The sequence below is a fragment of the Granulicella cerasi genome (assembly GCF_025685575.1).
GTDB classification, from domain to species: Bacteria; Acidobacteriota; Terriglobia; order Terriglobales; family Acidobacteriaceae; genus Granulicella; species Granulicella cerasi.
In genome coordinates, this window is sequence record NZ_JAGSYD010000003.1 from 576,715 (window position 1) to 978,916 (window position 402,202).

The following is a 402,202-nucleotide window of genomic DNA, read 5'->3' on the forward strand; positions in this document are numbered from 1 at the left end:
CTCATCACGATCGACCTCGTGCTCTATGGCGCAGCGCTGCTGCTGGAGTTCGCAGCACTCATCGCGTTGCGTCTGCGCGAGCCACAACTCGCCAGACCGTTCCGCGTGCCGGGTGGTTTCGCCGTCGCCGCAAGCATCGGCGTTGGCCCGCTCCTGCTGATCCTCTTCGCGCTGTACTCCGCACGCGACGAGAAGGTCGCAGGCATGCCCGCGCTCGTCTTCGCACTGCTCGTCGCTCTTGCGGGAGCCGCGATCTACGCGAGCTTCGAGTGGCCGCGCAAGCTACGCCGATCGCGCAGCTGAAAACAACAACGCCCGCGAGCATCACTCGCGGGCGTTGTTGTTTTCGTACAGAAATCTACTTCTTGTCCTTCGCGTCGATAAAGGCCTGCTGGCTCTTCACGATCAGCTCGCGCGCAAACTGCGCATCGCGCCAGCCCTTCACTTCGACCGACTTACCTTCGAGGTCCTTGTAGATCGAAAAGAAGTGGACGATCTCCTTGAGGATGTGCGGGTAGATGTCCGAGTAGTTGTAGACATCCTTGTAGCGCGGGTTGCCGACGCCAACGCACAGTACCTTCTCATCGCCTTCGCCGCCGTCGATCATCTCGAGCGCGCCGATGGGGCGCACTTCCTGCAGGCAGCCCGGGAAGCTGGGGTAATCCACCAGAACCACCACGTCGAGCGGATCGCCGTCGTCGCCAAGCGTGGAGGGGATGAAGCCGTAGTCGCCCGGATAGTGAACCGGCGAGTGCAGGTTGCGGTCCAGCTTGAAGACGTGCAGTTCCTTGTCGTATTCGTACTTCGCCACGCCATCGGCGGGGATCTCAATAATGGCGTTGACCTGTTCAGGGGCCTTCGGGCCTACCGGCAATTCGAGGTAATTCGGCATATCTGGGATTCCGTTCTTCTCTGAGGAAATCGTCTTGCGTCGTCCCATGTATGCAGCTCAAATGTGGCGTCCCGACACAACCCCGTTAGTTTACATTGGTTTTCATCCCACCGAATCATCGATCTGGGCGAGGCAGCCGATGAACGGCGACCGGAATCCTACCTAGCGAGACTGCGATCTGACTTGCCGAGAGAAGGGCTATCCCAACATGCCATCCAGAACACTCGCCTTGACCTGTTCAGCACTCGCCTTGACCGCCGCTCTGACCGCTGCGCCCACCCTGCGGGCGCAGGCCGTGTATACCGCCGAGAAGGGTGCCAACATCTTCGTGTTCGGTGGCTATAACTACGTCAAGCCGGACTTCGGTCCAGACTCGTACCACAACAATGGCGTGATGTTCGGCGCGGACTACACGCGCTACTTCGGCTGGCGCATCGCGCCTTCCATCGAGCTGCGTTACCAGACATCCTCGGGCCAGGTCGTGAAGGAGAGCACCATCAGCGGTGGCTTGAAGTTCGGTGCCGACTTCCACCAACGCTACCACCCCTACGTAGACTTCCTCGCCGGGCTGGGCACGCTGCATTATGTCGTGCCGCCGGTGCCGGGATACCCCGACGATCACGCGCTGGCTTACACCTTCGGCGGTGGACTCGACATCGATGTCTACAACAACTTCGCGCTCAAGCTCGACGTGCAATCGCAAAGCTGGAACCTCGGCGAGAACCTCACCATCAAGCCGCAGGGCGGAGACTTCACCCTTTCCCCCTTCGTCGCCACCATCGGCGTGACCTATCGCATTCCCTTCCACAACGAGGTCGGCTCGACGATCCATCGTCCGCGCGAAGAGCGTGCACCGCGCCGTGAAGCAGCGCCCCCACCTCCGCCTCCCAACGCGCCGCCACCACCAGCGGTGGAACAGGCTCCGCCGGCTCCGGCCCCTGCGGAAACCGCTCCTGCAACACCGCCACCGGCCGATACAGCGCCGCCGGCCAGCACACCTCCTCCGCAGTAGCGCGCCCGATGCGATAGCCTAGTCAGAGTGCCTGTGCACCGCTCACGCGCCCGCAGGCCGCACTGATTATGTCTTCCTCACGATTCGTTCGCGCCTGCCTGCATCTTCCCGTCGACCGCACGCCCTTCTGGTTTCTTCGCCAGGCGGGCCGTTACATGCCCGAGTACATGGCCGTGCGCAAGCACCACACGCTGCTCGAGATCTGCCGCAACCCGGAGATCGCTGCCGAAGTAACGATCACCGCGGCTGAGCGCCTCGGCGTCGACGCCGCCATCATCTTCGCCGACCTGCTGCTGCCGCTCACGCCGATGGGCCTCGACTTCGAGTTCGTCAACGGCGAAGGCCCGGTCGTGCATCAGCCCATCCGCACACTCGAGCAGATCCAGAAGCTCGACACCACGCGCGCAGGTGAACTGATCTACGTCGCACAGGCGATCGAAAAGGTGGGCAAGCACTTCGCCGCTCCACGCGCAGACGGCGACCAGCTCGGCATCATCGGCTTCATCGGCGCACCGTTCACGCTCGCCAGCTACATGATCGAAGGCGGCGGCTCACGCAACTACATCGAAGCCAAGAAGCTCATGTACTCCACCGACGGCGCCTGGCAGTTGCTGATGGAAAAGCTGATCACCGTGCTCACCGAGTATGCGCAGCAACAGGTCAACGCCGGTGCAGACGTCATCCAGATCTTCGACTCCTGGGCAGGCGCGCTTTCGATCAGCGACTACCGCGAGTACTGCCTTGCCGCGACTACGGAACTAGTACGCCGCGTGCAGGCGATGGGTGTGCCCGTCATCTACTTCGGCGTGGACACGGCTTCGCTGCTGCCCACGATGAAGGAGACCGGCGCCGACGTACTCGGCCTCGACTGGCGCACACCGCTTGACGGCGCACGCCAGACGCTCGGCGCGAACATCGCGGTCCAGGGAAACCTTGATCCCATCACGCTCTTCGCGCCGCAGGAAGTCATAGAGCGCCGCGTGAAAGAGATCCTCGAGCAAAACGCGAAGCAGCCCGGCCACATCTTCAACCTCGGCCACGGCATCGTGCCGCAAACCCCGGTCGACAACGTCATCTTCGTGGGCGAACTGATCAAGAAGCACGGTTAGACGCGCCGAGTCGTTAGTCGTTAGTGGTTACTTTCAAGGGCGGACTTCGGTCCGCCCTTGATGCGTTTGACGAAGGACTTACAACCCTCCGCTCGCTCACAAATATTTCATCGAAGCCGCAGTGCCTTTTGACAACATCTCCGTCCTAACTAGCGGAAGGCCATCCACAACCCATGCTTTACGGAGATGCAAAATGCACCCACACTTCACACGACGTACCCTCGTCGTCAGCCTAGGTACAGCGCTGCTTTCGAGCCTGCCTCTGCACGCTCAAGCGAAAACCCCACCTGCAAACCCTTGCAGACCACTCACTACGCGCAGTGAGTGCACTCAATGGCGCAACGACCATGACATTACCAAGACGATCTTCCTGACCAACACCACGCAGCAGAACGACGCGAACGAAGTGCTCGTAGCGCTGCGTAATGTTCTGGATCCGAGCATCAAAATCTATCTCGTCGCGAGCCAGAACGCGATTGTGGTCCGCACAATCCCAGAAGATATGGCACAAGCAGAGGCGCTCGTCGCTGACCTGACCAAGCCTCGCAAGCAGTACCGTCTCACTTACACGGTGAACACGCTCGAAGGTAAGAACCGTATCTCCAGCGAGGTCTACTCGGTCGTAGCGGTGAATGGCCAGCGCGTCACCGAGAAGCAAGGCAATAAAGTGCCCGTCATCACAGGTTCGAAAGACGGCGAGTTGCAGTACACCTACATCGACGTAGGCCATGCGCTTGACGCAACGCTCTCTGACGGCGGCAGCGTGGTCGCGCTCAAGACGAAGGTTGAAGTATCGTCTCCCGCGCCCACACCCTCCATGCCAACGGAACCGACGATCCATCAGACGGTCCTTGAAGGATCCATACTGCTCACGCCCGGAAAGCCGCTCACACTCGGCTCGGCCGACATCGAAGGCACGCACCAGCGCATCGAAGTGGAAGTGCTCGCAACGCCGACGAACTAATGCCATACGACGAACAGCGGTGCGATTTGCGACGCAGCAAACGCACCGCTGTTTCAGGCGAGCGGTACGATAGAAGTCGATGTCTCACGCGATTCTCCTTCTAGCTCACGGCACTCCCGACACCCTCGACCAGATGGCCGAGTACCTTGCGCACGTCACCAACGGGCGCCCCATGCCGCAGCACGTTGTCGAAGAGTTGCAACATCGCTACGGCGAGATCGGCCTGCGCCACGAGCCGCTGCCTGAAGGCCCGCCGCTCACGCGCCTCACGCTGCTGCAAGGCAAGCTGCTAGAGCAAGAGCTCGGCACGCGCGTCTATGTCGGCATGCGCAACTGGCATCCGTTCATCGGCGAGGTGGTCGAGCAGATGAAGAGCGATGGCGTCACCAGCGCCACCGTGCTTTGCCTTGCACCGCAAAACTCACGCACCTCCACCGGCCTCTATCGTCGCGCGTTGGAGAAGGCTCTCGACAACGCGTTCCCCTTCACGTTTATCGCTGGCTGGGCGGACGAACCGCTGCTCATCGAAGCCTTTGCCGATAAGCTCACCACCGCATGGCAAGCAGCCTGCACGAAGCACAACGCACGCGTGCCCGTGCTCTTCACCGCGCACTCTGTGCCCTGCCGCACCATTCGCGCGACCACCGAACAGCAGGCCGCCGAAGGCTCCAACCGGCCCGGCGAAAACACGCCCGCCGACGGCTTGCAAAACTACGGCGCAGCCGAAGCTGGCGACCCGTATCCGATCGAGTGCAAGCAGACAGCAGCACTCGTCGCCGCACGCGCTGGACTCAGCGAAGCGGACTGGTTCTTCGCCTTTCAGTCGCAAGGCGTCGCAGGCGCGCCGTGGATCGGCCCCAGCGTAGAAGACACCATCACAGCACTTGCTGCGGCAGGCCATCGCGCCGTCGTGATGCAGCCCATCGGCTTCCTCTGCGACCACGTCGAAATCCTCTACGACATCGACGTCAATTTCCGCGACTTCGGCAACGAACGCGGCATCAGCGTCACGCGCGCCGAAAGCCTCAACGACTCGCCGAAGCTCATCGACGGCATCGCTCACGTGCTCGCTACGCGCGCGTAAGCACTGGCGCTTGGATCTCTCGGCTCTGGACGTTGATGTCGACAAACAGCCTGTGCTCACCGTCACACTGAGTTGATACACAAAGGCCTAGACTGAACCCATGAAGCGAATCGCAATCCTCGGCGGCGGCATCAGCGGCTTGGCCGCAGCGTATGAACTCGAGCGGGCACGCCTCGCCGGTGCTGCGATCGACTGGCAACTCTACGAAGCCACCGACCGCCTCGGCGGTATCCTCGACACCAGGCTCGAAGACACGCCTGCCGGCCGCTTCGTCCTCGAAGGCGGTCCCGATGGCTGGGTGAGCGAGAAACCCTGGCTGCGCGAACTCGCCATCGAGCTCGGCCTCGAAGACGAGCTCATCGCGTCCAACGACGCCACGCGTAAGACGTACATACTCAAAGGCTCCGAACTCATCCCCATCCCTGACGGCATGAGGATGATGGTGCCCACCGATCTCAGCGTAATGGAAGGATCGCCGCTCTTCAGCGAAGAAGCCAAGCGTGCCTACACTGCAGAGACCATGCGCGCGGACGAACTGAAAGCCACTGCACCAGCAGCCGACGAGTCCGTTGCAAGCTTCGTGCTGCGTCACTTCGGCGAAGAAGTGCTGACGACACTCGCCGCGCCGCTGCTCGCAGGCGTCTTCGGCGGCGATGTGCGCAAGCTCAGCGTGCGCTCGGTGATGCCGCAGTTCGTCGCGATGGAGCGCGAACACGGCTCACTCATCCTTGCGCTGCAGGCAAAACAACGCGAGCATGGCGACCGCCCCAGGCAAACGATTTTCACCTCGCTGCGCAACGGCATGGGCTCACTCGTCTCCGCCCTCGTAGCGAAGCTACCGCCAGAGCGCATCCACCTCAACCAGCGCACCTGGCTGATCGACGACAGCGGCGAGTGGATCGTCCGCGCAGGTAACAGCAGCACGCATCGCGGCATGCTCGCCAGTTACGCGTCGCGCTCGCACGGCGATCTCATGGAGCCTGCCAGCGAGATCATCGTTGCCACACCGGTCGACGTGACGCGAGAACTCTTCGCCCCGCTCATCCACAAACGCGCTTCGAAGCTGCTGCCCACCGACGCCAGCTCCGCCATCCTCGTCGCGTTCGGCTGGACCGCCGAGCAAGCGCAGAGCTTCACCGTCCCCGCAGGCTTCGGCTACCTCGTGCCGCCCGACGGCGACGCTTCCAAGCTGATGGCCTGCACCTTCGTCGACGGCAAATTCCCGCACCGCGCCCCCGAAGGCGCACGCATCATCCGCGCTTTCTTCGGAGGCAAGGCCGCCGACCGCTTGCAAGAAGCCAATGATGTACAGATCGCCGCCGAAGCGCTTGCGCAACTGACGCCCGTACTCGGCACCCTGCCGGAGCCGATCCACACCTACGTGCGCCGCTGGCCGCGCTCGCTGCCGCAGTACGAGGTCGGTCATCTCGAGCGCATGGACGAGCTCGAAACCCTCGTCGCCAAACGCCCCGGCATCCACCTGCTCGGTAACAGCTACCGCGGCGTCGGCATGCCCGACCTCATCCGCGACGCGCGCGCCCTGGCGCGCAAGCTCACGACCTAAGCTGTAGTCCACGCCACGCAAAACCCCGTCCACCATGGCAGCTAACTTCGCGTCCGGCCTCTCCAGAGGGCCGGACGCCGAGTCGTTTTCGTAGCAACGCCGGGCGCTCCTCCCATCCACTGCCCGCCTACTCACAAAAGGCTCCCTTGGCATGGTTCGCCCCCTTTCGCGCGTAATGCGCCTGGCTCTTCGTCTGTCCGTATGTGCTTTCCTCCTGCTGCCAGCGCTCCAAGCGCACGGCCAGGCCACCACGGCAGGCACGCTCACTGAAGGCGCGCATGTCGATGTCTTCCTCACGGGCACACTGACGCACACCGGCTTCGTAGGCTCTGACCGCGGCCTGACCGGAGGCGTGAACTACTCGCTGCGCCACATCTTCGGCTTCGAGCCCGCGGCCGAGTTGCGCGCCACGACCTCGCTCTTCTCTGCGAGCGACGCCGCCCACGAGCGCAGCTTCTTCCTCGGCCCCGTTGTGCGTCGGCGCATCGGTCGCTTTGAGCCCTACGGTGATTTCCTGTGGGGACGCGGCACCATCACCTACCCCGGCACCTACCTCTACGAGGACAACCAGTACGTGCGCACCGCTGGCGGCACGCACGAATACGGCGGCGGCCTCGGCATCCGCCTCAACGATCTGTGGTCGCTGAAGTTCGACATTCAGCAACAACACTGGAACGTGCCCGTGCTGCCGACCGGCCAGACCTTCGCGCGCTCTGCCTCTTTCGGCGTCACCCGCCGCTTTGGCCTGCGCCACGACAAAGAACTGCCACCCGACAAGAACGATCCGAAGTGGCATACCGTCTGCCAGGACCACCCCTTGCTCTGCAAGAAGTAGACGCGCAGCGGTACACTGGAAGCATGGGCATTTCACGCCAGCAAGCTCTTGATTGTTTCGCCTCGGACGACCTGATCGGCATCGGCATGGAAGCCGACGCGATCCGCCGCAAGCTGCATCCCGACGGCGTCGTCAGCTACATCATCGATCGCAACATCAACTACACCAACTTCTGCACGGAGTACTGCACCTTCTGCGCGTTCTATCGCCCGCTGAAGGGCAAGCTCGCCAGCGAAGGTTACATCCTCGACTTCGACACGATCTACGACAAGATCCGCGAAACCGTCGAGATGGGCGGCACTGGCGTGCTCATGCAGGGCGGCATTCACCCCGACCTCAAGATCGACTGGTTCGAGCGCCTCTTCACCGGCATCAAGACCCGCTTCCCCCAGATCTGGCTGCACTGCCTTTCGGCTTCGGAGATCCTCGCGATCGCCGAGTACTCCGAAATTGATCTGCGCACCACGATCGCCCGCCTGCAGGCCGCTGGTCTCGACTCCATCCCCGGCGGTGGCGCTGAAATCCTCGACGACGACGTGCGCGCACGCATCGCTCGCCTGAAGTGCCGCACCGAAGACTGGCTCTCCGTCCACCGCACCGCTCACTCGCTCGGCATGCGCACCACCGCGACCATGATGTTCGGCGTAGGCGAAACGATGGAGCAACGCGTGAATCACTTCGAGGTCGTCCGCCAACTGCAGGAAGAGACCGGCGGCTTCACCGCATTCATTCCCTGGAGCTTTCAGCCGAACAACACAGCGCTCGGCGGCCGCGGCTGGGACGAAGCCACCTCCGTCGAATACCTTAAGACGCTCGCCATCAGCCGCATGTATCTCGACAACATCGAGAACGTGCAGGCAAGCTGGGTCACGCAGGGCCTGAAGGTGTTGCAGATGGGCCTCCGCTTCGGCGGCAACGACGTCGGCTCCGTCATGCTCGAAGAGAACGTCGTGAAGGCCGCAGGCACCTCCAACTGCACCACGGAAGAAGAGCTCCGCCGCATCATCCGCGACGCAGGCTTCAAGCCCGTGCAGCGCGACACACTCTACCGCACGATGTTCCTCAACTAATCAAAGCTGCATCGAACGAAGCATGATTCTTCGCATCGATCATCTCGTCCTGACCGTCGCCGACATTGAGGCGACGGTGGCTTTTTATAGACGTGCTTTAGGGTTTACATCGCAAGTGAAAGATGGTCGATGGTCACTGCACTTCGCCGCGCAGAAGATCAATCTGCATCAGAGCGACCACACCTTCGAGCCAAAGGCATTGCGCCCCACACCAGGCTCAGCCGACCTCTGCTTCATCACCGACCAGGAACCCGAAGAAACACTCGCACATCTGCGCGAGCAAGAGATCCCGATAGAGCAAGGCCCCACCGCTCGCAACGGAGCCATGGGGCCAATGCAATCCATCTACTTTCGCGACACCGACGGCAATCTCATCGAGGTTGCGAAGTACGACGCAGTTTAGATGCCTACAGGGTAGGGCTTCTCGTGAATCTCGTCCCCGCGGCTGCCGCGGCGTTCAAACAAGCCTTGGAATAGGCTCAACAGGCCCGTGTACCAGTAGCCGAGCACGAAGAGCAGCAGGAATGGCACGGTGAAGTAGTTCTCCGTGGAGATCGCATAGTAGACAGTCGCCGCGAAGTAGCAGCCGATCGCCAGCTCGATCCACGGAATGATACCGAGGCGCTTGCGGTACTTCTTCGCCTGCGACTTCTCGCCCTTCTTCTCCACGCGATACTTCGGCGTGCGCGCGAACGCGGTCTTGATGCCGAAGAGCGCTTCCAGCACGGCCTTCGTGTTCGTGATCGTCAGGCCTACGCCCAGCGACATCAGGAACGGCACGTAGAGAAACGTCTTCCACCACGTCTTCGGGAAAAGCTCCTTCTGGCTGACGAGGTAGAACGTCGATACCGACGCTGTGGACGCGAGGAAGAGCGGCAGATCGATCAGGATCATCTGCAGCGGGCCCTGCCATGAACGAATGATCATCGCGGGCATCAGCAGCGTCGAGAGCACGATCATCAGCGGATACGAGATGTTCGCTGTCAGGTGATACCAGGCTTCGAGCTTCTGGTGCTTGTCGATGTCGGACTTCAATATCGTCGGCAGCGACTTCTTTGCTACCTGAATCAGTCCCTTCGCCCAGCGCGCCTGCTGCGTCTTGAACGCCGTCATTTCGATCGGCAACTCGGCCGGGCACTCAACGTCCTGCAGATACTTGAACTTCCAGCCCTTCAACTGCGCTCTGTAGCTGAGGTCCGTGTCTTCGGTGAGCGTGTCATGCTCCCAGCCGCCAGCTTCGTCGATCGCCGCACGCTTCCACATGCCAGCCGTGCCGTTGAAGTTGAAGAACACGCCTGCGCGTGAGCGGCCGCCATGCTCCAGCACGAAGTGGCCGTCGAGCAGAATCGCCTCCACCTGTGTCAGGAAGCTGTAGTTGCGGTTGAGGTGCGTCCAGCGCGTCTGCACCATGCCCACCTTTGGTTCGGCGAAGTGGTGCACCACGTCCATCAACCAGGTTTCAGGCGGAACGAAGTCGGCGTCGAAGATCGCGACAAGGTCGCCCTTCGAGGTCTTCAGGCCGTTCTCCAGCGCGCCCGCCTTATAGCCGTAGCGGTTCGTGCGGTGGATGTACTGGATGGGCTGCGGCGGGAGGCCAGAGGTGCCCTGCGCATAGCGCGCGACGATTCCTGCGGCAACCTCGGTCGTCTCGTCGGTCGAGTCGTCCAGCACCTGAATCTCGTAGCGGTCGCGCGGGTAGTCCATGCGGCAGCAGGCGTCGATCAAGCGGTCGATGACGTACTGCTCGTTGTAGATCGGCAACTGCACCGTGATGAACGGCAGCTCCTCCGGCGTGAAACGCATCGGAGGCTCGTTCGACTTCTGCTCATTGCGCTTGTTGCGGTAGTAGAGCCACACCAGCTGGTAGCGGTGAATGCCGTAGAACGCGAGGATCACCATCACGATGAAGTACGGCACGAGCAGCGCCACGTCGAAGGAGTTCCAGCGGTACTCGCCCTTGAAGCTGTAGATCTGCGAGGTGTAATGGGTCTTCCAGTAGTACTTCAGCCCGTGCGGGTTGGCGAAGAGCAGGAACGCAGTTGTGATGAGGAAATGCAGAAAGTTGGCTCCGTCCGTGGTCTCGCGTCAGTGATCCATTTTACAAGCCGAGGACGCGGAGATTACGAGCACAAAAAAATCGAGCTCGCCTCCGGCAGCACAATTTCGGCAGGCATCCGCTACGATGGGGTCTGCCCATGCCGTTTCCCTTCAAACGCTTCCGCCCCACGCAAGTCCTGCTCGTCTTCGACCTGCTGGCGACGTTGCTGGTCGCGCTGGAAGGCTCGAGCGCTGGCGTGCTGGCGCATCTGGACTTCTTCGGCGTGCTGGTGATCGCATTCATCTCCGCGCTGGGCGGCGGTATCGTGCGCGATCTACTCATCGGCGCCACACCGCCGAATGCGATCCGCGACTGGCGCTACGGCGCGATCGCCCTGCTCGGCGGCGGCATCACGCTCATCAGCTTCCAGACTGTGCAAACCGTGCCGCACCACCTGCTCGTGACGCTGGACGCGGCCGGTCTGGCGCTCTTCGCCGTAGCTGGAGCCGACAAAGCGATCGAGTATGGAGTTTCTCCGCTGAGCGCGGTGCTGATGGGCGCGACGACGGGCTGCGGTGGCGGCGTCATCCGCGATCTGCTGCTCAACCGCATTCCGGCGATCCTGCATTCGGATGTCTACGCCACGGCCGCGCTGGCCGGCGCCATCGTCACGGTAGTCTCGCTGCGCTTCAGGCTGCCCCGCGGATGGGCGATGGCGGCTGGTGCCGTCATCTGCTTCACGCTGCGGATGATGGCCGTGACCTTCGGCTGGAGCCTGCCTCACGTCGCAGGCTACTAAGCCCAAACATCGCGAACCGGGTGCCCCAGGTCTCGCTTCTGAGACCTGGGTTCCAGAGAAGCCTCAGGGAACGCAGGCATTCTCGCCTGCCCACCCGTCCGCAAAACGCCGCGTACGGATGGGGCACCCTACCCGCAAGGGCAGAAGCGAAAACAGAAAGGCCCACCGAAATCGGCGGGCCTTTCGTTCCTGCGCTAAAGCGGTATCAGAAGCGGATACCGACCTTGACCGGGATGTACGTGGTTTCCTGCGAGTTCTGCGGGAAGAAGTTCCAGCCGCTATATGCAGCGAGCTGCGAGTCCGAAGCCGTGCGACCATCCGCGCCAGGGCGGAAGTTGTTGAAGGTGTGCACGATGCGAGCTTCGGCGTACAGCTTCTCGGAAGCGAAGCGCGACAGGCGATAAGTGATGCCAATACCGCCGTTCACACCGGCCGAGTTGCTGATGTAATTGTCCACCGTCTGGTTCGCAACGTACTGATAGCAGTAGCCGTAGTAGTCGCAGTAGGTGCCCGTCGCCGGCACGTAGAAGTTCGTGGCCTTGTGATAGAAACCACCGCCCACAACCGCATACGCGCCAAAGGTCTCGCTGTTGTAGAAGTTGTACTGCGGATTCAGCGTGAACGACCAGATGTGCGTGTTTGCGCCGACGCCATAGCTATTCGTCGGATCGAGGTACGCCGAGCGCGTGAAGGCGTGAATCGAGTTCGTCGTGTTGCCGAAGTTGTCCCAATCGAAGCCGAGGCTGAGGGCATACTTGCGGTTGAAGTTACGCGTGACACCGCCGCCTACAGAGTAGTTCAGCGTCAGCCAGTTGGAGTCGTCGGTGATGGGGCCGGTCAGACCGCCACCCACATACGCTCCCCACTTCTTCGCACCGTCGTCTGTGCGGTTGCCGCCGCGATAGCGCGGGCGACCCGTACGGCGCGAGCCATACTGGAAGGCGTTCAGGCCCGGCAGCGCCGGATGCAGGTTCGATGCGATTTCATTGTCCGCTGACGAGGAGGAAAAGGTCGCTTCCTCAGCGGTGTAGGTCTTCGGCAGCGAGAGGTCAAGCGTCGGACGCGTGACCGTTGCTGCCGCGGTGCCGTCAACCGGCGTCGTCGCGGGCGTCTGAGCTGCAGCTGCGAGCGCACTCGCGCTCAGCACAGCAGCCAAAGTCACAGCCTTCACTGTCCATCCAGAAAAAGACATCTCAGTTCGCATTGCTCTTTCAACTCCTTTGGGCGGATGCTCCCACCGGCTTGAACACTGACTCTGCAACTTAGTCGCGGTCTCGGCGGGACTCCTTTTGTCAGCTTATCTCTTCAGACGAGTAAAGCCGTCAATCAGATGCACGAGACCCGCGTCAGGAGTTCGTGACACGAACAACTTAGCCACTTTCAAACACCCCGGAACGCCCTGCTTTTCGCTATGCTTAAGTGTCGGCCGGAGAACTGAAGCGTTCGCGAAAACGGCCATATCCAATGAGGTACTCCCGTTTGCGATTGTCTTCTGCAGCAGCCCGCCGCTTTGCGCTGGGATTGATTCTCTCCAGTGCATGGTGCGCCGCCGTGGCGCAAAGCGATGTTGTGGCGCAAAGCGATGCTGTGGACGTTCGCAACTTCCCCGTTCCGCAGATCGACGCCCCGCTTCTGATCGCAGCCACGCCTGCGACAGAGTCCAGCAGCGCCGATTCCCTGCCCGAATCGCCCTCGGCCCTGCTCTTCGGCGATCCGCAGCAGGCGCAGCAAACCCCGACGACGCCGAAGCACAAGTCGAACTCGCTGACCTGCGAGGGCTGCGACGTCGATGCCAACGGCAACCCCATTCCGCTGGAGCGCCAGCAGCCGAAGCGCATCCTCGGCTTCATGCCCAACTTCCGCTCGGTTTCTGCAGGCGCCAAGCCGCATCCGCTCGGCTGGAAGTACAACTTCAGCATCGCCACCAAGCAGGCCTTCGACTACTCCTCGTTCCTCTTCCTCGGCCTTACCTCCATCACCGCCGAAGGGATGGACTCGCATCCGGCGCTCGGCAAGGGTGTCCCGGGCTTCTGGGCATATACGTGGCGCGGCTTCCTCGACAAGACCGACGGCACCTACCTCTCCGCATGGCTGTTGCCCTCGCTGCTGCATGAGGACACGCGCTATCATCCGCTCGGCGCAGGCCACTCCGTCGTCGTTCGCTCGCTCTACGTGATCTCACGCCAGGGCGTAGCGCAGACCTACGGCGGTCGTCAGACGCCGAACATCGCCGGCCTCGGCGGCAAGGTGTTGACGCAGGTGATCTCGCGCACCTACTACCCGTCGAGCGCGGCGACCTTCTCCACGCTGGCCACCAAGTTCGGCTACTCCGTGATGCGCGACGTCGCGTTCTCGTCCATCCGCGAGTTCTTCCCCGACATCCAGGCACACTACGTGCGCAAGCACCGCGAAAAGGCCGCCGCGCAGGCTGAGCGTGATGCCCACGCCGCTGGCGTACCGACGAGTTCGAAGTTCTAGCGAAGCCTCCTGACGGGAATCCTCGCTAGAATCGTAGCTGTGAGCTCAATTGCTGAAAATCTCGAACGTGTACGCGATGAGATCGCCACGGCCTGCGCCCACGCAGGCCGTTCGCGCGACTCCGTGGCCCTGATGGCCGTCTCCAAGACGCATCCCGCAGAAGCTGTGCTCGAAGCCATCGCCGCCGGGCAGAAGCTCTTCGGCGAAAACCGCGTGCAGGAGTTTGCCGCCAAACGCGAAGGCATCATCGACCTGCAGGGCGCCCAGTTTCACCTCATCGGCCCGCTGCAGAGCAACAAGACGACACGCGCTGCCGAACTCTTCGACGCCTTCGACGCGCTCGACTCGCTGAAGATCGCCGAACGCCTGAACGCCACCTGCGCCACGCTGAACAAGCGCCTCGGAGTCTTCATCGAGGTAAAGCTCTCGCACGAAGAATCCAAGCACGGACTCAGCGAAGCCGAGCTACCCGCGCTGCTCGAGGCAGTCGCCAGGCTGCCGCAGCTTCAGCTGCGCGGCCTGATGACGGTGCCGCCGTTCACCGAAGATCCAGAAGGCGCGCGTCCGTACTTCGCCAGGCTGCGGGCCTTGCGCGACGCGAACGTCGCCCAGCATCCCACGCTGACGGAGCTTTCGATGGGCATGAGTCACGACTTCCGCGTGGCCATTGAAGAAGGCTCGACCACCGTGCGCGTCGGCACAGCGATCTTCGGCAAGCGCGAGACTCTGTGAGCGAGTTCGCCGTGCTCGCGCTGAAGGTGCAGCCTGGCGCGAAGCGCAACGCCGTCCTCGGCCAGCATGGAGATGCCATCCGCATCGCCCTCACCGCTCCGCCGGTCGACGGCAAAGCCAATGACGCACTCTTTGGCTTCCTCGCAGAAGCGCTCGCGATCAACAGACGCAGCATCGCTCTTGTGAGCGGGGCCACTGCACGACAGAAGCTCGTGCGCGTTGAAGGCCTCAGCCGCGATGAGGCTATCCATCGCCTGCTGCGCGGCTAAAGGCGCCTGCTGCGCGACTGACGGCCGCCTGCTGCGCGACTAACGGCGCTTCACGAACGACAGCATCAGAGCGATCGACGCGGCCGCACCACCGCCGAAGAGCCCCGCCATCCATGCGGAGAGACGTACTTCGGCCACCGGAGTTCCGGGCTTGGCGTGCTCACGCGCTGTATGGTCCGCCCACACGCCGACGACCGCAAACACCATCAGCACCAACGCCGTACGCAAGACGATCCGCACCTTCTGCTCCTTCGCCTCACCAACAGGCTGTGGTTCTATTCTTGCAGAAACGACGAAAGCGCCATGCCCGGATGCAGGCATGGCGCTTCGTCGTGGGCCACTCTTAGCGGAAGGACATCTCGATCTCTTCGAGCGTCTTGCCCTTCGTCTCCGGCAGCAGGAACGTCGCCGTGAGGAAATACACGATGGTGCACGCGGCCCAGAAACCGAACATCGCCGCGTAGCCATAGCGTCCCGCCACCGGCAGGAAAACGCCCGCGATCGTCGTCGACACACCCTGGTTGATCAGCAGCGCAATGCCCATGCCCGAAGAGCGGATGCGCGTCGGCATCAGCTCTGAAAGCATCAACCACACCACCACGCCCGGTCCTACCGCAAACGCCGCAATGAAAAGCGCCATGCACAGCGCAATGACGTTACCCGTGTGCTGACTCGGGATCGGCCCCAGCCACGCATGTTTGATCACGAGCGGCCCAGCCTTCGTGTTCGGCTCCGGCGCAAGGTGAATCGCTCCGTCCTTCTCGGTCGTAATCGCGGTCATGATCTGATCGCCCGCACCGTAGCTATACGAGACCAGCATCTCCATCGGCGCGCCCGTCGTGTTGAAGCTAGCGATGCGCGTATCCACCACGTTGTTCGTCGCGCTCGCCTGCAACTGCTCGCGCACGTCGGTGCGCTTGGACTCCTCCGCATGGAAGGTGAACGCAGCCACGAGCAAAGCAATGGTCACGCCAGCCGTGCCAATACGCAGCAGGAAGCGGCGTCCCTTACGGTCCACCAACGCCACCGCGACGATGGTCATCAAGCAGTTGAGCAACTTCACCAGAAAATCGAACTGTGTCGAGCGCTCGACCGACAGCCCGGCCTGCTTGAGGATCACGACCAGATAGCTCAGCACCGAGTTGATGCCAGTCGCCTGGTTACACGCCAGCACAAGACACGCCAGCAGGAACGGCACGATATAGCGCTTCTGAAAGAGCGAGCCAGCGGCTCCGCTCGCGTGATCGTCAATCTCCTGTTGCGTGATCGCGCCCATCTCTTCGATCTGCGTTTCAGCCTCATCGCGCGTGGAGGTCAGCAACAACGCCTGCAGCGCAGCCTCGCGGCGCCCGTGGCGGAACAACCAGCGCGGCGTCTCCTTCAGAAAGATCGAACCGACGCAGAAGAGCACGCCCGGGTAGATCACCGAAGCCATCATGCTGCGCCATGCGTGGTCCTGTGCATGAAAAATCAGCGACGCGTTGCCCTGCGCGGCGGCAATCGCCGCCTCCGTCTGGCGTGTGTAGTAAAGCCCCACCACCGACGCCATCACGATGCCGGCGGTCAACATCAACTGGAAAATGCCTGAACCGCTGCCGCGCTTCTTCGCACTCAAAGACTCCGCCAAATACAGCGGCACCACCACGGCGATCACACCGCAGCTCAGGCCCTGCAACAGACGGCCAAGAAAGAGTCCTAAAAACGAATGCGCCGTCGCAATCAATACGCCGCTCGCGCTGAAGAGCGCGCCGCTGACGATCATCATCGTGCGGCGGCCAAGCCAGTCCGCAAGAAAACCCGCAACCAGCGAAGAGATCGTGCCGCCCGCCAGCACAGCCGCTACGATCAGCGACGTCTGCTCCAGCGAGAGGTGAATGCTCTTGTCCACGTACAGCAGCGCCGCCGAGATGATGCCGATGTCCACACCATAGAGCAGGCCGCCCAGGCCCGCGATGAAGGTCAAAAAGTATCCGTACCCAAAAGACTGCTTTGTTTCCGCTGCAACCGCCTGCGCCATCGACCAACCACCTTCCGCCAGACGCACGCGCCGGGCCTGATTGCTGCTCTTCAAAAATCTGTACGAACTCTTGCTCTACAACCTACCGGAAAACTCTGTGGCCGCCGTGCCTATTCGCTGGCCGGCATGTGCGCTTCCACGATCTGCACGGAGATTCCCGCAGCTTCCAGCGCCGCGCGTTTGTCCTCCGCCAGACCATCGTCCGTGATGACGCGATGCACGTCCTGGGTACGGCAGATGCGCGAGGGGCTGATGACGCCAAACTTCGACGAGTCGGCAATCACGATCACTTCCTTCGCGTGCTCCACCATCGTGCGTGCGACCAGAGCTTCTTCCTGCTCGAGCGTGGTCGCACCATGCTTCAGGTCAAAGCCCGTAACGCTGAGAAACACCTTATCCAGAAACGTATCGCGCAACGCTTCCACAGCGGCAGGGCCGGCCATCGCAAACGTCCATCGCCACGCCAGCAGACCACCGGTCAACGTCGTGCGGATCGCCGTCTGGTTGCAAAGCTCCATGCCGATATTCAGCGCGTTGGTGACGACACTAATGTTGCGGCGCTGGCGCAGCGCGCGGCCCACCTGCGTCGCCGTCGTGCCAGCGGTGATGCCCACGGTCTCGTTCTCACGCACGATCTCCGCCGCAGCCACGCCGATCAGACGCTTCTGAGCAGCAAAACGCAGCTCGCGCGCCTGATACGACGTGTCATAGCGGAAGGCGTCATAGAGCGACGGCTCGATGAGCGTCACGCCACCATGTGTGCGCTTCACCAGACCACGAGCTTCCAGGCGGCTCAGGTCGCGGCGGATGCTCGGCGCGCTGACCTCAAAGTCGTCCATAAGCTCGGCGAGGCTCATCGTGCCTCGCCGCAGCAATTCCTTCATAATCCGCTCTTCGCGGCGATCTGTCTTTTTCGACATCTACGAAACCTTTCCGAAAGATTTCTCAAGAAGGGGATTCACACGGCGATAATACGTGCACTAGAATGATCGAGTAAAGCAAAATCAATCATTTTCTGCGAGGCAAGCATGGACACGCTCGATCAGCCGCTTACGTTCCCCCACTGGATGTTGCAGGAGATTCACCAGCAGCCCGAGGCCCTCCGCCTCACGCTCACGCACTACGTTGAGAACGGCAAGTTCCGCGAAGAAACGAACGCCGCCGCTCGTGAGTGGCTCGGGAATCCTTCGCGCGAGATCCTGATCGCGGCCAGCGGTTCAAGCCGCCACGCAGGCATGGTTGCAGAGCTGCTCTTCGAAGAGTTCAGCGACATCGCGGTGGATGTGGAGTACGCGAGCGAGTATTCGCTGCGTGGCGATCGCGGCATCAAGGACGCGGCCGTGCTCGTGATCTCGCAGTCGGGCGAGACCGCCGACACGCTCGCTGCGCTGCGCCGGGCACAGCGCGCAGGACAGCGCACCATGGCCGTGACGAACGTGCCAACCTCGTCGATGGCGAAGGAAGCTACCGTCTCCTACCCCACGCTCGCCGGCCGCGAACGCGCCGTGCCCGCGACGAAGAGCTTCACCTGCCAATTGCTCGTGCTGCAGCTTCTTGCGCTGCTCGCTGCTGAAGCCCGCGGCACGATGACTCCTGAAGAGATCACCGCACAGCTTCGCCAGCTTGAGGCACTTCCCGCGATCATCGAGCAGAACCTCGCAGGCTGGCAGAAGACCGCCGAAAAGATCGCCACGGCCAATAAGCCGTACGCCAACTTCCTCTTCCTCGGCCGCGGCCTGCACTACCCCATCGCCCGCGAAGGCGCGCTGAAGCTCAAGGAGTCGTCGTACCTGCACGCCGAAGGCTACCCCAGCGGTGAGTTGAAGCACGGTCCGAACGCGCTCGTCAGCGACCAGACGCCGCTGGCGATGATTGCCACCGTCGACCGCAATGCGCCGGACTCCGTCGAGCGCTACGAGAAGACGATTCAGCTCATGAAGGACATGAAGGCGCAGGGCGCGAAGATCGTCTGCACCGCCAACGCTGGCGATGAAGAGGCCGCCTCACTCTCGGCGCAGACCTTCTTCGTCCCCGCTCTCAGCGAAGCGGTACTTCCCTTCGCCGAAGTGATCGCGTACCAGTTCTTCTCGTACTTTATGGCGATCCAAGCCGACATCAATGTCGACCAACCGCGCAATCTCGTGAAAGCGGTCGTCGTCGAGTAAGCGCGCACCAGCCGCGCGCAGAGAACTACATGCTTGACCGAATTGCTTGTGAAACGCCAGATCGCTTCGTGCGGTCTGGCTTCTTTTTGTTTCTAAGCGAGCGCTCTACGCAGGTTGCCCCTGGCCACCGATAGCCTCTGATCAGCTTGCGTCCTGCTCAGTTGCAGACGATGCATCACGACCCCAGCCTTGATACTGCCGGCCGCGGCAAGGAGCCTGGCCGCTTCGTCCTGCGGCAGATCCGTCAGCGTCATGAGAATGCGCAGCGCGCGGTCTTCCAGCTTCTTGTTCGTCGCCGCCACGTTCACCATCAGGTTCTCGTACACATAGCCAAGCCGCACCATGGCGCCGGTGCTGAGCTGGTTGAGCACCAGCTTGGTCGCCGTCCCCGCCTTCAGGCGCGTAGAGCCCGTCAAAACTTCCGGGCCCACAACCGGCGTGATCGCAATCTCGGATGCCGCAGCGATAGCCGATCCTTCTACACAACTGACACCGATGGTCCGCGCGCCCAACGACGCCGCATAACGCAGGCCGCCGAGCACATACGGTGTGCGCCCACTGGCTCCGATGCCGACGAGCACATCGCCTGCAGCAAAGCCGCGTGCCTGCAGATCAGCGACACCCTGAGCAGCATCGTCCTCGGCGCCTTCCACCGCAAAGCGCAACGCATGATCGCCTCCAGCGATCACCCCTTGGATCAGTTCGGGCCTGCTCTGAAAAGTCGGAGGAGCCTCAGACGCATCCAGCACTCCCAACCTGCCAGAGGTACCAGCGCCGAGGTAAAACAGCCGCCCGCCCCGCTCCAGCGCCAGTACGATCACGCCAATCGCCGCCGCAATCGCATCACATTGCGACTCCATCGCCGCCAGAACAGCGCGGTCCTCCTCCTGCATCAACCGCACCAGCTCTGCGGTGGAGAGCTGGTCTAACTGTAGCGAGCGCGAGTTGCGCTGCTCCGTGGAAGGGAGCGCGGACGTGAACATGAGAGATCTCCGGGGCTGGTTCACAGACTGATCCAACCCTATACAACTATACCTATATCCGTCAGCTTTGACCCTGCAAATGACAACGGCGCCCGCAGATGCGGACGCCGTTGCCAGTAGCGGTTTCGGTTAGAAGTCGAAGCGACCAGCGACCTGCAGAATACGCGCGTCGCGGTAGCCAGTGACCTGACCAAAGGTGGAGGAGGTGGAGGTAACACCGATGGACTGGATGTTCGTGTGGTTGGCCACGTTGAACGCTTCGCCGCGGAGCTGGAACTTCAGACCATCCACGATGCGGTAGACGCGGAAGATGCCCAGATCAGCGCGCTGGAAGCCCGGTCCGTTGATGGTGCCACGACGAGCCGTTCCCGGGACATTGCTGGCCGGATCCGTTGCGGTGAACGCGCCTGTGTAGAACCAAGGTGTGCTCGACTGGCCATACTTCTTGCTGGCATGAAGATTTACACCGTAGCCCTGGTTCGGGTCAGCGATCTGGTTCGGACGAAGGCCAGCGTTCGTGTTGCCGAGAAGGCTAAGGCCAGCGTTGTCGTTCACCGTACCGCCGGTGGTGGAGCCGTTCAGGCCATTGATGCCGCCCGGCAGGTTGTAGTTGATGACCGATCCGCCCGAAGCCGCAACCGTCAGCGGAAGACCCGAGTTCACTGCGTAGGTGACAGCAACGTTCCAGCCACCGATGAGGCGACCCTTAAGACCGTGCTGCTCCTTGTACCAAGGCAGTTCCCAAACACCATCGAGCGTGAGCAGCAGTTTGCGGTCGACGGCAGCGCGGCCGTAGTCACCGTTCACGTTGTAGATGTCCTGAACGAAGCCGGAGTAGTCAGCCTGGGCGTTCGTGAGATCGCGCGACCAGGTGAAGTTGCCGTCGATGAAGCTCTTGCCCTTGAAGCGCTTGGTGACCTTCGTCTGCAGTGAGTTGTAGTTGGAGTTGAAGATCGTCTGCATCGCGTCGACCGCGAAGTAACCGAGGTAAGGCTTGATCTGGTTCAGGACGCGATCGCAGGTCGAGTTGAGGAACGCGGGCTGACCGTTGAGAACGCAGGTCGAGCTTGCCGAAGTCGGGGTGACCACACCACGCCATGCGCCTGCACGCGGCTGGTTGATTTCTTCGGCACCTGCGAGATGCGTACCGTGCGATCCCACATAGGCAACGTCAAGCAACAGGGTCGGAGTGATCTGCTGCTGTACGCCGAGCGAGAACTGCTGCATGTAAGGCGTCTTGAAGTTGAGCGGCAGAGCCTGAATGCGGCCCGGTGTTGTGGAAGGCGTCGTAGCAGTTGCACCACCAGCAGGGTTGTCGGCGCTCGCCATCGTCTGCGAGTAGGTCGCCACTGCAGGGGGGTTATTGAAGACCGTGGTCTCGTAGTAGCTAACCTCGATCTCGTCGTACGCCCATCCGTAGCCTCCACGGAGAGCCGTCTTGCCGTCGCCGAAGACGTCCCATGCAAAGCCAACGCGCGGTGCAAAGTTGTTCTTCTGCGCGCCCGTCACCTTGTTGCCAAAGGGCGATGCCTGGTTGTTATTGGCTGCCGACGGATTACCGAAGATCATGCCGTTAATGTAGTTGGGGCCAACAAAGTCAGCATTTGCATTCGGCGCGGTCGACTGACCTGCATTGCTTCCAGCCTGGCTGCACGTGCCGGTAAGGCACATCAAGCCGGTCGAAGCGATGGTCGGAGCCTTCGAAGCCGAGTAGCTGCTGGGATCGAAGTTGCTCAGGTTTCCACCCGCATCATACGGCTGCATGACGTAGCTGTAGCGCACGCCGAGGTTCAGCGTCAGGTGCGGAGTCACCTTCCAGTTGTCCTGAAGGTAGGCTTCGTAGATGTTCTGGTTGATATCGACAGCTGCGTTGCGCGACTGCTGCGAGAAGCCGCTGTTGGCGTTACCCGTCAGGAAGTTTGCAAAGGACTGCGATTCCGGCACGCCCGAAAGTTGCGCCTGACCGGTACCGGTGACGACCGGGAACGCCGCATCATTCGTGAAGCCGAATGAACCCTGGTTCGAGGTGCTGGAGTTATTTTCCTGCTTCTCATAGTGCATGTAGGAGAAGCCGGCGATCAGTGTGTGGTTGTGCAGCGTCTTCGTGTAATCCGCAAACCCCTGATGATTGATGCCGTGATCGACGTAGACCGGACCGGAAGTGATAGAGGTCATGCCGGTCATGCTGATCGTCGGAACAACACCAACGGTGCTTCCATACGGAAGGGTGGGCTGAACGTCCGGCGAATTTGCCGAAAGCAACTTACCCTGCGGCTGCGTCAGAATCGAGCCGTTCGAGTAAGCGTAGCCAACGTTGATCACCGACGTCGGAGTGGGCAGGTAGGTCACCTTACCCAGGTGCTGCGTACCGGGGTACTTCGACTGCGTTGCAGAGAGACCAGGGATAGGAGCGGAGATGAACGTACCCGAACCATTGAACGTCGGGAAGGTGTCGTGAATGTAGCGATACATCAGCGACAGCTTCGTACCGATCTGGTGGTCACCGCGGATCGTGGTGTTCAGATTGTTGTAGACGTTGCGCACGGTGTTGCTGATCGTGTGCGGATCAATGTTGCGCGCGAGATTGGCCGCCTCGTTCGGCAGTGGAATCGAAGGATAAACATCCTTCAGGTACTGCTGCGACTGCTGCGAGAACGCGGTCACCTGCGTACCTGCTGCGGTACAGGTGTTCGTTTGGTTCGCTGCGCTGTAAGTGAAGGCTGTGCAGACCTGCACCGGACCACGAGTCCACTGTGTGCTGCCCGTAGGGATGTAATAGCTTTGCGAGAAATCGCCACGGCGCTCTGCTGCCGTAGGAACGATTGCGCTCAGCGTGGCATAGGTGACTTCACGTAGTGCTTCCAACGAAACGAAGAAGAAGGACTTGTCCCTACCGTTGTAGAGCTTCGGGATCCAGACAGGACCGCCGAAAGAACCACCGAAATCGTTGTAGCGATACTTGTTGATCGGCTGACCAATCTGGTCGTTGTAGTAGCCATTCGCGTCGAGGAAATCGTTACGGAAATACTCGTAAGCGCTACCATGCCACTTGTTCGTACCGGACTTCGTCACGACATCGACCATGCCCGAAGAGTTACGGCCATACTGCGCGCTGTACTGTCCACGCAGGGTCTTGAACTCGGCGATGGCGTCCGGGCTGGGATAAACGTAAAGTGTCAGGTTCGCACCGCGATCGACGTTGTCCGCGCCGTCTACCGTCCAGTTATTGGAGGTCGTGCGTCCACCGTTGACCGAGAAAGACACCGTGCTCGATGCTCCTCCCACGCCTACGGGACCACGCTGCAGGTTGTCCGTAGCACCACCGTAAGCGACACCGGGCTGCAGGTTGATCAAGCTCTCGTAGTTACGCGAGATCATCACGAGGCTATTAATCTGATCACTGTTGATCAGGCCCGCGCCAGACGCGTCTTCGAGGTTTACGCGCGCTTCATCCGCGTTGACGGTTACCGTTTCCGTGTTCTCACCGTTGCTCAGAGCACGGTTTACTGTGAGGGCGTCCGCGACGTGGAGCATAAGGTGCTGGACCTTAGTCGTCTTGAAACCTGCATCGCTCACCGTGACGTCGTAGCTGCCCAGCGGGAGCGCCGTTGCGGTGTAGAAGCCGTTACCGTTTGTCGTCAGGGTGCGCTCAACGTGGTTGCGGTCCGTGTTGGTCAACGTGACCGTTGCGCCGCGAACGGCGGCACCGCTTTTGTCCGTAATCGTTCCGCTAATGCTTCCGGTCGTGGCGTCCTGCGCCATAGCCACTCCACCGATCAAACCTAGAGCAGTGGCAGTCAATGCGGTACAACGGGCGATGGAGATTTTCATCGCGTCCTCCCTCAAGTGGTGTTGCTGTGTCGTTCTTATTGGTCTATGCAGAGCACGTCCATTGCTGGAGTGCCGAGATTCGATCTGTCTACATCTGTTTCTGAAGACTGCACCCAATCGTTAGGCCGTTCTCGCGAACGTCCCGGGCGAGTTCGTTCATTTTGCCGGGGCATGCGGCGCAGAAAGCGCGACGCCACCATCCAAAGTTGCCACTGCCGAGCGGGCCAGCACGCGAAGGTTCACAGAATGGGGCGACATACGACCTCCTGAAACGGTTCGGGTACAAAAACTTTTTATGAACGGACTGTGACTATGTATATACGTTTGTACAGGTCTGAATGCAACGGTTTTCCGAAAATTCTTTTGACAACCGCGTATGCTTAGGCCAAACCCCGCCGTGAAGGAGTCGTGCCTGTCCCATGTCAGAACTTGAAGGAGCGATTGATAAACGGGGTTTCGTTCCGCTTTACTACCAGATTCAGCAGGCCTTGCTCGAGAAGATTCTCTCCGGAGAACTGCGCGAAGGCGATCTGCTGAGCAGTGAAGACGAGCTCTCCAAGCAGTACCGCGTCAGCCGCATGACCGCCCGGCAGGCCCTGCAGGGGCTGAAGGACAAAGGCTACGCCGTGAGCGAACGCGGTCGCGGCACATTTGTGCTGAAGCCGAAGCTGAGCAAGAGCATCCTGATGCTCGAAAGCTTCACCGAAGAGATTCGCCGCAAGGGCGGAAAGCCCTCCTCAAAGCTGCTGGCGCAGAAGGTCATTCCCGCGTCGCAAGAGCTTGTCGATCAGCTCAAGCTGGAGAAGCAGGACCAGTCGCTGCTGCATCTGCGTCGCCTGCGCCTTGCCGATGACCTGCCGCTTGCGATCGAAGAAACGCACATCCCGCTGTGGCGCTTTCCGGGCCTCGATCAAATCGATTTCTCGTCGTCCTCGCTCTACGAGACGCTGCGTGATCGCTACAACGTGGGCTTTGGATGGGCTGACGAGACCGTCGAAGCGCTGTCCGCCTCGGCGGACCAGTCCAAGCTGCTGACGATTCCGAAGCGCGCCAGCCTGCTCTGCATCTACCGCACGCTGATGGAGCAGAACGGCACGCCGATCGAGTACGCCGTCTCGCACTATCGCGGCGACCGCTACCGCGCTTCGTTGCGCGTTACGCTGCAGGACGCTAAGGTACTCCCCGTTCCATAGGACCCGCCGAGCCCGCAAAGCGATGAGCCTCTGCTGCGGCAGGGGCTTGTTCTTTCTGCGCGAACTTCGGTGAAAACCGCGTAAGCGGTATCCTTGAAGAGAATCGTCATGGCGTATCCCACAAACAATCTCCGCATCCGCTCTACCCGCGTTGTTCTCCCGCCCGTTTTCCTCGAAGAGGAATTGCCGTTGACGGAGAACGCATCGCAGACCGTCTTTGAAGCGCGGCAACGCATCGTCGACGTGCTGAACGGCAACGACGATCGCCTCGTCGTCGTCGTTGGCCCCTGCTCGATCCACGACACGAAGGCAGCGCGCGAATACGCCGAGCTGCTGAAGACAGCGATCACCGATCTCTCGCAGGACCTCGTCATCGTGATGCGCGTGTACTTTGAAAAGCCGCGCACCACGGTGGGCTGGAAAGGCCTGATCAACGATCCGTACTTCGACGAGAGCTTCCGCATCAGCGATGGCCTGCGCATTGCGCGTAAGCTGCTGCTCGACCTCGCCGAGATGGGTGTGCCCGCCGGCACAGAGTACCTCGACATGATCTCGCCGCAGTACGTGGCCGACCTCGTGAGCTGGGGAGCGATCGGCGCACGCACTACCGAAAGCCAGGTGCATCGCGAGCTGGCCTCCGGGCTCTCCTGTCCGGTGGGCTTCAAGAACGGCACCTCCGGCAACGTGCAGATCGCCGTGGACGCGATTCTTTCCTCGAGCCAGCCGCACACGTTCCTCGGCACCTCGGAGACGGGCCAGTCGTCGATCCTGCTGACGAGCGGCAACCCTGACTGCCACATGATCCTGCGCGGTGGCCGCGGCGTCACGAACTTCGATGCGGAGTCCGTGAACACGACCGCGCAGCAGATGGAGAAGTCCAACATCGCACCGCGCATCATGATCGACTTCAGCCACGCGAACAGCGGCAAGGACTACCGCAAGCAAGCGGTGGTGAGCCACGATGTCGCTGGGCAGATCGCGGCAGGCGATCGTCGCATCATGGGCGTAATGATTGAGAGCAACCTCGTCGCGGGCGCGCAGAGTCTCGTCGCTGGCAAGGCCCTGACCTACGGCCAGAGCATCACCGATGCATGCATCGATTGGAACGAAACGGAGACCTTGCTGAAGGAGCTTGCAGCAGCTGTACGCGAGCGCCGCAAGCAGAGCTAGTTCACGTGAAAATGAAACGGCCTCCGAAACTTCGGAGGCCGTTTTGCTTGCGCTCTTACTCGTTCGACATCCACCCGTTGCGTTGCAGCCAGCTCTGCAGCAACTGCGGCCACGCCGCGGTGCCGGGCTTCGTGCCTGCGAGTCCGCTGCCATGCTGGCCGTGATCGAACAGATGCATCTCCACCGGGATGCGCTTCTCGACATAAGCCTCGTAGAACTTCACGCTGTTCATCACAGGCACGGCAGCGTCGTCGGTCGTGGAGAAGAGGAACACCGACGGACTATCGGCCTTCACCTGTAGCTCATCGGAGAGGTCCTGCACCAGCGCGGGATCAGGATGCTCACCCAGTAGTCCGTGCAGTGAGCCCTGGTGCGTCAATCCTGCCTTCATGGAGATCACCGGATAAGCCAGGACGCCGAATGCAGGCCGCACCGGCAGCGCGTCGATCGCATCGGGTGTATAGCCCGCGACTTCGGGCAACGGCTCCGCAAAGTGCGCCAGCAGAAACGATGCAAGATGGCCGCCCGCAGAGAAACCCCACACGCCGACGCGGTCCTCATCGAAGCCCCACTCCTCCGCGTGGCTGCGCGCGAGCCGCATCGCTCGCTCTTCATCGAGCATCGGCACCGGATACGCATAAGGGGCGACGCGATACTTCAACACGATGCCTGTTACGCCGCGCCCCGCAAGCCACCGTGCGATCTGCTCGCCTTCGTGGTCCATTGCGAGCGTGTGATAACCGCCGCCCGGGCAGATGAGCACCGCAGTTCGTGTCAAATTATTTGCCGGGGTGTAGACCTCCATCCACGGCGTGTCGGCGTCGCCCCTCCCCTGCTGCAGCGGAGCCTGCTGCGGCCATAGCGAAAGGTGCAGCGGCGCAATCGCAGCCACAGGATGACCTTGCCATTCCTCCGCCAGCATCAGCCCCGCAGCCTTATGCACCGCGGTCGAAGGATGGCCCTCATGAAAATAAAAGTGGGCCTCGGGATGCGCACACGGCGTGGCATCTTCACCGCGAAACGCTCTGCCCGCGCAGGTGCTCTTCGTGTCCGTGATGCCGTAGTGCGAGGGCGAGCGCATCACCGCGTCGAGATATAAACCCCACGCGCTGCTCTCCACGGAGGCGTCCTTCAACTGACGCTGCATCTCCGCAGGAATCATGCGCAGCGCTACATTCAACCGCAGTGCGACGCGGCGAAACGCAGGAATCTGCTCCGGCAAAACGGCCACGCGAAAGCGCCGCGCGCCCACGGCGTATAGCGCACGCATCTCGTCTTCGAGATGCTGCACGGTCTCCGACGTAGCACCCTGGCCGTCGTTGAGTCCGCCGGCGAGGTAGAACAGCGTGTCATCCGCGTTGAAGCGCACCTTGCCTTCATGCAGCAAGGTGACGAACTCTGCCACCTGATTCTGCATACCGAATCCCAGAGCGACATCTTTGCCGGACGTGCGCCAAGGGGCGCTGCCTGTAGGAGCGCCGCTCACGGCGAAGTTCAAGCTATCGTCAGCCGCGAAAGGTTTGTTGCTCGTCTTGAGCGTGATGCCAAGCTGCTGCGCGGCATACCAGACTGCGGTCGGGCCATTGCCATCCACATATCCGCGACCGGTGTCGGAGTAGCTATCACCGAAGACAAACACGCGGTGGATTGGCGCGCTCACAGCGGGTCGGGTTTGCCCCCAGGAGGTGATCGCGCTCAGCGCAAACAGCATCGTTATGAACTTCCTCACAGACCCTCTCTCAGAGCGCGAAAACTTGCAGCGCGCATCGCTCAGCAAGATTACACATCACGCCCTGAAAGTGCCGCGACGATTTTTGCAGATACTCCTCGCATGTTCAGTTCCGCTTAAGGCGCGCACGCTAGATTTCCAGCTATGGCATACAGGCACGAGCCAGGAGGCCCGGTTGCCATTACTTCATCAGGAGTTCTCAACGTGCGCATCTCTCGCTTTCTTTGGCTCGCTGTCGCTGCGGCTGGCATGGCTCATGCACAGGCACCGTATAAGATCACCAACACCTACACGCTGGGCGGCGATGGCGGATGGGACTACATCATTCCCGACGCGGCGCATCACCGCCTCTTCATCGCGCGCGAGAGCCGCGTTCTGGTCATCGATGAAAACTCCGGCAAGCAGATCGGAGAGCTTGCAGAGATCCACGGCGCTCATGGCGTCGCTCTCGACCCGAGCTCAGGCCACGGCTTTGCGACGGAAAGCGAAGACAAGGCTGTCGTGATGTTCGACGCGACCACCTTGAAGAAGCTCAAAACAATTCCCGCTGCAGATGACGCTGATGCGATCGTCTTCGACGCCAAGTCGGGCCGCGTCTTCAGCCTGAACGGCGATGCAAATTCGGCAACCGTCATCGATGCGAAAACCGGCAATCTGATCACGAACCTTCCGCTGGGCGGCAAGCCGGAGTACGGCGCATCCGCGGGCAATGGCAAGCTCTACGTCAACATCGCCGACAAGAGTGAGATTGTCGAGATCGACACCGCCTCGTTGAAGATCACGAAGCGCTGGGCCACCGAAGGTTGCAAGCAGCCGGTTGCGCTGGCAATCGACACCGCACATCAGCGCCTCTTCAGCGGCTGCCGCAGCGGCGTTATGGCGATCTCTGATTACCAGAACGGTAAGGTCGTCGCCACCGCGCCGATTGGTAAGGGCGTCGATGGTGCAGCGTTTGATCCTGCAAGCGGCAACGCATTCGCAGCGAACGGCGAAGGCACACTGACGGTGATCCATCAGGAGAGTCCCGACCAGTATCGCGTGGTGCAAACGCTGCCCACGCAGCTCGGATCGCGCAACGTGGGACTCGATCCCGTGAGCCACAAGTTGTTTGTGGTCGCCGCAAAGTTCGGCCCTGCGCCGCAGGGCGCGCGTCGTGGTCCAGTGCTCCCTGCATCCTTCTCGTTGATGGTGATTTCGAAGTAGCTTCAACTCCACGGAACGTGGCCGCACCACGCGGCCACGTTCAGCCTCGTTTAATCTCCGCAACTTAGGCTGACTTCATGGCAAGGTGCTTCAAAAAATCGAGTCGCTATAGGCTCGCAGCGGTTCTCATACTCAGCCCATGCCTGACTGCGCTGGCACAGGACGCAGCTCCACCGCGCACCCTCTCGCTCGCTGAAGCTATCCAGCAAGCCGAAGCCAACGAGCCGGCGTTCGCAGCGGCCTTGGCCGCGCAAAGGTCGGCGGGCATCGACAGTTATCTCGCCAAGGCCGCATTGCTTCCGTCCGTGACGTATCACAACCAGATGATCTACACGCAGCCGAGCGGGCTGAACAATCGCTCAACGCTGTCGGGTTCACAGACCAATCAGGTCTTCATCGCGAACAATGCGGTGCATGAGTATGCAAGCCAGGCTGTGGTCAACGAAACCATCGGCCTGAAGCAGTTTGCGGGTGCACAGCTTGCAGCGGCGAACGCAGCGCGTGCCAACGCGGAGCTGGAAGTTGCGCGACGCGGCCTTGTCTCGACCGTCGTCAGCCTCTACTACTCCGTCTCGACTACCGCAGAGAAGGCGCAACTCAATACCGAAGCTCTACGTGAGGCATCGCAGTTCACAGCGATGACGAAGAAGCGCGAAGCCGCGCGCGAAGTCGCACACGCCGATGTCGTCCGCGCACAGCTGCAGGAGCAACAGAAGCAGCGCGACATGAATGATGCCAACCTCGCCGCAGAGAAAGCGCGACTCGAACTGGCGGTGCTTCTCTTCCCCGATCCACGCACGAGCTTCACGACCGCAGACCCGAACCACGCGCCAGCATTGCTCCCCACGCATGACGAGATCCATCAGCTGGCGTCGAAGAACAACCCCGAGATGCGAAGCGCGCTTGCGCAGGTGAACGCCGCGAACGCCAGCGTCAAAGCGGCCAAGGCCGCTTACCTGCCTGATCTTGGGCTGAACTTCGCCTACGGCATCGATGCTCCACAGTTCGCGAAGAACGGCCCCGAAGGAACACGCAACCTCGGCTATGCCATCAGTGGAACACTCGACATCCCCGTGTGGGATTGGTTCTCAACGCAAAAGAAGGTCAAGCAGAGCGAGATTCAGCGCGACGCAGCAAAGGTAAGCCTCACGGCCGCACAACGACGCTTGATTGCGAACCTCGAAGAGAGCTATGCCGAAGCCGCTGCAGCGCGCGATCAACTCACGCTGCTGGATGAAAGCGTGCAGACCGCCGCAGAAAGTCTGAAGCTGACGAAGCTCCGCTATGAAGCGGGAGAATCCACTGCGCTCGAAGTCGTCGACGCGCAGAACTCTTATCTAGCCGCACGCACAGCACGCGCCGATGGTGTGGTTCGCTACGAATCCGCTCTTGCCGCTCTTCAAGTTCTCACAGGATCCATCTAAGCCATGACCCTATACCGTCACCCTCAACATGCCACGCGATGGATCTTATGCGCAGCCACTGCGGCGAGTCTCGTGGTGCTCTCCGGCTGCAAGAAGTCGAGCGACGATGCTCCCGAAGCCGTGGTGACCGTCGCCGCGGAGCGCCCTGAGGTGGGTGACATCTCCGAGCACATCATCGCGGACGCAACGCTCGCCCCGCTGGCGCAGGCAGCCATTTCCCCGAAGATCACAGCACCTGTTCGCACGTTCTACGTGCAGCGTGGTTCCAAGGTAAAGGCCGGACAACTGCTTGCGGTGTTGGAAAACCGCGATCTCGTCGCGCAGGCGCTCGACAACAAGGGCCAATATACGGCCGCGCAGGCCACCTTTGATATACAGACGAAGGCGCAGGTGCCAGAGGATTACGCGAAGGCCAACCTCGATCTCGAGCAGGCGAAGGCGCAACTCCGCTTGCAGGGAGAGATCGCAGCATCGCGCAGGAAGCTGCTCGAACAAGGTGCCATTGCAGGTCGTGACTACGACAGCGCCGTCGCTGCATTGACGCAGGCCCAGTCCGCTTATGACATCGCACGCAATCACCTGCACTCGCTTTCCACCGTGAGCAATCAGGCCACCAGGAAGCTCGCACAAGGACAGCTTTCTTCTGCGCAGGGCAAGCTGAACGCAGCAGAGGCGCAGGTCTCCTACACGCACATTCAGAGCCCCATTGCAGGTGTCGTGACCGACCGTCCGCTATTCCCCGGCGAGACCGCGACAACAGGAACGCCGCTCATCACGGTGATGGACACCTCGTCGCTACTGGCGAAGGTTCATCTTTCGCAGAGTGTCGCGCAGCGCCTCACGATGGGCGACGACGCCTCCGTATCGATCCCCGGAGTCGATCAAGCCGTGCCTGGAAAGATCTCGCTGATTAGTCCCGCACTCGATCCCGGCAGCACCACGGTAGAGGTCTGGATCAAGGTGAACAATGCAGCGGGGGCCTACAAGGCAGGCACCTCCGCGCACGTCTCGGTCGTAGGCAGAACGGCGCCTCATGCGGTGAAAATCCCGCTGGCAGCCGTGCTCACAGCGGAAGACGGCACAAAGTCCGTGATGATCGTGAACGCTGACGGAACGGCTCACAAGGTCAGCGTGCAACTCGGCATCAACGATGGCGAGGATGTGCAGGTGATGCAGGGACTCAACGGTTCGCAGACAGTGATCACGCAAGGCGCGTACGGCCTGAGCGATGGAACCAAGGTTACGGTCGGCAAGCCGGCTGCAGCGGGAGAGGACAAGTAATGGAGCAGCCCTCGAGCGCACGCAGCGCTGAGTATTGGCTCGTACGATTTCGCGGGCCCATCTTCTTCTTCCTCATCGTGCTCACGATCGTGGGCATCTACGCCGCGCAGCAGGTTCCGATTTCAGTCTTTCCGGAGACAAACTTTCCGCGCGTCGTCATCGGTGTCGACAACGGCGTGATGCCTGTCGACCAGATGCAGGTTACGGTCACCAAGCCCATTGAAGACGCGGTTAACTCCGTCCCAGGTCTCACCACCGTGCGCTCCACCACAAGCCGAGGATCTGCTGAAGTCAGCCTCTTCTTCGACTGGAACGTTGACATGTTCCGCACGCTGCAACTCGTTGATGCAGCGCTGAGCAAAGCACGACAGAACCTGCCTGCAACGGCAGTGATCACCACGAACCGCCTCACCTTTGCGACGTTTCCGATCCTCGGTTACAGCCTTACCTCGGATCGACTTTCGCAGACGCAGTTGTGGGAGCTTGCCACTTATCAACTCAAGCCTCCGATCAATCGCGTCAATGGTGTGAGCAGCGTCACCATCCAAGGCGGCAAGGTGCCCGAGTTCCACATCGTGCCCAACATGGCGCGCATGCAGACCGCGGGTGTCACGGTCCTCGACCTCACGAACGCCGTGCAGGCGTCCAACATCATCGATTCGCCCGGCTTGTACGAGGCCAATCATCAACTCGTGCTGGGCCTTGTGGGCGCACAGGCTCATGACGCCACGGAACTCGGCCAGCTTGTAGTGAAGACCACCGCTAACGGCGCAGCGGTGCGTGTTTCTGATGTAGCCACCGTGCAAGCGGGCGTAGAGCCTGTATACACCGCAGTGACCGCAGAGGGTAAACCGGCGGTGCTGCTCAACATCACGCGTCAACCCGCGAGCAACACGGTTGCGGTTGCAGATGCCGTAGCTGCGCAGATCAATCTACTCAAGACGAATCTTCCGCAAGGCGTAGAGCTCAAGCCTTACTACGATCAGTCGGAGCTGGTGCGCGACAGCATTCGCAGCGTACGCGACGCAATCCTTATCGGCCTCGGCCTGGCCTGTGTCATCCTCTTCCTTTTCCTCGGCGACTGGACATCTTCGCTCGTCGCTGGCCTCGTCATCCCGGTGACGGTCGCTATCACCGTGCTCGCGCTGTGGATGATGGGCGAGAGCTTCAACCTCATGACGCTCGGAGGACTCGCTGCTGCCATCGGCCTCGTCATCGACGACGCCATCGTCGTTGTTGAGAACATCGTGCTGCACCGAGATTCAGGCGAATCGCGTGCAGAAGCCGCGCGGCTCGCGTTGAAGGAAATCAGCGCGCCGCTCATTGGCTCTACGATTACGCCCGTCGTCGTCTTCGTTCCACTCATCGCAGTCACCGGCGTGACAGGCAGCTTCTTCCGCGCGCTTGCCATCACCATGACGGTCGCGTTGCTTACGTCATTGCTGCTTGCTGTAACGTGGACACCTGCCCTGAGCCTCGTCTTCCTGAAGGAACGCAAGCAGACCGAAACACCGCATGAAGAGCACGGCAAACTGATGCGTACCGTGCTGCGTTGGCATCAGCGCGGCCTCGGCTGGGCGCTCACACATCCGTTTCTCCTGTTAGGACTTTGCGGATTGCTCATCATCGGCACCTTTACGGGCTATCGTTCACTTGGATCAGACCTGCTGCCGGAGATGGATGAAGGCGGCTTCATCCTCGACTACATCATGCCGGCGGGAAGTTCGCTGCAAGAGACCAATCGCGCCATGAAGCATGTCGACAGGATTCTGCACGCGATTCCTGAAGTGGACAGCACGTCGCGCCGCACAGGACTGCAGATGGGCCTGGCCGCTGTGACGGAAGCCAATTACGGCGACATGACCGTGAAGTTGAAGACCTCGCGCAGTCGCGGTATTGACGAGGTGATCGCCGAAGCGCGAGCAGAGATCAAGAAGACTGAGCCCGAGCTCGACGTGGAGTTCACGCAGGTGCTTCAAGACATGATCAACGATCTGTCGAACGCTCCTGAGCCGATTCAGATCAAGCTCTTTGCCAGCGACCCCGCGTTGCTTTCTGATGTGGCGCCGCGGGTTGCCGATGCGATCGGCAAGATTCCCGGCGTGGTCAGCGTCGAGAATGGCATCGACAACACCATCAGCGGTCCCGCAACGAACTTCCAGGTAGACCCCACTGTCGCGGCACGCATGGGCTTCACGCCACAGGAAGTGGCTGAAGACGCAACGTCGATTCTCGACGGTGTGACGACGACGTCGCCGCTCATCGCAAACGGCAGGCCGTATACGGTGCGGGTGCGATTAGGCGAGGAGACCCGGCAGTCGCTCGACTCCATCGAAAACACGGTCTTCAACAGCTCGTCCGGCAAGCTTGCCACGCTGGGATCGCTCGCACAGATCACGCAGCTTCCACCGCAGAATGAGATCCGCCGCGAGAACCTTCAGCGTTTGATCGTAGTCACGGCACAGCTTCAAGGCTCAGACCTCGGCACTGCGATCGCGAAGGTGCAGCAGACCGTAACCGCTATGCACTTGCCTTCGACCGTGCACGTTGTCTACGGCGGGACCTATCAGGAACAACAAAAATCGTTCCATGAGCTGCTTCAGGTGTTGGTGATTTCGCTGGCGCTGGTCTTCGGTGTGCTGCTCATCGAGTTCCGCAATTTCTCTGCCCCGATTGCGATTCTCAGCTCGTCGCTCTTGTCGATCGGCGGCGTCGTGCTCGCGCTGCTGGTGACAGGCACGACGTTCAACGTAGCATCCTTCATGGGAATCATCATGGTCATCGGCATCGTGGCGAAGAACGGCATCCTGCTGCTCGATGCCGACGAACGCTATCGCCGCGACGGCGCTTCGGCGAGGGACGCGATGATTCATGCAGCTCAGCGCCGACTGCGCCCGATCCTGATGACGGCGACGGCGGCTATCTGCGGCATGTTGCCGCTGGCGTTCGCGCTCGGGGCAGGCTCGCAAATGCTGCAACCGCTCGCGATCGCAGTGATCGGCGGACTAGTGCTGTCCATGCTGCTGAGCCTGATCGTAACGCCGGTGATCTACTACCTTCTCACCGGCAGGCGCACTTCCACGAGCGCACCACGGTCCTGGTGATTGCCTATTGCGATCGCGCCTTGCGCGCGATCGCAGATCGCCTTGCAGATCGCGAGTCCTAGCCCCGTACCGCCCGTCTTGCGGCTTCGCGAAACGTCGCCACGGTAAAACGGCTCGAAGACATGCGGTAAATCCGCGTCTGCAACACCGCTGCCGTAGTCCTTCACCCGCAAGTGCAGATGATCATCCTCTTGTGCCAGGCTGATGTGGATCGCCCCACCCATCGGCGAGTGCTGCAACGCGTTCATCAGCAGATTCGAGCAGAGAAGCAACGCGTCCTCTTTGCTGATCAACGCCTGCACTTCGGGCTGTATGGTGGACCGCAGGTTCACCTCCTTCAGCTCCGCATACGACATGCATTGCGTGAGCGCTTCGAGAACCGCCTCGGTAAAGTCGCACTGCTGTGAAGCGCTTGTCGGATGCTGCTCCAACCGAGCCAGTGTAAGCATCTTCTGCACCGTCGATTCGAGGCGCCCGATATCTTCGAGTCCAACAGAAATGCCCTTCTGGTAGGCGTCGGCGTCTCGCTGCTTCATGTTGAGCAGCTGCAGAGAGGACTTCACAATCGCGAGATCCGTCTTCAGTTCATGCGCTGCATCGCTCGTGAATCGCCGCTGTTGATCGAACGATCGCTGCAAGCGAGCGATGGACTTCTCAATCGCAGAAGCGAGCGGACGAAGCTCCACGAGGCGCATAGAACTCGCAGGGGGACTGAAAACCCAGCTATCGACTTCGATCGCTTCTGCTTCTCTGGCCAACTCTTTGATGGGAGTCAGAAGACGTCGAATCAGCCAACTCATCAGCAGCGCGGTGAGGCCCAGAAGAGCCAGCGTCGCCCAAGCAAAGAACCGCACCGACTCATCCACCTCGTGCCACACACGATGCACCGGCAAGCCGAAGACGATGCGCACATGATGGTAAACAGCGAAAGGCTTTCCGGGGTCGATAGCGCGACCGCCGCTCAGCACGTAGAACAGATACGGCTCGTTGGCGACCTTCGCTTCGACAAAACTCCCTGCGGCCGCGGTGATATGCGGCACCTGCCCCTGCGAGCCGAGCGCACCACCGCCCTGCTCGGTGATCTCATACACAGCGCGCGGTGGAATCGTTAGGCCGACGCTATACAGCGAGATGCTGCCATCCTTCGTCGCTGCTTCCTGCAACGCGCCGAAGAGAGCATTCGAGTGAGCACGAAGGTTCGCTTTGAACGCAGAGAACTGAACATCCCGCTCGTGGCTCCACACCGTCACGATCAACGCCACCGCCGCAACGAACTCCAGCAGGAGAACGGCAGCGATGAGACGTTTCGTGAGCGATGCGCTGGAGTCCATGATCATCCTTCAGCAAGAAGCCGGTAGCCGCGATGTCGCAGCGTCTCAATGACAGGCGGCGCGCCCGGTGCGGTGAGCTTGCGACGCAGGTTCGAGACATGCGCCTCGATCACATTCGAGTGATGTTCCCAATCGTAGTCGTAAAGATGCTCCAGCAACTCTTTCTTCGACACGATCGCGCGCGGCCGGTGCGCAAGGTACTCCAGCACGCGATACTCCGTCGGCGAAAGGTCCACGTCTCGGCTACCGCGCGTCACACTTTGGCGCACCGTGTCGATGCTTACATCGGCCACCGTGATGACCGACGACGACTTGCCCTTGGAGCGACGAATGAGCGCCTTCGCGCGAGCGATCAACTCCCCGAGCTCAAACGGCTTCGCGAGGTAATCATCCGCACCGGCATTGAGCATTTCGATGATGCTGGTCTTGCCCTCCTGCGCGGTGAGGATCAGCACCGGAGTATGGATTCCGCCAGCACGCAGCGCTTCGAGAACGCTCTTTCCATCTCGCCCAGGCAGCATGAGATCAAGAACGATGAGGTCGAAGAGGTCCTGCTCAGCGTACGCGAGGCCTTCGTGCCCGTCGGCGGCGTGGTCCACCGCAAAGCCCGCCTCGCGCAGCCCTGCAACGATATTTTCGGCAAGGCGCGACTCGTCTTCTACGACCAAAACTCTCATAAGAGCCATCTTCCCGACACAGAGCTTAAGCCATCCTGAAAAGCACACCGCCACGTTCAGGCTGTCTTCATGCAGACAGGCATAGGGTAGTGGAAGTGTAGACCGGCAAGTCAAGCGCGCGGAAGCTACAGCAGGAGATCGAACGATGTCGTGGTTACTCTGGTCCCTTTTATCGGCGTTTATGGCGGCATGCACGGCGCTGCTTGCAAAGAAGGGGGTGGCCCATGTCGAGCCCAACCTCGCGACGGCGATCCGCACGTCGGTCGTCGTGGTGATGGCGTGGGCAGTGGCACTTTCCTTTGGTCGGCCCCACGAAGTTCGGACTCTGGACTGGCGCACGTGGGCGTTTCTCTCCGCCTCCGGCATCGCGACGGGACTCTCCTGGCTTTGCTACTTCCGCGCACTCACCCTCGGTCCAGTCTCCAAGGTTGCTCCGATGGACAAGCTCAGCGTTGTCTTCGTGCTGCTGCTCGCCGCGCCACTACTGGGCGAGCGACTGACAACCGGCAAGGTCGTCGGCGGACTCTTGCTCACTGCGGGAGCCGTAGTGCTCGCTGTGTTTTGAGCATGATTGCAATGCAAGCAAAAGGCCAGCCACGCAGGCTGGCGTTTGCATCGATGCGACGGTACTAACTCGCTACTGGAACACCGAGCAAGGTTTCCGCTTCCTGAAGTGTGGGCATGGAAGGCTGCGCGCCGACGCGCGTCACGGAGACCGCCGCGACCGCACAGGCAAACTTTGCAGCTTCGACAGGAGCCATGCCCCGCGTCAGCCCATAGGCGAATCCACCATTGAAGGCGTCCCCAGCTGCCGTCGTGTCGACGGCCTTCACCACGAACGGCGACACAAACTCTCCTGCAACATCCGCGCCCGCAAGATAGATGCCGCGGCCGCCCAGCTTGAGGATAACGTTGCGTGCACCAGTAGCGAGAAGACGATCCGCCGCGGCATGCACGGCGTCTTCGCTGAGAGAATCATCCACCGAATAGCCGAGTTGCTGCAGCAGGAGTTGCGTCTCCGTCTCGTTCGGCGTGAGCCATGTGACGCAACGCAGCGTGGCCGCAGACAACGCCTGCACCGGTGCGGGATCGAGCACGAAGGGCACGTTGAGCTCCGCGGCAATCTGCCCGAGGCGCTCAACCGTGTCGAGCGGAATTTCAAGCTGTGAGAGAATCACGCCTGCATCGCGAAAAACATCGGTGTAATCGTCGAGATCTTCAGGACGAAGCGTAGCGTTCGCACCGGGAATAACGACGATGGAGTTAGCCCCTTGCGGCGTGACGAGGATGACCGCCGAGCCCGATGCGCACTCGACGTTCTCCACGCAGCGCGCGTTCACGCCAACGTTTGCAAGCTCGCGACGAAGCTCCTCGGCAAACAGATCGTTGCCGAGGCGCCCCACCATCATGACCTCGCCACCGAGCTTCGCCGCAGCGACGGCCTGGTTCGCACCCTTGCCACCGGGGTACGTGGCGAACGCCTGCCCAAGCATCGTTTCGCCTTCGGCGGGCATGCGCTCGACGTTTGCAACAAGATCAAGATTCAAACTTCCAACCACAACAATTTTCTTCTTCATGCTTCCTCGTCTTTAGCGAAGGTTTTCTAGCGACCACCGAACAGCGGAGCGATCGCAATGGCTCCGAGCCCGGCAACAAAAAACAGAAACATCCACGGAATGAGTCGGCGCGAAGCCGCAGGCGCAGTCGCGAACTCGCGCCACACGAACACGCCCCAGATCGCGGAGATCATCGTAGCTCCCTGCCCCAATGCGTAGGAGACAGCAGGCCCGACGGCGTTGGCCTTGGATGCGACGAAGCTCGCCACCGCTCCTGTGCACCAGATGACGCCACCGATGACGCCCCACACATGCCACGAACCTTTGGCCTTTGCATACTGGCCGAAGCTCGTCGCGGGCTCGCCGGTAAGCGACTTCTTCATGAGGAAACCGTTCAACGGAAGCGAGCAGAGGGCTACGCCGATCGCGAAGATAAAGGCCACGGCATACGGTCCGAGGGCGTGCTCACCGAGCGTGGATTTCGCCACGAACGGATAGAACGTGCCCATCAATACGCCACTCACGATGCTCAACACTACGCCTCGCGTGCTGACCGAGCCGCTGGCTTCGCGGCGCTTGTACGCGAGTGCATCGAGGATGATCGCCACCGCGACCAACGCTACACCGCCGAAGATCAGCAGCGGACTTCCTGCGGGGTTCACAAAGTAGTTCAGCAACGTGCCTACGATGAGCGCGAGACCGATGCCGACAGGAAACGCCACCGCCATGCCCGCAACGTCAATCGCAGCCACCAGCAGCAGGTTCGCTACGTTGAAGATGATGCCACCGATCAGCGCGTACACCACATGCTGCGTGTCCGTGGAGTGCAGATTCGCGACAAAGGCAGCGGGACCGCCATAGATGCTGCCGAGCGTAAAGCCCCAGAGCAGGCTGCCGACGACGATGCCAATTACGTAGTCCCAGTAGAAGAGCGAAAACGGATAGCCCGCTGTCAGTTTGCGCATGTTGGCCCACGAGCCCCAGCACAACATACTGGCAAACATAAACAGCAGAACGGTAATGTACGCCTCAGGTTGATACACCGGCGTTCGACCTCACAGTGGAGTAAGCAGTTATCGTACGACCAAAATGTGGTCTACAGAAAAGAAAGGCGAAACGGGACTGAACCATGAACAGCCCGTTTCGCCGGGAGACAGCAAGGGTTAGAAGCGGATGTGCGCGACGAGTTGAATCTGGCGCGGAAGCAACTGCGTCGTCGACATGCCGAAGCTGGTGCTCGACAGATCGCTGACAGGCTTTGCGAGATTCACTCGATTGAAGGCGTTGAGGAACTCGCCACGTAGCTCGAAGAGTCCTGCTTCGCCGAGGAAGTGCAGTGGGAACTTGCGCTCCAGAGCGATGTTCGTCACCGCGTAGCCAGGGCCGTTGTAAGTGTTGCGGCCAAGGTTTCCTTCGGTTCCAGGAGCAGGTGCCGCGAACGCGCTTGCCTTGAAGACACCGCCGCCGCCACCGTTTGCCGTGGGCAACCACTGCGACCGCGCTGCACTGATCTGACGACCAAACGAAGGAACGTTGGGCATGTCGTAGTTGTAGCCATCGCCGTTGTAGTCTCCGCCCGCAGAGTACTGCGCCGAGGTGTAGACCGTGAACGGCTGGCCCGACTGCAGGATCACAATCGGCGACACCGTGAAGCCGCTGGTGATGGCGTGTGCGATGCTGCTGCTCTTCACGCCGGGGATGTTCCACACCGCGTCAGCCGAGAAGCGATGACGTGAGTCGTAATCGGAACGACCATACTGGCGCTCCGGGTGCGCAGCGTCGAAGACAGTCTCGCCGCCGCCAACACCGTTATCGTTCGAACTGATGTAGTCGAGCGACTTGCTGAGCGTGTAGGTCGCGTGCATCGTCCAGCCATGCGCGAACGAGTGCGTTACGCCAAAGGCGCCGACGTTCGTGTTCGCCACGTTGTTGTTCTGACCATACGTGACGGAGCCGAAGCTCTGGTTGAGGTAGGTGTAGCTGCCAGCGTGCTGTTGCGCATCGCCTGCGTAGCGGTTCACGTTCGTCTGCAGGTAGAGCTTGCGGCTCGCCGTGCCAAGGTAGTCGAACTCCAGCACCCAGCCACCTGCCACTGCCTGCTGCACACCCAGCGCCCATGCGTGCACCATCGGTGCCTGCAGGTTCGGGTCGATACCACCGACCGAAGTACGCGTGCCGACGAGGCCACCATGTGCATCGGTCTGATAGCTCAAGCCGTTCGGCGGAGCAAAGCCCTGCGCGCCGGAGTTGCTGGTCTGGAAGGTGAACTGCGAACGCGTGGCGCCGGAGTAGATGTTGAGCGACGGATTCGCATAGCCCGGAGGGTTGGTGCGCATGCCGTTGACGTAAGCGTACTCACCGACCTTGTCGCTGAAGATGCCGTAGCCGCCGTGCACCGAGAGCTTGCCGTTGCCGAGCACGTCATACGCAAAGCCGACGCGCGGTGAAACGCGATACTGCGCGTTGTACGTAGCCTGGCCGTTCGAGCCACGCACCACCATCGAGCCGTTGGCGATCTGCGTGTTCATGCTGCCGGTTCCCTGCGGCGTGAAGAACGCGATGGCGCTGTGACCGTTCTGCACCGTGCTCTGGTGGCCGAAGTAATCGAGACGCACGCCGAAGTTCATCGTGAGTCGCGAGTTGACCTTCCAGTCTTCCTGCACGAACGGAGCGACGTAGAGCATGTACACGCGCTGATAGAGGTCGTGAGCGATCGTCTGAGTCTTCAGATCAACGACCGGGCCGCCCTGGTAGAACGGCAGATCGGTAACAAGATCCAGCGGGCTGAGGAAGTAGAACGCCGGACGTACAAGGCCGTTCTCAAAGTTGTCGAGGTCCTGCTGGCGATCGATATCAATGCCCGCCTTGATGGTGTGGCGGCCATGCGACCAGGTCAACGCGTCCTGGTAAGTCATGTTGTTCTGCGTCCAGTCCGACGGTCCCCACTGGCTGAAGGTTGCGCTGATGCCACCAAGGTAATAGATGTTCGGCAGCGCCGGCAGGTTTACATCCTGCTTGCCGTAGTTGCGCGTGAAGCTGATGCCCGCGTCATTCACCAGCGAAGACGAGAACGCGTGCACGTAGTCGAACTTCGCGTACATGGTGCGGTTGGGGTTGGTGTACGCGAGGATCGGACGCGGATCAGCCGTCGTCGCCATCGTCGTGTTGCGGAAGAAGCTGAAGAAGACCTTGTCGCGGCCATCGTTCATCGAGTGGTCGAGACGAAGATGCCCCTGGAAGCCATTGATCGGCACCGAGACGTTCACGGTCGTGGAACCGACAACGTTGCCGGTGAAGTCAGAGAATGTATCCGTGGTCAGCGCACCATACGCCGCACGCACCTGCGCTACGTTGAGGAACTGGCTGGTCGGATAAACCTTCACCGGAGCCTGCGTGAGGAACATCGTGCCGATCGCGTTCGGATACTTGGTCTTCACGTAGTTCGTGAAGTCCTGCGTCTCCGCCGTGCGCACAAGCGACTGGCCCTGAATGGACCGCTCCCAGAACAGCGAGCCGAAGAAGAAAGTGCGGTCTTTGAAGATCGGCCCGCCCACTGCGCCGCCGAAGTCGTTACGAATCGTGCGCGGCACCTTGCCGTTGTTGAAGTGCGTGCGCGACTGCAGCGCGTTGTCACTGTGGAACTCCTGCACCATGCCGTGAAACTTGTTTGTGCCGGACTTCGTGAAGAGTTCGATGAGAGCACCGCTCTGGCGTCCCTTGTCTGCCGTGAAGCTGAGCGCGGTGACCTTCATCTCCTGCACGGTTTCAGGATGCGGTGTGATGTTCGTCACGCCATCGCGCGAGTTCGAGTTCACCGGCGTACCGTCCACTTGAAACTCGTTCGTCTCCTGGCGCTGACCAGCGGAGTTGATCTGATAGCCCGACTCCGCGTTGTAGCTCGAAGTGCCTACAGAACCAGCAGCGGAGATGTTGCCGGAGTCCGTACCAAGGCCCGTGACACCCGGCGCAAGCGTCGCAACGCCTGCGTAGATATTCTGGCCAAGCATCGGCGACTCCTGCACCGTCTTCGTCTCGAGCGTGCGGCCGATGTTGCCGCGTGAAGTTTCGATCTGCTGCGTGTCAGCCTCGACGGAAACCGTAGTCGTCTCCGACCCGAGTGAGAGCTTCGGATACACCGTACGTACCGTGCGGCCTTCGACGACGATGTCGGTCAGCTTCCATGCCTTGAAGCCGGGGGCCTTCACCTCTGCGGTGTAGGTGCCGACAGGCAGTTGCAGAATGTGCAGGTAGCCCGCTCCATTCGCGGTCGCCTGATTCGTGATGTGCGTCGCCTGATTGGTAAGCGACATAGTGGCGCCGGGTACAGCCGCACCCGACGGATCTACCACGGTGGCTTCGACACCGCTCTCAAACTGGGCGAATGCAGGCAAGCCTGCGAAAAGGCAACACAACACTGCTGCTATGCGAATCCAACTCCATTGATACGTCTTGGTCACGGTACTGACCCTCCGAAAGTCTTTACAAAAGCTCCTCGTCCTGACGAGGCTGCTTGAATGTTTGAAAGCTTTCAATTTCAAAAGCGCGAGCATACTAGGAAGCCGGGTACGTGGCTGTCAACAGGAATCTCAAAAATATTTCCGCGCTCGCCATCATCACCCCAGCCATCGCTTGTTTTTAGCGCATTCACTCAATGTTTATAGGCACTTCAGGGACGCGGCGATTCTCTACTCACAGCAGGAGAAGCATGGGAACAAAACGCTCATCGCGCACGCGGGCAAAGAAGTTGCTTGCCGAAGAGCTTTGAAAGGTTTTATGCTTGGCGCGTTTTTGAAACGATTTCTTTCTGAGGTGCCTGATGTTTCGTCGCACGTTTACGGCCGGTTTTGCAGCGCTTCTCACCACGTTGGCAGCGAGCGCAGTGGCGCAGGACACGCCGCTCAAGATGCAGGGTGAGCAGATCGAAGGCCCGTCCTGCGCAGGTTTGCCAGAGTGGTTCATGCTATCGCAGCCACGTCCCTGCACCGATGCCGAGTTCAAGACATGGCTGAGCGACGCGCGCGCGTGGCGCGGCGAACGGCGTATTCGCGTAGGCTCCAATGACAGCGAGTACACACGACCAGAGCTTCTGTGGACGCAGTCAAGTTTCATTCAGCCGCAGATGATGGTGCATGATCGCTTCTTCTACGATCCCGCACGCCGCAGCTATACGGTCGCTCGCTATCTCGAAGACACGGACAAGCGCTACGGTGGCATCGACAGCGTGCTTGTGTGGCCTACGTATCCGAACATTGGCGTGGACGACCGCAACCAGTACGACCTGGTGCACGACATGCCCGGTGGCATGGAAGGCGTGAAAAGCTTCGTCGCTGAGTTCCATAAGCGCGGCGTGAAGGTGCTCTTCCCCACAATGCTGTGGGATCAGGGTACGCGCGTCGAAGGCAAGCCCGATGCGGTCGCGCTCAGCGAGGAACTGGCGGAAGCAGGTGCCGACGGCATCAATGGCGATACGCTGCAAGGCGTGCCGCGCACCTTCCGCGAGGCGTCCGACAATCTGCATCATCCGCTTGCGCTCGAGCCCGAACTCGGCCCCGGTTCTGACGAACAGCTGAACTGGAACAACATGACGTGGGGCTACTGGAAGTACGGCTTCACGCCAACGGTGTCGCGCTACAAGTGGATGGAGCCGCGGCACATGGTGAACATCTCCAACCGCTGGGCGCATGACCACACCGACGATCTTCAGTTCGCGTTCTTCAACGGCATCGGCTTTGAAAGCTGGGAGAACGTGTGGGGCATCTGGAACGGCATCACGCCGCAGGATGGAGAGGCTCTGCGTCGCGTCAGCGCGATCGAACGCGCCGAGAAATCATTGCTCATTTCGCAGGAGTGGGAGCCATACGCCCCCGTGCGTAACTACGGCGTCTTCGCCAGCAAGTGGCCCGCACAGAGCGAGACGCTGTGGACGATCGTCAATCGTAATCACTACTCCGTCAGCGGTCGTCAGCTTGCGGTGAAGCACGTGGACGGCGTTCGCTACTTCGATCTCTGGAACGGCATCGAGCTTCATGCAGACCGCGAGGGCGATCACGATGTGCTGAGCTTCAGCATGGAGGCTAATGGATACGGTGCGGTGCTCGCGACCGCAACGCTGAATGCTGACATGCAGAAGCTGATGCGCACCATGCATACGCTGAGTGAAAAACCGCTGGCGAGTTATTCGCATGAGTGGAAGACTCTGCCGCAGCAGCTCGTTGCGATCGCAAAGACCAAGCCTGCAAAGTCCGCGCCGGACGGGATGAAGCTAATCGCCGCTACGGAGTATCTCTTCCGCGTGAACGGCGTCGAGATCGAAGGTACGAACGACGAAGGTGTCGACGTGCAGTATCCCGGCGAAGGCTCCGCGCGCCGCTATCACGAGCTGAAGATGCACGTCGGAGCGTTCTATCTCGACACGTATCCGGTGACGAATGCGGAGTTCAAGAAGTTCGTCGATGCGGCTCACTACCATCCGGCGGATCACCACAACTTTCTGCGCGACTGGAAGAACGGCAGCTTCCCCGATGGCTGGGCGAACAAGCCGGTGACCTGGGTTTCGCTGGAAGACGCGCGTGCCTACGCAGCGTGGGCTGGCAAGCGTCTGCCGCATGAGTGGGAGTGGCAGTACGCCGCGCAGGGCAACGACGGCCGCGAGTATCCGTGGGGCAATCAGTGGGTAGCAGCGAACGTGCCCACGCCCGACAAAGACCGCAACGAACAGGCCGCCTCCGATGTGAACGCTCACGCTGCGGGCGCGAGTCCCTTCGGCATCGAGGACCTGGTTGGCAACGTGTGGCAGTGGACGGATGAGTACACCGACGAGCACACGAGCGCGGCGATTCTCCGCGGTGGAAGCCACTATCAGCCGCAGGGTTCGCGTTGGTACTTCCCGCAGGCATATAAACTGTCTCAGCACGGCAAGTATCTGCTGATGGCTCCGAGCCTTGATCGCTCGGCCAGCATCGGTTTCCGCTGCGCGAAGGATGCTGAATAGACTGGCACGGAGCCACAGTTGCCCACAAACAAATCAACGAAAGTGCCCGCCGCCGCCTCGCGCATTACCATGCACGATATCGCGCGGCGGGCCAACGTTTCTCTGGGCACGGTTTCGCACGTCATCAACGGTAAAGTCTCCGTGTCTGATGAGGTACGCGCTCGCGTTCAGAAGGCCATCGACGAGCTGGGCTATCAACCCAATCATCTTTCGCGCGCGCTACGCACGAACCGCACGAACCTGATCGGCATGGTGATCCCCGACATCACCAATCCCTTCTTCCCTTCCGTAGTGCGCGGCGTGGAGGACGCAGCGTTTCGCGCAAACTATCGTCTGCTGCTGTGCAATGCAGACAACGACCCTGCGAAGGAACTCGCCTACATGAACGACCTCAGTTCGTTCATGCCCGCAGGCATCATCCTCATCCCTTCGGACAACCACAAGCTGCCTACCCTGGGCCAATATCCGCTGGTGTGTATCGATCGCCAGCCGTTGGGTTGGAACGGTGACAGCGTCACGGTCGAAAACTTTGAAGGCGGCAAGACGGCAGCCGCGCATCTCGCGCAGTTGGGTCACAAGCAGATCGCTATCGTCCAGGGCCCCGAGAATGTCTCTACCGTAGGAGATCGTGTTCGCGGCTTCCTGAAGGAGTTGAAGCGCCGTAAAATCACCATCTCGCCCGAGTACATACAGGCGAGCAGCTTCGACCAGGAGGGCGGTTATCTCTGCGCGATGCGATTGCTTCGGCTGGTGCCACGACCCACAGCGATCTTCGCGGCGAACGACTTGATTGCAGTCGGCGCGTTGCAAGCAGTAAAGGCGTCCAAGCTACGCTGCCCGCAGGACGTGTCCATCATCGGCTTCGACGGGTTGAGCGTCACAGACTTCACCGAACCGGCGCTGACATCTGTCGTCCAGCCGAGCTACCAACTGGGGCACGCGGCGATGCGACTGCTCCTCAGCCGTATTGAAGGCGACACTGCTCCACCGCGCCACATCGTGCTGGAGACGCAGCTCAAAGTGCGCGACTCCGCGCAGGAGCCACCGACCACGCGACGTTGATCTGGCTGAGATTCGAGCTAGCCGATTGAATTATCGTTACTCATGACGGGCGGACTATAGCAATGCACTTGCGGGATGCTAAGCTTCCAGCACAGTGCGACCTCTTGTAATTTTCACATTGCTGTTAACCTGCATGTCAGGCATGGCCCAACTTGCTGCTCCGATAGCGATTAGCGATGCCGGGTACACTGCCTGCTCACATGCCTCGTGCCTTTTCGTACCCGATGATGAGCACCCGCAGGTATACCGTCGAGGCGATCTAAGCTACACCGTCAAAGAGGACGGTAGCTTCACCTTGAGTCGGAACACCAGGGTGCTATTGTCCACGCACCTAGCAAACCTAAGCGCCAGCGTTTTCGTGACTTGGTCCAGTAATAGTGACTGGTTTGCGGTCACATGGAGCGATGGTGGCGCGATCGGCAACTTCCACACGCGTGTGTTCCACATAAAGGGAAACCAAGTGGAAGAGGCGGACTCTATACAAACTGCCTTTGCAAATTTTCGACGCAGACATTGGTGCAGAACACGAGGCGGCAACGTACAGGCGTATGGCTGGGATCGAGAGACCGGCGCATTGGTTCTTGTGACCTCCGTGTACCCAACTGGCGATTGCGGCAGAGATCTGGGGCACACAGAAGCATATCTAGTGGAGCCGGCAGGTGGTTCGATACGCAAACACCTGATGCTCCCCGAGTTCAATGCGTACGCAAAATCACATCCGCAGTAACACTTCCCAACAGCTGATCAACCTTCAGGATGGCCTTGCGAGTCGGTCACGATAAGCGCCGCATTACTGACGAGAAGGGCGTTTAATCGGTACTAATCGTAGTTTCCGAAAACGCCATTTTCAGAAGGTTAGCGCATTGATATGCTTTTCGTTAGGAACTCCGCGTCTTTGGGTGTAAACACACGATGAAACTCCCTGATTGGTGGTCCGCTCCATCAAAGATACTGAAGTTGGACGGACACTGTGGGCCTCTCGCCGCATGGTCCGCACTTCACCACTACGGGAAGAAGCCGGCAGCAGCCAAAATCATCTCTGCTTGCCGCCACACGAAGCGTCACGGGGCGTTCACAGTGCATTTAGCAGCAGGCCTTAGAGAATTAGGACTACAGGTTTCATTTCACACAGATCCTGATAATGACATCGGTGCATACGAGATGATCGGTTACCGTCGCCTCAAACGATTAGGTATTCCTGTGGAATGCGCCATCGGGCTGCCCGAATTGCTTGCGCAGAGGAAAATGGGACGTATCCCCATCGTTCTGTACGACACACCTTCGGAGGTCGGTCACTTCTCTATCATTGTAGGAGCAAGTCGCGGAAAGCTCACGCTTGCAGAAGGCAAGACTATTTCTGTGGAAGACTTCATGTCCGCGTGGACCGCACCCCGTATTTTGAGGCAGTGTGTAATCGCTTGGCGTTGAGCGTTGCTCCCGGAAGACGCCTTATCGGTAACTGCTGCGCATTACTCCTCATAAACGCCGTTCTCCTCAGTGATGCGGCGCTAGCTGCCGTAGTGCCGGATCACTGACGAGAAGCCGACTTGTCGTTACCAATATCGGCTATGCATTGAAATGGACGGAACGCATAAAGCATAGCCTCCGTGCTCTTCACTCCGCACGGAGGCCATGTAGTAACGGAGGCTAGATTGTTCCTGCTGAAGTCGGCGCAGAGATCGCCGGCGGCATATCCAAATGCGGAACGGGCTTGATCGCACCAATCTGTTGCAGAATGCCGATCTCGTGAGAAGCTCCCCAACGTTCCTCAATCTTTGCATTCGAGTCGAACTTGGAGATCTGCATGCCACGGACCTTGATTTTCTTTCCGGTGGGGGGAATGCCGTTGAACGGACCCTGCTGCGTCCCGGTAATCGTATAGGCAGATGCGACGTTGTCCTCATCTGCCACCAAATGCTCAACCGCGATCTTGAAGTCAGGAAAAGCGGAATGGAACTGCGTGAACCACTGAACAAACCCATCTGGCCCGGGCCCCTGATCGTCCGCAGGATCGTGGTCCTTTACCCCCGGTGTCATGACCTGGTGTAAGTCCTCGAAGCGATAGCTGTTGATGATGTCGCCCATTTTCTTCTGCGTTGCGATATTTGCTTCTTTGCTCATGTGTGTAGCTCCTAGCCCTTGTGATGCACGATTTGTGGCAAGCGGAAGGGAAGGTCACATCTTGGGATTTGTCCTGTAAAACGCTCTTCTCGTCAGTGATGCGGCGCAAGCTGCCGTAGTGCCGGATCACTGACGAGAAGCCAACTTTGTTACCAGCAAGACATTGGAACGTTACCCCTTCAGCAAGCCGAGACGTAATAGGCTTTCAGCCGAAGCGACGATGGCTTCCTCACTAGAGCGGGGAGACCAGCCCAATCGTTCAATGGCTTTTTGCGAAGTCGCATTCATCTTTACTCCGAGGAACGGCACAAGGTTTTTCATGGCCGGATTCCACAACGCCAGAAAACGTATGAGCCAGTTAGGAAGCTCGCGGTTCGGCACCTTTGCAGCAGCGACTCCCATTCGGCGCTTCAATATCTGAGCAAGCTCTAGCATCCATAAGCTGTTGCCAGCGATCGCAAGAAAGCGTTCGCCGCTCGCCGCTGGATGGGTCATGGCGCGGAGATGCAAGTCAGCGACGTCTCGTACGTCCACAAAACCTGAGTTGATCTTTGGAGCTCCGGGAAGACCATCCATCATTTGCTGGATGATGCGCACGGAGTGCGAGTAGTCGGCGGCAAGTGCTGGCCCAAGGACCGCAGTGGGATTGACCACGGAGAGTTCAAGCCCTTTTCCTTCTTTCGCGATGAACTCCCACGCCGCGCGCTCGGAAAGCGTCTTTGATTTTTGGTACGGCGCCACCTTGCCGTCCAGGTTTGTCCAGTCCGCTTCATCGAAGGGCCGGGTCTGAGGCTTGTGGCCCATGCCAACGGCCCCGAATGCCGAGGTCAGCACGACGCGTTTCACGCCAGCGTCGCGCGAGGCACGCAGCACACGCAGAACTCCATCGACCGCCGGACGGATCCAATCCTCCTCGCTTGTCTGGCTCCCGGACGGAGTTGGCGAAGCTCCGTGGAGCACGTACGTGCATCCCTGGACTGCCTCCGCCCATCCTTTGTCCGCAGACAAATCTGCAACCGCGAAGGTGAGGCGGTCGCCCGGATCGGTACCGCCCTGTTGCAGCATGGCGCGGACATCTGCTTCACGCGAAAGAGAACGGAGCGTCGTCCGCACACGATATCCCGATTGCAGCAATTGCAGAATGCAGTGGGAGGCGATGAAGCCCGAGCCGCCGGTGACCAATACGAGTTCGTTTTCCATATGCTCAAGATACTGACGAGATATCGAACGGAGAATGCTTGAACGTACGCCGTACATGCGCGATAGTACGAAAGTGAGCGTTGATCCATTCTCCGACATCTTGAAGTTCACCCGCGCCGAAAGTCTCGTCACTGGAGGCTTTACTGCGGGTGGATCGTGGGCCATGCGCTTCCCTGCGCCGGACAAAATCAAGTTCTTCGCCGTGGTCAAAGGCTCCTGCTGGGTCCGTCTCGAAGGCGAACCCGAGCCAGGCCAAGTCGGCCCAGGCGATGTGGGACTACTCACAGCGAAGAGATCGTTCATCCTGTCGAGCCAGCCAGACCTCGAGCCCGTGGACGCGATGGACGTATTTCGAGGCAGCGTTTCAGGCATGGCGCACCTTGGAGTGGCGAAGACTTCAGCTATCTTGGCGGCCATGTACTGCTGGATCCCACAAGTCGCGAACTACTGGCGGACGCCTTGCCGCCATGGATTCACGTTCCTGCCACCTCGCCCCAGGCAACAGCGTTTCAGTGGCTGCTCGACCAACTCGTCCGAGAACGATCTTCAAACTTGCCCGGAGCGAGTCTGGCTTCCGACCAACTGGCCCAGCTCCTGTTCATCCAGATTTTGCGGGCGCATGTGGACACGTCCAGCAACCTGCCTGTCGGATGGCTGCGCGCCCTTGCCGATGCGCGAATTGCGCCGGCACTGCGGTCGATGCACAGCAAACCTGGGCACGCGTGGGGACTTGAAGAGCTTGCGAAAGAAACCGCGATGTCTCGAACGACGTTCGCCGTTCGTTTCAAGGAAGCCGCTGGCGTATCACCTCTCGACTACCTCACGACGTGGCGGATGCGGCTGGCGAAACGAGCCCTCCGAGACGACGACATCGCCGTTTCCGAGCTTGCTCGCTCCTTGGGCTATACCTCAGAGAGCGCATTTAGCACAGCCTTCAAGAGAAGAACTGGCTCAGCGCCGAATCGTTACAGGTCGACCATCCGCAGTGCTGTCGGGTTCCCCGACAACTCTTGAGGAACGCTGTTCGCGGAAGTGACGCGGCGCTAGCTGCCGTCGTGCCGGGTCGCTGACGTAAAGCCGACTTATGAGGACTAATCCAACTGATTAGGGATGCGTTACGCTGATCCGCGATTAATTGATCATCTGTGCTGTCCCGTCGCTGTTTAGGTGATACCTGCTTAACGTGACTTTATCGGTATCTTCGTGCTCGATCTTGATTGAGAGAACGCGAGCCACGGGATCGTACTGTGGGTACCCATCAATTGGCTTGAGTGATTGGTAACAACTGTCAATGTTGAGCGAAAGCGTCTCCCGCATTGGCGCGGCAAGCGAGATGATGTGAAGATATTGCTCGCCGTCTGACGCGCCGCATTCGCCTTGGATATTGGAATTGGATGAAAAGCGGTCGGTGAAGATGACGAAGTGTGCCGCTTCTTCCGCCACGACTTCTGCCTTCCAGATTGCACCCCTCCGCTGCTGTCCGATCTCTTCATATGTAAGCGGGATGCGGTTCATGCCGCCCGAAGCAAGTCTAAGGTCAAGCTCCACATTCGGAGGATGGATGTAACGAACTGTGGCTCGGCCCGAATGAAGGTGATCGAGGCGCACGCTCATGCCAGAAGCAACAACTATCGCTCCAAAGAACGAGAACAGCGCTGTGGACACGGTAGTCATTGACTGACTATAAGGTGCAAACGCGACATTGACAACGCAGCGATTGCTAACGATAAACGCCGTTCTCTGCAGTTGAACCGCTTCGCGTCCAGCAAGCCGACTTAGCGCTCCAGATTCAGCCCCGGAGAGGTTCAGGATGATTGAACCTGTCCGAAGCGACGAATGGCCCGCGCCGTTTTTTCAAGTGCGTCGATCGACTTATCGACTCCCAGGAGGCGAACTCACCGCGAAGTGCGTCCGGGGCCCTCAGTACATCGTCGGACGCATCCGACCTCAGCAGAAGATGCAGAGGCGGCGCCGGCGCGTTCAGGAATTTGAAGATAACGGCTCCAGCATTCGCTGGATCTACCGATTGTTCCGTTTGTCGCCCGAAGCGCGGCCCGGATGGGATCAAAGACCGCATCGTAGTCGGCTATCTACGTCCAGACTTTGGCACCTGAAGTCCCTGTGGCAATCAACTCGATTCACGCAGACCTGACCCGCACAAAAAGGACACTGCCGACCCGGAAAACGCCAAACCCGGCGTTACACAGGCACAACAAAGCAGCCAAGCCAACGTCCGTTGGAATTGCGAACTCTAGATTTCGTGCAAGGATGCGACGGAGTCGCTGAAAGGAGGGTGCCCTATGCTTTTGAGATTGTTGGTGGACCTGATCGGGATCGAACCGATGACCTCTTCCATGCCATGGAAGCGCGCTCCCAGCTGCGCCACAGGCCCACTCCAAAGGAAGGACTTGGTTATTCTCTCGTGGATTGAGCACGAAGTCAAACCCCGCGGGAACATCCGCTCTCTACTCGGTGTCTAAGGTTTCAGAGTGGAGCGAGACACTCGGCCGCCGGCGGCGCAACATCGCTTTGTATTCTGATCGGACTTTGTTAGACAATCGTGGTGACGATCCACTACAGTGCTTTGCAATTGGTCGGTTTCTCCCCAGCGACCAGTTTTAAAGGTGTTCCTGATGAGCGATTTTGCCAGCGCAATCGGAGTCCGGGCAGATGAGGAAAGCTTCGTCCGCGAATTAAAAGCGGGTTCCGAAGCGGCATTCTCCATGCTGATCGCACAGTACAGCCACTCGGTGTACTCGCTGATCGCGCGTTCGCTGCGCGATCCGGCTGACGCGGCCGATGTAACCCAGGACGTCTTTGTGAAGGTATTCCGCAACATCTCGAGTTTCCAGGGCGACAGTTCGCTGCGCACATGGATCTACCGCATCGCGCTGCGTGAGGCCAGCAACCAGCGCCGCTGGTGGAGCCGCCACAAGCGCCAGGAAACCGCCATCGACGAGCAGCATGAGAATGACGAAGGTGAAAGCTTTTCGCTCGCCGACCTGCTCGCAACGCCGGATTCCTCGCCCTTCGACAACGCCTCGCGCATGCAGATGCGCCAGAAGATGGAAGCGGCGCTCGGAGCGCTGCAGCCCTGCTTCCGCGAAGTGATCGTGCTGCGCGAGATCGAAGGCGCGAGCTACGAAGAGATCGCCGAAATTCTGAACATCACCGTGGGCACGGTGAAGAGCCGTATCGCCCGCGGACGCGCGGCTCTGCGCGAACAGCTTGGGCAACTCACCTCCAGCGCAGCGCGTGTGCGCGAGCAGGAGGCCGCATGAAGCTGAATGTCATTCCCGGCCTCGGCAATCGCTGCGACTCCGTGCGAGCGGATTTCTCTGCTTATATCGATGGCCGCGTGAGCGGACGTCGCATGAACACGATCGCCAAGCACCTCGATACCTGTTCGGGCTGCGCGCAGGAGTTCCGCGTGATGCGCTCCATGCAGGGTCTGCTGGCTGAGATGGGTCGCGCAGAGATGCCGGACGATCTGCAGATTCGTCTGCGCGGGGCATTGCGCGCAGAGCGCGAACGGCAGACGTATCTCCCTGTTTCGGCGCGCCTTCTTGAGCAGTGGAAGCGCACGCTCGCCCCGATGGCGCTTCGCGTCGCGGGCGGAACAGCGGTAGCCGCGCTTCTGCTGGGCAGCCTTACGTGGTTCTTCGCAGGCTCGCTTTCCGTAGAGGCCAACGATGATCGCCAGGCCCACCTGCAGGGGCCGAAGTATCTTTACTCCTCCGTGCCGCCTGATCCCATCGTGACCGGAAATGAAGCGCCGGTGCTGGTGATGGCGCAGGTGGATGAGTCTGGACGCGTTTACGACTACAGCATCATCGCCGGCCCGCAGGACAACGGCGTTCGCCGCCAGGTGGAGCAGAACCTGCTCTCCAGCGTTTTCAAGCCCGCCACCGTCTTCGGAGCCCCCGTTCGCGGTCGCGTGATGCTCACCTTCACGGGCGTCTCCGTGCGCGGCTAGGCTGCTTTCGTTAGACTTCCTGTGTGCGTCTAACCGGTACCGTGCTTCGTTTCCTCCCCTCCCCGTTGGTTCTCCGTTCGGCTGCGATGCTGACGCTCGGTTTCGGCCTTGCGAGTATGGCGGTCGCCCAGTCGTCCTCTTCTTCCTCCTCCTCTGCGCCGGGTGCGCAGATTCGTCAGGACGATGGCAATCCGACAGCGCGTCCGCGCGCTGCGCAGATCCAGGCGGGTGGAGCTTCGGTCACGCTGGAGACGAGCGAACCGCTCTTCGACATGGGTTCGGCGCTGAACACCTGCGGCTATGACGCGGATCTCGACAAGAGCCTGCCGGTACGCACCGAAGTGCGTAACGACATCAACGAAGTGCTGAAGACGAGCGAAGCTGCGCGCGCCAGTCGCGATGCGCTTTGCACCTACCTTGAGTTGCATCGCCTGGCGGGCTCGGCGCTGAACGTGGGCCAGTATGTGTCGCTGGCACTCTATCTTTCGCCCCCGCCGACGATGACGCCGAACGTCGATGTGAGCGATCTGCCTCCGCAGGCCGCGCAGGTGGAGCAGGTTCTTCCACTGCTGCGCGACTTCGCCGAGAAGATCAACCTGCACTACATCTGGCTGCAGCACCGCCCCGAGTATGACGCCGTAACCACGCGGATGCATGACCCGATGCAGCAGATGGTGCTCGGCACGAACGTCTTTCTTCACATGCCGGTCTCAAGCTACGATGGCCGCCGCTTCCTCGTGCTGCTGGAGCCGATGCTTTCGCCCGCGCTCACCAACGCCCGCATCTACGGCATGGATTACATCATCGTGACCTCGCCGCAGAAGACCGAAGGCGATGTGCTGCCGGTGCGACTCGAGCAGATTCGCCACATCTATCTGCACTATCTGATTGAGCCGATGGTCTACAGCCGCGGCCAGGCGATGGAGCGCATGCAGCCGCTGCTGCGCGCGGTGTCTGACGCGCCGATCGAGTTCATCTACAAGAGCGACGTGGTCGCGCTCATCACCGAGTGCCTGATCAAGGCGATCGAAGCGCACATGTTCAAGATCGCCGGACCGGAGCCGAAGCGTCCGCGCTCCGGCTTCTCGCACGCCGACGATACGGACTACCTCACGCTGCGCAACGCTTACGATCGCGAGACCGCGATCGAGCAGCAACGCCTGGTCGACAAGGACGAAACGCAGGGTTGGGTGCTGACCGGATACTTCTACGGCGCGCTCACCGAAATGTCGAAGGACGGTGCCAGCCTGACCGAGCAGATGGCCCCGCTGATCTACGGCATGGACGCCGGCCGCGAGATCAACCACGCCAAGAACATCGTCTTCGACAAAACCGGCACCATCGAAGATCCGCTGCGTTACTCGCGCAGCCACGCGCCACTGGTCGGTATGGACCGTGCGGAGCTCGACCTGGCTACCGGCAAGATGGACGAGGCGGCTGATCTGGCCGAAGCCGAGCTCGGCAAGCCGAACGGCGACAAGGGCCGCGCCACTTACGTGCTGGCGCGCATCGACCTCGCGCACGGCGACCCGGAAAAGGCGATGGCCGGCCTGCAGCAGGCGACGACGCTGACCAAGGACCCGCGCACGCTTGCCTGGGCGCACATCTACATGGGCCGCCTGTACGACACGATGACGCCGCCCGAGCGCGACCATGCCGTGACCGAGTACAAGGCCGCGCTGGCGACCCGCGACAGTCGTCCGGACACCAAGACCGCCGCGGAGGCGGGCCTCGCCAAGCCGTTCGCACTGCCCCAGCGGGGACCAGCGCCCACCAAGGCTACACAGGCCAAGCCCGAGGACGACGACAAGGACTTTGACCCGACCGCCAAGGCTGAGAAGGAAGCCTACAAGCCAACACCGCCGAAGCCCTAATCCCCCGCTGCTGGTCGTAGAGTAGAGAGTGGCATGACGACGCGACGGCCCGGCAAACGCAAGGAAACCAGTAACGGTGCAGGACTTGCTGCGCTCGAAGAGAGGCTGGGGTATGTCTTCAGCGATCGCTCGTTACTGACACTGGCGCTGACGCATCGGTCCTTCGTCTACGAGGCGCGCGGCGACTTCAACCACGATGAGCGCAACGATCCCGGCACGGACAACGAGCAGCTGGAGTTCCTCGGCGATGCGGTGATCGGCCTCGTGGTCAGCGAGTTGCTGATGAAGCGTTTCATTGGCCGCGACGAAGGCGAGTTGACGCGCATCCGCTCGGCGCTGGTAAGCCGCAAGCGCATGGGCGAGCTGGGCGCGGCGCTCGATCTCGCACCCCATCTTCTGATCGGCCGCAGTGCGGAGCTTTCCGGTTATCGCGAGCGGCCGGTGCTGTGGGCCAATGCCAGCGAAGCGGTCATCGCGGCGATGTTCCTCGACGCGCGCCGCTCGGGACGCGATCCGCTGGAGGCCATCACCGCGCTGGCGGAGAAGCTGCTGCTTGCTCCCGAGGCTGCGGGCATCGACGAAGCTTTCGAAGCCGGTGGACGCCGCGCCTTGCGCGACGCCAAGACGATTCTGCAGGAGCGCGTGCAGGCCGAGAACGCCGGCCGTCTGCGCTATATCGACATCGCGCAGGAAGGCCCTGCGCACGCTCGCACCTTCACCGTCGAAGTCCGCCTCGAAGCGCCGGAAACGACGCATGTGCTCGGACAGGCCGAGGGCAAAAGCAAGCGTGAAGCGCAGCAGTCCGCGGCGGCGATCGCGCTGGACCACTGGCCCACGACGGTCGAGGCCAAGGCATGAGCCAGCCTCCGCAGCCACGGCGACACGCGCGGCCCGGCGTCGCGCTGGTGGTTCGCTCGCTGCTGGAACTGCTGGTCATCGCCATTTTCGTCGTCACGTTCGTACTGCAACCCATCCGTATCCCCACGCGCTCCATGGTGCCGACCCTGCATGTGGGCGACATGGTGCTGGGCAACAAGCAGGCGTTCGCGCAGGAAGGCGTGTGGGCGTGGGTCTTCCCGCGCCGCACCGTGCAGCGCGGCGATGTGGCCGTATTCCGCTTCCCGCCCGACCCCAAGGTGGACCTGATCAAGCGCGTCGTCGGTCTACCGGGCGATCGCATCCGCCTGCGCGATGGACGCGTGCTGGTGAACGGCAAACCGCTCGCCGAGCGCTATGCCTACTACGCTCCCGCGCCGTTCAACTCCTTCCGCGACGATTTTCCCACGCTGCGCGAGCTTGACCCCAACGTCGATCCGCAGTGGTGGCAGCAGATGCGAACCAGCATCCACGGCGCGGAGATCACCGTGCCGCAGGACAGCTACTTCATGCTCGGCGACAACCGCAACGAGAGCGAAGACAGCCGCTACTGGGGTTTTGTGCCGAGCGGCGAGCTGGTTGCGCAGCCGGTGCTGGTGTATCTCAGCCCTGACTCCGGCGACTCCAGCAGCGTCGGCCAGCGGCTGCGGGAGTTGCGCCGCGGCTTTCACACCTTGAACTAAGTCGCTTGCTGTTCGGAGTTCCTGCGCCTGCGGCTCCCTACAGGCGGCGTCTTTCGATACACTCAAGAGGCATCCGCGCGCAGGCCGCCAGTCGCCGCGCGCCATGGGAGACACGTTGAGCCACGAGACAGACCTCGCCGCCTCTGCACGTTCGCAGCAGGCCGTTGCTGAAGCCAATCGCGCCGATGGAAAGAAGCCCTCGAACGAGCCGAACGAAACGCCGCTCGAAGGGATTGCGTCCATCTGCACGCTGCTGGTGGTCTATCTGTTTGTCATCGGCTTCGCCTTCCAGAACTTCGAGATTCCCTCGGCGTCGATGGAGAAGACGCTGCTCATCGGCGACCACCTGATCGTGGACCGCGTCTCGCTTTCGCCGGCGGCGAAGTGGTTTCCGCTGGTGCACTATCGCCCGGTGCAGCATGGCGACATCATCGTCTTCCTAAAGCCGCACCCGGAGCAGCCGGACCTCATCCTCGTGAAGCGTGCGATCGGCCTGCCCGGTGACCACATTCATCTCGAGCACGGCACCGTCTTCATCAACGGCAAGGCCCAGGCCGAGCCCTACGCGCAGATGCCCACCGATGACGGCAACTTCGCCCATGCCTACAACCCGTATCGCGACGACTTCCCCACCGTGGCCCCCACCGTCGACGATCAGCTCACCGAGCTGTGGCGTCAGGAGCTGCCGCAGGACATCCAGAACGGCGACGTCGTCGTTCCTCCGGGCAAGGTCTTCGCGATGGGCGACAACCGCACCGAAAGCCTCGACAGCCGCTTCTGGGGCTTCGTGCCCGTGGAAAACATCATGGGCCGCCCGCTCTTCGTCTACTGGTCGTTCCAGACGCCGGCCGACCAGGAAGACAAGACCTCCATGGGCGATCGCATCGGCTTCATGTTCCACGTACTGATCCACATCTTCGACGGCACGCGTTGGTCTCGCACGCTGCACGTCACGCGCTAGGACTGCTCTCCGCCTGATGGCTGACGTTTCTTCCTCAACCTCTTCGCGTCTGCGCCGTCGCCTGCTCTGGTCAGGTGGCGCGGTCGTGCTCGTCGCCGCGCTGATTCTTACACCGCCGCTGCTCAACGTAAGCCGCTTGCAGCGCCGCATCGTGGCGAACATGAGCGCCAGCCTGGGCCGCAACGTCCGCATGGAAAGCGTGCAGCTGCATCTGCTGCCCACTCCCGGATTCACGCTCAAATACATTGTCGTCAACGAGGACCCGGCCTTCGGCTTCGAGCCCGCAATCCGCGCCGATGAGGTGGACGCGCAGCTTCGCGTCAGCTCGCTCTGGCGCAAACAGGTCGAGATCTCGCGCATCCGCTTCGTGAACCCCAGCGTGAACCTGGTACGCGATGCCAGCGGTCACTGGAACCTCGAGAGCATATTGATTCACGCAGCGAATATTGACGCTGCGCCGACCTCGCAGAAGTCTGCCAGCGAACAGCCGCGCTTCCCGTACATCGAAGCCACAGGTGCTCGCGTGAACTTCAAGCTCGGTGATGAGAAGCTGCCCTTCTCGCTCGACAACGCCGACTTCGCGCTTTGGCTGCCCACCGCGCAGCAGTGGCGGGTGCGCCTGGTGGCGCACCCGCTGCGTACCGATGCCAATGTGCCGAACGCAGGCACGATGCGCGTCGAAGGCGCGCTGGAACGCGCGGCCAACATGGCGCAGGTCCCCGTAGATTTGAAGGCGAGCTGGCATAACGCGCCGCTGGGCGAAGCCAGCAAGCTGCTCACCGGCACGGACGCCAACTGGCGCGGCACGCTGCACCTCGACGCGCACCTGACCGGTCTGCTGGGTGCGGGTACGCTCACGACCAAGCTCACCGTGGATGAACTGCGCCGCGCGGACTTCGTGCCGGCACAGATGCTCGACGTCACCACCGAATGCTCGGCGCAGGTGAACGGCCCGGCCATGCTGCTTCACCATGCGGCGTGCACCGTTCCAGATGGTGAGGACTCCACGCCGCTGGTCGTGAAGAGCGATGCGGTGGACTTCCACCATCTTGCTGCGACGCCTCTGGAACTCGACGACGATTCCATGCCGCTGCCCTGGGTGCTCAACTGGATGAAGCTGCTCTCCGCCCGTGTGCCTGCGGGCGCATCGCCGGATGGCGCCGTCAAGGTGCACCTGCAGCGCGATGCTCAGGCCCTGTGGAGCGGTACGGCTGCCGTGACCCTGCCTGCGGCAGCTCCGGCTGGTCAGACTCCACCGGTCTTCACCTGGAACGCGACGCGCAATCCTTCGGCCACCGATGATCCCGCATGCGTAAATGCGTTGATGCTCGCCCCAACACCGGCACACCTCGACGCAACGAACACACTCTCACTCTCCGGCTCGATCACGGCTTGCGGCTACTCACTGCATGCCAGCGGCACGGCCAGCGCTCATGCGCTGCGCAACGCCACGATCGACGTACCGATGCTGACCGATGCGCTGGATGATGTGGTCGCTCCCGCGGCGGACTCCGCGCCGGTCGATATCGTCTGCTCCAGCACCTGGAGCGGCGAACAGGACTGCGTACAGAGCCGCCCGGCGCCTGTGCGCGCGGCTGCTCGTCACAGACGCTAACGCTTACTTGTCGGTGGTGCGTACGTTCAGCGTGCGCTGATGCAGTGACGTGCGCGCCTCTGGCACGCTGCCATCGTTCAACGTCACTTCAGTCGGCGCGGTCTGGATGAAGACACGGTCTGTCGCAGAGCTGAACGCAGGCACGCGCATCGGGCGCGTGATCGCCAGCGCCCCCGAGCGCACGGTCAGCGGAACTTCCGCCGTCGCGCCTCCGTCGTTGTGCACGGTCACCGCGACCAGCCAGCCCGTGTCGTGGCCCTTGCCTGCGGGTAGCGGACGTGGGGTGACGTCCACGAGAGAAAGATCCGGCAGCCCTGCATCGCGCAGCACCCAGTCGTTGAAGAACCATGCCAGGTCCTTGTGCGAGGCGGCTTCCAGCGCCTTCTGAAACGCCACTGCGCGAGCATTCGTGTCCGCTCCATGCAACGTGGGCAGAGCCGCAAGCGCCTTGCGCAGCGCGTCTTCGCCTGCGAGATCGCGCAGCATCCACCACACGGCCGCAGCCTTGCGGCGATAGAACACCTCTTCCGTCGCCGCTACCAGCGGCTGCCCCGGCGCACCTTTCTGCATCTCTTCTGCGGAGGCGAAGGACGGCTCGCCAAGCGGCAATGGCTTGAGCAGATTGTTCAACTCGTTCAGCGCCGTGTCGCGTCCATGGTCGCGCTCCGTTTCGAGCAGCGCGAAGAACTGCGGCAGTCCTTCGTCGATCCAGGCATCCCCGGTGTTCACCCACGCACGCGTCAGACTGTAAGCAAGCATGGGTTCGCTCCCCGAAGTCGCGAACGAGTCCGCAGGAGCCAGCAGCAGCGGGCCATCTTCAAACGGCTGCGCATGCTGCTCCATCAACACCAGAGGCTGCTTCGGCGTGTAGGCGAACCAGTTCTCCAGCATTGGAACCACAGACTTGGCCTCGGTCTGCAGGCGCGGAAGCACCTTGGCATCGACGCCACGCGCTGTGAAGATCGGCGGACCATCCGGGCTCTCCGAAGAAGAGCTGGAGTAGTTTCCCGTCGGTGCGCTGTTGACCTTCGCCACGCTGCTCAGCAGCAGGTCCTGCGGCAGTGCGGTCACGAAAAGATTCAGCGTGCGAAAGCCTGCAGGCGCGCTCGGCCACTCGGCAACGGCTACTCCTCCGGCGGCAGCATCGTGGTCCGCGGCGTCATTGCTGGCGATGCGAAAATCCTGCCGGGCGCCGCGAAAGTATGCAGCGGTGGGCGCTACGCTGGCATACTCGAGCGCCACGCGGAGACGCACCGGCAGCGTTGTGCCCTCGAGCTTTGCCTGCCCCACGGCGGCGAAGAGCCGATTGCCTTCCCCGAGGAACATCGCAGGCGCGGCAACGGGGTACCAGAGCACGTTGCCGAAGCCCCGCAACGCCACGGAACTCGCGTCGATGTGGTCCCAGTCCGTGCCGACCGCCTGCAGATGACTCGCGCCAATGCGCTCGAGCCGATGTGCGTCCAACTCGACTGTTCCGGAGTAGAGCACGTCGAGCTCGAGTTCAGCTTCGGGCTGTAATGCCTGCGGCAGCGTCAGCACGAGTTCGCTGGCCGCGCCGGTGTGGTCGGTGTCGGTGTCCACGCGGTGCTGCGCGATCTGAAGCGTCGTGCGCTTGCCATGCGCGTCCACGAGCGACGCGGCCTCCCACTTGAGCTGCGAGGAGACCTGCAACGGCAGCAACGACAACGGAGTACCGCTGTGGTTCTTCACCTTCAGCCGTGCGTGCACGGACAGCAGCTGCGTCGCCTCGGAAATGTGCGCGTCGAGGTCATAGCTCGTAACGCGCACGGCCGCACGCTGGGCGTCGGTAACCTCCGGCGCGGTGGCTTCGACCGCCAGCGCAGCGCGATCGCTGTCCGGTTCCGGCGACTGGCCGTGGCTCTGGACGATGACCTGCCCCTTCGGCGGAGCGGAGGGCTCCTGACTTTGCGCGGCACAGACGGACGCAGCCGCGAAGACGGCGAGGGGAAACAGGCGGAGTTTGGATCGCATGGGAACGCTCTTTATCGGGGAGAAAGCTAAGAGCCAAGGCCCTTGCGTGGCTTCTCCGGTTTAGACGCAACAGGCTTCGGGACGGCACCCTTGCCGCGACGCTGGCGCAACGCTTCATACATCACCACCGCGCCGGCGACCGAAACGTTCAGCGACGACACGCTGCCGAGCATCGGAATGCGCAGCAGGTGATCGCAGGTCTTCTTCACCAGGTCGTGCAGGCCGGAGCCTTCTGCGCCCATCACCAGGCAGATGTTCTGGTTGAAGTCGAAGTCGGTGTAGTCCGGCGTGCCGCGCTCGTCCAGGCCGACGACCCAGATGTTCTGCTTCTTCATCTGCTCGAGCGCGCGGGTAAGGTTCGTGACCTTGGCCACGCGCGCGTGCTCGCTGGCACCGGCCGAGGTCTTCGCGACAACCGCCGAGAACGGGGCCGAACGGCGCTCCGTCACCACGACGCCATCGACGCCCGAGCCGTCCGCCGAGCGCAAAAGCGCGCCGAGGTTGTGAGGGTCTTCGACGCCGTCCAGCGCCAGGAAAAAGTGGGTGCCGAGCGGGCCGGGTTCGCGCTGCAACAGGTCCTCAAGCGCGAGGAACTTGCGCTCGCGCAGGAAGGCGACGATGCCCTGATGCATCTCTGTCTTGCAATGCTTGGAGAGCTGATCACGCGACTCCGCTGTCACGCGCACACCGGCGCGCTTGGCGAGCTCCAGAATCTGCTCCAGCCGGGCATCACGACGGGCTTCGCGCTCACGCGCCACGCTGAGGTGATCAATCTGCCGCACGCCCGCGCGCAGCGCCTCTTCGACCGGATGGATGCCGTACAAAACGTCCATCTCCACAGTGTAAGCCCGGCGACCTTCGGCGAAGTTCTCTGGTGCGCCAGACACTTGTCCGGATTACACTATTTTTGCGCCCCTTCCGAGACTTTTCCGGCCAAAGGCGCGTCTCCATCATTGAATATGCGCTCCGCGTCTACACTGTCAGCCGTTCAGACCGCCCTCGGCACCCAGCATGAAAATGCTGCGATCGCCAATGGTCTGAAAAAGCAGGACCCGGAACTGCTCGACTTTCTGATCGAGACCTATCAGCACCGCCTGATGCGCTACCTCATGTTCCTCACGGGCAAGCGCGAAGTGGCCGAAGACCTCTTCCAGGAAGTGTGGATTCGTGTGCTGCGCCGTGGCGCTCAGTACAACGGCAAAGCGCGCTTCGATACCTGGATCTTCACCATCGCGCGAAACCTCGTCATCGATCTCTCGCGGAAGCGCACCATGGCTTCGCTCGATGAGATGCGCGACGTCGAAGAGAACGAGCGGCCGTTCGAAATCGCGGAAGAAGGCCCCTCGCCCTTCGAGCAATTTGAGTTCCGCGAAAACTCCGCCGAGCTGGCCGTGATGATGCTTCGCCTCGAGCCGAGCTATCGCGAAGTGCTTTCGTTGCGCTTCCATGAAGAGCTCTCGCTGGAAGAGATCGCCAACGTCACGTGCGCTCCGCTTTCCACGGTGAAGTCGCGGCTCTACCGCGGCCTGGCTTCCATGAAGCCGATGTTGCTTGCGCTGCGCGCCCAGCGCAAGTCGCAGGGAGGCTGCGCGTGAACCACTACGGCGCTCCGAGCAACATTGTGAACCGCACCCATCGCGTCGTGCGCGCCGAAGCGACGCGCATGCGCGAGCAGCGCAGTCGCACGCGCTCGCTCTGGGTTCCATTCGCAGTGGTTTCGCCCATCGTCGTCTTCATCTGCTACTCGATGTGGAACTACGCGATGAGCCTTGAGGCCACAGGTGTTGCGCCTGTCGCGGAGTTGATGCCCGATGCGAACTACCAGTTCTGCATGGTGCTCGTATGGTCTCTGCCCGTTACCGTCGGCCTGCTGGCGCTGGTCTGGAAGCTCCGCTCGAAGGCGGCTGATGGAAGGAACGCGTAATGAGTTCGAACTGGAACCATCACGCCTATAACGACTCCGCCACCAGCGGCGACAATGAACTGCGTCTGATCCCGCTCTGGTCGATCATTCTCGCGGTGTTGCTCTTCGCCGGCGCGCAATACCTGTTCCACATGCCCTCACCGCAGGGCGGCCCCAACGCGCACCATCGCCCGCATGAGATGCTTCCGTTCCGCATCATCATGGGCTACACGTGGGGCGCGCTGTTTGCGTCGTACGCGTTGCTGCTGGGCTATGTGAGCCGCGATGTGAAGCGCCGCGGCATGTCGCCTTCGCTGTGGATGCTGGTCTGCCTGGTGCTGCCCGGCGGCGTCGGCGCCGTGGTGTACTTCCTGCTGCGTCAGCCGATCCTGCAGCACTGCCCGCATTGCTCCACCGAGATGAATGCGAGCTTCAACTTCTGCCCGCAGTGCCAGTTTCAAGTGGCCCCGGTGTGTGGGTCCTGCCATCGTGGCGTGAAGGTCACCGACGCTTTCTGCGTGCAGTGCGGCCACGTTCTGGCAGAAGATAACGCCCCTGCACGGCTGCGCGTCTACGGCGACTGAAGGTCTGCACACGGCTTCCAGGGCGTAGAGGCTTCAGGCACAGAGGCGTAGAGGCTTCAGGCACAGAGGCGTAGAGGCTTCAGGCACAGAGGCGTAGAATCGGAGGCATCGTATGTCTGCCTCTCCGCTCAAAGCCTTAATTGTCGACGACGAGTCTCTGGCCCGTCAGGAGCTGCAATTCCTGCTGGAAGATGCCGGCGAAGTCGAAGTCCTGGCCGCAGCCTCCAACGGCATCGAGGCCGTGGAACTCATCGGCCAACATGAGCCGGATGTGGTCTTCCTCGACGTGCGGATGCCGGGACTCGACGGTTTCGCCGTCCTCCGCAAGCTCATCGCGCAGGACGCCGAACGCAAGCTACCGCAGATCGTCTTCGCCACGGCATTCGACCAATACGCCGTCAAGGCGTTCGAGGTGAACGCGGTCGACTACCTGCTGAAGCCCTTCGATGAAGCGCGCATTCTGCAGACCATCGCGAAGGTGCGCGATCGGCTCGCGTCCGCAAACCCTGCAGGCTCATCCGCAGAAGCCAAGCTCGATGCCCTGCTGCGCATGGTGGAAGAACGCAGCTCCACGCCGCCGTCCAGCGCACGCAGCGGCAAGGTCGTTGTCCGCTCCGGCAACCGGCTGCTGCTCGTCGATCAGCGCGATGTGTGCTTCGCTTCGATCGAGGGCGGCACGATCACCGTGGTTACGACGAAGGGCAAGGGCGACTCCAACTGCCGCACGCTGGAGGAACTCGCCGACCAACTCGACGCCGAGCAGTTCTGGCGCGCACACCGCTCCTACCTTGTGAACATCCAGCACATCCACGAGGTGATGCCTTGGTTCCACTCGAGCTTCCAGCTCAAGATGGACGATAAGGAAGCCACGGAAGTGCCGGTCTCGCGCTCGCAAACCAAGCACCTGCGCGAACTCTTCAACCTCTAACGTGTGCAACGACAAAGCCTCGCCAGGATGGCGAGGCTTTGTCATATTCTCCGGCGATCTTAGTTCGCAGGAGGAGGGGGAACCTGACCCTTTGCGGGCGGCGTGGGGCGTTTTCCGGAAGGACGAGGACCCATCGGGCCACGCGGCCCCATCGGATGCTCCTCGTGCATCTTCGTCCACTGCTCCGGCGTGAGCACTCCGCGCAAGCTCACCGCGAGGTGCGCTTCAGCCTTCTCGACCGCAGCACGCGCTTCGGCAACCTTGTCGATCTGCTGGTCAGCCTTGCCTTCGTCGATCACCGGCGCGTCGAGCGTGGCGCGCAACATGATCTCGCCCTCTTCTACCTCGGCGCGCAGACGAACCAGCTTCAGCTCGCCTTGCAGCGAGATGTCGTCGAGGCGCTTCACCTGATCGGGCGTCAGACCGATCTCCTGCGCAGCCATCGGCGACTTCCACCACGGACGCTCGCTGAGTCCTACAGAGCGGTCGAGACCGCCATCGAAGCCCTCGCCACCACGGTGCGAGCGTGAGTGATGCATCGGAGGAGCGGTAGGCGCACCGCCCTGCGGCGGCGCCGGGGGGGTGTTGGGTTGCTGAGCGATCGCTGCGGTCGCCGCGAGCACCACTGCGGCTAATGTCATCTGAGTCTTCACGAAATCTCCTCCTGCCAAACTTTGGCTACGCGCGTTCATCGCGCTTGGGCCCGTACATCGTAGGACGTGGATCACGCCCGAATTGTTTAGGACGGATCCTGTGCGATCTGTTCCTTGGGCGGATTCGTTTGCGGCTGCTGCATCAGGCGCGACACATCATAGCCCATCGTTGCCGCCTTCTGCTTCATGCTCTCCACCGCCTCCGAGCTTGGTGTCGGGGACGCGGTGTAGAGCCACAACCGCTTATGATTGGGCGATCCCAACAGCAGCCACGAACTGTCATCGGCCACTGCGAGAATCTGGTACTTGCGGTGAAAGATGTAGAGGAACGCAGACTTATAGTTCCCATCCATCTCCTTGGAGCCGGTGGCCGTTACCGCATGGGTTTCCATGTGGCCACCTTTGTCCGTGCAAAACCACGTCCACCGCATTTGTCGCGCTTTATCACCGCGCGCCCACAGGCCCGCCGGGTTTGCCGTGCACTGCTTCTGCTTCTTGTCAGGCAGACGCGCAGCCTCAAACCACGTCTTGCGCAGCTTCATCTCGTCGATCTTCAACGGAGTCTGCGCCGACGCGAACGACGCACTTACGACGAGCGACAATGCCGGGATCAGCCAGCTAGAGCGGAATCTCATACAGAACTGTGATGCAGGATGTGGTGCACTCGTTTGGCGAAGCCTGCAATTCTTCGACGACAACGCGCGCATTCCGATAGACGGCTTCCGCCTCGCAGCAGGCCACACGCCGAGAATTTTGCTGCCACACCTCAAAGGCCCGCTGCTGGAGCGGGCCCTTGAGGTGTCGATCACGGCGGCCTAACTGTCCTTGCTGCCTGTCACGAGTCGGAAGAGCCAGGTGAGGATCACCGCGCCAAACGTGGCGATGATGATGCTCATGATGAGCCCATGTTCATTGATGCTGTGACCACCGAGGTGCGTCCAGAGCCATCCGCCAAAGAACGCGCCCACGAGCCCGACGATCATATCCACGAAAAACCCGAAGCCCGAACCGCGCATGATCTTGCCGGTCAACCAGCCGGCAATGACACCAATGATGATCCACGCAATGACGCCATGTCCCATAACGTTCTCCTCCGCAAAATTGTTTACTGCGCTTAGGATGCTGCACGCCGTCGCGACGTTTGTTCCACCTGCAAGAAAAGGCGGGGAGCCGAAGCTCCTCGCCCTTCGCCCGCGAGATCGCGGCTACTTCATGTTCGCCATCGGCTTCAGGATGTCGTCGAGACGCGTCGGTACAGAGTCAACGCGGACAAGACTCGGATAGCGCTCGCCGCCGTGATAATCGATGCGAACCACCTTGTAGTAACCGGTGTTTTCAACGATCAGCTCTACCGCAGGCCCCTTGTCCTTCGCGTCCTGGATAGCCGCGCGCAGCAGCGCACTGCTGAACGTGCGGCCGTTCACCGCGGCGATGCGGAAGCTCGGCGCAAGGCCCGCTTTGAACGCCGGGCTATCGAGGATCACGTCGTTCAACGTACCGCTCGCGCCGACAAAGATGCCCAGCGAGTAACGTGCATCGAGGCCGCCTTCGGATTCCGTGAGCTGCGTCCAGTAGTTGGGCTTATCGGTGTACGTCAGCTTGTAGCCCGACAGTGCATCGAGTCCCTTCTGCTCGGGCGCGTGAAATTCGTTCGAGTCCAAACGCGTGCGCAGGAACGTCGCCCAGTCGTATTTCACGACCGAGTTCAGTGTCTTCACCACATCCTCAAATGTGTACGGCACGACCTTCGGCGCGGTGTTGCCACCGACGCCTTCAAACGCTGCAGCGAAGTCATTCAATGACTTCTTGCCATTCGTCTTCTCGCGGATCGTGAGGTCCACTTCAAGCCACAGTAGCTCGCCCTCGTCGTAGTAGTCGACGTTGCGACGCACGTTGTCGTAAGGACCACCGGCAGAGTAAAGGATTTGCGCCGCAGTGGCGGTATCCTGCAGATCGCGCCACGTGCGGCCGGTGCGGGTGTCGTTCAAATAGCCGTAGACCGTGGCCAGGCGATCACGATAAATCTCCGGCGACCAGATGCCCGAACGCGCCGCGAGCACATCACCGAGATATTCGGTAAGGCCCTCGTACACCCACAGCAACTCACCCTTCATCGGCGAGTGATAGTTGCCCGTAGCGAGTCCTGCGGGACGGCGATACTTGCCGTTCCACGAGTGCGTAAACTCATGCGGCAACAGCAACCCGTTCTCGGTGAAAGCCTGATCGTTCGAGAACGTCGTGTGGCCTACGCGGTCGTCCGAAGACTGATGATGCTCGAGGCCGAAGTGCGCAACCTGGTCCGACAGTGTGACGAGGAAGTGATACGAACCATAGTGGCGCGACTGATAAAGATCACCGGTCTCACGCACGAGACGGCTGAAGTTCTCGATGTGCTCGTCGCTGAGAGCGAGGTCTTCCGGGCCATCGCCGGCCATGTCGAGGAAGTGCTTCGGCGTTACATCCGTTGCAAGCGCAACCTCGCGAAACCAGCGGCCCGCAAGCACCGGCGAGTCGATCAACTGCTCGAGCGAAACCGTCTTGAACGATGTAGTGCCCGCGCTCGCGGGTGCAGACGCATCGAGCGCCGTGCCGAACTTCCATCCCTCCGGCACCTTCAACGAAGGCGTGAAGAACACTTTGTCGCCCTGCATTCCATCGGGATACAGCAGCACGGTGTTCCAGCTCAACAGTGCGAGGTTCGCCGACGTAGACGCACCTGCCGAGAAGCCCGAAGCCGCGGCCGTTGCGAGGAAGTCGAGCTTCACCGTCAGCGACTTCGCACCCGCAGGCACCGTCAGGTGATACGCAAACATGTTGACGTCATCGCGCTCCCACTTCACGCGCTGGCCGCTGTCGGTCGTGATCACGATGCCGACGCTCTGGTCGATAGGCCCCGTTGGTCCATGCTCGCCGGGGATCCACTTGGGATACACGAGCGTCAACGGACCTGCAGCAACGGGCAGCACTTCGGTTGCGTGAAGCATCTTGCGGGGAGCATCGGTGAGATCAACCGCAAGCGTGATCGGTGCAGTTTGCGCGGCGGCAGAGCCTGCGCAAACCAGGGCCACGGAGAGAAGAGATGCAAAAGAAAATCGCATGGCGCTAGTGTATCCGCGCCATGCGACTCCCTGCTGCAAATCTGAGTCAGCCTACGGCCAACCTCATGCGCCCGCGAGCGTCATTCCATCAATGCGCACGGTGGGCACCGCGCCCGCGCCGCGGAAATCGAGGTCATTCGCGATCGCCGTCACGTTGCGGAACATCTCCTTCATGTTGCCCGCAATGGTGATTTCTTCCACCGGATACGCGAGCTCTCCGTTCTCGATCCAAAGCCCCGACACGCCCTGCGAGTAATCGCCGGTGACAAGGTTCGTGCCAAAGCCCATCGTGCTGAGCACATAGAGTCCATTAGGAATCTCCGCAATCAACTGCTCGGGCGTGATGGTTCCCGGCTCGAGGAAGTAGTTGCCGCCACCGATGCCCGGCGCTCCTGCGAGTCCGCGCGATGCCTTGCCGGTGGACTGCATGTTCAGCTTGCGCGCAGTGTAGGTGTTCAGCATCAGCTCCTTCAGCACGCCGCGCTCGATCACTACCGTGCGCCGCGTGCGCAGGCCGTCACCATCGAACGGCGAAGTTCCATAGCCGCCTACGCGGATCGTCTCGCCGCCCTGTGTCGTGCGATCAAAGACCATCGTGCCGTCATCGACGATCGTGATGTTCTCGCCCGCAACCTGCTCGCCGAGCTTGCCGGCAAACATCGAGGCGTTGCGATAAATCGCGTCACCGTCCGCGGCGTTGAGCAGATTGCCCATCAAGCCGCGCGCGACCTCCGGTGCAAACACCACGGGGCACTGCTGCGTCGGCATACGCCGGGCGCCCAGACGACGCAACGCGCGCTGCGCGGCGATCCTGCCAATCGCTTCAGGCTCTTCCAGCAAACGCGGCGTGCGCGCCGACGAGTACCAGTAGCCGGTCTGCATCGACCCCACAGTGTCCTGCGCGATCGGCGACGCCGAAAAGCCGCAGTATGAGCGGCGATACTCACCCTGAAACCCGCGCGAGTTCGTCATCACGCGATGCGAGGTACTGAGATCGAAGTCCGCTCCCTTGGTGTTCTGAATGCGCGTGTCGTGTGCCATCGCCGCGGCTTCGCAACGCTTTGCGATCGCGATGCGCTCCGCAGGCGGAATGCTCTCGATGTCGTCGAAGTGCAGCGCAAGCGAGTCCACATCGAGCGAGCCGTATGCGTCGGCCTCGGGCAAGCCCGCGAAGGGGTCCACACCCGTCACTCGCGCCAGCTGTACGGCGTTGCTCACCACGCTGCGCAGGCTTTCAGCAGAGAGGTCCGACGTCGATACACTCGCCGTACGCTGACCACCATCAGCCTCAAAAAAGACGCGGATGCCGATGGCGCGCGAGCCCGACTCCATAAGCTGCTCGACTTCGCCAAGCCGCACGCTCACGCCAAACTCATCGCCCTCAAAGGCGACCGCTTCCGCAGCGGATGCGCCGGCCTTGATCGCAAGCTCAACAGCCTGCTCAGTCAGCGCACGCAGATCGTTTTCGTTCTTCACCATCGACATGCGATCTCCTAGCGCCCTGTTCCGCCTACTGTCATGCGATCCAGCTTGATCGTCGGCATACCCACGCCGACGGGCACGCTCTGCCCTGCCTTGCCGCAGGTGCCAATCCCTTCGTCGAGCGCGAGATCGTGGCCTACCATCGAGACATACTTCAACGCCTCCGGTCCATTGCCGATCAACGTTGCACCCTTCACCGGCGCGGTCACCTTGCCATCTTCGATCAGGTACGCTTCGCTCGCGGTAAAGACGAACTTGCCATTCGTGATGTCCACCTGGCCGCCGCCGAAGTTCACCGCATACAGGCCGCGCTTTACCGAGCGCAGAATATCGGCAGGCTCGTCCTCGCCTGCGAGCATGTAGGTATTCGTCATGCGCGGCATCGGAATCGCCTGATAGCTTTCGCGACGACCGGAGCCGGTGTTCGGCATGTTCATCAAACGCGAGCTGAGCTTATCGCTCAAATAGCCGCGCAGAATGCCGTTTTCAATCAGCACGGTCTCCTGCGTGGCGTTGCCTTCATCGTCGATATTCAGCGATCCGCGGCGTCCGGGCATCGTGCCGTTATCCACCACGGTCACTTTGCTCGATGCCACTTGCTGGCCGATGAGTCCTGCAAACGCGGAGGTCTTCTTGCGGTTGAAGTCCGCCTCGAGCCCATGCCCCACAGCTTCATGCAACAACACACCCGGCCATCCCGGCCCGAGCACGACTTCCATATCGCCAGCAGGCGCGGGCACGGCGTTCAACTGCAGCAGCGCCGTACGCGCAGCCTCTTCGGCGAAGTGCTCCGGCGTCTTGCCGGGAAGGTCGAAGTTGTCGAGCAGCACACGACCACCGCCGCCCGAAGTGCCGCGCGCCGTGTTGTGTTCATCCTTGGCGATGACAAAAACATTGAAGCGCGCCAGCGGCTGCGTATCCGAAGCAAACGTGCCATCGCTGGCAGCAATCAGGATGCGACGCAGTTCGTCGTTGATGCTCGCACGCACCTGCACAATGCGCGGGTCGAACGCTCGCGCTGCGCTGTTGGCTCGCTCAATCAACTTAATCTTCGCCGCGATCTCCGCATCACCACCGAGGCCCGCCGCAGGATAGAGCTGCGGCGCACGTGTCTCGGTGAAGCCTTCGACGCGCTGCGTTTGCGGGCCGTTGGCGATTAACGCCGCAGTGCGTGCGGCCTTCAGCAAGCGATCTGCGGAGAGATCATCGGTATACGCAAAGCCGGTGCGCTCACCGCTCAACACACGCACGCCGCAACCGACGCTGATGCCCTGCGAGGCGGTTTTGATGATGCCTTCGTCCATGCCGAGCGACGTGGAGGTGACGGCTTCAAAGTAGAGATCGGCGAACTCGCCGCCCGCAGAAAGCGCTTCGCCTAAGCAGCGCTCGAGCAGGCGCTCGGTGAGGCCGAGCTTCTCAAAGAAGTAACGTTTGTGGTCGAGGGTTTCGTACGGAATGGGGCGTGCAGCAGCGGCCATACTCCATTGTATTCCCGCGACGCTGATCGTTCGTCAACGACCGTGCGATGGATCTGACGACGTGGCGATATTCATGTCCAGAAACACGCCGGGAAAGCCGGGCGCGTAGCAGTTTCCATCAGACGAATACGTCTTGCCGCAGGACTGCGTGATCTCCGGCCGACGCGGAGACTGCGCATACTGCCATGCGATCACGTCCGGCTCATTGACACTGCTGATCGGCTTCGCTGCGGTCGTGCATCCCGGCGCGGGCGGGCACTGGTCCTGCGCGGCGAAGATCGCCACCGTGTGCAGATGCTGGGCCGTCACGCGCGTGCGAATGTCGCGCACCGTCGTAATCGTCGTGCCGGGTGCGTCCGAAACAGGCTGGGCGCTGGCATAGACTCCAGCCTTGAAGCCGGAGGTGGAAACGGACTCCGTCCACGCGAGCAGGTATGCGGCCTGCTCGTCGAGCAAACGGCCGCCTTCTTCCTGATCCAGAAAGAGAATCGTGTTCGCCGGAAACGCTTCCGCCTTCGCCGCGGCAACGGCCTGCGCTGCGTCCTTGCGACCGAGCTCTGCCGCGGAGGTTCCCTTCTTCTGCGCCTTCAGAATCTCCGCATCAAGACGACCGTTCGCGAGCACCAGAAAACCCCAGCCCTGCGCCCGCAGCAATGCGCGCTTCCCCTTCCACGAGTTGCTGTCCGCCCCCGGAGGATTGTTCAGCCAGTAGCCCGTGAAGCCAAACTGCGAACGCATCGCCGCCATCGTTTCATCGCCCGGATAGTCGTTGCGATCGAAGCCGAGGTTCGGATTGCCGGAGCCTGACGGTATCGTCCGGCCCGTTGGCGACAGCGGCGACGACGAGGTCTGGTCCCACGCCACTTCTCCCGAAGCCTTCGGCGCCGAGGCGCGCGAACATCCGGCCAGCGTGGCCACACATGCAGCAGACAGTACCAGGGCAGCGAATCTCATCGCTAGTTAGAGTAGCGCGGTACCCCGTGGAGTTGCGAAGAGAAATCGCAACGTGTGTGCCGGTGCATTGCGGGGCTACAATCGCTGCTGCCATGCTTGATCCCACGCGCAACGAGCGCTTCCCCATCGGCCCCTTCGTTCCTCCAGCTGAGTACACCCACGAAACACGCGAAGACGCTCTCGCTCAAATCGCAGACCTGCCTCAGCAGCTTCGCGAAGCGCTGCGTGGACTCAGCGATGAACAACTGAACACGCCGTACCGAGACGGAGGTTGGACGTTGCGTCAGGTCGCGCACCATCTGGCCGATTCGCACACGACCGCGTTCCATCGTTTTCGTAAGGCGCTCACCGAAGACTTCCCGCTCGTGACGGCGTACCCTGAAGAGCTCTTCGCCGAACTGCCCGATGCCCACGCGCCAATCGAGTGGTCGCTGCAGATCGTCGAAGGTACGCACGCGCGCTGGGTGATGATGTTGCAGGACACGCCCGACGCTGAATTTCAGCGCGGATACACGCACTCGGCCAGCGGTCGTCAGACGATCGAACATGCGCTGCACCTCTACGCATGGCATGGAATGCACCATCTCGCACACATCACGCATCTGCGCAGCGCACGCGGCTGGTAAAGCCACACGAAGCTTGATAGCGTAAGCGTTGTATGCCGCCCAGAGCACCTTCCGCGGACAACGCGATCACCCATCCCGCACAGATAGCGGCAACGCTGCGTGCGTTCCTCGACCAGCATCAGGAAGCCGCCTTGCTCGAAGAGGGCAAGGTGCTCTTCCAGTCTTCCGACGCGAAGATTCACGTCAGTGATGAGCACGAGCGCTGTACGCTTCATGCGCTCAGCGGCGACCGCAGCCTGGTGCGTACCGTAGCCTCGCTCACCGAGCGCAACGGTCGCTTGCGGCTTGCGACGCTACGCTTCGGCCATACGCAGACGAAGCTGCTCGAACTCGTCGCGAAGCTCGAACGCAAAGGTGCGTCCGAAAAAGGCACGGCGCGCACGCGTTATGTGGCACTGCTGGAGCGTGTGCTCGCTCGCGAGTTTCACGAGTGGAAGCCCGACGGCTTTCGCACGTCCATGGACCTTGAGCGCAGCTTCGGCCCGGGCTACGCGCGCGGCTGGCAGGTGCGTGGGTCGCAGGCGTGGGCGGTCATTGGCGTGAGCAGGCATGAGAGCGCCGCTATCCTCGATGGCATCCTCACCGTAGGCCTGCTGTGGCTGGAGTACTGCCGCGAACACGCTGCGGGCAAGCGCATCTTCGCCGGGCTGCGCATCGTGATGCCGCGCGGCACGTCGATGCTTACCCGAACACGCATGGCCTGGCTCAATGAAAACGCCGCACAGTGGGAGCTTTGGGAACTCGATGAAGCCAGCGAGCAACTGGAAGAGATCGACCCGAGCGACACTGGCAATATTGCGATGAAACTCGTGCATCGCCCGAATGAAACGCACGCGCGGGAACGCTTCCAGCAGGCCATCGAGCGAGTCGCGGCTGTCGTCCCGGAAGAGGAGTGGATGCGCGTGCAGCAACATCTTCGGTCATCGACAGAGCTCGCGTTCCTGCTGCATGGACTGGAGTTCGCGCGCGCTCGTGTGCGACTGGCAACGCCGGGCTTCGCTCATCGCGTGGAGATATCGTTTGGCGTTGGCACGGAAGAAACGCTGCTCGACGACCGCAACGAAGCGCAGATTACAGAACTCGTCGCCGACCTCTTTGCTCGTCGCAAGTCGGTCAGCCAACGCGCGGACTTCTCCCAGCAGCGCGCGATGACGGCACGCATCGCTCCACGTACAAACGCAGCGCATTCGCGCACGCAGCCGTCATTGCGTCGGAGGTTGCCGATGAACTCCACGCAGGATCCGCTCTATCGCGCGTCGCCCGAGCGCTGGCTCGAGTCCGCGCTGCAGAGCGACATCGCGCCGCTGACGCGAGGGCTCGCGCCGAGCCCCGCCGCGATCACGCAGCGCAAGCCCGCCTTCGATGCAAACGCCGAGGACAACTTTGGCAACCGCTTCACACCGCCGCCTCGCGAGTTGCAATGGCAGATGCGCGCCGAGCGCAACGCGGATCGCCGCATCATCCCGCACCTCGATCCGCGCTTTGTCTACGCGCAGGTTCCGGCAATCGCGGGCGCGGGCGATCGCGGCATGATCGACCTGCTCGGCGTGACAGCCGATGGCCGCCTCGCCATCATTGAGCTGAAGACGAGCGAGGACATGCACTTCGCGCTGCAGGGACTCGACTACTGGATTCGCGTGCGAGCGCAACACCGCGTCGCAGGCGATCCGCAGAGTGGCATGGGCGAGTTTCAGCGGCACGGATACTTCGCCGATGCGGAGCTATCTGCTGCCGATCCGCGACTCTATCTCGTCGCGCCGGCACTGCATATTCATCCCGCGACGGAGACGGTGCTGCGTTATCTTTCGCCCGCGGTCGAGTGGCAGTTGCTCGCCGTGGACGAGCGCTGGCGTGAGCAGGTGCGCGTCGTCTGGCGCCGCAGCAGTGCGCAGCGAGCGGCTTCCATGCGCTGAAAAGCATTTCGTGAACCGTCTCGTTTCGACGCTCATCTAACCGGGCAAGGAGCATCAACGATGGCACAATCGACCTTTTTGCTTGGCGGAGATCTTGAGATCAATCGCCTTGGCTACGGCGCAATGCGCATTACCGGCGAAGGCGTGTGGGGACCGCCGAAGGATCCTGAAGGCGCGAAGAAAGTTCTGCAGCGCGCCGTTGAACTGGGCGTGAACTTCATCGACACAGCCGATTCCTACGGCCCGACGGTGAGCGAGCCGCTGATCGGTGAAGCGCTTTCGCCATACAAGCCGGGTGTCGTCATCGCCACCAAAGGCGGCCTTGTGCGCACCGGTCCGATGCAGTGGCTTCCTGTGGGCCGTCCGGAGTACTTGACGCAGGAGGTGCACATGAGCCTGCGTTGGCTGAAGCTTGAGCGCATCGATCTGTGGCAGCTTCATCGCATCGACGCGAAGACGCCGCTTGAAGAGTCTCTCGGCGCGATCAAGAAGCTGCAGGACGACGGCAAGATTCGCCACTTCGGCCTCAGCGAAGTCTCCGTGGAAGAGATTGAGAAGGCACGCAAAGTCATCGACGTCGTCAGCGTACAGAATGAGTACAACCTGACCACACGCAAGAGCGAAGCCGTGCTCGAGTACTGCGAGAAGAACAACATCGCGTTCATCCCGTGGTTCCCGGTAGCGTCAGGCAAGCTCGCACAACCCGGCGGCAAGCTCGACGTCTTCGCCAAGCAGCACAACATCACCGTCTCGCAGCTGTCGTTGGCGTGGCTACTGCATCGCTCGCCCGTCATCCTGCCAATCCCCGGCACGACCTCGATCGAGCATCTGGAAGAGAACGTGAAGTCGGCGGATGTGCAGTTGACCGAAGCCGAATGGGCCGAGGTGGAAGCGGCCACGAAGGACTAAGTTCTTCGGCGAATGGAAACGGGCTTCTCCTTCGCGGAGAAGCCCGTTTCGCTTTGAAGCCGTTTACTTGGCGAACGAGAACGAACCGCAAACGTCATGCGAGTTCTGCAGCGCAGCAGACGTCAGCACCGGCGCGTTGGCGCCCGAGAATGCGATGAGGCCGAGTTGCGCGTTGCTGCCCAGCACGCCAACAAGCCACTGCGTGTCGCGTCCTCCGCAGAGCACGTTGCCGTTCAGCATCGGTGTTGAGCCGGCGATGGGCACCTTTGCGAGGAATGCCTGCACCGGCGTTCCCTGCACCGTGTTGAAGCCGGCCAGCGCGGCCGTGTCCGTCGGCGCCAGCGAGTTCACGCTATCGATGACCACCACGTGGTCGCCAAGACGCATCGTCGTTGAACCGATCGTGATGTCGCCGAGAATCGCGGTGGCGGTGTTGCTTGAAGCCGGCCACGTTCCGAGGAAGGGCTGCGGCACGACGGAGCCTGCCGGTGTGACGTTGATCGGAGTTTGCGCGTCCTTCTTTTTGCAGCCGACAGCGGCGATCATCGTGAGGCTCAACAGAGCGATAGCGGAGCAGCGGACAGCGTTCATAGGAAGAGACCTTTCAAGCACAGTGAGCAGTGAGATGCGTGGACGCTGTCTAGTTTTGCACGAGCGCACACATCTTCGCACCTGACGAAAGGTGTCAGCCCCCGGAAAGCTCTTAGCCCCAGGCTGCGGGTGCCGCGTCCAGCTCAGCGTCGGCCTCGCTGGCAGAATCAGTCACGTGTTCCAACTCGCCGAGGCGGGCGCGCTCGGCGAAGAAGGCGTCGATCTTGTCCATCACTTCAGCGCCACGCTTGGACTCGAAGATCTCGCGGCGCAGCGTACCGCCACCGGGAACGCCATGCGTGAACCACGAAGCGAACTGCTTCATCTTGCCGATCGCCTCGCGCTGTGCGGACTCATGCACGCGGCGCTGCTTCTTCTCGATGTCGGTCTCGGCGATGCCTTCAAACTGCGGATGCTCGTCCAGCTCCTGCATAAGGCGCGCGAAGTAGTCGCGAATCATGCGGTAGCGATCAGCTTCCGTCGGCTTCGTGTAGGTACGATGCGCGGTGTACTCGGCGATCTGGCGGAAGATCCAGGGGTTCGACGGGGCCGCGCGACCGATCATGACGGCGTCGCACTTCGTCGCTTCGACCATCGCCGCGGCGTCTTCCGGCGTGCGGATGTCGCCGTTGCCGATGACGGGAATCTTCACCGCATCCTTGACCTGGGCGATCCACTCCCAGCGCGCTTCGCCGGCGTAGCCTTGCTCACGCGTGCGGGCGTGCAGCGCCAGCGCGTTCAGGCCGCAGTCTTCGGCCATCTTCGCAAGCTCCACGCAGACGATGTTGGACTCATTCCAGCCAAGGCGGAACTTCACCGTGAACGGAATCGTGACCGACGAGCGAACGCGCTCAAAGATCTTCTGGATGAGCGGCAGATCGCGCAGCAGACCGGAGCCACCGTTGCAGGCAACGACGCGTTTCGCCGGGCAGCCGAGATTCAGGTCGACCAAGTCGAAGCCTGCGTCCTGGCAGATGAGCGCGCTTTCAGCAAGGGTTTCGGGGTTGGAGCCGAAGAGCTGCGCGGAGATGGGGTGCTCATCGTCGTAGTAGGTGAGGTAGCGCTTGCGCTTCGACTCACGCATCTTCGAGAGGCCATCGGCCGACGTGAACTCGGTCATGATGAGGCCGCAGCCGGACTGCTCATTGCTCGTCGTGACATCGACGTCAGCCGAAGAGTCCGTTGCTGTCGAGGGATCGCTCGTCGGTGCAGCCGCGTACATGCTCGCGTTCTTGATGAAGCGACGGAAGACCGTATCGGTGACGCCTGCCATCGGGGCCAGCACCGTCGCGGGCGCGATGCGGACGTTGCCGATCGTCACCTCTGCCGGAACGCTCGCAGTCGCGGGCATCGAGCGGTCTACCGAGTTGGTCCATTCTTTCTTCATGTACGTATCGCGGGTCATAGGGCTCTAAAGCTGAGGCCCCCGCTTGTGGCGAGGGCCTCCGTGGTCTTGTCTCTGCGTAGAGTTACTGCGCAGCGATCTCGGCCTTCTTGGCTTCGGTCGCAGCAAACTTGCGGCGGAAGCGATCGATACGGCCTGCAGTGTCGACGAGCTTCTGCTTACCGGTGAAGAACGGGTGGCAAGCGGCGCAGATTTCGAGGACGATGTCGCCCTTGTGCGTCGAACGGGTCTGGAAGTTGTTGCCACATGCGCAGCGCACGGTGGTTGCGTCGTAGTTGGGGTGAATTCCCTGCTTCGGCATTGTCTTTTCCTTTTAGCTCTCCTGCTCGAGAATGGTTCGCTTGCCGCTCTGCGGCATCGATGTTCCAGTCACGCTCGGGCTTGGGCCCCGACTCCCGGGGCTATAGGCGCTCCGATTAGTTTACCACCAGAGCCGCCCCCCTCCAATAGGGGGCCAAGGCGTTCGAAACAGGGCAGATGCGCCCGTGTCTTCGGCACACGGCCTCCACTTTGTTTTCCGCCGCTGGTTGCAGTTTCCCTCATGCGCACTCCGGGAGATACTAGAGACGCGATGGAAGAGCTCTGCCCAATCTGCGAAGGCGCCGGAATGCGCGTGGTGGAACGCCCCAACGGCGTTCGCATGGCTGTGCCATGTGACTGCGCCGCAAAACGCAAGGCCGCACGCATGATCGGGCACGCACGGATCCCGCAGCGCTATCAGCACTGCACGCTCGACAGCTACGAGACGATGGGCAACCGCTCGCTGATGACCGCGCTGATGCAGGCGCGCAACTTCGTGAAGGCCTACCCCTTCGACACAGGCGGGAATGGCCTGCTGCTCACAGGCTCCATCGGCGTGGGCAAGACGCATCTCGGCGTGGGCATGCTGCAGGCGTTGATCGCCGAACGCGGCGCGCGCGGCCTCTTCTTCGACTACCGCGACCTGCTGAAGCAGGTGCAGAACAGCTATAACCGCTCGGTGGATGTGACAGAGCTTGAAATCCTGCAGCCGGTCTTTGAGGCCGAGGTGCTGGTGCTCGACGAACTGGGCGCGAACAAGCCGACAGACTGGGTGTGGGACACGGTCGCACACATCCTGAACACGCGCTACAACGACCGCCGCACCACGATCATCACGACGAACTACGCGAACCTGCCGCCGCTTGGGGGCGAGTTGAACGCCGCCAAGGCGACGATGCGCGAAGAGACGCTCGGCGACCGCATCGGCGAGCGTATGCGCTCGCGCCTGCAGGAGATGTGCGTGCCGGTCGAGATGACCGGGCAGGACTTCCGCCAGACCGTGAAGCGCGCCACCTTCGCCTAAGGGTCTAGGGTCTAGGGTCTAGGGTCTAGGGTCTAGGGTCTAGGGTCTAGGGTCTAGGGTCTAGGGTCTAGGGTCTAGGGTCTAGGGTCTAGGGTCTAGGGTCTAGGGTCTAGTAAGACTCCTCCGCTGCGAAGATCCGCTGCTTATCCCCCGCACGAACGGGTGCCCCACGTCTCGATTTTGAGACCTGGGTTCGCAGGATGCTCAAGGAAGCCGCCAACCTCCTCCTCGCCCTGGCTCCCCTCCCAGCCTCCCTCCTCAAGACCACCCATACCCTTGCTAGAATCATGCGCATGAGCGAGATGTTCACCAGCCCCACCGAGCCGACCGAGCGCAAGCTCCCCACCACCGCAATCTCCATCGCAGCCGTTGCGGTCGTGCTGCTCGTGGCCGTGCTTGTGCTGCTCGGTCGTCGCCACGGCCCTGCGTTTGACCCCACGCAGCCGCAGCCGCCCGCAGCCTACGCGACCAACCTCGAAGTCTCCAACATCACGCTCAGCGAATCCGATACGATGACCGGCGGCAAGCTCACTTACATCGACGGCCACGTCGTGAATAAGGGCGACAAGACCGTCACCGGCATCACCGCGCAGCTTGCCTTCCCCAACGACGCCGGCACGCCCCCGCAGATCGCCACCGAGCAGATGCAGATCATCCGCATGCGCGTGCCCGAGGTCAACGCCGTCCCGATGAATCAAGACCCGATCGCGCCCGGCGCTGGCGCCGACTTCCGCGTGATCGTCGAGAACGTAGCCCCGGCGTGGAATACGCAAAATCCGAAAATTACCGCGATCGCCGTCGCCACGAAGTAAACGCAAGCGACAAGCAACAAACAAGCAGCCACCGGTGACGCGGTGGCTGCTTTGAGTTTTGGAAACGCGGGTGCAGCCTAGCGCGCCGCTTCGTGGATCGCCAACAGCTTCTCGAGCAGCGGCTTGAGGTGATTGAGATGCAGCGCATTCGCGCCGTCCGACTTCGCCTCGGCGGGATTGTCGTGAACCTCGAGGAAGAGGCCGTCGACGCCTGCAGCCACCGCCGCGCGCGCGAGCACCGGGATGAACTCAGGCTGACCGCCGGAGGTGCCATTGTTCGCCGAGGGTGTCTGCACAGAATGCGTGCCGTCGAAGATCACCGGAGCGTACTCACGCATCTGCGGAAGCGAGCGCATATCCACCACGAGATTGCTGTAGCCGAAGCTGGCGCCGCGCTCGGTGAGCGAAACACGCGTGTTGCCGCTGTCCACGACCTTCTGCACGGCGTGCTTCATGTCCCAGGGCGCAACGAACTGCCCTTTCTTGATGTTGATCGCGCGACCAGTCTGCGCCGCGGCCATCAGCAGATCCGTCTGGCGGCAGAGGAAAGCCGGGATCTGAAGGATCGCCTCGACATCGCCGAGCGCGTCGGAAGCAGCCTTGGCTTGCTCGGCGTCATGGACGTCGGTGACAACGGGAACGCCCAGTGCCTTGCCGACGCCGGCGAGGATGCGGCAGCCTTCAGCGAGGCCGGGACCGCGGAAACTACGGATCGAAGTACGGTTCGCCTTATCGTAGCTGGCCTTGAAGACGTACGGGATGCCGAGGTCCGAGGTGATGCGGGCGATCGCTTCGCCCAGCTTGTGCGCGTGGGCTTCCGTTTCGAGCACACAGGGGCCTGCGAGGAGGAAGAGCTTCGGCGCGCCTACATGGATGGGGCCGACGTTGAACGCTTTCGAGTGCATAGCCTCTAGTGTAGCCGCGCGCGTGCAGGAAGTAGAGACAGCAAAAGAGATGCCCACCATAGGGCGGGCATCTCTGACGTTCTTGCGATTCCGACTTCTCTTATTTCGGGTAGACGTAGGAGTCAGCGTGGCTACCGTTCGCGACCGAGGTGATGCAGTTCGGTTGCGTTACACCGGTGAACGGCGAATTCGCCACAGCGGTGAGGGTACCGTCTTCGCTGCGCAGCTGAGCGCCCGAGATCGAGTTGTCCAGATAGTTCGAGGTATAGAGGTAGTTGCCGATCGCCGGATCTACCGTGACGCAGTTCGGTCCGGTCTGCGTAGTGAACGAGCCCGAAGAAGCGATGCCGCCAAGCTCACCCGACGAAGCGTTGATCGTGTAACCCGATACCGTGCTCGCGTTGTAGTTTGCAACGTAGAGGTACTTGCCACGCGGATCGATCGTCATCGAAACCGGATAGAGGCCGGTCGTGTAGTTGTTGTTGACGATGCTGGTCAGAACGCCCGAGCTCGAAGCCTGGAAGCCGTAGATCAGGTTCGAGGTCTTGTCCGAGACGTAGGTGAATCGCGCGCTCGGCTCGGTGATGATGAACGAGGGGTTCACACCGGCTGCGATCGATCCGATGGCCGTCAGAGCGCCAGTCGTGCGGTTCTGCTGGTACTCGGTGACGATGCCGGAGGTCGTGGTCTGCGAGATCTGCTGCGCGACGTATACGAAGACCGAGTTGCCGTTGTAGGAAACCGGCACCGTGACGCTGATGCCGACCGGCGTGTAAGCCAGTGCAACATTGGTCGGCGTGCCGAGCTTACCGGTCGACGTGTCGATGGGGTAGATGCTCACGCCGCCGGGGCCGTACGAGGACGGGCCGTAGCCGGCCTGGTAGCGGTACGTCACGTAGAGGAACTTACCGGTCGAATCCATCGCCGAACCCGTCGCGTAGGTGCCGAGCGAGGAGAAGTCCTGCGTCTGCACGCCGTACAGCTTGCCGTCCGTACCGATGGAGAAGACCTCCACCTGGGCAACCTGGTCGGCGCCGATGGCGTAGAGGTACTTGCTGTCAGGCGATGCGATGACGCGCGAGGTGCCGGTTGCCCATGAAGCCGTAAAGGGCGAACCCGAAACCTGCGTGAGGATACCGGTCTGATAGTCCACCGCGAACGCGGAGATCTTTCCGTTCGTGTACGAAGGGGCGTAAACGTAGGCGGCGACGTAGTCGCGGCTGCAGGCCGTGAAACCCAGCGTCATCGCCAGAGACATCCCGGCAGCCATCGCAATCTTGCCCAGCTTGTTGAACTTCATGTGCTTCCTTGCGTGAAACATCTAAGAGTGAAATTGGAAACCGGCAATCCCGACTTCTATGGTGTGTTGCCGGGCGAAGGACGAATCCTCCGCCCGCAGATCGTAGAAAGCTAGTTCGTCGCGCCCGAGATCGCCAGGCACTGTGCCTGCCCCGTTGCACTGAAGGTAGAGCCACGGCTGAGAACAGCAAGCTGACCGGTCGTATTGTTGTACGCCTTACCCGTAACCGTACCCGAATCGTGGTCTGCGGTGTAGAGCCACTGGCTGGTGGGGTCTTCCACCATGCACTTGGGGTTCGAACCGACGGGGAAGGGCGAGCCAGCAAGTTCCGAGATCTGGTTGCCGTTCGAGGTGTTGATGTAGAACGCCGTGATCGAGCTGTAGGTGATGTTGGTCAGCGTGCGGCTCGTGGTCTGGTTCAGCACGTAGAGGTACTTGCCGCTGTTGTCGATGATCGACCAGCCGGGGTTCACCGTGCCGTCCTGCGCCAGGCTGTAGCTGCCACCAGCGATCGCCGAAAGAGCGCAGCTCGTGCCCACGGTGTAGAGGGCTACCGAGTTCGCACCGGAGTCGGTAATGGAGAGCAGAGAGCTCGAACCGTTGATCGACGAAATGTTGGTCGCCGAAAGCTGCGTTGCGCCGTTCGTGACGGTGACGAGCTGACCGCTGGAGAAGGTGAACGGCTGGATCTGCGTTGCGTTCGCAACGAAGAGGCAGGAACCGGTGCTCTTCACCATGAAGGGCGAGGTAAACGCCTGCGTCGAGCTGCCCACTTCAAAGTATGTCAGCGCGGCTGAGCCGTTCGCAACCGACTGCGTGTTCTGCACGAGGTAAAGGCGGCCGCTCGAGGAGTCCACCTGATAAGCCGTGATGGCGCCGTTGCCGTCGCCCGAAGGAGAGTACTTATCCAGCACATAGAGGTAGCTGCCGGTGGAGTCAAATGCCATCCACTGCGAAACATAACCCTGCGTGACGTAGCTCTGCTGGAAGGTCAGCGTACCGTCGCCGCCTACCGAAAAGACGGCCACGTTGCCGCTGGTAGCGTGAGTGCCCTGCGCGCCGCCGGTGCCCTGGTTCAGCACGTAGACATAGCGACCGCCCGACTTCACCTGAATCGACACGGGAGCCGTACCGTTCGTCGAGAACGGCTGATGCGGCGTGGAGGTCAGGTTGCCGGTGAAGTTGTCCACCTTGAAAGCAGCGACCTGGTTATATTGCTGCCCGATCACCCAGAGAAAAGCGATAGTGGAACCACCGCATCCCGTCATGCCGAGGCCCAACAACATTGATGCGAACAGAGCCAGTGCAAAACGGCCAGACAAACTAAACTTCATGCGCTTCCTTCATCACCCGCGCCCTACCCGTTGCCGGGAATGGTGAGCACAGGGAAACCTGTCTCGGGGAGGAGTACAAACCTATGCACGATTGTAGATGGCGCGAGGGTTTTCTGCCAATTTCGCAACGGAAAATCCCGCGATCTTGCATGAAAAACCGTGCACTTGAGGGGTAGAAAAGGCCGGGGCGACCTCCTGAAGAGGTCGCCCCGGTGGTTTCAACGAGGAACTACCAGACGCGGCAGCCACCGTTGGCCGGACGCATGGGCGAGCCGACCTTGCAGCCAAAGGCCTTGCCGAACTCGTCGAAGTTCTGCACAGAACCGTTGGTGCGGTACTGACCGGCCGAGTGCGGATCGGTCTTGGCAGCGACGCGGCGGCTCTGCTCGGTGGAGTTTTCGCACCATACCTGGCCGAAGGCGAGGAAGAAGCGCTGCTCCGGCGTGTAGCCGTCACGCTTGCCGTCGACGTAGCCGGGGAGCGCCGTCTTCGGGTTGTCCTTGATGGTCTTCTCCATCGCCTGGAAGGAGATGCGGAGACCACCGTTGTCGGCGGTGTTTTCGCCGAGGGTCAGACGGCCGTTGAGGTTCTGGCCCTCAGCCACCTGGAAGCTCGAGTACTCGTCGGCGACGCAGCCGGTGCGGGTTTCGAACTTCTTCTTGTCCTCGTCAGTCCACCACTGGCGCACGTTGCCCTTGAGGTCGTACTTCGCGCCCTGGTCGTCGAATCCATGGGTCATCTCATGACCGATCACCACGCCGATGCCGCCGAAGTTCGCTGCCGCGTCGAGTGACGGATCATAGAACGGGGGCTGCAGGATGCCTGCGGGGAAGTTGATGTTGTTCTGCGAGGGCGAGTAGTAGGCGTTCACCGTGGGAGGCGTCATGCCCCACTCGGTCGGATCTACTGGCTTGCCGAACTTGTTCAGGTTGCGGCGCGTCTCGAAGAGCGAGATGCGCTCGCCGTTGCCGATGAAGTCGTCACGCTTGACGGTGATGGAGGAGTAGTCCTTCCAGTGCTCGGGGTAGCCGATCTTGTCGGCGATCGCGTCGAGCTTCTTGCGGGCTTCGACCTTCGTCTCCGGGCTCATCCACTCGAGGTTCTGCAGGTCGACGGCCATCGATGCTTCGAGCGCCTTGATGAGCTTCTCCATGCGGTCCTTGGCCTGCGGCGGGAAGTAGGTCTTCACCCAGTCCTGGCCGACGGCTTCACCGAGCGCCATATCGGTGCCCTGGGTGCAGCGCTTCCAACGCGGTTCCGGCTCCTTCTGTCCAGCCAGCGTGCGGTGGAAGAAGTCGAAGTCTTCGTCCTCAAAGGGCTTCGAGAGCGCAGAGGCAGCGCGGTGCAAGGTGTGCCAGCGCATGTAGCTCTTCACGGCCGAAAGCTGCTCGGCGGTGAGCACCTGCTGCACGGTGGTGACGTAGCCGGGCGAGGAGACGTTGAGCGTCTTGGCCTGTGCGACGCCGATGCCAGCGATGTACTGCTGCCAGTCGAAAACAGGCGAAAGCTGCTCGACTTCAGCGATGGTCATGATGTGGTAACGCTTGGCCGGGTCACGCATTTCGACGCGGGCCATGGAGCCCTTAGCGAGTGCCGTTTCGATGCGGAGCACCGAGTCCGCTTCCACCGCGGCCTGCTCCGGCGTATCGCCGGCGAGCACGAACATCTTCTTCATGTGCTCGACGTACTTGGCGCGCAGGGTCTTGGAGCGGTCGTCGTCATTGAGATAGTAGTCACGGTCCGGCAGCGAGAGGCCGCCCTGGCCGGTGCCGAGGATCTGCTGCGAGCTGTCCTTCTGGTCCTGCTGCACGCCGACGTTGAAGAAGAAGCCGCCGCCGCGGTGCGCGAAGAAGTCCACATCCAGCGCGGTGAGGCCCTTGATGTCCTTCAGCTCATCGATCTTGGCGAACGCGGGCTTGATCGGCTTGATGCCGAGCTCGTCGATCTTCGTGGTGTTCATGCAGGCGGCGAAGTAGTCGCCGTACTGCTTCTGCACGGGACCGTTGGGCGACTCAGATGCCTTGGTCACCTCGGTGTAGAGCGAGTAGAGGTTGTAGTCGTGCAGCTCGTTGAAGCGGCCGTAGCGCGTCTTGTCCGAGGGCAGCGGATTGTTCTTGCGCCAGTTGCCACAGGCGTACTGGTAGAAGTCGGAGCAAGGATCGGCGGTCTTGTCGATGCCGTTGATGTCCAACAGGACGGGCTTCTTCGGCGCGACGGGCTTGGCCGAGGATGCAGGAGCTTGCGCGAGCACGGGAAGTGCGCTCACGGCAAGGAGAGAGGCGACTGCAAGAAAACGCATAGAACTCCTCAGAGGTGAAACATAGACAACAAAATGTCGTTGTAGTGAAGGATACGAACTTCCCCGCCTACAAGTTGCGGAAATTTTCAGAATGCGTCGAGGCGTGTGTTTGCAGCGACATAACGCAAGGCGCGGCCCGCGGCTGGGGAGAGGCTTCATCAAGCTGCAACATCGCTCCCGGAAAGTGCAGAGGAGTTTCCCCTCTGCTCTCTTGTCTTCGCGCGCGCTGTAGCTGCGCCCCAGTGTGCGAAAACGCATGAGCGGCCATTCCCTCCCCCGGAGAAGAAACACGATGTCTGAAACAACGCAAACCATGAAGCAGCGCGTTCGCCGCGCCGCTCTTTCGCTGGCGATCGCAGCCAGCGCCGCGACGGCATTCGCTCAGGCGAAGCCGCATGTGGTGATGATCTCGCTCGATGGCATGAAGCCCGAGTATGTGACCAGGGCCAGGGAGCATGGCCTCTCGCTGCCAACGCTGGAGCGCTTTCTGAAGGACGGCACCTATGCCGAGGGTGTGCGTGGCGTGATCCCCACCGTCACCTACCCGAGCCACACGACGATGGTGACGGGTGTCTGGCCGAACGAGCACGGCATCCTCGCGAACACGACCTTCGACCCGGAGTATCAGCATCCTGGCGAGTGGTACTGGTACTTCAACGCGCTGAAGGTACAGACGCTTTATCAGGCTGCAGATGCTGCAGGTCTGAAGACCTCGGCCATTGGCTGGCCTGTAACCGTGGGCGCGCCGATCGACTATCTGATCGCAGAGTTCGGCCAGTCGGAAGAAACGGACACGCCGCAGGGTGCTGTACTGAAGCCCGCAGATATCAAGTCGACGATCGGCGTGACCACGACCGCGGACGAAGACGGTGATGTGAAGAAGACCGCATGGGCAATCGGCATCATCAACACCTACAACCCGAACCTCACGCTGGTGCACCTGACCAACCTCGATCATCAGGAGCATCTGCACTCGCCCTTCAGCAAGGAAGCGGACGATTCCGTGACTACGCTGGACAAGCAAGTCGGCGAGATCATCGACGCGGAGATGAAGAAGAACCCCGATGCGAAGATCGTTGTGGTCTCCGACCACGGCTTCGTGCGCGTCGATCATCACGTCAATCTGAACGCGATTCTGGCGAACGCAGGCCTGATCCGCCTGAAGCCGGGCAAGCAGCCGAAGGGTGTTTCGCCGATCGAGAGCTGGGACGCGCAGGCGTGGGAGTCCGGCGGCACGGCGGTCATCATGCTGCATGATTCGAACGATGCAGCGATGGCGAAGAAGGTACGCGAGGTGGTTGCGAAGATGGCGGAGAACCCGGAGTACGGCATCCACAAGATCGTCGAAGGGCCGGAAGTCGCCAAGCAAGGTGGCACGCCGAATGCGCTTTGCCTGATCGACTTCAACCCGGGCTGGTCAGCCAGCGGTGCGGTGCGCGGTGCTGCGGTGAAGGACGCTCCTTCGACCGGCACGCATGGCTACCTGCCGGAGCATCCTGAACTGCGCTCGACCTTTATGGTGATGGGCGAGGGCGTGGCTGCAGGACGTGATCTTGGCGTGATCGACATGCGACAGATCGCGCCGTCTGTGGCGAAGATGCTGGGTGTAAAGCTGCCCGCAGCGAAGCAGCCTGCTGTGAAGTACGAACGCTAAAGCACTTAGCGAATCACAGCACGAAGTGTGCATGAATGGCGGCCTTCGGGCCGTCATTCTTCTTGCTGCAACACATCGTTCATTCATCGTTCATTCACGGCTTATTGACACATAGACGTGTCGCGTTGCGAAAAGATATGTCCATACAACAAGAGCACACGGTGAGTCAGGCATAGCGTCGCGCGGAGATGCAAAGCGCGGCCGAATGCCGCCCGAACGGCCACTCGCACTGAGCAGCAATGGATGTCTTCGACACTCGATCGCTATCGAGTGAACGACCACGTGCGCCTTGTTTCGCTGTGAACAGCCACGCGTGCCGAAGGTACGGCCGCATATCGCTTGATGGACTTCCGCCTGCAATAGCGCAGGGTGACAACCGGAGAACGACACCTCATGACTACTCCCACGATGAAGCGCACGAACTTCGCAAAGACGATATTCGCGCTTTGCATCATGCTTCTGTGCGCGACCAACGCGTTTGCTTCTGCGGGCAACAACAACCTGAAGATTATCGAGGTCGCCGGCGCAGGCGGACTGTCGGGCGCGAGCTATCGCCAGGACACCATCGTGCTCTTCAACCCGACGCAGGCTGCGATCACCTGCGCAAAGTGCGCTATCCAAACGCATAGCGGAACGAGCAACACGGGCGCGTGGACGGTGTACCAGTTGCCGTCGAACATTTCGATCCCTGCGGGCGGCTACTACATGATCGCGGCAAGCTCGCCGACGCTCTCCACCTATGGCTCGCTGCCCGCGATCGCCTACGACTACCAGTTGCAGACGATCGAGCTGGGCACGCCTGCATCCACGCAGAACATCCTGAGCAGCACCACGGGAACGGTCGCGCTGACGAACACGCAAACGGCGTTGACTTCGGTGACGACGGCACCATGCGGCTCGGGTTCGCAGCTTGTCGATGTGGTGGGCTACGGATCGGACATTGCCACGAACGCTGCGACGTCGGCAACCACAAACATCTGCTACGCCGGTTCAAACCCCGCGTTCTACGACGGCAGCTCCGCTTACGGTCGCCAGCTTGGCGTGACGCGTAAGAACCGCTGCATCGATACCTTCGACAACGCGAACGATTTCGTGAATACCGGCGTCACGTATTACAACTCGGCGTCCACGCCGACACCGTGCCCCACCGGCACGCAGTTGAGCGCGGTGATGACGGCAACGCCGACGAATCCAGGCGTGCTGGATACGGTGCTGCTGACCGCCGCGGTAACGAAGGCGACCTCACCCGCAAGCGGAACGCTGACGGTGTACGCCAACTTCGATTCGGTGTACTACGGCGCGAGCGCGCTGCAGATGTACGACGATGGCACGCATGGCGATACGACCGCTGGCGATGGCATCTATTCGCTCTCCACGACCATTCCATCGACGACCACGGCGGGGTTTACGTATCCGCTGAACATCACGATCAACGACAGCACGGGCGCGCAGTACATGACCTCGACGCGTCTGACGATCTCGACCGGCAGCTTCACCATGACCACGCCGACGACCACGGGCACGGTGTCGGCCGGCGGAGTGCTCACCTTCCCGATTACGGTGACGGCGGTGCACGGTTACGGTGGCACGCTGGCGCTCACGTGCACGGGTTCGCCAAATGCAAACTCGCTCGGCGTACCGACGAGCACGCAATGCGTATCGACGCCTTCTGAACTGACGGTCGCGAACAACGGGACCGGCACCTTTTCGCTGGCGATCGCGACGGGAACGACGAAGTCTGCGTCGCTGGTTTCGTACTGGCCGCTGGCGATGCTGAGTGTGCTGCTCTGCACGCTGATGGCGTGGAAGCTTCGCAGCCGCAAATCGCTGCCCGCGCTGATGCTGGTCGCGGTGGCAAGCTTCCTCGCGCTGACGACGACAGCTTGTGGCACGAATGCGGGTATCGGCAACACCAGCGCAGCGGCGGGTACGTACACCTACACGCTCACTGCTGCGGATGAGACGACGCCGACCGTGAACAACTCGCTCACCTTCACCATCACCGTGCAGTAAGCGCACGACAGAGTTATGGAGACACGATTCATGCAAAGCAGAACCAGGCTCGCACGTGTGGCGGCCGCGATTGCACCTCTTGCCGTTCTTTCAGGTTGCAGCGTGAAGAGCGCCGCGCCACCGACGACATATACCAGCGGAGCTACGCTGCAGGGACAGGTACTCGCAGGCCGCAACTACATGGCCGGCGCGACCGTGAAGATCTACGAAACGCAGCCCAACGGCGTGGCGACCAACGGCGTCTATGTAGGCCAGGCGAAGCTGCTGCAAACGCTGACGGCAAACACACTCGGCGGTTGGAGCACCTCTGGCATCAGCTGCACAAGCCCTGACCAGCTCTACATCACCGCAGAGGGCGGCGTGCCGTACGGCTTCTCGGGCAGCTCTATCTCGAACACCGCGACGCAGACAAACAATCCGAACTCGTTGATGATGACGGCGATCGGTGACTGCTCTGCGCTGACCTCCGGCTCAGCGAGCAACAACGTCGTCACCACCATCACGAACGAAGCCTCGACGATTGCGGCCGTATGGGCGCTGCGAAACTTCATCAGCGTGAATGGCACGACGGTGAATGTGACCAGCGCTGCAACGAACTATGCAGGCACGAACGGCACCGGCACTGTCGGCAACTATGCAGGACTCGCACACGCGTTTCTGAATGCGAATGCGCTGCTGCCGTACAAGCTCGGAGCGTTCACGCAATACACGAACGGCGCTGCGGATATGACGACCGGCGGCCTTGTACCGGTGCAGGAGCTGAACTCGCTGGCCTACACGCAGTACCTCTGCACGATGGGCAATGCGAACCTCACGGCTGGTGATTTCTCCTACTGCAGCACGTTGTATCAACTCGCCACTCCGGCGAGCGGAACGGTGCCGACGAACTCGCTGCAGGCGATGCTGAACATTGCGCTCTCCCCGGCGACGAACGCGCAGAGCATCCTCACGTTCAGCCTTACGCCGATTCCTGGCGCGGGCACGACCGGACCGCAGACCTCGACGGTGGACGTGTATTACCCCGAGCTCACGAGCCTGGGCACGGCAGGGAGCGGCGGCGCGAATGACTGGAGCGTCGCGATCTATTACATGAACGGCTACGGTGCGACGACCACGGCGCAGGGTTCGGTGTACCCGCAGTGGGTCACGATCGATGCGAACGACGAGGTGTTTTACTCGAACCCGTCGGCTTCCACCAGCACGCAGGGCAATGTGATCGCGCTGAGCAGCAACGGCACAAACCTGTGGACCTCCGCTACGGACACGACGAACCTCACGAGTCCGCGCGGTGTTGCAGCGGACCAGAACGGTCATGTCTGGGTCGTCAACGGTGGCACCACGACGGCCACCGCATTCGTGCAGGAGATGGATGCGAAGAGCGGCTCCGTCATCGCGCGCTTCCCCTCTACCTCCACCTCGCTGTTCAGCATCGCGGTGGACCAACTGGGCGACGTCTGGTATGGAGCCAACAACACTACCGGCCAGAACCTGCACGAACTCGCGCTGAACAATGGCACGTATGCAGAAGCAAGCTTCTCGCCTGCGCCTGCAGGCGGATCGTATACGGTGCTGCAGATTCGTCCGGACAGCAACAACAACATCTGGGCAGCAGGTTATAACTCTTCGACGGCGCGCACGCTGTTCTTCTCGAACACTGGCACAACCACGGCGCCGACTTACACCGCAGGCTTGATGACCGCAACGCCGACCGGCGCAGCCGACTGGGGTCTCACGATCGACGCAAGCAACAACGCGTGGACGGCGACGAACGTCAGCAGCACAGGCCTCTTCAAGACGGTTGCGACCGGCAGCGGTGCCTCCGCCACCGTGGCAGCGACGAAGGTGGCAGCCAACAGCGCAACGAACGCTCGCGATATGGATACCGACGGCGCGGGCAATATCTATTACCTCGACAACACGACCGGCACCTTCCTCTATCAATACGTTCCGTCGACCGGCACGACGCAGGGCTACTATCCCTGCTACAACGCGGGCACGACGACAGGCACGGGCAGCAGCAGCTCCACGGTGCAGACCTGCACCACGGGCCTGAGCACAAAGTATGACTTCGCCATCGACTCAACGGGTTCGATCTGGGTGGCCAGCTATGGCAACGCAGCAGGCGGACGCATGGTGCAGATTGTCGGTCTCGCTGCTCCCACGGTGCCTCTGCGCGCTGCTGCAAAAGCCGGCGTGATGCCGTAACGGCCGCGCCACTCATTCTTCCGTGCCCCGGCACGCAACGTTTCCCTAATGACAGCAGGAGAATCAGGCTTCATGCGCTTCAAGCCATACACCTATCTCGCACTCGCGCCGCTTGCACTGAGCAGCATGCGCAGCTTCGCGCAGTTTGAAACAGCCTCTATCGTGGGCCGCGTCACCGACTCCACCGGCGCCGTTGTCGCCAACGCCATGGTGTCCGTGACGAACGACGCTACGAACATCACCATCACGCGCAAGACCGACAAGGCCGGACAGTATGCGGTTCCCGCCTTGCAGGTAGGCACGTACACCATCAAGATCTCGCTGCCGGGCTTCAACGAACAGACGCTCAAGGACGTTCGCCTCTCCGTTGGCACCAACCAGCAGGTGAATGCGCAGCTTGTACCAGGCACCTCAGAGACCGTGACGGTTGACTCGCAGGAGCTTCAACTCGAGACCGCAAGCAGCCAGAAGCAGCAGGTCATCGGCAGCGATACCATCGACGCGTTTCCGCTGCTCAACATGAACTACAGCGATCTTGTGCAGCTTTCCGCAGGCGTGGTGCAGGACGCTGTGGGCCAGGACCTTGGCACGAGCAGCGTGGTGCGTGAAGGCTCGTACAACATCAACGGCATGCGCTCGACGTACAACAACTACCTGCTCGACGGCATGGACAACAACGCGCACGGCACGTCGAACCAGGGCTTCTCCAACCAGGTCATCAATCCTTCGCAGTATGATCTTTCGCAATTCTCGATCGTCACGACGATTCCTTCGGCCGAGTATGGCCGCTCGGCAGGTGGCACGATCAACGTAGCGTTCAAGACGGGCACGAACCACTTTCACGGCATGTTGTGGGAGTCCTTCCGCAACACGCTGTTGAACGCGAACGGCTACTTCCGCGCAACCGACAACTCCGGCGCCACGAGGCGCACCACGCTGAACCGCAACCAGTTCGGTGGCAACATCGGCGGTCCGTTCCTGCGCAACAAGTTCTTCTTCTTCGCTGACTACGAGGGCGTTCGCCAGGCACGGCAGGTGGTGAACCAGGCGAACATCTTCACGGTGGCGCAGCATCAGTTGATCGCTTCGCCTTCTGCGAGCAACAACACCACGACCGTGATGAACCCCTTCACCGGAGCGACGTATGCTGCGGACCGTCCGCTGCCGCGCAGTGTGCTGTCGCCGATCGCGTTGTCGATTCTTGATGCGTTCCCCTTGCCGAAAAACAACGGCGCGGGCGCCGGCTCGATTTCGAGCAACTGGTCTTCGCTGCAGCGTTTCGTGAACAGCTACGACAAGGAAGATGCTCGACTCGACATCCAGTGGAGCCCACGCATGTCGTCGTTTGCGCGTGTGAGCCAATCGAAGGAGCACGATCTCGATGGTCCGCTGTTGCCGCCTCCGATCAGCGGCAGCTCCAGCTACTACCGCACCATCAATCAGCAGCTCGCGTTCGGCCTGACGCGTCAGGTGGGCGCGGCGCAGTTGCTCGAAGCACGCCTCGGCATCTCGTATACGAAGGCCGGCAAGATGCCGTACACCATCGGTGATCCGCGCACCTTCGGCATTCAGGGCATCCCCACTGATCCCCGCATCTGGGGCGGCCTGGTAACGCAGGAACTCGCTGGCTACAGCGACATCGGCCGTCAGTCGACGAGCCCGCAGTGGCAGTACCCGTTCTTCCTCGATCCGAAGGTGAGCTACTCGTGGCTGGTGGGCAAGCACAACCTGAAGACCGGCTATGAGTTCAACTATCTGCGCCAGACCGTGCAAGACGTGAACCCGATCTACGGTGACATGCAGTATCAATCGTCCTTCACCGGCTATACCTTCAGCGACTTCATGTTCGGCGTCCCGGACCAGATCTCGATGACAAGCCTCTTCGTTGCGCATCTTCGTCAGGGCGGACACGGCGCGTTCCTACAGGACGATTGGCGCATTCTTCCGAAGCTGACGCTCAACATCGGTCTGCGCTACGAGTACACCTCGCACTTCGAAGAGAAGGACAGCCGCATGACCAACTTCGATCCGCAGAACACGCCGCAGACCGGACAGATGATCCGCGCAGCGGCCTCCGGCTCGGCGTACCAGAAGCAGCTGATCGATCCCGACCTCAACGACCTGATGCCGCGCTTCGGCCTGGCCTTCTCGCCCAACTCGAAGCTCGTAGTCCACGGTGGCTATGGCATCGGTTACATGCACTACACGCGCTCGGGCGAAGCGGATGACCTTGCCGTGAACGGGCCGCAGATGAACGCTGTGGTCTATAACCAGATCCCCGCGTACACGAAGCTGACGGGCGTGACCGCGACCTCCACGTTCTACTCGCTCGACAACGGCTTCCCACAGAACATGGCATCGCCGTCGAACTTCAACCTCTACACCTCGATGGTGAAGTGGGTGCCGCGCAGCTACCGCGACCCGTACGTGCAGAGCTGGTATGTCGGCGTGCAGACAGCGATTGGATCGAAGATGCTCGCGGACATCGCCTACGTGGGCAACCACGGCGTGAAGCTGCAGGAAGTCGGCACCTACAACCAGCGTCGTCCTGAGCTGGGCACAGACGCGCAGGGCTACTTCCGTCGCCCTTACTCGAACATCGCCGACGTCACCGAGACGTACAACGGCGGCATGAGCAACTACAACGGCCTGCAGGCTCGCATCGAAGGCAAGAACATCTTCGGTCTGTGGTTCCTGAATGCGTTCACCTGGTCGCGTGCGCTCGGCAATGTGGGCGACTTCCTGACGGCGTCGCGCGGCTTCTCCGGCAGCCCGACGGATTACTACGGCAATAGCCGAGAAGACTACGGCCCGCTGCAGTTCGATCTGCCCATCGTCAACATCACTTCGCTGACGTGGAAGATCCCCGTGGGCCGCGGACGAACGTTCCTGCGCCATGCCAACAGAGCGGTGGATTCGGTTGTTGGCGGCTGGCAGATCGCGATGTATCACCAGTTCCACTCCGGCCCCGCTTTGACGCCGAACTTCACGCCGAGCGGTGTGAACCTGCTGACGAACAACGGCGGCATTCAGTACCGCCCGTACTTCGCCTCGGTAGCAAACCTTACGCCCGCTCAGGTGCGCAAGCAGGCGCATCAGCGTATGCATATTCCGGGACACCCGGAGCGTGCGTTCTGCGACTCGGTCTATGCGAGCACGGCACAGGCAAGCTACAGCGGTTGCACGGTGATGTTCGCCACGACAAACCCATACTCAACGGGCGCGACCTCCACCACAGCCACCACGGCAGACCAAAACGGAACAGCGAACGACCCGCGCGGCAACGTGCCGAACGGCTTCCTGCGCGGCGACTCCTATGACTCGCTGGATGCCAGCGTGGCCAAGATGTTCGTGCTTCCCTTCAACGCTCGTCTTGAGATTCGCGGACAGTTCTACAACGTGCTGAACAAGACGAACTTCACGGTGCCGGGCATGACCTGCTGCTCGACCTCCTTTGGCCGCATCACCAGCACCTATGGTCCAGGTCGTATCGGACAGGTCCAGGCGCGCCTCAACTTTTAACGCACCACGAAGCAGCAACCGGCGGCGGATACGATCTCGTATCCGCCGCCCGCTTTTGGTGGCAACGACAGACCGCGTATGGTGCAAACGTACTATGCGACTTGCCTGTGGTGAGGGGCACGAACGTACTATCGTTGCAGCGTTTTGCAGAGAGGTATGGGGATGAAGTCTTTTGCATCGGCAGCAGTAGTGTCTGCGCTGATTTTTCTGGGTACACAAGCGGTCCATTCACAGGAGATGGAGCATCGGCAGTTTCTTTCGCAGCCGCTCGTCACGTCCATCTACACGGCTGACCCTTCCGCGCATGTCTTTCACGGCAAGCTGTATATCTACCCCTCCCACGATGTGCCGACCGACATTCCTGACGACGACCTCGGCAGCGAGTATGCGATGCACGACTACCGCGTGCTGCAGATGGACGCACCTGGCAAACCGCCGGTGATCGGCCCCGTCGCGCTCGATGTCAAGGACGTGCCGTGGGCGTCCAAGCAGATGTGGGCGCCGGATGCGGCGTATCGCAACGGCACCTACTACCTCTACTTCCCAGCACGCGATAAGCAGGGCGTCTTCCGCATCGGCGTTGCAACCTCGAGCGATCCGATGGGGCCGTTCAAGGCTGAGCCTGAGCCGATTGCAGGAACCTACAGCATCGACCCCGCCGTCTTCACCGATGGCGACGGCAAAAGCTACATCTACTTCGGCGGCATCTGGGGCGGGCAGTTGGAAAACTGGCCGACCGGCAAGTTCACGGCCGGCTCCTCCACCGATCTGAAGCAGGATGATAAGCCCGCACTGATGCCCAAGGTCGCGATGCTCGCGCCGGACATGAAGCATCTGGCCGCACCGGCGAAGGATGCGGTAATCGTGGATGAGAACGGCAAGCCGTTGCTGGGTGGCGATCACGACCGCCGCTTCTTCGAAGCGTCGTGGATGTTCAAACGCAATGGGCTGTACTACTTCACCTACTCGACGGGCGACACACACTTCCTCGCCTACGCTGTGGGCAAAAGCCCGCTCGGTCCGTTCACGTACAAGGGCCACTTTCTGCTGCCGGTGCAAGGTTGGACCACGCATCAGTCGGTGGTGGAGTGGGAGGGCAAGTGGTGGCTTTTCTACGCGGACACGCAGCTTTCCAACAAGAACCATCTGCGTAACGTGAAGATGACGGAGTTGCACTTCAACGCCGACGGCTCCATCCAGATGGTGGACCCGTTCGCATCCCCTGATGGAAAGAAGTAGCTCCGTCGCCAGAGTGATCACCGAGGCGTCGCGCTCCGAGCGCGGCGCCTTCCACTTTCATGAATCCGCTGCATGACCGAAATGAGATTTTCGGCAGGCTCTTTCAGCGACAAACCGCATCCAAGCAAGAACACGCGTGTGCGTCCCGAGCTAGTGAAATCGCGGGTTTTATACGAAATCATGTCATTCGATTCGTTAGCTTATACGACTTGCAAGGATGTTCATACGCAGTGTGGATAATGAACGCAGACTGGCGTCCGCAGCGTGTGGCGCTGAGCATCATTTCGTCAGAACGAATGCAGTAAACCGACACATCGGAGGTGCGAAATGCCGAAGGACGACGATAACGGAACGCCCATGACTTCGCTGGAAAAGCTGAGTCGACGATCGTTTCTCACGCGGGCCGGCATGGCCGGCGTAGCTGGCGCGACGCTTACGGTTGCACCGCTTGCGAACGCCGCCGTCGAAGCAGAGCCCAAGCGGACCGATGCGCCGTCGGCGCCGATCCCCGGCACCATGCCCATCACGTTGCGCGTCAACGGCGAAACGCATCGCATTGCGGTGGATCCGCGCGCGACGGTGCTCGACACACTGCGTGAAACGCTGCATCTTACCGGCACGAAAAAGGGCTGCGACCACGGCCAATGCGGTGCCTGCACGGTCCACGTGAACGGCGAACGAGCCAACAGCTGTCTGCTCTTTGCTTCGATGCAACAAGGCAAAGAGATCACCACGATCGAAGGACTGGGCACGCCGGAGAAGATGCATCCGATGCAGGCCTCGTTTGTGGAGCACGACGGCTATCAGTGCGGCTATTGCACATCGGGGCAGATCATGTCTGCCACCGCCATGATGCACGAGAAGTGGGGCCCGAACGACAACGACGTGAAGGAAGCGCTGAGCGGCAACATCTGTCGCTGTGGAGCTTACCCGAACATCGTCGCCGCAGTGCAGGCCTGCCGTCGCAACAACATCGCCTAAGAGGAGTCGCGTATGCAGCCGTTTGAACTGATTACTCCCGCCAGCGTGCCCGATGCCGTGAAGGCCCAGGCCGCGGCGTCGACCGCGCAGCAGGGCGCTCCGGTGCGCTTCATTGCCGGGGGTACGAACCTCGTCGACTACATGAAGCTGAACGTGGAGACGCCACGACAGCTCGTGGAAATCAATGGCCTTCCGCTCGACAAGATCGAAGCAACGGCGGATGGTGGCTTGAAGCTCGGTGCGCTGACGCGCAACACCTTCGTGGCGAATCATGCCGATGTTGTGCAGCGTTATCCGGTGCTGTCGCAGGCGATTCTGAGCGGCGCGTCCACGCAGCTGCGCAACATGGCGACGACCGCAGGCAATCTGCTGCAGAAAACTCGCTGTGTCTACTATCGCGACACCGCGTATGCCTGCAACAAGCGTCAGCCGGGCAGCGGATGCTCGGCGATCGGCGGCCACAATCGCATGATGGCGATTCTCGGCACGAGCGATAAGTGCATCGCGAGCAATCCGTCCGACCAGAACGTCGCGCTGATGGCGCTCGACGCTACCGTGCACATCAGCGGCACGAAGGGCGAGCGTACGGTGCCGATCACCTCGTTTTATACGTTGCCTGGCAACACGCCTGATCGTGAAACGGTGCTGGAGCCCGGCGATCTGATCACGCATGTCAGCATTCCTGCATTGCCTGCGGGCGCGAAGAGCCTGTACCTCAAGCTACGCGATCGCGCGTCGTACGAGTTCGCGCTGGCGTCCGCAGCCGTAGTCCTGAAGACCAGCAACGGCCACATCGACTTCGTGCGCGTAGCGTTGGGCGGAGTCGGTGCGGTGCCCTGGCGCAGCCGAGAAGCGGAACACGCCCTGCATGGGAAAGCGGCCACCGCAGCGAACTTCCGCCATGCCGCAGAGATCGCGCTGCATGGTGCACGCCCTCAGTCACAAAACGGATTCAAGGTAGAGCTTGCCAAGCGCTGCCTTACTCACGCTCTCACCCAGGCAATCGCCTAAGCGAGGAACAAGATATGTTTGCGACGCAGAACCCGCAGCAGCAAGCGTCTCAGCCGGTCACGGAAAGCAATGTGATCGGCAAACCGACTCCGCGCATCGATGGTCCGCTGAAGACGACCGGGAGCGCGATGTACGCTTCGGATTATCACTTCCCGGACCTGGCTTACGCATGGCCCGTTACCGCTACGATTGCGAGCGGCAACATTACGAGCATCGACAGCTCCGCCGCTCGTAAGATGCCGGGCGTACTGGCGGTGTATACGCATGAGGATATCGGCACGCTCTACCGCACACCTCCGGCCGCGGGCTTCAGCATGATCATCGACGAGAAGCGACCGCCGCTGGAAGATAACGTGGTGCGCTACTACGGCCAGTATGTTGCGGTGGCCGTAGCGCAGACGATGGAGCAGGCACGCGCCGCCGCTGAAGCTGTGAAGGTGAGCTACAGCAAGACGCCCCATGACACGAGCGAACCCGTGCTTGGTACGCCGGTGGCGACGAACAGCAAGAAGAACATCACGAAGCGCGGAGATGCCGCCGCAGCGTTCGCAACAGGCGCGGTGAAGCACGATGCAAGCTACTCCACGCCTGCAGAGACGCATAATCCCATTGAGCTTCATGCGTCGGTGGCCGTGTATGAGGACGGTAAGTTCACGCTCTACGAGACCTCGCAGGCCGTGATGAATCATCGCGATGTGATGGCTGCGATGCTCGGCGTTCCGCCGGAGAATGTGAAGGTCATCACGAAGTTTCTGGGCTCGGGCTTTGGCGGCAAGCTGTGGCCGTGGCCTCATGCACTGCTCGCGGCTTCTTGTGCGCGCAATCTGCAGCGGCCGGTGAAGCTGGTGGTCTCACGCAGCATGATGTTCCAGAGCGTGGGCCATCGGCCGGCGATCGATCAACGTATCCAACTCGCTGCCGACTCCACGGGTAAGCTGCAGTCGATCGAACAGGAGTACGTGAACCACACCAGCATCCTCGACGACTATGACGAAGGCTGCGGCGAAGCGACGGGCTTCCTTTACTCCTGCCCCAACGTGCTCGTGAAGGGCGGGCTCGCGCGCCGTAACGTTGGCACGCCAACATCGATGCGCGGACCCGGCGCGGTGCCTGGGCTGTACGCGCTGGAGAGCGCTATGGATGAACTCGCGCTCAAGCTGAAGGTCGACCCAATCGCGCTCCGCTTGATGAACGAGCCGAGCAAAGATGAGAGCTCCGGACAGGAGTTCTCTTCGCGCCACTTGAAGGAGTGCCTCACCGTTGGCGCGGAGAAATTCGGATGGTCAAAGCGCAATCCGACCGTAGGCTCGATGAAGAACGCGGATGGAACCATCGTGGGCTGGGGCGTAGCCGCGTGCACGTGGATCGCCGCGCGCATGGAAGCCGAAGCCGCGGTGGAACTGTTGCAGGACGGCACGGCTCGGGTGGCTTGTGGCACGCAGGATATCGGCACGGGCACCTACACCGTCGTGGGGCAGGTGGTTGCGCATGAGACGGGGTTGCCGCTGGAGAAGATCGATGTCGTGATCGGCGACTCGTCGCTCCCTCCTGGCCCCGTGAGCGGTGGATCGTGGGCGACCGCGTCGATGACTCCTGCAGTGCTGCAAGCTGCGCAGAAGGCGGTGCAGGCGCTCGTGGGCCTTGCGACGAAGGCGACCGGCTCCCCTTTCATGGGCAAGAACACTGGTGACCTTGAATACGTCGACGGCATGGTGCGCCTGAAGGCTGATCCGTCTCATCAGATCGCGTTCGGCGATCTGCTGAAGCTGACGAAGGTGAATGCGGTGAGCGGTAAGGGCAGCGCTCAAGGCACATTGGGCAATCCGCAAACGAAGTATTCGTTTCACAGCTACGGTGCGCAGTTTGCGGAGGTAACGTGGCAGCCTGAGATTGCGCGCCTGCGTGTAAGTCGTGTCGTCACCGTCATCGATGCCGGTCGGATGCTGAATCCGAAGGCTGCGCGCAACCAGATTGAAGGGGCGGTGGTGATGGGCGTCGGCATGGCCATGCTCGAGGCGACCGAGTACGACCAACGCAGCGGCGCTCCGATCAACGCGAGCCTCGCAGATTACATCGTGGCGGTGAACGCAGACCATCCGGAGATTGACGTTACATTCCTCGATTACCCCGACTACAAGCTGAACGCCCTGGGCGCGCGTGGTGTCGGCGAAATCGGCCTCGCCGGTATCGCTGCAGCGATTGCGAACGCGGTACATCATGCAACGGGCAAGCGCGTGCGCAACCTACCCATCAAAATCGAAGACCTGCTGGCTTAGCTTGATGCAGCAAACGCCCAGACCATGGATGGTCTGGGCGTTTGTTTGTAGGCACTGAACGCTGCGCTAGTACGACAGACCAAAGCCACGCTTGAAGAGCGGGTTCGCATCATCGTCCGGCAGGTCACTCTTCTGCGCCGCGACGGCTTCCGGAGAGCTGGGCAGGTTGAACGGCAGATGCCCCTGCGGATGCAACTGTCCTGTGAGCAGCTTCAGCAGCGGAGCGTCGCCGATACCGAAGTCGCCGATGACAGCAGTTGCGTGCGGCAGCACATTTGTCAGGATCAGCGGGCGCTCGAGTGTCGTCACAAAGATCGTCGGTGTGCGCTCGCTGATGCTGAGCAGCTTGGCATATGCTTCGTCGCTCGTTGCGAAGGCCAGTCGGCCTTCGTGCTGACGCGAGCCGAAGAAGTATTGCGTATGTTCGCTCTGATACGGCGCGGGAGCACGCACGATCGCAACCTCTGCCTGTGATGGGTCATCCACGACCGTTAGCCCGATGGCCTTCGCAGCTTCGGGCTTGATGCCATACAGATAGACCTTGGTGGCGGCAGCAAGCGGCAACGTCTGCTTGCCGTGCGCCGCTTTATTCTGCAGCACGACAGCTGCGGCGGCCTGCGCCTGTTCGCCTTCAGCAACGAACTTCGCGTTGCCAGCGATCACGCTGGCCTTCGCTTCATCCACATACGGCTGCTCGAAGAGCCCCATCTGAAACTTCTGCACGAGGATCGCAAACGCCGCGGCGTTCACACGCTCTTGCGAGATCAGCTTCTTGTGCACCGCGTCCACGATCAGGTCAGACTCTTCGGTGCCACCCAACTGGTCCACACCAGCGTTGATCGCCTTCACGAAGCGCTGCTCATGCGTCAGATCGCCGACGCCCCAGGACATGCCGATGTCAGCAGGCGTCGGCTTCTGCCCTGCCGGAGCGCCCTCTCGGCAACGCTCGGAGCAATCATCCGTGACGGCCCAGTCGCTCAGGATGACGCCTTTGAAGTGATAGGTGTCGCGCAGCAAGCCTGTGAGGAGTTGACGATTGAAGCCAGCGCCGACCTGCTCCACAGGTTTGCCTTGCAGCTTGAGGCCCTGCAGGATCGAGTACGTCGGCATCACGGATGCCACTTTTGCGGTGAAGGCTCCCGTGAACGGCACAAGATGCTGTGCGAAGTTATTCGCCGGGAAGGTCGCGTAGCGCCCGTAGTAGTTGTGGCTGTCCCAACCGTCCTTGGCTGCGCCGTAGCCCACCCAATGCTTCACCACCGCCGCAACGCTGCCCGGGTTCAGTCCGTTGGGGCCGTTCTGAACGCCAGCGACGTAGGCTTCCACCATCTGCTTCACGACCTGCGGATCGGAACCGAAGGTGCCGTTCGAGCGCGCCCACCGTGGCTCCGTAAGCAGGTCTGCCTGAGGAGCGAGTGACTCGCGGATGCCGACGGCGATGTACTCCTGGCGAACGACATCGGCGAAGCGGCGCGTCGTCGCAGCGTCACCTATCGCGGCAAAGCCTAGCGGCTCCGGCCAGAGCGAGAAGGTCGCGTCCGAAACGCTCGCACCGATCACCTGCTGGAAGTGATGGCGCGGATCGGAAGAGATCGTTACCGGGATTCCCCATCGCTCTTTCTCGGCCAGCGCCTGTACTTCGTTGTTCTCATGCGCGAAGGCGGAAGGCTTCGCGCTGAGGCGCGTGATGAAAGTGCGCACATGCTTCTGCTGCATCATCTGCTGCGCCTTCGCCAGATCGTAGTTCTTGCCCACGCCGAGCACGGCCATTGGGCCAAAGCTCGGCAGCGTGCCGTGCACCATCAGACCTGCGGCTTCTTCCAGACTCAATCGACCGACGAGATCTTTCGCACGCTCTTCCGGCGAAAGCCGCCAGTCCTCGTAGGGGTCGAGCTTCCCGTTGCGGTCGAGGTCCTTGAACTTCAACCCAGCGATCTGCAGCACAGGCACGTCACGCGCGCCAAGCTCCGGCTGGCGCTGAGCATGTGCCAGAGGAGCAAACGCCATCGGGAAAAGGAACAAACCTACGAGGAGAAAGCGGCTTTGCATCGGTAGATTCCTCACGCGCTAGAAGAAGAAGATCAGCGAGCCAACGACATTGAAGGCTCCGCCCAGACGCGGTGTGCGAGCCGGGTGGTCCGTATAGCTGAAGCCCGGCGCGAACGTGATGCCAGGACGCAGACGCGCGGAGTATGTCGCAGCAACTGAGTTCGATCCAGAGTAGGCCGTTCCATTGGCGTTCGTCGTTACGCGGTTGAAGTCCGGGCTGAAGCTGGTATGCGAAAGCACCACGCTGCTCAGATCATTCGGGCGATGCGGAAAGAGGCCGATGTCGTAGAGACGCGCTTCGTAATACTGTGTCGATGAATCGTAGCGCGGCGGCGCGTACATGAACGTCACGCCACCGTAAAGACCCTGTCGGCCGGTGCCTGCGGTCGAGTGCGTGAACTGCTGGTCCACCAGCGCATACGTCGCCCAGTTCCCCGTCTCGGTCTTATTGCTGATGATGTTCTTGAAACCCGTCGTGTTCGTCAGATACCCTGCGCGGAACCACGTCTGCTTATCAGTCGCGCTGGAGTTCTTCTTATAGCCGAACTCGTTGATCGTGAGCAGGCCATCACCGTGCGGCGCAAAGCGGAAGCCCGTCTGATCGCGCTTCACTTCGGTAGCGCCACCGTTCGGGTCGGCGCTGCGCTGGAAGCCGATCTTGTCGTAGAAGTGCTTGGTGAGATGGACGGTCGTGTTCACGCCGGGCGTTCCGTAGGGCGTCGTGTTCTGGCCCACCTGGTACGGAATGACGGCGTACACGCCGAGTGCGCCGGTCGCAAAGGTTCCGCCAACGGCGAAGGCCTCGAACTCAAGGTCATTCTGCAGCCAGCCGAACTTCACTTCGATGCGGTTCTTGAACAAGCTTTGGTAGTACGCCAACTGCAGCGCGCGCGTCGCCTCGGGACCTGAGGGATACCAGCTGGTACGCAGCACGCCCGGCCCCATGATGAGCTGACCGCCGCGGATGTGGAACGCCTGCATGTTGTACGTGAGCACCGGGTACGCACCCACAGCCCAGGTGGCGCGCTGGCCGTTGTACTTCTGGTCGGCGAGCGCCACGGGCGCGTCGAGCACGTTCTGCTGGAACTTGTTGGACTCCGGCACGAAGATGCCAAAGCCGTGCCTGGCCATCGCCACACGCACCGGGTTCGTCGCCCCGGTCACCGAGTTACTGAACGGCGGAAAGGAAATCTCGAGGCCCTTTTCGCCCATGCTCTCCACGAGTGCGCTGTCCGCTGCGTGCTGCGGAGGCGGCGTCTGCGCCTGCTGGGGAGTCACTACGGTCTGCGTCTGCTGGGCGAGAACGGGAAGGCTGATGGCCGAGGTGAGAATGGCCGTGGCGGCGTACTTGAACTTGGGGTTTTGGAACATGCGACCTTCTTTGATATTTGATCAAATCTTCAACGGGCAAAGATTATGCCCCGAAAACAACGGTTGTCAAACCCGCTAAATCTCCACCAGGGTCAACGGATCCTGCACGGTTTCGTCGAGGACGTGGGCGGTGCGGTTGCCGATGCGCGCCAAGTGGTTGTGCATCCGCCTCTTCGCGGTCGCGCCATCCCGCTTGCGACAGTCCTCGAGAATTTCGTAGTGCTCCACATCGCGGCCCAGCATCAGGCCTTCGTAGCCGGTGCGATAGCACTGGGTGCGCTCCCACATGGGCTCAATCGCCCGCAGCAGCCAGGCCGATCCGCTGGCGCGGTAGAGCAGAAAGTGAAAGTCCGTGTGAGCGCGCCACATTGCGGGATAGTCGTGAGCGTCCTCGGCAGACCGGAGCCTTTGCAGGTGTTGCAGGCCTTGTTGATACATCTCTTCGGTAAAATTCGCCGCGGCCTTGGCGACCGCGATCGGCTCCACGGCAAGTCTGGCCTCATAGAGATCGGTCAGCTCTTCCACCGATGTCGGAACAACGCGCGCGCCCTTATGCGGGACATTCTGCACCAGACCAAGCTGCTCCAGCCGGCGCAACGCTTCGCGGATCGGCGTCATGCTGAGTTGCAGGGCCTGCGAGAGTTCCTCGAGACGTAACCGGTCCCCGGGCTTCACATCGCCGTTCAGGATGAGCGAACGGATGCGATCGATGGCCCGTTCGGCCAGCGTTCTGTTGGCGGAAAGGTCCTCAGCGGCTCGGGGGAGGGTGTTGGCGGTCACCGCACGATCCTACAGAGCTTCCTCGTATTTGATCAAATCCTTTCCTTCGAATCGCTGGTAGCTCGCACCTTGCTGAAGCTGCTCGACCACCAGCGGATGTGTCGCTCGATGTACCGTCCCGCAACAGGAGGGTCCGACCCAAGGGTTATCCTTGAAGGTAGCGCTACATTTTTCGTGGAATAGAAACCGCACAGAAGGATTCGCAGTGAACGAGCAAAACGTACGGCCCGCAAAACTTCCCTCCAGTCCGAACTTCTCTTCAGGCCCTTGTGCAAAGCGACCCGGTTGGTCACTTTCTGCGCTGGATGACGCGCTTGTCGGTCGTTCGCACCGCTCGAAGCCCGGAAAGCAGAAGCTGGAAGAGGTGATCACGCTCTCGCGCGAGATCCTCGGCATCCCCGAGGACTATCGCATCGGCATCGTCCCCGGCTCTGACACCGGAGCGATCGAGATGGCCATGTGGTCGATGCTCGGCGAGCGCGGCGTGGACGTGTTTGCGTGGGAAAGCTTCGGCAAGGAGTGGGTGACCGACATCACCAAGCAGCTCAAGCTCGAAGACATCAACGTATATGAGGCGGAGTACGGTGAACTGCCCGACCTCGCCAAGTATGACGCCAAGCGCGACGTGGTCTTCACCTGGAACGGCACCACCTCGGGCGTGCGCGTGCCGAACGGCGAGTGGATTTCGAAGTCGCGCGAAGGCCTGACCTTCTGCGACGCGACCTCGGCTGCCTTTGCGATGGACCTGCCGTGGGAACTGCTGGATGTGACGACGTGGTCATGGCAGAAGGTGTTGGGCGGCGAAGGTGCGCACGGCATGATCGTGCTGAGCCCGCGCGCGGCCGAACGCCTGAAGACGTACAAGCCGTCGCGCCCGCTGCCGAAGATCTTCCGCCTCGCTAAGGGCGCGGAGCTGATCGAAGGTATCTTCAGCGGCGAGACGATCAACACGCCGTCGATGCTTGCGGTGGAAGATGCGCTTGACGGTCTGCGCTGGGCGAAGTCGATCGGTGGCTTGTCGCAGCTCATCGCACGAACGGAAGCGAACCTCTCCGCCATTTCGGAGTGGGTGAAGCAGAGCACTTGGGGTGCGTTCCTCGCATCGAAGCCGGAGACGGTTTCTTCGACTTCGATCTGCCTGAAGATCGTCGATGCAGAGTTCGTGAAGCTGGACGCCAAGCAGCAGGCGGCGTTTGTGAAGTCGCTGACCAGCCTGCTCGAGAAGGAAGGCGCAGCGTACGACATCGCGTCCTACCGTGATGCTCCTGCGGGCCTTCGCGTCTGGGGTGGTGCGACCGTGGAGACGAGCGATATCAAGGACGTTCTCGCATGGCTCGACTATGCCTTCGCCACCGCGAAGAGCAGCCTGGCATAACTCGCGCACGAACGGTTCAACCTGGCGGCCTCGATCTCAACGATCGAGGCCGTTTGCTCTGCCACCCCCCTCGAATTGACTACTCATTTCGCGTCCATCGACCCTTACTCGGCAAGCCCTCAAACCCTAGCCTCAAAGCATCGTTTTCAGACGCGTTCCCGCCAGACGAAGCACCGCACTCTTGCGATGACGCCCCTGAGGAGTCGTGATGAGGCAATCGCAGATGAAGTCTTTTGGGATCGATGTGGCGCGGCTCTTCGCCGGCGCCAGGACGCGTGCTGCCGTATTCAACGGCCTCGCGGAGTCTTGCTTTGCGGCAGCGCGCGTCTCGCAGCCATCGCCACCGACACAGCTTTATCCGGCGATTCAGCGCGAGAAGAGCTACCTCATCGAGGTGCATCTCGGCGACGCGCCTTCGAGTTCCTGGCGAACATGGATCGCGGGAGTGAGTCATCACTCGCCCGACTCCGAGACAGGCGCAGTGAGTTGCTACGACCTCGAGCTCGAACCTCGCTTCCACCGCAACACGCACTTCGAAACCTTCGTCCTGCAGATTTCGAAGGCATCGATCGACGCTTATCTCGACGACGCACAGCTTCCGCCGATCCACTCGTTGCGGAGCTCGGGCGGGAAGCCGGACACCGTGATGCTGCATCTGGCGAGGCTGCTGGACAACTACCTCACCGCAGAGACGAAGCCGTCCGAGCTGTTCATTCGCCACTATCTACAGATGATTTGCGGACACCTGGTCGCGACCTATGGCGCGATGGACACCTCGCTTCAGATCGCCAAGGGTGGCCTCGCGCCGTGGCAGAAGCGACGTGCGCTCGCGATCCTCGAAGCAGATCTCGACGGCGATCTACGACTCGCAAGATTGTCCGCAGAGTGTGGTCTCTCGTCCAGCTACTTCTGCCGTTGCTTCCGCACGACCTTCGGATGTTCGGTGCATCAGTTCGTGGTGAAGAAGCGCATCGAACGCGCGCAAGAACTCCTGCTCGAACAGAAGCTCTCGCTCGCGGAGATAGCGATCGGAACAGGCTTCTCCGATCAGGCTGCGTTCAGCCGCACCTTCATGTCATCCGTGGGCAAGCCTCCGGGCAAGTGGCGGACGGAACAACGTGTGCTACGGCAAGCGAAGAACCACGCGCCGGTGACGATGTTCAGCGGGAACACCGTTGAACCGGAATGGAATGAGATGACGCCGCGCTCAGTCGCGACGGCGAGTCTCGTAGCCTCGAGAAGAGTCGCAGGCTAGTCCCCGCCCGTCTCAGCGGGGTGCCATCAACGCAAGCATGAGCGCCTCGATCTCGATGCTGGACGCGGGCTCACGTTCCATATCGCAATACAACGCAACGCCAAGTAAAGCTGCGGCGATCCATCGCCCAGCTCTGGGCGCACGATCACGGTACTCACGTCCCCACGCGGCGATCGTCTCCGCGATCTGCGTGGACCACGCTTCCATTCCCTGCGACAGTTCCTGCTTGAGCGAGGCAGGCAACGCATGTGCGCGAACGCCGAAGGACGACACAATCGCCAACGCGGTCGGGCTTCCGTGCGACGGACAAGACGCCACGAAGACCGCGTACCCCAGCATCAACTCAGGCGACTTCGCGGTGTGCAACGATTCACGAAGGAACGCGAACTGCTCACGCAGGATGAGCTCCGCGACCTGCTCAGGAGTGCCGAACGCCTCACGAAACACAGCGCGCGAGATGTTCGCCGCAGAACAGATTCGCGATTCCGTGACAGCAACGTATCCCATAGAGCTGAAGAGTCGCGCGGCGACGATGAGAACATGTCGGCTCAGGCTTTGATCGTTCACGACTCCCCCTTGGTCCTAGGCGAATCATCCTTGGAGCCATCGATGCTGTCTTGTGAATACCTGCTCAGGCGGTCACCGCAACGCACACTTCGCCATAAAGCAGCGCGCGCTACATGCCGGGGGGATTTGCCAAACAGGATCAAATCGCACAAGAACTCTCCTGCGCGTCTTCTCTATGGTTCGTGGGAGGAGGAAACACCATGCGTCATTTCACGAAGCATCTTCTAGCGCTTCTCGTTCTAGGGTTTTTCATCACGGCCTTCCCTGCCATGGCACAGACACCGGCGGTCAAGAACATCGTTCTCGTTCATGGCGCTTTTGCCGACGCGTCCAGCTGGTCGAAGGTCATCTCATTGCTACAGGCCAAGGGCTACCACGTTACGGCTGTGGGCAATCCGCTCACCTCATTCGAGGATGACCTCGCCGCAACGAAGCGCATTCTCGCCGTGCAGGACGGCCCCGTGATTCTCGTCGGGCACTCTTACGGCGGCGTGCTGATCACCGAAGCTGGCAACGATCCGAAGGTGGTGGGACTCGTCTACATCAACGCCTTTGCACCGGACGCCGGTCAGTCGATCACGGACATCAGCAAACCGTTTCCTCCGGCACCTGGCCTGGGCAAGCTCGCGCCGCTCTCCGATGGCTTCCTGAAGCTCTCTGACGAAGGCTATAAGACGGCCTTTGTGCAGGACGCGACGCAAGCCGAGAAGGATGTACTCACGGCCGTGCAGCCGCAAACCGCAGGCTCCATCTTTGCAGCGAAGCCGACGAAGGCAGCATGGCATGACAAGCCCGTCTGGTACCTTGCCTCCACGCAGGACATGATGATCAACCCGGACCAAGAGAAGGCGATGGCGAAGACGATGAACGCCAAGCTCACCGTGATCTCTGCGAGCCATGCTGCGATGGTGACGCACCCCAGGGAAGTGGCTGCTGTGATCGAAGCCGCGGCCGCCGCGCAGAAGTAATCCTGCATCACTGACACAGGGCCGCAACCGGTCAACGGTTGTGGCCTTTGCTTTGGTGCGTGTAAGACCTACCTGCAACAGTTCCCACGCGCGGTCAGCAGAGAAAGGCGTTCCATGGTGTATACCGAAAGCTGAGAAGATCACCTAGAGCGCTCGCTCGCGTGGCGAAAGGACAACTCCTCCATGCTTCCTCCACAACCCATCACCGTGATGGTCGTAGACGACCATCCGATCATGCGGTCCGGCCTCACCAGCGAGATCAACTCGCAGAAGGACATGCGCGTCGTCGCCGAGGCTGCGGATGGAATCGACTTCCTGGAGAAGTATCGGATACATCAGCCTGATCTCGTCTTGTTGGATCTTCGTATGCCGCGCATGAATGGCCTCGAAGCATTGAAAGAACTGCGACAGGAGTTTCCCAAAGCGAAGGTCGTCGTCCTGACTACCTTCGCAGGCGACGTCCATGTGCAGCGCGCGTTTCAATCAGGCGCTTCTGGATACATTCTGAAAAACTTGTTGCAGACGGAGCTGTTCGATACCGTCCGCTCCGTGGCAGCGGGACAGCGACGCATTCTCCCGGAGGTCGCTGCACAGATAGCCACTCATGCAGGCAGCGAGCATCTCACCGCGCGCGAACTCACCGTATTGCAAGCGGTCGCGAAGGGCTGCTCGAACAAGATTATCGGCGCAGACCTCGGAATCTCCGAACACACGATCAAGAACCATGTGCAGAGCATTCTTGAGAAGCTCGGCGCCAGCGATCGCACGCACGCCGTGACCATCGGGCTGCAGCGCGGCTTCATCGATCTCTAAGCCCTGTACAGGGCTACTTCGGACAAAACCTTGGCAGCGACTGTGCAGCTCGCAATGTTTCTGCACCAAGGGCTGGATGCTGCTTGTCTCTCCCATACTGCTTGAGCTGCGTATAGCGAAGCACGAACTTCTCCGGAGGAAGCTTCAAGTACTTCGCCAGGCCTTGCGGCCCGTCCTTCTCAGCGATTCCCAGCGCGATGACGTAGCCGAAGTTATAGAGAACGCCATGCCCGTAGAAACCTACATCGTAGACGTCGTCGTAGGCCATAGGATGGGCTGCGTTGAGAGCGATGACGGACATCTCCAGCAGAGAAACACTCGTGCTCACATGCTTGATCCCGTCCGTGAGATCAGCCTCTTGCCGCTTACCGATGCTCGACTGCGCCTGCTGCAACAGTGTGATGTCTTCCACATAGAGGGCCGAGCCCTCTTCGTAGAGATTGGTAAAAAGCTGCTTTGTCTTCAGGCAAGATTGACGCTCTGAACTCATGCCCGTCAGATCAGGAAGGTCCCCGACTCTGCCACTCTCCTTCGCAAAGGCTCCCTGCACTGCGTGGTAGAGCTCATGCGCTATCGTGGTCCTGGCAACGATCAGTTCATCCATGATGCCGATGTTGAGATAGAAATCGGTGCTGCCGAACGCGTAGCCGCCACCGTCACCCGCAGCAACGATGTAACCCTCGAGCGGAAGCTGAAGGTCGACCGGAGAGAACTCTGCAACGCGCGATTGAATCGGCTGCTGAAAGCGCTCGGGGCTCTGTTGAATTTCGTCGACCAACTTCAGGAGCGCCGGTGCCTTCGGCTTGATCATGTCGAAGAGGAAGTAGGCTTCCTCCTTGTTGTGCGGTGCGATGCCATGGGCAGCGTCAAAGAGCGCATCCGCAAAGCTCTGCGTAGTTACGCCCACTTTGAATTCGTGGGCTTTGCGCAGAACACCTTGATTGCCCCGCATCTCCGCGATGGCGAGGCTTTCCTGCCGCGTGAGCTTTGGATTTTGCAAAGCCGTCAGTGTAGCCGACGCCGCTTTGGAATCAATCGAGACCGTAGTGGCGCGCGCCGATACAGCAAGCACTGCAAGCACGAAGGACGCGAGGGCGATGCGTAAACGAAGCATAGTGTGTTCTCAACGGAAGCGATTTCGGCCTCGCCATGCGTGAGGCCGATCAATGCGGCGACTAGGCTCGCGTGCTCTCAAACAAGAACCAGGAGCGACGCTGCGATTGGTCGATCCAATTCTCCAGCAGGCTGGCCGTGGCGATGTCCTCAGCCTCATCGCAGACAACGTGAACCGCGCGCATACTTAGCGTCAATGCCTTTTCATCTTCGTGCAGTTCGCCCAACATATCGGTTGGCGTGACGTAGTCGGCGTCGTTGTCGAGCACGCGCTGCAGCTTTGCGATCTGCCCGATCGAACGAATGGTTGTGCCTCCGATCTTGCGCACACGCTCTGCAATTTCATCGGTCATCGCGAGGATCTGGTCCGCATGATCATCCAGCAGCAAGTGGTAGTCGCGGAAGTGCGGACCCGACATGTGCCAGTGAAAATTCTTGACCTTGAGGTAGAGCGCAAACACGTCTGCCAGCAAAGTATTCAGTGAAGCGGTGATCGCGGCCACCTGCTCGGTTGAAATATCGGTAGCGGCGAGAATCGGTGCCTGCTGTCTGATCTTGAGTTCGGCGGTCGCTGTAGTCATCACTTCTCCCTGGAATCGCATATGCAATCGAGGTTTGATTTTAAGGAGGAAACACTGCACTCCGGCCGCGTTCTCACTGCGGCGCGCTACATTCCGATGGCATTTCCTAAAAAGCGCAGAATTCGCCAAAGCGAAAACGACCGAATGTCGGATGCTGGTGCCATCGATAGCGCATAAGGAGAAGACCGCCATGTCAGACGAGTTCTTCGAGCTTCAGCAGCAGATCCAAAGCGATGAGCGTGAACTCGCGCAGCTCGCGATACGCGAAGCAGATCTCATCGGCTACGTTGAGCGAAGTGGATACAACATCGCAACGCAACGTGAGACCTTGCTCTCGGAGATGAGAGCATTGCAGGACCGGATCCACAAGCAGCGGAAGCTTCTCGCCGCGCTCAAGTCATGAATCACATGGCTCTTACGCTGTCTGGCCCGGTGTGCGGTTCTTCCAATCAAACCACCGCTCCAACATCTGTCCAGTGCGTGAGCGGAACGCACGTGACGCGCGTACTTCGAGACGAACTTCGGTGCCACCCTCGTCGCGTCTCCGTATCTTGAGTTCACCGCCGAGTTCACTTGCACGTTGACGCATTCCGGGGATCCCCCAGTGGCCGCTCTTTCCGCCTGCCTCCACGATCGCCGCATCGATTCCTGCGCCGTTGTCGCTGATGGCGATCACGAGCGCCTTGGCTGTGTAGCTCACGCTTACCTGAACGTCTGTCGCCTTCGTATGACGAAACGCATTGGTGAGGCTTTCGCGAATGATCTTGAACGCTTCATCACACACAGCCGGTCGAATCTCTCGCGATGTTCCCTCGACGACGAGGCGGAAGTGATCATTCGATAGCAGCTCGAGTTGGCCGCGATACGCGACGAGCATTCCTTCTAAATCCGGGCATTCAACCATCTTGCTTTGCTCGAAGATCAAGCTACGGGTTGATCCCATCACTCGGCTGATTTCCTGCAGCGCGCCGTCCATCCTATCGCGTTCAGGAGCCTCCATCGGCAGCCTTGAGGAGAGTGAGCTGATCACTAACGTTGCGCCTTCGACACTTTGGAAGAGCGTGTCGTGCAGATCGCGCGCGATGCGTTCTCTTTCCGAAAACCGTTCCACCATGCGAGCGCGCATGCTTGCGGTTTCGCGTGCCATGCGCAGCAAGTAGATCACCCACGCTGCAGCGAGAAAGAAGACAATCAGCAGCGTCTTGAAGGTCCAGCTTTGAAGGAACGTGGGCGGGAGATAAATCGCCAAAGACGTACCCGTTTCATTCCATAATCCATCGTTGTTGCAGGCGATGACGCGGAAGACATAGTGCCCGGGTGGGAGGTGCGTATAGAACGCCTGGCGACGCGGCCCGGCTTCCTGCCAGTCCTTGTCGTAGCCCTCGAGCTTGTAGCGAAAGTACACGCGCTCGGGGATGGAGAGGCTGAGCGCGGTGTAGTCGATCTGCAGGTCCTTCGCGCCCTTCGCGAGCGTGATCGAACTTTCCGGATCAAGCTCTTTGTCATCGACCAGGATACGACGGATCGCCAGCGAAGGAACCAGGCGGTTGCTGTCGATATGCGCGGTGTCGATCGAGAGCACACCATCTGTTGTCGTGAACCACAGCGTAGTTCCAACTCCGCGCAGGGTCGAAGGCATCGGACGGATCTGTGGCGGCTTTGCCCATACGCCGTCGTGATAATCGAAGAGCCTGTAGCTCATCGGATGCGAGGGATCTTTGAGCGTCTGCTCCACTTCCGCTGAGGGCACACGCAGGATTCCGGCGAGGCTGTTGAGCCACAGGCTGCCATCGTCGACTCGCATGATGCCCGAGATGCCTTCGATCTTCGTGTCACCTGCAAACTTGAGCGGCACAGGATGATCACCGGCCATCAACTCGAGGCCGTGACGGCCGCCGATCCACATGCCATCTTTGGAGGGCTGCAGAGCAAGAACACTGCCGAGCATGAAGCCCTGCTCGCTGCCGAAGGTCGTGCGCTTGACTCCATCGAAGATGGTGAGGAAGCCCGTGATGTAGCCGGCCCATACGCGTCCTGCGCCATCCGTTCGCATCACCACGGCGGGGCGCTTGTCTGTCGTGTTCGGGATCACACTCCACTTGCCGTCGTGCAGTATGTAGATGCCGCGGCCGGTCATCGGCTGCACCCAGAGGTCGCCGTTCGCCGCCTCAGTGATGCTCTGCACCGTGCCCAGTTCAGGCTTCGTGACCTCAACAGGCAACGGGATGTCCTTGTAGACGCCGCGTTCGAGGTACCCCAGAGAGCCCGTTCCGCCGACCCAGACCTTTCCGTCGGGCGCACGATAAAGGCAACTGATCTCGAAGCGTTTGCCTGTGGGTACCTTCGTGATCTGGCCGTTCGCCAATCGCTGCACGCCGAAGGGCAACGTACCCACCAGGATCGAGCCGTCCGGTTCGGGGGCAAGAGCGAAGTTATAAAACTTGTCCGGCAGCGGCGCGGGCTGCAGGGCCGTCCGGCGAAAGCGATCGAGTCCGTTGACCGTTGCCACCCATAGATTTCCTTCACGGTCCTTCAACGCCTTGGACGTGACCTCCGACGTCAGGCCGTTGATCGCCGAAAAATTCTCTGTGACTTTCTTCTGTTGCGCAGCAGGAAGAGCCGCCACCTCTTTGAGATGAGGGATGCGCGTGATGCCCGTATGTTCCCCGAGAAACCAGAGTGCGCCACTGTCGTCGACGATGAGGTCGAGGGGCACGTCGATGAGCGGAACGTGAGGCTTTGCTGCAAGCTCATCGTTGACGTCGTGCAGGCCGTACTGGTCCGCCATCCACACGATGCCATCGGGTGTCTCCATGAACTGGCCGTTCGGCCCCGGATGCATACGCGTCGGCAGAAATGTATGCGCGCCTGACGGAAGGCGATAGACGAGATTGTCTGTGGCCATCCAAAGCGTGTGTCGGCTGTCTTCGTAGAGGCGATAGGCGTTCTGGATGCCCAGCCCCTTCGTCTCTTCAGCGTTTTGCCATTGGCCGTTCACGAGCCGCAGCAAGCCGCCCTCCTGTGGCCGGGCGCGATATTTGAGAGTGGCTGCCGTAGTAAACGAGAGTGACTCTCAAATAGCTCGCCATACCGCCTAAATTGTGACCACGAGGATCGGGTATGTGTTGGTCGGCCAGCCCGTTCCAGTACCGGCGTAATAGCCGAAGGTGGGCAAGGTTCCGTCGCCTGGATCGACGACGAGCAGCGTTACCGTACCGCTTGGCAGTGTGCTCCAAGCAGCGTTACTGTACGCGGTCGTCGTCGGCCTGCCAAGGATCTGCATCACGAGATCGGGAATGGCGTAATACGAACCAGTGGTGGTCGTGCCGCCACCACTGCCACCACTGCCACCACTGCCACCGCTGCCTGAGCCTCCACCGCTCCCGCTACCGCCTGAGCCATCGCCCGGATCAACAGGGGTGATCGGATCGGGGTCTTCGACTGGCTGCTCTGGCAAGTTCGAGTCCGCCTGGGCGTCCCCCGTCGAGCCCGTGCTGTCGTCCGATCCCGCCTCCCCGGAAGATGCGCTCGATATCGGCGCGCTTGTGGTGCCTGTGGTCTTCGGCGTAAATACACCACCGGAGATAGAACCGAAGGTGGCTTTCAGCGTCCAAGCGACGTTCGTCAGCTTCTGGCTAGTGCCCAGGTACTTCAGCCGTGCACTCTGAATCGTTCGCAGTGAGTCTGTGGCGGGGTCGGCGACGACGTTATAGGACGCCTCGTCATAGGAGCGAAACTCGATGTCAATCGACCCGAGGCTAGTCCGTGTTGCCGGTTTGTGGCTGAAAGAAGTGATGACGTATTCACCGGCGTAGGTGAAGCTCAACTCTTCTTCGATCGTGAAGCGGCCCTTGGCTTCCCCAGGACGCATCGCGATGAAAGCGCGCCCTTGAGCGTCAACGGCATCTTCACGAACGGTGACGCTGCCTGTGAGAGGCGCTTTCCAGCCCTCTACATCGCGGCCCAGCTCGTAGTTGCGCTGAAACTGCATGAGACGGTTTGCCTGGTCGTACGTCATGTTGCCGAGGTCATATTGAACGTCCACGGTATTCGGCAGAGGCGTGATCCCAGGTGCGACCATCCCCGAAGCGCGCTGATGTCTGCGGTGTTGCACCGTGTTGGGAGAGCGCGGCTTGAAGCGTGAGTTCTGCGTACCGATGTAACCACCGGTGACATTCAGGCTCTTCGTCGGCCCGATGCCCCAGATCGCCGGATTGCTCACCGTGGGATCGGGGTCGGAATAAGCGCCATAGTCACCATGAGCGGCAGCGTTCGAAGAGTCGCCGTAATAGAACGTCGAGCCTCCTGTGAAGGGGCAGATGCCACCAGCGTCGAAGAACGCAAGCCATTCGCCGTTGTTCTGCACGCGCGTCCCCTCGGTGCGTTGACCGTTGTCGGTGTACATCGAGTTCACTGCGACGACTGCGGGGATGTCGAGGTCGCGGTACTGCGGGATGAAGATGTTTGCCGATCGGCTGAGATCAGCTTTTTGCACCTGCAGCGAGCCTCGCTGAATATGTCCCGAGCCGAGCGAGAATTGGCTGACGTTGGCGTCACGACCATACAGCGCGATCTTGCCGTCTGTAGTGCTCAGATATGACCGGCAGGTGCGCAGCATCAGCTCCAGCATCGCGTTGAGGGTGCTGTTCGATGCGAAGACGTAGTTGCCGATATACATCGGTAGGCCGTTGGCACCCACCGCGTCATTACGCGCCGCGTGCGCCACGATCGACGGCCAATCAAAGAGGGCCTTCTCCGCAGCAGACAGGCCCTGAATCTGGGGCTTCTGACGCTTGATCTTGTAGCGCAGCAGGCACTCGATGATGTGCCATGTGGGATTCGTCGTGAAGCCATAGCCGGTGACGTTGCCATTCACGTCGAAGTACCGGCAGCGAGCACCGCGAAAGACGCCATACGGCGCGAGCTGCGGATCGGTCGACGACCGGGTCGGGATAGAACCCGTGTTGTGAGGCGTCAGCTCGATCGCCCACCAGGACATCCCAGAAAAGCTCTGAGGCGGCGTGATGGCGGGAATGACGCTGAGGTATGCATCGAAGCCTTGATCAGGCCCAGTGCTGACGAGAGCACTACCAAGCCCTATGGGCGTCCACGCGCCTGTGTGGAAGTGCGTGTAATAGGGATAGAGGCGCGGCATGTCCGCAGTTGGGGGCCAGCTGCCTGCGAAGACCGGAGGAAGTGTGATCAGCACCTCTGCGGCCTCTTTGCCGAACTGCTCGATGCCGTCGCATTCGCCGTCGAAACCGATGAAGAAGCCGTACTTGTTGTTGTTCGGGTCGGTGATCGCAAACGCCTGATCGCCGCCGCCAGCGCCGTAGCCGAAGAGCACAGGCAACGCTCGCTCGCCTTGCGAAGTGTAGGCAGGGTTGAGAACGCTCATGCAGGTCTCCGAAGGTTGATTGACGTCAGCGGTGCGGGCTGTGCGTAAGCGGCTGCGGGGAGTGCGATCGCGCTGTTATCCCACTGAGTCACGACACCCTTGAAGCGATTACGCTGAGAGCAGCTGCCCCAATCGTTGTTGCAGGGCGTCGTGGACGTTGAACCGCACGCGTCCGAACCGAAGGTGACCGCACAGTTCTCTGAAATCTGACAATCGGGAGCTTTGATCTCACTCCAGTTACCGATGTCCTTCAAGGACAGCCGTAACGCGTCGCCGCCGTCTTCCACGTCTGCGACCGCCCCCAGCACCAAGATCAAGCTCGACTCAGCTGCAGGCGACCACAGCTGGTAGATGAACTGCGAACCCCAGAGTTCCTCCGTCGCGAAGTAGCGAGAGCCCAACCGCTCGACCGTGTTGCCGCTTAGATTCTCGATCACCGCCGTGGCCGAAGAGGTTGTCAACGTGTCGGTGAACTTGAAGGATGGAGGCTGAATGAGTCCGTTCGAAAATTGTGCATTCTGAATGCCTCCCACATCAAAACGCGACAGCAATGCGGGCGCGAGGATCGGTGCGGTCGCATAGTAGAGACGCGTACCGCTAATGGTCTGAAGACTGAGGAGACTGATAGGAGAGTGGATCATTGAATCACCTTCACCATCGGGAAGATGACCGTCGACGCAGTCGAGCTGCTACCGTTCGCTCCCTGAGCCACAAGCTTCAGACGGTGCCGACCTAGCGGTATCCAGTAAGAGATAACGGTAAGGCTCGACGGCCCGCTCGAACCGGAGCTCACGAAGAGGGACAGCGGGTAGAGTCCGCCCGCATAGTTGGCTACATCCCCAGTCGAAAGATCGATCCCCTGAAGAGAGAGCACTCCATCCACATACAGGTCGCAGACGCCGAGATCCGCACTCAGCCGGAGTTCCATGAAGAAGCCCCAGCCGACATACTCTGTCTGTGCAAAGGCTGCTGCCGGAGCATTGAGGCAGCGGAGCTCGCGCGAAGAGGTGTCGAGAATACTCGTGCCTGCGGCGACAGCAGCAGGTGTCTGTGGGCAGTCCCAGACGCCGCCCGACGTGTAAGCCTCATACTCGCCAAGGTCATTGATCACTGGCACGATGATGCTCTCGTTGAAGATGTCGGTCGGATAGCTCTGCATCGCGCATCCTGGAATCTCTTCAAACGTGACCTTGACTGTGTACTTGAGGTTCGCGGTGTGGGTGTCGTCTTCGTACTTAGTGAAGCGGCCAACATGCTGGCGACCGTTATTGTCGTGGTCGATCAGGGTGAAGAAGCCGCGTTTGAACTGGCGAAAGAAGCGCTTGATGTAGCGGACTTGTTCGATCGGGCGATCGACGAAGGTCAGCTCGAAGCTGTAACCGTCATCGTTGACGGCGCGCTCTCCCCACGAACCATATTGAGGACGCGACGATGCGAAATTGTCGCCGGGCTTACGCGGCGATCCATAGTTCCAGTTCGTGTTGAAGCCGAGCGTCTCATCAAAACCCGTGCTCGGATTGAAGATATCGATACTAGCCAATGGCGTCTCCTGCGTAGAATCCCGTGCGGCGGTTCTGCGACGCATTGATCGCTTCAGTGCCGCCATCTTCGAGGAAGCTCTTGAAACCCTTCAGGTCGAGGAGCGAGTAGTTGTGCTCGTGGTTGACGTTCGTGACTCCACCGGAGGCACCCACGTTGCCACCAGCGGCCTGCAGGTATCGTGAAGCCATATCGACCGGCGAAGCACCGGCATTCATCGCCGCGACGTATGGGGCATGAGTCTGCATCGCATTCACGCTCACGACACCTTCACCCAGCATCGCGTGAATGAAGCCTTCGTTGGGCGAAGTAGCGAAGTCGTGGAATCCGCTGATGACGCCGCCTGTATGGAACTGCGCTGCAGAACGCGTCATGTAGCTGCTACCGCTGGATGCAAGGCGCTCAACTTCGCTCACTGCGTACGCGACTTCTTTGTCGAGATAGTTGCTCTTCACCCAATCAGCGGCAGACTGGCTGAAGTGCGTCGACATGTACTCGTAACCGGTCGCGCCATCGGCGTTGATCTGCGAGACGGCGCTCATGTAGTCGCCGCCGCCCTGACCAAAGTCGTTCTTGACGCCCTCGATCTCAGGCTTCAGTGTCTGGTTGAAGTAGTCGCGCGCTTTATCGCGACCCGCGATTCCAAGCGCCTGGCCGACAGCGTTGACGGTCGCACCTGCCACGGCACCCGCCGCAGCGCCGATCGCAGCGCCTTCGGGACCGGCAAACATGCCGATCGCGCCACCCATTGCCGCGCCGCTGGAAGCGCCAGAGAGCAGCCCATTGGCTCCGGTCTGCGAGAAGGAGTCATAGACGCCCTTCGCACCGCTGTAAGCGCCATAGGCCAGCGTTGCATCTGTAGCTGCGGTGCCAAGCCAGGATGAGGATGACGTTGAGGCTGCGTTCGCATCATCCTCGGCCTGCCCACGTGTGCTCCATGCAGCGTCGTCGTCGCCGGAGGAGGCCGAGCTCGCAGCAGCTGATTGACGGGAATACTGCGCGATCGACTGAATGCCCGACGCAACGCCCGAGATCGACGATGAGACATTGCCACTGCTGATGCCCGCACCGGTTCCGGCTGCGGTGCTGGAGTAGCCCGTACCACCACTACCACCGGTAAGCGGAACGGAGCCGTCAGTCGCTGTGCCGGTGGTGCCGCCGATCCCAAGCACCTGCGCAATGCTACTTCCACCTGAAAGCGCAGTGCTGTTGCCGCCGAGATGCACAGAGCTGAGAGACGAGCCAAGGAACGACTGGAATGTCTTGGTGCGCATGATCCAGTCAGCGATGATCTCGAAGAACATCTGCTGCATCTTGCTCTTGATGAACTCGACCGGATTCGTGAAGGCCTGCTGCAACGAACCTGCAAGCTGATCGCGGAGTTGCATCTGCTGCTCGGCAATCTGCGCGTCAGCGGTGCGTTCGATGTCCTGGCGACGTTGCGCGACCTCTTGCCACGTCAGGCTCTCCTTGCTGGCATCCTGATCGAGCTTTGCGAGGCGCTGATCCTCTTGCGCCTGAATCTCCGTAAGCGTGCTGCGATACGCCGAAGCCCAACCAGCGAGGCCGCTCTGTCGCACGCGTGATTCAGCCTGCGCTGCTTCGCGCGCGATCTGCAGATCCTCCGCCTGGTTGCGTGCGCTGAGTTCGCGGCGCTGGCGATCGCCGTCGGCGTCGACAGCTTGCGATGCCTGATGATATGAATCCTGAGCGTCCTGCGGGGCCGTGGTGCCGCCGAAGGTCGTGTTGAAGGACTTATCAAGCTCTGCGTGCGCGCGCGCCACAGACGCCTCGATACGCCCCAGCGCGCCGGTAGCGGCGTCAGCACGCTCAGCTGCTAGAGCCTTGGTGCGCTCGGTGTAGTCGCGATCGAGCTGCTCCATGCCCTGATCGGCAACGAGCTGCGCCGCACGGCGCTGCTCTGCAGCAGCAGCCGGATCGAGCGTGCGATCGGTATTGATGTCTTCAATCTTGGCGGCGTGTTCGCCCTGGATGCGAGCAGCGCCGGTGAGGCCCGTGAGCTGCGCATCGCGCACCATCTTCTGTGCGGCCAGCTGCTGAGCTTCGATGCGCTGCTCCTGCTCCGCCGCGAAGCGCTCACGAACAGCCGCAGTCTCCGCAGCCATACCTTGCTGCGAGAGTTCGCCTTCGCGCCACTTTCGCACGATGGCATCGATAGAGTGTTCCATCGCAGACTGATACTTTGCTTCGCCTTCGAGTCCAGCTTCGACGGCCTGATTGCGAAGGCCGACGACCTCGTCATGCTCCTTGCGCGCAAGGTTGGTAGACTTCGCAGCGTAGCTCTCATTCGCTGCGTCGACAGCGCGGTTGTAATCCGCAAGACCGGCGTTCTGGTCGACCGGATGCACCTGCTGCAGATCCTGAGCTGCCACACCACGCTTTGCCTGAGCGTCTCGCACAGCCTGCTCCGCTTTGGTCAGATCCTGCTCGTGTGCAAGCGCCTGCTGTCGGGCGAGCTTAGCCTCGGCGATCGCGTTATCACGCTCACGAGTTGCTTGCGAGTAGCCGAGCAGCGATGATGCCTGCGCCGAGTCGCGAGTTTTCAATCTATCAGCGTCATCTTGCCGAGTGATGTCGTTACGACGCATGTTCGCTGTATCCCGACGCGCGTAAGCATCGGCTAGATCAGCGTCATCCTTTTCGTTGAAGATGTTCGGAGTGTGCGGCTGTCCGTGGTTGATCTGCACGCCGCTACGCGCAGCTTCTGCATCCCCGGCTTGGATTGCGAGCTCGCGCACATACTGTAGGAACCCGCCACCGAGCTTATCGGCTCCTGCAACAGAGCGCTTGCGTTCTAGATCGGCAATCTGCTGATTAGCCTCTCGAAGTAACCCCACACTCGTTTCAAGGGAAGCTTCATCAAAGAGCCGCGTATTCGCAGATTTGCCCGCACTCTGCAGGTATTTGTCCACCTGCTGGTTGACGTTGAAGAAGCGCTCGTAAGCTTCATCTAGACCTTTCGCGATATGGCTACCAATCTCAAATGCAGAGATCGCCACGATACCGGTGGTGAGGCCAGCAATCGCAGCCGTGACAGCAGGCATGCGCGAGAGCATCGACTCCAGCGCGCGCGGCAGCTGGAGGCCGAAGACCTGCGAGAGCAACCGCACCTTGTCGAGCGCAGAAGCTGTGTGCGTCGAGGTCGTATTGCCGAAGCGCTCCGCAGCATCCGAAGCTGGGTTGATTTTGTTCGGCATGTTCGCAAACGCATTGCCGAGGTTTTCCATGTCGGCCTGCGCCGTACCGAAGATCTCGAAGCTGTGCGCCAGCTTCGTCATCGGGCCTTGCCACATCTGTTGGCTGTTGAAGTTCTCCTTCTGGGCGCGGTTGATGTTGTCCATCATGGACGACATCTCAGGCGTTGCCGGTGCCTTCGTCTGCTGCTGCGACTTTTGCGCCGTGGCGACGCGTTCGATCGCTGCCGCAGCCGCTGCAGCTGCCGTGGTGATCTTGTCGTAGCTCTCCGTCGCGGCGACGGTCTTCGAGGTGTTCTGATCGAGTGCACCGCTAAAGCCCGCGACCGCAGAGCTGACATTGCCCATCGCAGCGGCGCCGTTCTTGCCGAGCGACGTGAAGCTGTCCTCGACCTTCTGCACCATTTGCGGCGTGCCGTTATCGTCGAGTTGGATTTGGATAGAGACGACGTTCGGCATTAGCGCTTACTCCGTGAATAGCTACAGGCTTTGCAGGATGGTGCGAGACGGCTGTCCTGACGCACGCCGCACGCTGGGCAGAAGGGGTGCTCGTGATCGAACTCGGCGCGAGCGGAGCGCACAGCCTGCAGGCCGAGTACTTCCGCACGCGTCAGATCGTGCGACGTGAAGGTGATGCCCAGCTCCATGCTGGTGGAAATATCGAGCAGGTGCGCAGCCCATCCGTAGTAGCCCGGCGACATCTGCCGTCCGTCTATGCTCTCGATCGCCCGTTCGCGCGTCTCGCGATCGGCAGTGCGCATGGCCTGCGCGATCGCTTGCCGTTGGAACGACTCCTCGAACAGGGCGAGGCACGCGAGGCGAACGCCTTCGATGTCCCGCTCTACCTGGATGGGCTGCACCTGCATGGGTTAGGCCGCTGCCTCCGTCTGCGGTGCAAACTTCGCAGCCGCAGCGTCCTCGACGCGGAAGAGCTGAATCGCGGCCATGTACTTGTGCATGTCGTCCATCTCGGCCTTGATCGCTTCCGGGTGAGTGAGAGGCTGGCCGTCAAAGGCATAGCCGTCCACGCTGATCACCAGCTCGTCGTACAGCTCGACGACGAGCGGCTGCACGCCACAGTACTGCGTGACACCACTACGACCGCCACCGATGATGCGAGTGGTGTTGGCTGCACGGCGAAAACGCTGAAATTGCGCGTTGGTGGGCTTGCGAAGCACGTGAACGAGGCGCGTGTACTTGCGCGTGAAGCCGTCCCCGTCTCCACCCCACAGAGCTTCGAGAACGATCTCCTGCCCTTCGGGGTAGATCAGCTCATCTTCGTTCACCACGGGCAGCACGCCCGTCAGCAGTGCGCCAAGGGTCACACGATGCGTCTGCGGGATCAACTGACGCCAGTTTTCAAGCTGCATCAGATCACGGTCGCCTGCAACCTTGTATCCCTCCGCGCGCACCAACACGCGTTCCACGAGGGCGATGCGTGCAGAGTCGAGGTCGCTGGAGTCAATGCGATCCGCGCCTTCCTGACGGCTGGTGACAGAAATGGCGGCGAAGTACACAAGCCAATCCTCGTGGGTGATGCGACGGCAGGTCAGCGTGTAATCGCGGTTCTTCGCGGTGATGGTGTAGGCGCGCTCGGCGTCGAGCTCGAGCAGATCGGGCGTAGTAGACATGGGTGTCCCTTTGAGATTTTGAGATTGCGATACAGAAAGGCTGGAGGAGCCTTGTACTTCAGAGCCATTGGCGAAGCGGTGCCTTGGCTACGGTCGGTGTAGGGTGCGACCGTTACAGCGAGGAAAGACGGGTGTAGTACGGCCAGGGCCGAGGAGCCACCCCACTCCTCGGCCCATCTTGTTTACGCGGGTACGAGGTACGCTGCGCAATCGTTGATGATGGACGCCGAGATCGCCGGTGCATTGCCGACCTGAAGGCACGTGCCTTCGTCAAAGGAAAGCGCCCATGCGACCTTGTCCTCGACGTTCGAGATCTTGTTCGCCTTCGCACGTGCCGAAGGAAGGTTGATCGCGAGGCGGCGAGCCAGCGTGGAACGCGTGCCAATCGTGACACTCAACGGCGTGAAGTTCTCGAAGGCTGCGTTGATGTCGTCGGTGACATCAGCCATCAGCGTCAGGTCGATGGAGAACTTAGGCGTGCCCGACTGCACACTGCCTGCATAGAGGCCATCGCCAGAAGCCTTGAACGCGGAACTCTGTCGATCGATCTTGATCGAGACGCCGCGCTGACGGCCTGCGTAAGATACCGGCTGGCCGCCGTTATACGCGATGGCGACCACAACGTCAGAGCCAAGCAGGTAGTTCGGTGAAGGCACCGCAGGCAGAGCCGTGGAGAATGCTCCCGGCACAACGCGCCCAGTGCCCACCATGTCCAGCGTGCCTTGAATCACGCCACGCTCGGGTATGTCGATCTGCAGCGTCTTCGCAGCCATGTCGGGATACTTACGCTTGATGTCTGCAGTCTCTTCCGCGTACAGCGTCGTGCAAGGCATCGTGGCCGTAAGGTTCGCCATCTGGAAAGCGTGGGTGTAAGGGCCAGCGCCGGTGACGGTTTCCGCGCCGAAGATGAATGCAAGCATCCATCCCAGCGCCCAGTCGTCGACGCCATTCATGCCCTTCACGGTGGCCGCAGAGTCCCAACCGGTACGAATGTCACCGGTCGCGAAGTCCGTACCGTGGCCTGCAGCGCCCTGGTCGTTGTAACGCGAGTCCGTGAGCGTCACCGCCGTGCTGGGATCAACACTCATACGGCGCAGCAGCGCTGCATCCGCAAGAACACCGCCGTACGCGGCTTGCGAGTTCGCACTGACAACAAGGTTGCGTGCTGTTTGTTTTTGCATCTGGACGGACATTACTTGGTCGTCTCCTTCGTGGCAGTGTCCGCAGGTGCGGAGGTGCTGGGTGTAGTGGCGGTTGCGGAGGTCGGAGCGGTCTGAAGCATCGCATCACCCTTGGGCGTCACAAGCTTCGAGAGCCAGTTCGACCACTCGCTTGTCAGCACTTCCACCGTCGACGTGCCGGTGAAAGCGTACGACGCGCGCCCGTTCGATGCGCGGACTGGAGAACTCGCTGCGAAGGCCACTGCAGCGGGCGTGAGTTGTACTTCGATGAAGTCGGTGCGAGTTGCCATTGATTTACTCCTGTAGGGTGGGTTCGGCGTGAACGCCGGGGAAAACAGCGGGGCCAGGGACTTCGATACCAACGGCGTAGCCGACACCACGGTCAGCCACCGGGAAGAGATCACAGGAAAGTAGCGTGATCGGCTCCGTCTGCTCGTGGCTGCCAGCGAGCAAGAGTCGAGCACCGGCAACTTGCTCCATCGCATCCTGCGATAAGATCAGCGAGGCGAGCGACTGATCGCGTTGGCTGCGTCGATCATCCTCAAAGGCGATCAACATGAAGCGGTGTACCGCCTCATAGGAAGTGCGCTGATTCTCAATCGGCTTGAATCCCGTACCTAAGTACAGAACACGAACTGCGCGATCCTGGAACACCAGCTCGCCCTGCTGGTCAAAGTCTTTGTCAGTGATCTCGCACACGTCGCAGTTTTCGAGCGAGTCATGAAGAAGGGTGACCAACGACTCCCAGCAGCGCGAGGCGTGCAGTTGCGCTTGAACGCTCATGCAGCACCTCCGACGATCTGCGCGCCGCCACGGTGTGCGAGGTATGCCTGTGTAGCCTCGAGCAGGCGTGCAGGATCTTCGGGACGAAAGACGACGAAAGGCCGCGCGGGGATATTTGCAAAACGCTCGTGAGCTCTAACGTCCATCAACTGGCGCGGGCCTTCGTACGCGACTTTCTTCCGACCACTCTTGCCAGCGTTCATGGCTACGGGAACGCGCACGACACGCCCACTCCCTAGCGTCACCTCGCGTGTGCCGTAGTAGATTGCCCGGAGACGCGTGTAAGCACCTACAGTCACGCTTCGTCCAGAGATGCGTGACTGAGCTCCGATCGAACCACCTCGACGGTCTGCAGAGCCATACTGATGCACGGAGGCGTACGCAAGAGCGGTGCCGACCGTCAGGGAGTTGCCGTCTACGGTGTAACTAATCGATCCAAAGAGTCGGCCAGACAGCACGAGAAGCTTATGAAAGCCCTTGTAGCGGTGGCTGCGGAGCGTGGATGCTGCGAGCTGGGGCCACGAACCCGCAGGCGAACCTTCGTCACGGAACGTGCGAGCGATCGATGCGCGCATCAACTCACCGAAGATCTTCAGCAGCGACGTCTTGTCGGCCACAGCGCCGCGCACGTCGACGAGCGACTGGCGTACTTTGTCCGTTCCGAATGTCGAGGTCAGCTTCATACGAGTCCGTCGAGGTTCCGTCCGCTAAACACGCGCGGCTTTTTGCTTACAGCGAGGCGGCCAGCGGTGGTCTGCTCCGTCTGCGAAATAGGTTGGTCAAGTCCGATCTTGCTTGCAGCGATGTCGCGCAGGAACTTCAGCGCGTCGTCATAGTCATCGCGTACGCCTTGCGGCACGGTGCCACTGCGACGCCCGTAGAGCAGCTTGGCTGCAATCGCCAAGGTCATGCCCTTCAGCTCCTGCGTAGGCTGCAGCGGGAGCTTGTAGCGATTGCGGCAGTGAAGCTCGACGATGCCCGAAGCCTCGTCGAGCTTCTCCTGCACGATGTCCTCGTTGACCTTGCCGGTCTGCAGGTCATCGGTAAGCTGCACAAGCGTGCGGCCAGCGATGACGCCTGGTGTCAGATCGGCAAGGGTCGCGTAAGCCATCGGTTAGTTTGCCGCCTTCTGTGCGGCCTCACGGCCAGCAATCACGCGAACGCGCAGCTTCTCTTCGCCGGTCTGATGGTGAGTGGCCGCGTCGTACACCTTGGCCTCAGCGAAGAGTTCATCGCGAGTCATCAGCGAAACGTCCTTCAGCACGCCAGGAACAACCGGCGCGATGCTCGGCGTCCGCTCATTGACGACATCCAGGACGACGCCGTGTTCGTTCCATGCCAATGCGATGAGGTCAGAAACGCTGAGAGTGCTGGGCGTGGTGACCACAACGCCGACCTCGTCCACGGGCTGTGCTGCACCATGCTTCTCCAGATGCGCCGCATCTTCGGTGTTGAGCTTGAGCAAGCTTCCCTTGGGGACGGTCTTGCCTTTGAGGGTGACGTTGCGAAGTGCAACATGCGTATGTGACATCGTTCTTCTCCGAGTAGCGAAAGGATTGGAATGAAGAGGCCCGGCGCTACACCGGGCCCCTTAGTGCACAAGGACGCAGAACTAGCTCTGCGACGTACCGCCCTAGATAACGCCGATCGTTTCCTGCGCAGTGACCTTCGTGTCATACGCCATCTCGCCGGAGACCCAGTCAGTCTTCTTCGAGGCGTGCGCATCCGGCCAGGTGAGGATCTCGTAGCCATCGATACCCTCGGTCGAATCGACGAAGGTCTTCATGGCGCTGAGGTCATCCTGGTTGGTGACCGTTTGTACATACGCGCAGGCAGCGAGGCCCTTCCAGAGGAAGTCAGCGTTGTTCGCTCCATCCACTGCGGTCGAACGAGCTTCGAGGATTGTGGTGACGTCGAACAGCGTGGCGAGCTGCTGAATCGTGACGCGACCGCCGTCCTTGTACTTGAAGCGCTCAATCACCGCGTCATTCTCAAGAGCGGCCTTGAGCATGTCAGGGCTGAGGATGAGCGTGTTGGCATCGACTCCCGACTTCTTGATCTCGTACTTGATGTTTGCGATCTGCTGGATCGGGTCGGAGGTCGAAGCATCCCACAAGTCCGCAGACCCAGGCGTGGAGGTATTCGTGATGCCCGTCTTGAGCACCTGAATCATCTCCCATTCGCGGCGACGGTTGATGGTATCCATCACGTCACGCGTGCCCTTCTGCATCAGCGAGAAACCGAACTGGCCAGCCTCGCCCTGCTTTTCGCGCGGCATCTTGGCCTCAGCTGCGTGCGCTTCGCAGTTGTACTTGTCGAGGGAGTAGTCCATCGCGATCTGCACGGCGGCTGCGCCAGGCGCACGGCGCGTGTCGCGAACCATCTGATTCGAGCGGCTGAAGATGAGGTAATTGTCAGACTTCTTGGTCACCTGCACGCGCGGTGCCAGGATGTCGACGACGAGGCCGAGCTGCGGAGAGGTGTAGCCTTTGGCATAGCCCGTCATCGCTACATTGACGACGCCTCCGCCTGTGTTTGCACCGTACATGGAAAAGCTCCTGAAATGAGATTGTGGTGGCTGCCCGAAGGCAGCCGGTTGAAGGTTTAGCGCGTGTGCGGATTCACGTCCACGATGACTTCGGAGTTCGTGGCCGCGCAGCTGGTCACCGTACGACCAAGAACGTTGTCGCCCTCTGCGGTCGACGGAACAAGGTTGCCGTTCGCATCCACGATGACCTCGACGTCCGCACCGAGTGCAGCACCAGAGATGCCAAGCGTTTCGCCAGCACGACGGACACCGTAGGACGTACCACCGAAGGGGCCCACGATTTCGATCACGCCGAGGCAGCGTTGACCAGCTCCGGTCACGGCAACGATGGCGTCATCCGCCGCGCCCTGCTTTACTGCCGTGCCAGGCAAGAGCCCTGCAGGCCCAACGTAGGTGCGGAGACCGCCGCTAACGACGCCACCCGCTGTCTTGAATGCCATGTCTTCTTCCTTCTCCGCTTGATAGCGGCAAGAGATGTTGTGTGGCGGCTCCGAGCGAAGCCGCCACGATTGCTACAGCTAGACCGCGCCCGTGCTGGCGTTGCCAGGCTTGGTGAGCTCAGGACGCTCAGCGGCAATCTGCCCCATCGCGACTTCGTAGGAGATGTTCTTTTCCTGAGCGCGTGCGTTGACCGCCTCAGCGAAAGCCACCGAGTTCGGATCAGCGTTCGCCGGATACTCACGCGTCGCTGCGGCAGCGGGTTCACCCTGCACAGCGCGACCGGTCGGCACGATCTTGCCGAGGCCTTCCATGAACTGCGTGAAGAGCTCGAGCGCAGTGCCTTCGACCTTCTGCTCGCCTTCACCGAAGGTCACGGTGTCTTCCGACTTTGCGAGCTCCGAGAACACCAGCGAGAGGCCGGCCTTTTCCATCGCCGGAACCCACGCGCCCTTGCTCTTCACGCGTGCGATTGCTGCGTCTGCACGCTGCTGCGTTTCGACCGTCGCGATCTTCGTCTCGCGCTCAGAGAACTTCGCTTCGAGGCCAGCAATCTTTTCGTTGAACGGCGTGACGGCAGCGGTGATCGCGGCCTTCATGTCGTCTTCGCTGAACGCCTTCGTTACAGGCTGGTCTGCAGCCTTCACATCGACGCCAAGCTTGCCCTTGATGCGATCCCACAAGGAATCGCCAACTTGCTTCAGCTCTTCTTCGCTGTATGCCATCTTCGTCTCCTCCGAGAACTCAATCTCGACTGTTTGTTCGTTTGCACTTTCAAAGACAAGGTCAGCCAAACCCTTGATGTGAGGAGCCTGCGCGCCGAGCCATGCAACGTGATGCAACATCCATCCGTTGTCGCCCTTGCGCAGACCGACCGAACGCTTCTTGAAGAGCTTGCGTTCGAGCGCCTCTTCAAACTCCGGCTGCACGGTGCTCATTTGCCCCTGCAGCAGAGTTCCAACGCGACGAAGCTTCGACCACCAGCCGTAAGCTGGGGCCTTATCGTTGGGCTTGATGTGACCGATGGTGCTCGGCGCTTCGTGGTGTGCGGGATCGTAGTTATTCACGATCTGATCGAGGTCGCTCTCTGTGAACGTACCTTTGCCGTCGACCGAGTAATCCCCGGCCTGGAAGAGATCAATCCACTTGTTGGCTACCTTGCTCACGAGACTGAGACTAAGTTCGCCACCCAGATATAAGGCGGCACGTTGTCACGCGCGGTCAGCGTGTCACGTTAGAACGATTTCTCGAAGCCAGCTTGCGGCACCTTGAGACGGGCCAACATTGGCAGGCGTTCGAGGCCGCCACCGGCGCGAGCCTCATCACTAACTTCAGACATCAGCAGACCGATCACGATGCAACGGCAGTTGAATCCGTTAGGCGGGTAAATCTTCAGCCACACAGGATCGTCGGCGAGAGCTTGGAAGCCATCCAGGATTGCGTGCTCTGGACGCACTCGACCATCACCCACCGTCATGTACTGCCAGTATGGGAGGATGGCTTTCGTCGTCGTGTCTTGCAGCTGCTCATAGCGACCAGCAGAGTGCGCGCGTGCCATCGCGGTGTTGAAGGCGGTATCGAGCGTGAACGCATTGAGCTTCTCGACGCCTTCCGCACTCGTTATGCGATCGATGGCAGCCTGGAACGTTCCGCTCGTGCTTCCATCACGCGCGGCCTCTGCCAGCTCATCACGCACCTTCTCGATGAGCCGCGTGTCTGCTGTACCTGCAAGAGTGAAAGCGAGCTTCTTATACTGCGATGTCAGTCCGTCAAACAACAGGCGAGTAACCGGCGTGAGATTGCGGATGTACTCAGCAGCTCCGTCGTTCGGTAGTCGAAGGTTTGCATCGATCGTAAGATCGTCGCTCTCGGCGAAATCCAGACGCCGACGCGTCGAGGACGCGACTGGTACGGACTTGCCTGACTTCTGACGCACAGACGTGACCACAGACAGGCGACCAAGCACGTTGGACGCAGCCATGCTCCGCGCCAGTGCATCACCGACGCGGAGCTGGATCTGATGATCGTGTGGCAGAGAGATCACGAGAGACGTTCCGCAATTTCCTTGGTGCGTGTCGCAAAGAGGCTGAGCGACTCTTCGCGGAGTTGGGCCGCGAGCTTATCCAGATCCTTGAGGTCGATCTGCACCTTCGTTTTGTCGGCCTCGGAGAACACGCTCGCGGGCGCGGCCTCGGTGGGTGCATTGGCGTTCGGCACCAGCGGCACGTCTCCTTCGCCCACTGGCGGGATCTGCAACTGGTCTGCAGCCCACGCCGCGCCGATCGGCACGCCGATGCGTTGCGCGATGGAATAGAGCGTGCCCTTCTGCACGAGGTCTTCTTCCTCAGCTGTATCCCACGCAAACACGGGCGCGGCTACGTTCGGGCCGTAGTTCCACAAATGAAGACGACGCAAGTACTGCATGTTCACGACGCGCGCGTGCTTCTTCGCCAGCGAGATAGAGCGCTTGTCGAAGGTCTGCTGATGTGTCTTCCCCTGCGTATGCGAGCCGTGACCACCTTCGCTACCCATCGAGGTGAGCGTTTCACCCTTGATGGCGCGAGCGATGGAGTATTGCATCTGGAGGAAGAGCTCTTTGTAGACGTCGGTCTTGCCAGCCTGTGCCGCCTTCAGCAGGTCGGTATCGATCACCATGCCTTCAGGCGCGGCGAAGGCCACGCCCTGGGCGAGGGCTTCTGCGATCTCCAGAGCAAGGTTGATGCGGCTGTCGTCCGCGCTCTCTTCGTAGCGCGTGATCGCCATGCCATTCGCCTTCTCACCTGCGCGCAACCAGAATGCTAGGATCTGGCGCTTGATCCAGCTCGGCCAGAACGCTCGCTGCAGCAGCGGACGCCCAACGCGCGATCGCGAACGGCCACGGTAGGAGAAGACAAGAAACTTCTCTTCGGGGACGAGCTGGCCGGAGCTCGCGCCCACGCTCGAGAGCAGCTGCAAAGGGCCGGTCTGTGGACGAAAGCGATCGCCGAAGAGAAACAGCTCCTGCGGGCAGTCGTCCACAGAGACGATGGAAGCCTGTCCCTCGCTGGTGTCGAACATCATCTCCTGCACGGTGAAGCCGTAGGCACAGGCGTCGAGCATCGCATCGAAGGAGCTATCGACGTCGATCAGCTCCAGCTGCTGCTTGGCGAAGGCGGCTGCGTCGAGCGCGGCCTGCGTCTTGTCACCTGGAAGGATTGTCCAGTCGCGCTCGAGCACAGAGAGCTTCAGCTCGTCTAGTGCTGCACTGACGTCATCGTCCTTATCTTCGAGTTCGCGATAGAAAGGGATGCTGGAACTTTCACCCCGCACCATCATCGCCCAGATCGACGTAGGGTCTTTGACCCCGGAGAACGCAGCGACGTTGCGCCACTGCGCGTATTGCGCCTGCAGCAACACGTCTTGCGTAACGATTTGCTCTTTGCCTGGTAGTACAGGTGCGTCAGCCATTCAGCCCTCTCATGTTGCGAATCGTGGAATGCGAGCCAGAACGTAAGCCGAGGGAAACCGGCGTGCCATCAGCCGCCATCATGGCGAGAGACAACGCCCAGAACTCGTCAGCGTGCCCCGCATCGCTACGCTCTGCGTCGAAGCGGAAGTGTCCAGCAGCGGTGGGAATACGACGGATCGCGTGTACTGCCGATCGCAGGCCGCGATCATCGGGTGTGCGCACCTTGCGATCTTCGAAGAAGCGGCGTGCACGAACAGCCAGGTCTTCCTTCACTGCGGTCGTGAACGTTACAGGCTCAACGCGCGATCCAAACTTCTCCTGCAGCTCCTCGGCGAGCTGCATACCGATGCCGGTGTTGTCCTGGCAAAGCCTGCGGATCGGAAGTGTCCGCATCAGCCCCTCGATCACTGCACGCTGCTCGGAGAACTTTTTCCCGCGCATACGGATGATGCAACGTACCCAGTACACGTCCCCAATCTTCTCCAGGAGAACGATCGCAGTCAGATCCTTCTTGCGGCCAATGTCTACGCCCAGGTAAAGATCGCCCTTCGCTGCAAAGCCTAGGGGCAACTCTGTAGTTGCATAGATAGACTCGGCAGCCTGGATGAGTTCCCACGGAATGTAGCTAGTCGCATCAGAGATGAACTTGCAGCAGTATTCCTGATCCCAGATGTCTTCATCGGGACAGCCGTCGCGAAGCATCTTGATATATGCCTCGTCATCCATGCCGACACTGTGAGCGAGGCCATCCCGCACGGCGCGAAAGATGTCGGTCGTATGCACGGAGAAGCTGCTCTTCTTCGTGGCGAGATCGTAGAACATACCCGACTCGCCGAAGGGTGTCGAGCCAATGTGAATACCGTATCCTCGCGTGATCGAGGGATACATCGCTGCGTAAATCTTCTTCGCATCCTTGTGGAAGGCGAACTCATCGAGCATGACATTGCCCGAGTAGCCGCGTGCGGTATCTGGATTCGCGGGCAGGAAGATCATGCGTGCGCCGGTATGCGGCACGGTGATGACGGTCTGCGTGATCTCCACGCCATCGACAAGGCCATAACGCTCGTCGACCAAAGTAGTATTCCTCGCAGCAAGCTCGATCTCGCGCATGGCGTCGAGATGATCTTTGGCCTTGCGCGCGAGTTCCAAGCTCTGACGCTGACCTGCAGAGAGGAAGATCCAGAGCGTCTTGCGGCTGAGGCAGTCTAGCGTTGGGCCGAGCGTGCCAGTAAAGGAATACCCGATCTGTCGCGCCTTCACCCACAGCTTTAGCGGGGCGGGGTCGTTGACCCAGTCCCGCTGATACTGCAGAAGCAATGCCTTCGGTAGTACCTCGAGTTCGTTAGGAGCCGACTCCATAAATCTCCTTCACACGGTTCAGCACCTGCTCACGCGTCATCACAGGAGCATCGCCCTGCTTCTCCTCAGCGTCCTTCAGCAGCTGACCGGTCTTACGCTTGAACTCGTCGATCTTCATCTGCAGCGATTGCTCATCTACAGCAACACGACGCTCGAGAAGCTTTGCAGCTTTGGCCTTGATCTGCACCTGGGCGAGATCGAGCATGGACTTCGCGATTCGCTCGCGGCCCTTCGTGGTCATGTCTTCGCCTAGAACACTGAAGAGAGTGTCACGAATCGCGTTGATCGTCGCTTCGTCGCCATCATCCACTGCAGCCTTGGCAAACGATGCTGCGAGCACACGCGCTTGCTCTGACGCTTGCAACGTTTGCTCTTGCACCTGAGCGATGCGGATGTCATACCAACGGTGCAGGTTCGACTTCGGGATGCGCTTGTGCGGGAAAGCCTGCAGAGCATCTGCGCTCTGCTTCGTCCATTGCACGAAGCCAAGCTTGCCCTTGCCGCACGGCTCGGCCGAGAAGCGCTCGATTTCCTCCCACGTCTTTCCGTCACGATTGCGAAGACCGAGAATAGCCTCGTGAACATCTGGGGTGAGTCGATCAATGGACAGCGGCTGTCGCGTCTTGCGTGTATCGCCAGTCTTGGGATGAGACTTCGCCATCGCTAGACCTCCACAGCGCGGTCTTCGATCGTGCCTTCCAGCACATCGCGACCACGCGGGCAGAGTTCGATCAGACTGATCGCGACTTCGCCAGTGCGTGGGTCTTTGCGCTGCTGAAAGTCAACATAGCGCGTCCCTTCAAGTCCTGAAGGATCGTCACGAGCTCGTTCTGGCTGCAATCGAAGCTGAGGCCACGCACGAGCGCGCTCCACAGTGCGATGGAGTCGAAGCGGCTCTTCTGCTGATCGTGATTGGTGCAAAGCAGCATCAACACGACGCGACGGAGTCGCTTGTTCTTAGCTGCGATATCAAAGCTCACTGCGATGTCTCCTTCTTCCGGGTGCTCACCATGCCGAGCAGGTCATCCATCTTCGCGTGCAATCCGCGCTGGTCTTCAGACAAACGCTCGATACCTTGGGACGTGTACGAGGTCAGCGTCTGCAACTCCTGCAGTTGACGATCGTCCTTATCCGCGATGTGACCGAGGGCGACTGATGTCTGCTCCATCGCAATCACGCCGCGCTGTGCCACCTTCAGAAGCGCCTTCGTGATGTCGTAAATGACGTAGATAGCGAAGAGCGTGACGATCGCCCAAGGCCCCCACGACCGCAGCAATGGGAATGCGTCCTTGGGGTTGTCGCGGAGGAGACGGAAAGCGCCGTAGACCACCGATGCTCCAACCGAGAAGCCGCCGCCAAGCGCCAGGCGCTTGACCAGCTCGACGGCCATAGGCGCACGCAGCGTGGCCTCCTGTACTTCCTCCTGCTCGGTAGCTGCAAAGATGGAGCGGATCAACCCTTCACCTCTCGCACCACGGCTGCAGCTTCCCCGACGACAACAACGCTGTCCTGGCGAAGCGCAGGAGCATCGTGTCGCTCATAGTCCTCACCAGCCTTTGCCAGGCTCAGGAAGAGCGCGAGCACGGCATTCTGGTGCTGCTTCAAGGCGTCAGCGATCGAGAGGCCGAGCAACCCCAAGCCGAAGATGAGGATGTCCACTGCCGTCTGCGCCGAGACCTGGTGCACAAAGACCAGGTAGGCGGCGACGAGGCACATGAGCGCCGCCACCAGATAAACCTTCTTTGAAGCCCACATCGTTTTCACTGCTCCCATCCGCTTCTCCCTTGCCTCGCCATCGCGAGAAAAAATACTCATCACGCGTGCCGCGTATTTAGTTGGGCTACGGCAGCCTTCCCGCGCCGTCTGGCCGCTTGGACGGCCCCATGCCCGATATGCCATTTCTGGCAAAAGTCGCACTCGTAAGGTGCGTTCCCGTCGCCGGATCTTGTGACCCCCTGGCGAATGCGAAACCCTAGCACCGCATAGGCTGCGGACTCGGTCTCGTGGGGCTCCTTCCCGGCACAGCCACGCTCGAACTCATGCTCGATCCGCGATACTGTCCGGTCATCCATCTCAGAGCTCCTCGTCAACCACCTTCGCCACCGCTGCCGCCAACCGATCGCCGCGCACAAGATCTTCGGGCGAACCTTCTACCGCATCCACAAACTGCGCCGTACTCTCTCGCGCTGAATGGAATCGCTCATGCACCGCGACGACACCCCAATCGCACTCAACACCCGGCTGACTGGCACAGTCTCCGCAAGCGACGGAGAGTGGGTCACGCATCACTGGTTCTCTCTGCCGCGCGTCATCAAAACTCCGGCCAGCACCGGGGCCGCCACCGTGAGCGCGAGCAACTTGAACGCTGGGTGAATCCCGTCGTCGCTGCGTTTCGCTGCGTCCTTGTAGAGCTGCCCGATCTCGGGGAACGGATTCGTAAGTTTCATCGTCAGATCCCAGATACTTCGGCGGGTCACCGCTCCCGCCTTGTTGCTGCTTCCATATCGAGCGGCATTTACACCGATGTGAGTTGGCCCGTTGAGTGCGTACCACCTTGCGGCGATGAACGCTCGCACTCGCAGGGCTCTCAGCCCACCGCTCTCTCGCGTTGTAAGAATCTTGGTTTAGTAGGTACCGAGGGCGAACTGCACGCCCACGATCACCTGAACGCCGGAGCCATCCGAAACGCTCGACTTCATGCCTCGACCTTCCGGCATCAGGTAAAGCTTCGAACCATCCTTCAGCGTCTTGATCGGAATCATGACTGCGCCGCCAAACGTCGCATTCCAACCGGTGTTGGTCGACGTGTAGGTAAGACCTGCAGACGTTGTGCCGAATACGTCATACCCTGCAATCGTCGTGAGCTTCTGCGCCACGCCCGCACCGATGTTCGTGGTGATCTTGAACGGCTTCACCGAGGTGGGCAGCGCATCGTAGATCGTCACGCCGTAGGTGCTCGTGTTCGGGATCTTGATGGCGACCATCGCCGTGCCTGCGAAAGCAGGCGAGGCACCGGGGCTATACGAGCCGCCGACCGCATAGAGTTTCGCCACATCCTGCGAAGCGGGCTGCACGTTGTCCTGCGCCATTGCCGAGACTGCACCAGCCAGAGCCGTCACGCCACACGCGAGCAAGCCCATCAACGTCTTCTTCATCGTCATTTCTCCTTGCTGCGCTTACGCAGCTGTTGAGGCCGCAGCCGTTGCAGGCGGCACGTCATACTGCGTGAGGTTGTACCGGCGAATCAGCTCCTGCAGACTCTCGGCGTAGTCGGGATTCGTGGAGTAGCCTGCCGCCTCGAGCGCTGTCGCAAACGCTGCGGGTGTCTTGGCCTTCATCGCTGCGGCGTAACGCTGCGTGGACGAGAGAAGCTTCGCGTGATCGGTGAATGCTTCATCGGCAGAGGCATAGCTTGCGAAGGCAGCTTTCACCAACGTGCGCTTACCAGCAATGAACTCGTATGTCGGAAACTCTTCATACGTCGCAGGCGTACTGCGCTGCGTCCACTTCACGCCGAAGTAGTTGTGGCATGAGGTCGCCAGTTTCGACAGACCCCACGCACTTTCGAGAATCCACTGCGCAAGCGTCACAGAGGCGAAGACGCCATACTTGCGCGCGCAGTCGACAGCGGCGGGAACAACAGACTGCAGGTTCGCGAGTTGCTGTGCTGATGCCATCGTGTGCGCTCCTCTCTTGAGTTAGGGCGGGGCCGCGCGTGCGACACGCGACCACCGTGGCCCCCTATTTCGGGCATTCAATCCGCAATCATCGCGGCGATGAATTGCGGTGCCATCTCCAACCCTTGGGCTGTTGAGAGAAGAGTAGCCAGCACTGTTGCTATATCTGCGGCACGTTGTCGTGCTGCATCTTCGTGTCACACGACACAAACAAAAACGCCCAGGTCAAAGACCTGGGCGATAGCATTGAGCGGTTTTAGACTACGCAGCGAGAGGATAGTTCGCGAGTAGCAATTCGGGTGCATCCTTGGCACGGTGTCCCCCACCAAGCGAGTAGCGCATCGCAGCGCTACGCATCTGGAGTCCGTGTTGTTTGGCAAGGTTGCGGATCTCCGCGTGATCGTCAAAGCTCACGAGCGCGCGCCCTTTGAGCTGTGCGATCGTGGAAAACAATGCAGAGCGCTGCTCTACAGTCAGCGCCTCATACCTCCCATTGCTACCGAAGTCCACATAAGGCGGGTCGAGATAAAACAAGGTGTCGCGAGAATCGAATCGCTGCAGTATCTCGATGAAGTCGCGCTGCTCGATCTGCACCGAGGCAAGACGCTCGGCTACGCGCTGCAGAGTGATGCGAATACTCGCTAGTGATCGCAGCTGCTTGCCGCCGATCTTGTTGCTGGCAAAGTGCTCACCCTTGGCACTGAAGCTGTACCAGGTCAGATAGGCAAAGCGGAGAGCGCGATCGATCTCACAGGATGGTGGTGCAGCTTCGCGCAGCTCACGGAAGCGGCCAGAATGGATGCACTCAGCCTCCAAGCGTTCGGCCAGTTCGCACCCCGCGTGCTTCACCACGCGGAAGAAGTTCGTTACGTCGCCATTGAGATCGTTGATGACCTCGCGTCGACTAGGCTCCTTGGCGAAAAGGAGCTTGGCCGAGCCCGCGAACACCTCGCAATAGAGCGAGTGGTCGCTAGGCAGCAGTTTGAGCAATGTAGGCACGAGGGCTCGTTTTCCACCCGGCCATGCGAAAGCAGCATTCATCCTCGCGATCTTCGCTCGATGTTCGCCCTTAGTCAAATAGCGAGACTTATCAGCAACTTGGGCACCTTATCCACATGCCGCTTATGCTCTGATTGACTTGGCGGGGTAGTATCCCGCGCATACGACAAAAAGTCACCCCAGGAGGACTCTGGGGTGAGTGACTGAACTATGAACAATACGGAACGCTGTAAGCAGTGCCGGAGTTTGGCTGGGCAATCTGGTTTTTGGATCTTCCTCACCGAACTCGTGCGGCTGGTACACGTGCTTATCGTGCACCAGTTTTAATCAACCGTGTTCCTCGGGGTGACAGCCCCGGGGACACGTCAATCGTGAAGTAGAACTCAGACGCTTTTAGGCAATGGGTCACCCTCAAAACTCTCGGCACATTTAGAAGTACCGTAACGCATCATGCGTGTCAAGAATTTCGTATTGTCCCACCTGACATGTCACGAGCGACAAATTGCTCTGAGTTTAGGGCAGCCTAGCGCACACGATTCCTGAGGGCCGCGACATCACGAGGTCTGCAATCTGCGATCCTGCGTGTTGGATAGGCCGTATAGACGCCGACCTCCACACAGAACTCCCACATGTATGGATCGCTGACGATTTCGTTGGCCAGATAAGTTTCTGCTTCGGTGTGCGAGGATTCGCGCAGCACAGCTTTTGCTCGCTCCGCATCCCCCTTGAGCTGACGATAAGCGATCACATCACGGCCAGCAGCTCTCTGCTCGGCATCGACAATGTCGAGGTAGCTGTTCGCTGCTTTCTTGAAGCCCTCGCTGACGTTAGCCTGCTGCTTCTCATTCGCAGCAATCTCCCTCGACCAGGAAGCTCCTTCGCTGTGGTGGAAATACCTTACGAAGATGAACGTGAGAACGGCACCGACGATCGCGAGTTGTATCCCGAAAAAGACCCAGCTGCTCTGACGCTTAGAAGGAGGCTTGTGCGACGTCTCGTTGTAAGGCAGCATCACGGTTTCGCCATATGATGAACTGCTGTTTGGCCGACCAAGCGAGAGGGAAACCAATGAAAATCGATCTTCAGCAATTGGTTAGCTCCGATCCATAAAAGCATGGCGACGGCGCATGTCGTTCGCGTAGGCGCTCGCCAGAAACGGTATTGGCGAAAGCGCAAAGAGCGAACATATCGCTGCAACGAAGAAGTTGAAACCGCCGTCGTACGAGCGTCCTAAAGAAGCGGAATACATACCCGCTAACAGAGCCATGAATAAGTAAGCGAAGATAGCGACGGACTGAAGCGCGGTTGCATGGCGCAAGGCCGCTTCCCGGAACTTGAGTTCCTCGCTTGTGATGCTCTTCTGTTCGGTCGGAAATGGTGGGACCGGAATTGTCGACATACTGCTCTCCTTTGCTGTCTACTCCGTCACTTGCTGCTAACGCTCGAGTTCATTTACGCAATGGTGGCGGGAATCCTATCCAAGTGATGACTTCTCCGACGATGCTCCAATCGCCGTCCTTTTGCACTACCTGCACCTGGTGGCGCGGGGACGTGTGCTGCGGCACGAGAAGATAGAGGTCTTTCGATTGCTTACGCAGCCATTTGACTGTGACGCCGTCCGAGTCGCGCGCTGCCACCATCTTGCCTGCCATCTTCTCTAAGCTCCTGGGCGTTGCGTCGATGAAGGCGATATAGCCGGTTTCAAGGATTGGAGACATCGAATCGCCTTCGATGGGGATTCCGACCAGCTTGCCGCCAGCAGGGATGACGTTCTTCGGGAGCTTGATGGTGTAATCAATCTCCTTGTCGTTGATCGCCCTTGGTGTACCTGCGGCTGCAGCGTCCTTTAGTACCGGGATCTCGCGGTCTGCCGTTGCTTGTACAGGCTCGACGCCCGCTTGCTCGTACCACCACACGCGCTCGTCATCAGGCGCAATTCTGCCGAAAGCCATAAGTGCCTTGGCTTTAGGTAGATCGAGCCCTTTTTCCCATCGCGATATCTGGACGTGGCTTACGCCTGCGACTGTTGCCATCTGCGCCTGTGTGTAGGCGAGCCTTGCTCGTAATTCCTTCAATTTAGGCGCAACTATGGCTATTGCATTTTGCCGCGCAAGAATTCTTTCATTTTTGTTGACTGGCACTAAAGAATCCTTTAGTGTTCCTCTTGTCCGAGAGGTTTCAATTTGAGCGTCCAGTTTAGCCCAACGATTGAGCAGGCAAAGGCAGCTTTGCGGTTGCGCCCCAACTTCAGCGAGATCGCGCGCGATCTCGGTGTTACGCCGCAGCATGTCCGCCGTGTTTTCTGGGGCCTTAGCACCTCCGCTCGCGTGAGCAAGGCGATCCACAAGAGCGTGCAAAAGAAGGCACGCCAGAAGAACATGCTGAAGACGGTGGCGGCGTGAGCAAGTCATACACGAATCATGCTGGCCGCCGTGGTGCTGGGTCACCTGCAAAGGGCGCGCGACGTTTTTCAGGCTCCGCCCAAGGGAAGCTCTTCGGCAAGGTCGAATCGATCCTTCCAGGCACGATCACGGACGGCGGAACAGTACGCGTCCTTGTCGCCGAGGCCATGAGCAACTGCGGCCTTAGCCGCGTCCAGATTGCCGATGCAATCGCTCGACTGACCGGCCTCTCTGTGACTGAGAGACAGCTCAACAATTTTTCAGCCGACAGCCGTCCTGAGTACCGCTTCCCACTCGAACTCACTCGCGCATTCTGCACGGTGACCGGCGATGATCGCTTGCTCACATTTAGCGCGGAGCTCGCCGGTCTGCACGTCATCGACGACGACGGGATGCAGCTGCTCGAGCTGGGCCGCGAATACCTACGCCAGAAGCGTGCTGCCGCAGCAATGGCGAGCTATGAACGCATCCTGCAGGGGGTGGAGATCGATGGCTAGTCTTCCGATTACCCCCTGGCTCACTCTGCCTGAGTTCATTGCTCTGTCTGGATGGCGACGCTCAAACGTCTATCGCCTGCAGGCGGAGGACAAGATCGCCACGCGCAAAGATGGACGCGCAACCCTTTACGCGAGCGCTTCGCTACCTGCGGAAGCACTCGCCAAGCTGGAAACCCCGAGCAAGCCCCACATTGAGCTGATGCGTCCCCCCGCGCCGTCCCCGGTGCAAGCGCCGCTCTTTGATGCCGCGAGCTCTCAGGGACCAGGCCGTCGTATCGTGCTCTCTGCGGAAGCCGAACGGCAGGCGATGGAGCGGCTGAGCATCCTGCAGCCGCTCCTAGACTTCTGCGACAACGCTGCAGCGCGTGAGCGTATGCGCGCCTCGCTCCGCTTTGCGGATGGCCGTCGTATCAACACGTCGGACGATCTGGCGCTCTACCTGGTGGAGCTGCACAAGGACAGCAAGCACCGCGTCAGCCGCCCGACGCTGTGGCGCTGGAAGAAGGCATACACCGATCCGAAGCAAGGCGGACTGTCCGCGCTCGCACGCAAAGTACGCGAGGACAAGGGAACGTCGCAATGGGCGAAGCGTTGGCCCGAGGCGGCGAAGATGGTGGCTGCCGCGTACATGGACGCCTGGCAGAGCAAGCGCACCGCCTACCGCGCGCTCGAACGTCAGTACGCGAAGTACGGCATGGCCGCAAACGATGTGCCTAGCTATGAGGCCGTCTGCGACTTCCTCAGCTCATTGCCCGCCGCTCCGGTTGTCCTCGCCCGCGAAGGTGAGCGCGCCTATGCCGCTCGCTTCGCCACGTACCTCACGAGAGGCTATGAGGACATCGCGCCGAACAGCGTTTGGGTTTCGGATCACTGCATCCATGACGTTGAGGTTCGCAACGATTGCTTCGATGGTGTCGCTGAGAACGCGCCTATGCGCCTGCGCCTCACGGCGCTCATGGATCTGCGCTCGCGGATGATCGTCGGCGCAACATGGACACCGGAAGGCAGCAGCCGATCGATCTCCACGGTGCTTGCCCAGGCTGTACGTCGCTTCGGCCCCTGCGACACCTTCTATTGCGACAACGGCAAGGACTTCCAGAAGGTCGGACGCTTCGCCGCTGCAGCCAACCAGTCCGAGCACGTCAGCGAAGACATGCTTCAGATCGAACGCGCTGGCGCGCTGCGGATGCTCGGGATCAAGGTGCAGTACTGCATCAAGTACCACCCGCAGAGCAAGCCGATCGAGCGCATGTTCCGCACGATGCACCTCGGCCTCGACGCGATCCTGCCGCACTACACGACGGGCAATATGTACACCCGCCCCGATCGCGCAAACGAAGACGGAGCACTACACCGGAAGCTTGTGCGTATCGATAAGGGGCATCTGTCGCCGCTGATCCCGGCCTCGCATTTCATCCGCATGGCCGCAACGTGGCTCTTCGATGACTACAACCAGCGACACAAGCACGAAGGCCGTGGGATGAAAGGTCGCACGGCTGCGGAGATCTTCTTCGCGGGATGGAGCGAGCAGTCACGGCGTCACGTAGAGGAATCGACCCTCGACATGCTGCTCTGGCAACGTGAGAACCGCGTCGTCCGCAACGGTGCTGTGCTCATCAACAATCGCCGCATGATCGGTGCGACGCCGTATGACGTGCAGCAGCTCCACCTCATCGCCAAGGCAGGCGAAGAGCGCACCAACGTAATCGTCTGCTTCGACCCGAACGCCCCGGAACGCGCGGTCGTCACCGACCTGGACGGCCACAAGGTCTGCGACGTTCGCCAGGAAGAGCATGTGACGCAGTCGGCAGCGGCTAACGCAGCGATCGCGGCAAGTATGCAAGAGCGCCGCACCCTGCGGAACGACACCGCTGCAAGCATTCGCAAGCTACGCCACGATGTCGTGCGCAGCGGCCACACCACCGCCGCTCAGGACTTGCACGAGCGCGCCATGTTGCCGATGGCGGTTGGCGACCACATCACCCAGCGTGCCATGCAGACGCAGGTTGTGAACACTCAGGTGCCGAGCAAGCACCTCCACGCAGAAGACATCGGCGACATGCTCGCCGCCACCCTCGCAGGAGCAAATCAGTAATGCCACTCACAGCCGCACGCAGAGCCCAACTCGACAAGCTCACGCTACCTGACGACGCCCAGATGCAGGCACGAACACGTCGCTTTATGCTGCACTCCGGGCTAACGATCGAAGAGCTTGCCGATTGCATCGGATATGCACGTTCATCCCTAGGTCTTTTCCTGCAGGGTCGTTACGGTCTGCACCACGAGGGCAAGCGCGAAAACACCAAGGAAATGCGTGCACGCCTCAAGGAGTTCATGGATCTCCATGAACTGCAGGCCGAGTCCCGCCTCGATAGCCACCGCCATTACGAGACGTCCTCTGTCACCGACGTACGACGCGCCACGCTCAACGCGCTGAATCGTGGCACGGCTTACATCGTCGACGGGCCTCCAGGCACGCAGAAGACGCACGCGCTACTACACGTTGGTGGAGAGATCAAGGAGCAAGACCTCGGTCGTTTCGTCTACGTGTACGCGCGTATTAACCACTCGCCGCAGTCGTTCCTGATGGAGTGCTGCTGTGCGGCGGGAATCCCGAATCGCGGCACCATCGACCAGCTGCTGCGGAAGCTTCGCTTCTTCCTGGCTGGCAAGCGCACCGTGTTCGTGGTCGACGAAGCGCAGCACCTCGACAACGCCGGTCTGGAAGTACTGCGCCAGCTGCTCGATCTGCCGCCGTACTTCGGTGTGGTGCTGGCAGGTTCGCACGACCTCACGCAGCGCGTGAGCCACTGGCAGATGGAGCAGTGGCGCTCGCGCGTGCGCAAGACCATCTTTCTCAACGGCCCCTCGCGTGAAGAAGCCCGCGCCATCCTGCGCGGTGAGCTGGGCCAGCACATCCCCGACGCGGTATGCGATCAGACGATCGCAAGCTGCACGTCGGCTGGCGTTCGCACAGTGCGCAAAGGCAATAAGGCCGTTGAGCAGCCATATGAGTTCATCTCCGCGCGCGATCTTTTCTTCTCGATCGAACACGCACAGGACACCCTCGCAACGCCGAAAGGAGCAGCAAAATGCGCTTGATCCGTACTGCGGCCGAAGCCGCTCGCAACTTGAAGCACAACCTTGACGTGCGCTGTGAGATGCTCGCCGTCGCCTTCGAGCGGGGTGACGTGTGGGAAGCCATCAAGCTTGCTGTGCTCCCGGCCACAGCCACAGCCGTAGTCGCACTGATCTGCTGGCCGCTCATCGTCTTCATCCTTCTCGCCTAACCATCACGCAGCACTCACCAGAAAGGCACGCATGACCACCGCATCCACCCCAGCCCTCGAAACCATCACAGGCGCTTACGCCTCGCTTCCGAACACCACCGTGATCGAGCGCGTGGTCGCGATGTCGCTCGCGGACTCCAACTACAAGCCGACGGACAAGGACATCGATGAATGCGTGCTTGAGTATCAGGCCGCGCAGGAGCTGCTCCGCGCCGCCCAGGATACGCACGACGAGGTGAAGAACCGTCTCATCGGCATCGTCCGCAAGCACGGCTCCATTCCCGACGGGGCCAGCGAGTCGAAGCGTCTCAGCGGCACGCGCAACGCCGCCACGGTAACCGTCGGCAAGAGCACCAGCCTGCGCGAGTCCGCGATCGGCGACCTGCGCGAATATCTCAACGAGCGCAACGTGCCGCAGCTCTTTGGGCGCATGTTCTCGATCGAGACGAAACACAAGCTCGTCGAGAGCGCACACGACGTCCTGGCCACGGTTGATCTGCCGAAGCGCACGCATGACCGCATCGCGCAACTGTTCGGCGTCTGCATCGACGTCAAGACCAAGGCTCCGGTGCTCAAGGTCGATGCCATCACGCCCGAGAAGATCAAGCGCACGAAGCGCGGAAAGGCGGCGTAGCGATGGCGAAGCTCACCCCACTAAAGGCGCTTGAGATTGAGCGCTCGCACGCGTTCGATTCAGCATCCTCGATTATCGAGTGCCATTGCCTGAAGGTCGAAGTCGATGGCTTCGAGGGCGACTACTACGACCTCAACACTTGCGATGAAACGCTGACCACCACCGTGGCTGAGTGCGCGGACTACCTCGAATGGCTCGGCTGCATTCATCGCATCCAGGGCGCTGAGCACATTGTCGGCATCTTCAATGAATCAGAAGCCCTGCGAGAGGCTGATGCTCTTCCAACACCTGAGAGCAGCCTTGATCTCTTCCACGAAGCGAGCGAGCCAACTGTCGCGACGAAGAGGGCGCGAGTTCTCTCCCTGGCACTCCACGCCGCTGGCGTTGTCGCAGCCGCTTCCATGATGGTGCGCGAGGGAACGGACGGCGATGAAGCTCTGCGCAGATCGTCACTCGGCCTGACGCTTCGCTTGATGGACCTCTTCGGCAGCGCTGCGAATGCTGCTGAGGCCATCACGGAGGTCGCGAATGAGCTCGGTCTCAACCTGATTCCCGAACTGGTGCCAACGCCACAGGAGATCGCCGATGCCGCCGACTAGCGCCCAGGTCGAAGAGCGCCGCAAGGCACTCATTAAAGACCGCGAAGATCTGCAGGACACGAAGACAGACCTGCAGCGTCATCTCGGTTTCGCAGCTCAGGCCGTGCAGCATATCGACCCCACGGCACACGACATGCGAGACAGCATCTCGTGCCTCGATCAACTCGATCGCCAGCTCACCACGATTCGCAACATCGCCCTGCAGGTACGTCGCGGCACACGCGCCGTGCAGAAACGCCACGAAGAGCAACAGAACGGAGTTTTCAAAGCATGATTACCGCAAGCGCCCTCACCGCACACTTCGCCGAGCAAGGCATTCAGCGCACCGGCCCCGACGCCACCTATGTAGTCCTCGACGATCATGGCGTCGTGGTCTGCCTCACTGAAGCTGATCTCGATAGCTGGTTCGCGAGCCTCACGCCGGAACTCAAAGCATCGCTCTATGAGCTTGCCAACGATGGCCCCAGCGACGACGCCAAGAACGTGCTGGAGGCGCTCACGCTGCGCAACGGCGTCAACGCCTACCTCGATGCAGTCGACAGCGTCGAGCGCAAGTACAACTCGCTAGTCGCGGCTCCGATCGATGTGCGGGTTGGTCATGCCCATGCTGCGCTCGGGTTCGATCCACGTGCCGCCGCAGTGGATACAGCCCATCTCCCGCCCGTGGAGTCGCTTGATGTCCCTAGGCTCGATCTTCGCCTGGCAAAGCGGGCAAATTATGCCGAGGAAGGACTCGGCGATAGCGCGGCGCTGGGCGTTGGTGAGCTTGGGCATGGAGCAATGCTACAGACCCCGCCTGTGGAGCTGCTGGAGGCGCGACCGTGATCGAACTCACTCCGTTTGAGCAGATCGTCAAGGCTGGCGGCTGCGTCTACGGCAACTCACCCGGCCAAGGAAAGACGTACTGCAGGGCCGCCGTGGTGCCGGGTGAGATTTGGTGCACACGCCACAAGCTCATCGTCGCCAGCGAGACGAAAGCGTCGCAGCAAACCATCAACCAGCAAGCCGAGCGAAACGCCGCAGCTTTCAAACGTCGGTATCGCGAATGGCTCGACAACAACGTGCAAAGGAGAACCGCATGACGTCACAGGAATTCGTTCAGTCAAAATATCCGACCGCTTACGCAGCTTTTCTAGTTGGTGAGGGCTATATCATCCGTCGCGCTCGTGATGGCTTTGAACCTCTCACGCATGAACCTCGAGCGACGCCCGATGAAGCATGGATGGACGCCGTGCAGACGATCTCCCACGGTACTTCGACACCACGCTTTGGGATTGAGCAGCGCGAAGCAGCTGTAAAGGCGATTCTTCTCGAATGGCCCTTCGCTGGCCCATCAGCCAAGGAACTGATGAACGCGGATAGCGACTCCATTGAGAACATCGCGGTTTACCTGCAAATGCTGCTCGCAGAAGTAACAGAGCAGATGCCCTCTCGTGTCCACAAGCCGCGCGTGTTCCTTGACGGCGATACCTGGTGCGCCCTCTACGGCGACGACTTGCAGGTGGGCGTAGCGGGCTTCGGTGAAACACCGGCACTCGCTGTCGAAGCCTTCGATAAAGCCTGGGTTTCGACGCGCCGCACGCAGGAGCCGAAGGCATAGCTATGACCGACACTCTCTTCGCCTTCAGCGAGCACATCCTCGACCGCGTGGAAGACATCTTCGCCGGGCGCGAGGTGGCGCGTCCGCTGACGGACGAAGAGGGATACGTCCTCGTGGTGCTACGCCTACACGTCGGCAAAGCCAACAGCATCGCGCGTGCCGACCTTTGCGAACAGACAGGCATCGCCGATCGCACGGTACGAGCCATCGTCAGCGATCTGCGTTTGCAGTTTGCACTGCCGATCGGAAGCAACCGCGAGAACGGCGGCTACTACCTGCCCGAGACGCTCGCGGAGGTCAGCGAGCTGACGGAGCCGATGGTGCGCCAAGCCCTAAGCCTGTTGCGCAGCGTGCGCTCGCTGCGCGGCAGAAGCGCCACCGCCGAGCTGCTCGGCCAGGTGCGGATCGAATTGCAGAGCAGCGAGGAAGAGGAGCAGTAACCATGTCAGACCGTCTATTCAACAACTCGACACCGACGAAGATTCGCCTGCAGAACTGGGGCTACATCTTCGTGAAGAACACCACCTGCCGGAGCTGCGAGCAGCAGGTCGAAGTCTGGAAGACCAAGAACGGCAAGGACGTTCTATACGATCCGGCATCCACGAGCCGTGAAGCGATGACGTGCCACTTCGTATCGTGCCCTGTGCGCAGCGGTAGGCGCGCCGCGAAGGCTGATATCGAAGAGCGTTCGAGCGACCGCCCTGCGAACATGGCCGACGCGATGCAGCAGTCGGTGACAGACGACATCCAGCGGATGCTGCAGCAGATTCACGCGCGCCATCACGCGCAGGCTGTCGTGATCGTGTATCCCGATGGAGCTTGGCAGGCAGTGTGGACGGAGACTGCGCACGCGGAAGACGTGCGCACGAACATGATCACCGCAGCCAACGGCGTGCGCGTTCACATGCAAGGAGCACGCCGATGAACGCGAAACACGAATGGACGTTGGTGCGCGAACTCGGTGGACGACCTTACCTTGTGCAACCGCCAGCGCACCTAGAGCTGATCCTCGATCGGATGTTCCTTCGATTCCTGCAGGAGCCACGCACCTATGACGACATGGAACGCATGGTGCAGCGCGACACCGACTGCCCGACTGATTACGCCCTCGGTGTCGTGTTCTGGATGGTGCGCCGCTTCGGGATCGGTCGTCGTTGGCTCGCGCACTTGCCTTATAGCCCCGGCCATTGCATCCGCAAACAGATTTCCGAGCGCGGCCTGCAGCGGCTCGCCGAGCTGGAAAAGGAGCTGGGATCGACATGCTGAGTCCGTGGGAGGTAGGCCCGAGAGAACGCTGGCAGGCCGAGTTAGAGAAGGTGTCGAAGAGTGGACTCGCCCATGTCGCCGCAAGGCTCTTGGCTTGGTATGGCGGTGACAACGCGGCTCGTCAGGAATGGGTTGCCGGGGCGAAGAAGGTTGGCAGGTATGTCGACAGCAGCCGACGCACCGACAGGTTTATGGCCGATCCAGGCGGAGAGACGATGAAGCTTCTTCGCCGACAGCAAGCAGCAAAGAAAGCCTCACGACGCCGGAAGCGTGAGCAGAAGCAGAAAGCTCGAGAGGGGAAGAGATAGATGGCAGTCACACACGGTATCGAACATGCGACGTACTACAGCAACGGCGAACGCTGGGTGCCAGCGATGGAGTGCTCGTGCGGATTCTCCACCGGCATGGGGCATGAATGCTGGGCAACTGTCGGCGAGGATTTCGACGCACACCTCGCTGAGGTAATGCCGAAGGCCGAAGGTGGTGAGCAACGATGAAGTCACTACTTGAAATCGGCCAGATGATCGGCGAGACCACCGAGCGGAAGAACGCGGCCTATGGATCGTCATTCGCAACGGCTCCGAAGGCTCTCGCGTTGCTGTACCCGAACGGCGTGCAGCTTTCGCAGTATGCCGACATGCTGCTCATCGCCCGGATCTGGGACAAGCTGCAGCGCATCGCCACCGATCGCGACGCGTTTGGCGAGTCGCCTTACAACGACATCGCAGGCGACGGCCTGCTCGGATCACACCTGCACCAAAGCAAGGAGTTTGAATCATGCCCAGGCAGTGCCAGCGACCAGGATGCAATAAGCCCTGCAAAGGCAATGCGCGATTCTGCTCCCAACCACACAAGCTCGAAGACTATGCCGAACGTAGACGCGATCAGCGCCGCGAGGAGCTTGCCCTTGCACGACGACTCCTTCGCAAGCACCTCGGTGCAGGCGTCGACCTCGACGGTGTATGCACCTGCCCCAACTGCGACGGCGGCTGCAAGCGCAAGCGTGGACGCCCTCGCAAGAGCTCTTAGCCGAAACGATGTCGGGCTCTGCGCGTGCTGTGGTGCGCTCCTTCCAGCATCTGCCCATCTGCGCTGCGCGATCCGCACGCAAGGCATCTTCAACCTTTGCAGTGCACAGTGCTACGCGGGACTTTGGGAGGCCATCCGATGAAGCGCATCACTCCTCTCGCCCTACGCCGTCTTCAGACGCTTTACTCGCAGTGCGCCACGCACCTCGACATGGGTAACTCGCGCGAAGACCGTCTCGAATGGGCTTCCTCCGTTACTGGCTGCAAGATCGAAAGCTTCTCGCTGCTCACCATCGCTCAGGCGAAGCTCTGCATCGATGCGCTGCAGAACACCATCGGAATGCCGCAGACCAAGGCTCCCACGTCCTACGTCTCGCGCCATCGCGCGGAGAAGGATGGCACCGAAGGCCGCAACGATCAGATCCATGCTGAGGCGACGATGGTTGACGGCACCGAGCCGGTGTTTGAGTTCATCCAGGCGGACATGCGTAGCCTCGGCTGGGACAACGATCGCCTGCGTGCCTTTCTGCGCTCGCGTAGTGGCCCTAACGGTGGCCGCGACACCATCCGCACGCTCGGCGATGCCAACCGCGTGCGCTTTGCACTGAAAGGGATTCTGCGCAAGGAGGTTGCATGAAGCGACGTACCTGCATTGAGGGTCAAACACACATCTTCTCGCCCGAAGTAATGGCGACGATCACCGGCCACCGCATCCGCTCGGTGCCGAATCTTGCGCTGCCTTTCCCGCGTACCGCTGAGGTCAGTGTAGAGCGCGTGTCCGAGATCCTCGGCGTCAGCACGCGATCGGTGCTGCGGCTCGTGCAGGCCAAACTCTTCGCGGCGTATTCACCCGGAGGCCCCGGCACTATGACTCGCATCAAGTTCGATAGCCTCGTCGAGTTCTGCGACAACCTCCGGCTCGCTGCAGGCGTTGCACCTCGCAAGCCATCACCCAAAGGACTGCGCCCTCGCGCAGACGACCTGCTTCCGTTCTCGCTCGAAGACACCATCACGACCGAGCGCGTAATGGACGTTCTCGATTGCGGGAAGACACTGGTCACCGAACTGATCGAGGCAGGGACTTTGACGGCCTACAAGATCATCAACAAGCCCTCGGCACCGTGGAGAATCGACGTGCGATCGCTCGAACGCTACATGGAAAAACTACGCGCGCAGGCCGCTGCGACAAGTCGGCAACCTGCGACAGCGCGGTGAGGTAAATCGAGACCGGGTCGCGATACTGCGAACATGCGACTACTACGCAACCTCGTCCTCTCGGCGCTTGCACTTCTCACAACGGTAAGCCACGCGCAGAACGTGATGACGACCATCACGGCTGAATCTATCAACGGTGGAAACTCGCCCACCAGCGGCACGTTGTGTCTCACCCCGGTCGATCAATACAACAACGCGATTCAGGTCACCAAGCATGGTGGCGGCTTCTACATGAAGGGACGCCCGTTCTGCGGAACGATCACCGACGGCGCGTTGGTCACCACCCTGCAGGTTCCAGACTCTGCGACCGATTCATCTCCCGGCCATTCGTATCAAATCTCTGTCTTTGACAGCACGACGCAGACAGTCGATACGTTCTTCGTGCCGGGCATCGCTGGCCCGACTTGGTCGCTGGATGACTACATCCCCTCGGTTTCCGTCAGCACCGTCTCTGCGTTCACCTTCACCACAGGCTCCGGCACCCATCCGCTGTCATGTTCTGGTAGCGCTCTCGACATTCGCGTCAACAACGGCGTGTCGTCGATCGCAAACTGCTATGGCGGCGTGTTCGTTGACTCGCTCGCGGGCAACGCTGGCCCTGCAGGGCCTCCCGCAACCTTCCGTGGCACCTGGTCGAACTCTGTGAGCTACGCAATCGGTGACGCCGTCGCCTCGAATGGTTCGAGCTACGTGAGCCTCACCGCCAGCAATACGGGCAACACGCCTGCGTCTGACGTGACGGACTGGGCATTGCTCGCGCGTGCCGGTGCAGACTCGGTCGCGACCTCTACCAACCTGCAGTCGCTCATCGGGGCTTACAAGCAAGGCGGCCCGAACCTTCTCGATCCGACGAAAGTCAGCGCAAACACACTACTGCACGCGGATGGCGCGACGGAGACTGCGAACGGCTACTCGACGTCTGGCTATATCCCGGTTACGCCTGGCAGTCAGTTCACGATGGCGATCGGCGACTCGTGCGATACCAACGGCGGCTACGGATTGGCCTTCTATGACGTCAACCTTGTGCCGCAAGGCGTAGGCTCTGGCTTTCCTTTCACCAGCCCGAAGACGATCACCGTGCCGTCTACGGCTACGATCGCGTTCGCACGTGTGGCGTGGGATCCGGGCTGCGGGAGCAACAACACCTCTTGGACGCAGCAGGAGATCGTCTCCGGCGCGACGCTGCCGTCGTCGTACTCCAGCTTTGCCGTCTATCCGGCTTCGACAGTGGATGTGGCTATCGCCACCGAAGCGACTCGCGCGCAGGCTGCAGAGGCAGGCATCATTGCCCCCGCAGTGCTGCAGCAGATCATGTCTGCGCAGCAGCCCGCAGTGGTCAACCTCTTCGACAAGGCCAAGGTCGCCTCGGGGCTGCTGAACACAGCCGCTGCGTGCTGCTCGCCGACATACTTTGCGGGCAACATCACGGCTGATTCGACGCAGTACGTCAGCGCCTTTATTCCGGTCACGCCCGGCAAGTCCTACATCATTGCGAAGGGCGACTCAGCCAACAACCCCAACTTCGGAGCCACTTGGTACACGCTCAACCAGACGGCGCTGACAATCGTGCAGTCGTCAGATGGTTTTCCTTTCGCGGACGGGCATGTATTGACCGCTCCCGCTGGCGCGTACTGGCTGCGCTTCACCGGCGACAACTCCACGATCGCATCGCAGATGTTGATAGCCGGAACCACGCTACCCAGCTCGTATGTGCCGTTCGTCCAGACAGCTCATACGCTCACGAGCGCCGACATCGCGCCGCTGGTCGCGGCGCAGACCTCGATGGCCTCACCGGTTGCTGGTTGCCGCCTCGGGGTGATCGGTGACAGCATCAGCTCGATCTTCGCGCAAGCCTGGCAGACCGAGGTACTGAAGCGTACAGGTTGCACGCTCGTGTACCAGGACGCGCGCCCTGCCCGTCAGTACGCCGACGCTTTCGAGTGCTACGGCGCGCAGACACCCACCGGCACGGTTGCCCTCTACGACGCGGCGAGCGCACTGACCTACGGCAACTATGCGTCGCAAGAGTGCGCCAACTACAACACCGTAGCTACCTACCCGCAGACCGACCTGACGCTCGCGCAAAACCTCGCGAACGTCGACGTGATGGTCGTCTATCTCGGAACGAACGATGTGGGCGGCGTCGGCACCGGCCTCCAGCCGATTGGCACGATCACCGACGCGCCTTCAGCCGGTACGCAGTACGGCAACGAGATGTGGTTCTACAACACACTTCACGCGGCCAACCCAGCTATGCGCATCATCGCCGTGACCAACTTCGCCGACGCGAGCGGTACGGCGAACGCTGCGGCGTCGCTGGCGACGGCTGGCGTCACGGTGGCGGTCGCGAACTCATTCAGTGACCCGGTTGTCGACATGACGAAGGTCGGTGGCGTGAACGCGCTGACGATCGGCAGCCTGACCCAGGACAACACGCACCCCAACACGCTCGGTTTCGTGCACATCGTCGGAGCGGCGATAGCTCATGCCATCGCGGACTGGTGGTAATCGCACAGTCCAATAGTCCAGCGTTGGACTATTGGACTCTCTCGAGGACGCGAGTTTTGGGCTAAATATGGGATCTAGATAGTCCAACCGGAAGGTGTGGCTCTCAGATAACGTGGCAATTAGGGAGATGTGCTCCGGGGGCTCGATCCCGCCCAAAATGCTCGAAACCTGCCCATAATCCCGCGAATTCCCGTCAACGCCCGCCGTTTCCCGCCACTCTCAGTTACCTTCCCACTTCACACCTCCACAGCCGCCCACGTTGTCCCATCATGGGTAACATAGACGTAGTTCACCGTGCCCGCGTGGCCTTGAACATGTCCTTTGAACGACTGCAACGTGAGGACACCGTTCTTCAGGAAGCCCGTATCCCCGAGGGTGTAACCGAGCCAGAGCCCGCCATCGCTCGTAGCGTAGAGCGAAGTGATCCCCGTGTGCGCGAGCTGCTGCCCATGCGGAGGCCGATACTCTTCGAACGAGACGCCATCGAACCGAAAGAGGCCGTTCACGGTGCTCAGCCAGAGATATCCATCGGTGGTCTGGGCGAGCCGCGTGATGCTCGACGGAGCGCCATTCTGAATCGTCCAGCCTGTGTGTTGGAACTGCAGAAACGGACGCGTCTGCGCGGACGCCACGCTTGCAAACATCGCCATCAAGAGCAACGAAGCTCTCGTGATTGAGAGAAGAAGAGTTCTGAGCATGGCGTCCCTTGAAGTGGTTCTGGTAGCACTATACTCAACCGCTTTCACCAGTCTTGCCGAATCGGGGCGCGCACTCCGCGGCGATTGGCAAATCCGATCCGAAATGCGGAACGCCCCATCCTCCATGAGAAGGACGAGGCGTTCGGTGGTGCGCTGAAGCCGTTAGAAAAGAAGTTTCAGAGCGAACTGTAGCTGACGCGGCGTGGATCCACCGCGCACTGCGGTGATCTGGCCGAAGGCCGTATCGCCGAGGCCCGAGTCCGGGTTCGCGAAGTTCGGCGTGTTCGTCAGGTTGAAGCTCTCGCAACGGAACTGCAGCTTCGCACGATCGTAAATCGGGAAGGTCTTGAAGATGGAGAGGTTGAACGTGCGGTAGTGCGGGCCGTAGAGCAGGTTGCGCTCCGACGGAATGTACTGCGAGGCAGGCTGGTTGGCGAACGCGCAAGTGTTGAAGAAGAAATTCGGCGTGCCGACATCCTTGTTGGTCATGTAGGTGGTGCCACCGTTTATCTTTACCGGGCAACCTCCCGCCGTGGTCACTGCGCGCGGGTCGCCCACGAGCATCGAGCGCTCGCTGGTCGCGCCCGTGTTGGACGTCGCCGTATCGTCTGTGACAGAGAACGGCAAGCCCGTCGACTGAATCCAGATAGCGTTCGTCTGCCAGCCTTTGAGAAGGCGCGCCTTGAAGCCCTTCGCATTCTGTCCAAAGGGCAGAGCGACGTTGAGCAGCATGGCGAAACGGTTGCGGATGTCGAGATCGGAGTTGCCGTAATCGACCGTGCTGATCTGATAAGGCAGCACGCCGTTGCCGCCATAACCGGCGGCATAATTCGGCGCATTGTTCAGGCCATGCGCCCACGTGTAGTTCGCGTTGATGCCCACGTTCTTCGTAAAGCGCCGCGCGAAGACAGCCTGCAGTGAGTTGTAGGACGAGTATCCTTCAGAGATCATTTCGTTCACCGTCGAGACACCGGGGAACGCCTTGTCGAAGGGCAGATCGTTGTAGTCTGTCGTACCCGTCACGCCACCGGGAGCGACGAGATTGAGGTTCGGGTTCTGACGCAGATGCTTGCCGATGGCGCCGACATAGGATATCTGCAACGAGTTGCGGCCGAACTCCTGCTGCATCGTCAGGTTGAACTGCTCGATGTAGCTCGAACGGTAGTTCGGGTCGATGCCGGAGAGCGTAAGACCGCTTGTGGTGGTCGCGGTGACGTTCGTAGGATCCTGCACGAACGGCCGCGGCAGGCCCTGCGCCAGCGTAGTGGTGTTCTTCAACGTCTGGTAGTTGAAGACGTACGGTGCGTTGCCGAGCGCGGTGCGTGCGCCGCTCGAGATGGGGATGAAGGTCAGGCCGAAGCCGCCGCGGAAGACCGTCTTCGGTGCAGCCATGAAGGCGAAGCCCACGCGCGGTGCCACGTTCGAGTAATCCGTATTGACGCCCGCCGTCTTGCCCACGCCATAGGTGCCCGGGACCATCAGCTTCAACGTGTACGGATTGAAGTTCGAGATGCGGCCATGTGCTTCCGTGAACGGCGTGTAGAGGTCGTAACGGATACCGAGGTTCAGTGTCAGACGCGGATGAACGCGGTAGTCATCCTGAAAGTAGCCGCTCGGCTCCCAGGTGCGATAGCCCGGCTCGACAAGCTGATTGGAACGCTGCGTCTGATAGACGAGGCCACGGAGCAAGCATCCCAGCGGCGCGCAGGAGACGCTACCGAAGACGCCGCCACCGGTGTACGTTCCCGTGACGATGTTGCCCGCAGCGTAGTTGCTCTCTGCGCTGGTAGCGTGACGGCGAATGAGCGACGCGCCCCACTTGATGCTCTGCTTACCGTGCTGCAGCGTGAACTGCGCATTGCCTTGCAGCGTATTGTCGCGGTTCTCCAGCGGCAGGAAGATGCCATCGCCGACGCTCGAGTAGCCTTGTGGACCAACCGGCGTGAGCTGCGAGGTGCCAAGGTCGCCGAGGTTCGCACCCTGCAGACCGAGTGCCGCAGCGAAGTTCTGTCCGTAGTTCAACGGCAGCGCGTGGTTGTCGATGAACGTGTAACCCACGCGGAATTCAGCGAGCAACTGCGCGGTGAAGAGATGCACGTAGTCAATCTGCGAGTTCATCGCCATCTGGTTCGACTGGCCTGAGAAGTTGTACACGTTGCCGCCCGGCGAGATGCCGCTGACCAACGTGCCGCCGCTGATCGTGCCACCCATCGGCTGACCGCTTACCGTTGTGCGGCCCGCCACTGTGGCGTTGGCATATGTGCTCGCCGTCGGCAGGTTGCCGGGGAGCGTTACCGTTCCCTGATTGATCGTGTAACGCACGAAGGTGTGGTCACCGTTCGGCAATGCATAGTCCAGACGACCGTCGCCGGTGTTGAGGTTGCGCGTCGTGTTCGGGCTGCTGGAGAAGTTCTTGGACGTCGCCGTGTTATTCGGGCAGCCCGTCTTCACGCCGTTCTGATAGTTGGGCAACGGATAAAGCTGCCAGTACGCGAGGCCGATCGGGTCAATCGCGGTTGTCGCGGGAACGCTCGTATGGCTGATGTCGGAGAAGTTGCCAATGTTGGCGCGCTCAAAGCAGGTAGGCACCGTGCTCAGAGCGGTGACTGCCTGCACCTGGCGGAAGCCTTCATAGTCGGCGAAGAAGAAAAGCTTGTCGCGCAGGATGAAGCCACCCAGTGAACCGCCGTACTGGTTCTGACGAAGCTCCGTGTGCGAGATCGAGCCCCAGTTACTGGCGTCGAAGAGATCGTTGCGGAAGAACTCGTAGAGCGAGCCGTGATAGGTGTTCGTACCACCCTTTGTGATGATGTTGATGATCGCGCCCGCGCTACGGCCCACCTCTGCGGTGTAGAGGTTCGTCTGTACGCGGAACTCGGCGATCGCGTCGATCGACGGGCGAGCGCCGATCGCACCAATGATGCGCTCGTTGTTATCCAAGCCATCGATCAGCTGATTGTTCGCGTTCTCGTCTTGCCCATTGGTCGAAACCGAAGAAGTGAGGCGGCGATCATCAGGGCGAGTGCCGCTGTTCAGTGCATTCGGCGGGCCTTCATTCGTGCCCGCGAGCACCTGGGCGAGCTCCATAAAGTTGCGGCCGTTCAGCGGAAGGTCCTGCACTTCGCGTTCGGTCACCACAGTGCCAATCGTGGAACTGTCCGTCTGCAACTGCGGCTCAACCGAAGCGACGTCGATGGTCTCTGAAGCACCGATGGTGAGCGTAGCGTCCGTACGCACGCGGTCGCCTTGGGAGAGGATCAACTCGGGAACCTGATACGTCGAAAAACCCGGGCTGCTGATCGTGACGCGATAGCGGCCAATAGGCAGCGAGGCCGCGGTGAACTCGCCCGCATCATTGGTGGTCAACGAGCGCTTCACACCGGTGTCGAGGTTCTCGATCGTTACCGCGGCCTTCGGCACAAGCGCCTTCGTCGCGTCCTGCACGCGTCCGAGAATGTCCGCCGTGGCCACCTGGGCCATCACGCGGACCGGCATGAGCAACACGGCGAAGAGGCCCCACAGGGCAACCGCACACATCCGTCCCTTCGTCGTCTTCCATCTGCTTATGCCGCTTGCCGTCATCACGTCCGCCTTCCTCATCTTTGCTGCACGGGTGTGCGCTCTCAGACGCGCAAAGAATCCCCGTTTCATGAACGGCAGCCAATGTAGTGAGGTGAGTATTCATTTGTAAATTGCGATCTTCGTATTGCTTCTATTTGCGTTCCTTATCAGAGGCGGAGGACACAAAATTCAGCCGTACGTCGCCGAAACAGCCGCCAGAAGGCGAACCAGCAAAGCAAACTGCACTGCGATCCAGACGCAAAGAAACCGGCGCGACATGGTCGCCGTCCAGCGTGATCGCCTGCGGCGAGCCGTTCGCGGATGAGGTCAAATCCTGCCGCGTGGAGACGTTGCGTACCTCGAACTGCCCGCTCCGCAGACGCGAAACTACCCACAACTGTGCGGCAGCGTTAGAGCACTCCTCCAGCAAGGGCTGCTTGCTTTCACGCGAGGCCGCCAGGCAGCGGTCTTTCTCCGCCTGCAGGCGATACAGACCTTCCTGCAGCACCGGTCGCGCGTCTCCCCAAGCGAAGGTAGTCAGCGATCGCTTCGGCAAAACGCGGCGGAGCGTCTTCCCTTCCACCTCGATCTGCAGTGGGAGATCGCTGGGCGATTCGTTCAACGCCAGTACTGCATACGTGCCATCGACATTGCGATACGCCGTGACCAGCGCACCCTCGGCACCGTGAATCTCCGTCGTCAACATGTGGGCGTCGGGATGCACGAACGGCGCGGCCTGAGCCAGCAAATAGAACTCGACGTTGCGCGTCCAGACCGGCTTTCCGTCTCGAACATCCAGCGTGAGTAAGGCGCGACAGTCATTGCACCCCCCGTTATGTGGTCCGCCATCGGGGCGCAGGACGAGGTTCCACAACAAGACACTGCGGGCCCCATGCAATGGAGCACCTAACAGCAGGTGATGTGCCTGCCACATGAGGTCGCCCGCAAACGAAGATCCGTTCGTCCCCGAACACTCGGTGAACCACAGGCTTGCCGTGGGATACGCACGCAACACATCGAGCTGCGCCGTCTCGTTGCCGCGATAGCAATGGAACGACACACCGTCGAAGAGCCCGTTGTGCGCGAGCAATTGTTTCGGGTACTCGGTGTTCGACCAGTTGTGCTCGTAGCCAATGAGTAGGGCTGTAAACCCTGCTCCGCGCAGCAGCGGACGCGTTTGTTCGGCGAGCCCGATCTCCTGCGCCGGCGACATCAACTGCGTCGGATAACTCGGGTTCTCGTTCTCTGGCTCGTTCTGCAGGTTGAGCGCATAGACCGGCAACCCACGTTGCGAGTAGGCTTCCACCGTGCGCGTGAGGTACTTCGCATACGCGGCGATCCAGCGGTTCTCCAACTGTCCGCCGTTCATGCTGTGGTTCGACTTCATCCACGCAGGCGCGCTCCAGGGCAGCAGCAGAATGCGCGTCTGTGGATTGATCGCCAGCGCCTCGCTCAGCAGCGGCAGTACCTCGTCGCCATCATGGGTGAGTTGAAAATGCTGCAGCGATTCGTCGCTTCCCGAGGCAGGATCGTCGTAGCTGTAATTTCCGTGCGCAGAAAAATCGCTCGCAGCGATCGGCTCACGCAGCAACGTCAATCCCAGCGGTCCGCGGGGATCGAAGAGTTCATGCATCGCGCTTGAGCGATCCGCAGGCGAGAGAGATTGCAGCAGCACCGCTGAGCTTCCAGTCATCGAGGCACCGAAGCCATCCATGCGCTGCAGCAGACGGTCTGCATGAACGACGACTGTAGCGCCCTTGCCCGCGACCGCAGAGCCTGCTGTGAAGCTCGCTTCGCTGCGCGCCAGAAGCGACGCTCTATCACCGCGCGTTTCGACTACCGTTACCGTTTGTGCCGCGCACGACGCCACAAGAAAACCGAGAGCTGCACTCATCCAAAGCTTTTGCATCACGCTCCATCATCTCGATTTCCAGAAGACTCTGCCGGTTTCTCGCCATGAATTCTGAGGAACCCGGTTATTTGCTCGCGTTATCACACGCCGCATATCCCACGATTTCACGAATGATTTTGTATCTGTATCCGAAACACAGCCAACACATGCGCAGTAAAGCCAATCACCTGTATTGACAGCATGTTCGCAGCACAACGATAGTCGTCCGGCATGAAAAACCAAGCCTTTGCGCGTTCCCTCGGATTCGCCGCGTTCACGACCTCGCTGCTCGCAGCTTGCGGCTGCGCGGGATCGTCCTCATCCACCGCCGGCAACACAACGTCCACGACCACCGCTGTGCAGGTGTATCAAACCACCGCAGACGGAACGCAGTTGCTGACCGCGCAGACGAGCATCAACTTCGGCTCGACCAGCGGATCGGGCACGACGACGATTCAGGTGACGCCGACCACGGTGTTACAACCCTGGGACGGCGTCGGTGGTGCAATGACAGACTCCGCCGCCACAGTGATTGCCGCACTGCCGACGGCGCAGCAGCAGTCGCTGATGCAACAGCTCTTCAGCACGACCAGCGGTGCGGGGTTGAACATGGTGCGGCTGCCCATGGGAGCGAGCGATTTTTCAGCGTCCGGCAATTACAGCTACGACGACGTCGCCAAAGGACTGAGTGATCCCACGCTGGCGTCTTTCTCCATCGCACATGACCTCACGAACATCGTGCCGCTGCTGCAAAGCGCACAAAGCATCAATCCGAATCTGCACATTCTTGCAACGCCCTGGAGTCCACCAGCGTGGATGAAGACGAATGCGTCCATGGTGGGCATCAGCGGCGCATCACAATCGTCCAGCCAGATTCTCACTGCGGACTTCCCTTATCTGGCGAACTACTTCGTGAAGTTCGTGCAGGCCTACAGCGCGCAGGGTTTGAACGTCTACGCGGTGACGCCGCAGAACGAGCCCTTGAACTCGAATAGCGGTTATCCTTCAGCGATCCTGACCGCGAATGATGAAGTGAACTTCATCGCAAACTACCTTGGCCCTGCGTTCACCAACGCGAAGCTCAGCACGAAGATCATCGCAATGGATGATAACTATGCTGACACGGCCTACGCGCAAACGGTGCTTGCCTCCGGCGCGAACGCATACATCGCGGGCACGGCATTCCACTGGTATAGCGGCACGCCGGATGCGATGAGCTCGACCCAGGCGCTGGATAGCGCCAAGGGCGTGTGGTTCACCGAAGGCACAAGCACCATCACCTGCGCGACCAAGGGCTCCTGCCCCGTGCTCACGGCATCGAACTTTACGGGGTCAGGCTTCAAATATCAGATGCAAAATCTGGTGATGGCTACGGTCCAGAATCATGCTCGGTCGGTGATCAACTGGAACCTTGCTCTGAACCAGAGCGAAGGCCCACAGAACGGCGGGTGCTACACCTGCGTCGGATTGGCAACAGTAAACACGGGCACATCGACCGCGCAGATTTACTACAACGACGCGCTCTACGCGATGGGTCACGTAGGCCGCGTCGCTACGCCAGGCGGCAGTGTGATCGCGACGACCGCAGGCACTGCGGGCAGCGTGCAGAGCATCGGCTTCCTGAACCCGGACAACACCGTTGGGCTTGTCGCGTTTAATGGCGCGTCTTCAAGCACCACGATCACCGTAGCCTGGAATGGCAAGACGTTCGACTACACGATGCCTGCCGGTTCAGCGGTGAGCTTCAAATGGTCTGTGAAGTAATCGCGACCCGACCCAGGGGCTTACTGCGCCCAGGGATCTCGCACGAGGCGCACACCTTCATTTGCGCGCAGTAAAAACTTGCGCGAGTTAGCGGCCAGTTCCGCAAGCGCCACAGAGCCTTGTGGCGCTTGCACCTGAACATCTACGTTGCACGGAAGATCTTCCGTATCGTTGAGCAGCTTTGCCCATACCGCATTCGGTGGTGGGACATCCAGACGCAGGAGCAGATCAAGATCGCTTGCAGCATGTAGCGTCGATCGGCCGGAGGCGAGCGCGAATCCCACGCTTCCGACGGGCCCCCACGCGTACGGCAACTCCTTCCATCGCTGCTGTAGCCGTTGCAATGCGATCAGCGCAGGCATCGTTGGGTCATGGTCCTCACAGCGCAGATCTTGCGGTCGATGGACGGCCTCGATGTCGGCGAGGCCCAACCATGCGGCATAGCGCTCAGATCGTTGCTTGCCTCGGACACCCACCGCGATGCGACCTTGCATGAGTCCAGGACGGCGCACCACGACCAGCGGAGCCCACTCCAACCAATGATTGATCGCCTCCTGGTCTGCGGCGTTCTCCGCCGTCACACAAGACGCAGCCGCAGGCTGAAGCAGATCGTGAATGCGAACCTCTTGCTTCATAGGCGATGCGCCAGGTGCACAGCCAACGGGAGCGTTGCAGCCCCGAAGAGGGTGCTGAGCACGAGCGTAGCGCCAGCGTCACAGGAGCGCAGGCCTTGCCGCGCACCAAAGACCGTTCCGAAGAAGCCCGCAGGAACGCAGCTCAGTAAGAACAGTTGTTGTGCGAGCGTGCCGTGCACTCCGAACCAGCGCATCAATAGCCATACGATCACGGGTTGAAGCAGGTTCTTCGCGAGGACAGAGACAGCCGTGGTCCACGAGAAGCGAAAGCGCTGCGCCGACAGAATCAAGCCGGTGAGGAAGAGCGCAATGCCGATCGTTGCTTTGCCAATGAGATCCAGCGAGGATGCGATGACAGGCGGCAGCGTATATCCGCTGAGCGAAAGCAGCAGTCCCAGCAGCGGCGCCACGATGACAGGCCGACGCAGCGAATGAAGCAGCGCGTGGCGCATGCCGACGCTTGCTGCAGCACTATCACTCCGCTGCGCGTCCAGTTCGAGCAGTACGAGCGTGACGGGCGAAAGCACCAGCGCGCCGACGACGATGCCGGACATCACGACCAACCTGCCACTGGGACCTTCGATGCTCGCGACGAACGGAAGCCCGATCGCTACATTGTTGGCGAAGGCACTCGTCAGCGCGAGCACTGCGGCTTCGCCAAGTCCAAGCTCTCCAAACTTGCGAGCAAAGAGGAAGACCAGCGCGTAGATCGCTAGCATCGCGACGAGCAGGATGCCCATCAAGGGGAGTTGCGACGCGAGCATCTTCGGGCTGGATGAACCGACCCCAAGAAACAACGAGCATGGCAGCGCGTATTGCATGAGCAGCGCGATGAGTTGCTCAGGGCGCTGGTTATCGACGCGTTTGCGCAGGCCAGCATACACGCCAAGCGCGAGCACCACGAGCACCGGCAGTAACGGAAGGATCGCGTTCATCGCACCATGCCGACGGCGTCGCCGCCAGCCATCACCGCATCGGCCGCTTCCCACTGCGCGCGCATGGCTTCCACCACCGCGTTGGTTCCAACGCGTAATGGGTTACCGGCGACGCTGCGTGCGCCTGGTTTCAGAGCTGCAATTTTTTCTGCAAGTACCTGCTTCACGCGTTGCACCTGCTCCTGCGTTGGTGCATCCGCATCCACGCCTTCAATCAGCGCATCGATGATACCCAAGCGCGCAGCGTCTTGTATCGCATAAGACATGGGCGTGACGCGCGTCGCAATCTCCTGCACTTTGGCGACGCTTTGCCGCGTGATGCGCGCGATCGAACGCAGTCGCATCGCCTGCATTTCTACGCCCTCAGCCTGCAGCGCGAAGATCGCATCCGCCTGAAGACCGTGCGCCAGGAACGAGCCCGAGAACGCTCCTCCGACGACGAGCGTTACAACAAGATGCCCGCAGCGGCGAGCTGTGTCATAAGCTGCGATCGAAGCTGCGCAGGCAGCAGAGATACAAGCAGCTTCTTCGTGCCGACCGAGCGCTTGCCCAGGTGTGTCCACGATGGCGAGGAGGGGCGTCTTCTGCGTTGCGCTCCTTTCGGAATCCACCAACTCACGTACCGCGAGCGAGAGCTGCAGCGCCTGCTCGACACCCATCTCGCCATGACGTGCTCGCGCAGAAAGGTTGGCAGCATCTTGCACGACGGCAAAAGCGCGAACGCGTAGTGACCCCAACAACACTTCGGCGCTCTGCACACAGGGAGCGGACCGCGCCGGAGTTTCCGCCGCGAGACACTCCATCCATGCCGCGGCACGGTCTACGGTGACTGGCCCTGCGTGAACTCGTTCAGCGGTGATCGGCATCTGCGCCCTCCCAGTTTGATCGCCATGAGGCGAGTTGTTCTGCAGGCGAAGGACGTGTGGCCTGCACCAGTTCCCCCTTGAGCGACGCGGCGACGGCATCTCGCAACGCCTCGGTGTTGGCTGGTACAAGCGCGTCGATCCATCCCGCTGCTGCGCGAGTAGAACAGCCATAGATGGACCACACCAGCTCGCGATCATCTGCGTTGAGTTCAGCCGCGCCTGCTTCCTGCTCGATGACCTCCGGGCCGTTCATGCCGTAACGGGCATAGCGCGTGCCGATGATGTGCGTGCAGAGCGCGGCCGCGAGCGACATACCTCCGAAGCATCCGACCGGCCCGGCGATCACAGCGACGACCGGCGCATGTTCGCGAAGATCAAGGATCGCGCGTTGAATATCCGCAATGGCCGCGAGTCCGAGATTCGCCTCGTTCAAGCGCACGCCGCCGGTCTCTAGCAACAACACCGCGGGCATCGTCTGTCCTGCGAGAGATGCTCCCGCTGCAAGTTGCAGCGCGGTGGCAATCTTCGCACCTCCAACTTCGCCAATGCTGCCGCCTTCGAATGAAGCCTCGATCGCAATCACGACGGCCTGCATCCCCGCGATGAAGCCGCGCGTCACGACGACACCATCATCTGCTTGTGCGACTCGGCCGGAGAGTTTGAGCCAGGGTGAAGCGATGCGATCAAAAGGGCCGAGCAGTTCTACACGCGGCCGGCCTTTGTCCAGCAGGGCAGCTGTGCGCTCGCGCGCCGAGAGTTCAAGAAACTCTGCAGAGTTGGAGAAGCTTCCGCTCATGCTTGCACCTCCACCTGCGTTGCTTGCTCCAGCGCTTGTTCGAGCCGCAGCCACACAACGCCGGGAGTCGCGCCGTGGTCGCGAATCTCAAGCCGCACTGCAACCGGGTGCTGCGCGAAGAAGCGCGCCAGTACGGCCTCCCACGTCTTGCGATGTCCCGCAACGTTGGTGACCACATCTACCTCAACCTGTGTGTCGGCGGGTTCCAGCAAGACCTCGAGATCACCTGACGCAACGACGCCAACATGACTCCGGCGAGTCACGCTTTGTTGCGCGGGCAGTTCCATCGTGAAACGTTCAAGCATACTTCGATTCCTTCTCCATACGATCGACCAGAAGCGTTGCCGCCAGCAGATCAGCGGATCCACCCGGTGAAGCCCATAGCGAAAGCAACTCCTGATCCAACGCGATGATGCGCTGCAACCCGGCATCTGTGGCAGCGCCACCCAAAGCAGAAGCCTCCGCCGCGCCGACTTGTGCGGCCAGCAGTGCCGCGCGGCCTCCACGATGTAACAAGCAAGTATCTTCGAGCTGGGCCATGATCGCGAGCAATGCGTCTACGCGTGCGGCTTCTTCGCTGGCTCCTCGCAGGCGAGCGCCACGCAATGCAGGAACGCCGACGCGCCACACATGCGGGAAGCCGCTCATCGCTTCTCCTCGTGCGCCCATAGCGCCATATGTTTCCTGTGCGCTCCGCCCGTGCGAGCCGGTCTGCACGCATTTCGCATCAGGCATTCTTGCAATGGCGCCTGCAAGATTGCAGAGTTCTTTTACCGAAGTCGCACCTTGCGCACCCGCTGCCACCAGCAGCCCAAGCGCCCAGATGGCACCGCGGTGCGTGTTCACACCCTTCGTCACGCGAAGCATCGCAGACTCTGCATCGCGCCCAAGTGCACCGAGCTCTTCGCGCAACTCTATGCTGAGCGTCTTGCGAACAGCCGCCTCTGCCATCGCGATGAAGTGCGGCTCCAGCGCCACTGCGGAGCGCTCCATCAGAGGCAAGGAGAGATCATGATGTGCGCCCACGCCGCGGCGATCGACGAGACCGGGCTTCGGGGTCGCGCGCGCCTCTTGCAACAGAGCTTCCACCGCGAGCGCGCCCAACGCTGCAGGCTGCATTCGCGGCGGAGTCCACCACGCGACGGTCGGCGCTGCCACTGAATGAAATGTCTGCATCTACCAGTTCCTGAACTTTGCGGGCGGACGATAAAGTCCGCCAGACCACTCTACGAGGTCGGCCATATTGCGCGCCGCAAGCAGTTTGCGCGATGCCTCAAGGCTGGACACGCCTACATCCGCAGGAAATGCGACCGTGCCGGCGCGGCGAAGACGCTCCACCATCGCGGGATTGCTCCGCAGTCCTACCGGGCTCACGCCCGCGACCGCAGCCAACGCGGCGCGACGCTCTTCCTCGCCCTCCGCTTTGTACAAGTACGCGATCCCCTGCTCCGTCACAACGTGCGTCACATCATCGCCGTAAATCATTACCGGCGCGACCGGCATACCGCTCTTGCGCCCCACATCCACAGCGTCCAGCTCATCGACAAACGCAGGAACGCCTCCATACTGGAACGTCTCAGCGACTTGCACGACAAGCTTGCGACCTCGTTGCACAGGTGCCTGCCCACGCAGCAACTCCAGCCAGGCCGCGCTCGCGTGACGACGACCGCGAGGATCGTGCCCCATGTTCGGCGCACCTCCAAAACCTGCGATGCGGCCACGCGTTACCGTCGAAGAGTTGGCGTCGGCGTCCATCTGCAACGTGGAGCCAATGAAGAGATCCACACCATATTGCCCCGCAAGCTGACACAGCACACGGTTGGAACGCAGCGATCCATCGCGGCCCGTGGCGAAGATATCCGGACGCGCGGCGATGTAGCTCTCCATGCCCACCTCGCTCCCGAAGCAGTGAATGCTTTCCACCCATCCACTTTCGATCGCCGGAATAAGCGTCGGATGCGGATTGAGCGCCCAGTTGCGACAGATCTTGCCACGCAGGCCGAGACTCTCGCCATACGTTGGCAACAGCAGCTCAATCGCCGCAGTGTCGAAGCCGATGCCGTGGTTCAGCGAGGTGATGCCGTGCCGCTCGTAGATGCCGCGGATCACCAACATCGCCATCAGGATGTGCAGTTCGTTGATCTGGCGCGGATCGCGCGTGAATAGCGGCTCAATGGCATACGGCTTCGGCGACTGTAAAACCACATCGATCCAATCGCCGGGGATGTCCACGCGCGGAAGCTCGTCGACGATCTCATTCACCTGCACGATGACGATGCCATCGCGAAATGCAGTCGCTTCCGCAATCGTCGGCGAGTCTTCCGTGTTCGGGCCGGTGTAGAGATTGCCGTTGCGATCAGCACAGTCCGCGCAGAGAAACGCCACTCGTGGCACAAGATCGATGAACATGCGCGCATACAGTTCGACGTACGTATGAATCGCGCCGATCTCCAGCAGTCCATCTTCGAGCGCCTGAGCGAGGCGCAAGCTCTGCGGCCCCGCAAATGCAAAGTCCAGCTTGCGTGCAATGCCACGCTCGAAGAGCGAAATATGCTCGGGCCTGGAAAGGCTCGAGATGAGCAGATGCAGGTCGTGAATACGCCTGGGATCGAGCTCAGAAAGTGCGGTCGATAAGAAGTCCGCCTGCTTCTGGTTATCGCCTTCGAGTACGACGCGATCGCCCGCCTCAAGTACGCCTTCCAGCAGTGCTGCGATGTCTTCGCTCTGTGCAATTTTGCCTGCGAGAAAAGGCGCAATGCGCTGCATTCTCCGCTGCTTTTCCGCACGCCGCAGCGTCCACACTCGCTGCTCTGCGGGTACTGCTCGTTCGCTACTCATTTCGGTCAAAGCCACTACCTACGCCCCAAAGTGAAATCAATTACACGTGCGTTGTGGTCGATAAATCTATTGAAAACAATTGAGGCCTGTAATAAGGTTCGTAAATCATTCACGGAGGCCGCATTTTGACGCCGAATATGAGTCCCAGACAGCTTCGGTCCTTCATCGCAGTCGCCGAAGAGTTGCACTTTGGCCGCGCCGCGAAGCTGGTCCATCTCTCTCAGCCCGCGCTCAGTCTTCAGATCAGTGGGCTGGAGCAGGACCTTGGCGTGCAGCTCTTCATTCGCTCGCGCCGCAAGACTGAACTGACGCCCGCTGGCCAGGTCTTCCTGTCGGAAGCGCGTGAACTGCTCGCGCGTACCGAGCAGGCGACGCTGCGTGTGCGGCGTGCGGCGCTGGGGCAAGTGGGTACGCTGCGCATCGGCTTCATCTCGACCGCAGCCGCGGTCATCATGCCCCCCTTGGTGAAGCGCTTTCGCGATCAGTATCCGCACGTTGAGGTCGAGCTGCGCAACGTCCTGACGATGGACCAGATCACGCAGTTGCAGGAGCGCAAGCTGGATGTCGGCTTCCTCCGCGTTCCATTGCCCACGCCGCCGCAGATTCGCATGCGCGTCGTGCATCGTGAACCGTTCGTGTTGCTGCTGCCTGCCAACCATCCTCTGGCGACAAAGGCACACGTCACGCTCGCCGATTGCCGCGACGAAGATTTCGTGAAGTACACGCGCAAGATGGCACCCGGCTTCCACGATCAGATCATGCATATCTGCCATCGCAACGGCGTAACTCCCCGTGTGACGCAAGAGGCTGCTGAGATGTACACGCTGATCTCGCTGGTGGCTGCGGGTATGGGCATCGCCATTGCGCCAGCCTCCATTGCGCTGCATCAGACCGAGAACGTGGTCGTACGTTCGCTGCCGAATGAGAGCACGGAGTCGGAGATTGCAATCGCTTGGAATCGTGAGGTCGTATCGGCGACAGCGCAACTCTTCCTCGATATGCTGCTCGAACGCAGCGGTAAAGTTCGGACGGATAAGACAAAAAAGAAGCGGGAAAAGCCTACGGCCTGATCCCGCTGTCTCTCGAGTGCAACATCGTTTACTGCTGGCTTACGCTGACGACAGGCGTTGCGGCAGTGCTCGCCGTGATCGACACAGCACGCGATGCCGTGATCGCGTAGGCGACACCTACCACGGTACTGCTACCGTTCGCGTTGAGCGTGATGCGTCCATTCGTGTCTTCGAGATAGATCAAGCTGTTGCTCGTCCCCAGGGCCAACGCGCCCGCAGGCGAGCTGCTATCCAGCGTCGTCGTCAGCGTGCCATTCAAGCTGGTATTGACGCCACCTGTACTGAGCGTCCACGCGAAGTCGCCGGAGCTCAACGTTGCAGGCGCGGGCGAAGCCAGCGTGAAGGCGCCGAAGGTTCCGCTGAGCACCGGCGGAAGCGTCGACGTTGCCGTCTGTGCTTCGTAGGTGATCAGCGCGGGGTAACTTGTCGTGGACGCGGGATCGAGCGCAAAGCCAGCGTTCGCCGCAAACGGATAGAGCACCTGGCTTCCCAACACAGTACGACCGTTTGTTGCGGTAGTGTACGTCGCGGAAGCCGCGCTGGTTGACGTCAGCGTTCCCGCGCGGTTCGCATCCTGCGCGACGGTCGCTGTTCCACTGCTGGCGAAAGCGACGCGTGTAAGGACAGCGTTGGTCGCCGAAGGCAGCGTGGTGGAACCATCTCCGTTGGCGGCCTGCGCTTCATAACCGATCATCGATCCTGTCAGAGTTGCTGCGGTGTAGCTCGTGACGGTCTGCAGCTGTGCATCGCCCGCAAGCAGCGCTGACGAAGCGTGAGAGTCGCTCGACATCCAAAGAAACTCGTTGCCGTTGACGATGTAATAGACGAAGTCCACCGGCGCGCCCGCGAAGCTCGTGCCGGTGAGCACAAGGTGCATCGCGCCTCGTCCTGTTGTGGATGAGTTGGAAGCGTAGATGCCGGTGAAAGTGATGCCGCTGTAGCTCGTGCCATAAGCTCCTGCATCCATCGCACCAGCACTCAGTACCGCAGTGCCATCGGAGGTCAGCGTACCCACAGCAGCCAACGGGCCAAGCTTCACGCCACTCGCGCAGGCAGCGCAGGGTGATTCGCCGGAGAGGCCGAAGGCATACGTGCCCTTCAAGCCGGCCGCGTTGAACGAAGCTGCGGTCTGGTACTTCGCGAAGCCCGTGAGGTTCGTGGTTCCCGCCGCGCCACTCGCGTTGTCGAACTCGCTGACGGCGAGCGAACGCGCGATGGAGCTCTGCACATTCGAAGCCGCGATGCTGTACACAAATGTTCCCTGCGTGTTGGTCAGCACCATAAGTCCGCGATTGTCTGCGCCCAAGGTGTAGGTGCCCGTGGTCGCCAGCACAGACGTTACTCCGGATGAAGCATTCGTCTGAAGCTCACCGCTCAGGTTGCCTGCTCCGTCAGCCTTCAGGCTGCCGATGAGTGCAACACCAGGCATGGCTCCTGTAGCGACAGAGTTACTTTGGCCGCGCAGCAGCATGGCGTAAGGTCCGTTGAGCAGAGCGTTGTTCGTACCGCTGGCCAGCGCGGTGCCGATAGCCAGGGTGTAGCTGCGGCTCGTGGTGGCAGCAGTTGCCTGCGAGTCCTTCACCTGGGCCGTGAAGCTGAAGCTGCCCGCGTTGAGGGGCGTTCCGCTAAGCACGCCCGCCGTCGACAGCGTGAGTCCCTGCGGCAACGCGCCGCTGGTGATGCTCCACGTATACGGCGATGCGCCGCCCGTAGCTGCAAGCGTTGTGGAGTACGCCGAGCCAATGTTGCCGCTCGGCACGGTCGTGGTGGAGATCGTCAAAGCGGCCAGTGCGACGACCTGCAACGAGAGCTGCTTGCTCACGGTGTAAGGCGTGGAGTCCGACGCCTGCACCGTAAAGCTGTACGTGCCCGCAGTCGTTGCCGTGCCGCTGATCACACCTGCAGAGCTGAGCGTGAGGTTTGCAGGCAGCGTCGATCCGCTCGCCAGCGACCACGTCACAGGCGCGTTGCCGCCCGAAGACGCGAGCGTTGCAGAGTAGCTGACACCTGTCGTCGCGTTGGCGAGCGTGGTTGTCGTGATCGCCAGCGTAGAGGTCACAATTTGCACGGTGTACTGCTGCGTTGCTACCTGCTGCGGTGAGCTGTTGTCCGCTACTTGTACGGAGAATGTGTAGGACGCTGCGGTGGTGGGTGTGCCGCTCAGTACGCCAGCCGTGGAAAGAGTGAGTCCCGCGGGGAGTGTACCGCTCGCCACGCTCCAGGTGTAGCTCGGCGTGCCACCAGTGGCAGCAAGGCTCTGCGAATAAGCGTTCTTCAGCGAGCCACCGGGCAACGTCGTCGTCGTGATGTTGAGTGCGGAGTAGACCGTGAAGCTCAGCGACTTGGTTGCGGTTTGCGGGGTGGCTTCCGTGTCGGTCACCTGCACGGTTATGGTGAACGATCCAGTCACCGTGGGTGCACCACTGATGAGACCCGCAGCACTCAGCGTGAGACCCGCTGGCAGCGAGCCGCTCGTGATCGTCCACACATACGGTGCAATGCCGCCCGAGGCATTCAACTGCTGGCTATACGCCTTACCCGTTACGCCATTGCTGATGGAGGCCGTCGCGATCAAGAGCTGGGGCGCGGTCACGACGATCGTGAAGGTCTTCGTCGCCGCAACGGGGGTGCTGGCTGTGTCCTGCGCCTGCACCGTGAAGGTGAATGAACCGACGGCGGTCGGCGTTCCGCTCAGTGTGCCTGCGGCCGAAAGAAGGAGACCCGTCGGCAAGGTGCCACTCGCGATCGAGTAGCTGACGGTGCCGCTGCCGCCCGTCGTGAGGATGCTCGCGTTGTACGCTGCGCCCAGCGTACCGTTCGACAGCGCTGTCGTGGTGAAAGCGAGCGCGGGCGAGAGGTTGATCTGCGTGGATGCAGCGTACAGCGTGTTTGCCACAGGCATCGCCGTCACAAAACTTGTGGTTGCAGCGGTGATCGTCGCCGGCGCGGTGTAGACCACGGTCTTCGACGTGGCTGCACTCAACGTTCCCACAGATCCGACCGACCAGGTGACGCCCGCATTCGAGGCGTCGTTGTTCACCGTTGCAGTGAACGTCGCGCTTTGCCCAGCATCGAGTGTGACCGAAGGCGTGGGCGAGATCGTGTCGTAGATGATCGGGTTGCCATTGCCGCAACCAGCGAGCAATGCCATGACGAAGAGCGGAAGAAGTCGAAACGCGCGGCGCATATGTTTTGTTCTTTCAGCGAAGAGAAGGCGAGACGCACAGGCGCGGCCTCGGCGCCTGTGCGTGCGGATAAGACTAGGGCTTGGAAGCAAGCGTGAAGTTAGCGATGCCCAGCGAGAGCGGCGTGACCGTTGGCGCAGCAGCGCCCACCATCATCGTCACGTAGCCCACTGCGCTCGACGCGCCCGGGAAGGTGAAGGTCGTGGAGTTCGCGACCCAGACATTGCCCGAGCCATCGACTGCGATACCACGCGACCCCACCAGTGCACGGCGATAGGTCGTTGTGCCGGACACATATGTTCCGCCGTAAAGACCCGTCGTCGGCGAGAGTGCTGTACCGGCGTTCGCAAATGCCGACACCGTACCCGTAGAAACTCCACCGGAGGTTGCAGTCGAGTTCGAAACCCAGGCGTTGCTATTCCCATCGAGCGCGATGAACCACGGCGTCGAAAGCCCGCCACCAGCGTAGTTCGACCACGTGATCTCGCTGTTGATGTTCGCAGCCGTGAACGACGAGCTATAGTTCTGCGTCACCTTCGTCAGCGAGTAGTGCGGCCCAGAGGTATCACTGCTCACGTAGTTCTGGTTCACGATCCAAAGGTTGTTGTTGTTGTCCACGGCGATGCCTGCGGGCGTCGACATGAAGTTAAAGCTGTTGCTGTTCACAGCAACCTTCGAGGTCGTGTTGCAGATCGCGTTCGCGATATAGTTCACCGGCGTGCCTGCGCCCGCTGCGTTCGAGCTTCCGGCCACACCGTAGGCCATCAGAATGCTGCCGCCGTAGCCGCTCGTCGTGCCGCCCAGCGCTTCGCCCGAGCAGCCGTTGTAGTTGATTGCATACACGAAAGAGCCGCCGTTTGACACGGTGTAGTTCGGGTTCTTCGCCGTGTTCGGATTGTTGCTCATGTCGATCGCAACGCCATACGGTAGGCTCGTCGTGGCCACGCCTGCGACAGGGGTCGTCGTGCCCACAGGAATCTCATAGAGCTTGCCACCGCTCGTGGTGTACCAGGCGTTGTTGCTGCCGTCGACGGCGATGCCTTCTGTGGAAGCGCTGCCTGTTGCCACAGCGGTCGTCGCTCCACCATTCGCTCCACCAGCAGAAGTAGAGCCGGTAAACTCCACCACAGATCCGCCGGTTTGGTCCGTCACCCAGGCGTTGTTCGCCTTATCGACAGCTACCTGATACGCGACCGCGAAGTTCTTTGACGCGCCGCTCAGCGTGTAGGAACCTGTGCTCGAAAGCACATTGCCCGTCGGATCGAGCTCTGCAACGGCTGTGTTCGCCGCCACCCAGGCATTGCCAAACTGATCGAGCGCTACAAAACGTGTCGCCGAAGTTCCGGTCTGAAAGCTGAGGCCGATCGTCCAGTCATTCACCGTGGTGGAGTACACCGGGTACGGCGAGGTGGCGCTGATTTGCGAAAGCAGCGACGTACCCGCTGTCGGATTGCGCGCGAGATATAGCGCCATCTGCAGCGTGTCTGCGGGTGCTGTTCCGCTTCCCGTTGTCGCAGAGATCACGGGGCTGCACGTCGCAGCAGCCGTGCCTGTGGAGTTGATGCAGAGCGCAAGGATGTCAGCCAGCGCATTTACCTGCCAGTACTCCACGTTGATCGCGCTGCCAGAGGTGTTCGTGCCGGGACTCGTGCCCGTTGAAGGGTTTGCCAGCAGGCTCGCCACCTTCATCGCGTTGGCAAGTCCCTGCGCGTTGCCTGAACTGGTGCCAATGGCGAATGACGGTGTGCCGCTTGTGGCGGAAGAGTTGAGCGACGTGCCGACAGTCGTGGAAGCAAACGCCTGCAACGCCCACACCGCAGCGACGGTCGTCACTTCGTTGATGCTGATGTACGTCGACGACGACAAGCTGGAGCACGGGCCCAGCGCGGTCATCATTGCAATCGTGTCGTTGCTCTGCCCCGTACCGATCTGCGGATCACCACCCGATGCCGTGATGTAAGCATAGGAGTTCGCCGGGCAGGTATAGCTACCCAGTGAGAAGCCACCATTGCTGTTGCTCGTAGCCGATGCCAGCAACGACGGCGTCGCGCCGTAACCCGACGCGCTCGCAGCCCAAAGCTGCACCTTGCTGCCGTTCACCGGTTGCTGCCCACCGAAGGCGCTGCCATGCAGCGTTCCGCCCGAGCCATCGAATGTCGGGCCCGAAGTGGTCGCGACCTTGCCGAAGTCTGCACTGCATCCCGCAAGCAGGGCACTCAGCGCGATCCCCGCGCCGGCCACTGCAAATTGACGCACCGTGTGTGTAAGTCTGTTCATCTTTCGCTTCCTTCCCCTACTGAAACAAGTCAAGTGAAATGCTGTCGGCCATGGCCTGATACCCCGCATCGTTCGGGTGCAGGTGATCGCCGCTGTCGTACTTGGCGAGGATGCGCGCGGGGTGCTCAGGGTCGCGAATCGCTGCGTCAAAATCCACCACTCCGTCAATCTCCCTGGAGTGGCGCGCCCATTCGTTGAACGCCGTCCGCGTCTTCTCCCAGCGAGGGTCTTCGGCGCGGTTCTTATCGGCGTGCTCAAACGGCGTGATGGTTCCTGCAATGAACTTTGCGCCGCGATCATGCGCGGCCTGCGCCATCAACTTGAAGCCCGCCTCAAGCTGCTCCGCGGTGACGCTCTCTTCCATGGGGATCGCCCCTGAGCCAGGCTGGCGAATGTCATTGCCGCCTTCAAACGCGACCACATACTTCAAACCCGGCTGCGCGATCACGTCGCGGTTGAAGCGGCCTACCGCAGCATCGCCCCACACCGGTCCCCATCCACCGCGACCTGCATGAAGTACGCGATTGCCCGAGACACCGAGGTTCACCACCGCAGGAGCATTGGCCCCACGCGCCTCCTGCAGACGGCGCCAGAGATCATCCGTCCAACGGCGGTTCTGGTTCGGCGAAGAGTGCGCGCCATCGGTCGTCGACGAACCAATCGCCGCGATCGTATACGGCGCAGTGCGCGAAGCCACCTCTACGCCCATCACGACCAGTCGCAGCGGCGTCTTCTTCGCGTCGGCAAGCTTCGCCGCGTTCGTCTGATCGCCCTTCGCCTCAAAGCCCGTCTGCAACGCCATGTAATGCACGCTCGGTTGGCTGACCTTACCGCGCACATAGAAAGTCACGGCCAAATCCTTGCCTGCTTCAACGGGCAGATTCGCGGCATCTGTCACCAGCCACTTGCCGGGCGCAACCGTCATCTGAGACTTGCCCGCGGACTTCAACTCCACGCTCTGCGCAGGATCGATCTCGCCATCCTTCATCGCAGGCGCGACACGAATCGCGTCAATCACGAGTGGTTGCGTCGAGAAAGTATTCGACAAGCGCACGCGCACGGCGAGCCCCGAGGCGGTGAGATGCACGACCTCGCGCACGGTCGTGTCGCCGAGTTGGGTGTCATCGAAATGCGGCTCTTCCTCGGCGACGCCACACGGCGCAGCGGCCCACGCCGACACCCAGCGCGGCGCACCTACCTGCGCCAACAGCGGCCACGCGCACACAGCCAGCGCGAGCACACCCCAAGACGATGCGTTCAAGAATCTACGCGACAAGAAAACCCTCTTCCCCGGAACGGAGAAACAGTATTCGCCGCTACATCGATATGTAAAGCCGCATTTATCTATGGAATTGTTTTGGGATTCTTATCAACCGATTTGAAAACCGCCATCGCTCCGAGCGCATGGAGATGCTCAGCGCGACAGAATCAATGCGCATCATCGATGCCCACTTGGCGACCAGATAGGCCTTGAACTCCGCGGGAACAACTACGTTTGCAGTTTGTACTTGGGGCGTAGCAAAACCTCGAATCAGAGGGATGGCCCTTGATCCGTGTATCGCCGACTGCCTCTAACCCGCTTCGCGACTGCGAAGGGCACTACATGGGGAAGGATCGCGCGACTGCGCTCTGAGGAAGAGCGCAGGTCGATTTTGCATTGCAAGCAAAATCAACCTCCGAAAGAGTGCGGAACCTATGACCACGGCATAACCGACCTTGAGACGCATTTGCAGCCATCTTCTACTCTTGGGCGCGTCCACTTGCCGTTCAAATACATGCCTTTGCTGGTTTCGTACTTCTTGCCGTTCGCCGCACGATGGGCAGCGTCACGCTGCATGTCCGACTCAGAAGGGTTACGAGGATCGTTCATGCACGGAGCCGCGTACATCCAGATGGCGTGGGTGATGCCAAGAGAACCCCGCCGCTCTTGTTCAATCATGGCCGTAGCCTTGTCATTTAAAGACAAAGCAACCTGCCCGGCTTGCCCGCGCGTCATTCCAGCGATTTCCATTAGCGCGTTAGAAAGCAGGTGCAAATCTTTTCCCGCGGAGACAGAGCGCAAAGCCGCCTGATAAATCGCTTCGACATGCTTCTTTGGCAAGCCGAGCGATTGAAGTTCTTTCGCAGGTCGCTTTTGACTGTCTCCGTCACCAATGCCGGGTCAAACGCAACCGTCGGGATGGCTTTGAGTTCCTTCCCAGAGTGGTGTTCTTCCGTCTTATTGCTGTCAGAAAATAGGCGTCGAAGCCAAGACACAGTTCATTCTCCCTTGAGAGTTCATCTCAAGATTCCCGCGTGTACCAAAAGCTCAGTGCGAGGACAGACGGAGAGCCGACCTCCAGCCTTCGCCAATTTACGAAAGCAGCGCACTCGATCAGCGCCTTATATTGCGCCGGGCATCGAACAGCAAAGCTTGCCACGTTCGCCAACTCAAGCGTGAGAACCTTGCCGGGTTCACAATGAACGTTCGACATGCCATCATCTGGGGCGTCGAGCGAAGTCATACAGTCGATCCAAGCGTCCATGTTCCTGCCATAGAACGCAGGGAAACCGAAGACTTGAGCAAACTCGCTATGAAACGACTCCCAATCTCGTATGTTCTTGCAGTCTAAGGAAACCTTTGCAATAGTCACTGCTCAAGCATAGAGTTTGCACGATATACGGGTATACCCCAATTGACTTGGTACGCCCGCACTGCGGGGCGGAGCACCCGCCTGCCAAGCTGGATTCCTTGAAATACCGGGTTTTCAGATGGAGTCTGTTCTACCCGCGCCGGGGCATCCGAAGAGCGATCTTTGGTATGTACCGGTACAAGACATAGCCCGCATCGTGCCATTCCTAAGTTATTCATTTGTATTGATTTAGTTGGTGGGCACAGCAGGATTCGAACCTACGACTTCCACCGTGTGAAGGTGCCGTGCTAAACCTAAGTTATTGACGGTAAAAGGGATATTTGACGGTAAAACCGGCAAAACCGGCCCAAATGGCGGTATTTGCCACAAAAATGCCACAAAGCCATAGCGAACTGATGTGGGTATTTGGGTTGGTTTGCGGGGAACCAACCCTGCTTGGCTTATGAGCGAAAAGCGGCCTAGATTGCCCGTCCCTCTTCGATTCACTGGACGCCGTAAACTGATCGCCATCTCGACAGACCAGAGCGCGAGATTAGTGCAGTGGCCTGTACGCATCAATGGAGAGCCCGTGGGGACGTCGATAAACATAACTGGCTTGAGCCGACAGGCTCCGATGGTTAGTTCGACCGGAGCTTGCCGACATCCCGAATAGCACCCCGAGCTGCGTTGCTCGTCAGCGCAGCGTATGCCTGAAGTGCCGGTGAAACGGCCCTTTCACGTTCGATTGGCTTCCACGCCCTGGAGCCACGAGCTATCATTGCCGCGCGGCGCTCTTCAAGAATGTCTTTGCTGAGTTCAAGCTGAATGGAACGAGACGGGATATCGATCTTGATCGTGTCGCCGGTTTCGACTAGGCCAAGGAGGCCACCTTCGGCGGCTTCGGGAGAAATATGGCCGATGGAAAGCCCGGAACTTCCTCCGGAGAAACGCCCGTCCGTAATCAGGGCACAGGATTTCGCCAGGCCCTTCGACTTGAGGTAACTGGTCGGGTAAAGCATCTCCTGCATGCCAGGGCCGCCTTTAGGACCTTCGTAGCGAACCACAACAACATCGCCTGCGGTGACCTGATCGCCCAGAATTCCATCGATAGCACCTTCCTGGCTCTCGAAGACGATTGCTTTCCCCGTGAGTACAAGCATGGATGGGTCCACACCCGCTGTCTTGACGATGCAACCTTCTGGGGCAAGATTGCCGAAGAGAATGGCAAGACCACCATCCTTGCTGAACGCATGCTCCGCAGACCGTATCGCGCCGGTCTCACGATTCTTGTCGAGTTCCTCCCAGCGGGCGGACTGCGAAAAGGCCGTCTGAGTGGGGATATTGCCAGCAGCCGCACGATAGAAGGTGTGAACCGACGCCTCCTCTGTCCGCATGATGTCCCAATCTTCAAGGGCCTTCCCAAGCGTGGGGGCATGAACCGTGGGCACATTCGTATCGATCAGTCCGGCCCGGTCAAGTTCGCCAAGAATCGCCATGACGCCGCCCGCGCGATGGACGTCCTCAAGATGTACATCGCTCTTGGCCGGTGCAACTTTGCAGAGGCAGGGTACTTTGCGGGACAGGCGATCGATATCCGCCATCGTGAAGTTCACTTCGCCTTCGCTGGCAGCCGCCAGCAGGTGCAGCACTGTGTTTGTCGAGCCGCCCATGGCAATGTCCAGACTCATGGCATTCTCGAAAGCGGCGCGGCTCGCAAGGCGACGGGGAAGCACACTCGCGTCGTCCTTCTCATACCAGCGCTTGGCAAGATCGACGATCAATCGACCGGCGCGTCGAAATAGTTGTTCCCGATCGGAATGTGTCGCCAGAACGGAACCGTTTCCTGGCAAGGCAAGCCCCAGAGCCTCTGTGAGACAGTTCATGGAGTTGGCAGTAAACATGCCCGAACAGGAACCGCACGTTGGACAAGCAGACCGCTCAATCACAGCCACGTCTGCATCGCTGTAGTTGCTGTCTGCGGCGGCAACAATGGCATCGACCAGATCGAATGCTTGTTTGCGATCCTTCACCGTGGCCTTTCCTGCCTCCATCGGGCCGCCCGAGACAAAGATCGCGGGGATGTTCAGCCGCATGGCAGCCATCAACATTCCTGGCGTGATCTTGTCGCAGTTCGAAATGCAGACGAGGGCATCTGCGCAGTGCGCATTGGCCATGTATTCGACACAATCCGCAATAAGCTCACGCGACGGAAGCGAATAGAGCATTCCGCCATGCCCCATGGCGATGCCGTCATCGACGGCAATAGTGTTGAATTCCTTCGCGACACCGCCCGCTGCTGCAATCTCGCCCGCCACCAGCTGGCCCAGATCTTTCAGATGAACGTGCCCAGGAACAAATTGCGTGAAGCTGTTGGCGACGGCAATGATCGGTTTGCCGAAATCTCCATCCTTCATCCCTGTCGCTCGCCAAAGGCTGCGAGCACCTGCCATATTGCGGCCGTGGGTGGTTGTCCTTGAACGGTAGGGCGGCATGCTCTCTCCTGGAAGAAGCTGATCAAAAGGCTAGCGACTCGGGGGAGGGTTGTAAAATATATTATTGTCGCGTTATTAGGTCGTCATACATATGGATCAACGACAGCTCAAACACTTCTTGGCGGTTGCGGAAACATTGCACTTCGGTAAAGCGGCAGACCGCCTTGGGATGACGCAGCCACCGTTGAGTCAATCCATCAGAGCTCTGGAAGCTGAGATCGGTTCGCCCCTCTTTGTGCGGACGAATCGCAGCGTGTCGCTGACTTCTCTGGGAGCCGAGTGGCTGGGTCCTGTTCGCTCCGCGCTCGATGACCTGGAGAACTTGGCCCGGCTGGCGCAACGCCTTCGCAGCGGCGACACTGGCCGGCTCGAAGTATCCTTCGTCAGCACTGCCGACTACAGCATCTTGCCAACGTTGGTGCAACGTTTCAGGCAGCTCTATCCGGCGGTCGAATTGCTGCTTACTGAGGCGACCAGCGATGTACAAATATCAACTCTGCTTGAGGAGAAAGGCAATGTAGGCATCATCATCCGGGATGTCCCAGCACTGCCTAAAGGACTTTCCTATCGTAAGCTCGTTTGCGAATCACTGATTGCTGCAGTCCCGGAAGACTGGATTACGCAGGGCCGCATCACTCCTGTGAAAGGTCGACTGACCTCAGCCGAGATGACTGCATCGTCGCTGGTCATCTTCCCGCGACGCGTTGCCCCTTCTTTCTATGACCTCGTTATGGATTACTACGCCGCCCACGGAGGCGACGTTCACATCATCCAACATGCGATCCAGATGCAGACCATCATCAGCCTGGTTTCGGCTGGAATGGGAATCGCGCTTGTACCCGCATCGATGCGTCACTTGGCGCGTTCTGGGGTGGCCTATCTGGCCTTGCAGAGCAAGGCACCTCAGCTCGAATCGGGGCTCATCTGGCGTGATGGGGATTCAACTTCCACTCTCGCCAATTTCCTCCGCATTGCAACCAAGTCTCATGTTGCAATCCGGCAGACAGGGACTTCATGATCCGCGAGCGGGGGTGCCTGTCGCGAGCGCCTCAACGCGTGCATCATCGCCAATGCACTCACCGAGTGACTGAATGGTAGCTAGAAGTCCGCATGCTGTCAGCGGATATTACCCTACGATTCGCACCTCTGCCGTGACAGCTAAGCTGGATCGCGTAACTTGTTGATACTAGGCGGATGGTTCCCTGAGCGCCTTATTGGACCCTCGGCAACGGTTATTGGACCCTTAGCGGACCTACGACCTCTGCCCTCCAAACCTTTGCCCAGACCTTTCTCTTTAGGCAAAGGTCGCGGGTCCAGATGGAATTGGCCCTACTGTCCCCCAGAGTCTCGTCTGTCATCCGGCACCCCCTACAGCTTCGACGGCCGATTGGATTTCAGTAGTTCGGAACCGTGGCACAGCCGTAATCCGCTATTTACGTGCGGCCTTGATGCTTTCAATTTCATGAAACCGTGCACCCCAACTAGACAGACAATCGAGCAACGTCCTTACTTCATCGCGAAGATCTGGATGCAGCTCATACTCAACATGCAGGATGAGTTCACTAAAGTCTTTTCTTGTTACGATTCCGCTGGCCTCAAGTCTTCTCAGGCTTTGAGTCAACATTTTCTTAGACGCACCAGGGATGATTCGTCCCAACTGTCCGATCCGAACCGGACCATGACGCATGGCACAAAGGATATGCACCTGCCACTTTCCTTGCAGCAATACTTCCACAGTCCGTTGCGCGCACCGGACGTAGGCTCCCTTTTCGGAGGAACTATTTGTCTTTTCCGCTTTCGCTCGATTCATGAAGGTAGCCGGATTCCACAAGGTAGAGTTCAGGAATAGCTAGTGGTAGTTGCAGGACAACATCAGTCGCGACAGCGCTCCCGAACGCTTCATTCGCTACTCCTGCATCTGCTTTTCAACGAGTTTGATCGCTTCAGACTGTGGCAGATTTCCCAGCTCCGAGAGGGACCTCTGGAGTGCCCGGCTTGCTTTGGACCAGTAGCTAAGAGAGAACTGGACATGGGACGAGGGAAGAAATACCAGCCTGAGCAGGTGGTGAACCTGTTGCGGCAGATCGAAGTGGCGGTGGCGAACGGGAAGACGACGGCGCAGGCGTGCAAGGAAGCCGGGATTGTGGAGCAGACCTACTTCCGTTGGCGCAAGGAGTACGGAGTACGGCGGTCTGCAGGTGGACCAGGCGAAGCGGCTGAAGGAGCTGGAGCAGGAGAACACGAAGCTGAAGCGCCTGGTGGCGAACCTGAGCCTGGATAACCTTGTGCTGAAGGACCTCGCCTCGGGAAACTTCTAAGCCCGGAGCGACGGCGCTGTGCAGTAGACCATGTGCAACAGAAGCATGGGCTGACGGAGCGGCGAGCGTGCCACCTGGTGAACCAGCCACGGGGCACGCAGCGCTACCGGCCGGCACGGCGCGAAGACGAGGATGCGCTCACGCAGGTAATCGTCCAGCTTGCCAGCCAGTACGGCCGCTATGGCTACCGCCGCATCACGGCGCTGCTGAAGCGGGCCGGCTGGTCGGTCGGCAAGGACCGCGTGGAGCGTATCTGGAGTCGCGAAGGGCTGAAGGTTCCCCAAAAGCAGAAGCCGCGCGGGCGGCTGTGGCTCAACGACGGCTCGTGCGTGCGGCTTCGGCCGGAGCGGCCGAACCATGTGTGGAGCTACGACTTCGTCAGCACACGAACGCACGATGGCCGCAGTGTGCGCATCCTCAACCTGATCGACGAGTTCACTCGGGAGTGCCTGCTGGTGCGTGCGGAGCGGCGCTGGTCCAGCGCCAAGGTGATCGGCGCCCTGGCCGACGTGATGGTCATCAAAGGCATCCCGGAGCACCTTCGTTCCGACAATGGCCCCGAGTTCGTGGCCAGGGACCTGCGTCAGTGGATCTCCGACACAGGGGCCGGTACCCTGTACATCGAGCCGGGCTCTCCGTGGGAGAACGGCTACTGTGAGAGCTTCAACTCCAAGCTGAGGGATGAGTTCCTCAACGGAGAGATCTTCTACTCGATCAAGGAACTGCGCGTGCTGGCCGAGCGCTGGCGCGTCCACTACAACACCGTCCGGCCACACTCTTCCCTCGGCTATCGGCCACCGGCGCCCGAAGCCTGGCTGACTTCAACCCCGGGGCATGGAGAAGTGGAAACCGCTACGCGCTTCCCACTTCTCCACGCCCCAGACGGCGGCTACTTGAAGTCAGAAACAGCTGCGCTACACTTACTCACCTACTGGTTAAAACATCGGGCAGCGCAAGGCGGGCACATGCTTTACCCGATCTCTTTGCATCATAGAGTGCTATATCAGCGCGTTTCAACAGCGTCTCCAGGGAGTCAACTTCCGAGCATTCAGCCACGCCGATGCTGACGGATAAGAATGTGGATTCGATCGATAGCGACGATTGAACAGTCGCACAAAGGCGCTGTGCCATGATGAGTCCGCTTGGCCCTGAGACTGAAGGAAGAATCATGACGATCTCATCGCCACCGAGTCTTCCAACCAAATCATGCGCGCGACACTCACTAGTCAGCAAGGAGGCAAGATCGCATATGGCACGGTCTCCGGCGGCATGGCCAAAGGTGTCATTGATTGTTTTGAAACGGTCAATATCGAGTAAGGCGATGGAAAAGGCCTCACGATTCCTCTTATAGCGGCTGATTTCCTGCGAGATCTGGCATTCAATACCGCGACGGTTAAGGGTGTTCGTCAGGGAGTCAAGCATCGACTGCCGTTCAAGCTGCAGAATGATGTCTTGACCAAAGACAATCAGGAACAGAAGTCCAAGCATCGCTGAAAGGATGACATTTCCAACAATGATTGTTTGACTTAAGAAATGCAGTGAGATCAACGGAAAAACGGTGGCGAGTGCTGTTTGAGTTCCGCCAATCACAAGCACAGCATAGAGTCCGTAGACCAGCATAAAGAATCCAAGAGCGGTTATGGCTGACCGCTTTTTGCTTGCTAACTTTATGAGGAGATAGGCGGAATCAAGTCTTATGACGGTAATCGCAATTACAGGCAACGATGGAAACCGGGCGGAAAGTGCCGGAACCAGATAGAGCAATGTGCAGAGGCACCCAATCACCAAGCAGAAATCTCGGCTATCAACAAGTGGCTTGAGGGAGAGATATTGTTTTACCGAAAAATAGATTAGAAGAGTTGCTACAAACGATAGGCTCTCGGCGAGATGAAACCAAAGCGGTGATTGGATGAGAAAAGCACACCTACAGAGGGCGGCAGTTACAAATGCTACCCCAAGCATCCCGGCACCTTTAAGATCCGGATAGACAGTATGAAGGAAAAAGAAGAACACGGCGAGAAGCGAACCGAAAACGATCTGACCGATGATCAGCGAAGGAGAATCCAGCGCCATGTCTTTTCCTTCTACGCATTCTCGCAAATGGTATTGACGTAGGGAATAAGATTTACACTCACATCAGATTCTGCACAATGACAAATTGGACAATCTATCCAGCGGGATGCCCAATCGGGACTGTAAGCCCTCTCGCTTCCGGACACGGCCAAATGTCTTAATCATGCGTACACCGCATCTTGCCCCCTGAAAAGCAGCGTGATAACCACCTCGATTCGCATGTCCATGGGGCGTTGTTGGGCTGTGGGACAGGAAGCGATTATGGGATCAACTGCCGAGAAATGGCCAGCCATCCGGACGTGCAAGACTCTGGAGCCTCAAGGGCCATGAATGATCGATTCATAAGGGTTTCGACATGAGATAGGGATTCTGAATCTCCTCTCACTCGTCCTATCGTGCAGAGAAGAGACAGTAACGCTCCTTGTCGCTAGGATTGCATCAGCGTCGATCTCATCGAAAGCCAAGGCGAGCACCGATTTGATGTACTATATGAATAGGCTGACGCATGGTGATTGCCTAATCGTAACTTCTTGCATGACCGCCAGCCAACAACTGACGGGCGTAGCGATAAGAGCACGGCCGTAATGTTTATGGAACTCGCACAATTCGAAACGCGGTACTATCAAACTCGCCCCGCAGCGAAATTGGTAATCCCTGTGTCATGAGGATCTGCCCGGGTACCGACGCTGCCGTCCTATTCATTCCTGTGCCGAACTGCTCAATCCTGTACATGGCCGTAGGGCTCAATCCATACAATCTAACGTTTCCATAAGTCATGCCATAGTGTTGAGCATGGAGGTAAGCGAAGACGACGGCCTCTGTCTGACCTGAAGTGACGTACTCGACGGGCTTGGTGTCATCATCTGAGGGGGATTCCAGCCGATACAGATTCCCATTCGCTACGATTGGACGGATGGTTTTATAGAAAGCAATCAGCTGTTTGGCGGAGTCCAGGTCCTCATCTGACCATCGGTTCAAATCGCCTCCAATACCTAGTGCTCCTTGCATCGCGGAGAAGAATCGAAACTGCAGAGGAATGCTTCTTCGGTCCAAAAAATTGGGTACATCAGTGACCCAGGCCGCCATCGTCTGTGGCGCATAGGCGTGGGTAAATCCCTCCTGTATGCGAAGCCGGTCGAGCGCGTCAGTGTTGTCTGACGGCCAAACTTCATCTGTATAACGCAGAATTCCGAGGTCAGTACGCCCGCCGCCCCCGGAACAAGATTCGATCTCAAGCTCTGGGTGATTTGCCTTCAATCGAGCCAGAATCTCGTACAGATTCTGCACATAGCGGACGTAAATCGCCTTCTGTCCATCATGTTCGAGTCCGCTTTCGGTTGCCTCGTCTTCCCAACCGGGCTCTGACCAATTACGGTTATAGTCCCATTTCAAGAAGGCAATGTCATTTTCGCGAAGCAGCTTATCCAGCCAACGGAAGGTGAACTCCTTCACATCGTCGCGCGCAAGGTTCAGCACTAACTGGTTGCGTGCAAGAGTTCCCTGCCGCCCCGGAAACTGCATAACCCATTCTGGATGCTGACGGTACAGATTGCTGTCGGGGTTCACCATTTCGGGTTCGACCCACAAACCGAAGCTCATGCCAAGACTGTGGACATGATCGATAAGAGGTTTCAATCCATGCGGAAACTTCTTTGGATTCACTGTCCAATCTCCGAGGCCCGCTTTGTCCGAGTTCCTCTCGCCGAACCATCCGTCATCCACTACAAAGCGCTCGACACCAAGCTTTGCGGCCTTGTCCGCAAGCGCCGTTTGCCCTTTTTCATTGACACCAAATTCCGTCGCCTCCCAGGAGTTGTACACGATGGGTCGAGGCGCTGGGGACGGGTGGTGAGGCAAGATTTTTCCAAGTTGAAATCGATGGAGAATCCGCGAAGCTTCACCCTGTCCATCTGCGGTGTAGCCCCCGTAGAAGACCGGCGTTTCCAGTGTCTTGCCCGGAAGCAGGGTGTACGTGAAGTCGAACGGATTGTATCCGCCCGTCACCCGCAAGAGGTGCAGGGAGGTTTCCTCGATTGTCATGCGCCAGCTTCCGCTCCACGCCAATTCTCCGAACCAGACAGGACCGGAATGTTCCGTTGTCTCGTCAATCTGTCCGATCGCAAACCAAGGATTTGCTTGGTGAGATGTGCTGCCGCGCCGACTTTCAAGTACGCGAACTCCAGGCTGCATCGCCTCCCGATGAAGTTGCCACTCAGCTCCCCATTGCCCCGTCAGCCAGCTGACCTCATACTTCCTGCCGGACGGCAGGCTCCATGTAGCAGAAGATGCTTGCTCAACCTGCACAGGTGTGGCGCCTGAGTTTTCTATCCGTGACGATCGGCCAAGTATCCCTTCGGGATATGGCTCGTAGTACAAATGGACCCGAATCGAATGCACGTCACGTAGAACGATATGCAGACGCTTGTCCTCGATATCGGCAGACTCAAAATGCAAGACCATAGAGCGATCACCGGATGCCGAAGTCACCTTCAGTGCAGGTTCGGTAAATAGTCCTGCTCCCCAGCCCGCATACTCCAGCGGCGTTGTGTTGATCGGCAGGTCGAAAGAAGCTCTTTCCGGTTGGCTATGCGGAGTAGGCCACTGGTAAGAATCTTCGATTGTCGGCCCCCAGTACAGGGACTGTAGGACGTTCTCCTCGTCTACGCCAATGACGTAACTCATTTTTCCCGCATGGATATTCCAGATCCTGGTACCGGCCTGCGTATGGATGGAGGATTGAGCGTGGGCCGCTGCAACCAAACAGAAGAAGAGGAAAGCGATTTTGACTCTCATGAGGCTATGTCCTTCAAAGGGGATGCAAGGTTTCCTGGACTCGTACACGCCGATTACTCCGGCTTCGATGCGTTTTGTTTATTGCATGACGATTGCAGCGCCGGACCATAACTTATGCGGTGTGCGATAGGAAACAACTACGGCACATTGGAGCTCAACACCGAAACATCGAAGTGGTCGAGGGAAAGCTGGTTCACATTTCCGCCGTGCAGAACATCCGTCATTGTTTGCGGCAATTTAATGCGTTGCGCGCCTGCGTTGAGATTCACGAATATCCAAACTTCGTGCTGTGCGTCACGCCGAATGGAGAACTCAACGCCCTCGGGGACGTCAACGGCGACTGGCCTTACCTTGGCGTCGGTCAGCATCCATTCGACCGCATGGCTCATTGTCATCCCATCCAGCCATGCGCCGATATAGGTAATCCGTCCGTTGCCGACACGACGTGTGATGGCAGCAGGTTGGCCGTCGAGCCACCCGTTGCTCCTGCCGTAACGCATCAATACTTCGGTGTCGGGAGCAGATGCTCCAAGCTGCTCCGCCCAAAGCTTCGAGCTCCCCGAGCCCCATTGGCCATCCAACGGTACTGGGCTCTCCAGAGCGTAATACTGTTCGACACGTCCGCCCAGCAACTCCGTTAGCGGCCCAGGCTGGCGCTGCGGCTGCAAGGCATTATCGACAGTCTTCATGCCGGAGCGTTGTCCCAGCACCAAATGCCCTCCCTGGCGAACGTATTCGATCAAGTTCTTTGCCTCTCCGTCGGATAGCACATTGAGCGCAGGCGCAACCACTAGTTTGTAGCGACTCAATGGGGCCAACGGCGCAACGATATCGACTGTATGAGCCTGTCGCCGTAGCTGTTTGTAGTAGCTCAATAGGGCGTCTACCGGATCATAGCTTTGGTTGTGCCGTTGCCAATTCACAGCCCATCGACTGTCGTAGGAGTGCAATATGGCGACCTCCGCCTGTGGTTCTGTGCCACTGAGCCAAGCGGCCGCACGATCGAACTCGGCACCGACCTGTGCAACTTCGCTATAGACAGGAACAGGTGTCCCATCGGATCCGATCAGCGTGCCATGGTATTCCTCCTGACCATTCAGGGCACTGCGCCACTGCCAGTAACCGACGGCGTCTGCTCCGTGCGCTACATCGTGCCATGCCATGGCCCGCACTTCGCCTTTGTCCAGTGCGTTGTTGTCTTGGCTCCAGTTCACAAAGCCGGGTTGTGTCTCCATCACCCAGAAATTCTTGCGTAGGAAACCACGGGTCAGATCATGGGCCGCACCGTTACGTGTCGGATCGAGATGTCCTTGGCCAACGTAGTCGTCCCACGCGGCGAAGTCGAGGTCCTGCGCAACGGTGTAGTGGTCGTATCGGTCGAAGAATCCCATCATGTTCGTCGTGATGAACTGCCGGGGTTCGCTGTGAGCGCGAATCGCATCGATCTGCACCTTTTGGTAGCTGCGCCACGTGTCACTGACAAAACGCTGCCAGCTCAGCATCAAGCCGGGGTTGCCGCGTGTTGCGCCAACCGGAATCTGCTCCCATGCGGTATAGCTCTGGCTCCAGTAGGATGTCGCCCAACGTTGATTCAAATTATCGAGCGTTCCATAACGTGCTTTCAGCCACTGCTGAAATTGCGTTCGTGTGGTGGGGCCGAAAGATTGCTCTGCGTACTCGTTATCAATTTGCCAGCCGATGACATTGGGGTCATGGCCAAATCGAACTGCCAGCCTTTCCGCCATCGCGCGAGCGAGTTCACGATACTTCGGACTCGACCAGTCAAACTGCTGCCGGTTTCCATGTTCGTCCTTACGTCCATCTTCCTTGGTCCGCAGCGTTTCTGGATACTTCTGCGTCAGCCACGCAGGAGGCGAAGCCGACGGCGTTCCCATCACTACGAAGATATGGTGTTTGCCTGCAAGCTCCACTGCGCGCACGAGCCAGTCGAGATCGTAAACTCCCTCGCTTGGCTCCATGCGCGACCACGCAAACTCACCTACGCGCACCCAGTGAACATGGGCCTTCTCCATGAGCGTTAGGTCATCCTCCCAGCGCGACTCCGGCCATTGCTCTGGATACCATGCGACTCCGATACTCAACGGGATCGTCTTGGACGATGTGGCGGCCATCGATGAACCTGCTAGCGATGCCATCGCGAAATAGAAAATCGCTGCTATAGCTTTGTATTTCACACTTCGTTCTCCCATGACTTATCTGGTTTCCGTCGAGCCAATAAAACACTAGCGATGCCAAAGACGGTCATCGTACCGCCCCAGATGATATTGAGATTGATTCCCATAGAGACCGCGTAGATCGCACTGTCATACGTGGCGAGTCCATACGCAAGCATCATGGCACCGATGATGAGGAAAATGAGGCCGAGTGGAAGGCGGATATCGAGTCCCATGTATAGCTCCTAGGCGAAAACCAGATCGAGGACGAGACAGATGGCGAAGACTTCTGCGCCTTTAGGGAGTTGGCTTCGCTGACTATGGCAAAAATTGTCCATGATTATGACACGTGCCCTGCACGGATCAGCATTGTGGCGACAGTGCCCCCGATATAGCCAGCGCCGCCAGTAACTAGAAGGTTCATTCGATCTCCTGTAAGGCTGCGCGCAATGTTGCTGCCGCCGACTCAGGAGTGATGTCGCGTTGCGGCGAGCCGAGCAACTCAAAGCCGACCATGAATTTACGGACGGTAGCGGAACGCAGGAGAGGTGGGTAAAAGTGCGCGTGAAGCGTCCACTCAGGGTGCCTTTGGCCATCGCATGGAGCGGGGTGGAAGCCCATGGAGTACGGGAACGGTGTATCGAAGACACGGTTGTACAGTGCAGTAACGGATTGCAGAATAGCGGCGAGACCATCGCGTTGTGCCTCAGTGAGATCGGCAAAGTTGGAGGCATATCCCGTGGGAAGCAGGAGAATTTCGAACGGCCAGACAGCCCAAAAAGGGACGAGAGCGACCCATTGATCATTGCTGGTGACGATGCGCTGGTTGGTTTGGAACTCAAGGCCTAGGTAGGCGGCGAGAAGAGGCTCGGCGTGTTCGGTGAAGTAAGCCAGCTGTGTAGCGAACTCGGTCGCAGGTTCGTTCGGGATATGCTCAGTAGCCCAGACTTGGCCGTGTGGATGCGGGTTGCTGGCGCCCATCATTGCGCCACGGTTTTCAAAGATCTGGACATACTGAATCCATGGAATCGCGGAGAGTTCGGCAGCTTGCCCGATCCACAGGTCAACGACGCGGCGGATGCCGGAGACAGACATGGTGGCGAGCGTGAGGTCATGGCGGGGGTCGAAGCAGAGGACTCGACATATACCACGCTCGGTCTCGGCATGAAGCAGGCCGGCATTGTCAAAGTCGTAGATGTCTTGCGCGAGATCGGTTTGAAGGGCGGCGTAGTCGTTGGTAAAGGTGAAGGTTGCTTGGTAGTCAGGGGTACGTTGGCCGCCGGCGCGGACGTTTCCGGGGCAGAGATAGCAGGTGGGGTCGTAGCTCAGTACGACGGAAACGGAGGGCGTTTCGGTTTGGCCCTGCCACGGGCGTGCGGTGCGATGAGGAGAAACGAGAACCCACTCCCGGCGGAGAGGGTTCCAGCGGCGATGCGACGCCTGAAGGAAATTGCCGTTCATTGGGTGGCCTCCTTTTGTTTGGAGAAGCGAGCCATGGCACCGTCAACGGCTTCACCGAAATAGACTTCGGCGTCGATGTTGTAACGGGCTTTGTAGGCTCGCCGGAGCGCGGTCGTGAAGGAGTCGACGTAGTAGGCATCAACAAGGTTCACAGTGCATCCACCGAAGCCTCCACCGGTCATACGAGCGCCAAAGCAGCCTTCGAGAGCGGCGGCGGTATCGACGAGGAAGTCGATCTCTTCGCAGGAGGCCTGGAAGTCGTCGCGCATACTGCGGTGAGCGTCGAGCATCAGCGCGCCAAGCTGAGAGGGGCTTCCTTGTAGCATGGCTTCGCGAGCGGCGAGAACGCGGGCGTTCTCGGTGAGGATGTGGCGGGTGCGTCTGTATGCCTGATCTGAAAGCGTTGCTGCTACTGCATCGAGCTGCGTCACCGTGGCTTTTCCGAGGTTGGTGGAATTGGGGAAAGTTTTCCGGATGGCAGCTTGACCTTGCTCCGCCTCGGTGCGGCGAGTACCGTACTCGCCGGTGGCCACAGAATGCTTCACAGCCGAGTTGCAGATCAGAATGCGACTGTTACGCAGGGCTCCATGGCTCAGCGGGAGGTACTCCACCTGTAGGTCGTCGGTGTGAAGTAGAAGGACATGATCGGCTTTAGCGGCGGCGATCACGAACTGGTCCATGATGCCGCAAGGAGAACCGACGAAGGTGTTCTCAGCTCTGCGGCAGAGCAGCGCGACATCTTCGCCGCAGAGCGCGGCACCAGCATGGTGGAGCATGGCGAGGCAGGAGGCAACTTCTACGGAAGCGGAGGAGCTGAGGCCTGCTCCAATAGGGACGTTCCCCGCGAGGTGGAGGTGGAAGGGCGGAGGGTAGATGCCAAGGAGTTGGAGTTCATGTAGAACACCGGCGGGGTAGTCGGTCCAGTTTTGCTGCGGCGTGAGAATATCGGTGTGGCTGAAGGCGAAGTCGCCGGTAAAGAAGTCACTGCTGAAATGGAAGCCCTCGGGAGCAGGAGAGATGTGCGCGGTAGTGATGAAGGGGATGGCGAACGGCATGACCAGCCCGCCCGTGTAGTCGGTGTGTTCTCCTAGTAGATTGACGCGAGCGGGTGCGGAAGCAGCAAAAGAAGCTAGCAGAGCAGGATCGAAAAAAGTCTTTGTCACAACTTTGTTATGCATGTGAGATTCACTACATCCTCGAAATCAGTTCAGAACGAACAACCCCAGATGGAGGGGAAAAGCACGAAACGATCTCCTTGTCAGTCAGCGGATGGCGAACACAAACCCAGGCGAAGAAATGTCTCCTGGAGATCCTGCACTGTGGCCAAACATCCGCATGTCGGATTCTGTAAGTTGAAGTTCGTTGCTCTTGATGTCGAACTTAGCCGTGACGTCTTGTCCCACCTCGGTCAGCAGATCTTGCACAAAGATGCGTTTCCCGGCCAAAGATTGAGCAAACACGAGGCGCAGCGACTTGCAGCTGCCAAAGATCCCGAATGGGCCCTGAGCATCGCCGACGTTAAACGTTACGCTTGCAGAAGGCATGAACCAGCCGTTGTCCCGATGAGTTCTTTCTTGAATACCGATTGCAACTGCACCATTCGGAAACCTCGCCGCGAAGACAAACGGCTTTTCACCACCTGCCTGTACCCTCGGAAGAGCGATACCGCGCGCGATGCATGCCGGCGCTCCTTGATAAGCGACTTTACCAATCACGTCGTTCTGCCACGTTTGACCCCGTTCGAAGAGCCAATCATCGGTGAGGATCTCTTCACTCGCCGTGAATGTAGTCCTTCCAGCAGCAAACGGAGGAGCAATGCGCTGCCACCGAATGGCACGGGCAACCTCATCCATGCGTTGTTTGGTCTTGCGTGGGCCGTTGAAAAAGAGATCGGGATCTGTGTCAGGACGGAGCCCGGAGAGTGGGTGACGCATGATGCCCATCGTGCAACCCATCACTGCGGCCACGTATGCTTCATCCTCTACGTTCAATAAGGCACGAATCTCGCTCCGCGATTGTGCGCCCTTTAACATCTCAGCCAACCGATCCAATGTCGTCGGCAACGACAACATCGAAGTTACATCGTAGGTACGGTAGATATCGGTGTGGGCGAGAATCTGCTGGCGCTTTGAGCCCGAAGGTTGCGAACCAAATCTTCCCGTGCGCTGCCAATCGCCATTGAGGGGCGACTCGCCATGGACATGTTCGAACCTCAAGGGAAGATGATTGGCGTTACGGGTCTGAATAAGATTGAAGGTAGGGTCACCTATATCCACCTTCCAGTAGCCAATGCCTGCATCTGCACTGAGCCTTTCGAGGCGCTCGTCCTTTAGGCCACCTGGAGTGTTCCGGCACCAGAGAGCCAAACCACGCCAGCCTGCTTTACGGACAGAGTGATTCAACTTTCTGAGTCTCTCGGAAGTAGACCCTCGATAGGAAGGAAACTTCTGCTCATCAAGTTCGAAAGTTGCCGTCCCTCCAGATTCCCAACCGTCATCGAGCAGGAGATAAAGGTCCTCTCTAACACGTGGAAAGAAATCACGTGCCCATCCGTGAGGGCCAAGCAGAACATGCTCGTTTAACGCATCGTGCGCCAGACGACTACCTGCATCTCCTTCCAGGTCCCGGATGGATAAAGAAGATGCATGTTGTCCATGCATGTAGTTTTGGACAGCCCACGTGCACCAATAATTAGGGGCTCTGCTTGGCGTCTTGGGGATAAGGTCGATCACATCGCCAGAATGCGAAGTCCGCGATGAGGATAAGCCGTGTATAGGTGCTGCTGTCAGTGCCGCTGCGCCGCTCAAAAGAAACATTCTTCTATTCACGATTCGATCCTTTTTCCTATTGATTGCGAAGGAAGTCCGGGGTGCCCGCGCACGGCTCTCGCCGGACACACATCAAAATGTGAAATGGGCACCCAGCTGCAACTGTCTTGGGTTGCCATTAGTTCCACTAATCTGGCCAAAGTTCGAATCCCCCAGACTGGTATCCGGGTTTGAGTAGTGCGGCGTATTCGTCAGGTTGAAGGCATCCACCTGCAGGGTTACCTTCATCTCGTCATGCACAACTGCAGACTTCGAGAGAGAAAGATCTGCGTTGTAGTATCCCGGACCATGCACCTTGCCGAAGCCTGAGTTCCCGAGTTGGAAAGGAGCGGGCGTTGTAAAGCAGCTCGTGTCGAACCAGCGTGAGACAGAGCCAAATGTGCGAACGCTTGGGCAGGTGACATTGGCATGGTTTGTGACACCACTACCGAGGTTGTCATAGGCGGCATCGAAGCTAAGAGGAGAGCCCGACTGAAGCTTCGTCACGGTGCTGAATTGCCAGCCGCCGAGGACCAGGTCTACCGGCTTCTTCGCATTCGACATCCATCGCTGGCCGCGGCCGAATGGGAGTTGATATACAACGCTAGCAATAAAGTTCTGTGGGATATTGGGTGCCTGATTGGTTCCCTCCCCTCGGTTGAGACGATCGTCCAACGGCCACCAGACATTCATGTCGTCGAGTTCCTTCGACCAGGTGTAGTTGACGCGCCCGGTCAGTGATCGCGAGAAGCGAAGCTTCAACTCCGTCTGTAATGCGTGATAGATCGAAGACCCGTTTGCGCCGGCAAAACCAATATTGGTCGCGTACTGTTCACCAGCCGCATTGAAATATTGATAGGGGAGCCGAGAATTGAAAGGAGTCGAGCCCGGCTGCGGTGTGTTCAGGTTGTAGCGACGGAAGAGATGAAGACCGCGAGTTCCGACGTAGGTAAGGCTAAAAGCAACCGTGTCCGAGAGCTTTTGCTGGACGCCCAGATTCCAGGCATACGCAACGTCCGGTTGCATATTCTTGTCCATATAGCTGACTGAGATCCCGGGAGGCGGAGCTAAGGATGCCGTCGTCGCTGTCGGGATGTATTGCGGAAGACCTGAAACGCTGAGCGATGCTAACGGAACATTGCGTTGTTGTGCAGGACTGGTGAAGACCTCAAAGAACGGGTAATTCCTTTCCAGGAAACCACCCATGGCACCGAAGTTGCCTGGGAAATGGGTCACGCCGAACGCACCGCTCACGGTGGTGCTGGCACCTCCCGGTGTATACGCGAAACCCACCCGTGGCGACCAGCCGCCATAGTAGTTGTTCACATTCGGTGTACGGTTGCCGTCTTTGGCGAAATCGAGCATGCCAGTCGCAAGATTGAAGTTCGATTGTTGATTGTGCTTGTCTATCGCGGGCGTAATAACGTCCCACCGCAAAGCAAGGTTTAGCGTCAGCACCCGGCTGACATGGTACTGATCCTGGGCATACAAGCCGAGCAAGCTTGCGCGGGTCGCGGGAAGTGTCGCGACGAATCCTCGATCCGTGTTCGAGGGAAGGCCCAACAAAAAGCTCGCAAACTGATTCCCACCGGTAGGGTTCACACAGTTTGGGTTCATTGTGCAGCTGCTCGTATAGTCCGAGATGTAGCTGAAGTCGCCATTTTTGTTGGCGTCCGAATTGGTGAGGGATGCCTGCAGACGACGGAAGTCCTCGCCAAACGTAAACGTATGCGGCCCCCAGACTTTGGTCAGATTGTCCGTGATCTGAAATGAGTTTGTGATACGTTTTGCATTCGTCCAACCCTGAGAGCCGGTCGCAGCAATGTTACCGATGCTGAAGTGGCCCAACCCCGTGGCTCCGAAGGTAGCATTGTTGCCATTCGGGATACCGATCGTGGTGTTCTCGTTGGTTCCGAGATCATTGCCGAAGTCATGAGTCGCAAATCGATTGAAGCCGAAGCGCAACTCATTGACCATCGTTGCAGAGAACACATGGTTATACCCGAGTGCCGTATTGTGATTGCGTGACTGTGCGTTCACATCGCCTATTTGGATGAACGGTGTTCCGGGGGATGGCGCAGAAAGGTCGCGGCGCTGGTAGGATTCGCGGCCGAACACACGATCTTTCCCAGTCAACTGGTAATCCACTTTCACGTCGAATTGGTGGCTGTTGTCAGGTTCAACAGTATTCGCCTTGAAGTTATTGCTGATGTTCGTTTGGTCGGTCGCCGCTGGCCAGATGGTATTGCCGGATACCATCTTTGCCGAGACGGGATCAAAGCGGCTAGCCGGAATCTGCCATGCATCACCTTGCGGCGTGTTGACGGTGGCGAACGGCTGACGCGTTTGCGGGTCAAAGATCGGATTCGGAAACTGGCTCTTCAAGAATGTGCCTTGCGTCATCAGTTGCGTCGGAACGGTGAGGATGTAGCTAATGCCATTGCGTAGCAACAGTCCCTGGTAATCCGCAAAGAAGAACGCCCTGTTGCGAATGATCGGACCACCAATCGATGCACCGAACTGATTGGCACGATAGGGGGCTTTTTGCGTGGCACGCCATTGGTAGGCATTCAAGGCGTCGTCCCGGAAAAATTCATAGGCTGAGCCATGGAAGGCATTGGTCCCTGATTTGACGAAGGCGTTCACCTGAGCGCCGCCATAGGTTCCAACGGTGATGTCCGCGTTGTTCGTCGAAATCTTGACTTCTTGGATGGAGTCGAGTGGTGGGGTCACGTTGATGAAGGCGTTCAACAGCTCCATGTTGTTCACGCCGTCCAAGGTGTAGGTGGTTCCGCCCCAAGGCATTCCATTCACGCTTGCGGTGATGGAGCCGAACGAACCGGCACCGGCGGCAGCTTCCGCTGCGCTTCCGAACCCGGCAGCCACCGAACCAGGAACAGTTTGTACAAGCTGCGAAAAGACACGCCCATTGAGAGGAAGGGTGGTCACATCCCGGCTTCCCAGCACCTCTCCGAGTGATGAGCTGCTGGGATCGATGAGAGCATTCAAGGTCTCGACGACGATTGACTCGTTCTGCGTACCAACCCTGAGTGTGAACGACACGGGGGAGGTTGCATTCACTGTCACAACGATCCCGTTCGAGACAACCGTCTGCATCCCCGGCGCTTCGACCTGGACCTGGTAGGTCCCCGGTGGAAGGTTATTCGCCTGGTAGTCGCCGCGGGAGTCGGTCTCGATTGAGGTGGTGATTCCGGTGTCCTGATTTGTGACAATGACCTTGGCATTCGCAATAGCTGCTCCCGAAGGATCAAGCACCGGTCCGGCGATGCGCCCTGTGACTCCCTGTGCCAAAGCCAGGGGAGTCACTACAAGCACGGCGGCGAGCGCCAAGATGCTCCTCACTCGACGAACTCTTCCGATTGCCGTTGTCCATCCAAAACTGAATTTCTGCATCGTGTTGCCTCCAGAACGGCTATCCTGCAAGCCGCAAAACAGACGCAACCGTATCGATCAGGGAATCTATTGGCTAGTTACGGGGGGATACCGCGCTGCTACATCCTCTGTTTTTTGAACATTTTGACGACGTTTCGAAAAAGTTACAGCGCGTTACGCCGCCAGATTATCGCTGGTGGATCGAACGCAGAGCTCCGCCATTGCAGGCTCCAGATCCAACATCTGTGAGGGTGTTGGCAAAAGTCATATCAGGAGCTGGATCGGTCGGAACCCGATATGAATCGGTTGTCCGGTTGAGCAGGTCCTATGGCTTCTTCGCAGGAAGAGGATGGATCGACACCAGATCGGCTCCCAGCACTTGGTAGCCTTTGGCAAGCCGTACATGCACGAGGGCTTGAAACTGAGAATCGCCCGCTTTCTTCAAGGCCCTGTCCAACTGCTGGATCCCGTCTTTAGAGGTCATAAACAGGGTCGCCCCTTGAGTGCCCTTTGTGTCCAACCCGCCTAGAATCATGATGCGTCGTCCCGGAGCCATGCCGTTTGCCATCGTGACGATGCTGTGATCGCCCACCAACACCTGCGAATGCGGATCGCGCTCCGTCTTATAGCTGTGCGCCTCCCCCTTCGTGGGGCGAGAATTAACGATTTCCGATGCCCAAGTACTACGATTGGCGGGCGTTGTGAAACGAAAATCGCCTGCCGTGAGGAGTTGTTCCACGGCTGGATTTTGGAACGGAGAACCCAAGAGAATCACATTGTGCTCACTTAGGTCATCAGGGGCGATGTCCCGGCTGGATTTTACGATTGGCTCGACGCCCATGTGTCCGAACAGGCGCGTCAACATGCCGAGCGACTCGAGTTCTCCGGTTCCGGTGTATCCATTCTCGTAGTACAGTTGCCTTCCCTGGGAAAGCGCACCCGAGGCAGACGCCACTTCATTGGCGACGTGGGGATCTACCTTCGCACCGCGACCATCAATCGCCCCGTGATCGAACAAGAAGAGGTCGTTGTCGTCATCGAGAAGAAATACCGCATCTGGGTAGGCAATCACGGGAGAATGATCGTTGCCCAGAAATTGCGCCCAAAAGATTTCGACGGGATCTTCATGCACGGAACCCATTGACTTTGCACCGGTCCGCCGTTCTACATTCCAGCCGCCCAGCAAATACGCGAAAGCAATCAGGGCGATACCGCTGGCGACGAGCAACAAAACACCCCACGGAGGTATCCCAGAGGACATCCGTACAATCGGAGTTTCGGTAATCTCGGGTGCGTCCGATTCTTCGGGCGGGGGGCCTAGCGGGACAGGTTCAGCGATCGGGGATACCGTGACTGGAATCGCTTCAAAACGGGGCGAGTACTGTCCTTTAGGAAACTCGATCAGGACGGTGTCGCGCGCTCCTTCCGTTTCGTAATATTCCTTCAACTTCACCCGGAGTCGGTGAATCTGCACTCTGACTATCGGATCAAGTTTCGGGTCGAAATCCTGAGTTCGTCCCAGAGCCTCGACGCCGATTGTGTATTCTTTCAAGTGGTCTGTTGAATTTTCCAGGATCCGGTCAGTCAGAAATTGAAGTAACGTCTGAAGCGTTGCAGCATTCCGGAGGGTCGAAGATTGGACGATCCGGAGAGCCTGCGCTTTGCATTCTTCGACGGTTGGTCGGCTGCCCCCCGAGTCAGTCGATTGGTCTCTGCTGGCGAGTTCGCTGGTCAAGATTCCCTCGAAGAACAGGATCGTAGCACCCGTGGACATCCCTCGCAAAGTCCGGTGATCGCGCTTCACATGTCCACACCAAGCGCACAGACATTATGCCTCTTATTTTCAGTAACCTATCCCCATCACAAATGGCACAATGGCAGTAGCTTTGTCCACACATGCCGACCTTGTCTTGACCAATATCATTCGTTACGCGCTAGCTGAATTGCCGACACGGAAGCCGTTTCCCGCCAATGGCGAACGATTGTCGTGCAATACAACGTCTCCGGGTGTAAGTCCATGGCGCACGACTTGCCGCTGCCATGTACGCGCACGGCATCAACGAAATACTGACTATGAAAAGCGCGGACGTCGCTCGCTTCGCGGGCATCCAGCCCTAGATCCCCATCATATTTGGTGTGGCTGAGAACAGGTACCCTATTGGGCGTCTGACTAGCATCATTCTTCCTCCGGCCCGCACCGCGAAATAGAGTGATTACTGGCCTCGTCATTCCATTTTGGAATGACGCTCGCTCAAAATGTCATTGGACGTTCGCGCAATCCGAACTTAGCTTTGCGCCTAGCTGACACACCGTCAGCGGAGGTGCAAAGATGCTCAGAATCCGCCGCACAACCCGGTTGGGAAAGTCCTTCAATCGGTCGTTCAATTGCCCCGCCAAACGGTGGGCAATCCCTCTCTCAAAGCAAACTCTCCGCCACGTCCTTCACGTCATGGGGCCGACGCTTCTTGCACTCACCTTCGCGGGTGTGAGCAGCGGTGTGGCCCACGTCCAGGGAACGATGGACTTGTCCGGGGCGCAAACCTTGATGACAACCTTCAAGACTTCGGTCCTGCCAGCTATACGTGAAGGAGCTGAGCGGAACGGCTACGCCGTGGAGGGATTTGCACCGACATCGCGTGCTGCGAAGCAATTACGAGATGCCGGAATTAAGGCGTACACACTGCAACGCTTCCTCGTGGGCGGCGGCCTGCAGGCCGCCGGCGATCCCGCGAGAAATAATCTCTACATGGTCGATGAATCCTCGCTGGCATCAACGCAGCAGATGCGTGACTTCCTTAATAAGATTAGCCCGCAGGATAAAGTTCTGCTCATTGGCGATACGCGTCAGCATCAGGGCGTCGAGGCAGGAACCCAATCACGAAGGTTCGTGTTTTGGCCAAACGGTTGCGCGAGCCTGATGTACTTTCACCGGGCGAACTTGCTGCACTCATCGCCGTTCTCAACCTTCGGGAACGTGCAATGGTGATGCTGGCCGGAAGCACCGGCCTACGGAGATCGGAGCTTGTCGCGCTCACCTGGGCCGACATCGACCTCGAACTTATGCAGGTCAACGTGCGTCGCTCCTGTGTGCGGAATCACTTCGGGGACACCAAGACCGAGACGAGCCGCAAACCTGTTCCGCTCCATCCTTCGGTGGTGGAGTCGCTCGGCATATGGCGGGAGGAGTCAGCATATGCAGGACACCGATTTTCTCTTCCCGTCGATCCGGCGTAAGGGAAAGCAGCCTTTATCCCCAGACACTTTGCTCAAGAAGGTCATTCGTCGGGTCTCAAGAGAGCGGGGATCGAAGGCAAAGCGATCGGTTGGCACAGCTTCCGTCACTCCTTGGCGACCAACCTGCGATCAGCAGGAGTTGACCTCAAAACCGCGCAGGAGCTTCTGCGTCATGCGAACTCACGGATCACGATCGACGTATACACGCGTGCCATCTCCGCGACCAAGCGTGAGGCCAATAACAGAGTGATGGAGATGGTCTTCAAAGCGGGAAGGAAGACGCTTTCAGCACCCACTCAGCACCCTCCGAGGGTGCGAAGGGGACAACGAAAAAAGGTGCGGATAGCTCCAGCACCCTCGTCAGCACCCTTAAAGGAGGATCATGATTTTGCCACTTGCGATAAAACCTTTGTTTTCTCAGGTTTGGCGGCGACGACGGGGCTCGAACCCGCGACCTCTGCCGTGACAGCTAAGCTGGATCGCGTAACTTGTTGATACTAGGCGTAGCGGATGGCTCCCTGAGCGCCTTATTGGACCCTCGGCAACGGTTATTGGACCCTTAGCGGACCCACGACCTTTGCCCTCCAGACCTTTGCCCAACCACCCCCTTGTGGCGAAATTTTCATGCCATTTTGGCGAATAGACGGCGATGATCCTCTGCCGCAGCAAGGCAAAGGATACGGGTCCGATAGAGAATGATTCCTCCTAGCTGGGGATACGAGAAGTTGCCATCAACTATGCTGTGAGCACTATGACCCTGGCGAAGCGAAAAATCGCTGAGTCGAAAGAACTGCTCGGCTCAATCACCTTCCGTGTTGATTTTGCGGTCAGCCTCTCCGAATACGGGGGCGACCCGAGCGACTACATCACTGTGTATGAAGGAAACATCATCGGCATGGCGGACGATGACAGTGAGCAGAAGATTGGAACGCTAATTTTGTACATGGTCGAAGCGGGGCGAACCATGAACGAGGGCGTATCTCTATTTGATGTGATGGATTGTCTTGATGGCGATAGCTGTGACTGTTTCGAGAACCTGTTCGATCCAGACTCCGAGCAACTGAAACCTGAAGTGGAGAAGCTGATTTCCGAAGATCGAGCGGCACAATGGGACATCATGCTCATTGAGCGGCTTGAGCTAGTTCCTGAATATCGTGGCCGCGGCCTGGGGAAGAGTGTCGCACTCCGAGCGATTCAGAAATTCGGCGAGAACTGCGGAGTTATCACCTGCGTACCAGTCCCACTCCAGTTTTCGGGTCTCGGCCGGAACGATAGAAAACCCAGAGGGATGACATTAGCCCAACGGCGCGTTCGGGAATTCTGGGAGGATGTTGGGTTTGATAGGGTTCCAAACAGTGACTATTTCATCTGGCCTCAATAGCGAATCCACCGATTCTCCTATTGAGTTGCAGGCAGCTACGGCTTACCGCAACCGAGGTGAGTATCCTTGTTTCTGGGCATCGAGATACTTCGCTCCGGTCTCCGAAAGGAGGTCGAGCACATCACACACAAGCTCGCGTACATCTTCATTGAGTGCGTATTCGACATGGAGGATCAGATCGCTCATGTCAGTTCGGGTCACAATTCCATCTGCTTCCAAGCTTCGGAGGTTTTGCGATAACACTTTCTTGGAAGCGCCAGGAATCATCCGTCCAAGTTGACCGATTCGAACTGGACCCTCACGGAGTGCACAGAGGATCTGAATTCGCCATTTTCCTTGCAGCAAAATGTCGGACATGAGTTGTGCCCGGCGCACATATGCAGCAGTCCGTTCGCTGTTCTTCGGACGCGTTGGAAAGCTCGTGACCGACGCCATCTTTTCGTGACTGGAATTGCTTTGGCCCACGAAGGACATTGTGCAGGGAGAGAAATGCAGCATCCGAACATTTGCAAGGAATCGCCTTATTTGCCCTACGAATGTCATGAATTCGGCAAGCTGTGAAATCTTTCCAAAGAATGATGGGCGATATCTTGTTGATGAAGGCCGCGAATCTCATTGGCGATAGAAGTGGTAGATCAGAGTCTGAAGATTGTCTGGTGATTCTCGCGGGAGGTTGGTATAGTTCGGTCTTCATGGTCCAAACAGCCCATGTTCCACCGCCTTATAAGCGTGTTCGCCGCTTATAAGGACAGCTCCTTGCAAATCTCGCCGCTTTAGCGCAGAGCACTGGGATAGTAGCGCCATGTTGCTACGCGCGCTGATCTACCCATTCGTCCTATTTGCTGCTACCGCCCAAAGTGCAATGGGCGCTCAATCGGCGCCACCTTGTCTCGAACGAGCACGCGTTGAGGGAGCGGTGACCGACGCAACCGGCGCCTTGGTGCCCGGCGCAGAAGTGAAGATCGACGGAACTGACTCCGTGAAATCCGATTCTGCGGGACATTACATCTTCTCCTGTGTCGCCCCTGGCAATCGAGTCCTCTCGGTTACCGCGACTGGATTTGCCTCACAAACAGCGACTGTGGCTCTCCGCAGAGGTCAGACCGTAAGACTTAACCTCAAGCTCACGCTCGAAGAGGTGTCTTCCCAAATCGAGGTTCAGGCGAGGAGCACGGAGGGTGATCCAGGTGCAGGCGTTGGAACCACTACTCTAAACACAGCACAAATCCAGCAGCTCGCGGATGATCCTGACGATTTCCTGAGGCAACTTCAGCTCTTGGGAGGCAACGTTGGTGGCTCCGATGGAGCAACGGTGATTGTCGACGGGTTCAGAAGTGCCGGAACTCTGCCTCCGAAGAGCGCTATCAGTTCGATCCGCCTCAATCCGGACATCTTTGTCCCGGAATATCAATCCCCGCCTTGGCGTGGTGCGACGATTGAGATCTTCACCAAGCCTGGCTTGGACTCCTACCACGGAGCTTTGTTCCTGACGAACAGCAACGGCGTATTCAATGCAACGAATCCGTTCTCGAGTACAACAACGCCCGCAGGGAAGCAGCGGTATGGCTTCGAGTTGAGTGGTCCTCTTGTGCGACAACGCAGCGACTTCTCCTTGAGTTTGGAACACCGAGCGATCGACGAATTCAACATTGTCAACGCGGTGAGCCTTGACGCCCAAGGCAATCAGACTTCGGTTCGCGACACGGTTTCAGCCCCCCAAAGGCTCTGGATCGGTTCGGCTCGCGGGGACTGGCAGGTTTCGCCGCGCGACCTCGCGACAATCTCGTTCTCCTCGAACGTAAACAACCTCGGAAATCAGGGTGTCGGCGGCTTGGTTCTTCGTGACTCTGGATACTCCAGCGCTGTTAGTGAACACGATCTGCGTTTCACCAACAGCCAGCCTTTGAGTGCGTCATTCTTGCATGAAACGCGCATCGGCTACTCGTGGAAGCGAACCGAAGACGTTCCTTCCGCGACCACTACTTCTCTTCAGGTCTCAGGAGCGTTCACCTCAGGTGGAAGCACCTTGCAGCGCTTGAACAATCGAGAGCGTGATTTGGAGATTGACGACGATGCGATGCTCACGCGTGGAAAGCACCAGCTACGGTTCGGTGTACAGTCTCTCGGTCAATTCGTTCATGAAGACACACAAAATACGTTCAACGGGGCGTACATCTTCGGCGGCGGCAGCGGTCCGCAACTCGACGCTAACAATCAACCGACGGGCCGCACCATTTACCTATCCCCCCTTCAGCAGTACCAGCGCGCTCTGGCCGGGCTCCCTGGAGGGCGGCCTACTACCTACCAGATCACAAACGGAAGCCCGCTCGTGGCATTCACACAGTGGACTGTGGGCTTGTTTGCGCAGGACATCATACAGGCGACTCCTCGCTTCACCGTGTCGGCAGGACTCCGCTACCAGTTGCAGACCTCACCCACGAATGTCGGAAACGTCCTTCCTCGTTTGGGGTTGGCATGGTCTCCGGACAAGAAGCAGACTTGGACGGTCCATGCACGTGCAGGACTATTCGCTTCGCCGGTAGACATCTCTTTCGTCTCGGACGCATATCGGCTCAACGGTGTTCGTCAGCGGAGTCTCACGGTGTATTCACCTGAGTACGGTTCTCCCCTGACGCCGGTAACGGGCTCCGTATCGGTCGACTCCATCAATCGATTGGCTTTCAATGCCCATCAAGTCCCATCTTTCGCTTTGAGCGCTAGTGTGGAGCATGATTTCCCACACCATTGGCATGTTCAGTTGTGGGCGCTGGACGCCTTGGTGTGGGGCGCATACCGCATCAGGAACATCAACGCCCCAGAAGTTGCCTCGGAGATTGGGACAGCTCCTGACCCTATTTCAGCCGTGATGGCCGCTAGACCGTTCGCACCGAACCAAAACGTCTTCCAATACGAGAATTCAGGGCACCTCAAAGGACCTATCGTTGGAGGCTCCATTACGCAGCAAAGCTATAAGCACTTCGGTTTTACAGGCAGCTACAAGTTTCAGAATGTCTGGGCCGACGTTGCAGATTCGATCAACAGCCCGCAATCGGCCTACACAAACGCCGGGGAAAGCTCACACATTGAGTGGAATCATCGCAGCCAATTCGACTTCACAGGATTCGTTCTTCTGCCCTTCAAGATCAATCTCTCGTCGGTTCTCGATGCGCGCAACGGCGGGCGGTACAACTTCACGACAGGCACCGACAACAACGGCGATGGCATCTTCAATGATCGTCCGTCGTTTGCGCTCGGTACCAGCCAGGCAAATACCTTTCAGACCAAGTATGGGCTGATGACGACTGACACGATCAATGGGAATGTGCAGAGAAACCTCGGCATGATGCCCGGAACGATCCACCTCGACCTGAATGCTGCACGAGTCTTCCAGTTGCCTTCGAAGCAAAATCAGGCACCCAAGACAATCACCTTCAATGTACGAAGCGCAAATGTCTTAAATCACACCAACGTGCTCACGGTTGGAACGGTCGTCTCCTCTTCCAATCTTGGCAAGCCCGTTACCGCCGACACTGCACGAAGGATTGAGTTGGGGCTTCGATTCTCGTTTTAGCGATTTATTCCCGCGCGACATGCTTCGCCGCGCAGAGAGGACGATGTGATGAGGGTAGGTCTCTTGATTGTGGCGATGGTCATTGCCGTGGCTCTTCCAACTTGCGCCAACGCACAGCAGTTGGAAGTCATTCAGACATCGAATCGTGCGAACAGTGCTGATGCCAAACAACAGCCATACGTGGTGTTGGTGTCCCTTGACGGATTCCGCTTCGATTACGCACGCCGATTTCATGCAAAGCATCTGCTCTGGATGGCATCGCATGGTGCTTCGACGCGAGAGGGTATGATTCCCTCGTTCCCCTCATTGACGTTCCCGAATCACTACACCCTTGTAACCGGCCTCTATCCTGAGCATCACGGGATCGTACAAAATGGCTTTTACGATCCAGTCCGAAATGAGACATACGACGCTGGCGATCCGAAGACTTCACGCGACGGTTCTTGGTACGGTGGGGTTCCGCTATGGGTATTGGCCGCTCGTCAAGGCATGCGATCCGCCTGTATGTTCTGGCCTGGTTCCGAAGCAGAGATCGACGGCTACCGTCCTACGTACTACTTGAACTATGACGAACACATTTCTAACCGAGCCAGGGTGATGCAAGTCATGTCGTGGCTCGCTTTGAGGGAAGATCTGCGTCCTCATTTCATCACGCTCTATTTCTCCGACGCCGATGAAGTCGGACACAAATACGGCGTGGATAGCCCAGAACTAAAGACGGCAGTTCGACGGCTGGATAGTGATGTCTCTCTTCTCCTGGAGAAGGTGCGTAAGACACATCTTCCCGTTGACATTCTGGTGGTGTCCGACCATGGCATGGTCGACTATCGTGGCAACCTCGTCAATCTGGCAACATTCGGACAAGAAGCTGGGGCCGTCAAGCGCGTCGGATTGTTCCTGTATCCAGGGAGTGATGCCGAAGCCACATTGCTCTACAACGAGCTTTCTGGCAAGAGTCCGTTTTTTGATGTGTATCGCCGGGCGGCGGTACCAAACTACTTGCACTTCAACAGCAACGCGCGCTCGGGCGACCCAGTTCTGGTCGCTAAGGGACCGTATCGGATCAGTCGAGCACCACTTGGAGCCGAAACTAAGCCTTCAGCTCTAGGAAACCACGGTTATGATCCGCGACAGGTTCCAGAGATGAAGGCGAGTTTCTTTGCCGTTGGGCCGGGCATAGCGCACCTCGATCTGCCTTCTTTTGAGAATGTCGATATTTATCCGTTTGTCGCGCGTTTGCTGCATCTGGATGAGGGCAGAACGATGCCTGAGATCGACGGTTCTCTCCGAATCCTGGGCCGCGCACTTCGGAAATAAAAATGCGGACTATCATTCCCAATCACATGAGTATTAACCTCGTTAAAGGTGCTTCAAAGGGGGCATCATGAGCTTCAGAGAAGTGTCATTTGATGAACGAGTCGATCGACGGTCCACTTCGATTGCCCTCGCCGTCGTGATAGTCGCGACTGTCATCCTAAGCGTGATAACGGCAAATGAGTGCCACAGCACCTTTGTGACCCTGAACAAACAGGTTCCCTACGTGCCGTCGTTGATCTTTGGTTTCGTGATGTGGGCGTGGTGGGGCACCATCACCATCGGCTTATGGATTTTATCCCTTCGTCGCCCAAAGGTCCTGGCGTTCCGAGCGGCGTACCTCGGATTTCATACATTGATGGCTGTCGTATTGGCTGGCTGCCACCTCTTACTCATCCAAGCGACGATAGCTGTTGCTGGTTCCGTTTGGAACACATGGGGCGCCCTCTACGCCGCAACAAGCTACCTCTCGGTTCGCCGCTTTGGAATGGAACTCATCATTTATGGGTTTGTGTATGGGGCGTCGGGTTTCCTATACACCCACATGCAGAGGAGGCGCGAAGCCTTCACTCGTCTTGAAATCGAAAGGCAACTGACACAGGCGCAGCTAAAAGCACTTCAAATGCAGATGGAACCGCACTTCCTCTTCAACACGCTCAACTCCATCACTAGCCTTGTGACACAGGGCAGAAACATCGAGGCGAATCGGACCCTCTCTCATCTCAATACAATCCTCAGAACAACGCTTCAAAGAAAAGCGCCTGAAAAGGTCCCGTTCACCGAAGAGCTGAGGGTAGTAGAGAGCTACCTGGCTATCCAGCAGGTACGGTTTTCGGACCGCCTCTCGATAAGGATCGATGCGACTGAAGACGCGAGACAGTGTCTCGTTCCTTCGTTCATTCTGCAGCCGCTGGTCGAAAATGCGGTGCAGCACGGCATAGCTCATTCGGAAGCTGGCGGAATGATTGAGACGACAGCCAAGCGGATCGGAGACGACCTCTGGTTGCAAGTACGAGACAACGGCCTCGGCGAAGACTCGCCGCTGAGTACCGGACATGGCATCGGTCTTCGGAATACCCAGGAGCGCCTCGCATACTTCTACCCTGGTACGCACAGGCTGACGGCTGGTCCTCTCTCATCAGGAGGTTTTGAAGTCACGATTCAAATACCGTATGAGCAGGTGGTGGCATGACTCTCAGGACCGTGATCGTTGACGATGAGGTACTAGCAAGAGATCAGTTGCGCTCTCTGTTGGCCTCCCACCCTGACGTAGAGATCACAGCGGAGTGTCGAAACGGAGCTGAGGCCATAGCGTATCTGAAGGCGCATGCAGTCGATCTGCTTTTCCTGGATGTGCAGATGCCACGAATCGACGGGTTTCAGGTAGTGCAGGAAGTAGGCGCGGCTCACCTACCCTGCACCATCTTCACGACCGCATATCACGAGTACGCGGTGCGTGCTTTCGAGATTCATGCGATTGATTACCTGACAAAGCCTATAGAAGCGGAACGACTCAATCAATCCATCACTCGTGCTCGGGAACGACTTGCTGCCAAAGCTGCGATGACGACCAACGACCAACTCACAAATCTATTGCTGAGTCTTCAGTCAAACGGCGGATCTACTTCTGGGTTTGCGGAACGGTTCTTGGTCAAAGACGCCGAAAGAGAGATTCTGCTTGCAGTGGATCGGATCGATTGGATCGAGGCCGCAGAATATTACTGCTGCCTCCATGTGGAGGGAAAATCCTTCATGCTTCGGGAATCCATTTCAGAGATGGAGAAGCGGCTTAATCCCCGTAAGTTTCTGCGGATTCACCGTTCAACTATCGTCCGCTTGGAACGGATTCGGGAGATCCATCGCGAGAGCCAAACAGAGAGTTCGGTTGTCTTGAACGACGGACGCACGCTGCGCATGAGCCGGACAGGACGGCAAAAGCTAATGGAGTACGGACAAGTCTGAACTCAGCAAGCGCCTCGCTTGAGATCAATGGCCGGCTCTTCAGTCGCAAACTGTGTCCGCGCCCCGGTCGTCTTCACCTCCGCAGCGTGAAAGAACCAGCTTTACCTGGTATAGGAACAAGCTTCCAGCCACCCGCTCAAAAACCTCATGGAAGAGGATGGAAGCCCGTTGCTGTCGTTGTGCACTGGTTGCACTGATCTTGCTTTATCCGAGCCATTACAGCATCTGATTCTTTTTCAATGTGGGAAGCTTCGTTGAGATCCCCAAAGTCTCTGAGGAGGCTGGCATGCACGGTCTGGGTTTGCCAATATATGGCACTCCCTCTTCCAACCACATCCGCTTCTATACGCAATGCCTCTTCTATGTCGGAGAGAGCTTGCGTACCCTCATCCCTAGCAGCGAACGCCTGCGCGCGTAACGAGTATCCAAGTCCGACAAGGAAGTGCTGCCGTCCGTGTTTCTGTGTCCAACTGTTGATTGCGCGGCTCAAGTGTTCAATAGCTCTCTCTGTCTGACCATCATGTAACGCGATGGTACCGGCTACACTTTCCAGTGCAGCGAGATCATCCCCATCTATCGCCGGTGAACCCTTTGCTATCTCTTGTGCGGTCTTTGCATAACGCTTAGCTGTTCTGAAGTCGCCGCCATGAATGGCGATGACGGCCAGATTATTAGCGGTTCTTGCCTGCCCAACCTGATCGCCTAGTTCCCCATAAATCCGATAAGCGGACATGCGTAGCGCTCTGGAGACTTGGGGCGTACCTATCCAGTTTTCTACCGAACCGAGATTGTCCAAGGCAGAGGCGAGCTCTGCCTTTCCATTGGAGTCCTCTCGGAGAATCTGAATTGCCCTCTCATGGCAACGAGCAGCATCCCGGAAAAGTCCTGCGTCCTGGTAGGAGGCTCCAAGCAGATTCCATGCCTTGCCTAGTTCTACCGAAGAAGCTTCCTCTCCACTGTTCTGGAGAGCTGGCTGCAAGAGTGCAATGGATTTACGGCTTTCTCCACCCTCTCTGAGGCTGGACGCCCGCTTCAGGAGGGCAGAAAGGCTGTCCTGAGCGTGAAGTGGCGAAATCTGGATAGCGAGTATCGGGATGAACAAGAAGCGAAGGATGTTCTTCATCGCACGAGCTTCGCGCCTGCTAGAACATTCCCGCGGACTTTTGCAACGAATCGGACCCTAAGCCATACGAACGATGCATTCCGGCCTCCGAATGCAAACCAACCGGAGGATTCTTGGGACACGGCCGGCGAAATCAGAAGGAACTGTCTTTTGTTAGGTTCCTGAACGTCTACCTGACATTCGGCTTCACAGTTTCGACCGACAAATTGCACTTCCGATGCGTGCAAAGGATTCGTTCGTTGCAAACTCGGCCATATCCCCCGGCATTCTGGAATCTTGATTGCGGAGTGACAAATGGCCGTGCACAAACTTCTGTCGTTAGGGCTCGCTTTGGCCCCTCTGCTGCTTCCACCTTCGATACGTTCGCAACAGCCTTGCGCTAACGGAATCCACGTGGACGGCACAGTCACAGACACCACGGGCGCCGTAGTCCCAGGAGCGGAGCTTACGACGACCATCGGGGAGAGAACGACCTCAGATTCAATTGGTCACTACACGCTGACTTGTGTGACAGGCTCTTCGGCTTTGATCACAGCGCGAGCTACCGGATTCGCTGAAAGCAAGGTTCGCGTCCGCGGTCAGGTCGGAAGCGCCGTCCATATGAACATCGAACTGCGGTTAGCTTCTGTACAGCAGGACGTCGAAGTAAACGGCGATGTCCCTACTGCAAGCGAAGACGGAGCAGGCACGACCATGTTGAATGCTAAACAAGTTGAACAGCTTCCCGATGATCCGGATGATCTCTTGCGTGAGCTACAAATGCTTGCATCGACTAGCGGAGGAAGTCCGAACGAGGCATCTGTACTCGTGAACGGATTCCAAGGTTCGAGCATGGTGCCGCCGAAAAGTTCGATTGCTTCGATTCGAATCAACCCAGATACTTTCTCGCCTGAATTTCAATGGCATCGCAGCCGCATCGAGATCACAACGAAACCGGGAGCGGACAAGTTCCATGGCGCTCTGTTCTTCAACGACAGCAACAGCATCTTCAATGCAACAAATCCCTTCTCCACTACATCGACTCCTGCGGGAAGAAGACGCTATGGAGTTGAGCTGACTGGCCCAATTCGCCCCAAAAAGCTGGACTTCACCTTAGCTGTAGAGCGCCGCGAGATCGATGAATTCGATATCGTAAATGCCAAAGTGCTCGATTCTTCCTATAGCGTGACGCCGCTGCGCCAGACCGTAGCCACCCCCCAAAAGCTTTGGATCGGATCAGCACGAATTGATTCGCAGTTCAGCAAGAACGACATCGCCACGCTTTCCTGGTCCGCGAATGTCAACGACCAAGGCAATCAGGGAGTGGGCGGTCTCGTATTGCAGGAAGCTGGATATTCCAACAGAGTGAGCGAGTACGACCTGCGACTTCTAAACACCCTGACGCTTGGCACGAATACAGTACAGGAAACGCGAATCGGATTCGCATGGAAACGCAATCTGCAGAAACCGAATTCAACGTCACCGAGTCTTCAGGTTGCCGGGTATTTCACCGGCGGAGGGGCCATAAGCCAAAACCTAAACAATCGTGAACGTGATCTCGAAGTGGACGACGACGTGATCGCGACGCGGGGAAGGCATCAGTTCGACTTCGGCTTGCAGTCCATTACGAGCTTCGTTCATGCGTATGTCCCAAGCACATTTAATGGAGACTACGTCTTTGGCGGCGGAAGTGGATCGGAGCTGGACTCCGGCAACCAGCCAACTGGAGGCACGGTAAACCTAAGACCCATTGACCAATACGGGCGAGCGCTTCAGAATCTTCCGGGTGGAACTCCAACCAACTATCAAGTGACGATGGGAAATCCAGTGGTCCCCGTCACCCAATCTCAAGTGAGCCTTTACGCGCAGGATGTCATGAAGGTTCTACCGAATTTGTCCTTCACGTTTGGCCTCCGTTATCAGCTGGAGATTCATCCGAACAGCTTCCATAATCCTCGACCACGATTCGGACTGGTCTGGTCTCCCGACAAAAAGGCAACCTGGACGATCGGTGCGCAGGCAGGCATCTTCACGATCTGGGATACACCTGCCAACCTCCTCGAAGTCGAGCGACTCAACGGAAGCAGACAGTCGCAAATCACAGTTTATTCTCCCAGCTATAGAGCGCCACTTGTGCCTGTGCCGGGCTCGATTCAAGTAAACACAAGAAATCGGTTCGAGCCTGGGATCAGCCAAGCGCCTGTCTTTCAGTTTGCTGCCCGAGTTGCGCATGAATTCCCACACCATTGGTCGGGGCAGGTGTCGTATAGCTTCGGCGGTACATGGAACTCGTCACGCATCGTGAACATCAATGCCCCCAAACTTCCAAGCAGCATTGGAATAGCTCCCGATCCAACAGCGTCTCTGATGGCCCCGCGTCCTTTGGCTCCGAACCTGAACATCATGCAATATCAGAACTATGGCCACGGCCAGGGCGCTGTGTATGCCGCAACAGTGAAACAGAATAGCCTCAAGCGCCTGAATCTTAACGTTACTTATTGGTATTTGAACTTCAGGGAAAATCCGCAGACACCGCAATCGACCTACAGTACGCAGGGGGATTCAGCCCGTCCCGATTGGATGCGGCGAGGCGGAGTTTCTGGATTGGGTGTGCTTCAGCTCCCTTCGAGGTTCGAGCTGAGTATGCAATTTTCAGCGTTGCCGGGTCTGCCATACAACATCACAACGGGCACAGACGCGAACGGCGATGGAGTTTTCAATGATCGACCTTCCTATGCCGCTGCTGTCGGAACGGGCGTCTACAGCACGCCTTATGGTTTGATGACAACAAACACGGTCAACGGAACTGTGCCCTACAACGTAGGTACGATGCCAGGGTGGACGATCAACCTCGATCCGAACCTGCGGCGTACGTTCGTTCTGAACCCCAAAGACAGAGATCACCTGAGGACTCTCAGCTTGAACGTTCGAAGCTCCAATGTGCTGAACCATACAAACGTGACCACCGTGAATACGGTTCTCTCGTCTGGAACGGTTGGGCAGCCTATCGCCGCCGGCCCAGCGCGACGTCTGGAACTTGGAGCGAGGTTCGATTTCTAAATGCAACCGCAGCGACAGAAGACTAGAATTTTCTCAGGCCAGAGAGGCTATCATGAGTGACTCTAACGGCACGAAGCTTCTTCCAGTGCGACCCGGCGCGGCGCTTACCGTGGTTTCGTTAATCTCAGGAATTCTCGCGTTTGAAGTTGCAAGGGAATGCCATCAGAATCTTCAGTTAAGCGGTTTCCACGCGTCCTTCACGCCATCTCTTCTCTATGGATGCGTGATCTGGCTTTGGTGGATTCCGGTAACGATTCTGCTCTGGAACTTCGCCGCACGATGGCCGTCCATACTGAAGCCTTCAGCACGAATGATCGCTGCTCAACTCGCGATATCGGGAGCACTCGCAGCTGCTCACTTGCTCTTCATCCAATACACCGTCAGGTTTGCCGCCGCTGAATGGTCTAGTTGGGGAGATCTCTACAGAACGCATCGAGTGGATGATCCTGAGCACTTCGGTGTCGAGATCGTCATCTATGGATTCATCTATGGCATTTGCGCCTTCCTTTATTCGCGAATGCAGGGACGGAATGCCTTCGTGCAAAAGCTTGAGATAGAGCGCCAGCTTTCCGAGGCGCAACTCCAAGCCTTGCAAATGCAGATGGAGCCGCATTTCCTCTTCAATACTCTGAACGCCATCACAAGTCTTGTGTCGCAGCGCAAGACTGACGAAGCCATGGAAACGCTCGCACACCTGAATACGATCTTGCGGACGACGCTGCAGCGGCGGAGCCCTACCAAGGTCCCTTTTACTGAGGAACTCCAACTCGTCGAAAGCTACCTGGCGATTCAGAAGGTGCGTTTCGCGGACCGCATCGAAATCGATATTCAGACGACATCGGAGGCACGCAAGGGACTCGTTCCATCATTTCTTCTGCAACCATTGGTGGAAAACGCGGTGCGTCATGGGATCGAATCGAAGAAGTCCGGGGGGCGAATCGAAACACGAGCAGAGAAGCTTGGAGACAAGCTATGGATGAGGGTATGCGACAACGGGAACGGCACGTCTTCAGCACGTTCCCAAGGACATGGCATTGGGCTAAATAACATCAAAGAACGGCTGTCCTTCTTTTACCCCGATATGCATCAGCTCGAGATTGAATCGCCGCCCAACGGCGGCTATCAGGTGACCATCCAAATTCCGTTTGAGGAAGGTCCTGCATGCAATTGAAAGCTCTTATTGTCGACGACGAGCCGCTGGCGCGTGATCTTCTTCGCTCGATGTTGAAGAAACTCGACGATGTGGAAGTGGTCGGAGAGTGTGCAAGTGGTGATGATGCAGTGGAAGCGCTACAGAATCGCTCAATCAATCTCCTGCTACTCGACGTCCAAATGCCAGAGATGGATGGCTTCGATGTCATCGAGGAAGTCGGAGTCGAAGACCTACCACCGACGATCTTCGTGACGGCATTCCACGAGCACGCGGTGCGCGCCTTTGACGTCCAAGCGATTGATTACCTGACAAAACCAATCACTCTAGAACGGCTAGAACGGGCATTGCGGCGCGTCCGGGAGAAGCTGCTGATGCAAACGGCACAACTAACGCAGGAGCAATTCAAAACCCTTCTCAACAGTGTGCGTCCGGCAAGTGATCCACCCAAATCGTATGCTCAGCGTTTCCTAGTTCGTGATGGAGACAAAGAAATCCTGCTTCCAGTGTCAGAGATTGATTGGATTGAAGCGGATGCCTACTACAGCCGCCTTCACGTGACCGGGCGGAACTACATGCTTCGCGAGACGATTACGGATCTGAATGACAAACTCGATCCGAAAAATTTTGTACGGGTACATCGGTCTTCCATTGTGAATGTGGAGCGCATCCGGGAGGTTTACCGGGAAGGGCGCACAGATTCCTCGCTTGTTTTGAAATCTGGTGCGGTACTGAAGATGAGCAAACAAGGGCGTCAACGCCTGGTCGAACTCGGACGCTAGAGTCTTCAGGGCGCGTTGTGCAGAACTACAAGGATTGTTCAGTGCTTCACTGGAGGACGAACGTTACGCCGCTGCTTGATCTCCCTGATTCTGTTTCCTGTACTGCACGGGCCCTGCACACGCAAGTTGTTGCCCCGCAGCTTCGCGAACTGCTCCGTCTTACTGACTCATCCCTCACCGACAATCACGACGTTGATCGGCCCTGAAAAATCACAATTTGGACACGTGAGAACCCCCGTAGCGATTGCCAAATGCGAGATGTCATCGCCTTTGACCGCACGATCGCATTGGGGACACCTATGGATGTATTCCCACCGTTCTCTATCGTTTTCTTCGAGGCGATTCAAATGCGACGTAGTCATTTTGTACCTCTTGAGAACAACGGAGCCCCATCGTCTTTTTGAAGGGTGATCCAATGATTTGCTCTAGAGCGCCGGAAATGAGTACCGCGTTACGTACTACGCTGACATGGCGGAGTATTGAATCCTTCCGTCAAAGAGGCGCACTTGTCTTTCGGCGTATTCGGTAAAACGAGCGTCGTGGGTCACGATGCAAACTGTCATCCCTTCTTGATGGGCTTCATTCAGAAGTTGCATCACGGCATCGCCGTTCTCGGAATCAAGGTTTCCCGTTGGTTCGTCCGCCAGCAAGACGGAAGGCGATCCCGCCAGTGCTCGCGCCACGGCCACACGCTGCTGCTCTCCACCCGAAAGCTGTCCCGGATAGTGGTTTGAGCGATGGTTCATTCCGACGCGTCTAAGGGACTCGTAAACCCGATCCATCCGTTCATTGGTGCCCATCCCTCGCCGGTAGGAGAGGGGCAAAGCGATGTTCTCGCTAACGGTCATTTGGTCAATCAGATTGAAGCTCTGGAAAACGAATCCGATCTGCCGGTTTCGAATATCCGCAAGCTGCGAATATGAAAATTCGGAAGTATCCCGTCCATCAAAGATGTAGGTGCCGGAAGTCGGAGAGTCAAGGAGTCCGAGGATGGCAAGCAACGTGGACTTTCCAGAGCCGGAAGGCCCGCATAAGGATACATACTCGCCTCTGGCAATCGAGAGGTTAACCAAGGAAAGGGCGTGCGTTTCCACTTTGTCGGAGTGGAAGATCTTCGTTACGCCTTCCACTCTCATGTGAATGGCCAAGGCGTCTTCGACACAGGAGCGTTCGTTCCCATCTAGGCAAGATGCTTCGCGGCTGTTCACTCGCTTGATACCCACACAAGCAGCTTACAGGATTTTCCTGTTGTTTTCCAAAAGGACTCATGTCATAGTCCTTTTGGATACCTACAGGACCTCGATTCACATGACGAGCGCATGGACGCAGACAAGAATCCTCAATTTGCACACTCGGACACGTTGGCCCGAGATGTGCCTACTCCTTCTCCGGAGGGCTGTCACAGCCCATAGCGGGCGCTTCTGCGTACTTCTTTTCGTGGCGATGTCCTTCCTTGGGATTGCAAGTGCGTTGTGCCAAGCCCCTTGGAATCCGGGCCCAGGACATGATCAGATAGCCCTCTGGCCCAGCCTCCCACCGGATGCTCGGTCGAGCGACGGTCCGGAAACAGTTCAAACAACGGGAAAAGACTCGCTCGTTGCGGGCCGTCCATGGGTTGCGGTGGAGCACGTTTCGCGCCCCACGCTGACCGTCTATCAACCTCAGAAGAACAACTCCGGCGCAGCGATCCTCGTGTTTCCTGGAGGTGGATACAAAATTTTGGCGATTGATCTGGAAGGTACGGAAATATGTGATTGGCTGGTTGCTAAAGGCATCACCTGCGTCTTGCTGAAATACCGTGTTCCAGCACCTCGCTCGGCTCCGGACTGGGGCGCATATCCGCAGTCAGCAATGGCCCTTGAAGACGCGCAGCGCGCCATCAGTCTCGTTCGATTTCATGCAAAGGATTGGCGTCTGGACCCACACAAAATCGGTGTCCTCGGCTTTTCAGCAGGTGGCCATCTTGTGGCCGCAACGAGTGTTCACTATTCTCAGCGGCTCTACAAGACTGTAGATTCGGCGGATACAGCAAGTTGCCGACCCGATTTTGCCATTGCCCTCTATCCGGGCCATCTAGCCACCCATCCGGGGACGTGGGCTCTCAACCCGGACATCGCAGTGAGGATCACGCGAGAGACACCGCCGACATTCCTACTACAGAACGAGGATGATCCAGTGGACAGCGTTTGGAACGCTTTGACCTACTACGCTGCGCTCAAAGCACATGGCGTTCCGGCTGAGCTCCACTCCTACGCTCATGGAGGCCATGCCTTCGGATTGCGAAGGACAGCGGACGCCGCGAGCGATTGGCCGAGATTAGTGGAGACATGGCTAATCGGCCTCCACGTGATCTCGGCGTCATCATCTGGCTCGTGAACACGAGCCAGATGATGAACCCTAAACAGAAGCAGTTCAATCTCGGGCGAGAAAACGAAGGGGTAGAGGATGAAGGAGAGACAACAGAGAACGAACCTAGCGACCTATCCTTGATACAGCGGATTGTCGGGACTGCCACGGAAGCAAGGTTCGGAATCGACTTGGAGGAACGGGCAGCATATATGCGGATGCGAGCTATAACCGGGAGGAATTTGTGAAACAGAAGAAAGATGTGCAACAAGGTACTGTCGCCCTGATGCTACTCAAGACGCTTGAGCTTCTTGGCCCCTTGCATGGCTACGGAATCGCTCGTCGGATCGAGCAGATTAGTGGGGACAGGCTCTCCGTAAACCAAGGGACTCTTTATCCCGTCCTTCTCCGGCTTGAAAACGAGGGTGCGATTGCGTCCGAGTGGGGACCGTCAGAAAACAATCGCCGAGCGCGCTTTTACAAACTGACTCGTACGGGCCAGAAGCTCCTCGAAACTGAGAAAAAAGATTGGGAACAGACCGCGGATATCATTTCTCACTTCTTCAAAGTGAAGGCAGAAGACCTGGGATGAAGACGTTTCGCAGGTTCATTCGCAGATTGTCCAACTTCGTGCTTCGGAGGCGCTCAGACGACCGTCTCCGCGAAGAAGCAACATGGCACTTGGACATCCTTACGGAGGAGAATCTCCATGCGGGCATGACGCCGAAGGAAGCACGGCGCCAGGCCGCCATTCGTTTCGGCGGGATGAACGTGATACGCGAAGAGTACCGCGATGAAGAAAGCATTCCAGCGCTCGAAAATCTGCTTCTTGATGTCCGCTATGCAGTCCGTGTTTTGCTTATGTCGCCGACGTTCTGTGTAGTCGCCCTGCTTACGGTAGCCTTGGGGATTGCAGCGAACGTTCTAGTATTCGGGATCATCAACGCCGCCATACTCCATCCCCTTGACGTCAGTGATCCCGGAAATCTCTACCAACTTCGTCCTAAGGCAGTAGTTCGCGGCCATCTCCTCACAACTTCGTATCCCGCGTTTTTGGACTTTCGCCATCGGGCATCTTCGTTCGTCGATCTTGCTGCATATAACGGCTATTCAAGTGGAGAATTGAAGCTTGGCGCCGGCCAGATCAAAGTCTATGGATACGAAGTGACCGGCAACTACTTCGACGTGCTCGGAGTGTCACCGGCACAGGGACACCTCTTTCATGAAGATCCATCCAGCACAGCGGGCTCAGCCCCCTCGCTCGTCTTGAGCGATGCTTTTTGGCAACGGCAATTTCACGGGAAACCTGATGTCGTCGGCTCCGTCATCACCGTAGACGGCAAACCCTACTCCGTTATCGGCATCGCGCCGCCAGGGTTTCACGGGACTGAGCGGCTTGTTTGGCCTGACTATTGGATAAGGTTGTCCAACGAACTACAAGTAGGAAGCGAGAGCGCTTACCTTCATAGCAGGACAGAGCACGCAGTAACCGTCCTTGGACGATTGAAACCCGGCGTGAGCCCTGAACAAGGATCGAGAGAACTATCGGTGATCGCCATAGAACTCTCACGAGAATATCCTTTGACTGATTCCGCTGCCTCGTTCCGTTTGATTCATCCGGGGTTAGCGGGAGACGAGGGCAAGTCCATTCGAGGTTTTCTCTTCGCTCTAGGAACTCTAGTCCTATTGATGCTTGGTGCAATCTGCGCGAACCTGGCCAGCCTGTCGGAAGTTCGTTTAGCGGACCGCAGGAGAGAGCTTGCCATCCGAGTTGCACTGGGAACAGGCAGAGCGCGACTGATCCGACAACTGACGCTCGAATCCCTGTTGATCGCCATCATAGGAGGCGGCCTGGGACTACTCGCCGGGGTTTTTCTGCTTTCTTTTCTTAATCGTTTGGATCTTCCGCTTGGCCACCTCGCCATTCATTTAGAGCCCCGAATCTATGGAGTCGGTGTTGCTCTTACCTTGGTCAGTGCGTTGCTCTTCGGCCTAGTCCCTGCATGGCGAGCAACGCGCAGAAGCCCCTGGAAGATGATGACGGGTGTTCCGCGCCGCCCGCGCAGGCTGAGACAACTTCTTTCCAGTGATCTCTTCTTGTGTATTCAGGTCACGATCTGTTCATTCCTTATCATGGCGGGCTTTGTTGCCTTGCGTGGAACATTCCGCGCGCTCAATGCACCGCTTGGATTCGATCCTCATGGCGCTGTCATCGTGCATGTCGATTTGAGCCGTGTTCAATCAGGGAAAAACACGGCGCAGACCATTCTCGATGCTCTCTCTCGACTTCCCGGTGTGGCGGAAGTAGGGGCCATCAGCCGCTTGCCCATGACGGGTGGCTTGCATGGGAGCCCAGTCTTCCCGTCTGGTTCGTTGCACCTCCACGCAGACGAGGCCGCTTTCCGTGCATACGTCTTTTCGGTATCGCCAACATACCTGCGCGTCGCACGCACCCGGATCATAGCGGGTCTTGATAGCCCCAGCGGAAACGATTCGAGTGAGCAAGGTGCCGCAGTCGTCAACGAAGTATTTGCGACAAAGATGTGGCCGTCAAAAAATGCTCTTGGTCAGGAATTTATCTATGAGGGCCGACAGATTCGCGTCCTTGGAGTAACGGAAACCGGTAAATATCACGATTTGGAAGAAAGCCAACAACCGGTGTTGTACCTGCTGATGAGTCCTGTTTCTACAGAAGAGATGGAGTATGTGGCCCGGACCGCCCTAATGCCTCGCGACCTCGCGAGCCAGCTATCCCATTCTCTCAACACCGGCAACACGGATATTCCTATTGAAGCGCGCACCTGGGGCAGTGTGCTCCAAGGGGAAACCTTCCGCGTCCATGTAGCGATGCTGACTTTGGGTACCCTAGCTCTCCTCGCCGGAATGTTAGCAGTAACCGGCGTCTTCGGGACGGCGACTTACAGTCTCAGCCGCCGCATGAAAGAGTTCGGCATCTTCGTTGCGCTCGGTGCGCAACGTCCCGCTCTTCTTCAAGCGGCCTTGGGTCGAACCTTTGCAGTACTTATCGTGGGCACTCTGTCCGGGATGCTGCTTGGGGTTTTCACAGGACCATTATGGGGATGGCTTGCTTACGAAACACGGCCCAATGATCCCGTGGTCATAAGCGCAACGTTGCTGGCGATGCTCCTGCTCGGAACGCTGGCTTCCGTTCTGCCAGCCCGCCGCGTGTTGTTTGCTAACGCTGGCAAGCTACTACGACGCGAATGACTCCCGGCCCGCAATAGGGGCTGACGCTTCTTCAAAACCACAAAACTCTGGCGGCCCGGAGACAAAGCATTCCGGCCTATATACCCCAACTCGGCTCAAAAACGGGCTGCAACTAGCGCCACAAGATTGAACAACCTCCCAGAAAGGCACCTCTCCATGAAGCTGATCCCAAACCTTCGACTCATCTCTGTGCTCTTATGCGGGACGCTCCTTCCTTGCACGGTCGTTGCGAGCCCGACGGATGAGCCTCAACAGGCTCCTTCCGTCAAGCCGCAGGATCGAACTCGTGTGTCGGGCGATGTCACGGACCCGTCTGGGGCATTAGTTCCCAACGCCGACATCGAAGCAAGCTCAAGCAACGGCTTGCTGGTGCAAAGGATCAAGGCTGATGCAGTTGGCCGCTTTACGACGGAACTCCCTGAAGGAACCTACGCTTTCAAGGTATCCGCCGATGGATTTGCTCCGTACGTCACGCAGATTCGTGTGGGACGGAAGGCACTCACTCTCAGGGCGCAACTCGTCATTCTTGCAGCGGAAGCAAGTGTTCAGGTGAATGCCGCCTCGGTTGAACTGAGTACATCAGAAGACGCAAACAAGAATGGAATCGACCTGAAGGGCGATGAGCTGGCTACGCTCTCCGATGACGATGCCACCTTTCAACAGCAACTTCTCGCCCTCGCGGGAGACGACGGCTCCCATCTCCCGCAGGTCTATGTGGATGGTTTCTCCACCGGAAAGTTTCCACCGAAGAGCGCGATACGCGAGGTCAAGATCAACCAGAATCCATTCTCGGCTGCTTTTGATGCGATGGGTCTCGGAAGAATTGAGATCTTAACGAGGCCGGGTACCGGCTCTCTCCATGGTGGCTTTGATCTGTACGGTAACCCATCGGCATTCAACTCGAGGAACCCATTTCTTCGACAGGCTGAGCCGAGCTATTACCGTTTGCATACTGTTGGTCATCTCAGCGGTCCACTTGGTAAGAAGACATCGTTTTTCGTCAGTGGCGATTACTACGATCAACAGAACAACGCGGTCATCAATGCGCAGTCGGTGGACAATACAGGGAGCATCTACAGCATCTCGGAAGCTGTGCCCGATCCCACGAAGACGGAACAGTACAGCGCCAGGCTGGACCGGCAGTGGACGGATAGCAACACGTTTACGGCCCGATACGAACTCGACCGTGTAAGCCAAGAGAATGGTGGCCTTACTCAGTCGGTCCTTCCGAGCGGTGCGAGCAATTCTGTTCTCACAACACAGACATGGCAGCTACGCGATACGCAATTCATCGGAGCGAATCTCGAAGCTGATTCAGGATTTCAGTGGATTCGGGCGCGAACCGTTCAAAATCCTCTAAGCAGTGCCCCAACCGTTCAAGTCTCCGGGACCGTCACCGCAGGAGGAAGCCCTCTGCAGGCTTTGAACGATCATCAAGATCAACTCGAATTCCAGGAGAATGTAGCGTACCAGCACAAAGCCCATCTCCTGCGCTTTGGTATACGCTACCGTTTTTATCGAGACGCAAATCTCTCCACGACAGGCTTCAACGGCACTTATACGTTCAACAGCCTAACGGCCTATCAAGCGTCGGTGCTCGGAACACCCAGCGCATCGCAGTTCCAAGTGACTCTCGGCAATTCCGCGTTTGTAGCTACCACAGGGGATTTTGCAGCGTGGGCGGAGGACTGGTCTGACCGATATTTTGTACCAGTTGGATTGTTAGTGTAGCGCAGTGATCTCCGAGTTCGGATCGATGCAGGATGCGGCAGGTGGAGGAGGCGTGAGCGAAGCGCACGGCTCCTCCGCCTGCCGAGAGGCTGATGCCAGCCAAGCCTCTGGCGCTGGCGGTCTGTAGTCCAGCGAGGAGTGTGGTCTGGCGGTGTTGTAGTGCTTGCGCCAGCGTTCGGCAAGTACGCGCAGTTCCTTGATCGAGTAGAAGATCTCTCCGTTCAGGAACTCATCACGCATCTTCGAGTTGAAGCTCTCGCAGTAGCCGTTCTCCCACGGTGAGCCGGGCTCGATGTAGGCTGTCTTTGCTCCCGTGTCCGCGAGCCATTTGCGAAGATCGTGCGCGACGAACTCAGGGCCATTGTCGGAACGCAGATGCTCAGGCACGCCCTTTATGACCATCACATCGGCCAGCGCGGCGATGACCAGCGCGGACGACCATCTGCGTTCCACGCGCACCAGCAGCGCCTCGCGCGTGTGCTCGTCGATCAGATTCAACGCACGCGCCATGCGGCCGTCATGCGTGCGCACGCTCACGAAGTCATAGCTCCACACATGGTTGGCATGCGTGGGCCGCAGCCTCACACACGAGCCGTCGTTGAACCACAGACGACCACGCGGCTTCTGCTTCTGCGGCACCTTCAGACCTTCACGTCGCCAGATACGCTCGACACGATCCTTGCCGACCTTCCAGCCCGCTCGCACCAGCAGCGCCGTGATCCGTCGATAGCCATACCGGCTATACTGGCCCGCCAGGGTGATGATCGCCTGCGTCAGCTTGTCTTCATTCGCCCGTTGCGTCGGCCGATAACGCTGCGTGCCGCGTGGCTGCTTCGCCAGACGGCACGCTCGTCGCTCAGTTAGGCCATGCCGCTGTTGCGCATGCTCCGCAGCCTGACGCCGACGCTCCGGGCTTAGAAGTTTCCCGAGGCGAAGTCCTTCAACACAAGATTATCCAGGCTCAGGTTCGCCACCAACCGCTTCAGCTTNCGCGTCCTTGCACGCCTGAACCGTCGTCTTCCCGTTCGCAACCGCCACTTCAATCTGACGCAGCAGGTTCACTACCTGCTCCGCACTATGCTTCTTGCCCCTCGGCATATCAAGCTCCTTGTACTCAGTCTCTATCACTCAGACTGGTACAAAAAACGCCGGGCAGACCAGGACGAATGGCAACTCCAAAAGAACCTCACGCTCGATGTAGGAGTCAGATTCGAGACGCAATCCGGGATACCGGATCATTCCGACCCCTCGCCCCATTTTGGCATTGCCTGGGCACCCTTCCGAAGCAAGCAACGACAGTCTCTCCTCGTGCTTCGTGCTGGTTCGGGAATCTACTATGACCGTTTCTCTATCGGGAACCTCGTAACGACCACGCGGCAAGGCAACCCGGCTCTGCAACAAACATATACAGTAGACGACCCACAATTTTTCAGCACTACGGTCCCGTCACCTTCAGCATCATGGACGCTAACGACGTACCGTATTTCACCTGACTTGCGCTCGGAATATGAGATCGATTCGAGCGCGAGCGCGGAGATAAGTCTTGGGAAGCGGGGCTCCCTAGCATTCACGTTTCTCAACAAAGTTCAAAAGCACCAATGGGTCTCCATCAACGCGAATGCACCGCGAGTTGATGGGACGCGACCTTTCGGAAACGCTGCGGGCAACATCTATGAATTCGTTTCCGGAGCAGAAGGTCTCGGTAACTGGTTCTACATCGACCCGCGTATCAAAATAACAAAGAGTCTCACAATGAGTGGTCACTTCAACTTCAAACGGCAGACCGCCGACACGTTCGGACCAACCTACTTCGCGTCGAACAGCTACGACATTCATCAAGACTACGGACGGAGTCCATCGGATCGTCGCTATTCTGCCTCTGTATCACTGAGCGATACGCTGAAATGGGGTATCCGGATGGCTTGCTTTCTCAATGCTAGGGCCGGAGAACCTTTCAACATCACCACCGGAGCGGACAATAACGGAGATTCCATCTTCAATGATCGTCCATCCTATGCGAGTGCTTCGTCGGACCCGGCCAATGTCGTCCATACGAGCTATGGCGATCTCAATCTAAAGCCGCAACCGGGAGAAAGGATTGTCCCGATCAATCTAGGACACTCAGCGGGGCCGTTTGTGTCAGTGCAGATGCAGGCCAGCAAGACATGGAAATTTGGCTCACGCAGGCTCCCGAGTGGCGGCGATGGCAAATCCAACTTGCGCAGAGACCCTCGCTACGATTTGAACCTTTCTGTGGAAGGGCAAAATATTACGAATACCGTCAGTCCCGCACCGCCCGTAGGCGTTCTCAGTTCACCGTTCTTTGGCAAGTCAATCGCAACATCGAACAATTTTCTCGCGACCAGTGCCGCCAACCGCACGTTTGCGGCTCATCTATCGCTCTCATTTTGAAATGGAGTGTGGCATTAGAACCCTCTAATTTAGGGCCTCTCACACCATAAAGGGGAAGATTCCAAGGAGGAGGAACTTGACTCCTTGGCGCGCAGCCGGCGAGCGGGGCCGGAGTCAAGCGAATGAGGGTGCAGGGGGAAAACAGCATGTGTTCCCCCTGCCGCCGCTATCGGCGCAAGAGGAAGGGCGGCAGGTTCGCCGCCCTCAAAGGAATGGAATCGTCTAGGCCGCTTTCTTGGCGGTCTTGGCTGCTGGCTGCGGTGCCTTCTTCGCTTTATCCTTGGCCGCAAATTCCTGCCGTACCTTCGATGCGATGCCATCGGTGTCCACCTTGTAGGCGATGGCGGCTTCCTTGAGAACGGAGCTTGGATTGCCGCGCGAGGCCGCCAACAAAATGCAGGTCTCCACCAGCAACCGCGAGAGGGTTCCCTCATCGGCACGACGAAGGAAAACACTCAGGGTCTTCTGCAAGCCGCCATCGTCGCGCTTCTGGCGGATACCGTGTTGCCGTGTCAGCGTCTCGATGCGCCCCTCATCAAGCACCGACACCAACCGCTCGATAACAAACAGCAGGTCACGCTTGAGCAAGCGCACCGGAACGGCTGCACCAATCGCAGACAAGACACGGAGGCCAGTGATGTTCGCGATGGCCTGCTCTTTCCGCTGCTTCTCCTGCTCGGCCTTCCAGCGTTGATCGTCGCGGTCGGCCTTCTGCTTTGGATGATGCACCGGGCAGGACGGATTGGCGCAAACCTTGTGGAGAGTGCCAATATCAGAGCCTTCGGTGATGATGGCTTCGGTGGTGAACTTGCACACCTTGAACTCCGGGCGCTTGGCTTCGTCGGTAGACTTCGGCTTGTCATCCCGAATGGCGGTGTACTTATTGCGTGGCAGGACAGGGCTACCTTCCTTCTGCCCACCGTAGGCCGAGCTGATCTGCACCAACTCCGGTCTCGCAGCAATGGTCTTTGCTACATGCGCAGAGACTTTGGCCTGATAGCAGTTAGGGTCGGTGCAGCGGTCGCCCTGCCTGCCAAGGTCATCCCCGAACAGCAATTTGTTATGCCCCGTCCGCTTGGGGCAATCGGCACAACTGCCAGCAGAAGGAACAAGCTGCGCGTCACGCTTATTGAACGGTGCATCCTTCAAGACAAGCAGGATATTGCTGTCAATCCAGAATTGCAGGTTGCGGACAGGCAGAAGAATACGAGCAGGTTTTGAGGCTCCGTTATAGACCTCCTTGAAACACGCCTTGAGCGCTTCCTCCTGTTGGTCGGCTGGCAGCTTCGCCAGTAACAGAGCGTGTCCCACGCCAATCTCATCGGCATAGAAGGCATCGACAGCGGACGGGATGAGGTCGGTCAGCTTGAGCCTTTGCGCAACGAACGCAGGGCTTTTCCCGACACGCGCTCCGATCTGCTCGATGCTGTACTTGGGTTCCTCCAAGTCGAGCAACGCACGGAATCCCTGCGCTTCCTCCATCGGATGGATTTCGCTTCTCACAAGATTCTCAACCAATTGCGCCTCCAATGCCTCGGCATCGGAGAGGTTGACGATGCGGACAGGCACGGTCGGGGTTTCCGCCATCTGCGCGGCGCGGTAACGCCTCGCTCCTGCGATGATCTCGAAGCCGTTCTCGGTGATGGGTCGCACCAGCAACGGAGACAGAACGCCCTGGGTGCGGATGGAGTCGGCCAACTCCTTCAAGGCGGTCTCCTCGAAGGTGCGGCGCGGGTTGGTCTTGGACTCATTCAAGAGAGACAGCGAGACATTGCGATATTCGGTGGCTTGGATGACTTGGGTTTCCATGATGATGTGCTCCTTTCGAGCGGTTGCAAGGGATGGTCACGGAGCGGCACACGTCGGGCATGGTTCCGCTCCAACGGAGCGGACTAGCCGAGGATGCACTTGTCCGTGAAGACTTCGGAGAAGCCCTGCGCACGCAGGTTGTTGTCCCACAGCTTGGCGAACTGCTCGTGTTGCTGGTGAAGCTGCGTGTGATAGCAGTAATTGCCTTCCTGAATGAAGCGGCTCCACTGCTCGACACCTGCGTAATCGTTCCTCCAATAAAACGCGTTCAGGTGTGCGCCACCGGCGAGACCAAGCTCGAAGCACATCTGCGGGTCACGCATGGCATCGCCATTCTGGATGCCGTAGTGAGCAACGGACAGCGCGGGCAGACCGCACGGGCCGGACTCATCCACGGCCTCGATGACGAGTTCCATATAAGGCGGGTTCTCGATCTTGAGGTAGAGGCTGGGCCGCCAGCCTCCTGCTTTGCGAAGGATGTCGAGTACGGTCTTCATGCCGCTACCTCCGCGAGTTCGTCGGTGGCGGCTTCTTCCGCGATGTGCGGTTCCAAGGCAGCAAGGATGACGCTGGCGGTCTGCTGGATGACTTCCAAGCTCTCGGCCAGCAATGAGGCGTTGCCGTGGTAAAGCTGGATGTAATCGGCGGACGCGGAACCCGTCACCAGACCAACAGCCTTACCGACCACAAAGGCCACGGCTTCGGCCTCTGTCTCGCGTACGGTCTTGGTGGTTGCCGTACGGCGTTCTGCCTTGTGCAGGAGTTCATGCGCCGTCTCGTGTACCAGCGTCGAAAACTCTTCCGCTTTCGACTGTCCGGGCAAGAGCGCGATGCGTCCGCCATAGCTCATGCCGAGGGCTGGCGCGATGTTCGGGTTATAGGAAAGCGCGATGCCCTTGCTCTTGAGAAAGTCGGCCAGCCGCTCCAAGTTCTCGCCGGGGTCGCCGGAGACCTCGCGCATCTCCGGCAGGTCTACGCCGTCGGTCTGGGACACATCGAAGACGTAGGCATTGCGGAAGCCAAGCAACACGCGCTCGTTCTGCTTGGTAATGTCTTTTTGCGCTTCCTCGTCCTTCTTGCGGCGAACGCCGACGATGGGGGCAAGGATGCGGATGCCTTTCTGTCCGGCCTTCACATTGCGGCCAAGATTCTTCCATGTCCAGAACCCGGCTACTCTGGTTGCGGTGGGCATCTGCCGGGCAATCTCCAAGACGTTCCCGAAGGAATACGAATGGAAGCGGCTCATGGCGGTGAGGTAGTTGGTGAGGGCTTCGGAGTGTCCTGCCTCCAACTGCTCAATCAGCAGCTTGATGTTGGCGGCGATGAGTTCCTGTTTGGTGGAAGGCTTCTTGCTGTCGATGGTGGCGACGTTGCTGGTGGTGGCTGTGCTGCTCATGGTGGCTTCTCCTTGTCGGCTTTTGCTGTTGCACGTCCGCGTTGAACGCGGCATGTACATGCCGAACGCCTCCTGGCGAAGGCGGGGGGTAGCAAGTGCAAGGAGAGGGGGATCACCCACTCTTGGAGCGGAAGCAAAGCTGGAGCGGAAAGAGCGAAGGGCTGCACAAGCGGAGCGCGGAAGCCTGGGGAGACTCCTTGCGGGCGCGAGGGGGCAGAGCCATCCTTAGGAAGGCTTGTCTGCATTAGTGGTGCGCTTCAGCGCACCGGATTCACAGGGTTGGGCGTTGCGGGCGGGAACGGCCCGCAGAGGTGGGGCGCGGAAGACGCAACGGCGTCTGAAGCTGGGAGGAGGCATCCTCCCACCAAAGGTAGGCGTCCATTTAGTGCGCAGAAACAAGTTGAGCGACGGCATCGAGCGGAACTATCCTTGATGGTTAAAGGTGCGATCTGCTCTATGTCCTCGTTCGACTATTCCGCGATAGCTGCCCTTCTCGGCGGGACCATCCCCGGTTCCCCGAGTAAGTTCACACAGCGTTACCTCGATGGTGTCGTGGCCCGGTGCAATCGCCGCATCGGTGTCCTTCAAGATCGTATTGATGGTGTGGTAGAAGGCAGGGTAATGCCGGATCGGGACGACGTCACGATTGGCAGCGGGAGACAGTTTAATCTCGCGATCCTCTTCCTCGACATCTGCGGGTTTTCGAGCAGGCCGAACTGGACGGGCGATGAGCAGAAAGCGGTTCTCAAGACCATGAACATGTTCATGGCGGAGATGCTCAGCATCGTGCACGATTTCGGTGGAACCTATGAAAAGAACACCGGTGACGGATTCATGGCGTACTTCGGAGAGACCGGAGGCACGGTCTCGGAACGCATCAAGCCCGCTGCGGAAGCGGCCTTGGTGATGCACTACATCAACGATGTCTATCTCTCGCCCTGGTTCAGCAACAACGGCATCGCTCCGATCAAGTTCCGTATCGGTATCGACTACGGACCAGTGACGATTGCGCGAGTAGGAATTCACGGAGAGAAAAGTAGCCTAGTCGCCATCGGAACCAGCGCTAATATCGCAAACAAGTTGATGCTTCGGATTCCGAACGGCGGCATTTGTATTGGAGACGAGGTCAAACGGAACCTTCCCAACAATTGGGGAACCACGTGCCGACAGTGTGACGAGCCCTCCGGCTTCGTATACATCCAGACTCAGGTTCCATATCTAGCCTGGGAACTCAACCACCGCTTAAAAGCGCCGATTGCCTAATGCCCATGCCTGAATCCGAACCGCCGATCTCCAAGACTCCGCTATCGCCGCCAACCCAACCGCTAGTGCCCAAGCAGCCAGCCTCCGGTGAAGGGATGCGAGAGGCTGCGCCCATGAGTGTGCTGCAAGGCGCCGCTCCGCCCTCTCCCCCAACATTGGACGACGCAGCCAAACAGGCATTCCTCTGGCATGTTCACGACTATCTAGGAGAGTATGCGCGATTTGCCGATACGAAAGCCGCGTTTGCCGGAACCTTGGCGGGTGGCGTGCTCGGCGCGCTGTACGGCGGCGGGCTGTTTTTGCCCTTGTTTGCCGCTAGCTACCGATCTTGGACAACAATCTCCTGGTTGACGGCTGGAGCTGGGATTGTCCTTGCAACTGTCATTGGGCTCGCGATCAGCACGGTCTACCCGAGGTTGCGCTCTGCGGGCGATCAGGGGTTCATCTTCTGGCGGAACATCATCGCCTTCAAAGACGCTACTACTTTTCGTACCTCGTTCGATTCTCAATCCGCGCATACATTGAACGAGCACCTGCTCAATCAGAACTTCGCGATAGCTAAGCATGTCTGCACGCCAAAGTATCGCAAGATTTCGGTCTGTCTCCTCCTGCTGGGCATCGGAGTGGCTTTGGCTGCGGGAGCATTCCTGCTTAAGGAACGGCCATCTCCCATCGGATGCAAGTCCTGTACTACAGGCTTGGTCCGAGACCAGCATTGACCTATCGTCTCGCTACTTGGATGGCCGTTGTAGATCTTTCCAGCGCGCGTACTGCGATTTGTGCTCTGCATCATTTCGTTCATAGCCTTGCAACCAGAATCTAAACCAGTCGACATCTCCCTGCTGTGACCAGTACCTCTCCAACGGCTTGTGAAGGATATGTTGACCATCCGGGATCTCGACGAAATCGACCGCACGGTGTAGCTGATGCAGGACCGCATAGGTCTCCCATTCTCCTAGTACCGAGGCCTTTCCGATTGCTTCTAGACGAAGTGGAGTGGTCAGCTTGTCTAGGTTAAATCCCGCTGCCCGCTGTAACCACATGCTCAATCCGCCGGCCCAGGGTGGCGCACCATTCGCAGCTTCGTGATCCCGGCTGTTGATAACCATGCTGGGGCCGAAGAGTATAGCTGTCACATAGCTTTGATCAATCCCGTCGATGAGGGTGGCCGCTTTGTACAAGTGCGGTGAACGCTCAAGCGCCTTTTCGACATACCAATGAGTTCGACTAAATCCTATGATCCCCACTCGACTTTTATCGATGAGACCTTTTTGGTAAAGGGTTGAGATGGCGGTTTCATAGCCCCGAGCTGCATCGTCTGCTTCCTCCATGGCAGGACGCACATGTCGATCCGTACGGTCTTCCATTTGCAAAACAGCAATGCCTGAACAAGCTAAAGGCATTGCGGCGAATCCTGTCGTGTAGGCTCCATCCGCTAAAAACTCGTGGGGATTGGTGAGACCGTGGGTCTGAATGACAAGCGGGTATCCACCCACAGGCATCGGCGTAGGGGGAAGCAGCAGTGCCGCATGCCATACGTAATTACTGGAATCCGTCCAAGTGAGCAAGCTGCCTCTTGCGAGGAGGCGTCCACTCAACTGGGGATTCGGATTCCAGAGCATCTGCTTCTGTTCTCCCTGTTCCGCCCATAGCGTAGGAGGAACCGCGATGTCCTGGCGTACCGTCAGGTTTAGAGAGGGCGACTCGGAAGACTTCTCCGTACCCTTCCATTCATGATTGCCGTTGACGTATTGAACTTCGTGCGTCACTCCTTGTTTGGACCACTTTGCGACTAGTTCACCTGAGGCTCCTACAAAACGTACCGACACCAGATGTTCAGGTCTCTCTGGAAAGGCTACTTCAGTGACGCACTCAATCGCCCTATTTGCCAGCCTGTAGAGTGCGATGGCACAGGGTTTCACGCTGTTCGTCTCATCGCGGGAAGAGCTATCCAGCGGCAGGTAGGTATTCGTTAGTGCGATTTTTGCGCCGTCTGGTGACCAGACGGCTTGTGTCGTGTCGACGAAGCCAGTCGCATATCCGGTTGGGGTAGCTAGTAAGGGGCGGCTCTCGCCAGTATGCGTATCGATTAAAGCGTACCTCCAAGGCCATGTGTAGCTTTTTCCGTCTCGATTGTCGTTATACGAAGACGGAGAGAGCCGAACTGCATCGATCACGGATCGATAAGCGCTCCACGACGGCTGCAATTCCGGGACTGGTTCCGCAGTGACGATGTAGCGCCCATCTGCCGAAATAGCTGGCCGGAAACGCCTCACAGCTCCAACTGGATAAAAGGTATCGCTGGGCCGCGGATAAAGAACGGCTTTACCATTTCGGATAACACGCAGCTTCCATGGAAACTCAACAGATACCGAATCCGGATACAGTTCCGGAAATACGCTGTGGAGGAGCGTCTGGTCCGTTAGAACGGTTTCGTTTCCCGACGACGTGGAAGGCTCCTTTTGAAGGGCAACAACTTGTTGCTCAATCAAGGCTCTGGTGTTACCACGCTCGACGGCAGCCATAACGCTGCCCCTTGCGTCTGGCAGAACGTCCACGACACGTCCGGTGGAAACGGAAATGTCGAGGACGTGCCGTATGCCATCCGAACGTTCGACGGAGACAAACAAGGCAAGCGAATTGTCAGCCCAATCAAGGTTAGAGATGAGTGCTCCATACGAGGATGTCTGAAGCGCCTTTGGTGTACCCGTCCTCCGAAAGAGCAGGTGGAGATTTGGACGCTCCCCACCTGCGCGCAAGAATCGTTCGGCTTGCTGTGCGGAGAATAGCCACACACTGGATTCCAGCTTGTTGGTCTCCAATAGGCCCTTCGTTGTGACCACGGCGAACCACCGGCCGTCTGGTGAGCGTTTGGCTTGCGGACCGTCCAGTCTTCCATAGGGGTCGCTGAAGGTCGTCATCTCTATCGAATCGCGAACCGTAAACGTCTCTTTCTGGGTGTTTGTCTCCGCAAGCAGAGCCGATACTGATAGCAAACTACATACAAGGATTAAAGATTTCAGATAGCAGGTCATTTTGAGCTCCCCGCTAAAAGATCAGCTTCAGAGTGAACTGCATCGAACGAGGACCACCCTGCTGATAGAGCGAACTCTGGGAGCCGAGGCTCGCATTGAGCATCTTCGTTGCCTGGCCGAATTGTGCATCGGACAATGTCGGATCGATATAACCGAAGTTCGCGTGGTTGAGGATATTGAACGCTTCCGCCCTGAACTGTAACGAAAGAGGTTCCGCGATCACGAAATTCCGGCGGACGGCAACGTTGACCTGGTTCGCTGCGAAACCGCGCACAAAGTTGCGAGACGCATTACCGGCAGCGGTTCCCGTTGGGAGGGTGAATGCGGCTGTGGCTGGCGATACCTTCGGTCCACCGTTCATTGCCCTTCCGCCGGGGTATTGCGAACCGTAGAGATAAATAGGATGTGCAGGGTTGTAGTTGACGCCGCTGTAATATTGGGTGCCGGTGCTATCCACCAAGAGGTTTCCCGTGAGGGTAATGGGGAATGCCGACCGTATATTCAAACGACCATCTATGCCCCATCCTTGGGAGAGGAACGCCAGAGTCGAATGCTTCACACTCGAAGGGATATCCCAGCTCAATCCACCTTGGAAATTGTTCCGAACATCGAAATCGGAGTTGCCATACGTCAACGGGTAAGACGCATTCGTAGATCCATAATCGAGCGAATGGCTCCAAGTGTACGAAGCGAGTGCCTGGAGTCCTTTTGTCACGGAGCGTTGGAATTTGAGTTGGAGTGCGTTGTAGTTTGAGGTCACCCCGTTGGGGTAGTAGAGAATAGATCCGAAGTTGGGATTGAGGGAGGAGACATTTGAGAGCTGTCTCTGCAAGAGACGCCTCCCTGATGCCCCGACATATGTGAGGGTCATCGTCTGGGCACGTCCCATAGCCTGATCTAGTCCGATGTTCCATTGCAGCGTGTATGGCGCTTGAAGATGATGCGGGAAGACGTATACGACTGCCGAAGTGTAAGGTGCGGTGGCGTTAATAGAGAAGTTGAAGAGGGACGAATCGAATGGAAGTGCGACGTTGCTCTTCGAGACCAACGCTCGGTATCCAACACCGGTATAACCGGTTGCTGCGGTCTGGTTCCCGGTATCGTAGAAGACTCCGGCTCCTGCCCGAATCACAGTTTCATGACCTTGTTGCTGGTGCGCAGTCCACGCAATCCCAAGCCGAGGCGCGAAGTTGTACCAATAGGTTGACCAGAGAGGTGTACCCGGAGGCGCAAGCGTCAGCGTCGATGGTTGCTTGGGATTTCCATAAGCGGTGTAAGGGATGCGACCGTCGGTAGCTCCCATAGGCGGGTTGAACTCCCAACGGATGCCCGCCGAAATACTCACAGTGGGCGCTACTCTCCATTCATCCTGGGCGAAGACCGACAACTCATTGAACGTTGGGGTCGCCGGAGCTAGCTTATAGATGTATGCCGTCGTAGCGGCATTGCCGACCATTGCGGCGCGAGAATAAAAGTAGGCGTAGGTAGCGATCGCTGTTGGATTGAGTGGAGAAGTCAGATGCCGGTAATCCACACCAATGCGAACCTGGTGATGCCCTGTACTCAGGGCAACCGTGTCGGTCATATTCCACTGACGCAGGCCGTTCGATGCATTGTAGACATTCAGAGCAGCCGAACCAACTCCTGTAACGTTGAGGTACGGATAATACTGATACGTTGCGTAGGCTCCTGGAACACCAAAGAGGTCGTGGAAATTCCCGGGGTTCGCTCCACCAAAGCTATCAAGCGCACCAGTCTGCTTTGCTGTCGAGTCGGTAAAGCCCAATCGGAAGCTATTTGTTATTCCATGATTGAGCATTCCGTCGACACCAAGCGTATAGCTCACACTGTTCTGGCTCTGATGCAGCAGTGTTGACAATGTGCGGCTGGAGGTCGAGGTTGGTGTGTCGCTGTACCGGAAAAAGGAGTTAAGGCGACTCGTGAGGCGCTGGTCGAGTCGAATACTGGTCGAATCTACAGACCCGGGAAGCGAGTATCCGGCCACGAAGGGAGAGAGTCCGCTGAGGACTCCGGTAGATGTCAACAGTTCATTGCCAGTAGGAAGTGGGAACGCATTAAAGACTGGCTGAAGGGGAGCGGGAGCCGCACTACGGACGGCGGCTGAAGGAACGTACTGGAGAGTCGCCGCAGTGGGCTGAAGTAGTCGTAGACCTTCGTACGAGAAGAAGAAGAAGCTTCGATCCTTCCCTGAATAGAGCTTCGGAATAATGATCGGCCCGCCTAGCGTGCCACCGAAATCATTCTGGCGGAGTGCGGTCTTCCGTACACCGTTGAAATTATTGAACCAGTCGTTCGCATCAAAAACGTCATTCCGAAGGTAATCGAACGCCGTACCGTGAACCGCGTTTGTCCCTGCGCGGCTGGTGAATGAAAACTGACCGCCCGGGCTACGTCCATATTCCGCAGAGTAGGAAGAACTGGACACACGGAACTCCTGTAGCGCATCTACAGAGATGAGACTTTGCGTCGTTCCCAATGCCGTAGAGCCCGGAACAGATCCGGTGGTGCCACTTTGTCCTGTGCCATTTGGGAAACCGGCGCCCGTGTTCGCTGAAACGCCATCAAGAGTGTAATAGTTTGCTTCAGTTCGTTGACCATTGACACTGAAATCACCTTGCGATTGGACCGAGGGCGACGACTGAGGACTTGCTGTGATTACGCCCGGGGTCATCGAGATCAGATCTTGGAAGCTCCGTCCATTCAAGGGCATGTTCTTCACGAACTTCTGGTCCACGACTGTGCTCACTGAAGCATCACTTGTATTTATAAGAGAGCTTCCCCCGTCTACCGATACCTCCTGCTGCGCTCCTCCGACCTGAAGTGTCACGTTGAAAACGAGCGTCTGCCCCACCGTGAGCACCAACGGTCCGCTTGCCGCAGTGCTGAAGCTCGGTGCCTGCACGTAGACGCGGTACGAACCCGGATTCAGGAACGGAGCGCTATAGGCTCCGGCATTGTTGGTATGGAGCGTTCTGGTGGTTCCTTGAGATTGCTCCACAATGCGTATTTCGGCACCACGGATAACGGCACCAGAGGCATCCTGGATCTGTCCGGTGATCGCCGCCGTTTGGGCAAAGCACTTCATCGAGATAAACGTCAGACCTAGAAAGAAAACAAGACGGCAAAGAGAGCGCACGATGGTTCTCCGATCAAATAAGAATGGCAAAGCATTTACTTCTGGTTCGAATCAAGCTGCGTTGAACTGCGGATGGTCAATAAGATTTCGTAGAGCTCAGTGGCAATCTCCGGTGCTGGCCGCGGCGAAATTGCGCTGCCCGAGATCAACTCTCTGCACAGAGACTCGGTACGCTCGGCACTGGACTTGAGCGCCCCGGACTTGCCTCGCTCGGCGGAGCGAGGGGCTACGAAGCCGAGGCGATTGAGTTCCGCAACCTCGGTGTTGATGGCAGCGTCGAGCCGGTTGGTATAGCTGGTGACCAGAGTTTTATATGAAGACTCGGTATCGGCTGATGAGTTCTCGAATCGTGTTCGCACCTCTTCGAGGCGAGCAACATTCTGATGAATGCTCAGGGCTGCGTCCAGGAGTTGCTGAGAGCTATTGTTGAGCTCGTCTAGCCGGTGGACACCTTGGAGATAGGTCTGGAGCGGAGACGGGCTGGCATCCAGCGACTCGACTTTGAGGGGAGCGACTGTAGAGGCGTGAAGAGGTGCGCTCTCCAGTTCTGTGAAGCTCAGGATGTTGCTCGTCACATGCGGGATCATGCCAAGCTGAGAGAGGAGCGCCCGCTTTCTCTCGTTGGTCTCGACCACACCTTTAACCTGAACCCCTTGCTTCGTGCGGACGACACTAATCTGCTCTCCCTCATCCGCATGGAGTCGGTTGAGGCTAAGACGTGCGGAGAGCTCTGCGACATCAATCTCGTTCTCCGATAGCGGAACAGGTATATGAACCGCGAGGCTGGACTGCACACCGTGGATGGGATCGAACAGTGCCTGGTTGACAGCACTCCAATCCAGCACGGCATAGCTCAACTCGGCAATCTCAATGTTTCCTGACGCGCGGGTTTCGATTGTCCGCTGTACGGGATGAAAGTCGGATAGGCGTACCGTCAGGGACTCACGCGATACAGGGCCGCTCTCTAGTGTGGTCACTAGGGTGAGGTGGCGGTCGTCGTCTTGTCGCACGGCGTCAGAAAGCACGCGTTGCTGATCGTGCCAGTCGCGATACGACGTCGCCGAAAGCGGATTGTCCCAATCAACGCCCACTTGCGATAACGCCTGTTTCACCGGATGTTCCGGTTGGCTGACAGGCTCCAGCCGCCTATGGCGAAGACCTTTGGCATCGCGGTAGAGGTCGCGGCTGATTCGCGCTTGAGCAGCGTCGATGCTGACGCGCTGGTAGATCACGCCGGTGCGCTGCGTTGGCACGTCTTCTGCTGCCGTAGCACGAACGAGAAACTGAGAAGGAGTGATGGCTTGCTTGTCTCGATGCCAGACAAAGAAGAGGAGAATGCCAGCTATCGATACGATGGCTGTGCTGGCCAGAAGTGGGGTCATCTGTTGTCCTATCCACAAGCGCATGCGCGTGATGCTTCCCCGCCATACGAATGAAGCCGTACTCGGGGCGGGATGCGCACGTAGGGTCTGGAGTAGGTGCTGCCGTCGGCCTGAATCGGGCGGCACACTCAATGTGAGGCGTGTGCGATAGTCCGTTAGCTGCATTGCCGCCCGATCTAAGGCTTCTCGGCGGGAACGGCAATGCCAGCAGGCCTCAAGGTGAGACTTGATGCGGTACGCACGGAAGGAAGACAACTCGCCAGAGATGAGGCGCGACAACATTTCATCTGAGACATGGCGGTTCAACGAATTCAGCAGCAGTTTCATAGACTCCCCGCCAGTAGTGCTAACGCTCGATGAACTAGTTCGGAGACCCGCTTGATACTCACTCCCATCACTTCTGCAATTTCCCGGTAGCGCAGATCCTCCGCCCGGAGCAGAACGGCGGCTCGCTGTTGAGGTGTGAGTTTTCCAAGCGCTACGGTGACCTGTTGAATCTCCTGAGTCCGGATGGCCTGCTCTTCCGGAGACAGCGAGGCGTCGATCAGGAGATCGAATACGCTGATTACTTCTGTATCGGGCTGAATTCGCCGCGCCTCTCGGAACAGGTCCATTGCACGGTTGTGACAAACACGAAAGAGCCAGCCACGGAGGTTCTCGTTCGCGTTTTTGGCTTGAAGATGTTCGTAAAGACGGATGAATGCGTCGTGGATCGCATCCTCAGCCTCAGGAACTGCAAGTCCGAGGCCGGCGAGGTAGATGAGCAACGCCGGTCGAGTCTGGTCGTACAGAGCCATGACCGTGTCTTCGTTTGTGGGTTGGAAAGAAGTCGTGCCGGCAAACAGGCTCATGGGAAGTCCGCGGTCATACGGACCCGGCGGCGTGCCGGCGAAGCACAAACCGCGGTCAGCGAGTAGAACGACCCGTATTGTGTGGATCGAAACCATGTCCTATATGCCCTGTATGACCAAACAACGCGGAACCCACGGGATTTTTACCCCCCTTCTCTATTTTTGTGCGGGGCCGTCCCAGAAGAAAACTGAACTTGCGGAGCGCTTGAAGAAAGGAGGTACCTGCCCCGGCCATCTCTGCGCGAGACCTTTGTGCCTCCGCCTAGAGGAAGATGTCTTGCACGCTTTCTCACGTATCCCTCTTTTCTGTCTATTTCCAAACATGGTCTTCCGTCTGGGGGTGCGTCAGCTCACATCACTTATAGGGTCGCGTTGCGGCAGAAACGTCCCGCTACTAGGGAGGCGGAAGAGCGGAACACGGCTGGAGACACGCGAGGGGCACCTTCGGGAATTCACTGCAAAGCTGCTTTACGCAGTTCCATGTGATTTCGCACGAGGCGCTTGGGAATCTTCAGGCGCTTTTCGGTTTGCCCAATCATGACGCCCTAGTGGATGATGGAGGAGGGCGGGCACGCACCGTCCTGGGTGTCGAAACCCAAGCAGAAACGCCGTGTGCTGGCGACAGCCACGGAACGAATTTCCCAACGCCTTTTGCGTCGGGGAGCCACAGACGTATGTCCAGGCTTTGCGGCTAAAGGTTTGTGGAACCGCGTGTTTCTGCCGGTTTTCGAACTCCCCGACGAGGGTTATCAAGGGCTATTTGCGGGGGCGCACCGCAAATGTTTCTCCCTTCAGACCAGGTTGGAGGAGTATGCTATTCCCGCCTGCTTATCAGAAATTCCGCATTGCGCTAGAGCCAGTTGCTTGTTGCTGCTCCTGTTATCGCCTTGGGCTGTCCCACATGCCAGAGAACATGGATGGCGATACATGGAACTAATCTTCGACAGCCACGGTGCTAAAGAACTCCGACTACCACCTCGATGCACGCTCGATCTTTCCGGCCTCGAACAACCGGAGGTTCAAGAGGCCCTTACGCTCTGCTTGCAAGAGAATCTGTATATCGCAGCCAGCGTCGGGATCGATCTCACGGCCCTGGACGGCGTGACCTTTGCAGTTGATTGCCGGAAGGCGGCGTGTGCTCTTCAAAATCTCCCGGCAGGGGCATTACCGCTAGAAGTTGGCTCACAACCCGAATCGATGGAATTGGCAAGAACCGCGGCCGTTTGGCGTGACGATGCATTACGGTTTCACATCGTGATCCGTTTCGGCTTGGGGCTCATGGCCCTTTCCCCTGATAGAGACATGCAACGATTGGCACTCGCTTGTATGGCGCATGAAGCAGCACATGTGGAACACGAAAGCCATCTCTACCGAACGTTTCCAGAGAGCTACGGAAAGCCACTGGAATGCGGCAACCGCTCCCGGAAGGCTTTTCTCAAGGCGATGGATGTTTGGAGTGAATACGCGGCGTGTCGGTCCTCAGCACTCTTCCGCCCCGAAGCTGTCGCAGAGTTTGAGGCCATTGTTTGCCGTGCGCTTGACGACTGTGACGGGAAGACGGAGCAAGCCAGAACACAAAACGAAGAACGAGATGAGATATTGATACGCCGGGAAACGGAACAGATTGTTGGCGACGTTTTTATTTGCGCGGGCTACCTGCTGGGCCAAATGCACGGTTTGGGTCAGTGGCTGACAGACCCGCGCCCAAATCTTGAAGACACATTCCGGCGTCAGCCAACGTTCGCCGCATCCATTCGGAGGCTGGAAAATGTCTTAGTCCAAATGTGGTCCACGAAATTGTCCTGGGATTCCATTGAAGTCTTCGCGCCGATCTACGACTTGATATGCGAGCGCGCTGACGGCTCCGATTCGAGCATGGGTACGGTAACCTAGTAGGGGTGTCTGAGCGCAAGGTCCCATCCATCTCCACCTATTCAGCGGTTCTTGCGACCATCAAGGAACGAGTACGTGCCTCACAGGTTCGCGCCAGCCTCACGGTGAGTCGAGAGTGATCCAGTTGTACTGGTCAATTGGTCAGGAGATTCTTTCCCGGCAGAAGGCGGACCTGTCGTCTGAATCTCCCGGCTTCGAAGGTTTCAGCCCTCGCAATCTGAAGTATGAGCGCCTTCGCAGAGGCGTGGCCTGATCCCCTAATAGTGCCACAGCTTGTGGCACTATTACCCTGGGGCGATCATCGTAATCTGATGGATCGGGTAAAGGGTGCATATCGGGGAGCTCTGGATGAGTATCTTCGGGCAGCAGTTGGGCGATAAGAGGCCACGGATGAAGGTAGTAGGTGTCGGAACGGATTTAGTCGATGTTGCGGAATTACGGGCTTCAGCAGAGCGGCAGCCGGGCAAGTACCTTGGACGGATCTTCACGTCTGCAGAAATGAAATATGCCGAATTGCAGGCAGATCCGATTCAGTGTTTAGCCGGAAAACTCGCCGCTAAAGAAGCACTCATGAAATGCCTCCAGAGCGGATGGTCTGATGATGTTGATTGGCTGCACATTGCGGTGCTCAATACGTCGGAGGGTGCGCCTTATCTGGAATTGAGCCATGGTGCTGCGGACAGAATGGCCGCGCTCGGCGGGAGCACGGCCAACGTCAGCATCAGCCATCTTCCTACTCTGGCTTCGGCAGTTGTCATCGTCACGGGATGACGTTAGACCATGAGCACTGGAGAAGAGCAGGCTTGGCGGCAGTTCTTCAAAAGGCTCTGGACATCCTGAAGCTTCCACCCCGTATTTCCGCCATGTTCTAGTTGCGCCAATGTGGAATGACAGACCAGGGGGCCGATTGTCAGCCCAACCTGTTCCGCGATGAAACACATTAACTGGGAGAGTCCAAGCAGGTTGCCCAGAGTTTTTTGAACGTAAAAATGGGATCGATAGAGGGCGGTCAGGGACAACCGGTCATCGGGATGCAATTTGAAACTGAGGTGTGTGAGGCAGGGCTGTCCTAGGGTTCGATCGCAGTCGGCCGCAGGCTGATACAGAGCTACATCCATTTCCACTTCACCGTTGAGAAGGTCCATTTCGTATGCAGCGCGCATGCGTCCCTTCTTCTTCTGCTTCTTAAGCTTCTCAACAAGAATTTCAAGCATGGAACTGTTGCGTTCATCCGCAATCACGGTGCGATCCAACATTCGATGGGCGTAGGTTCCCCAACTTTCCTTCATCTTGGGATAGAGCGCAGGAAATTCGTCGAACACGGCCTTTGCGCCGCCGTGCAGGTAGTGTCCCGCAGGAAAGATCGTGCCGGCTATGGAGCTGAGGGGATACTGATCCTTCGAGACGAGAAAGGCGTTTAGCACCTCGTGAAGCTCAAAGTCCTCTGGTGTGACTTTGTCCGGGGAGGCAATGCCGAGAATCACGTTGTAGAGTGTCGCGTCGTCTTGGGAAGCAAGCAGCTCCGCGGCTCTCAACCAAGTGCTTGTGCAAGTCTTATCTTCGACGGTATGAAGAATGCTCATATCAATAGACTCCGATGGACATCAGGCGAGGTTGTAGGTAGTGACGGGAGATCCATGCGTGGCCTTGGTCGCCCCAAGTGGTCCCCCATGAATTACGGATCAAGAAGACTTCTTCTCCAGAGTCGACTCCATGGCCGACCGCAGCGATGGCATGCCGCCCGACTGTCTGGCTGTTGACGGCTGCGCGGATGGGGATACCAGGCCGAGGCGTGTAAAATTCGACGGAAATTTCTATGGCGAGCACAACAGGCAGGCCCTGATCCAAATGTGCAATCGCGATGTCGAGAGCCTGTTCGATGGCGCCTGCTCTGCGAAAGAGGTCTCCTGGTTGGGCAGGAGGGGTATACATGGATAAATCGGCCGGAAGTTGTTCGAGGTAGGGCCAGCCACTTTCCAGTGGTTGACCGTCTTCGCGGATGGCGTCGATCATGTTGTCCATCGATACTCCAGCACCCGGAGAAAAGACGGGGCGTCGTTTCGCTGCGTGGTAGTAGGCGAATTCAGTAGAGAGTTCCTCAAACGGAACGCCACGAACCGCCGCATGAACATCGCTGCTCGCGAAGGCCATGCAGGTTGGCCGTTGCTTCTGGTCACGCGCGGGCCCCAGAAGGTGTCGAAGATCTTTGCGTATTTCAATGCTCATGCCGCTTCGAAGAGTCCTCGAAGAGCACGAGGAAGGCCATGCTCTTTTCCGCGCAAATCATAGGTAAACGAGAAGCTCATGGTTTGATCTGAGGGGTTCCAAGGTCGGCTCTCCGTCGCGTGGATGGCACCCGTGATGGGCTCCTCAGATTGAGCCGTAAGCACTCGCGTTACTGGCCCCCCTACCTCTCCCGGCAAGTCCATGGGCTTTCGTTCATCCGCCACGATGTGGAAACCTGCTTCCCGCACCTGATCGAGATTCCAAAGATATCCTGCACCACTGTTTTCCTTGAGTCTCACGATGAAGACGTCATTCGGTTCCCCAACGATGGTTGTGCCTTGATCTTTCTCAGTAAGGCGCCAGATATTCGGGTACCAATTCGCCACACTGTGTCCTTCCAGCAGACGTTGTTTGATCTGCTTGGGCTGAACATTCAGAAGGCCGTTCAACGTGGTCTGATCGACCAAACCGTTTCTGCGGAGCACACGGGCGCAGGCTTCATAGCTGACACCCAGACGCAACGAGAGTTGGTAGGTGGTGACGGGATTAGCCAGGGTTTGCCAGTTCCATCCCTGTCGTTCCGCGTGATAGTTGACGGCCCATTCGGGCATCAGGAAGGACGCCGCGAACGTGTCGGCTGCGAGTTCCATATTGTCGTATGCGTTGTCGACGTATGGCGAACGGTGCAAAATGCTTTCGTCGTCCAGGCTGGCGGAATGCTTGAGGTACCAATGGCCGAGTTCGTGTGCGGCGGTAAAGCGTTGGATGGCGAGGGGGCGCTCAGTCGTAATGATGATGCCTGGACTGGGCTTCTGCATGAATGCTCCCAGAAGCCCATCCAGTCGTTTGAAAAGAAGGGCGACATCGCTGTGAACGATCGTTCCGAACACGTCAATTGCCCCAGAAGCTTCCTGAAGTCGGCGCTTTGTGCCAAGCTGCTTGTGTAGCCGCTCGGCCTCCAGCGTGGCTTCAAGAATGATGTCGCGTCTATCCGGCATTTCTCACCTTCGCTTGAGACCGTGAACTAAGGAACTCCGCAAAGCGGGCTAGTTCGGCACGGTCCGTTTCTGAAAGACTTGAGGCCCGGCGGGCCAGATGCTCGACGTCCTGTGGCAGCGAGGCTGCCACATCGTGATCTCCGGTGAAGTAACTAACGGGTCTTTGATAAATCTCTGCAAACCTCTTCAGTTCCAAGGCGTCCACGCGACGCTGTCCAGATTCGATCATCGAGATAGCTGTCCGAGGCAGGTCAAGCTTCTTACCTACTTCTTCTTGGGAAAGCTCCACGTACTCTCTAGCTTGCCGGAGGAGCTCTCCGAGACGTACGCGGTCGAGATCAGAGTTGGGCATGTACTGGTTGCTCCGCTTCTATCACTGAGGCGACCATCTTTCTGGCTGCATAGTGATTGTTGAAATCAGCTTCGATCTTTGCTGATAGATCCTGGATAAATTCGGCGCGGCTACGGTAGCCGCCCCGGCGAATGACTTTCTTCTTTGGCTCATATCCGAGAATCTCTTCCAGTTCCAGAAGCACAGCGACGGCTTGCTGGGAGGAGAGCTCCGGTTGAATGTCGAACACTGAACCGCCTTCAGCTTTCCGTTCTTCCGGAGATTTTGGTCGCCGCAAAGCCGTTTGCATCCGTTCGTCGTACCAACTGCCAAGAGCGGCAGCAATTTGAGGTGCCGGATATGTTTTCGATACTGGTGTTGCAGTGGCCATCATCAGCCTCCGTGTCCATGTTCGACTTTCAATCATCGTAGTGCTAACATGTTCGAAAGTCAAACATGTTTCTGCGGGGGATTCATCATGGCAGACGCGAACTCCGGCAAACTTCTCGTCTTCGAAGGCGGCGACGGCATCGGCAAGTCACACTTAGCAAAAGAGTTATCGAGGTTCTTGCTCGGCTCGGGAATTCCCGTTACGCAACTGTCCTTTCCAGGGCGTCGGGAGGGATCGCTCGGCAACCTCGTGTACTCCGTGCATCATCGCCCGGCCGAGTTTGGAATTCAGACGATGACAACCCTCGGTCTCCAGGCGCTGCATATTGCTGCTCACCTCGACGAGATAGCATCGATCATTCTGCCGGCATTGAATTCGGGAGTTTGGGTTGTGTTGGATCGCTTCTGGTGGTCCACATGGGTCTACGGCGTCCACGGAGGAGCTGATCGGTCGTGTCTTGGGCTATTGATCGAAGCTGAGAAGCAGGCTTGGGGAAATGTGCGCCCCGCTGCAATCTTTGTTGTTGAACGGCAGAGTGCGCTTCGAGAGGAGCATACCCAACAAGAGTTCGAGTCGTTGGCCTCTCTCTATGCGGAAATCCGGACGCGTGAAGAACACAATCAACCCACCTTTGTAATCGACAACAACGAGCTACAAGCTTCTGTAGCGAAGCTCGTACAAATAGCAGCGACTTTCTTGCAATAGAACGCAAACCATGGAGAATTCCGATGACGCTCGATGAATACCAGGATTTTGCAGCGGCAACTGACCCAGGCGAGATTTCGAAGAATCCTGATCTCTCTGTCCTCCTGCTAGGTCTTTCTGGTGAGACCGGGTCACTGTTGACCCTTTACAAGAAGTGGTTGCGGGACGGCGACGCCTATCAGGTGGTCGAAGATCGCCTCACCGAAGAAATGGGCGACATCCTTTGGTATCTAGCCGCGATTGCCCGGCAAAGGGGCATATCCCTCGATCGGATTGCAACGGCCAATCTTGAGAAGACACGATCACGTTGGCTGCAGCATGGTCTCGGACCACTCCCCGATGAGGATCGGCCGGAGAAGGAGCGCTTCCCGCGGAGATTCGTTGCGGAGCTTCGCGACACTGTAGACGAACAAGGAAAAGCCGTGATGCGTATGACTCTTAATGGTGAGGCGCTAGGTTCACCCCTTACCGACAATTCATATGAGCGTGACGGTTATCGCTTCCACGACATCCTCCATCTCGCATTCACTTGCATGATGGGCTGGTCGCCCGTGATTCGCGCACTCCTCAAGGTGAAAAGGAAGTCCGACGCCGAATTAGACGAAGTCGAGGATGGGGGTCGAGCGGTCGCCATAGAAGAAGGTATTGCGGCACTTGTTTTTTCCTACGCAACTCAGCACTCCATGCTGGCGAACGTGACAACCCTCGACTGGAGTCTGTTGCGCACGTGCAGCGAGATGGCAGCAGGACTTGAGATCAGCACTGTCCCGCTCTTCACTTGGCAGCAGACTATCTTGACGGCCTTCGATGCTTGGAGAAAGGCCATTCGGGACGGCGGCGTACGAATCATCTGCGATCTCGAAAGGAGAAGCTTTCTATTCGAGCAACTCAATTAGGTCACTTCAGCCGGTCAGGAGTGAGGAACAGCCGCGAGCCCCCATTTTTTGGGAAAAACCGGCTTCGGAATCGGGCCTGTCATGCGGAAGGATTGTTTGATTCGTGTTCTGCCGGAGAATCCGACAATCTCTGGGTAAGAAACCCTCGCATACTTGTCTGTTTCGCAAAAGAGATTCTGGCAATCAATCAGTTGAAGCGGTCTCCCATAGAGGCTGACGGGCTCGATGCCCAGTTCGCGCTGCAAGTCTTCTTGCTGCTCACAGACAGCGCGTATTAGCGAAGGGGCATCCGACGGAGTCATCTGCGGGAAGCATTTCTTGAGCCCATCCAGCGCACCCGGGCCAGGCATAACGAACTCCATTTCTGAGAACTGGGTGAGGTCTGAATAATTCAGGTCCGTAATGAACTGATACGCCAAGAAGTCGCCGATCATCGGGTAAGAACGCAGTAAAGCGAAGCCCTCGCTCATGGTGCGAATCGAGCTCAATTTTCTTGGTACTTCCTCCCGCAGCATCTTTTCGAGCAAAAGAAGGTGAGAGCGATGCTTCTTGCCTTCAGCGTTCGGGCCACCCGAGGGCATGATGTAGGCTGCTGAGTAAATCCTGCGACCTGCTTCCAGCGCTCTTGTCAGGACGCGATCGTATCGTTCGAAGCGGTAGTGGTCGAATGTAGGTTCACCCAACTCAGCGGTGAGGAGCTGCCACGTCTCGATCTTGTTGAACAGCTTGAACAGCAGTATCCGAAAAAATACTTCTGTCTCCGCAGGTTTCGACTGGAGAATGACATCGCGGATCAGGTATTGACTAGTCCGATCGAGTACGCGATAAGCGTTCGTAAACTTGAACTTCTTGAGAATGGGATCTCGAGTGAAGGGCTGAACGTCGTTCACACGGCGATAAAAGATTCCTTGACGTTCCGCAGCAAAGGCCCAATAGGCATCGAACACGGGGCTGACTATCCAGCTCTTCCCATTGAGTCGGACGGTGCGCCTCTTCGGGAGCAGGTTGCCGGCTCTCGATTCTTGAAACAACTCAGACTGCATAGACATAAGGATATCCTTTGGCGGGTGACAGACGACAAGCTGCCTTGTATATGAGCCCTGTGGAGAGGGGATTTTCCGGCCCTGATACATTGCTCCTCAACGCCCACGGCTGAATCCTTCCACGGCAACCTCCGGCACCGGGACAGAGATGTTGGCGGCTATTTGCGGTTGCACCCCCGCAACGGGAACTTCAAGTCCAGGCATGGTCTTTTCCTGAGCCATGCGTTGGCTGTCCGATGTATAGAGGGTGAGGTCGCGGGTTTGTCCGGCGAGCCGCGCAAAGGCCTCCTGCATCTGCGCGAGTTGTGCCGCGTCGCCACTGACGATGACACGCTCGACGCCACGCTGCGGCATCCGGTCGGCAGCGTAGCCATAGTCGATGTAGCGGGCCTGCTCTTCGGAGAGCGCCACAGACTTGCCCTGAGCGCTACGCAGAGTCAACGAATGATCCTCTCCAATGCCTTCGACAGTGGCGAAGTCGCCTTTGCGAATGCCAAACTCCTGCGCCGTCGCGGTGAAGCGGATGCGCTCACCTTCCGAAACATCCCGTACCTCTTCCCGGAAGACATGCGCCTGGTTGGTCACGCCTTTCATCAAAGCCGGGTTGTAGCTGACTTCGCTTCCATCCAATGACCCTACGGCGAGCCGGTTGGTTTTCGCATCAACGGAGAGCACAGTAACGGTGCTGTTGTCCGCGACGCCGAGTTCGGCACTCCCTGCCTTGTAATGGATCTGATCCCCAGCGACGTAGTTGGCCGCGAGACGAGGATTGCCAAACCGCTGTTCGACCCACACGGGGAGCTGATGGCTTTCGCTGGATAGCCGTCCTTGCTGACGCAATTCATCACGGATGAGCTGCGTCAGCTCCTTCCGTTCGGCGGCATCCGGCGCAATGACCACGGCACGATCTTGCTGTGAAACGTAAGCCAGCGCGACTGCGGCTAAGCGATGTTCTGCGTTGGCGTACTCATGGACACGTCCGTCCTGTTGGAGGATGGCCGTAGCCATGGCGGGATCATTCTCGCGGAAGGCGGAGACGGCACGCTCAACCTCGCTCTTCTTCGAGGGCTCTGAGAGGTCGATGGCCGCTGTCTTCGAGACATCTGCAGCGAGGCGCTTGCCCAAACGCGCAACGTCATTGGTATAGATGTGGGCATCGTGCGACGCACGCGAGATGGCGACATACGCAAGCCGCGTGTTCACCAGCCCGCGCGGCGCTTCGGTATCGAAATGGGCGAGCACACGCTCTGATGTAAGCCCCTGAGAGCTATGCGAAGTCACAGCATAGCCATGATCGAGCTGGCGGACCGTCCCGGTATCGAAAGTGATCGTGCGCTTTTCCTTGCCATCCATCCGCACCATCATCTTTTCGTCTTCGATTCCTTCGATGGTGGCAAGATCGCGGTTGGCGACCTTCAACTCTTTCAGCGATGCAGTGAACTGGATGCGGTCGCCAGTGGCAAATTCACGTTCCTGCTCGCGGAATACGTTGACACCACGCAAGCGGCGAGGATCGTAGGCCATGACCTCTCCATCGGCACGCTCGACAGTTAGTAGATTTGCCTTCGCATCGACAGCCTTGACCGTAGTAAAGCTGCCGCGCTCGATGCCCAGCTCTTTACTGCCGGGGTTGTACTGAACTACGTCGCCGACGTTGTACCGCGCTGCCCAGGTACGGTCGGCTCCGGTCATATCGGAACGATGGGACAACGTGCGAAACGTCCTGCCATCGTCTTTCAGCTTTCCGGTCTGCAATAACTCGGCGCGGATCGCCTCGTTGATCTCCTGACGGCTCTTGTTGTCTGGTGAGACAACGAGGGTGTTCTCCGGCCTGGCGGCGTAATCCTTGGCAATGGCAGCGATGCGGTCACGCCGATTCGACAGCTCGGTGATGCGGCTCTGCTCCTGCAGCAAGGCAATACCTTGCTGCGTTTCATTCTTCGCAAGGTGCTCGACGGCCTTCAAGAGTGCAGGATCTTTCTGTCTCATGATGCGGTCAAGCTGGGCGGTCCGCATTCCTGCCTCCTGCATCTGCTGGAACGGGCGACCGGCATCCACACCCTGGTGTTGGGCGGTGTCGCCGATGACCAGCACACGGTCCTGCGGCTGCAGTTTCTGCAGGAAGTCGCGCATCTGTTTCGTACTGGCAAGGCTCGATTCGTCGAGCATGTAAAGGTGACGCGACTGCTTGTCGTCGTTTCCTTCTGTCTTCCGTGCGAGGAAGCTCTGTAATGTGGACGCCTCGATGCCAGCCTCGCGGAGTTGTGCCGCCGCGCGGGACGTTGGCGCAAAACCTTCCACCGAGTACCCGCTTTTCTCGGCTCCCTCCCGGATGGAAAAAAGCACTGATGTCTTGCCTGAGCCAGCCCGCCCCTGCAAGCCGTGAATGCGATCGGGCGAGTTCAAGACTTCTTCGATGACTCGCTTCTGGGAGTCATTCAGGAAGGCGCGCGATTGTGCCTGATGCTGTGCGTCTTCGGCACTCATGATGGGCTGAACGGTGTTCTTGGCGACACGAACGAAATCGATATTGGCCCGTTCGGCAGCGACGGTTTCTGGCGTGGTGAAGCGGGGGCTGGAAGCGTGTTTGTGGGCTTCCACCGAGAGGAAATCGCCGCGCTGCTGCCGCGCTTCGAACTCGGCGCGGACCTGGGGATAGGTGGTGTTGCCCATGCCGCGGCGCAAGGCATCACGGAGCAAAAGGCGCTCGTCCAGCACAGCCTCGCGCTCATACAAGCTGCTTCGAGCATAGGTCACGGCCTCCCGCGCATGAGCGACACGGTCGGGGTTATGGCTCATCGTCTGCGCCCGCTCACGGGCTTCAGCCACGATGCGCTGTGGTTGGTTGCCGTGCTCTGCGGCAAGCTCCCGATGCGCCGCCAGGACCTCGGCAGGTGTCATCGTATGCTTCTTCTCACGAGTGGCTCGCGCCGCGATCTCCGCTGCCTCTGGCCCCGATACGCCACGCTTTTCCATCTCTTCCTTGATCCTCTCGCGGCGCAGGCTGGAGGCTTTCAGGTAATCGGCAGAATAGGACTTGATTTCGGGAGCACCGCTCTCTCCAGGCTCGATCTCATATCCCAGCGAGCGCAGCCGGTACATCAACTCCGACTGATAGACCGCCGTGACGAAGTTCTGGCTTTCAAAGAACGGCTGCTCCTGCAAGGCTCGTGTCGTTCCATCCGCACGTTGCGTCACGTTGAAGATGACGGCGTGAGTATGGAGCTGCGGAGCGGCGTAGCCGTCGACTGGCCGGGCGGTGTCATGCTCAAACTTCGCGGCCAGGAACTTGCCCGTTTGTTCGGCTGGTTTATTCCCGCCGAGACGTGCGTGCGTGTACTTCTCTAACTCATCCAAGGCCACGGTGACCGCGGCACGATGGGCTTCACGGATGCGGTCATCGCCACCTACCAGCGCAGTCAACGAAACAGACTTTGTGGGCGCAAACATCGCATCCCATCCGGCACGGTGAGCCACGGCCTTCGTCATGGAGCCATCGGGGTTTGTGTATTCGGTAGCGATCCGGTGGCGCACCATCTGTTCGCCAGTCACCGGATGCTGGCCTTCTGTGAGGCGGGAGAACTCCAGTACGGAGACTTCACCGGAGACGCCCATGGACTCGGCGAGCTTGCCCTGCCATTCGCCTTTCACCTGATCGCCCTGGGCGTAGTAGCTCTGCGTCGGTGAGGTGTAATCGAGCTTGTGATACGTCTGCGCCTGGGCGGCGTTTAGAGGTTTGGAGATGTCGAGCATGGCCTACGTCTCCCGGATGAGGGCGGGGCCTAATGCCTGTTCTTCTCCAAGTTCCTCATCCTCTGACGGCGTAGGTGTTAGCTCTTCTGCCTGCTGCACGGCGGCGGGAGTAGGCCACGCGATCGGGGCACGTTCCTTATCATGCGGTCCATCGCTTTCGGTCGCCGAAGGCGTGTCTTCCTGCTCCTGTGGTTCTTGTTCTGGTGTGGGCCCTGTCGGGTTTTGCTCCAACGTATCCGGATTAAAGCGGAGTCCTCCTGCCGTCTTCCGTGGCAGAAAACCCGGCGTCGGGGTCGGCAGGTCCATGTAGTCGAAGGCGAACCGCGCCACGCTGTTGCCCAGCTTAAGATAGGCGTGTCTGTCATCGAGACCGGATATCTCGGAACCCATGACCAAGGGTTCGATCTGACGCTCGACAGTGAAGTTGTGGCCGGAGCGCGTGCCGTCGAACTTCGTCTCCTTCAGCCGCTCACTTTCGACCTTTCCAATGGCTTCTGATATCCATTCGGCGGCCTTCGGCTCTGCTGTCTTCATGAAGATCTTGGTGGCGGGTTGCGAGAGCATCACCTCCGCCAGATGGCCATAGATGACCTCAAGCTGTGCCTTCCCCTGAAAGCCAAGGATGAGCGGGTTCTTCGACTTCCTGTTCTCCGTGATGGCCGTATGAAGTTGAGGCAATCGTTGCAAGCTGGCCAGCTCATCAATGACAAACCATACCGGCTTTTGTCCGGGCTGCGGCGCCGTCAGAAGTCGCATCACCAGCAAATCAATCCACAGTGAATGCAAGGGACGCAGGGTGTCTCGTTCCGGTGGACGGGAGGTAATGAAGATCCATCCCTGACGTGTCTTTGACCAGGTACGCGCGTTCCAGACAGCGCGTTTTTCGTCGCGCTCTGGCAGCATACGAAACGACTTGGCGACCAATCCAAGGGATGACAGAACACCCGCTCGCTGAGGGCCGGCCTTCCTGTCTATATAGAAAGCCATTTCTGTACCATCCACCATCTTCATTAGCTCTGTATCGCTCGACATCCAAGCAGCAAGTTGATGTGGCGTCGGGCCGCGCTTCAGCAGATGAGCAAAGATTTGTGCAGGCGTTTCGTGGAAGAACTCATCGACCTTATCGGTCTTCGGTGCATACAGAGACGTGGCAATGGCGTAGGCTTCATCTTCGGATTCCAGCTCTTGCGCAGGGCCCCAATAAGGGCATCGGGCATCGAGTGGATTGAGGACGATATCCCCGCGGTGAGCGTCGTAGAACCGTTGAATGTATTCACATGCCGGGTCATAAACGATGGCAGAATCACCCCGGCCTCTGATCTGGCGAAGGCACTGCATGATGAGCTGCGTCTTGCCAACTCCTGTATCGCCCATGAGTTGGAGATGCTGCGCTTCCTTATGGAGTGGAATCCGCATCATGCGACCGGATTCCGTGGTCTTAAAGCCCAGGCCGTCGCCCTTCTGCGCCTTGTTGAACTCGTTCGGATCGAGCATGCGAGGACCGCGAAGGACGCGGCCATACTTCATTTCTTTGAAACGCCGAATGTCTTTCGGAACCGCCAAAGCAAGCAACAATACGAGGCAAAGCCCACCTTCCAAGAAGCTCACGACGAACATCTGCCAAGGGCTCTTGCGATCAAAAATGGCGCCACGCAGCCAGCGATACATAGAGGCGTCAGCCAACTTCGCGACGGGGCCACGGAACGGGAAACGATAGCCCTGCGCCTGAGCAAGTCCCGCCAGTGCGAACGGCATCTGCTTGCCATCAGGCAACCTCATCTCTCCTTCGGCAAAGTCGATGGGCAGAGCAAGACGAGGCTTGGCTTTCAAACCGCCGAGGTACAGAAGGCGGTAGCTCCCATGCGCATGGAAAGTGCTACCAACACCCGCGCGGACATAATCGGTCATGTATGCCTTCTGCAGTGGCGGAAATTGAAACGCGTACCGCTCCCAGGCAAAGAACAGCGTCAGCAAGAACGCTGCCGCAATGGCGCAATAGCTCATCAGCGGAACGTGCGGCGGCCAGATGATCGTCTCTTTTCTACCCCACTGTGTTGCCATCGGATGTCTCCTTTCCGGCTTGCTGGGTGTACTGCTGCATGACCTCCTGCGCGGCCTTGTGCTTCTCCTTCCGAACCATCGTCATGGCCTCGGTGATCCACGCGGCGGAGACCTTCTCACCAAGTGCGAGCGGTTTGAGAAGGTTCACAAGCAGCATTCGGGTGGCGATCAGTTCGGTGAAGACGGCATCACCAGAACCGCGGCGGGCCTCGCGTAGGAGTGTGTCCCGCGACCATTCGCTGAGTGATTGTCCGCAACGCCGAGCGGCCTCCTGTAGTTCCTGTTGCTCCGCCTGGGTAACACGCGCGTTCGCCATGCGGTCGCGCCCTGCGCGTCCGATAGACCGAGCAAGCCTGCTCTCGATAGGCGCGATGGTTCTCTGAAGCGCATTCATAGTTCCTCCTCAATGTGCGTAAACAATAGTTTTCGGAAGGAACACAGTTGTTTACGCATCGGAGCTAAGCTCCTCAAAAACAACCGCGTAAACGGTTGTTTTCGTACTTCCTCAAAACACGCCCATCCGAGGGATGGAGTGTCAATCTTCTTCCGGTGCGCAGCACCGAACAGGATTTGGAGCGGGATCATGCTTTTGATCCCGCCACAGATGCAGGTGCTTGTGCAGGCGAAGATGCCGAAGAAACGGGCTTGCGTGCAGGCCGTTCGGCGGCGTCATTTGCCGTGGCGCGACGGACACGCAGTGTCGGCGTAATCCGCTGCGCTTCGGGCGTGCGAAGAAACTCCTGAAACTCGCGGTCTTTGGAGAAGACATACGCGAGTGCTTGTTCGACGACATCGTTGGCAGAGGCCTTGATGAATGCGGCATACTGATCGACCTGCGTCGCAGTTGAATCAGTGAGCCGGATGGAGGCGCTGAGGTGTTTGGTTTGGACTACTTCAAGTAGTGGCATTTCGTTCTCCTTTTCGTGACAAGATCAAGCAAACTTTTTGCGAGAAATCATGCGCTGCGCTGTTGTGGCAATCTCCCGCGCACGAGCGCAGCACTGTGCGGCGGGAAGCTCGGCATCACGGCGGACTTGCAGCATCGTGATGACATCTTCGAGAGGGGCGCCTTCGAGCAGCCATTGACGAGCCGAAGCAATGTCGATGGTGCGCTGCGCGTAGTACAGAGGGTTGGGCTTGTCGGAGCGATGTTCAGCAAGAAGATGCGTCAGTTTGTGAGCATCCTTGCCCTGGGCAAGTTCATGGCAGGCCCACGCCCAATCGTGCTCAGAATGAGTGTCCTTGTGAGAACCGTTCAGCCGCGTGTTCCTACGTAGCGGCAGCGCGGCAAACTCCGAACTCTCCGGCAACCGGAAGTCCGCAGGACGGTAGGTTGCATCGGAGGGGTATTCGACCGCGACGCAGTGCGCGGGCGTGTACTTCCAGTTGTAGAAGCCGGGGATGCGAAGCACTCGGTTGCAATCGGTGCAAGCAGGATCACCGCCGAAGGCGGATGCGAGCCGTTTGAGCATATCTTCCTGCGTGGCAAAGTCGAAGCCTTCGACGCGCCATAATGCCTGGTATTTGCCGGGCGATGTGGAGAGGATGGCGGACGGAACCGGAACGCCATCCGAAGCCCGGAGCGCAGCGAGGCGGGCATCGCCGTCCACGTCAATATCTATATAGATATGGCGAACAGCGATGATGCTTTCCTTCGTCCGCCTGCGGCTGCCGGAGCGCAGCGGATTGGCGGCCGCATAGAGATTTACGCCGTGATGGTTCTGATACGCCAACCAATTCAAATAGCGCACGTCGGTGGCTTGCTCTAAGGTCACCACGCGCTGGCGCATTTTGCCATCGCACTCCGAGCGCAGCAGGAGTGCAATCGTCTCACCGGGCGCGAAGCAACGGGTGAGAAAGTCTTTGGCGATCTGTTGCATCTTGGATACCTTCTTTTTGCGAGTGCGATGTCACGGGATTTGCAGCCGAAGAGGCCGGGATGAACCGGCCTCTCGGTTAATAGGAAGAGAGCCTATGCGGCCTCTTCCTCGGGAGCGTCTTCGCTGTCTTCCGCCGCTTCCTTGGCGGCGCGATCCAGCTTCAGAATCTTGTTCACCCGAACCTCCCACACGGTCTGCTCCGTGTCGGTCTTCGTGCTGGTGAACTTGCGGCTGCGGTACTCGCCTTCGACGAGAATGTGTGCGCCCTTCTGGAGCTTGGCGGCGAACTCACCGAGCTTGCCGAAGACAACGCAGCGGTGCCAGTCGGTGTGCTCGATGTACTTGCCTTCCTTCTTGTACGAAGACTTGGTTGCGAGCGAGAGAACCGTAAGGCTGCGGTCGCCGTTGGTGCGAACTTCCGCGTCAGAGCCGATAAAGCCGATGAGGGTGATGTTGTTCTGGTACATGGTGGTGATCTCCGTTTCGTTGTATTTCCCGTATCCTGCTCGGGTCACCCTTCGCGAAGCGAGCGAGTGGCCCCTGCTCCCAAGGCCGAAGCTCTGCATTTACGGAGGGTCCGCCGAAGGTGGAAACCGTAACCCGGAGGGCCGCGCTGCGGAAGCAGAAGAGCGAGCCTGCCGCAGGGCGCAGGTAAGGGCCCGAAGCGTGAACCCGACGCAGAGGACGGGATACGAACGGAAGCACCCATATGCGCCAACATCACCCCGTCGCTTCGCCTGGCGCATCGTTGCACCATCCGCTGCCTGATTCGCCGCTGCAACCCAGTTCACAGAAGACGGCTTAGAGCACACGGATGTGTGTTGCCACCGCTGTTTTTCGCAAGCCGGTAACGCCATGCTGTGCGCGTTTGAAGACGAGTTGGGCTGTGCGGCTCTGTGAGCCGCATGAATGAACATCGGAGTGACCTCGGTTCGAGTTGGGATTCGGTTAGCTGGACGCTCGCCTATCAGGCGTCGGAGGCACGGTAGACCTCCTGAGTACGGAACGCTTGTTCCGCGTGGCTGTAGCCGGAGACGGTAATCAGTTCCCGGACTCTTCGGCAGCCCGTGACAGCGCGCTCGCAATGAAGAACAAAGTCCACGGCTTTTCCGGTCTGCGACCGGACAAATGCCTGGTCCAGATTCGTCCTCGCACTCAAGGCCATGTCCGCCAATCTATCCAGCGCATCCATCGCGGAATCGGCGTGCAGGGTGGACAAGGTTCCACCGTGGCCGGTGTTCATGGCTTGAAGCAGGTCGTAGCCGCATTCATCGCGGATTTCGCCCATGATGATGCGGTCGGGACGATGGCGCAATGCAGCCGCTACAAGCTGGCTTGGTGTGATGGCAACCTGGCCCGGAATCGCATCGACGGCCTCCCATCGAACCGCATTCGGATGCGCGATCTTTAGCTCGGCTGGCTGTTCGATCACCACTAGCCGTTCGTGCAACGGAACGTGGTCAAGGAGCGCCTTCATGAGTGTGGACTTGCCGGAGCCGGTTCCCCCGCTGATGATGCCGTTCTTCCGTTTCTGAATAAGAGCGATAACAGCGTCACGAACGTGCATGGGGAAACTGCCCGATGCCACCAGCTCATCGCTCGTATACCAGCGGTTGAACTTGCGCACAGTTAGCGTCGGGCCATTGATCGAAGAGGGCGGCCCGACGACAGCTACACGCGAGCCGTCAGGCAAGCGCGTGTTGAGGATGGGATTCTGGCCGCTGAGGTCTTGCCCAAGCAGGCGTGCCACCCGCTCAATGGCCGCCGTAAGGCGGTCATTGGTGTAGGGCATGGAGAGCGCAATATGCTCGACCACACCCGCACGATCTGCATACACTCCCGTTGTCCCGTTAATCATCAAGTCTGAGATCGACGGGTCTACCAGAAGAGCACGCAACTCTTCGGGAAAGAACGGGAGGATGAGATCGAAGCTCATCGCATTTCTCCAGAGACGGGCGTTGCCGATGCAACGGCCTTGGCCGGAGTCATCGGCACGACGGAGACACGGTTCTCGTGGAACTCCGTGACCGTCAACCCCAGCGGGTTGATGAACTCGTACTGCGGGAAGATCTTCGCCTGTTCATTGACCTGCTTGGGATCAAGGTAATACGTCACAGAGAGCATCCAATGCTCGGTACGGGGATTGCGGGAGTTCTGTTGGGAGTAAATCTTGTCGAGCGTGACCAGCGCCGTTCCGCGAGCAATCTTCGCACCCTGAACCAGCTCTTCCGACATGGAAGTGATGGTGACATCACGCACCTGAACGTCACTCGATTCGACCTGGCCGGACACCACCTGCGAAGCAAGGTGGTTTTGGTTGTCCTCATTCATCAGACGGGACGCCAATCCCTGTGACAGGAAATAATAGTTGAGCGGATACTTCTTCGCGATGGTGTCACGGCTGATGGTGTAACGATAGTTGGCCCATTCTGTGAGGTAATTACGGACTTCACCCTCGCGTGGGCTGTAATTCAAGTCGCTGTACTGGATCGCCTGGGCGCGGCCCATCTCGTCGATGCGGACGTAGCGATTGGCGACCGGACGATGCGCCAGAGCAAAGTTCAATCCCATCGAACCGAGCAGTAACACCGTCCCGCAACCGATGATGATGCGGTAGGCTTTTCGCTCGGCGTAATGAGAGGCATAGACCTCGTTGCCGACCTCATCGGTCAGCATCGCTTGCCTGGGCGTCAGACGTTGTTCAATGGCTGCGCGGTGTGTGGACATGGGACGGTTTGCTCCTTTCCTTGAGGGCTTGTTTCTGAAGCGCATGGAAGACGATAAAGGCGTAGATGAATCCTGCAACCAGCACCAACACAAAGCACACTTTCAGAAGACTGAAAAACCACGACGGAAGGTGAATTCTGTATCCCTCCCTTCGCAGCCACATGTAAAACCACCAATCACTCACTTTGCACCTCCTTTGCCACCAGCAAGTAGCAATGCTGATCGGCCAGCGACGTTGGCGGCTGAGGCAGCAACACCAGCAGCCCCGCCAAAGATGGCCTGCGTGATCGAAGGAATGAAGAGCAGATTCACGATAAAGGCGATGAACACCATCACTGTCGGGATGAGGTTCGCCAGCCACATAGGTATGGAATAGTCCCCATGAAAGGTCTTTTGCAAGAACGTAATCATGAATCCTGACCAGACAAAAATGAACGCTGCAGCGACGGCGCGGATCATCGCGAAGCTGATGAGTACATCGAGGAAGTGGAAGAACTTGGAGCGAAAGGTCTGTGTCATCAGCAACGGAATAAAGACCGGTCCAAACAGCGCCGTGATGCCATAGAAGATGAACGAGCTACAGTTGACGACGAACAGAATGGCAGACGCGACGCCGAGCAGTCCTTCAACGAGGAAGTAGCAGAGCTGTTGTGTGAGCTGCATCATGGAAGGCGTCGGCGTATTTAGCCCAGCCTCTCTCAAGGCTGCGAGAAGCTGGTTGAGCGCAGTCTGATCGAATGCCGCAACCATCGCCTGCGCGATGTAGCTAAAGAAGTGGTTGAGACCCCAGCTTGCTCCGGGCAGCGGATTGACCCAATAGTTCAACATCAGCGAGCAGATGATGAGCCGCAGCATGAAGTTCACGAGATCCCCGGCACGCACCGGCTCTGCATGAAAACGCAGTGTCATCCCGGAGGTGTTCCAATTCACCACCATGCTGACGAGCGTGAAGAGCGAGATAAAGCTCAGCTCCACCGCACCAAACTGCGACAGCGCACCACCGTTCTGCGTTGTCAGGTCCGTGAGGTTGTTCGTGAACTGGTAGAGCCAGTCCACACCGGAACTTGTGCTCGGCATCGTTTGCAGCAACATCATCGTCATACGTCACCCCTCTACGGGAGATAGTTCTGCCAGGTTTCACCTTCGTTGCCAGCGGACATATTGTGGTGCTTCTTGAGTTGTTCCACGCGCTGGCGGAAAGCATCGTCCTGTTTCTTCTGTTCATCACGTTCGCGCTGTTGCTGTTCCATTAGCGCGGCGGTCTTCTCTGCCGCCTCGGCAGCACGATGCGCTTCTCTCGCGCGGTAAATCTCGGTGCTGGCAATGACTGCCAGCACCGCAAGGATTGCAACGAGCAACTTCACTTGAAGCAGCTTCAGCATGATCGCTCCTACGGAAGGTATGTCTGCCAGGTGTTACCTTCGTTGGCGGCGCTCACGTCGTTTGTCGAACGCTGTACCTGCACGAAGGCGGCGGTATTGAGGTCGGCAGCAGCAGCATTACGCTGCTGCATGTTGGTGAGCATCATCTGGGAAGCAACGCAGGTGGCGAGAGCACCCTGCGACTGCATCTCGGACATCTTCTGGGCTTCAGCGGCATTCAGCAGGTTGAGTTGCTGGACCTCGCTGTTGGTTGCGGTAGAGCCATCAAGCTGACTTCCAGCAAGAGAGCTATTGGCTGTGGTGTTGGCTGCACGCGCCGCACGGTACTGGCCTACGGCGGTCATGCAGTCCGGCGACGCCGCATCCGACGCTTCGATCATGGCAAGCTGCGAGAGTTGCGAGCTGCCGATGCTCTGGGTCTGGAGATACGTCGTCGAATCGCTGGAGAGAGGCACAGAGGCCGCAGTCCATGCGGTACTGGACGCCGACGGCGAGTTGCTATTCAGCGCCGTCGTCATCCCGTTCGTCTCTCCGAAGACGTTGCGGACGTTGACGTTCTCCAGAGCGTGCAGTGTGGTTTGCCACTGCGACTTCAGGGAGAAGTGCTCGATGTTGTTCTTCAGCATCGTGTATTGCGTTTGCAGCGTCGTGAGTTGCGAAACCAGGCTCGCGTAACTCGTGGGATCAAAGACGATATCGCCTATCCCGAAGAGTGCGAAGCTGGGCGTGGCGGTGAGCAGCAGAGCTGCACCACCCAGCAACCACTTCCCGCGTTTGTTCAGGACCACTTTCATGAGGCACCTCCTTGATTCATGGCCTAGATGTCGTTAGGGCAGGGATAGACGGCGAAGCATCTATCCAGTGGGTGTGTTCTCAGTTCATTCACCTCCTCGATCACTTGCAGGGAGGCGGCTGCAAGCCATAGGTAGACCGCTGGGCGTGGTACTACAACGGCAGTGACGAAGACGCCTGCGAAGGTCAGAGCGGCATTCCGAAGACGATGCGATTTTCATGCTTGTCATAATTCCTCCTCTAATTGCCGTGCTATGCGAGGCATCACGGAAACCCATTCCAGTCCGCTGCGTTCGATAGCCTCGGCGATGGTGTAGTCCATCACGGCAAGCCAATCGGAACGATTGAGGACAAGGGCAACAGCGACCTTCTCGCCGGTGGACTGCACGCCCCATGCCTGTTGTCCACCGTGCTTGGCATCGCGTGCTTTGCGGAGAAGATGTTCATATCCGGCTGACATGGCTTCGCCCTTTCCTTACAGCGTTGGGTCTACATGGTGGTCGGCGTAGGACGGCACGAGCAGATCTCTGCCGATGTAGACACGAGCGCGGGAACCTTCCTTGAGTGTGATAATGGGCAGACGGTTCAGGAAGTGGTTCAAAACCTGTTCGCCTTCCATCGAAGTTTGTGCGGAGATACCATTCCGTATCTGGGTCGATGGATCGAACACGGTACCGTTGTTGCCGATCTGAGCCATCGCACCCAGGCCACCGATGGCGGCGGCTGCGCCGAAGGCCATCAGGTAGCCGTGGTCCACCTTCGTCGCAAGGCCGGTTGTCCCAATCGGGTCAAGGCCAAGATACTTATCGAAGTCGATGGAGAAGCCATCGGGGCACACGGCACGATGGAAGGACACAAACATCTTCCGCTGCTGCGCGTTGCCGACGCTCTGCACGCTCCCAATCAACCGAGTACCTTGCGGCATCAAAAGCTGCTGATGATCGTGCGAGTAGTAGTCGGTCGTCAGCATCACCATGATCGGTCCGGCGAAGCCGCCGTCGATATGGTTGGTGACAACGCCTTCCAGCACCGTTCCCTCGAAGATCCGATACAAGCGACCGTCGTAGGAATCGAAGCTGTACTTGTCCATCGCGGCGGTGTCGCCGGCAGGTGAAGCCTGCCGCGCCGACGCATGGACCACATCTGCATCGCCATTGGGTGATGCGGGTTTGCCCTGGGCTGCTGTCTGAACGACCTGCGGAGCAGGAGTGGAGCCAGCGGTCGAGAAATCAATCGCCACCGTATCGCTATTGAGCGCGTCCTCCTTCTGTTTCTCGGCTGCAAGCCGTTTCTGCTTCGCTTCGGCCTGCGCCTCGGAGACGTTCGACGTATGCTGCGGCGCATTACTACTGTTGCCGTAGATGCTGTCCCGTTGTGCCTTCGTCATCGGCGGAGCAGTATCGCTCTCCGGACCGGGAACATCCTGCGATGCCTGAAGCTGCTGCATCGCAGCGGCAATCTCCTGCTGATGACGGAGCGCGTCGGCGTCACGCTGTGCCTGCAACTGCTGTTGGGCGGTGAAGCTCTTCACCTGCTGGGCATTCGAGGTCGAAGGCGTCATCGCAAGGCTGCTTTGTGGGGCCGACTTCCTATTACCACTCACCAGACTGGAAAGGTTGGCGACGCCTATGACTGCAATGATTGCAACCAACGCAATGACGACAGGCATACTCTTCTTGAACGGTGGCCTTGCTTCCGGCTGCTCGGGAACGGTGGCGGGCGTAGTCTCTTGTACGGTTTCGTTGATCTCTGTCATGACTACCGACCTCCCGTCCGGTGGAACTCCACCTTCTGCTTGCCGATGGCGAGATAGCCGTTATCGAGTTGCTTCGGCACGGTGTACAGGCCGTTTGAGAAATCGAAGTTGATTAGGGAGGGCTTCTTATCCTTCACCTCGTAGAGGGCGGGCGTCTCCTGAAACTGGCCGCGTAGGTAGGTGAACTTGTCATCGCGCCATATCTGCTGCAAGCCCAGCTCTTTGCCTTTTTTCTCATCCCAGGCGTAATCGAAGTGAAGTGAGCCGGGATACTGGCTGCGGTAGGTCTCTTCCTTGGCCTGTTCCGCTTTTAACTCCGAAGCCTGGGCAGCTTTCGCAGCGATGGCCTCCTGCTTCGCCTTCTCCAAATCGGCGGCAGGAACGAACACCGGCATCTGCGTGAGCCGATCCTTCGCGGCCTTATCGTTGGGGGCGATGAGAACCTTCGAGTCATAGTGGTCGTCGGCGTCGGCAGAGACCTCGCGCAACTGCAAGGTGTACTCGTTGCCGTGGTCGGAGACGATATGAATGTCCGTCGATCCATTGGCAATCTTCGGCTTGACGCTGATGAATCGCGAAGCGACGTGACCGGCATCGAAGACCCAGCCCACCGTGTCCCCGGCGTAGACGTTAGCGACCTTCTCCTGATCGGGAAGCACGATCAACGTGGACTGCAACAACCCGGCACGCACGACAGGCGGTGTCTCCGTCTCGGAGACGGCAACCGTGCGCGGCGCGCTCGGCTGGAGAGGATGGCTAGCAGGGGCCGATGCATGGAGCGGCAACGCCGCCATTGCAAGGCCATAGCCGATGACGATGGGGATAAGAGGCTTCACGGTTTCACTTCCTTTCGTTGTGGTTACAAACCTTCTCCGGCTGCGAAACGGGCGATGCCATCAGTAAGCCCGTACTTCTCGATCAACTTCGCACGGCGCACGCGATCCTTCGGCTTGGTGGAGACAGCCGCATAGGTGCGGTTGTCGAGGTTTAGCCGAATCACTTTGCTCAATCCATCGCGGCGCATGTACAGGGCCTCGCGGTCCTGCAAGCTCTCAAAAAGTGCGAGCTGCTGCTCATTCATCTTGAAGAGCTCCGCATACCGCTTGCGGTTGAACGTGGCGTCCTTCAGGAACAGGAATGACGAACAGGAGTTGACGATGCTATCGGCGTTCTCACCGAGGTCTTCGGCGGACTGGCCAATCATGGTCACGCCACCCAGGTTCTTGCGAACAGTTTTGATGGAAGCCAATGCCGCATCCAGCAACTGCTTGTTCTTCATGCTGGAGAACAGTTCTTCAATCAAAATGTGTTTGGGGACGCCCAAGTTCGCAGGGTTGAAGAGGACATCGTTGATGCGGTGCAGAAGCCATACCATCAGCGGCTCGATCAGGTCGGCATACTGCGCGTTGTTCACGCCCTGAAAGTCGAAGCACTGGATGCGCGAGAGCGATAGCCTGTCCTCAACGTTGTCGAAGATAGCGCTGTACACACCGCGTCCAACCCACTTCGACAAGTAGCGGTCGAGCTTTTTCGGTAGGTAGAGATTCGACAGGCGGCGGTTTGCAAGGTCGAGCAGGTACATATCCTGCACGGCCTTGTGGATCACGTCATCATCTTCCGGCTCCAGTTCGGCACCGCCGTTGGTGAGCAGCAGCTTTACAAACGAATAGAGGAACTGGATATTGCTTTCGGTAGGCTCCAGCGTGAACGGATTTACGCGTGGACCATCTTTGCCTACGCGGTCAACGCGGCCACCGTATAACTCGACCACGCTCTCATAGCTGCCGCCGATGTCGAAGATGTAGGTGAAGCCACCGTATTTCTGCTCGTGCGCGATGGTGACATTCCCGGCCACGCTTTTGCCTGAACCTGTAGGCCCGAGGATGAGCTGCACGCGAACACCATCCACATACGCATCATGAAAGAACGGTGTGCCTGTCCGCGTCTCGAAGACGTTCAGATACTCTGCATCCAGGTCATCCGCGTGGGGATGCCCGAGGTGCGGCGCGAAGATCGAAGAGAGACGTGCGTGATGGTCTTCCGCCAGCCACAGAGGAAAGACGTTGAACTTGCCGTTGCCTGGGAACATGGCATAGAACGCGGAGAGATTGCCCAACGTTTCTTCCATGACCTGTGCGCGGGCTTCCACGAAGACGCGATGCACAGAGGGCGCGACATTGCGCAGTGTCTCTGCGCTCCGTGTGGCGACCAGTAGACGGAGCGAGTATTCACCCTGCGCCTTTTTATCTAACGATCGGACCACTTCGCTCAGGTCATCGACCTGAAGGTTGGCCGCGCGTGCGCTCGCCCCTTCGTCCAGTGAGTCCGTATCGCGCCCGGCCATCACACGCGTGAGCACGCCCACTTTGAAGAAGCTGATGAACTTCTCCTGGTTGTCGATCTCCTTGCGAACGGTGCTGGCGGCCTTGGGCCGCCATGTCGAACACAGCACGCTATCGCAATCGAGCCGTGCGAGGTCTGCGAATAAGCAAGGCCGCGATGCTTCCGGCATCGCCTTCAGCGAGTACATCTGCACGTACCGCTTGCCGATGCGGAGATGGTCTTCCTTCCATGCGACAGGTGCTTGCACGATCTGACGGTCCACGCCGGTGTCTGTGCGAAGCCGTCCCTGTTCCGCCCAGTTTTCGAGATTGAACAGATATGAGAAGAACTGAAATACCTGTTGCTTATCGAGTAGCTGAAGCCCAAGCGAGTTGCCGAGGTTGCCAGCCAATAGAGATGCAGTCTTCTCCAACTCCGCCAGCATCCGCGTAGTGGACGCTGCGTTTTCCTGCGGCTTGCTCTCGAACGCTTTCAACTTCTCCGGCTCGATGGTCAGGCACCAGTGCAGGTCGATGCGGCGAAATCCCGCCGACGCTTCGAGGAAGCGTAGGCGGTCGTCTACGAATACCTGCGTGACGGGGTTTGTGTAGGTTTGTTGCCGTGGCAATTCAAAGCCGGAGCGCACGCGCGTGTACTGATAGAGGCAAGCTCCTTCCGGCAGTCCACGCAACGCTCCTTCAAGCGAACGAAGCTGCGACTCCAACTCCTGTTCCGTCATGCACTCTTCGTCGATGCCCGCAAGTGTGAACAGGCATCCATAGCCATCGCCCTTCAGCGCGAAGATGTGCTCACTCACAAAGCGCGCAATCGGCACGATGCTGCACGCCGCGCCAGCTTTGGCGAACCACGGAACTGGTTTGATCTGCTCAGTATTTGCGCGGGTCATAGTAGCTCTTCTGGCCCAGACTCAGGCCCCACAGTTGAAACATCTTTGGGTGTTTGCGCACGACCAGCCATGCACAGACTGCAAGCGTTGGAAACGCGAGCATGGCCAGCAATCGAAACCCAACGAGGAAAACCGCAGCGCAGACGAATAAGATCGCCATCCATGCTGTAAGATCGAGACCAAGTTTGGCTCTCGGTCGATTCAGCGCCTGATTGATTGCCTGCGGTTCTCCTCGCCTGGTCATAGCCGATGTCACCTCCTACATCGACTGCCCGGTTAGCGAGCCTATCCATCCGGCTCCCCAGCCGAGAACTCCGGCACCGAACAGCGCGCCGAAGAGTCCGGGAATGGCCTCGGAGAAGCGGCCACTCATCATCCGTATGCCTGCGAAGATCAGGCCGCCCAAACAGATGACAGCCCCGGCATACATCGCGAAGGTCTTAAAACTCGACATCAGCGTCGTTGCGCCGCTCATGTCGATGGTGCCTTGGGCGTGCGCTACGCTTACAAACGCGAGGGTGAAGAGTGCGGGGAGAAGTGAACGCCCTGCACGGAGGGAGTGCTGGAAAAGCCGGTTACAGAGGGGACGGTTTCGTGACATTGGCAATCTCCTGATGGCAGGTTTTACTTCGCCATGTCACGCAAGCTAATGCGGTGAGATTTACCAAGTCCAAGACCTAATATTTATAGTGCCCAAGATTGTGTTTATAGATGGGCAATCAACCAACGAGCGTGAGCTGCTTCGGACGGCGAACCGCAGCGGGTTGCGGCTGCTTCCGATGGTCTCCCAGACCATGCTCGTCGAGGTAGCGCTCGATGAACATCAAGGCCATGTGTTTATGACTTCTCGATGTAACGAAAGCAAAATCCGCTGTCCATTTCAGCCCCGCTAACGGTCTTGCAACCAGCCCTGCATCCAGTGGCCATAGCTGGTCGATGAGAGCGAGTCCGTAGCCTTGCTTGACCATCATTTGTATGTCCGTCGGAGTGGCAGCGGAACTTGCGAGATGCAGTTCGATACCCAGTTCGGAGAACATCTCTGAAAGGCGCGCATGCGCAGCAGGATGCAGCTCGGGATCACGGAAGACTTTCAATCGGGGTGCCGCTTCGTGTATGTCTACCTGCGCTTGAGTGCTTAGGGGATCGTCCGCACGCATACAGATGACCAGCGGCGAATGTGCAACCTCGCGAACATCCCAGCGGTCTCTGTCGACAGGCATCGGGAGCAGAGCGCAGTCGAGAGTTCCTGCTTCCAATCTCTCCAAAACATGCTGCGTATCTGTCCCAGAGAGCTGGATCTCGCAGTCTGGAAACATCCCTTGATACACGAGACGGAAGTTGTCGAGAAGGAAGCTATTCACGAAGGAAGAGAAGCCCATGCGGAGAGGCGGTACAGTTCCGTCATGTATGGCTTTTGCCATGCGGAACGTCTCCTTCTTCTGCGGGAGTACGACTCTTGCCCATGCAAGCACAAACTCACCCGCAGGTGTTGGATGAACCCCGTTGCGTCCGTCACGTATCAGGAGGGGATATCCAATATCAGCCTCGACCATTTTGATCTGATGACTGATCGCAGGTTGTGAGCGCAGGACATGCTCGGCGGCCTTGCTGAAATTACGGCGTTCAGCAATCGCAACCAAATATTCCAGATGACGAAACTCGACGATGTCTGACATGGCCGTGATACTCCGCTGGCAGTGACGTCAAGACTCCACATCTCCCTCGGGGGGACGAGAGTCGATGTTGCACCTTAAATCGTTCATCTACGAACCTAGGGAGTCAATTAGTTTCGTTTAGGTCTCTGGATACGCTGTCAGGTAACTAGGAACCAGATAGTTCCTACCTTCAGAAGCGATCCATGCACAAAACTTTGAGTGGTATTGATGAGAAGTATTGGACTCTGGTTTAGCCTCGCCGCACTCTCGATGTGACGCACATGCGAGGTGTCAATGGAAAACCGCAATCTTGATTTAGCTAGCTCTGTATCAGAATCAACCTCCGTCCCACGAAAGCCTCCTGCTCGATGGACTCCACTCGAACCATTGCTCACAGCAGAAGATGTCGCACGGCGGTTGAACGTCAGTACCGATTGGGTATGGGACCATTCCTCCCGTAAGAAGCCGTTGCTTCCTGTCATTCGCATGGGCGATGGAACGCTACGGTATCGCGCCAGTGGTATCGAACTGTTTATCGACGAACATGAGCGCTTGTCCTCACTAAGAAAGCGGGCGTGAATCCAAGACGCAAGAGCACTAGAATGGATAGTGCCCACTGTCTCCCCGCGGAAACAGAGGAATCATGGGTAAATCGCATCAAGCAGGCTGGGTATCGCTGCGCGGAAAGCAGTGGTTTGGCTACTTCCGTCAGACGATTCTCGATCCTGACACAGGCGAGGAGCGAGTCAAGAAAGTCTGCGTCAAGCTCGCCCTCAAAACCAAAATGACGAAGCTCCAGGCGCGGGAAGCATTACGAGCCGAAGTCACCAAACGCACTGGTCAAAACCTCGGAGGTCGGGTCCTCAAGGACAGTTCCGTCACCTTCGAATGGTTTGTGCTCAATCGCTACTTTCCGCTTCGCAAGGGAGATTGGCGACCTGAAACGGCGAAAGAGAAGATGTCGCAGATTCAGATCGACCTCGTAAATCGATTCGGAGCGTATCCGCTCGATTCGTTCGACAAGTTCATGTTGCAGACGCACCTGAACAGTCTTGCGGAGCGGTACTCGCAGGATCGTGTGAAGCAAGCAAGGTCGTATCTGAAGTCGATCTTCGATGAAGCCATCGAGCAGGAGTACCTGACAAAAGATCCAAGCCGGAAGCTTCGGATTCCGAAGAACCTCCGGCCCAAAGACAAGCAGGTGCTGAACTGGGAACAGCTTTGGCTGATCCTGGCCAATGCGGGCAGGCGAGATCGCCTGCTTCTGATGCTCGATATGACGGAGGCGCTTCGCCCCAGCGAGTTGTTCGCGCTTCGGTGGAGATCCTTCGATGACCAGAACACACTAACCCTGACCGAAACTGTCTACCGGCGCACGCTTCGGCCCTTCGGCAAAACGCCTGGCAGCCTCACCAAGGTTCACCTGCCCGATGGTCTTGCAGACGAACTGCTGCGCTGGAAGATGGAATGCAAGAAGACGTCCTGCAAGAGTGTCCTCTGCACGAAGTCGGAGCACCGAAAGGCTTCTCCGGACGAGTTCATCTTTCAGAATGCCGACGGCGGCTTCATGGACGCGGACAACTACCGCTTCCGGGTACTGAAGCCATTGGCCGAGTCGTTGGGTGTTCCGAAGCTGAACTTTCAGGTGATGCGGCGGACGATGGCGACGCAGGCGCAGAAGATGGGCTCGGTCAAAGATATCCAGGCGCACCTTCGGCACTCGCGGCCCGACACCACGGCTCACGAGTACATGCAGGAGCTACCCGAGAGCGTACAAACGATGGTCGGATCGGTGTACGCGATGCTGATGAAAGGAGGAGAGAATCAGTCTTCCGACGATTTGCCACAAAAAGCCGCAAATGCCTCGACTGTCACGTCGCCTAAGTTATTGAAAGGATTGGTGGGCACAGCAGGATTCGAACCTACGACTTCCACCGTGTGAAGGTGGCACTCTACCGCTGAGTTATGCGCCCTTTTGCAGACCGGAAGGCTGCTACAGAGGTGAGTCACGCGACAGGTTGCGCCTGACCAACTCCGTTAGTATATCACCGCCGCTAAAAGCCTGCAGACCGCTCGACAAAGCCGAACTTCATCGCGAAGCCGAGCGCCAGAGCCAATACCAGCGCCAATGCCGTCAGCCCAGCGGAGGCACGGATTCGCTTCATCGCCGCTTCAATCAGCAGAATCACGACGAAGAGCGCCAGCATCAGGAAGAGGCCGTCGAGCACAAAGACACGCGTCGGGTTCACGTTCACTGTCCATGCAGGCAGCACGTGGAAGACCGGAAGAAACGACCCCGCGCCAAAGGCAACGAGGAACAGCAACATCTGTAGAAACACCGAAACGATCTTCTTGAACACTCTGGGCTCCTTCCGGTTTGCGGCAAACGCGCGACGCGCTCGCTAGCAGTTTAGTGCTTCACCGCGCCTGCGTGCGCTTCAAACTCCGCGAGGCGACGTTCCAACTCCCACTGCTCGCGCGCCTTTTCGCTGGTCGCCAGGAAAGCTTCGCAGGCAGGCGAGGGCTTTGAGGCAGCGGTGATCGATGCACTGCACGCAGCCACCTTATGTGCGTAGTGGTCCTGCTCGATATAAAGGCTTGGCCCGGCGAGGAAGCTGTGCTCGAGCGAAGTGCGCGCCGACTGTTTGAGGTCCGCGTACTCGAGGTTTTGCTCCTGCACGCCCTTCACGTACTCGTGCGTCAGGTCGATGCGGCTGACGCCTTCATCATCGGTGCAGAGCGAGTACGGCACGTGTGCAGCGCGATAGGCCGCGATCGGGTGGTCCTTGCCCTTCACGCCGAGGATCACGTCGTTCGACGTGAGGTTCAGCTCGAGCGAGATGTGTTGCGCGGCCATCTGCTTCAGCAGCGCGTCAGGATCCTTCTCATACAGCACGTCGACACCGTGGCCGATGCGCAAAGCATGGCCGAGATCGATGGCTTCACGAATGTGGAAGGTCATGCCGTCAGGCGGCACAAGCCCGGGAGCCACCTCGCCCCCGTGCAGCGTTACACGCACTTTGGGATACACCGTGTGCAGGTAATCGAGCATCTGCATCTGCAGATGGTAGTCGCGCATGGAGAGGTAGCCGTCCTCTGGCATGACGAAGTTGAGGCCGACGAAACGAGGATCAGCAGAGGCGCTCTCAAAGCCGAGCAGCGTTTGCGCGAAGACCTGCTCGGGCGAGAAGCCACGCAGAATCTGATAGAGATACTTGGTCTTCACCGCGCAGCCAGGGCCGGCTGCGGGTGTGCCGCAGCGCTCTATGCTGTTGCGTTGCTGCTCCATCGTGTCGAGCGCCTTGCGGTCTGTTGCGACCTCGTCGCGAAGGCCCGCCGCGAGCATCGCATCGCGCAGCTTCGCAAGCATATCGCGAGAGATGCTTTGCTCTGAGCCGATGGGCCAACCGATGCGGCGCGCGATGCCAATCGCTCCCCCGAAGGGCGGCGTGTTCATGATCTCGAGGTACTGCTCGTTCTGCGCGGCCGCACGTGTTGCCACCTCGTCGAGCCACTCGCCTTCAAAGCCCTGCAGCGCGTTGAAGCGCCCGAAGGTAGCGAAGAACTGATCGTGACCGTTGATACCCTGCGTGGGCACGAAGGCGCGCATAGAAAGGCTGTCGACCAGCGCGTCATAGAGCGCCTGATGCTTGAAGATTTCACCGGAAGGAACCTGGCCCGCGTCACACTCCTTGCCGCTCGGCGTGACGAACTGCACAGCGCCCTGGCCAGTGGGAACGGCAGGAGTCCCCGCGCTCACGGAAGCAATGCAGAGGTGCTGCTTCGCGGCTTCCGCGATGAAGGTTTCTGCATAGACCGCGCCAGAGAGGTGCATGTGCAGATCGGCGCCCTTGGGGAAGTTCTTGAGCAGAGCGTAAAGCTCAGGCGAGCCCATTTTTTTCGCAGCGTCGAGAGCGTGTTGCGCGCGCACTTCGCCCGGTGTTGCCGCCTGCGCCGAGGCCGCGGATGAGCTCAAGGCGATCGAAAGAGCTGCCACACTTCCACACACAAACGACCAACGCATTCCCCTAGCCAGACGCACGTAGCTCACTCACTTTCACTCTGCGATATCGGTTGGTGTACAGCATACGATGTCCAACGAAGAATGGTGGCAGCGGAATGCGCGGCGGGCGATTTTGCGTTCTGGCTCAGGTCGGCTATACTAACCAAGTCGTTCTTCTGACGGTTCCGAGCGCCACGCGCCGAGCCGGTTCCCTTCCCTCAACAGGCAGGCGGAAAGCAGGAAACGCAAGCAATGAGCGCGCTTGGCAGCCTCACTGTGTATTGCAAAGCCAAGGCCAGATAGCTCAGTGGTAGAGCGCGGCCCTGAAAAGGCCGGCGTCGGCGGTTCGATCCCGTCTCTGGCCACCACTCTTTCAATAACTTAGCGGCAATCACAAAGTTCAAGTTTAGTCGCGCGCGAACAATACGCGGACATTTGAACCAAACCGCGGTGCTGCGGTTCCGGCCATACCTTGCCTCACGATCGCTGGGGCTGCACGGATCGAGCGTTCCGTGCCGCAAGCGATGAATAACGTTGACCGCTTCAACCGCCCCGCTTTGCTGCGGCGAGCACGCTCTGGAGCAGGCCGGGAAAACGAGCATCGAGCTCCTTGCTCCGCAGCCGATTCATAATCACCGTGCCCTGAGTCTCGCCCTGAATGATGCCGGTCTGCCGCAGCACGCTGAAGTGGTGCGAGAGAGAGGACTTTGCCCTGTCCAAAGCGAAGGTGCCGCAGGCCTTTTCGCCCTCCAGGTGGAGCTGCCGGACGATCTCCAAGCGCACCGGGTCGGCAAGCGCGTGCAGGACCTCGACAAGGCTTGTGTGTTCGTTCGGATCGTTCCTGACCGCGCGCTTCTTCATGACAAATGTTCGATGCAATTCGAATAAGAAAGAATCCAAAATTGGCGACGCCCCATCTACGTAGAAGTTCGAAAATTTTCGAACAAGGGAGCAAAGATGAGAGCGTGGCAGCTACAAAACACCGGTAAGCAAAACCTGAAGATGATTGAGGTTGATCGCCCGATTCCCGGTCCCGGCGATGTCTTGGTGCGGACGCGAGCCGTTTCGTTGAACTTTCGCGATAAAGCGATCATCGACGGCACTTATCCGATCGCACTTCAGATGCCACTGGTGCTGGCGAGCGACCTGGCCGGCGAGGTTGTAGCTGTGGGCGACCGTGTCGACCAGGTGAAGGTCGGCGACTCAGTGCTGTCCGTCTTCAAACCACTATGGATCGACGGCGTACCCAGCCAGGAAGCTGGGCGGCAGACTCTCGGCGGACCGTTACCGGGCGTTCTGGCAGAGTATGTCGTGCTGTCGCAGCACGGCGTCCTGCGCTACCCGCCATACCTCTCGCCTGCCGAGGCCGCAAGCCTTCCGATCGCCGCCGTCACAGCCTGGTCGGCTTTGTTTAAAACGGGAGACCTCAAGTCTGGGCAGACAATTCTCGTGCAAGGCAGTGGTGGCGTTGCCTTGGCGGCGCTGCAGCTGGCGTCAGCCCATGGAGCTCGAACCATTGCTCTGACCCGCGGCACGAGCAAGATAGCGAGGCTGAAGGAGCTCGGCGCGTTGGATGTGATCGATACGACAGCAACGCCTGATTGGCAGCAGGAAGTGCTGCGCCTGACGGGAGGCAACGGCGTCGACCAAGTGGTGGACGTGCTAGGTGGTGACTCGCTACGGCGTTCTACGGAGGCGACGGCCTGGGGTGGCCAGGTGTCCGTGATCGGATTCATGGATCAGCCGACCGCTACGATCTCCGTGGGCACGGTCCTTGGACGAGGCATTCGCATACAAGGCATCGGCGTAGGATCGCGGAGGGACACGCAGGACCTGCTGACATTTCTGGAGTCTCACCGCCTGCGTCCAGTGATCGAGTCAACGTACCCCTTCGCCGAAGCGCCCGCAGCCTTCGAGCATCTGGATCGTGGGCCATTCGGCAAAGTAGTGATTCTGGTCGAGGATTAGCGACAACGGCCCCAGCCTTGCCGCTTCGATCGCATGGGCTGGGGCTTCCAGGAGAGGCAGTTACCACTGAGGCCGTCATTGAAAGGATTGCTTTCGGTGAGCGTATTTACGCTCGTTCCCAGATTGCTCGACTAGTGTCACATAAGGTTTTGGGTGGAGAGCCAAGCTCGGATCTCATGCACAAGTTCCAGTTTGCACTCGAGCGGGAGCCAGTGGCCAGAAGGCAAATTGCTAACGGTCAGGTTCTGGCAAGCTGCTCTCATGGGGTCGCCTTGATGGTTCCCGACGATGTTACAAACTTGATCGTAGTTACCGTTCACGAAGAAGAGGGGCTGCGTCAGTTGTCCGTTCTCCGGTGCGGTATCTGCATAGGCAAGGTTAGCCTCGTCGTTCAGATACCATGCGCAAGAGGGACGAAAACCGTGCTTCTCAAAACTTTTCACCAGCACCTCGAAGTCATCCGAAGGCCAAAGCTCAGGATCAGGTTGCGTTAGCGGAGCGCAATGCGCCTCCCCAAAACGGCCGCCCTTGCGGGTCACAAGCGCTAGCGGACTCACCTTATGCACCGATGCCGGATCACCGGATCGGAAGATCGTCGCTAAGGAGGAAGCCTTGTCCGCATCCAGATCGGAGACCGCCTGCTCGAAGTGTCTTGTGTAGTACCGGTAGTAATCCCATTGCCCATCCGGGTACTGCTCCGCGGGATAGATCGTGCGATCCACCAAGGGAACAATGGTGGAGAGCGCGTGGCCGGCAGGCTGATACGCGAGTGACGTCAACACAACGCCGCGAGCTCGTTGAGGTTGATGCGACGCAAGAGCACTTGCAACAACGCAGCCCCAATCATGACCGATCCAGATAGCGGGCTCGCCACCCAGGTGATCGTGCAATTCGGTCATGTCTGCGACAACTTCTTCAATCGAGTATGCGTGGATCGACTCAGGTGCAGAAGATCCACCAAAACCCCGCAGATCGGGAGCAATGCAGCGCCAGCCGTCCGCGGCAAACGCGAGCATCTGCGCCCGCCACATCAGGCCCATGCTGGGCCAACCGTGAAGGAAAATCATCAACGGGCCATCAGCTGGCCCTGCGACAAGATATTGGGTCGTGTGCCGGACCGTCTTCAAGATTTGTTTGTCTATCATGGGCTCTCCCGATGTGTGCCTCTCTTTTTGATGCACTGACACCTCCATTTGCAGCCGCAGTTCTCCATGTACGATCTGCCGACAAATGTAAGCTCAATTTTTGTCCGTGGGAGTGTCCGCGCTGCTGACCTTAGCGATTCGCGCGGAGGAGTTCCTCAATCCCTGCCGACGCAGCGCGGGCGATGCGCAGGAGGCGAGTGACAGAGGTGCCCTCCCGTGCGCTGGCGGAAAGTCCGGACATGACACTCGCCGTGTAATCCGTGACCGCAGTGGCCGCCTGCCGATTCTCGCGTGAGACAAAAGCGTGAATCTGCTTGCGCCGAAGTTTGGCAATGCGACGCGCGATGATGACCTCTTCTTGAGAGTCGTTGCCACGCACGGCTTCGAGCACAAGGCATCCACGCTGATGCGGATGCTCCCCGTAAGTGCGGGCCGCCTGTTCCAGCAAGTCAGTCAGAGCCTCCGCTACGGGGCGTTTTGGACGGAGAATGTCCTCCAGCGCTAGAACGGAATTGGAATACCGCTGCAGTATCGATTCGAAGTATGACGCTTTGCTGCCGAACGCCTTGTAGAAGCTGGGAGGGGTGATCCCTAGCTTCTCCGTGATCGCAGCGATACCAACCGTCTGGTATCCCTCTGCATGGAACATCTGCTGGCCTGTGTTCAGGGCCACCTGGAGATCAAACTCTCTCGGTCTTCCGCGTCGCTTCTCTAAGGTAGTCATCGCTACCCAATTCTACCCCCGGGTGGTACTTTGTATTTAGGTAGTGTTCACTACCGAAAGGTGACGAGGTTTGTATGAGTTATTTTGCGGGGAAACGGGTGATGGTTCTGGGTGGCAGCCGTGGCATCGGTGCTGCTATTGTTTCTGCTTTCAGTCAGGCAGAGGCTGAGGTGGTTTTCACCTACTCAGGATCGAAGGACGCGGCGGCGTCCTTGGCTTCCAAAACAGGTGCGACGGCTGTTTTCGCGGACGCGGCGGATCGCTCAGCAGCCGTGACCGCGGTTCGGAACGCCGGTCCGATAGAGATTTTCATTTACAACGCTGGAGTGATCGTAAGCGGCGATCCTCTCGCCGTGAGCCCGGACGATGTGGATCGGTTGATCGACATCAACGTTCGCTCGCCATACCACACCGCAGTGGAGGCTGTTCGCTCGATGCCGAACGGTGGACGCTTACTCTTCATCGGTTCAGTTCATGGAGACCGCATGCCCTTCAAAGGGATCACCTCCTATGGACTCAGCAAGTCTGCGCTGCAGGGCATGACGCGCGGCTTTGCCCGGGATTTTGGGCATCGAGAGATTACCGTGAACGTCGTTCAACCTGGCCCTACCGATACCGACATGAATCCCGCCACGGGGCCACTCGCCGAACAAATGCACGCCCAGATGGCGATCAAGAAGCATGGCACCTCCGAGGATGTGGCTCAATTGTGCCTTTACCTTGCAGGGCCGTACGCGAGCGGTATCACGGGAGCGATGCACACCATCGATGGTGGCTTCGGAGCCTAGTGGAAGCTTCCAGCGAGGCGTTGTACCAGCATCATGATCGACACAGAGGTGGCGCGCGGGTAGGGTCTCTCACGGAGAGGCAGAAGCGATGGCGGCATTTGGATCACGCTATATGTGACGTGCCCGCGTATCCGCCAAAGAACAGCGGACTCATAAAGGCGAAGCCTCGCTGTCCATCAGCCTCTTGTGTGCGGGATACATGGATGAGGTTACTGACTGTGAAGCGGAAGGAAGACCGCGAAGAGCGTTCCGCGATACGGACCCTTCAACCGGCTTCTCACTCGGATATATCCACCGTGCTTCTTTATGAGATCCATGCTCAGCCACAGACCGACACCTGAGCCCTCGGCTCCCTTCGTCGTGAAGAATGCGTCGAAGATATTCGGGATCATCTCCTCAGGCACACCGGAACCGGAATCGCTGAAGATGAAGCGGACGCCTTCCTGTTGCGTACGCTGATCCGTCGTGTTGAAACATCGAATCCTGAGTACTCCGCCATTGGAGCCGATCGCATCCAGAGCGTTTGCGATCACGTTGCCGAAAACCTGCCGAAGCTCGCCCGGCCGCACGAGAATCTCACCGGAGCATCTCACTCGAGTTTCGAGGGTGACCTTGCTTCCCATGATGTGGCTTCGATACATCGTGAGGACATTCTCGAGAATTTCGTCCGCACGGGTGGGGATGGGCTCTCTGGATTCGCGATGGTAAGCAAGAACCTGCTTTGTGATCTGGCTGATGCGCAGCAGCTCTTTCGAGGCCTGTTCGACATACACGCGAGTCTCGCTGGAATCCTCCGAGCTACGCTCCGCAAGAAAAAGCAAATTCGACATCGCTTCCAGAGGATTATTGATTTCGTGAGCGATGACATGCGCCAGTCGACCGGTGGCGGCCAGCCGTTCATTGAACTTCAACGTTTCCTGAAGCTTTCGATGGGCGGTGATGTCCGTAATCAGAAGTACCGAACCATCCTCAGCTTGAGGGTCCGACTCGATGACGTTCTGGCGCAAGCGGAACCATCGATTGGCGCACGGGAGTTCTACGGGAATGCCTTCTCCATGCTGCTGAAGGAATTCATCGAAGGAGATCCCAAACTTCTCATAAAAGATACCGGCGAGTGCCTTTCCGTCCGTGTCGGAAGGAACAAGCCCCAGTAAGTCTCTGAGGGTTCGGTTGGTACGGACGATGACGTGTTCCGAATTGAGGAGAACAACTCCATCGCTCAGAGAGTCAAAGGTCGTTTGCCATTGGCGCGCCGACAGGTTGGCTACCGACTCAGCACGACGGAGACGAAGTAGAGAGTTCACCTGCGCGATCAGGACCATGGGTTCGACCGGCTGTGTCAGGTAGGAATCAGCGCCACCTTCGAGCGCCTGAACCTTGCTTTCGTCCGATACAAACGAGGCGGAGATCTGAAGCACCGGAATGCTCAGCGTGACCGGGTTCGATTTCAGGCGCCGACAAACGTCATAGCCGAGCATGTCCGGAAGATTGACATCACAGATGATCAGATCAGGCTCGGTGAGTGCCTTCGCTAAACCATCGCTGCCGTTGACAGCCTCATCAATCTCGAAACCCGCGCGGGAAAGACTGTGTCGAAAGACGTACCGGGTCGGCTCCTGGTCATCGATGATCAGGATACGTTTCCGCGAAGATCTTCCGGGGTCGCTCATGCATCCGTCCTGGTGTGCTGGGCGAGAGTGTCCATGAGTTCTCTGATGCGCGCCGCCGAGTCAGGAAGGGTAAGGGACTGCTTAGAAAAGATAGCAATCGTGTTTTCCCGAAAGAATTTGAGTTCGTCCTCTTCCAAGACCTTGGTCGAATGAAGGACTACCGGCGTGTTCTTCAACTCCGCCGATGCGCGCAATTCCTTGAGAACCTCTAAGCCGTTGAGATCCGGCATGTAGAAGTCGAGGAAGATGATGGCGGGCTTCAAATCGAGGGCGAGTTTCAAGCCTTCTCGCCCGTCCCTTGCCTCAAAGACTTCGTAGAGGGTTGGCGAGATATGCTCGCGGAGAAGATAGCGAGAGACCTCATTATCGTCAATCATGAGAATTCGCGGCCGTTCGGCTTCCGAAGTCAGTTTGACGACCTGAGCAATCATTGCCTCAGGCTGGAAAGGTTTGAGAAGAAATGCGTCCGCACCCAGGCCGTAGATCTTATGTTGCTCATCGGTCACACTCATCACGAGAACGGGGATTGGATTGCTGGCGCCTTTGAGTTCCCGGAGAAAGTTCCACGAGGTCTCAGCGTGAAGTAACAAGTCCAGAATGACTGCCGCAGGCCGCATCTGCACGATGAAGGCTTTGGCATCGTCCACGGAAGTAACGGCGTGAGTTTGAAAGCCGGCGGTTGCCAGATAACGCGAATAGACGAACGACGTCTCGCGGTTGTCCTCGACAATCAGGACCAGTTTCTTGTCTGGATCCAGCACGGGAAGAGCATTTTCTGCCGGAGGCGCGGCGCCGGAATAAACCAGGGGCACTTCAAAGAAGAAGGTCGAGCCGCTTCCGACTTCACTTTGCACAGTAACGGAACCGCCGAGCAGTTCGGCGAGCTTGCGAGAGAGAGGCAGTCCCAGCCCTGTGCCCTTCACGCGCCGCTGCATACTATTTTCGACCTGGCCGAATTCCTCGAAGATGATTCGCTGATCGGAGGGAGAGATGCCGACACCTGTGTCCGCGACAGCGAATTCAATGCATTGATTCTTCAGCTGCGCGGTGACGCGGACCTCACCTCGGGGCGTGAACTTAATCGCGTTGGAGATGAAGTTTCGAAGGACCTGGGAAACCTTTTGCTCATCTGTGAAAAGAGCAGGAAGCTCATGCGCAGGTTCAAACACGAGATTGAGCGAGCTTTCAGCCAGCAGAGGCTTGAGCATGCCGCGAAGCGCGCCAAACAGGTCAGCGACATCGAAGCTCTTCGCTTTCACTTCCAGTTTTCCGGCTTCCACCTTGGCAAGATCAAGCAGATCGTCAACCATCTCCGCGAGTTCTTTGGCCGATCGCTGGATGAAGCGGATCTGCTGATCCTGCTCCGATGTCAGCTCTCCATCCATGCGGTCGAGCAGCATTCTCGTCAACGCCAGCATGGAGTTCAGTGGCGTCCGAAATTCATGCGACATATTGGAGAGGAAACTGCTTTTGAGCTCCGAAGCCCGACGAAGATAATCCGCCCTCTCATCGAGTTCGGCGTAGAGCGCGACCACCCCGCGGTTCGTGTCCTGAAGCTCTTCGTTGATATGAAGCAGTTCTTCTTTGCGCTCGTTGAGTTCGTTGAGCGTTTTGAGAAGCTCGCGGTTTTGAACTTGCAGCTCGTCGATCGGAGTAGCCGGGTGCTGGCGCGCAAGTTCGGCGACGACCTTCTTGAGCTGTAGGTCGTCGACAACGGTTGCCAGGCGAGGGAGCGCTTTTCCGAAATGCACAGAGGTCCCTGAGCGATTCGTCTCGATAGAGAACTCGTCCATCAAGCGTTTCGTTCCGAGGATTCCCATGCCCATCCCCGTGGCGGATCGATAGGAGCCGCTCATGACGGTATCGAGATGAGGAATGCCGGTGCCCTGATCGGTGACAGAAACCAGAAACATTTGCCGATGGAGATCGATGTTGAACGCAACGACGCCCGCCCGCGCGTATCGGAACGCATTTCGTGCGATCTCGGACACTGCCGTGGCGATGCGAATCTGTTCATGGTGATCGAACCCGAGCGAAGCGGCGATGGAACGAGCGCGCTGCCGCGCGTTCACCACATCTCTCTCATTCGCCAGGATCACGTTATGGATGGGCCGGATCACGCGAGCGGGCCTCCTATCTTCGCGACCAACACGGTTGCGTCGTCTCGTCGTCTATTAAAGTCCCTGTACAGGATCCCGGCTGCCAACGCCGGATGCCGGTTCTGCAAACCGGGATAGCCGCTAAGGCTGGCTTTCGAAACAAGCCCGTCGGAGAACATCTGGAGGATGGTGTTCGGCTCTATCGGGTACGTATATTCCTGAGGCACCCGAGGCAGAACGGCGCCGAGGGTTCCGTTTTGTGAAACGAGGCTTCTTGAGGTCATTCCATGCAGCAGGTTGCAGCTGATGTTACCTACGCCGGCGTAGGTGACGATCCGTCGCTCATGATCGACGACAGCAACCGACATGGCGGCGCCTCTCGTTTTCTTGAGCGCGTTATGCACCCTGGTGAGGATTTCTGAAGTGGGTTCGCCCACGGATTGTGAAACGACCGCGACCGCTTCATCCGCGGCCTCAGCTGCACCGGCACCATGCCCTAGACCGTCGACCATCATGTAAAGGGACTGCACTGCGTTGATCTTCAGAAAGTAGTTATCCCCGCAAACGGATTCGCCTTTGATGGGGACGTTCACCAGACCTACTGCGGCAGCGGAAGACGAGCCTGCGCTCTTGAAGCGGCACCAGTAGACCGTCCCCTTGTCGGGGCTGGAATAGAGCGATGATTCGTCGGAGAGGCGTGCGATGGCGCCTAAGCCTTGCCCGGGGGTACCGATGGAGGAGAACCCGTCCTCCATGGCGCGGCCGATATCCCGGATACCGGGGCCCTCATCCAGGGCGAAGATATCCAGCCAGAAGTGTTCACCTGCGACGAAAGGACAAAGCAGAAGTTCGCCTCGGGTGGCGTGGAGCAACACGTTTGTGGCCGCTTCCGTGCAGGCAATGCCGATATCGCTTCTGCGAGCTTCGTCGAATCCGAGAGCCTGCGCAACCTGGAGTGCAGCGCGTCGCGCCTCGCCGATCGTGCTCTTGTCATCGATCGCAATGGATTTATGGTTCAGGCGCAATCTTCACTACTTCCAGCGAATGATCGTGACAGTTGTACCCCGTCCCGGCTCGCTCTTGATTTCGAAATCATTCACGAGACGCTTACTCCCGCTAAGACCAAGTCCCATCCCGCCACCCGTCGTGTAACCATCGCGGAGGGCGAGTTCCAGATTCGCAATGCCCGGCCCCTTATCGTCGAAGCTCAGCTTGATGCCCTTCCGTGCGCCTTCCTCCACGATGGAGGCGAGGACGGAACCGCCGCCGCCATGCTCCAGCGTGTTGCGCGCCAGTTCGCTGGCAGCGGTCACCAGCTTCGTCTGGTCGACCAGACTGAACTTCAACTCAGTAGCCCATTGACGCGCCAGCTGACGAACCTTAACCACGTCGGCAGAGGTGGCGATGGGCATCGTTTCACTCTTGAGCGCCATCGTTCTCAGTTTCCTCAGGCTCAACGTCCTGATTGAGGTACGCCTGGAGAAGTTCCATGCCGCGCTCCACGTTGAGCGCCGTCTTGATGCCGGGCAGGGCCATGCCGAGCTCGACGAGCGTAATCGCGACCGCGGGCTGCATACCGGTGAGCACGGTCTGAGCATCAAGAACGCGGGACATCGCCGCAATGTTCGCCAGCATCCGCCCGATGAAGGAATCGACGATTTCCAAAGAGGAAATATCGATCAGGACGCCTCGCGATGCGTACTTCGCAATCTGGGACGTGAGATCTTCCTGCAACGACATCGCAAGCTCGTCGTGCATATCTACCTGAATGGTTACAAGAAGGCAGTCCCCGACTTTGAGAATGGGTATCCGGTCCATGCTTAGACTTCCTTCGCCTTGGTGGGAGCGGTCTTCACATTCACAACCGTCTTGCCCAGACGGCTCAGTGCAAGCGCAAACGCATCGGAAAGCTTGGCTTTGGTCTGTACGTCGTTGAGGTCGATGCCAAGATGAACGATCGTCTGAGCGATCGCCGGGCGGATGCCGCTCAGATAGCAGTCGGCTCCCATCAGGCGAGCTGCGGTAATCGTCTTGATGAGATGCTGTGCCACAAGGGTATCCACGGTGGGGACGCCTGTGATGTCGATGATGGCAACCTGGCTATTGGTTTCAACGATCGCTGTCAGCAGTGACTCCATGACCACCTGGGTGCGCGCGCTATCGAGTGTTCCGATGAGAGGTAGTGCGAGCACGCCGTCCCACAGCTTCACGACAGGTGTGGACAGCTCCATCATCTCTTCCTGCTGGCGCACGATCGTCTGTTCGCGGAACCCGATGGCAGTCGTCACCGTGAGCATGGCGAGCTTGTCCAGCAGATCGCCGGAGGTCCAAACTTCATCCATCAAGTCCGATGTGCTCTTTACCGAACTGCGGAGTGCATTGAAGACCGGTTGCTTCAACGAGAGGATGAACATAGCGGTTTCCGCAGGGCTGAATCCCTGCTCCATCCGCGACTTCGCAATTTCCTTGAGGAACTCGCGTGTTCCCGCAAAGGCTTCGGACTGGACATCAGACGATGTTTGAGCAGCATCAACGACTAAGCGCAGCAGTTCCGCGGCTTGCCGCTGAAGGTCGGCGTCATTGATGAGGTCGGAACGGCGGGTGGAACCTGCTAATTCGCTCATCCACCCCGAAAGGATCGTAGCCTCGTTGTTTCTGATTACCTCTTGAAATGCGCTCATTCTGTCCTTCCTTGACCTGCTGATAGCGGCTTCTGATTCTACATGAGGCATGCCTGTAGGGTTTTTTGGCCGAGAAATCGAGGGCGCGGCCAAGCTCTAAGGTTCACAACGCCTCTCCGGGATGAGCGCTATGCAGCAGTCGGCCCTCCCTGACCTAAGCCAACCTCTCACGACAGGAACGCCTCTCACGTACTGACAACCCTCTTGGTGTCGCACGCCCAATCGCTCTTGGAAAGTGTCGTGTATGGCCCCGTTTGTGATCTTAAGAGCCGTCTTCGGCTATCTGTTCCTGGTGCTGATGGTTCGAATCGTCGGCCGCCGCCCAGGCAAGCAACTCACTCCATTTGAATTCGTGCTCGTCTTCTATCTTGGCGGTCTCACCCTGACCGGGATGGTTGGAACAGAAGCCTCCCTCACAAACGCCGTCACCCAGATCCTGGCGGTGGCCCTCTGCCACTACGCTCTTGCGTGGTTGCGCTTTCGCTACGACGCTTTCGCTCAGATTCTCGACGGCACCCCACTGATCCTTACGGAGAAGGATCAATGGCGGTCCGAAACGATGTCGCGCATGCGCATTCAGGATAACGACGTCATGGACATGGCGCGCGCTCAGGGACTTTCATCGCTCGACAAGGTGGATACAGCCGTCCTCGAAGCCTTCGGCGAAATCGCCATCATTCCGAAAGAAGACAAGGAAAAGAGCTAGGCATGCCATCTTCCACACCAACAACACCGATCGAGGATTCGGTCCCCAAGATCGACGAGAAGATCGCGGTCGGAGAGAACCTTGAGTTTCAGCGTACATGGTGGAAATTCGAGCGCGTGGTCTGGACGCTTTTCCTTCTCATTCTCATTGCCGATGTGCTCGGAGTCTTTGGCCGGGGCTGGCTCTCAAAGGGGCGAGTATCGGATGCCGCACAAACCTTGACCGTCGATTACGAACACGTAGCCAGGGCAAGCACTCCCTCCATCATGACGCTTCACTTCGGGCCCAATGCCATTCACAACGGCCACGTTCAGCTCTACGTTTCCGACTCGATCGTGAAGCCGCTGGGCGCGCAACGCATTTCCCCGCAGCCCGCCGTTTCCTCTGTGGGGCGTGACGGCATCACCTATACCTTCGACGCGACTGAGCTTCCAGCTTCCGTTCAAATTGCACTCGAGCCATCCTTCCCTGGACGACACCCCTTCAAGCTGCAGGTAGTTGGCGGCACACCCGTTCAATCCAGCATCATCGTGGTGCCGTGACATGCCAACGATCATCCATGCCGTTGCCGGCTACTTCATCCTGCTGTTCATCGTTCGGGTACTCAAACGCCGCGCGGGTTCGCAGATGACGCTATTTGAATTCGTCATTGTGTTTCTGATTGGTGGAGTCATCATCCTGTCCACGGTTGGCAATGATCGATCAGTGACGAACTGCACCTGTGCTGTGATCGCCGTAGGTTTGATCCACCGCAGTCTAGCCTGGGTGAAGGCAAAATCACCCACACTGGGCGCGATTCTAGACGGCACGCCTCTCGTCATCATTCGTGCAGGTGAGTGGCAACCGGAAATCGTCAAAGGAATGAAGCTGAGACGGGAAGACATAGAAGCAGCTGCGCGCTCAGCAGGTGTGACCCGCATCGAAGACATCGATTACGCCATTCTCGAACGCAACGGTCGCATTAGTGTTCTCCCCAAAGATTCCTAATCTCTGCACAAAGGACCTCTCATGCCGAACGAGATCGAAACTGACATCCCGGCCCGGTTGGATCGTTTGCCTTGGTCCTCGTGGCATACGCGAATCATCACGGCCCTGGGAACATCATGGCTGCTGGACGGCCTGGAAGTCACACTCGTCGGTTCCCTGTCTGGCATCCTGGAGTCTTCCTCGGGTCTGCACCTGACCGACCCCCAAGTCACCGCCGCCGCCACAACGTATCTCGCTGGAGCCGTTCTGGGAGCGTTGCTTTTCGGCTACCTGACGGATCGTCTTGGCCGACGCAAGCTCTTCCTCGTGACCCTGGCAACCTACTCCCTTGCGACGGTAGCGAGCGCCTTCTCTTGGAACCTGCTTAGCTTCTCGATCTTCCGTCTCTTCACAGGCATTGGCATTGGGGGCGAGTATGCAGCCATCAACTCCGCCGTTGACGAGTTGATTCCAGGCAAACTCCGCGGGACCGTCGATCTCATTGTGAACGGCACATTCTGGCTGGGAGCTACGGTAGGCGCGGTTGCCGCGATGTACCTGCTCGGCGGCCACCTTCCGCAAAATACAGGTTGGCGCTACGCTTTCGGAATTGGCGGCTCCCTTGGATTAGTCGTTCTCGTCTTACGCCTCTTCGTGCCTGAAAGTCCGAGATGGCTGATGCTGCGAGGTAAGGAGGAGGACGCAGGTCGCATCGTCGCGGACATCGAGAAGCGTGTGTCCCATGGGGAGAGTTCCAAGCTTCCTGCTCCCGAAGGCGAGAAGCTCAAGATCACCGTGCGCGATCACACGCCTCTCGGAGAAATCTTCAAGAACATGACAGGCGAGAATCTCAGCCGCTCGATTCTCGGTCTCGTTCTCATGGCTTCGCAGGCATTCTTCTTCAATGCCGTCTTTTTCACGTATGGACTCGTCGTCAAGAAATTCTTCCACGTGAGTGACCGCGAACTGCCACTTCATCTCCTGCCGTTCGCAATCGCCAGCTTCCTTGGCCCACTTACGCTTGGAAAGCTGTTCGATAAGATCGGACGGAAGCCGATGATTACGGCAACATACGCTGGTGCGGGTCTGCTGCTGCTTGGCACCGTGTTCCCATTCGCACATGGCACTCTGGCAGCTCGCGGTCTGGGAATCTGCTTCACCGCCGTTTTCTTCATTGCGAGTTCAGCCGCAAGTGCCGCATATCTGACCGTGAGTGAAATCTTTCCGCTGGAGATCAGGGCGTTTGCGATTGCCATCTTCTACGCGTTGGGAACGCTCGTCGGCGGCGTAGGTGCGCCCATCCTCTTCGGCGTTCTCATCAAAACCGGATCGCGGCCGCTGGTCGCGGCGGGTTATGGCCTTGGAGCGCTTCTTATGGTGGCTGCCGCGGTCTGCGAGCACTTCATCGGCGTCGAAGCAGCGGGTAAGAGCCTTGAGAGCATCTCGAAGCCTCTGCAGAGTCGATAAGACACCCGCCAGGCACACTCAGGTTTCTGAGCGCTCATCTCTTCGCGAGCGGGCCTTGCAGCGCTCTCGCCTCACTCAAGAATCCCGTGGAGAAAAGCGTCTATATGTCGCCATGCCGACATATAGACGCTTTCTCATCTCACCATCTTGCATCACACACGTTGACTAGTCGCTGGCAGTTGAGTGACGCGTGCGGAGTAGCGACTTCTATTCGCGCCGCACGTTGACCGTATCCAACGAACACCAAAGTGAGAAGCGAGGGACTCATGTATCACCACGTAAAGAAAATGATGTACACGGTAAAGGTAGACACTCCCAACATCCGTTTCGGCAACATGCTTCTTGAGCAGTTTGGCGGAGCCAACGGCGAACTGGCAGCGGCCATGCAATACACCATCCAAGGTTGGAACTGCGTCGACGATCTGGCACGACGGGATCTTCTACTGGACATTGGCACCGAAGAACTCTCTCACTTGGAAGTCGTTGGAGCTCTCATTCGCCTTCACCTGAAAGATCTGAAGACCAACCGAGAAGCGGCGGAAGCAGACCCTTTGATCACGATCGCCGGCGGCGGCGGTGTCAGCCTGTATAACTCTCAAGGCAACGCATGGACCGCAGACTATCTCAAGATCACGGGCGAATTGGACGTCGACTTGCGAAGCAACATTGCCGCAGAAGCTCGAGCCAAGATTGTTTATGAGCGGTTGCTCGACCATACGGACGACCCGGGCACGATCGACACTCTGCAGTTCCTCATGACCAGAGAGATCACTCATATGAAGGCTTTTTCCGCCGCGCTCGAGAGCATGGAGAAGCCGCCCTTCTCGATCGGCTTCCTGAAGCCCACGCCCGGCATCGTGGACCAGTACTTCAACGGTTCAACGGGCGATGGCAGTGAGGGCGAGACAGACATGCGCGGCCCGTGGCAATCCGACTTCGGGCTTCGTCCGGTTGAATCGGAAATGGTCGGAGGCCCTGGTCTGTCGATCGAGGATGTGAAAGGCACGGAGGGGCAGGAAGAGAGAGGCAAGCAGGACTCTGCCCAAAAGGCGATCACTTCACCCTTTGCAGAAGCTCTAAGCCAGACATCTCCGAGCACGAACAAGCCCGGTGTGGCGGACGGAGCTGACGCACCGACCGAGAAGAAGCTGAAGCCGAAGTCCAAGAAGTAAACGGCGGTCATCAGAATGGGCGGCCTGCGGGCCGCCCATTCTTTTGCAGTTAGGCTTTTTCGTCGAACAACGCCTGTCCAGCCGAAGCGTATAGGGCAGACAGTATCTTGCGCGTTGACGAATAGCATTCGCACGCTGCCTTCTCCAAACCAGTCCGGTTGACGACTCTTACCTGTCCCCGAACGTACTCGATGAGGCCGCGTTGCTGGAGTTCTCCGGCAACCGCGCTTACCGTAGTGCGTTGACTGCCCATCATCTGTCCTAAAAATTCCTGCGTCAGCTTGAGAACCGTGTCCCCCGTCCGATCCTGCACCATGACAAGCCACCGGGCAAGACGCGCCTCCACCGGGTGAAGTCGGTTGCACCCAGCCACGAGCCCGAGCAGCACGGTTTGATATTGCGCATATGCCAGGAGAGGCCTCCGTATGGCTTCATCTTCCTGGAACATCTGTTCGAAGGCGCGATAGTCCATGCGTAGACCCGTGCCCGCGACCTGCATAAAGCAACGAGTGGCCACCGGAACTGGACCGAGTAGATGTGTCCCCTGAGGAGCGCCTTCTCTGCCGACTGTGCCGACTTCGGTAGTGCTGCCGTCCTCCATAGTCACCACGATCGAGGCGATCCCTGACGTCAGGAAGTGAATGTACTTAGGCTGTTCGTCAGGCTCATAGAGAGACGTCTTCACCGAAAGGGTCATCGGCTTGAGGTGGCGTAATAGCTTTTTTCTCTCCACCTCGGGCATGGAGTCAAGCAGTACATTGCTGAGTCGGTAAGGCATCAAAAGCCTCCTGGATATCTATTGGATGCCGCGGCCGTCGTTGAAAAGCTGGGGATTGGGTGTCGAAACGAGAAACCCGGGTTGAGAGGATGTTCCTGCTTATAGCGGAGCACGATGCAAACTACCGTGTTCGGATCGAATCGTATAAATTCGGGAGATGCCCTCAGAACCCTTCCTTCGCCGCGCTCTGCGGCTGTCTGCCCTTTCGTTTGCTCTTGGCGTTGCGACAAGCGCGGCGCACGCTCAAGCTCTCGGTGAACTCAAAGGCCATGTCACCGATGCCACTGGCGCTGCGATCCCCAGCGCTTCGGTCACGCTGACCGATAGCGCCACGCACACGGCGCTTCATGCGCGCACCACCAGCGCGGGCGACTACGACTTCTCGCAGTTGAACTCCAGCCGCTACACGGTTGCGGTGGAGGCGTCCGGCTTCGCATCGTTCACACAAGTCGGCATCACCGTCACCACCGGCACCACGGTTCGCGCGGACGTGATGCTCAAGGCGGGCAACACCGAAGCTGTGACAGTCAACAGCGACCTTCCGCTCCTCCAGGCCGCGACAAGCGATATGGCCACGACGATTCCGGGCCATCAGGTGCAGGCGCTACCGCTGAATGCGCGCAACTTCATCCAGCTCACACAGCTTGCGCCGGGTGTGGCCCTGCCACCGGGGCAGTTGCTGCCGCGTATCAACGGCGGACGTCCGCGCACCAACGAATACCTCTACGACGGTGTCTCTGCGCTGCAGCCCGAACCCGGCCAGGTCGTGTTCTTCCCGATCATTGACGACATCGCCGAGTTCTCCGTCGAAGCCAACAACGTGCCCGCAGAGTTTGGCCGATTCAACGGCGGCGTGGTCAACGTGGCGACACGCTCCGGCACGGCCGACTTTCACGGCAGCGTCTACGAGTTCTTCCGCAACGAAGCCTTGAACGCGCGCAACTTCTTCGCGCGCACCGGCGCCAAGCCGCAGTATCGTCGCAACATGTTCGGCGCGACGCTGGGTGGCCCGATCGTGAAGGACAAGCTCTTTTTCTTTGCGGACTATCAGGGCCTGAAGCAGCGCATCGGCATTCCGCGCATCTCCACCGTGCCCACTGAGGCGATGCGTGGCGGCAACTTCTCGGGCGTCGCAAAGATCTACAACCCTTGCACGACGACGACGAACGGCGCGGGCCAGACGGTGCGCACGGAGTTCACCAACGACACCATCACCACCGCGCAGTGCGCATTCGATGCGAAGGCGCTGACGATCCTCAATCTCTATCCGCATGCGCAGAGCGCAGCGGCGAGCAACAACTACAGCTACACAAACAACGACGACGATCATCAGAACCAATTCGATGTGCGTCTCGATGGCGCGCTCGGCCGCAAGGACCGCGGCTTCGTGCGCTACAGCTACTTCTCTGAGGCCGACAAGCCCGCAGATTATCTGCCGCTCTACGGTGGACTCATCAGCTCGGCCAGCGCTGTGGTCGGCACGTCGAACGTGACCGGCGTAACGAACGTGCTCGGCCAACAGGTAGTGCTCAACGAGACGCACACCTTCACCTCCTCGCTGCTCAACGACTTTCGCGTTGGCTACACGCGCCGCGGCAACTCCTCACTGGGCGCGCAGCTAAACGGCACTGCGACGAGCGTGCTCGGCATTCCGAATATCCCGGTGAACTCGTCGTACGCGAACACGATGCCGCAGTTCACGTTCACGGGCTATCAGCAGCTTGGCTCTGCGGCCAGCGCCAGCGGACGCTACCAGACAGCTGTTGGCGAGCTCATCGATACGCTTGTGTGGACGAAGTCTTCGCACACCATCAAGCTTGGCGCCGACCTTCGTCGCTATGAGCTGAACGCCTTCGCGCCGCCGTTGCCGACAGGCTCGTTTCAGTTCACGACCACCGGCACCGACACCACCAGCACCGCAGGCGCGGTCACCGGCGGTAACGCCTTCGCGAGCTTCCTGCTTGGCCAGGTGGACACGTACACCGTCGACCTGCAGCAGCGCACGATTCGTCCGCGCGACTACATCCACGAGTTCTTCGCGCAGGACGACTGGCGCGTAACGCCGAAGCTCACGCTGAACCTCGGCGCGCGATGGACGCTGCACATGCCCTCCACCGAAACGCACAACCAGGGTGCGGTCTTCAACCTTGCCACGCAGCAACTCGACTACCTAGGCGTCAACGGTAATTCGCGCTCCGCGCGTGAACTGCATTGGACAAACGTAGCTCCGCGCGTCGGCTTCGCCTACTCGCCGAACGCACTGAGCGTCATCCGCGGTGGATACGGCATCGTCTTCATCGACCAGAGCGGCATCACCACGCCGTTCACCACGCCGCAGTATCCGTTCATCCAGAACGTGCAGCAGAAGACAACCGATGGCTACATCCCCGCCTTCGCACTCGCGGCTGGTCCCAGCCAGGTGACGCCCATCGCAGCGACGCCGGACGCGGGCCTCGGCCAGAGCGTGTACACCGCCAACCGCAAGATGGGCTCTGGCTATTCGCAGCAGTGGAACCTCGCAGTGCAGCAGGCGTTCACGCCGAACCTCTCGCTGGAGGTCGCCTACATCGGCTCGCACATCGTGCACCTCGGCATCCCTGACCAGAACCTCAATCAGCTGACTGACGCGCAGATCGCCAGCGGTCTCGCCGGTGGCGCAGCCGCCACGAATCTTACCGGTCAGGTGGCAAACCCGTACTTCAATGTGCTGCCGCGCACCAGCGTGCTCGGCGCTTCGGCGAAGATCGCTCATGCTCAGTTGCTCAAGCCGTATGCGCAGTTCCAGAACATCGCGATCTACCGCAATAACACCGGCTCTTCGGTGTACAACGGCCTCAGCACGAAGCTCGAACAGCGCACGCGCGAGGGGCTGACCTTCCTCGTGTCGTACACATGGTCGAAGCTCATCGATCCTGCGTCGAGCGTCTTCTCGTCCACGGTGTTGAGTTCGCCGAATACCTCATCACTCATCATGGCTGATACCTATCGACCGTGGCTGGAGCGCGATCTCTCCAACGGCGACATGACCAATGTTGCTTCGGTGAGCGCGGTCTATGAGTTGACGAAGTTCAAGGGCCACGGCTTCCTCACGCCCGTGCTTGGCGGTTGGACCATCAACGGCATCTACACGATGCAGAGCGGCATGCCGGTGACGGTGACGAACTCCACGAACAACAATGCCTTCGCGGGTGTGCCGTTGCAGCGACCGAACATTGTTGGCGACCCTGTGTTGCCATCGAGCCAGCGCAACTTCCAGCACTGGTTCAACACCTCGGCGTTCCAGGCTGCGCCGCAGTTCACCTTCGGCAATGCCTCGCGCAACCCCGTGCGTGGACCGGCATATCGTGACCTCGATCTCTCGCTCTCGAAGCACACCGCTCTCGGCGCGAAGACCGATCTCGAGTTCCGCGCCGAGGTCTTCGACGTCACGAACACCCCGGGCCTAGGCTCACCGAATGGCTCTGTAGGCGCCGCAGCTTTCGGTACGATCACCGCCACCAGCACCGATCCTCGTGTGGTCCAGTTCGCTCTCAGGCTGAGCCGCTAAAGACTCACTCAAGCGTGTTGCGCCGACGATGAATCCGCGTCGGCGCAAAGCTTGCAGGGGCGCAGAGAATCTCTGCGCCCCTACAAATCACAACGCTGTAACGTCGCTGTCAGCGCGTACGCGCACGCCAAAGCGCGCCGCTCACAGCATCAGTAGCTTCCGTCATGAAGACCGAGTGAGGATGCTGCGCGAGTACGGCTTGCTCCATCGCGCGGCGCACCGGCAGGATGTGCTGCACGACCGAACCGGTGAAAGCAAAGTGGATCGAGTCACCTTCGCGGAAGCCAGCACGCGCCAGCAAGCGCAGTATCACCGCCGCCAGAGCCCTTCCCTGCTCGGCAAGAATCTCATCAGCCAATGGATCGCCAGCAGCTTGCGCTTCCGCAACGATGCGCGCGAGCGAAGCAAAGTCCGGCCCCGGCTGTGCATGTACCAATGAGATAAGCTCGCTCGGCGTGGCCACGTTCCAGTGTGTGAAGACACGCTGCATGAGCGGCGTGATCTCGCCGCGGTCATACTCGCGGAAGAGACGTCGCAACGTCTCTATACCGATGCGATAGCCTGAGCCATCATCCCCCAGCAGCGGGCCCCAGCCACCGGCAGAGAGCATCTGCCCCTCCGGGCTGCGCACAGCGATGTTCGACCCTGTGCCCGCAAGCACCAGCACCCCCGGCTTGCCGAAGAATGCTGCATCCAGCGCAATTTCCACGTCACCGAGCACCAGCAGATCGCCGCCAACGCGTGCGCCGATCTCTTTGCGTAGCCAATCCGCCACCATCGGCACCTGCTCGCCAGCCGTGCCGATGCAGGTGTGCACCACATCCTTCAGGCTGCGGCCCGATTTCGCTTCGAGCTCACGCAGCGCGTCTTCCAGATGCTTGGTGGCTGTGGCTTCGTCCACGCGCATGCGTTTGATCGAGCCGCCACGTACGCGCGCGATCTCGCGTTCGCCTTCTGCCAGCGCGTACTCGGCCTTCGTGCCGCCCGCGTCGATTCCCAGATACAGATTCATCGTTCTCGTTTCGTCGGCTATGGCTCGCAGCGGAGCTAGATGTCGTTGCGGTAGCGCTCGATAGCGAGCAGCACCAGTTGCGAGCGAGTGCGTACGCCGGTCTTGGAGAAGAGCTGTTGCAAAGTGGCCTTCACCGCGCTTTCAGAAACGCCGAACTCCGCCGCAATCTCCTTGTTCGCCTTGCCTTGCAGCAACAGGCGCATGGTCGCACGCTCGCGTTCGGTGAAGCGCGGAATCGTCGGCGCTTGTCCCGCAACGAGAATCGCGCGCAGGTACTCCTGATCGATGAGCACACGGCCCGACGCTACCTCCACAATCGCGCGCTGCAGATCTTCCGGAGATTGCTGCTTGTGGAAGATGCCCGACAACCCCATCTGGATGAGCTTGAGCGCGTCGGCATCGGGCAGCCCCGCAGTGACGAGCAACACGCGGCCTTCGAAGCCACGACCGCGCAGGGTCGTCATGAACTGCAACGCCGTTTCGCTGCCGAGGTCGTAGTCGAGGATCAACACGTGCGGCTTCGTCGTCAGGATCTGATCGATCGCCTCCGACGGCACACCGCTCTGGCCCACAAGGTCATATCGTTGATCGTTCGAAAGCAGGCGCAACAGACCCTCGCGGAAGAGGGCGTGATCGTCCAACAAATATAGGCGTACAGGAACCATGGTGCTCTTCTATGCGGAAGCCGCCGACAACGCGGCCACCGCTCCTTCCTGAGGAGTCACGAGACGAAGGATGATCGCAAAGCGGCAGCCTTCGTCCGTGGGTCGGTAATGCAAATCAGCGCCAAAGCTCTTCGCGATGGCGCGCGAAACGTACAGTCCCAGTCCGGAACCTCCGCCTTGCGGGCGGCCGGTCTGGAAAGGCTGAAACAGTCCCTTCGGATTCTTCAAACCGTGGCCCGTATCGGTAACGAACATCGTCACCACGGAGCCATCATGCGTGGCCTCGATGATCAGTTTGCGCTCGGGCATCTCTTCCACGGCCCGCAGCGAATTCTGCGCCAGGTTCAATAGCACCTGCAGCAACCCCTGACGCTCCGCCTGCACCGCCGGGAAGGAACGCGGCACGCGGAACTCCAGCGAGCCGTCGATGTCTTCCCAGTCCTGGCCGATCACAACGCGAAGCTGCTCGATCACTTCATGCAGACTCACCGCAGAGAGCGCCGCGCGGCTCTGGTTCCGAAGGTCGAAGGTAGAGATCTCGGTGAGGCCGTCAATCAGACGCGTCAACGCCTCGAAGTCTTCATCGCCTGCAAGGTTCGTGTGGTTGGAGAGGTTGCGCTGCACGACGGCGATCGCAGCGCAGAGGTTGCGAATCTCATGCGAGACCGCGCCGGCCAGCACACGGTTCTGCTGCACCATGTCTTCGAAGTGAGCGTGCTCACGCTCACGTACTTCGGTCGAGCTGTCCGTAAGAATCGTAGCGAGTCGGCGGTTCTCGCCCGTGCCATAGATGGAGAACCATGCGGTCGCCGGAAACTGCGTGCCGTCGGAGCGATGCGCCCAGGTGCTTACCTGGGTGCGGACACCGGAGATCTCCTCGGGCAGGCGCAATGCGTCGTCAAAGAGCGGAACGAGTTCGCGAATCTGCCGACCGACAAGAATGCGTCCGTCCTTCTTGCCCTCGAGCGCGAAGATCTCTTCCGCAGCGGCGTTCGCAGCCAGCACCTCGCCCTTCACGCTGATCGTGAGAATCGCGGCCGGGCTGCTCTGTGCCATCAGGCGAAGCTGCTCCTCCGCGCGACGGCGCAGGCGCTGCTCGAAGCGGATACGCGCGTTGTGTTCCAGCAGCGAGCGACGCGAGTCGAGGATCTGATAGATAAGCAGACCGCAGCCGATGTACGCCATGCTGGCCATGCCGAAACTCAGCAGATGCCCGAGGAAGGTTTCGCCGCTGATCGAGAAGCCGCGCACGATCGCGCAGAAGATTGCCGCGCCCACAATCTGCCAGCGCGTCAGCACCACGGCCGCAAGCATCACCGGGAAGACATATACGATCTCGAGCGAGTAGTCGCTGCCGGTGTGCTGCTCCAGTAGAGCGATTGCCGCGACCAGCACCAGGCCCATCCCCAACGTCTTCGGCTTGCTGGAAACGAAGCGCCGCACCGCTCGAAAAACGCGGTTACTCTGGCGACGTCGGGTAGTGGTGACAGGCAGCATAAGACCTCAGTACAGCTTAAGCCGTGGCGACAGATAGATGCGAATCCGTTTAGCGGAACTATCGAAAGATTTTGCGCGACTTTGTCACTAAACTTGACGTCTACATGGTTGCCGTGAAAATCCTGATGCGCTCGCTCCCGTTGGCCCTGTTGGCTGCAGGTTCTCTCTCTGCTGCTGCCCAGACCGCTCCTGCCTCTTCCGCACCCTCCACCAGCCCCGAGCCGCAAGGCTACACGCTGAAGACCTCGACGCGTCTGGTTGTGCTGGACGTCGTGGTGCTCGACAAGAACGACAAGCCCGTCACCGGGCTCGATAAGTCGCAGTTCACCATTCTGGAAGATAAGGTGCCGCAGCGCATCCGCAACTTTGAGCCACACGTGCCACCCGCGAACGGTGCACCGAAGACGGTGGTGACGAGCACCGCGGACCTGAAGAAAATCGGCACCGACCCGGTCGACATCCTCGTGCTCGATGAGTTGAACTCCAAGTTCGAAGACATGGCCTATGCGCGCGACCGCATGGAGCACTACCTGATGCGCCAGCCCGAAGTACTGCCGCACCCCACGCAGATCGTCGCTGCCGGTGACGCGCACTTCGTCGTGCTGCACGACTACACGCAGAGCCGCCAGGAACTGCTGGACGCCGTGAAGAAGCACTTCCCGCAGTACCCGTGGCAGATGATGCGCAACAGCAGCGGCGATGGCGCGCTTGAGCGCACCTCGCAGACGCTCGGCGTGCTCGGTCAGATCGCCGATGCCTCCAGCGGCACTCCCGGTCGCAAGAACGTGATCTGGATGGGCGTGGGCTACCCGATGATCGACACCGTCAGCCTCGACGAAGAGGATCAGGACAAGATCATGGCCGTGGTGAAGACCATCACCACGCGCCTGCAGATGTCTCGCGTCGTGCTCTACGTGATCGACCCGCAGGGCGTGCACGCGGTGCAGCAGGATGACGGCACGGACGCGGATGGCAACCCCACCACGAGCGGTCCCACCGATAGCCTTGGCCCCTTCGCCGACAAGCTCGACTTCGCCAGCTTCGCCACGGCCACCGGCGGCGCGATCTTCGCCGAGCGCAACGACATCGACGTGGCCATCGCTGACAGCTTGAAGGAAGCTTCGGTCTATTACACGCTGACCTACACGCCGACCAGCACCGACGACGCAGCCGCCCCCTTCCGCAAGATCGTCGTCAAGCTCGGCACGCCCGGCCTCCACGCCGTGACGCGCCAAGGCTACTTCAGCGGTCCGCCGCCGGTAGAAGCCGCGCCAACGCCGACCGCGAAGACCAGCAATCAGCTCAAGTGGGACATCGCTGCCGCCGCGCAAACGACGCTGCCCTACAACGGACTCGACGTGCAGGCCAGGCAGGATGGCAAAGGCTACAAACTGCTCGTGCTCGCCAAAGATGTCACCTGGATCGACGAAGACGAAGGCTCTCGCCGCGCGGAAGCCACCATCATGGTGGTTTGCTACAACGTCAAGGGCAAAGAGCTGTTGCACAAGTCGATCGAAGAGAAAGAGCGCATTCCGGCGGGCACCGATGTTGACCACGGCCAGCACGTGGCCTTCCCCTTCGCCTTCGACGTGCCCGAGAAAACCTCTCGCATACGCTTCGTAGTGCGCGACGCAGGCACCGGGCACATCGGCACCGCGGATGTGAACCTGAAGTAATGTAGGCTGGAAACACTTTCCGTTTTGTGGCGTTTCCGTGCGGCGCTTTCGAGCGCTGCCCCCAACCTTCTGGAGGCAGAATGCAGCTTCTTCGCTTCGCCTGTGCCGCTGCGGCCCTTGCAGCGGTAGGCACTGGCGCGATCTCTCACGCGCAGGCCAAGGCTCCCGTGAAACCGACCTTCCCCGCCGGCGTACCGGCCGTGACGGTTCCCTACTCCGACGATGCGCTGAACTTCCAGCACCTCGGCTCGATTCACATGCGCCTCTCCTTCAACGGCGGGGAGAGCTCGACGTTCCAGATCGATACCGGCTCCACCGGCATCATGGTTTCGGCCGACGAGATTCCCGGTTACACAGGCAAGGGTGAGCCGGGCGAGATCACGTATTCCTCTTCGGGCATCCGCCTGAGCGGTACCTGGGAAACGGTGGACGTGAAGTTCGAAGACGCCAAGATGCCGGATGGCTCGCCTATCATCGCGCACATGCCGGTACTCGCGGTGAAGCTCCGCGAATGCCTGGGCACCGGCGTCAATGCGGCGCATTGCTCCCCCGGCCCTGGCCATCCGCACATGCTCGGCATCGGCTTTGGCCGCGGCGATGGCAAGGACTGGAAGGTACAGCAGCGCAATGCGTTCATCATGCTGAATGCCATGCAGGAAGGCCGCATGCGCCGCGGCTATGTGCTCACGCCGAAGGGCGTGCAGCTTGGCCTGAACGCCGACCTGATGCAGACCGGCGATTGGAAATGGCAGAAGCTGAATTCGCGCTCGGTCGAGCCGCCCGACGACTCCAACGCGCCGAAGGATTGGGAGACCGCTGCGGGAACCATCGCCGTCGCAGGCAAGACGCTCGGCATGGGCACAGTGCTGATCGATACCGGACTCACGAACATGATGGTCTCCTCCCCCGGTGCGCCCGAGAGCGGAGACGTTCCCGACGGCACGCCGATCAAGGTGTATCTTCTGGGCGGCCAACTCAGCTATGAGTTCACCAGCGGCGACACGCATGATCCTGAGACCCCGCGCAAGGTAAGCTGGCGCAAACCGCACGAGACCACCTTCGTGAACACAGGTCTGCGCGGGATCGCTCACTTCGACTATGCCTATGACGCCGATGGCGGCTACCTGGGCCTGAAGTACCGCCCGTAGTCTCACCGCAACACAAAAGAGAAACGCCTACTGCGAGCAGTAGGCGTTTCTCTTTCCCTCAGATACAGCTAGTTCTTCTTCGCCTGGTCGGACCACTTGGCGATCAGCTTCTGCCAGTCGATCGTATGCACGTAGTAGCGAACGCCGTTCGGCCATGCGCCTTCGTGCTTGGCAAACGACACGCGCGCTACGCCGCTGGAGAAGTTTTTCGCTCCGGCCTGTGCGGTCTGCACACCATTCTCGGCAAGGTCGGCATTCGTCTTCGGGAAAGGACGCACGATCGCCACATGCCCCGGTCGACGAGGCTCTGGGCTCTCATACACGACGACGACCAACTTGCCCGCGTTGGAGAGCGTCTGCGCCTCTGCAGCCGTTGGAACAGAAGTCCATCCCGCCTGCACGCCTCCCGGAGAGCGAAACCACTCGCCCTGAGCGCTTGCCAGCAACTGCTGCGAATGTTCCGGCGGACGCAGCATGTAAACATCCAGCTTTAGCCCAAGCGCTGCGGTGAAGGATGAGCAATGTGTTGCTCGGTCAGGACCACTCGAACCGGACGGCTGATCCTGCAGCCCCGTAGCCCATTCGATATGCACATGCGGCTGCCAACGATCATCCACATGCATCGAGTCGATAACGCGGTCCAGCAGCTTGCCAGGGTTCGATACCTCACCGCAACAGAGCGCTGTGGCATCGGCAGCAGTTGGAGGCGCCTGAACAGAGGCTGGGGCAGAGGACACAGCTGTCCCTTGTGCGTGAACGCCCGGAACGACGATACACAAAGCAGCGAATGCGAGTAGTACGGAGGACTTCACTTTCAAAGCTTTTCCTTTTCAAGGACGAGGACGCGGCATGCAGCCGCGTCCTCAGGTAATTCCACGTTAGTCAATTAGAACTTGTAACGAATTCCAAGTTGCATAACGCGAGAGCCACTTGCTGCATCGGCTTCACCGTAATAGGATCCAGGTTTCCCCGTGCTCGTTGGAGTACGTGCGGTTGGGTTCTGCCCGGTACCCCAGGAGGTATCGAAGTCGGTGATGTTGTAGTGGTTGAAGAGGTTGAACGCTTCAGCCGAGAAGGTCAGGCGCTGGCCACGTGGGAAACGGATTTCCTTCTGGCCGCGGGCGCTCGCGCTCGACTGCCGAGCACCGCGGAAGGCATTACGGCCGACGATCACACCATTGATGAACGGACGGTCCGTCGAGGTGGAACCATCGTTGTTCATGTCCGAACCCACGGTAATGTTTTGCGGAGTTCCCGAACCAGTGATGTACGTTCCCGACATGATCCAGTCACCTAAAATAGCCTTCGTCCAAGTGAAGTGGCGGCGATTCGTGTGATACGGGATGCGGTACACCATCGATCCGGTAAAGCGATTGCGCACGTCTTCGTTGGAAAGCGACTTTTCTGCCTTCGGGTTGTAAGGGTTGTCCGGCAGAGCTCCGTTCAGGAAGTCCGGTGCATCGTCTTCCGCACGCGCCCATACATATCCAGCGCGAACCGTGAGGCCATGCCAGGCGTTCTGCTGCAGACCGATGCGAAGACCGTTATAGTTCGAGTGCCCCCACGGGCCAGTGATGCTGATGTCGTAGTAATGCGGGTCGAGGCGGCCCGCACGGATCAGCGCATTCGTCGTCGGGTCACGCATATCGCCATAGAACGCGCGGTTGAGCTGCTGGTAGCAAGGCTGTGACTTGCCTGAAGAACTGTTCACGCCGTTACAAGTGGTCGTACCGTTAGAAACCGCATAGCCGAAGTATGTCTGGTTTGCGCTGGTGAGGATCACTGGAGGCGCGAGGTTCGAATTGGCGGCCTTCAGCAGCTTCTCACCTTCGACGTGAATGCCCGTGATCGACAGCACAAGCTTCGAGGTCAACGCGCGATCGATGCCAAGATCCATCTGATGGATGATCGGCAGAACGGTACCCGGGAAAGAACGGCTGATGCTCGGAGCAAAGCCTGCACCAAAGCCCGTCGTCGGGAACGATGCGGTATTCGTGTAGGGTCCCGTGGCGAACGCATTGATGAGTGCGGTATTTGCTGCAGCAGTCGTCGTGCCCGAGTTGTTCAGAGTCATGACAAGCTGCTGCTTGGTCTGCAGCGTATTGCGAGCGAGGATCAGCAGGTTCTTGTCGTAGAACATGCCGTAGCCTGCACGCAAAACCGTCTTGCCCTTCTTATCGATCGCGTACGACAGAGCTACGCGCGGAGCAAAGTTGTTATAGTCGCGCGCCATCCCGTGCGAGAGCGAAGCCTGGATCGGATCGTTCGCATTCTGGTTGAAACCCTGCGGCTGCAGATCGAGGTCGTAACGCACGCCGAGATTCAGCGTCAGGCGCGAGGTCGCCTTCCACGAGTCTTCGATGTAGCCACCAATCAGCGTATCCGGAAGATGGATATCCGGATTACCGAAGCTCTGAACATAGCGGTACGGCTGCGGAGCGGCGAGCGCAAAGTTGCCCGTCGTGTAGAAGCTCCAGTAACCCACAAAATTCGTCGGGAAGTAGCTGCGCGCGCGGATGTAATTCACCTGCACACCAGCCTTGAAGAGATGACGACCCAAAGTCTTCGAGAGAGCGTCATCAATTTCGTAGTGGTCTTCGTCGAGCGTCACCGGGAAGTCGCTTGTCGCGCCGATGTTCACAACACCGCCGATCGCTGCGCCCGTGCCGTATACGTGAGGAAGCTGTTTCAGACGCTGAGGAGCCACCATTGCGTGCAACTCATTCAGCAATGTCGGCGAGAAGATATGTGTCCACTCGGCGAAGTAGTTCTGCGTGTGGGTGTACGTACTGGTAGCCGCAGACAAATCGTAGTAGCCGCCGGTGTTGGTGCTGTTGGCCTGGAGGTACTGCACGTAGAGCACGCGACCGATCAACGTGTCGCGGTCGCTGATGCGGTGGTCGATACGCATCGACGCGAGCGTCTGCGCAGAGGACTGCGGAATGTAGCCATCGGTATCAACTCCACGAACGGGTGAACCGATGAGTTTGCCTGCTGCCAGAGTGCCGTCAACCGCCGAAGCATACGAACCGATGTACGAGTACTTCGAGGTATTCAGACCTACGTATTCGAGCGCACCGAAGAAGTAAGTGCGGTTCGACTTGATCGGTCCGCCAACTGAGAGTCCCAGATCATTACGTGAGTAAATGCTCGGGTTCGTATTGCTGAACGCATTCGAGGAGTTCAGGAACTGCTGACGCGTGAAGTAGTACGCCGTACCGTGAAACTTGTCTGTACCTGCGCGCGTGACCACGTTAATGAAGCCGCCGCCTGCACCGCCGAACTCTGCGGGGAACTGTTCCGTGAGCACCTGGAACTGCGCGATCGCATCCTGCGAAAGCGTCTGGCGAACGTTGCCGTTGAGCTGGCCGTTGTTCTCCACACCGTCGATCATGATCGAGTTCGAACGCGAACGCTGGCCGTTGACCGAGAAACCGGAGTTCTGGCCGGTCGTCTGCGTCGTCGTTACTTCAGGGACAGTGATTGCGAAGTCAAGGAAGTTACGGCCATCCGACGGCAGGTTGTCGATTTCTTCCTGCGAGATGGTCTGGCCGATCGTCGTACGGTCAGGGTCAATCTGAGAAACGTCCGCATTTACCTGGACGACCGCATCCGAGGAAGCTACCGTCAGCGCGATGTTCGCGGTGGAGGCCTGGCCGACCGAGAGCGTGATGCCTGTCTGGCGCGTCTGCGCGAAGCCAGCGTGCTCGACCAGCAACTCATAGCCGCCGGGTTGCAGCGCGACGAAGCGGAAAACGCCCGCCTTGCCCGAAACGCCGACGCGTACATCGTGCGTGGCGGTGTTGGTCAGCGTTAGAGTTGCGCCTTCGACCTTCGCGCCGGAAGGGTCGCGGACGTCGACTTCGAGGCCGGCAGTATCCACCGACTGCGCTCGTGCGGACACGCCGATAAACAACGCCACCAGTAGTGACAGGGAAAGAAACCAACGAGCCAAACGCACCTGGGTCAAACTCCTTGAAGCGATACGAGGCGGCAAACGCCGTCGTCGCTGGCAACACTTCCCGCACACGCGAGTGCTCCATCGCAAAACAAAACGTGGAGTAGGCAGAACACACCTATCGAGTCACTTAGCGAATCGAAAATCAGACCCGTGTGGGAAGCAGAACAATTGTTAGAGGACCGTTGCAATTGAACCTAACACCGCCCACGCGCCGTAGCAATAAGGACCCGAGATAGATGGCCGATGTTCGCACTACGACCTTGCATCAGGGCCTTGGCGAACGTATGCTTTGACCAACCTAAGCAACTTTCAGTGCCACGCGCGGCATGAATATGCCGCTACAGCTCACAAACGCAACACTTGCGGCCAGGACTGGCCACTCTTCAGAAATCCCACCTTGCTAAGGACATGCGCGCCTGGACCGCTGCGACATGCCCACGGGATGACTGAAGAACGAAGCAAGTGAAGCACTGCTCTATGAGAAGGGATCGTCTCCGAATGGTCGGTCGTACGTTTGTCAGGAACTTCGCTCTTGCCTTGGCAACAGCCCTGGGCCTTGGCTCGCAGGCAGCTCATGCCTCCGCGGGTCAGGCGTTTACGCTTTCCAGCAGCACCACCGTTAGCTTCCCGTCGACCGCCATCGGGCAGACCTCAAGCTCACAAACCGTGACGTTGACCGCGAATCGCGCCGTCACGGTGGCGAGCGTCGTCATCTCCTCAACGATGAACAGCAAGCAGGAGTTCGTACTCGGCACGACCTCGGGCTGTACGACCGTGGTCTCCGGCGGCACCTGTAGCATCCCGGTCACGTTCAAGCCGTTCTACTCCGGCACGCGTACCGCAACCCTGACGGTCACGGACTCCACCGGCACGCTCTACACCGTCGGCCTCACCGGCGCCGCAAGCGGCCCACAGGGGTTGATGAGCCCGGGCTACAACACCTATAGCGGCCCCGTCGGTTCGGGCTACTCCGGCGATGGCGGCCCCCTCTCTGCCGCCAAGTTCTACACCCTGATGGGCACGACCTCTGACGCAGCCGGCAACCTCTACATCGCCGACTACGGCATGCAGAACATCCGCGTGGTCTACAACAGCGGCTCAGCTCTGGCTTGCCTGATCCAGATCGAGGAGCCGACGCTCTTCGGCCTCTCCGCAGGCGCAACAAGCTGCGCTGGTGCGACCTCCGCACCCGTTGCCGGGAACATTTACACCATCGCTGGCGACACCACTGCCGTATCCGGCACGGCAACGACGACCTCGCACACCGGTGGCAATCTCAACAATGTGCTCGCCACCACAGCAGGCACGCTCTATGGTCCGGAAGGCGTAGCCGTCGATGCCGCTGGCAACATCCTGGTCTCGAACTACACCAACTACTCGACGAGCGTAGTCTTCGCGGGCGGCGACTCCATGGCTTGCCTTATCGAGATGGCAAACCCCACGATCTTTGGTCTGACCACGGGCGCAACCACCTGCGCCGGCGCCACCTCAGCGCCTCAGGTCGGCTATATCTACAAGCTCATCGGCACACCCGGCACTGCGGGTATCACCGGCGATGGCGGCCCGCTCGGTTCAGGCACCGTACTCACGGGCTACGGCACCGCGATCACTGTGAGCCCGGCTGGCGATATCTTCTTCGTCAGCTACTCCACGCTCGCTACGCGTGGCACGCGTATTCGCGTGGTCTACAACGGAGGCGCAGCAGCAGCAAAACTCATCGCCGCAGAAAACCCCGGCACCACGCCTGTGATTGGCTACGTGTACCTTGTCGGCGGCTATGCGCAGGTGGCTTCCGCTGGCGACGGCGGACTGGCAACCGCTTCGACCGCAGGCATCCTCAACAGCCGCGGACTTGCTCTCACGGCCGATGGTGATGTCGTCTTCACCGAATACACCTCAGCCACCAGCGCGAAGATCCGCGTGATCTACAACGGCGGCGCCGCGATGGGTAAGCTCATCACCACAGAGAACTCCGCATGGGCTTCGCCGACCGTGGGCTATCTCTACACACTCGCCGGTAATGCAACTCCGGCAACCTCAGCAACCGTAGCCGGAGCCTTGGCCTATACCAACGCCCTGAGCGACCCCATTGGCGTTACGACGGACCCTGCAGGCGACATCTACTACGTCGACTACGGCAACTTCCAGCTCTACAAGATCGACACGGCCAGCGGCAAGATCGTTCCTTACGTCGGCACCGGAGTGAAGGGCACCGGCAACGGTAACGCGCTCACGGTCGCCAAGTATTACCTTCCCTGGGCGTCGAACTTTGGCACCGATGGCACGGTCTACGTGACCGACTACGGCGTGTATCACATCAACGTAGACACCGCCGCAGCCGCGCCGATCACCTTCACCACCACCGCGGCGATCGGCAATGTCTCCGAGACAGAGGTCGTTTATCACAACAACGTCGGCAACTCGCCGTTGACGATCTCCGGCATTACGGCCAGCACAAACTTCGCCGTCGTAGCGTCGGGCTCGACGCTCTACAGCGATTGCACCTCGACGACCGTCCTGCAGCCCGGCCAGACCTGCGCGATCGGCGTGGCGCTGTCGCCAACGGTCTCGAACCAGACGCTCACCGGCACCCTCACGGTGACGGACAACTCCTCGGTCGGCACCTACACCGTCGCGCTGACGGGCACGGCTGCGGTCGCCACCACGACCACGCTTACCTCTTCGGCGAACCCGTCGCAGGGCGGCACCTCCATCACGCTCTCGGCAGCCGTCGCCGTGGCCTCGGGCCAGACCGTCCCCACGGGCACGGCTGCGCTGGCCGGTACGGTGAAGTTCACCGACGGCACCACGACGCTCGCCACCGGCGTGGCCATCGATGCCACCACCGGCATCGCGACCTACACCACGGCAGCGCTGGCAAACGGTTCGCACAGCCTGAAGGCGACCTTCACCCCGGCGACCGCGGACTACTCCACCTCGTCGGGTTCGCTGACGCAGGTGGTCAACTCGCTCACCACGACCACCACTGTCACGTCGTCGGCCAACCCCAGCGCGGGCGGTTCAGCGGTGACCTTCACCGCGACGGTCGCCGTGGTCGCTGGCCAGACCGCCCCCACCGGCGCGCCGGGACTTGCCGGCACCGTCACCTTTACCGATAGCGTGAGCGGCGCAGCGCTGGCGAGCAATGTTGCCATCGACGCCACCACTGGTCAGGCAACGGCCACGACCAGCGCCCTGACGAACGCCACCCACACCATCACCGCCGTCTTCACCCCGGCGACGGCATACTACGCCACATCGACGGGTACGCTCTCGCAGGTAGTGAGCGGCATCACCACCTCGACTACCGTCACCTCCACCGATCCGAGCCCCGGACCGAACACGCAGGTCACGCTGACCGCGACGGTAGCCGTCACCGGCACGGTCCCCAGCGGCACTACCGCGCTGAGCGGAACGGTGACCTTCGTCGACGTTTCGCTGGTCAGCGGATCGACCACCTCCACCACGACCACGCTGGGTACGAGCACCATCAGTTCAGCCGGCGTCGCTACGCTGCCGTTCAAGTCCTCGCTCGTGGCAACGCACACCATCACCGCGACCTTCACCCCGTCCACGCTCTACTACGCGTCCTCGGCGGGAACGATCGTCGAGACCGTCTCGGGACCGACCTTCACGGTCGCCAACAGCAACCCCGGCGTCGCCATTCCGACGGGCGGCAGCACGACCACCACCTTCGCCGTCAGCGGCATAGGTGGCTACTCGGGCACCGTCTCGGCAAGCTGCTCGGGGGCGCCGGCGTACATCACCTGCTCCTTCGCTCCGGCCAGCACCACGTTCAGCGGTACGAGCGCTACCTCCAACGTGGTCATGACCATCCGCACGAACGGCCAGACGAGCTCGCTGGTCAGCCGCACCGGCGGGCTGGAGCTGGCTTCCCTGCTCGGCTTCGGCGTGTTGCTCGTGGCTCCGCGTCGTCGTCGCCTCGGCGCGATGCTGATGCTCGCTCTGGGCCTCGCTCTGACGGCCACCATGACCGGCTGCGGCAACGGCACGAACAGCGCGGCGCGCGGAACCTTCAACCTCACCGTCAACTTCACCGACGGATCGTTGACGGTCACCTCGCCGGTCACGGTGTCGATCACTGGCAACTAATCGCAACCGCAACACGCAGAAAGGCCCGCCAAATCGGCGGGCCTTTCGCTTGCTCGAAACATCGTGACGCGCAGAGTCTTCCCTGCACCCCACATACGCGCGATCTAAATTTTGATCGACCAGCCCAGCTGTTCGAGTTCCACTTCGATAGTCGCCAGGGCCTGCGTGAGCGCTTCACGGCGATGCGCGCTGGAGGTACGTTCGCTCAGCACGCGCTCGCGCTGCAGCTCGAGCGCCTGGATGCGGCGCTTCTTCTCCGCTTCCTGCAACAGCTTGGCGCTGTTATCTTCTGGCTTGAATGATTGCGTTGATGCGGCGGCTTCGGCTTGCTGCTCTTCCACGTTCTTCGACTCCCAGCCTTTGGACATAACCTCATCCTACGCCGGAGACCGCGAAGTTGGCGATGCCTCTTTCGCGGCAAAGCAAAACGCCAGCCACGAGGGCTGTCGTTCGTCTGATGCGATGCTCCGAAACTACTGCTTGCCGAAGCGGTAAACGACGCCCATGTTCACGCCGAAGTTGTTCTGCAGGCTACCGCCGAAGGTGGTCGGCACATACGTCGGCTTCAAGCGGAACGCGAGGTTCGGATAGAAGTTGTAATCGAAATTCACGCCGCCCGAAAATGCCGGACGGACACCATCGGGCCAGATGCCCAGAGCGGTCGAGTTGATGCCCTTCGAACCACCCGAGAACAAACCCCAGCCAGCGCCGCCCAGAGCTTCCAGGCCGATCGCCAGCTTTTCCTTGCCATAGATGCGGTAGTTTACGCCGCCCATGAAGGTGTATTCGTTGATCTGCGGCTTCGTGATCTGCGGATAGTAGTACGGGCGCTGCGCATGAGCGTTACCGAACATGCCGCGTGCGTCGCCGACGATCGCCAGACGCGGGTTGAGGTAGCGCGCCGCAGCCACGTTCCACGTGACTTCATTGTTCTTCTGCGTGTTCTCGCCGGAACGGAAACGCATGTAACCACCGCCGCCGAAGACTTCCCAGCGATGCGAGTACGTCGCGGTGATGGTGCGCTGAATGCGTGCCTCGCGGCTAGCATTGGTTTCACGACGAGCGCGCTTGACGGGCTTGTGCGTGGGCTGCTCGCCGTCCTTTGCCTTCTGCGCTGCCAGCGTGCCAGCTCCGGCCAGCACCAATGCTCCTGCTACAAACACACGCAATCCCTGTTTCGACAACACCGACTTCACTCGACGGACTCCTTGCAGGCGATTACACCTGCGTACTCTCCATTAGAACATTTTGCGGGCCCGGAATGTCTCCATTCCTGCGGCCCGCAAAGTGCTTTGCCTCGTAAATTGTGCTTCCAGCGGCCTACTTGACCGTATATGTCACGCCGAAGGTCACCGTATAGGTGTTCGGCTTGTAGTACTGCGCCGGATTGCTGATGTAGCTGTCCGTGCCCGAAACCGACGCGGCAAGCTGCTTCCACACAGGCAATGTCAGCATCGCCGTCGCGTTCGCCGAGTACACGCTGTTTTCGGTCCAGCCTGGAATATAGTTCCCCGACTCCGTGAAAACCATCTTCTTCGGCAGGTTGTAGGTCCAGGCTTCCGAGAAGGTCGAGCCGAAGAGATGCACGTCGGGCTCGCCCGAGTTCGCGATGAACTGCTGCATCTCGAAGTGCACATCGCCCTTCAGGTCCAGCGTCTGCTTGGCTGTCTTGATCGGCGTCCAGCCGATACCGCCGCCGTAGATCTGCTGCAGGTTCAGGCCGGAGGAGTAGTTGTGGTCGTACGACAGCGTGCCCAGCATGTACAGGTTGCGCTCCGGCAAATACTGGTCGCGCTCCGCGTCGGCGTGGAAGAGGTTCGTCTTCACGATCGTGTCAGGCGTCGCAGGAGTTGTCGGCGGAATCGTCGGCGTCGTCTGCTTGCCGTAGGTCTCGCTCACGTTCACCAGCGTGCGGTTGCGCGTGGCGATGTACGGCAGCGAAGGCATGGTGCGCACCAGTGCAGCTGCACCGGTGAAGGTAATCGAGGTCTGCGTGGACTGCACCGAACTGAAGCCGGCGGTCAGCGGGCCGGTCCAGCCCTTCCACAGCGGCGTCTTCTGGTGCACCTGCTTCTCAAACGTGGGCTGGTCGATGATGAAGGCGATATCGCCTGCGGCCACCGTCTCGGGAGCGCCCTGGTCCGGCGTGATCGTCAGCTTGCCGTCGGTGATCTTGATCTTGCCGGTCACCGTCTCCAGGTCGCGCACGCGCGCCACCGTCTTCTTCACCTTGCGAATGAGCACGAAGTTCGTCGTCGAGCTCGCGGATTTGATCTTGGCGAGATCGACCGCCTGGTCGCCCGCCATGTCGGTGTGGAAGGTTACTGAGCCGCCTGTGCCCTTGGTGATCTTGCCGGTCAGCTTGTCACCGTTGGTGAAGGTGAGGACGTCGGGCGCGCTCTGCGCGACCAGCGGCATAGCAGCCGAGACGAGAGCGATTGCAGCAGTCAGGAGGGCTGTTTTTCTCTTCATGCCCCTAAGAATATCGTCATACCCCGGCTTCTGAGCATTACCGTGCTTGATTCGCGGGTGTTCCCGGGGCTAACCTGTAGCCATGTACGAAGATTTCGTCGCCACTGATCGTTGGACCGGAGAACCTCAGCATTGCGTGTGGAAGGGCACGGTCGTGGCCATTGCCACGCGTCATGCCGACGCCACCGACATTCGTTTTTCCGTCAACGGACGCGGCGTGTGGGTCGCCATGCCGAACAACGCGTGGCTGGCGCAGAAGGCGAAGAACGGGAAGGTCATCACCGACTATCTCGCCGCGCAGATCGCGGGCCGCTATCTCAAGCTCGCCATCGAAACCGGCTATGACAACGGCCGCGAGCTCTACACCATGACCGTGGACGAAGTGCTCGAAGGCGCTGACGCCGTGGTGAACGAAGCCGGTCGCACCGACAAGCTGCCGCAGCTTCCGGTCGTAAACAGCGACGCGCATCCGCAGGAGCTCGACTTCAAGCTGCCGGGCGAGCCGCACACCGTCGCCGCAGAAATCTAAGCCATCACCCCAGTTTGAAAACGCCACGGCCTCGGTCGTGGCGTTATTGCATCGGAGCCATCTATGCGCACGCCCTTGTCCCGTCGCCATTTCCTTGCTGCAAGTGCTACGCTTCCCTTCGCGATGCGTGCGCTGGCCATAAACCGTGAGACTCATTGGGTGCTGCTCGGCACCGATAAGGGCGATGGCCTCTATCGCGCGCCGTGGGATGCGAAGACCGGCAAGATCGGCAAGCTCTCGCTCGCCATCGAAGGCTCCCGCCCGACGTACATCGCGCGCCACCCGCATCTGCCCGTGGTCTACACCGCCAACGAGCAGGACAACGGCTCGCTCTCCGCATATCTCGTCGACAACACCAACGCCCGCCTGACGCAGATGAACAAGCTGCCGTCGGAAGGCAGCAGCCCCTGCTACGTGAGCGTGCATCCGTCGGGCAAGGCGATCTATGCGGCGAACTACTCGAGTGGTTCCTTCGTAGCGTACGCGCTGAATGCCGAAGGCAGCCTCGACGCCAGCGGCAAGGTAGCCTTCGACTGCCGCACGAACGGAGAATGCGGCGTCCCCGGCCCGCAGAAGGACCGTCAGGAAGCCTCGCACCTGCACTGCGCCACCCTCTCGCCCAGCGGACATCATCTCGTCGTCTGCGACCTCGGCACGGACTCGCTGCTCGTCTTCACCCTTGATGCGAAGACGGCGCTTCCGCATCCGAAGCCGCATCGCGTGAGCAATGCTCCTGGCAGCGGCCCGCGCCACGTGGCGTTTCATCCGAACGGCCGCTGGCTCTACGTGATCCACGAGCTCGACCTCACGATCTCCTGCTACGACTGGAACCACGGCAAGCCGACGATGCGCGAAGACTCGGTGATCTCCACCGTCGCACCGGGCGTCGACCGCAAAGGCATGACCGCGTGCGAGCTATGGATCTCTCCCGACGGCAAGTTCGCCTATGCGAACAATCGCGGTGTGGACGAGATCATCGTCTACGCAATCGACACGACGACAGCGAAGCTCGCGGAACAACAGCGTTTCGGCTCCGGTGGCAAAATTCCGCGCATCTTCCGCTTCGACCCGACGCACCGTTGGCTTGTCGCCTGCAACCAGAGCGCCCCCGGCACGATCGCGGTCTTCGCGCACGACCCTGCAACGGGCAAGGTCGATCCCACGCCGCGCATCCTCGCGGCCAATACGCCGATGGACATCTGCTGGATCTAAGCCATGTTTGCGCGTCGCGTCCTCATCGAAGCCGTGGATGGAACAGGCCAGCGCCGTCGTGCGCCGCTGTCGAACATCGACAACTTCGCCATGCGCAACTTCACCAACGACGCAGTCTTCGACGACACACTGCCTGTAGCCGATGGCCTGCTGGAGATCGGCGCACGCGTGCCCGTTGAGCTACTGCGCGACCGCATGGAAGACTGGTTTCGCCGCAAACGCTACCTCAGCGAGCAGGAGCGGCTCGAGATAAGCGAAATCGTCTAGCCGAAACAGACGACGGCCCCCGATGCATCATCGAGGGCCGTCGTCCTGCTTATAGCTACTTCTTCAGTTCCTTGCAGTCGAGCACGAAGCGGTACTTCACATCGGCCTTTACAACGCGCGTCCAAGCCTCTTCCAGCTTTTCGAAGCTCGTCATCTCGATGTCCGAAACGATGCCCTTCTCTGCGCAGAAGTTCAGCATCTCCTGCGTCTCGGCGATGCCGCCGATCATCGAGCCCGTCATGTAGCGACGGCCGATGATCGAGAAGCCCGCCACCTGGAACGGGTCTTCCGGCAAGCCGACCGTGCAGTACACCGCGTCGCGCTTCAGCAGGTTGAGATAGGGGTTGATGTCATGCTCGGCCGAAACGCAGTCAAGGATGAAGTCGAACGTACCGGCGTGCGGTGCATGCCAGTTCTCTTCCTTCGTCAGCACGACAGCATCCGCGCCGAGCTTCTTGCCATCTTCAATCTTGTTGGCCGACGTGGTGAAGAGCACCGTCTCTGCACCGAATGCGTGCGAGAACTTGAGGCCCATGTGGCCAAGGCCACCGAGACCGACGATGCCGATCTTCTTGCCCGGGCCAGCCTTCCAGTGCTTCAGCGGCGAGTACGTGGTGATGCCCGCGCAGAGCAGCGGAGCCGCACCTGCCAGGTCGAGACCTTCCGGCACGCTCAGCACATAGTTTTCATCGACGACGATGTCGGTCGCATAGCCGCCGAAGGTCGGCGCGCCGTCGCGGCCCTTGCCGTTATAGGTCGGCGTCATGCCGCCGTTGGTGCAGTACTGCTCGTCGCCATCCTTACAGCTTGCGCACTCACGACAGGAGTCCACCATGCAGCCGACCGCGGCCTTGTCGCCCACCTTGTACTTCGTGACGCTGGCGCCTACGGCCTTCACCGTGCCGACGATCTCGTGGCCCGGAACCATCGGATAGATCGAACCACCCCACTCATCGCGGGCCTGGTGAATGTCCGAGTGGCAGATGCCACAGAACTCGATCTCGATGTGTACATCGTTCGGACGCAGGTCACGATGCTCAAAATCGAAGGGCTGAGGATTGGTCGTCGGATTGGGCGCAGCGTAACCGTGTGTCTGAATCATGTCTCTCTTCTCCTGTAACGGAATACTTTTTAGATGCACCCGTATGGCATTTGGAAGCGGATTCGCTTGCGATTGTTCGATGAACTTCGCACAATGGAAGAGACTCCTGAGGGCCCGATGTCTATTGATGTACTCCTGTTTATTCAGGATGTTCAACTCGTCTGCTTCTGCGTGCTGTTCGGCTTCATCGCGGCCCAGCATGACTTCGAGCCGGTGAGGCTTTGGCTGTGGTGCGCGTTCATTGCCACCGCGATCGGCGCTATGCTCGCATTCCTCGAATCCAGCCTACCGTTCTGGCTCAGCCATACCGTGCACTTCGAGATGCTTCCACTCTCCATTGCACTCATCAACGTTTCGCTGGTGTACTTTGTGCGCCGCTGGCGCTGGACCATCTACACAAGCTTCGCGCTGCTGCTGGCCTCGCTGCCCGTGCAAATTCTGTGGCGGACACGCCCCGGACATATGGCGGGCTTCTCGGTGGAAGACCTCGTGCTCGGCCTGCAGGCGATCCTCGCCGGCGCGTTGCTGCTGAACTCGTCGGAAGAGTCGACGCGTCTCTCGCGACGCGTCCTCAGCTTTCTTTTCTTCTGCTTCTCTGCGGTAGAGCTGACGCGCTCCGTAGCTGTGTTCGTGCTGCATCTCGACCCCGACAAGCTCAACGCATTGCACCTCGCTACGGGCATCATCTTTGTGGTCTTCGGCTGCATGCTGCCGCTCACGCTGGTGTGGATGTTGGGCTCGCGCTCCGAGGCGCTGCTGACGATGGAAAGCCTGATCGATCCGCTGACGCAGGTGATGAATCGCCGTGGCCTGCGCCAGGTGCTGGAACGCGAAGTGCGTCGCCTGCACACGACGCGCGGCGCATTGAGCGTGGCTGTGCTCGACCTCGACTACTTCAAGCAGCTCAACGATCGCTACGGCCACGTCACCGGCGATGCGATGCTTGCGGGCATTGCCAGGCAGTTGCGCTGCACCCTGCGCGACTCCGACCACATCGCGCGTTTCGGCGGCGAGGAGTTCGTGCTGCTGATGCCGCACACGGACGCTGATACGGCCTTGGCGCTACTGGAGCAGGTGCGACGCATGATCGAAGCCCACCACGAACTCAGCCCCGGCGCAGAGATCGTGCGCACTACCGCGAGCATCGGCGTCACCACCACGCGCGACAACCACACAGCCACCAGCGCCGCGCTGCTCCACGAAGCCGATCGCGCGCTTTATCAAGCCAAGGAGACGGGACGGAACATCGTGCGCGTCTTCGAAGCGGAGGCTAGTTGAGGTTGAAGTTCATGACTACAGTAGTCTCCACTTCGGTAATAACGCCATTCAGCAGGTACGGCTTATACACCCACTTCGACAGCGTGTGCACAGACTCAAACGCCAGCTCCGCACTTGGGAACGAGATCGGTTCAATGAGGCGCAGGTGACCATCTTCACCGATGACTGCGTGCAGTACGACAGCGCCCGAGATATGGTGGTCGCGCGCGTTCGGCGGATAACGCGGCTGCACTTTGCTAATCACTTGTCCAGCCATCACGCCTGAACCGATGCGGGCCAAACCATGATCGCGTTCCAGCAAATCGGTCGTCGACCAATCACCCGTGTCCTCGCTTTTGGAGCGGAGCTCTTCAATCGTGCCCCCGAAGAGGGCAACACCATCACGCGTTCCAGCCAGCTTGGTGGCTACCGCATGCCCCTGGAATTTACCGGCGAGATTGGCAACGATATTCATGCCCGACGTCGAGGTAAGGCGCAGCGCATTGTCCGCGGCTACACAGAATGTGGGGAACAACCCGAGATGCACAGTATCTTCCGTGTTCGCGTGTCGCGCACGCATCACGCAGGACAACTCCAATGAACCAAACTTATGGTTCTCCTGTGTCGGCTCCAGCGGCTGACCATTCGCAGAGGCATACTGCACCGGATGCACAATGGCATCCTGGAGCGTTTGCAGAGCCGCGGGCATAGGCGCTGCATCGTTCGAGATATAAGAGTGGCCGCCGACACGCATACGCACAGAGGTCTTACCGTCCTCCGTCCGCACTTGCCGCCACTTGTCTCGGCTTACCCACCACTCTTCGATCGTGCCTGAAGAGCTCTTCTCGGCTCCGTCGTGCAGCGTGTAGCTGTACTTCAAGTGCCAGGGCTTCATGTCTTCGCCATCAAGGGAGTTCATGACCTCGATGGCCTTCAGGCGTTCGGTGGCCGCAGCGATCTTCTCCGCTTTACTTTCGAAAGCAAAGGCGGAGGTGGAAAGGAACGCGCAGCACGAAAAGACGCAGCAGGCTACAGCACGGAGCTTATTCAATTTGAAGTGATCCTGAGATGAAGCGTTTAGTCGTTGTAATGCAGAAGGCTGTAGACATCATAGCCTTCGAGCTTGTTGCGGCCCTTCAGGAAGTCGAGCTCGATGGCGAACGCGATACCTTCGACCTTGCCGCCGAGCTTCTCCACGAGCTGCACCGTCGCCTGCATCGTGCCACCGGTGGCGAGCAGATCGTCCACCAGCAGAACGCGCTGGCCGGGCTTCACGGCGTCGAGGTGAATCTCCAACGAGTCCGAGCCATACTCGAGGTCGTAGCTTACCTTCGCCGTCTCCGCAGGCAGCTTCTTCGGCTTACGCACAGGCACGAAGCCAGCGTTCAAGCGATACGCAATCGCAGGCGCAAAGATGAAGCCGCGCGCTTCCGTGCCAAGCACCAGGTCGATGCCCTTACCGATGTAATGCGCCGCAAACGCATCGATCAACTGCGCGAAACCTGCGGGGTCCTTCAGCAGCGTCGTGATGTCGTAGAAGAGGATTCCCGGCTTGGGGAAGTCGGGAACGGTGCGGATGAGGTCCTTCAGAGGCTCGCAGTTAATCTCGTATGCCATTGCTTGTTTACCAGGCTCCTTCAATGTGAAACGGTCCGAGCCCTTCGGCTTCGGACTCCGCGAGCTCATGCTCGATGACTGCGTCGACGCGACTGCCGCGCGATCCTTTGCGCAGTGATTTGCGCAGTTCGGCAAGTTCCTTGGCGTCGCCCGAAGCGACCGCTTCGACCTCGCCGCTTTCGGTGTTGCGTACCCATCCGCTCAGGCCAAGCTCGGCCGCTTCTCGATGGACGAACCAACGAAAACCAACGCCCTGAACGCGACCGCGAATGAGAAAGTGCAACACCATGCCGAGTCTCAGTTTCGCAGAGTGTTTCACGGCACGCAACCGAACCATAATCAGCAACACAACAACCCGGCGGTTAGCGGCATCCATTGTTACAGCAAAGTTTATGGGCTCCAGCAGCGCCGCTGGTTGCACAAGAATCACAGTAACAATCGCGGAGACGCTGCGTAACACGTCGATCACGATGGCCCTCGAGCTGTCGGCGATTGCGCCCCGTTGCGTCTCCCCAGCACTAGGAGAACGCAACACATGAAGCACCTGAAGCGCTTGACTCGTATCGCCATGACCACTGCCGCAGCCGCCCTCTTCATGAGCGCCGGCAACACAGCACACGCACAGCTCTACAAGGACCTCCACATCGGCAACGTTGCCGTTGGCGGAACCGGCGTCTTCAATACCATTCTGGAGTCCAACGAGCGCCCCTACAACACGACGGCCGCTGGCGGAACCACCAGCATCTACAACCAGCGCCAGGACACCACCTGGTCGGCTGGCTTCGTAGGCTCCGTTCAGATGGTGCCGAAGTCCTGGCTCGGCCTGCAGTTGAACTACAGCTACACGCGCTACCAGGAGCGCTACTCGCAGCTCAGCCGCTTCACGCCGACGGGCAGCACGGTGTCGAACCTGGCTACGCGCAGCGTGCAGGTTCCGACCGACGCGCATGAAGCCACTGCAGGCTACCTCATCCACCCGAAGCACATCGCCTTCAAGCCGTATGTGGCGATCGGTGGCGGTGCGATCGACTTCAACCCGGAAGGCGGCCTGACGCAGTTCCAGACCTCTACCTACAGCCACCAGTGGCGCGGCGCGGGCTACCTCGAAACCGGCTTCGACATCCCAACGCATAACAAGCACTTCGCGTTCCGCGTGTCGGGCCGTTCGCTGTACTACCGCTCGCCCAACTACGGCGACTCGTCGATCAGCACGCGTTCGTGGCGTGTGACCACCCAGCCGGCGATCAGTGCGGTGTACAAGTTCTAACCGCGCACAGATCAAAGCAAGGAGGGCAGCCATATTGGCTGCCCTCCTTGCTTGTTGCAGATGACTGGCTTATGCGCGAGACATGTAAGCGCCTTCAGCGGTGTCGATCTTGATGCGCTCGCCTTCATTGATGAACGGCGGCACCTGAACCACGAGACCGGTCTCCATCTTGGCAGGCTTGGTCACCGACGAAGCCGTCGCCGACTTGATGCCCGGCTCGGTCTCAACGACAACCATCTCCACCGAGGTGGGCAGTTCGATACCGACGGGGTTGCCGTCGTGGAAGCTGACTTCGATCTGCAGGTTTGCCGTGAGGAACTCCACAGCATCACCCAGCGTGTCACGCTTCAGCGGCGTCTGCTCGAAGGTTTCCTGGTCCATGAAGTAGTAGTCGTCGCCGTCGTTGTAGAGGAACTCCATCTTGATCGACTCGACGTGCACGCGGTCGATGGGGTCCGGCGAGCGGAAACGCTCCACGAACATCGCACCCGTGCGGATGTTGCGCAGCTTGGCCTGGATGAAAGCGCGCAGGTTGCCGGGCGTACGGTGCTCAACGGAGAAAACAAGGTGGAGATCATCCTTGAACTTGATGATCATGCCGGGACGCATTTGTGTGGCGGGAATCGCCATAAGAGAACTCCTCGTACAAGTGTTTGTGTCTTGCGATCCGGTGCGGTGGCTCGCTACCGGATGGAACCTGAATCATCACGCAGATACTTGATGAGCTGCGTGGGGTGGAGCGGCTTGGGGAGCAGCTCGAAGTCGTGGCCGCGCTCGCGAGCGCGCGAAAGAATCTCCATGGTGGCCGCCTGTCCGCTGAAGAGCACCACGCGGGTCTCGGGGCAGATCTCGCGGATGGCAATCGCCGCTTCCACACCATCGACCAGCGGCATCAGAACATCGCTCAACACGATCTCCGGGCAGTAACGGCGCGCGGCCTCGATGGCTTCCTTGCCACCGTAGACGGCTTCGGCGATGAAGCCATTGCGATTCAGAATCTGCACGATCGTATCGGCGATCAGCATCTCATCGTCGACGACGAGGATGCGCGGGGCCGGAGCATGATTTTCCGCCTCATCCCCATCGGTCTTGAAGAACGTGGAATAAGGCTTTCGATCATCGATGCAGAACAGCGTCGGATTCATCAATCTGGGTATCCTATGGGCAAGGGGCCTGGCCCAAAGCACAGCTTCGCTACGCATTTCCATCGCAGCTTCAGTTGCATTCTGAGCGGGAGTAGGTCAAGGCACAAGTGCTTCGCCTCTCCTTCACTAGTTTACCTGTAAACCCCTACTGGATAAAGGTTGAACCGGGGGCACCGAACGCATCTACCTCCCGGATTTGCGCCGGAAGGAAGACCCGGAAGATCGTTCCGGTGGGCGGATCGGTCTTCGTGCGGAAGCCAATGGCGCCGCCCTGCTTCTCCACGATGCCCCGCGTCACCCACAGCCCGAGGCCGGTGCCGAGCGACTGCTTCGTCGTGAAAAACGGCGAGAAGAGGCGCGTTTGCACCTCCGGCGGGATGCCATGACCGCAATCGCTCATCAAAACCGAGACGCCGTTGATGCCCGATCGCTGGGCAATGCGCCCGCGAATCTGGATCGTCGTATCGACCTCAGAAGCTTCAATCGCGTTCACCAGCAGGTTGGAGAAAACTTGCTTGATTTCTCCCTGCAGACCAAAGATTCGAAGGTCGCCATCCACCTTCACGGTGCATTGCAGGCGTTTGCTCATCATCTTGCGGCTGAAGAGATCGACAACGCCGTGCAACAACTCAGCAAGGTCAATCGAAGCTGGCCGCGTCGTGTCGCGATAGAAACCGAGCGTCTGCTGCGCGATCTGCGAGACGCGCGCAAGCTCGTTGTCTGCCGTCTCCAGCAGACGCTGTACGCTCGTGGGGATCGTCGGATCGGTCTTGCAGAGATAGACGAGGTTCGTAACCGCCTCGAGCGGATTATTGATTTCGTGCGCAATCGTGGCTGCCAGACGACCGGTCGCCGCGAGCTTTTCGCTCTGCCGCAGGGCCGCTTCCTGGTTCTTGCGCTCGGTGATGTCCTGCACGGTGCCGCTGAGACCAACGCGTTCGCCGGTATGCTCATCCGTGACAACGATGCCCGAGATGGAGATCCAGCGCACGGTGTCGTCCTGCGCGAGGATGCGAAGCTCAGAGGCGTAAGTGTCCCCATCCTTCAGGCGATCCATCACGTTCGCAGGAACCCGGTCGAGGTCTTCCGGATGCACACGCTTCATGCGAAGATCGTCTCGCTCGATGGCTGCAAACGGCTCCACGCCAAAGAGCCTCGCGCCCAGCTCGTCAAAGACGATCGCCTTTGTCTCGCGATTCCACGTCCATGTGCCGAAGCGTCCTGCATCAAGAGCCTGCTGCAGGCGCTGCGAAACCACCTGCTGCTCGTGTCGTGCTGAGTCCGCAGCAGCAAGCGCAGCCACGGTTTGTTCAGCCTCGCGGCGCAGATCCATGGTGAGTCGCATGTTGTCCATGGCGCCTGCCGCCTGCGAGGCCACCGTGCTGATCAGTGACGCTGTATACGCAGAGAAGACATGCTCGGCCGGGTGCCCCAGCACGATGCAGCCAAGCTGCTCGCCCGTGCGTGTGAAGACAGGCACCGCAAGGTAACTGCAAACCTTCAAGCTCGATCGCTTCAGCGAATCCGAGGCCGCCGTCTCATGAATCTCTTCCAGGCGAAGGGTGTTGTGTTGCTTATGCGGGAGCAGGTCCGCGCGACGTTCGGTAAGCAGGTCGACGAACGCGTCACCCTCTTCGCCGGTGGTCATGTGCAACTCGTCGTGCTCGTTCTCGCTCCAGAAATTCTTGTAGATGAAGCCACCGAAGGCGGCTTCCGACAGCTTCATACTCGCGCTGAGCGCGTGCGCCACTGCGGCATCGATCGTGCGCGAACCAGCAAGCTGCAGGCCCGTGTCCACCAAAAGTCGGAGTTGTGATTCAGTTCGATCCACGTGATGCGCTACCGCCCCTAGCGAATCGGCGAAGTTGTTTTTCGACGCCGTATGAGTGCTTGGATGCAACCGCGTCGAGCGCGGTCACTAGAAAACGCGGACATTGCTATGCACGCATCATCAAAAGGGCCCAGTGAACTTCTATGCGTCGAACATAAAGGATTCGCCTGCGGATCGCGCATAACTTCGCAGCACCCTTTTCGCTACAGCAAATTGAGGGGCTGGCTTCAGGCGCATGCGCGCGCAAGCCTAGGGGCCGAAGTGGAAGTTGATACCAGCGCTGAGACGCAGTGTGTTCTGCTGATTCGTGGTGCCGTTCGGCAGCTTGGTGATGACGTACTGCGCATCGATCAAGCGCACATCAAATCGTTGATACGCATGGAGGTTCACACCACCACCGCCCATGTAAGTGAGGCCCGAAGCATGGTTCTGCACCACGCCATTCACCGGGTATTGCCCCGCAGTGGCCAGCGTGTAGCCGCCCTTGCCTTCGACGAAAACGCCAAGCTTGCGGTTCGTGGCCGTCGGCGTGATGTGGCCGAAGTTGTAGGTATAGCGCAGGCCACCGGTTCCTTCGATGTGCTGAATATCGATGTCCGTCAGCAGGTTTGTACCGGCGAGTCCCGTACCGCTGCCCACAACGCCGATGCCCTTCCAGAACGTGTAGCCGAGATCGATCGTCGCGCCACGCAGATAGAAGTAGTTCGTCGATGTGTTCGCGCCCACAAACTTCGAACGCTCCTGCGTGTACATCATGCCGAGGTCATACGAACGCTGCGCCGCAGCCTTCTGCGGCATGGCCGCCAGCAGCGCCAGCGCCACCGCGCCGCACAGCGTCGCTGTAAGCTTCTGCATCCACGAGTTTCTTCCGCTGTCACGCATGGGTTTTTATTGGACCGTCAACGTAAGCGTAACCGAGCGAGTGAGCGTTCCGGAGGTTCCGGTGACTACAACTTGGTACGTCTGGGGTGCAGAACCGTAATAACCGTCGCTCGTGGAGTTCAAGCAGCCGGTCAACGCCGTGAGAGGAAGAGCGAAGATCGCAAGCATGAGCAGCTTCGCCATGCGGCGACGACGCTTGAACGCGAGCAGCGGCAGGCCGAAGATCGCCACCGAAAGTGGAGCGAGTCGCTGCGACATCGGGCGCGGGGCAGACGGAGCGGCCATGGCCTTCACAGCCGGCGGCGTGATCGCCACCGTGAACGCAGTCTCTGCATCGCCAGCGGCCATCGAAGCTGGCGTGGTGACGACCTTTGCGCCGGTCGGAGCGCCGCTCGTTGTGAACGTGATCGCTCCCGCGAAGGTCGAGCCGCCCAGCGGCGAAGCCAGCAGCTTGTACGTCGCGGTGCTGCCACCGGTGATCGAATACGACGATGAGCCACCGCTCGCAATATTGAGCGCGAAGTCTTCTACAAGCTCGGGATACTGCGCCGAGGCTGAACCCGTGTAGTTGCCATCGCCCTGGTAGGTAGCGACGAGGTTGTGCGTGCCGATGGTGCTGAAGAGCACGTTCGACAGCGTTGCCGTACCGTTGCTCAGCGCCGCAGAGCCCACCGTTGCGCCGCCGTCGGTGAAGATCACCGTCCCCGTCGGCACAGCCGTGCCTGAACCCGCGTTAGAGACAACTGCGGTCAGCGTCACTGCGTTGCCGATCAGCGTCGGGTTCGCAGAGCTGGTCATCGTAGTCGTAGAGGTCGTCTGTGCCGAGGTGACCAGGACGCCGTTGCTCGTGCCTGCAAGCGTGCCGCTAGTAGCGGTGATCGTTTGCGTGCCGAGCGTGCTCAACTGCACGCCCGTCGACGGAGCGACGAAGGTATGCACGCCAGCATCGGCTGTCGTGAAGGTGTAGCTGTTGCCACCGTAGAACTTCGCCGTGGTATCGCTGGAGGTGAAGGCTACGGTGCCGGTGTACCCCGCAGCCGTAGCGCCGTTCGCGCCCGTCGCCGTGATGGTGAAGCTCACCGTGCCGCCAGCCTTGATCGTCGCAGGCGTCGCCACGATGGTGAAGCCCGTCGCCACCGCGTTTACCGTGACCGTGTTGCTGGTGCCGACCATCGTACCGCTGGTGGCGGTGATGGTCTGCGTGCCCGCGGTGTTCAACGTGGCGCCTGCGGTGAACGTGTGCACACCGTTGTCAGCCGAGGTGAAGGTGTAGCTCGTGACACCGAACTTCGCCGCAGCATCGCTTGAGCTGCAGACCACAGTGCCCGTGTAGCCCGTCGCCACGCTGCCCGAAGCGTTCATCGCGGAGATCGTGTAGCTCACGCTTTGGCCCGCATCGATGGTCGTCGGCGTCGCCGTCACCTTGAATGCCGTTGCGGGCGCAGCGTTCACCACGACGCCGTTGCTGGTGCCGGTGAGTGTGCCGCTCGTGGCCGTGATCGTCTGCGTACCAGTCGTGTAGAGGTCCGCCGCTGCGCTGCCGGTGAAGGTGTGCACGCCAGCATCGGCGGTGGTGAACGTGTAGCTGGAACCGCCGAGGAATTTCGCCGCGCTATCGCTCGAGGTCAACGCGATCGTGCCCGTGTAGCCCGTCGCCGTCGCGCCGTTCGCACCCGTTGCCGTGATGGTGAAGCTGACCGCACCACCCGAGGTGATGCTCGTCGGCGTGGCCACGATCGTGAACGCGGTAGCCGTCGGCGGGTTCACGACGACACCGTTGCTCGTGCCGGTGAGCGTGCCGCTCGTCGCGGTGATCGTCTGTGTGCCAGTGGTGTAGAGGTTCGCAGCAGCGCCACCGGTGAAGGTGTGCGTGCCTGCGTCAGCGGCCGTGAAGACATACGTCGTGCCGCCCAGGAACTTCACAGCGCTATCGCTCGAAGCCAGCGCCACCGTACCGGTGAAGCCCGTCGCCGTCGTGCCGGTCGAACCCACTGCAGTAATCGTGAAGCTGACCGCGCCGCCCGAAGCAATGCTCGTCGGTGTGGCCACGATGGTGAACGCAGTAGCCGTCGGCGGGTTCACTACGACACCGTTGCTCGTGCCGGTGAGCGTGCCGCTCGTGGCCGAGATCGTTTGCGTGCCCGTCGTGTAGAGCTGCGCCGCTGCACTGCCGGTGAAGGTGTGCACGCCGGCGTCAGCGGTCGTGAAGGTATACGTCGTGCCGGCGAGGAACTTCACAGCGCTATCGCTGGAGGTCAGCGCGACCGTGCCGGTATAGCCCGTCGCCGTTGCGCCCGAGGAACTCACTGCCGTGATCGTGAAGCTGACAGCATCGCCAGAGTTCACGCTGGCAGGCGTTGCGACAATCTTGAACGCAGTCGCCGTCGGCGGGTTCACCACCACACCGTTGCTGGTGCCGGTGAGCGTGCCGCTCGTGGCTGTGATCGTCTGCGTGCCCGTCGTGTAAAGCTGCACCGCAGAGGTGAACGTGTGCGCACCCGCATCCGCCGTGGTGAACGTATAGCTCGTCACACCGAACTTCGCGGCGCTGTCGCTCGACGTAAAGGCCACCGTACCGGTGAAGCCCGTGGCCGTCGCGCCCGAAGATCCAAGCGCGGTAACGGTGTAGCTCACCGAATCGCCCGAGGTGATTGCCGTCGGCGTCGCCACAATCTTGAACGAAGCTGCGGTCGGCGGGTTCACGAGAATGCCGTTGCTCGTGCCCGTCAACGTGCCGCTCGTGCCCGTGATCGTCTGCGTGCCGGTCGTGTAAAGCTGCACCGCAGCGGTGAAGGTGTGGACGCCTGCGTCGGCGGTCGTAAACGTGTAGCTCGTTGCGCCGAATTTCGCGGCGCTGTCGCTCGACGTGAAGACTACCGTGCCGGTGTAGCCCGTGGCGGTCGCGCCGGTGCTGCTGACGGCGGTGACCGTATAGCTCACCGAATCACCCGAGGCGATCGTCGTCGGCGTCGCCACAATCTTGAACGCGGCTGCAGTCGGCGGATTCACCAGCACGCCGTTGCTTGTGCCCGTCAGTGTTCCGCTCGTCCCTGTGATCGTCTGCGTGCCGGTCGTGTAAAGCTGTGCGCCCGCGGCGAAGGTATGGACGCCTGCATCTGCGGTTGTAAAGGTGTAGCTCGTCGTGCCGAACTTGGCGGCACTATCGCTCGACGTGAAGACCACCGTGCCCGTAAAGCCCGTCGCCGTCGCGCCCGATGCGCCCGATGCGCCCACCGCCGTCACCGTATAGCTCACCGAATCACCCGAGGTGATCGTCGTCGGCGTCGCCACAATAGTGAAGGAGGTCGCTGCCGGCGGATTGACGAGAACACCGTTGCTCGTTCCCGTCACCGATCCGTTGGTACCTGTGATCGTCTGCGTGCCTGCGGTGTAAAGCTGCACACCCGAAGTGAAGGTATGCACGCCCGCATCGGCTGCGGTGAAGGTATAGCTCGTTGCGCCGAACTTCGCTGCGCTATCGCTAGACGTGAAGACCACCGTTCCCGTGAAGCCCGTTGCCGTGACGCCCGACGATCCCACCGCCGTGACGGTGTAGCTCACCGAGTCGCCGGAGTTGATCGTCGTCGGCGTCGCTACGATCTTGAAGGCTGATGCCGTGGGAGTACCGACGACAACGTTGTTGCTCGTGCCGCCTCCATAGCCGTCCGAGGCGGAGATCGTCCACGTACCGATCGTGATGAGCTGTACGCCTGCAGTGCCGCTGAAGGTATGCGTTCCTGCATCCGCCGCGGTGAAGGTGTAGCCGGTCGTTGCGAACTTCGCCGCGCTGTCCGTCGAAGTGAAGGTGACCGCGCCGGTGTATTTCGGCGCTGCTACGCCCCTAAAGGTCGGCACCACCATATAGGTGACGTAGTCACCGCTGGCGATGGAGGTTGGCGTGGCAGAGATGTAGAAGCCATCGGCCCACACGACGCGAATCGGATTGCTCGTGCCCGTCAGCGCGCCAGTTGTGCCGACGATGGTGTACAGCCCCACCGTGTTGTAGGTCACGCCGTTTGTAAAGATGTGTGTGCCCGCATCCGCGGCCGTGAAGGTGTACGTCTTCGGTGCAAAGGTCGCCGCGCTGTCGCCGGTCGAAAGCGTCACCGTGCCGATGAAGCTCTGATCGACGTTGCCGTTATCGTCCACCGCAGAGACAGTCACGCTGGTCGAAGTGCCAGGCTGGATCGTGTCCGGCAAAGCTGACACCAGCAGCTTCGTGGCCGTCGTGTTACCCGTGCCGGTCAAAGCTACAGAGACGTTGTACGTTGTCGTGGTCGACGTCGAGCTACCGACCGTGATCGTGCCGGTACCGCTGTTCGTACCAGTCTGCGAGGGCGTGAAGTCCACCGCGTAGGTGCAAGGCGCACCCACGGCCAGCGTGTAAGCCGAGCTCGCCGCGTTCTGCACCGGGCAAGTGCTGCTGGCGTCCGTGGAGAAAGCTCCGTTCGAGATCGACCAGTTGTTGCCGCCGGAAGGCACCGTCAGCGTCAGCGCCACGTTGCCCGAGTTCTGCAGCACCGCGGTGCGCGGATTGTCCGTGTTGTCAGGGTTGTTGACGCGCGTGGATGTCGGGAAATTCACCGCACCTGCATCGCGTTCGATCGAAAGAATACCGCTGCCATCATTGGCCGCATAGAGCGTGCCATCCAATGCAAGCGCCAGCTGCAACAGCTGCGCAGGCGATGTGCCGCTCAAACCCAACGCATAAGCCGTGCCGTTCGAAGGCACCATCCACAAGCGATTGTTGCCCGTGTCCGCAACGAGGACGTTGCTACCCGCGTCTACGGCGACGCCATGCGGTGCCGTAACCGACGTGGTCACGACTGCGGTCGTGCCCGTATAAACACCTACCGACACCACGCGGTTGTTTCCCGTGTCCGCGATGTACAGCGTGTTGTTCGCGTCGATCGCAAGCCCCGAAGGAGCGGAAAGCGTGATGCCGCTCAGCGATAGATACGAGCTCGTGCCATCGGTCGCCACGCGCAGGATTTTGTTCTGCGTCGAGTCCGCGATGTAGACGTAGCCCTGCGCATCCACGGCGATGCCCGACGCTGCGCTCAGCGTATTTCCACCGGTCGCAAAGACCGCAGGATTGTTCCCCGGCACCAGCGAGTACACCGTCGCACCGGCCGTAATGTACAGCGTGCCCGCGCCATCGATCGCCATCTGCGTCGTGGTCGTGGCGTTCAACAGCGTGAGCACGGTCACCGTGCCGTCGGTGGTGCGGCGCAGAATGCGCTGATACTGCGAATCGCTGAAGTACAGCGAACCTGCAGCGTCCGTCACCACACCGCTGCTATAGAAGGCGCTCGGCGAAATCGACGCAGCGATGCTGAGTGCCGTAGACAACGCCGGCGAGACTGTGACCTGTGATCCAGTGCCGATGCCGTGCAGAAAGACGCGATTGACGACGCTTCCCGAGGAGTCCGTGAGCGCGACCGCGCCGCGGCGCAGCCCCGCCGCTACCGGCGAAAACGAAATCGCCACCGTGCAAGTCTGCGGAGGATTGATCGTACCCGTGCACGTCTGCGAGACGACATTGAAGTCTTTCTGCGCAACGCCTTCCGCGACCGCGCTCACGCTGCTGATCGTCGTCGTGCTCGTCGCCGAAAAGGTGATCGTATAGGTGTTGCTGGTCGCGCCGACCGCCACCGTGCCGAAGTCGATAGGGCCACCAGGCTGCAGGCCCTGCGCATGCACTACAGGGGCGGCGATCGCCGACGTGACCAGCGCCAGCGCGCCCATCGCGCCACGCGCCCAGTTCTTCAGCCTGCTGAAGTAATTGCCCTTGTAACTCACTGCGTTGTTCTCCAATAAACAGACGTTGCCTGATGGTGTCCTTCGCATCATCGCCGCTCACAAGGGCTTATGGGAGTACAACTTTGCCGGGGGTTACGCCCTTAGCATCGTCCAGCTTGTTATTGGCAAACGTGGTTCCTGGCTCGCTCTCGCGCCAAAGCGGGAGCAATTCGTTGATTTTCCTCGTCCGCAAACAGCAAAACGCCGCGAGCTGTCACTCGCGGCGTTTGCTGCGTCTTCCGACGAAGGTTGTAGTGCAGCCTACTTCTTCAACAGCGCCAACACCTCTTCGGCGTGGCCTTCCGGCTTCACGTTTTCAAACACGTGAACGAGAGTACCCTCCGGGCTGATTACGTAGGTGGTACGGGCTACTCCCGTAACCTGCTTGCCGTACATCATCTTCGGCTTCACCAGCCCGAAGCGGTTCACAATCTCCTGCTCGGCGTCGGCCAACAGCGTGTAGGGCAGCTCATACTTCTGCTGGAACTTCTTCTGCGCCTTCACGGTATCGCGCGAGATGCCGAGCACGACGACGCCCTCAGCCTGCAGCTTCGCAAAGTGGTCGCGGAAACCGCAAGCCTCGATCGTGCAGCCCGGCGTGTCCGCGCGCGGGTAAAAGAACAGCACCACGGGCTTGCCGCGAAACTGCGACAGTGAGGTCGGTACACCGTCCTGATCCGGCAACGTGAAATCTTCGACTACATCTCCAACGTTCATTGCTTCACTCCTCACTTCAATCTACTTCGCGTCACGCCAATTTGCGCCGCGTCCTACTTCCGCCACGATCGGCACACTGAACTCACCCGCCGACTCCATCAGATCCTTCACCAGCGCTGAGACCTCATCGACCTCATGCTCCGGCACGTCGAAGAGCAGTTCGTCATGCACCTGCAGCGTCATGCGCGCGGCGAGTTTGCGCTTCGTCAGCTCGGCATCGATGCGAATCATCGCTACCTTGATGAGGTCCGCAGCGGTTCCCTGCAGCGGCGTGTTCACCGCTGTGCGCTCCGCAAAGCCACGCTGGTTCGGATTGCGCGATTGAATATCCGGGATCGGTCTGACACGTCCGAACGCCGTCTTCACCGCCTGCGTGCGGCGCACTTCTTCAAGTGTGCGCTCGATGAACGCAGCCACACCCTGATAACGCTCGAAGTACTTCGCGATGTACTCGCGCGCAATCTTCTGATCGATGCCCAACTGCGCCGCCAGGCCGAACGGCGAGATGCCGTACACGATGCCGAAGTTCACGGCTTTGGCTCGCGCACGCGTCTCCTTGTCCATCGTCTCGGGGTCGACCTCGAAGACCTCCGCAGCCGTGAGCGTGTGAATGTCCTTGCCGGTCTTGTACGCGTCCAGCAGCAGCGGGTCCTGCGAAAAGTGCGCCATCAGGCGCAGCTCGATCTGCGAGTAGTCCACCGCAAGCAACACATTACCTGGCGCAGCCACAAACGCTGCGCGAATCTCACGCCCCACCGCCGTGCGAATCGGAATATTCTGCAGGTTCGGGTTCGTTGAACTCAAGCGGCCCGTCGCCGTGCCCACCTGGTTGAAGGTCGTATGAATGCGGGCATCGGCGTCCGCCAGCAACGGCAGCTGGTCGAGGTACGTCGACTTCAGCTTCTGCAACTGGCGATGTTCCAACACGAGCGACGGCACTTCATGATGTTGCGCGAGGTCTTCGAGGATGTCCTGCGCCGTCGAAACGACCTTGCCCTTGCCGTACTTCATCGGCTTCGGCAGGTCCATCTTGTTGAAGAGCACATCGCCCAGCTGCTTCGGCGAGTTGATGTTGAAGCGATGCCCTGAGCTCGCATAGATGCGCTCGGCAAGATCATCGATCGTGACGCCAAGCCGCGTGCCCATTTCGCCCAGCACGCCGAGATCAACACGCACGCCCACCTGCTCCATGCGCAGCAGCACAGGCACGAGTGGACGATCGATCTGCTCGTACACCTCTGTCAGCGTCGACGCTTCTGAAAGCTTTACAGAGTCGCTGCTCGAGGCCTGCAACATCTCAAGCGTCATCGCACCGCCAAGCTCAGGCTTGTCCTCGGCGATCACATGCTCGACAACGCCCTCCTGCATCTGCTTGCCCAGCACCAACGCCAGTTTCGATACCGCGCTCGCGGCCTCCGCAAGACGCAACGGATCACTCGGGTTGTCCTTCGCAGGCTGATGCGTCAGCGCGCGGCTCGTCGAGCGCGCAGCGATGTCCACCAGCGTGTGCGACCCATGCGTCGGGTTGAGCAGATAGCTCTCGAGCATCACGTCCGTCACGTGCCCGCGCAGCGTAACGCCATGCGGCTCCAACGCGCGCAGCACAGCCTTCAAATCATGCACGCGCTTTGGCAGCGACTCATCCTCGAGCACTGCACGCGCAAGCTCCAGTGGTACTTCGATCGCCAGCGCATCCGTTGCCGCCAGCCCGAGCTTGCAGGCAACGTCCTTCACCACTTCTTCGGCGACAGGCGCCGGCTCTTCCACGGCAAACAAGTCCATCGTCGCAGGCGCTTCAGGCTCAGCTTCAACGACCTCATCGCCTTCGGCCTGCACCTCTTCGCTCACGCTTTGCGCGGTCTCGGCAAGCGCGATCGAAAGGCCGCCCGCCTCACGCGCAGCCTCAACCATTGTCTGCAACGTCGCAGCGTCGGCAGGAACTTCATACTTCGTCACAACCGCCTCGACATCCGGCGCGAGGTCCTTCAGCAGTGTGGTGAACTCCAGCTCCGAGAACAACTGGCGACACGCATTCGCATCGACCGGCTGCGTCTTCATCGCATCGAGTGCCAACTCAATCGGCACGGAGGTGTGAATCGTGACGAGCTCCTTCGACAACAGAATGTTCTCGCGATTATTCGCCAGCGACTCACGATACGTCTTGCGCTTCACCGAGTCAGGATCGTTCACCGCCGCATCCATTGCGGCTTCCACCGTGCCGAACTGCTGAATCAGATCGACCGACCCCTTGTCGCCGATACCCGGCGCGCCCGGCACGTTGTCGATCGCATCGCCACGCAGCGCCATCACATCGATCACGCGCTCCGGACGCACGCCCAGCGCCTTCTCCACGCCATCGGAGTCCAGGATCAGGTTGTCCTTCATCGGATTCAGAATCGATACATGCTCATTCACGAGCTGCATCATGTCCTTGTCCGAAGACACAACGTACACCTGGTGTCCCATCGCCGCGTACTGGCACGAGAGCGTGCCGATAACATCGTCAGCTTCGAAGCCCTCGTAGTACACGATGGGAATACGGAACGCCTCCAGCGCGCGCCGAATGTAGGGCTGCTGCTGAATGAGGTCCGGCGGAGTCTCCGCGCGGTTCGCCTTATAGCCGCCGTACTCCACCTCTTCAAACTGCTGCGTCTTGATGTTGAACTTCTTCACCGCCTTCATCTGGTCGGCGAGTTCATGACGATGCACCGGCTTACCCACGTCATACACGGCGGCCATGTACTCCGGCTTAAAGTCCGCACGCAGCTTGTTGATCATGTTCACGAAGACATACGTCGCCGCCGTGGGAATGCCAGTGCGCGTCGACATCGGGCGCGAACGCTGCATCGCGTGGTACGCGCGGAAGATGAACGCCATCGTGTCGAGCAGATAAATCGGCGGTTTTTGATTGTTTTCAGGCATAGGTCGCTCTTGAAGTTTAGATGCACGCAGGAAACATGCGTGGTTAGAGCAGCAACATGCAATCGCCGTAGCTGAAGAAGCGATAGTCCGTGGCTACCGCGTGTTCATACGCGGCCAAGACACGTTCGCGCCCGGCGAACGCGCTCACCAGCATGATGAGCGTGGACTGCGGCAGATGAAAGTTGGTCAGCAGACCCTGCACCAGCTTGAACTCGACGCCGGGTGAAAGAAACAGCGCGGTCTCGCCAGAATGCGGCGCGATCGCGCGGCCTTCATAGACACGCGCTACATGCTCCAGCGTGCGCGTGGTCGTAGTGCCCACAGCCACGATGCGGCGGCCTTCGGTACGTGCACGCTCGATCGCAGCGGCGGTTTCCGCAGAGATCGTGTACGGCTCGGCATGCAGGCGAATCTCGTCAACACGCTCAACGCGCACCGGCTGAAAGGTTCCCAGCCCCACATGCAGCGTGATCGTCGCAAGCTCAACGCCGCGCGCGCGCAACGCAGCAAGCACCTCGTCGGTGAAGTGCAAACCCGCTGTGGGCGCGGCGGCGGAGCCACGCGTGGCAGCGTTAGATACCACCGTCTGATAGCGCTCACGATCTTCATCCGTGTTCGGCTCTGATTTGTCGCGATGAATGTACGGTGGCAGCGGAAGATGTCCGATGCGCTCGAGCGCTGCGTAGAAATCTTCATTCGCCGCGAAGCGCAACGTGCGCTCACCAAACTCACCTTCGCCAATCACCTCTGCCTGCAGCACGCTCTCGCCTTGCGCGTCGCGGAAGTGCAAACGCTCGCCCACGGGGACTTTCTTCGCGGGCTTCACCAGAGCGCTCCACTCGCCCTCGCCAGCCAGCTTCGCAGTGAGCAACACCTCAACGTGGCCCGTCGGAGCCTGCGCGCTCTTCTGTGTACGCAGGCCTTCGCGTGTCGCAAACAATCGCGCAGGAATCACACGGGAGTTGTTCATCACCAGCAGATCACCTGGCTGCAGCATCTCTGGCAGGTCACAAAACATGCGGTCCTGCCATGCACCTTCCACGCGCGGTAAAAACAACATGCGACTCGATCCGCGCACCTCTGGCGGACGCTGCGCAATCGACGACTCGGGCAGCTCGAAATCAAAATCACGCACGAGCATCATCGGCCCACCTCCGTCATCGCTACTGCATCGTCCATGCGCCGTTGCACTTGCTGCAACAACTCTTCCGCGCTCGCGCTTTCCGTTACGCTGAGGTGCTGCGGCCACGAAAACGTAATGCGCGCGAACGGCTTGGGCACCATGAAGCGGTCCCACGAACGCATCGACCAAGCACGGTCAGGCTGCGCGTGAAAGCAACCGATCCACGGCGCGCTCGTCAGCTTCGCGAGCTGCACCGGCCCGGCTTTCGCGACGCGTGCGGGGCCTTTGGGGCCGTCCGCAGTGAAGGCACAGATGCGACCTTCCGCGTACGCATCGGCCATCGCTTTCAGACCGCCTACGCCGCCACGCGAACTCGATCCGCGCACGGCGACAAAGCCAAGCTGCTCGACGACACGCGCGATCAACTCACCGTCGAACGACTGCGAAATCAGGATCGCAATCCCCTGCCCTCGAAAGCGGTACGCGCACGCGAGCAACGAGCAGTGCCAGAACGCAAAGACGCTCGGCCCGCCGATCGTGTGGCCCACTGGCGTCTGCGGCGCGTTCACATCGCGCACGCGCCACGTCATGCCGAGCAGACGCACAAAAGCAGCGACGAGTGGAGGCACCAGGGCCAACATCCATCGCTGCTTGGTCGAGTACGTACGCACAGGCAACAGTCTATCGCCCCTGCGCGGTTTAGCTGTACTTCAGCCAGCGCAGAATCTCCGGCAGGTTCGGCTTCTTGCCATACATCAGGATGCCCACGCGATAGATGCGGCTCGCGAGCCACAACACGATCGCGATCGTCACCACGAGGCCAGCAATCGAAGCAGCGATCGCCGTGCCTCCAGGCTTGCCGACGATGACACGCGTGTACATGATCAGCGGCGTCGTGAAGGGGAAGAACGATGCGAACTTCGCCACCGGACCATCAGGAGCCGTGATCACGTTGAAGATGATGAAGGACGAACAGATCAACGGAAGCATCAGGAATATCTGCATCTGTTGCAACTCCTGCTCGGAGTTGTTCATTGCGCCCAGCGCTGCAGCAAGCGACGAATAGAGCAGGTAGCCCAGCAGGAAGAAGACCACGAACAGCGCAGCCTGCGGCGCGCTCGGGAGGATATGCAGGTCCAGCGCCATCGTCTGGAACTTCACAATCACCACCGCAACCGCGATCCAGATGCCCACCTGCGTGAGGCCAACCGCCCCCACGCCGAGCACCTTGCCCGCAAGCATCTCGTCCGGCTTGATCGACGCGAGCATCACCTCGAAGACGCGCGAGGTCTTCTCTTCGATGATCGAGCGGGCGACGTTCATGCCGTAGAACAGAATGATGAAGTACATGAGGAAGTACATGCCCCATGCGCTTGCCACTGCGGCACCCGCACGGCCATCGCCGTCCTTGCCGTTGTCGAGCTTCACCGGCGCCAGCAGTCCGTCTACCTGCACCTCCGACATGCCCGCAGCCAGCAGTTTGGCGCGCACCAGACCACCGCGCGCAGCATCGGAAACGCGACCACGCGTGATCACATCAGACTGCACGCGCGGCACCCATTGAAACGTCGGCCGAGCCGTAGGATCGGCCGCAGGCGTCACTACGAGATAGCCGTCCAAGTCCGAGCCCTTCTGCTTCAACTCCGCGTCGAGTTTCGTGCGCACGGTCGTGTCCGCCAGCGGATAGACATCGACCTTTGGCGCGGCGCCAAAGCTCTTGCTCTCGTTCAGCTCACTCTGCACGTTCGCTGCGAACTTCGCATCATCGGTGATGATCGCTACATGCTGCGCCGAGTGTTGGTTCTTATTCACCAGCACCAGGCCACCGATCACGCCCGCCATCAGCGCGGGGATCAGCACCGTCATCACCACAAAGCTCTTCGCGCGCACACGCTCCAGATATTCGCGCTTCGCCACCAGCCAGATGTTACGCATCGATCTTGCCTCCCGCCTCGACAAACTCCGGCGTGTTCTTCACCGTCTCGATGAAGATCTCCTCAAGCGTCGGCTCCATCACTTCAAAGCGCGTGAAGTTCGTTCCCTTCCCCACGGCGTAGGCCAGCAGCGACTGCGCTGCGTCCGGCGAGGTCACCACGATCTCCGCAATCCCCGCATAGTTCTTTGCTTCCACGATCGACTCGTGGCGCAGGAAAGAATCATCGCCTGTAAACACCGCCTGCACGCGATTGCGCGGATAGCGGGACTTCACCTCGCGCATCGTGCCGCCGAGTACAAGCTTCGAGCGGTAGATGATCGCGATCGAGTCGCACAGCTTCTCCACCTGGTCCATGCGATGCGTCGAGAACAACACAGCCTTACCCTCGGCGCGCAGCTGCACCAGCGTGTCCATCAGCAAGCCAGCGTTCACCGGGTCCAGGCCCGAGAACGGCTCGTCCATGATGACGAGTTCAGGATCATGCAGCAGCGCCGCGATGAACTGAATCTTCTGTTGCATACCCTTTGAAAGCTCTTCCACCTTCTTCGGAATTGCCTCGGTGATCTCCATGCGTTCGCACCATGAGAGCGCCCGCTTCTCTGCCTCAGCGGCAGAGAGACCATGCAGTTCGCCCATGAAGATGAGTTGCTCGATGCACTTCATCTTCTTGTACAGGCCGCGCTCTTCCGGAAGATAGCCGACACGCTTCAGCGCGTCGCGCGTGAAGGGTTGGCCGAAGAGCTTCACCGTGCCGCTGTCAGGCACCGTCATGCCGATCATCATGCGGATCGAGCTCGTTTTTCCGGAGCCATTCGGGCCCAGCAAACCGAACATCGTGCCCGGCTCGATCGAGAGCGAAAGGCCATCGACCGCTACCTTCCGGTCATAAATTTTGCGGATTTTTTCGAGTTCAACAATAGCCATGGATTCTTCCAGTGTACGCCGACCTAAATCGAAGAAAAGCGATAGTTTGGCGATCAAAATCGGTCTCGATGTGTTTTGCTTATGACAGCTGAGTTCTGAGAGAAACCATGCAAAGGAAGTTGAACCACATTGAATGGTGCAGCCCAAACAGAACATCCGCTGGAGCTTGAAAGTCTCCGCCTGAATGCACTCTATCGGACGGAACTGCTCGACACCGAGCCCGAGCCGGAGTTCAACGAACTGGTGGAGATCGCCGCGGCCATCTGCGGCGCTCGCATCGGTGCCATCTCTCTCATCGACGAGCGGCGCCAATGGATGAAAGCCACCTTCGGCACCGACATCGACGAGACGCCACGCTCCATCGCCTTCTGCGCGCACACCATTCAGCAGGACGACGTCTTCGACATCCCCAACGCGCTCAACGATAAGCGCTTCGCCGAAAACCCGCTCGTCACCGGCGACTTCCACCTGCGCTTCTACGCCGGCTTCCCGATCTCCAGCCCCGACGGCTTCCACGTAGGCAGCCTGTGCGTCATCGACCAGGAGCCTCGCGTGCTGACCGAGACGCAGAAGCATGCGTTGCGCACGCTCGCGCGCCAGGTCAACGCGCGCATCGAGCTCCGCATGCAACGCAAGCAGTTGGAGCGCGCCCTCGGGCAGGCAGAACAGGCCCAGACGATGCTCGAGCTCTTCGATCGCCGCTTTAAGGCGTTCATGGACGCAGCGCCGTTTCTCTCCTTCATCAAAGACTCCGAAGGCAAGCTCGTTTTCTATAACCGCTACTTCGCCGAGCACTTCAACATCGGCTCGGATGACTGGCTCGGCGTGCGCGGCCTGAAGAACGCAGACCCCGAGAGCGTCGCGCTCTTCTACGCTAACGATCAGGCCGTGCTGGCCTCAGGCGAGCCGCAGTCCTTCATCGAGCGCGGCCGCGAGTCCGATGGCACGATGCACTACTGGCGCTCGTATAAGTTCCCCTGCCTCGACGCGGACGGCAGCACGCTCATCGGCGTCATCTCGATGGACGTAACCGAGGACCTGCAAAAGAGCGAAGACCTGGCACGCTCGCATGAAGCATTGCGCGAGGCCAATCGTCGGCTCTCCAGCCTCGCTGCGACCGATCCGCTGACCGGCCTCGCCAATCGTCGCGTGCTGGACGCGCGGATCAACGAGGAGTTCAACCGCGCCCGCGATGAAGGCCGCCAACTCGCGGTGCTCATGCTCGACGTCGACCACTTCAAGGCCTGCAACGACACGCACGGCCACGAATACGGCGACGAAGTATTGCGGCAGATCGCGCACTGTCTCTCCACGACCGTACGCAGCCACGATCTTGCGGCGCGCTATGGCGGCGAAGAATTCTGTGTGTTGCTGCCGGATTGCGATGAAGAGCAGGCGCTACAGATGTGCTCCCGCATCTCACACTGCCTGGACCAGCAGAAGTGGGCGCATGGCTGCATCACCGTCAGCATCGGCGCGGCAGCACTCGAGCCCGCAACGCCGAATCCGCAGCGCCTCGTAGTGCTCGCCGACGAAGCACTCTACGCAGCAAAACGCGCGGGACGAAACCGTGCCGTGGGTTATCGCGCGTTCTACGACGAAATGGTCGCCAGGCTGCAGCAGCAAGTTCCGAACTAGCCGCTTACTTCGCCTTATGCGCTGGCGTTGCCGCCGCGCAGTCAACGCGAAGCGGGCGCGCGCAACTCTGACTCTCCAACGTGCAGGCGCGCGCCTTCTGCTTCAACTCGCTGCCGACGAAACGCGCATAGAGGCATTTACGCTGGTCCGTGCCGTCATCGTTGGGTAGCGCGATCGACCTCTGCATCCATTCGTCCGCGAGCTTCGGCTCATGCACATGCGCATACGCCCAACCGAGGTTCCAGGTATCGATCGGGTCCTTCGGGGCCAGTTCCGCCGCGCGCTTGAGATACGGAATTCCCTGCGGCCACAGCCCCTGGATGTCGTACATCGTCCCCGTGTTGCCAATGATCTCGTGCGAGTTCGGAAAGTGTTTATCCAGCACGGCGAGCAGCTTCAGCCCACCTTGCGCATCGCCCGAAGCCCCAAGCTGCGCGGTATAACGCAGCCAGTCCGGCAGATACTCCGGCTCGGGTAGCTTGTTCAGCGTATCCTCAAGCGCCGCAGCCATCTCCGCATATCGTCCAGATAGCCCCAGCAGAAACAGCCGCCCCTTATGCAGCGTCAGGTCTTTCGGCTCGAGCGCGATGCCTTTGTTCAAATGCACAAGCGCGACATTCACAGCCTCGGGCTTGAAGCCGTCTCCCAGCGTTCCGCCGCCGACATCATTGCCTTTCAACTGCACGGCTTTCCCTTCGGCGAGCGCGAGATTCGCAAGGCACTTTTCTGCTTCAACCTGCTGTGCGTGCGTGCCGCTACTCTCCCAGCCCAGGCAAAGCTTTTTCGCCGCAGCGGTCTGCTTCTTGTCGGAGAGCTCATGCCATTGCTTCGCCTCGGGCGTCAGCGCGTCGCCCTGCGCGAACGCGATGCCAGCAGCGAAGGAGCACCACGTCACCGCCCCGAGAAGTCTGTAACGAAAACCCATGAACGTAGCCTATGCGATTTCCAACGGCGATCAAAGCCGCGCAAAAAGAAAACGAGCGCATGGCCGAAGCCCTGCGCTCGTTGAAATGCTTGTGAAATCGAAGTTACTCAGCCGACTGATCGCCACCCTGCTCTTCGAGCTGCTTCTGCAGATCAGCAAGACGCTTCGCCTTGATCTCTTCGCGCTTCTCAGCCTTTGCGGTGAGTTCCTTCTCGGCATCGAGCAGCTCGATGAAGGCGATCTCGCCTGCGTCACCCTTACGGATGCCGCCCTTGACGATGCGCGAGTAGCCACCGTTGCGCTCAGCGTAACGCGGAGCCACGGTCGTGAACAGACGGTCTACCGCATCAGCGGTCATGAGGTAAGACAGGGCCTGACGACGTGCGTGAACGCTGCCGTTCTTACCGAGGGTGATCATCTTCTCAACCAGGGGGCGCGAAGCCTTTGCCTTGGTGAGGGTCGTCTCCACGCGATCATGCAGGATGATGGAGGTGACGAGGTTGCGCAGAAGCGCACGACGATGGGAAGTATTACGACCGAGCTTGAATCCGCCCTTACGATGACGCATGGTGATTTCTCCTTCGACTCAGCTTGTGCTGTCAGTCGGCAATCGGTGGTGGTGCGAGGGTCCAGGGCTCAGGGCCCGGGGTCCAGAAAACACAACTTAGAGTTTGGAGATCAGCGAATACAACATTTTGCTGACCTGCTCTGCCAGAGCTCCGACTTCTTCGCGAAGCTCTGAAGAGCCAAACCCGAGCTCAGTTGCTATGAGCAATTGCGTTTGCACTTCTAGTGTTGAGCCACGAGCAATGGAAAGAAACTGCTTGTAATCCTTCCGTGTCCCGCGGCCGTAGCCTTCTGCAATGTTGCTCGGTATCGATACCCCGGCCCGTCGTATCTGGCTGGTAAGTCCGAACCGCTCCTCCACTGGAAACTCTGCTGTGCAACGGTAGATCGCAAGTGCTAATTCCACTGCGCGTTGCCAGACCAGCAAATCCTTGTAGGAAGAAACCATTCCGTCCTGCTCAACGGGAGATGGTGCAGCGGCCACTGTGCAAGCTGACCGCCTTCGTACTCTGGGCCCTGGGCCCTAAGCCCTGGACCCTGTGAAACTAGAAGTTCTCCGGCTCAGAGACCGCGAAGTCATCTTCATCTTCGTCTTCTTCGTCATCGAACGCGCCATAGCTGGCCGCGAGCGTTGCCGCAGGAAGTACCGAGGTCGGGCCCGGGACCGGGTTGCCGTTCTCGTCGATCTTCATGCCCAGCGAGAGACCCATCTGAGCAAGGATTTCCTTGATCTCGTTCAGGCTCTTGCGGCCGAAGTTCTTGGTCTTCAGCATTTCTGCTTCAGTCTTCTGGATCAGCTCACCGATGGTGGAGATGTTCGCGTTCTTCAGGCAGTTGTAGCTGCGCACCGAAAGCTCAAGCTCTTCCACCGAACGGTTCAGGTTCTCGTTGCGAACCGCGGGACCGTCGATACCATCGTGACCACCCTGCTCCATCTCTTCTTCGAAGTTGATGAAGATGGTCATGTGGTCCTTGAGCAGCTTGGCCGAGAGACCGAGCGCGTCAGCCGGAAGCACCGTGCCGTTCGTCCAGATCTCGAGCGTCAGCTTGTCGTAGTCGGTGATCTGACCGAGACGCGCTGCTTCGACCAGGTAGTTCACCTTGCGAACCGGCGAGTGCACCGAGTCCACGGGGATGAAGCCGATACCGAGGTCCGAATCAAAGTTCTTGTCGGCCGAAACGTAGCCGCGGCCACGCTTCAAGCGCATTTCCATGTCGATGCGGCCGCCTTCCGAAACCGTGCAGATGTACACGTTCGGATCGAGGATCTCGACATCGTTGTCAGCCTCGATCATGCCCGAGGTGATAACGCCAGCCTGATCGGCGTGGATGTAGAGGGCCTTGGGGCCTTCGCCGTTGAGCTTGAAGGGAATCTGCTTCAGGTTCAGGATGATGTCGGTCGCGTCTTCAACAACGCCAGCAATCGCCTGGAACTCGTGCAGCACACCCTCGATACGGACAGCCGTGACAGCCGCGCCTTCGATGGACGAAAGCAGCGTGCGGCGCAGAGCGTTGCCGACCGTGGTGCCGAAACCGCGTTCAAACGGCTGGGCGGAAAACTTGCCATAGTTGGCGGTCAGGGTCTCCTGATCAACAGCAAGACGCTTGGGCTTCTGAAAACCTCTCCAAAGCATGGTGGTTCCTTTCTTCCTGCCTCCGCGAAGCATTCTGCGAGGGTTCAGGGGTGAAACTCAGGTTCAGGGCCCAAGTTCAGGGCCCAGAAAAACTTACTCGAGGAGGACTTAGAACCCGAGCGCAGAAAGGCTTGCCTTCTGAGCCCCGGGCCCTAAGCCCTGTCCCCTATTACTTGCTGTACAGTTCGACGATCTGCTGTTCGTTGACCGGCAGCTGGATGTCTTCGCGCTTCGGCAGCGATACGATCTTGCCCGACAGGCCATCGGCCGCGAACTCGATCCAGGTCACCTTGTTCTGGCCGGCGAGGAACTCGCGCGACGAACCAAGGATCGCCATTTCCTTCGACTTCTCACGAACGGAAATGACATCGCCTACCTTGCACTGGTAGCTCGGAATGTTTACCTTCTTACCGTTCACCAGCACGTGGCCGTGACGAACAACCTGACGAGCCTGGCGGCGCGAGATCGCGAAACCGAGGCGGTAGGTCACGTTGTCGAGACGGGTCTCGAGCTGCTGGAGCAGCAAGTCGCCGGTAACGCCGTGACGGGTCGAAGCCTTCTCGTAGTACGCACGGAACTGCGTCTCGAGCGTGAAGTAGATGCGCTTGGCCTTCTGCTTCTCACGAAGCTGCAGACCGTAGCCGACAACCTTCTTCACCTTCTTGGACTGACCATGCTGTCCCGGGGGGAAGTTACGCTTCTCTACCGGGCACTTCTCGGTAAAGCACTTCGGTCCCTTGAGGAACAACTTCACGCCATCGCGGCGGCACATACGGCAAACGGGGCCTGTATAACGAGCCATTGTCTTTTCTCTCCAATTACTTCTGTGGTCGATCGTTTTACGGGCTGGCTTGCCCTTCGTCACGATCCAAAAACTAGGGTCCAGGGCTTAGGGCCCAGGGTCCAGAAAACAGATCAAGGCCAGCACCCAGAGCTCAGCAGCTTACGCTTTCTGAACCCTGGGCCCTGGACCCTGACCCCTGACTTATACGCGGCGGCGCTTCGGCGGACGGCAGCCGTTGTGCGGCATCGGCGTGACGTCGCGGATCGAGCGAACCTCGATGCCCGCAGCAGCCAGTGCACGGATTGCCGACTCACGACCCGAACCCGGGCCAGCGACGCGAACGTCCACCGAACGCAGACCGTGGTCACGAGCAGCGTTGGCAGCATTCACTGCAGCCTGCTGTGCCGCGAACGGCGTGCCCTTACGCGAGCCGCGGAAGCCGAGCGAACCCGAGCTCTTCCACGACAGCGTGTTGCCCTGCTGGTCGGTGATCGTCACGATCGTGTTGTTGAACGAAGCCTGGATGAATACCAGACCGTACGGAACATTTTTCCGCTCGCGCTTCTTAAACTTCTTGCCCTTGCCAGCCTTAGCGCCGGCACTCTTCTGCTGTGTCTTTGCCATGGCTTACTTGGTCACTTTCTTCTTACCGGCAACGGTGCCCTTACGCGGGCCCTTGCGGGTACGAGCGTTGGTGTGGGTGCGCTGACCGCGAACCGGCAGGTTGCGGCGGTGGCGGATACCACGGAACGACTGGATTTCCATCAAGCGCTTGATGTTGAGCGAGATTTCCTTGCGGAGATCGCCCTCGATGCCGCCTTCCTGTTCGATGACAGAGCGGATCTTGTTGAGCTGATCTTCGTCCAGCGTGTTCATCTTCGCGATCGGGTCAATGCCGGCCTTGGCGAGAATCGTCAAAGCGCGGGGAGCACCGATGCCATAGATGTACTGGAGGGCAATGCGAGCCTGCTTATTGGGGGGCAGGTCGACGCCGGCAATACGTGCCATGGGGAGCCTTTCGGTTGGGGCTCGGAGGATCTACGCCTCGTGAGCGGGGTTACTGGTATCGCGGCTGATATCGGCTGCAAGCACTTCGCTTGAAACTTCTATCTCCTCCGGGTTCATCGCACTCCTTGACTGCGGAGAACTCGCCCGGTGGGGCCACGTGTCGTGCCGGGGATTTAACCCTGGCGCTGCTTGTGCTTGGCGTTCTCGCAGATGACGCGAACGACACCCTTGCGGTGAATCACCTTGCACTTGTCGCAGATCGGCTTTACAGACGCACGGACCTTCATGATTCCTCTTCCTTACGGTGAAGCTGTTCTGGGTTGACCGAACGTTTACTTGTAGCGGTAAACGATACGGCCGCGGCTCAGGTCGTACGGGCTTAGCTCGATAGCTACGCGATCGCCGGTGAGAATGCGGATGAAGTTCTTACGCATGCGCCCTGATACGTGCGCAAGAACCTGATGCTTGTTCTCGAGCTCGACCTTGAACAACGCGTTCGGCAAGATGTCGACCACCGTTGCCATTACCTCAATTGCATCTTCCTTCGACAAACGCTCTCCTCTGACCGGGCATTGGGCCTGGTCAATTTCGTGCCAGTACTACCTGTTTCGTGGGCTTCTGTGGCTCCTGCAACCGGCAGTCGGTCGCATAGAGACGGTGGAAGGTTCACGCACCATCTCCAAGTCTACCCCAACTGTGGATATTTTCCAAAGATCCTTCCCTCTTTTTCTTGCGCGAGGCGTATTATTCGTTTCCCCGAAGCGGCTTTGCACTATTTGTAGTGCTAACCTGCGCTCATGCAGACCATCCGCCGAGCTTTACTGCTGCTTCTGGGCCTCTTTGCGCCCGTTTTTCTGCCGCTGGCCCACGCCGTGAAGGTCCACACCGTCGCCCTGGGCGCTGCAAAACGTGTACCGTACACGCCGCCCGAAGCGACCCCGGACACGAAGGGCGAGGACTCCACCAGCCTCAAGGTTCGTCCGCTCATCGTCGACGGCAAGGTCCGCGAGTGGACGGTCGGCGACATGCACGAGATCACCGACCGCACCTTCGTCATTCGCCGCGTTCTGCACGTGAACGACGCGCTGCCGGGCGAAGCTCCCCGATGGGTCTGGCAGCCGGGGCCCTGGCTCTCGGTGGACCGCGTCAGCGCACGGGTCTCCGCGCTGCATCTGCCGGACTTTGACCCGCAGGTCTCCGAAATCATCTGGTATCGAGACTTCGCCGCCTATTGCGGCCTGCATCTGACCGCAAAGTCGAGCACGCTGCAGGCTGTAGTGATTGAACTCGGCTCCCGTCGCCCGGCCGTCTCGCAAAAGCTGAGCTTCTGGCCGCCGGAGCCGATCCCTCACCCGGCCTGCGCCGCCACCACCTGGCAACGCCTGCCGATGCGCGCCACCTTTCACCCGACGGGCCTGAAAGACGTCACAATCTCCATCAGCGGCCTCACCGCTTTGATCGAAGACAACGACAACTCGGACGAATAAAGCTCTTACCTCACTTCAGAGGCTTTCGACGTTACTAACTTGGCACCGACAACATCAGGTGTTCCACAGGTCGTTACTGTTGACGAAGTAGTATCGTGGACGAAGCGCAGTTGTCCCCGGGCGTGCTAGACACATCCGCCACCTCCCCCGCGCGAAAGAACGAAAGGACATCCATACCGAATTATGTGGAAACCGAATCAGCCCGGCACGACGCCCGCAACTCCTGAACCCCAGCGCCCCGCTCCCTCCGTTTCCGGTGGAGCGCCCAGCTTCGAGCCGGCACGTCCGACCGCTCCTACCTCCTCGCCCGTCTCGGCTGCTGCCGGCGACCAGGCAACGATCGGCAAGAGCCTCATCGTGAAGGGTGAGCTCTCGGGCTCGGAGTCGCTCTACATCGACGGTAAGGTCGAGGGCGCGATCAACCTGCCCGGCAACCGCGTGACCATCGGCCGCAACGGCCAGGTGGCTGCAAACATCTCGGCTCGCGAGATCGTCGTACTCGGCAAGGTGCGTGGCAACTGCCAGGCAGCTGACCGTATCGACATCCGCGCTGAAGGCTCGCTGACCGGCGACGTCATCGCAGCCCGCATCTCCATCGAAGACGGTGCCTTCTTCAAGGGTGGCATCGACATCCGCAAGCCGGGTGCCGGCGACGCACCGAAGACTCCGGAGAATTCGCCGGAAGCTGCAGGCTAGGTACGAGGGTCCAGGGCTTAGGGCCCAGGGTCCAGAAAACAGCAACGGCCTCTCCTTCGGGAGAGGCCGTTGCCTTTCGCCTGGACAATGTTCCGCAAAGACTCAGAGCGCTTCAGAGCTTCCTGCGCTATTGAGCCTGAGCCTGGCCCCTAAGCCCTGGGCCCTGGACCCTCGTCTTACTCTGGCACGCTCACGCGCAACGCTCGCTTCAGCTCGTTGATGCGGTTGAAGTGGTATTGGAAGTACGTCACGCCGAAGAAGAACGTCATCACGCCGCCAAGTCGCAACCCGATCGGCTCTGCCTCGTTGAAATGCTTCAGCAACTCCGAGCGGAACATGAAGCGCGTCAGCAGGAACAGCACAAACGCGATCACCTGCAGGAAGCGATGCGGATCAGCGTCGATGCCCGTGCCATACACGTTGTGGTGCACGCTATGGAAGATCGACGGCAGACGCAGGCAGAAGATCACCGCGTTCGCCAGGTAGAGATAGATCGAGATGCTCGTGCGGTCGATGCGGCGCAGCCAACCTGACTGCACGATGCCCCACACCACGGTGAACAAGCCCAGCGTGAACATCGAGCCAAGCAGCACGACCCACCACGGCAGGTCCGGAGGATCAGGAAAAAGCCGTGGCAGCCCACCGGGGTACGCCGTCGGCGGCACCTGTCCGGTCAGTGGCGCGGGCGGAAAGAGTTCAGCAACCGGCAGCCAGTCTTCCGTGCCTTCGGCCTGTGCCAGGTCCGTCGGCAAAATGTTTCCGCTGGCCATATAGCGGCGTACATCCTCTTCGGTGTAAGGCCCGAAGATCTGCCCGTTGCGTGCAATGCGAAAGTTCATCGTCGTGGCCCTCCTGTCTTCATCTTGCAGTACGCAGCGCTATCCCGCGCAGTTCCCTTGCAGCGTTCACTACTCTTCGAGCGCGGCCGCTTTCAGCTTTGCGATATCAAACTTGATCATCTGCATCATCGCGGCCATGGCCTTGGGATGCTGGATGACCTCTCCTACGTTTTCCGGCACGATCTGCCAGCACAACCCAAAGTGATCAGTGATCCAACCACAGGCCATCGGCTTTCCGCCTGCGGCTTCAAGCTTGTCCCAGTAGTAGTCGATCTCCTCCTGCGTCGCGCATTGCACGGTGAACGAAATTGCTGGCGTGATCGCATAGGCTGGCCCGCCGTTGAGCATCGTGATCTGCTGGCCCTCAAGCTCAATCACCACGGTCGCGATCTTGCCCTCAGGCCACGGCCCGACGCCCATCGAGCGTAACTCGCTGAGCTTTTTCGCATGAGGAAAGAGCTGCAGGTAGAACTCCGCAGCTTCTCCCGCGTTGTCGTTGAACCAGAGAAATGGAGTGACCTTGTTCATAGCGGTTCGTATGCGCATACTAACAAAGTGGTGGCACCATCCTCCCGGAGGTTTGCCGTATGCGCGCGTTTCTTCGTGCCATGACACTTTCTCTACTCATGCTTGCCGTGTGCGCTGGGCTCTGGGCGCATCATCTTCGCGTGCAGCATCAGGCCCGCGCCTTCGAACTGCTGAAGAGCCAGGACCTCTTTGCCATCGGTGGCATCGGCATCGCAGGCATCGAAAGCGGCGGTGAGCGCTCGCTGCGCTACGTGCTGAGTGAGCCAAAGAAGCAGGCTATCGCAGACCTCGAACGTCTCTACGCAGAATCCGAGACGCTTGAGGGCAAGGCCTACGCGCTTGCGGGCTTACACACACTCGCGCCACAACGCTTCGAAGCGCTTGCAGCCCAAGCGCCGCATGGGATGCTCCAGACCGCGCGTGGCTGCATCGTTCAACCTCTCAGCTTCGACAATCTCCTTCAGGAGATTCGCTCGGGCGTCGATGATACGAGGCCGCAGAGCTGGACGATGCTCTAGTCCTCCAGCGCGATCAGCAACCCCTCGCCTGCCTCAAGCGTTACATCGCCCTCCACCTCGGCACCCGCACCATCGAGCAGCGTCGTCACCAGCACCTTGCCCTTCGCGCATTGCACCGTTGCGATCTCGCTGCCGAGGTTGAGCAGCACCTGGAAGTCAGTGCTCTCGCCATCGACCGGCGTGGTGCGCTTGTAGCGCAACACCGAACCTTCAGCGCGCACATCGCTCAGACCGCCCACATGCAACGTGTCATACGTGCGGCGATAGTGCAGCAGCGTGCGATACAGCGTGAAGATCGACTTCGGATCACGCGACAACACCGCCGCATTCTTCGTCTCGTACTCGCGCTCTATCGGCAGCCACGGCTTCACGTCGGGGAACGTAAAGCCCGCATTCTCCGCAGGCACCCACAGCATCGGCGCGCGCTCCGGATCGCGTCCCGCTGCAGGATCATTCTTCGCTGCAGGGTCCTTCACCTGCGCGGGCGTTATCGGCACATCCTCCATGCCGAGCTCATCGCCGTAATACAGCGTCGGTGTGCCGCGCAGCGTCAGCAGCAGCATCGCAGCGGCACGCGCCTGCTGCTTGCCGATGCGCGTGGCCAGGCGCTTCTGATCATGATTGCCCAGCACATAGTTCGGCCACGCGCCCTGCGGCAGCACGCGCTCATACTCGTTGATCACGTCCGCGATCGCCGAAGCCTCCCAACGCGTTTGAATCAGATGAAAGTTGAACGGCAGATTCGCACCGCTCAACTGCGGCAGCGCGTCTTGCTTCGCATCCTCAGAGGACGCGCCGTAATAACTCACCAACTCAGGCAGCGGCAAATAGATTTCGCCGATCAACACACGGTTCGATACACCACGCACGTTCGGCTCATCGGGCTTCAGCGCATCGCCATAGCTGTCCAGCAGTTTGCGCATCTCGGCGACGATCTCATGCGTCTCCGGCTGGTTCGCCGTAGCCGTGCGCAGCAGCGAGTTAGGGTCCTGCGGGTTCTGCTGATCGTTTCGGAAGAACTCATCCTTGGTCAGCAGCCACAACACGTCCATGCGGAAGCCATCGACGCCGCGATCCAGCCAGAACTTCATCGCGTCATACATCGCTAGGCGCACCGCAGGATTACGCCAGTTCAGGTCCGGCTGCTGCCGCAGAAACGAGTGCAGATAAAACTGCTCCGTCCGATCATCCCACGCCCACGCCGAGCCGCCGAAGTGCGACTGCCAGTTGTTTGGCAAACGTTCTGCTGCGGGCTTCCAATCATCACCCGCGGGTGGAGCATCGTGCCACACATACCAATCGCGCTTCGCGCTGTCTCGCGACGAGCGCGACTCCAGAAACCACGCATGAAGATCCGAAGTATGGTTCGGCACAAAGTCGAGCACCACGCGCAGACCGCGCTTGTGCGCTTCAGCTAACAGCTCATCGAAATCCGCCAACGTGCCGAAGAGCGGATCCACATCGGTGTAGTCCGCAACGTCGTAGCCGAAGTCCGCCATCGGCGATGGATAGAACGGCGAAATCCAGATCGCGTCCACGCCAAGCGAGCGGAAGTAGTCGAGTCGCGCGATGATGCCGCGCAGGTCGCCAACGCCGTCACCGTCGGTATCTTGAAACGAGCGCGGATACACCTGGTAGACCACACCGGTCTGCCACCATTGCGTGGGCTTGAAGTTCGAGTCTGCCATACGTTTTCGATGCTCCCACGCGCAGCACCGATGCAGCAAGCGCGTAGCATCAAATCAGCCATGAACGTTGCCTTGACCGCCGCCTCTCTCGATGAACTCCTGCTCGAAGCCGAACGCGCGCACGGCCACCTGTGCGCGGGCCAGGTGCTCGGCGTGCGCATGGCGATGCTCGCGCTGCGTGAACTTGGCGTCGGCGATCCTCGTCAGCGTCATCTCGCCGATGGCGGGCTGAACCCTGATCGCAAACGCCTCGTGGTCTTCGTCGAGATCGATCGCTGCGCTACAGACGCGATCGGCGTCGTCACCGCGGCGCGCGTTGGCAAGCGCGCCTTGAAGCTGCGCGACTGGGGCAAGATGGCAGCGACGTTCGTCGACCTCAACGCCTCGCTAGGCAGCGACGAATACAAAGGCCTGCGTGTTGTCGCCAAAGAAAGCTCGAAGGCGCGCGCCAAAGAGCTTTACCCCTCGCTTGAGAAAAACGTGCAGCAGATGACGGCTTACCGTGAGATGCCCGATGACGAACTCTTTGCCACCGAGTGGGTGCGTGTGCCGCTACCGCCGAGCGAGTTCCCAGGCTACAAAGGCGAGCGCGTCCTCTGCCCACAATGCGGTGAAGGCGTAAACTTCGATCGCTTCATCGAGCGCGATGGCGTGCGACTTTGCTTCTCCTGCGCCGACACATCGTTGCGTTATTATCAGCCTCTCTAAAGACGAAGGCCGCTCTCCTCGAGCGGCCTTCGTGCGTTTGCGCCTCGCTTACCAGCGATGGCCGTAGTAACGCGGCGGGGGCGGCGGTGCGTAGTGGCGATAGCCATACGGGCCATAGTGATATCCGTAGCCATAGCCGTAGTAGGCAGGCGGAGGCGGTACAGGCGCGAAGTAGCGCGGCCCGCCCACATGCACACCAAAGAAGACACGCTGCGCTTCGGCCTTCGGAGTAGCTACGGCGAACATCGCTGCAGCCAGCGCGCCTGCACCCAGCACGCGCTTCAGGTTGGTCTTCGTGGCAAGCTTCTGAATCATGTTCGTCATCTCACTACCTCCTGCGAGGATGGCTGCTTGAGCCATCGTGCATTCAAGTAAACGCACCTTACAGCGAAGAGTTGCGCGAAGTTTTGCACTGCTCCTCTCTGCCGAATTCGCAATGCGACAATAGCCTTCGTGAACTCCTCTGCGCCACCGCCGCTTGAAGCAGCAACGCCACCTGCGTTGCCCGGCTTCGAGGTGCGCACGTACGACCTGCACGAGCACCTCGACGGCCCATGCACCTATGCGGAGTATCGCCGCGCCATGCTCGACATGGGCAAAGCCAACAAGCTCACGCGCGCGTTCAAGCCGTTCGTCGCGCTGGTGGCGGAGGTCATCACGCGCACCGGCGTTGGCACGCGACCGCTTCATGTCGTCGATCTTGGTTGCGGACAAGGCGACCTGCTGCGCCCGTTACGCCGATGGGCCGCGCCGCTCAGTGTGCCGCTACGACTTACAGGTATCGACCTGCATCCGTACGCGATGCGCCTTGCACAAGAACTCGATGAGCAGGCGCACGTACCGCAGCAGACATTTCACTGGCTTACTGCAGATGCGCTTACAACCACGCTTGATGTCGACGTCATCACCTGCTCGCTGATGGCGCATCATCTGCGCGATAAAGACGTCGTTCGCCTGCTGCAACGCTGCGATGAAGCGCGAGAAGCGTGGATGATCAGCGATCTTCGACGCTCCGAGCGCGCCGCGAAGATCTTCGTGCTGCTGGCACGCGTTTTTCGTTGGCATCGCTTCGTGCTTGAGGATGGGGATATCTCGTTTCGTCGCGCGTTCTCGCTCGACGAGTGGCGAGCACTTGTGGCGCAGGCCAACGTACGTGCAGAAGTGATCGATGCAGGCGGCGGCCGCGTGCTGGTCCGCAGCAGACGTCAGCGCGAGAACGTGTAACGCATGCCCGCGCGCACGAGTCGCGGCGAAGCCAGAGTCAACGTCGGTGTGCGCCCCGCTTCAATCGTGCGATCGAGCAAATTCTGCGCCCCCGCATACATCGACAGGCCTCGCCACAAAGAGCGATCAGCCTCTGCATCCACGCGAGCATACGGATGCAACACCAGCGTGTTCAACGCATCATCGAACTGCTTGCCTTGATAGCTCGCCGTCACATGCAGGTTCGCCAGCTTCGCGTTGCGCGCGTTCACCGTACCCACAAACGCGTTGCGCGCGACCTCGGGAATCCACTTCCCCAACAGGTTCGGCTGCGCGGTGGAGTCTGTGCGGAACGCGGTCACTGTCGCCGCAGCGAATTGATAGCTCACACTCGCATCGACACCATGCTTCGTCGCGCTCTGCGCTTCGAGCATCAGTCCGCGCGAGCGAATCTGCCCGAGGTTCTGTCGTTGCAGCGTCTGCGAGGTGGTGGTCTGCGAAAGCAACACCGCGAAGACAGGCCGATTCACTTCGGTCCAGAAGAACGTCGAACGCACACGGCCGTAGCGGGCATGCGCGTACTCACCGCCTGCTTCAATCCCTGTTGCGCGCTCTGCGAGCAAGCTATTGTTGGCCAGCGTCAATTGCTGCCCCACCTGTCCGGTGCGATAAAGCTCGTTGAAAGTCGGCCCACGAAACGCGCGGAACGCCGCTGCGCTGAGCGAAAAGTTCTTGCCCCACTTGCGCACCACACCCAGTCGAGGACTCGCCACCAACTCGCTGATCTGCGACAAAGCTGTCGCCGCGCTCACACCCGTCACGCTGCGCGCGTTGAAGGTGCGAAAGCTGTCCACGCGCACCGATGCGGACACCGACCACTGCTTCGGCTGCCAGATGCCATCAGCGTACCCGCCCATCACGCGCTGCCGTGCGCTGATCGCGGTCGTCATACCTTGCACGCCAACCGATACAGGCGTCTCCGCATCCGTCGCGCGTACGTCGCGAACATCAAACCCCAGCGACGCAAACAGGCTCTGCGCAAACGCGTGAGACGCCTGCGCCACAAGGCCCAATTCATTCAGCGGCACACGCTGCAGCTTGGTGAGCGCTTCTGAATTGCGATCGCTCGCGATGCTCGAAAAGCTCTGCCGATACGCCTCGCGCGAACCATAGAGACGCAACGCCGCGGTCGATTGCGCCTGCTGCCAATCACCACCTGCGGCATAGCGCCACAAGCGCGTGCCGTTCGTTTGCGCAGGCGTGCCGTTACCGCGCGCTTCGTTCAGCATGTTGCCACGCAGGAAGAGGCTCGTGTGCGTGAGCGCGGCGGATCGCAGTTCCGTGCGCGCAGCTTCACTCACTACGTTCGATTGCGAATCGATGCGACCACGCAGCCACGGGGCCGTCGGCACATAGCCGCCGGTCGACAACACACTCAGCGCACCAAGTGCCGACAGTGTTTGCGATCCGCCGCTCAACAGCAAGTCTCCAAGACCCGTTGACTGCTGCGCGCCGCCAGCGTTCATCTCCATGACGAGCCCAGGCGCAGCCACGCGTGGAACGACATCAATCGCCCCTGCAATCGCCGACGAGCCATAGAGCGTGCTGCTCGCGCCACGCACGACGTCCACCTCTCGCACCGCGAGTGCAGGCACTTCATTCCAATGCACCCACCCACCGAACGGATCCGTCAGCGGCACCTGATCGCTCACCACCAGCGTGCGACTCGCTGCTGTAGAGCCAAGCCCGCGCAGACTCACGCCGGCGGAAGTAGGGTTCGCTGTCCACGAACTCGTGCGACGAAAAAGCTGAAAGCCCGCGACCGCATGCAGCGCATCATCGAGCGTCAGGCCCGGCGCCTGCTGCAACTGCGATGGCGTCAGCACCGCCACGCTGCTGGCTTCGTCCGATACATTCGCAAGTCCACGATCCGTTGCGGTCACTGTCACCGTTTGCTGTACGACGGGCTGCGTTGTCTGCGCGCGAAGGCCTGTAGCTGCGAGCAAAGTCATCGTGGCAACGCGGAACTTCATCAATCAACATCTCCTGCGCGGAAACAAACGGTGCGCTCAAAGTAAACGGCGTGCTCAAAGTAAACGGCGCTCGAAGATTCGAGCGCCGCGCTGTTTGTTTGGATGCAAGCTTTACGCTTTGCGTGCCGCTTCCATCGCCGAGCCCACACGCAGCATCGTCGCTTCATTGAAGGGCTTCGCCAGCACCTGTACGCCGATCGGTAAACCCGCCGACGTGTAGCCCGCAGGCACGCTCATGCCGCAGATGCCCGCCAGCGACGCGGCCACCGAGTAAATGTCCTCGAGGTACATCTTCAGCGGATCATCGGTCTTCTCGCCGAGCCTGAACGGCGGCGTCGGCGTCACAGGGCACACGATCGCATCGACCTTCGCAAACGCAGCGAGGAAGTCCTTCGCGAGCAGCATACGAACCTGCTGCGCCTTGCGATAGTACGCGTCGTAATAGCCCGACGAGAGCGCATATGTGCCCAGCACGATGCGACGCTTCACCTCAGCGCCGAAGCCCTCATCACGCGAGTGCTGATACATCGCCGAAAGCGTATTGCCATCCGTCGTACGATGGCCGAAACGCACGCCATCGAAGCGCGAAAGATTCGAGCTCGCCTCGGCGGTCGCAATCACGTAGTAGGTCGGCACCGCGTACTTCGTGTGCGGCAGCGAGACCTTCTCAATCGTGCATCCGGCAGCGCGTAGATCATCAAGCGACTTCTCGATCGAGGCGCGAATCTCAGGGTCAAGACCTTCGCCGAAGTACTCTTCCGGTACGCCGATCTTCAGCCCTGCAACAGGCTTCGCAAGCTCTGCGACGTAATCCGCCACCGGCTGCTCAGAGCTCGTCGCGTCCCTGGCATCCTGCCCGGCAAGCACGCCGAGCATCGTCGCCGCATCGGCGACCGAACGCGTGAACGGACCCACACGATCCAGCGAAGACGCAAACGCGATCAAGCCGAAGCGCGACACGCGACCGTACGTCGGCAGCACGCCCACGACATCGCAGAACGCCGCAGGCTGACGGATCGAGCCGCCGGTGTCGGTACCCAACGAAGCCACGCAAAGCCCCGCAGCCACAGCCGCAGCCGAGCCACCCGACGACCCACCAGGCACGCGGTCGAGCGCCTTCGGGTTCTTCACCGGGCCGTACGCGGAGTTCTCGTTCGACGAGCCCATCGCGAACTCGTCGCAGTTGAGCTTGCCGAGCAGCACAGCGCCCGCAGCTTCCAGCTTCTGCACCGTCGTCGCATCGTAGGGCGGGTGGTAGCCCTTCAAAATCTTCGAGCCAGCGGTCGAAGGCGCGCCGATCATCGTCAGCACGTCCTTGATGCCGATCGGCACACCCGCCAGCGGGCCGAGCGGATTGCCCGCCTTGGCCGCAGCGTCGATCTTCTCCGCCTGCGCGAGCGCGCGCTCCTTCGTCAGCGCCAGGTAGCTGTTGATGCCATCGTTCTCGCGCACGTCCAGCGCGGCGATGCGCTCATAATGCTGCTCCGCCAGTGCGCTTGCTGACACGGTGCCAGCAACAACACGCTCGCGTGCAACGCCGAGCGAAAGAGTTTCCAGTTCGTTATGCGGTCCGTTCATCTTCTCGCTTATCTCTCAATGACCTTCGGCACTTTGAAGAAGCGGCCATCGGTCTCCGGCGCCTCTGCCATCACGGCGGCACGGTCCACCGACGGGCGAACCTCATCCACACGCAGCGTCTCACCATGCGCGGCGGGCGTCAGGCCCAGCGCTTCGCTGGCCTGCGCCATCGGCGCAATGCCCGTGGTGTCCAACTCGTTCAACTCGGCGATGTAGCCAAGAATCGCGTTGAGGTCGCGCGCCATGCGCGGCAACTCTTCCGCCGTCAGCTCGACATTCGCCAGCGCGGCCACATGCCGCACTTCGTCGATCGAGACAGCGCTGTTTGAAGTTTCACTCATCTGTTCGTTTCCTTGTCCGCGTTCCATTGCCCCGCCCTCTCAGCGAGCCATGCGGGCCTTTGCAAAGTGTATCCCGTCAAGCCGCACCTTCGCGACGCGCGCCAGTTCGCTCACGATCGAGGATCGCCGGTCCATGAAGACACTGAACCACTCCTCGGAGTCCACCGTGACGTGCACCACGTGCTCCGCGTCGAGGTGCGAGACGCTGCCGTGCGCGGCCAGCGCAGCCCCGCACACAACCTGCCACGCTGCGGCGAGGCGGTCTTCGTCCCCCAACTCGGACAGACTGCGTCCCAGCGAGCTCTTCAGCACATCGCGCATTCGCTGCATTAGCGCACCGCTTCCACTTGACGCACGGCGTCGATCGCCTGCGACACCAGGATCTGCGGCATCACGTGCGCGGGGTTCTCACCAAACTCGAAGCCAAGATGCAGGTAGCCGCCGCTACCGTCGGCAGGCTGTACATTCGCCACGCGCGGCCCACGCGCGCCCCAGCGATGCTCCGCGGTGGGGCCGTTCAGCGAGACCGTCGGCGCACCCGCGACGGCGGCCAGATGCATCACGCCGGTGTTCACGCTCACCACGGCGCGGCAACGCTTCAGCACGCGCGTCAACGTACGAAACCCATCGGGGCTCACGAAGCTCTGCGTGCGGATTCCCGCCGCGTTCATCGCCGCGACAAAAGGCTCGGAGCGCTCGCGATCGCCTGGGCCGCCGGTGATGAGGAAGAGAGTCTCCGGGCGCGCAATCGCCTTCGCCAGCGCGATCCAATTTGCGTCATCCCACTCGCGCAGGTGCGAGTTCTGCCCGGAAGCCCAGAGGTGGAACGCAATCAGATCCGGCTCCTCGGCGAACGGCATGGGGCCGCTCTCGTCCAGCAACAACGCGGGTTCATGGTGATGGAACGGCGCAGAGACCAGCCCGCAACCTTCGACCAGCGCACGAAAGTTCTTGATCTCGTGACGATCATTGCGATGCTCTGCCGTGCGGTCATATCCGCGGCTGCGGCGCATCCCCTTCGTGGCAAAGCCCGCAATGTACTTCGCGCCCGACATCAGCGAATAAAACGCCGTCAGCCGCTGCCAGCTCGAGAAATCCACCAGCGCATCGAAGCGCTGCGCTCGCAGCTTCGGGATCGTGCCCTTCGGGTCCGTCAGGCTGATCAGCAAACGCTCGTCCGCACCGGGGATGATCTCCGCCGCGGCAAGATTCTGCTTCATGCAGATGTGGGTGATGTGCGCCTGCGGATACGCCGCGCGAAGGTCCTGGAGTGCCGCGGAAAACAACAGCGTGTCACCGAGTGCAGGCGAGCACATCACGCCCAGACGCAGGATTTGCGTCGGAGGCTTGCGGCGGCGACGAAAGGTCGCGAGTAGGTTGAGCACCGGTGTGCCGACCCAAAAGTCGAGCACACGGTTCATGCGACTGCCACGCTTCATCTTGTAATTTTATCGGCTACTTTTTCTCGGCTACTTTAGTACGCGCCGTCGCCATGCCACACCGAGGTCACGGTGCGCACCAGGATCATGAGGTCCATACGCAGCGACCACTCCTGCGCATACTGGCGGTCGTACTTCACGCGCTCGTCGTACGAGGTGTTCGAGCGGCCCGAAACCTGCCAGAGTCCCGTCACACCGGGCTTCACCGCTGCGTAAGCAGCGAATTCATCGCCATACTTCTCAACCTCGGCGGCAACGATGGGACGCGGACCGACCAGGCTCATCGAACCGGTCAAAACATTCCAAAGCTGCGGCAGCTCGTCGAGCGAGGTGCGGCGCAGGAAGTTGCCAACGCGCGTCACACGCGGGTCCTTGGTGAGCTTGTGGGTCTCGCGCCACTCGGCGCGCGCTTCCGGATGCTTGGCGAGGTACTCCTCGAGCACTTCAGCCGAGTTCACGCACATGGTGCGGAACTTCCACATGGAGAAGAAGTCGCCATGCGATCGAATGCGGCGGTGCGAGAAGAAAACCGGGCCCGGAGAACTGAGCTGCACGGCCAACGCAATCACCGCAAAGAGCGGGACAAGGATCGGCGATACGGCGAGTACGGCAAGCACATCGAACGCGCGTTTGACGACGCGATAGCTGAAACGACGGGTAGGGCTGGCGACGCGGGGCCTCGGAGTCGAGTACGCATTCCAGGTCGCCTCCGTCGCAAAACCGGTGGGCGACGACAAGACGCTGGTGCGTTCCGTTTGTATTTCTTGCGTTTCTGCAGACATCAGGCGCACTCCAAAACCAGGAAGTGAAACATTCGCTTGTAGCGACGATCTCTTATCTCCGAGATCTGTCAAAACGAGTATGCCCGCTAAAGGGAAACGCCAGATGAATCAGATCAGCAACAGCAACAAGGTGTGTTTCCAATTGTAACTACTTCAGCGAGCAAAAGTTGCGGCTAGTTCCCATGAAGTTTTCTGGGCTGCCGAATCTTGTCCCGGTACGCCTGATGGCGTGCCCAGAGATCATGGTGTAATCGTACAGATGCAGATTCTCGAAACCTCGTTGCCTGGCGTTCAGCTCGTCCGTCCGAAACTTTTCGGCGATGACCGTGGTTGGTTCACGGAAACCTTCAACTCTGAGCGCTTCGAACAGAGCGGCCTGCCCGCCAGTTTCGCGCAGGATAACCAGTCTTTTTCGGTGCGCGGCGTGCTCCGCGGCCTGCACTACCAGCTCGGCCAGCCCCAGGGTAAACTCGTCCGCGTCCTCAGCGGCCACATCTGGGATGTCGCCGTGGATATCCGCAAATCCTCACCCCACTTCGGCAAATGGGCAGGCTTCCATCTGAAGCCCCGCACCGAGGATAACCAGCTGGAAATGCTGTGGATTCCCGAAGGGTTTGCCCACGGATTTCTTGTGCTCTCGGAAACCGCCGAGGTGCTCTACAAGACCACCCGCGGCTACTACCCTGCTGGCGAGCGATCGATCCTGTGGAACGATCCGACGTTGAAGATCGACTGGCCGGTTGAGGGCCTCACGCCGTCTGTTTCCTCCAAGGACGCCGTCGGCAAGCTCCTCACCGAAGCCGATCTGCCCGAATAATTCGGATGACCCATGTCTCGATTCTGAGACACGGGTTCGCAGGATGACAGCGGGCCAAGCATTCTGCCGTCTGCGCAAAGCACCGCGCGGCAGGGGCGCCCGGCTTTCGTACCTACCCCTGTTCGCGCATCCAGCGCTCCACCGCAGCCAGCGAATCAACCGCCGTAAACCTGCCCGCGCACCCAGCTTCCTCGGTGCCGGGCAGTAGAAACATCTGCGGCACGCCCGCCGCGTTCGCTGCGGCCACGTCCGAGCAGCGATCTCCCACCATCAGCGAGCGCGACAGGTCCACACCAAGATCACGGGCACCGCGCAGCAACATGCCCGGTCCAGGCTTGCGGTCTTCATGCTCGCGCTGATACGCGCCTATGCCCTCACGCGGGTGAAACGGACAGAAGTACACCGCATCCAGCCGAGCGCCCTTGGCGGCAAACTCCGCACGCATCCAGTCCATCAGCGTGTGGAACTGCGCCTCGGTGTACAGCCCCCGGCCGATACCGGACTGGTTCGTCACCACGATGATGCGATAGCCGAGCTCCGCCGCCGTGCGCGCCAACGAGAAGATGCCGTCCACCCAGCGAACATCTTCAATGCGGTGCAGGTAGCCGACCTCGTGATTCACCACGCCATCGCGGTCCAGAAATAACGCACGCCCGCTCACTCGCCGGCTCCGATCTGCACCAACGGCTCCGTTTGCTTCGGCACGCGCACACGCGGCAGCAACGGCTTGCCTTCGCGTCGAGCCGCGATCAGCGTCTCCACCTCGCCCACGACCATCCCGGGCGTCACCTGCTGCATACAGAGGTTGTTCGAGCATGGCGCGTAGTCGCGACCGTCATAGCAAGGTCGGCACGCAAAGCCCGCACCACCCCACAGCGCCACCGAGTTGTGCCGCTGCGGCAAGCGTCCGTGTGGATCGACCGGCCCAAAGACCGCGACGATGCCCGCGCGCGTGATACCTGCCAGATGCAGCGGGCCGGTGTCATGCGTCAACACCACGTCGGCGCTGTTGAGCAGCCCAACCATCTCCACGAGCGAAAGCTTCGCCGTCATATCCACCAAGCCGAGCGGCTCGAAGTACGGCGATGCCCAGCGATCATCCGGCCCGCCCGCCAGCACGATCTCATGCCCGCGCGCCTGCAACTCACGCGCTACCGCAATGTAGCTTTCCACGGGCCAGCGACGCAGCGCATCGTCGCGCATCGCGTTGCGTGCGCCCGCGGCGATCATCACCACGCGAGCACGTTCGCCGCGCGCCAACGGGCTCTCCGGCATCGTCTCCGGCAGCAGAGGCGCCAGCGCCTGTGGTCGCACATCGTCCTTCGCCCCGCGCAACACACGCGCATACTCGTCGGTGTGGTGACGCCCCGGCAGCAATGCAAACTCACGCTTCGTCGTCGACAGCAGGAACTTGCGCGACGCGCGCACCGGCAGCGTCAGGATGCGATAGCGGCTGTCGTAATAGAGCGTTGCGACAACGTCATACTTCGCACGCAGCAAGCGGCGCCACAGCGAAAAGATCGCGCCAGGCTTGCCCGATAGCAGCGCGCGATCATCCGCCTCGACGACGTTGATCCACGGATAGAGCTGGAGAATCGAAGAAGCCGCACGGCCGCAGACCCAATCGATCGCGTAGCCTTCAGCCTGCAGCGCACGCGCCGCGGGGATGGCCATGACGACATCGCCGATGGCCCCCAGCTTCACGATGAGCGCACGCTTCATCGGCTACTTCCCTTCCTCAGGCCAACGCGCATCGCGCAGAAATACACTCTGGTTGCGCAGGATAGAGATGTGGCCGAAGTAGCGCATCAGCAGCTCATACTTATGCGGACCGACGAGCTTCAACGCCCAGCCGAAGAGCTTGTGCACCGTGTCCACGCGGCGATCACGCGGGTTGAAGTCCTTCCACGTCTCCTTCGCAGGCGCGACAACGCCAGCAACAAGCTTCTGCTGCTTCGCGAACTTCGCAAACGGTCCATTCGCGTCGAAAGGATCGGTACCCACGAAGTGTTTCTGATGCGCGGCGTAGATGCGACGCGCGAGACGCGTGATCGTCGTGCCATCGCTGAGCGCGTCGAATCCATACGGCAGTGATTCTGCGGCAGACGCAGCGGCCTTCTCCGCGCGCACCGCGGCCTTGTAGTCTGCGAAAAGCTGCGTGAGGTCAGGACGCGAAGCCAGCGTGTAGCGGTTCGTGTGCTTCGAGAGAACGCTCTCGTCCGTCACAACGATGCCGCTGAAATGGAAGAAGCGCAGCGGCACCGGAGCGGTGTTTGCGTTCTCCACCATGTAGCCCTCGGCGGTGGTCTGAATGCCGCGCTCGTGGATGTTCCAGTACGCCATGTTCAGGCCCGCGTTGCGCGAGATGTGCACGTCGGCAAACAAGCCGGGGACCATGTTGATCCACTTCTGATCGACGAACAGGCCCGAGCGGCCTTCGCTGTATCCGGCCTCGAGGCAGCGCACATCCCACCACTGCAACAGCTTGCGCGACTCCTCGCTGGAGCTCACGGCGATGAAGCCGAGGTTGTACGTTCCGTTCACCAGCAGGTCCTGCTCGCCGGGAGCTTTTCCGTCCCACACAGGCGTGGTCATATGCGGCGTCAGCACGGCGCTTGCGCCTGCGTCCAACACTTCAAACACAGGCTCCAGCGGCGCGTAGACATAGATGTCGGGGTCGAGATACACGAGCGTGTCAAGCTGATGCTTGGCCAGAAGATGCAGCATGAACGCCGGCTTCACGTTCGTATTCAGCTCGAGGATGTCGTACTTCATCGCCTCGGCGCGGAGGTCGGCGACGCCGATCTCATGCAGCATCACCGGCTCAAAGCTGCCGCCGAGGAACGGCGTTGCATCGGTCAGGTTGGCAACGATGAGCACGAAAAAACGATGGCCCGGATGCGCGCGAAGATACGACGCTCCAAGGGTGCGTGCATAGGCAAGATAGTTCGGCGAAACGATAGTGCAGGCAGCGCGATTCATCAATGGCTAGTCTACCTTCTTGAGATTTGCGGCCAGCGTGCATCTCCGTTGCGTTGCCGTCGTGCTTGGTGCGTTCAAGCCGCAGGATTCAGCTGCGGCTCTTCGTTGGACTTAGGGACACGTGGCTTGCGTGGCAGCAACCTCCGCCACAAGCTGTTCTTCACGCGTCGCTTCTGCGGCGTAGCGATCACGAGCGTGCCCTCCGCCTCACCCGGCCACCCGTACAGATAGATGAGATAAGCGAACCAGAAGAAGAGCATTACCGGCAGATAGTTGATGCCGCCGTCGATGGTCGCCACCAAGCAATAAAGGATGATGCCCTTCAACGCGGCCAGCCGCGTCGGCGACTTGAGCGGCGAGCGGTCCACGAGCAGCAGCAACATCGGGCCCCACATCATCAGCAGAAACGCGATGAGACCAAAGTAGCCGTACATGAACGTGGCGGAAGAGTACGTGGCCTCGGAAAGCCCCTGCAGACCGCGCACCGGCAGCCAGTCGGCCTCGGTGATGGCGTTCAACTGTCCGAGTCGGCCGCCCGCCGTCGGGTCGAGCAGAAAGCCCAGCCCCGAACCATTCAGCACCAACGAAGAAAAGATGATGGTCGAGATCGCAATCAGCGCGAGCACACGGTTCTTCGCGTCGCCCAGGTACAGCACCGGCAGCGTCTTGGCCTGACGCGCCAGCAGCGTGATCAGCGGCAGCGCTTCGTAGAGCACGATGCCGACCCAAACCGTACGAGACAGCGTCAGCACCAGGGCGAGCTTCAGCAACCGTCGGCGCCACACCTTTGCTTCCAGCAACTCATACAGCGGAAGGAAGATCAGCATCGCAACGCCGTACAGATTGCCGTTGTTATACGTCGAGATCAGCTTCAGGAAGAGCCCGCGCGCGATGTGCTTGGTGTACTCCAGATCGCCATAGTCGCCGGCGTTCACCGTGAAGTACGGAATCTCCACAAAATGCCCCGTAAGCGGATGCCAGACGAAGAGGAAGATTCCCCAGATCACGGTCAGGAAGATGGACCAGCGGAAGTACCTGGAAAGGCGGTTTCCATCGATCAACGGCAGAAAGGGCGCGTAGATGCCGAGTACCACCCAGGGCAGAAAGATGAAATTTACCGCATTGCCGACCGCAAATCCGGTGTCCGCGAGGCCGAACGTGAGCCCCGTGTAAATGAAGATGCACTGCATGGGCAACATGCACAGCATCGCGAGATAGAGATTCCTGCGATAGCGCAGGGGCAGCGCCAGAAGCCTGTACACCAGCAGCACCGGCGCCGTAAGGCCGAGGAAGACATATCCCCACGTGATCGGTACGAACCCGACCTTGAATCCACCCTTGGGAAACAGCACATTGAACACCACCAGAAACCAGGCAGTGAACATAGCCACGGGATGTGGATGGCGGAAGAGACGCATGAAGGTTCGCTCGAAACGTTACGCCGTACGTCCGGCGCGTAGACGGGCAAACTGTTCCTGCGATGCAGGGTCAGCCGCCATGCGAAGCCAGAAACGCTTGGCGATGGCACCCATCAAGCCCAGAAGGAACGAGATGGCAATCGCAAGATAGAGCAGCGTCTTGCGCGGCGGCCAGGCCTTGCGGTCCGGCACCAGCGCCATATCGATCACCTGGAAGGTAGAGCTCTTCTCAGCCTCCGCCAGTCGCGCGGTTTCGTACTGGCGCGACATCGACTCCACGATCGTTTCGTGTTCGCGTACATCGCGCGTGGCGCGCAGCAGGTCCAGGTTCTTGTCGGGCATACCCGCAGCGCTCGGCGCAGCGCCGACGGGAACCGCACCGGTGCTGCTTTCCATCTGGCTTTCCTTGGCCTCAAGCTGACGAATCTGCGAACGCATCGTGACCACTTCAGGGGCGTTCTCCGTTTCGCGCTGCAGCAGTCCAGCAAGCTGTACCTCGTAGCCCGTGATCTGCTGGCGAATCGCCTGAATCGACGCAATTCCCGCCTGCGTCTGCGAAGAAGAATCCACCAGACCTGTCGACTTCTGCGTCTTCGCCAGGCGGTCTTCTGCGGAGTACAGCAGTTCGCGTTCCTGCTCCAACTGCTTCTCAAAGAACTTTCGCGTCTGCGCGCCTTCGGTCAGGCTGAGACGATCATTCAGGTTCCGGAAGGCCACCAGATAAGCATTGGCAATCTGCGCGGAGCGCTGCGCGCTGACATCCTTCACCTTCAACTGGATCAGCGAATCGGCGCCTTCGTTCACCGTAGTCTCGCTAGCCAACACACCACGAACGGCCTCGCGGTCCTTCGCGTGGAAGCTCTTCATCAGGTCCAGTTGATCGATGACGTCATCCTGCACACTGCGGCTGCTGAGAAGACCGATGTACAGAGCGCCGGCGCTGCGCTGGCCAAAGATCGCCGCCATGGCCGAGTCCTGTCCGTGCATGTTCGTCGGAAGAATCGATGCTGTGCTGACAAACAGCGTCTTCATCGAAAAAATTCCGGCGACGCACAAAGTCAGTGCGACCGCAAAGATGCTGGCGATCAGACGCCACTCAAGGACGATCGAGACAACTACCGCCAGTATGTCTATGCCTTGTTCCCCTTCAGAGGCGTTGGGCAGCGGAGAGTTGGAATGTTCAAGCGACATGCGAAATCAAATCCTCAAAGATGCAAAATCTCTCGTCAGCGAAAGCTACCGCAGCACGTTGATAGCTGCAGCACCGAAGCCAATGTTGCCGATCACCTGCGAGATTGCCAGGATGCGCTGCAGAATCGCGCGCTTGTCCAGCACCGGCGGAACCACCACCGTATCGCCCGGATAGATCGGCGCCGCCAGCACGTGAGCATACTGGCGGCTGACCACCGAACCGTCGGCGCGCAACACAAAGATACGCTTGCGATCCGCCTCACGGTCAGGCCCACCCGCGCGCTCCAGGTACTTCAACACCGTTTGGCCGGGGGCGAACAGGAACGCATTGGCGCTGTACACCTGCCCCTGCACGTTCACGTTCGACGGGATGCGCGGCACCACGAAGCGGTCACCGTCCTCGAGCGCAAGATCGGGAATCTGATCCACCCCCTGGCTGTCGGGACGAAGGTCCAGCACGATACGGCCGATGGGCTGCATACGGCGCAGGCGCGCCACGGCGCTCCGCGCATCGGCGGCAGAAGCCGTCGCGGCCAGCTGATCGCCCGACGTAGCGGCACGTGCCTGATTGCTCGCGGTCACGGCGGATATCTGCGCTTCCAGCTCGTCGGCATACTCCGCCAGACGCTGCTGCTCCACGCGGCGGGTCGACTCGCGCGTGAACTCGGAAGCATAGAGATACGCATCCGAGGTCAGACCACCGGCGCGCTGGATCAAGGCGCGCAAAGTTTCGCCCGGCTGCACGCTGTAGACACCGGACGCGACGAACTCGCCCTCCAGACGCACGTAGCGCGTCTGCTGCGAGCCAGGCACACGGATATCGGCCTTCGAGAAGATCGTGATGACATCACCGGCCTGCAACGGCAGGTTCTGCGAAGCATCATGGTCCAGCACCAGCTTGCCCAGGTTGAACGGAATCAACGAGGTCGTTAGATCTTCCTTGTTCTGACGTTCAATGACAGCGTAGCCCCAGTCGATGTCCGGCGCGGAAAGCACCACATCCGTCTTCGCGTCGAACAGATTGTTGCTCGCCGTCAGCGCAGCGCCTACAGAGCTTCCACCACCATCCGAGCTGGTCGCCGTCTTGCTGGAATTACTTCCGCTCTCACGCTCCGTCTGCGAACCATGTACCTGCAGCGCGCCTTCTTCATCAATCGGCTGCGAACCCGAGCGGGGTGCATAGTCCTGCTGCGCCTGACCGAGCTGATTGCGCTTGCGCCAGTAGGAACGCGTGACCAGCGCTTCGCGCGACGGGAAGAGATCGCTGAGGTGCATTCCCTCATGCCAGACATAGCGTCCGGGGTTCGCCACGTTGCCACGCAGCGTCACGGCGTTGCGGAAGCGATCGATGATCGAGGTCACCGTAATGATGTCGCCATCGCGAATCGGATCATGGCTATCCAGCGAGATGTCGCGCATCGAGCGGTCGGCATGGTCATGTACGCGCTCGAGGCGAACCGTCTGGCCCGCCGCAACGTTCGTCTGTCCGCCAGCGAGCTCCAGCACGGAAGCGACATCCTTCTCGCCCTTCAGCTCGTAGATGGCCGGAACCGCAACGCTGCCCATGATCGCTACCTGCGGACCCACCGTCGGGAAGAAGACCACATCGCCCGAAGCCAGTGCGATATCGTGCGACTTATCACCATGCAACAGAAGGTCGTACAGATCGAAGTGTTCGATGACCTTACCGCCACGGCGCACCTGAATGTCGCGCACCGAACCGCTAGGCAATGGACCACCCGAAGCAAACACCGCGTTGAGCAACGTGCTCAGCGACGACACCGAGTACGAACCCGGACGGCGCGCCTGGCCCACCACGAAGATCTGAATCGTGCGCAGACGACCAAGCTGTGCGCTCAACGTGAAGTTGCGATAGTAACGACCTAGCTGCTGGTTCAGGAATGACCCGAGCTGCCCGTAATGCAGCCCAGCAACCTGCACAGAACCCACGCCCGGCAACTGGATCGCGCCTGAGCGATCTACGCGCAGAGTGAGCTTGTCATTGAACTGTCCCGCGAGCTGAACGAGAATTTCATCGCCCGGCCCGATCACGTAGTTGTCGTTGACGGGAACCTCGTCGATCGGCGCAAAGGTCGAAGGCACACCGCTGAAGAGCGACGCACCAAAGATCGGCACACGGCGTCCGGTGCTGGCCAGCACCATCTCTTCAAACTCCGTCGGCACATCGCGAACCGCAGAGGAGACCTCTGCGCGACGCGTCGCATCGTCTGCGCGATCCGTCGTCGCTTCTGCCGAACGCGTCTGCGCGTTCTGCGCTCCGCTTTGTATTGAGGTCCCGCTCAAGGACGATGGAGCCGAAATGCTCGCGCCACCAAATCCACCCGCTGCTCCCCCAGTGGCTCCGCCGCCACCGCCGCCCGTCTGTGCAAGAGCGGACGTGGTGCCAGCGATCATCAACAGAGCAAGGCACGCCTGCGAGAAGCTGCGGGGGGAAAAGATGGAGGACAAGCGGGTCGCTGAGAACGGATTCACGCCGAAAAACCTGTTTCTAGCCGGGTAGAGCTGGCTGTAGCTAAACTCTGCCGCGCGGTTGTGCGCGCAGCAGGATGGTGCAAGAAGTCTAATGGATAGCGAGCATTTCGAGTGCGCCGGTGCGAGCTTTCGCTCCTAACGCTGAATACACGAAGGCCACCTCCACCAAGGGAAGTGGCCTCGAGAACTTCAAAAGGCTAAAGGGTAAAACCGCAAGCTTAGCGCGAGCGGAAGCGCGCATACAGCGCAGCGCCAGCAGCACCGACCAGGCCGAGAACAGCCGTCGGGCACTCAGGCGAGTTCACGCAACCAGTCTGAGCGTGCGCAAGAACAGGAATGAAAAGCAGGGAGCCGATAAATACGATGCGCGAGGTTGCCTTCATGATGATCTTCGCCTTCGAGGAAAATTTGGAGTGTTCAGGGTGTTGATTCAGGATAACGATACCACCCCGTAGGTGGCAAGCTCCAAAATCCAACCCCTGAATAGCTACTTATTCACGATAGATTCTCAAAATGGGTCGCAGGTTGCCCGGGCCTCAAATTTCTGACGGAAGCCGCACGGCGACTCGCCCCTTCAGCCGCAGCCGCAACTCCGCCGTCGCTTCCCGATGACACATCAGGCAGAGCGTCCTCAAATTATCCAGATCGCACTCTCCCCCGCCCTCCGCAACGGGGCGGATATGGTCGGCGTCCCACAACGACCGCCGTGCCGTCACAGACCGCAAACCCCACATTTCGAGCGCGATGGCTCTCGAATTTCCGCGCGAACGCTTCAGCCTCGCATACTCGGCAACCGTGTCCGAGGAGCACAGCGCACAGATCCCGCGGTCCCGCAGAAAGACCTGGTCGCGCAGATATCCGGGGTCCGACCGCAGACGCCACTGGTGCACGCAGTATTCGGAACAGAAGGTGCGCCGCCGCTTCGCCAGAATCTCCAGCCGGCACCACCGGCAGAGCGGAAGCCCATTCGGCCCGCGCTCACGCTGCTCCGGCCGAAGCCAGCCCGACTCGGCAAGTCGACGCGCAGTTTTCGCCTGATGGGAGCTCGAGGACATGGTGAGAAAAGCTTATCGCGCTCCGCCGACCTCTACAGCTACGGCCGCTCAGAGCGCATCACAGCTAAAGAAGTCTGGAGGAGACGCATCATGGCAGATCAGAACAAGAACGAACAGCCGGCCCAGAGCAACAGCACGGCATCAGGCTCCAGCAACGCCCCTGCGACAAGCCCCGAGCCGCAGACGGCACCCAACCAGATCAACCCCTCGGCCCCCGGCGAAACAGGTACGACTACGAAGTAGCCGCCAGCCCCGGGTTTGGAAACCCGAAAGCCCCTATGCGAGACTGGCAAAGCTGCCATCCCCGCACAGGGGCCTATAGCTCAATCGGTTAGAGCAGGGGACTCATAATCCCTTGGTTCCAGGTTCGAGTCCTGGTGGGCCCACCATCCACATTCTTCAGCCATAGATCATTCGCAACGCTGACCATGCGGTGTTGGCCTGCAGCCCAACACCGCTTTCACCGTCGCTGGTAACAACTTCGAGCTTGCTCGCCGTGGCGGTTGCAGGCAGTCCTTGGCATCCACTCTGGTGAGGCGTTCGTGGCAGTGTCCATGAACCGAGGTTCCGCGTGGATCGCTATGGTCAATGTGGCGTACGGAATACGCTCCAGATTTGCAGACCAGCTAAACCGAAATGCCCGAATCACTATAACCACCTTATTTACTTTTACTTACAAGTGAAATCCGTTCTGGATTCATGCTTGCCCCATGTTTTGTGCAGTTTGCCATCACAGCCCTTTTGGGGCGAAGATAAGGCGAAATGTTGCGCTCCGCACAACTCGTCAGCCACATGGTGGAGGAGGCACTCTCGAAGCGTGTTGCGTCGCCATTTGCTCCTGCGGTGAGGGCCGAGGCAAGGCTGCCCTTTGGGATTGAAGCGATAGACTCCGCAGCGCACGGTGGTGCTCCCATTGGGGCCATTACCGAGTTGGTAGGTGGCCTCTGCTCAGGCCGCACCGGCGCGGCACAACACTTCGTCTCGTGCCTTCAAGCAGAAGGAAGCGTCAGCGCGTGGGTGGACGTCAGCGATTCCTTCGACCCGATCTCTGCCAGCGCGGCAGGCATGGACCTGAAGCGGCTGCTATGGGTGCGTGGAGCGAGAGCGGCGACAAACGTAGCGGCGACAAACGAGGGATGGGTCGCGCAACGCGTAGCCGGGCATACGGAGGCCTTTGCACCGAGCGGAGGCGGCGGCAGCCCACATCCGCGCAGCGAAGGCCGCAACATGCCGCAGGCTGTGCAGGCGTTACTCGGAGCGCATGGTGGTCTGCTCGATCATCAGAGTCGTCGCGAACGCCGCATGGTCGGTACGCCGGGTGCACCGAATCGTCCGCTCTCGTACCGTGCTCCTGACAGGCAGGAGCAGATACCGACAGACCGCAGGCCGCCACGTCGCGGCGACAATCTTGCTATCACGCCACGCTGCTCCGAGCCGTTGCCGCGTCGTGAGCCGCAGCTCTCGACGGTGAGCTCTCAGCCGATGAAGCCTGCAGCACGCACGACGCACGCGTCGCCTCAGAAGCCTTGGCAGGCGCTCGACCACGCGCTGCGCGTTACCGATCTGCTGCTCACCAACGGAGGCTTTGCGGCCATCGTGCTCGACCTTGGCGACATTCCTGCCGAGTATGCGTGGCGTATTCCGCTGGCAACGTGGTTTCGTTATCGCGCTGCGTGTGAGCGCAGTCGCACCTCGCTGCTTCTGCTCACGCAGCATCCCTGCGCCCGCTCCAGCGCAGGGCTTGTGGTGAGGATGCAGCCGGGAGTGATGGAGTTCGACGGCGCGGTGATGACGGGCGTACGTTTTGCGGCAGAGGTTGAGCGCAGCCGATTCGCACAGCAGCCGAACCGCATCGTGCCGATACGCAAGCCTCCACAAGCAGAACACCCCGGCTCGTGGAAGAGCGAGGCCGTATGGGCATGACTCCGCTCTATGTCTGCGTTCACGTGCCGGAGTTCGCGGCGCAAGCACTGATTCGTCTTCGTCCAGAGTTGATGGGCAAAGCCGTTGCAGTGATGGCCGGCGTCCCGCCTCTGGAGGAAGTATGCAGCGCAAGCCCCGCAGCCATGAAGCAAGGTGTGGCGCACGGTATGACGAAGGCTGAGCTGGAGAGCTTCCACGACATCGTCGTGCTGCGTCGCTCCCTGCTTGAAGAGCAGCACGCAAAAGCTGCGCTGCTTGATGCGGTGTCCGCCTTCACGCCGCGCGTTGAGATTCAGCCTGCGAGAAACGCTGCGCTGGATGCCGTGCTCGACATGACCGGCTCGGAGTTGATCTTCGGCAGCGCGAAACAAATCGTTGCGAAGCTCGACGCAGTGCTGAAAAAGTTCTTCTTCTCCGCTGGCATCGCTGCGAGTGCCAATCAGCACACTGCGGTCTGCCTAGCACCGTCATCGCGCAAGCCATCCGTGGTGGCCCCTGGCGAAGAGGCAGTTGTACTCCATCATCTTCCGCTCACGGCACTACCGCTTTCGCAGGAACAAGCCGACAAGCTGGAGCTATGGGGGCTGAAGACGCTGGGCGATCTCGCGCAGCTACCAGAGACGGAGCTTGTAGTGCGCCTCGGGCAACAAGGCAAACGCCTGCAGTTGATGGCGCAAGGCAAGCACCCGCACCTCATGGTTCCCGAAGAGCCAGAGTTCACGCTCAGCGAGTACATCGCCTTCGACGCACCGATTGAGCTGCTCGACTCGCTGCTCTTCGTCCTCGGCCCGATGCTCGATCAACTCATCGCTCGTGCGCAAAACCATGCGCTCGCGTTGGCGAGCGTAACTCTCACGCTGGCGCTTGATGGTGGTGAACGCTTCGAGCGAACGCTGAAGCCTGCGCTGCCTGTCGCGCAGAGAGAGGTGCTACTCAAGCTGCTGCATCTTGACCTGCAAGCGCATCCGCCGCCTGCAGGCATTCTTGCGGTGCTGGTGAAAGCCGAACCGGGTGATCGCAGCAAGATGCAGCTGGGTCTCTTCGCGCCACAAACACCGGAAGCAGCGCGCCTGGACATCACGCTTGCACGCATTGCTGCAATCGTCGGTGAAGACCGCGTGGGCCGCGCTCGATTGCTCGACACTCATGCAAGCGAAGGCTTCGTGATGGAGCCGTTCACGGTTTCGACCGCATCCTCGGTGAAGACGCAGGAGACGAAGTCGAACACGACGACCTTGCGGCGCTGCCGTCCTCCATCGCCACTCACCATGATGCTTCGCGAATCGCGTCCGCATGAGTTCTATCTCACCGGCAAGAGATACATCGTGCATCAAGCCTTCGGTCCGTGGCGCCGGAGTGGTGAGTGGTGGACGCAAGAGGTATGGTCCTGCGAGGAGTGGGACATCTCCGCATGTGCGACCAGTGGAGAGACTCTCCTTTGCATCCTCGCGCACGATCTGCTCCACCACCACTGGCAGATGGAGGCGATGTATGACTGAGCCACAATACATCGAGCTACATGCCAACAGCGCGTTCAGCTTCCTTGAAGGCGGCTCGCACCCGGAAGCTCTCGTGCGTGCAGCGGTGGAAGCAGAGATGCCAGCGATGGCCCTGCTCGATCGCAACGGCGTGTATGGGGCCGCGCGCTTCCATACCTCAGCCAAAGAGAATGGCGTGCGCGCACACATTGGTGCCGAGATCTCAGTCTCCTCACTAGGGGATGCTGTGCTTCCACCAGACTGGATCCCTCATCAGCAGCGGGCTGTTCCGGTTCGGCTTTCATTGCTCTGCGAATCCCGCACCGGGTATCAGAACCTTTGCCAGATGATTACGCGCTTCAAGATGCGTGAGCGCAGCAAATGCGAAGGCGAAGCAATGCTGGAGGACTTGCATGAATTTTCGCAGGGCTTGATTTGCATGACCGGTGGTGAAGAAGGCCCGCTGGCTGCGGCGATAACGCGTGGAGGGGAGGTCGCCGGACGCGAATGCTTAGAGAAGCTCATACAAATCTACGGTCGTAGCAATGTGTATGTGGAACTGCAGCGACATGGTGATCGCGCAGGAGAATGGCGCAATCAGACAGCCATGCGGCTGGCTGAAAGTCTGCATCTGCCTCTGCTGGCGACGAACGGTGTGCGTTACGCCACGCAGTATGAGCGCGAAATTTTAGACGTCCTTACCGCGGTGCGCCATCATGTCCCGCTCGATAAAGCAGGTCGGTTACTGCAGCGAAACTCGCAGCGCCAGGTGCGCAGTGCGCGTGCGATGCGTCGTCTGTTTCATGACGTCCCCGAAGCGGTCGAGAATACGGTGCTGCTTTCCGAGAGGCTCACGTTTGAACTGAATGACCTCGGCTATAAGTTTCCTACGTACAACACGCCCACTGGCGAACCCATGTGGATGCTTCTGCGTAAGCTCGTTCGCAACGGCATCGAGCGACGCTATCGGCCCAAGCGCGATCCTTACCTGATGCGCAGAGCGAAGACTCAGGCACGACGTGAGTTGGAGTTGATTGAGAAGCTCGGCTTCGAAGGTTATTTCCTGATCGTGGAAGACATCGTTCGTGAGTGCAACAAAAACGACATCATGGTCCAAGGACGCGGCAGCGCAGCCAACTCTGTAGTTTGCTATGCGACAGGCATCACCGCGATTGATCCAGTAGGGATGGACTTGCTCTTCGAGCGATTCCTCAATGAGAACCGTAACGAGTGGCCTGACGTAGATCTCGATTTGCCTTCTGGCGACAAGCGCGAGAGCGCTATTCAATACGTTTACAAAAACTACGGTGAGCTTGGTGCTGCGATGACCGCCAACGTCATCACGTATCGCGGCAAGTCTGCGGCGCGTGAGGTTGGCAAAGCGCTCGGCTTTGATGAAGAAACTCTCGCTCGCCTCACAAGCCTAGTTGGCCATTGGGAGTGGCGCAAAAAAGACGAGACACTGGGCGACAACTTTCGCCATGCTGGCTTCGACATCAAGCATTGGCGCATCGCGAAGTATGTTGAGCTATGCGAACGCATACAGGACATTCCTCGTCATCTCGGCCAGCACTCCGGTGGCATGGTCATATGCCAGGGGCAGCTCAACAAAGTCGTACCGCTGGAACGTGCGTCGATGGCAGGACGCAGCGTCGTGCAGTGGGACAAGGACGATTGTGCAGCGCTCGGTCTGTTGAAGATCGATCTGCTGGGTCTTGGCATGATGGCTGTGATAAAAGATTGCACCACGCTCATCTCGCAACATTATGGCCAAGCCGTCGACCTCGGCCAGCTTCCTCATGACGATTCCGAGGTCTATGACACGCTTTGCAAGGGCGACACCGTAGGCATGTTTCAAGTAGAGAGCCGCGCGCAGATGGCATCGATTCCGCGTAACGCGCCGCGTAAGTTCTATGACCTCGTCGTACAGGTCGCCATCATTCGCCCCGGCCCCATCGTCGGCAAGATGATGCACCCATACATGCGCAGGCGGCAAGGTCTCGAAAAGCCCGAGAGCATTCACCCCAGCCTGGATAAAGTACTGGAACGAACGCTCGGCGTTCCGCTCTTTCAAGAGCAGCTGCTTCGCATGGCCATGGTCGTCGGTAATTTTTGTGGGGCCGAAGCGGAAGAGCTTCGCAAAGCTGTGGGTATGCGTCGCACCTGGAAACGCATGTCTGAGCTGATGGTGAAGTTGCGCAATGGCATGGATGAAAACGGAATCGATGCCGAGAAACAAGAACTCATCGTGCAGAGCATTCAATCCTTCGCGCTCTACGGATTTCCCGAATCACACGCTGCGAGCTTCGCGTTGATCGCTTACGCCTCGGCGTACTTCAAAGTGAAGTACCTCGCGGCCTTCACCTGCGCCATGCTCAACAATCAGCCGATGGGCTTCTACACACCTGCGGTGCTGATCAAGGATGCATTTCGTCACGGTCTGCGCATCAAACCCATCGATTTACAAACCTCTGCAACCACCTGCACCATCGAGCACGAGCCGGATGGCTCTCGCTCGCTGCGCCTCGGCCTCAACTACGTGCGCGGCCTCCATGCCGACCTCGCCCAAGTTATCGTTGCATCGCGGACGCTGTATGGTCCTTTTCGCAGCGTGGATGATCTACACCAGCGAGTGCCCCGGCTCAATCGCAGCGATCTCGCACAGCTCGCGCGCATCGGTGCGTTGAATTGGATCGGTGAAGTGCAACATCGCCGCGATGCCATCTGGCAGATCGAGCAGGTCAGCCGGAATGCTGGACCGCTATTCGTCGCGGAGACGGCTTCTTCTCCAGCTTCTTCTCCACTGCGTCGCATGCAAACAGAAGAACGTCTTGTGGCGGACTATTCAGGCACAGGGTTATCTACGAGTCCGCATCCGATGGGCTATCGGCGCGCAGAGCTGCGACAAGCTGGAGTCTCATCCGCCACAGAGCTACAGGGCAAGCGCGATGGCTCACGCGTTATCGCCGCCGGTGCGGTCATCGCCCGCCAGCGACCGGGCACAGCTCTCGGCTTCATCTTCCTCTCGATGGAAGACGAAACCGGGATCGCGAACATCGTCATCCACCCGAACCTTTACGAGGAGGACCGCCGCATCGTCACCAGCGGCAAGTTCCTCAAGGTTTTCGGCAAGCTGCAGAACCAAGACGGGGTAGTGCATGTGAAGACAGAGCGGCTGGAATACCTCCATGCCGCGCCCATCGAAGTACGATCACATGACTTCCACTAAGAACGCTAGTTGTACTCCAGCACGTGCGGAGCGGGCCAGGTCATTGTGCCGTCGGCGCGGTTTACGTACATGAAGACCTTCGTCGTACCGTTCACGCGCACGGCCACGATCGTCCCCGTACCGAAGTTCCCCGTGCCGTCCGTCTTCGAGATATCGACGTGATGCTGCGTGATGGGGCCGTTCACCGGGCTGTGCGTGGTCCAGTCTTCGATAAAGCGCGGCAGCGGATAGCCGAACTTCGACGGATGCTGTTCCCAGTTTTCATCATTCTCATAGAGCGCGTAGGCGGTCTTGTAATCCTTCGCCTCCAGCGCGTTGAAGAACTTGTTCACGCGATGCTCGGTGGGGATGTTTGAGAACGCCCAGCCGTGGCCCAGCACGTAGCCCGCAAACGTGAAGAAGAAGCCTACGATCAGCACGGTCACCACCGAGATGACCGTGCTCTTGATCAGGCGGTCGCGGGTGGGGTCGTAGTTCGGTGCATCCATCAACGTGCTCATGCTGTCTTCCTTTGCGGGCAATGATCTGGTGAAGCGTGAAGCCTCACTGCATTAGACACCGGCAAGGGCGTTTCGGGATGAATTTCCTGTTGCGTTTCGAGAACCGCTACCAGCGACGCGGTTCGTCCGCCGGATCGTGCCGCGGGAAGGCGCTCTTCCACCACTCGCACTCGGGCTCAGCCCCGGGCAACAGATACACCGACACCACATCGAACCGCACGGGCACATACTGCCGGAACGGCTGCGGAACGTGCCGCAGATACTGCCGCACGAGCTTGCGAAGCTGCTGGCGCTTGTCGCGGTCAACTGCGTCCTCAGCCGCGTAGGCATCGCGCGCCGTGCGGGCCTTCACCTCGGCCACGACGAGCGTCTCGCCGTCCCACGCCACCAGGTCGAGATCGCTGCGGTGTCCGCCAGAGCGCCAGCGCCGCGCCACCACCTGCAGACCCTGCGCCGCGAGGAAAAAGTACGCCGCGTCTTCGCCTCGTTCGCCGGTCAGCAGATGCTCCGGCAGCGGTTTGTGGCCTTTTCGCAGGCGTTTTATGGCGCGGCGACGCTGCGCACGATCCAGAAGCCACGCATACAGGCGCGCCTGCCAGCCGAGAGGCCGCAAGCCGTCAAGGGACGCCGCCGCATGAGGGTTCATGCGCCCAGCATAGACGTTGCGGTCGCCTTCTGCACAGGTGGCTTGATATACTTGATCGTGCACCCCGAGCACAATCCCGATCAGCATTCGAAAAAGCAGGTGGATATGTCAGCAAAGTACATCTTTGTGACGGGCGGCGTTGTGTCTTCTCTTGGCAAGGGTCTTGCCGCAGCCTCCATCGGCTGCCTGTTGGAAGCGCGTGGACTGAAGGTCAACCTCATGAAGTTTGACCCGTATCTGAACGTCGATCCGGGCACGATGAGCCCATTTCAGCATGGCGAGGTCTTCGTCACCGACGACGGCGCCGAGACCGACCTCGACCTCGGTCACTATGAGCGCTTTACCCACGCCAAGCTGAGCCGCGACAACAATCTCACGACCGGTCGCATCTACGAGCAGATCATCACCAAGGAGCGCCGCGGCGACTACCTCGGCAAGACGGTTCAGGTGATCCCGCACGTGACCAACGAGATCAAGGCCGCCGCCAAGAAAGTCGGCGCGGACTGCGACGTCGCCATCATCGAAATCGGCGGCACCGTCGGCGACATCGAATCGCTTCCCTTCCTCGAGGCCATCCGCCAGATGCGCCAGGAACTCGGCCGCGACAACACCGTCTTCGTGCACGTCACGCTGATCCCGTGGATCGCCGCCGCGCAGGAGCTGAAGACCAAGCCGACGCAGCACTCCGTGAAGGAGATGCTCTCCATCGGCATTCAGCCGGACATTCTGCTCTGCCGCGCCGACCGCGAAGTGCCGCGCGACATGCGCGAGAAGATCGCCGCGTTCTGCAACGTCGAACAGGGTGGCGTGGTCATCGCCAAGGACTGCGCGAGCATCTATGAAGTGCCGCTGAACCTCGCCGAACAGAACGTCGACACGCTCGCGCTCAAGTACCTCCGCATCGAGGCCAAGGACGCCGACGTTTCGCGTTGGCAGGACATCGTGCACCGCGCCTACAACCCCAAGGACGAGGTCCACATCGGCATCGTGGGCAAGTACGTGGAGTACGAGGACAGCTACAAGTCGCTGAAGGAAGCGCTCGTGCACGGCGCGCTGGCCGAGAACCTCAAGCTCCGCGTGACGTGGATCGAGGCCGAGGGCCTGGAGACCGACGACTACGCGCAGCAGCTTGCGCACTTCGACGGCATCCTCGTTCCGGGCGGCTTCGGCAAGCGAGGCGTCGAGGGCATGTTGAACGGCATTCGCTACGCGCGCGAGTCGAAGACGCCGTACTTCGGCATCTGCCTCGGCATGCAGACGGCGTGCATCGAGTACGCGCGCAACGTAGCGGGCCTCGCGCAGGCGAACTCGGGTGAGTTCGACCCGGCGACGCCGCACCGCATCATCTACAAGCTGCGCGAGCTGATCGGCGTAGAAGAGATGGGCGGAACGATGCGTCTCGGCGCCTACACCTGCAAGATGGAGCCGGACTCACTGGCCGCGAAGGCCTACGGCACCACCGAGATCAGCGAGCGCCATCGTCATCGCTACGAGTTCAACCGCGAGTACGAAGCGGTGCTCGTGGGCGCAGGTCTGCGACTCACTGGCTCGTCGCCGGAAGGAACGTACGTGGAGATCGTCGAGATCCCCGAGCATCCGTTCTTCCTCGGCTGCCAGTTCCATCCGGAGTTCAAGTCAAAGCCGCTCGAGCCGCATCCGTTGTTCCACGCATTCGTGAAGGCCAGCTACGCGAACCGCGCGACGGCGAAGTCGAGCAAGGAAGCAAAGCAAGCTACGGCGTAAGCTTCCGCAGCACACATGAGGGCACAGCTTCGGCTGTGCCCTTTTCTTTTGAACCTCCAACACTGTCATCCTGAATGCAGCGAGGGATCTGGCGGAGGCACGTCTGCTGGCGCTAGCAGCACGCGGGATGCCGGGTGCCCCACATCTGCGCTTCATGCAGATGTGGGAGAGCGAGAATGCATGGCCTATCGGAAGCATCCTGCAAACCCACGTCTCAGAATCGAGACATGGGGCACCCGTTCGTAGCTTTGGAATAAGGAACATCGATAAACAGATCCTTCTGCTGCGTTCATGACAACAACGACCGTCTGGAGAAGAAGCAGTAGAATCAAGCGCAATGAGTGAATACACCAGCTATCGCGGAGAACGTCGTCCTGGCGGCGCACTGGCAGGCATCGTGCTTGCCGTCATCATCGGCGCCGTGGCGCTGGGCGTCTTCGTGCACCACGCGCGCTCAGGCTTCGCGGGCAAGCTCGCCTCGCTCATCACAGGGCGGCAACTCAATGTCATCTCCGCGCCCACCGTGGTCGATCGCATCCAGGCGCTGAACCGCCTGGAGACCGTCGTTTACTCGCTGGACACCGTGGTTGAAGGCGATGCGTCCTTCCCGCTGCTGCCGGACGCGCTTACCGGCGACAAGCTGCTGCTCATCGTCCACGGACAGACGATCGCAGGCGTCGATCTCTCGAAGCTGAAGCCTGAAGACCTGCAGATCACCGACAACGGCAGCGCTCGCAGCGTGCAGGTCACCTTGCCGGCCAGCGAGATCTTCGTCACCACGCTGGACAACGCCCACACACGTGTCTATCAGCGCACCACAGGCCTCTTCGTTCACGCGGACCCGAACCTCGAGAGCGTTGCGCGTCAAAAGGCCCAGACGCAGCTGCAGGAGGCCGCGCTGCAGGACGGCATCCTCGACGCCGCGCGCAAGAACGCCCGCGCACAGTTGACCACGCTGCTGCAGGGCCTCGGCTTCTCCAAGGTGGACGTGAAGTAGCGCTTCGCGCTCATCACCAGAGGTTCCTGCGAGGCATGACCGGAAGCTCACCACCGCTGCACGCGTTAGCAGGAATGACGCCAACTCATCGCTCGAAACTCGCGACCCGTAACTCGCGTCACCTGTCGCTCCACTTCGCTGCACAATCTGCGTTACGCTTGAGTCTTCGGCCTCCGCTTTCCGCGTCTAACGTGAAGAAAGTACACGGCCCCACGATTCAATGACAGATATCGCACCGACCTCCACCGGCGAACCCGCAGCCGAGCTTCAACCAAAGCCACAGGTGACGCGCAAACCCGCGCTGCCTGCGCTCACCGGCCTGCGCACGCTGCTCGCGCTCACCATCGTGCTCTTTCACTTCACCCCCTCGGGCCTGCGGTGGAACGCGCATCCGTGGGTCTCGCTCTATCCGCTGGTCGATATCGGTTACGTCTTCGTCAGCTTCTTCTTCCTCATTTCGGGCTACATCCTCGCGTACAACTACGCGGACCGCGGCACGATCAACCCCGCCGATTTCTGGATGGCGCGCATCTCGCGTCTCTACCCCGTCTATCTGCTGACGATGATCATCTCGATCCCCATGCTGCTCACCGAGTGGCAGGTGCGATCGCACACGGACTTCTGGGAAGGCGCCATTGCCACGCCGCTGCTCATTCAGGGCTTCTTCCCCAACCTCGCCACCTTCTGGATGACCGTCACCTGGACGCTCTCCTGCGAGGTCGCGCTCTACATTCTCTTCCCGTGGCTGATGCGCCTGAAGTGGCCGACGAAGACCAGCACGCTCATCGCGATGGTGCTCGGCCTGTGGGCCGTGGGCATGGTCCCGCACATCACCTACATCTTCCTGAACCCCGACCACCTGCCGCACATGGCCGACCGCTACTCCGGCGGGTTCTGGGTGCAGTTTCTCAAGTACACGCCGCTGCCCTACCTCTGCACCTTCCTCGCGGGCCTCACGCTGGGCCGACTGCAAGGCGCGTGGAACCTGCAGGTGCGCGGCCGCATGATCGCCGGCATCGCGGGATTCACGGCGATGTGGTTTGTCACCTATCACCTTGCAGATAAGCTGCCCTACATCATGATCCATGGCGGTTTGCTGACGCCGATCTTCGCGTTGATCATCCTCGGGCTCAGCGGCCCCAGCCCGCTGGCGAGCATCTTCGCGATCCGTCCGCTGGTAGCCGTCGGCACGTCAACGTACTGCCTCTATCTGCTGCACTTCAACGTCTTCATGCTCATCCACAACTACCACCTGCCCGAGAAGCTGCATGTGCAGTCGATCGATCCGTGGATCAGCTACGTGGCCGTCGTGCTGCTCGCCATGGGCGCACGACGATTCGTCGAGCACCCGATGCAACTTGTCATCAAGAACTGGTGGAAGCGCTATCGCGACGGACAGAAAGAAGCCGCACGACTCGCCGCATAGCCAGAAGCCGCCACAAACCGAGTGCCCCATGTCTCGATTTTGAGACATGGGTTTGCAGGATGCCTCAGGGAAGCATCAGCATTCTCGCTCTCTCCCATATCTGCGCATGAAGCCGCGCAGATGCGGGGGGCACCGACCTCCTCAGTAAGCCCATAGCCAGAAGCCGCCACAAACCGGGTGCCCCATGTCTCGATTTTGAGACATGGGTTTGCAGGATCCCTCAGGGAAGCATCAGCATTCTCGCTCTCTCCCACATCTGCGCATGAAGCCGCGCAGACCTGGGGCACTCGATCTCCTCAGTGAGCCCAGTGCAAAAAAGAGGAGCGGCCAAAGCCGCTCCTCTTTTGCATCTTTTGCGGACGCTACGCCGTAACCAGCGTACCGAGTTCTTCCTTCTGCACCACGCGTAGCATGTTGCCGCGCTCGCGCATCGAGAAGATGATCATCGGCAGGTTGTTGTCCTTGCAGAGGCTTACCGCGGTCGTGTCCATCACCTTCAGGCCGAGGCGCAGAATCTCCATGTAGGAGATCGTTTCGTAGCGCGTCGCCGCAGGGTCCTTCTTCGGGTCGGCCGAGTAGATGCCGTCCACCGAAGTCGCCTTCAGCAAAACTTCCGCGCCGATTTCCATTGCACGCAGGCTCGCTGCCGTGTCCGTCGAGAAGTACGGATTGCCCGTACCCGCAGCGAAGATCACCACGCGGCCCTTCTCAAGGTGACGAATCGCACGGCGGCGAATATAGGGCTCAGCCACCTCATGCATTTCGATCGCGCTCATCACGCGCGTGGGCAGGCCGTCCTTTTCAATGGCGTCCTGCAGTGCGATCGCGTTGATCACAGTCGAGAGCATACCCATATGATCGGCCGCAACGCGGTCCATGCCGATAGCCTGCTCGGCCACGCCACGGAAGAAGTTGCCTCCGCCCACGACGACAGCCACCTGGCAACCGGCGCGCGCAATGTCCGCGATCTCCTTTGCCACCTGGTGAATGAACACAGCATCCACGCCAAAACCACGGCCCGCGGCCAATGCTTCACCGGAAATCTTCAGAAGAACGCGCTTGTACATACAGCTGTAGTATCGCACGCGAGATGTGAGGCGTTGTGAGTTCTGAGTTGTACGTTGTAAGAGCGGTGGGAGCATCGCCATGGAACCAGCGCCAACGCAACCTCAACACCACATACAACTTAGAACGTACAACTTACAACGCTCTACCGCTTTGCGTTCAGCTTCGCGACCACCGGCTCCGGCAGCGGCTCGCTCGACGCCTTCAACAGCAACGCGATGTCCCACATCGCCGAGTCCGACAACACGCCGGAGTACGCCGGCATGCCCGCCTTCGGCTTACCATCGCGCATCGCCACGAAGATCGCTCCCGCCGACCGCTTGCTGAGATTGCTGTCATGAAAAAGCTGCTTCGCAGGTGTTGCCATCGCAAGCCCCGCCTGCCCATCGTGCCCCGGCGCGCCGTGACATCCTGCACAACGCTTGGCGTACGTCGCAGCGCCTGCTTCAAACGCATCTTCGCTCGCCGCGAACGGCGGCTCCGGTACGGTCTTCGGCGACTCATCCTGCGCGGTCTGCACAGGGCCGGTGGACTCAAACTCCGGCGCAGGCTTCGCGTGAGGCTTCACCGCAGAAGTGGCGACAGGCGTCGTTACCGGAGGCTCGCTCGCGCTACCAAACGGCTCGGTCAACGCCGTCTTCTGGTGGTTGAACCACCACCACGCTCCGCCAGCGATCACCGCCGCCAACAGAAACCCCAGCACAAACGTGCCAAAGCCCGAACCCGATGATTTCTTGCGAGTCGCCATACGCTTTCAGTCTAGGCCGTCAGGCTGAGGGTAAGCGTTAGCAGCGGAGGTTCGCCGATTTCATGGAACCAACCGCAGCCGCCGCGCGTAGCATGGTGTGCGAACGGCGAATGTCTTCGCACAGGAGCTCTACACCCGATGCAATCGCGAATTGTCGGCACCACGATGCCCGTCCTCGAAGTCCTTCTCCAGCCCGGCGAGACCGTCATCTCCGAAGCCGGTGAGCTGAGCTGGATGTCGCAAACCATCGCCATGACCACGCACACGCAGCTTGCGGGCGGCGGCGGATTCTTCGGCGCCATCAAGCGCCTCGCTGGCGGCGGTACGCTCTTCATGACCGAGTACACCGCGCAGGGCTACCCCGGCGAAGTCGCCTTCGCCACGAAGGTTCCCGGCCACATTCTGCCGGTCGAGGTCGTGCCCGGGCAGGACCTCTTCATTCATCGCCACGGCTTCCTCTGCGCCACCTCGCAAATCACGCTCGGCGTCGGCTTCCAGCAGTCGCTCGGCGCTGGCATCTTCGGCGGCGACGGCTTCCTGCTGCAGAAGGTTTCGGGCCACGGCACGGCCTGGCTCGAGCTCGGCGGCGAGGTCGTCGTGAAGGACCTGCAGCCTGGCGAAACGCTACGCGTGCACCCCGGTCATGTCGGCGCGTTTCAGTCCTCGGTCAGCTTCAACATCACGCGCATCCAGGGCATTCGCAATATGTTCTTCGGTGGCGACGGCATCTTCCTTGCCGCACTCACCGGCCCCGGCCGCGTGTGGCTGCAGACGCTTCCGCTCGCCAACCTCGCGCACTCGCTGGAGCCGTATCTTTCACATGATGACAACAGCCGCGGCCTGCGCGGCGTTGGCACCGCTGCGGTGATCGGCGGCATCGCCAGCTCCATCTTCGACAACAAGAGCTAGCGCTCAGGGCTCAGGGCTCAGGGCTCAGGGCTCAGGGCTCAGGGCTCAGGGCTCAGGGCTCAATGGAGCTTATCCGCTGCGACGATACGTTGCTTGTCCCCCGCGCGAACGGGTGCCCCACGTCTCGATTTTTGAGACGTGGGTTCGCAGGATGATTCAGGCGAACCCACAGACCTCATCCCAAGCACTGTCATCCTGAACACCGTGAGGAAGGAAGAGCGTGCTTAGCGAGCAGCAGCGAGAAACGCGCGCATCTTCGCCGCATCCTTCTTGCCCGGCACAGACTCCACACCGCTCGCTACATCCACACCAAACGGCGAAAAGACGCGAATCGCCTCAGCAACATTCTCCGGCTTCAGCCCACCCGCGATGATCAGCTTTGGCGGATTCTCGACAGCCGAGAACACACGCTGCACGATCGCGTTCGCCGCTGGCCAATCAAACGCTACTCCAAGTCCACCGCTAGCGCCAGACTTCACGGTGTCGAGCAGCACGCCCCACACCTGCGGCTGCGATACAGCAAGCTGCAGCTTGCGCTCGAACTCCGCTTCCTGGCCGCTCTCAAAACCTACGACCTGCAACAGTTTTACGCGGCCTTCAAACGCCTCGTTCAGCGCCGCAATCAGCTTGATGTTTGTGTCCCCATGGAGCTGCACACCGGTGAGATTCGTCGCCTTCACAACCGCGATGATCGGTGCAGCGTCATGCTCGATAAAGACACCGATGGTCTCGACGCCCGCAGGCAAATGCGGCGTGATCGCGGCCACTTGCTCTGCCATCACCTGTCGCTTCGACGGCGCAAAGACGAAGCCCACAGCATCGGCGCCGAGCTCCGCAGCAAGCTGCGCATCCTCGAGATTCGTGTTCGCGCAGAGCTTGACCCAGGTCTTCGACATCGCTTTCCATCCTGATTTCTGCTGCTTAGCTAAGTAAGTTAGCTAAGCAACGCTTTCAATGCCTCACCAGGCCGCTCGGCGCGCATCAATGACTCGCCGATAAGGAACGCGCCAAAACCCGCCGCGCGCATACGCTGCACATCTTCGCGGCCCGTGATGCCACTTTCCGCCACACGAATCACATCCGCAGGCAGCGACTGCGACAGCTCAATCGCGCGGTCCAGCGACACGTGAAACGTCTTCAAATCGCGCGTGTTCACACCGACGCATTCGCAGTCCAACGCACGAGCGCGCTCGACCTCTTCCGCATCGTGCACCTCGCACAGCACATCGAGGCCATACCTGCGCGCTTCTTCGCGCAGCGTGCGCAGCTCAATGTCATTCAGCGCCGCGACGATCAGCAGAATCGCGTCCGCGCCGTTGGCACGCGCCTCGAGCACCTGAAACGGATCAACCATGAAGTCCTTACGCAGTAGCGGCAACTTGCATGCAGCACGCGCCGCACGCAGGTTCCCCAGCGAGCCCTGAAAGTATGGCTCGTCGGTCAGCACACTTAGCACGGCAGCTCCTGCAGCCTCCAGCTCAATCGCCAGCGCCGTCGGGTCGAGATTTTCGCGGATCAACCCCTTCGACGGCGACGCCTTCTTGATCTCCGCGATCACGGCCGGGCCGGTCTTCGCCTTCTCCCGGAGCGCGCGGGCAAACCCACGCGGCTCATGGGCGGACGCCGCCAATTCCAGCGCGGCGAAGTCCGCCTCCGCCTTGCGGCGCTCTACATCCTGGCGGTGAAACGCCACGATCTCCGGCAAATACATCTTCTTTTCGATTTCTGCAGCTTCAGTCATCTCCTCCATGCTAACGGTTTAGCGAAGGATTTACCGTTCAACCCCGAATCCCGACAATTCCAGTCCGATTTCCGCCCGTTCGGAGATTTTGCATCATCAAATCAACTACGACCGAATTAGTCTCATATTCGGCAGCGGGTGCGGCGTCTCGGATTCCCGCAGCAGTCGCTGCCTACATCACCATCGCCGACTGTGTTTTCTGAGGGGAAAGCGCCAAGGTCGGCCCCTCGGAGAATACCGATGAGCGAACGTAAGAAGTTCAAGATCCAGCGAGCGCTGGGCCTTGAGTTGCCGGGGCTGGGTAAGCCCGGTGCCCTCGAAAAGAACCCTCTGCCCCCTGGCCAGCATGGCGCGCAGCAAACCCGCCGCAAGCTGAGCGAGTACGGCCTGCAGCTTCGCGAAAAGCAGAAGGTGCTCTTCCACTACGGTCTGCGCGAGGAGCAGCTCCGCCGCTTTGTACGCGATGCCCGCCGCATCTCGCCGACGAACTGGATCGAATCGCTGATCGGCCTGCTGGAGCGCCGCGTCGACAACCTCGTCTTCCGTGCCGGCTTCGGTCGCTCCATGGCTTCGGCGCGTCAGCTCGTCAGCCACGGCCACGTGCTGGTGAACGGCAAGCGCCTCACCATCGGCTCCGCAGTACTGCGCCCGGGAGACACGCTGGAGCTGACCGAGTACGCCAAGGGCGAGATGACGCTCGCCAGCCGCGAGAGCCCACGCCTGCCGCTGCCGGAGTTCCTGCAGCTGGGCGACAACAACGACAACACCCGCGCCACGCTCGTTTCGCTTCCCGCAGCGCGGCACATTCCCTTCGCGTTTGAACCCCAGCGTGTGGCCGAGTACTACGCGCAGAGAGGTGTCTAAAAATCATGGCCCAGCCGATCTCAGCCCCGAAGTCGTCCCTTGCGCACCCTTCTGACCAGCAACCGCTGGCGAAGGCCGAAGGACTTGGCAGCATCACGCAATGCTCCTGCGGCACGCTGAGCCTGAACGTTCAGGCGTTCAGTTTGCGGCTGGATCTGCAGAGCTTTGCGAAGCTTCTGCTGATGTGCTCGGAGGCGATGGATTCGGTCGAACGCGGGTTGAAGAACAGCTCCACGACCGCCACACTCGTGCACTAACCAGACAAGCGTTCTCCTATGCCGTCACGTGGACTGTTGCATCGTCCGCATGGCGGCATCTTTTTTGTCTGGTACGAGGCATACATTAGACGCATGAAGCGATTGACCCTCTTCCCCCTCGTGGCATCTCTTGTGGTCTCCGGCGCGCTAGCCCAGACGACCTCTCGCAACCCGCATGAGTGGCATATGAGAGCCACCGACGCGCCCGTTCGCATCTCCGAGCATGTATGGGAGTACAAAGGCAATCCGAACATCGCCATCATCGTCGGCGCACGCGCGGCTATGGTGGTCGACACCGGCATGGGGCCGAAGTATGGTGCGATGGCCGCAGGTTTCGCCGCGAAGCTCGCGCCGGGCAAGCGGCTCTACCTCACGACGACGCACTTCCACCCCGAACACGCCGCGGGCGACTCCGGCTTCCCGGCAAACACTCTGCTCATCCGCAACGATGTGCAGCAGGCGCAGGTCGAGCACGACGGCATGGCCATGGTGAAGTTCTTCATGGACAAGTCCGCCGAGAACCGCGATCTGCTCAAGGATGTGAAGTTTCGCACGCCCGACGTCACCTTCCACACGGAAGCGCGCGTCGATCTCGGCGGCGGCGTGACCGTGCGCCTGCTGTGGCTTGGCCCGGCGCACACCGAGGGCGACGAACTCATCTTCGTTGATCCCGATGCGACGCTCGTTTCCGGCGACGTCGTACAGAACAAGACGATCCCCATCATCTTCACGCAGATCGGCAAAGGCGGTACGCCAAGCACCTGGATCAAGGTCGTCGACAAGCTTGAAGCGCTGCACGCAAAGCACGTCGTGCCCGACCACAGCGAGCCCGGCGATGGTTCGCTCGTCGTCGCCGAGCGCGATTTGCTGGATGAGATTCGCTCGGCTGCACTCGTCGCCAGGAAGAACAACATGCCGGCCGAGAAAGCGGGCGCCGACATCAGCGCAAAGCTCAAGCAGGAGCACCCTGACTGGTTCAGCACGGATGTCTCGGACTTCGTGAAGAAGGTGTATCAGGATCCTGATACGAGCCTTATGTAAGCGATCAAAAAGAAGCGCGCCTCTAGCGGGCGCGCTTCTCCAGCTTGCGAGCGACTTTCTCGTCTTCGCCCCAGACTCGCAGTAAATTGCCGCCCCAAAGCTTGGCGATCTGCTTCTCGTTGTAGCCGCGGCGCACGAGTTCGAGCGTTACGTTGAACGCCTCTGCCGCGCTATCCCAGCCTTCGATGCCACCACCGCCGTCGAAGTCTGACGCGATACCCACGTGGTCCACGCCGATCTTCTTTACGGCATAATCGATCTCATCCACGAAGTCCTTCACCGTCGCGCGCGGCGTCGGCGGATACTTCGCATTCAACTCGGCGATGCGTTGCTCGGCGAGCGCACGCTTGTCCGCCGGTAAGTCTTCCATTCCCGGCAGCTCGTGCCCTGGAGCACCGCCGCCCTTGCGTCCTACGCGGCCATCGACACCTTCCACCGGGCAAGCGCGCACAGCCGATGACGATTCCTTCGGCATATATGGCGCAAACTCCGCATGAAGCTTCTTCAGCGCGGCGAAGCGTTCCATCGACGTCGGCTTGAGGAACGAGTTGACGCCATTGATTTGAATGACACCACCGCTCTTCTTCAATGCGAGCAATTGCTCATCATCCATGTTGCGCGGCACGTTCGCCAATGCACGCACCCCCGAATGCGACGCAATCACCGGTGCTTTCGACAAGCGAATCGCCTCTAGATTCGCGCCTTTTGCAGGATGCGAAAGATCGACCATCATGCCCAGGCGGTTCATCTCCGCAACGACTTCGCGACCTTCCGCCGACAAGCCATTGTTGTAGAGATAGCCTTCCGTCTCGCCGGTGTTGGAGTCCGCAAGCTGGCTTGCGCCGTTATGCGCCATCGAGAGATACCGCGCGCCGCGATCGTAGAACTCCTTCACGCGCGCCACATCCGTGCCGATCGGATAGCCGTTCTCTACGCCGATCACCACGGCCTTCTTGGCCTGCTTATGCAGCGCGACTACATCCTTCGGCGTGAGCGCGAGGCCGAACTTATCGGGCGCAATCTGCTCGGTGAGGCGATGAATCGCCTCGAACTTCGCGATGGCCTGTTTGTACGCATCGTCGTATCCCGCTGGCGTCAGCGGCCCCTGCTCCACATAGACGATCATGAACGACACATCCATGCCGCCCTCGATCATCTTCGGCAGATTCACCTGCGTGGTGAGCCGCTGCGTGTAGTTGCACGTCGCCGTGAAGTTGGCCGGATCGATGTCGTTGTGCGTGTCCATCTTGATCACATGCGCGATCCGATGCGCCTTCGCAATGAGCGCGGCGTCATCGGTTTGCGCAGCAGCCTGCAGCGCGAGAACAGCGGAAAGACAAGCGATCAACGGCTTCTTCACAAACAACTCCATGCGGCATAACGATGCCTCTAGCCTACAACGCGCGGTGTGTCCGTACGTACGGGTGCCCACATCTCGACTTTTGAGATGTGGGTTTGCAGGATGCATGCGGAGCAACATTCTCGCCCTCCCACATCTGCATGAAGCGCAGACGTGGGGCACCCGACTGTCGTGGCCAGGAGAAAGGCCAGCGAGTGAGTCTCGCTGGCCTTCGTTGTTCGCTGTGAAGCGTCTATGCTTTGCCAGCCAACTGACGCAGCACGTACTGCAGGATGCCGCCGTGCTGGTAGTAGAGAATCTCCTGCGGCGTGTCGATGCGCACCGTCGCGGAGAACTCCGTTGTCTTGCCTTCGCTGCTCTCGGCGATCACCGAAACGATCTTGCCGTCAGCAAACTTCGCATCGAGCATCGCCTTCAGGCCGACCACCTCGAAGATCTCTTCGCCCGTGAGACCGAGCGATTCAACGTTCTGCCCCTCGAGGAACTGCAGCGGCAGAATGCCCATGCCTACGAGGTTTGAGCGATGGATGCGCTCGTAGCTTTCGGCGATTACGAACTTGATGCCGAGCAGGCGAGGACCCTTCGCCGCCCAGTCGCGCGACGAACCCGAGCCGTACTCCTTACCCGCGAGAATCGCGAGCGGCGTACCGCGCTTGGCGTACTCCACCGACGCGTCGTAGATGCTCATGCCTTCGCCTTCGGGCAGCAGACGCGTCACGCCGCCTTCGGTGCCAGGAGCGAGCTTGTTGCGCAGGCGAACATTCGCGAACGTGCCGCGTACCATCACCTCGTGGTTGCCGCGGCGCGAGCCGTAGCTGTTGAAGTCCGCAGGCTTCACGCCGTTCTCGGCGAGATACTTGCCGGCCGGGCCGTTCTGCTTGATCGAACCGGCAGGCGAGATGTGATCAGTCGTGACCGAATCACCCAGCACCGCGAGCACGCGCGCGGCCTTGATCTCTTCCACCGGCGCTGGCGTTGCCGGCATACCATCGAAGTACGGAGCCTTGCGGATGTACGTCGAATCGCCTTCCCAGCCGTAGGTGTCGCCCAAGGGGAACTTGAGCTGCTGCCAGTTCGCATCGCCGTCGCTCACCTTTGCATATTGCGTGAGGAACATCTCGGAGTCGATGCACTGGTGCACGGCGTCGGAGACTTCCTTCTGCGTCGGCCAGATGTCGCGCAGGAAGACGTCATTGCCATCCTTACCCTTGCCCAGCGACTCCGTGTTGAAGTCGTGCGAGATGTGGCCCGCGAGCGCGTACGCCACCACGAGCGGCGGCGACATCAGGTAGTTCGCACGCACCTCCGGCGAGATGCGGCCTTCGAAGTTGCGATTGCCCGAGAGCACCGACACAGCGACGAGGCTGTTCTCTTCAATCGACTTCGAAACGTCCGTCGGCAGCGGGCCCGAGTTGCCGATGCAGGTCGTGCAGCCGTAGCCGACGACCTGAAAACGCAGCGCATCGAGGTACTGCAGCAGACCAGCGCGCGTGTAGTAATCGGTGACCACGCGCGAGCCCGGCGCGAGCGAGGTCTTCACCCACGGCGGAGTCGTCAGGCCAGCTTCAACAGCTTTCTTCGCGAGCAGGCCAGCGGCCATCATCACGTAGGGGTTCGAGGTGTTGGTGCAAGAGGTGATCGCCGCGATGACGATCGAACCGTCGCTCAGATACTTGTCCGGATCGACACCGAAGCGCTCCTTCACGGAGTTCGCCGGGGCCACCACTTCCTGCCCGCCGGTGTGACCGCTGTCGTGCGTGGTGATCTGCACGGTCACTTCCTGCGGAGCCACCGGTGCCGGTGCGCCTTCGCTGCTCGTCACATCACCGGTCAGCGAAGCGTGTCCGCCTTCACCTTCCCAACGCACCATCTGACGCGCAGCGGCCTTGTTCGCGTTCGGTCCCTGCAGCGTCGGCAGCTGCTTCGCAAAGCTCGCAGGCGTCTCGCTCAGCAACACACGGTCCTGCGGACGCTTCGGTCCAGCAACGCTCGGCTCCACGGTTGAGAGATCGAGCTGCAGCGTCGTCGAGTACTCCGCCTCTGCCGCGTCGCTGGTGTGGAACATGCCCTGCGCGCGGTAATAGGCTTCAGCCAGTTCGATCTGCTCTTCGCTGCGGCCGGTAAGGCGCAGGTAGTTCAGCGTTTCCTTGTCCACGGGGAAGAGACCGCAGGTCGCGCCGTACTCGGGTGCCATGTTCGCGATGGTCGCGCGATCCGCAAGCGGAAGCTCTGCGATGCCGGGGCCATAGAACTCAACAAACTTGCCGACGACGCCGAGCTTGCGCAGCATCTCGGTCACGGTAAGCACGAGGTCGGTCGCGGTCGCGCCTTCGCGCAGTTTGCCCGTCAGCTTGAAGCCAACGACCTGCGGCACGAGCATCGACACCGGCTGGCCGAGCATCGCGGCCTCTGCTTCGATACCACCCACGCCCCAGCCCAGAACAGCCAGGCCGTTGACCATCGTGGTGTGCGAGTCCGTGCCGACGAGCGTGTCAGGATAGGCGACGATGGAGCCGTCTGCTTCTTCCTTCGTGAAGACCACGCGCGCGAGGTACTCGAGGTTGACCTGATGGCAGATGCCCATGCCCGGCGGCACGGCGGAGAAGTTATGGAACGCCGTCTGTCCCCACTTGAGGAAGGCGTAGCGCTCGCGGTTGCGCTGGAACTCAAGCGCCGCGTTCAGGTCGTAAGCGTTCGCTGCGCCGTACTCATCCACTTGCACCGAGTGGTCGATGACGAGCTCTGCGGGCTGCAGCGGATTGATCTTCTGCGGGTCGCCGCCGAGCAGCTTCATCGCATCGCGCATCGCTGCGAGGTCCACGATCGCCGGCACGCCGGTGAAGTCCTGCATGAGCACGCGTGCAGGCATATAGGCGATTTCGCGCGAGGGCTCTGCCTCAGCGTCCCACTTCGCGAGGAACTCAATGTCGTCGGCGGTAACGGTCACGCCGTCTTCCAGGCGCAGCAGGTTTTCGAGCAGGACCTTAAGCGAGTACGGCAGCTTCTTCAGGTCGATGCCGTTCTTGCCGTCGAGCGCGGGCAGCGAGAAGTACTTTACGGTTTTGCCGCCGGACGTAAGCGTCGCGGCTGCGCCAAAGCTATTCGGGTGCGATGTAGCCATTGCGGTGATTCTCCTCAAGGGGCGCCCGCCGGCCTGTAGCGGTGGACGCCTGTCCGTGCCGCGTCGTCACGAAGAATAGACCTCGGACGAGCGTGGCGAAAGATGAGTGTTTTCAGGGGAAGAGTGCGAGCTGCAGACGCTGGTTAGCGTCCGCGGTCATGGCGGCCACGACGAAAGCGCTTGATGAAAGGGCGCAGCAGGCTCATGCGCCTCATCTTACGCCATGCCGCTATGCGCTGGGTAGGGAGGAATCGCGTCCATCATCGCCCGCCCAACCTACCCCGGCGGCGGTCACTGCATCCAAAGTCAGGCACGGCGAAAACCTATCTCAGGAAACCGGGTTCAACTTGCCGGAAGGATTTTAAGGAGTCTTATGAGCACCACGAGACGCAATACGAAGTACGCATTGGCGATGGCCGCCTTCGCTGGATGCCTTGCGCTGGGTGTGACCGGATGCAATGGCTGCAATTCAAATGCGGCAGGCGCACCGATCACCAACGGACAGGACCCGGCGATGGCGAACATGGCCGACACCAGCTACAACGCACCGACGCAGGTGGCTGGCTACCAGGCTTCTTACTCGCCCACGCAGTCTGGCGAAACCTACGCCAACGGCCAGCAGGCTCCCGCGCCCATCGTGCAGGGCAACCAGCAGCAGAGCTATGCGTATGACTCCGCTCCGAGCGACGATAACGTCTACGCCGAACAGGCCCCTCCCCCGCTTCCTGAGTACGACCAGCCCGTGGCTCCCGGCCCCAACTATGAGTGGACTCCCGGCTATTGGGGATGGGGTGGCGGCGGCTACTACTGGGTTCCCGGCGCATGGGTCGCCGCGCCCTACTACGGTGCGCTCTGGACGCCTCCCTACTGGGGCTACTACGGCAACCGGTATTACTTCCACCATGGCTACTGGGGCCCGCACATCGGCTTCTACGGCGGCGTGGATTACGGCTTCGGCTACATCGGTGTCGGCTACTTCGGTGGCTACTGGCGTGGCCACGACTTCTGGTACAACCGCGCTGTGACGCGCATCGGCGGAGGCTGGGGCGGTGGTCACTATTACGACCGCGCGGTGGTCTACAACAATGTGCGCTACGGCATGCAGCCGATGAACCGCGTCAGCTTCAATGGCGGTCGCGGTGGCATCAACGCTCGTCCGCAGGGCTTTGAGCAGGCAGCGATGCGGGAACAGCATCTCGGCCCGCAGGCCGCGCAGATGCAGAACCACAACGAAGCGATGCGCAATCGCGGACAGATGTTCAGCGCCAACGGCGGTCGTCCGCAGGAGATGGCGATGTCGGGTGGCCTCGGCAATCCGCGTGAAATCCGCTCCACGCCGCAGGGCGTGCAGGTGGGACGCCCGGGCCTTAACGGACAGCCCGCAGCGAACCACGGTGGACCGCAGGGCAACGCGATGGCTGGCCACGAAGGCGGCATGCAGCCCGGTATGAACATGCAGCATGGTGCGGCAGCGATGCAGGCAGGCCACGGCATGGCGAACATGAACGGTATGAATCACGGCGCTGAAAACCACGGAGCTCCTGCCGCGGCACAGCAGCATGGCTTCGCCAACGCAGGCGGCATGAATCATGCAGCTCCGCAGGCAGCGCAGCAGCAGCACGGCTTCGCCAACGCTGGCGGCATGAATCGTGGCGCGGAGGCCAACCGTGGTATGGAGGCTAACCGCGGCGCCGAGACTCACGCCACGATGCAGCACTCGGCCCCGCAGCAGATGCAGCAACATGCAGCGCCGCAGGTACAGCGTGCAGCTCCGCAGGCAGAACGCGCAGCGCCGCAGCAACATGCAGCACCGCAGATGCAGCAGCACGAGGCTCCTCAGATGCACCAGCAGGCTGCACCGCAGATGCATCAGCAAGCGGCCCCGCAGATGCATAGTGCACCAGCTGGCGGCGGTGGCGGACACATGGGCGGCGGCGCTCCCGCAGGCGGCGGCGGACACCCCGGGGGTGGCGGCGGTCATCCCGGCGGCGGTGGTCACCACTAAACCCCAACGCAACATAGCAACGCCCGCTCCATCTACGAGCGGGCGTTGCTATTTGCACCCTCCGCGAACGGGTGCCCCAGGGTCTCGATTCTGAGACCTGGGTTTCCAGAAAGGTCGGCGGAGAGCGAGAATCCACGAGCCAGCATTCGCGTTCTCCCACGTCACAAAATCGAGACGTGGGGCACCCATCGTGCCTCTTCAACCATGGCTTTTCATCGCAGAACTACTACCTGCCGACGGCCACCTGCACCAGCAGCACCGCATTCAATACAAGAATGATGCCCGCGATCAGCCACCCGGCGACGCGCGTCCGCATCGCCGAAGCGAACTCGCCCATCACGCTCTTGCGCTGCACCAGGATCAGCAGCGGGATCAACGCCGCAGGCAGCGTGAAGCTCAACAGCACCTGCGAGCCGATGAGGATCTTCAACGGGTCCCAGCCCACGCCGATCACGATCAGCGCAGGCACAATCGTAATGAGTCGTCGCAGAAAAATCGGGAACTTCACATCGAGGAAGCCTTCGAGAATCACCTGCCCTGCCAGCACTCCCACGGTCGAGCTCGATAGCCCAGAACACAGCAGCGCGACCGCAAATACCACCGCCGCACCACGCCCCAGCAGCGGCCCCAGCGTGCGGTACGCATCCTGAATCGTCGGTGAGAAATCCGGGCCGTGATACAGCGCGACCGCCGCCATCACGATCATCGCGGAGTTGATCAGCCACGCCGCGTTCATCGCCACGAAGACCTCGGTCAACTCAAAGTGCAGGTACTTGCGCAGGATCGACGGCAGCGCTTTCTTCGGCGGCGGCGCCAGCTCATGCAGCCGCGGCTGCACCAGCGCCGAGTGCAGATAAATCACATGCGGCATCACCGTCGCGCCCAACATGCCGACGGCCGCATACACGCTGCCGCGCATCGCGTGCGAGTCGAAGGTCGGCACGATCGTCGCGAAGAACGCGCGCTGCCAATCCGGGTGCACGAGGAAGACTTCAAAGCCGTAGCAAAGACCGATGACGCCAACCAGCATCATGATGCCGCGCTCAAACCACTGATACCCCGCCAGGTCCAGCGCGAGGATTGCAAACACCAGCACGGTTGCGATCACCGCAGAGAAGAGCAGGCTCGCCGTAGGGCCGAAGCCATGCGCAAGCATCGCAGGCCCGATCAACAGATCAAGCCCCATCGCCGCGCCGAGAAACTCCGCAAGATCGGTGGCGATCGCGGAGATTTCTCCCGCCACCCACAGCCAGAAACTTGTGCGCTTGCCAAAGTGCGTGCGGCAGTTCTGCGGCAGCGTTTTCGCCGTCACAATGCCGAGCTTTGCACTCAGATATTGAATGAGGATCGCCATGGCGTTGGACCACAGCAACACCCACAGCAGCCGATAGCCAAACTGCGCGCCGCCCAGGATGTTCGTCGCAAAGTTGCCCGGGTCGATATACGCCACGGACGCCACAAAGGCCGGGCCGAAGTACGAGCGCAAACGGTCCGCGCGAAATCCCCTGCCGTTGTCCGCACCCATCGCCTTCGCCACGTCAGCGACCGCGGAGCTTTCAGAGCCAGATTCTGCCATTACCGGCAGTATATGCCGCCACCTGCGCGCTCGCGCTACTCGGCAGGCGCGCCATCCACCGCGATCGCCACTTCGCCCGAGGCAGTCAGCCTGCCCAGCGCGTGCGCCTCAAACAGCTTCGTGCGCTCCACCACCAGCGCCAACGAAAGATGCGCATGAGCCGCGCAGGACACGATCAGCGCCGGTGTATGCGTCAGCCACTCACTTTCCAGCGCCACCCGACAACCCAGCGCAGCCTCAGCACAGAGAGCGCGCAACGCATGCACCACAGCATCCACCACCACAACGCCGCGCACAAATCGACGCGCACGCAATGAAGTGAGCAGCGGTTCAAATGCAGCATCTTCGCGCGTCGGCAAAATCAGCACCAGCGCGTCACCCGCCTGCCACATCGTTTAGTGACCCGTGGAACCGAAGCCGCCCTGTCCGCGGGGAGCTTCCGCCAGCGTATTGGTCTCTTCAAACGCGGCCTCGATGCGGCGCACAATGCGCAACTGCGCGATGCGATGCCCAGGAGCCACCATCTGTTCGGTGTCGGAAAGGTTCGTCAGCACGATCTTCAACTCGCCGCGATAGCCCGGGTCAATCACGCCAGCGAGCGTCGTGATGCCGCGCAGCGCGAGGCCGGAACGGTCTTCCACCAGCGCGCCATGCGTCGACGGCAACTCCATCGCAAGCCCCGTGCGCACCGCAAGCGTCGCCCCCGGCGCCAGCAGCGCCGCCTCCGCCGCGAACAAGTCTGCAGCAAGATCGCCGTAAGGGCCGGTGTGTGCGTAGCGAGGCATTTGCGCGGTGGGCAACAGCCGCTGCACGAGAATGCGCGGACGGTCGATGGTGTCGGTGCTCATGCACAACAGTCTCGCACCGCGGCGCGCGGAAATGTGCAAGCAGTAAGAATGGGTACCCATCTCGATTTTTGAGATGTGGTTTCGCAGAATGTATCGGGAACGCTACCTTCATTCTGGCTCCGATAGCGATGCTTCCTTAGACGATGAGCGCCACGGCAAACACCCAGGTCTCAAAATCGAGACCTGGGGCACCCGTTCTTGGCTATGCTTCGATCTTCTTCTCCGTCGAGCGGAAGAGGTACACGCCGAGCACGCAGATCAACGGCTCCATCGGATAGCGGAAGCGCGCCTGAATCGTGACGAGATAGTACGGAATCGGCATGAGCAGCAGCACCCAGAACATCATCCACGCGCCCGGCACGCGGCGCTTGATCGCCAGCGCCACACCTATCAGCCCGCAGAGCGAAACGATGCCGTAGTTCCACAAACGCAGCGTCTCATCGAGCACCTTGGCGTCCGACGGATGCCTCCAGATGAACCAGAAGTACTGCACGCGATACGCCGTGAACTTGGCGTACATCTTCGGCTGCGCCTTGATGTTCGCCATCGCCTGTTCCTGCTTCATCTTGGCGTACTTCACTTCGCCCATCTGCTGGAAGCGCTTGAACTCCGGGTCCGTAGGAGACAGCGGAACAGCCGCGCCCCATGGGAAGGCATCGTGATACCAGAGCGAAGCGTTCCAAAGCTCAATGCCCGCGTTCGACCGCGCCGGAATGAACGCATGCATCACACGCTCGTTGCGAATGATCCACGGCGTCAAGCAAACGAAGACCATCACGAAACTCAGCACCGCGCCGAGCAACGCACGAACGTTCGTCTTCTGCGGCCAGAGAATCCAGCCGGTCACGCCCGCCCACGTAATCATCAGCGTCGTATTCGAGAGCGCCAGCAAGCCCCAGAATAGGCCATAGATCAGCCACATCGCGATTGAGTTGTTCGGCTGCTCATTCTCACCGACACGACGCAGACGCAGCGCGTACACAAACGCCCACGCGATCAGACACGTCGAGAGCGACATCTCCCAGATCCAATGCATCGGGTACTGGATCACCTCGGGATGCAACGCCCAGATCCACGCCGACCACACGGCCACCGGCGCAATCATCGTCGAGCTTCGACGCGCAAAGCCGCGCGCGTCGAAGCAACGCTGCGCGATTTCATACACCGCCGGAATCGTCGCTGCGGAGAACAGCGAATCCAGCACCATGATCGCGAAGACGCTCATATTCGTGTACACGCCGAAGAGCTTGAAGCACGCCGCCATCATCAGCGGATAGATCGGCGGCAGCCACGCCGTGGGGCCGGTCCAGCCATTGAACGGGCTCGAATACCCGCGGCCCTCCACCACATTGCGCGCAATGCGCCCGGCCTCATAGCCGAACTCCCAATGGTCGTCGCGCACGCGCACCTTATAGCTGTGTGCGATCACGATGCAAAGCACGCGCACCACAAAGCCAATCCAGAAGAGGTTGCGGGGGCGTTCATACCAGCGGAGAGAGTTCGTAGCGGACATCAGCGTTAGGGTACAGGGTTTGTAGAAACACCCATCGAAAGATTGCGCAGAATTACCTCGCCGTGCGAGCCATCGAAGCATACAATTCCGGGCATGAATGTTACAGCCCTCCTCCGCGAACTCGACACCGAGATCGCCCGCCTGCAAAAAGCACGCGAAACGATCGCCGCTCTTTCGACCGGCGCTCCCGCCAAGCGTGGCCCAGGTCGTCCGAAGGCCACCACTACCGTTGCCGCACCTGCCCGGAAAAAGCGGACGATGAGTCCGGAAGCGCGCGCCAAGATCGCCGCTGCGGCGAAGAAGCGCTGGGCAGCTCAGAAGAAAGCTACAAAGTAAGCCCTCTGTAGCGCGGATACCAGAGAGTAAGAATGGACCCGGCCCGCGTCATCGACGCGGTGGACGGGAAGATTGTACGAGATCGCCACTAGCACCAAATGTTGTGCAAACCCGATTCTCCCCGAACAAGTATTTGCGATTTCGGGAAAATCCGGTATACTCAGATGGTTTGGCGAAGCTGTCTGTTTATCCGGACGGCTGGGCTTTCGGGCAGACCGGGGCGAGCGGTAATGGCGCATCCAGAGTGCTCGGGCCGGGACACAAGTCCCTCCCTCAGACGAGACAAGTTTTAGAAGTTCAGGCAGATGCGGCGAATGCTCGCGTCCGCGACAAAGGAAACAGCCATGTACGCAGTGATCCGCACCGGCGGTAAGCAGTACCGCGTCGCTCCCGGCGACACCGTCAAGATTGAAAAGTCCGCGCACGAGAACGGCACGCTCGAGTTTTCCGACGTGCTCGCCGTTTCGGGCGAAGAGGGCAAGTTTGAGCAGGACCTGAAGGGCGCCAAGGTGCTCGCTTCCGTTCTCGGCGAAGGCCGTGGCGACAAGATTCTGGTCTTCCACTACAAGCGTAAGAAGCAGTACAAGAAGCTGCAGGGCCACCGCCAGGACTTCGTTGAAGTAAAGATCAACGAGATCCAGGTTGCCGGCAAGAGCTTCAAGGCCTAAGGCCACAAAATTTTTGAAGAGGTAATTCTCAAATGGCACATAAAAAAGGTCTTGGTAGCTCCAAAAACGGCCGCGATTCAAATGCTCAGCGCCTCGGCGTGAAGCGCTTCTCGGGCGAGACCGTCACCGGCGGCTCGATCCTCGTTCGTCAGCGCGGCACACCGCTGCAGGCTGGCAAGAACGTGGGCCGCGGCTCCGACGACACGCTCTTCGCGAAGATCGACGGCGTTGTGAAGTTCCAGAACCGTGGTCAGCACGGCCGCTTCGTCTCCATCGAGCCGGTTGTCGCTGCATAAGCGTTCCCCCTCAACATTCAGAAAGGCCCTGCTTCGGCAGGGCCTTTCTGCGTCTGACGCCCAGCACGACCGGCTGCGCCCACGGCTCCATTTTCGAAGCTGACTTTGCAGGATGGGAGATGCAGCGGCAACAAAAGAACCCTGAGACATCTGTGGCCTCCTGCTCGCAAAAATCGAGAGGCGGAGCCCCCAAGTGAAAGCGGGTGTCGAAACCGACATCCGAGGCAGTACACTGCTGCACATGAAGCGTACCCTCGCTGCCCTCGCGCTCCTCGCTGCCACTTCGTCGTTCGCCTCCGCTCAGGACTGGGCCAAGGCCAAGCTCTCTGCAAGTCCGCGCCACGGCGAGTTCGTCACCATCACCGAGCCCGGCGGCCGCAAGCTGCAGGCATGGGTGGTCTACCCGGAAATCAAGGAGAAAGCTCCCGTCGTCGTGATGATTCACGAGATCTTCGGCCTTTCTGACTGGGCGCGCGAAATGGCCGACGAGGTTGCCGGCGCAGGCTATATCGTCGTCGAGCCGGATCTGCTCTCCGGCTACGGCCCGACGACCGGTGCGGCCCCCGCAGCGGCGCCGATGCCCGAAGACCACGCGCACATGCACACCGCAACTCCCGGTAGCGCAATGGTTCCCGCGACACCCGGAGGCACCGCAGCGTTCCCCGATGTCGACTCTGCGCGCCGCGCTGTCGCCGCCCTGCCACAGGACGGTGTGACCGCCGACCTGAACGCCGCCGCCGACTACGGCAAGGCACTCACCGCTGCGAACGGCAAGCTTTACGTCGCCGGCTTCTGCTGGGGCGGACAACAGACCTTCGACTTCGCCACGCATCGCAAGGACGTCAGCTCTTACTTCGTCTTCTACGGTCCGCCGCCCACCGCTGCGGCGATGAAGAACATCACCGCGCCGGTCTACGGCTTCTACGCGGGCAACGATGCGCGCGTAACCTCGACCATCGCGCAGGCGACGCTCGATATGAAGGCCGCGGGCAAGACCTATGAACCAGTCACCTACGACGGCGCGGGCCACGGCTTCATGCGTGCTGGCGAAGCGCCGGACGCTAACGCGGCCAACACCGCAGCGCGGCAGCAGGGCTTCCGCCGCCTGATTCAGCTCCTCGGCGGTATGCACTAGGCAGAGCCGTAAACGTTACTGTGTAGTCACAAACCAGCGTGGTAGCCTGTGGGCTTGAACCCCTCGACGGATCGTGCCGGAACGCTCGCGCGTCGGCTCAGCTATCTTCTGCTGGCCGCGTCAGCCGTGCTGTTTCTGCTGCACTTCCTGCACCTCGGCGCAGACTTCCCGAACAACTCGCCGTGGGTGGACTGGTCCAAGTACACCGATGAAGGCTGGTATGGCGACGCGGCCATTCGCCACTTCCTCTTCGGCCACTGGTACTGGAAGGGCGACTTCAACCCCGCGACCGCGCTGCCCGTCTGGCCTGCGGTAGAGCTGCTCCCATTCAAGCTCTTCGGCGTTTCGCCCATCGTGGCACGCGCGACCACACTCTGCGTCTTCGCTGCCACCCTGATTGCGTTCTACATCCTGCTGCGCCGCTTTGCCCGCCTGCACCGCAAGGACGGCGGCCCGTCGCTGGCGCCTGCGTTCTGCGTGTTTCTGATGTGCGCAAGCCCCTTCTTCTTCGTCTTCGAGCGCATGGCGATTCTGGAGCCGCTGCTCATCCTGCTGACGACGCTGGCGATGCTCGCCGCGAGCTCCATGCACCGCTGCCGCGCTCCAGGAGTGCCGCTGCGCCAACGCCTGCTGCCTGCGCTGGCGCTCGGCGTACTGCTGCCGCTGATGGTGCTGACGAAGACGACCGGCCTCTTCCTCGTCCCCGCGCTGGCCTACATGGTGTGGGCGCGCGCGGGCTATCGCTGGCGCCATGCGCTGGAGATGGGCATCCCTCCTGCGCTGCTCGGTCTCGCGCTGTGGTTGGCCTACTTCGTCGGCTACGTTCGCCCACGCTACCTCGAAGACTACCGCTATCTCTTCTCGGCGAACGCCTACACCGGCATCCTGCTTGAGCCCTTCGACAAGGTCGTGCTGAACACCTTCGCCGATGGCATGTGGATGGGTCGCGTCATCTATCCGGCCTTCTTCATCGTGCTCGCGCTCATCATTTTCTGGCGCCCGCAGCTCTTCCGCAACCCGCTGAAACCCGCGCTGCTACTGTGGGCAACGGGCTATGTACTCTTCCTCGGCTATCACAACAATCTGCAGCCGCGTTACTACCTCGTCGTCGCGGCGCCGGTGTTTGCATTTGTGGCGATGGGGCTCGATAGCTTCCGCTATGAGTTCTCGGTGCGACGCGAATACGCGGCAACGATCGTGATGACGGTGCTCGCCCTCGGCATTTCGCTGCCTGGCATGAAGTACATGCTGCACATCGCCACGCATCCGACGTTTGAGTTCCGCGACGCAGCCAACGAGGTCGCGCGCATCGTGCGTGCAGAGCCAAACCACTCGCGGCTGATCCTCTCCATCTCCGGCTCGGACATCACGCTGATGACCGGCCTGCCGTCCATCGACGACGACTTCGGCACGCTCGACCTCGCCGAGCGCGTCAAGTTGTATCGGCCCGGCTGGTACGTGGCGTGGAACGAGCTCGACGATGACAAGATGGATGCGCTGACGCCGCTGTACAACCCGGTGCGCGTCGCGGCGATTCCCGCGCTCGACGACAACGATCGCAACCTGCTGATCGTCTATCGCCTGGACCCTGCGCCAGAAAAAACGCCCACGCCCCCCGTGCATAAGCGCAAATCCACGCCGAAGCCGCTACAAACCAAGGTCGGCCAGCAGCCCACGACCACGCAGCTCAAGCACTAGCAGCTCGAAGCGCTTATCGACGGACATGTACGTCTCCAGCGGTTCGCCATGGCACGTCGCAGGGGTGAAAAGGATGCCTCAAATTTCCGCTGAAGTTCGTCCACGTTCTTCGCGCAGGGGCAGGCCTGCGGCAGCGAGGCCAAGGAACACGAGATACCAGCTCTTCATCCCATCTCCAGTTCTTATTGAGGTTTCTCAAGGGTAAAGCTTTCCTTCACCACCATCTGCACTGCGGCTGACTGCCCACCCGCTGCAGGCGCGAAGGTCGTCTTGCTCAGCGCTTCCGCCGCTGCAGCATCGAGCCCATAGCCTAGCGGAGCCACAATGCGGATGCGGTGCGGATGCCCTGTCGTGTCCACTACGACCTGCAACGCGACAGAGCCCGCGATGTGGTCGCGCGCTGCTTCCTCCGGAAAACTTGCAGAGGCCTTGTGCACGACCGCAGGCGGCGCGAGCTGCGCGCCCGACTCCGAGGTGCCGACGATCGCGATCGTCTGGCCAGCGAGCAGATCGCTGCCCGTCCATGGCTCCACCGGCGAGAAGTAATGTCGCCAATACGTTGGCATCGCCAGCTGCAATTCGCGGTCGATGCCGATGGAAAACGCACGCCGCATCGTGGCGTCCACGGCGGCAGGAGTAGCCGGCGCAGGCAGCGTGACCTTCAGCGTCTCCGTCTTCAGCAGGCGGCGATCGAACTCCTTGCGATCATCGGCAAACTTCGCTGCGACGCGCACGCCGCTGAACTCCAGCGCATCGCCTTTGCGAGCCACGCGCTGCAGATCCACGCCCGCCAGCGTCCAGTCCACGGGATGCGATTTCTGCTCCGCCGACAGGTCTCCCGCAGCGCTGAGCGAGAACGTTCCCGCTGTACAGAGACACCGCGCGTAAAGCGCTCGGCCGATCCACTGCGCGGCAGCGTCCAGCACCGGGTCGCTGGCCGACAACGGAGCTTTGGCCTCTGGCGGCGCAGGCTGCTGCGCCCAGGCCGTGGAAGCGCCCACGAGAACCATTCCAGTAAACAGCGCGAAATGTGACCGGAAACCCATGCGCCGATTATGCGCCAGCACCTTTGCGATGTACCAGTTATGACAAAAGTGTCACTCAATAAAACATTTCCGCAAAGATTTTCACGCTCTCATCCGTCATATCCTTGATTCATCGATTTCTTGCACGACTTTCGCGGAGCTTGAGTGCATCGTTTTCTCGTGGCGCTTTGCTGTAGCTTGCTATATCCATCCCTCCTCGCGGCCCAGCAGCGAGCGGGAACGGCTGCTTCTGCGGCCGAGTTTTCGGGCACGGTAAGTGACCCATCAGGTGCACGCATCTCTGCGGCCACCGTACAACTCGCACGCAACGGCAAGACGCTCTTCCAGACCACCAGCGACGGCTCGGGACAGTTCCATATCCCCGGGGCCACGGGCAGCTACGACCTCGTGATTCTTGCGCCAGGCTTTGAAGCCTACGTGCGACACATCACGGTGGGCCGCACCGCGCTGAACGCGAGGCTGCAGATCGCTACCACCACCGAGAACGTGCAGGTCGACGGCAGCGACCATCCCGTTGGCTTGAGCCAGAGCGACAACGCTGCGGCCATGCGCCTCGACGAGAAGAAGATGGCGGCGCTCTCGGACGACGACAGCACCTTCCAGCAGCAACTGCTCGCGCTCGCGGGCAACGACGACTCGCATCCGGCGAAGATCTACGTCGATGGCTTTTCCGGCGGACAGATTCCGCCGAAGGACACCATCCGCGAGGTCCACATCAACGAGAACCCCTACTCCGCCGAGTACGACTCGATGGGCATGGGGCGCATCGAGGTCTTCACCAAAGCGGGCACCGGCAAGTGGCACGGCAACATCGCCACGATGGGCAACGACTCGTCCTTCAACTCGCGCAGCCCGTACCTCTATGCGAACAGCCAGCCGGACTACTATCGCTTTTACATCAGCGGCGGCGCGAACGGGCCGATCGGCAAGAAGTCTTCGCTCTACGTAAACACGCAGTACGACAACCAGCAGAACAACGCGATCGTGAACGCCGTGACGAACACCGGCAACTTCAGCACCGCAGCACCAGCCCCGCAGCTCAAGCAGGACTACTCGCTGCGCTTCGATCGCCAACTCGCAACCAACGACAGCTTCACCACGCGCTATGAGTTCAACCGCAACGCGCAGAGCAACGCGGGCGTTTCACAGTACACCCTGCCCATCGCCGGCTACGGCAGCGGTGTGAACTCCCACACGCTACAGATTGGCGAAACGCACATCTTCACGCCGCACCTTGAACTCGAGACGCGCTTCCAATGGCAGCGCACCGGCACCTCGCAGAACGCCAACAGCGGCCTGCCGTCGATCCAGGTCCAAGGCTCGTTTACCGGTGGCGGCGCTACGCTAGGCGCGAACCGCAACGCGAACAACCTCTTCGATTTTGAAGAGCAAGGGAGCTACTCACGCGGCGCGCACCTTGTGCGCTACGGCTTCCGCGCGCGCACCTATCACCTCACCAGCTACTCGACCTCCGGCTTCAACGGCACCTACACCTTCCCCGACCTCGCCTCCTACGCGGCACATACGCCATCGCAGGTGACGCTCACCGCCGGGCAGGCAAACTTCGAGGTCTCCACCTCCGACTTCGCGTGGTATCTCGAAGATGAGTGGAAGCTGACGAAGAACCTTACCGTTGACGCAGGTCTTCGCATCGAGGCGCAGACCGCGGTGCCCGATCACTGGGACCCGTCGCCGCATCTCGGCGCAGCCTGGGGCATCGGGCCCAGGAAGAATCCCACCGCCGTCGTCTGGCGTACGGGCGCGGCCATCTACTACGACCGCATGGAGCCGTCGTATCTGCTGACCTCCGTGCAGCGCGCCAACAACACCGCGCAGCAAAGCTATCTTGTCAGCAACCCAGGCTACGTCAGCGACCTCACGGCAAAGCCGTCGTTCACCTCCGCGACCGTGGATCCCTCCACGCTCACCACCTACAGCGTCGCCCCGAACCTGCGCACGCAGTATTCGCTCAACGCCGGAACCTCGCTTGACGTGACGCTGGGCAACAAGGGTTCGCTCTCCATCAGCTACAACTATGACCACTACGCGCATGTGTACCTTTCGCGGAACGCCAACGCGCCGCTGAACGGCGTGCAGCCTTATGGCGCAGCGGCAGGACAGCGGTACCAGTACGCATCCCTCGGCGACGGCTCCAACCAGTGGCTGGGCGCCTACGCGAACTACCAGGTCAACAAAGACCTCGTCCTCTGGGCGAACATCTTCTCGATGTACGGCAACAGCGACAGCGGCGGCACCTCGAGCTTCGTGTCCAACAGCTATAACGTGAAGCAGGACGCCGGACAACTGGCATGGGTTCGCCACGTCAACCTCTTCAGCGGCATCAACGCGACCGTGCCGTTTACGCACCACTTTCTGGACATCACCGGCTTCCTGCTGGCGCGCTCCGGCAGCCACTTCAACATCACCACCGGCTATGACAACAACGGCGACTCGATCTACAACGATCGCCCGTCCTTTGCGACCGCAGCCTCGGACCCGGCCAACGTGGTGAGGACACAATGGGGCACCTTCAACACCAGGCCCGTCGCCGGCGAGACGATCATCCCCATGAATTACGGCACCTCTTCGGGCTTCTTCTCCACGCAGCTGCGGCTCTCGCACGGCATGAAGTTCGGGCCGCCCGCCAAGGCACCCAAGCCCGGTGAGAAGGCCATCGGCCGCTACGATATGCGCTTCGCGCTCGAGGTGCAGAACGTCACGAACTCCGTAATGCCCGCGCGCCCGGTCGGCGTGCTCAGCTCCTCGAACTTCGGCAAGGTGCTCACCTCGGCCAACAGCTTCATCGGCAACACCGCCGCGAACCGGACCTTGACCCTCAGCACCACCTTCCGCTTCTAAGCCGCCCACACTTCGTAATTCACCACACTTCGGGCTGTAAATCAGCCCGGCTTCGCTCTATACTCATAAGGGACTCATATGGTCGGATATTGGCGAGCCTCTGCTGCCGCCGCATCTCCGCTCTCCCATCCGCGCGGCGAGTGACTAGACCGGACAAAACCACCGCACAGCACAAGAGATCCTGACGGCCATCGCTGGCCGCTCACGCCGCTGTTCGTCCGGATGCTCGCGAGGGAAGAGACATGAAGGTCCACATCATTTACGGCACCGATAACGGCAACACCCGCAACATCGCCGAGCAGATCGCCACGCAGATCGGCGGCAAAGCCGTCGATGTCTGCTCCGCCACCACCGCCGACTTCAGCGACTGCGATCTGCTGATCCTCGGCGCGCCGACCAGCGGCTACGGCGACCTGCAGGTGGATTGGGAGTGCCGCCTCAGCTTCATCGCCGAAGCGGGGCTCGCCGGCCGCAAGGTGGCGCTCTTCGGCCTGGGCGATCAGATGTCCTATTGCGACACCTTCGTAGACGCGCTGGGCGTACTTTACGACGCGGTTGTCGGCCAGGGCGCGACCGTGATCGGCGCGACCGACAAGGCTGGCTACGACTTTTACAGTTCCGCCGCTCTGCGCGACGACAAGATCGTCGGGCTCGCCATCGACGAGGACAATCAGCACGAGCGGACCGAAGCCCGCATCGCCGCGTGGGTGGCGTCCCTGCAGGCCGAAATGGGCGCGGCGGAGTTGGCAGCCGCCGAAGCCGCGTAAGGCTCCTACAAAACCCGAAGCAGCCCGAAGTTGGGCGACGGGCGATGCACGAAAAGCGCGGCAATCCTGCGCCAAATGCAACTTCCGCCGGGAAATTCGTTGACTTCTGGCGGGGCTGTGGATAATATTAAGACTCGCGCAGTTCTGCGTCTGCGCCCTTGGTGCGTCTTCTCGGTAGAAGGCTGCATGGGGCGAGTGAGACGCCGAACACCGAGGCGAGGTTCGGGGTCACCCGAACTGCTGGTTCCCTTCCTGGTTGCGGCCGCGACACGCCGACTGCCTCTCTTTGGAACCATCGCTCCCCTGCCAGTTGGGCATATGGGCGTTCTTCAGGAACGTTCGTGGGCTTGGACGGCTTTGTGCGCTTCACCATGAATTTGTTTGCCCTTTGGCGCCTTGCGGGAAGTTGGTCTCGCGGCGATTTGGTGGGCAGGCCCTAACGCCAGAGATTCTTCGCGGAACAAGCCGGGCAAGAAGCACCGAAGACGGCAGAACCAAGGAGCACGGAAAGATGTCGACGACTATTCCCAGTGGCAAGAACATCGAGCGCAAGTGGTATGTTCTGGACGCTGAAGGCCAGACCCTCGGCCGCCTCGCCTCGCAGGCCGCCAGCATTCTCGCGGGTAAGCTGAACCCGCTCTACACGCCGTACATCGATATGGGCGACCACGTTATCGTGATCAACGCCGAGAAGATCGTTGTGACCGGCCAGAAGGCACAGCAGAAGATGTACCGCCGCTACACCGGCTTCCCCGGTGGTCTTCGCGAAGAAGGCTTCACGAAGCTGCTTGCACGCCGCCCCGAAAAGATTGCGGAAGAAGCGATCAAGGGCATGCTGCCCAAGTCCAAGCTCGGCCGCCAGATGGCAACCAAGCTCAAGGTCTACAAGGGCACCGAGCATCCGCACAAGGCTCAGCAGCCTGTGGCTTACGGAGCGTAAGGTTCCGGGGCCCAGGGTATAGGGCCCAGTAAAAACCTTCGAGATTAGCGCAGTACAAAGCTTTCTGGACGCTGGGCCCTGGGCCCTGTCCCCTAAAAGGATTGAAATGGCAAACCTGATTCAGTACTACGGCACCGGTCGTCGCAAGAGCGCGATCGCCCGCGTGTTCCTTCGCCCCGGTTCGGGCGAGTTCACCGTCAATGGCAAGAAGTTCGAAGAGTACTTCGTGACGCCGGCGCAGCGCGCTGCAGCGAAGGCTCCCCTTGCGACCCCCGACATCAACGAGACCTTTGACGTGCTGACCACCGTTCGCGGCGGCGGCGTCAACGGCCAGGCGGATGCGGTCAAGCTCGGCATCGCCCGTGCACTCATGGAGTTCAACGGCGAGCTCCGCAAGGCGCTCAAGTCCGCTGGCTTTGTGACCCGCGATGCTCGTGGCAAGGAACGTAAGAAGTACGGCCAGAAGGGCGCTCGCGCTCGCTTCCAGTTCTCCAAGCGCTAGTCGCTGGGGTTGGGTTCTAAGTTGTAAGTTCTACGTTCTAAGGACGTGGACACTTACAACTTAGAACGTACAACTTCGAACTGGATGGCCTTCGATACACCCGCAGGCACGTGGCTTGCGGCCTGAACTTAATCTCCCTAACCCATCGGGACTTAATCGCCTCAATAAGAGACTCGCTCTCGGATGCATCGAGGCGATGCCCAGAAAAGGATCCGCACCATGGCTTCAATCACGATGAAGGAACTGCTCGAAGCGGGCGTTCACTTTGGCCACCAGACCAAGCGTTGGAACCCGAAGATGAAGGAATATATCTTCGGCGAGCGCAACGGCATCTACATCATCGATCTGCAGAAGACCTTGAAGATGTTCAAGGAAGCTTCGAAGTTCGTCTCCGACCTGACCGCTACCGGCAAGCTCATCCTCTTCGTCGGCACCAAGCGCCAGGCACAGGACGCAGTCGCTGAAGAAGCGACCCGTGCAGGCATGCCCTACATCAACTCGCGCTGGCTCGGTGGTCTTCTGACCAACTGGGTAACCGTGCAGAAGTCGGTGAAGCGCCTGACCGAGCTCGACGAAATGTCGACCGACGGCCGCTACGAGCTGCTCACCAAGAAGGAAGTCATCAAGCTGGAGCGCGAGCGCAAGGCCCTGTCGACCTCCCTCTCGGGTATCAAGAACATGAAGCGCCTGCCGGACGCGATCTTCATCATCGACTCGAACAACGAGGCGATCGCTGTTTCGGAAGCACGCAAGCTCGGCATCCCGGTTGTGGCAGTGGTGGACACCAACTGCGATCCGACCGTGGTCGACTATGTAATCCCCGGCAACGATGACGCTCTGCGCGCCATCCGCCTCTTCACCACCAAGATCGCTGACGCTGCTTACGAAGGCACGCAGATGATCTCGGAGAAGGCATTCTCGAACGAGTACGACGACATCAAGCCGATCGCTCAGGAATCGCACTTCGTTGGCGAAGAAGGTGAAGCTGCTGCAGCAGAAGTCCAGGAGTCCGCTCCTGTGGCTGCTGACGAGGCCGAGGAAGAGATCGACCTCAACGCTGCTCTCGGCGGCGGCATCCGCAAGGCTCCCGTCGCTGCTGATGCAGAGCCGGAAGCTGCTGAAGCAACTGCCTAATCGTTGCAACGCGCTGAAACTCTGGAGGGCGCGGGCTTCGGCCTGCGCCTTTCTTCAGGATGTAACCGAGGCGTGAGACACTCACGCCCAATGATTCGTGAAGGGACTAGAAATGTCTGAAGCTGTGAAGATTGATGCCAAGCTGGTAAAGGAATTGCGCGAGAAGTCTGGCGCTCCCATGGGCGACTGCCTCAAGGCGCTCCAGGAAGCTAAGGGCGACATGGAAGATGCTTTCGTGGTGCTGCGTAAGCGCGGCGTGGCTTCGGCCGCAAAGAAGGCTTCGCGCTCGACCAACGAAGGCGCTGTAGGCACGTACATCCACGCCGGCGGCAAGATCGGCGTTCTGCTCGAGCTCAACTGCGAGTCGGACTTCGTGGCCCGCACCGACGACTTCCAGGACCTGCTGAAGGACGTTGCAATGCACATCGCCGCTGTCGACCCGAAGTACGTCGGCAAGGACGAAGTGACGCCTGCTGACATCGAGAAGGAAAAGGAAGTCTACCGTGCGCAGGCAGCTGCGTCCGGCAAGCCGGCGAACATCATCGAAAAGATGCTCGAGGGCAAAATGTCGAAGTACTACGAAGAGGTCTGCCTCCTCGAGCAGCCGTTCATCAAGGAAGCCTCGCTGACGATCGCGCAGCTGATCGCACAGAAGGTCGCCAAGCTCGGCGAGAACATCTCGGTCCGCCGCTTCGCCCGCTTCAAGATCGGCGAATCGACCGCAACGTTCGCTCAGGCGATCATCGCTCCCGCAACGGAAGAAGCCGCTTCGTAAGCTGCTCTCCCGCTGCATGATCAAACGCCCGGGCGCAAGCTCGGGCGTTTTGTTTGGCTTCTCTATAAGCACCGCATAGCTTCGATATGCGGGGACGCCTGATGACCGGCGTTCAGTAAGCAAGGATTGAAGATCTGTAAGACGACCCACTCCCAACTGGATAGAAGACGCTCAAAGGATGAGTCGGCCTACCGGATTCCGGCTGGCGACTATCGCGTTGTCCAGGTGGTTGATGTCGGCAGGATTGTCGTTACAGTGATTCGTCACCGTCATCGCCGTGAAGTACACGAATCACCTGTGGCATAATCACAGAGGTCTTACCAGACCAGGGAATAACGCCGTGTCTATGTATCTGCACATTTCGCTCGCATCGCGGACGCCAAAAGCGTTTGCGAGCTATCGTGCGTCTGGCTCGGTTTGGATTTTCACGCGAGGTAGGTCTTAGACACAGGTCTAGCGATCATCGCGTATCCACCGAGCCCAGGCTGACAAGCCTGGGCCTTTTCTTTGCGTTGAACTGACGAGCAGTGAGGGCGCAACACAACCCCGGTCGAGCACGGCTACAACCAGCCTCCGGCCAGAAAGGAATCATGGAGCAAACATGAAGATCATCGACAATATCCCCGTATTCGGAGAACACGAAGCAAACACGCTGGAGCAGGCACGTCTCTGCGCGCGGTCCGCGGACCGCTTCGCCCTGATGGCGGACGGACACCTCGGCTACGGCGTGCCGATCGGCGGCGTAATCGCGAGCGAGTCCCGCATCAGCCCCACAGCCGTCGGCTTTGATATTGCCTGCGGCAACAAGGCTGTGCGTCTTGATATGCCCGGCAGCGAGCTGCGCGCCAACATTCATCGCCTGATGGAAGAGATCTGGCAAACATTGAGCTTCGGCGTAGGACGTAAGAACTCCGAACGCGTGGAGCACCCACTCTTCGAGCGCGACGGCCACGAGGGATGGTCCACCGAAGCAGCTGCGCCGCTGAAGCGTAAGGCTGAAGCCCAGCTCGGAACGATCGGAAGCGGCAACCACTACGTCGATCTCTTCACGGACGAGGAAGATCGTGTGTGGGTGGGCGTTCACTTCGGCTCGCGCGGTCTCGGCCACGGCATTGCAACCTGGTTCCTCAAGGCTGCAGGCGCCACGGACGGCATGATGGTTGAGCCCGTATGGCTGGATGTCGACTCCGATCTCGGGCAGCAGTACATCGCGGCCATGAAACTCGGCGGTGCGTATGCTTATGCGGGCCGCGACTGGCTCTGTGAACGCGTAGCAAAGCTGCTCGGCGCGCCCATTCTGGATGAGGTGCACAATCACCACAACTTCGCGTGGCTGGAAGTGCACGATGGAAAGCAGATGTGGGTTTGCCGCAAGGGCGCGACACCTGCCTTCCCCGGCCAGCGTGGTTTTGTCGGAGGCACCATGGGCGAGCAGTCTGTGATTCTTGAGGGCGTCACTCCCGATCTGGCCACCGTCGCGGGACGCACCCTTGTGGAGGAGCAGCGCGCGTCAATGTACTCTACCGTTCATGGCGCTGGTCGTGTCCTGGGCCGCAAGCAAGCTGCGGGTGTTCGTGACCGCAGGACGGGCGCGATCAAGCGCGAGGGCCTGGTGAAGCCTGAGATGATGCAAGAGTGGCTGCAACGCTCGAACGTCGTCTTGAAGGGCGGTGGTCTCGACGAATCACCGCACTGCTACAAGCGTCTCGATGAGGTGATCGAGGCGCAGGGCGCAACCATTCGTACTCTGCACACGCTCACGCCCGTAGGCGTCGCGATGGCTGGTTCGGATGAATTCGATCCATACAAGGACTAACAAGAAGGGCCCGGGAATCCGGGCCTTTTCTGTTCATCCCCTGCATTACCTAAACGCACGAAAGCCCACCTTTTGGGTGGGCTTTGCGTTTGATTTTAATGCCGGCGATCACCTAATCTCCCACACACTTGCGCGTGCAGTACCATCGGCCCAACGAGGCTTAACTTCCGTGTTCGAGATGGGAACG

At 59.7% G+C, this 402,202-nt stretch carries 347 protein-coding genes, 4 tRNA genes, 1 rRNA gene and 4 pseudogenes (1 of these 356 cut by a window edge); 148 read left to right on the forward strand and 208 right to left on the reverse strand.

From position 1 onward, the window contains the following. Positions 1-303, forward strand: the 3' end of a protein-coding gene (locus OHL11_RS11895; RefSeq protein WP_263371722.1) for an APC family permease. 1,140 nt of this gene lie to the left of the window's left edge; 303 of the gene's 1,443 nt are visible here — the last part of the coding sequence; its start codon lies beyond the left edge, outside the window; the stop codon is at positions 301-303. 55 nt (positions 304-358) lie between these two features. Here OHL11_RS11895 and OHL11_RS11900 read toward each other — a convergent pair whose 3' ends face one another. Beyond that, complete coding sequence (locus OHL11_RS11900) at positions 359-892, reverse strand: inorganic diphosphatase (protein ID WP_263371723.1); 534 nt, start codon at positions 890-892, stop codon at positions 359-361. Positions 893-1,121: 229 nt separating this feature from the next. Here OHL11_RS11900 and OHL11_RS11905 point away from each other — a divergent pair, with 229 nt between their 5' ends. The 8 genes from OHL11_RS11905 (at position 1,122) to OHL11_RS11940 (ending at position 8,933) form a co-directional block, all read left to right on the forward strand. Beyond that, positions 1,122-1,904 (forward strand): hypothetical protein, encoded by a 783-nt coding sequence (locus OHL11_RS11905; protein ID WP_263371724.1) that lies wholly within the window; start codon positions 1,122-1,124, stop codon positions 1,902-1,904. 68 nt (positions 1,905-1,972) lie between these two features. After that, positions 1,973-3,013, forward strand: coding sequence for a uroporphyrinogen decarboxylase (gene hemE, locus OHL11_RS11910; RefSeq protein WP_263371725.1), 1,041 nt, complete (start codon positions 1,973-1,975; stop codon positions 3,011-3,013). A gap of 193 nt (positions 3,014-3,206) precedes the next feature. After that, positions 3,207-3,977 carry a hypothetical protein gene (locus OHL11_RS11915; protein WP_263371726.1) on the forward strand — a complete coding sequence of 257 codons (771 nt, stop codon included), beginning with the start codon at positions 3,207-3,209 and terminating at the stop codon, positions 3,975-3,977. A gap of 79 nt (positions 3,978-4,056) precedes the next feature. After that, positions 4,057-5,061 (forward strand): ferrochelatase, encoded by a 1,005-nt coding sequence (locus OHL11_RS11920; protein ID WP_263371727.1) that lies wholly within the window; start codon positions 4,057-4,059, stop codon positions 5,059-5,061. 100 nt (positions 5,062-5,161) lie between these two features. Continuing rightward, positions 5,162-6,625 carry a protoporphyrinogen oxidase gene (gene hemG / locus OHL11_RS11925; RefSeq protein ID WP_263371728.1) on the forward strand — a complete coding sequence of 488 codons (1,464 nt, stop codon included), beginning with the start codon at positions 5,162-5,164 and terminating at the stop codon, positions 6,623-6,625. 151 nt (positions 6,626-6,776) lie between these two features. Further along, positions 6,777-7,460, forward strand: a complete 684-nt coding sequence (locus tag OHL11_RS11930; RefSeq protein WP_263371729.1) for a porin family protein — start codon at positions 6,777-6,779, stop codon at positions 7,458-7,460. A gap of 23 nt (positions 7,461-7,483) precedes the next feature. Further along, complete coding sequence (gene mqnC, locus OHL11_RS11935) at positions 7,484-8,530, forward strand: cyclic dehypoxanthinyl futalosine synthase (RefSeq protein ID WP_263371730.1); 1,047 nt, start codon at positions 7,484-7,486, stop codon at positions 8,528-8,530. A gap of 22 nt (positions 8,531-8,552) precedes the next feature. After that, positions 8,553-8,933: a VOC family protein gene (locus OHL11_RS11940; protein WP_263371731.1), complete on the forward strand. Its 381-nt coding sequence runs from the start codon at positions 8,553-8,555 to the stop codon at positions 8,931-8,933. Here the strand turns inward: OHL11_RS11940 and OHL11_RS11945 are convergent. Then, a complete protein-coding gene (locus tag OHL11_RS11945) occupies positions 8,930-10,459 on the reverse strand; it encodes a cellulose synthase family protein (RefSeq protein ID WP_263371732.1) in 1,530 nt (509 codons plus the stop codon). The two genes, OHL11_RS11940 and OHL11_RS11945, sit on opposite strands and share 4 nt — an antisense overlap. Before the next feature lie 266 nt (positions 10,460-10,725). Here OHL11_RS11945 and OHL11_RS11950 point away from each other — a divergent pair, with 266 nt between their 5' ends. Then, on the forward strand, positions 10,726-11,367 hold the full coding sequence (locus OHL11_RS11950) for a trimeric intracellular cation channel family protein (protein ID WP_263371733.1): 642 nt from the start codon (positions 10,726-10,728) through the stop codon (positions 11,365-11,367). 205 nt (positions 11,368-11,572) lie between these two features. Here OHL11_RS11950 and OHL11_RS11955 read toward each other — a convergent pair whose 3' ends face one another. Then, positions 11,573-12,559 carry a hypothetical protein gene (locus OHL11_RS11955; RefSeq protein ID WP_263371734.1) on the reverse strand — a complete coding sequence of 329 codons (987 nt, stop codon included), beginning with the start codon at positions 12,557-12,559 and terminating at the stop codon, positions 11,573-11,575. Between the two features lie 287 nt (positions 12,560-12,846). Between OHL11_RS11955 and OHL11_RS11960 the strand changes: the two genes are divergently transcribed. The 3 genes from OHL11_RS11960 to OHL11_RS11970 are packed head-to-tail and all read left to right on the forward strand — an operon-like array spanning position 12,847 to position 14,846. Further along, on the forward strand, positions 12,847-13,845 hold the full coding sequence (locus OHL11_RS11960) for a hypothetical protein (RefSeq protein ID WP_263371735.1): 999 nt from the start codon (positions 12,847-12,849) through the stop codon (positions 13,843-13,845). A gap of 39 nt (positions 13,846-13,884) precedes the next feature. Next, positions 13,885-14,577 carry a YggS family pyridoxal phosphate-dependent enzyme gene (locus OHL11_RS11965; protein WP_263371736.1) on the forward strand — a complete coding sequence of 231 codons (693 nt, stop codon included), beginning with the start codon at positions 13,885-13,887 and terminating at the stop codon, positions 14,575-14,577. Beyond that, on the forward strand, positions 14,574-14,846 hold the full coding sequence (locus OHL11_RS11970) for a DUF167 domain-containing protein (protein WP_263371737.1): 273 nt from the start codon (positions 14,574-14,576) through the stop codon (positions 14,844-14,846). The genes OHL11_RS11965 and OHL11_RS11970 overlap by 4 nt, the downstream gene beginning before the upstream one ends. Positions 14,847-14,885: 39 nt before the next feature. Here OHL11_RS11970 and OHL11_RS11975 read toward each other — a convergent pair whose 3' ends face one another. The 3 genes from OHL11_RS11975 to OHL11_RS11985 all read right to left on the reverse strand — a co-directional run bounded on the left by OHL11_RS11975 (position 14,886) and on the right by OHL11_RS11985 (position 17,783). Beyond that, entirely contained in the window at positions 14,886-15,086 is a 201-nt protein-coding gene (locus OHL11_RS11975; protein WP_263371738.1) for a hypothetical protein, read from the reverse strand. 103 nt (positions 15,087-15,189) lie between these two features. Further along, the gene (locus tag OHL11_RS11980) at positions 15,190-16,917 is read right to left on the reverse strand and encodes a sugar porter family MFS transporter (protein ID WP_263371739.1); all 1,728 of its coding nucleotides are present in this window, start codon (positions 16,915-16,917) and stop codon (positions 15,190-15,192) included. Positions 16,918-16,973: 56 nt separating this feature from the next. Then, positions 16,974-17,783, reverse strand: a complete 810-nt coding sequence (locus OHL11_RS11985) for a DeoR/GlpR family DNA-binding transcription regulator (RefSeq protein WP_263371740.1) — start codon at positions 17,781-17,783, stop codon at positions 16,974-16,976. A gap of 108 nt (positions 17,784-17,891) precedes the next feature. Between OHL11_RS11985 and OHL11_RS11990 the strand changes: the two genes are divergently transcribed. Further along, positions 17,892-19,028, forward strand: a complete 1,137-nt coding sequence (locus tag OHL11_RS11990; protein ID WP_263371741.1) for an SIS domain-containing protein — start codon at positions 17,892-17,894, stop codon at positions 19,026-19,028. A gap of 92 nt (positions 19,029-19,120) precedes the next feature. On the opposite strand, the gene murQ is transcribed toward OHL11_RS11990, so the two are convergent. Together murQ and OHL11_RS12000 are read right to left on the reverse strand one after the other, a co-directional pair. Further along, positions 19,121-20,011 carry an N-acetylmuramic acid 6-phosphate etherase gene (gene murQ / locus OHL11_RS11995; protein WP_263371742.1) on the reverse strand — a complete coding sequence of 297 codons (891 nt, stop codon included), beginning with the start codon at positions 20,009-20,011 and terminating at the stop codon, positions 19,121-19,123. Between the two features lie 129 nt (positions 20,012-20,140). After that, entirely contained in the window at positions 20,141-23,773 is a 3,633-nt protein-coding gene (locus OHL11_RS12000; protein ID WP_263371743.1) for a carboxypeptidase regulatory-like domain-containing protein, read from the reverse strand. A gap of 488 nt (positions 23,774-24,261) precedes the next feature. Here OHL11_RS12000 and OHL11_RS12005 point away from each other — a divergent pair, with 488 nt between their 5' ends. Together OHL11_RS12005 and OHL11_RS12010 are read left to right on the forward strand one after the other, a co-directional pair. After that, a complete protein-coding gene (locus OHL11_RS12005; RefSeq protein ID WP_263371744.1) occupies positions 24,262-25,035 on the forward strand; it encodes a GntR family transcriptional regulator in 774 nt (257 codons plus the stop codon). A gap of 108 nt (positions 25,036-25,143) precedes the next feature. Further along, positions 25,144-26,205, forward strand: coding sequence for a 3-deoxy-7-phosphoheptulonate synthase (locus OHL11_RS12010; protein ID WP_263371745.1), 1,062 nt, complete (start codon positions 25,144-25,146; stop codon positions 26,203-26,205). Positions 26,206-26,260: 55 nt separating this feature from the next. Here the strand turns inward: OHL11_RS12010 and OHL11_RS17440 are convergent, their stop codons facing one another. Continuing rightward, positions 26,261-27,916, reverse strand: a complete 1,656-nt coding sequence (locus OHL11_RS17440) for an SGNH/GDSL hydrolase family protein (protein WP_263371746.1) — start codon at positions 27,914-27,916, stop codon at positions 26,261-26,263. 222 nt (positions 27,917-28,138) lie between these two features. On the opposite strand from OHL11_RS17440, the gene OHL11_RS12020 reads away from it, so the two are divergent. The 4 genes from OHL11_RS12020 (at position 28,139) to OHL11_RS12035 (ending at position 34,946) form a co-directional block, all read left to right on the forward strand. Next, positions 28,139-29,137 carry a YncE family protein gene (locus OHL11_RS12020; protein WP_263371747.1) on the forward strand — a complete coding sequence of 333 codons (999 nt, stop codon included), beginning with the start codon at positions 28,139-28,141 and terminating at the stop codon, positions 29,135-29,137. A 77-nt stretch (positions 29,138-29,214) separates the two neighbouring features. Continuing rightward, positions 29,215-30,561 (forward strand): TolC family protein, encoded by a 1,347-nt coding sequence (locus tag OHL11_RS12025; protein ID WP_396269739.1) that lies wholly within the window; start codon positions 29,215-29,217, stop codon positions 30,559-30,561. Positions 30,562-30,564: 3 nt separating this feature from the next. Next, a complete protein-coding gene (locus OHL11_RS12030) occupies positions 30,565-31,842 on the forward strand; it encodes an efflux RND transporter periplasmic adaptor subunit (protein ID WP_263371748.1) in 1,278 nt (425 codons plus the stop codon). Then, positions 31,842-34,946 (forward strand): efflux RND transporter permease subunit, encoded by a 3,105-nt coding sequence (locus tag OHL11_RS12035; protein WP_263371749.1) that lies wholly within the window; start codon positions 31,842-31,844, stop codon positions 34,944-34,946. Before OHL11_RS12030 ends, OHL11_RS12035 begins: the two co-directional genes overlap by 1 nt. On the opposite strand, the gene OHL11_RS12040 is transcribed toward OHL11_RS12035, so the two are convergent. Both OHL11_RS12040 and OHL11_RS12045 read right to left on the reverse strand, forming a co-directional pair. Continuing rightward, complete coding sequence (locus tag OHL11_RS12040) at positions 34,895-36,277, reverse strand: HAMP domain-containing sensor histidine kinase (RefSeq protein WP_263371750.1); 1,383 nt, start codon at positions 36,275-36,277, stop codon at positions 34,895-34,897. The genes OHL11_RS12035 and OHL11_RS12040 overlap by 52 nt on opposite strands. Before the next feature lie 2 nt (positions 36,278-36,279). Continuing rightward, positions 36,280-36,954 (reverse strand): response regulator transcription factor, encoded by a 675-nt coding sequence (locus tag OHL11_RS12045; protein WP_263371751.1) that lies wholly within the window; start codon positions 36,952-36,954, stop codon positions 36,280-36,282. 145 nt (positions 36,955-37,099) lie between these two features. Here OHL11_RS12045 and OHL11_RS12050 point away from each other — a divergent pair, with 145 nt between their 5' ends. Beyond that, complete coding sequence (locus tag OHL11_RS12050) at positions 37,100-37,519, forward strand: EamA family transporter (RefSeq protein WP_263371752.1); 420 nt, start codon at positions 37,100-37,102, stop codon at positions 37,517-37,519. Positions 37,520-37,583: 64 nt separating this feature from the next. On the opposite strand, the gene rbsK is transcribed toward OHL11_RS12050, so the two are convergent. The 3 genes from rbsK to OHL11_RS12065 all read right to left on the reverse strand — a co-directional run bounded on the left by rbsK (position 37,584) and on the right by OHL11_RS12065 (position 42,901). Then, positions 37,584-38,531 carry a ribokinase gene (gene rbsK / locus OHL11_RS12055; protein ID WP_263371753.1) on the reverse strand — a complete coding sequence of 316 codons (948 nt, stop codon included), beginning with the start codon at positions 38,529-38,531 and terminating at the stop codon, positions 37,584-37,586. 26 nt (positions 38,532-38,557) lie between these two features. Further along, a complete protein-coding gene (locus OHL11_RS12060; RefSeq protein WP_263371754.1) occupies positions 38,558-39,514 on the reverse strand; it encodes a GRP family sugar transporter in 957 nt (318 codons plus the stop codon). A gap of 159 nt (positions 39,515-39,673) precedes the next feature. Beyond that, complete coding sequence (locus OHL11_RS12065) at positions 39,674-42,901, reverse strand: carboxypeptidase-like regulatory domain-containing protein (RefSeq protein WP_263371755.1); 3,228 nt, start codon at positions 42,899-42,901, stop codon at positions 39,674-39,676. 425 nt (positions 42,902-43,326) lie between these two features. Here OHL11_RS12065 and OHL11_RS12070 point away from each other — a divergent pair, with 425 nt between their 5' ends. Then, positions 43,327-45,501 (forward strand): formylglycine-generating enzyme family protein, encoded by a 2,175-nt coding sequence (locus OHL11_RS12070; RefSeq protein WP_263371756.1) that lies wholly within the window; start codon positions 43,327-43,329, stop codon positions 45,499-45,501. Positions 45,502-45,519: 18 nt separating this feature from the next. Then, positions 45,520-46,563, forward strand: a complete 1,044-nt coding sequence (locus OHL11_RS12075; RefSeq protein ID WP_263371757.1) for a LacI family DNA-binding transcriptional regulator — start codon at positions 45,520-45,522, stop codon at positions 46,561-46,563. A gap of 1,647 nt (positions 46,564-48,210) precedes the next feature. Here OHL11_RS12075 and OHL11_RS12080 read toward each other — a convergent pair. Together OHL11_RS12080 and OHL11_RS12085 are read right to left on the reverse strand one after the other, a co-directional pair. After that, on the reverse strand, positions 48,211-48,684 hold the full coding sequence (locus OHL11_RS12080) for an ester cyclase (protein WP_263371758.1): 474 nt from the start codon (positions 48,682-48,684) through the stop codon (positions 48,211-48,213). Between the two features lie 171 nt (positions 48,685-48,855). Next, positions 48,856-50,049 (reverse strand): SDR family oxidoreductase, encoded by a 1,194-nt coding sequence (locus OHL11_RS12085; RefSeq protein WP_263371759.1) that lies wholly within the window; start codon positions 50,047-50,049, stop codon positions 48,856-48,858. Between OHL11_RS12085 and OHL11_RS12090 the strand changes: the two are divergent. Both OHL11_RS12090 and OHL11_RS12095 read left to right on the forward strand, forming a co-directional pair. Then, a pseudogene (locus OHL11_RS12090) lies at positions 49,940-50,451 on the forward strand (cupin domain-containing protein); the annotation flags it as partial. The gene OHL11_RS12085 and the pseudogene OHL11_RS12090 sit on opposite strands and share 110 nt — an antisense overlap. 132 nt (positions 50,452-50,583) lie before the next feature. Next, positions 50,584-50,898 (forward strand): helix-turn-helix transcriptional regulator, encoded by a 315-nt coding sequence (locus OHL11_RS12095; RefSeq protein WP_263372071.1) that lies wholly within the window; start codon positions 50,584-50,586, stop codon positions 50,896-50,898. A 117-nt stretch (positions 50,899-51,015) separates the two neighbouring features. Here the strand turns inward: OHL11_RS12095 and OHL11_RS12100 are convergent, their stop codons facing one another. Both OHL11_RS12100 and OHL11_RS12105 read right to left on the reverse strand, forming a co-directional pair. After that, a complete protein-coding gene (locus tag OHL11_RS12100; protein WP_263371760.1) occupies positions 51,016-51,549 on the reverse strand; it encodes a hypothetical protein in 534 nt (177 codons plus the stop codon). 651 nt (positions 51,550-52,200) lie between these two features. After that, positions 52,201-52,276, reverse strand: a tRNA-Ala gene (locus OHL11_RS12105). A 331-nt stretch (positions 52,277-52,607) separates the two neighbouring features. Between OHL11_RS12105 and OHL11_RS12110 the strand changes: the two genes are divergently transcribed. From OHL11_RS12110 to OHL11_RS12140, 7 genes are all read left to right on the forward strand, one after another. Continuing rightward, positions 52,608-53,165 carry a sigma-70 family RNA polymerase sigma factor gene (locus OHL11_RS12110; RefSeq protein WP_263371761.1) on the forward strand — a complete coding sequence of 186 codons (558 nt, stop codon included), beginning with the start codon at positions 52,608-52,610 and terminating at the stop codon, positions 53,163-53,165. Next, positions 53,162-53,860, forward strand: coding sequence for an anti-sigma factor family protein (locus OHL11_RS12115; RefSeq protein WP_263371762.1), 699 nt, complete (start codon positions 53,162-53,164; stop codon positions 53,858-53,860). The genes OHL11_RS12110 and OHL11_RS12115 overlap by 4 nt, the downstream gene beginning before the upstream one ends. An 86-nt stretch (positions 53,861-53,946) precedes the next feature. Next, on the forward strand, positions 53,947-55,734 hold the full coding sequence (locus OHL11_RS12120) for a DUF4932 domain-containing protein (RefSeq protein ID WP_263371763.1): 1,788 nt from the start codon (positions 53,947-53,949) through the stop codon (positions 55,732-55,734). Positions 55,735-55,767: 33 nt separating this feature from the next. After that, entirely contained in the window at positions 55,768-56,592 is an 825-nt protein-coding gene (rnc, locus tag OHL11_RS12125) for a ribonuclease III (RefSeq protein WP_263371764.1), read from the forward strand. Next, complete coding sequence (gene lepB / locus OHL11_RS12130; protein ID WP_263371765.1) at positions 56,589-57,293, forward strand: signal peptidase I; 705 nt, start codon at positions 56,589-56,591, stop codon at positions 57,291-57,293. Before rnc ends, lepB (OHL11_RS12130) begins: the two co-directional genes overlap by 4 nt. 115 nt (positions 57,294-57,408) lie before the next feature. Further along, positions 57,409-58,254: a signal peptidase I gene (lepB, locus tag OHL11_RS12135; protein ID WP_390234555.1), complete on the forward strand. Its 846-nt coding sequence runs from the start codon at positions 57,409-57,411 to the stop codon at positions 58,252-58,254. A 16-nt stretch (positions 58,255-58,270) separates the two neighbouring features. After that, complete coding sequence (locus OHL11_RS12140; RefSeq protein WP_263371766.1) at positions 58,271-59,869, forward strand: AsmA family protein; 1,599 nt, start codon at positions 58,271-58,273, stop codon at positions 59,867-59,869. Positions 59,870-59,872: 3 nt separating this feature from the next. Here the strand turns inward: OHL11_RS12140 and OHL11_RS12145 are convergent, their stop codons facing one another. Together OHL11_RS12145 and rlmB are read right to left on the reverse strand one after the other, a co-directional pair. Further along, positions 59,873-61,861: a M1 aminopeptidase family protein gene (locus OHL11_RS12145; RefSeq protein ID WP_263371767.1), complete on the reverse strand. Its 1,989-nt coding sequence runs from the start codon at positions 61,859-61,861 to the stop codon at positions 59,873-59,875. Between the two features lie 26 nt (positions 61,862-61,887). Next, positions 61,888-62,694, reverse strand: coding sequence for a 23S rRNA (guanosine(2251)-2'-O)-methyltransferase RlmB (gene rlmB, locus OHL11_RS12150; protein ID WP_263371768.1), 807 nt, complete (start codon positions 62,692-62,694; stop codon positions 61,888-61,890). 126 nt (positions 62,695-62,820) lie between these two features. Between rlmB and OHL11_RS12155 the strand changes: the two genes are divergently transcribed. From OHL11_RS12155 to OHL11_RS12170, 4 genes are all read left to right on the forward strand, one after another. Continuing rightward, on the forward strand, positions 62,821-63,456 hold the full coding sequence (locus OHL11_RS12155; protein WP_263372073.1) for an RNA polymerase sigma factor: 636 nt from the start codon (positions 62,821-62,823) through the stop codon (positions 63,454-63,456). Further along, complete coding sequence (locus OHL11_RS12160; protein ID WP_263371769.1) at positions 63,453-63,785, forward strand: hypothetical protein; 333 nt, start codon at positions 63,453-63,455, stop codon at positions 63,783-63,785. The genes OHL11_RS12155 and OHL11_RS12160 overlap by 4 nt, the downstream gene beginning before the upstream one ends. After that, positions 63,785-64,348 (forward strand): zinc ribbon domain-containing protein, encoded by a 564-nt coding sequence (locus OHL11_RS12165; RefSeq protein WP_263371770.1) that lies wholly within the window; start codon positions 63,785-63,787, stop codon positions 64,346-64,348. The genes OHL11_RS12160 and OHL11_RS12165 overlap by 1 nt, the downstream gene beginning before the upstream one ends. Before the next feature lie 112 nt (positions 64,349-64,460). Then, complete coding sequence (locus tag OHL11_RS12170) at positions 64,461-65,276, forward strand: LytR/AlgR family response regulator transcription factor (RefSeq protein ID WP_263371771.1); 816 nt, start codon at positions 64,461-64,463, stop codon at positions 65,274-65,276. A gap of 59 nt (positions 65,277-65,335) precedes the next feature. Here the strand turns inward: OHL11_RS12170 and OHL11_RS12175 are convergent, their stop codons facing one another. The 7 genes from OHL11_RS12175 to OHL11_RS12205 all read right to left on the reverse strand — a co-directional run bounded on the left by OHL11_RS12175 (position 65,336) and on the right by OHL11_RS12205 (position 72,941). Continuing rightward, positions 65,336-65,929, reverse strand: coding sequence for a Spy/CpxP family protein refolding chaperone (locus tag OHL11_RS12175; RefSeq protein ID WP_263371772.1), 594 nt, complete (start codon positions 65,927-65,929; stop codon positions 65,336-65,338). An 86-nt stretch (positions 65,930-66,015) separates the two neighbouring features. Further along, a complete protein-coding gene (locus tag OHL11_RS12180) occupies positions 66,016-66,564 on the reverse strand; it encodes a lipocalin family protein (protein WP_263371773.1) in 549 nt (182 codons plus the stop codon). A gap of 180 nt (positions 66,565-66,744) precedes the next feature. Then, on the reverse strand, positions 66,745-67,011 hold the full coding sequence (locus tag OHL11_RS12185; RefSeq protein ID WP_263371774.1) for a GlsB/YeaQ/YmgE family stress response membrane protein: 267 nt from the start codon (positions 67,009-67,011) through the stop codon (positions 66,745-66,747). A gap of 123 nt (positions 67,012-67,134) precedes the next feature. Further along, positions 67,135-69,027: a M61 family metallopeptidase gene (locus OHL11_RS12190; protein ID WP_263371775.1), complete on the reverse strand. Its 1,893-nt coding sequence runs from the start codon at positions 69,025-69,027 to the stop codon at positions 67,135-67,137. A gap of 63 nt (positions 69,028-69,090) precedes the next feature. Next, positions 69,091-70,512, reverse strand: a complete 1,422-nt coding sequence (locus OHL11_RS12195) for a TldD/PmbA family protein (protein WP_263371776.1) — start codon at positions 70,510-70,512, stop codon at positions 69,091-69,093. An 8-nt stretch (positions 70,513-70,520) separates the two neighbouring features. After that, complete coding sequence (tldD, locus tag OHL11_RS12200; protein WP_263371777.1) at positions 70,521-71,987, reverse strand: metalloprotease TldD; 1,467 nt, start codon at positions 71,985-71,987, stop codon at positions 70,521-70,523. A gap of 33 nt (positions 71,988-72,020) precedes the next feature. Further along, the gene (locus OHL11_RS12205; RefSeq protein ID WP_263371778.1) at positions 72,021-72,941 is read right to left on the reverse strand and encodes a glycoside hydrolase domain-containing protein; all 921 of its coding nucleotides are present in this window, start codon (positions 72,939-72,941) and stop codon (positions 72,021-72,023) included. A gap of 92 nt (positions 72,942-73,033) precedes the next feature. Here OHL11_RS12205 and OHL11_RS12210 point away from each other — a divergent pair, with 92 nt between their 5' ends. Genes OHL11_RS12210 through OHL11_RS12220 form a run of 3 tightly spaced genes read left to right on the forward strand, consistent with a single transcriptional unit; the run spans position 73,034 to position 76,389 of the window. After that, positions 73,034-73,567, forward strand: coding sequence for a YfiT family bacillithiol transferase (locus OHL11_RS12210; protein ID WP_263371779.1), 534 nt, complete (start codon positions 73,034-73,036; stop codon positions 73,565-73,567). A 32-nt stretch (positions 73,568-73,599) separates the two neighbouring features. After that, positions 73,600-75,480, forward strand: a complete 1,881-nt coding sequence (locus tag OHL11_RS12215) for a PDDEXK family nuclease (RefSeq protein ID WP_263371780.1) — start codon at positions 73,600-73,602, stop codon at positions 75,478-75,480. Positions 75,481-75,540: 60 nt separating this feature from the next. Beyond that, a complete protein-coding gene (locus OHL11_RS12220; protein ID WP_263371781.1) occupies positions 75,541-76,389 on the forward strand; it encodes an aldo/keto reductase in 849 nt (282 codons plus the stop codon). A 63-nt stretch (positions 76,390-76,452) separates the two neighbouring features. Here the strand turns inward: OHL11_RS12220 and OHL11_RS12225 are convergent, their stop codons facing one another. The 3 genes from OHL11_RS12225 to rpmE all read right to left on the reverse strand — a co-directional run bounded on the left by OHL11_RS12225 (position 76,453) and on the right by rpmE (position 78,686). Next, positions 76,453-76,980, reverse strand: a complete 528-nt coding sequence (locus OHL11_RS12225; RefSeq protein ID WP_263371782.1) for a hypothetical protein — start codon at positions 76,978-76,980, stop codon at positions 76,453-76,455. 112 nt (positions 76,981-77,092) lie between these two features. Next, positions 77,093-78,367: a tRNA dihydrouridine synthase gene (locus tag OHL11_RS12230; RefSeq protein ID WP_263372074.1), complete on the reverse strand. Its 1,275-nt coding sequence runs from the start codon at positions 78,365-78,367 to the stop codon at positions 77,093-77,095. An 82-nt stretch (positions 78,368-78,449) separates the two neighbouring features. Next, entirely contained in the window at positions 78,450-78,686 is a 237-nt protein-coding gene (gene rpmE / locus OHL11_RS12235) for a 50S ribosomal protein L31 (RefSeq protein WP_263371783.1), read from the reverse strand. Positions 78,687-78,956: 270 nt separating this feature from the next. Between rpmE and OHL11_RS12240 the strand changes: the two genes are divergently transcribed. Next, on the forward strand, positions 78,957-79,709 hold the full coding sequence (locus OHL11_RS12240) for an ATP-binding protein (protein WP_263371784.1): 753 nt from the start codon (positions 78,957-78,959) through the stop codon (positions 79,707-79,709). A 293-nt stretch (positions 79,710-80,002) separates the two neighbouring features. Further along, on the forward strand, positions 80,003-80,521 hold the full coding sequence (locus tag OHL11_RS12245) for a DUF2393 domain-containing protein (RefSeq protein ID WP_263371785.1): 519 nt from the start codon (positions 80,003-80,005) through the stop codon (positions 80,519-80,521). A gap of 77 nt (positions 80,522-80,598) precedes the next feature. Here OHL11_RS12245 and kdsA read toward each other — a convergent pair whose 3' ends face one another. The 4 genes from kdsA to OHL11_RS12265 form a co-directional block, all read right to left on the reverse strand. Continuing rightward, complete coding sequence (gene kdsA / locus OHL11_RS12250) at positions 80,599-81,426, reverse strand: 3-deoxy-8-phosphooctulonate synthase (RefSeq protein ID WP_263371786.1); 828 nt, start codon at positions 81,424-81,426, stop codon at positions 80,599-80,601. 100 nt (positions 81,427-81,526) lie between these two features. After that, positions 81,527-82,726: a lactonase family protein gene (locus OHL11_RS12255; RefSeq protein WP_263371787.1), complete on the reverse strand. Its 1,200-nt coding sequence runs from the start codon at positions 82,724-82,726 to the stop codon at positions 81,527-81,529. A gap of 110 nt (positions 82,727-82,836) precedes the next feature. Next, complete coding sequence (locus OHL11_RS12260; protein WP_263371788.1) at positions 82,837-84,060, reverse strand: lactonase family protein; 1,224 nt, start codon at positions 84,058-84,060, stop codon at positions 82,837-82,839. A 229-nt stretch (positions 84,061-84,289) separates the two neighbouring features. After that, entirely contained in the window at positions 84,290-86,359 is a 2,070-nt protein-coding gene (locus OHL11_RS12265; RefSeq protein ID WP_263371789.1) for a M13 family metallopeptidase, read from the reverse strand. 292 nt (positions 86,360-86,651) lie between these two features. Between OHL11_RS12265 and OHL11_RS12270 the strand changes: the two genes are divergently transcribed. The 8 genes from OHL11_RS12270 (at position 86,652) to OHL11_RS12305 (ending at position 101,260) form a co-directional block, all read left to right on the forward strand. Next, entirely contained in the window at positions 86,652-88,013 is a 1,362-nt protein-coding gene (locus tag OHL11_RS12270) for an alkaline phosphatase family protein (RefSeq protein WP_263371790.1), read from the forward strand. Between the two features lie 393 nt (positions 88,014-88,406). After that, the gene (locus OHL11_RS12275; RefSeq protein WP_263371791.1) at positions 88,407-90,026 is read left to right on the forward strand and encodes a DUF3836 domain-containing protein; all 1,620 of its coding nucleotides are present in this window, start codon (positions 88,407-88,409) and stop codon (positions 90,024-90,026) included. Between the two features lie 30 nt (positions 90,027-90,056). Further along, a complete protein-coding gene (locus OHL11_RS12280) occupies positions 90,057-92,231 on the forward strand; it encodes an NHL repeat-containing protein (protein ID WP_263371792.1) in 2,175 nt (724 codons plus the stop codon). Positions 92,232-92,303: 72 nt separating this feature from the next. Next, positions 92,304-95,753 (forward strand): TonB-dependent receptor, encoded by a 3,450-nt coding sequence (locus OHL11_RS12285; protein ID WP_263371793.1) that lies wholly within the window; start codon positions 92,304-92,306, stop codon positions 95,751-95,753. Between the two features lie 162 nt (positions 95,754-95,915). Beyond that, positions 95,916-96,992: a glycoside hydrolase family 43 protein gene (locus OHL11_RS12290; protein ID WP_263371794.1), complete on the forward strand. Its 1,077-nt coding sequence runs from the start codon at positions 95,916-95,918 to the stop codon at positions 96,990-96,992. A 327-nt stretch (positions 96,993-97,319) separates the two neighbouring features. Beyond that, complete coding sequence (locus OHL11_RS12295) at positions 97,320-97,973, forward strand: (2Fe-2S)-binding protein (RefSeq protein WP_263371795.1); 654 nt, start codon at positions 97,320-97,322, stop codon at positions 97,971-97,973. 12 nt (positions 97,974-97,985) lie between these two features. Further along, on the forward strand, positions 97,986-98,984 hold the full coding sequence (locus OHL11_RS12300) for an FAD binding domain-containing protein (protein ID WP_263371796.1): 999 nt from the start codon (positions 97,986-97,988) through the stop codon (positions 98,982-98,984). A 14-nt stretch (positions 98,985-98,998) separates the two neighbouring features. Then, positions 98,999-101,260, forward strand: a complete 2,262-nt coding sequence (locus OHL11_RS12305) for a xanthine dehydrogenase family protein molybdopterin-binding subunit (protein WP_263371797.1) — start codon at positions 98,999-99,001, stop codon at positions 101,258-101,260. 66 nt (positions 101,261-101,326) lie between these two features. On the opposite strand, the gene OHL11_RS12310 is transcribed toward OHL11_RS12305, so the two are convergent. The 3 genes from OHL11_RS12310 to OHL11_RS12320 form a co-directional block, all read right to left on the reverse strand. Next, a complete protein-coding gene (locus tag OHL11_RS12310) occupies positions 101,327-103,309 on the reverse strand; it encodes a glycoside hydrolase family 3 protein (protein ID WP_263371798.1) in 1,983 nt (660 codons plus the stop codon). 18 nt (positions 103,310-103,327) lie between these two features. After that, complete coding sequence (locus OHL11_RS12315; RefSeq protein ID WP_263371799.1) at positions 103,328-104,680, reverse strand: carbohydrate porin; 1,353 nt, start codon at positions 104,678-104,680, stop codon at positions 103,328-103,330. 75 nt (positions 104,681-104,755) lie between these two features. Then, positions 104,756-105,460: a GntR family transcriptional regulator gene (locus OHL11_RS12320; protein ID WP_263371800.1), complete on the reverse strand. Its 705-nt coding sequence runs from the start codon at positions 105,458-105,460 to the stop codon at positions 104,756-104,758. 205 nt (positions 105,461-105,665) lie between these two features. On the opposite strand from OHL11_RS12320, the gene OHL11_RS12325 reads away from it, so the two are divergent. Together OHL11_RS12325 and OHL11_RS12330 are read left to right on the forward strand one after the other, a co-directional pair. After that, positions 105,666-106,835 (forward strand): phosphoserine transaminase, encoded by a 1,170-nt coding sequence (locus tag OHL11_RS12325; RefSeq protein ID WP_263371801.1) that lies wholly within the window; start codon positions 105,666-105,668, stop codon positions 106,833-106,835. A gap of 223 nt (positions 106,836-107,058) precedes the next feature. Then, a complete protein-coding gene (locus OHL11_RS12330) occupies positions 107,059-108,090 on the forward strand; it encodes a helix-turn-helix domain-containing protein (RefSeq protein WP_263371802.1) in 1,032 nt (343 codons plus the stop codon). 12 nt (positions 108,091-108,102) lie between these two features. Here the strand turns inward: OHL11_RS12330 and OHL11_RS12335 are convergent, their stop codons facing one another. Continuing rightward, positions 108,103-108,657, reverse strand: a complete 555-nt coding sequence (locus OHL11_RS12335) for a TetR/AcrR family transcriptional regulator (RefSeq protein ID WP_263371803.1) — start codon at positions 108,655-108,657, stop codon at positions 108,103-108,105. A gap of 200 nt (positions 108,658-108,857) precedes the next feature. Between OHL11_RS12335 and OHL11_RS12340 the strand changes: the two genes are divergently transcribed. Together OHL11_RS12340 and OHL11_RS12345 are read left to right on the forward strand one after the other, a co-directional pair. Then, positions 108,858-109,625: an alpha/beta hydrolase gene (locus OHL11_RS12340; protein WP_263371804.1), complete on the forward strand. Its 768-nt coding sequence runs from the start codon at positions 108,858-108,860 to the stop codon at positions 109,623-109,625. 183 nt (positions 109,626-109,808) lie between these two features. Beyond that, complete coding sequence (locus OHL11_RS12345) at positions 109,809-110,438, forward strand: response regulator (protein ID WP_263371805.1); 630 nt, start codon at positions 109,809-109,811, stop codon at positions 110,436-110,438. 13 nt (positions 110,439-110,451) lie between these two features. Here the strand turns inward: OHL11_RS12345 and OHL11_RS12350 are convergent, their stop codons facing one another. Both OHL11_RS12350 and OHL11_RS12355 read right to left on the reverse strand, forming a co-directional pair. Continuing rightward, positions 110,452-111,552, reverse strand: coding sequence for a DUF5700 domain-containing putative Zn-dependent protease (locus tag OHL11_RS12350; protein ID WP_263371806.1), 1,101 nt, complete (start codon positions 111,550-111,552; stop codon positions 110,452-110,454). Between the two features lie 61 nt (positions 111,553-111,613). Next, on the reverse strand, positions 111,614-112,324 hold the full coding sequence (locus OHL11_RS12355; RefSeq protein ID WP_263371807.1) for a Dps family protein: 711 nt from the start codon (positions 112,322-112,324) through the stop codon (positions 111,614-111,616). Between OHL11_RS12355 and OHL11_RS12360 the strand changes: the two genes are divergently transcribed. Continuing rightward, positions 112,323-112,535 (forward strand): hypothetical protein, encoded by a 213-nt coding sequence (locus OHL11_RS12360; RefSeq protein ID WP_263371808.1) that lies wholly within the window; start codon positions 112,323-112,325, stop codon positions 112,533-112,535. The genes OHL11_RS12355 and OHL11_RS12360 overlap by 2 nt on opposite strands. Before the next feature lie 12 nt (positions 112,536-112,547). On the opposite strand, the gene OHL11_RS12365 is transcribed toward OHL11_RS12360, so the two are convergent. The 30 genes from OHL11_RS12365 to OHL11_RS12510 form a co-directional block, all read right to left on the reverse strand. Further along, entirely contained in the window at positions 112,548-115,142 is a 2,595-nt protein-coding gene (locus OHL11_RS12365; protein WP_263371809.1) for a sensor histidine kinase, read from the reverse strand. An 84-nt stretch (positions 115,143-115,226) separates the two neighbouring features. Then, positions 115,227-117,530 carry a hypothetical protein gene (locus OHL11_RS12370; RefSeq protein ID WP_263371810.1) on the reverse strand — a complete coding sequence of 768 codons (2,304 nt, stop codon included), beginning with the start codon at positions 117,528-117,530 and terminating at the stop codon, positions 115,227-115,229. After that, entirely contained in the window at positions 117,527-118,171 is a 645-nt protein-coding gene (locus OHL11_RS12375) for a hypothetical protein (protein ID WP_263371811.1), read from the reverse strand. The genes OHL11_RS12370 and OHL11_RS12375 overlap by 4 nt, the downstream gene beginning before the upstream one ends. Continuing rightward, positions 118,168-119,070: a hypothetical protein gene (locus OHL11_RS12380; RefSeq protein WP_263371812.1), complete on the reverse strand. Its 903-nt coding sequence runs from the start codon at positions 119,068-119,070 to the stop codon at positions 118,168-118,170. Before OHL11_RS12380 ends, OHL11_RS12375 begins: the two co-directional genes overlap by 4 nt. Next, positions 119,063-122,743 (reverse strand): coiled-coil domain-containing protein, encoded by a 3,681-nt coding sequence (locus OHL11_RS12385; protein WP_263371813.1) that lies wholly within the window; start codon positions 122,741-122,743, stop codon positions 119,063-119,065. Before OHL11_RS12385 ends, OHL11_RS12380 begins: the two co-directional genes overlap by 8 nt. After that, positions 122,743-123,150 (reverse strand): hypothetical protein, encoded by a 408-nt coding sequence (locus tag OHL11_RS12390; RefSeq protein ID WP_263371814.1) that lies wholly within the window; start codon positions 123,148-123,150, stop codon positions 122,743-122,745. The genes OHL11_RS12385 and OHL11_RS12390 overlap by 1 nt, the downstream gene beginning before the upstream one ends. Positions 123,151-123,153: 3 nt before the next feature. Beyond that, complete coding sequence (locus OHL11_RS12395) at positions 123,154-123,915, reverse strand: hypothetical protein (protein WP_263371815.1); 762 nt, start codon at positions 123,913-123,915, stop codon at positions 123,154-123,156. 182 nt (positions 123,916-124,097) lie between these two features. Next, positions 124,098-125,108 carry a phage tail tube protein gene (locus OHL11_RS12400; RefSeq protein WP_263371816.1) on the reverse strand — a complete coding sequence of 337 codons (1,011 nt, stop codon included), beginning with the start codon at positions 125,106-125,108 and terminating at the stop codon, positions 124,098-124,100. Then, positions 125,108-125,386: a hypothetical protein gene (locus OHL11_RS12405; RefSeq protein ID WP_263371817.1), complete on the reverse strand. Its 279-nt coding sequence runs from the start codon at positions 125,384-125,386 to the stop codon at positions 125,108-125,110. Before OHL11_RS12405 ends, OHL11_RS12400 begins: the two co-directional genes overlap by 1 nt. Before the next feature lie 4 nt (positions 125,387-125,390). Then, entirely contained in the window at positions 125,391-125,879 is a 489-nt protein-coding gene (locus tag OHL11_RS12410; protein WP_263371818.1) for a hypothetical protein, read from the reverse strand. Beyond that, positions 125,876-126,562: a phage virion morphogenesis protein gene (locus OHL11_RS12415; RefSeq protein WP_263371819.1), complete on the reverse strand. Its 687-nt coding sequence runs from the start codon at positions 126,560-126,562 to the stop codon at positions 125,876-125,878. Before OHL11_RS12415 ends, OHL11_RS12410 begins: the two co-directional genes overlap by 4 nt. Then, positions 126,559-126,990: a gp436 family protein gene (locus OHL11_RS12420; protein WP_263371820.1), complete on the reverse strand. Its 432-nt coding sequence runs from the start codon at positions 126,988-126,990 to the stop codon at positions 126,559-126,561. Before OHL11_RS12420 ends, OHL11_RS12415 begins: the two co-directional genes overlap by 4 nt. Positions 126,991-126,993: 3 nt before the next feature. Next, positions 126,994-127,410 (reverse strand): hypothetical protein, encoded by a 417-nt coding sequence (locus OHL11_RS12425; protein ID WP_263371821.1) that lies wholly within the window; start codon positions 127,408-127,410, stop codon positions 126,994-126,996. Positions 127,411-127,512: 102 nt separating this feature from the next. Continuing rightward, positions 127,513-128,427, reverse strand: coding sequence for a major capsid protein (locus tag OHL11_RS12430; RefSeq protein WP_263371822.1), 915 nt, complete (start codon positions 128,425-128,427; stop codon positions 127,513-127,515). 56 nt (positions 128,428-128,483) lie between these two features. Next, a complete protein-coding gene (locus tag OHL11_RS12435; protein WP_263371823.1) occupies positions 128,484-128,867 on the reverse strand; it encodes a hypothetical protein in 384 nt (127 codons plus the stop codon). 78 nt (positions 128,868-128,945) lie between these two features. After that, the gene (locus tag OHL11_RS12440) at positions 128,946-130,031 is read right to left on the reverse strand and encodes a hypothetical protein (protein WP_263371824.1); all 1,086 of its coding nucleotides are present in this window, start codon (positions 130,029-130,031) and stop codon (positions 128,946-128,948) included. Between the two features lie 68 nt (positions 130,032-130,099). Then, positions 130,100-130,909, reverse strand: a complete 810-nt coding sequence (locus OHL11_RS12445; protein ID WP_263371825.1) for a phage head morphogenesis protein — start codon at positions 130,907-130,909, stop codon at positions 130,100-130,102. Continuing rightward, positions 130,906-132,312: a DUF935 domain-containing protein gene (locus OHL11_RS12450; protein WP_263371826.1), complete on the reverse strand. Its 1,407-nt coding sequence runs from the start codon at positions 132,310-132,312 to the stop codon at positions 130,906-130,908. The genes OHL11_RS12445 and OHL11_RS12450 overlap by 4 nt, the downstream gene beginning before the upstream one ends. After that, positions 132,305-133,672, reverse strand: coding sequence for a phage terminase large subunit family protein (locus OHL11_RS12455; protein WP_263371827.1), 1,368 nt, complete (start codon positions 133,670-133,672; stop codon positions 132,305-132,307). Before OHL11_RS12455 ends, OHL11_RS12450 begins: the two co-directional genes overlap by 8 nt. Then, a complete protein-coding gene (locus OHL11_RS12460; protein WP_263371828.1) occupies positions 133,656-134,333 on the reverse strand; it encodes a phage protein Gp27 family protein in 678 nt (225 codons plus the stop codon). Before OHL11_RS12460 ends, OHL11_RS12455 begins: the two co-directional genes overlap by 17 nt. Positions 134,334-134,403: 70 nt before the next feature. After that, positions 134,404-134,652, reverse strand: coding sequence for a hypothetical protein (locus tag OHL11_RS12465; protein WP_263371829.1), 249 nt, complete (start codon positions 134,650-134,652; stop codon positions 134,404-134,406). Further along, a complete protein-coding gene (locus OHL11_RS12470; RefSeq protein ID WP_263371830.1) occupies positions 134,649-135,128 on the reverse strand; it encodes a hypothetical protein in 480 nt (159 codons plus the stop codon). The genes OHL11_RS12465 and OHL11_RS12470 overlap by 4 nt, the downstream gene beginning before the upstream one ends. After that, the gene (locus OHL11_RS12475) at positions 135,125-135,445 is read right to left on the reverse strand and encodes a hypothetical protein (RefSeq protein WP_263371831.1); all 321 of its coding nucleotides are present in this window, start codon (positions 135,443-135,445) and stop codon (positions 135,125-135,127) included. The genes OHL11_RS12470 and OHL11_RS12475 overlap by 4 nt, the downstream gene beginning before the upstream one ends. A gap of 512 nt (positions 135,446-135,957) precedes the next feature. Beyond that, positions 135,958-136,119 carry a hypothetical protein gene (locus tag OHL11_RS12480; RefSeq protein WP_263371832.1) on the reverse strand — a complete coding sequence of 54 codons (162 nt, stop codon included), beginning with the start codon at positions 136,117-136,119 and terminating at the stop codon, positions 135,958-135,960. A 177-nt stretch (positions 136,120-136,296) separates the two neighbouring features. Beyond that, on the reverse strand, positions 136,297-136,827 hold the full coding sequence (locus OHL11_RS12485) for a hypothetical protein (protein ID WP_263371833.1): 531 nt from the start codon (positions 136,825-136,827) through the stop codon (positions 136,297-136,299). A gap of 21 nt (positions 136,828-136,848) precedes the next feature. Next, on the reverse strand, positions 136,849-137,349 hold the full coding sequence (locus OHL11_RS12490; protein ID WP_263371834.1) for a glycoside hydrolase family 73 protein: 501 nt from the start codon (positions 137,347-137,349) through the stop codon (positions 136,849-136,851). A 261-nt stretch (positions 137,350-137,610) separates the two neighbouring features. Then, on the reverse strand, positions 137,611-138,390 hold the full coding sequence (locus tag OHL11_RS12495; protein ID WP_263371835.1) for a DNA adenine methylase: 780 nt from the start codon (positions 138,388-138,390) through the stop codon (positions 137,611-137,613). A gap of 481 nt (positions 138,391-138,871) precedes the next feature. Further along, positions 138,872-139,360, reverse strand: a complete 489-nt coding sequence (locus tag OHL11_RS12500; protein WP_263371836.1) for a hypothetical protein — start codon at positions 139,358-139,360, stop codon at positions 138,872-138,874. An 81-nt stretch (positions 139,361-139,441) separates the two neighbouring features. Beyond that, the gene (locus OHL11_RS12505; RefSeq protein ID WP_263371837.1) at positions 139,442-139,747 is read right to left on the reverse strand and encodes a hypothetical protein; all 306 of its coding nucleotides are present in this window, start codon (positions 139,745-139,747) and stop codon (positions 139,442-139,444) included. 49 nt (positions 139,748-139,796) lie between these two features. Then, a complete protein-coding gene (locus OHL11_RS12510; RefSeq protein ID WP_263371838.1) occupies positions 139,797-140,489 on the reverse strand; it encodes a S24 family peptidase in 693 nt (230 codons plus the stop codon). Between the two features lie 42 nt (positions 140,490-140,531). Here OHL11_RS12510 and OHL11_RS12515 point away from each other — a divergent pair, with 42 nt between their 5' ends. The 19 genes from OHL11_RS12515 to OHL11_RS12605 all read left to right on the forward strand — a co-directional run bounded on the left by OHL11_RS12515 (position 140,532) and on the right by OHL11_RS12605 (position 153,387). After that, complete coding sequence (locus OHL11_RS12515; RefSeq protein ID WP_263371839.1) at positions 140,532-140,750, forward strand: hypothetical protein; 219 nt, start codon at positions 140,532-140,534, stop codon at positions 140,748-140,750. Further along, positions 140,747-141,247: a hypothetical protein gene (locus tag OHL11_RS12520; RefSeq protein ID WP_263371840.1), complete on the forward strand. Its 501-nt coding sequence runs from the start codon at positions 140,747-140,749 to the stop codon at positions 141,245-141,247. Before OHL11_RS12515 ends, OHL11_RS12520 begins: the two co-directional genes overlap by 4 nt. Further along, positions 141,240-143,342, forward strand: a complete 2,103-nt coding sequence (locus tag OHL11_RS12525; protein WP_263371841.1) for a DDE-type integrase/transposase/recombinase — start codon at positions 141,240-141,242, stop codon at positions 143,340-143,342. The genes OHL11_RS12520 and OHL11_RS12525 overlap by 8 nt, the downstream gene beginning before the upstream one ends. Then, entirely contained in the window at positions 143,342-144,349 is a 1,008-nt protein-coding gene (locus tag OHL11_RS12530; protein ID WP_263371842.1) for an ATP-binding protein, read from the forward strand. The genes OHL11_RS12525 and OHL11_RS12530 overlap by 1 nt, the downstream gene beginning before the upstream one ends. Beyond that, complete coding sequence (locus OHL11_RS12535; RefSeq protein WP_263371843.1) at positions 144,340-144,537, forward strand: hypothetical protein; 198 nt, start codon at positions 144,340-144,342, stop codon at positions 144,535-144,537. The genes OHL11_RS12530 and OHL11_RS12535 overlap by 10 nt, the downstream gene beginning before the upstream one ends. A gap of 31 nt (positions 144,538-144,568) precedes the next feature. After that, positions 144,569-145,171 (forward strand): hypothetical protein, encoded by a 603-nt coding sequence (locus OHL11_RS12540; protein ID WP_263371844.1) that lies wholly within the window; start codon positions 144,569-144,571, stop codon positions 145,169-145,171. A gap of 2 nt (positions 145,172-145,173) precedes the next feature. After that, the gene (locus tag OHL11_RS12545; RefSeq protein ID WP_263371845.1) at positions 145,174-145,770 is read left to right on the forward strand and encodes a hypothetical protein; all 597 of its coding nucleotides are present in this window, start codon (positions 145,174-145,176) and stop codon (positions 145,768-145,770) included. After that, positions 145,757-146,044 carry a hypothetical protein gene (locus OHL11_RS12550; RefSeq protein ID WP_263371846.1) on the forward strand — a complete coding sequence of 96 codons (288 nt, stop codon included), beginning with the start codon at positions 145,757-145,759 and terminating at the stop codon, positions 146,042-146,044. Before OHL11_RS12545 ends, OHL11_RS12550 begins: the two co-directional genes overlap by 14 nt. Next, on the forward strand, positions 146,041-146,595 hold the full coding sequence (locus OHL11_RS12555) for a hypothetical protein (protein WP_263371847.1): 555 nt from the start codon (positions 146,041-146,043) through the stop codon (positions 146,593-146,595). The genes OHL11_RS12550 and OHL11_RS12555 overlap by 4 nt, the downstream gene beginning before the upstream one ends. Then, entirely contained in the window at positions 146,592-146,852 is a 261-nt protein-coding gene (locus tag OHL11_RS12560) for a hypothetical protein (RefSeq protein WP_263371848.1), read from the forward strand. The genes OHL11_RS12555 and OHL11_RS12560 overlap by 4 nt, the downstream gene beginning before the upstream one ends. Continuing rightward, entirely contained in the window at positions 146,849-147,370 is a 522-nt protein-coding gene (locus OHL11_RS12565; protein WP_263371849.1) for a hypothetical protein, read from the forward strand. Before OHL11_RS12560 ends, OHL11_RS12565 begins: the two co-directional genes overlap by 4 nt. Before the next feature lie 2 nt (positions 147,371-147,372). Then, positions 147,373-147,810, forward strand: a complete 438-nt coding sequence (locus OHL11_RS12570; RefSeq protein ID WP_263371850.1) for a hypothetical protein — start codon at positions 147,373-147,375, stop codon at positions 147,808-147,810. 2 nt (positions 147,811-147,812) lie between these two features. Further along, positions 147,813-148,295, forward strand: coding sequence for a hypothetical protein (locus tag OHL11_RS12575; protein ID WP_263371851.1), 483 nt, complete (start codon positions 147,813-147,815; stop codon positions 148,293-148,295). Beyond that, complete coding sequence (locus OHL11_RS12580) at positions 148,292-148,636, forward strand: hypothetical protein (RefSeq protein WP_263371852.1); 345 nt, start codon at positions 148,292-148,294, stop codon at positions 148,634-148,636. The genes OHL11_RS12575 and OHL11_RS12580 overlap by 4 nt, the downstream gene beginning before the upstream one ends. Before the next feature lie 308 nt (positions 148,637-148,944). Then, positions 148,945-149,133 carry a hypothetical protein gene (locus OHL11_RS12585; RefSeq protein WP_263371853.1) on the forward strand — a complete coding sequence of 63 codons (189 nt, stop codon included), beginning with the start codon at positions 148,945-148,947 and terminating at the stop codon, positions 149,131-149,133. Next, positions 149,130-149,807 (forward strand): hypothetical protein, encoded by a 678-nt coding sequence (locus tag OHL11_RS12590; RefSeq protein WP_263371854.1) that lies wholly within the window; start codon positions 149,130-149,132, stop codon positions 149,805-149,807. Before OHL11_RS12585 ends, OHL11_RS12590 begins: the two co-directional genes overlap by 4 nt. Next, positions 149,804-150,301: a hypothetical protein gene (locus tag OHL11_RS12595; RefSeq protein WP_263371855.1), complete on the forward strand. Its 498-nt coding sequence runs from the start codon at positions 149,804-149,806 to the stop codon at positions 150,299-150,301. Before OHL11_RS12590 ends, OHL11_RS12595 begins: the two co-directional genes overlap by 4 nt. Further along, positions 150,298-150,879 (forward strand): helix-turn-helix domain-containing protein, encoded by a 582-nt coding sequence (locus tag OHL11_RS12600; protein WP_263371856.1) that lies wholly within the window; start codon positions 150,298-150,300, stop codon positions 150,877-150,879. The genes OHL11_RS12595 and OHL11_RS12600 overlap by 4 nt, the downstream gene beginning before the upstream one ends. Positions 150,880-150,912: 33 nt before the next feature. Beyond that, a complete protein-coding gene (locus tag OHL11_RS12605; RefSeq protein WP_263371857.1) occupies positions 150,913-153,387 on the forward strand; it encodes an SGNH/GDSL hydrolase family protein in 2,475 nt (824 codons plus the stop codon). Positions 153,388-153,623: 236 nt separating this feature from the next. Here OHL11_RS12605 and OHL11_RS12610 read toward each other — a convergent pair whose 3' ends face one another. The 3 genes from OHL11_RS12610 to OHL11_RS12620 form a co-directional block, all read right to left on the reverse strand. Next, a complete protein-coding gene (locus tag OHL11_RS12610; RefSeq protein ID WP_263371858.1) occupies positions 153,624-154,037 on the reverse strand; it encodes a two-component regulator propeller domain-containing protein in 414 nt (137 codons plus the stop codon). Between the two features lie 210 nt (positions 154,038-154,247). Beyond that, positions 154,248-157,685: a TonB-dependent receptor gene (locus OHL11_RS12615; protein WP_263371859.1), complete on the reverse strand. Its 3,438-nt coding sequence runs from the start codon at positions 157,683-157,685 to the stop codon at positions 154,248-154,250. 112 nt (positions 157,686-157,797) lie between these two features. Further along, entirely contained in the window at positions 157,798-159,555 is a 1,758-nt protein-coding gene (locus tag OHL11_RS12620) for a glycoside hydrolase family 30 beta sandwich domain-containing protein (protein ID WP_263371860.1), read from the reverse strand. A 213-nt stretch (positions 159,556-159,768) separates the two neighbouring features. Here OHL11_RS12620 and OHL11_RS12625 point away from each other — a divergent pair, with 213 nt between their 5' ends. Continuing rightward, entirely contained in the window at positions 159,769-161,301 is a 1,533-nt protein-coding gene (locus OHL11_RS12625; RefSeq protein ID WP_263371861.1) for a glycoside hydrolase family 30 protein, read from the forward strand. A 20-nt stretch (positions 161,302-161,321) separates the two neighbouring features. On the opposite strand, the gene OHL11_RS12630 is transcribed toward OHL11_RS12625, so the two are convergent. From OHL11_RS12630 to mdcA, 7 genes are read right to left on the reverse strand one after another with little or no spacing between them, the layout of a single operon-like run. Beyond that, positions 161,322-161,936, reverse strand: a complete 615-nt coding sequence (locus OHL11_RS12630) for a malonate decarboxylase holo-ACP synthase (protein WP_263371862.1) — start codon at positions 161,934-161,936, stop codon at positions 161,322-161,324. Continuing rightward, positions 161,933-162,871 (reverse strand): AEC family transporter, encoded by a 939-nt coding sequence (locus OHL11_RS12635; protein ID WP_263371863.1) that lies wholly within the window; start codon positions 162,869-162,871, stop codon positions 161,933-161,935. Before OHL11_RS12635 ends, OHL11_RS12630 begins: the two co-directional genes overlap by 4 nt. Then, complete coding sequence (locus OHL11_RS12640; RefSeq protein WP_263371864.1) at positions 162,868-163,737, reverse strand: biotin-independent malonate decarboxylase subunit gamma; 870 nt, start codon at positions 163,735-163,737, stop codon at positions 162,868-162,870. Before OHL11_RS12640 ends, OHL11_RS12635 begins: the two co-directional genes overlap by 4 nt. Beyond that, positions 163,721-164,533, reverse strand: coding sequence for a biotin-independent malonate decarboxylase subunit beta (locus OHL11_RS12645; protein WP_263371865.1), 813 nt, complete (start codon positions 164,531-164,533; stop codon positions 163,721-163,723). The genes OHL11_RS12640 and OHL11_RS12645 overlap by 17 nt, the downstream gene beginning before the upstream one ends. Then, entirely contained in the window at positions 164,530-164,838 is a 309-nt protein-coding gene (gene mdcC / locus OHL11_RS12650) for a malonate decarboxylase acyl carrier protein (protein ID WP_263371866.1), read from the reverse strand. Before mdcC ends, OHL11_RS12645 begins: the two co-directional genes overlap by 4 nt. Next, positions 164,831-165,709, reverse strand: coding sequence for a triphosphoribosyl-dephospho-CoA synthase (locus tag OHL11_RS12655; protein ID WP_263371867.1), 879 nt, complete (start codon positions 165,707-165,709; stop codon positions 164,831-164,833). The genes mdcC and OHL11_RS12655 overlap by 8 nt, the downstream gene beginning before the upstream one ends. Next, entirely contained in the window at positions 165,710-167,371 is a 1,662-nt protein-coding gene (gene mdcA / locus OHL11_RS12660; protein ID WP_263371868.1) for a malonate decarboxylase subunit alpha, read from the reverse strand. 137 nt (positions 167,372-167,508) lie between these two features. On the opposite strand from mdcA, the gene OHL11_RS12665 reads away from it, so the two are divergent. Then, positions 167,509-168,441, forward strand: coding sequence for a LysR family transcriptional regulator (locus OHL11_RS12665; protein ID WP_263371869.1), 933 nt, complete (start codon positions 167,509-167,511; stop codon positions 168,439-168,441). Between the two features lie 28 nt (positions 168,442-168,469). Here the strand turns inward: OHL11_RS12665 and OHL11_RS12670 are convergent, their stop codons facing one another. The 6 genes from OHL11_RS12670 to ilvD all read right to left on the reverse strand — a co-directional run bounded on the left by OHL11_RS12670 (position 168,470) and on the right by ilvD (position 179,007). Next, complete coding sequence (locus OHL11_RS12670) at positions 168,470-171,628, reverse strand: beta strand repeat-containing protein (protein ID WP_263371870.1); 3,159 nt, start codon at positions 171,626-171,628, stop codon at positions 168,470-168,472. A 73-nt stretch (positions 171,629-171,701) separates the two neighbouring features. Then, positions 171,702-173,903: a beta strand repeat-containing protein gene (locus OHL11_RS12675; protein WP_263371871.1), complete on the reverse strand. Its 2,202-nt coding sequence runs from the start codon at positions 173,901-173,903 to the stop codon at positions 171,702-171,704. A gap of 16 nt (positions 173,904-173,919) precedes the next feature. After that, positions 173,920-175,164 carry an SGNH/GDSL hydrolase family protein gene (locus OHL11_RS12680; RefSeq protein WP_263371872.1) on the reverse strand — a complete coding sequence of 415 codons (1,245 nt, stop codon included), beginning with the start codon at positions 175,162-175,164 and terminating at the stop codon, positions 173,920-173,922. 432 nt (positions 175,165-175,596) lie between these two features. Continuing rightward, positions 175,597-176,004: a hypothetical protein gene (locus tag OHL11_RS12685; RefSeq protein WP_263371873.1), complete on the reverse strand. Its 408-nt coding sequence runs from the start codon at positions 176,002-176,004 to the stop codon at positions 175,597-175,599. Between the two features lie 181 nt (positions 176,005-176,185). Beyond that, positions 176,186-176,536: a barstar family protein gene (locus OHL11_RS12690; protein ID WP_263371874.1), complete on the reverse strand. Its 351-nt coding sequence runs from the start codon at positions 176,534-176,536 to the stop codon at positions 176,186-176,188. A 617-nt stretch (positions 176,537-177,153) separates the two neighbouring features. Continuing rightward, the gene (ilvD, locus tag OHL11_RS12695) at positions 177,154-179,007 is read right to left on the reverse strand and encodes a dihydroxy-acid dehydratase (RefSeq protein WP_263371875.1); all 1,854 of its coding nucleotides are present in this window, start codon (positions 179,005-179,007) and stop codon (positions 177,154-177,156) included. 91 nt (positions 179,008-179,098) lie between these two features. Here ilvD and OHL11_RS12700 point away from each other — a divergent pair, with 91 nt between their 5' ends. Beyond that, a complete protein-coding gene (locus tag OHL11_RS12700) occupies positions 179,099-180,025 on the forward strand; it encodes a LysR family transcriptional regulator (protein WP_263371876.1) in 927 nt (308 codons plus the stop codon). Between the two features lie 411 nt (positions 180,026-180,436). Here OHL11_RS12700 and OHL11_RS12705 read toward each other — a convergent pair whose 3' ends face one another. Next, positions 180,437-180,817, reverse strand: a complete 381-nt coding sequence (locus tag OHL11_RS12705) for a winged helix-turn-helix transcriptional regulator (RefSeq protein ID WP_263371877.1) — start codon at positions 180,815-180,817, stop codon at positions 180,437-180,439. A 219-nt stretch (positions 180,818-181,036) separates the two neighbouring features. Between OHL11_RS12705 and OHL11_RS12710 the strand changes: the two are divergent. Next, a pseudogene (locus OHL11_RS12710) lies at positions 181,037-182,143 on the forward strand (IS3 family transposase); the annotation flags it as partial. 106 nt (positions 182,144-182,249) lie between these two features. Here the strand turns inward: OHL11_RS12710 and OHL11_RS12715 are convergent. The 9 genes from OHL11_RS12715 to OHL11_RS12755 all read right to left on the reverse strand — a co-directional run bounded on the left by OHL11_RS12715 (position 182,250) and on the right by OHL11_RS12755 (position 197,800). Next, the gene (locus tag OHL11_RS12715) at positions 182,250-183,398 is read right to left on the reverse strand and encodes a GGDEF domain-containing protein (RefSeq protein ID WP_263371878.1); all 1,149 of its coding nucleotides are present in this window, start codon (positions 183,396-183,398) and stop codon (positions 182,250-182,252) included. A gap of 588 nt (positions 183,399-183,986) precedes the next feature. After that, positions 183,987-186,191, reverse strand: coding sequence for an alpha-galactosidase (locus OHL11_RS12720; RefSeq protein ID WP_263371879.1), 2,205 nt, complete (start codon positions 186,189-186,191; stop codon positions 183,987-183,989). Positions 186,192-186,328: 137 nt separating this feature from the next. Continuing rightward, entirely contained in the window at positions 186,329-188,386 is a 2,058-nt protein-coding gene (locus tag OHL11_RS12725; RefSeq protein ID WP_263371880.1) for a beta-galactosidase, read from the reverse strand. Further along, positions 188,383-188,601, reverse strand: a complete 219-nt coding sequence (locus tag OHL11_RS12730; protein ID WP_263371881.1) for a hypothetical protein — start codon at positions 188,599-188,601, stop codon at positions 188,383-188,385. The genes OHL11_RS12725 and OHL11_RS12730 overlap by 4 nt, the downstream gene beginning before the upstream one ends. Positions 188,602-188,785: 184 nt before the next feature. Continuing rightward, entirely contained in the window at positions 188,786-189,826 is a 1,041-nt protein-coding gene (locus OHL11_RS12735; RefSeq protein WP_263371882.1) for a UDP-glucose--hexose-1-phosphate uridylyltransferase, read from the reverse strand. Then, positions 189,823-190,989 carry a galactokinase gene (gene galK, locus OHL11_RS12740; RefSeq protein ID WP_263371883.1) on the reverse strand — a complete coding sequence of 389 codons (1,167 nt, stop codon included), beginning with the start codon at positions 190,987-190,989 and terminating at the stop codon, positions 189,823-189,825. Before galK ends, OHL11_RS12735 begins: the two co-directional genes overlap by 4 nt. Positions 190,990-191,088: 99 nt before the next feature. Next, the gene (locus OHL11_RS12745) at positions 191,089-192,642 is read right to left on the reverse strand and encodes a hypothetical protein (protein WP_263371884.1); all 1,554 of its coding nucleotides are present in this window, start codon (positions 192,640-192,642) and stop codon (positions 191,089-191,091) included. An 84-nt stretch (positions 192,643-192,726) separates the two neighbouring features. After that, complete coding sequence (locus OHL11_RS12750; RefSeq protein WP_263371885.1) at positions 192,727-195,984, reverse strand: carboxypeptidase regulatory-like domain-containing protein; 3,258 nt, start codon at positions 195,982-195,984, stop codon at positions 192,727-192,729. A 367-nt stretch (positions 195,985-196,351) separates the two neighbouring features. Further along, entirely contained in the window at positions 196,352-197,800 is a 1,449-nt protein-coding gene (locus tag OHL11_RS12755; RefSeq protein ID WP_263371886.1) for a hypothetical protein, read from the reverse strand. Positions 197,801-198,355: 555 nt separating this feature from the next. Between OHL11_RS12755 and OHL11_RS17240 the strand changes: the two genes are divergently transcribed. From OHL11_RS17240 to OHL11_RS12770, 3 genes and pseudogenes are all read left to right on the forward strand, one after another. Beyond that, complete coding sequence (locus tag OHL11_RS17240; RefSeq protein WP_317890649.1) at positions 198,356-199,012, forward strand: AAA family ATPase; 657 nt, start codon at positions 198,356-198,358, stop codon at positions 199,010-199,012. Then, a pseudogene (locus OHL11_RS12765) lies at positions 199,012-199,755 on the forward strand (site-specific integrase). The gene OHL11_RS17240 and the pseudogene OHL11_RS12765 overlap by 1 nt, the downstream one beginning before the upstream one ends. A 256-nt stretch (positions 199,756-200,011) precedes the next feature. Further along, the gene (locus OHL11_RS12770) at positions 200,012-200,641 is read left to right on the forward strand and encodes a hypothetical protein (protein WP_263371887.1); all 630 of its coding nucleotides are present in this window, start codon (positions 200,012-200,014) and stop codon (positions 200,639-200,641) included. A 42-nt stretch (positions 200,642-200,683) separates the two neighbouring features. Here OHL11_RS12770 and OHL11_RS12775 read toward each other — a convergent pair whose 3' ends face one another. Beyond that, on the reverse strand, positions 200,684-201,076 hold the full coding sequence (locus OHL11_RS12775) for a winged helix-turn-helix transcriptional regulator (protein ID WP_263371888.1): 393 nt from the start codon (positions 201,074-201,076) through the stop codon (positions 200,684-200,686). A gap of 481 nt (positions 201,077-201,557) precedes the next feature. Between OHL11_RS12775 and OHL11_RS12780 the strand changes: the two genes are divergently transcribed. From OHL11_RS12780 to OHL11_RS12795, 4 genes are all read left to right on the forward strand, one after another. Continuing rightward, positions 201,558-204,212, forward strand: coding sequence for a TonB-dependent receptor domain-containing protein (locus OHL11_RS12780; protein WP_263371889.1), 2,655 nt, complete (start codon positions 201,558-201,560; stop codon positions 204,210-204,212). Between the two features lie 69 nt (positions 204,213-204,281). Next, complete coding sequence (locus tag OHL11_RS12785) at positions 204,282-205,529, forward strand: alkaline phosphatase family protein (RefSeq protein WP_263372075.1); 1,248 nt, start codon at positions 204,282-204,284, stop codon at positions 205,527-205,529. Positions 205,530-205,596: 67 nt separating this feature from the next. Continuing rightward, entirely contained in the window at positions 205,597-206,718 is a 1,122-nt protein-coding gene (locus OHL11_RS12790; protein WP_263371890.1) for a sensor histidine kinase, read from the forward strand. A gap of 11 nt (positions 206,719-206,729) precedes the next feature. Next, positions 206,730-207,488 (forward strand): LytR/AlgR family response regulator transcription factor, encoded by a 759-nt coding sequence (locus tag OHL11_RS12795; protein ID WP_263371891.1) that lies wholly within the window; start codon positions 206,730-206,732, stop codon positions 207,486-207,488. A 145-nt stretch (positions 207,489-207,633) separates the two neighbouring features. Here OHL11_RS12795 and OHL11_RS12800 read toward each other — a convergent pair whose 3' ends face one another. Next, positions 207,634-208,611 carry a tetratricopeptide repeat protein gene (locus OHL11_RS12800; RefSeq protein ID WP_263371892.1) on the reverse strand — a complete coding sequence of 326 codons (978 nt, stop codon included), beginning with the start codon at positions 208,609-208,611 and terminating at the stop codon, positions 207,634-207,636. 294 nt (positions 208,612-208,905) lie between these two features. On the opposite strand from OHL11_RS12800, the gene OHL11_RS12805 reads away from it, so the two are divergent. The 3 genes from OHL11_RS12805 to OHL11_RS12815 are packed head-to-tail and all read left to right on the forward strand — an operon-like array spanning position 208,906 to position 213,582. After that, entirely contained in the window at positions 208,906-211,650 is a 2,745-nt protein-coding gene (locus OHL11_RS12805; RefSeq protein ID WP_263371893.1) for a TonB-dependent receptor, read from the forward strand. 52 nt (positions 211,651-211,702) lie between these two features. After that, positions 211,703-212,821 carry a sensor histidine kinase gene (locus tag OHL11_RS12810; protein WP_263371894.1) on the forward strand — a complete coding sequence of 373 codons (1,119 nt, stop codon included), beginning with the start codon at positions 211,703-211,705 and terminating at the stop codon, positions 212,819-212,821. Then, complete coding sequence (locus tag OHL11_RS12815; protein WP_263371895.1) at positions 212,812-213,582, forward strand: LytR/AlgR family response regulator transcription factor; 771 nt, start codon at positions 212,812-212,814, stop codon at positions 213,580-213,582. Before OHL11_RS12810 ends, OHL11_RS12815 begins: the two co-directional genes overlap by 10 nt. Before the next feature lie 458 nt (positions 213,583-214,040). Here OHL11_RS12815 and OHL11_RS12820 read toward each other — a convergent pair whose 3' ends face one another. Then, entirely contained in the window at positions 214,041-214,730 is a 690-nt protein-coding gene (locus OHL11_RS12820; protein WP_317890650.1) for an ABC transporter ATP-binding protein, read from the reverse strand. Between the two features lie 472 nt (positions 214,731-215,202). On the opposite strand from OHL11_RS12820, the gene OHL11_RS12825 reads away from it, so the two are divergent. From OHL11_RS12825 to OHL11_RS12840, 4 genes are all read left to right on the forward strand, one after another. After that, positions 215,203-215,958: an alpha/beta hydrolase gene (locus OHL11_RS12825; protein ID WP_263371896.1), complete on the forward strand. Its 756-nt coding sequence runs from the start codon at positions 215,203-215,205 to the stop codon at positions 215,956-215,958. Between the two features lie 214 nt (positions 215,959-216,172). Beyond that, positions 216,173-216,520: a PadR family transcriptional regulator gene (locus tag OHL11_RS12830; protein WP_263371897.1), complete on the forward strand. Its 348-nt coding sequence runs from the start codon at positions 216,173-216,175 to the stop codon at positions 216,518-216,520. Further along, on the forward strand, positions 216,517-219,156 hold the full coding sequence (locus OHL11_RS12835) for an ABC transporter permease (RefSeq protein WP_263371898.1): 2,640 nt from the start codon (positions 216,517-216,519) through the stop codon (positions 219,154-219,156). The genes OHL11_RS12830 and OHL11_RS12835 overlap by 4 nt, the downstream gene beginning before the upstream one ends. 156 nt (positions 219,157-219,312) lie before the next feature. Next, positions 219,313-220,887, forward strand: coding sequence for a TonB-dependent receptor (locus tag OHL11_RS12840; protein ID WP_263371899.1), 1,575 nt, complete (start codon positions 219,313-219,315; stop codon positions 220,885-220,887). On the opposite strand, the pseudogene OHL11_RS12845 reads toward OHL11_RS12840, so the two are convergent. After that, a pseudogene (locus tag OHL11_RS12845) lies at positions 220,879-221,985 on the reverse strand (IS3 family transposase). The gene OHL11_RS12840 and the pseudogene OHL11_RS12845 sit on opposite strands and share 9 nt — an antisense overlap. Here OHL11_RS12845 and OHL11_RS17445 point away from each other — a divergent pair. Continuing rightward, on the forward strand, positions 221,965-223,299 hold the full coding sequence (locus tag OHL11_RS17445) for a hypothetical protein (RefSeq protein WP_449555725.1): 1,335 nt from the start codon (positions 221,965-221,967) through the stop codon (positions 223,297-223,299). The pseudogene OHL11_RS12845 and the gene OHL11_RS17445 sit on opposite strands and share 21 nt — an antisense overlap. Before the next feature lie 222 nt (positions 223,300-223,521). Here OHL11_RS17445 and OHL11_RS12855 read toward each other — a convergent pair whose 3' ends face one another. The 3 genes from OHL11_RS12855 to OHL11_RS12865 form a co-directional block, all read right to left on the reverse strand. After that, positions 223,522-225,108 carry a ParB/RepB/Spo0J family partition protein gene (locus tag OHL11_RS12855; RefSeq protein ID WP_263371901.1) on the reverse strand — a complete coding sequence of 529 codons (1,587 nt, stop codon included), beginning with the start codon at positions 225,106-225,108 and terminating at the stop codon, positions 223,522-223,524. An 83-nt stretch (positions 225,109-225,191) separates the two neighbouring features. Next, complete coding sequence (locus OHL11_RS12860) at positions 225,192-225,605, reverse strand: DUF6908 domain-containing protein (RefSeq protein WP_263371902.1); 414 nt, start codon at positions 225,603-225,605, stop codon at positions 225,192-225,194. Further along, the gene (locus tag OHL11_RS12865) at positions 225,602-226,504 is read right to left on the reverse strand and encodes an ArdC family protein (RefSeq protein ID WP_263371903.1); all 903 of its coding nucleotides are present in this window, start codon (positions 226,502-226,504) and stop codon (positions 225,602-225,604) included. The genes OHL11_RS12860 and OHL11_RS12865 overlap by 4 nt, the downstream gene beginning before the upstream one ends. A 456-nt stretch (positions 226,505-226,960) precedes the next feature. On the opposite strand from OHL11_RS12865, the gene OHL11_RS12870 reads away from it, so the two are divergent. Next, positions 226,961-227,767: an adenylate/guanylate cyclase domain-containing protein gene (locus tag OHL11_RS12870; protein WP_263371904.1), complete on the forward strand. Its 807-nt coding sequence runs from the start codon at positions 226,961-226,963 to the stop codon at positions 227,765-227,767. A gap of 113 nt (positions 227,768-227,880) precedes the next feature. Then, positions 227,881-228,486, forward strand: a complete 606-nt coding sequence (locus tag OHL11_RS12875) for a Pycsar system effector family protein (RefSeq protein ID WP_263371905.1) — start codon at positions 227,881-227,883, stop codon at positions 228,484-228,486. Positions 228,487-228,498: 12 nt separating this feature from the next. On the opposite strand, the gene OHL11_RS12880 is transcribed toward OHL11_RS12875, so the two are convergent. The 4 genes from OHL11_RS12880 to OHL11_RS12895 all read right to left on the reverse strand — a co-directional run bounded on the left by OHL11_RS12880 (position 228,499) and on the right by OHL11_RS12895 (position 236,192). Next, a complete protein-coding gene (locus tag OHL11_RS12880) occupies positions 228,499-230,688 on the reverse strand; it encodes a hypothetical protein (RefSeq protein ID WP_263371906.1) in 2,190 nt (729 codons plus the stop codon). Positions 230,689-230,815: 127 nt separating this feature from the next. Further along, positions 230,816-233,959, reverse strand: a complete 3,144-nt coding sequence (locus OHL11_RS12885; RefSeq protein WP_263371907.1) for a TonB-dependent receptor — start codon at positions 233,957-233,959, stop codon at positions 230,816-230,818. 35 nt (positions 233,960-233,994) lie between these two features. Beyond that, positions 233,995-235,341: a hypothetical protein gene (locus OHL11_RS12890; protein ID WP_263371908.1), complete on the reverse strand. Its 1,347-nt coding sequence runs from the start codon at positions 235,339-235,341 to the stop codon at positions 233,995-233,997. 323 nt (positions 235,342-235,664) lie between these two features. Next, positions 235,665-236,192 (reverse strand): RNA polymerase sigma factor, encoded by a 528-nt coding sequence (locus OHL11_RS12895; RefSeq protein WP_263371909.1) that lies wholly within the window; start codon positions 236,190-236,192, stop codon positions 235,665-235,667. 927 nt (positions 236,193-237,119) lie between these two features. Between OHL11_RS12895 and OHL11_RS12900 the strand changes: the two genes are divergently transcribed. Together OHL11_RS12900 and acpS are read left to right on the forward strand one after the other, a co-directional pair. Then, positions 237,120-238,085, forward strand: a complete 966-nt coding sequence (locus OHL11_RS12900; protein ID WP_263371910.1) for a hypothetical protein — start codon at positions 237,120-237,122, stop codon at positions 238,083-238,085. Positions 238,086-238,475: 390 nt separating this feature from the next. After that, a complete protein-coding gene (acpS, locus tag OHL11_RS12905; RefSeq protein ID WP_263371911.1) occupies positions 238,476-238,856 on the forward strand; it encodes a holo-ACP synthase in 381 nt (126 codons plus the stop codon). Between the two features lie 2 nt (positions 238,857-238,858). Here acpS and OHL11_RS12910 read toward each other — a convergent pair whose 3' ends face one another. Genes OHL11_RS12910 through OHL11_RS12930 form a run of 5 tightly spaced genes read right to left on the reverse strand, consistent with a single transcriptional unit; the run spans position 238,859 to position 242,031 of the window. After that, positions 238,859-239,668 carry a thymidylate synthase family protein gene (locus OHL11_RS12910; RefSeq protein WP_263371912.1) on the reverse strand — a complete coding sequence of 270 codons (810 nt, stop codon included), beginning with the start codon at positions 239,666-239,668 and terminating at the stop codon, positions 238,859-238,861. Between the two features lies 1 nt (position 239,669). Next, on the reverse strand, positions 239,670-240,311 hold the full coding sequence (locus OHL11_RS12915; protein ID WP_263371913.1) for a C1 family peptidase: 642 nt from the start codon (positions 240,309-240,311) through the stop codon (positions 239,670-239,672). Continuing rightward, entirely contained in the window at positions 240,308-241,309 is a 1,002-nt protein-coding gene (locus tag OHL11_RS12920; protein ID WP_263371914.1) for an ImmA/IrrE family metallo-endopeptidase, read from the reverse strand. The genes OHL11_RS12915 and OHL11_RS12920 overlap by 4 nt, the downstream gene beginning before the upstream one ends. Continuing rightward, on the reverse strand, positions 241,299-241,661 hold the full coding sequence (locus tag OHL11_RS12925; RefSeq protein ID WP_263371915.1) for a helix-turn-helix domain-containing protein: 363 nt from the start codon (positions 241,659-241,661) through the stop codon (positions 241,299-241,301). The genes OHL11_RS12920 and OHL11_RS12925 overlap by 11 nt, the downstream gene beginning before the upstream one ends. Further along, positions 241,648-242,031 carry a hypothetical protein gene (locus OHL11_RS12930; protein ID WP_263371916.1) on the reverse strand — a complete coding sequence of 128 codons (384 nt, stop codon included), beginning with the start codon at positions 242,029-242,031 and terminating at the stop codon, positions 241,648-241,650. Before OHL11_RS12930 ends, OHL11_RS12925 begins: the two co-directional genes overlap by 14 nt. Positions 242,032-242,118: 87 nt before the next feature. Here OHL11_RS12930 and OHL11_RS12935 point away from each other — a divergent pair, with 87 nt between their 5' ends. Next, the gene (locus OHL11_RS12935; protein ID WP_263371917.1) at positions 242,119-242,736 is read left to right on the forward strand and encodes a dTMP kinase; all 618 of its coding nucleotides are present in this window, start codon (positions 242,119-242,121) and stop codon (positions 242,734-242,736) included. A 23-nt stretch (positions 242,737-242,759) separates the two neighbouring features. Further along, on the forward strand, positions 242,760-243,632 hold the full coding sequence (locus OHL11_RS12940; protein ID WP_263371918.1) for a nucleoside triphosphate pyrophosphohydrolase family protein: 873 nt from the start codon (positions 242,760-242,762) through the stop codon (positions 243,630-243,632). 14 nt (positions 243,633-243,646) lie between these two features. On the opposite strand, the gene OHL11_RS12945 is transcribed toward OHL11_RS12940, so the two are convergent. The 19 genes from OHL11_RS12945 to OHL11_RS13035 form a co-directional block, all read right to left on the reverse strand. Then, the gene (locus tag OHL11_RS12945) at positions 243,647-244,681 is read right to left on the reverse strand and encodes a nucleotide kinase domain-containing protein (RefSeq protein ID WP_263371919.1); all 1,035 of its coding nucleotides are present in this window, start codon (positions 244,679-244,681) and stop codon (positions 243,647-243,649) included. Positions 244,682-244,771: 90 nt separating this feature from the next. Continuing rightward, positions 244,772-248,428: a MobF family relaxase gene (mobF, locus tag OHL11_RS12950; RefSeq protein WP_263371920.1), complete on the reverse strand. Its 3,657-nt coding sequence runs from the start codon at positions 248,426-248,428 to the stop codon at positions 244,772-244,774. A gap of 3 nt (positions 248,429-248,431) precedes the next feature. Further along, a complete protein-coding gene (locus tag OHL11_RS12955; protein WP_263371921.1) occupies positions 248,432-250,489 on the reverse strand; it encodes a type IV secretion system DNA-binding domain-containing protein in 2,058 nt (685 codons plus the stop codon). Further along, positions 250,470-250,883: a plasmid mobilization protein gene (locus tag OHL11_RS12960; RefSeq protein WP_263371922.1), complete on the reverse strand. Its 414-nt coding sequence runs from the start codon at positions 250,881-250,883 to the stop codon at positions 250,470-250,472. The genes OHL11_RS12955 and OHL11_RS12960 overlap by 20 nt, the downstream gene beginning before the upstream one ends. A 187-nt stretch (positions 250,884-251,070) precedes the next feature. Next, on the reverse strand, positions 251,071-251,397 hold the full coding sequence (locus OHL11_RS12965; RefSeq protein WP_263371923.1) for a hypothetical protein: 327 nt from the start codon (positions 251,395-251,397) through the stop codon (positions 251,071-251,073). A gap of 24 nt (positions 251,398-251,421) precedes the next feature. Further along, positions 251,422-252,369 (reverse strand): RepB family DNA primase, encoded by a 948-nt coding sequence (locus OHL11_RS12970; RefSeq protein ID WP_263371924.1) that lies wholly within the window; start codon positions 252,367-252,369, stop codon positions 251,422-251,424. A 92-nt stretch (positions 252,370-252,461) separates the two neighbouring features. After that, entirely contained in the window at positions 252,462-252,836 is a 375-nt protein-coding gene (locus tag OHL11_RS12975; RefSeq protein WP_263371925.1) for a single-stranded DNA-binding protein, read from the reverse strand. Between the two features lie 500 nt (positions 252,837-253,336). After that, positions 253,337-254,305, reverse strand: a complete 969-nt coding sequence (locus OHL11_RS12980; RefSeq protein ID WP_263371926.1) for a CpaF family protein — start codon at positions 254,303-254,305, stop codon at positions 253,337-253,339. Further along, the gene (locus OHL11_RS12985) at positions 254,302-255,096 is read right to left on the reverse strand and encodes a VirB8/TrbF family protein (RefSeq protein ID WP_263371927.1); all 795 of its coding nucleotides are present in this window, start codon (positions 255,094-255,096) and stop codon (positions 254,302-254,304) included. Before OHL11_RS12985 ends, OHL11_RS12980 begins: the two co-directional genes overlap by 4 nt. Before the next feature lie 180 nt (positions 255,097-255,276). Further along, positions 255,277-256,191 (reverse strand): type IV secretion system protein, encoded by a 915-nt coding sequence (locus OHL11_RS12990; RefSeq protein ID WP_390236442.1) that lies wholly within the window; start codon positions 256,189-256,191, stop codon positions 255,277-255,279. A gap of 17 nt (positions 256,192-256,208) precedes the next feature. After that, positions 256,209-256,478: a hypothetical protein gene (locus OHL11_RS12995; protein ID WP_263371929.1), complete on the reverse strand. Its 270-nt coding sequence runs from the start codon at positions 256,476-256,478 to the stop codon at positions 256,209-256,211. An 8-nt stretch (positions 256,479-256,486) separates the two neighbouring features. Beyond that, positions 256,487-257,272 carry a hypothetical protein gene (locus OHL11_RS13000; protein ID WP_263371930.1) on the reverse strand — a complete coding sequence of 262 codons (786 nt, stop codon included), beginning with the start codon at positions 257,270-257,272 and terminating at the stop codon, positions 256,487-256,489. Positions 257,273-257,496: 224 nt separating this feature from the next. After that, positions 257,497-257,730, reverse strand: coding sequence for a hypothetical protein (locus OHL11_RS13005; protein ID WP_263371931.1), 234 nt, complete (start codon positions 257,728-257,730; stop codon positions 257,497-257,499). A 15-nt stretch (positions 257,731-257,745) separates the two neighbouring features. Then, complete coding sequence (locus OHL11_RS13010; RefSeq protein WP_263371932.1) at positions 257,746-259,026, reverse strand: TrbI/VirB10 family protein; 1,281 nt, start codon at positions 259,024-259,026, stop codon at positions 257,746-257,748. A 2-nt stretch (positions 259,027-259,028) separates the two neighbouring features. After that, on the reverse strand, positions 259,029-259,862 hold the full coding sequence (locus tag OHL11_RS13015) for a TrbG/VirB9 family P-type conjugative transfer protein (RefSeq protein WP_263371933.1): 834 nt from the start codon (positions 259,860-259,862) through the stop codon (positions 259,029-259,031). A 23-nt stretch (positions 259,863-259,885) separates the two neighbouring features. Beyond that, positions 259,886-262,255: a VirB4 family type IV secretion system protein gene (locus tag OHL11_RS13020; RefSeq protein WP_263371934.1), complete on the reverse strand. Its 2,370-nt coding sequence runs from the start codon at positions 262,253-262,255 to the stop codon at positions 259,886-259,888. Next, complete coding sequence (locus tag OHL11_RS13025; RefSeq protein ID WP_263372077.1) at positions 262,236-262,499, reverse strand: VirB3 family type IV secretion system protein; 264 nt, start codon at positions 262,497-262,499, stop codon at positions 262,236-262,238. Before OHL11_RS13025 ends, OHL11_RS13020 begins: the two co-directional genes overlap by 20 nt. A gap of 15 nt (positions 262,500-262,514) precedes the next feature. Continuing rightward, the gene (locus tag OHL11_RS13030) at positions 262,515-262,856 is read right to left on the reverse strand and encodes a hypothetical protein (protein WP_263371935.1); all 342 of its coding nucleotides are present in this window, start codon (positions 262,854-262,856) and stop codon (positions 262,515-262,517) included. Positions 262,857-262,974: 118 nt separating this feature from the next. Then, on the reverse strand, positions 262,975-263,931 hold the full coding sequence (locus tag OHL11_RS13035) for a LysR family transcriptional regulator (protein WP_263371936.1): 957 nt from the start codon (positions 263,929-263,931) through the stop codon (positions 262,975-262,977). Between the two features lie 763 nt (positions 263,932-264,694). On the opposite strand from OHL11_RS13035, the gene OHL11_RS17370 reads away from it, so the two are divergent. After that, positions 264,695-265,852 (forward strand): tyrosine-type recombinase/integrase, encoded by a 1,158-nt coding sequence (locus tag OHL11_RS17370; RefSeq protein ID WP_390236445.1) that lies wholly within the window; start codon positions 264,695-264,697, stop codon positions 265,850-265,852. Here OHL11_RS17370 and OHL11_RS13045 read toward each other — a convergent pair. The 3 genes from OHL11_RS13045 to OHL11_RS13055 all read right to left on the reverse strand — a co-directional run bounded on the left by OHL11_RS13045 (position 265,809) and on the right by OHL11_RS13055 (position 267,907). Further along, positions 265,809-265,883: transfer RNA gene (locus OHL11_RS13045), tRNA-Val, on the reverse strand. The two genes, OHL11_RS17370 and OHL11_RS13045, sit on opposite strands and share 44 nt — an antisense overlap. An 81-nt stretch (positions 265,884-265,964) precedes the next feature. Beyond that, entirely contained in the window at positions 265,965-266,270 is a 306-nt protein-coding gene (locus tag OHL11_RS13050) for a hypothetical protein (protein ID WP_263371937.1), read from the reverse strand. A gap of 50 nt (positions 266,271-266,320) precedes the next feature. Further along, positions 266,321-267,907, reverse strand: coding sequence for an adenosine deaminase family protein (locus tag OHL11_RS13055; RefSeq protein ID WP_263371938.1), 1,587 nt, complete (start codon positions 267,905-267,907; stop codon positions 266,321-266,323). A gap of 299 nt (positions 267,908-268,206) precedes the next feature. On the opposite strand from OHL11_RS13055, the gene OHL11_RS13060 reads away from it, so the two are divergent. Beyond that, positions 268,207-268,281: transfer RNA gene (locus OHL11_RS13060), tRNA-Phe, on the forward strand. A 175-nt stretch (positions 268,282-268,456) separates the two neighbouring features. Here the strand turns inward: OHL11_RS13060 and OHL11_RS13065 are convergent. Continuing rightward, the gene (locus tag OHL11_RS13065; protein WP_263371939.1) at positions 268,457-268,774 is read right to left on the reverse strand and encodes an ArsR/SmtB family transcription factor; all 318 of its coding nucleotides are present in this window, start codon (positions 268,772-268,774) and stop codon (positions 268,457-268,459) included. A gap of 96 nt (positions 268,775-268,870) precedes the next feature. Between OHL11_RS13065 and OHL11_RS13070 the strand changes: the two genes are divergently transcribed. Continuing rightward, the gene (locus OHL11_RS13070; protein ID WP_263371940.1) at positions 268,871-269,881 is read left to right on the forward strand and encodes a zinc-dependent alcohol dehydrogenase family protein; all 1,011 of its coding nucleotides are present in this window, start codon (positions 268,871-268,873) and stop codon (positions 269,879-269,881) included. A gap of 137 nt (positions 269,882-270,018) precedes the next feature. On the opposite strand, the gene OHL11_RS13075 is transcribed toward OHL11_RS13070, so the two are convergent. Together OHL11_RS13075 and OHL11_RS13080 are read right to left on the reverse strand one after the other, a co-directional pair. After that, positions 270,019-271,026: an alpha/beta hydrolase gene (locus tag OHL11_RS13075; protein ID WP_263371941.1), complete on the reverse strand. Its 1,008-nt coding sequence runs from the start codon at positions 271,024-271,026 to the stop codon at positions 270,019-270,021. Positions 271,027-271,156: 130 nt separating this feature from the next. Continuing rightward, positions 271,157-271,699, reverse strand: coding sequence for a TetR/AcrR family transcriptional regulator (locus OHL11_RS13080; protein ID WP_263371942.1), 543 nt, complete (start codon positions 271,697-271,699; stop codon positions 271,157-271,159). Between the two features lie 125 nt (positions 271,700-271,824). Between OHL11_RS13080 and bdcA the strand changes: the two genes are divergently transcribed. Beyond that, positions 271,825-272,538, forward strand: a complete 714-nt coding sequence (bdcA, locus tag OHL11_RS13085) for an SDR family oxidoreductase (RefSeq protein WP_263371943.1) — start codon at positions 271,825-271,827, stop codon at positions 272,536-272,538. A gap of 209 nt (positions 272,539-272,747) precedes the next feature. On the opposite strand, the gene OHL11_RS13090 is transcribed toward bdcA, so the two are convergent. From OHL11_RS13090 to OHL11_RS13115, 6 genes are read right to left on the reverse strand one after another with little or no spacing between them, the layout of a single operon-like run. Next, positions 272,748-274,208: an ATP-binding response regulator gene (locus OHL11_RS13090; RefSeq protein ID WP_263371944.1), complete on the reverse strand. Its 1,461-nt coding sequence runs from the start codon at positions 274,206-274,208 to the stop codon at positions 272,748-272,750. Continuing rightward, positions 274,205-276,328 (reverse strand): ATP-binding protein, encoded by a 2,124-nt coding sequence (locus tag OHL11_RS13095; RefSeq protein WP_263371945.1) that lies wholly within the window; start codon positions 276,326-276,328, stop codon positions 274,205-274,207. The genes OHL11_RS13090 and OHL11_RS13095 overlap by 4 nt, the downstream gene beginning before the upstream one ends. Further along, the gene (locus OHL11_RS13100; RefSeq protein WP_263371946.1) at positions 276,325-277,332 is read right to left on the reverse strand and encodes an ATP-binding SpoIIE family protein phosphatase; all 1,008 of its coding nucleotides are present in this window, start codon (positions 277,330-277,332) and stop codon (positions 276,325-276,327) included. The genes OHL11_RS13095 and OHL11_RS13100 overlap by 4 nt, the downstream gene beginning before the upstream one ends. A gap of 6 nt (positions 277,333-277,338) precedes the next feature. Then, positions 277,339-277,740: an anti-sigma regulatory factor gene (locus OHL11_RS13105; protein WP_263371947.1), complete on the reverse strand. Its 402-nt coding sequence runs from the start codon at positions 277,738-277,740 to the stop codon at positions 277,339-277,341. After that, positions 277,724-278,125 carry an STAS domain-containing protein gene (locus OHL11_RS13110; RefSeq protein ID WP_263371948.1) on the reverse strand — a complete coding sequence of 134 codons (402 nt, stop codon included), beginning with the start codon at positions 278,123-278,125 and terminating at the stop codon, positions 277,724-277,726. The genes OHL11_RS13105 and OHL11_RS13110 overlap by 17 nt, the downstream gene beginning before the upstream one ends. Before the next feature lie 2 nt (positions 278,126-278,127). After that, positions 278,128-278,988, reverse strand: a complete 861-nt coding sequence (locus tag OHL11_RS13115; RefSeq protein WP_263371949.1) for an STAS domain-containing protein — start codon at positions 278,986-278,988, stop codon at positions 278,128-278,130. A 244-nt stretch (positions 278,989-279,232) separates the two neighbouring features. Here OHL11_RS13115 and OHL11_RS13120 point away from each other — a divergent pair, with 244 nt between their 5' ends. The 5 genes from OHL11_RS13120 to OHL11_RS13140 all read left to right on the forward strand — a co-directional run bounded on the left by OHL11_RS13120 (position 279,233) and on the right by OHL11_RS13140 (position 283,299). Continuing rightward, complete coding sequence (locus OHL11_RS13120) at positions 279,233-279,694, forward strand: DUF421 domain-containing protein (protein ID WP_263371950.1); 462 nt, start codon at positions 279,233-279,235, stop codon at positions 279,692-279,694. Positions 279,695-279,696: 2 nt separating this feature from the next. Further along, on the forward strand, positions 279,697-280,236 hold the full coding sequence (locus OHL11_RS13125) for a hypothetical protein (RefSeq protein ID WP_263371951.1): 540 nt from the start codon (positions 279,697-279,699) through the stop codon (positions 280,234-280,236). A 1-nt stretch (position 280,237) separates the two neighbouring features. Beyond that, positions 280,238-280,681, forward strand: coding sequence for a DUF421 domain-containing protein (locus OHL11_RS13130; protein ID WP_263371952.1), 444 nt, complete (start codon positions 280,238-280,240; stop codon positions 280,679-280,681). Positions 280,682-280,702: 21 nt separating this feature from the next. Beyond that, positions 280,703-282,127, forward strand: a complete 1,425-nt coding sequence (locus tag OHL11_RS13135; RefSeq protein WP_263371953.1) for an MFS transporter — start codon at positions 280,703-280,705, stop codon at positions 282,125-282,127. Positions 282,128-282,393: 266 nt separating this feature from the next. Next, on the forward strand, positions 282,394-283,299 hold the full coding sequence (locus OHL11_RS13140) for a manganese catalase family protein (RefSeq protein WP_263371954.1): 906 nt from the start codon (positions 282,394-282,396) through the stop codon (positions 283,297-283,299). 49 nt (positions 283,300-283,348) lie between these two features. On the opposite strand, the gene OHL11_RS13145 is transcribed toward OHL11_RS13140, so the two are convergent. Then, positions 283,349-284,077, reverse strand: coding sequence for a Crp/Fnr family transcriptional regulator (locus tag OHL11_RS13145; RefSeq protein WP_263371955.1), 729 nt, complete (start codon positions 284,075-284,077; stop codon positions 283,349-283,351). Between the two features lie 157 nt (positions 284,078-284,234). Between OHL11_RS13145 and OHL11_RS13150 the strand changes: the two genes are divergently transcribed. Then, positions 284,235-287,624 (forward strand): TonB-dependent receptor, encoded by a 3,390-nt coding sequence (locus OHL11_RS13150; RefSeq protein ID WP_263371956.1) that lies wholly within the window; start codon positions 284,235-284,237, stop codon positions 287,622-287,624. 109 nt (positions 287,625-287,733) lie between these two features. Here the strand turns inward: OHL11_RS13150 and OHL11_RS13155 are convergent, their stop codons facing one another. From OHL11_RS13155 to OHL11_RS13165, 3 genes are read right to left on the reverse strand one after another with little or no spacing between them, the layout of a single operon-like run. Then, positions 287,734-288,636, reverse strand: a complete 903-nt coding sequence (locus OHL11_RS13155) for an N-acetylglucosamine kinase (protein WP_263371957.1) — start codon at positions 288,634-288,636, stop codon at positions 287,734-287,736. 35 nt (positions 288,637-288,671) lie between these two features. Then, the gene (locus tag OHL11_RS13160; protein WP_263371958.1) at positions 288,672-289,301 is read right to left on the reverse strand and encodes a LuxR C-terminal-related transcriptional regulator; all 630 of its coding nucleotides are present in this window, start codon (positions 289,299-289,301) and stop codon (positions 288,672-288,674) included. Positions 289,302-289,310: 9 nt separating this feature from the next. Further along, positions 289,311-290,744 carry an ATP-binding protein gene (locus tag OHL11_RS13165; protein WP_263371959.1) on the reverse strand — a complete coding sequence of 478 codons (1,434 nt, stop codon included), beginning with the start codon at positions 290,742-290,744 and terminating at the stop codon, positions 289,311-289,313. Between the two features lie 179 nt (positions 290,745-290,923). On the opposite strand from OHL11_RS13165, the gene OHL11_RS13170 reads away from it, so the two are divergent. Together OHL11_RS13170 and OHL11_RS13175 are read left to right on the forward strand one after the other, a co-directional pair. Beyond that, positions 290,924-292,474: a VWA domain-containing protein gene (locus tag OHL11_RS13170; protein WP_263371960.1), complete on the forward strand. Its 1,551-nt coding sequence runs from the start codon at positions 290,924-290,926 to the stop codon at positions 292,472-292,474. A gap of 80 nt (positions 292,475-292,554) precedes the next feature. Next, complete coding sequence (locus OHL11_RS13175) at positions 292,555-293,622, forward strand: hypothetical protein (RefSeq protein ID WP_263371961.1); 1,068 nt, start codon at positions 292,555-292,557, stop codon at positions 293,620-293,622. Between the two features lie 68 nt (positions 293,623-293,690). On the opposite strand, the gene OHL11_RS13180 is transcribed toward OHL11_RS13175, so the two are convergent. Together OHL11_RS13180 and OHL11_RS13185 are read right to left on the reverse strand one after the other, a co-directional pair. Further along, positions 293,691-294,359: a hypothetical protein gene (locus OHL11_RS13180; RefSeq protein ID WP_263371962.1), complete on the reverse strand. Its 669-nt coding sequence runs from the start codon at positions 294,357-294,359 to the stop codon at positions 293,691-293,693. A gap of 149 nt (positions 294,360-294,508) precedes the next feature. Continuing rightward, positions 294,509-297,583: a TonB-dependent receptor gene (locus tag OHL11_RS13185; RefSeq protein ID WP_263371963.1), complete on the reverse strand. Its 3,075-nt coding sequence runs from the start codon at positions 297,581-297,583 to the stop codon at positions 294,509-294,511. Between the two features lie 537 nt (positions 297,584-298,120). Here OHL11_RS13185 and OHL11_RS13190 point away from each other — a divergent pair. After that, positions 298,121-301,696 carry a beta strand repeat-containing protein gene (locus OHL11_RS13190; protein ID WP_263371964.1) on the forward strand — a complete coding sequence of 1,192 codons (3,576 nt, stop codon included), beginning with the start codon at positions 298,121-298,123 and terminating at the stop codon, positions 301,694-301,696. Between the two features lie 104 nt (positions 301,697-301,800). On the opposite strand, the gene OHL11_RS13195 is transcribed toward OHL11_RS13190, so the two are convergent. From OHL11_RS13195 to OHL11_RS13205, 3 genes are all read right to left on the reverse strand, one after another. Next, positions 301,801-302,064, reverse strand: coding sequence for a hypothetical protein (locus OHL11_RS13195; RefSeq protein WP_263371965.1), 264 nt, complete (start codon positions 302,062-302,064; stop codon positions 301,801-301,803). Positions 302,065-302,169: 105 nt separating this feature from the next. Further along, entirely contained in the window at positions 302,170-302,892 is a 723-nt protein-coding gene (locus tag OHL11_RS13200; protein ID WP_263371966.1) for a hypothetical protein, read from the reverse strand. Between the two features lie 124 nt (positions 302,893-303,016). After that, positions 303,017-304,168: a DUF481 domain-containing protein gene (locus OHL11_RS13205; protein WP_263371967.1), complete on the reverse strand. Its 1,152-nt coding sequence runs from the start codon at positions 304,166-304,168 to the stop codon at positions 303,017-303,019. Between the two features lie 136 nt (positions 304,169-304,304). Between OHL11_RS13205 and OHL11_RS13210 the strand changes: the two genes are divergently transcribed. The 3 genes from OHL11_RS13210 to OHL11_RS13220 all read left to right on the forward strand — a co-directional run bounded on the left by OHL11_RS13210 (position 304,305) and on the right by OHL11_RS13220 (position 306,176). Further along, positions 304,305-304,697, forward strand: a complete 393-nt coding sequence (locus tag OHL11_RS13210; protein WP_263371968.1) for a hypothetical protein — start codon at positions 304,305-304,307, stop codon at positions 304,695-304,697. 63 nt (positions 304,698-304,760) lie between these two features. After that, the gene (locus OHL11_RS13215; RefSeq protein ID WP_263371969.1) at positions 304,761-305,909 is read left to right on the forward strand and encodes a lactonase family protein; all 1,149 of its coding nucleotides are present in this window, start codon (positions 304,761-304,763) and stop codon (positions 305,907-305,909) included. Positions 305,910-305,912: 3 nt separating this feature from the next. Further along, positions 305,913-306,176, forward strand: a complete 264-nt coding sequence (locus tag OHL11_RS13220) for a hypothetical protein (protein WP_263371970.1) — start codon at positions 305,913-305,915, stop codon at positions 306,174-306,176. Between the two features lie 55 nt (positions 306,177-306,231). Here OHL11_RS13220 and OHL11_RS13225 read toward each other — a convergent pair whose 3' ends face one another. After that, positions 306,232-307,278: an NAD(P)-dependent alcohol dehydrogenase gene (locus tag OHL11_RS13225; protein ID WP_263371971.1), complete on the reverse strand. Its 1,047-nt coding sequence runs from the start codon at positions 307,276-307,278 to the stop codon at positions 306,232-306,234. A 117-nt stretch (positions 307,279-307,395) separates the two neighbouring features. On the opposite strand from OHL11_RS13225, the gene OHL11_RS13230 reads away from it, so the two are divergent. Beyond that, complete coding sequence (locus OHL11_RS13230) at positions 307,396-308,556, forward strand: GGDEF domain-containing protein (RefSeq protein ID WP_263371972.1); 1,161 nt, start codon at positions 307,396-307,398, stop codon at positions 308,554-308,556. Here OHL11_RS13230 and OHL11_RS13235 read toward each other — a convergent pair. Genes OHL11_RS13235 through OHL11_RS17245 form a run of 3 tightly spaced genes read right to left on the reverse strand, consistent with a single transcriptional unit; the run spans position 308,549 to position 310,621 of the window. Further along, positions 308,549-309,586 carry an energy transducer TonB gene (locus tag OHL11_RS13235; RefSeq protein WP_263371973.1) on the reverse strand — a complete coding sequence of 346 codons (1,038 nt, stop codon included), beginning with the start codon at positions 309,584-309,586 and terminating at the stop codon, positions 308,549-308,551. The genes OHL11_RS13230 and OHL11_RS13235 overlap by 8 nt on opposite strands. 26 nt (positions 309,587-309,612) lie before the next feature. Then, complete coding sequence (locus tag OHL11_RS13240; protein WP_263371974.1) at positions 309,613-310,152, reverse strand: adenine phosphoribosyltransferase; 540 nt, start codon at positions 310,150-310,152, stop codon at positions 309,613-309,615. A 7-nt stretch (positions 310,153-310,159) separates the two neighbouring features. Beyond that, positions 310,160-310,621, reverse strand: a complete 462-nt coding sequence (locus OHL11_RS17245; RefSeq protein WP_317890651.1) for an acylphosphatase — start codon at positions 310,619-310,621, stop codon at positions 310,160-310,162. A gap of 66 nt (positions 310,622-310,687) precedes the next feature. Between OHL11_RS17245 and OHL11_RS13250 the strand changes: the two genes are divergently transcribed. Continuing rightward, on the forward strand, positions 310,688-311,419 hold the full coding sequence (locus tag OHL11_RS13250) for a hypothetical protein (protein WP_263371975.1): 732 nt from the start codon (positions 310,688-310,690) through the stop codon (positions 311,417-311,419). Positions 311,420-311,488: 69 nt separating this feature from the next. Here the strand turns inward: OHL11_RS13250 and efp are convergent, their stop codons facing one another. From efp to OHL11_RS13305, 11 genes are all read right to left on the reverse strand, one after another. Next, complete coding sequence (gene efp, locus OHL11_RS13255; RefSeq protein ID WP_263371976.1) at positions 311,489-312,049, reverse strand: elongation factor P; 561 nt, start codon at positions 312,047-312,049, stop codon at positions 311,489-311,491. 53 nt (positions 312,050-312,102) lie between these two features. After that, positions 312,103-312,564: a response regulator gene (locus OHL11_RS13260; protein WP_263371977.1), complete on the reverse strand. Its 462-nt coding sequence runs from the start codon at positions 312,562-312,564 to the stop codon at positions 312,103-312,105. A gap of 145 nt (positions 312,565-312,709) precedes the next feature. Beyond that, positions 312,710-314,395 carry an ATP-binding protein gene (locus OHL11_RS13265; protein ID WP_263371978.1) on the reverse strand — a complete coding sequence of 562 codons (1,686 nt, stop codon included), beginning with the start codon at positions 314,393-314,395 and terminating at the stop codon, positions 312,710-312,712. Positions 314,396-314,644: 249 nt separating this feature from the next. Continuing rightward, positions 314,645-315,250, reverse strand: a complete 606-nt coding sequence (locus OHL11_RS13270) for an outer membrane beta-barrel protein (RefSeq protein ID WP_263371979.1) — start codon at positions 315,248-315,250, stop codon at positions 314,645-314,647. A gap of 33 nt (positions 315,251-315,283) precedes the next feature. Continuing rightward, on the reverse strand, positions 315,284-321,079 hold the full coding sequence (locus OHL11_RS13275; RefSeq protein WP_263371980.1) for a beta strand repeat-containing protein: 5,796 nt from the start codon (positions 321,077-321,079) through the stop codon (positions 315,284-315,286). A gap of 261 nt (positions 321,080-321,340) precedes the next feature. Then, positions 321,341-321,796, reverse strand: a complete 456-nt coding sequence (gene bcp / locus OHL11_RS13280) for a thioredoxin-dependent thiol peroxidase (protein WP_263371981.1) — start codon at positions 321,794-321,796, stop codon at positions 321,341-321,343. 21 nt (positions 321,797-321,817) lie between these two features. Further along, on the reverse strand, positions 321,818-324,718 hold the full coding sequence (gene polA, locus OHL11_RS13285; RefSeq protein WP_263371982.1) for a DNA polymerase I: 2,901 nt from the start codon (positions 324,716-324,718) through the stop codon (positions 321,818-321,820). A gap of 43 nt (positions 324,719-324,761) precedes the next feature. Next, positions 324,762-325,859 (reverse strand): tRNA preQ1(34) S-adenosylmethionine ribosyltransferase-isomerase QueA, encoded by a 1,098-nt coding sequence (gene queA / locus OHL11_RS13290; RefSeq protein ID WP_263372080.1) that lies wholly within the window; start codon positions 325,857-325,859, stop codon positions 324,762-324,764. Continuing rightward, entirely contained in the window at positions 325,859-326,512 is a 654-nt protein-coding gene (locus OHL11_RS13295; protein ID WP_263372081.1) for a lysophospholipid acyltransferase family protein, read from the reverse strand. The genes queA and OHL11_RS13295 overlap by 1 nt, the downstream gene beginning before the upstream one ends. A 28-nt stretch (positions 326,513-326,540) precedes the next feature. Continuing rightward, the gene (locus OHL11_RS13300) at positions 326,541-327,776 is read right to left on the reverse strand and encodes an ABC transporter permease (RefSeq protein WP_263371983.1); all 1,236 of its coding nucleotides are present in this window, start codon (positions 327,774-327,776) and stop codon (positions 326,541-326,543) included. After that, positions 327,769-328,701: an ABC transporter ATP-binding protein gene (locus OHL11_RS13305; RefSeq protein WP_263371984.1), complete on the reverse strand. Its 933-nt coding sequence runs from the start codon at positions 328,699-328,701 to the stop codon at positions 327,769-327,771. The genes OHL11_RS13300 and OHL11_RS13305 overlap by 8 nt, the downstream gene beginning before the upstream one ends. 129 nt (positions 328,702-328,830) lie before the next feature. Here OHL11_RS13305 and OHL11_RS13310 point away from each other — a divergent pair, with 129 nt between their 5' ends. Then, positions 328,831-330,339 carry a GGDEF domain-containing protein gene (locus OHL11_RS13310; RefSeq protein WP_263371985.1) on the forward strand — a complete coding sequence of 503 codons (1,509 nt, stop codon included), beginning with the start codon at positions 328,831-328,833 and terminating at the stop codon, positions 330,337-330,339. Positions 330,340-330,343: 4 nt separating this feature from the next. Here OHL11_RS13310 and OHL11_RS13315 read toward each other — a convergent pair whose 3' ends face one another. From OHL11_RS13315 to infA, 9 genes are all read right to left on the reverse strand, one after another. After that, a complete protein-coding gene (locus OHL11_RS13315) occupies positions 330,344-331,264 on the reverse strand; it encodes a tetratricopeptide repeat protein (RefSeq protein WP_263371986.1) in 921 nt (306 codons plus the stop codon). 103 nt (positions 331,265-331,367) lie between these two features. After that, positions 331,368-331,832, reverse strand: coding sequence for a 50S ribosomal protein L17 (gene rplQ / locus OHL11_RS13320; RefSeq protein WP_263371987.1), 465 nt, complete (start codon positions 331,830-331,832; stop codon positions 331,368-331,370). Positions 331,833-331,928: 96 nt separating this feature from the next. Continuing rightward, entirely contained in the window at positions 331,929-332,315 is a 387-nt protein-coding gene (locus tag OHL11_RS13325) for a four helix bundle protein (protein ID WP_263371988.1), read from the reverse strand. Between the two features lie 61 nt (positions 332,316-332,376). Then, positions 332,377-333,465 (reverse strand): DNA-directed RNA polymerase subunit alpha, encoded by a 1,089-nt coding sequence (locus OHL11_RS13330; RefSeq protein WP_263371989.1) that lies wholly within the window; start codon positions 333,463-333,465, stop codon positions 332,377-332,379. A gap of 169 nt (positions 333,466-333,634) precedes the next feature. Continuing rightward, positions 333,635-334,267, reverse strand: coding sequence for a 30S ribosomal protein S4 (gene rpsD / locus OHL11_RS13335; protein WP_263371990.1), 633 nt, complete (start codon positions 334,265-334,267; stop codon positions 333,635-333,637). Between the two features lie 183 nt (positions 334,268-334,450). Then, positions 334,451-334,873, reverse strand: a complete 423-nt coding sequence (gene rpsK / locus OHL11_RS13340) for a 30S ribosomal protein S11 (protein WP_263371991.1) — start codon at positions 334,871-334,873, stop codon at positions 334,451-334,453. 3 nt (positions 334,874-334,876) lie between these two features. Further along, on the reverse strand, positions 334,877-335,257 hold the full coding sequence (gene rpsM / locus OHL11_RS13345; protein WP_263371992.1) for a 30S ribosomal protein S13: 381 nt from the start codon (positions 335,255-335,257) through the stop codon (positions 334,877-334,879). Positions 335,258-335,430: 173 nt separating this feature from the next. Beyond that, a complete protein-coding gene (gene rpmJ, locus OHL11_RS13350; protein WP_182276027.1) occupies positions 335,431-335,544 on the reverse strand; it encodes a 50S ribosomal protein L36 in 114 nt (37 codons plus the stop codon). A gap of 45 nt (positions 335,545-335,589) precedes the next feature. Continuing rightward, positions 335,590-335,808 carry a translation initiation factor IF-1 gene (gene infA, locus OHL11_RS13355; RefSeq protein WP_263371993.1) on the reverse strand — a complete coding sequence of 73 codons (219 nt, stop codon included), beginning with the start codon at positions 335,806-335,808 and terminating at the stop codon, positions 335,590-335,592. Positions 335,809-336,054: 246 nt separating this feature from the next. On the opposite strand from infA, the gene OHL11_RS13360 reads away from it, so the two are divergent. Together OHL11_RS13360 and OHL11_RS13365 are read left to right on the forward strand one after the other, a co-directional pair. Then, complete coding sequence (locus OHL11_RS13360; protein WP_263371994.1) at positions 336,055-336,744, forward strand: hypothetical protein; 690 nt, start codon at positions 336,055-336,057, stop codon at positions 336,742-336,744. A gap of 183 nt (positions 336,745-336,927) precedes the next feature. Next, the gene (locus OHL11_RS13365) at positions 336,928-337,440 is read left to right on the forward strand and encodes a bactofilin family protein (protein WP_263371995.1); all 513 of its coding nucleotides are present in this window, start codon (positions 336,928-336,930) and stop codon (positions 337,438-337,440) included. A 176-nt stretch (positions 337,441-337,616) separates the two neighbouring features. Here the strand turns inward: OHL11_RS13365 and OHL11_RS13370 are convergent, their stop codons facing one another. Both OHL11_RS13370 and OHL11_RS13375 read right to left on the reverse strand, forming a co-directional pair. Next, positions 337,617-338,279: a DUF4339 domain-containing protein gene (locus OHL11_RS13370; RefSeq protein WP_263371996.1), complete on the reverse strand. Its 663-nt coding sequence runs from the start codon at positions 338,277-338,279 to the stop codon at positions 337,617-337,619. Positions 338,280-338,348: 69 nt separating this feature from the next. Next, the gene (locus OHL11_RS13375; RefSeq protein ID WP_263371997.1) at positions 338,349-338,807 is read right to left on the reverse strand and encodes a VOC family protein; all 459 of its coding nucleotides are present in this window, start codon (positions 338,805-338,807) and stop codon (positions 338,349-338,351) included. A gap of 59 nt (positions 338,808-338,866) precedes the next feature. Here OHL11_RS13375 and OHL11_RS13380 point away from each other — a divergent pair, with 59 nt between their 5' ends. Further along, on the forward strand, positions 338,867-339,325 hold the full coding sequence (locus OHL11_RS13380) for a hypothetical protein (protein WP_263371998.1): 459 nt from the start codon (positions 338,867-338,869) through the stop codon (positions 339,323-339,325). Here OHL11_RS13380 and OHL11_RS13385 read toward each other — a convergent pair. Next, positions 339,322-341,013, reverse strand: coding sequence for an alpha-amylase family glycosyl hydrolase (locus OHL11_RS13385; protein ID WP_263371999.1), 1,692 nt, complete (start codon positions 341,011-341,013; stop codon positions 339,322-339,324). The genes OHL11_RS13380 and OHL11_RS13385 overlap by 4 nt on opposite strands. Positions 341,014-341,073: 60 nt before the next feature. Here OHL11_RS13385 and OHL11_RS13390 point away from each other — a divergent pair, with 60 nt between their 5' ends. After that, positions 341,074-341,721: an FmdE family protein gene (locus tag OHL11_RS13390; protein WP_263372000.1), complete on the forward strand. Its 648-nt coding sequence runs from the start codon at positions 341,074-341,076 to the stop codon at positions 341,719-341,721. Positions 341,722-341,769: 48 nt separating this feature from the next. Here the strand turns inward: OHL11_RS13390 and OHL11_RS13395 are convergent, their stop codons facing one another. Further along, positions 341,770-342,045, reverse strand: coding sequence for a hypothetical protein (locus OHL11_RS13395; protein WP_263372001.1), 276 nt, complete (start codon positions 342,043-342,045; stop codon positions 341,770-341,772). A gap of 129 nt (positions 342,046-342,174) precedes the next feature. Here OHL11_RS13395 and OHL11_RS13400 point away from each other — a divergent pair, with 129 nt between their 5' ends. Next, entirely contained in the window at positions 342,175-342,945 is a 771-nt protein-coding gene (locus OHL11_RS13400; RefSeq protein ID WP_263372002.1) for a methyltransferase domain-containing protein, read from the forward strand. Here the strand turns inward: OHL11_RS13400 and OHL11_RS13405 are convergent. The 6 genes from OHL11_RS13405 to OHL11_RS13430 all read right to left on the reverse strand — a co-directional run bounded on the left by OHL11_RS13405 (position 342,927) and on the right by OHL11_RS13430 (position 349,097). Continuing rightward, positions 342,927-344,957, reverse strand: coding sequence for a TonB-dependent receptor (locus tag OHL11_RS13405; protein WP_263372003.1), 2,031 nt, complete (start codon positions 344,955-344,957; stop codon positions 342,927-342,929). The two genes, OHL11_RS13400 and OHL11_RS13405, sit on opposite strands and share 19 nt — an antisense overlap. Positions 344,958-345,068: 111 nt before the next feature. Continuing rightward, positions 345,069-346,535: an Asp-tRNA(Asn)/Glu-tRNA(Gln) amidotransferase subunit GatA gene (gene gatA / locus OHL11_RS13410; RefSeq protein WP_263372004.1), complete on the reverse strand. Its 1,467-nt coding sequence runs from the start codon at positions 346,533-346,535 to the stop codon at positions 345,069-345,071. A gap of 8 nt (positions 346,536-346,543) precedes the next feature. Then, positions 346,544-346,876, reverse strand: a complete 333-nt coding sequence (gene gatC, locus OHL11_RS13415) for an Asp-tRNA(Asn)/Glu-tRNA(Gln) amidotransferase subunit GatC (RefSeq protein WP_263372005.1) — start codon at positions 346,874-346,876, stop codon at positions 346,544-346,546. Between the two features lie 39 nt (positions 346,877-346,915). Further along, positions 346,916-347,206 carry a DciA family protein gene (locus OHL11_RS13420; protein ID WP_263372006.1) on the reverse strand — a complete coding sequence of 97 codons (291 nt, stop codon included), beginning with the start codon at positions 347,204-347,206 and terminating at the stop codon, positions 346,916-346,918. Next, a complete protein-coding gene (locus tag OHL11_RS13425; protein ID WP_263372007.1) occupies positions 347,206-348,315 on the reverse strand; it encodes a glycosyltransferase family 9 protein in 1,110 nt (369 codons plus the stop codon). The genes OHL11_RS13420 and OHL11_RS13425 overlap by 1 nt, the downstream gene beginning before the upstream one ends. 35 nt (positions 348,316-348,350) lie before the next feature. Beyond that, positions 348,351-349,097 (reverse strand): sugar transferase, encoded by a 747-nt coding sequence (locus tag OHL11_RS13430; RefSeq protein ID WP_263372008.1) that lies wholly within the window; start codon positions 349,095-349,097, stop codon positions 348,351-348,353. Between the two features lie 259 nt (positions 349,098-349,356). Here OHL11_RS13430 and rfbC point away from each other — a divergent pair, with 259 nt between their 5' ends. Next, complete coding sequence (rfbC, locus tag OHL11_RS13435; RefSeq protein WP_263372009.1) at positions 349,357-349,914, forward strand: dTDP-4-dehydrorhamnose 3,5-epimerase; 558 nt, start codon at positions 349,357-349,359, stop codon at positions 349,912-349,914. Between the two features lie 112 nt (positions 349,915-350,026). Here the strand turns inward: rfbC and OHL11_RS13440 are convergent, their stop codons facing one another. The 8 genes from OHL11_RS13440 to OHL11_RS17250 all read right to left on the reverse strand — a co-directional run bounded on the left by OHL11_RS13440 (position 350,027) and on the right by OHL11_RS17250 (position 359,053). After that, positions 350,027-350,575: a D-glycero-alpha-D-manno-heptose-1,7-bisphosphate 7-phosphatase gene (locus tag OHL11_RS13440; protein WP_263372010.1), complete on the reverse strand. Its 549-nt coding sequence runs from the start codon at positions 350,573-350,575 to the stop codon at positions 350,027-350,029. Next, positions 350,572-351,636 carry a glycosyltransferase family 9 protein gene (locus OHL11_RS13445; protein ID WP_263372011.1) on the reverse strand — a complete coding sequence of 355 codons (1,065 nt, stop codon included), beginning with the start codon at positions 351,634-351,636 and terminating at the stop codon, positions 350,572-350,574. Before OHL11_RS13445 ends, OHL11_RS13440 begins: the two co-directional genes overlap by 4 nt. 3 nt (positions 351,637-351,639) lie before the next feature. Further along, positions 351,640-352,896: a group 1 glycosyl transferase gene (locus OHL11_RS13450; protein ID WP_263372012.1), complete on the reverse strand. Its 1,257-nt coding sequence runs from the start codon at positions 352,894-352,896 to the stop codon at positions 351,640-351,642. Positions 352,897-352,970: 74 nt separating this feature from the next. Then, positions 352,971-354,287 (reverse strand): hypothetical protein, encoded by a 1,317-nt coding sequence (locus OHL11_RS13455; RefSeq protein WP_263372013.1) that lies wholly within the window; start codon positions 354,285-354,287, stop codon positions 352,971-352,973. Between the two features lie 45 nt (positions 354,288-354,332). After that, on the reverse strand, positions 354,333-355,346 hold the full coding sequence (locus OHL11_RS13460; protein ID WP_263372014.1) for a GNVR domain-containing protein: 1,014 nt from the start codon (positions 355,344-355,346) through the stop codon (positions 354,333-354,335). A 204-nt stretch (positions 355,347-355,550) separates the two neighbouring features. Continuing rightward, a complete protein-coding gene (locus OHL11_RS13465; protein ID WP_263372015.1) occupies positions 355,551-357,998 on the reverse strand; it encodes a polysaccharide biosynthesis/export family protein in 2,448 nt (815 codons plus the stop codon). A gap of 218 nt (positions 357,999-358,216) precedes the next feature. After that, positions 358,217-358,381, reverse strand: coding sequence for a PExPT-CTERM protein (locus OHL11_RS13470; protein WP_263372016.1), 165 nt, complete (start codon positions 358,379-358,381; stop codon positions 358,217-358,219). Positions 358,382-358,534: 153 nt separating this feature from the next. Continuing rightward, on the reverse strand, positions 358,535-359,053 hold the full coding sequence (locus OHL11_RS17250; protein WP_317890652.1) for an HNH endonuclease signature motif containing protein: 519 nt from the start codon (positions 359,051-359,053) through the stop codon (positions 358,535-358,537). A 90-nt stretch (positions 359,054-359,143) separates the two neighbouring features. Between OHL11_RS17250 and OHL11_RS13480 the strand changes: the two genes are divergently transcribed. The 5 genes from OHL11_RS13480 to OHL11_RS13500 all read left to right on the forward strand — a co-directional run bounded on the left by OHL11_RS13480 (position 359,144) and on the right by OHL11_RS13500 (position 365,683). Continuing rightward, positions 359,144-359,296: a hypothetical protein gene (locus OHL11_RS13480; RefSeq protein ID WP_263372017.1), complete on the forward strand. Its 153-nt coding sequence runs from the start codon at positions 359,144-359,146 to the stop codon at positions 359,294-359,296. Positions 359,297-359,365: 69 nt separating this feature from the next. Next, positions 359,366-359,442: transfer RNA gene (locus OHL11_RS13485), tRNA-Ile, on the forward strand. A gap of 373 nt (positions 359,443-359,815) precedes the next feature. Then, positions 359,816-360,976, forward strand: a complete 1,161-nt coding sequence (locus OHL11_RS13490) for a DNA recombination/repair protein RecA (RefSeq protein ID WP_263372018.1) — start codon at positions 359,816-359,818, stop codon at positions 360,974-360,976. Next, positions 360,967-362,475, forward strand: a complete 1,509-nt coding sequence (locus OHL11_RS13495; RefSeq protein WP_263372019.1) for a DNA polymerase Y family protein — start codon at positions 360,967-360,969, stop codon at positions 362,473-362,475. The genes OHL11_RS13490 and OHL11_RS13495 overlap by 10 nt, the downstream gene beginning before the upstream one ends. Further along, positions 362,468-365,683 (forward strand): DNA polymerase III subunit alpha, encoded by a 3,216-nt coding sequence (locus OHL11_RS13500; protein ID WP_263372020.1) that lies wholly within the window; start codon positions 362,468-362,470, stop codon positions 365,681-365,683. The genes OHL11_RS13495 and OHL11_RS13500 overlap by 8 nt, the downstream gene beginning before the upstream one ends. A 5-nt stretch (positions 365,684-365,688) precedes the next feature. Here the strand turns inward: OHL11_RS13500 and OHL11_RS13505 are convergent, their stop codons facing one another. Together OHL11_RS13505 and OHL11_RS13510 are read right to left on the reverse strand one after the other, a co-directional pair. Then, entirely contained in the window at positions 365,689-366,183 is a 495-nt protein-coding gene (locus tag OHL11_RS13505; RefSeq protein WP_263372021.1) for a hypothetical protein, read from the reverse strand. A gap of 106 nt (positions 366,184-366,289) precedes the next feature. Then, positions 366,290-366,892: a YraN family protein gene (locus tag OHL11_RS13510; RefSeq protein ID WP_263372022.1), complete on the reverse strand. Its 603-nt coding sequence runs from the start codon at positions 366,890-366,892 to the stop codon at positions 366,290-366,292. Between the two features lie 42 nt (positions 366,893-366,934). Between OHL11_RS13510 and OHL11_RS13515 the strand changes: the two genes are divergently transcribed. The 3 genes from OHL11_RS13515 to OHL11_RS13525 all read left to right on the forward strand — a co-directional run bounded on the left by OHL11_RS13515 (position 366,935) and on the right by OHL11_RS13525 (position 370,995). Next, a complete protein-coding gene (locus OHL11_RS13515) occupies positions 366,935-368,572 on the forward strand; it encodes a CTP synthase (protein WP_263372023.1) in 1,638 nt (545 codons plus the stop codon). A gap of 337 nt (positions 368,573-368,909) precedes the next feature. Further along, complete coding sequence (locus tag OHL11_RS13520; protein ID WP_263372024.1) at positions 368,910-369,569, forward strand: DUF4230 domain-containing protein; 660 nt, start codon at positions 368,910-368,912, stop codon at positions 369,567-369,569. Between the two features lie 220 nt (positions 369,570-369,789). Beyond that, positions 369,790-370,995, forward strand: a complete 1,206-nt coding sequence (locus OHL11_RS13525) for an acyltransferase family protein (RefSeq protein ID WP_263372025.1) — start codon at positions 369,790-369,792, stop codon at positions 370,993-370,995. Positions 370,996-371,357: 362 nt separating this feature from the next. Here the strand turns inward: OHL11_RS13525 and pyrH are convergent, their stop codons facing one another. Beyond that, entirely contained in the window at positions 371,358-372,062 is a 705-nt protein-coding gene (pyrH, locus tag OHL11_RS13530) for a UMP kinase (protein ID WP_263372026.1), read from the reverse strand. A 143-nt stretch (positions 372,063-372,205) separates the two neighbouring features. Further along, on the reverse strand, positions 372,206-372,808 hold the full coding sequence (locus OHL11_RS13535) for a c-type cytochrome (protein WP_263372027.1): 603 nt from the start codon (positions 372,806-372,808) through the stop codon (positions 372,206-372,208). Positions 372,809-372,946: 138 nt separating this feature from the next. Between OHL11_RS13535 and OHL11_RS13540 the strand changes: the two genes are divergently transcribed. Continuing rightward, positions 372,947-373,717 carry a TIGR00266 family protein gene (locus OHL11_RS13540; protein WP_263372028.1) on the forward strand — a complete coding sequence of 257 codons (771 nt, stop codon included), beginning with the start codon at positions 372,947-372,949 and terminating at the stop codon, positions 373,715-373,717. 224 nt (positions 373,718-373,941) lie between these two features. Here the strand turns inward: OHL11_RS13540 and OHL11_RS13545 are convergent, their stop codons facing one another. Both OHL11_RS13545 and trpC read right to left on the reverse strand, forming a co-directional pair. Next, positions 373,942-374,613, reverse strand: coding sequence for a phosphoribosylanthranilate isomerase (locus OHL11_RS13545; RefSeq protein WP_263372029.1), 672 nt, complete (start codon positions 374,611-374,613; stop codon positions 373,942-373,944). 38 nt (positions 374,614-374,651) lie between these two features. Continuing rightward, positions 374,652-375,458 carry an indole-3-glycerol phosphate synthase TrpC gene (trpC, locus tag OHL11_RS13550; protein ID WP_317890653.1) on the reverse strand — a complete coding sequence of 269 codons (807 nt, stop codon included), beginning with the start codon at positions 375,456-375,458 and terminating at the stop codon, positions 374,652-374,654. Between the two features lie 240 nt (positions 375,459-375,698). On the opposite strand from trpC, the gene rpsD (OHL11_RS13555) reads away from it, so the two are divergent. From rpsD (OHL11_RS13555) to OHL11_RS13565, 3 genes are all read left to right on the forward strand, one after another. Next, the gene (gene rpsD, locus OHL11_RS13555; protein WP_263372031.1) at positions 375,699-376,322 is read left to right on the forward strand and encodes a 30S ribosomal protein S4; all 624 of its coding nucleotides are present in this window, start codon (positions 375,699-375,701) and stop codon (positions 376,320-376,322) included. A 5-nt stretch (positions 376,323-376,327) separates the two neighbouring features. Then, the gene (locus OHL11_RS13560; protein ID WP_263372032.1) at positions 376,328-376,579 is read left to right on the forward strand and encodes a hypothetical protein; all 252 of its coding nucleotides are present in this window, start codon (positions 376,328-376,330) and stop codon (positions 376,577-376,579) included. Positions 376,580-376,672: 93 nt separating this feature from the next. Then, complete coding sequence (locus OHL11_RS13565; protein WP_263372033.1) at positions 376,673-377,620, forward strand: MBL fold metallo-hydrolase; 948 nt, start codon at positions 376,673-376,675, stop codon at positions 377,618-377,620. A gap of 22 nt (positions 377,621-377,642) precedes the next feature. Here OHL11_RS13565 and OHL11_RS13570 read toward each other — a convergent pair whose 3' ends face one another. Continuing rightward, a complete protein-coding gene (locus OHL11_RS13570) occupies positions 377,643-378,980 on the reverse strand; it encodes a dipeptidase (RefSeq protein WP_263372034.1) in 1,338 nt (445 codons plus the stop codon). A 232-nt stretch (positions 378,981-379,212) separates the two neighbouring features. Then, positions 379,213-382,101: an aconitate hydratase gene (gene acnA / locus OHL11_RS13575; RefSeq protein WP_263372035.1), complete on the reverse strand. Its 2,889-nt coding sequence runs from the start codon at positions 382,099-382,101 to the stop codon at positions 379,213-379,215. A 373-nt stretch (positions 382,102-382,474) separates the two neighbouring features. On the opposite strand from acnA, the gene OHL11_RS13580 reads away from it, so the two are divergent. Further along, positions 382,475-384,106, forward strand: coding sequence for a hypothetical protein (locus OHL11_RS13580; RefSeq protein ID WP_263372036.1), 1,632 nt, complete (start codon positions 382,475-382,477; stop codon positions 384,104-384,106). A gap of 226 nt (positions 384,107-384,332) precedes the next feature. On the opposite strand, the gene OHL11_RS13585 is transcribed toward OHL11_RS13580, so the two are convergent. The 4 genes from OHL11_RS13585 to OHL11_RS13600 form a co-directional block, all read right to left on the reverse strand. Continuing rightward, positions 384,333-385,682, reverse strand: a complete 1,350-nt coding sequence (locus OHL11_RS13585; protein WP_263372037.1) for an Nramp family divalent metal transporter — start codon at positions 385,680-385,682, stop codon at positions 384,333-384,335. 35 nt (positions 385,683-385,717) lie between these two features. Next, the gene (locus OHL11_RS13590) at positions 385,718-386,074 is read right to left on the reverse strand and encodes a hypothetical protein (protein WP_263372038.1); all 357 of its coding nucleotides are present in this window, start codon (positions 386,072-386,074) and stop codon (positions 385,718-385,720) included. Positions 386,075-386,077: 3 nt separating this feature from the next. Then, positions 386,078-386,530 carry a dUTP diphosphatase gene (gene dut / locus OHL11_RS13595; protein WP_263372040.1) on the reverse strand — a complete coding sequence of 151 codons (453 nt, stop codon included), beginning with the start codon at positions 386,528-386,530 and terminating at the stop codon, positions 386,078-386,080. 202 nt (positions 386,531-386,732) lie between these two features. Next, positions 386,733-388,043, reverse strand: a complete 1,311-nt coding sequence (locus OHL11_RS13600; protein WP_263372041.1) for a glycosyltransferase family 39 protein — start codon at positions 388,041-388,043, stop codon at positions 386,733-386,735. Positions 388,044-388,136: 93 nt separating this feature from the next. Between OHL11_RS13600 and OHL11_RS13605 the strand changes: the two genes are divergently transcribed. From OHL11_RS13605 to OHL11_RS13625, 5 genes are all read left to right on the forward strand, one after another. Beyond that, on the forward strand, positions 388,137-388,379 hold the full coding sequence (locus tag OHL11_RS13605) for a hypothetical protein (RefSeq protein ID WP_263372042.1): 243 nt from the start codon (positions 388,137-388,139) through the stop codon (positions 388,377-388,379). Positions 388,380-388,723: 344 nt separating this feature from the next. Further along, positions 388,724-389,047, forward strand: a complete 324-nt coding sequence (rplU, locus tag OHL11_RS13610; RefSeq protein ID WP_263372043.1) for a 50S ribosomal protein L21 — start codon at positions 388,724-388,726, stop codon at positions 389,045-389,047. Positions 389,048-389,079: 32 nt separating this feature from the next. Then, a complete protein-coding gene (gene rpmA, locus OHL11_RS13615) occupies positions 389,080-389,343 on the forward strand; it encodes a 50S ribosomal protein L27 (protein WP_263372044.1) in 264 nt (87 codons plus the stop codon). A gap of 241 nt (positions 389,344-389,584) precedes the next feature. After that, on the forward strand, positions 389,585-390,478 hold the full coding sequence (locus OHL11_RS13620) for a dienelactone hydrolase family protein (RefSeq protein WP_263372045.1): 894 nt from the start codon (positions 389,585-389,587) through the stop codon (positions 390,476-390,478). Positions 390,479-390,526: 48 nt separating this feature from the next. Then, entirely contained in the window at positions 390,527-392,176 is a 1,650-nt protein-coding gene (locus OHL11_RS13625; RefSeq protein ID WP_396269788.1) for an ArnT family glycosyltransferase, read from the forward strand. A gap of 182 nt (positions 392,177-392,358) precedes the next feature. Here OHL11_RS13625 and OHL11_RS13630 read toward each other — a convergent pair whose 3' ends face one another. Continuing rightward, positions 392,359-393,177, reverse strand: a complete 819-nt coding sequence (locus OHL11_RS13630) for an energy transducer TonB (RefSeq protein WP_263372047.1) — start codon at positions 393,175-393,177, stop codon at positions 392,359-392,361. A gap of 189 nt (positions 393,178-393,366) precedes the next feature. Between OHL11_RS13630 and OHL11_RS13635 the strand changes: the two genes are divergently transcribed. From OHL11_RS13635 to OHL11_RS13665, 7 genes are all read left to right on the forward strand, one after another. Beyond that, on the forward strand, positions 393,367-396,081 hold the full coding sequence (locus OHL11_RS13635) for a TonB-dependent receptor (RefSeq protein ID WP_263372048.1): 2,715 nt from the start codon (positions 393,367-393,369) through the stop codon (positions 396,079-396,081). Positions 396,082-396,323: 242 nt separating this feature from the next. Continuing rightward, on the forward strand, positions 396,324-396,848 hold the full coding sequence (gene fldA, locus OHL11_RS13640; RefSeq protein WP_263372049.1) for a flavodoxin FldA: 525 nt from the start codon (positions 396,324-396,326) through the stop codon (positions 396,846-396,848). A gap of 511 nt (positions 396,849-397,359) precedes the next feature. After that, positions 397,360-397,788: a 50S ribosomal protein L13 gene (rplM, locus tag OHL11_RS13645; protein WP_263372050.1), complete on the forward strand. Its 429-nt coding sequence runs from the start codon at positions 397,360-397,362 to the stop codon at positions 397,786-397,788. A 106-nt stretch (positions 397,789-397,894) separates the two neighbouring features. Continuing rightward, positions 397,895-398,290, forward strand: a complete 396-nt coding sequence (gene rpsI / locus OHL11_RS13650) for a 30S ribosomal protein S9 (protein ID WP_263372051.1) — start codon at positions 397,895-397,897, stop codon at positions 398,288-398,290. Between the two features lie 219 nt (positions 398,291-398,509). Then, positions 398,510-399,424 (forward strand): 30S ribosomal protein S2, encoded by a 915-nt coding sequence (rpsB, locus tag OHL11_RS13655; protein WP_263372052.1) that lies wholly within the window; start codon positions 398,510-398,512, stop codon positions 399,422-399,424. A 112-nt stretch (positions 399,425-399,536) separates the two neighbouring features. Then, entirely contained in the window at positions 399,537-400,199 is a 663-nt protein-coding gene (locus OHL11_RS13660) for a translation elongation factor Ts (RefSeq protein ID WP_263372053.1), read from the forward strand. Between the two features lie 601 nt (positions 400,200-400,800). Next, on the forward strand, positions 400,801-402,015 hold the full coding sequence (locus OHL11_RS13665) for an RtcB family protein (RefSeq protein ID WP_263372054.1): 1,215 nt from the start codon (positions 400,801-400,803) through the stop codon (positions 402,013-402,015). Between the two features lie 99 nt (positions 402,016-402,114). On the opposite strand, the gene rrf is transcribed toward OHL11_RS13665, so the two are convergent. Further along, positions 402,115-402,202 (reverse strand): 5S ribosomal RNA (rrf, locus tag OHL11_RS13670); the annotation flags it as partial.

Coding starts and splice junctions, on each gene's coding strand:
- OHL11_RS12570 (WP_263371850.1), top strand. CDS start 147,373: ATGACCGACACTCTCTTCGCCTTCAGCGAGCACATCCTCGACCGCGTG.
- OHL11_RS13110 (WP_263371948.1), bottom strand. CDS start 278,125: ATGGACCGGATACCCATTCTCAAAGTCGGGGACTGCCTTCTTGTAACC.
- rpsM (WP_263371992.1), bottom strand. CDS start 335,257: ATGGCACGTATTGCCGGCGTCGACCTGCCCCCCAATAAGCAGGCTCGC.
- OHL11_RS17445 (WP_449555725.1), top strand. CDS start 221,965: ATGCTTCTTGCCCCTCGGCATATCAAGCTCCTTGTACTCAGTCTCTAT.
- OHL11_RS12395 (WP_263371815.1), bottom strand. CDS start 123,915: ATGTCTACTACGCCCGATCTGCTCGAGCTCGACGCCGAGCGCGCCTAC.
- OHL11_RS13590 (WP_263372038.1), bottom strand. CDS start 386,074: ATGTGGCAGGCGGGTGACGCGCTGGTGCTGATTTTGCCGACGCGCGAA.
- OHL11_RS12245 (WP_263371785.1), top strand. CDS start 80,003: ATGAGCGAGATGTTCACCAGCCCCACCGAGCCGACCGAGCGCAAGCTC.
- OHL11_RS12610 (WP_263371858.1), bottom strand. CDS start 154,037: ATGGCGATGTTTGCAAGCGTGGCGTCCGCGCAGACGCGTCCGTTTCTG.
- OHL11_RS13220 (WP_263371970.1), top strand. CDS start 305,913: ATGTTTGCGCGTCGCGTCCTCATCGAAGCCGTGGATGGAACAGGCCAG.
- OHL11_RS12485 (WP_263371833.1), bottom strand. CDS start 136,827: ATGAAGAAGACGTTGATGGGCTTGCTCGCGTGTGGCGTGACGGCTCTG.
- OHL11_RS12110 (WP_263371761.1), top strand. CDS start 52,608: ATGCTGATCGCACAGTACAGCCACTCGGTGTACTCGCTGATCGCGCGT.
- OHL11_RS12310 (WP_263371798.1), bottom strand. CDS start 103,309: ATGCAAAGCCGCTTTCTCCTCGTAGGTTTGTTCCTTTTCCCGATGGCG.
- OHL11_RS12625 (WP_263371861.1), top strand. CDS start 159,769: ATGAAAAACCAAGCCTTTGCGCGTTCCCTCGGATTCGCCGCGTTCACG.
- OHL11_RS13065 (WP_263371939.1), bottom strand. CDS start 268,774: ATGAAGAAGCGCGCGGTCAGGAACGATCCGAACGAACACACAAGCCTT.
- OHL11_RS13580 (WP_263372036.1), top strand. CDS start 382,475: ATGAGCACCACGAGACGCAATACGAAGTACGCATTGGCGATGGCCGCC.
- OHL11_RS12835 (WP_263371898.1), top strand. CDS start 216,517: ATGAAGACGTTTCGCAGGTTCATTCGCAGATTGTCCAACTTCGTGCTT.
- OHL11_RS12720 (WP_263371879.1), bottom strand. CDS start 186,191: ATGAGAGTCAAAATCGCTTTCCTCTTCTTCTGTTTGGTTGCAGCGGCC.
- OHL11_RS13315 (WP_263371986.1), bottom strand. CDS start 331,264: ATGGGTTTTCGTTACAGACTTCTCGGGGCGGTGACGTGGTGCTCCTTC.
- OHL11_RS13505 (WP_263372021.1), bottom strand. CDS start 366,183: ATGAGCACGTTGATGGATGCACCGAACTACGACCCCACCCGCGACCGC.
- OHL11_RS12025 (WP_396269739.1), top strand. CDS start 29,215: ATGGCAAGGTGCTTCAAAAAATCGAGTCGCTATAGGCTCGCAGCGGTT.
- OHL11_RS13195 (WP_263371965.1), bottom strand. CDS start 302,064: ATGTCCAAAGGCTGGGAGTCGAAGAACGTGGAAGAGCAGCAAGCCGAA.
- OHL11_RS12715 (WP_263371878.1), bottom strand. CDS start 183,398: ATGGCGCTGGATTCTCCTTCGCTGATCATCGGTCAGATCGTTTTCGGT.
- OHL11_RS13450 (WP_263372012.1), bottom strand. CDS start 352,896: ATGAATCGCGCTGCCTGCACTATCGTTTCGCCGAACTATCTTGCCTAT.
- OHL11_RS12540 (WP_263371844.1), top strand. CDS start 144,569: ATGACCACCGCATCCACCCCAGCCCTCGAAACCATCACAGGCGCTTAC.
- OHL11_RS12370 (WP_263371810.1), bottom strand. CDS start 117,530: ATGAGCGTTCTCAACCCTGCCTACACTTCGCAAGGCGAGCGAGCGTTG.
- OHL11_RS12615 (WP_263371859.1), bottom strand. CDS start 157,685: ATGAGGAAGGCGGACGTGATGACGGCAAGCGGCATAAGCAGATGGAAG.
- OHL11_RS12995 (WP_263371929.1), bottom strand. CDS start 256,478: ATGCTGAAGCTGCTTCAAGTGAAGTTGCTCGTTGCAATCCTTGCGGTG.
- OHL11_RS12225 (WP_263371782.1), bottom strand. CDS start 76,980: ATGAACGCTGTCCGCTGCTCCGCTATCGCTCTGTTGAGCCTCACGATG.
- OHL11_RS13120 (WP_263371950.1), top strand. CDS start 279,233: ATGGCCCCGTTTGTGATCTTAAGAGCCGTCTTCGGCTATCTGTTCCTG.
- OHL11_RS13150 (WP_263371956.1), top strand. CDS start 284,235: ATGCCCTCAGAACCCTTCCTTCGCCGCGCTCTGCGGCTGTCTGCCCTT.
- OHL11_RS12230 (WP_263372074.1), bottom strand. CDS start 78,367: ATGAAGAAAGAATGGACCAACTCGGTAGACCGCTCGATGCCCGCGACT.
- OHL11_RS12590 (WP_263371854.1), top strand. CDS start 149,130: ATGAAGTCACTACTTGAAATCGGCCAGATGATCGGCGAGACCACCGAG.
- OHL11_RS12940 (WP_263371918.1), top strand. CDS start 242,760: ATGACGCTCGATGAATACCAGGATTTTGCAGCGGCAACTGACCCAGGC.
- OHL11_RS12205 (WP_263371778.1), bottom strand. CDS start 72,941: ATGAGATTCGCTGCCCTGGTACTGTCTGCTGCATGTGTGGCCACGCTG.
- OHL11_RS12300 (WP_263371796.1), top strand. CDS start 97,986: ATGCAGCCGTTTGAACTGATTACTCCCGCCAGCGTGCCCGATGCCGTG.
- rpsB (WP_263372052.1), top strand. CDS start 398,510: ATGGCTTCAATCACGATGAAGGAACTGCTCGAAGCGGGCGTTCACTTT.
- OHL11_RS12600 (WP_263371856.1), top strand. CDS start 150,298: ATGAAGCGACGTACCTGCATTGAGGGTCAAACACACATCTTCTCGCCC.
- OHL11_RS13600 (WP_263372041.1), bottom strand. CDS start 388,043: ATGTCCGCTACGAACTCTCTCCGCTGGTATGAACGCCCCCGCAACCTC.
- OHL11_RS12000 (WP_263371743.1), bottom strand. CDS start 23,773: ATGGCGCAGGACGCCACGACCGGAAGCATTAGCGGAACGATTACGGAC.
- OHL11_RS12920 (WP_263371914.1), bottom strand. CDS start 241,309: ATGCCGGATAGACGCGACATCATTCTTGAAGCCACGCTGGAGGCCGAG.
- rlmB (WP_263371768.1), bottom strand. CDS start 62,694: ATGGACGTTTTGTACGGCATCCATCCGGTCGAAGAGGCGCTGCGCGCG.
- OHL11_RS13035 (WP_263371936.1), bottom strand. CDS start 263,931: ATGTCAGACATCGTCGAGTTTCGTCATCTGGAATATTTGGTTGCGATT.
- pyrH (WP_263372026.1), bottom strand. CDS start 372,062: ATGTACAAGCGCGTTCTTCTGAAGATTTCCGGTGAAGCATTGGCCGCG.
- OHL11_RS13605 (WP_263372042.1), top strand. CDS start 388,137: ATGAATGTTACAGCCCTCCTCCGCGAACTCGACACCGAGATCGCCCGC.
- OHL11_RS13470 (WP_263372016.1), bottom strand. CDS start 358,381: ATGAAGGCAACCTCGCGCATCGTATTTATCGGCTCCCTGCTTTTCATT.
- OHL11_RS12755 (WP_263371886.1), bottom strand. CDS start 197,800: ATGTCCACGGGTGCTACGATCCTGTTCTTCGAGGGAATCTTGACCAGC.
- OHL11_RS13330 (WP_263371989.1), bottom strand. CDS start 333,465: ATGCTTTGGAGAGGTTTTCAGAAGCCCAAGCGTCTTGCTGTTGATCAG.
- OHL11_RS12545 (WP_263371845.1), top strand. CDS start 145,174: ATGGCGAAGCTCACCCCACTAAAGGCGCTTGAGATTGAGCGCTCGCAC.
- OHL11_RS12010 (WP_263371745.1), top strand. CDS start 25,144: ATGGCGTATCCCACAAACAATCTCCGCATCCGCTCTACCCGCGTTGTT.
- OHL11_RS12895 (WP_263371909.1), bottom strand. CDS start 236,192: ATGAGCCTGTTTGCCGGCACGACTTCTTTCCAACCCACAAACGAAGAC.
- OHL11_RS12550 (WP_263371846.1), top strand. CDS start 145,757: ATGCCGCCGACTAGCGCCCAGGTCGAAGAGCGCCGCAAGGCACTCATT.
- OHL11_RS13145 (WP_263371955.1), bottom strand. CDS start 284,077: ATGCCTTACCGACTCAGCAATGTACTGCTTGACTCCATGCCCGAGGTG.
- OHL11_RS13515 (WP_263372023.1), top strand. CDS start 366,935: ATGTCAGCAAAGTACATCTTTGTGACGGGCGGCGTTGTGTCTTCTCTT.
- OHL11_RS12965 (WP_263371923.1), bottom strand. CDS start 251,397: ATGCCACTACTTGAAGTAGTCCAAACCAAACACCTCAGCGCCTCCATC.
- OHL11_RS13520 (WP_263372024.1), top strand. CDS start 368,910: ATGAGTGAATACACCAGCTATCGCGGAGAACGTCGTCCTGGCGGCGCA.
- OHL11_RS12080 (WP_263371758.1), bottom strand. CDS start 48,684: ATGAGCAAAGAAGCAAATATCGCAACGCAGAAGAAAATGGGCGACATC.
- rpsD (WP_263371990.1), bottom strand. CDS start 334,267: ATGGCTCGTTATACAGGCCCCGTTTGCCGTATGTGCCGCCGCGATGGC.
- OHL11_RS12960 (WP_263371922.1), bottom strand. CDS start 250,883: ATGAATGCGCTTCAGAGAACCATCGCGCCTATCGAGAGCAGGCTTGCT.
- OHL11_RS13545 (WP_263372029.1), bottom strand. CDS start 374,613: ATGTCGAAGACCTGGGTCAAGCTCTGCGCGAACACGAATCTCGAGGAT.
- OHL11_RS13565 (WP_263372033.1), top strand. CDS start 376,673: ATGAAGCGATTGACCCTCTTCCCCCTCGTGGCATCTCTTGTGGTCTCC.
- OHL11_RS13405 (WP_263372003.1), bottom strand. CDS start 344,957: ATGAAGTTCCGCGTTGCCACGATGACTTTGCTCGCAGCTACAGGCCTT.
- OHL11_RS12930 (WP_263371916.1), bottom strand. CDS start 242,031: ATGGCCACTGCAACACCAGTATCGAAAACATATCCGGCACCTCAAATT.
- OHL11_RS12605 (WP_263371857.1), top strand. CDS start 150,913: ATGCGACTACTACGCAACCTCGTCCTCTCGGCGCTTGCACTTCTCACA.
- OHL11_RS13300 (WP_263371983.1), bottom strand. CDS start 327,776: ATGCGTAACATCTGGCTGGTGGCGAAGCGCGAATATCTGGAGCGTGTG.
- OHL11_RS12270 (WP_263371790.1), top strand. CDS start 86,652: ATGTCTGAAACAACGCAAACCATGAAGCAGCGCGTTCGCCGCGCCGCT.
- gatC (WP_263372005.1), bottom strand. CDS start 346,876: ATGAGTGAAACTTCAAACAGCGCTGTCTCGATCGACGAAGTGCGGCAT.
- OHL11_RS12345 (WP_263371805.1), top strand. CDS start 109,809: ATGCTTCCTCCACAACCCATCACCGTGATGGTCGTAGACGACCATCCG.
- OHL11_RS12145 (WP_263371767.1), bottom strand. CDS start 61,861: ATGCGATCCAAACTCCGCCTGTTTCCCCTCGCCGTCTTCGCGGCTGCG.
- OHL11_RS13205 (WP_263371967.1), bottom strand. CDS start 304,168: ATGAAGAGAAAAACAGCCCTCCTGACTGCTGCAATCGCTCTCGTCTCG.
- OHL11_RS12030 (WP_263371748.1), top strand. CDS start 30,565: ATGACCCTATACCGTCACCCTCAACATGCCACGCGATGGATCTTATGC.
- OHL11_RS12415 (WP_263371819.1), bottom strand. CDS start 126,562: ATGAAGCTGACCTCGACATTCGGAACGGACAAAGTACGCCAGTCGCTC.
- OHL11_RS12005 (WP_263371744.1), top strand. CDS start 24,262: ATGTCAGAACTTGAAGGAGCGATTGATAAACGGGGTTTCGTTCCGCTT.
- OHL11_RS11930 (WP_263371729.1), top strand. CDS start 6,777: ATGGTTCGCCCCCTTTCGCGCGTAATGCGCCTGGCTCTTCGTCTGTCC.
- OHL11_RS13370 (WP_263371996.1), bottom strand. CDS start 338,279: ATGAACTTTCGCATTGCACGCAACGGGCAGATCTTCGGGCCTTACACC.
- OHL11_RS12045 (WP_263371751.1), bottom strand. CDS start 36,954: ATGAGAGTTTTGGTCGTAGAAGACGAGTCGCGCCTTGCCGAAAATATC.
- OHL11_RS12450 (WP_263371826.1), bottom strand. CDS start 132,312: ATGGCTGACGCACCTGTACTACCAGGCAAAGAGCAAATCGTTACGCAA.
- OHL11_RS12410 (WP_263371818.1), bottom strand. CDS start 125,879: ATGAGCGTTCAAGCGCAACTGCACGCCTCGCGCTGCTGGGAGTCGTTG.
- OHL11_RS12860 (WP_263371902.1), bottom strand. CDS start 225,605: ATGAAGACCGTACTCGACATCCTTCGCAAAGCAGGAGGCTGGCGGCCC.
- OHL11_RS13360 (WP_263371994.1), top strand. CDS start 336,055: ATGCAGACCATCCGCCGAGCTTTACTGCTGCTTCTGGGCCTCTTTGCG.
- OHL11_RS17240 (WP_317890649.1), top strand. CDS start 198,356: ATGCTCAGAATCCGCCGCACAACCCGGTTGGGAAAGTCCTTCAATCGG.
- trpC (WP_317890653.1), bottom strand. CDS start 375,458: ATGACTGAAGCTGCAGAAATCGAAAAGAAGATGTATTTGCCGGAGATC.
- bdcA (WP_263371943.1), top strand. CDS start 271,825: ATGAGTTATTTTGCGGGGAAACGGGTGATGGTTCTGGGTGGCAGCCGT.
- OHL11_RS13115 (WP_263371949.1), bottom strand. CDS start 278,988: ATGAGCGCATTTCAAGAGGTAATCAGAAACAACGAGGCTACGATCCTT.
- OHL11_RS13665 (WP_263372054.1), top strand. CDS start 400,801: ATGAAGATCATCGACAATATCCCCGTATTCGGAGAACACGAAGCAAAC.
- OHL11_RS13525 (WP_263372025.1), top strand. CDS start 369,790: ATGACAGATATCGCACCGACCTCCACCGGCGAACCCGCAGCCGAGCTT.
- OHL11_RS13460 (WP_263372014.1), bottom strand. CDS start 355,346: ATGAAGACGCTGTTTGTCAGCACAGCATCGATTCTTCCGACGAACATG.
- OHL11_RS12210 (WP_263371779.1), top strand. CDS start 73,034: ATGCTTGATCCCACGCGCAACGAGCGCTTCCCCATCGGCCCCTTCGTT.
- OHL11_RS12620 (WP_263371860.1), bottom strand. CDS start 159,555: ATGCAAAAGCTTTGGATGAGTGCAGCTCTCGGTTTTCTTGTGGCGTCG.
- OHL11_RS13025 (WP_263372077.1), bottom strand. CDS start 262,499: ATGACCAGGCGAGGAGAACCGCAGGCAATCAATCAGGCGCTGAATCGA.
- polA (WP_263371982.1), bottom strand. CDS start 324,718: ATGCCTGAAAACAATCAAAAACCGCCGATTTATCTGCTCGACACGATG.
- rpmE (WP_263371783.1), bottom strand. CDS start 78,686: ATGCCGAAGCAGGGAATTCACCCCAACTACGACGCAACCACCGTGCGC.
- OHL11_RS12805 (WP_263371893.1), top strand. CDS start 208,906: ATGGCCGTGCACAAACTTCTGTCGTTAGGGCTCGCTTTGGCCCCTCTG.
- acpS (WP_263371911.1), top strand. CDS start 238,476: ATGAAGGTAGTAGGTGTCGGAACGGATTTAGTCGATGTTGCGGAATTA.
- OHL11_RS11900 (WP_263371723.1), bottom strand. CDS start 892: ATGCCGAATTACCTCGAATTGCCGGTAGGCCCGAAGGCCCCTGAACAG.
- lepB (WP_263371765.1), top strand. CDS start 56,589: ATGAGCCAGCCTCCGCAGCCACGGCGACACGCGCGGCCCGGCGTCGCG.
- OHL11_RS13560 (WP_263372032.1), top strand. CDS start 376,328: ATGGCCCAGCCGATCTCAGCCCCGAAGTCGTCCCTTGCGCACCCTTCT.
- kdsA (WP_263371786.1), bottom strand. CDS start 81,426: ATGCACTCGAAAGCGTTCAACGTCGGCCCCATCCATGTAGGCGCGCCG.
- OHL11_RS17250 (WP_317890652.1), bottom strand. CDS start 359,053: ATGTCCTCGAGCTCCCATCAGGCGAAAACTGCGCGTCGACTTGCCGAG.
- OHL11_RS13585 (WP_263372037.1), bottom strand. CDS start 385,682: ATGGCAGAATCTGGCTCTGAAAGCTCCGCGGTCGCTGACGTGGCGAAG.
- OHL11_RS12535 (WP_263371843.1), top strand. CDS start 144,340: ATGCGCTTGATCCGTACTGCGGCCGAAGCCGCTCGCAACTTGAAGCAC.
- OHL11_RS12775 (WP_263371888.1), bottom strand. CDS start 201,076: ATGGCGTCGGTCACGAGCTTTCCAACGCGTCCGAAGAACAGCGAACGG.
- OHL11_RS13140 (WP_263371954.1), top strand. CDS start 282,394: ATGTATCACCACGTAAAGAAAATGATGTACACGGTAAAGGTAGACACT.
- OHL11_RS13250 (WP_263371975.1), top strand. CDS start 310,688: ATGAAGCACCTGAAGCGCTTGACTCGTATCGCCATGACCACTGCCGCA.
- hemE (WP_263371725.1), top strand. CDS start 1,973: ATGTCTTCCTCACGATTCGTTCGCGCCTGCCTGCATCTTCCCGTCGAC.
- OHL11_RS13170 (WP_263371960.1), top strand. CDS start 290,924: ATGCGCTCGCTCCCGTTGGCCCTGTTGGCTGCAGGTTCTCTCTCTGCT.
- OHL11_RS12745 (WP_263371884.1), bottom strand. CDS start 192,642: ATGTTTCTTTTGAGCGGCGCAGCGGCACTGACAGCAGCACCTATACAC.
- OHL11_RS12705 (WP_263371877.1), bottom strand. CDS start 180,817: ATGAATCGAGCGAAAGCGGAAAAGACAAATAGTTCCTCCGAAAAGGGA.
- rpmJ (WP_182276027.1), bottom strand. CDS start 335,544: ATGAAGGTCCGTGCGTCTGTAAAGCCGATCTGCGACAAGTGCAAGGTG.
- OHL11_RS12425 (WP_263371821.1), bottom strand. CDS start 127,410: ATGTCACATACGCATGTTGCACTTCGCAACGTCACCCTCAAAGGCAAG.
- OHL11_RS12505 (WP_263371837.1), bottom strand. CDS start 139,747: ATGTCGACAATTCCGGTCCCACCATTTCCGACCGAACAGAAGAGCATC.
- OHL11_RS12290 (WP_263371794.1), top strand. CDS start 95,916: ATGAAGTCTTTTGCATCGGCAGCAGTAGTGTCTGCGCTGATTTTTCTG.
- murQ (WP_263371742.1), bottom strand. CDS start 20,011: ATGTTCACGTCCGCGCTCCCTTCCACGGAGCAGCGCAACTCGCGCTCG.
- OHL11_RS12405 (WP_263371817.1), bottom strand. CDS start 125,386: ATGGCAACTCGCACCGACTTCATCGAAGTACAACTCACGCCCGCTGCA.
- OHL11_RS12655 (WP_263371867.1), bottom strand. CDS start 165,709: ATGCAGACATTTCATTCAGTGGCAGCGCCGACCGTCGCGTGGTGGACT.
- rplU (WP_263372043.1), top strand. CDS start 388,724: ATGTACGCAGTGATCCGCACCGGCGGTAAGCAGTACCGCGTCGCTCCC.
- OHL11_RS12155 (WP_263372073.1), top strand. CDS start 62,821: ATGCGCTCCGCGTCTACACTGTCAGCCGTTCAGACCGCCCTCGGCACC.
- OHL11_RS12480 (WP_263371832.1), bottom strand. CDS start 136,119: ATGAAACTTACGAATCCGTTCCCCGAGATCGGGCAGCTCTACAAGGAC.
- OHL11_RS12645 (WP_263371865.1), bottom strand. CDS start 164,533: ATGAGCGGAAGCTTCTCCAACTCTGCAGAGTTTCTTGAACTCTCGGCG.
- OHL11_RS12295 (WP_263371795.1), top strand. CDS start 97,320: ATGCCGAAGGACGACGATAACGGAACGCCCATGACTTCGCTGGAAAAG.
- OHL11_RS12430 (WP_263371822.1), bottom strand. CDS start 128,427: ATGTACGGTGCAAACACAGGCGGAGGCGTCGTCAATGTAGCGATGACG.
- OHL11_RS12945 (WP_263371919.1), bottom strand. CDS start 244,681: ATGTCTATGCAGTCTGAGTTGTTTCAAGAATCGAGAGCCGGCAACCTG.
- OHL11_RS12240 (WP_263371784.1), top strand. CDS start 78,957: ATGGAAGAGCTCTGCCCAATCTGCGAAGGCGCCGGAATGCGCGTGGTG.
- OHL11_RS13125 (WP_263371951.1), top strand. CDS start 279,697: ATGCCATCTTCCACACCAACAACACCGATCGAGGATTCGGTCCCCAAG.
- OHL11_RS12800 (WP_263371892.1), bottom strand. CDS start 208,611: ATGAAGAACATCCTTCGCTTCTTGTTCATCCCGATACTCGCTATCCAG.
- rpsI (WP_263372051.1), top strand. CDS start 397,895: ATGGCAAACCTGATTCAGTACTACGGCACCGGTCGTCGCAAGAGCGCG.
- OHL11_RS12770 (WP_263371887.1), top strand. CDS start 200,012: ATGACCCTGGCGAAGCGAAAAATCGCTGAGTCGAAAGAACTGCTCGGC.
- rpsD (WP_263372031.1), top strand. CDS start 375,699: ATGAGCGAACGTAAGAAGTTCAAGATCCAGCGAGCGCTGGGCCTTGAG.
- OHL11_RS12095 (WP_263372071.1), top strand. CDS start 50,584: ATGCACAGCAAACCTGGGCACGCGTGGGGACTTGAAGAGCTTGCGAAA.
- bcp (WP_263371981.1), bottom strand. CDS start 321,796: ATGAACGTTGGAGATGTAGTCGAAGATTTCACGTTGCCGGATCAGGAC.
- OHL11_RS12455 (WP_263371827.1), bottom strand. CDS start 133,672: ATGGAGTCGGCTCCTAACGAACTCGAGGTACTACCGAAGGCATTGCTT.
- OHL11_RS12565 (WP_263371849.1), top strand. CDS start 146,849: ATGACGTCACAGGAATTCGTTCAGTCAAAATATCCGACCGCTTACGCA.
- dut (WP_263372040.1), bottom strand. CDS start 386,530: ATGAGCACCGACACCATCGACCGTCCGCGCATTCTCGTGCAGCGGCTG.
- OHL11_RS13260 (WP_263371977.1), bottom strand. CDS start 312,564: ATGAATCCGACGCTGTTCTGCATCGATGATCGAAAGCCTTATTCCACG.
- OHL11_RS12035 (WP_263371749.1), top strand. CDS start 31,842: ATGGAGCAGCCCTCGAGCGCACGCAGCGCTGAGTATTGGCTCGTACGA.
- OHL11_RS12870 (WP_263371904.1), top strand. CDS start 226,961: ATGTCCTCGTTCGACTATTCCGCGATAGCTGCCCTTCTCGGCGGGACC.
- OHL11_RS13490 (WP_263372018.1), top strand. CDS start 359,816: ATGTTGCGCTCCGCACAACTCGTCAGCCACATGGTGGAGGAGGCACTC.
- OHL11_RS12285 (WP_263371793.1), top strand. CDS start 92,304: ATGCGCTTCAAGCCATACACCTATCTCGCACTCGCGCCGCTTGCACTG.
- OHL11_RS12280 (WP_263371792.1), top strand. CDS start 90,057: ATGCAAAGCAGAACCAGGCTCGCACGTGTGGCGGCCGCGATTGCACCT.
- OHL11_RS13375 (WP_263371997.1), bottom strand. CDS start 338,807: ATGAACAAGGTCACTCCATTTCTCTGGTTCAACGACAACGCGGGAGAA.
- OHL11_RS12910 (WP_263371912.1), bottom strand. CDS start 239,668: ATGAGCATTCTTCATACCGTCGAAGATAAGACTTGCACAAGCACTTGG.
- OHL11_RS12915 (WP_263371913.1), bottom strand. CDS start 240,311: ATGAGCATTGAAATACGCAAAGATCTTCGACACCTTCTGGGGCCCGCG.
- OHL11_RS12985 (WP_263371927.1), bottom strand. CDS start 255,096: ATGTCCACACACCGCGCAGCCATTGAACAACGTCTGACGCCCAGGCAA.
- OHL11_RS12340 (WP_263371804.1), top strand. CDS start 108,858: ATGCGTCATTTCACGAAGCATCTTCTAGCGCTTCTCGTTCTAGGGTTT.
- OHL11_RS12190 (WP_263371775.1), bottom strand. CDS start 69,027: ATGCGATTTTCTTTTGCATCTCTTCTCTCCGTGGCCCTGGTTTGCGCA.
- OHL11_RS11955 (WP_263371734.1), bottom strand. CDS start 12,559: ATGTCTTTTTCTGGATGGACAGTGAAGGCTGTGACTTTGGCTGCTGTG.
- OHL11_RS13480 (WP_263372017.1), top strand. CDS start 359,144: ATGGCAGATCAGAACAAGAACGAACAGCCGGCCCAGAGCAACAGCACG.
- OHL11_RS12635 (WP_263371863.1), bottom strand. CDS start 162,871: ATGAACGCGATCCTTCCGTTACTGCCGGTGCTCGTGGTGCTCGCGCTT.
- rfbC (WP_263372009.1), top strand. CDS start 349,357: ATGCAGATTCTCGAAACCTCGTTGCCTGGCGTTCAGCTCGTCCGTCCG.
- rbsK (WP_263371753.1), bottom strand. CDS start 38,531: ATGAAGAAGAAAATTGTTGTGGTTGGAAGTTTGAATCTTGATCTTGTT.
- OHL11_RS12220 (WP_263371781.1), top strand. CDS start 75,541: ATGGCACAATCGACCTTTTTGCTTGGCGGAGATCTTGAGATCAATCGC.
- OHL11_RS12375 (WP_263371811.1), bottom strand. CDS start 118,171: ATGATCCACTCTCCTATCAGTCTCCTCAGTCTTCAGACCATTAGCGGT.
- OHL11_RS11990 (WP_263371741.1), top strand. CDS start 17,892: ATGGACACGCTCGATCAGCCGCTTACGTTCCCCCACTGGATGTTGCAG.
- OHL11_RS12530 (WP_263371842.1), top strand. CDS start 143,342: ATGCCACTCACAGCCGCACGCAGAGCCCAACTCGACAAGCTCACGCTA.
- OHL11_RS13540 (WP_263372028.1), top strand. CDS start 372,947: ATGCAATCGCGAATTGTCGGCACCACGATGCCCGTCCTCGAAGTCCTT.
- mdcA (WP_263371868.1), bottom strand. CDS start 167,371: ATGAGTAGCGAACGAGCAGTACCCGCAGAGCAGCGAGTGTGGACGCTG.
- OHL11_RS12260 (WP_263371788.1), bottom strand. CDS start 84,060: ATGAAGTTTAGTTTGTCTGGCCGTTTTGCACTGGCTCTGTTCGCATCA.
- OHL11_RS11985 (WP_263371740.1), bottom strand. CDS start 17,783: ATGTCGAAAAAGACAGATCGCCGCGAAGAGCGGATTATGAAGGAATTG.
- OHL11_RS12815 (WP_263371895.1), top strand. CDS start 212,812: ATGCAATTGAAAGCTCTTATTGTCGACGACGAGCCGCTGGCGCGTGAT.
- OHL11_RS13020 (WP_263371934.1), bottom strand. CDS start 262,255: ATGACCCGCGCAAATACTGAGCAGATCAAACCAGTTCCGTGGTTCGCC.
- OHL11_RS12170 (WP_263371771.1), top strand. CDS start 64,461: ATGTCTGCCTCTCCGCTCAAAGCCTTAATTGTCGACGACGAGTCTCTG.
- OHL11_RS11915 (WP_263371726.1), top strand. CDS start 3,207: ATGCACCCACACTTCACACGACGTACCCTCGTCGTCAGCCTAGGTACA.
- OHL11_RS12420 (WP_263371820.1), bottom strand. CDS start 126,990: ATGGCTTACGCGACCCTTGCCGATCTGACACCAGGCGTCATCGCTGGC.
- OHL11_RS13030 (WP_263371935.1), bottom strand. CDS start 262,856: ATGTCACGAAACCGTCCCCTCTGTAACCGGCTTTTCCAGCACTCCCTC.
- OHL11_RS12185 (WP_263371774.1), bottom strand. CDS start 67,011: ATGGGACATGGCGTCATTGCGTGGATCATCATTGGTGTCATTGCCGGC.
- OHL11_RS12165 (WP_263371770.1), top strand. CDS start 63,785: ATGAGTTCGAACTGGAACCATCACGCCTATAACGACTCCGCCACCAGC.
- OHL11_RS13270 (WP_263371979.1), bottom strand. CDS start 315,250: ATGCAGAAGCTTACAGCGACGCTGTGCGGCGCGGTGGCGCTGGCGCTG.
- rpsK (WP_263371991.1), bottom strand. CDS start 334,873: ATGGCAAAGACACAGCAGAAGAGTGCCGGCGCTAAGGCTGGCAAGGGC.
- OHL11_RS12840 (WP_263371899.1), top strand. CDS start 219,313: ATGAAGCTGATCCCAAACCTTCGACTCATCTCTGTGCTCTTATGCGGG.
- mdcC (WP_263371866.1), bottom strand. CDS start 164,838: ATGCTTGAACGTTTCACGATGGAACTGCCCGCGCAACAAAGCGTGACT.
- OHL11_RS12980 (WP_263371926.1), bottom strand. CDS start 254,305: ATGAGCTTCGATCTCATCCTCCCGTTCTTTCCCGAAGAGTTGCGTGCT.
- OHL11_RS12315 (WP_263371799.1), bottom strand. CDS start 104,680: ATGTTCCAAAACCCCAAGTTCAAGTACGCCGCCACGGCCATTCTCACC.
- hemG (WP_263371728.1), top strand. CDS start 5,162: ATGAAGCGAATCGCAATCCTCGGCGGCGGCATCAGCGGCTTGGCCGCA.
- OHL11_RS13385 (WP_263371999.1), bottom strand. CDS start 341,013: ATGGCAGACTCGAACTTCAAGCCCACGCAATGGTGGCAGACCGGTGTG.
- rplM (WP_263372050.1), top strand. CDS start 397,360: ATGTCGACGACTATTCCCAGTGGCAAGAACATCGAGCGCAAGTGGTAT.
- OHL11_RS12390 (WP_263371814.1), bottom strand. CDS start 123,150: ATGCAGGTGCAGCCCATCCAGGTAGAGCGGGACATCGAAGGCGTTCGC.
- queA (WP_263372080.1), bottom strand. CDS start 325,859: ATGCTCGTGCGTGATTTTGATTTCGAGCTGCCCGAGTCGTCGATTGCG.
- OHL11_RS12490 (WP_263371834.1), bottom strand. CDS start 137,349: ATGGCATCAGCACAGCAACTCGCGAACCTGCAGTCTGTTGTTCCCGCC.
- OHL11_RS12790 (WP_263371890.1), top strand. CDS start 205,597: ATGAGCTTCAGAGAAGTGTCATTTGATGAACGAGTCGATCGACGGTCC.
- OHL11_RS12580 (WP_263371852.1), top strand. CDS start 148,292: ATGAACGCGAAACACGAATGGACGTTGGTGCGCGAACTCGGTGGACGA.
- OHL11_RS12990 (WP_390236442.1), bottom strand. CDS start 256,191: ATGATGTTGCTGCAAACGATGCCGAGCACAAGTTCCGGTGTGGACTGG.
- OHL11_RS13500 (WP_263372020.1), top strand. CDS start 362,468: ATGACTGAGCCACAATACATCGAGCTACATGCCAACAGCGCGTTCAGC.
- OHL11_RS12640 (WP_263371864.1), bottom strand. CDS start 163,737: ATGCCGATCACCGCTGAACGAGTTCACGCAGGGCCAGTCACCGTAGAC.
- OHL11_RS13305 (WP_263371984.1), bottom strand. CDS start 328,701: ATGGCTATTGTTGAACTCGAAAAAATCCGCAAAATTTATGACCGGAAG.
- OHL11_RS12275 (WP_263371791.1), top strand. CDS start 88,407: ATGACTACTCCCACGATGAAGCGCACGAACTTCGCAAAGACGATATTC.
- OHL11_RS12880 (WP_263371906.1), bottom strand. CDS start 230,688: ATGACGACCTTCAGCGACCCCTATGGAAGACTGGACGGTCCGCAAGCC.
- OHL11_RS13395 (WP_263372001.1), bottom strand. CDS start 342,045: ATGACGAACATGATTCAGAAGCTTGCCACGAAGACCAACCTGAAGCGC.
- OHL11_RS12350 (WP_263371806.1), bottom strand. CDS start 111,552: ATGCTTCGTTTACGCATCGCCCTCGCGTCCTTCGTGCTTGCAGTGCTT.
- OHL11_RS13000 (WP_263371930.1), bottom strand. CDS start 257,272: ATGAAAGTGGTCCTGAACAAACGCGGGAAGTGGTTGCTGGGTGGTGCA.
- OHL11_RS12085 (WP_263371759.1), bottom strand. CDS start 50,049: ATGGCCCACGATCCACCCGCAGTAAAGCCTCCAGTGACGAGACTTTCG.
- OHL11_RS12555 (WP_263371847.1), top strand. CDS start 146,041: ATGATTACCGCAAGCGCCCTCACCGCACACTTCGCCGAGCAAGGCATT.
- OHL11_RS12585 (WP_263371853.1), top strand. CDS start 148,945: ATGGCAGTCACACACGGTATCGAACATGCGACGTACTACAGCAACGGC.
- OHL11_RS13365 (WP_263371995.1), top strand. CDS start 336,928: ATGTGGAAACCGAATCAGCCCGGCACGACGCCCGCAACTCCTGAACCC.
- acnA (WP_263372035.1), bottom strand. CDS start 382,101: ATGGCTACATCGCACCCGAATAGCTTTGGCGCAGCCGCGACGCTTACG.
- OHL11_RS13425 (WP_263372007.1), bottom strand. CDS start 348,315: ATGAAGCGTGGCAGTCGCATGAACCGTGTGCTCGACTTTTGGGTCGGC.
- OHL11_RS17440 (WP_263371746.1), bottom strand. CDS start 27,916: ATGCTGTTTGCGCTGAGCGCGATCACCTCCTGGGGGCAAACCCGACCC.
- OHL11_RS12575 (WP_263371851.1), top strand. CDS start 147,813: ATGTCAGACCGTCTATTCAACAACTCGACACCGACGAAGATTCGCCTG.
- OHL11_RS13620 (WP_263372045.1), top strand. CDS start 389,585: ATGAAGCGTACCCTCGCTGCCCTCGCGCTCCTCGCTGCCACTTCGTCG.
- OHL11_RS12140 (WP_263371766.1), top strand. CDS start 58,271: ATGGCTGACGTTTCTTCCTCAACCTCTTCGCGTCTGCGCCGTCGCCTG.
- OHL11_RS13105 (WP_263371947.1), bottom strand. CDS start 277,740: ATGGCGCTCAAGAGTGAAACGATGCCCATCGCCACCTCTGCCGACGTG.
- OHL11_RS13070 (WP_263371940.1), top strand. CDS start 268,871: ATGAGAGCGTGGCAGCTACAAAACACCGGTAAGCAAAACCTGAAGATG.
- OHL11_RS13130 (WP_263371952.1), top strand. CDS start 280,238: ATGCCAACGATCATCCATGCCGTTGCCGGCTACTTCATCCTGCTGTTC.
- OHL11_RS11950 (WP_263371733.1), top strand. CDS start 10,726: ATGCCGTTTCCCTTCAAACGCTTCCGCCCCACGCAAGTCCTGCTCGTC.
- tldD (WP_263371777.1), bottom strand. CDS start 71,987: ATGGCCGCTGCTGCACGCCCCATTCCGTACGAAACCCTCGACCACAAA.
- OHL11_RS13225 (WP_263371971.1), bottom strand. CDS start 307,278: ATGATTCAGACACACGGTTACGCTGCGCCCAATCCGACGACCAATCCT.
- OHL11_RS12180 (WP_263371773.1), bottom strand. CDS start 66,564: ATGAGATTCCGCTCTAGCTGGCTGATCCCGGCATTGTCGCTCGTCGTA.
- OHL11_RS12460 (WP_263371828.1), bottom strand. CDS start 134,333: ATGGCGAAGTCTCATCCCAAGACTGGCGATACACGCAAGACGCGACAG.
- OHL11_RS11920 (WP_263371727.1), top strand. CDS start 4,057: ATGTCTCACGCGATTCTCCTTCTAGCTCACGGCACTCCCGACACCCTC.
- OHL11_RS12875 (WP_263371905.1), top strand. CDS start 227,881: ATGAGTGTGCTGCAAGGCGCCGCTCCGCCCTCTCCCCCAACATTGGAC.
- OHL11_RS13010 (WP_263371932.1), bottom strand. CDS start 259,026: ATGACAGAGATCAACGAAACCGTACAAGAGACTACGCCCGCCACCGTT.
- OHL11_RS13420 (WP_263372006.1), bottom strand. CDS start 347,206: ATGCAGCGAATGCGCGATGTGCTGAAGAGCTCGCTGGGACGCAGTCTG.
- OHL11_RS12630 (WP_263371862.1), bottom strand. CDS start 161,936: ATGAAGCAAGAGGTTCGCATTCACGATCTGCTTCAGCCTGCGGCTGCG.
- fldA (WP_263372049.1), top strand. CDS start 396,324: ATGAAGGTCCACATCATTTACGGCACCGATAACGGCAACACCCGCAAC.
- OHL11_RS13135 (WP_263371953.1), top strand. CDS start 280,703: ATGCCGAACGAGATCGAAACTGACATCCCGGCCCGGTTGGATCGTTTG.
- OHL11_RS13430 (WP_263372008.1), bottom strand. CDS start 349,097: ATGTCTGCAGAAACGCAAGAAATACAAACGGAACGCACCAGCGTCTTG.
- rnc (WP_263371764.1), top strand. CDS start 55,768: ATGACGACGCGACGGCCCGGCAAACGCAAGGAAACCAGTAACGGTGCA.
- OHL11_RS17370 (WP_390236445.1), top strand. CDS start 264,695: ATGACGAAGCTCCAGGCGCGGGAAGCATTACGAGCCGAAGTCACCAAA.
- OHL11_RS12730 (WP_263371881.1), bottom strand. CDS start 188,601: ATGGGACTCGATATCCGCCTTCCACTCGGCCTCATTTTCCTCATCATC.
- OHL11_RS12265 (WP_263371789.1), bottom strand. CDS start 86,359: ATGCGTTTTCTTGCAGTCGCCTCTCTCCTTGCCGTGAGCGCACTTCCC.
- OHL11_RS12115 (WP_263371762.1), top strand. CDS start 53,162: ATGAAGCTGAATGTCATTCCCGGCCTCGGCAATCGCTGCGACTCCGTG.
- OHL11_RS12050 (WP_263371752.1), top strand. CDS start 37,100: ATGTCGTGGTTACTCTGGTCCCTTTTATCGGCGTTTATGGCGGCATGC.
- OHL11_RS12060 (WP_263371754.1), bottom strand. CDS start 39,514: ATGTTTGCCAGTATGTTGTGCTGGGGCTCGTGGGCCAACATGCGCAAA.
- OHL11_RS12495 (WP_263371835.1), bottom strand. CDS start 138,390: ATGAATGCTGCTTTCGCATGGCCGGGTGGAAAACGAGCCCTCGTGCCT.
- OHL11_RS12955 (WP_263371921.1), bottom strand. CDS start 250,489: ATGGCAACACAGTGGGGTAGAAAAGAGACGATCATCTGGCCGCCGCAC.
- OHL11_RS12855 (WP_263371901.1), bottom strand. CDS start 225,108: ATGGAAACCCAAGTCATCCAAGCCACCGAATATCGCAATGTCTCGCTG.
- OHL11_RS12975 (WP_263371925.1), bottom strand. CDS start 252,836: ATGTACCAGAACAACATCACCCTCATCGGCTTTATCGGCTCTGACGCG.
- OHL11_RS12595 (WP_263371855.1), top strand. CDS start 149,804: ATGAAGCGCATCACTCCTCTCGCCCTACGCCGTCTTCAGACGCTTTAC.
- OHL11_RS13535 (WP_263372027.1), bottom strand. CDS start 372,808: ATGGCGACTCGCAAGAAATCATCGGGTTCGGGCTTTGGCACGTTTGTG.
- OHL11_RS12700 (WP_263371876.1), top strand. CDS start 179,099: ATGGATCAACGACAGCTCAAACACTTCTTGGCGGTTGCGGAAACATTG.
- OHL11_RS12925 (WP_263371915.1), bottom strand. CDS start 241,661: ATGCCCAACTCTGATCTCGACCGCGTACGTCTCGGAGAGCTCCTCCGG.
- OHL11_RS12215 (WP_263371780.1), top strand. CDS start 73,600: ATGCCGCCCAGAGCACCTTCCGCGGACAACGCGATCACCCATCCCGCA.
- OHL11_RS12890 (WP_263371908.1), bottom strand. CDS start 235,341: ATGACCCCACTTCTGGCCAGCACAGCCATCGTATCGATAGCTGGCATT.
- OHL11_RS13390 (WP_263372000.1), top strand. CDS start 341,074: ATGAACGTTGCCTTGACCGCCGCCTCTCTCGATGAACTCCTGCTCGAA.
- OHL11_RS13175 (WP_263371961.1), top strand. CDS start 292,555: ATGCAGCTTCTTCGCTTCGCCTGTGCCGCTGCGGCCCTTGCAGCGGTA.
- OHL11_RS12525 (WP_263371841.1), top strand. CDS start 141,240: ATGGCTAGTCTTCCGATTACCCCCTGGCTCACTCTGCCTGAGTTCATT.
- OHL11_RS13445 (WP_263372011.1), bottom strand. CDS start 351,636: ATGAAGCGTGCGCTCATCGTGAAGCTGGGGGCCATCGGCGATGTCGTC.
- rpmA (WP_263372044.1), top strand. CDS start 389,080: ATGGCACATAAAAAAGGTCTTGGTAGCTCCAAAAACGGCCGCGATTCA.
- mqnC (WP_263371730.1), top strand. CDS start 7,484: ATGGGCATTTCACGCCAGCAAGCTCTTGATTGTTTCGCCTCGGACGAC.
- OHL11_RS12195 (WP_263371776.1), bottom strand. CDS start 70,512: ATGTCGATGGTGAAGAACGAAAACGATCTGCGTGCGCTGACTGAGCAG.
- OHL11_RS13495 (WP_263372019.1), top strand. CDS start 360,967: ATGGGCATGACTCCGCTCTATGTCTGCGTTCACGTGCCGGAGTTCGCG.
- OHL11_RS13090 (WP_263371944.1), bottom strand. CDS start 274,208: ATGAGCGACCCCGGAAGATCTTCGCGGAAACGTATCCTGATCATCGAT.
- gatA (WP_263372004.1), bottom strand. CDS start 346,535: ATGAACGGACCGCATAACGAACTGGAAACTCTTTCGCTCGGCGTTGCA.
- OHL11_RS12670 (WP_263371870.1), bottom strand. CDS start 171,628: ATGCGCCGCGCGTTTCGACTTCTTCCGCTCTTCGTCATGGCATTGCTC.
- OHL11_RS12435 (WP_263371823.1), bottom strand. CDS start 128,867: ATGGCATTCAAGACAGCGGGTGGCGTCGTTAGCGGCGGTCTCCGCACC.
- OHL11_RS12255 (WP_263371787.1), bottom strand. CDS start 82,726: ATGAAGTTCAACAAGCTGGGCAAGATTGCGATGGCTGCCGGGATGTCT.
- OHL11_RS12355 (WP_263371807.1), bottom strand. CDS start 112,324: ATGGCGGTCTTCTCCTTATGCGCTATCGATGGCACCAGCATCCGACAT.
- OHL11_RS12500 (WP_263371836.1), bottom strand. CDS start 139,360: ATGCTGCCTTACAACGAGACGTCGCACAAGCCTCCTTCTAAGCGTCAG.
- OHL11_RS12360 (WP_263371808.1), top strand. CDS start 112,323: ATGTCAGACGAGTTCTTCGAGCTTCAGCAGCAGATCCAAAGCGATGAG.
- mobF (WP_263371920.1), bottom strand. CDS start 248,428: ATGCTCGACATCTCCAAACCTCTAAACGCCGCCCAGGCGCAGACGTAT.
- OHL11_RS12865 (WP_263371903.1), bottom strand. CDS start 226,504: ATGAGCAGCACAGCCACCACCAGCAACGTCGCCACCATCGACAGCAAG.
- rplQ (WP_263371987.1), bottom strand. CDS start 331,832: ATGCGTCATCGTAAGGGCGGATTCAAGCTCGGTCGTAATACTTCCCAT.
- OHL11_RS13075 (WP_263371941.1), bottom strand. CDS start 271,026: ATGATAGACAAACAAATCTTGAAGACGGTCCGGCACACGACCCAATAT.
- OHL11_RS12665 (WP_263371869.1), top strand. CDS start 167,509: ATGAGTCCCAGACAGCTTCGGTCCTTCATCGCAGTCGCCGAAGAGTTG.
- OHL11_RS12070 (WP_263371756.1), top strand. CDS start 43,327: ATGTTTCGTCGCACGTTTACGGCCGGTTTTGCAGCGCTTCTCACCACG.
- OHL11_RS12970 (WP_263371924.1), bottom strand. CDS start 252,369: ATGCAACAGATCGCCAAAGACTTTCTCACCCGTTGCTTCGCGCCCGGT.
- OHL11_RS13005 (WP_263371931.1), bottom strand. CDS start 257,730: ATGTCAGCCGGATATGAACATCTTCTCCGCAAAGCACGCGATGCCAAG.
- OHL11_RS11940 (WP_263371731.1), top strand. CDS start 8,553: ATGATTCTTCGCATCGATCATCTCGTCCTGACCGTCGCCGACATTGAG.
- OHL11_RS13660 (WP_263372053.1), top strand. CDS start 399,537: ATGTCTGAAGCTGTGAAGATTGATGCCAAGCTGGTAAAGGAATTGCGC.
- OHL11_RS12040 (WP_263371750.1), bottom strand. CDS start 36,277: ATGGACTCCAGCGCATCGCTCACGAAACGTCTCATCGCTGCCGTTCTC.
- efp (WP_263371976.1), bottom strand. CDS start 312,049: ATGGCGATTCCCGCCACACAAATGCGTCCCGGCATGATCATCAAGTTC.
- OHL11_RS12385 (WP_263371813.1), bottom strand. CDS start 122,743: ATGCCGAACGTCGTCTCTATCCAAATCCAACTCGACGATAACGGCACG.
- OHL11_RS12675 (WP_263371871.1), bottom strand. CDS start 173,903: ATGAACAGACTTACACACACGGTGCGTCAATTTGCAGTGGCCGGCGCG.
- OHL11_RS12810 (WP_263371894.1), top strand. CDS start 211,703: ATGAGTGACTCTAACGGCACGAAGCTTCTTCCAGTGCGACCCGGCGCG.
- OHL11_RS12120 (WP_263371763.1), top strand. CDS start 53,947: ATGCTGACGCTCGGTTTCGGCCTTGCGAGTATGGCGGTCGCCCAGTCG.
- OHL11_RS13230 (WP_263371972.1), top strand. CDS start 307,396: ATGTCTATTGATGTACTCCTGTTTATTCAGGATGTTCAACTCGTCTGC.
- OHL11_RS13155 (WP_263371957.1), bottom strand. CDS start 288,636: ATGAATCTGTATCTGGGAATCGACGCGGGCGGCACGAAGGCCGAGTAC.
- OHL11_RS12305 (WP_263371797.1), top strand. CDS start 98,999: ATGTTTGCGACGCAGAACCCGCAGCAGCAAGCGTCTCAGCCGGTCACG.
- OHL11_RS13160 (WP_263371958.1), bottom strand. CDS start 289,301: ATGGTTCCTGTACGCCTATATTTGTTGGACGATCACGCCCTCTTCCGC.
- OHL11_RS12735 (WP_263371882.1), bottom strand. CDS start 189,826: ATGAACGGCAATTTCCTTCAGGCGTCGCATCGCCGCTGGAACCCTCTC.
- OHL11_RS12475 (WP_263371831.1), bottom strand. CDS start 135,445: ATGGGAGCAGTGAAAACGATGTGGGCTTCAAAGAAGGTTTATCTGGTG.
- OHL11_RS12400 (WP_263371816.1), bottom strand. CDS start 125,108: ATGTCCGTCCAGATGCAAAAACAAACAGCACGCAACCTTGTTGTCAGT.
- OHL11_RS12900 (WP_263371910.1), top strand. CDS start 237,120: ATGGAACTAATCTTCGACAGCCACGGTGCTAAAGAACTCCGACTACCA.
- OHL11_RS12330 (WP_263371802.1), top strand. CDS start 107,059: ATGAAGTCTTTTGGGATCGATGTGGCGCGGCTCTTCGCCGGCGCCAGG.
- ilvD (WP_263371875.1), bottom strand. CDS start 179,007: ATGCCGCCCTACCGTTCAAGGACAACCACCCACGGCCGCAATATGGCA.
- OHL11_RS12935 (WP_263371917.1), top strand. CDS start 242,119: ATGGCAGACGCGAACTCCGGCAAACTTCTCGTCTTCGAAGGCGGCGAC.
- OHL11_RS13240 (WP_263371974.1), bottom strand. CDS start 310,152: ATGGCATACGAGATTAACTGCGAGCCTCTGAAGGACCTCATCCGCACC.
- OHL11_RS13215 (WP_263371969.1), top strand. CDS start 304,761: ATGCGCACGCCCTTGTCCCGTCGCCATTTCCTTGCTGCAAGTGCTACG.
- OHL11_RS13380 (WP_263371998.1), top strand. CDS start 338,867: ATGCGCGCGTTTCTTCGTGCCATGACACTTTCTCTACTCATGCTTGCC.